This window comes from Bacillus cereus group sp. MG20, from assembly GCF_040459885.1.
GTDB lineage: Bacteria > Bacillota > Bacilli > Bacillales > Bacillaceae_G > Bacillus_A > Bacillus_A cereus.
The window spans coordinates 4,009,560-4,470,932 of record NZ_JARVHF010000001.1 but is presented as its reverse complement, the minus strand read 5'-3'; the positions used below and the strand labels follow the sequence as shown (position 1 = coordinate 4,470,932).

The window sequence follows — 461,373 nt, the reverse complement described above, 5'->3', positions numbered from 1 at the left end:
CTCACTTATACAATACGGAGATGAAATATCTCGATACTGTTCTTCTTGTAACGGCGAAGTTCCCGGCTAAGTCTACTTTCCTATAAAGGATTTCGGTTAGCAACTCCAGGAGGTTCTTCATAATAGGCTTCGTATCAGGCTCACACCACCCCTGACTCGCTTAAACTACGTCCTACTACTACTCGTCCTTTCATAGTCGTTTTGTTGTCACATCTCTGAAACATTTTATTAATGATTATTCTATACAAAAAATAAAGAAAGTCAACAAAAAGTTTTAAAATGTTTTTCAATTCTTTATTTTGCGGCTTTATTGATTGTTGTTAATTTAACATCTTTACTTTTTCTGCCTCTTCAATCCAAAAAATGTTTCACTGACCGAAACTAACGTATACACAACAATTAATGTGATCGTTCGGAATATAGAATCTGCAGTATTTCTTATTATTTTCATTTTCTTTATAATTCCTTTCAGTTTACTTGCAAATTCATGTTATACTATAGCATTCAAGCAGTTTATTTTTACTTAAAGCAATCATAGTCATTTATAAAGAGTATTTTCTAAATCATTGACTATTATCAAATAAGATTTTTATATAACGGAGTGATCATATGAGTAAAACGAAAGCAAAACCGAAAAAAGGTGTAGGACAAGGTACAGGAAGTAAAGGATGGAACCGTTGGCAATCAAGTGCAAAGAAAAAGGCAGCTGCCAAACCATACAAAAGTAAAGGTACAAAGAAGTAATTTAAATAACATTTGATTTCTTTACTTTGTACAAAACAAAATATAATTATTACAACAAAAAAGCTATGCCCTCATACATTTGAAGACATAGCTTTTTTATATTAAATCATTAAAATATCTCGAATTTCTTCCTCTGTGATTGAGGACAATTTCTCTTCTCCCGGCTCAATCACTTCAGCGATTAAATTTTTCTTACTTTCTTGCAGTTCATGCATTTTCTCCTCAATTGTTCCCTGAGCTACTAGCTTTATAACTTGCACTATATTTTTTTGTCCCATTCGATACGCCCTATCGGCCGCTTGTTGTTCAACAGCTGGATTCCACCATAAATCATATAATATTACTGTATCTGCACCAGTTAAATTAAGTCCGGTACCACCAGCTTTTAAAGAAATGAGAAATAGATCTCCTTCTCCTTCGTTAAACCGATCGCACAGCTCTACACGATCCTGCGCTGGTGTACTCCCGTCTAAATAAAAGTATGGAATTGCTTGTCGATTTAACTCACGACCAATAATGGAAAGCATCTTCGTAAATTGAGAAAAAATTAATATTCTCTTCCCTGTACTTCTACATTCCTCTAAAATCTCTAACAGTTGTTCAAATTTAGCTGAACTTCCTTTGTAATCATCAACAAATAAAGCGGGATGACAACAAATTTGTCGCAATCTCGTTAAACCAGCTAAAATTCTAATTTTATTTTTACGTAACGTGTCTTTGTCTAAATGCTTTAACGTTTCTTCCCTTAACTTCGCTAAATAAGCAGCATAGAGACTCTTTTGATCGGGTAATAACTCCGATGATTGTAAGTGCTCTATTTTCTCTGGCAACTCATTTAATACGTCTCCTTTTAATCGTCTTAATACGAATGGTTTCACTCGCTTCGCTATATCTTCACGCCTTAAATCACCGAACTCTTTTCTTCCTGGTAATAATTCCGGGAAGACGACATGGAAGATAGACCATAGCTCTTCTAATGAATTTTCTACAGGTGTACCAGTTAGTCCGAAACGGTATTCAGCTTGAATTGTTTTCACAGCTCTTGCCGTTTGCGTTGTAGGGTTTTTAAACGCCTGTGCTTCATCAAGAAATAGTGTATGAAATGGCCTTGCATATAATCTTATATCTCTTCTCAGTAATGGATATGACGTGATTACGACATCAAATTCCGTTATATCTTTCAAAATTTTCCGGCGCTCTGCTTGGTTTCCATCTGCAATAACTGCTCTAATATGCGGGGCGAATTTTTTCAATTCACTAAACCAATTATAAACAAGAGATGATGGTGAAACGACTAATATTGGCAGTTTCTTTTCTCGAATCTCAGTCAAAACAGAATCTATAAAAGCAATGCTTTGCAACGTTTTTCCAAGTCCCATATCATCTGCTAAAATACCGCCAAAACGGTAATGAGCAAGTGTTTTCATCCATTCGAACCCATATACTTGATACTTTCTCATTTCTGCATTTAAAGTATTTGGCACAGCAAACTTTAATTTTTTCGGATTTTGAATGTTTTCTACTAACTCTTGAACTGAATCATCCAAACTTAAAACATTGCCTTCGTGAAGTCCGTTCATCCATTTTACACTCCGAATAAGCGGAACATTTACCTCTTCTCCATGTAAAAATTCTTTCCGAATACCTGATTCTTTTATAAACTGATTAATTTCATTAAACTCTTTACTCTCTAGCGACAAAAACGAACCGTTCGTCAATCGATAATATTTACGTTTCTCTTCAAGGGCCACTAATACACCTTTAATTTCTGCTTCTGGTATTCCTTTTATATCAAAACGAAATGACAACCAATCAATTCTTTCTTTTCTTCTCACTCTAATAAGAGGAACTGCATCCCCTTTACTAATTCGCAATTTGATTGCTGTCGTCGCATAAATATCAACTAAACCTTTTAATGTTGGCACGACGTGATATAAAAAGTTATACTCAGTTTCTTCATTATGCATAAAGTAACCGCCTTCTGTTTTTGCAAAGGCACTTTCACTCATAATGTCTAAAATCTCTTTTTCTTTTTTCTCATCACGATTAAAAACAGACGGCTGTCCATCCTCTTCTAGCGGATTAATCATGACGTTCCCATAGTGAAATTCAAGACCTGCTAATAAGCGATTTTTCACGCGGTCTAAATACAATTTCGCTTTTAGCGAAGGTGTTTCAACACGATCCGATATTACTTCATCAATGTGTACAGTTCCGAGCTTCATTAATCCTGGTACAACTTTCGCGACGAAATGTTCCATCTTACTTTCTGGAATATAAAACTGATTACTATTTGAGCGACTCATCATCTTTTGTAATTCAATAAGTCGCATACAATCTTCAATGTGTAAGTGATATAATTTCCCACCATAAAGTGCATTGTTATACATATCCATAACTTGTACACGATTTAGACCATCTATATGAAGTGTAAATCCGCCATTATTTCCCCTCGTAAATTCAAAGTGTAACGGCAACAAACCTTTTGAAACTTGTAATCCCTGAAACAGTTGTTTATTTTGTTTCAGCTGTACATATTCAACTTTAGAAAGTGAAGAGAGCATATCTTTCCATGAAGCTGGTGGTATAAATATCATACTTTCATCTTGTTTCGCATGTACTTCTAGCGCATCCTCATACATTTTTTCGTTATGATACATTTTAATGAGCTGCTGAATAATTGCATCCGTTTCTTGTTTAAAACTATGTACATCTGGTGTATATGTAAATTCATTTGAACAATGAAAAGACTCTCTTTTCTCCACCTTAGAAAGAAATTCTCTAATATGATTTATGAAATACACCTTGGCAAGTTTCAATTGAATTCCAAGAAGAGCACCACCACTTCTCGTAGCTACTGGTGTACATATAAACTCAACATCTAATATTTCACGTGTATCAAAACGGTGTTGTTTACTTTTTGGCCTCAGTGGTTTGTCTGCAAACAGCTGAAACATACCACTTGTCAATTGATCATTTCTGTTACTAGTGGAGCTCATTCCACCTGTTTGTTGATTATAGTTTATTTGTATTAATACTGCTGCAACATGTTGACAGTACGTTTGAAAAGACGCTAATGAAGGACAACTACATTCTGCAACAACATCACCCTTTTTGGCTTTTGCTACTGTAACATGGAAATCCTCGTTCCCTTTTACTGTCGCCTCACAAATTTCTTTATTTTCATCGTAATGATCTATTATCACTTTATTTGATTTATAATAGGTTTCACCTCTTTTATATGAGGTCTCTCCGCACACTTCTTTAATAATCGATTTATTCAATGTGAAACTCATCGCTTTGACACTTCCTTAATATAAAACCATTTTCTCTTACTTAACATTTTACATGCTCCACGAGAAAATATAAAATGTTGATTTAACAAAAAAAGATGCTTATTTATAAGCATCTTCTTCACTCTATCTCCATCAACCTCTTCGCCTCAAAATACAACACTTGAATAAACTTCTTCGTATTAATTCGCGTATGACCAGAAGATGCGAGTTCATCTTTCGTCATTTCTGTCATCCGTTTTCTAACTACGGTGAAATCGAAAAATTTTGGAGCATAGCTTTCAAATTTTGGATTTGAAAAGTCTGTTAGTCCTAAAGAAGCCAAATGATTTAACGACTGATAAATAGCTCGACGTACTCTTTGTTCAGACGCTTTTTTCTCTTTATCAATATCCGCACCTAAAGCTAGATCCCCTAATTTCCTTATCGTAATATGATGAAAAATTTCTTTTAACGCAGGAAAGCCAAACTCAAATGTCTGTGCCTTTTCTTGACCATATAAATATTCCAGCATACTAAGTAAATCTTTACTTCCATTCTCTCCCGCAATACCGAGTTCTGATAGTAAAAAGCGTCCTAAATCCCCTATCTTTTTTCCTTCTTGCACTGGTTCAGTACGCAATTGCGGTTTTTCCCACTGAAACACGTTATTCAATGATTTTTGAATATCATGTATAGAACGCTCCAATCTAATACGCTCCATCACTTTGCGTACAACAGATACAACTTCGATTTTATTTAATGGTTTTGTAATATAATATTCTACACCAAGTGTATATGCCTCACCTATAAGCTGCTTCGATTCCACTTGAGAAATCATAATGATTTTCCCCGTGAAAGTTGACGCAATGTGACGAACTGTTTCAATTCCGTCCCTCATCGGCATCAACAAATCAATAAATAAAATATCTACTTTTTTAAAATTTAGTTGATCCGCTTCAATAAAAGCTCCGTCATCCGCCTCACCAATTACTTCTCCAAGATCTCCATCTTCAATAATTTGCGAAAGCATCGAACGGAAAACTTCATCATCGTCTACGATATAATAAAACAAATCTATTCCCCTTCCCGCTTTAAACTACCCTCTGGTAAACAAACGATAAACTTACATCCTCTTTTATTTTCTCGGCCTTCTAATCTCACTTCTCCGCCTAGCTCTGTTACCATTTCATTTATGTAAGAAAGCCCAATACCAGTTGACGGTGTTCCCGTTTGATCATACTTGGAAGTAAATCCTGGCTTAAATACTAATTTCTTATACTTTTGTGCAATACCAGGTCCATCGTCAATTACTTCAAAAAATATATGTTGATCTCTTTTATATAGCTTAATAATAACGACACCTTTATCTTCAATTGCTTCAACTGCATTTGCAGCGAGGTTATTAAAAATTGATAGAACTGTATACACGTGGTATGCAGCATGCTCACCTTCTATATGTTTAGAAAAACGTATATCCTTTTCTAGCATTTCAGCATACTTCTCGTTTATTCTAACAATCATTTCTGCTAACTCATGTCCTTCTACATATTCAGCCACATTTTTATCTAATAACAGTTTAGATAACCCTGCAAATATCCTTTGATTATCCTTTTTTATTTCATGCACTTCCCCCGCTATTTTCAATGCTGTTTTACTACTTGAATCAGCGCTTACTTGTAAATTTCGATATAGTTGATATGCTTCTTGTGTAATTAACTCCGCATTTTGTAACGTCTTTTTCAAATGAACAGATTCCACATATAAATTAGAAAGATGCATTAACATATTTTCATTTTCTTTTCGAACTTGCGATTCTTTTAATTTCGTTTCATATAAATTCATCATATTTAAAAAACCAAGTGCAAAGAAACTACGAAAAATAGCAATAATAATAAGTTTATTCACTTCAGAAATCGTTATTGTTGTACCTAGTACTAACATGTGATAAAACGCAAGTTCTGACATACTTGCAACAATTTCAATTGAAATTCCAAGGCATCCAATAATGATTGGTTTCTGATGGAACTTATTTACCCTACAAAGCGAAAAAAAACTGCCATAAATAAAATAATAGAAGAACACAGGATAACGCAAATAAAATGATTCTGTCATATGAAATGAACCTTGCATGATCCAGTCAAGACATACTCGGAATAAGACTACAGATATACCAACAAGAATACCTGCAACTCCTGCTGGTACTCTTCTTAAAAATAATAATAAAAAGAAGAATAGCGGTGTACCGAAGCTAACTCGAAACGTATCATTAAAGGGATGAAAGTTCAGCTCCCCAGCAATCGGAACAACGACCATTAATATAATTAAAAGGGACATATCTTTCTTCCATAATTGATTCCAATTCAAAGGTGACACTTCCTATACTTTTTTCAGTAGTAAAAGTGAAAGCCCGCTTATTGTTATAAACGGGCTTTCTTTCTATATTCTAACCTTTTCTACCGCTTTTATTTGGCGATACTCTGGCTTCCACATTGCTTCTTGCACTGCCATCTTGATATCGTTATCACTTAAGTTCACTCTTGCAACACCTTCTGCAACTGCAACTTTCGCTACTTCAATTGCAACCATTTCTGAGATATTACGTAATTCTTCGACCTCTGGTAAAATAGGTGCTCCTGGCTGACTTGTATCTACCATACTTGCAACTGCTTCAGCAGCCGCTGCGAACATTCCATCCGTCATGACGCTTGCTCGTACTACAATTGTTCCAAGACCAAGCCCTGGGAAAATAAGTGCATTATTTGATTGTCCAATCACATACGTTACACCGTTATATGTAACTGGTTCAAATGGACTTCCTGTTGCAACTAACGCTCTTCCTTCTGTCCACTCGATTAAATCTGCTGGTTTTGCTTCAGCAAGTGGCGTCGGATTCGACATTGGTAAAATGATTGGTCTTTCTACGTGAGAAGCCATTTCTTTAATAATCTCTTCTTTAAATGCACCTGCAACAGTAGATGTACCAATTAAAATTGTCGGTTTTACATGTTTCACAACTTCAGCAAGTCCGATCACATCATTTTCTTTCCACTCACTTACTTCTGCTTCTTTTCTTGCGTACGGAATTTGGAAATCAAGAAGATCTTCCATATTATCTGTAACTAACCCGTTACGATCAATACACCAGAAACGCTTATATGATTCTTCTTCAGATACACCTACGCGGACCATCGCATCTCTAACTTGATCTGCGATACCGATTCCAGCCGTACCAGCACCAAATACAACAACGCGGTGTTCACTTAGCGGTACACCAGAAGCTTTCACTGCCGATAATACTGCCGCAAGTGAAACTGCACCTGTACCTTGAATATCATCATTAAACGTACAAACGTCATGACGGTATTTATCTAAAATTTTTCGTGCGTTACGAGAGCTAAAGTCTTCCCAATGTAAAAGTGCTTTCGGGAATTGTTTATTTACCGCTTGTACAAACGTATCAATAAATTCATCGTAAGCTTCACCTGTTATACGAGGGTGACGATTTCCAATATAAAATGGATTGTTTAATAGTTCCTCACGGTTTGTACCTACATCTAAAATTACCGGTAATACGCGGCTAGGATCGATTCCAACTGCGGCAGTGTAAACAGCTAATTTTCCGATTGCGATATTAATACCGCCAACACCCCAATCACCAATTCCTAATATACCTTCTCCATCTGTTACAACGACTAAATCAATATTTTCAGCTGTTGCACCGATATTGGCAAACGCTTCTTCAATACCTGATGGGTCGTTAATTGATAAGTAAATACCACGTGGTTTACGATATTCATGGCTATACCTTTGAATTGCTACACCGACAGTTGGTGTATATACAATCGGTAACATTTCACGTAAATGATCTGTTAATATACGATAAAATAATACTTCATTTCGATCATGTAACGCAGTTAAGTATACATTCTTTAATAAATCATCCGGCTGCGAACTAAATTGTTCGTATGCTCGGCGTGCCTGTTCTTCTAACGTTAAAACCGCTGGCGGTAATAACCCTTTTAAACCTAACTCTTCTCTTTCATTTTGTGTGAAAGCTACCCCTTTATTTAAAAGTGGTGTTGATAATACTTCTGCTCCTCTTAATGTTGTTTCTAATGCACCATTAGAAGCTACTGTAAACTTGCTCATAACATCCCTACCTCTATTCATATATAGCATTTCTATATTGTAAACAAAAAAGAGGGGCTTGTCCCCCCTCTTCTTTTAATTTTTCTTTAAAAGAGTTGCTCCTGCAATCCCTGGATGTGTCATTTCGAATGGATCTAGAATTAACTCTAAGTCTTCTTGTGACAGTACACCATTTTTCACACAAAGTTCTCGAACGGATTGCCCTGTCGCAATTGCTTCTTTCGCAACGCGAGCTGCAGCTTCATAACCGATATGAGGGTTCACGGCTGTAATAATTCCTACACTTTTCTCAACATACTCTTTTAAGCGATCTTCATTCGCTTCAATTCCTTTTAAGCAATTATCTGTAAAGGCACGGAAACCGTTATTCATAATGCTAATTGATTGCAGTAAGTTGAAAACAAGTACTGGTTCCATAACATTTAATTCTAATTGTCCTGCTTCTGAAGCAAGGCAAATCGTATGGTCATTACCAATTACTTGGAACGCAATTTGGTTAATAACTTCTGGCATAACAGGGTTTACTTTCCCTGGCATAATAGAAGAACCTGGTTGACGAGCTGGTAACATAATTTCAGCTAAACCAACACGTGGACCTGATGCCATTAGACGAAGGTCATTCGCAACTTTAGACATATTCATCATACATACTTTAAGTGCTGCAGATACTTCAGTATAAGCATCCGTATTTTGCGTCGCATCTACTAAATCTTCTGCACCAACAAGCGGTAATTCACTGATTGCAGCTAAATGTTTTACAACTGCTTCAATATATTCTGGATCTGCATTTAAGCCTGTACCAACTGCAGTCGCTCCCATATTTACTTCATATAAATGTTGACGTGATTGCTTAATACGTTTCATATCACGTTCAAGTACGCGAGAATACGCTTTAAATTCTTGTCCAAGGCGAATTGGCACAGCGTCTTGTAAATGTGTACGACCCATTTTAATAACATGGTCGAACTGTTCTGCTTTTAATTCAAATACATCATGCATATAACCCATCGTTTGTAATAAGCCTTCTAATGCATTTAATGTTGCGATATGAATCGCCGTTGGGAATGCATCGTTTGTTGATTGCGCCATATTTACATGACTATTTGGACTAATATAGTGATAGTCTCCCTTTTCCATTCCTAATAATTCAAGAGCACGATTGGCAATGACTTCATTTGCATTCATGTTCATTGAAGTACCTGCTCCGCCTTGAATTGGATCTACGATGAAATGATCATGCCATTTTCCATCAAGAATTTCTTGAGCAGCTTCTGCGATCACGCCACCCTTGTTCAATTCCAATCTTCCTACATCTGTATTCGCAAGTGCTGCTGCTTTTTTTACAATTGCGAATGCTCTAATTAAACCTTCATGGATTTTGTATCCTGTAATTGGGAAGTTTTCAACTGCACGCATCGTTTGTACGCCATAGTATGCATAGTTTGGTACTTCTTTTTCACCTAAAAAATCTTTTTCAATTCGAACACCATTTTTAACTTCAGTTAATGTTGCCATGATTATTCACTCCTTAACGATTTCTTATGCTGCTTTTGTTTCTTTGACTGTTTCTACATATTGTTTTGCTTTCTCATTATCGAATTCGCCTTCCCACTTCGACATAACAATGGCCGCTAATGCATTTCCTAATACATTGACAGATGAGCGAATCATATCTAAAATGCGGTCAATTCCCGCAATTAACGCGATACCTTCTAGTGGTAGCCCCATTGAACCTAACGTTGCTAATACAACAACGAACGATGCACCTGGAACTCCCGCCATACCTTTGGATGTTAACATGAGAACGAATAATAACGTTATTTGCTCCGTTAGTGACATGTGCACACCGTACATTTGGGCAACAAACAATGCCGCTAACGCTTGATAAATAGCCGATCCAGTCAAGTTAAATGTATAACCTGTCGGAATTACGAAAGAGGCAACTGCCTTCGGACAACCGAACTCTTCCATTTTTCTCATTATATTAGGTAAAACAGCTTCTGAACTTGCTGTCGTAAACGAAAGAATCAGTTCTTCTTTTAAAATTTTTATTAATGTAAAAATGTTTACTCCAACCATTCGTGCATTAATACCTAATACAATCACAACGAATAGTATAACAGTTACGTATACAGCTAGCACTAGTTTTCCTAGCGGAAGTAATGTTGCTACACCAAATTTTGCAACTGTAACGGCAATTAATGCGAATACACCAAATGGTGCAAATTTCATAACTTGATTTGTAACCCAAAACATTGCTTCGAGTACGCCTTCAAAGAAGTTAAAAACAGGCTTTCCTTTTTCCCCAATTGCCGCAACTCCTAAGCCGAATAATACTGAGAAGAATATAATCGGTAATAGGTCACCTTGTGCAATCGATTCAAATACGTTTTTTGGTACAATGTGAACAATTGTCTCAGCAAAACCTTTCTTCTCCGTTGCATCTGCTGTTTGTTTATAAGAAGAAATATCACTTTGCTGTAAATTACTCATATCAACACCAGTACCTGGTTGGAATATATTCGCTGCAAGTAATCCCATTAAAATAGCAATCGTCGTAATAATTTCGAAATAAAGAATTGTCTTACCGCCCAGTTTCCCAAGCTTTTTCATATCTCCTACACCAGCTACCGCAACAATTAATGCTGAAATAACAATTGGTACTACAATCATCTTAATTAAGTGAATAAATATATCCCCAATTGGTGTGATATAAGAAATCGCCGTTTTATTGCCATAAAAGACTGCCCCTACTACAATCCCTAAAACAAGCGCGACAAAAATTTGTGTTGCCAATCCGAATTTTTTCATTTATGTTCATCCCCTTCATGCGAACGCTTTCAATTTGAATTTATAAAAGCTACTCACACATCTTATAAGCGAACCTACAAAATCATACAAAAACCTACAAGTTCGTCACAAAAAATTCAAATATTTTTCTTCTTTTTTTCATTGACACCATTTTGTTAAAAAACGATAAAATAAACTTGATAAGCAATCAGATTATTTCGTATAATCAAAAAGATATATACTTACAACAAATCAAAAGGAAAAGGAGTGGATGTTATGAAAAACTATACAAAGCAATTCGTCCTATCTTCTTCTTTTCTTTTTCATTTTCTTAAAAAGGAACAAAGGCATTCGCCTTTGTTCCTTTTTTATTGCGATCTATATAGGGGGAATTGTTATGAGACCATATAAACGTGTCTTAATTAAATTAAGCGGCGGTGCACTTGCCGATCAAACTGGAAATAGCTTTAACTCCAAACGATTAGAACATATCGCAAACGAAATTTTATCCATTGTTGATTTAGGTATCGAAGTATCCATCGTCATCGGTGGCGGTAACATTTTTAGGGGGCATCTAGCTGAAGAATGGGGAATCGATCGCGTAGAAGCTGATAATATCGGTACACTAGGTACAATCATTAACAGCTTAATGCTTCGCGGTGTTTTAACAAGTAAAACAAATAGAGAAGTACGCGTTATGACTTCCATTCCATTTAATGCAGTAGCTGAACCATACATTCGCTTGCGTGCAGTCCACCATTTAGATAACGGTTATATCGTTATCTTTGGAGGCGGAAACGGCCAACCGTTCGTGACAACAGATTATCCAAGTGTACAAAGAGCCATCGAGATGAATAGTGATGCCATATTAGTCGCAAAACAAGGGGTCGATGGCGTCTTTACAAGTGATCCAAAGCATAATAAATCAGCAAAAATGTACAGCAAACTAAACTATAATGATGTCGTTAGACAAAATATACAAGTCATGGATCAAGCGGCATTACTGCTTGCCCGGGACTACAATTTACCAGCACACGTCTTTAACTTTGATGAGCCTGGTGTCATGAAGAAAATATGTTTAGGCGAACATGTGGGGACGTTGATCAATGATGATGTTACGATGCTGGTGCATGAAAAATAATAATTCCCCACCAAAAAGGGTGCCTTTTGTAGGCACCCTTTCCTAATTCATCATCACAAATAGAAGTCAACCAATCCCGCCACTTTCTCCTTACAACGCTCCCAAAAAGATAACTTTTCAAAAAACTCTTTCGTCATTTCTTTCGAATCATGAAAATCCTCTGTTAACGCCTTATTAACTTGTCCTACAATAGGACCACCATAAATATAAAAATTCATTTCATCATTTATATTGAAGCTACGCGAAGTAAAGTTTGTTGTACCAATAACGGTTAATTCATTATCAATAAGCATTAATTTACCATGGAACATTCCTTTTTTATAACCATATACAGTAATCCCATTATTAACAGCTTGACGTATGTATGGATACGCCGCTTCTTTTATAAGAGGTAGATCCGGTTTATATGACCAAAGTATTTTTACTGTAACACCACGCTTTTGCGCCGCGATTAAAGCATTCATAGATTCTTTATTTTTCGCTATAAAATACGGTGTTGCAATTACAATGGAGTGCTGAGCTTGTTTTATGAGCTCTATATATTTTTCAGCAACGTAATGCCCATTGTAACTAGTCATAGTATGTAATGTAGTCCCTTTACTAGCTTTATTCGTACTTCTCTTTATCTCTTCTTTCGTATCTCGTTTCCAATCTAAAGCGAATTGCTGTTCTAAATCTTTTGCTCCTTCTCCTTTAAGCCGCACATGATAATCACGCCAATATCCAAATCGCTTATCTTTCCCTAAGTACTCATCTCCTATATTAAATCCGCCTGTATAGCCAATTTCTCCATCAATCGTCGTAATACGGCGATGATTACGATGGTGAAGTGAATAAAATCCGAATGGTAATGTAGGTTTTCTACTATATGTAAAATGTACACCACTTTCCCGCAATTCATTTATCACCTTTCTTTCAAATGATAAATCATTAATGCGATCAACTGATAAATAGACGTTTAATCCTTCTTTTGCCTTCTCTTTTAATAAGTTTAAAAAAGTATGGCTACTTTTATCATCCGACAAAATGAAGAAATAAGTGTAGATGGAGCTTTTCGCTTCTCTTATATCAGTAAATAATTGTTTATAAAAAGGCTTCCCTTCTACATATAATTGAAAGTCACTATAATGAGGCGCATACTCTGTCGGCATGTTTTTCCCAGCTTCCATTTTCCTACCTAAGGTAACATCGATATGCATCCATATTAAAATAAAAACGAAAATAGCAATAACAATAGAAGTAACTCGCAATATTTTTTTAATCATTTTAATTTCCTTCCGCTCATTTTCTTTCCACCTTTCTATTTTGTCATTCAAATTTAGATTTCATGCTTCATACAAAAAAGGATGCGACTTAACGTCACACCCTTTTCATATTAAACAAAGTTTCTCGCATCATTATTTCTTCCAAACTTATAAATAGCAATTAAGAAGAATGCTACCGCAAAGGCGAATAAGATTAAAATGTTTAAATACAAATCTGAAATTGGAATTCCTTGTTGTAGTTTTGATACTGTGTCTAATAGCCATCTCTGCGGAAGAAAATCAGCTACTTTTTGTACTGCTTTTGGCATAATGTCATACGGAAAATAGCATCCAGCAAGTAAACATGTCGGTACAATAACCATATTTTGCAGTGCATTTGCCGATGCTGAGTTTTTCGAAAAAGCTACAAGGACTAATGATATTCCAATTGCGATTAATGCAAATAGCATTAGTACGCCCATCATCACTATGAAAGGCATATTGATATTCGTATGAAAAACATTCGTTAGGAATAGGATTGTAATCAAAATTTGTACTGTTAGTATTATCATATTTACCCCGACATTAGATAATATAAATTTCTTCCCATCTATCGGCGTTGATAAGAGTCTAAAATACGTTCTATTTTCTTTTTCTTTTAAAATATAACCTGATAAGTTCGCTGCTGAAAATAGCATAAACATAATAAGATAACCCATCGTTTGGTTTGTCATATCTTTATTTTTCGAAGTATCTTCTAGCGTCTCAGTTTTCATTTTAATTGAACCTTTTTGATATCCTGCGTACATACTATCAAATGCACTTTGATCTGTACCTGCTATTTTACTAATAGCTGCTATATTATCAATATAATTATATAAATATGATTTTATAAATCCTGTTACTTGATCACCTTTAATCGATGAAATTTCAATATGCTCTGGTTTCCCTTCTCGAACACTTTTTGAAAAACCAGAATCTAATGTAATAACTCCATCAAGTTTTTTGGAAGTGAGTTTATCTTCTACTTCAGACTCCTTAACCTTACTCACATTCACATGATTTAATCCTTCTAAAAACTTTATCGTATCATTTGCTATCGGCTCATTTTCTTTATTTACAATCCCGATATTTAACGTTCCTTGCCCTGCATTTCCGTATATCGAGAAGGAAATGAGCGTCCCTATTATCGGCAAGCTAATTATAATGAGTAAACTTTTTTTATTTTTCAAAAGCACAGATAACGTTTTTTGTATGAGCCATAAAATATCCTTCATACTATAGCCCCTCCCGTCTACGTAATGCAATAATTGCAATTAATAAAAAGAGTGCTGAAATTCCAATGTTTAAAGAAATGACTGGTAGTGCTGCCCCTACATCATTCGCATAAATAATTTTCATAACAGCTGTATTTGCCCAAGTTAATGGCGATAAGTTCGTAACGAAATTTTCTTCTACTACGAAATATGCACCTCCAAAAATAGAAGCTAATTGCACAACAACCATAATAATTGCCCTAGACGCTTCAGCTGTTTTCGTAATATATCCGATTCCTAAACCGAAGCTAATTGCTAGAAAGACTTGTGTTAATAAAATAAGAAATATGATTCCAAGATGGTCGCCCCAATTCGCTTGAAAAACAAATTTACTAAATAACATGACGAGTAATATGCACAGGGCATTTGCTACTAGGCTACCAAGTACTTTTCCAATGAATATTTCAGCTTTACTTATAGGTGCAGCAATGAGACGATCTCCTGTTTTACGTATTCGTTCTCCTCGAATTAAAGAACTCGCTCCCATCGCAGCATATAGTGCAATCATCGTTGTCATTACAACCGCATAGTAATCCATAGAACCTGGTTTTTTCGCAGCTTGTAAAGATGTTTCTTTTATATAATCATTATGATTTCCGTTTGAAATAACCGTACTAACCTTAGTAGGATCTACTTTTGCAACTTCGACCGCTACATTGTACTTATCAACAAATGTTGTAAGCATTCCTTCCACAATACTTCCCTCAATACTACTTTTGTCACTTCCATAAAATTTTGCACCATCTTTATTTAACTCTACATAAGCGGCATATTTATTTTGCTTCACTTCTTCTTTCCCATCTATACTGCCGGAAGCTTTTTTAAAATGAATACCTGATTTATCCACTTCTTTCGTAAATGCTTCAAATGATTGAGAAAACGTGCTACTCGCTTCATCTTTATATAGCACTTGTATATCTTTAATCGAATGACTATCACTATTAAATGCGTTGGTTAACGCTGTTCCTAACACAAGCATAAGCACAATCGGAAATGCTAACATAAAAACTAAAGTCCTTACGTCTCTGAAATCTCTTTTAATATGCATAATTGCAATATTGAAGATGTTCAATTGATGAACCTCCCTTTACCTTTTCTTCATTTACTTTTTATTTATCTCGTAAGTTTCTTCCCGTCAATGTAAGAAATACTGTTTCTAAGTTGGGAGCCTGCTCCTCTAATGAACGAATTTCAATATCATGATTGATACAGTGTTGAATGATTTTATTTAAATTATTTAATCCCGCATCAGAATTCACTTTAATTACGTTTTCTTCAATTTGAACTGCTTTCACACCGTTGATCTCTTTTAACTTTTCTACATCTAAATTTTCTACTGACTTCACTTCAATCCAAATATCTTTCGTATCTGTAATAATCGCTTTTAACTGTTCTTTCGTACCTTCTGCAATCACTTTACCGTGGTCGACAATTGCGATTTTCGTACAAATCTCTTCTACTTCTTCCATGTAGTGGCTCGTGTAAATAATAGTGCTTCCCATTTCATTTAACTTCCGGACAGACTGAAGAATATAGTTTCTTGACTGCGGATCAATTCCAACTGTCGGTTCATCCATAATAATTAACTTCGGTCTATGTGCAATTGCACAAGCGATATTCAATCTTCGCTTCATCCCGCCAGAAAAGTTTTTCGGATAACTTTTCTGTTTATCACTAAGTCCTACAAATTGAAGTGCTTCCTCTACTCTCACTCTTAGTTCGGCCCCTCTTAATCCGTACAATCCAGCAAAGAACTTCACATTTTCATAAGCAGTTAACTCTTCATAAATCGCAATATCTTGCGGAACAATACCAATATTCATCTTTGCAAATCGATTATGTTTCTTTATATTTTTTCCTAGTATGCTAATTTCGCCTTCATTACTTCTTAACAAACCAGCAATCATATTAATTGTCGTACTCTTACCAGCACCATTCGATCCTAAAAAGCCAAATATTTCTCCTTCTTTAATAGATAAAGACATATTATCAACTGCGATGAAATCACCAAATTTTTTCGTTAAATTTTTAATTTCTAATGTATTCATCATTTCACCCCTATTTCGGTTTCTCTGCTGTTATTATAAACAAAAAGAATGAACCTGCTCAGTGCAGAAGTTCATTCTTTTCACATGAGAATATTCACTTTTTTCATATGAGATGATTCATCTTCGTCCCATTCTCTTATATCGGAAACAACATTGTCACTGAAAAACCACTTGTTCCATCTACAATAATTTTGCCGTTTACTGATGCTGTTCGCTCCTCCATCCCCATAATACCGAGACCTTTCTTAACAAGAGCTGCGCCTTTCCCGTTATCCTTCACTTGCACCTTAACCATCTTGTTAAGCACATGAATATCTATAGAAATAACTGTCGCATCAGCATATTTCATTGCATTTGTTAGTGCTTCTGTAACATTCTCACCGATAATTTTCCACTGAATGGGAGAAATCATATCTAAGTTCCCTTTGTATACAAAAGGAATATTCACATCATTCTTACCGGCAAATTCCTCTATGAATAATTTCATACGATGAATACCAATTTGCTCAGTTGGTGGCTTCATATTTTTTAATGTAATGCGAATACTTTCAATTCCATCTTTTGAAATGTGAATTGCATTTTGTAATAACTCCGCAGATTTTTCTTTATCTATTTCCATTAACCTTTTTGCTGCTTCCATTTGAATAAGTGCACCCGTCATCGAGTGACCAATTTTATCATGAATTTCTTGCGATAACCGATTTCTCTCTTCTAGCTTAAATGTGTATTCAGATTGTCTTATGTACTCTTTATTTTCATGTAAACTTTTCGTAAGTCGTTGCATATCTTTTCGCATTTTATCATTTTGCGATTCAAGCTTTACTACACGCGATATATATCGATCTGCCATAGTTAAAACGAGAAAAGTAAATGCAACAATTAATCCATAAGTCATTCGAATACTTTCATCTGCAATCGTAATTGGGAGCATCATAATGACAAAGCGTGGCCAATTCTTTTCTATGTAATGGAATGTAATTTCGTATAAGTTCAAAGGTAAAAACAAAATAAAAAATGGATGAACCCTCCATGTAAATAACATAACTACGCCAATGGACATACAGATTAATATTTTTTTATACGTATCTTTTTTAAATATAGAAATCATTACGTTTACAGAGAGGTAAATAAGTAAAGTAAATATAACCCATGGTAAATTTGCTACATTTACGTAAATATAACTAAACACAATATATAAAAAGACAATTAATTTACTTACAGTTAACCAAAATTCCATATCATTAATCTACTTTCCCTGTTAAGTAATAAATCGCAATTTGTGTGCGATGTTCAAGTTCAGTTTTCCCTAAAACTGACGTAATATAATTTGCAATTGTTCCCTCAGATATAAAAAGCTGTTTCGAAATTTCTTTATTTGAGAAACCTTTTGCAATTAATGCGATAATACTAAGCTCCCTTTCTGTGAAAAGGCTCTTATCAATTTTACATTCTTCCTCTTTACTTTCCATTAAATTAGACTTAATTTTATCAAGAACAACATCTTGCATAACAGTTTGACCGTTATAAACCCCTTTTATCGCATCACGAATACGCTCCGGATCGTTATTTTTTAATAAATAACCTTTCGCTCCGTTTTTTACTGCATCCAAAATATATTCATCATCATCAAACGTCGTTAAAATAAGCGGTTTTGTTTTCGTCTCTTCACAAATGAACTTCGTCGCCTCTACCCCGTTCATATTTGGCATGCGAACATCTAATAGAGCGATATCAACATCGTTCTTTTTGCAATACTCCACTGCTTCTTTTCCATCATTTACTGTATCTACAACTTCAAACTCTTCATATGTATTTAAAATAATTTTCATGCCTTCTCTAATAAAAGAGTTATCATCCGCTATTAATATTTTAATTTTCATGTTTGTTAGTATGGCCCTTCCCCTACTAACATTCACATCCTTTCTTCCCGTAACATTTCCTACTTGCTCATTATATACTTCTCTTTACCATTTTTTCACACCTTTTTTCATCTAGCACTCCTGCAAAAAATATATTATTCTTTTTTTACAAAATGTGTAGGGTGACTTATCATTCTTTACGTCTATATAATAGAATGCGTCAAAAAGGAGGGAGAGACCGATTGAGGAAAAACAATTAATTGAAAAAGCACAGCAAGGAAGCGAGCATGCTTTTCGTATCCTTGTACAAACATATCGTCATTATATTTTTCAAGTTATCTTTTCTATTTTAAGACATGAAGAAGATGCTAAAGATGTTACACAAGAAGTATTCGTAAAAATTCATACCTCTCTCCCAAATTATCAATTTCGCGGATTAAAAACGTGGATGGCACGTATTGCCACCAATCACGCTATTGATTATAAGAGAAAGAAAGCTAGAGAACACGAAGAACTCTCCTTATGTAAAGAAACAGAGGAAAATATAAAATCCTCTCATAACATTGAAGCTTTACTATTGACGAAAGAGCAAAAATTACTTATTGCTCAAAAACTGAGAGAACTTCCGGAAAATTACCGTGACGTTGTTCTCGCGCATTACTTAGAGGAAAAAAGCTATCAAGAAATTGCTTTCCAAGAAAACATCGAAGTGAAAACAGTAGAAATGAAACTGTATCGGGCAAGAAAATGGATAAAAAAACATTGGAAGGAGGAAGAGTTTCTATGATGCATTATTCAAAAGAAGATTGGCGCAATTATACATTAGATTTTATAGAAAACAATGAACGTAAATCTATGGAAGAACACCTTTATGAATGTGATCATTGTTTAGCACTTTATATGGAAAATATTGATGAACAACATGAAAACCTTCCAATGATAAATGATGATTCATTTACGAACGAAGTTATGACGCAAATTAATTTTGAAACGCTACAACCTAATGAAAATATAAAAACAAACTCACTAAAACGCACAATTATTCACTACATAATTGCGACTGCAGCTACAATTATTTTTATGGTAAGTGGTTTATTCCAATATATTTTTACAGCGACATCAAATTTCGAGAAATCTTCAAAACATAACGAGTCTTCTATCTCACAACAAATTGTAAACAAATCGGTAGATACATCAAAAAAGGACGGAGGTTTAAAGCATGAATAAAAACCCCTTTTTAGCACTTGTATTAGGGCTAATTCCTGGGCTTGGACATTTATACTTAAAAAAGCTAGGACGGTTTATTCTATATAGCGGAGGATCTTTATTTCTATTCTCCTTTGCAGTATTTTGTACCATAGTAGTAAGAGGACGTGATATTGCTTTTCTTTCTCTATTTTTACTAGCTGTTCTATGGGTAATTAACTTACTAGATTTAGTTATCACCATTATAAAACAAACGAAAAAACAAGAAGCTGGAGAATTGATAAATTCCTCTAAAGAGAGCGAGCGATTTTATATCATTCTCCTATCCATCATCCCTGGACTTGGCCATTTCCAATTAGGACTTATGCAACGTGGACTTACATTTTTAGTAGCTTGCACAGGAATCGGAAGTATGATTATTTTCGTTGCACTTTTAACATCGCAAGAAAGTTTTCTTATCTTCCTTATTACATTACCTGTTTTATGGATTTACAATTTCTTCGATGTTGTTCAGCAACTCCAGAAAAAAGAACGTGGCGAGCAACTAGATGACCGTACTATTTTCGAAGATTTTGAAGAACATCGAGAGCAAGGAAAGAAAAGTAAAACATTTGCTTCTATTTTAGCGATGTTCCCTGGAGCAGGTCATATGTATTTAGGTTTACAACGCCGTGGTCTTCAGCTTATGGCAGCCTTTTTACTATCTATTTATTTACTCGACTTATTAAGACTTTCTGCGTTTTTATTTTTAGTACCAATCATTTGGTTCTATAGCTTTTTTGATGCGTTACAGCAAACAGCAAAATACGGAAAAGAACGAGTACAAGACGAACCCATTATCGATTATTTTATAAATCATCAAAGATGGATCGGTATCGGATTAATTACACTCGGTGGTTATTATTTATTAAATCAAACAGTCCTTCCTATTTTGAATGATTATTTTGTAACTATATTTAATATTCATCTTAGTGAACTATATTATCGCTATTTCCAGACATCTATCGTTGCGCTCCTTTTAATTGGCGGCGGCTTTAAATTGTTACTTGGAAATAAAGAAAACAAAGGTGGGACAAGCGAATGAGGACTTGGCGTGTTGGAACATTCTCAATGGGGCTTTCTATTATATCGTTAGGATGCTTTTTACTATTTTCAGTCGTAAAAGGAATTCAAGTATTAGATACACTAACTGCATGGTGGCCAGTTTTACTTATCATACTTGGAGCTGAAGTTTTACTATACCTTCTATTTTCTAAGAAGGAACAATCATTTATTAAATATGATATTTTTAGTATTTTCTTTATCGGTGTTTTAGGAAGCGTCGGAATTGCTTTTTACTGTTTATTATCAACTGGATTACTAGAAGAAGTTCGTCACTCTATTAACACAACGAGGCAAACGAGTAATATTCCAGACGGACAATTTGATATACCTGAATCTATCAAAAAAATCGTAGTAGATGCAGGTCATCAGCCTCTATCGATAGAGGGAAATAATACAAATCAAATTCACCTTTTGGGAACTTATGAAATGACGACGAAAGCAAATGAAAAACTCAATTTAAAACGAGATGATTTCCTTTCAGTTCAAACGGCTGGAGAAACGATGTATATCACTTTAAAATCATTACCTGTTCAGCATACGTTATTTAATTCAGCACCACAGGTGAAACCAACGCTTGTTCTTCCGCAAAATAAAAATGTGGAAATCCGTGCTTCAAATAACGAACTATCTCTTTATCCAGGTCAATTACAAACTAATTGGTTTGTACAGGAAAGCTCAAGAGTATCTGTCCATCTTGCAAAAGAGAGTGATGTATCTTTAACAGCAGTAACAAATCAAAAAGAAACACATGGAAGCACACCTTGGGAACAAGTAGAAGATTTAACGAAAAAAGAAAATACTTCTCCAGAAGAACATCCAGAATTAAACAACCAAGAACATTGGTATAAAAATTCGATTAAAACTGGAAATGGCACGTACAAGTTAAATATTGAGAAAGCTTATAATTTGAATATGAGTGTTCTCGAAAAATAAAAAACCTTCCGCAATTGCGGAAGGTTTTTCTCATATAATCGCTTTAATTCCTTCTAACACTAATCCAATCATAAATCCGCAAACCGCCCCGTTCACTCGGATCCACTGCAAATCTTTACCGACATTATTTTCAATCATTTCGATTAACGTTTTATCATCTAACTTATCAAGATTTTCTTGTACAAGCTTACCGATTTTCGAATGGTTTTTTTCCACAAGTGTAACAACTTGCTTTTGTAACCACTCCTCTATTTTTTGAACAGTTTGTTCATCTTCTTTTATTTTGTTCATTTGTTTTTGTAAAAATGGAATAACATATTTATCAGCAAATTCTTCATTATTTACAAAAGCAACTGCTCTTTGTTGTACTTGCTCTAGCATCTCTTTTATTTTGTCAGTAGCATTCCAATTCGCAATCCACTTTTCTTTCCAATTTTCTAATTCCTGTAATAAGGCTTCATTTTCTTTTACATTGATAATTTCTTGACGAATCTTCGCTAATATAAGTTGTCTTGTGCTATTATCAGCCTCTTGTAAGCTGTTAATATTACTAATGATAAACTTCTGCAAAATGCCGCCAATTTTATCTTCATCTACAATATTCATAAATGATTTCAAAGTAAACTGCAAGAATCCATCTACTTTTATATTTTCCATCGCCTTCATACCTAAGCTACCGAGCTGGTAACGAGCTTCATCTTGCGCTGTCCAATTTTTTACCTTCACTAATATGTAATCAAGTGTCTTTTCATCATATTCTTGCACAACTAATTGATCAACAAGCACTTGTAAAATGTTACTTGTATTAATTGTATGCAAATATGTTTTTAATTCTTTTTCAATAATAACAGCTAACTTTTCTGTATCTATTGTAACAATTGCTTTCTCTGCAATCGTTACAATCCCCTTTTTCACAGCATCAGACTGCATTTCTCTCTCAGCAATTTGCAGTACCATTTGTACTAACTGCATCTCTTTTACTTTATTCGTAATACTTTCTTTCGTCAGCCATTCATTTTCTAACGTATGAATGAGTCCTTTCGTTACCCGTTTACGGTTTTTAGGTAACAAAGCTGTATGCGGAATTGGTATTCCCATCGGATGACGGAATAAAGCTGTAACCGCGAACCAATCCGCAAGTCCACCAACCAATCCAGCTTCAAATCCCCCTTGTATAATCTCTCCCGCTACCGTTCCTTGAAAAGGGATAGAAGCCGCAAAGCCGACACCCATAACCCCAAGCGAAATACCCGCTATATATTTAGTCTGTAATGACATCGTATACACATCCTCTTATTATGTAAAATAAAGCTTTTTTGTTGTATTTATTCAATATTAGTTATCCTTTATATATACTATAAAGAACTATTGTGAAAATAACAAAGATTTTTATGTACATGAAAAAATGAGGCTACAACTAGCCTCATTTTTCTTATACCGTTAAATCCAAACCTTTCCTATAATACTCATTCATTACATCTTTTGGAACCATACTTCCACCCGTTCCCCACACAATATGAGTACCTTTTTTCACCTTCTCTGTTACCTGTTTCTTTTGTAAATACTCACCTTCTTTGCATACTTTCATTGGCCCTATCATACCTGCTAGTGCAGAAGGCTCTAAATAAATATTTTCCGTATCAGCTAGTTCTTTTAACAATCTATATAACTCTTCATCGCTTACTGTGTAATTCCCACTCAAAAATGGTTCCATCGTTTTACCGACAAATCCAGATGGCCTTCCTACCGCAAGTCCATCCGCATCTGTTACATTATCAATTCCGATATCTTGAACGGAAATTTTGTCATGAAGGCCTGTCATTAAGCCGAGTAACATACAAGGAGAATGTGTTGGCTCTGCGAAGAAACAATGAACATTGTCTTTATACAATAACTTTAAACCGAATGCTACTCCGCCAGGTCCTCCTCCTACTCCGCACGGAAGATAAACAAATAAAGGATGATTTTCATCTACTACAACCTCTAACTCTTCTAATTGCTTTTGTAATCGTGATGCTGCTACTGCGTATCCTAAAAATAAATCATGCGAGTTTTCATCGTCTACAAAATAACAGCTAGGATCCGCATCCGCTTGTCTTCTTCCTTCTTCTACTGCTTTGCTATAATCATCTTCATATTCAATAACGTTTACACCTTTACTTCTTAATAAATCTTTCTTCCATTCTTTTGCGTCTGCTGACATATGAACAGTTACATTAAAACCTAGATTCGCACTCATAATCCCTATGCTAAGTCCTAAATTCCCTGTAGAACCTACTGCAATTGAATATTTCGAGAAAAACTCTCTACATGTATCACTATCTAAAACGGAATAATTATCTTCTTCTGTTACCATTCCGTGCTGCAATGCTAGTTGCTCAGCATGTTTCAACACTTCATAAATGCCGCCCCTAGCTTTAATTGATCCTGATATTGGAAGATGACTATCACATTTTAATAATAATTCTCCTAAAATAGGTTGCTCATATTTTCTCTCTAAAGCTTCTTTCATAGAAGGTATTTTCACTAAAGGTGATTCGATTATGCCGTTCGCCCCTTTCGTTTCAGGAAAAACTTTCGCAATATATGGTGCAAAACGCTTTAATCTCTCCTCCGCATCTTTTACATTCTCTTCATTAAGTGGTGAATCTTTTATTGCTGTTTCATACTTTTCTATGTTTGGATTTATCCAAAATACTTCTTCTGTTGCAATAAGCTTATTCACTAATGGATATTCTGCTTGTAATGCCCCTATTTCTTTCATTTTGTTTCCTCCTTATATCCTTGTAGCTCACCATACAATAAATTATAATTAAATTAATTTTAATATAGTTTAACACAAATAATCCCATTAAGTTAATTTTAATTTAATTTATTTAAATATAATTTAATAATTATTAAGGAGATTTTCATTATGGAAAATATAGATATTGGTAAAAAAATTGAAAAACAAAGAAAAGAAAAAGGTTTAACTAGTAAAGAACTAGCAAAGATGGCCGATATTACACCATCAATGTTAAGTCAAATTGAGCGCGGGTCCGCTAACCCTTCTATCCAAACATTAAAAGTGCTTGCTAAAGCTCTTGATGTGCCAACATTTAGCTTTTTACTTGAAGATACAAATACAGACGATTTAATTGTACGTTCCCATAAACGAAAGAAAATGATTATTGATAATTTATCATATGAAATGCTTTCACCTGATTTCACTGGAAATTTAGCAACAGCAATTATGACCGTCCCGCCTAATACAGCTTCATCAGAAAATGTGCTAGAACATAAAGGAGAAGAATTAGCATTTGTCTTAGATGGGAAAATCACATTATATTTAAATGAGGAAGAGTACGTATTAGAAACTGGCGACAGTGTAAAAATACCTGCTTATTTAAAGCATAAATGGGTGAATCATTTTGAAAAAAACGCGATAGTTTTATTTTCTGTTACTCCGCCGATTTTTTAATGTATAAATAAAAACAGGATGATTCTTATAAAATGAGGATTATCCTGTTTTTATTAAATAAGAAAGTGAAATTTTTGTTAAAAACTTAACAGTTGGACCCAATCCGAACAATCCTCCTAAAAACATATTTACAAGTAAAACTATCCCTCCCATTGATGCTAACGTATCATGAGTCAGATTCATCCCACCACTACCAGAGGCACTTGTAATATTCACATAAAAATAAGAAATATGTAAAAATTAATTAATTTTTCAGAATTTTGTTGAAAAATATGGTAAAATCACTCTTATACTTCTTCTATTTTGCTATTATAGAAATAATTAAATTAGGATACTTTTATCGAATGGGGGAATATATAATGAGTGTGTTATTAAAAGGGCATGAACAGATTGTCAACGAATTAAACATTTTATATCAAGTAATGGTAGCGGAGCAATTAATTGAAGCGAAACAATTAAAAGAAAAAATAGAGAAACAGATTAATAAAATTGAAGCTGATCAAAATCTATCGCTTTACTACTCCCTACTAAACTTTAAATATAAGGTCCTAACCGATTGGACAAACATTAAATATGATACTTTTAGTCAAATTGTTCGTTTAGACAATCCAATAACTGAAGACTTTATTACTTATTATTATCACTTTTTTAAAGCTGAACATGCTACCATTATTGGAAATTATGATGAAGCAAAAAAAGAATACGAAAAAGCTGAATCCCTTTTAAAACATGTACCAGGCGAACTAGAAGAAGCTGAATATAAATATAAATTCGCTATATTTAATCACCATACAAACAAACCACTTACAGCAATCAATTATGCAAATCAAGCTAAAGAGATTTTCTCAAAATATCCACGTTATGAAATTAAAATAGCTCTATGCGAAAACATTTTAGGCTCATGTTCTGTTTATTTAAAACAATTCGAACAAGCCGAAGAGAACTATAATTCAGCAATCAATATTTTACAAAAGCTGAAAGACGATACACTAATCTTAAAAGTTCGAAATAACTTAGGTTGGCTCTACTCTTCTCAAAATCTATCAACCCTTGCTATTAGACATCTTACAATAGTTACAAACAAATTACCTAAACACCTAAAAGCCAATTTTCTACAAGCCAAAGAACATTTTAGTTTAAATGAAAAAGAAATTGCAAACGATTGGGTTCAAAAAGGCTTAGAAATTTGTAATGAATTAAATAATCAAGAATATAAACACCATTTCACTATCTTAAAAACACAACACACTGGTATTCTAGACGACTTAGAAAACGCAATCATTGCAGGCACTACATATTTTAACAGTAAAGAATTATACGATTATGTACAAGAATATTACGAATTATTAGCAGTAGAATTTCATAAAGTGAATAAAATAGAGAAATCTCAAAAATATTTTTTCAATACTTACGAAGCAAAACAAAAATTATTAACTAAGGAGGCACTAAGATAATGAAAAAGATTAGTTTAGCTATTTTAACCTTTACATGCATACTTGCTTTTGGATTTAATAATTTTACTGAAAGTCAACAAGCAAAACAACTTCCAAAATGGGATACAGATAAACAAGAAACACATGCAGACCTATAGAAACCTAAAAACCCCTAATAAAGGGGTTTTTAGGTTTCTACAATATAATGATTTAGCATATGATGAAGAAATATGCTTATAAAAGATAGCCATATACTCTCTGTACATGGCTATCTTTTATTTTTTCGGCACCAACAAAATCCCTAAACTAATAATACAAAAGCTCATTATTTGCTCTGCTGATAGACCAAACAGAACCGAATTTTGTTCACTAACAAGCGAAATAATAATATGAGCAAACCCCTCAATAATTAGAAAAACACTTATATTCTTTCCATTTCCGAGCCTTTCATTTTTCATCCATAACAAGCCCATTATACAAAGAGCAAGGCTGATCTCATATACGAAAATAGGGTGATATAAAAGTTTAGATTCATATATTTTCATTCCCCATGGTAGTGTCGTTTGTGCACCTACTTCATGATGTAATAGAAAATAAAAGATAATACTCACACACAGACCCAAAGGCAATGCATCAAGTAAAATACGAAGCGAAAATTGCTCCTTTTTACTTTTCCAAACAATGTATACACTCGCAATCACGCATCCTACTACAATATGTTGCATACTTCCAACAGCTAATATTGCTTGCACTGGCGCCCCAAAGGCCCATACAGGATTTAAAATTGATGGTGCAAACTTCCATACAAATACGATGATAAGAAAAGCATTTGTTACGGCATCCATCATTTTTTCATATGATACATTTTGATGCCTCATCTTTCGTTTCATCAACACAAATCCAAATAGACTTCCAATTATAAGAGATATGGGTTGTAACCTCACGATCCACTCCATCGTCACGAAATCTCCTTTTAATTCTCAATCAATTTCTTAAATTTCTTTTCTAATTGATCTGGTGGTAATACACCTCGTACATGATCTACTATAATTCCATCTTTATTAACAAAAAATGTCGTCGGTAAAGAGAATACTTTATAATCTAGTCCAGCTACTCCGTCCATATCTAATAGAACAGGAAACTCAAACCCATAGCGATTAGCAAATGCGCTTGCTTCTTGTACTGGGTCACTAACAGTTGCATTCACCGCAAAAATTTCAACATCCTTTTTATATTTATCATACATATGAACTAAATCAGGTGCCTCCATTTCACACGGCCCACACCATGATGCCCAAAAATTAATAATATATGGTTTTCCCTTAGCATCATTTAACGACTGCAACTTTCCGTCTAATCCTTTTAATGTGATGCTAGGTGCTTTAAAACCGACTTGTGGTAATACTTCTTTCTCCTGTAACTCTGCTTGCTTTGCTTTTCTTTCCTTTTCTTCTTTCTTTGAATTATAAAAGTTAACCCCCGCCCAAACGAGAGCACCTACTAGTATAATAGCAATTAGTTTCTTCACTTTTCTTCCTCCTCATTTTTAAAAACCTGTAAATCCACCGAATAGTCGAATAAAGAATGCTGTAATTTTCGTCATTTGATTTGTATACAATAAAATACCCGTTACAATCATCATTCCACCGCCAATTTTCATCATGACATTGGCATATGTAACAATCCATTTTACCTTCCCAATAAAGAATGCCATCACGAAAAATGGAACCGCAAACCCAAGAGTATACGCTGTAATATAAAGAAGTGCCCCTTCAGGATTCGTCGCGCCAAGCATGAGTACAGCTGAAAATATCGGTCCAACACATGGCGTCCAACCCGCTGCATATGTCATACCGACTAAAATCGAGCGAATAAATCCAGTCGATTTACTTCTATACTGCACCTTTTTCTCTGCCATAAGCCACTTAGGCTGAAACAAGCCCGTCATAAATAGCCCCATTAAAACAATAAAAATCCCACCAATTTGTTGAATCAATTTTTGGTTAGATGAAAATGTTATTCTAATCCAACTTACCGATAAACCTAACGCGTAAAATATAACCGAAAATCCGATCATAAAAAATACTGTATGTATAATCGCTGATTTTTGCATAATCCCACGATTTTCTTTTAAATCTTGAATAGACACACCTGTAATATAAGATAAATAAGATGGATATAGCGGTAAAGAGCACGGTGATATAAATGACAATACTCCCGCCCCAGCCACAAGCCAAATTGTTAAATCTGCTGCATTCATTTTATTCCCCCTGAAACACTACAATGAGTAGTGTTTATTCTAAAAAAAAGAGGCTATATGCACTCTCCGACAATAAGTACAACCGACATACAGAATAAACCTACTGTTACATATACCGAATTCGTATGTAACGGAATAGTAAGCTTAACAACCTTTTCATTTAACACTTGCTCGATTCGTAAATTTATTGCTGTTTTTGCAAATGAAGCTGTAACACATCGATTTTCCATTGTCTTTATTTTAATTAATTTTAATAACGCGCTACCTAACTCAAGTGAGGATTCCATTTTTTGCATCGCATATTTATCAGCAGCTAGTTCCTGATACGTATGATATCGCTGTAACAACCCTTTTAATATTGGTATGTACATCATTCCTTCTGCTAATAGCGTAAAACAAAATAATTTTAGCGGATCCCAATTCTTTTGATGATATTCTTCATGGAAAATAATTGCATCCATTTCTTCATCTGAAAATGTTTGAAGCATCCCTTCTGACATGACAACTTTCGGACGAAATAGCCCAATTGTAAATGCCGCAACTTCCGTAGTCGGCAATATATATATTTGTTTTCCTTTTCGGATGAAAGGGATAAGTACTTTTTGTAATTTTTTACTATAGAAAAATTGTCGCCAAATTCTTTTGCACACGATTAATACAGTAAGTAATAATAATCCAGCGATTATTATACGAATCAGCGATAATTCTTTCATATGTTTTTCTAACTGGAACAAGCAAAATTTTGAAAGAAGGAACATCTTATTTTGAAACAGAAATGGATATGTAACGTAATACAGTAACAAGCTGAAAAAGAGGGTACTAACAATTACTGCTAACAATACGATTTTACGCATTTGCCATTTCATTTCATTAATCCTCTTTTTTTAACTGACTCAATTTGTCTTCTAACTTTTTTATTAAAGTCGGATCAGCCTGCTCTAACTCATCTAACATATGATTTACAACTAAATCTCCAAATTCCCCCATCAATTCCTGTGTCATTTTCTTCGTTTGATTGGATAAGAATTCTTCTTTCGTTTGTACAGCACGATATATGCCACTTCTTTTCACAGTCTGTTTTTCTAAGTGTAATTTCTCTACTAACCTGTTCATAACTGTCATAACAGTGTTAAAATTCACAGGTGATTCTTCACTTAATTTCTGCTGCACTTCTTTAATCGTAATACCATCGCTAGACCAAACAATCTCCATAATTTTTGCTTCAAGCGGTCCAAAGAAATGATTTAACCCGTGCTCATTTAACTTATAGTTTTGAGTAAACATTGTACAACTCCTTTCACACTACGAATTGTAGTATAAATTAAATGAAAGGTCAAACGTAAATGATATATACGAAAATTAACTACCTATAAATACATAGGCTATTCCATTCATTTTAAACCTAATTTTTCTCCAAATGTATCAAAAAGGTACTGCTCTAATATTTGTACACTAAACTTCTCATTACGCCCAAGGGCAAATAATTCCCGATCTTTCGCTACGATAGTATCTAATGGAATAGCTACATTATCCACGATTTTTGTAATTTCAATTATATTACTTTTTACATTTACTTCTGTTTTAAATTCAACGTTTTCTAACACTATATGTGAACGTCTTCCTGATGCAAAAAAAGTAAAATTAGGATTTTTAACAACGCCAATTTCAGTCTCTAACGCATATAAATAGTGAAAAATTACATCTCTATGTCCATCTTTTATTATTTTTTCATCCTTCTCATCGTCTAAGTATTCTTTCAGCTTCGTTGTAAATTCAAATCGAAAATCCACTTTTTTCACGCTCCTTCTTTGTATTTCATATTAAATAAATATATTGAAATAATTTTACCATATTGTAATACAACTTCCTATTAAAAGTAAAAACTGTTTTAGAAAATCGCTATTATTTCCGATACCCTTTTAAAATATAAGTATAAATTCAATATGAATGAATGCGTCATTATATCTATTTAAACATATTTTTTCCATATTTTGAAACATTAGTATGAAATATTATATATCAATGAATGGTTTCTAATGCATTGGTATATATAGTCAGTAGTTTCTTTACTATTCCGATATACTTAAGCTATATTTTCTAATTATTGATTACATTACGGAAGGAATGTAACTCTCTTCTATCGAATTTTTATATAACAAAAATGATTAGGTGGTGCTTTACTATGAAATTAGCTGTCATTGGTGGCGGTGATTTACAAGATTCAAATCACTTGCCTATTAATGAACGCCTTATAGAATTAACAAATAAACAGTACCCAAAAATATTGTTTATTCCAACGGCTAGTCATGATGATGAAAGCTATATAAAATTATTTTTAGACACGTTTGAAAAACAATTACATTGTGAAGTACAAATTTTACGTACTACAACAGATTCACCTTCAAAGTATGAAATAGACGAGATGATTCATTCAGCCGATTTAATTTATTTAGGTGGCGGGAACTATATTCACATGCTTACGCAATGGAAAGAACATAGACTCGATGAAAAATTATTATTGGCTCTGCAGCAAGGAACACTTATTGCTGGTTATAGCGCTGGTGCTATGTGTTGGTTCACGTCTAGTATCCGATCAGATTATGAAGGTTCTGGTTATATAGAGAGTAACGGATGGGGGATTGTTAATAAAAGATTTTGTCCACATTATAATCAATTAAACAGAATGAACGCCTTCCATTCCTTTTTACAAAATCATCAAGGGAATATAGAAGGAATTGCACTCGAGGATAATTGCGCTTTATATATTACAGAGGAATCCTTTGAGATTATCGGTGAACCGGAAAAAGCGTGGGAGTTTTATATGAGTGATAAAACACTCATTAGACAACATTTTGATATCACTTTAAAAAGCTATTTGTAAACCTGCACTTACGAAAAAATGTCTCTAAGTCTAATAACTTAGGGACATTTTTCTATTTAACTAACTAATCGTGTAATTCGTTTCTTTTGCCATGAAAGCTTATAATATGCATACTGTAATATTAAGCTGACAATAAATGCTGCTGGATACCCGATCCAAATGCCTTCTATTCCAAGACTTGTATGGTAAGAAAGATAATATGCTACGGGTACTTCTACAAGCCAAATTGAAACAACTCCAATAACAGTTGGCCAAAGTACTGTACCGCTCGCTCGCATTGTCGCACTAATAATTTGTGCATGACCGAAAATTAAATAACTCCATAACGTAATCATAACTAAGCTATGAGCAATTTCAATTGTAGTTTGACTCGTTAAAAATAGTGATAAGATGTCTCTTGAGAATAAGTAAATAAGAGATATTAACAAACCACCGATGACGTAGTTCATAATAATTCCAGCCTTCACAACTTTCTGCAATCGATCAAATTGATTCGCACCAATCGATTGTGCCGCAAAAATGGAAACTGTAATACCAAGGCTAACTGCTGGCATTTGTACATAACTTGCAACTTGATTCACAACGCCGTAAGCAGCTGTTGCATCCGAACCGTAACGATTTACAAATGCGATTACGGCAATCTCAGATAATGATACTAATATCATATTTATACTTGCTGGTATACCGAGCCTTAGCAATAGCTTTAATAACTCCCCATCCATTCGAAGGTATTTTCTAACCGTGCCATCTAGTTGTAATGGGTGATTTTTCTTCTTTAAATACACAAGCATGACAATAAACGTAATAACTGTAGATATAACAGATGCATAGGCCGCTCCATACACATCTAATTTCGGAGCTCCTAACCATCCAAAAATAAGAATCGGTAATAAGATCATATTTAGCGCTGTACTTACAATTAAAAAGTAAAATGGCGTTTTAGAATCTCCTGTACCTCTCATAAATGTTGTATATGCGAAATATAAAAATAATACTGGCATCGATATAAATAAAATCCGTGCATAATGTACACTTATTTCAATAATATTTTCTGGCGTTCCCATTAGACGCATAATATCCATCGCAAAAATACTGCCTATTATCGCCAACACAACTCCAATAATAAAGGTAAACGTCAACGTCGTACCAACGATAGCTTTTAAACGATCTTCGTTTTTAGCACCAAACGCCTGACCAATTAAAATAGAGCTTCCTGAACCGATACCAATTACAAATGAAACGAGCAAGAAAAATAATGGGAAGAATGCTGATATAGCCGCTAAATCATTAACTCCAAGCCATCTTCCTACTACTACCATACCAAATAATTGTCCAACTGATTGTAGTACATTACTTAATAATAACGGTACTAAAAACATCGACATCGATTTCCAAATCGGTTTACTCTCACTTTCCAACTTATGTGACTCCGCACCTTCTTTATTGTTATCTGCAGGTGGTTTCAAATTTCATTTCTCCTTTTATTAAACATCTATTTTCAATCTCTATCTCTTTGTATAGTTGTTATAATACTGTGCTTCTATTCATTTTCTTTTCGTATAATTATAACTTCACCCAATATTGACTTCCATCGGCTGTTCGATCTAAAAATCCATATTCGATTAAATATCTTCTTAATGTTACAAAATCAGGGTATACATTTTCTATCACTGTATTTACTTCTTTTTCAGTATACTTTTTATTACTATCAAACTTCTTCACTAAATGGCGCAATATAATTAATTTACGCTTTTGTTTCTTCGGAAATTTAGAGAGAGGTCCATCTAACCCTTCTGTAAAATGAGCTTTTAATACTTCATTATTTTCTTCTTCCGTAATATTGTATCGATCATCCACCATCGTTGCTGTTCTATGAATTGGCACAAATTTCGTTTGTACTTTTGATTTTTCTTCTGATAATTCCATTAGCGCTAAAAATACTTTTGCTTGCTTCATTTTCTCTCGCAGTGTAAATCGATGATTACGAATTGTTGATGTACTTCCGCCATCCATTTCTTTTACAATTTCTTTATCATTCAGTCCCATATGGAAAAACTGAACCATTTTCTTTTGTAAATCCGTTAAACCAGTAAATTTCTTATCCATATTTAACAAATAATCAAACATAGACGTATGCTCATTTTGAATATGCAATTGGACGAACTTCTCTGCTTCATACAAAATTTGATTATCTTGATAAATAACACCTTTAATAAATGTTTCACCACAAGCTAAGCAAATGTACTCCTCTTTTTCTTCATCAAACACATACCCTTTCTTTAATTCCTCTATTGACGCATCCCAAAACTTCTCTGAAATATCACTCATACTAAACACTCCTTTAAAATGTTTATTTAAAACTAAACAAATCAGCATAACGTTTATTATCACTTCATCATCTTATCACAACGCAAACAAACATTTCAATGTTTCGTTTACCCATTTTACAAACTTTTATAAAAACATCTAACAAAAGGGTTTAATACAACGAAAAGCGAATATGTTTATACAAATTCATTTTATAGGATGTGAAATAGAACATAAATATTCTTCAAGACCCTTAGTTTACCGTTAAACAAATTGCACAGAATACATATGCGATTAGTGAATATGGAACTGGTATTCACTCATTCCAAAACTTCAGTATTCAATTTTAACTACAAAAAAGATGTTTTCGTATAAGAAAACATCCTTTACTTTTTATATATTCTATTTACAGTCTCTACTAAAACCTTACTTACTTGTACAAATGTATGCTTTCGATTTCTATCTTCAACAAATTTATTAGCACAACTACTCATAATCATCATACAACTAATTATGACTAACGCTATCTTTCTATTCTTGTAAGTCACTTCATGCCACTCCACTATTACAAAACTTCTTTTGAATTTATCCCATCAAGAAATTTTACATGAATAATAAAACGTGTGAATATGCAATTATGCATATTCACACGTTTTATCACAATGTTATGATTTAATTTAGTTAAAGAACAAGTATACCGAGGTGACTAACTTGAAGTTTAAAGCGAAAAAAAATCCATTCCACGTCATTTTCATTACATTATTTATAATTATTTTTTTCGTTTCGTTATTCTTCCAAAATGAAAATTCTATTTTTTTCACTCTCATGATGCTATTAAATATCGTGAATCTTTCTTCATTCTATTTCTCTCACTACAACGTAACGGAATCATCTCTTGTTGTAAAACACGGTTTCATACTTCGTACTGAAATCCCATTTAAAGACATTCGCCATATTAAGTACTCTGGCAAAAAACTTCGTTCAAAAAAATGGACGAGGCAACAATTAGAAATTAATTATAATTTATTTGACTCAGTGACCACTTTCGTACCACAAGAAGAAGAAAAATTCATTTCACTCTTAAAAGAGAACTGCCCACAGATGAAAGTAATGAATACGCCCGCTAACAAATAATATATTTTGAAGCTTGCAGTATTGCAAGTAGATGAAACATAAAAATGAACATCAAAAAAGCCAAGATTCTATACTCAGAACCCTGGCTTTTTCTATTACTCTTTTGGAGCAATCATTTTCTTTGGATCTACAATTTCATTAAATTGCTCTTCTGTTAGTAGTCCAGATTGCAATGCTGCTTCTTTTAAAGTTAATCCTTCTTTATGAGCATGCTTCGCAATTTTCGCTGCATTTTCATATCCGATATGTGGGTTTAGCGCTGTTACAAGCATTAGTGAACGATTCACATTTTCATTAATTACTTCTTCATCTGCTTCAATACCAACTGCACAATTGTCATTAAACGAAACAATTGCATCCGCTAATAAGTGAGCTGATTGTAAGAAGTTATAAGCAATAACAGGTTTAAATACATTTAACTCAAAGTTACCTTGGCTCGCAGCAAATCCGATTGTTGCATCATTCCCCATTACTTGCGCTACAACCATCGTTAACGCTTCACTTTGCGTTGGATTTACTTTACCTGGCATAATAGAGCTTCCCGGTTCATTTGCTGGAATAATAATTTCTCCAAGACCACTACGTGGACCACTTGCAAGCCAACGTACATCGTTAGCGATCTTCATTAGATCCGCAGCTAATGCTTTTAATGCACCGTGAGTATATACAACTTCATCATGGCTCGTTAATGCATGGAACTTATTTGGTGCAGAAACAAATTGTTTACCTGTAAATTGACTAATTTCCTCTGATACCATCTCACCAAATTTAGGATGAGCATTAATACCTGTTCCAACCGCAGTTCCACCAATTGCTAACTCTTTCATATATGTATTGCTCTCTGCAATCATACGCTCTGTTTTTTCAAGCATACGGTGCCATCCGCTAATTTCTTGCCCTAAAGTTAACGGCGTTGCATCTTGTAAATGTGTACGACCAATTTTTATAATATGTTCAAATGCAGTTACTTTTTCTGCTAAAGTTTCTTTTAATTTCGTAATTGCTGGTAATACGTGATTTTCTACTGCGATTACACAAGCTACATGAAGCGCCGTTGGAAATGTATCATTTGAACTTTGTGACATGTTCACATCATCATTCGGATGAATGTGTACGTCAGATCCCTTCTCTTTCAAAATTTGATTCCCACGATTTGCAATTACTTCATTCACATTCATGTTTGACTGTGTACCACTACCTGTTTGCCATACGACAAGCGGAAAATGTTCATTCCATTTCCCTGCAATCACTTCATCCGCAGCTTCTACAATTGCTTCTGCTTTTTCTTCTGATAGCTTTCCTAATTTTTGATTGCTAAGCGCTGCACTCTTCTTTAAAATTGCAAATGCTTTTACAATTTCAAGCGGCATTTGCTCTGTTCCAATTGGAAAGTTTTCTTTACTACGTTGTGTTTGTGCTGCCCATAATTTATCAGCTGGAACTTTTATTTCTCCTAATGTATCTCTTTCAATTCTGTACTCCATGTTTTCATCCCCTTGAAAATATAATACCTACATCTCTTATAATAACAGACTTTCTCTTAAATGATAAGAATTCTCACTCTTATATATAGATATTCTATATTTATTTTAAAAAATTCCTCTTGACCTAAACTTAAGTTTAGGCTGTATCCTTTCCATTGTAACCTACTATAACACTACTGGAGGAATTCAATATGAAAAAATATGCTTTTATAACAGGTGCGAATAAAGGAATTGGATATGAACTTGTTCGTCAATTAGCAGAAAAAGATTATCACGTATTTTTAGGTGCTCGTAATGAACAACTTGGACAACAAGCCGTAGAATCTTTAAATGTTTCAAACGTTTCCTATATTCAAGTAGATATTTCAAATTCACAATCCATTCAAGAAGCAACAAAGAAAATTTACGAAACGACTGACCACTTACATTTATTAATTAATAACGCAGGCATAGCGCTAGACTTCAATACGCTACCTAGTGAATTAAATATTGAAACTTTACGCCAAGGATTTGAAGTTAACTTTTTTGGAACTTTCCAAATGATGCAAGCCTTTTTACCACTATTAAAGAAATCAAGCAACAGTAAAATCATAAATGTAACAACTGACATGGCCTCACTAACAATGTTTGCTAATGGTGAAACACATCCAATTAATACACTAGGATATAATTCTTCCAAAACAGCTATTAATGCTTTAACATTAGCTTTTAGTAAAGAATTTGCCACTAACGGTCCAGAAGTATTTGGAGTAACTCCTGGTTTTACAACTACGGATCTTAATGGAAATTCCCCCGGTGGCCATACAACCACTGAAAGTGCTAAAATTATTATTAAATATGCATTAAGTGAAACAAACTATAATGGTAAAATATTTAACAAAGATGGCATTATACCTTGGTAATAAAAGGATGAATGATATGTATTATACAATTGGGCAAGTCGCCAAAATGCAACATTTAACTATTTCTCAAATACGTTATTACGATAAACAAGGACTGTTTCCTTTTCTGCAAAGAAACGAAAAAGGAGATCGAGTTTTTGATGAAGAAGCACTGAAATATTTAGAGATGATTTTGTGTTTAAAAAACACTGGTATGCCAATTCAAAAAATAAAACAATTTATCGACTGGTCTATGGAAGGAGAATCTACCATCCTTCAAAGGTTAGAATTAATGAAACAACAGGAGACCAATGTCTTACAGCTCATTCAAGACACTGAAAAAAACTTAAAAAAGATACAACAAAAAATTGCTAAATATGAGAATGAAATAACTTCAGAAAATGCTATTAAAAAATAAAAAAATCACCTTCTACATATTGTAGAAGGTGATTTTTATTTTATGATGCTTGCTTTCCTTTATCTGCATCATCTACATACCAGATGAATTTGCCTGTATATCCGTAAATAACTGCTAAAATTAACGATACGAAGCTTAACCACATAAACGGAACGTATGAGAACGTTGCTACACCCAAAATACCAGCCATAAAAATACCATTATCAGACCATGGAACCATACCTGAAGTTAACGTTCCACCTACTTCTGAGTTACGCGCTAATACACGACGGTCTATTTTTAATTTATCATAGCTATCTTCCATAATTTTTGGTGTTAAAATTAGTGATACATACATCGCACAACCAAATATATTAGCTAAGAATGCCACGATTAATGTAGACAATGTTACATTACCTGCAGAATTTAATTTCTTCTCAAATTTTGATACGATTACTTTTAAAACACCTAGTTTTTCAAGTAATCCACCAAATCCTAAACCGAAAATAATAACGGCTACTGAGCCAAGCATGCCGTTAATTCCACCACGGTTTAATAACTTGTCAACAAACTCAACACCAGATTGAATTGAGAATCCGTTATAAGCTGTTCCAATCGCCTCTCCAAAGTTCATCCCTTGGAAAAGAGTTGCCCAAATTGCACCAATTAAAGCTCCCATTGCAATCGTTGGCATAGACGGTTTCTTCATCGCTAATAGAACGATAACAATGACCGCCGGAACAAGCATCCATATTTTAATATCAAATTGCTTTAATAAAGCTTCTTTTAAAAATTCTACTCGATTCAAATCTACATTATCGCCGCCATACATCCAACCAGCTACAGTAAACATAATACTAGTAATAATATAAGCCGGAACATCTAATACGAGCATAGCTCGAACGTGAGCAATAACATCTACTTTCGCCATAGAAGCTGCAAGAACTGTGCTATCAGAAAGTGGTGATAATTTGTCGCCGAAATAAGCTCCTGAAAGAACTGCACCAGCAACAAGCGGAAGTGGTAAACCAAGTCCTTCACCAATCGCCATCATAGCAATACCTGCTGTTCCCACTGTTCCCCAAGACGTTCCTGTTGCGATAGAAGTTATAGAACAAATAATTAATGTTGCTAATAGGAATATGCTAGGGTGAATAAATTCTAATCCATAATAGATTAATGTTGGTACTACCCCACCAGCAATCCATGTTCCAATTAAAGCACCTACTGCAACTAAAATCAGTATTGCTTCTAATCCGTTAGAAATCCCTTTCGTAATTGCATCTTGCAATTCTTGATAACGAAATCCTAATCTTAATCCAAGCGCAATTACTAAAAACCATGAAATAAATAGCGCTAATTGAATTGGGAGATCAAAAATCGTTTGGAAGGAAAAGACAACAGCAAGAAATAGTAATAAAAGAACTATGATTTCTAGCATCGATGGTAATCTTACACTTTTCATTTTTTTCTCTCCTTACAAGTCGATAACATGACGTATGTCGTCTTACATGTATGTAATATACAATTAGCGAAGACAAAACAAAATTTTCATATTATTTCGATTTATTTTTCCAGTATAATATATTCACAACCCTTTCTATTGTAAAAGTAGATTACGTTTTTCGCAATGAAAAATATAAAAAATGTTGTATTTTTATTTATCCCGATATTTTCGGTCAATAAGACCCTTGTATCAAAATTTAGTAAGTGCAAAGTACCTAGTTAAGAAATTAACTACTGTAAAATCCCGGATTGATATGAACGTATTAAAGCTTTATTTTATTTACAAGGAACAATCCCATACTAACTTTTTTAATATTTGCTGCAACAAAACTTTTTACAACTATCTTAACTTTTTAATTCACACCATTATTTTCTACGCAAAAAATAGGGCACACATCATAAAAATGATGCATGCCCTACCTTTATTTATACATATTTTGTATTTCTTCTTTATTTTTAAGTATTTCTTCAAACTTATCACTACAACCCTTCGGAAATAACACTCCCAGTCCATATGAATGCGCAAATTGAAAATGAGGGTACTTCGCTTTTACCTCATCCCAAAACTTATATACGCCGAAATCACCACTTCTAACTTCAATATCATGAAATAATACAATACCGTTTTTCGCGACTTTCGGTAGCCATGTATTATAATCGTGAGAAACAGCTTCATACGTATGATAGCCATCAATATGCAAAAGATTTATCGTTTCATCTTGAAACCGCTCTACAGCATCATCAAAAGTAGATCGAATTAAATTTCCTATATTAAGGTAGTTATCACTCACTACTTTTTCTACTATTTGAAAAACTCCTTCTCCATATGGACCTGTATGCCCATCTCCAGCCCAAGTATCTACTGCAAAGCATTTAGTCGATAACCCTCCATCTTTTACTCCCTGACAAAAACTGAAGAAAGAAGCACCTAGATGTGTACCTAACTCAACTAAAGTTTCTGGTTTTTCAAATCGCACTAAGTCATATGCAAAATCTAAATGTCCACTCCACGCAGATTGTAACCGAATAATAGGACTAAATGTTTCAAATTCAAATGATGGTTTATGAGTAACCCAGTTCATCGCATAACTCCTTCTGCACATATTTTTAACAAACCAAATTACTCTTATCTTTATTTTTTTATCGCCTTGATTATGATTCTATTTCATGAAAATATGAAGAATTTTTTCTTTTCTATTAAGGTAAAGCATCATATACATATGGGTCAGTTGGCTTATTAATTTTCTCGATTTTTTTTACTTTTACAAGTGGAAAGACTGTTCCTTTATATGTCGTTTCATCTAATAATCCTGTTATTTTCACCCATGTTTCTTCTGGAGTTTTTTCAATATTTTTCCCGGTAACAATCATCCCCCAGACTGATGCATCCGCAATACAACAAGTTATACCATATCGAGCCACTACTGCTTTATTACCCGTCACATCTTTATCCTTATATATAAACCCTAAGAATGTAATTTCTTTCCCTTTAAACCAATTAACATTTTGGCCAATTACATTCATTGTTTGAACATAGTCCTTATCCTTTACCTGTAGTTTACGCTGTCCTAACATACTTTTTACTACTTGCTCTTCCGTTTTATAAGTCGTTGATAAATTTGATGTTTCTTCTGGATCAACTGATACTTCTCGCCCATCAAACTTAACCTGTTCCCCCTCTTTTTCGTTCCTTTCCAGATTTCTCGCCTGCACACTTTGATTCATACCCCTTTTTCCTGCTAAACTTCCATCAATTGTTACACTTCCAAAGAGAAAAGCACTAACTATCGGAACGACAAATAAAACATATACAAAGAAACTTTTTATCCCTGATTTTGATGTTGTATGATGTTTACAACAATTACAATCATGCTGTTTTTCTCTTCCATCTCCCCAAACTTGTACAGTACCAAAAATTAAAATTACTACAAAAGCTATATACGTAAATTTGATCATTTTTGGAGCGATAAAATTATAAATATTCCCTGTTACAAGTAGTTTAAATAAGAGCATTGCTAAACCAATTAAAATAATGCCGCGTATATAGCGATGATACGCCTTCTGCTCCTCTTTCTCCATTCTTTTTCACCTCCTCTATAACATTATGATTTGCACGATGGTATACACAGATACAATCACAATTCCCATCAAAAAGAATACAAATCTCTTTTGAAAATATGCAAATAGCATTAACGTATTTTTCATATCAAGCATAGGCCCAAACACAAGAAATGCGAGAAGTGCCTTTACCGAGAAAACATGTCCAAAAGATGCCGCTATAAAAGCATCGGCTGCAGAGCAAATTGATAAAACATAACCAAATCCCATCATAATAAAGGGGGCAATTACTTCGTTATGTGCTACTGCATCCAGTACATTCCGATCAAAAAACGTTTGAAATACACTTGCTAAAAAAGCACCAATCAATAAATACTTACCAGTATCAAAAAACTCATCTACAATATGATTCATAACATCTTTCCAACTCTTTTTATTGCTTGTTTGAACTGAAACCTCTACGTCTTTTAAAACATTTCTTTCGCGATAGCAATAATACACAATTAGACCTATGAATAGAGCAACTAAAATTGTTATCCCAAAGCGTGCATATACAACGTAATCATTTTTTTGAAACGCATATACAGTAGATAAAAAAACAACTGGATTCATAATGGGTGCACTCAGTAAAATAACAATGCCTACATGAAGTGGTAACCCCTTTTGAATGAGCCTTCTTACAATTGGTATAATGACACATTCACACATTGGAAAAAGAACTCCCACAAATACTGCCGGAATCATTGCAACAATCGGAGATTTCGGCATTACTTTTTGAATCATATCTTCCGTCACAAACACTTGAATACATGAAGAAACAATTACCCCTAATAAAATAAAGGGTATTGCTTCAAAAATGATACTTAAAAATACTGTATTCACATTCAACCATTCCTGTGGCATATTTTTGTGCAAATTTGCTAGACTTGTAAAATCTACAAAAAATAATAAAAAGAGAAACATAGCGATAAGAGCTATGCCTACTAATTCTTTTGAAACTCTATTAAAGACCAAGCTTCTCGCCTCCATTTTATTTATATGTAAACATGTGCTTGTCCAAATGCTTCATACTACAGCACAAATTTTATAGTCTATTTCTATCCTTAAATCGTAATCATTATGATTTATTCTTGCTTTTTCTTTTCCCATCGTTTAACATAAAACGTAATCATTACGATTTAAAGGAGAGATCATTTCATGAAAAAAGTACCTATCACTGTATTAAGTGGTTTTTTAGGATCTGGAAAAACTACCTTACTACATCACATTTTGACTAATAAGAATAACTTAAAAGTAGCTGTCATCGTTAATGATATGGGCGAAGTAAACATTGATGCATCTCTTATAAAAAAGGGTGGTTTTTCACGTACGGAGGAAAAACTAGTAGAAATTCAAAATGGCTGTATTTGTTGTACACTACGAGAAGATTTAATGATAGAAGTGAATCGTCTTGTTGAAAATGGTGATATTGACTATATTATTATTGAATCTTCTGGTATAAGTGAGCCTATTCCAGTTGCTCAAACATTTACTTATACAGACGAAGTTCTTAACATTGATTTAACGAGAAATTGTCGCCTCGATACGATGGTTACAGTTGTAGATGCAAATAGGTTTTGGGATGATTTTGCAGACGGAGAAAGTTTATTAGACCGAAAACAAGCAATCGATGAGAATGATACCCGGGAAGTTATTGATTTATTAATAGATCAAATTGAGTTTGCAAACGTAATTATTCTTAATAAAATAGATTTGCTAGAAAAAGAAGATGTGATAGAGCTTCATCATTTACTAAAAAAATTAAATCCTAATGCAAAAATTCTTGAAGCTTCGTTTAGCAAAGTACCATCACAAGAAATTTTAAACACAAATCTATTTAATTATGAAGAAGCTAGTCAATCGGCCGGCTGGATACAAGAATTAAATAGTGAACATCATACACCGGAAACGGAAGAATACGGTATCAATTCCTTTGTTTACCGTCGCAAATATCCTTTCCATCCCGAGCGCCTTATGAATTGGCTAGAAAAATGGCCTTTAGATGTTGTAAGAGCGAAAGGATTCTTCTGGCTCGCATCTCGTAATAATATGATAGGGCTTCTATCTCAAGCAGGTTCCTCTATTACAATTCAAGGAGCCGGTGAATGGATAGCCGCATTACCTGAAACTGAAAGAAATCAAATGATTGCAGAAGAACCAGAAGTATTAAAAAACTGGGACGAGCGATATGGAGATCGAATAACTGAGCTCGTATTTATCGGTATTGATATGAATCGTTCTGTGATTGAACAATCATTAGATGATTGTCTATTAACAGAAAAGGAAATGGGACAAAAGTGGAATACATTTATTGATCCTATTCCGGCTTTTACTTATACTTCATAATAATTAATAAAAGGCTTCAGTAGAATGAAGCCTTTTTATTTTATAGCACTCTTATTTAATAGGTTTGCTTTAATTATAAATACAACTGTACCTAAAACAATTAATATAGCATATATGATACCAACTACATCACCTATTTTTTCTAAGCCAAGCGGTAATATTATAGTAGCAACTCCGACTATATAAGAAAATACTCCTGAAAGCTTCGCTAATTTATTTTTATCTCCAACAAACGTTTCTTCTTGATATCCTGCTAACAAAAACAACCTCTTTTTCACATGTATTTGATACACTAAAAAAATGATAAGTAACCCAACAAATAAACAAACTAAAAATCCAGCTAACATATACTCCCCCTCCTCTACAATATTTTACTATACATAAAAAACAAATTAGAAATTTCAGTTTATTAACGAGTCATTATGTGATATATTGCATATTGTATTCAATTTGTATTTTTAGAAAGGAGAATTTTAGATCATATGGATTCAAATCGATTAAAAGGAATTATAATGGTCATAATCGGTGCTTGTTTATGGGGCTTGTCTGGTACAGCTGCACAACAACTTTTTCAATATGACAATGTTTCAACCGAATGGTTAGTTACGATCCGTTTACTTATATCTGGAATTATTTTGCTCATTATTTCCTCATTCGGAACGAGAAAAAAAGAGATATTTGGCATTTGGAAAAAAAAATCTGATGCTATTAAAATGATTTTGTTTGGTCTATTCGGTATGCTTGCTGTACAGTATACGTATTTCGCTTCAATTAAAGAAGGAAATGCTGCCGTGGCAACATTATTACAATATTTAGCTCCTATATTCATCACTGTATACTTACTTTTCAAATGGAACGTTCGTCCATCAAAAATTGATTTCATTTCAATTACCCTTTCATTAGTAGGCACTTTTCTCTTACTAACAAACGGGTCTGTTCATAACTTGGCTGTTTCTACACCAGCTATTATTTGGGGTGTTTTATCTGGATTATCTCTCGCTTTTTATAGTTTATATTCAAAGGAATTGTTAGAAAAATGGTCTTCCTCCGTTATCGTTGGATGGGGCATGATTATTGGGGGTATTGGTGTAACGATTGTACACTTTATTTCTACAAACGAATTCATTTTATTATCAACTATGAAATATGTAAAACTAAGTACCCTACCGCTCATCACATTTGTCGTCATTTTCGGGACACTTATTGCCTTTTATTTATACTTAGACAGCATAAGATACCTGACTCCGAAAGAAACAACATTATTTGGTTGCACAGAACCACTCGCAGCTATTATTTCTTCTGTACTTATATTGCACGTGCCATTTCAATCTTTTCAGTTATTAGGCGCTTTTTGTGTCATTGTAATGGTGCTCATCTTAAGCCAAAAGCCGGATGAAGGGAAAGAAAAATTAAAGCTTGTTCATGCAAAAAAGGAAAATATACAATGAAAGGATTGAATTCACTATGCCTGTCCCTCAAAATTATAAAAAACCAGGAAGAATTTCAGCAAAATCACTCGTTTTAAATCAACTACAAAATTGGATTATTGAAGGTGTACTGAAGCCCAATGAAAAAATTAATGATGGGGAATTGGCTGAGGCACTAGGAGTAAGCAGAACACCTGTAAGGGAAGCACTTCAAATATTAGAGCTTTCTGGATTAGTGGAAATGGTACCAGGGCAAAAAACGAAAATTGCTCCTATTAAGTTAGACGACGTATCTATCATTTATGAAACGATGGCTGGTCTTCACTCTATTATAGGAAAGCAAGCTCTTCAAAACATTACAGACGCTGATATTCAACTACTTTCTGAAATAAATGATCATTTTCAGCACTCTATAGAGAAAAAAAACGCAAAACAAGCTTTAGAATTAGATATACAATTCCACAATACAATTTCTTCTATTGCTAAAAATCAATATATTGAACCCTTTCTAGAAAATATGCAACTTCACGTTTTACGTCTTGAATATTTGTTTTTCCAAAACTTTGTTCCAGCAAGTCAATCTATTGAAGAACATCACTCTATCATTCAAGCATTACAGAAGCAGGACGAAAAACAAATGGAACAAATAATGACCCAAAACTGGCTCCGTCCCATGAAAGAAATACAAAAAATAATTTCTACGAAGTAAAAAAAGAGCTGGTTACACAAAATCGTAACCAGCTCTCCTTTTACTAATCTATATAGCTACGCCTGAATATTCGCATAATCTTCCATATCTTCGTACTCTTTTTCCAATTCCTCTAAAGACAGCTCGTATAATTGTCGGTCGCGAATCTTAAACACACCTGCTCCAATTAACTCATCAATTAAATGCCTCTTACGATTTTCAACAGCAAAACGGAGTTGACTACTCATCTTTTAAAAAACTCCTTTCTACAATCATTGAAAATGATAATCTCTATCAATTACCACTTTTGATTATAAAAGATGACTCTTTATAAGTAAAGTAATTTCATGAAATATTTACCTTGCAAAGTATTTGTGGCCACATTATATATATGTATGCCGTGCGAAAAATGTTATGACACTTTTTCTTATCCTTTTTCTTTCATACTTTGCAAGTTGTCTCATCATGGTGAAATTCACCATCTATTTCTACTTGAATGGTGACATGTTCTACATGAAACTTCTCCTTTAATACATCCGTAGCCTCTTTTAAAACACTTTGCGTTTCATTACCTTTAATAATCAAGTGGCAAGTTAATACTTGAAAATCCGATGTGACAGACCATATGTGCAAATCATGAACTTCTTTGACAATCGGAATATTTAATAATGTACTTTTTACCTCTTCAACATTTATGTGCTGTGGTGCACCTTCCATTAATATATGAACCGTATCACGTGTTACACGCCATCCACTAATAATGACTAAAATAGACACAAGAATACTAGCAATCGCATCTGCAGCAGTCCATCCGAAAAATTTAATAAGTAACGCAGCAATAATCGCTCCGACGGAACCCAATAGATCGCCTAGTACGTGCAGGAAAGCACTTCTTAAATTCAAATTACCTTTCACATCTCCGCCTCTCATTAATATCCAAGCTGATAAAATATTAATAAGCAGACCAAGGACTGCAATAATGAGCATCCCATTACTAGCAATCTCAACTGGTTCTTTAAAACGACGGATTGCTTCAATAAAAATGTATACCGAAATGACAATTAGAACGACACCGTTACATAATGCTGCTAACATTTCGACTCGCTTATATCCATATGTTTTCACAGTTGTTGCTGTTTTTTCTCCGAGCTTAAACGCAAGTAAACTTAAAGCTAAAGATACTGCATCACTTAGCATATGCCCCGCGTCAGATAGTAGTGCTAAGCTATTTGTTACAAATCCACCAACAACTTCTGCAATCATAAAACTTGTTGTTAGTAAGAAGGCAATTAGTAACGCCTTTTTATTTTTTGAATGACCATGATTATGCGAATGTCCCATACTTATACTCCTTTAAGTACAATATCTGTATGTTAGTATGAAACAAACTCCCCATCTTTATCCCGAATTGACTGATTGTAAACGCCCGCTTCCTCTGTATACACACTTCGCTACTTTTTAAACAATCCCTTTTTCTCAAATAAAACAAGACTACTTCTTTTTTATTTTCATATTGTTTACTAATGAAAGATTTTTTAAGGAGGTTACTTAAATGAAACGTTTATTTCTCTGTATGGAACGTGAACTTGTTGTAGTGAAAGAACAATATGATAACTATGAAACGACTTATCACTTACAAAATATGCAACCTACCTGTATCGCTGTTGATCCGCTCCACCCAAACCGTGTATATTGCGGAACATTTGGACGAGGTTTATGGTTAAGCGATGATGGTGGGGATTCTTGGCGACCAATTGGGGATTCCTATCGTTACTTTGATTTTCCTAAAGAAGATGGTATTTTGTACTCCTCTATCACTTCCATAACAATAAGCTCAAATGAACAAGCGAACGGATATGGGGTCGTTTATGTCGGCACAGAACCGAGTGCTTTATTTCGCTCTGAAAATGGTGGTGAAACGTGGACTGAACTTAAAAATATGAAATCATTATTATCTTCTTATACGTGGGCTTTCCCGCCTAGACCTTTTACCCATCACGTACGCTGGATTACAGTTGATCCAAACAACCCTAATACAATACACGTTTCAATCGAAGCTGGTGCTGTTATTCAAAGTAATGATAAAGGGCATACATGGATTGATAAAAAATTCGGTGCTCCTATCGATGCTCATCAATTACTTATGCACCCTGAAGCACCAAATCGTCTTTATGCATCATGTGGTGACGGATTTATGGGCGGACCTGATCGTGCTTATCTTGAAAGTTATAACAATGGAAACAGCTGGATCTCATGTAGTGAAGGACTTGAACATCATTATTTATACAGCATGGCAATTGATCCAGCTGATTGTAATACGATTCTAGTTTCTGCCGCGCCAAGTGCTGATCTGGCTCATCACCGTATCCCTTATGAATCTTATATTTATCGAAAAACGAAAGATACTCCGTTCCAGCAAGTACAACAAGGACTACCATCTGCAATCGGTACAGTCATTTCGATGTTTGCGACAAACAAGGCTGAACCACATACGTTTTACACGTTAAATAACAATGGCGTCTTTCAATCCAATGATAGCGGCGAATCGTGGGAACAACTAAATATTCCGTGGAAAGATGAATATAAAACGCAGCATCCGCATGCATTGCTCGTTACTAGTTCTTAACGAAAAAAAGACTGCCTAAATGGTTTTAGGCAGTCTCTCTTTTATTTCTTTAAATCAATGACAATATCATCTAACACAATATCTTTACTCTTCGCTTCTTTTTTCGGCACTTCTATTTTCTTCTCTTTCCCATTCACATACTCTATTCCACCATGATTTTCAGGTGTATGTACTCGCAAGTGCACGCGAGGTGTAACGATAAGCTTTGTTGCATTTTCGTTTAGTTTTTGGAAGGTGGCACTCCAACTACTTTTATGTGGCTCTGCTACTGTACTACTTCCGCCATTTCCTTCACCAGTATAATGATTTCCTAAATCATCTTTTATTTCTAACTCAACATCCGCACTATCCCATATACTTCTTAACGCCTTAGATTCTTCCTGATTGAAAAAAATGATAAAGGACATCGGGGTTACTTCCATTTTGTTTATATTTACTTTTATTAATTCATTTTCAGAAACCCCATTAACCTTTACTTCCTTACTATCCATTGCTTTTAGACTAAGTGCGAAATTCCAGTTCCCCTTTATTACATTACCTTCATAATCCAACTCAATTGCCTCTATATCCCACCAAACATTTGCAACATCTAGCCTTTCATTACTATGACCACTCATCGTAATCATACCTACATATTTTCCCTCTCCAACTTTTGTAACGCTCGAACCACCTCCCCCACCATTAAAGCCCTTAACTTGCGGACTACCAAATAGGAACGGTTTCTCACCTAAATCTTTATCACTCTCAATAGAATAAGTAATTGTGATTGTTCTACCATCGAACACAGCATCATTAATTGTAACCTTAACTCCATTACTCTCTCTCGTCATATTCAACTCAGTCGAAAACTCTTTATAATTTTCATATAACCCCGTTCTACCATTATCTAAAAATCGGAATATGTCACCTACAATTGGCAATCCCCCGGCATATGTAGGAAATCCGATACCAAGAGTTGCAACTGATAAGCCTACTAAAATAGATGCAGCAGCGACACCTTTTTTCCAACTTTTCATCTTTTTCTTCGTACGTATCGATTGTTTTACATTTCGTTTTACTTTTTCCTTTTCAATTTCAGAAGTCTCAATTTCCTCTAGTTCTTTTTCATCTATTTCAATATCATTTAATAGTTCATAAATGTCTTTCATATTACACTACCTCCAAAACTAATATTCGTAGCATTTTGTTGTAGTTTCTTTTTCCCCCGGTACACTCGATTATCAATTGCTGCCCGAGTTAATCCTAACTTGTCACCTATTTCCTCTGTCTTCATACCAAGTAAATATTTCATAATGAACACCTTTCGATCTAGCGGTTCTAATTGATTAATGAGCTTCAATAATTCTTCCCTATCTTCCATAACGATTAATTCGTCTTCTGCTGATTTTTCTGTACTGATATGAAACTCATCTGAAATGATTTCTACTTTTTTAGTCGATTTCCGGTAATAATCAATTGCTTTAAACTTCGCAATCGCTGCAATCCACTTTTTAAAATCGCTCGGCTCTCCATGAAATTTATTTGCGTTATTCCAAATGGAAAGAAATATATCGTTTATACATTCCTCTATGAGTCCATCATTTTGAATTGGAAGTAGAACTTTATGCGTGATTCCCTTTATGAGTGGTAAGTATGTATCGACAACAAATTCTAACGCGTCTTCTTTTTGCCGTTGTAATCTTTTTATAAAATTTTTCTCATTTGATTTCATGTAGCGATTCCCCTTATTGTTTTGTAAAAGCTTTTACACCCTATATAACGTCTGAGAAAATTTTTTCTCTCATCTTTTTTATTTTTTGTATGTAATGGAATACTTTTCGTTAGCCATTGTCTCACATAACTATGCGTTCAAAGAAAATTTTCTCAAGTCTACATTTTGGTTCATGTAGTACACTATTTATATAGTCATTCTTTAACTTGGTGTATATTTTATTTCGTTAATCTACTATTTTAAATTAGGAGATGAGATATGTATGTGTGGAATTACAGGTTGGGTAGATTGGAAAGAAGACCTTTCAAATCAACATGTTATTTTAAAAAAGATGGCAAATAGTATTCAGCATCGTGGTCCGGATGCTGAAGGATTTTGGTTTTCACCTCATGCGGCCTTTGCACACCGGCGTTTAATTGTAATTGATCCAGAAGGCGGGACACAGCCGAAGACATTCCGTGCTGGTGATTATACGTATGCTCTTACTTATAATGGAGAAATTTATAATTTCCGGGAACTTAAAGAGCAGCTTCAAAAATGTGGGCATGCATTTGAAACCCATTCAGATACAGAAGTATTACTGCATGCTTATTTAGAGTGGAAAGAAGACTGCGTACGACATTTAAACGGAATTTTCGCTTTTGCCTTATGGGATGATCAGAAGCAACAATTGTTTTTAGCACGAGATCATTTAGGTGTAAAACCACTCTTTTTTACAGAAAGAAATGGCAGTATTATTTTCGGCTCTGAAATTAAAGCATTATTAGCGCATCCATCTGTCCCTGCTGAAATTGATGCGGATGGAATAAATGAAGTATTTGGATTAGGCTTATTTCGCACTCCAGGATGTGGCGTCTTTAAAAATATTCAAGAAGTACGTGCTGGACATTCTATAACATTTACACGTCATAAAAAAGTAGTTACGAAGTATTGGAATTTAGAAAGTAAGTTCCATACAGACTCTATAGAAGATACATCTTCGCATATTTTATCTATTTTACAAGATACAGTAAAAAGACAATTAATTGCCGATGTTCCTCTCGTTTGTATGTTATCAGGCGGATTAGACTCTAGCGGTATTACTGCACTTGCGGGTAAAGAATTTGCTGCTGAAAATAAAATACTTCATACGTATTCTGTTGACTTTGTAAATAGCGCAAAAGACTTCGAACTGACATTTGCTCGCACTGGTTTAGATGCACCTTGGGTAAAACGCGTTTCTGAACATGTCGGGACAGCGCATCATGATATTATTGTGAATGCTGAAGAATTAGCAAATCAATTATTCGTTCCCCTTCATGCAAAAGATTTACCGAGTGCTGGTGAAATGGAAACTTCACTATATTTACTATTTTGCGAAATGAAAAAAGATGCGACCGTAGCTTTATCCGGCGAATCGGCTGATGAAGTATTCGGTGGATATCCTTGGTTTCATCAAGAAGAACTACTATATGTAGATAAGTTTCCTTGGCTAACAAATTGGAAAAATACATCTCCTCTTCTACTAAATGAAGTAAGTAACCAATGTAATCTAGAAGACTATATTGATACACGATTCCAAGAGGCGATACTTGAAGTACCTACTCTTGAAGGCGAAAGTAAAAAATCCGCGAAACAACGTCAAATGTTTTATTTATTTTTAACACGATTCCTTCCTTTCTTACTTGACCGTAAAGATCGCATGAGTATGGCTGTTGGATTTGAAGTTCGTGTACCGTTTTGTGATTATAGATTAGTTGAATATTTATGGAATGTTCCTTTCAACATAAAAAGTATTGATAATATTGAAAAAGGCATTTTACGTAGAGCACTACAACCAGCTTTACCTGACGATGTACGCAATAGAAGAAAAAGCGCTTATCCAACTTCACAAGATCCACTCTACTTACAAACAATCCGTAATTTAACACTTGATATGTGTAACAATAAAAACAATCCTATTTTCTCACTTATTAACCATTCCATCTTACTTTCAATTGCTGATCAAAGTAATAAAGAGATTAACAATTTTGAGGCAAGAAGTGCCATGGAGTATATGCTACAAGTAAATGAATGGTTGAAAACATATCACATCCATATTGCTTAACAAAAAGGAGTTCAAGGATAAAAACCTTGAACTCCTTTTATATTAATTAGCACATTGTTTATTATCAGTATCAATAGACCATCCAATAATCGTGGCACAGTCTCTACCTTTCCACTGCAGTACATTTGTTAATACGGGCTCAATCTGCAAGCTATTTCCGTCGTGTAATATTTCTACTAAAGATTGATCATCATCAAACCTTCGTTTGTCACACTCTAAAATACCGTCCGTTGCCATTACAATGTGATTCATTCCTTTTTCTAATCCTCTTACACCTGACGTAAAGCAAGGTGTATTTGCTGCAAAAATATTTTTCCTGCCAATATATTCGTAATTCTTCCGTTTATTTAATCGTCCTTTTCCATTTTTCGTTTTCTCAGAATGGAATAAATACGCGAAACAATCACCAACTGATAACCAATATAAAAATTCGCCTTTTCGTAAACAAATTAAGCAAGCGAGTTCCTCATCATCTTGATCACACTTTTTAATAAATAACTCATCTGTAAATAACGCTAATAGGTACATATGTGTATGATGGAAAGCTAAATGTATTGGATATGAGAATAACTCTTTTAGTTTTTCTTTTCTTTCCGAAATCGCTTCTATTATATAATCTATATTTTTTGTTTTGTGATGTGTATCAAAAATCATAACAAATTCAAATTGTAATTCAGGATCCCACCAAGCCAGCACCGCATCTCCTCGTTCATATGCATCACTCTCTTGATTCCCCCCATATACGCCGACTGAAAGAGGACCACATTTTTCAACATGTATTTCATCTACATACATCTGTTCATGACTAATCCATTTGAATGTATTCACAGCTATCATCCTCTCTCTTGCTAAATGTATACCTTTACACATAGATTACCTTATATTTCAATAAAAATAAACTTTTTCAACATTTCTTATCCAAATAAAAGGATTTTATTTCTAAAACAACGAATATATCTTACTATACGATATAAAAAAGGGGATTTATTATTATGAACAACATTAATCAACATTGGGAGAGCATTTATTATCACTTACGATACGAATACGAGGACAACCTTTCCCACCAAGCAATTCGTATTTTACAAATCGTTTCTCGTGAGAAAGATATAACAATTGGAAAAGTAGCTACTGAGCTTAGTCTTTCTCATAACACAGCGTCTGAACACATAAAGCGCCTTATTCAAAAGGGCTTCATCATTAAAGAGCGAAATAAAAAAGATGAAAGAGTTGTAAACCTTACATTAACAATTGAAGGAATTGAAGGATTAGAAAAACATACTTTACTAGATAAAGAAAAGATAAAAATATTAGAATCACAGTTATCAAAAGAAGAACAACAATTAATTGAAAAAGCATTTTCGTTATTAGCGAAGGAGGCAAAATATGCATTTCCTCGTTAAAGTAATCGTTTCGGCACTTATTATCGGCGTTATCACTGAAGTCGCTAAACACTACAGTACGATAGGTGGCTTTATTGCTGCCCTTCCTCTCGTGAGTTTACTTAGTCTATTTTGGATTTCATTCGAAGGCGGAAATAAACAAGAATTGAGTCAATTTGCTTTAGGGGTATTATATGGATTCCCCGCATCAGCACTATTATTATTTATTGTCTATATTGGTTTAAAAAATTCATTTACACTTAGTACATCTGTCCTACTTGGTATAGGTGTTTGGTGTATCGTTTTTGCTTGTCAAAAATTATTTCAAGCTTAGGAGGAATTAACATTCATAAATTTGTAGAAATAATGGGGCAAAATATAGAAGTACATATAAAAGGAATTGGTAAACAAACTGTAGTCATTCAAACCGGAATGAGTTGCTCATTTTATGATTGGTTTCCTATTATAGAAAAGCTTTCAGAGCACTTTACAGTCGTTTCATACCATCGCCCAGGTTACGGGAAAAGTGATTTAGGCAATCAGCCACGTACAATAAGGCAAGTTACAAAAGAGCTACATATGTTACTAAACAAACTAGCTATTCAAGAGCCATTTATTCTAATCGGTCATTCCTATGGAGGATTATGTGCACAACATTTTGCAATGTTACATGAAGATAAGCTGCAAGCACTTATTTTAGTTGATTCTACTTCGATGAACTTACACCGTTTAGATGAACTTCATTTACCAATTTCTGATCAAACTGATTCTGATGATGTTTGGTTTCAAAAATATAATATATATTCCAAAATGGATGTAGACACACTTTATACTGAACTAAAACCTATGCTCACCGATCAATCAAAACAGCAAATTGAATTCTCTACCTCGCCTTCATTATATAAAGCGACAGCTTCTGAACTATCGGAGTGGAAAAACTGTGCTCTCTCACTAAAAGAGCTATGTAAAACATTAGAAATACCATTAATCGTTATCGGTAGAGATCCTCAATATTCTATTACTCAATTGACTAATGGCGGCATGCCTAAAGAGGAAGCAACACAACTTGAAGCAATGTGGCAAGAACTAATTCACGAACAATTACACCTCTCAACTAACAACCAATATATGCTTGCCGAACATGCTAGTCACGGTATAGAAAATGATCGACCAGATATTATTATTGAGGCGATTCATTTCTTACAAATAAAAAAAGGAAGCAACTAAAGCTGCTTCCTTACTTATCTATTCATAATCTTCTTCATCATCGATTTCTTCGTAATATGAACTTCCATTACTTACATATATAGGACCATTCGCAACATCAATACGTAGTACCCACGCCCATGGCACAGCTAAACGTTTATGTATCGCTCGCCAAAAGCTCATTGATTTTCTTTCGTACTCCTGGAACTCCTGAAGTAACTCTTTGTAGGAGGAACCGTCTAACTGAATATTTGCTTCTAACAAACGAGAATGGGCATAGTACTGTAACTCTAGTTCAGCAGCAATTTCCATTTCTTCTTCCGTTGCCATACCAATAATTGTTCCATCTTCTGGTGCAATTTCATATACGTTTTGAACTTCAATAAGCCCTTCTTTCTCTTTCTCAAACATGTAAACAGCCTCCTTTAACATATATTTTTTATGTTACAAAGTCATACTTCTACAATAACTTCTCTCTTTCCTCTTTTTTTGATAAACTTTTACAAAATATTTAACTGATGACCTGTTTTCTCTATTCTTTCAGCAGAAATGAAACGATTTTTATCAAAATTTAATTTATACACATCAGGCATATGAAGTGTTTTCCAAAACTCAAAATCATATTTCGAATTAAAATAATTCATGAGTAATACCATAATATTTCCATGCGTACCTATTACAATATTCTTACCTTCATATTGTTTTAATATATTTTGCATACATATTACAGCGCGCCTTTGTGCGACATCATTCGATTCTCCGCCTTCGTATGCAAAACTCCAATCTTCCCACACCTTCTGCATAGCATCATTAAAATTTGATACCGGCTCTGTGCTCAATAATCTTTCACGCAAATCTTCTTCTGTTTGTATTGATAATTTATATGTATGCGCAATTCCTTGTACAGTTTGGATTGCTCTTTTATACGGGCTAGAAATCACAACATCAATATGTTTATCTTTTAATAAGCGTGTTACATTCTCTGCATCTAAGTACCCTTTTTCAGATAAAGGTCGCTCCCGTTCTTCTTTTGTATAGGTAGAATGGGCATGGCGAACGAAATAGATTGTTGTCATTTATTCATCTCCTTTTTCCGTTTCTACTCAAATTCAATACATTACCATCAAATCCCTTTACCTTTATAATAAGTGCTTTCAATTTAAATGTTGATTTTCATATTAATAAAAGGGAAACACCCCATATGATGTTTCCCTCATTTAAAATAGACTACATTCAATTAAATACTTTATCAATTTTATTTCTATCGTATTCTAATATCCAATCATTATATGTATTATAAATATCCCTAATTGTATCAGGAGAGGTAGCTAATACATCACAACCTCTATCATCATAGACGTGAAATATAGTATTCTTGTTAACATTTATAAAATACACCCTATGAAAAATACTCGGTTTTATTCCCATATCTTGATTACAAATTGCTTTTAGCATAGGAATGTATGTAAAGTCAGAGATTTTACATTTCAAAGTATATCTATGTGTTTTATATGCTCCATCTTCATTTTCTTCTGGAAAAACATAAGGGATTGTATTTTTCTGTAACTTAAACAAATCGGACTTCTCTTTGACATACTTAGAAAAGATATTCAATTTCTGTTTGAAAATTTCACCGTTTGCATAGTCATTTACATCCACTACAATATAAATATCATCTTTTGTTGAATGTAAAGACTGAAATAAAGTAATCGTCCTTTTATAAACGCCTTCTAAATATAGACAATTTTCATAAATGTTATTACAATCATAGTCCACACCTAATCTAAAACGAATACCAATATCCCAATTATAAAATAGAGGTGGTCTAAGTTCTAAATTCGGAAACGTTTCAAGCATATACTCATTCAACCTCATCTCAATACCTACCTTTAATAGTATGTTGTTTACATAATAAAATTATTTTATTATAATTTATTTCTAAACTCTTCATCTGTTATAGCATCTTGAATAAAATAATTTATATTATTTCTCAGCTTTTGATATACAACTTGATCTTCTATATTGTTAAACATAATTACAACTTCTACTTTATTCCCTTTCTTATCTGTAGTATACAAGCTTTTTGTCAATACGAATGCGGTAGAACCACCTTTTTGCCCCGCAAATTCTAACTTACTATTATTAACTGTTCTTTTGAAAATATTCTCGATTTCTTCTTGCATTAATTTAGGAAAATAATTTCTACTATTTATTTTTTCCATTATACTCATATAATCTTTAGCGTTTGCACTCACTAATCGATCTGACCAAATTCGCTGAAATTCCATATCTACCTTTAATGGAATTTCACGTTTTTTCCATTCTTCTTCATCTTTCATCCATTCATGAATTTGTAACACATGTTTATTATACTCATCCTTTGACATGTTACGTATCATTTCTAATGATTGATTTTCTGGCTTATGAAGCTCTTTTTCTACATACCCTCTCATATATAGTGAAGCTGTATACGAAGAGAACTTATCATGACTAGTAAGCTCTAACTCTTTTATACTTTCATTTACTCTTTCTATTCCAAGCTTATCTAACAAATATGTTGTATTTGCGTTAGAACTATAATGAATCATTCCTTTAGCGACTTCTTCTAAAGCGATTTGTCCATTTTTCACTAATTCTCTCGCTTTGGCATCTTCTAACCAGTTAGGATGTGCTCCACCATCAGTATCTTTAACGTAATATTTTTCTAGCTCGTGCAATGAAATTTGTTCATCACGACTTATTTTTCCTTCTGACACTTGCTTAGCAAATTCAACTGCTATTACGATTTTTGCCGTACTCGCTAATGGCAATTTTTTATTTTCATTTATAGATGTTAATATCTCACCATTTTTTCTAATCAGTAATGAACATGTCTCAGCGTCTTTATGTTCTTTTATATAGGTTAATACGTAATCAGAATCTTTTTTTGACAAATAATACTTCATTATGACAAAGAAAGCTATAATTGCTACTATAATCACTCCTGCAACAATTCCTATAATCTTTAATATGTTCACAATATACCTCCTCTAACAAATTTCCTTCTATATCATAATTATACCGAAATAAATTACAAAATTATACAAAACAGAATAACTCTTCCTACACATAAAGAATTATTATTTTATTTCACACTGTATTGCACGAAAAAATCTCATGAATATGTCTAACATTCACATAACAAAAAAACATGCTTTCATGATGAGAGCATGTTTTGTGATATTCTTCACATTGTTTCGTTAAAAAATTATCTTTTTATTTACCATGATGTAACATTAAATCACTAAGTTCTTCTTCAATGTGATTTAATTTCGCAACGCCTTCTTTCCATTTATGAATATAACGTGAAACCCCAACGAAAAACAAAACAATAATTGTGGAAAGAATAATACCATATACGATTGCTACAGTACTCATAGTTACACTTCCTTATAATTAGTAATGTGGTTATTAGTTATATTTTTATTATAAACCTTTTTCTTTTAAAATACTTCAATTTCAACTTTTTGTAACAAAATTGATTTTTCTAATATTTCGTTCGTAAAAATGGCATATTTTTCACAAATTATACAAAACTTCACCATATGTACTATTACCATATGAGTTATATTATTAAATAGAATAAAGGGGATGATTACTATGACGACTTGGTTTATTGTAATGTTAGTTGTATTTGGAGCATTTAAAATTATCGTTTCTAGCCTTCCTAACACTGTTATTGAATCCATTATTAGCAAGTACGAAACACATCCAAAACTTGAAGAAGAGAATGTGACTATTACAATTCACGGAAATAACGTAGAAGGCGAACAGAAATCAAAAATTATTCATGATTTTAACGAAGGTTTATTTTTAGATCGCTATTATGCACCACCCCATAATGAAGGCACTCCTTTAATTATCCATGCAAAACGTGGTAAAAAAGATTTCACATTTTATATTTACAGTCATGAAGAGCATGTTGATGTTGTAAAACAATATAAAAAGAAGGTAGTTGCTTATAGTTTACGCTCTAAAAATCTTCAAAATAGTGATATGTTCGTGTCAGCTGATTTGTATAGTGATAATAAAGTTATTGAATTTTGACTAAAAAAGATAAGAGGCTTACTACATTCTATATGCAGCAAGCCTCTTTAAAGTTGTTTCAAATTATATCCATCTGCTTATGTAATGCTTAAAAAATGAATAATAAAGTTGTTTACTTCTTATTGAACTAACGCCCCCGTTAGTTTAAGTGTAACTCTTCACAATTATTTCATATTATATAGGTAAATAGAAAGATAATTTAGAATTTAGTTTATAGTTATAAAAATAAGTTATTTATATCCTTATAATTCTTCAAAAAGGAGAGTGTATGAAAAAGACTATTGTTTTTGTATTAACGATATTTATATTATTCCCAGGATTCGCAACACAAAGTTATGCGTTGTCAGATTCGAAATCTGAGGCAATACAAGCATTGCTAGATGATGCCCGTCGTACATCAGGTGTGCCTGGAATGTCAATCTCAATACTTGCTGATGGTGAAGTGTTCTACTTTTCTTCTGGGTATGCAGATCTTGAAAAGGGATTGTCTGCAAGTGAAAATACACTCTATGAGTTGGCCTCGGTGAGTAAAGCTTTTACTGGTATGGGGATTTTGCTATTGGAAGAGCAAGGGCTGCTATCAATGACTGACCCTATCCAAAAATATTTACCTTGGTTTACGTTAAAGTATCAAGGTAAACCTGTTGATATGCAAAACCTTACACTAAATAACTTTCTTCACCATACCAGCGGCCTAACAAATATTAGACATATCCAAAATATTCCACAAGGTAATACGCCTGATATGTTGCAAAAGACCGTGGAAAAGCTGGTAGATGCAGAATTGGCGTTCTCTCCCGGTGAACAATATAACTATGGAACCGTTAATTATGACGTATTGGGTTTGGTTATTGAGATTGTATCACGACAAAGCTATGAAGACTTTATGAAGGAACAGGTATTTATACCCTTAGGTCTTCACCAGACGTATGTTTATAAAGAAGATGCTCAAGCCACTGGACAGTTAGCACAGGGCTACCGTTCTTCCTTTTTTATAACAACTCCATTTAACGCTCCGGATTATGCTGGGAATAAACCTGCCGGCTATATCATTTCTAATACAAAAGATATGGCGCGTTGGATGGGCATACAAATGGGTATTGTGCAGGACATACCCGAAATATTTCACAGGGCTATCGAAAAATCACATAGGGGTGATATGTCTGTTTCGGCTGTCAATGATATGTATTATGCGGCAGGTTGGTCGGTAAACGCCGAACAAACGTTTATAGAACACACTGGGGGTAATCCAAATTTTAGTACCGAAGTAGCCATACTGCCAAATGAAAGAACAGCCATCTGCTTACTGAGCAACGGCGCAAATACCAATATAAACCTGGTACTAAAAGTTAAAAATATATTAAGCGGCAATCTAACTCAGTCATACGAGATAAGCGACACACAGCTTTTGGACATCATTTTGTCGTCTACCACAATTATTCTTTGCCTATTAGCCGTTCTGTTATTTTTCTTAGGATTAAGAAAAAGGAAAACGAATGAGCAGCAGCCAATGACAAAAAAGAGAACAATCGTAACAATTATTTTCCTAATCGCTACGATTGCCCAGTGTATAATGTTTTTTGCCTTCGATTGGTCAACGATACTTATTTGGCAAACATATAGTGTTCTTACAGCTTTAATTTCGTCAACATTATTAACAGCAAGCATTACTTGGTTTGTATATACTCACCGATTAGATGCCTCGGTCCGAAAATAAGTATAATGTTAAGTAAATAAATCCTAATTTATCGATATTTTTAATTTAAAAAACAGAAGACACTTCTCCTAGTTAAACCCACTTGCTATTTCTTCCACTAACCTGCCTCGTTAGTAGAAGAAGGATTTTTAAACAACTATATTATTTTTTAAATGACTTTATTGTAAATTAAACAACTTTATTATCTCTGTACATGATTTAGCTTAATGCTCATATATAAAAAGGAATCCATGGCATATGGATTCCTTTTTACTATTTACTGAAAAATAAGCTCTGTCTTCAAACTATCTTTCGGTAACAACCAGCCTTTTTTCTCTAAACTCGCCATTAATAATTCCCTTTGTTTTGTCGCAATACTTTCTTCATTTGTTTTAAATGACACTTCTATTACGAAGTCATCTTCTAATTTCCCAGTATTACTTAATGGCCAAATTTCAATATTTGCTTTTATGTTTTCAAACTCTCCTGTATATCGCTTCATTAATACAGGACCGTAAATACGGGAATTCTTTAACATCTCTTCTCCCCAATTTGTATACAACCATTTGTTCATTTTCCCTGGTAATTTTTCTATTAACATGTTTTGAGCAGCTTGTTCATTTGGTAAATCAAGTATCCCATATCCTTTAGCACTGTAACTTTTCTTATTTGAAATGCTTAATGTTTTCTTCTCAAATCCCCAATCTATTTCCGCCTCATAACTATCCGTATTACTATCGAATCCTTCTTTTTTAGCTACTTCTAGTGCATCTTGAATTACACCATTTTGAATAGGATATCTTTTTTTATATGTTAGTTCAAAATCTTTACTAAATTCTTTCTTTCGAATTCTAGCAAACCAACCTTCATCACTTAAACTTTTATTTGCAGTATCTAAAAATTGCACTTGTATTCTTTCATATTTTGTACCAGCCTGGAAATGTTCTAGCACCTCTTGCTTCATCTCTTTGTTATAACCTAATACTTGTTCTGGCTTTAATAATAACTTCACTTCAAAACTAGGTTTCATTGGACTAGCAGTAAACCCTTCCTTAACGTTATAAAGGAAACAACAAAAGAAAATGCTTACGAATACAAATACTTTTTTCATATACCTATCCCCTTTGTATTTTAAATGACTTCTATACGTTCCATTGCAAGTGAATATACATTTTCATATCCTGCTGTACTTAGCTTTTGTTGTAATCGATCTGTATCCTCTTTCAAAGCGTGTACTAGCACCGTATGTTCTGGTAATAATGTATTTAACATCTCTTTAACGTCTCTTATACTTTGGTGAACTTTATACGGAACTCGCTTCACCCTACATGTACTCCTTACAGGTTCTTTCATAACTCTTTCTGCAAAACTCCCTTTCGCAATGTGCCCAGTAAAAATAACGGCATTCCGCTTTTCATTCCGAAGCTGTTCATAGTATAACTGTGCTCGTTTCGTTTGCATATTCGCATCACTCATTACAACTATTCCGTAACTATTTTGCATACTAATGTCATTATCCATCACTATTATGTTTCTTTTTAGACTCTTCATAACCCATTTAAGTTCTTTATTATTTTTTATCCAATCTTTATATGCGAACATCTCTTCAAATCCAGCCAAGATTTCTTTATCTACTATAAGAGGAAATTCTTTATATCGTTCATATAAATACAATACTATATCTTGCGCCCTACCAAGTTGTGGCAGCGGTAATAATGCTATTCCTTTATTTTGCATAACTCGTTCAATTTCTGCACATAGTTCGTTTACACGTTCATTTTGCGAAACATCATCTGTGTGATAAGCGGCATCCACAATTGCGACTTTTATATTGTGGCCCAATTTCTCAGGTAAATTAGCTCGTAGTATATTAGACTCTGCTGAATAGTCGCCTGAATAAAATACGTATGTATTATACATATCAACTAAAAACCAAACAGCTCCCAATACATGCCCACTATATCCCCATTGAAACCGCAATGTAGGAGTAATTTGTACCCATTCATTTGGATTGCTAATCTCATCAATACATACATAATTTAAATCTTTTATGTGTTGGTCGCTATAAGGTAAATCCCACCCTTGCATCACATTATAGTTTCTCCATTTTTCATAATATAACGGCAGTTGCTCCTTCGTATAACGAGTCGTCCAAATTTTTTTCTTATAGCCATACTTCGCTAATAAAGGTAAACCCATCGTATGATCTTCATGAATATGTGATAAAAATACCGCATCTAAAAATGGAACAGCTTCTCTCTCTATTTTTGGATAACTATCCTCATAAGATCGATTAATACCACAATCAAATACTATTTTCGTCTCTTTATTTTTTACAAAATAGCAGGAGCGACCGTACTCTCCAGCTCCTCCCCATACTTCTACTCTCATCATGCTACCCCTTTTCGCTTTTGCTCCATATGTTGCAGCAGTAATAAGCACATTGTTGTAAGTCCAACAGAAACAACGGCCATCGCCATGCCTATAGATACTTCACCCTGTTCAAATTGAGCAAAAATAAACGTTGCTGACGTTTCTACTGATGGAGGTAATACGAGAAGCGATGCTACTAACTCTCTTATCGAAATTGTAAATGTCATCGCCCATCCAGCAAGAATGCCTGGGATAATAAGAGGCATTATTATTTTTCTAAAAATATAAATATAATTTCCAGAAAAAACACTTCCTGCCTGCATGAGAGAATCATCAATTTGTCCGAGTGATGATTTTACATATTGCACCGTGTAAGGTAAAAACAGAACAACATACGTTACGATAACCATGATTGGTGTATTGTAAATTGACATAGGCATATATGGTGAATTCCAAAATAGAATAAGACCTACAACCATAACGATTCCTGGTACCATATTCGGTAACATACCGCACATATCAAGCCATTTTTCAGAGGTTTTTTTCCCCTTTCGAATCATAAGTGCCAAAAAGACTCCAATCATTACCGCGATAATCGCTGTTACGAGTGAAAAAAGAAAACTATTCCATAAAGCCTCTAATCCCGGAGATCCTATTGTAAACAATGCCTCATAATGGCTTGTTGTAAAGTTATTTACATGTAAACCGCCGCCTCTTAATTTTGACAAAGAAGCAATAAGTATAGAAAAGTATGGAATTCCAATTGATACTATTAATAAACCAATTACATACATCCATGCTACAACGCGCGTAAATATAGACAAAGTATATCTTTTAGATTTCACACCTTTTCCACTAACCATTGCATATGAATACTTTCGATTCAATACATTTTGCATATACCAAATAAGCATACAAGCACTAAGTAATAAAGAAGATAATGCTGTTGCACTACTAAAATCAATTGGCCAACTCGAAATAAATTTATGGATTTCTGATGTTAACACGTGGAATCCTATTCTACGTCCGAATGTAGCCGGTGTTCCAAATTCAGCAATCGTCTTTACGAAAATGAGTAAAGCACCCATTACATAACTTGATACTAATAACGGCAATATTATTTTTCTTAAACGATAGAAAAAACTTCCGCCATGAACTGCTGCAGCTTCTTCTTTACTACTCCCAATCTGAAGTAACGTGTTTTTCAGCATGAAATAAAGGAATGGGAATAAATGCAGACTCATAATTAAGACCATACCTCCTAAACTAAAAAACGATGATGAAACTGTCTTTAGCATCGGAAAAAATTGTTCAAAATAGCCGTTAGGTTGCATGAACAAAATCCAGCCCATTGATCCAATATACGGCGGTGTCATAAATGGAATCATAAAAACAATATCTAACTTACTATACTTTCCTACATCTGTTTTGCTCATAATAAACGCCAATGGAAATGCAAATATTGTAGCTCCTATTACAACGAGTACACCTAGAAGCAGCGAATTCAGAAAAATCCCAGCTAATCCACCACTCTGTATCACTTCAAAAGGCTTTAAAAAGTTCCAACTGCTATTTTCATATATACTAGAAAATAAAATAAGAAAAAGGGGAATGACGATTAACATCGCCACAAGCAATAACGCTACCGTCATTCCAACTTGTCTTACTGATACGAATCGATTTACCATGGAATCACCATCTTATTGAAATACTTTCTTAAATTGTTTTCCTATTTCATCTTGCTCTTTCTCAACTGTTTTCCAATCAATATTTAATACTGGAATCTCTTCTACATTTGGTCTATTTTCAGCTTTTATATCTGTTCTACCAGGCAATAAATACGCTTTAGAAACTTGTTTTTGTACATCATCGGATAATAAATAATCAATAAACTCTTTTGCGCCTTCTACATTTTTACTATCCTTCATAATCCCCGCTGCGCGTGGACTAATAACTGTTCCGCTTTTTGGATATACGATATCAACAGGTTCACCCTTTGCTTTTGCGCTGTACGTCATATAATCAACACCCGCAATTACCATATCTTTCGCACCTGTTACAACTGGGTCTAACGCTTCCTGATTTGCTCCTGCTACTGTAACTTCATTTTTCTTAAGTTGTTCAAATAAATTCCATCCATCTTTTCCATTCTTTTTCACATATCCAGTTACAAAGTCTAAAGCTGAACCTGAAAGTGCTGGATCTGGAAGATTCACTTTTCCTTTCCATTCCCCTTTCGTTATATCGCTCCAATCTTCAGGCGCTGTCTTCACATTTTTTGTATTGTACACAATCCCTAATGCTGAAGCACTATACCCGAAATAATGTCCTTTATCATCTGACCATTCAGAACGCAGCTTATCAGCTTGTTTCGCTTCTTTATAAGCTAACGTTTGACCCTCTTTCTTTAATCCTTCCATCGCTGGGAATGATGCAAGTACGACTACATCAACGACTGGATTTTTCTTTTCAGCTTCCATTCTCGCTAAAATTTTACCAGTTGTCCCTTGAAACATTTCCACCTTTATACCAGTTTTCTTTTCAAAGTCTTTTTGAATTTTTTCTGCTAACCCTTTTGGCCCTGCACTATATACAACAATTTTCTTTTCAGTCGTATTTTTACTTTTTGCATCTGCATTGCCTGTCTTTGAACTACACCCTGTTACTACAGCCGAAAATAATAAAGTACATACAAATAAAGACTTAAGCGAACTGAATTTCTTCATATGATTCTCCCCCTATATGATGAATACATTTTTTTGGCACATATAACGATACTGGTTTACCGATGCTTAATTTACTATTGTGATAAGCTGTCCATATTCCGAGTGCCCCCATGTTTACTTTTATTTCATACCGTTCTCCTACATATGTAACGTGCTTAATTTCACCTGTATACATTTCGCACACTTCATTTTTCGTCCAGCTCACATGCTCTGGACGAACCATTTTTTTACCCTCTACAAGCCAATTCGCCTTACCAACAAATTTGGCAACAAATTCATGAGACGGTTTCACATAAATATCTTCCGGTGTTCCTTTTTGTAATACTTCTCCTTGTTTCATGACAATAATTTGGTCTGACATTGACATTGCTTCTGTTTGGTCGTGAGTGACATACAGTGCAGTTAAACCAATGGAATGAACGATATCCATAAGCTCTATTCTCATTTCTTCTCGCAAAATTGCATCGAGTGCACTTAGCGGTTCATCAAACAAAATAAAATGAGGTTTTGTTACAATTGCTCTAGCGAATGCGACACGTTGTTGCTGTCCACCAGAAAGTTCGTGTGGATACCTTTTCTCCATACCTTGCAGGCGAACTCGCTTTATCGCATCTTCTACTTTTTCTCGCAATTGATTTGTTTGCTTTGTAGCTCTTAAACCAAATGCAACATTTTCAAAAACAGTCATGTGCGGCCATAAAGCAAAATCTTGAAATACCATACCGATATTCCGTTCATGAGGAGATGTCTTTATCTTTTTTGCAGCAGAATACATGCACTGGTCTCCAAAATATATTTCTCCCTTATCCGGTTCTTCAAGCCCTGCTATCATTCTAAGTAAAGTCGTTTTCCCACACCCCGAAGGTCCTAAAAGTGTAGTAAATTCCCCTTGTTTCATTACAATCTGCAACGGCTTTAACGCCTGTATTTTTCCAAATGTCTTTTCTAATCCACTAATTGTAATATCCACCGTTTCACCTCTCTCACCTCATTCTTAACCTGCTTTCATTCTATATGGAAGATTTATACTGAATGTTAATGTACTGTAAAGATTAAATTAAAAAACTTCTAATAAACTATTTATTTCTATAGATTTTTTCTATAGTTAAAATAAAAAAGGCGGCAATTCATAATGAATCTCTTAAAATTAGAAATTGTAGTACTTATTAAGAAATACAAAAAGCTTACAATCGTTGCAGAAAAACTTGGCGTTAAACAACCAACTATTACATTTCATATAAAAAGCTTAGAAGAAGAACTCGGTGTATCTCTATTCGAATTACGTTCTGGAAGGTATTTCTTAACAGAGGCTGGTGAGGCTTTGCACCATTATGCTTGTAAAATAGATGCACTTATGAAAGAAGCCAGACGTGTCACGCAAGAGTTTAAAGATTTTCATAAAGGTGCTATAACAATCGGCGCTAGTTATGTACCAGCGACTTATCTTTTACCAGAAGTCGTTCATCAATTTCAATGTGAATTTCCCAATATAAAAATAACGCTACTAGTGAAAACAGCCCCTGAAATTCGAATGATGCTACAAAATCACGAAATCGATCTTGGGATAATTTCCGCTGCTCCATTTGATGAACCACTTTTAAAACAAACGAATATAATGCCCGATACACTTGTTCTTGCCTTTTCCAAAGAACATCATTTTTCAAAGAAAGACAATGTATCGTTACAAAATATCGAAAAGGAACGCATACTATTGCATCGTAATCCATCTACAACGAGAGATTTACTTACACAATGGACGTTGGCGCACAACATTACATTCCAATCTGAAATTGAATTAGACTCATTAGAAACGATGAAACAAATTTTAAAATATGGTAATGGAATTGCCTTTATTTCTAAACTTGCTATCGAACAAGAAATACAACGAAATGAGCTATGCTATATACCAATCCCTGAATTTGAATTTCAGCGTAACATTTATACGATTCATCATGAGGACAGATGGAATTCTAAAATCATTTCTTTTTTACTACATAGCATCACTTCATTTGCAACAAAAAATTAAAAGGCTGTCGTTATGCACGACAGCCTTTCAAACTATAAATCTATTTATTTTTCTTTGCCTCAATTTTTGCTTGCGCCTCTTCAGCCTTATCTAATGCTTCTGATACTTTCTTCTCTTTTTCTTTCACTTCATCTATACTATCGACAGCTTTAATAATTTTATCGATTCCTTCTTCTTCTACCTTTCTACGCTTTGCCACTCTTTCATTTACTTTCTCTTCCACATCTTTTGCTTTTTGAAGCATATTCTCTGCATTTGATGTTACAGCTTTTTCAAGTTCAGCATCTTTTTTCTTTTGTAACACTTCATTTGCAATGTCTTTCGCTTCTAAATACTTACCATCTTTTAATGCTGTTGCTCCGTGATCCATTTTCTCAGCAACTTCTTTATATGATTTCGCTTCATTTCCTGATTTCTCTTTTTCTGCTTTTTCGAACCACATTGTTGCATCACTATACTTTTCATCTTTCAATGATTGCATACCTGTTTCAATATATGTGTCATAATTGCTACATCCAGCCATTACGACTAATAGAAAAAGCATAACAAAACTTAATTTTTTCATGCTGTTGTCTCCTTTTCTTTGCAAGCTCACTTTACTTTAACATACATGAAAAAGAGTTTCAAAAACTAAAATACTAATTTAGTCATTTTTATAATGATAAGTCAAATTTTTATTATTTTCTTATTTTTAAGCGGACACATCTACTTGTTTTTTCGCCATATGTTGCTTTACTCCAACTAATACAACTAACAATAACCCTCCGCCTATTGTCATCATAACAATGCTAGTTGGCAACATATCTAATAGTAGTCCATATACAATCATACCAAGTGGTGCGATTGCAGTCGCAATTGTTTCAAGTAGGCCAAACACACGCCCTAGGTAGCTCGGATCTGTCGTTTTTTGCATATGTACTTGCATTGGAATGTTTACAATCATAATTGCTATACCAGTTAACATCATAAAAGCAATATAGTAAATAAAACTTGCTACTTTTGGAATGATAACTAACAACGGAAAGACTGTACATAAACTTAAACCTGCAAACAAAAACAGTCCAGTATAAATAGAACGAAACGGATTATTCACTTCTTTACGCACTGATAAAGCAATCGCTCCCATTAGCATCCCGACTGCTAACATTCCCTCTACAGTACCGAGTTGCTTTGAAGATAAATGCAATGTATGGACGATAATGTACGGAAGTGCAACTGTTAGACCACACGCAAAAAAGTTTACCCACAATGCTATTTTCATTAAACCATATATTTCACGTTGTCTTTTTACATATAAAAAACCTTCTTTTATACTCGTCAAGAAATGCTCTGTACTTTCAGCCACTTCTTTTTTATATAAATCAAATACGATAAATAATTGCAAAATAATCGCTAAAAAGAACGTAATGCTATTCAATAGGAAAAACGATTTAATTGAAAAGAAACCATATACAACTCCGCCAATAATCGGTCCTAAAATATTTGATAAAGAAGCCGCCGTTTGATTTAAAGCACTCGCTTTTTGAATACGTCCTTCATCTACTAAACTCGGAATAGACGAAGTTAATGCAACAGAATAAAAACTTGCACAAATTGATAATAATGCTGCTGAAATATAAATAAAAAGAAGTGATGGCCCAAATATAGTAGCAAGAATAAACATACTAAGCATCGTTAAACTACTTAATAAATCAGTACCAATGACAAGCCATTTTCGATTCACACGGTCTGCTACAGCACCAGCAATTGGGCCACAGATCATCCTTGGAAGTGATCCGCAAACGAGCGTAATTGCAAAACCCATCCCTGAACCAGTAGTCTTTAATACATATAACCCCATTGCGAACGTATAAATACCTGCGCCTAATAAAGACGTCATTTTTCCAATCATCATTAAAATGATATTTCTAGTTGCAATCTTCATTCTTGAATCATGTTTTCCTATACTTATATCTCCCATTTTTGACTCTCTCCCCTTAAAAGTTAAATTGTGTTAAACTTATTATATAATCAACTTTCCAATTTTCACAACAAAAAGTTAAATACAATTAAACTTTTTAAATATAAAGGAGCAATAATATGGCAACTCTCGGTGAAAAAATTAAAGCATTACGAAAAGATAAAAAGCTTACGCAAACAGCACTGGCAGGTTCGGAACTGACAAAAAGTATGCTTAGTCAAATTGAAAATGGAAAAGCTACACCTTCTATGAAAACATTACAATATATTGCGGAAAAACTTGAATGTGAAACTAGCTTTTTATTAGAAGAAGATGAAGAAGAAATTGTGGAACTCATTCAAAAAATGGAGCCATTAATAAAATCAAATAAATGCGATGAAGTATACAAGACTTTACTACCTATCGTTCAAAAAGAACTACCCCTTACTTTAAACACAGCACGTTTATATAAACAGTTCATAACTGGAGCGGCCATTATGAACGATTATAATATTGAATATTACGTTGAAACAGCTGTTTCTATATTTGAAAAATATACTTTGTATCGTGAAAGTACTGAAACGAAACTACTGTTTTACTATATGCTCTACAAACGGAAAAAATATAAAGAATGTTTACAGTTGATTACCAAAATTCGCGATGAATATAAAACGAAGAATTTAGAAATGGATCTTATTACACATATACAATTATATTTAAAAGAAGCAATTATTTTACTCGCATATGGTAATTATGAAAAATGTGAAAAAATCATTTTAGATGCACTTGCATTTTCAAAAAAACATCAAGTGTATTATAAAACAGATGAATTTTACCGTATTTTATCTTATCAAAAAATCATTACAACCGATAAAGAACGATATTTATATTACATAAAAAAATCGGAGCAATTTGCCATTTTTACAGAAGATACTTTATCCGCTGCAAATATAGATATATTAAAAGCTTATTACTACAATACCGTTACAAACGAATATACAATTGCATTAGAACATTTAGAACAATTCCGAGAAAAACTAAAAGATGTACCGATTTTTCAAGAAGATGGATTGTATTATCTTGAAAAAGGAAAATCTCTGTATGGTTTAAAACGTTACGAGGAAGCTTTGGAAACATTAAAACGTGCTAATATTCCAGATTATATGAGTCATCCACTTGATCAGTCATGGTTATTAACAGCTGGCTCATATCGTGCCCTGTGTCATATAGAACTTCAAGATAAACCAGCTGCTCTGAAAGAAGCAAAAGAAGCAGTTCAAACGATAGATGGTTATCCTGATTCCATCTTTTCTTCATTTATTAAAGAAACATTACAAATAATACAAAAACTTTAAGAATGTCTCTAAATGGTATATTATTCCTCTTTTTTAGCAAAGATAATAATGATGGGAGGAATATAAATGAATATACAACGTGCAATAGAGCTTTCTGTGTCAGCGGAACAAGCCAATGTCAGTTTTCAAGGCATGCCTGTTATGATTCAACACGTCGATGAAAGCAATGAAACCGCCCGCATATATGAAGTAAAAAACCCAGAACGCGAATTAACTGTTCCAGTTAATAGCTTAGAGGAAATATAAGAAATGCCACTTCTCTTTTGAAGTGGCATTTTTCTTATGAATCAAAAATACAACTATTATTTCTTCTAATTTTTTAAGCTTATAATAAGAAAATGTAAAATTTATACTCTAAACCTATATTTTGTGATAATGTTTGACTTGGAAATAACTAAATCTTTATAGATGAATAATATAAAGTTTTTTCCTATTTCCCACTCTATTCATAAAGGAGGAATTGTATGAGCCTTTCTATATACGAAGGTTTAGGTATTATTTTTTTCGTAATCATTATGACTTACGCCCTTGCACACAAATATTTATGGTCAAAAAAATTACTTATTATTCTATTTCTCATTTGTAATGCTATTTATCTTATTTGGCGAACTTTTTATTCGTTACCAACTATTAATCTCATAAGTATTATCGCTGGTATTATATTGTTAATTACAGAATGGGCTGGTTACTTACAATCTATCGTTTTCAGCATTGTTTCATGGAAGCCATATAAACGGAAAGAAGTACCATTATCCACTTTCGAAAAACTACCTACTGTCGACATATTTATTGCAACTTACAATGAACCGATCGATTTGTTAAAACGTACTATAGCTGGTTGTACGTTGATTACTTATCCGAAAGAGTTACTAAACATTTATATTTGTGACGACGGGCGCCGTGAAAGTGTAAAGCAACTTGCGGCAGAGTTTTCTGTTCATCACATAACTCGCACCGAAAATAAGCATGCAAAAGCTGGGATTTTAAATCATGCGATGCTTCATTCAAAAGGTGATATTATCGTAACAATGGATGCTGATATGATACCACGAGCTAACTTTTTAGAGCGAACGATTGGTTATTTTTCTAAAAATAATGTTGTATTCGTTCAAGCACCACAAGTTTTTTACAATGCTGATCCTTTCCAATATAATTTGTTTTTTGAAGATAACATCGCCAATGAACAAGATTTCTTTATGCGCCAGTTAGAAGAAGGAAAAGATCGCTTTAATGCTACGATGTATGTTGGTAGTAACGCTCTATTTCGCCGCACCGCTCTTGAAGAAATTGGAGGATTTGCGACTGGAGTTATTACTGAGGATATGGCAACTGGTATGCTACTACAAGCTAACAAATGGGAAACTATATTTGTCAATGAAACACTTGCTGTTGGATTATCCCCAGAAACATTTAGTGATTTATTAAAACAACGGGACCGCTGGTGTAGAGGGAATATTCAAGTCGTAAAAAAGTGGAATCCTTTCACTATAAAAGGATTATCTTTTATGCAGCGTCTTTTATATGCAGATGGAATTCATTATTGGTTTTTCGGTGTTTATAAAATGATATTTTTACTAGCACCGCTATTGTTTTTAATATTTGATATTTATAGTTTAGAAATTAATTTTATGCACTTATTTATGTTCTGGGCACCTGCTTTTTTAACATCACAGCTTATTTTCAAAGCTGTTTCTAATAAAAAACGAACAACTACGTGGAGTCATGTGTATGAAGTTGCTATGGCTCCTTATATGGGATTTGCTATTTTATCAGAAACTTTCTTACGTAAAAAGTTCCAATTTCATGTAACAAGAAAGGGAGTTCAAAATAATACAAGGCATTTTTTATGGATTGCAAGCGTCCCTCACCTCGTATTACTCATTTTAACAATTATTGCACTGATTCGAGCAACACTTATGCTCTTATATCCTGAGCAATATCATATTGAAAGAGAAAGCTTATATATTAATATTTTCTGGGTACTATACAACGGGATAGCTATTGTCACTTCACTATTTGTAGCATTTGAAAGACCGCGTTTTCGAAATTCAGAACGTTTCGTAGTAAATTTACCAGGTACTTTATATGCCGAAGATATGATTATTTCTTGCAGTGTCCTTGATATTAGTGAAACGGGGGCACGTTTTGAATTAGATCCCTCCATTCCATTTGAAACTTTATCAAGTCTATCTTCCTATACGCTATCTTTTGGCGAGGTAGAAAAGATTCATAGTACAAAAAAATGGATTCGGAGACAAGAAAATTCTGTACAAGTTGGTGTATCATTTGATGATGTATCCCATGAGCAATATTGTAAACTCATTCTTCATCTATTTAGTAAACCGGTTAATGACCGGGTGGAAAAGGTGTACGATAAAGCATTTCTTACACTAGCAATTGCATCTTTCATAAAAAATACAAAAAAAGCACCAAGACAATTTCGCAGGCAACATATACGTGAGCAACTGATGTCTTCTGGAACATTGCATATGAATGGGATGCCGATTGAAGCGACCATTATCAACTATAGTACAGGTGGGTGCCAAGTACAAACGAACACCCCTCTTGTGATTGACCAAATTATACAAGTAACAATGGAAGAACGTAATATTCAAAAGAGAAATGCACAAGTATGTTGGATTCAAAAAAAGGGGCATAAAATATATGCTGGATTAAAATTCACAGCGTAAAAAAGAAAAGAAGCGTCATGCTTCTTTTCTTTTTTTTACATGCTAAAATACTTATTAAAGGGGGATTTTATATGGAAAATACTTCACAAAAGGCGAATCATTATTATGCGGTGATATTCACTTCTAATTTATTAAATGATACAACAGACTATAATACCGTTGCCGGAAAAATGGAGGAACTTGCAAAGCAACAACCTGGATTTTTAGGTGTAGAAAGTGCACGAGGTAATTCTGGACTCGGAATAACAATTTCTTATTGGGAATCACTTGATGCGATTGAAAATTGGAAAAAGAACGCCTTACATAAAGAAGCGAAAAAAAGAGGTCGTGAGCAATGGTATGAAAACTTCCACCTGCGTATCTGCCTTGTTGAGAAAGAATTTAAGTTTCATAGAGGTACTTTATAACTATGAAGAAAAAAGTAGCTCTCATTGTTGTTCATGAAATATATGGTGTGAACGACCATATGCATCACGTTACCAACCACTTTACTTCATCTCATATAGACGTATTCTGTCCTAATCTTCTACAATCGCAACATGCATTTCATTATCGTGATGAAGAAAAAGCATATGAACATTTTATAAATCATATTGGATTTGATTATGGAAAAAAGCAAATTGAAGAATTCATTTCTCATCTTTCTAGTAGTTATACACATATTGGACTTATCGGCTTTAGTGTTGGAGCTACCATCTCATGGCTATGTAGTAACAATCCGGAAATAGATTTTATTATCGGATGTTACGGTTCTCGTATACGCGACTATGTTCACATAAAGCCTACATGCGCTACACTACTTATATTTCCTGAAAAAGAAGCTAGTTTTTCAGTATCCTCTTTAATTCAAACATTGCAGCAACAAAATAATCCTTTATTAGAAATAAAACAACTACACGGTGAACATGGATTTCTAAATCCGTACACTAAAAAATATAACGGGCACTCTACAAAGCAAGCATACCATTTAATAGATTCATTTCTTGTAAAGTGAAACTTCAATCAGTTGGGGGTGTTCATCCCCCACCTAATCTCTTTTCTTACGTTGAGTTTTAAGATGTGGGTCCTACTCCCATGCGTGATAAAAACAATCTTATAAAGGAGACTCAAAATGACGCTGACATTACTCTTACTTGTTTTCATACTCATTGCCTTTATCTCAGCGCTAACTATCATTTTTAAAACCGTAAAAAAAGGATATTTTTCAACCGCCCCTACTTACAATCTATTATCATTTGCATTTTATTTTTTACAAATTGGATTTTATATGTAACAACTTTTTATTCGTTACTCCCCGAGAAAGTTAGCGAGTTCATATTCCTGCCCATTTGGTTTTTCCTTTGTATTTTAGGATTTATCGCTTTTTGGCACGAATGGAGAAATAATCGTGTATTTTCCATATGTATCGTTCTTCTTTCCTTTATTAGTTTTTTATTTGGGTTATTGTTGTTAGTTCTTTCGGGGATGTAATAGAAGAAGGAAGAAAAGCCAACTTTCAACTTTTCTTCCTTCTATGTTTACCTTTAGTTTTCACTGTCACTGATTCACAAGGTGTATAATATATTTGAGGTGTCGCCTTATCAACAAACATCATAAACGTAACGAAACCGATAATAAAGAAAATAAACAACGTTAACAAAATTGCTCCTATCGTTAAAAGTATCATAACACCACCCCTATATTTTTCATGTTATTACACCTTTCGCTATTATATGAGCGTAATCCTTTTTAGAAAAAGAAACGTAACAAAATAATCACAACCACTCCTGTTAATACTGTACCTAATAAACTACGAGTATATATCGCTACAAGAAATGTTGGAATTGCTGCGATAAGGTAATCCCACTGCATCGTCTCATGCATAAATAATACTTGTGCTAAAAGTGCTGCTAATATTGCAATTGGTATGTAATTTAACCATTTTAAACCCCAGTCTGGAATTTGTAGTTTACTAAATACGAGTAGAGGTAAAATACGTGGCACGAGTGTAACAGCTCCTGCTGCTAATAAAAGTAATAATACATCTAATCTCATTTCCATTTTTCAATCACCACTCCAATCGTCGCAGCTAGTAATGTTGCGATAATAACCGCTATACTATCTGGCATAAATAGGTGTGAAACGTATGCGATAATAATCGCTACAATTGCAACACTTAAATGAATTACTAGTGTTGGTTTACTACTTATGAGCTGAAGAACAAATAATCCGATAAACATCGCTGGTAATGCATAATCCATCCCGTATGTATGCGGATCTGGTATCCACTCACCAAACAGCCCACCAATAATAGTAGCAAGAATCCAATTTAAATACGCTGTTACGTTAAGCCCAATCATCCACCTTTCACCTAAATATCCTTTTTGCGCTGCATGCTGCACTGCAACGCCGAAAGTTTCATCTGTAATTTGAGAACCGATGATTAAGTTTTTAAATAGAGGAATTTTCGTAAAGTACGGTGCAAGCGCTGCGCTCATTAATAAATGGCGTAAATTAACAAAAAATACAGTGAAAATAATTGCGGAAGCAGGTGCACCGGCTGCATACATACCAGCTAATATAAATTGGGCAGAACCTGCATAAATTAAAGTGGACATAAATGCAATTTCAATGATAGAAAAACCGGCTGTTTTTGCAATTACACCAGCTGCTATACCGATGCTCAAATAACCAAATACAGTTGGTAAACAATCTTTTACTCCTTGCTGAAATGTATCATCGCTCTGCAAAGCTACATGTGCCTCAGCTTTACTCATCTCTATCATCCTCCATTCCTTCTAAAGTTCGTTTTCCTGTTACGACATGAACTAAATCTATATTTTCACGCCATAACGTATCTAACTTATCAGCTCCAAATTCCTTTGTGATTTCTTCAACCATAATATCGTGCCTTACATACTCTGTAGCAACGAGAACTAGCGCTGGGTCATACGTTGTAACGGCCCATGAAGTGCTATCATTTGAAAAGTTCGCAATTAATACTTCCTCTCCATCACGAGCAATAACAGTTAAATGAACACCCATTCTCTTTTCAACAACGTGAGGCGTCATATAATTATGGTGAAACGTCGCTCCTATTTTTGTTTCTGGAGCTCCAAATAAGATTGAAAATATATGTACGCCTTCCTCTTCCTTTTGATGAATGTATGGCTCAATTTCATACACTTGATCTTCCCATACAGAAACCCATAACTCTTCCTTAGCTCTACTAATTATATTGCATATTTCTTTCAAAACACGATCATTTGAACGAATATGCGAAATTACATCTATTTGTCGCTCTTGTTCTAAACAATTTAATTTCTCATCTAAAAATTCAAATGACTTTTCAAAGTCTTTTCGCATTCGATTCATTAATTCGGTAGCTGGTACTGGTACATATTTAACTGGTTCGGAAGGTACAATATGCACCGCTCCTTTATCCATTAACTTACCGAGTACCTCGTAAATCATAGAACGAGGTACTCCTGTTTGTTTACTCACTTCATAGCCTGTTACTGGGGAGTGTTTTAACAATCCAATATACGCTTTACATTCATACTGGGAAAATCCTAACTTTTGTAATTCCTTTATAATTTCATCCATCGGTAACCCCTCACAATCTAAATCGCCCTTACTTCAAAACGACGATTTTGCTTCCCTTTACTTTTTACTTTATCAATAACAAGTGTTCCTATTTCACTCGTATTTTTCACATGTGTGCCTCCACAAGCTTGTTCGTCTAAATTTTCAATTGTAACAATGCGGATTTCTTGGATAGTCGTTGGCAGGAGATTTATTGCTGTTTTAATCATTCCTACAGCATTTTCTGCTTCTTCGCGGCTCATATAACGAGTGGAAATTTCTTTATTTTGCTTAATAAGTTTATTCACTTCCTCAACAATTTCTTCTACTTCCACGCTCGATAACTCTTGTAACTCATTAAAATCGATACGTGCTTTATCAGGATAAATTTGATTTCCGGTGCATAGAGCCCCATACTTTTCATAAACAACAGCTCCGATAAGATGCAGTAAAGAGTGATGACGCATTAAATTATGACGTCTTTCCCAATTCATCTCTAATTTAACTGGACCTAATTTTACTTGAGCTTCATCTTTTATATAGTGAACTATTTCTCCCTGCTCCTTCTTTACTTTTTCAACCTCAAATACAGACCCATCTTGTACAATGACACCCGTATCACATTCCTGCCCTCCACCAGTTGGATAAAAAACTGTTTCTTTTACAAATACTTTATTCCCTTCTACTTTTATCACTTCTGTTTCACAACTCGTTTTGTATGCATCTTCTAAATATAATGCCGTTGTCATACTCTCACCTCTTTAGTAGTTATAGTTATACCTACTAATATAAAAAAGAAGTTCTGTAAAGTCAATTGATAATTCTGAAATTTGAAATTAATAAAAGACTCCTTTATTAGGAGTCCACTATCTCAATATTTCATTCGCTTCTTTTTCATAAATTTTATCAAATGACGTCATAACGCGCTGTGATGCTTGAATCATCTTTTGATCCGTCATAAGATCGGCCATCTCTTTCGTCATATCTACATTTGAATTTTCTAGCATATGATTTTTTACTATTCCTGTTCCGTTCGGTAAATTAGCAATGTTTCCTTCTGCTAGTGTAAAGCTTTTATTTTCACGTTGCACGAGTCGAGCATTCGTTTCTGCATCTACTGTTTTTGTTTGTAAACGAGCAATATTATTTTGTGTTACTTCATCATATAATGTACCGTCTGCTTGTACAGCAACCTTTGCTCCTTCCGGAATACGAATACGCTCATTATTCTCTCCCATTACGAAAGCACCTGAAGATGTTTGTAAATAACGATCACTATTTAATGTGAAACTACCATCTCTCGTTAAAAACGTTTCATCATTTTTAGAAGTAACGAAAAATGATGTTGTGCCGGCTGCGCCGTCATCTAAAAAGAAATCTGTAGCGCTATTTGTCATTTGTATATTTCCTTGTACTAAATTCACATGTGTTGCAGCTGGTACTACAGCATAATCGACCGAACCGATATTTGTTACCGCCCCATCTCCGCGGCGATATGTGTCTTGTACATCAAATACTTTAGACGTCATATTTTCTGCTTTAAATCCTGTCGTTTGAGCATTTGCAACGTTATTCGAATGAACATTAATTCGCTGCATGTAGTTCATCATACCCATAGAACCTATATAAAGACCGTTCATATTCGTTTGAATAAGGCAAGCGCCTTATTCTTCACCTCTTTTCTACGATGTTTGTAACATTTGTTTCGCTAAATGTTCAGCTGTAGCGATATGTATATTTTTCCTTATGTCTTGGCCGTCTGTCATTAATACAATAGGAGCTGATGATACTGCTGGAATTTTCAACAATTCACCACTACTTGCTGTTTCATCAAATTTTGTAAACACAATACCATCTATATGAATATCTTTAAAGTTTGTAATGATTTCAATCATATCTTTACTTTTCATCGAAGCTGATAACGTTAAACAAATATAATCTGGTTCTACTTGTCCCATCGTTTCAATCATTTCTTCCACTGTTTCTGTCGTACGATAATTTTTTCCGGCTGTATCAATTAAAATATAATCGACGCGTGCTTCTTCTTTAAAATACGTAAGCGCTCTTGTCATTGCAGCTTCATCACGCACAGCAATTACTTCAGATCCAATTGTTTTTACGTTATCTTGCAATTGCTGCACTGTCCCTATGCGCGAATGATCTGTCGTTATAAAACCAACTGTTTTGTTCTTACCGTGAAATTGCCATGCCATTTTCGCAAGCGTCGTCGTTTTACCAACACCAGTTGGACCGATTAATGCGATTGTTTGTACTTCTTTTTCAAAGACGTTTTCCGTATTGAAATGAGATTTCATATCTTCCAATATGTACCTGATAACTTCTTCTTCTGTAATCATCGTTGCATTTTCAAACTTTATTTTTAACTTTTCAGCATATGCATAAATGAAATATTGTTCTACATCGTTTTGTTCTAGCATCCGAATTACTTTTTGAATAATAAACGGTACAGATTCTTGATTTTCTTTCTTTGGAACTACTTCTTCTTTCTTTACCGGAACGACTTGTTTCACAACTTTTTTCTTTTTCGGTACTTCCGTTTCTTTCGTCTGTTTCACCACGACAATCCCTTTTTCAAACAGCTTTAATAGTTTTTCTTTTTTTCTTGCCCATTCTTCACTATTTCCTGTTTGCATTGCCGCGTATGACATAGAAGTCGTTACGTTTTCTAAATTGTGCAGTACTGATTGAATTCCATTCGCCTTCACAATTTGTTCTGAAGGATCATTCACGACATCCATTAACTGTTCATGAAATTGTGCTGTACCTTCATTCACTTCTTCCTGTTTTTCTTCTGGAAAAGCAACTAACATTTCATAATCCTTTTTCCAGAAAAACGGTATATTTCGTTTTACACTTTCATCGACAACGTAATAATAATCTGTACCATATTGGTCAAATAACTTTCGATACAATTCATTTTTCGAAGCTGCTTTTATTCGCATTAACGCTTCTTTCTTTTCTGTACTTTCCATTACTTCACCCCCTACTATTCAATATAGGCAATTTGATCCACAACAATTTCTGGTGCTAATTCGCTAATACAAAGTACTTGTGCTTCCACTTGATAACGTTCTAGCAGTCTTACAATCGCAAATCTAAAATCTTTTCTACGTGTTAATAACACTGGTTCTCTTCCCATTAAACGTGCTTGCTTAAAGACGCGTTGCACTTGCTCAACGACACGTGTTTCTAAATCTAAATCCCAGTTTAATAAGTAACCTTGATATGAATTATTCACAACATCCGCATCTAACTCAATTGAATCAGAGAAGAGCGCTGCATATATTTTTCCGTCCGGATTTTTCGCATTTTCACAAATAACTTTTGAAATACATTCACGAACAAATGATGTCACACCGTCAACGTGGTTTTGATACACTTCTTTTCCGTCAATAATACCTTCAATAATTGTTGGTAAATCACGAATAGAAATACCTTCTTTTAGAAGTTGTTTAATAACATTTTGAACGAGTGATAAATCAATTTCTTTCTTCTTAATCTCTTCTAATAGAACGCCATTATCATTTTCAAGCGAGTTAATTAAGTCTTTTACATGTTGACGCTGAATTAATTCATGAAGATTACGTCTAACGATAACATCTAAATGTGTAATTAATATGCTAAGTGGCTCTAACACTTGATAGCCTTTCATTTGTGCATCTTGCACCATATGCTCTAAAATCCAATATCCATCTTCACCGAAAATTGGATCTTTCGCTGGCTCTGCATCTAAATCAGCCATTACGTTCGGTGTTTTCAGTGCTAATAAATAACCTGATTTTAAAACACCTTCAGCCGCCTTCGCACCTTTAATACGAATAATGTAACGACCACGTGGTCTAAAACTCGTATTATCTTTAAAGTTAATTCCAGGAACGTTAATACCGAGGTCAGTAATAATCGACTTCCGCATAAGAACAACTTTATCACGAGCTGTTTCCCCGTTAATTTTCTGCTTTACAAGTGCTGCTAAATCTAAACCGAGTTCTACAATAATCGGATATTTATCCGTAAATACTCCGAATGAATCTTCCACTTGTTGCAGTTGCTCATCTTCACCTTGAATCATTTCTAATTCTTTTTGAAGCTCGTCTTCTTTTTCTTTCTTTATTCGATTTTTATTACGAATGCCTAAGAAGATAATCGTTCCACCAACGAGTGCGAATGGTAAAAACGGTAGCGGAGTAAAAATACCCATTGCGATAAACAAACCACCGAGCGCATATACAACAACTTCATGTGCTAATAGCTCTTTAAAGATACCTTCTGTTACTGTATCCGGTGAGCCGTCAAATACACGCGTTACGATAATACCTGTTGAAATTGCAAGCATTAACGAACCGATTTGGTTTACGATTCCGTCACCGACAGTTAACTGTGTATAATGAAGAGCTGCATCTGCAAAGCTCATTCCTTGCTGCATCATTCCGACAATTAAACCGAAAATAATGTTTACGAATAAAATGACAATCCCGAAAATAACGTCCCCTTTAATGAACTTCCCGGCACCATCCATCGCTCCGTAAAACTCTGTTTCCATATTTAATTTTTTACGTTTTGCCTGTGCATCTTTTTCTGAAATAATACGCTGGTTTAAATCAGCATCGATAGACATTTGTTTCCCCGGTAAAGAATCAAGTGTAAAACGAGCTGCTACTTCAGCTGTACGAGATGCACCGTTTGCAACGATAAACTGGAATATGATTAATACTGTAAAAATAACGATACCAATTAATAAGTTTCCGCCAATTACGAACTGGCCGAACTCTTCAATAACATGACCGGCATTTCCGTCTGTCAAAATCGCTCGCGTCGTCGAAACGTTAATCGATACGCGGAAAATCCCGATTAATAACAACATCGTCGGAAATGACTTTAATTCATCCCACTCGTTAATACTTGTCGCTCGCATATAAATAAGTACTGACATACTTAGTAGAAAAACGATAATGATATCAAGTATAAATGGTGGAAGTGGAATTAAGAGCGCCACTACGAATGACGCTGCTAAAAAGATAGAAAAATAGGTTCTTGCAGAATCTATCTTAAACAAAGAGATCTCCTCCAAACGCGCTATTATACTTCAAGTTCATTCGTCTGAATTAAATAGCGCATAACTTCAATTACAGCTACGTATAAATCTTCTGGAATCGTCTCATCTTCCTCGACTTGATAATATAAAGAACGAGCAAGCGGACGGTTTTCCACCATTGGTATTTCTTGTTCACGGGCAAGTGTTCGTATATATAATGCGAGCTCATCTTCCCCTTTTGCAACGACAATTGGTGCTGCATCAACGTGTTTATTGTAACGAAGTACGACCGAAATATGAGTCGGGTTGTTTACAATAAACGTTGCGCCATCCATCTTCTTCGCAATTGTTCCTTGCAAGATTGCATGCATAAAGTTTTTTCGTTTCCCTTTTACTTGCGGGTCCCCTTCATTATCTTTATGCTCCCTTTTTACTTCTTCTTTTTTCATCTTAATATCTTGTTCGTACTCCCATTTTTGATAAATGAAATCAATAATAGAAAGAATGATTAAAATAATTAAAATGGCTAAAAAGATAAATTTAATTTGACTAATAATTTCAGTAAGTGACGCTGTCCAGTTAAATCCAATCATACTAACAATCTTCTCTAAATTCTTTTTAAAGAGAACGTACGAAACGTAACCGATTAATCCCATGTAAAACAGTGATTTCAAAATATCTACTAAACTTTTACGACTAAACAATCTCGTAAAATAGTTTTTCGGATTAATACGTGACGCTTTCGGTTTAATGACTTTAGAAGAAAATAGGAAGCCGACTTGAATCATATAATTGAATAAATGAAAAGCATATACGAGTATTAATATTGGAGCCGATACTTTTAGTAATAAAATCCCCATTAAATAAAAATACTCGGTTGAATCTGTATTTTTTCCAATTTGATCAAACAGCACCGCTACGGAATTTGCAATCTCATAACCTAGCCAATCTCCGAAGAAATAAACGACAACTGCTAATACGAGAATGGAAAATAAATTATTTAAATCTTTACTCCGGGCAATATTCCCTTCTTCACGCGATTTTTTACGCTTCTGCGGGGTGGCCTTTTCTGTTTTATTATCCTTTGCCATGCGCGTCCCCCTACTTCGTTAAGAAAAAGTTAAATAGTTTCGTATACTCTTCAAGTAATACATCCGTCATATTTTTAAACACATAACCGAGCATCGGTACACTCATCGCAATAAACAAAATCCCACATGTAATTTTAATTACGTATGCATTCATAAAAACGTTTAATTGCGGAGCGTTTTTTGCGATTAAAATTAAAACAAAGTTAATGATGAATAAACTTCCCATAAGCGGCAGAGCAATTTCAACCGCTGATGTGATCGCAAATAATAACGTTGCGAGTAGACTATCTAAAAAACTAGTCGTCAACAATTTTGAAATCGCCTCTGTATATTGAAACGACTTTAAAATAGTGGCAACGAAATAGTTAATGCCGCCAAGTGAAATAAAAATAATAAGAAAAAATATATCAAAAATTGTTGATAGCAAAGTGGACTGTGACCCTGCATTTACATCAAACAAACTTGCTTGTGATAAACCAATATCAAAGTCTAAAATATGCCCTGCCATTTTCGGAATGTTCCACAGCATTTCTACAATTTTTGAAAGTGATAATCCAATTACAATTTGCGTTGCTGCATAAGCTGCAACGTCCCAAACTGTCTTGATGTGAGAGACATCCACTTGATCGGCCACTGTAATTGAAAGAGCAAGTCCAACTGTAACCTTCGCCATTGCTGGAATGGATCGGCCTGAGAAAAACGGTAAAAAATATAAAAATGAAGTAATGCGACAAAACGCAAAAAACGTCGCCGCCCATAATTCCATATTCATTTCAGTTCACCTATCTTAGTACGAACGCAATAGCGATGGGATTTTATCAAATAAATCTAAAATAAGCATCGTTAACTCTTGGAACATCCACGGACCTAAAATGATAATAACGAGCACAATACTCGCCATTTTCGGTAAAAACGTCAGCGTTTGCTCTTGAATTTGCATCATTGCCATAATAACCGCGATAATAATAACGACAATCAGACTTACAACGGCAATCGGCATTAAAATCATAACCCCTTTATAAAAAAAGGTTTGGAAAATATCTATAATTGGTGACGTATTCATTTATATGACTCCTATCACATAGCATCAAGCGCTTCAGGCGACCGTCTTAAACATAATATCGACGATTTTTGTATATCCACCTAAATATACGAAAACGAGTATTTTAAACGGTAAACTTAAAATCATCGGCGGTACCATCATCATCCCGAGGTACATTAAAAGTGTACTAATAATCAAATCTATAAATACAAACGCTAAATAAATGAACATCCCTGTTAGTAAACCTTTTTGAATTTGCGTTAACGTAAAGGATGGTACAAGTGTAAATAAGGAAAGATCTTTCAAATCTTTCGGCAACTCTTCTCCGCGTACTTTCAGCATCATTTTCAAATCATGCTTATACGTATGCTTTGACATATATTCTTTCATAATAGGAGCTGTCGTTTCCGCAGCTTGACTTACTGTTATTTTCTCTTTCGTCATCGGATCCCACACATCGCTCTTCAGTTGCCCGAGTACAGGCTGCATCGTAAAGAGTGATAAAAATAATGCAAGTCCAACAAGCACTTGGTTTGGTGGTAAATTCATTACCCCAAGTCCTTGACGTGTAATCCCAAGAACGATCATAAAATAAGTAAAATGTGTAAATAATAGAACGATAGAAGAAGATAATGATAAAAGGGTAACGAGCGCAAATAGTTGTACACTTGAATTACTCGTAAACTCTTTTCCATTTTCGAAATTAATAAAACCGTTCGGGGCCGCATACGCTGGATTTACAAAAATAATTGAAAAAACGATAGAAAATACGAAAATAACGGCTAATAATGATAACTGTTTCTTTATTCTCATGATGGATCCTCTACTTTTTTCGTTTCAGTCTTCACCGCGTCTTCTAGTGCTTGTTGAAACTGATTTCCTGTTCCGGTTAATTGCACAGACTGTACACCGTTATTACTAATAACAGTGAACACTTGCTTTCCGTCCACTTCAAATAAAAAGGCACTCGTTTGATGATTTAAATACACGCCGTCTTTTACTTGAATATGGCCATTTTCACCCTGCTTAAAAAACTGCTGTTTGCGCGTCTTTTTTGTCATATAATATGCACCGTAACCGAGCGCACCAAACAGTAAAACGACTTGAAATAAGGTCGTCATATACGACATATGACTCCTCCTCTACTCTTTATCTTGCATTTGACTTTGCGCTTTCATAAGCGCCGCTTGTTTCTTGTCAGCTTCAATTTCAGAAATGATAATACCGAATTTCTCGTCCATTACGATTGCTTCACCGATGCCGACTTTCATATTACTTAAATACACATCTACTTTATGTCCTAAGTTTTTCTCTACTTCAAGAACATCGCCAACTTTTAACTGCTTTACATCACCAAGCGTAATAGATGACTTTCCAAGCTTTACACCAAGTTCAATCGAAATATCTGAAACAGTATCAATATGTGCTTTACCTGCTTCATTTCGCTTTCCTGCAAAATCTTCTAATCCCATTAATGACACGGGAGATACTTCATGCTTCATATGGATCCTCCTACTCTACAAAACTTTTAAATAGGAGCGCCTTACGCGTTCCATCTTTTCCAATAAAACAATTAAATTTATGCTTTCCATCTACATAACCAAGTAATTCATCCGAAACTTTCGTATGAAGCGGAATAATATCGCCTTCTTCAATTTGTTCAATCTCACTCATTGTCATTTTCTGCTCACCAATCGCAACGTGAACAGGTTTGTACACTTGATTTACTTTCACTTCCACTTCAGACGTATACTTCCTACGTTTGTCCGAAGAATGTTCGACAATATTTTCAGACGTTAACTTATCCATAATTTCTTCAACAGATAAGAACGGAATTCCGATACGCACCGTCGTATTCCAAAAATCTGTTTTCATATTTACATTAAGTAATGAAATAATATCGCTCGCTGTCGTAATCTTTAATGCATTCGGATCTGTTTCCGTCGTTACAAATTTTGGTTCAATCGCAACAACACTTTCAAATGATTGCTCTAAATTTTTACAAAGAAGCAAGAATATATTATCAAGCGTTAAAAACTCAAATGCTGTTAACGGTCTGCGCATCGTAAAGTTACGCTTACTATCTCCGCCAAGCCAACATTCATGAATATAAATAACGAATGCTAAATCAATCTCAATAACAATTTCTCCAAGCTCTGGTAAACCGAGATCAATTACACAATATAAATAATAATCTTTCGGCATTTTCTCCACATACTCACTCGTAAATGGAACTTGCTCAACTGTTGAAGGCTCTAGTTCAATTGGAATACGCATACGCGCTGATAACGTCTGTGACGTCTGTTTCCCAAACGTAGAAGCAATCGCTTGCAAACTACGTAAATGCTCAACACCGAACTTCTCTGGTCTATTAAAATCATACTCTTGAAATTTCTCTTGCTTTCCTGCTTCTTGTGCGAAAGCTGGCATTTCCTCGCCTTCATTTACCGCCTTCAGCAGGGCATCAATTTGCTCTTGGCTTAACTTTTCGCCACTCATGACAATCCCCTTCCCTACCTTTTTAATTCAACGATTTCAACGTACATCTTTCCATTCTTCGTCAAAATCTTTCCGGTTCCAATCTCTTCATTCTCAAGCATAAGACGCACCGTATTTTTCGTTGAATTTTCAAGACGATACAATGTACCTTTCGTAATATGAAGCAGATCTTCAATTTTCTTTTTCGTATTTCCGATTTCAAAATAAATTGTTAACGGAATATCATCTTGTAATTTCAAATCTAGCCAACTCCCATATCATGTTCACGAAAATTTCATGTTCTCTCTATATATGAAACTTCTTATTTTGAAACGTCGATATTTAATATTTTTTTAATATATCCTTGCGTTTCTTTAAATGGCGGTACGCCTCCGTACTTTCTCACATTACCAGGACCAGCATTATAAGAAGCAAGTGCCAATACTAAGTCGCCGTTATTTTTCTTTAAATAACCGCTTAACTCCTTCACGCCACCTTCAATACTTTCAGCTGGTGAAAAGGGATTCTTCACACCCATCTCCTTCACATTTGCTGGCATAAGTTGCATAAGTCCCATCGCACCGGCATGTGACACCGTTTTCGGATTAAAATTAGACTCCACTTCAATCATTTTTTGAATTAACGTTTTCGGAATTCCGTATGTACGACTTACTCGATCAATAATATCCTCATACTTCCCTTCATTGGAAGAACGTATTTTTTGAATATTATACTTCTTCGTTAATCCCCACGTATCAGCGGCCTCATTTTTCGTTTCTGGGAAACGTCGTTCAAACTCTTTTTGCGCAACTTGCACTTCATCTGCTTTCTTCGTTTCACCCTTTTCTTCGGGCTTACTCGCTTCATCTACTTTTTTCGTTTCACCCTTTTCTTCGGGCTTACTCGCTTCATCTACTTTATTAATAGATTGTTCCGGCTTATTAACAACCGTTTCTATTTTCGTAGATTGTACCGGCTGACTCATATCTTCTATTTTTGCCGGCTGCGTAGTAGCCTTCGTCTCCTTCGCAGGTTCACTCTGCAACTTCTCTTGAAAACGACTACTAACAAATGCTTGTGGACTACTTAGCTTTTGCTGAATCTGTCCTTTTTTATATGCAAGCACTTCTTTTACTATATTTCCAACTATCATAATATCACCTTTTCGGTAAACAAAGATAATCTAATATTAGAGTTTTTTTTAAAGTTTGCAATAATCCTTTTGATAATATTGTAATAAAAAAATGAACAAATAGAAAATTATCATTTTTTTATATTCAATAATTACAATTAATCGTTGACACGATATATACCAAGGATTACAATTAATCTCGAAATTGATTTTTTTGCATATTTACGTTTATCAATTAACAGAAAAATCAATATAAAAAAATGGGGGTTCTTATCATGAGAATTAATACAAACATTAACAGCATGCGTACACAAGAGTACATGCGACAAAACCAAGACAAAATGAATACATCTATGAACCGTTTATCTAGCGGTAAATCAATCAACAGTGCAGCTGACGATGCAGCTGGTTTAGCTATCGCTACTCGTATGCGTGCAAAAGAAGGCGGATTAAACGTTGGAGCACGTAACACACAAGACGCTATGTCTGCTTTACGTACTGGTGACGCTGCATTAGGTTCAGTTTCAAACATCTTACTTCGTATGCGTGATCTTGCAACACAAGCTTCAAGCGGTACTAACAACGATAAAGATATCAAATCTATGAACAAAGAGTATCAAGCATTAGCACAAGAAATTAATCATATTGCTGATAAAACAAATTTCAATGGTAATGCATTTTTAAATAAAGGTACTAATCCTGGTGAGGGTAAAGATATCACGATTCAACTTTCTGATGCTTCAAGTGATACAATGACAATCGCAGCTATCGAAACAAAGAAATTAACAACTGATACGTTAGCAGTTGGACCTGATCCAGATGATGCAGTTAAGAATTTAACTGCTACAACTGCAGCAGCTGAAATCACAGCTCTTGACACTGCTATTCAAAATATTGCTGACGCTAGAGCAACTTTCGGTTCTCAATTAAACCGTTTAGACCATAACTTAAACAACGTAACGAGCCAAGCTACTAATATGGCAGCTTCTGCTTCTCAAATTGAAGATGCTGATATGGCAAAAGAAATGTCTAACATGACAAAGTTCAAAATTTTAAACGAAGCTGGCATCAGCATGCTTTCTCAAGCTAACCAAACACCACAAATGGTTTCTAAATTATTACAATAATCCATTTGAACATATACTCTCTGTAGTATATAAAGAGTTTTCTTTTAAATAATTAAAAATTAATGGGGGTTCCTATCATGAGAATTAATACAAACATTAACAGCATGCGTACACAAGAGTACATGCGACAAAACCAAGACAAAATGAATACATCTATGAACCGTTTATCTAGCGGTAAATCAATCAACAGTGCAGCTGACGATGCAGCTGGTTTAGCTATCGCTACTCGTATGCGTGCAAAAGAAGGCGGATTAAACGTTGGGGCACGTAACACACAAGATGCTATGTCTGCTTTACGTACTGGTGACGCTGCATTAGGTTCAGTTTCAAACATCTTACTTCGTATGCGTGATCTTGCAACACAAGCTTCAAGCGGTACTAACAACGATAAAGATATCGCATCTATGGACAAAGAGTATCAAGCATTAGCGCAAGAAATTAATCATATTGCTGATAAAACAAATTTCAACGGTAACGCATTTTTAGGTGGTCCTGGTGGGAAAGATATCACGATTCAACTTTCTGATGCTTCAAATGATACAATGAAAATCACAGCTATCAATACAAAAGATATAACAACTACTAAGTTAGCAACTGATGGTACAAAGAAATTAGATGCTACAACTGCAGCAACTGAAATCACAGCTCTTGACACTGCTATTCAAGAAATTGCTGACGCTAGAGCAACTTTCGGTTCTCAATTAAACCGTTTAGACCATAACTTAAACAACGTAACGAGCCAAGCTACTAATATGGCAGCTTCTGCTTCTCAAATTGAAGATGCTGATATGGCAAAAGAAATGTCTAACATGACAAAGTTCAAAATTTTAAACGAAGCTGGCATCAGCATGCTTTCTCAAGCTAACCAAACACCACAAATGGTTTCTAAATTATTACAATAAGCTATTTGAACATATACTCTCTGTAGTATATAAAGAGTTTTCTTTTAAATAATTAAAAATTAATGGGGGTTCCTATCATGAGAATTAATACAAACATTAACAGCATGCGTACACAAGAGTACATGCGACAAAACCAAGACAAAATGAATACATCTATGAACCGTTTATCTAGCGGTAAATCAATTAACAGTGCAGCTGACGATGCAGCTGGATTAGCTATCGCTACTCGTATGCGTGCGAAAGAAGGCGGATTAAACGTTGGAGCACGTAACACACAAGATGCTATGTCTGCTTTACGTACTGGTGACGCTGCATTAGGTTCAGTTTCAAACATCTTACTTCGTATGCGTGACCTTGCAACACAAGCATCAAGCGGTACTAACAACGATAAAGATATCGCATCTATGGACAAAGAGTATCAAGCATTAGCACAAGAAATTGATCATATTGCTGGTAAAACAAATTTCAACGGTAACGCATTTTTAAATAAAGGTACTGATGGTAAAGATATCACGATTCAACTTTCTGATGCTTCAAGTGATACAATGACAATCGCAGCTATCGATACAAAAGCTATAACAACTGCAACTTTAGCTACACCCACAGCTACAGGCGCAGATAAGGCTTTAAATGCAGCTTCTGCACCAGCTCAAATCACAGCTCTTGACACTGCTATTCAAAATATTGCTGACGCTAGAGCAACTTTCGGTTCTCAATTAAACCGTTTAGACCATAACTTAAACAACGTAACGAGCCAAGCTACTAATATGGCAGCTTCTGCTTCTCAAATTGAAGATGCTGATATGGCAAAAGAAATGTCTAACATGACAAAGTTCAAAATTTTAAACGAAGCTGGCATCAGCATGCTTTCTCAAGCTAACCAAACACCACAAATGGTTTCTAAATTATTACAATAAGCTATTTGAGTTAATTTCCTGAATAAACCTCTCTGCTTGCAGAGAGGTTTATTTTTTCTATATAGATAGATTATTTATAAAACTTTCTTTTTTATGTGGAAGAGAGTATCCGTGATGCTTAGAAGCGGTCAGTGCTTATCTTGATTCCCTCTTATGTTAAAACACAAACAGTAAATAAGCATAAGCCCCTCTATCCTTCCATAACTGTTTATTAGATCAAAAGATACCGACTCTAACAATCTATAAGGAGTGTCTATTATGCGTATTGGTACGTATGTTTTAAGTATGAATGCTAGGCAGTCGTTGTATGAGAATGAGAAACGTATGAATGTTGCAATGCAGCATTTGGCGACTGGTAAGAAGTTGAACAACGCTTCGGATAATCCCGCTAATATTGCAATTGTGACTCGAATGCATGCGAGAGCAAGTGGTATGCGCGTGGCGATTCGTAATAATGAGGATGCGATATCAATGCTTCGCACGGCAGAAGCTGCCCTTCAAACTGTGACGAATATTTTGCAGCGTATGCGTGATTTAGCTGTTCAATCCTCAAACGGTACAAATTCAAATGAAAATCGTAATTCGCTGAATAAAGAGTTTCATTCTTTAACAGAAGAAATTGGCTATATTGTCGAGACGACTGAGTTTAATGATTTATCCGTATTTGACGGTCAAAACCGTCCTATTACATTAGACGATATCGGTCATACGGTACATATGACGAAACATATTCCCCATTCCCCTACCCAACATGACATCAAGATTTCAACAGAACAAGAAGCAAGAGCAGCGATTCTTAAAATTGAAGATGCTTTACAAAGTGTGTCACTTCATCGTGCCGACCTTGGTGCTATGATAAATCGTTTACAATTTAATATTGAAAATTTAAATAGTCAAAGTATGGCGTTAACAGATGCTGCATCTCGAATTGAAGATGCAGACATGGCGCAGGAGATGAGTGATTTTTTAAAGTTCAAATTATTGACTGAAGTTGCACTTAGTATGGTTTCACAAGCGAACCAAATTCCGCAAATGGTCTCTAAACTACTACAATCATAAAAATAAATCTTCCATCTTTGGAACGATTCCATACAAAACAAAAGGGAAATACATATAAACTATGTATCTCCCTTTTATTTTGTACCCAAATTTTATTACTGTGTTACCGTCATAACTTGTCCGCTACGGTCAACCATTATTTTCATTTTTCCGTCTTGTGCATTATATAGCCCAAGTTTATGTAATTCCATTTTACAATCTTGTACGAAAGTTGGTAATTTACGAATTTGATCGATATCAGAACTTGTAATGAAATGAATTAAAAGCTGCGTCATACCTTTAATATCTTGTACAAGCTCTTCTTTCTCTCCTTTTAGCCTTTCATTTTCTAGTTGTAACGAATGCAATTCACCTTCTAGACTACGTGTATTCTTCGCTTCTCTAGAACGCCCTGCTGCCATGCTAGAAAGCTTATAAATACCTTCCATAAACTGATGTAGTTCGTCTTCTTTCCTTTCACTACATTGATTAATTGTTTCAAAGTTATCAACGATACCAGATATAACTGTTACAAGATTTTTTTCATCCTCTTTATGCTGGATTTCTTCTTTTAATTCGTACTCGTTTTCTTGTTTTCTTGCAACGATTGTCTCTTTTACTGGTATATATTTTCGCTTTCGTCCTGGTTTTTGTTTTTCAATATTTTCAAACGGTATTTCACGTTTTTTCAATTTATAATACGTATTTTGCAATTGACTTTCTGTTTTTGGAAAAAGATTTAGTTCATTTTTACTTACGTATTTTGAAATATTTAAAATGTTTAAACCGTGACGTTGACAAAATTGATACACTTCATACAGTAGCTCTAGTTCAGACTTCAGCCATGTAATTGCTGATTTTTCATATGCTCGCATCCCGCCATTTTTTTCTATATCTATTTGAAATAATACCATTCTATTATGTAAATCAACTAACTCTTCATACTTTACTTGGAATTCTTTTTCTATTTTTTTTAATTCCGCTTCTAGTTGCATATCGTTCATTTTATTATTTGACATGTTTTGTAAAAGACCTAATACATTAATTGCTGTGTGGTGATACATAATTTGTGCCACTCCCCCTCATCCTTTCACAATTCTCATCTGACTCCCATGTCTTTTAAGAAAATAGCAATTTTTACATATCCATATTATAACAGTTCGAAATTATCTGTCAAATAATAAACATACAAAAATGTATAGAAAGTATAAAAATTTGGAAAATGTTTTTTATTAATATGCAAAATTGCATATTAATTACATTTAATTATATTATATGGTATTTTGAATGTTTTTTCACCGAAAAAATTTGCGTTACCACGAAATATTACTAAAATAACCATCGAAAATACGTTTGTTAATATTTTTAAATCAAAAATCTTCAAATGAAGATTTTTGATACATACAGCGCCAAACACCCCAGAAACCTTTCATTTTTCTATCAGCTTAAAGTATAGAATACTAAAAAGGAACTAGCCAATGCTATATATGGCTAGTTCCTTCCTCTCTCTAACAGAATAGAGTTATAAACCCAGTCTTCAAATCCTCAATCGAAGTCTCGCTTCTTCTAAAGCTATCTCGGCGGCTCTCTCGTCCCATTTACCCAAAAAACACTCCATATCTCTGGTCTTACATCGCATGGGTCTCTATTAGGCACTGACCGCTGCCACACATAGCTAGTTCCTCTATTCCAGCTAAAAAAGTACTTTTCTTACAACACTAACTTATCAACTAAACCAATTAGCTCTTGAATATCTGGCTTACTTACTTGAGCATTTGCTCCTACAGCTTCACCTTTATGGAATAATTCATTTGTAATTAATGAAGAGAAAATAATGACTGGTAAACGATTCATTACTTCACTATCCTTAACCACTTTCGTTAAATGATGTCCATCCATTTTTGGCATTTCAATATCCGTAATTAGCAGGTGAATATGTTCAAACATTTTTTCGCCTTGCTCTTTCGCTAATTTTTCAATTTGCGCTAACGCTTCTGCACCATTGCTGAAGAAGTTCATTTTCGTATATCCAGCTGATGATAATGTTTCTTCTAATATTTGACGAAGCATCGCTGAATCTTCTGCAATATAAATTACTTTTTCAGCCCGATCTGTTTTTTGTTCTAACCCTGCAATTGATTTATTGTCATAACCAGTGCCGCTAATTTCACATACAATTTTTTCATAATCTAATAGTAAGATGATTTTGCCATCTAGTTTTACAATACCAGATGTCGTTTCTTCTAGTCCCATAGATAATGAAGCTGGTTCATCAATTTGTTCCCACGAAATACGTTGAATACGATGCACTTCATCAACGCGGAAAATAACTTTCATTTGGTTTAATTCTGAGATGATAAATTTCGTTTGATCAAGTGGCTTTGTTGACTTTAAATTAAGAGCCATTGCCAAGTTAATAACAGGTAAAATTTCACCACGTACTTGAACAACACCTTCAACTGCATGATGAGATTCTGGCACAGTTGTAACAGGGAATGGATTAATGATTTCACGTACTTTCATTACATTAATACTAAATAGGTTTTCACCAACAGTGTACGTAACAATCTCTAATTCATTTGTTCCGCTTTCTAATAAAATACTTTGTGCTTGTGACATAAAGGTGTCGCTCCCCTTCCATTAATTCCGTATATCTAATTATTAAGCTTTATAAAAGAGAAAAAGTCAACTACCTATATAAAAAATATAGATAGTCGATCGATTCATTTTATTAAAAAACAATTAATCTTGTATAAAAGAAGCAAGTGCTTCTAATAACACTTCTTGCGCCCCTACAATTTCTGTCGGCATTGCTTCCCATTTTTTCGAAAGCTCCGTCTCTACTCTTATTCTCAGCTCAGAATTCATTTCTGCTAACACATATTCTTTCGTTGCTATATCAACATCAAGTAGCGCAAGTGCATATAATTCCGGGTCATTTATTTTTTCGAATAATCGCTTTAATACTACCGGTGCTATATGTTTTAATTTTTCAATATGAATTTCCTTATCCGAAAATAGTAACTCATATTGAATAAACGTAACATTTTCTTTAATCACTTTAAAATAGCAATTATTTTTTTTATCATTTACAAAATAACCATTTGGATCTGCGATAATACTTTCTACTTTACGAATTAAATCTGGCAAACTATTCGCCCCCATTACAGTCCGCTGCTCAACCTCACTCGGCGAAATGAATGTAACGCGATACTTATTTTGCGCCATCCTCCTCACCTCTCCTTTTATAAAAATCTATCATCACAAACATATAAAATGAAACTAGCATACTCTCATTTCATTGCCCTATTGTCACAACTCACAGACTATAAAAAAGTACTGGCTTGCTATAAAGAGATTATTGTTCAGCCATTCCAGTAGATTTCTATAGTTCTCTTCTTACAGCTCCGAGCCACCTAAGACTAAAAACACTTTTAAGCGCCTTTAAGCAACTCAATATTGTTGAACCAAAACGCAATTTGCTGATCTGTAATGCCTGATAATGTAACAAAAAACTCACGGCACTTCATCTCGTCCTTAAACAGTTGATACTTCCATGCGCCATCATTACCAACACTGACGAAATAAAACTCATGAATACGACCAATAATCGCTTTCTTTTCAGCAAATGAATACGGGGGCACTTGCTTAATTTCAAATTGATCTGGTAAATATACATGCTCTTCTCGTTCCATTTTTAGCACTTGCTCAGCAAGTTCACGTTTATTCTCGAAAAATGGCAATTGTAAAATTCGTTCTTGTCTTGTCATACGAATAAAAACCCTTTCTACTACATTACGATCTTTCTTTATAATACATTATCGAATTAAGTTTACAACTTCATTTAATACTTCATCTGACACTTTAATTACTTTCGCATTTCCTTGGAATCCACGTTGATATAACATTAAGTCAACGAATTCTACAGATAAATCTACGTTTGAACTTTCTTTTGCTGAACCTCTTACATTACCTGCACCATTCTCACCTGCCACACCAATCCCTGGAATCCCTGCTGATGGTGTGGCAATGTAATTGCCATTCCCAGTTTTCATTAATCCACCTGAATTAGGGAATGTAGCTACAGCTAGTTGTCCTACAACCTTCATACTACCATCCGAATATCTCATCATAACGAAACCACCGTCAGAAATTGAATAGTCATTTGCAATTGCAGCTGGACGCCCCGTTACTTCTGTTGTAGAAATAGTTTTCCCTGTTGGATAATTTGTTAAACCACTTAAGTCCAGTGTCAGTCCCTTACCAAAAGGAATTTTAACCGTTCCACCTTTAGTAATTTCACCAGTTACTGGATTTTTTTGTACAGCTTCATCTGTCTCCTTTAGATTTCCTAATGTATCAAATTTAAGATTTTTTTCGCCCGTCATGCCTTCAACCGGCTTAAACTCTTTTTCGTTTTTAGAATCATTTCTTACAGAAACTGTATACGTATATTCACCTGGCACAGGCTTTTCAACTTCTTTACCATCTACAGTCTCTTTTGTAGTCTTTTGTTTAATATTTACACGTAACGTTAACGAGTTCCCTTCCTCATCAAAAACTGTGAATTCGTGAGATAATGCATTTTGATTTCTAGGAAGGTTTCCACCTATTGTTGCTTTATCTGTTTGAATCCCACCAACAGCTGATCCCATTGGAATATGAATTGGACTTGGTCGTGAAGAAAAATCTATTTCTTGAGTTCCTGTTTTCACACCATACCCTAGCACATACTGACCACTTGTATTTGTAACATAGTTATCTTTCGATACACCGAAAGACCCTTTTCTCGTATACTCTACATTTCCGCTATTACGATCGCCAACTAAAAATAAACCATTTCCCTCTATGGCTGTCTCCATTTTATCACTAGTTAAAGTAATAGAACCATCACTAAAATCTGTAGATGTCCCACTAAACTTTACACCGTTACCAATACTCTTTGGATTCGTACCAGCATAAGCACCATCCCCACGTGAACCAACCGTATTATTATATAGCAGATCATCAAAAATAGCTTTTTGCTTTTTATATCCAACTGTTTGTGCATTTGCAATATTATTTGAAGTAACACTTAATGCATTTTGTGCTGCATTCATCCCTGTAATACTTGTATATAACGCTTTAATCATAACCTATATACACTCCTTTTATTAATTTTGCTTAACCTCTTCATTTTTTTCTATATCATCTTTCTTCTCATCTTCTGGATTTGCTTCTGCTATCGGTTTATCTGAAACCCTTTCTACAAAACGAAGTGAGACAACTTGATTATCAACAATAAGTTGTACATCGTTATTTTCGGCAAGTCGAACTGTTTCCACTTGACCAGTCACTTGCTCTCCCTTATTGTTTATACCTCTAACATACTTTCCTAAAAATTTCATCCCTCCATCAAGAGCTGTCGTATACATCGTTGATTGTAGTTTATCTACTGCTTTCGTCATATTTTGTACTTGCTCCATAAGCGATAGTTGAGCCGTTTGATTCATCATTTGGTTCATATCCATCGCATTAAACGGGTCTTGATGTTGAAAGCTTGCTAAAAAAAGTTTCAGGAAATCATCTTTATCCATAATACCGGGTGTTTTTTGATTACTTGCTGATAATCCGTTTGTTTGTTGCACTGGCGATTGTACACCATTAACAGATGCGTTTTTTGCTTGCGCTCCTGCTTGTAACGGAATATGATTTGTACTCGTTGTATTTAACCCAACTGTTGGCACGCTTTATTCCTCCAATAATCCCGCAAATTCTGTTGATTGTTGTTTTTCATGATTTGTATTTGCTAATTTCTGTTTTTGCCTCTGCTCTTGTTCTCGCTGTTCTTTACGATTTTCATCTTTATCTGAATAGCTAATTTGAATATTGATTTCTTTTTCTTTTAACTTTAATTTCAATTCATCAAAAATGATTTCAACACGTTTTTTCGCATCATGTTTTTCCATTTCTACGTGAACGTCAATTTGATCTCCGTGTTTTTTCATAAACACTGTTAATGTACCAAGTTTTTCTGGATTTAACTGGAATAAAACACGTTCTTGTTTCACTACAAATTTTTGCAGCGCTTCTACTTGCGCTTCCATTTTCTTTCCTAAGTCAGGTAATGAAACTTTCTCAGCACCACTATTTGATTTCCCTATTTGTTCGGTACTCGTCGTTTTATTTAATAACTCTGCACCTGCAGAGCTCGAATCATTTAATGCATCAACCTCTGGCAACTCTACCTTTGCATCATCGCTCTCAAGTTTCGGAAGATCTACCTCTTTAGACTCTTCTTGTTCCTTTGCAATATTACAAGTTTCTGTTTCTACAACTTTCAATGCTTGCATCGTTTGCTCTGGCATCTTCATTTTGTCTAATACCATTTGCATTGTATCTTCTAAACATATAGCATTTTTGATATTCATATTTGAAAGAAGTTCTTGTAATTGTTGTAATTCAGCTGCAGGTAATTCATTAAGTTTAATATTGCCATATTCTTTATATAGCTCTTGTATTTTTTGTATGTATTGATATAGCAATTCCGGTTGCACATGTAATTGCTCAATTGCAACCATTTGCTCAGATACAGCTAATAACAACTGTTCTGTCTCTTTTTTTTCTTCTTTCTTTACAATAGGCTCTTCTTTCGTTACCGATTTTTTAGAAAGAATATAATCTTTTTTCTCTTCTGTTGGTGCTTCTTCTCGTTTCGTTTTCTCCGTTTGCGGCTGTTTTTTATTTTCCATTCTCATCGTACGATCGAATGAAGAATCTTCATTTTTTGATTGTACTTCTAGCCCTTTTTCTTTTTGCGGAGGTAAGCTTTGTTGCACCGGTAATACAGACTGTATCACTACATTCACCTCATCCATTCATACACATTTTCAAATCCAGAAGCATTTTTTCTTCCAGCTTTTCTTGTGCTTTCGCAAGCTTTTTACAATTTTCTTGATACATCTCATCAATGACACGTTCTTTTTCTTTTACTTGCTCTAAAAGGCTTTCATTTTTTTGAATAAAACCTTCCGTTTTTTTAATTTTTCGATTCCATTCTTCTATTCTTTCAGGTGAAAACGTATGTGAAGAAAGCATGCCAGCCATAATACGTTGCCCAGTTTGTACGACTTTACTACGCGATTTCACAACATATAAATCATATTCTTTTTTTTGTTCTATTTTTCTTTTTTCAGCTGTTAATTCATACACTTCTTTTAAAATATGTTCTTTTTCTTGATTTATTTGCAATTTTATTGTGTCGTACTGCTGTTTATCCACCTGTTTTCATAGCCCCTTCCTATTATAACGTTCTCTTTTTCTATTATATAGTTTTTTTCCAAAAAAATCTGTGAAATATTAAAAAACAAAAAAATAAGACCTCTTGGGCAGAGGCCTTATACTATATGGTGTATCGCTTGAACGATATCATCAAATTGGAAACTATCCGATCGACCTTGCTTTAAAAACGTATTTATACCTTCTACTTTATTTTTACATTCAAAAATATAAGCATTTTCTTCATTTTCTTGAATCGTTCCTAACTTAAAATACAATTCATTTTCTTTATAAATTGATAAAATTTTTCTCATTTCATTTGCAAGTTGCCAATGATGTGGCGAAACAATTTCTTCCATAATCCTACTTACTGAATCTAATACTGAAATTGCAGGATAATGACTAAGCGTTGCAAGCTCACGCTTTAATACAATATGTCCATCTAAAATACCACGTGCTAAATCTGGTACAGGACCATTTAAATCGTCCCCATCAACAAGCACCGTATAAATACCTGTTATAGATCCCTTTTGTGTTTTTCCGGACCGCTCTAACAGCTTCTTCATATAACTTTCCATTAACAGTGTTTTACCACCAATCGGTAACTCTTTAACAGCAATATCAACACTTCTACGGGCATCGGCAAAACGAGTAACAGAGTCCATCATAAGTAATACATTATTGCCTTGATCACGGAAGTATTCAGCAATAGACGTTGCGAGTTTCGCTGCACGAAGTTGCATAAGATGACTTTCATCTGACGTCGCTACAACAACGACGCTTTTTTGCATACCTTCCTCGCCTAACTCTTTTCGAATAAAGTCTTTTACTTCCCGGCCACGTTCTCCTACTAAACTAATAACGTTTATATCAGCTTTTGCGTTTTTTGCTATCATTCCAAGTAAAGTAGATTTACCAACACCTGACCCAGCAAAAATACCAATCTTTTGACCGATACCAATTGTTAGCATAGAATCAATTGATTTTATTCCTGTTTCAAATACATCGGTAATCTCTTCACGTTCAAATGCATGTATAGGCGGTGCATCTAGTTTAATTTTCTGTAATGGAATGTTTTCAGCTTCCTCATTTAACACTTCACCATTTGCACTTAACACTTTTCCGAGCAAGTGATTACCACGTGGTACAACAACATCTTCTGAAATTAAAGTCACTGAATCTCCATAACATACTTTTTCTGTCTGTTCAAATGGAAGTAGCATATTATTTTCTTTTTCAATGGCAATCACTTCACATAAGACGTTATGTTCTCCAACGAAGCAAACATCTCCGATCTTCGCTTTCGGCCCTTTTGCTACGAAAAACTGTTCTTGTACACTATGAACTTTGCCTACTTTCGTATACAGTGGTGTTTCAATGAACTTATTCCATTTTTCGTTCTCATTCATTAACAGGCGGCTCATACATTTTGCTCCTCAAATAACTTCTCTTCTTCCCATTTCTGACGAAGTTTCGCAAATATAGGTGCAAATTTAAATTCAAAGAACTCTTTCTCTTCTTCCAGAACAAATTCACCAAACTGCAGGGAGAAATCATATTTCCATTCTACTAATTGTAGTAACCAATATTCTTTCGTATTCTCCTTCTCTTCTTGAATACGTTCAAACGTTTCTGGATGTACTGTAATGATTAATTTTTCAAACGAAGTTGGCAATGTTTGCACGATGCCAGTTAAAATAGGTAACACATCAAGCGATCGTGAATCTACCGCTTGATTCACGATTTTTTCTGCTAGATGAAAAGATTGATCCCATAATAACTCTGTCCATTCATATGCTGTTTCTTGTTGTTCTTTTTGAAACTGCACACGCGCTGCTTCCATCTGTTCCATTTGTTCATGAATATGCATTTGAAATTGTTCTTTATCTTGTAATAACTGCTGCCGCTCTCGTTCTAGCATTTGCTTCTCTTGCCTTAGCTGATTCATTTCCATATGTAATGACTCTTGCTGGGCGCGAAGCTCTGCATGATCAGCTTGTAATTCTTCCTCTTCTATTTGAACTGAAGCTGGTTTTGGAAATTGTAATTCATACGTTTCTTCAGAAAAAGAAACAGAATTCTTCGGAATTCTGTTTTTAAATAAGGACATCCTCTTCACCTCTTTGAACGATAATTCTTCCTTCTTTCTCTAGCTTTTTCACTGTACCAGTGATCGTTTGCTGTGCTTTTTCAGCATCCGTCATCTTAAGCGGTCCTAAGCCATCTAATTCTTCTAGAATCATCTCTTTACGGTTTGAAGACATACATGTAAATAGTTTCTCTTTAATTTCTTCTTTTGCAATTTTAAGTGCTTTCGCAAGAACACCGTTATCTGTAATTTCTTCTAATACACGGCGAAGCGCAAGATCTTCAAGACCAAGTAAGTCTTCAAAGACAAACATATTTTCTTTAATTTTCTCAGATAACTCATAATCGACTTCATCCAGCTTTTGAAAGACTGTTTTTTCAACACCACGTGAAACATTATTTAAAATGTTTACGATTGTTTTCAAGCCATCAGTTTTATTAATTGCACTGAATGCCATATTATTTAATTTCGATTTTAACAACTCACCAATTTGATTAATTAATTCACCATCAACTTGTTCTAACTTCGCAATACCCATTACAGTCTCTACTCGTTTATGATCTGGCAATCTCTCAATTAATTGAGACGCAAGTTGCGGTTTAATATAAGAAGCGATGATTGCAATTGTTTGTGGTGACTCATCATTAAGCACTGTAAGAAGTGGTTCTAAATCTGTAAGTGAATTTAAGAATTCAAATGGATTATCTTTGTTATACCAAAGGTCTTCCAATAATTTTTCCAGTTCGTCTTCTGGCATATTTTTAAATATGCGACGAATGTATTCTTTATCTGGAGTGACTAAGTTCAATTCTTTTACATTTAGTTCATATAAGAACTCTCCTAGTACATTTTCTAACGTTTCTGGTTTGTATACACGAAACTTTGCGATTTCACGAAGTAATACTTCTTTTTCCTCAGCTGTCATATATTCAATGACTTTTGCTGCCACCCCTTCTTCTAATGTACGAATAAGGATGGCAGCTTTTTCTTTGGAGGAGATTTCATCTAACATCGTTGTTCCTCCCTTACTGTCCGTTTAACCATTTTTTAATTACTTTTGCAGTTCCTTCTACATGTTCTTTCGTAGCATCCTGCACTTGTTCATCTAACGTTGGTTCTTTCGGTTCTTCTGGTTCAGGTTTTGGCTCTGGCACTATTTTTTCTTCAGGAATTTCCAAGATACTTTCATTACTTGCAGCCACTTCCTCTTCTGCTAAGTATTCTTCATATTCCTCTTCTTCTTTCTTTCTCTTACGTCTTGCTAATAAGAACCATACTAGACCACCGATTGCTAATAAGCCAGCTGTAATTCCACCGAATAACCACCAGTTCATACCACTTTTTTCTGGCTCTTTCTCTTTTTCGGCTTTCGGCTGATCGAACTGAACAGTTACAACGTTAACTTGACCATTTATAAAGTTACCGTTCGGATCAGCTTGAAGTCCTGCCGCTGTTCCGATTGCTTCTTTAAAAGTTGTCATATCCATTCTACGTTTTACTAACGTATCATTATCTACCCATACAACAACATTTGTTTTCGTTAATTCTGGGTGTTTCTTAATTGTTTCAACTGTTTTATCTATTTCATAGTTTTCGATTTTGTTACCATTTTTATTATCATAGACAACTTTACCATTTTGATTATTGTTCGTACCGTAGTTTGGAACTTCACCGTTCGCTGTAATACCAGCACCTTGCTTCGTATCTGCCCCTTCTTGCGCAGTAGAGCTTTCCTCTTGCTCTTGTTTACTACGAAGTACACCTTTATCACCATACTTTTCTGACTGACGTGTAACTTCATCGTAGTTTACAGATACTTTCGTATTCACTTTATATTCATTCGGTTTAAACATCGTCATTAACGTTGCATCAATGTCTTGCTTTAATTTACCTTCAAGTTGGTGCTGCATCTCAACTTCTTTCTCATAAGAAGAGGAACTACTAGAATGTGCTTCATCTGCTCCTTTTGAGATAACACCTTTTTTACTATCAATAACACTTACTTCTTCTGCTTTCACACCAGGAACCGCTGCACTAATCATTTGCTGTATACCTGCAACTTGATCAGCTGTTAACAATTGTCCACGCTTCACTCCAACCGTAATCGCCGCTGTTCCTTTTGCTTTTTCTTCATCAAAAATTGTCTCTTTTTCAGGCAATGTAATTTGAACATTTGCCGTTTCAACTGTCGCAAAGTTTCTTACAATATCTTGCTCCAATTGCTTCTTCGTACCGACAATTTGCTTCATTTTTTTATCTTGCTCACTTGAACCGAGCGAGCTTTCTAATAAAATTTCTTCACCGCTTTTCGAATTAAACGGTAAGCCCATCCCATTCATTTCTTTTCGAACCCATGGAGCATCATTCTTTTGCACACGAATCGAACCATCGGCCGCTAATTGATAATCGACACCTAACTTCGATAATTCTGCTGTAATCTCTTGTTTATCTGCATCATTTAAATTTTGATATACAACAACATATTTATCTGGCAAGGTGAAGTATAAAAGTGCTCCTGTTACAATCGCTAAAAGCGCAGCACCGATTACTAACTTATGCCACGTTTTTAACGATTGGATAACATTTTTCATCTTTTCCATTTAAACACACCCGTCCACTTTCCTAAATTTGCATATTAATTAGTGACTTATAATTTTCAATAAGATTATCACGTACGAGAGCAGCCGTTTTCATTTGAGATTCAGCTTTCTTTTGCTGAATTAAAACGTCATGTGTTTCTCCTACCCCTTTAGTTAGTAAATCATATACTGCTGTTTGCGCATTGTTTTGCGTTTGATTCATATCTTCCAATAAATCAATAAACTTTTTCCCCTCAACTACAGATGTTTGAGAAGTCTTCGGTGCACCAATTGACTGAATTGCTCCAAATGGTTGTGTATGTAACATTGGTTGGATTTTCATATTATTATCTTCCCCCTTATCCTCGGCCGATTTCTAAATCTTTATCAAGCATTTTTTTATTTGCATTTAATACACTCGTATTCGCTTCATACATTTTTTGAGCAACCATTACATTCGTCATTTCAGCAGTTACATCAATATTTGGATAACGTACATATCCTTCTTCATTTGCGTGCGGATGCGTCGGATCATACACTAAATTTTCCGTTTTGTCTGCTTCAATACTTTTTATTTTTACTCCATTAGTAGGAGCCCCATCTAACATACTTGCAAAACTATTGTTTGATTCTAGCACCACACTACGACGCTCATATAAATCTGCCCCCGGAGCCGCCGTCGTATTCGCATTTACAATATTGTTAGAAGTAACTTCCATCCACTTTCTCGCTGTCGTTAGCCCTGAGCCACTTGCATTAATTGCCTGAAACATCCGTTGTCTCTCCTTCTACTTTTAACGTCCGCGTGCCGCTTGGTTAATTGCATATTGTGTATTAATTGCGTTAACTGAAATACCGTATAACTGATTTGCTTTCATTAAATCTAGCATTTCTGTCGTTACATCCACACTATTTCCGTCTTTATTCGTTTGCATTGATTTTGTTTGAATCTTTGCATATGTATTTTTCGTATTTACTGTCGGTAAGTGCATTTCATTCGTTTGATATAAATCTGGATTGCTCTTTAAATCAGCCGCATTATTTTTATATAACGCACTACTTTTATTCATCTGCTCAGCAAATGTTACATCTTGTGCTTTATAGCCAGGTGTATTCGCATTTGCAATATTACTAGAAACAGTATTTCGTTTCGTCACTAAATAATTCATATAATGGCTTACATCACTCACTAAATCTGGCATATTCCACACCCTTCCTTTTCTAACTTAATGATCCACTGATAGAAGTTTCACTTCATTATTTATTTTCTTATATGTGTTTATTAAAATATTTACTATTATGTACCCTTACATATTTTATTCCATTTTTTCATTGTTGTCTTTAGAAAAATACAAAAATATAAAAAAAGAATGCAAAAAACTGTATACACATAGTAATCTATAGAACATTTCAATATATAAACTACAAACTAAAGTCCATTTTTCTATTATTTAGATTACAATTATTATTTCATCACAGTCATAAAATGAAACCTCAATCAGCGGAGTTCTTTATGTAAACGAAGGAATAGACCCCCTTTTAAAAGGGGAATCTGTTTCCAGACGTTATTATTAATATTTACCGTAAAATGAATTAGCCTTCATTCGCCCATCATTTTCCATAATCATTTCTTCCAAAATCTTTTGCTTATCTCGAATATGCTGCGCTGCCTTAATAATGAATGGGCTTACTTCTGCTGCAACTTGTGCACGTCTTTCTTCATCTAGTGTCATCATCCAACGATTTAACATCTCACTCTTCTCAGCAAACTCTTCATCTGACACTTGTAATTCACCGATTTCATTAAAACAGCTGACAAACGTTCGATAAATATCATTGTTCATTTTCAAGTGCTCCACGGTAACCGTCTATTAAATCTTGTAACACTTGTACAATCGCATCAATGTCTTTTGCTTCACGCGTTACTTTCATCGTTTGAATTTGAATGCTAATCCAATCGTATAAACCAAATAGACTGTCATATAAATCTTTTGAAATATCAGGATTTAATTGAAGCTTCAACTCTTCAAATATACGTTCTAACTTTTCAAGAAGGTCGTCTCCTTCTTGAAGTTTAAATGTATTTAAAAGTTCTTCTAATTTACGAAACTCTACGATACATCTTTCATAAATAAATATTGTATTTTTAATCGGATTACTCGTCATAATATCATTTTGCATATAACGTTGCCATGCTTGCATATAATCACTTCCTCAACTTTCATTAATCATCACTTTTGGTTTTTGTCATTGCTTTGATTGTCTGCAGCTGACTATCAAGCAATGCTAGCTGGCTTTCCAACTTTGCATATTTATCAATAATTGATTCTTGTTTTTTCTTATTAATTGTATCAATATCTTGAATTTTTCTCTCTAAATCAGTCACTTGCTTTTCAATACTTTTAGAGCGTTTTCCGATAATCCCTTCATCTCCAAAGATTCCCTCAAGCTTTTTATCTATATCATGACCAATACCATTAAAGCCAAAGAAAAATTGTTTTGTAGATTCTGGATTCTCTTTAAAAGCTATTTTCAATTTTTCTTCATCAAGAGTCATATTTCCTGTTTTATCAATTTGAATTCCAAAAGAAAATAAATACTTATCATCTTGTGAAAATTTAAAAATGCTTGTCATTGCATTACTGATAGCAAATGAAACATTATTCCCTTGCATTACTCCATTTTCACCAGAAAATAAATCTAAACTTTTAACAGCGTTATTATACTCATCTTTCATTTTTTTGATTAAATCTATCGAATTTTTTATATCTGAATCTTCGATAGTTAATTTAATTGGCTCTGTAGTTACCTTTTCTAAGTTAATAGTTAATCCTGGAATTGTATCAATCTTATTTGTTTTACTAGTTCCTTTAATTCCGTTTATTGTATATTCTGCATTTACTGCTCCTGTCACTTGATGTGCAATGGCATTCGTTCCATCCGTATTTTTCGCAGAAGTAACTAGCCCTATATTTTGTAAAAAGCCATTGGCACCATCTGTTAATTTCAGCTCTCCCTCTTTTCCTGCAGTAGTTGATGTGAAAAATAGTTGATCTCCTAATGTATATACTGATGCACCATAATTCCCATTATTTATCTTATTGACAAGGTCTTTATACGTCATATCTTTTGAAATTTTAACTTCTTTTCCATTTATCTGAAATACATCATCTACTCCAAGTTTTAAATCTAAACTAAATTTTTGCTCCGTACCTTCAGGAGTTTTTGGGGGAGTAAGTGGAGCTGTAGTTATTTGATGCCTTTCTGCTACTCGCTCTACTGTAATTGTATATGTTCCAGGAATTGCAGCAGCATCCGCCTGCGCTGTCATAAAACCATCTTTGGATAAAGTTGTTTTCTTTTCATCACCTTTAAATGTGTTTAAATCTTTGAATACTTGCACAAAATTTGCAAACTCTTTTTTCATGCTCGCATAAACTTTGTTTTCATTTGTTAACGTTTGTTTTTGTGTAGTGTATGGTGATTTTTTCATTTCCAATGCTTGTAACTCTAAATCTACTAACTTCTTTGTATCTATTATGTTATTTCCTAAATTCCATATTTGCTGTCTGTCACCATAATTAGATATTGTCCCTGCCATATTTTTCACTCCTTATCATTTACATGTAATCTAAAATACTCGTTTTACTCATCGTACTAACAGCTTTTAATGTTGCTTCGTATGTTGCGTTTATATAAGCTAAATCAGAAATTGCGACAGCTAAATCAACATCCTCAATTTCTTTACGGTTTTCTTGAAGTGCTACATTTTGCTCGTTTAAAATTGTTTTAAACGTCTCCATTGTGTTCATTGTCGAACCAACTTCAGTTGTACGGTTAATGATGCCATCTAAGTTTTGCTTATTTTCTTCCAATAACGGTTTTAATGCTTTTTGGTCACCTTTTTTCATCGCTTCACTCATCTGTTTTAACGTTTTTATAACCGGGGATAATAATGCTTCTCCGTTACGGAACGCTTTGAATTCATAGCCGTCATTTAGTTTCCAGTTCACATCATTTTTTCCACCTTGGTACGTACCATCTTCTGTAAATGGCAGATTTTCTGCACTATCACCACCGAAAATATAACGACCTTGTTCTTTTGTATTCGCTAAATAGACGACCTGTTTTAAAATTTGATCAATCTCTACACCAATAGCCTGCAATTCTTTTTCACTATTTGTACCATTTAACGCTTGTACTGTTAACTGGTCTGCTCTTGTTAAAGATTTCAAAACACCTTGTAAAGTATTTTCAGTTTGTGTTAATACATTTTTCGAATCCGCTATATCTTTCTGCATTTGCTCCATATTTGCCAATGAATGTTGAATCGCAAATGATTTACTTGCTGCAAGTGGATCTTCACTCATAAGAAGGTTTTTCTTCCCTGAGGTTACTTGATTTCGGTGGTATTGCTGTTGCACATTTAAATCCATCAACTGATTCTTTGCCCAGTTTGCATTTTGAAATGTAGATACTCTCATTTCTATCTCCTCCTTAAATATTTCCAATTACCAACTATACATGACTACTCCTTATCTAATAATCGAAAACAAACTATCAAACACTTCATTCATAGTAGTTATAGCTTTAGAATTCGCCACGAAGTATTTCTGGAAGGCCATTAAATTAACCATTTCTTCTTCCATATTTACGCCCTCGATGCTCATCTTTTCTTGCTGGATACCTTCTAATAAATCCTTATGAATATTTTGATATGCATTTACTGAACTTTTATCAGAGGCTACACCAACTAAAAATTGATCTAAGGCTTGCTTATATGTAAGTCCATCCTTATAGCCTTTATCTGTAATAGCCGCAAGGTTGTTGGCAGTTTCAGCCGAAATTTTCATTTTTGAAATATCTTTTATAAAATCAGGATTCAATTCAAGCTTCTTCGCATCTTCTCCTACAAAAAGCTCTTTCTTCATAGTATTATTCACTTGTTTTTTTAACGAATTTACAAACTCATTCAGATTATCTTTATAATTTGTAATCTTTGCTTTCGTATCAATTGCCGATAAAATTGTTCCACCACTTAATGGGATATCTGTTCCAGATATTTGTACAGACATTGGCTTTTTATCCTTCTGTAATTGAAGTGGGTATGTATCTTGACCATTTACAGTTAAAACACCATTCATCCTAACACTTGCAATATTAGGATTTGTAGCTTCATACGATACTTCTATATCTGCATACTTAGACATTTCTGTCATAATACGATCACGTTCATCTAATAGTTGATTTGGTACTTGTGTACCAGCTTGTCCAATTTTCTTGTTCGCTTCTGCTAAACTAGCAGCAAGTCGATTAAATTCATTAACATGCGCTTCAATATCTTCTGTCGTCTGTGCTTCCACTGTATCCAAGTTTTTCGCAAGACGACTTACTTGACTTGTAAACTTCCCCGTTTCAGCAATTAATGTATCGTAGTAATTTGATTGCTCCGGATTTTTTGCAACTTCACGAAAAGCATTGAAAAACCCATCCATTAAACTAGATAATGAATTTTTACCTGTCGTTCCTACCATAGACTCTACTCGCGACAAAGTAGAATTCATATATGCATAGTAAGAGAACTGTGACATTTGATCATTATATTGCTTTGTCTTCACTTCATCTGTAATACGATCAACACCTAATGTTTGTACACCATACCCTATTCTTTGTTCTGGTGCATACCCTTTACTCCCTCCAGCAGATCCGTAATTCACCATTTGACGAACATACCCCGGTGTATGAATGTTAGACAAGTTTTGTTTTGTTGTTTGTAACCCCATTTGAGCCGCTAACATACCCGATAGCGGTGTATTATAATCAGATAATCTCATAAAGCTTCACTTCTCCTTTACAATAGTTCGTTCATAAAGATTTGCGAATTATTGTTTCGCTCTAAGTTATATTCAGAAACAGAATCCACAATACTTTCTGTAGTTTTTAATAGTACGTTTAAGTAATATTGATTTTTCAAAAGAATCATTTTTACATTCTCTTCTAATTCAGTTACGTTTTTTTGTAATTCTTTCATTTTTTCAATTTCTTCTTGAGAAAAATACGAAAATAACGCACTTACACGAAACGATTCAACTCCTTGTTCTTTACAGAACTGAACAACCATTTCTTCAAATGAGCTTGATAACCCTTTTAAGCCATCAATGTACTGCAATTGCTCTACTTGCAATTTTTGAACTGCATTTACATTTTTATTTTTTAAATTCTCATATATTTGCTCTCCAAGCGCTTGAATATTTTCATACGCTTTTTGAATAATAACGAGTTTTTCATATAATTGTATGTACATATAGCTTCCTTCCTTTTACAAGACTAAATTCACAATTAAACCATGGATTTCTCCAATTTGATTTAACATTTCTAAATGTCCTGTTTTCGTATTAATTAAATTCATAACATCTTCTAATTCATTCAATCCCATTTCTGCCTGTTTCACAATCGTCATTTTCTGTGAATATCCGTAACGCGGGTGACGAGACATGACATCTTTATACTGCAATACATTATCCACGTAAAAATTCAAAAATGATTTTACTGTATTTTTGTATTCCATTACATTATCAAGCGTTAATTCCATTTCAATTTTCTCTTTAATTTCTCCAATATTATCGACAAACGCTTCCATTTGTTCTAGTAATTTATCTTTTTTCGGATCTGCATGCAAATTATCCGAAAATGCAAGTCCTGTCCTGACATTTGCTTCTTTCGGCATTTGAGTAGCAGGCGGTATATGCGATAAAATTGGATTATGCGAGATAGAACGTAGCATATATATCACCTATTTATTTTTTTATTTCTTCCTAAACTTAATCGTAAAATCCAGTTATTTATAATTATACTCTGAACAGTAATATTTTGCAGTTATTTTTTATAAAAGATATGTTACAATTTAGCATGAGGTGGCACAATTCTATGAATATTTTCCTTTGTGGTTCAAATCAATTAACAGCATTAGATCAAGAAGAAATTAAAAAATTTTTAACTGACTATGCTCACAAACATAAAATTTACATATTATGTTATAAATCTATTGAAAATGAGGTTCTTCGTTTTTTCGTTGAGAATGAAAGACTCGCTCAAAATTTATGCCTTTACACGCTGCAACCATTGCAAGCAATTACAGATGAATTTCAAGAAGTCGTTGATTACTTAAAAAAACACGGAGCCGAATATGTTGCTTTTGATCATCCTTCTGACTCCATTTACCGATCAGATTATATGTTTTTTGTTAAACAAATTATTGAAGACACTGATTTAGTTCTCTGTTTTTATAATGGGGACAAACATACATCTGTCATCCCTGTCGATGTTGCAAAAGAAGCAGGTATTGATGCTGTCATTTATGATTTACCAGGATTACATGAAAAGCAAATGAAAAAAAGCTTTGAACAAAAAATTCGTATGATGTAAAGGGGGAGGCACAATACCATTATTGTGCCCATTGTAAATATGATAATTGAACAAGATTATGATCATTTTATCGCGAGTTTTAAACAACAATTCAATATGGACATCGCTTCATATAAACAAGATAGAATGCGCCGTAGAATCGATGCTTTCATTTCGAGAAAAGGCTTCGAAAACTACACTAATTTTTTAAACAAATTACGCGCTGATCAAAATTTATTTTTAAATTTTATTGACTATATTACAATTAACGTTTCAGAGTTTTTTAGAAATAAAGAACGATGGCAAACTTTAGAGTCGAAAGCACTACCAAAATTACTCGAACAAAATAGCGGAAAATTAAAGGTATGGAGTGCCGCTTGCGCTGCTGGTGAAGAACCATATACACTCTCTTTAATTTTATCAAAGTATCTAGCTCCATTTCGTTTTGAAATTCAAGCAACAGATCTTGATTTTCATATTTTAGAAACCGCAAAACGCGCTCAATATACGGAACGTTCGTTAAAGGAATTACCTACTGATTTGAAAGAACGTCATTTCACAAAAGAGAATGCTCTATATTCATTGCATCAAAACATTAAACAAAACGTCTCGTTTAAACAACATGACCTTTTAATGCAGTCATTCGATACAAATTATGATTTGATTATTTGTCGTAATGTAATGATATATTTCACAGAAGAAGCAAGAATAAAACTTTACGAAAAATTTAGTCGTTCTTTACGAAAAGGCGGTGTACTATTTGTTGGTAGTACGGAACAAATTTTAACACCCGAACGTTACAATCTTCAGCGATTTGATACATTCTTCTACGAAAAAATATAAAAGAGGTCGTCACAATGGAGTGACGACCTTTTTACATAACTCGAATTAAAATAATACCGACAATCCATATGAAGAGAAAAAGAAACGTCATAGACCATTTATGTTCTTGCATCGTTTGTTTCAATGCCTGTGATAATTGTGTCATGTTCATTTCCGCAAGCGCTCTCCATACACTTACATCCCGATCTTTAGCAATGCGGTCTGTAACGCTAATTAAAATCGTTTCGTTAGACAATTTCGTTATATAAGCAGTAATAACCGTTACCATCAAATTTATATTTCCTTCTGAAGAATCACTTTCCACTCTAGAGATGAGTGCACTTACATCTAGTAAAGGAATATGTACTTTTCTACCAAATGATAGTTGCACTTCAGCGAAATCATATGTTCCATCTAACAAAGGAAGTTCTTTTATATGCGCCTGCTTAATAAGTCCTTGCAGGCTTCTAATTACTTGTTCAAACACTTTTTCTGATTGCTTTCCTTCTTCAGATAACGTATGTAACTTTTTAAAAAGTTGTAACACTGTATCCATCTCTTTAGAAAGCATTTCCTTCATAATCTTTCCATCACTTAAACTTGCAAGTAAAATACCTATCTCATTATTTTTCGAAATAATTTTAGACTGTCCAGTAAACACTAAATTGCTACGCTTTCGTTCTTTCTGGATTTCATGTTCCGAAATAGCTGCAGGCTGTTTTAATGGTTGTAGCGTCTTATCTTCAATTGTCGTACGTTTAATCTCCATTTAAGCGCCTCCACTACTATGAAATAATTAGCCCCATTCTTTATTACTCTTTAAAACTAAAAACAGTACGAACAAACCTGACATGATAGTAAATACATCCGAAGCTTGTACTCCCTGTTCACCTTTTTCTTCTTTCTTGTCTTTCGGTTCTTCTTTTTGTTCTTTCTTTTTAGAGGCAACTTGTTTGTTATTTTTCTCTTTTTGGTCCTTCCCCTTATGTACTTCCTTGTTGTCTTCGAACGGCTCTTTTATAACGTAAGTAAATTCCTCTTTCTCTTTCAACGGTTCTTTTATAAACTTATTTACTATCTCATCTTGCTTCGGAATTTGAACAACTGGCAAATTTTCTTCTGGAAGCGGGTTTTTGACTTTCGAATCTTCTTGTTTCTCATTTTCTTTCTTATCTTCTAATTCATTTTCTAGTTTATTATCTAATTTTTCTTCTTTTTCTTTCTCTTCTATCTTTTTATCATCTTCGTTTTTTGGCACCAAAACAGAAATGGTATATTCACTTTCCTCAACAAGTTTATTACCTGCTGCATCTATTATCTCTACAAGTAATTCGTATGGCCCAGCCGGCAATGCTTCTGTTATTTCAAATACTTTTTGCCAATCCATATCATGCTTGTTGTAGTCTAATAAAAAGGAAAGCTCTTTATTTTCTTTCCCTTTTAATGTAACGCGCACTTCTTTTACAACCGATTCTATATCTGACGCTTTTACTCGTATATGTATAGAATCTCCCTGTTTTCGTTCAACTAAGTTCTCTTTTACTTCATCAATAGTAACTTTCTGTAACTTTGGCAATTCTTTATCTATAGTTGGCGTTTCATTTTTAATACGAATGAGCGGGACTTTCACTTCATTTTTTATGAGCTCTTCTTTCTCATTCTCTTTGTAACTTTGAACGAGCTGAAGATTCCAATCACCTTGCAAATCAAAATCCCCTGCTTTATAGTTAGCAACCCAGCTCTTCGTTTCTTCATCATACTCAAAAGATAACATTCTTTCTTGCGCATATTGCTCGCCATTTTTTTGTAACTGCAATATACCTTTCATACTTTGAATGTTTTTCCCATTTGGTTCTACAGCAATTCGCACCTCTTCGCCAACTTTAAGCTCCAGCTTATTTACTGTAATAATTCCCTGTTCTGTTTCTATCTTTCTTTCACTCAATTGTTTATTTGCTACTTCTTGTTGTTCTGCTTCTTTTTGTTTCTCTTCATCTTGTTTCGTTTCCACTTGCTCTGGCGGTTCTTGAGATTCCTTATTTTCTTCTTGTACATTCACTTCATTTATTTTTTGATCTGGCTCAATTTGTTCCTCAGCCTGACTTTGCAAGGGGAAGAACAAGCACACATGTATGCATAGCCAACTCATTAGAACAAACTTTACGTTTTTCATCTACTAGTTCAAACTCCTATTTCAATGCCTTATAGTGATTTAGTCACTTTTACTCCGAAAAATCCATCTACATTTACAAGTTCACCATACGCCACTAATACATCATTTACATAAATACGAATTGGTTCATCAATATCCTCATCTAGTACAACTGCTTCATTTTCTTGTAAACTTAATATATCTTGAATCGTTTTCACTGTACTTCCAAATACAAATTTCACGTTCATTTCTACATTTTGTAGAATGGACGTGTCCATATATACTGGTTCCATTTGTTTTACTTCTTTAAATTCAATAGGTTGCACAACTGGTTCTACAATTTTTTCTTCTTCAATTTCTTCTGTGGCAATCTCTTCTTCTTCCACCATTGGATACAGAAGTCGCCTTACCATTTCTTTCGCTTCAGAAATTGGCAAAATTTGATACATTTTCGATTGAAGCAGATCACCAATTTCAAGATTGAACGTAATTTGAACGAGTTCGTCCACTTCCATTGACTCTCCCAAATACTCCATTTCTTCTTTTAACGTTACAAATTTAACATTTGGCGGCGTCATGTCCATTTTTTCTTGGAACATTTCTGACATCGCCGTAGCAGCGTGACCCATCATTTGGTTCATTATTTCTTTAATACCGCTCAGTTCTAATTCAGTAAGCTCTTTTTCCGGATCAACTTCACCTGTTCCCATCATCATTAAATCTACCATTGTTAAGGCGACATCTTTCGTAAATACGAATACATTCTCATTCTTTAGCCCTTCAACAAAGTCAACATTTAAAATAACAAATGGCACTGGTACTCCATCATAATGACGAACATTGATTGCTTCCACATTTGGTGTACTAATTGTAACTGGCTGATTTAAAAGCGTTGACAATACTGTTGAAGCGGAACCAATTGAAATATTTGCAATTTCACCAAGCACATCTTTCTCTTCTTGTGTTAAATGCTCTTTTTCAACTTCTTCTACAATCTCAGTTTCCACTACTTCTGCTGGCTCGTCTTTTTCTTCTACTCCACCAGATAATTGCATTAATTTATTTACCATTTGTTTCGCATGCTCAACTGAAACAATTTGTACAAGTTTAGAGTTTACAAGATTATCTATCTTTAAATCAAACGACACTTTAACAATCGTATGATTCCCATCGATTTCAGAGATTTTCTCCATTTCTTCTGATAACTTTACAACATTAATCGTCGGCGGAGACATATCTACTGTATCTTGGAAGAATTCCGACATAGATGTAGCTGCGAATCCCATCATTTGATTCATCGCTTCTTGTACAGCACTTAGTTCTAATTCACCAAGTTCTTTTCCATCCTCCACTTCACCTGTTCCCATCATCATTAAATCAGCAATGGACAATGCAACATCTTGTTTAAGAACAAGAAGGTTTTCCATATCTAATCCTTTTGTAAAATGAATGTTTAATACAACATGTGGAACTTCGACATCTCTTGAATCATATAAATCTACCAACTCTATGCGAGGAGCAGTAATGCTTACTTGCCTATTTAAAATCGTTGATAATACAGTCGAAGCTGAACCAAATGATATATTTGCAATTTCGCCAAGAATATCGCATTCTTGAGGCGTTAAATGCTCATTTTCTTTTTCTAGCACAATCGTGCTCGTATCCCCTTTTGTGTGTTGCTCAGGCATTTTCCCTGCCTCCTCATTTCTGTTTTTCTATCAAATAATATAAACTCTCATTTGATTTTAGCAAACTTATTATATAAAACGTTAATATGTATGTATTCCCATTATTAAATTAGTAACGATTAGCCAAAAAGCTCCCCAATTGTATACAAGTGGGGAGCTTTCCTTCATTCCTATTATAAACCTTCTGGGTTTAAAATGAGGACCACTCGTCCATCACCGAGAATCGTCGCACCAGAGAAATAGTTAGAACTCTCTGCAAAGAAGTCACCTAATGACTTTAAGACTATTTCTCTTTGACCGATAATTGTGTTTACAATAAGTCCATAGCTGCGATGTGTATTACGAACAATTAACACAGGAACCATTTGACCATCATATGACGCAAACGCCTCATCTACTGTTTTTTCACCAAATACAGTACTTAAATGTTTCACTTCAATAATTTGATTACGATAATTTAACACATCTTTTCCTTGTAAGGATTGGATGTCTTCTCTCTTAATTCGAATTGCTTCAACGATATTTCCAAGAGGTAAAGCATAACGCTTATCATTCGTTTGAACAAGCATAGATTGAATAATAGACAACGTTAACGGAAGTTCAATTCTAAATGTACTTCCCTTTCCTTCCTCAGAATCAATGATTAAATGTCCACCTAAACTATGAATCGTATGTTTTACAACATCTAATCCGACACCGCGTCCAGAAAGATCTGATACAACTTCAGCTGTACTAAATCCTGGTTGGAAAATAAGATCAAACACTTCACGATCTGTTAATCTATTTGCATCTGCTTCAGTTACAACGCCATTTTTAATCGCTTTTTCTAATACTTTCCCTTTATTAATACCGTTTCCATCATCCGTAATTTGAATAACGACATGATTTCCACTATGAAAGGCTTCTAATTTAATAGTACCTGTCTCATTTTTACCTGCATCACGTCGTTTTTCTACAGTTTCAACACCATGATCGATTGCATTTCGAATTAAATGAACGAGCGGATCACCGATTTCATCAATAACAATTTTATCTACTTCAGTATCTTCACCTGTAATTTGTAAATCGATTTTTTTCCCTAAATCTTTCGCTAACATACGTACCATACGTGGGAAACGATTGAACACAGTTTCAATCGGCACCATACGCATATTTAATAGTACATTTTGAATATCTTTTGAAATATCGCCTAATCGATTTAAATGTTCAATTAGCTCCTTGTTTTGAATTATTTGAGCCAATTCATCAATGCGCCCACGTTCAATTACACTTTCTTCAAACATATTCATTAATCTTTCGATTTTCTCTAATTGAACACGAATTGAACGATTCTCCACTTTAGCATTTTTCGTTTTTGTAGTACTTTTAGCTGGCATAGTACTTGAAGGTTGATTCGTTGCCTCTATCGGTGATTTTACTTGCGTAACCACAGCAGGTTGTAGCTTTTCTTCTACTTGCACAACTTCTTGTGTCACGACTTTTTTAGAAGCTACTTCCTTCGATATAGGTTCTCCTTGCTTTACTTCCACTTTCTCAATTTCAGAAACATGAAGTACTACTTGTTTCAACTCTTCTATACTACAATCCGTATCCATAAATACTGTAAATTCAAATCCGAAAGCATCTGCTTCAATTTCTTCAATACTCGGAGCTGTTTTTTGTATATTCCCTACATTTTGCAATGCTTCAATACACATAATGGCACGTACTGCTTTTAAAATCGCTTGCTGTTCAACTGTTATATGCACTTCATGCGAAACTCCATCATCGGTGTCTATATGATTTTGCTCTATATGTTCCGTAGGAGTTTCTACATTACCGTTCAATAATGCTTCTAATTTCTGTTTAGTTGAGGCTACATCAATATTGCCCATTCCACCTTGTTGCACATCTGCAACCATCTTCTCCAAATTATCAATGCACTCAAAAATCACATCAATAATATCCGCATTTACAACTATATTTCCATGACGAATTTCATCTAACACATTTTCCATCTTATGCGTTAAATCAGCCATTTCCGTAAATTCCATGCTCGCAGACATACCTTTGAATGTATGAGCGGATCGGAATATTTCTCCTACAACATCCATATCAGCAGGATTTTGTTCTAACACTAGCACATTTTCATTTAGCGACTGTAAATGTTCTTCTGACTCTTCGAAAAATATATTTAATAGATCTGTTTGCATTTTTATCCCCTACCTGTCTAACAAACATTTCATTTATGTATAACAATTTAGTGTTTTACAATGAGAAAAAAGGGGGCCACACGTCGATCCGCTATCACTGTTTTGATTCCTTGTGGCACCCCTTCTATATTAACTATTTGCTACTTTTGTTAAAGCTTCAATTACACGATCCGCTTGGAATGGCTTTACAATAAAGTCTTTTGCCCCGCCCTTAATTGCATCTAATACCATACCTTGTTGTCCCATTGCAGAACAAATAACAACCTTTGCACTTGAATCAATTTTAATAATTTCTTTTAATGCTTCAAGCCCGTCCATTTCTGGCATAGTAATATCTAATGTTACAATATCAGGTTGAAGTTCTTTATACTTTTGAATTGCTTCTACCCCATTCTCTGCTTCGCCGATAACTTCAAATTCAGCATTACTTTTTAATAAGTTTTTAATCATCGTTCGCATAAACATCGCATCGTCTACTACTAAAATTTTATGTGCCATTCTTTTTAATTCTCTCCTTCTATGTATAAATATATCTTAATATTTCACCTTATCATTCTCACTCATTATACAAAATAAAATGATAAAATTTAATATTTTTTTAAAAGAATTTTCGTATTTTTATTATTTTATTATTAAAATAATAATATACTACTCTTTTATATAAATAACAACGCGACGGTTTTTTTCCCAGTTTTGCGGTGAATCATTTGGTACAATTGGCTTTGTGTCTGCATATCCTACTGCAGCTAGCCTTTTATCATCCACATTATACACTTCAATTAAATGGTGAATCATATTTGCCGCTCGTGCTGAAGATAACTCCCAATTAGAAGGGAATTTCTCGTTATGAATAGGTCTACTATCTGTATGTCCCTCTACAACAATTGGGTTAGGTACGGATTGAAAAAATCCAACTAATTGACTTATTATCCCTTTCGCTTCGGGCTTAACGTTCGCATCGCCTGTATCAAATATTAAATTATCTACTATAACGACGCTTACCCCTGTATCCTCTCGATATACATTCACTTGACTAATACCGTTATTATCTACATACGCTTTCAACTTCTTATATAATTCATCCATTCTCTTTTTTGAGATCATTTTTTCATCATTTTTTTCATGTGAAATATCTGGTATTGTATTTTCCATTACTTTTGCATCTACTTGCCCCGTATCACTAAACTTTTCAAGCATCTTTGACAATTTTACTGCATCTTGCTTTGATGTAGCAACTAGTAATACGAAGAAAGTTAATAATAACATCGTTAAATCTGTAAAAGTCGTCATCCAACGAGGCGATCCCTTTTGCGGTCCTTTACTCATCATACCACTCCTTGAAATATTAGGCTGCTCCTTTTACCTTTTTTACCTTTGTTTCGTATACGTATGTATCCAGTTTCAACTTTAATTTAGAAGGGATTTGTCCGCGATACAATTCTGAAATTGCTTCTATTACAAACTTCTTCTCTGTATATAAATCTTCAATACCACGGTATACTTTTTCCGACAGAGGGATTGCAATCATATTCGCAAGTACAGACCCATATAATGTCGTTAACATCGCAACTGCCATCCCTGTACCAATTTGCGATGTATCTTGTAAGTTTTGGAGCATAATGATAAGACCGATTAACGTACCAATCATTCCCCAAGCTGGAGCAAAATCACCAATTTTATCTAATAATGCCGCTCCTTTTCTTAACTCATACACTTCCGTTTCAATATCTTTCAATAACACTTCTTTTAATTCATCTTCATCGTAACCGCTTAACATTAATCGAATTCCTTTTTGAATAAAAGGATTGTCTACTTGCTCTCCATCAACCTCTAAAGAAAGCAAGCCGTTCTTTTTAGACTTTTTCGAAAAATCAACAAACAAATTCGTTAACTGTTCTAAATCTTCTTCTCTTCTATGTAAAACAGTGAAAATACTTTTCGTATATTTTTTTATTTCTCCAAATCGATATGCCACAACAATTGTCGCTGTTGTTCCCCCTATGACAATTAAAATAGATGAAATATCTAAAAAGTTTTTGAAAGCTTTTATTCCACCGCCGCCAAGCATAATCGCCGCTATCACTATGATGAAACCTACTATAATGCCCACTGGGCTAGAAATATCAAACTTCCTTTTTCTTCTTTGTGGTCTAGCTAATACTTGATTTTTTTCTCCCATATTTCTGCCCTTTCCTTTCCATTTTCATATAACATTTTTTTATTTTAATAATACGTTTTCACATATAACATGTATTATACGCTTATCATCTGTTTATCGCAATATACTCATGAAATTGACACATTTCATTTCTATATTAGAATTATGGTATAAAAACATGAGGAGGCTCACGATGGAACACAACATTTTACAAGTCATTGCATTAGCAGAAAAACTAAAATATGAAATGCGACATAGCTGGCTTTCCAACGGGCGTCAAGAAAGTGTTGCCGAACATACATGGCGTATGTCTCTAATGGCCATTTTAGTTGAACCTTATTTGGATCAAAAAGTAAATATTGAGAAATTACTTAAAATGGTTATTATTCACGACCTAGTCGAAGCCGAAGCTGGTGATATCCCTGCATTTGATACGATGAATAGTCACGAATTACAGCTACAAAAACAAAAAAATGAACTAGAAGCTATTTTAAATATTAAACAAACGTTAACAGGTTCTCTCGGTGAGGAATTATATGACTTATGGATGGAGTTTGAAGCAAAAGAAACGTACGAAGCAAAAGTTGCTAATGCACTCGATAAACTTGAGGTGAAAATCCAGCATAACGAAGCTGATATTGATACGTGGCTACCAATTGAACATAAAATGACATTCCAAGTAGCAAAGCATACAAACTTTGATTCTTTCCTATCTAAATTACAAAAAATTATTGAACAAGATGGAGAAAAGAAGTTAATTGCTGCCGGCATTGATGTTGGGGCATGCAAGCAATAATGAAATAAGACACTCAACAAGAGTGTCTTATTTCATTATTGTTGATATAGCCTGCTTATAAATAAGCTGTTGTTTTCCATCCACTAAAATTAAAACTGTAAATTTATCTACTCCAACAACTTCTCCTACTATTCTAACGCCACTCTTTAAGAAAATTGTAACTGTACCTTTTTCTTCTTTTATTTGTTTATACAATTCTTCCTGTAAATGTTCCAATTACTGTCCTCTCCTTTCTGTGAAACATCTTAATATAAAAAACTATAAATTTTTTATTTATGCACTTTGTCTTTTATATTCATAAACTTATTAATTAGTATATCTAAATCACGACTAAATAACAAAACTTTATCATGATCCAATCCGTGTCTCGCAACAAGTTGAATTAATTCTTTCTTTTTGTTTTCTATTTTATTTTGTAATTGTCCCATCTCCATCTCTATACTAAAACTCCCTTTTCCCATAATATTACTTGTAAAATTATAGTACATATTCTCTCATAAAAAAATAAAAAAATGGTTTTTTTTACAATTTTTTATTTTTTATGCCTAAATTACGAATCATGTAAAGGTTTATTTACAAATCACTAACATACAATCCTAATGAATCTACAGGCATTTGTCTAATTATAAATGAGACTGGCTCGTTTTCTATACAAAAAACATACTGTATATAGTAGTCCATGAACCATATAGATTAACTTACTAAAAAGGAGGAAAACATATGAGTTATGGTGGAAGTTGCGCTGGTTTCGGCGGTGGATTTGCTTTGCTTATCGTACTATTCATCCTTCTAATCATCATCGGATGTAGCTGTTGGGGTGGCGGCGGATACGGATATTAATATATCCTATCCTTGACAAATGAACTAAAAACTATAGAAAAACAGCTCATATTTGAGCTGTTTTTTTCATACTTTCGTATGAATTTATATCCCTCTTATTTGCGATTTCAACTAGCAACATATTGTTTACTATGGAATAAGAAACATTTTTACTAAGGGGGATTACAATGATTAGAGGTCTTTACGAAGCACATTTACCTGTCCGCAACTTAAAAGTATCAATACCTTTCTATGAATCACTAGGGCTAAAATTATATAAAAGAGGAGATAATATTGCTTTCTTTTGGATTAAAGAAAATGAGAGTTGGCTCGGCCTTTGGGAAGGCACAGAATACAAAGTGAATTATCACCCCTCTTTACGACATATCGCCTTTCAAGTAAGTTTACATGATTTAGAAAATGCGATTCATTGGCTAAATCAAAAAGGAATTTCAGCACGAAAAGACTTTGGAATGGAACCAATTGAACCGATTGTTTTTCCGGAATTAGCACATGCAGCCGTATACTTTAACGACCCTGATGGAAATAGTTTAGAATTGATTGCACAATTACCTGTTGGACTTCCTACAGCGGAAAAAGTGTATTTGAGTGAGTGGAAAGAACAAATTCAAACATCGTCATTACATAAGGAATAATCTATTTATGTCCGTTTCTTATTCCACACTTCTTAAAACAAATAAAAACTTCAATAAACTATTTTATGGGCAAACATTAAGTGTACTTGGGGATTGGTTCCATACGGTAGCTTTATTAACATTTGTCTACAGCATAACGGAATCGCCGTTTATAATCGCACTTACTTTTATAAGTAAAGGTTTACCACAGCTTCTTCTTAGTCCATTCATAGGCGGAATTGTAGATCGTTTCTCTAAAAAGAATATTATGATTTTTACCGATATTACACGGGGAATTCTAGTCCTTACATACTTACTCGCAGGCTATAAAATTGAGATTATTTTCATTGCTAATATATGTTTATCTGTACTTGCTTGTTTATTTGAACCGGCTAAACAAGCAACCCTAAAAAATATCGTACACCAAAATCATTTCGTAACTGCTAACTCTCTTTCTAGTACAATTAATGGTTTTATGTCTATTATGGGGGCCTCTTTGGGCGGAGTAATTGCACAATCTTTACATATTGAGTTCGCTTTTTTAGTAAATAGCCTATCATACTTTCTTTCAGCCTATTTTATTTATAATATGAGTATTCCTGCTCATGATACTTGTAACAAGAACAATGCATTTTTCACTGATATAAAAGGTGGTTATACATACATATTACAAACAAAAATCATTTTAACATTAATTCTTGTCGGCATTTCATGGGGGATTATTGGAGGCGCTTATCAACTACTTCTAACGATCTATGCCGGAAAAATTTTCCATACGAACATTGGGATTTTATATACGGTTCAAGGGGCTGGACTTATGATAGGAAGCCTTCTCGTTAATCTTTATATATCCCATAATAAAGAAAAAATGAAAAAAGTATTCGGTTGGGCCTACTTATTACAAGGAATTTTCTTTCTCGGATTCATTCTATCCGATCAACTTATTATCGGTATCATTACTTTATTCTGTATGCGTATAGCAGGAGGAATCATCGTTCCACTTGATACGACATTACTTCAAACTTACACACACGAAAATATGATAGGTAAAGTTTTTTCATTCCATTATTCTATTTACGGATCTCTTATTCAGTTATCGATGTTTTTTACAGGAGGGCTGTTAGAAATTCTTTCTCCTCAAATGATTGGCAGTTTATTAGCTATATGTTGTATTTTTGTAAGTTTTATATGGCTGTTTTTATTTTATCGCGGGGAATTTAATGAAGAATCTCCTTCTACTTAATAGCATGTTTATAAACATGCTATTTTTATTTATGTCGAAATACAGAGGAAAAAGACGATTTATTTTCCTTATGTTCTAATTTTTTAGAATGTACAATAAATTTAGATTATAAGAAAAGGGGTGCCATAATGTTTGACGATAGACTTACTATTTCAGCTGAGCAGCAGAAGCTCATTTCCAATGCAACTCGCATTCAAATTCTTCACCTTTTAAAAGATGAAGCACTTACTGCAAAACAAGTTGCTACTAAACTAAATAAATCTGCTGGAAGCGTACATTATCACGTTCAAATTTTATATGATGGAGGGTTGCTTGAATTAGTAGAAACGAAGGAAAAACGAGGGATTATTGAAAAATATTATAAAGCAAAAGCTGCTCATTTCTATATTGAAGAAAGCGGCACAGAAGGAACGAATACAGGTAGTCATATTGTATCTCATTTATTTTTAACTCCAGAGGAATTACAACAGCTTACTTGGGAGATTACACAAGTTTTATTACGCTGGGAAAACAAAACCGCTCGTCAATCAAACTCTGAAGAGGAATACGCTATTTCCTGCAGGATTAAAAAACAATGAAAGAAAGGACCATTTATTCATGAAAAATAAATTATTATTATTGTCGGGAACAGGAATTTCTCGTTTAGGTGATTTTATGTATCTCATCGCTCTAAACTTAATGGTGTTAAATAGCACAAACTCACCTGCTGCTGTAGCAGGATTATGGATTGTTGGTCCAATCGCCACTGTTGTTACAAAAATATGGTCTGGTAGTATAGTAGATCGATTAAACAAACGGTCCATTATGCTCATCACAGATATAATTCGAGCAGCTCTCATTGGCTGTATTCCATTATTTGATTCTATTTGGGCCATTTATATGTTCATCTTTTTAACTCGCATCGCTACATCATTTTTCGATCCAGCTTCATTTACTTATAAAACAATGCTCATACGAGCTGAAGAGCGCGCTCAATTTAATGCATGGAATAGCCTATGTACAAACGGGGCTTTTATTATCGGTCCAGCTCTTGCTGGAATACTTCTCACCACGTACTCAGCAGCCTTTGTTATTTACTGCAACTCACTTTCATTTCTACTTTCTACCATTCTCATTTACTTCTTGCCAAACATTACATTACAAACAAAGCAAAACGAAGAAGTTGCAAATACTTTTGTACAAACATTACGAAGTGATTGGAAACAAGTTTTTTCGTTCGCTCGAACAGAAACGTACATTATTCTCATATTCGTTTTATTTCAAGCGACTATGCTTGTTTCTATGGCACTCGATTCACAAGAAGTTGTTTTTACGAGGCAAGTACTGTTTTTAACCGATATAGAATACAGTATGCTTGTTAGTATAACTGGCGCTGCTTACGTTTCCGGTTCATTTCTCGTCTCTCTCTTTGCCAAACGATTACCAATTCAACATTGTATCGGATTAGGTATGATTTTCACAGCAATAGGCTATATAATTTTCGCCTTTTCAAATTCATTTATAGTCGCAGCAGGTGGTTTCATTTTACTTGGTATTTCTTCATCATTTGCTGGTACTGGCTTTATAACATTTTATCAAAATAACATCCCTATATATATGATAGGACGTATCGATAGCGTGTTTGATTCCATAAAAAATTTCATCCAAATCTTTTTTGTTTTAGCAATTGGGGCATCCGCACAATTTCTTTCCGTTCAATTTACTGTAATAAGTAGCTCGTTACTCATTCTTTTCCTTTCCTGTTTATTAGCAATCCGGGTAATGACTCCTTCACGAGAAAAATACTTTAAAACTACAGAATCATCATTAGAATATTAAATGCAACATAAAAAGCGGCTATTTGCCGTGCAGTAAGCCTCCCACTGATTAAAGTTTCACTTTATGTTAAAATATTTATTAAATTTGATTATGTAGGGGGGCTATTTTGGAAATTATATTCATTTTCATATGTATTATATTAGTAGCTTCTATTTTACAAACAAGTACAGGTTTTGGCTTTTCTATTATGGCAACACCTTTCTTACTCATGTTATTTCTACCACAAGAAGCTATACAAATAAATATCATTTTATCATTAATTATTTCCATATCACTCATTTGGAAAATAAGAATAGATATTGATTTTATACTACTGAAAAGATTAATTTTCGGAAGTATAGTTGGTGTTCCTTTTGGCATTTTCATTTTCACTTCCATTAACATCAACACTTTTAAATTAGCAATTAGCATCCTGCTTTTACTATTAACGTTGATGCTAATATGCAACTTTAAGATTAAATCAACAAAATCTAGAGATTTCTTAGTGGGCGGATTATCCGGTCTTTTAACGACAAGTATCGGTATGCCAGGACCACCCCTGTTACTTTACTTTACAGGAACTGATACGAAAAAAGAGAAATTGAGAGCAACTACTTTAGCTTTTTATCTATTTATATATTTCATTAGCCTACTAACTCAAATACTCTTTACTGACACAAACAAAACAATTTGGGAATCAAGTTTTTACGCTATTCCAATCGTATTTCTAGGTTTGTATATAGGGCAAATTATTTTCAAACGGCTTAATAAACGAATTTTCAAAATATTTACGTACATCCTTTTAAGTTGCACGGGTATGTATCTTCTTATTGAAAGTTTGCATTTATTATAAGTAAGTTTTTCAAAATACAAAATCATAAATAAAATACTAACCAAACGATAAAAAGCGGCTATTATGCCGCTTTTTATTTTCACATTAAATATTTTAAAACTAGAAGCCCAGCTATCGCTATTACAAACACATTGAAAAAAATCATCCAACTTTTTTCGAAATCTTTATATCTCTCTTCTTTCACTCCACATTGTTTTAGCCTTCCAATTAAAACTGTTAATTCTTGATTATACTCTTTACTTCCTAATTGTATATAATTGTTATTTATTTTAATTCCATATACATTTTTCATTTTTTTATGTTGCGAAACTGCTTGAATTGAGTTTACTAATACACTGTATTCATTTAACTTTTTAAAATAACAATCTAACGCTATAATTTGTAACCTTGTATTAGTTAAAACAATGTAATAATAAAATGTAGCACCTGTGGTTAATATATTAGGTATAACTTTAGAATTTACAAGACTTCCTTCTTCCACTAATATTTCACATTGTATTTCCTCTCCTTCTTGCAACTCTTTCCGAACTGATTTTTCCAACATTTGTACCGTTAATTTCTTCAATAACTCCCCGTTTTTCACATAATACTTATCTATATTGATAGACTCATTTGCTTCTTTCTCTAAACGTGTAATTTCTTCCTCTGAATATTGGAGCTCATTTAACATCGATAATAATCTTTTATCCATATTACACACTCCCTTTCCACAGTTTTTGAAGTTTTTTCTTCCCACGAGAAATTCGATTGTATATATAATCTGCCGTTACTTTTAATTCTTTTGCAATATCGTCAATGGAATATCCATCAATATACCTCTTTAAAAAGATATATCGATCTTTCTTATTTAAATCTTGAACAATTTTCATAATCTCTTCTTCTTGTTCTATTTCATACCTATCATGGACACTTGTATCTATTTCTACGTCCTTATCGATTTTATTCTCTTTATATACTTTCTTTTTATATTCCAATGCCTTCAATTTAGTAATACCAATCATCCAAGATTTTAAGTTTCCCTTTTCTGTATCAAATTGGTCGATATTAAACCAAATAACAGTAAATACATCGTTATAACAATCATCCACATATTGTTTTTCAGTAGGGGTACTTAATGATTTATGACTAATGTACAAAATTAATTTTCCATATTGATCAATCACTTCTTTCAAAGCATCTTGATCATGTTTTTTCATAGCTATAATTAAATCCTCTTCAGAATCGAAAATCATATGCATCTTCCTTCCTCAGTTCCCCTTTAGCAGCTGCCTTTACTTACTATTGGTATTTCATTCTCATTTTCTATCACTTTTGTAAAAATTTATTAACTTTTATTTCTATATATATGATAACAAACGAAATACCTAAGATCAGAAAGAATAGACAACTTTCTGATCTTAGGTATTTCTCCTTTCAAAAAAGGCAAACCCGCATCACAGGTTTGCCTCTTTACTCACTTCTTATTTAATCCTTTTTCACTTAAAAACTCTTTCATATGCATTCTTTTTTCTTTAGACATAAACGAACTCATTGATTCCGTCCATGTTACGCTTTTCTTGTTTGATGATCTTTCTTTGTAATACGAGTTCATCGTTTCATCATATTCATTTAATAATTCATCATATTTCTTTTCATCATATCCATTTTCATGAAGAACCGCTGCTACCGGTAAGCGTGGTTTAACTCCATGTTCTTCATCTGGTACACCGACTGTCATTCCGAATACAGGATATACTTTATCTGGTAAATGAAGCAATTCGCTCACTTCTCTCGGATTATTACGAATACCACCAATATAACAAATACCGTATCCTAATGACTCTGCTGCTAACGCTAAGTTTTGCGCAAAAAGTGAAGCATCTACCGTCGCAACGATAAAGTCTTCCACCCCTTCATGCTTTATCTCTGTACCATGTTTTTCACATGCAATTTCAAGTCGTTTTAAATCTGCACAACAAACAAAGAATGCTGCGCAGTCTTTCACATGGCGATTTCCGGATAACTCTGCTAATTTAGCCTTTAATTCCTGATTTGTTACATATATGACAGAATACGCCTGTACAAAATGTGATGAAGCCGCATGCTGTGCAGCGTGCACCATTTTTTCTACTACATCTTTCGGAATTGATTCTTCTTTATATTTACGAACTGAAACGTGTTGCTCTATCTTATGTATTATCTCATTCATGAAAATCACTCCTTTTTCTCTTCATAATGAAAAATTAACACATCTTTTTCAATATTCACAACTTATAAGCACAAAAAGAGCAATTCTTTTTGAATTGCTCTTTTTTTAAAACGTCTATGAATACGGTAAATGAAATTATATTAACGGTAATTTAAATGAAATTTTTTCTTGTCTTATTACGCCGTTTTCAAGACTTTAATACCTTTTACGATATTCCAAATGAAGTAGTAAATTCCTACAAGAATGAACACTGTATATGTGATAATCATTCCAATTCCAGCACCGTCAGATTGATTGAAACCTAAACCGTACATTCCTGATACTGCTAGTCCTCCAAATAAGATTGCGTATGGGAAAACATGTGACCAAAATGCTTTTTTCGCGTGATACTTCACTTCATCTTCTGCAACAAAGTACACGATAATTGGTAGTAAAAATGGTGCAAAAAAGATACTAAAGTAACATAACGAAGATAAAATATTATTTCCTTTCATCCGATTCACCTCTAAATAGTTTTTGTTACTTTCATTATGTCAGGAAATCATTCTAGAAACTATCGCTTTACCTTTCACTAACGTGACATATTTGTAAGATTTTCCTCAAATTAAATCCCGTCTGAAGTTTCAGACGGGATCACTTTCACTATATTCGATTCATAAACCAATACTGTGTAATGGCTAAATATTCTCGTACATTCGATGGAATGATGATTGGTCTCGGTGTTTTTGCCGGAAGACCTTCTAATTGTAAACCTTGTTTGGCAGCTATTTTTTTCGCTCTAAACATATGAAAATCGTTTGTTACGATCATACCTTTTTTCATATCGGCTGGAATTAACGGTTTTGAGAATGTAATATTCTCATCTGTACTCGTAGATTTGTCCTCCATTATAATACGGTCTTCTGCGATGTTTTGTTTTATTAGTCCTTGTTTCATTGCTAATGCTTCTGAAATGTCTTCACCTTTTCCTTGTCCTCCAGATACGATAGCGATTGTTTTCTCATGTGATTTTAAATATTCAGCTGCTTTATCAATACGATATTGCAATGAATAAGATGGTTTCGTTCCATTTACTTTCGATCCTAGTACAATTATGTACTCAGCATCTTCACTTGCATTCATATGTCCATGCTTATAAATGTGATATTGTAAAAACCCCGCATATACGGCGCAAATCATTATAACAACTAAAATACACTTTATTATTTTCTTCTTTCTCATACTCATATACTCCTATTTTCTTTTACTTCCTTCATGATAATATCCATTTATTTGTTTGTATACAGACAAATTCCAATAAACCCTAAATTATCCTCTGAAAGGTAATATTTATATTACTTTCGGGAATAGTAAGTACAACTTTACACCAAGGAGTGTCTCTATTGCTTCTCTTTTTATGTAACGTGTCGTTCTTTTTCATCTTATTTTTACTATCGCTTAAGTTACTCGGTAAATCCGCGTTAGCACAACTAACTCCTCATGATTTTGGGGCTATAATCTTTTTATCTTATTTAGCTTTCCAGGCCATACCCGTCTCTGGTGCTTTACAAGCATTTCTCGGTATGGTTGTTATTACATGTTTACATTTACTCCTTACAAAATTAAGCCTATTCAACAAACTAAATCGTTTTATTCTCGGACACCCTATCATTTTAATTAAACATGGTGATATTATTTTTGAGAACTTACAAAAAAGTAGATATCCCATTGCCGAACTACTTTCTAATCTTCGCGTTGCAGGATATCCGAGTGTTCATGAAATTGAATACGCCATTTTAGAAGCGAACGGAGCTATTAGTATTTTACCAAAAAGAGAACTTGTACCATTAACTCCAAAAGATTTAAACATAGATGTTAAGTATGCTGGATTACCAATTGCACTTATCGTCGATTCACAAATTCAATACGATAACTTAAAGTTAATCCATAAAGATGAAAAATGGTTATATAAAGAATTAAAAGAAAAAGGAATTACAAATATTAAAAACGTTGCTTTCGCTTCTGTTCAAGAAACGGATGGATCTTTTGCGATTAGTTTAAAGGAATAAAAAAATCCCCTTAATTGCTTAAGGGGATTTTCTTCATCATATCGCTTCTTTCTCTCCTGCCATATTTAATGGAACAGGATGTTTCATACGATTCATCGTAAATACGATAATTGCTGTCATTACTTCAGCAACTGGCATAACGAGCCAAATTCCGTTTATCCCAAATAATTTCGGCATAATCCATAACAATGGAATGATAAATAGTAACCCTCGGCTCATTATAATCAGTACTGATTTCTTCGTTTGTCGCACTGATTGGAAGTACTCTCCATACACAATGTTATAGCCTAAAAATACGTATTGAATAAAGAATAAGCTAATACCCGTTAATGTTAACTCCAATAATTCTGGAGATTGGACATCAAATAGACCAATGATATATTTCCCGAAGAATAATCCGACAATTATCGCAATGCCCCCAAGTACAACAGCAATTTTCACAGCAAACTGCAATCCTTCACGCAATCTTTCTGATAAGTTTGCCCCGTAATGGAAACTAGCAATCGGTTGCAATGCAGCACCTACACCGAAGAATAATAGTAATGCCATTGCATGAATACTATTCACCATCGCATAGGAAGCTACTCCTACTTCTCCTGCATATTGGACGAATGCGATATTAAAACCAATCGTTACGATTGCAACCGTACTTTCTGCTGTAAAACTTGGGAAACCAATCACCATAATTTGTTTGACAGTATCCCATTCAAAATGGAATTTCGTCCATTTTAAAATACTACTTTTTCTAAAGAAATGAGTTAATAATACAAGAAAACCAATCGCTGCCGAAAGAATAGTCGCTGAAGCAGCACCTGTTACCCCCCATCCAAAGATAAAAATAAAGATATAGTCAAATACTATATTTAATACAGCCGTTACAACAAGACCTGCCATTGCTAAATTAGGATTTCCATCATTTCGTATAAATGTACTTAAAATATTTTCTAAAACGTATATCATTCCAAATGTTAATAATACGTGTAAATAGTCTAACGCATATGGTAAAATCACTTCATTTGCACCAAATAAGTATGCTAAATCTTCTATTCTCCATAAACAAATAGCCGCTAAAACACCTACGATAACAACTGCTACCGTCATGGATTGAGTAAAAATAGACCTTGCTCTTTCTCGTTTATTTTCACCTAATGCAATGGAATATAACGTTGCCCCGCCCATTCCGATCCATAATGAAATAGAGAAAAAAATCGAAAACGCTGGAATAGCCACGTTTACTCCTGCTAAACCGTTCGCCCCAACTCCTCTACTAATCATGACCGCATCAATTACAATATTAACTGACATTAATACCATTCCTAGAACAGCTGGTATTAAATAAGAAATAAATAAACTTTTTATGGGTTTTTCTCTTAATTTTTCTGTTGCTTCCATACTCTAATATGCTCCTTTTTTCAACTCTCTTTCCTCAGTTTAAACCTTCAAGTAACTTGAAGGTCAATAGTGAATTAAAAAATAGGTAACTTAATTATTGCGTTTGATGCTCATTTGTAATTATACGAGTCCTATAACTTATTGCTTTGTTTTTTCATTATAGGAATTTGAATTTCTGTTACTTGCTCCTCTGGATTTTCTGTTACAGACCAATCAATTAATGCAATCTCAATCGAATCTCCGTCTATTTCATATCCTTCTTGATCAATATATTTTATTAATTTCTTATATGTTTCATCAGTTTCTTCATATGGCCCGTGGTGATATACACAGGCAAATATACCTGCTTTAATTTCATCTGAACTATTCACTTGAAAGGGCATGTAATCCAAAAGAATGAAAACACTACTATATGCTTGAAACTCATTTTGCATTAATCCTTTTTTCGCAACAGTTACACCAATATCTCCAGAAAATAAACTATCATCCATTTGCCTCATATTTTTTTGCAACGAATGGATGTAGTACTCAAACATATCATCCGTCGTATTTGGAGCAACCGCAATTGCTGTAATTTTCCGCTGCGGGATCTCTTTAATTACCATTTGTTCAGCTTTTGCTTTTGTTGCTTCCTTAATTAAATGAATTCTATGTTCCATTTTTGCTAAGGCATATTCAATTTCTCTTTGTTTCTTCAGCATCATTTCTTGTTGTTTTTCCAGTAAATTGAGTGCGTATGTTGGATTTCTTTCATCAATATATTTCTTAATTTCCTTTAACGGAATATTTAACTGGCGTAAAAATTTAATCGTATCTAACAGTGAAAATTGATCGATTGTATAATAACGATAATTCGTTTGAGGATCAACAATGGACGGATGAAAAATTCCTTTTTCATCATAATACCTCAATGTAGATTCTGCGATATTATGCATTTTTGCCATTTCTCCAATTGTAAAGCGTTTATTTAATAACATGTTTCCTTCTCCAATTCATTAAAAATATTGCCTTATTTCTTCTTATTATATAGCCATTCCCTTCATACCTAAATCAAATTCCATCATGAAAATCTGCTATTTTTTCATTGATTTTTAATAAATTTTATTATATATTAATTACAGGTTCAAATTACAGGTTCAAAAGAACTTGTAATCAGACCCTTTTGTTTAATGGGTTTTACATATTTTCATTAGGCAAATTCCGAGAAATCGTATGATAAAATTAAAAATGACGAGGAGAGGATCAGATGGAATTCGAATTTTTCTTTCAAATTGCACTTATTTTATTAAGTACAAAGCTTGCTGGTGATCTTAGTGTTAGATTAGGTCAACCTTCTGTACTAGGTAAATTAATTGTCGGTATCGTTATCGGTCCAGCTGTATTAGGTTGGATTGAAAATTCAGAGCTTCTAACTCAATTAAGTAATGTCGGAGTTATTCTTTTAATGTTTATGGCTGGACTTGAAACAGACTTAGAAGAATTAAACGCAAATCGTAATTCTTCTTTAGCAGTTGCACTCGGAGGTATCATTCTTCCATTCGTAGGTGGTTACGTTTCCGGTCTTGTGATGGGAATGGAACAAGGAAACGCTGTATTCTTAGGATTACTTCTATGTGCGACAAGTGTTAGTATTTCCGTACAAACACTTCGTGATTTAGGTAAAATGAAAACACGTGAAAGTACGACGATGCTTGGAGCCGCTGTATTTGATGACATTCTTGTTGTTATTTTATTAGCATTTGCAATGAGCTTCTTAGGTACTGATGATGTTAACTTAACAATGGTTATCTTGAAGAAAGTAGTATTCTTCGCTTCTATTATTTTAATCGGATGGAAAGGTGTTCCTGCGATTATGCGCTGGTTATCACCACTGCGCGTATCTGAGTCTATCGTGAGCGCGGCTCTTATCATCTGTTTCTCATTCGCATATTTCGGCGAATTATTAGGAATTGCTGGTATTATCGGTGCTTTCGCTGCTGGTATTGCAATTTCTCAAACAAACTACAAACATGAAGTAGAAAAGAAAGTAGAACCAATTGCTTACGCTATGTTCGTTCCCGTATTCTTCGTTAGTATCGGTATGAATATTACATTTGACGGTATCGGCAATCAAATTTGGTTCATCTTAGCATTAACTGTTATCGCTGTATTAACGAAATTAATCGGCTGTGGATTCGGTGCTCGAATGACTGGATTTGACGCTAAGTCTTCTGCAATTATCGGTGCTGGAATGGTTTCTCGTGGTGAAGTTGCACTTATCATCGCAGGAACAGGACTTTCTTCAGGTCTATTGGCACAAGATTACTTTACAGCAATCGTTATTGTCGTTATTTTAACTACAATGATTACACCACCAATGTTAAAATACACTTTTGGTGCAAAAGATAAAGCAATGAAAGCAAGTAAATAAATTTACTATAATAAAAGGAGATTGCTATTTTATAAGATAGCAATCTCCTTTTTGTTTTATCTTTAAACAATCCCGTTCTTTTTTAACCATTTTTCAAAAATAATTCGTGCTTCATCATCATCAATATCATTCCCAAATGAATACACCATAATGCCATAATCATCTATATATTTACCTAGCTTCATTCCCTCCACTTTCTTATAAAAATCGTCTGCCTCATAGTGCGGAATATAAGCATCCCAAACTGGTTCATTTATTCTTTTGTACGCCGTCACTTCTAAATCATATCCGTCTTCATAATATCCGATGTGATAATGTTTGTTAGGATCATATTTCTCCATTAAAAGTCCCCTCCTACTAAACAAGAGCGAGCCTTATATTACAGCTCGCTCCTCTCTCTATTTATTAAATACGCTCCATCGCTGTCTTCAACGTTCCAACAACGAAAGCAATCTCTTCACTTGAAATAACAAGAGGCGGCGCTAATGTTAAAACGTTATTATATCCTGCTGTTGTCATACCGTTTCGTCCTATAATTAAGCCCTTTTCTTTACAAGCATTTACAACACTTGCTATTTTATCATTATCAATTGGCTCTTTCGTCTCTTTATCATTTACTAATTCAATCCCAACTAATAGACCTTTTCCTCTAATATTCCCAACAAGTGGATGTTCCCCAATTTCATCTTTTAGTTGCTCTAATAAAAGGGAACCCATTTGTGCAGATCGCTCAATTAAATTTTCATTTTCCATAATCTCTAAATTTTTAAGTGCTAATGCACAAGCTGCTGGATTTCCACCAAATGTATTAATATGGCGGAAAAATTCATATTCTCCTTTACCTTTAAAAGCCTCATATATTTCTTTTTTCACAGCTGTTGCAGATAATGGTAAATATGCGCTCGTAATACCTTTTGCCATTGTAATAATATCTGGCTTCACATCATAATTCATAAATCCGAATGCTTTTCCTGTACGTCCAAAACCGCAAATCACTTCATCACTAATAAGCAAGGCACCGTGTTTTTGACACGTCTCATGAACAGCTTTCATATAGTCTTGTGGTGGCATTAATATGCCCCCGCCTGTAATAATAGGTTCCATAATAAACGCAGCAATTGTTTCACTTAATTCCCACGTCATAACACGATCGACTTCTTTCACACATTCTACATCATAAATATGCTGTCCTTCAATTTCAGGCATACGGTAACAATCCGGTGGTGTTACATGTAAAAAACCTGAAGCAAACGGCTCATATTGATATCTACGCTGCGCTTGTCCCGTCGCTGCCATTGTCGCCATTGTATTCCCGTGATACCCACGGTAACGTGACATAAATTTATAACGATGTGGTTCACCTTTTTGAGCATAGTATTGTCTTGCTATTTTAAAAGCTGTTTCGTTCGCTTCTGAACCACTATTTGAGAAGAAAATAACATACTCTCCCCCAAGCCACTCATTTAACTTTTCAGCAAGCTTTATAGCTGGCTCATGGGATTGTGACATTGGAAAGTATGATAATGTTTGTAATTGCTTATAAGCCGCTTCTGCGAGCTCTTTTCTTCCATATCCACTATTCACACACCAAAGGCCACTCATACCATCTAAATATCTTTTTCCTTGTATATCTTCAACCCAGCACCCTTCAGCTTTTGCCCCTACCATTGTACTATTTGGACTAAAAGGACGCATTCCGTGCCAAACATATTGCTCATCTTTTGCTAATAATTCATCAGTTTGCTTCGTTTTCATCATTACTTCCACCTTCCATAACAACTTATTTTTCACAAAAGCTGCGCTGGTGCCATGATGACTTAAATTTCTCCCTGCTATTTTCATTCCACAAAATTAAGACAAATCCTACTTACAAATCAGTAATATTTACAAGAAAATGACAAAAGAAAAAAGAGCTTTTCTTATCTATCGAAAAGCTCCTCTTTTATTTAATGTGAAGACGCATCGCTAATGCCATGACCAGTATTAGATTTCACTAGAATTTCATCAAATTTCGCTTCATCTTCTTTCTTACTAGATAAAACCGTTCCTAAATATGCTGCAAGAAATCCGAGTGGAATTGAAATAATTCCTGGTGTCGTATATGGGAATAACGCTTCCCCAACAAAAATAGCTTTTCCAGCTACAGGATTCCAAACATTCGGACTCAACGCTACGAGAACAATTGCTGATACGAGACCTACAATCATACCCGAAATAGCACCCGTTGTATTAAAACGCTTCCAATATATTGTAAATAAAATTACTGGTAGATTTGCACTCGCTGCAACTGCAAATGCTAATGATACTAAAAATGCTACGTTTAATGTTTGGGCAAATAATGCAAGTATGATAGATAGTATCGCTACTCCAATAGATGCATAACGAGCCATGGATACTTGCTCTTTTTCCGTTGATTTTCCTTTACGAATGATTTCATTATAAAAATCATGAGCGAATGCTGATGCTGCTGTTAATACAAGACCTGCCACTACAGCCAAAATCGTTGCAAAAGCAATTGCTGATACGAAAGCAAATAAGAAGTCTCCACCTAACGCTTTGGCTAATAAAGGTGCCGCCATATTACCAGCTGGGTTCGCTTTAATAATCGCTTCATTTCCTACAAACGCTGCCGCACCAAATCCTAAGAAAATCGTCATAATATAAAATGCACCAATTAACCACGTCGCATATACGACAGATTGACGCGCAGTTTTTGCATCACGTACTGTAAAAAATCGGACAAGTATATGCGGTAATCCAGCTGTACCAAGTACTAGTCCTAAATTTAAAGAAAGTGTATCAAGACCATCCTTATACTTTACACCTGGATTTAAAAATGAATCTTTTAAAGGTGTAGCTGTTTTCATTTGAGCGAACATTTCAGTCACGCTGAAGTTGAATTTTGCGAAAACGATAACAGAAATAATAAACGTACCAGCCATAAGTAATACAGCCTTTACGATTTGTACCCAGCTCGTTGCTGTCATACCTCCAAAAATAACATACACCGTCATAAGTGTTCCAACGATTAATACAGATGTCGTATATTCAATCCCTAATAATAATTTAATAAGTGCACCCGCGCCAACTAATTGTGCAATCATATAAAAGATAGAAATCGTCATCGTATTAAGAGCTGCAACTCCGCGAACTTTTTTCGCATCAAAGCGTGCTGCAATCATATCCGCCAAAGTGTACTTTCCTAAATTTCTAAGCGGTTCTGCAACAAGATACAGTACAACTAAATAAGCAACTAAAAAACCGATACTATAAAAGAATCCATCAAACCCAGTTAATGCGATTGCTCCGGCTATACCAAGAAATGAAGCAGCAGACATGTAATCTCCAGCGATGGCCAGACCATTTTGCCAACCAGTTAATCCCCCTCCGGCCGTATAAAATTCACTCGCATTTTTCGTTTTTTTCGATGCAAAATATGTTATGACGAGCGTACCAAGAACAATAATTAAAAATAGTGCAAATGCAGTAGTATTCAAGTTCAGCCCCTCCCTTTTTGCATATCTTGCAGAATTTTTTGGGAGATTTCATCAAATGACTCTGCTTTTTTGCTATAAATCATACATAGTGCCCATGTCATAATAAATTGGGAAAAAGCAAATACCCACGCCCATGTAACGTCACCAAATGCAGGTGTATTAAGCACCTTTGAATACGACGTTAAAATAGGTAATGCGATAAAAAAACTAAAAAAGAAAATACTCATTGGAATGATAAACTTCTTTTTCGTATTTAATAACAATTGAAATTCTTCCGACTGAACAACCTCTGTATAATTCACCTCATTTTGCAACTTACGTGCTGACGTATCATCTCGTTTCATTAACCGATCCCCTCTCTTACTTGAAATACACTTCCCCCTTGCATACCTAAGGTTAAATTTTATAAATATTCAGAAACTTATACTCATTTTAGACAATCCATACATTCATGCAAAGATTTTTCGATAGACATTTTTCGGCAATTTCCCCCAAATTTTTAATATACTTTTTCAAAATAAAGTGACACCTTACTTTTTTTCTTCATTAAGACAAAAGCAGTGCTTAACGCACTACTTTTGTCTTTTTTTCCTTTTCCAAATTACGAGCTGTTTCGCTTAACTCAACATCTTTTCCGTCTTTAAGTGTTCCAAATATAAAATCGAATACTGGATTTGAAACACCGAACCAAAACTTTTCGTTTTTATAATGGTGTAATATATGTTGTTTTTTTAGCCATCTTCCAAACTTAGTGACGGGACGAATCGGTCTATGGGCAATATAATGTTTCCATTCGTAAACGAGCAGCATGATAATCATTCCGATTCCAAATGAAAGTGTAATAGTAACACTTTTTGTAATACCATATGCTATAAGCAAATAAATAGTAAAACTAGGTATACTAAACCATACAGGTAAAAACAAAAGTTTTAAATCCTCTGGATATACGTGGTGATCATAATGTAATCTTCTTAACATTTTTAATAGAAATGTGTTTTTAGGTGGCTTTATATGGAATAAAAAACGATGTGTCATATATTCATTAAGTGTATAGAAAACAATCCCAAACATGCATGCTAACATGCCAATCCAAGAGAAAAATTGCATTTTTAAAATAATAATGAAAATAAATAGAATGCTATACATAATAACGATATCATGTTGTAAAAAGAACTCTTTCCCCACTTTCTTCATCTTGTTTCCCCCTTTTCCCAAAAAACAGCCGCAACATATCGTTACGACTATTTCTTTTCTATTCTTATTCTATTCACTTTACAAATTTGCCTGCTGTTCTATTGTCGAGAAAAAATTATTTGGTCCAAATATATTTTGCTTCGGAATAATATGTTCCACTGCAAACACTGTTACTTCTCCTCTTTGCACTTCTCCAATAATGAGACCAAATATTTCATGATTTACTGCAAACGTCGGTTGCTTTGTTTGTAGCAATCTTGCAGCATTATGAAATACCGCTTCATATAGTGGATTTCTATCAGTAATTTCTTTTCGGATTTTTGGCGCTAACGTAATGATAATTTCTTTTCCGTCAATAGTGGTTCGATACATAAAAATCTCCCCTTCAATCTTATGTGAACAACTGTAAAGCTTTGTATGCAAAATGTATAGAGTAACCTACTAAAATAATACCTGCTCCAGCTGTTATGTAGCCAAGTGCTTTTGGTTTTAATAAAGTTCTTCCAAAATGTACAGAAAAAGCAATATTTAAATTCCATAAAATAATGCCAGCAATAATGCAAAGACTGTACAAAAAAGCTTCTTGTTTCGTTACCTTCGTAAGTAATGAGCTAAGTGTACTTCCGTATATACCAAACCAAAAAACAAGATTTAATGGATTGGATATCGCAATTAAAAATCCTGCCATAAACGATTGTTTAAGGCCACCTACCTCTTCTTTTTTATATTCCATATTCGAGTGGAAAATTCCTTGTTTTACACTTTGAAATCCTAAATAAAATAACAAGAAAAAACCCGTGCAATACATGAAGGCTTGTACATATGTATACATAAACACAGAAGATAAACCGAAATAAATGAGTAACATAAATAAAACATCTGCAGTCATTCCACCAATTCCAACAACCCAAGCATGCCAAAACCCACGTTCAATTCCTCGTTTTAACATTTCAATATTAATCGGCCCTACTGGTGCAGCTAATGAAATACCTAATACGATTTGCTGTATAATTGCTCCAAACATCGCTCTATCCTTTCTACTCTCTTTATTACTAGTTAATGATATAATTTGAAAAAATAGACTAGCTTTCATAATAAAATACCCTTTTTTATCCAAAATATACAAAAGAGCCATCTAGGTGATGGCTCTTACTTTTTTATCTTATGAAGAAACGGGCATTTCCCTTTTATTGGTTCTACATCGTCTCCTATGAAATATTGTTTCCATTCACGATGCTCTGGGTCACCATAATGACTAATGTTAGGATGTTTCGGCAATTGATCCCACTTTTCAACTCGCTCACGGACCATTTGTCTTGAATATGCTCCTTTAGGACGATCTCCCTCTAATCCATCAAAAATAGTGCGTGGCTGAAACCCAATAACGAGAGCATTCCCTAAATGTCTAGTTTTTCGTTGTTTATAAGCTGGCGCATTTCCAAATGCGAATATTGGCTCACCACCAAATGAAAATTCCCATAAATAATGGTCTGGATCTTCAGGAATTTGCTTTGGCCATGCTTGATCATCGTTTTCATGCAAATACTGTAGCACTTTCCAAAAATAATCACGGTAATATTCGAGTGATTGTTCTTCACATTCCGGTTCTATAAAAAGGAAAAAGCCCCTTCTTACAATCGGCCTCTCTTTCATTAACTCTAAAAAAGATAACATTGTATGCGGCAAATGACTCCAATCATTATGAGACAGAAATGAATAACGAAGTTCATTCTTTTTCAAAGCTGTTAAACCGAAATAACATGGAAAAGTTGGTTCTAACACGACACTTGAAAAAATCTCAAATTCTTTTGCAACCCAATCCGGTATGTCGGTTCTCGTTCTTATTCCTTCATTATCTAATAAATAAGACTTATTCATTCTTTCACCTCATTATGTATAGCATTCAATTAAGAATATTACATACTCGGCCTGTCCTATACCTATTTAAAAATTTGACTGAAAAATTATTTAAAAATACAAAAAATAAAATCGCTTACTTGACTAAATTCTCCCAATTCGTGTATATTTAAATTAATCATTTAGCAGAATATTCAAGAATATAGCATTTTTAGTTTATATTATTTTTTAAATGAATTTCACTAAATGAAAATAGTAAACGCTTTTAGGAGGAATTATAACATGCAAGGAAAAGTAAAATGGTTTAACAACGAAAAAGGTTTTGGATTTATCGAAATGGAAGGCGCTGACGATGTATTCGTACATTTCTCTGCTATTCAAGGAGACGGCTACAAAGCTTTAGAAGAAGGTCAAGAAGTATCTTTCGACATTACTGAAGGTAACCGCGGACCTCAAGCTGCTAACGTAGTAAAACTTTAATCCAACATATAACAGGAGGTTACCTTACTTGGTAACCTCCTTTATTATTCCTTTGTATATTTCCGTTTTACAGAGCAAAAACTATGTGAAATGCGCAATATACAAAGGAGGCAGTAACAATGGGATCAGAAGTAAATGATTTTGAAGAAGTAAAATTCCGTGTAGAAACAGCACAAAAAATGGTAGGATCAGCAACAATTTCAATGGATCCAGATACATTAGAGCATGCTACTACTGCAGTAGAAGCAGCTCGCTCACAGCTTGAAATTATGAAATCTGTTGCAGTAGATTTAGATGAACCATTTTTAATGAACGAGGAAAAGAAACTAAGCAAATGCGAGCAGCAATTAAACGAAGCAAAGCACTAAAAAACATCCAGAGAATTTTCTCTGGATGTTTTTTTATGACAACTGTTCTCCATACTTTTTCAATGTTTCTCCAACTGTACATTGTCTTATACAAAATGAATGAGCATAATATTTACTATTTGTCTTTCGATTATGTTCTCGCAAGAAACATCCTTCACAATATGTTTCTAATAAGTCATTTACCTCTGTAATGAGTTGCTTTTTATCCACCTTTGCACCTCTCTATTCGGTTATTTCTTTATGACTATCAATGACTGTCCCTTCTAATGCTTGCGTTGCTAATTGATGTGCTTCTTTATTTTGTTTTCTAGATATCGGTTCACATACAAGTTTTAATTTCATTTGCTTCGCCTTTTGTTCAATTTGATCTAAATAATGGTTTAAATGCTCATCATAACAAGGCCATTCTCCGGCTAATTGCTGCAGTACCACTTGTGAGTCTCCGTGAAGTGTAACTGCTTCATACTTAATCCCTAGTTCCTCGAGTATATTCATACCGTATAATAATGATGCATATTCCGCTTCATTATTATCATATATACCTTCTATATATGCATTGCGGCGAATGCGGTAGTTTGTATTTCCTTTTTTATAATACACACATATACCAACGCCAGCTTCTTTCGTTTGCACATCATACCCCCCATCAAAATAAACTAGTATTTCTTGGGGCTCTTCCTCTACTTGCTTACTTAACTTTTTCATCTCTTTTAATGACCATTCTGCGTCCATTTCATCGTAAAATAAAAGTTCCTTAGCTCTTCCTGTTTTCTCAAAATCCTCTGCAAATTGAAGTACTTCTTCTATGTTCATATACTCTGTTGTTAATTCCGTCTGCAATCCACGCTTCGTTTTATACAACCAATGAATTTTATATTTCATACTACATTCCCCTTATGTAAGACTTCTTATATATATCCGGCTAATTGAAGCCTCACTTTATTTTATTATATTTTATCTAGAGTCACAGCATTATATTCAATATGATTACATACAAAAAGAGCTATCCCTATAGGAATAGCTCTTTCATCTATTACATAAATCTTTCAAATTGTACTCGCTTATTAATCCAGTACATTACAGGCATACCAATCGCCATGACAACAAATTCACCAATTGCACAAGTTAACCAAGACAACATAAATGGTAAACCCAATGCAAGATGAAGTTCAATTGCAATCATAAACATTGTAATTGTAAAGATAACTGTATTAAAAATCATACGAGCCCAAACACCTTTAATAAATCGCATAGAAATAATCGTTGCAACTAACGCAAGAATAGATTGCCCTACTCCAAATACTAAATCGTAAGCGATCATAGGTGAGAAAAAGAGATTCGTTAAAAATACACCTAATACAATTCCGTAAATTGCTTTCTTGTTAAATACAACGAGATGATTAAACATCTCTGAAATACGAAATTGTACATTCGTAAAGCCAAATGGCTGAATAAGCATAGAAACAGCAATATATAATGCCGCTAAAATACCATTACCGACTAAAGTTCTAATATTCATGACAAAATCTCCTTAGTTTTTTTACGTGGGATGGTTTCGAACCACGTTATTCGTTTTTTAAGCAACAAGATTATATTTTACGTGGTAGCCCCTCTTTCGTCAATAGATTCCTATCATAAACTACCTTTTTCCTTTTAGACAACGTATAATGAAACATATGAAAGATTTAGGAGGTTTCACTTCATGACAGCAACAATTCAAAATGAAAAAGTGATCGTTTCCATTTCTGACAAAGGTGCAGAATTACAGAGCGTTCGCTTAAAAGAAGACAACACAGAATATTTATGGCAAGGTGATTCTACTTATTGGGGACGCCGTGCACCAATTTTGTTCCCAATTGTCGGCCGATTAGTAGATAATACATACTACGTAGACGGTAAACCATATTCATTAACACAACACGGTTTCGCTCGTGATCTTACTTTCTCTGTGAAAGAACAAAGCGAAACAAAAATCACTTATATCGTTACTAGTAATGAAGAAACATTAAAAAAATACCCATACGAATTCGAATTACTCGTTTCTTATGAGCTAGATGGACAAAGCGTTCATGTAACATATGAAGTAAACAATCCTACTTCTAAAGAGATGTTCTTCTCAATCGGAGCACATCCTGGATTCAACTTCCCCTTATTGGACGGTGAATCATTTACAGATTATCATTTATCATTTAATGGTTCGGAACGCTTAGAAACAAGCGTATTAGAAGGACCTTATCTTTCAAACAAAAAGCAATTAATCGCTGAAAATACAACTGAATTGCCACTTACATATGATTTATTCAAAAATGATGCGCTTATTTTTGAAAATATGAATACGAATGAAATTTCGATCCGTTCTCATAAACATAATAAATTTGTAAAAGTAGAATTTGATGGCTTCCCATTTGTTGGCGTATGGACACCAGGGGATAACGCACCTTTCTTATGTATTGAACCTTGGTATGGAATCGCTGATGAAATAAATCCAGCAAAAGATTTCAAGGACAAAAAGGGAATTCAATCTTTACAAGCGAATGAAACATTTACATGTCGTTATAGCATCACAATCGGATAACTACTCTATCCCCTACTTCAAAAAATATTTAAGTAGGGGATAATCTTATAATTTGGAGGTTTCTCATTTTGATTGAAGTATATATTGATGGTGCATCAAAAGGAAATCCTGGTCCTTCTGGTGCAGGAGTGTTTATTAAAGGCGTTCAGCCGCCTGTACAATTATCATTACCACTTGGAACAATGTCCAATCATGAAGCAGAATACCGCGCTTTACTTCTAGCATTAAAATATTGCATCGAGCATAATTATAGCACTGTCTCTTTTCGTACAGATTCCCAGCTTGTCGAACGGGCTGTTGAAAAGGAATACGCAAAAAATAAAATATTTGCACCTCTTTTAGATGAAGCGCTGCAGTACATAAAAAACTTCGATCTCTTTTTTATTAAGTGGATTCCAAGTAGTCAAAATAAAGTAGCTGATGAATTAGCTAGAAAAGCTATCTTACAAAATTAACGGGGGTATGAGTGTGAAAAAAGAGTGGATTGCTCCTCTTGCTTTATTATTTGTCTCTTTTATTTGGGGAGCTACGTTTGTTGTCGTTCAAAACGCTATGTCTTTCGTTGGTCCATTTACGTTTAATGGTATTCGCTTTTTATTCGCTGGAATTATTTTATTATTCGTTCAAATTATTTTCTCACAAAAAACTTCAAAACAAGATATAAAACATAGTAGCACGGCAGGGATAATCGTTGGTTTTTTCTTATTTGTCGGTTATTTATTGCAAACATTTGGCTTACTCTATACAACATCTTCAAAAGCAGGTTTCTTAACTGGGCTAAGCATTGTTATGGTCCCAATCTTATCATTTATCTTTTTAAAACAAAAAGCTACCATTTTCATCGTACTTGGTATTGCTGTAGCTACAACAGGTTTGTACTTATTAACAGCTGCTGATTCTTTCCAATTAAATATAGGAGATATACTTGTTCTCGGTTGTGCAGTCGCTTTCGCTGCCCATATTCTTATTAACGGCTTCTTTTCTAAGAAAATATCACCTTTATTATTAAGCACATCTCAAGTATTAGCTGTTGGTATATTTTCTTCTATTTGCGCTTTCTTGTTTGAAGATTGGGAAAAGTTATTTTCAGTATCACTATGGACGAATCAATCCTTTTTATTCGCACTCTTTCTAACTGCCCTGTTTGCAACATCTATTGCTTTTTTCATTCAAACATCGGCACAAAAACACACTTCTCCAACGAGAGTAGCAATTATTTTCGCAATGGAGCCCGTTTTTGCTGCCTTAACAGGCGTTCTCGTTGCAAATGAACAACTTTCTATTTCTGCTATTATCGGATGTCTATGTATTTTCCTAGGCATGATTTTTGTTGAATTACCTTCCAAAACAAAAAAAGAAGCGCAGGCTGCGTGAAGTTACGCTTGTAACTTCCGCATAAAAGCCTTAGCGCTTTTTTTATCTGTAATTTCTTCTTCTTTCAATCGTTCTAATAACGCAACGAAATAACTACCATCAAACTGCAATTGATGTTTAATTGTCGCTTCTATTGCTGCGTTCACAATCCCATCAGACGCACCAGTATATCCTTGTCCGAACATAATAAACCCTTGCGCTTCCTCTGATAATTTAAATCCTTTCGTATGTAAGAATGAAAGATAATCTTCTACTGTTTGCATGTTATTCCCACCTACTCAAAAATTCTCCATCTCCTATCATACATGTTTTTACACACTATGAGAATGAAATTTCTTTGACAACTTTGTAAATCAATCTTCTACTTCGCTTACAATGGAGGATTTTCTAACAATCTGAAGGAATATGTAAAGTGGAACTTATTTCATATTAAAGGGGAGACACGATGAAACAAGCACTATTAATTATCGACGCTCAACAAGAATTAATTGATGGAAATGAGCAAGAAAATGCAGTTTTTCGTAAAACCGAGCTATTATCTACACTAAATATAGCACTGCAGAAAGCAATAGATTCAAATGCTCTTATTGTTTTCGTAAGAGATATCGATGTTGCTTCTGGTAGTGGCGAAGGATTTGAAGTACATAATCAAATTCAAGTACCCCAGTCTGCAATCCTTATTAATAAAGCAGCAACCAATTCATTCTACGGCACTTCTTTACTTGAACTTTTAAAAGAAGAAAACATTAATCATATTGTTATAGGCGGATGTAAAACCGAACATTGCATTGACACTGCGGTTAGGACAGCAACTGTACAAGGATTTGACGTTACATTAATTAAAAACGGGCATTCAACAACTGATTCTAACGTATTGTCTGCAGAACAAATTATTGGTCATCACAATAAAACTTTACACGGTCATTATAACGTTGATAATTTTTCTATGGTGAGAGATATCGAGGAAGACCTCTTTCAGCCAACTCATGACCAATATCGTGATTAAATTGGATAAAGTGAAACTTTAATCAGTGGTGGTTTGTTGATCCCCCACCTAACTTCTTTGCTTCCGCTGAATTTTTTGGGTGGGAGTCTTACTGCCCGGCAAATAGCGGGATAAAAAAAAGAATCCTTCATTTAAAAGGATTCTTTTTTTATCCAAAAATTTGCGCTGCAATACTATATAGTTCACCATTTCTTTTTAATAACCGATTACTATTTTTCATCATAATTGGTGGTGTATTCACCTTTTTAAAACCAGCAATCTCTAATTCTTTCATAAAATCGTTCTTTCCTTCTGGTACATCCATTCTTAATTTTCCATTATGCCCTCTTGCTAAATCATGTACTATTCTCATTGCCATCGCATTATTTTTAGCAACGACTGGTCCTATTATTTTATTTTCTGGCGTTTGTATACTCAAACCATATCCTAGTACATTTTGTTCCTTATCTTTCACAACATTGCATTGTTCACTTTGCATAATCCTTTTCTTTAAAAACACCTTTCGATTTGTTCCAAACGCATTTTCATCTATTTTTATTATTTTTTCTAAATCACACTCTTCATAATTCATCATATAATCTTCATTTTCTATACAATGATTATTCGCATTGTACGAGTTACATATATATTTAGAAACATAGCTTACTTCCCTGAATCCTAACTTTTCGTATAAAGGCTTTCCCTCATCCGTAGCAATCAACATAATGGGAGTATGAGCTAGTACACTCTTAATACATGAATCTGTTATCATCTTTCCAATTCCTCTTCCCTTATAATCTGGATGTACAATTACCATTCCGATAGATGCCAACGCCTCCCCATATAATATTATTGCTGCGCTAGCAATAAGTTCCTTTCTCTCATTCCATACGCCGTATACAATACCTGAGTTAAAAATTGTTTCAACTTCTTCCCTGTTATAATCCCAACCAATATAAGAAGATAATGGTACAATATCGCCTATTTGTTCTTCCCTAAGACGCTCCAACCTAATTTCTAATTCACTCATACTCCATCCCCTTATCTAGACATTTAAATCATTATTACTAAATCAACTTGTACATGTTTCCCTTTATTTGTCACACACATATGTTATTTTGACCAAGACTATATTGTAAATGAGGTGACAACATGCCCATTACGAATCGATTTTCTACCACCACTAACGGCGCACTCGCTATTACAGGAAATACTTTAGGCTTAAGTAAAATTAGTAATCAAAACCGTGCTGGTACAATCGGGGCAATTGGTGCATTCGCAACTACGAATACTGCTTTACAAGTACCTACTTTTCCTGCTGGTACAACGTTAAACTATACACAAAATAGTTCTACCGCTATTTTAAATATCCCTGCTGGTAGTACTATTCTTTACGCAGAACTCGTTTGGGGTGGAAACTATTTATCTCGTGATCAAAACATTACGAGTGTATTAGGAAACCCAGTTTCTTTTACAACACCTATTTCAACATACTCGATTACTCCTTCAGCTGTTACGGCTTCAAATCAAACTTTCGTTTCAAACTCTATTACATTTGGCTTTTACACTCGTTCAGCAGACGTAACAACTCTTATTCAAGCGGGAGGTGCTGGTTCCTATACTACAGGAGCGGTTCCTGGACTTGTAGATCCTATAGATGCTTCTAATGGAACAATTAATTCGGCTGGATGGACGCTTATCGTCGCTTATCAAAACGGGACATTGCCAGCAAGAAACTTAACCATTTATGTAGCTGGTAACCGTGTTTCTGCAGAAACTGGTAGTGCCGATGTATCTGTTTCTGGATTTTTAACACCTTCAGGAGGACCAGTAAGCGGGAGATTATTTTTAAGTTCTACCGAAGGAGATGCAGATTTAACCGGGGATCAAGCTTTATTTGGACCAAATTTCAGTTCATTAAATGCTTTATCTGGACCAAACAATGCTATAAATAATTTCTTTGGTTCTCAAGTTAATAATGCTGCAGGAAACTTAGATACAACTGGGACATTTGGAACGCGAAATCAAAGTGCTTCTACAAGTACAAACATTTCCGCAGGAAGACAGGGCTGGGATATTACTTCCATTGATATTTCTCCTTATTTAACAAACTCACAAGTATCCGCCGCAATCCGTTTAACTACTAACGGAGACGCATATATGTTAAATACAGTAGGCTTACAAATTAATATAAACTCACCAAATATACAAGCGACGAAAAGCGTGAATAAAAGTGTTGCTGCAATTGGAGATATTCTCACTTATACAGTTACTATCCCTAACACCGGGCTTCTTCCTGCCAATAACGCTATTTTTATAGATAGTCTCCCTAACGGTACTTCTTTTATACCCGGCACTGTAACAGTAGATAACGTACCACAAACAAATGCAAATCCTGCGGCTGGTATATCTCTTGGAACAATTAATAATGGTGCTTCTCGTATAGTAACTTTCCAAGCTACTGTCGTTTCTCTTCCAAGTCAAAACCCTATCTCTAACACTGCTAATATTACATTTCAATATACACCAATCGCCGGAGGAACAACTTTTAATGGTCTTGCAACAAGTAACTCTGCTGGAACACAAATTAACCTTGCAGATATTAATGGAACAAAATCAGTTAACAAACTTTTTACCGATATTGGTGAAACATTAACTTACAGTATTGCCTTAGCTAATATAGGAAATATCGCTGCAACGAATGTGATATATACGGATCCGATTCCTAGCGGGACTACTTTCATTCCAGGGAGTGTAACTGTGAACGGAGTTACTCAAGCTGGCGTAAATCCCGCTAATGGTATAACAATTGGTTCAATTGCCGCAAATTCCACTACTACTATTTCATTCCAAGTGCTCGTTCCTTCTATCCCTCAAACAAACCCAATATTAAATAGTGGAACAACAACATATCAATACATTCCTGTACCAAATCAACCTGCAGTAAGTGGGACTGATACGACCAATATCGTATCTACTCAAGTGAATAACGCGACTGTAACAATGGCAAAAGCAGTAGATAAAAATTTCGCAGATATTGGTGATACACTAACGTACACCGTTTCCTTTACAGGTACAGGTAATACAAATGCGAACAATGTTATTTTTACAGATATCATTCCTACTGGAACAACTTTTGTTCTAAACAGTTTAACAATAGATGGCACGACACAAGTGGGCGCAAACCCTGCTACCGGCGTGAACATTGGATCCATCCCAAGCGGCACAATAAAAAATGTTGCATTTCAAGTAGTAGTAAATACAATACCCGCGTCAAATGTCGTATCTAACGGATCAAGCGCTTCTTATCAATATACCGTCAACCCTAGCCAATCTCCCGTTACAAAAAACATTTCTTCTAATCTCGTTTCCACTCAAATTAACAATGCGAATGTAACATTAACAAAATCAACTAACAAACAATTTGCCACAATTGGCGAAACGATAAGTTATACAATCCTTATTACAAACAGTGGAAATGCAGCCGCTAATAACGTTCAACTAACAGATCCACTTCCAAACGGTACGATATTGACTCTTGGTACTGTAACACTAAACGGAGTTTTGCAGAATGTAGATTCTCTCGTTGCTTTACCTATCGGCACAATTCCTGGTGGAGCTACTTTTACCTTATCCTTTCAAGTAACAGTCATTAACATTACTGCCCAAAACCCTATTATTAATAACGCTTTCGCCTCTTATATTTACACTGTAAATCCAAGTTTGCCACCGACTTCAAAAACAGCAAATTCTAATTCTGTTACATCAACAATTAGACTAGCAAATCTCCATGTTAATAAATCTGTAGATAAAACGTTTGCGGAAGTTGGCGATGTATTAACTTACACCTTTGCTCTTACTAACGATGGAAATGTTGCAGCGAACAATATATTACTATCTGATTCAATTGCGAATGGAACCGCCTTTATCCCAAACAGCGTTATAGTTAACAGTGTTACTCAGCCAGGCGTTACACCAGCTAGCATCAATATTGGTAGCATCAATGCTAATACTACAATTACAGCTTCATTCCAAGTAGTAATAACTAGCATTCCAAATCCAAACCCTATTTCAAATAGCGCTTCCATCTCCTATAACTTTATCGTTGATCCAAACGCTTCACCTGTAAGTAAGAACACTACTTCAACTACTACATTTACTCAAGTAAACGATGCAAATGTCATTTCAGCCAAAACAGTGGATCGAGCGTTCGCTACCGTAGGGGATACATTAACTTATACTGTTACTTTGACGAATGCAGGAAGTGTTTCTGCTGATAGCCCTACTTTCGTAGATACGAATCCAGACGGTACTACCTTTATTCCAAACACTTTTCTTATTAATGGTGTACTTCAAAATAACGCAGATCCAAATATAGGTGTTCCACTACCTTCCATTGCTGCTAACGGTTCACTTACCGTCTCTTATCAAGTAACCGTCACCTCTTTACCAACACAAAATCCAACAGTAAATTCATCTAGTACACAGTATAGCTTTATTCTAAATCCGGGTGATCCACCAACTATAGAAACATCTGTAAGTAACACTGTAAGTACACAAATTAATTTAGCAAATGTTGTTATTGTCAAAGAAGTAGATTTAACTATCACCGACGTCGGGCAACCAATCACATATACAATTTCTTTAGCTAATCTTGGCAATACTACAGCAAATAATGTTATTGTTACCGATATAATCCCTAATGGCTCCACTATCGTACCAAATAGTATTTTTATAGGTGGTACTTTACAACAAGGTGCAGACCCTAGTACCGGTCTTCAAGTCGGCTCCATTCCTTCAGGTGGTTTTACAACGATTGTTTTTCAAATAAGTGCAAATGGGCTACCTTCACCAAACCCAATTCAAAACAGCGCTTCACTTCAATATAGCTTTATCGCTGATCCAAACTTACCTGCTCTCGTTAGAAACGCTGCTAGCAATATAGTAACTACACAAATTAATACTGCTAATATCGTTGCTACAAAACTCACAAGCACAAACTTCGCTGATGTTGGTGATGTCATACTATATGCAACTATTTTAACAAATAACGGGAATATCCCTGCTGCTAATGTAACGTTTACAGATATCATTCCAGCGGGTACCCTCTTCATTCCTAATACTGTAACGATTAATAATGTCCCTGTAGCTAACGCAAATCCTGCCACCGGCATTTCAATTGGTACGATAGGAGCGAATTCATCACGCACCGTTGCATTTCAAGTTTTTGTACCAACTATCCCTGCTGTAAACCCAATTACAAATCAATCAAGCACAACATTCCAATATACGTATGATCCATCCAAACCTGCTGTGATGCAGATGATTGCTTCTAACACTGTACAGACAACTATTAATAACGCCTCAATTGCCGCTACTAAATCTTCAGATAAACAGTTTGCTAACGTAAATGATATTATTACGTACACGACTACTTTAACGAATAACGGGAACACACTTGCATCAAATGTAATATTTACAGATGTAATTCCAAACGGAACATCGTTTATTCCTAATAGTGTTACTGTAAATGGGAATACACTGCCTAATGTCAATCCAGCAAGCGGAATTGCAATCGACCCAATAAATCCGAATGCAAATACAATCATCTCATTCCAAGTACAAATAAATTCTATCCCAAATCCAAATCCAATCCCGAACCAAAGTAATACAACGTACCAGTATGTCGTAGATCCTAACTTACCTCCAGCATCCGCCAATACGTTAAGTAACGTAATAACAACTCAAATTAATAACGCTACTATTGTCGCTACTAAGTCTGTGAATACACCGACAGCTGCAATTGGTGATATTGTTACTTATACGATTGCAGTAACAAATACAGGTAATATCCCTGCTAGTGCAACTGTTTTAACAGATGGGCTTGGCGCAGGAGCTTCATTTATCCAGAACTCCGTAACTATCAATAATGTTCCACAACCAGGATTAGATCCATCACTTGGTGTTCACTTGGCAGATATTTCGCCAGGAGATACTGTATTCATTACTTTTCAAGCACAAATTTTAGCGATACCACCTAGTGGCACATTAACAAATAATGCTCTTGTAAATTATGAATATACCGTAAATCCAAACCAATCTCCTGCTGTTGGTAGCACCGTAACAAATACAACTGTTACACCAATTATTGACGCTACTTTAGTAATAAATAAAAGCGCTAGTACAACTTTCGCTACAATTGGTGATACAATTACATTCACTTCAGCTGTTACAAACAACGGAAATACTACTGCGAACAACATTATTTTTACTGATACAATTCCAAACGGTACTACCTTTATCCCAAATAGCTTTAAGATAAATGGTGTAACCGTTCCGAATGCAAATCCACAAAACGGTATCAATATTGGTAACTTGAATTCAAATGCATCTGCTACACTCAGTTTTCAAGTAAACATTACAACACTTCCAAACCCTAATCCAATCCCGAATAAATCATCGCTTCAATATAGCTTTATTGTAGATATAAATGAACCGCCAGTTTCACGAACAGTTCAATCTAATAAAACCTTTACACAAGTAAATACTGCTTCTGTTATCGCAACAAAAACTGCAAGCAGTGCTTTTGCTGCTGTTGGAGATACAATTACGTATACAACTACCCTCATCAATAGCGGAAATACTACCGCAAACACACCTGTTTTTATCGATATATTACCACCTGAACTTTCATTCGTTCCTGATAGCGTACAAATTAATACCATCCCACAACTTGGATTTAGACCAGATAGCGGGATTTCTTTAGACTCAATTCCAGTTGGAGGAACGACAACAATTAGCTTTCAAGCTATCGTTGGCTCAATACCAGTTACAAATCCAACTTTGAACCAGTCTAGCACGACATACTCGATCATTGTTGATCCTACCCAGCCGCCGGTGACAGAAACAGCTACAAGTAATCCAACTTTAGTTCAAATTAACGAAGCGATTATTCAAGCAACGAAAAGTGTGGATCGGCTATTTTCTGACATAGCACCTGGAAATTCATTTTTAACGTATACAGTTTTATTAGAAAATGTAGGAAACACAACTGCTACGAATATCATTTTTACAGATCCGATTCCAAATAACGCAGTATTTATAGAAGATAGCGTTCGAGTAGGCGGAGTTTTATTACCTGGAGTAAATCCAGCGAACGGGATACCAATTGGGGATATTATTGCAGGAGATTTTATAAATGTTACCTTCCGTGTGCAAGTAGTTAGCATTCCAAATCCAATTTTCACAATTGGACCAGGCGGACCAAACTCACCGGTTGTAAACGGCGCTTCTATTGATTATAAATTTATGACAGGACCTAATTTACCACTTGTTTCACGAAATACGACATCTAATTCTGTTTCGACACAAATAAATTCTGGGGAAATTGTGGCAATCAAATCTGTAGATAAAACTTTCGCAACGATTGGTGATACAATTTCTTATACAATTACATTAAGTAACCCTGGAAATGTCACTTCACAAAATATAATTTTCACGGATACTTTACCTGATGGGACGACATTCATATCTGGCACTCTTACAAACGATTCTGGTACACAGCAAATCGGAAATCCATCTAACGGGATTCAGATTGGAAATATAAACCCAAATGGAACGGCCGTGATTACTCTCAACGTACTTGTTACAAACATTCCAAGTATAAACCCAATTTCTAATTTTAGTTCTGTACAATTTGCACATGTAGTTGATCCTAGCCAACCTGCCGTAACACAAACGAACGTATCTAATGCTGTTTCGACAACAATTAATAGTGCAATATTAACGACCAAAAAAAGCGTTGATAAATCTATCATTTCTGTTGGAGATACGATTACGTATACAACAACTATTACAAATACAGGAAATACGACTGCAACGAATATAACGTTCACGAGCGCAATTCCAGCTAACACTACCTTTATACCAAACTCAGTCAAAATAAATGGGGTTCAGCAATCTGGTGCGCAACCAGCACTTGGAGTAACTATACCAAATATCGCTCCTGGTGAAACAGTAACCGTTACTTTCCAAGCAAATGTTCTTTCTGTTCCCCCTTCAAGTTCAATTATGGGTAATGACACAATTTTATATTCTTATACTGTCGATCCAAACGGAACTCCTATTACAACTTCTACTTCCACGAATATCGTTACAAACCCGGTACTAGATGCTATGATAACGATGGTAAAATCGGTCGATCAAACAATTGTAACACTAGGTGATACCATTACCTATACAACCATTTTAACGAATAATGGCAATACAAATGCAACTAATATTACTTTCACTGATCTTATTCCAGACGGCACAACGTTCATTCCGAATAGTGTCACAATCAATGGCAGTATACACATCGAACTCGATCCTAATACAGGTATAACAATCGGATCAATTGCTCCTAACAACTCAATATCTATCGCATTTCAAGTTACTGCTACTTCTACACCAAACCAAAATCCTGTAGCCAATTCCGCTACTGCTTCTTACACATTTATCGCTGAGCCAAATGCACCGATCGTTTCAAGAAACGTTACTTCAAACACAGTGTTTACTACGATTAATACAGCTAACATTCTTTCATTAAAACAAGTCGATAAATCCTTTAGTCGTATTGGAGACACACTCACTTATACTGTCGTTTTAACAAACAATGGAAACTCATCTGCACAAAATGTTATATTTACAGATACAGTGCCAAGCGTCACTACATTTATTGCAAACACATTTTCTATTAATGGAGTTCCTCAAAGTGGGGCGGATCCATCGAACGGTGTGAATATTGGGACAATAACAACCGGGACTACAGTAACAGTTTCGTTCCAAGTTACTGTAACATCATTACCCACCCAAAACCCAATTGTAAATTTCTCATCAACATCGTATCAATTAGTCTCACCGCCTGATGCAGAAACTTCAATTAGTAATCCTGTTTCAACCCAAATTAACGAAGCAATATTGTCTATGACGAAAAATGAAAGTGTATCCTTTGCAGATATCGGGCAAACTGCTTTTTATACTACTTCTATTACCAATGTAGGCAATACCGATGCAACTAATATTGTATTCACAGATGCATTACCAAGTGGACTCACATTTGTTCCTAACACATTAACTGTCGATGGCGTTTTACAACCTAACGCGGATCCAAATACGGGTGTATTACTTGCAACACTTCCACCAAATGAAATATATAGTATCGTCTTTCAAGTTACAGTAAACAATATTCCCCCTAGTAACCCAGCACCAAATACAGCATCAACGACGTATGAATTTACTGTTGATCCTGTTAATCCTCCCGTTTCAAGTGCAACTACTTCCAACACTACACTCCTTCAAATAAACAATGCAACTATTATTAGCACAAAAACAGCAGACCTTACTTTTGCGGATGTTGGTAATACAATAACATTTACACTTAACCTCCCTAATACCGGGAATGTGACCGCAACTGATGTAACTATTATCGATATTCTTGATAGCAATTTAAGTTTCGTTCCAAATAGTTTCACAGCTAATGGGCAAACCATTCCAAACGCCAATTTATCAACTGGTGTAAATATTGGTTCCATTAATGGTGGTAATACGGCAATCGTTACATTCCAAGCAACTGTTATTACACTTCCAACACTTAATCCCATTTCTAACTCTGCTTCTACCACATATCATTATGTCGTTGATCCTAGCCAGCCACTTATTACAACTTCCAATCAATCTAATACAACGACAACACAAATTAATAGCGCTATCCTTACTGCACAAAAAAATTCAAATGTATCTACGGTAGATATCGGGCAGGATATTACCTACACCGTTACAATTACAAATAGCGGAAATGTGAGTGCAACGAATGTTATTTTTACCGACCTTATTCCAGACGGAACTTCCTTTGAACCGAATAGCTTTACACTGAACGGAACTAGCATCCCAAATGCAGATATCATTACAGGCGTTCCAATCGGTGATATCGCGCCAAACGAATCTGTCATCGTAGCATTTAACATTATCGCCAATGAAATTCCGCCTATAAATCCAATTACTAATCAAGCTAGCGTTAGCTTTCAACATATCGTTAATCCAGCTAATCCTCCAGTTTCAAAAAATATTATTTCTAACAACGTTACAACAAAAATTGAAAGTGCTATTTTAAATACTATTAAAATAGGAGATAAAACTTTTGCAACGATTGGTGATACGATTACGTATGCAACGACTATTACGAACACAGGCAATATTCCTGCTAACAACGCTATATTCTCAGACCCTTTACCATCGTGGACACAATTTGTTGCAGGATCAGTTATTGTTGATGGCACTCCATTACCATCCGCTTCGGTTATTAACGGTGTTGGCATAAATACAATCAATCCAAATCAAACTGTTACAATCATATTCCAAGTACAAATCGTAAGTAATCCAACAACGTTCACACCTGAACTCCAAAACTTAGGATTTGTTAACTTCCAATATAACGTAGGCAATGCATTACTGGCTCAGCCTGGCAATGTGGAAACGAATGTCTTCGTTACTTCTATTAATACAGCAATACTTTCAGCTGTAAAAACTGCTAATACAGCCTTTGCAAATATTGGAGATACGATCACTTATACAGTTTTGATTCAAAATAGCGGCAATACAAACGCTACGAATGTAAATTTCTCAGACCCAGTTCCAGCAGGAACAACCTTTGTTGAAAATAGTTTTGCTGTAAATGGGAGTACAATTCCAGGTGCAAATCCAAATAACGGAGTGAATATCGGAACAATTAGCTCGGATAGTTCCTTAACCGTTACTTTCCAAGTCATAGTTACATCAACTCCACCTTCAAATCCGATTACAAACGTAGCATCTATTCAATACACATTCATCGTTGATCCGGCCTCTCCTCCTGTTACAGGCACGATAAATTCTAATAGCGCTTCAACACAAATTAATAACGCGACTGTTACAACTGTTTTACAAGCAAATCGTTCAATTGTGTCTATCGGGGATGTAATTACGTATACAGCAACATTAACGAATACTGGAAACTTCCCTGCAAACTCTGTATTACTCATTAACGGAGTTCCTGAAGGAGCATTATTTGTTCCAAATAGTGTTACGCTCAACGGGATTTCACTTCCAGATGCAAGTCCAACTCTCGGTATTCCCGTTGGTATTATCGCACCAGGTGATTCCGCTACTATTACGTTCCAATTTCTTGCAAGTTCTATTCCACCACAAGGAGCAATTATAAATCAAGCACTTACAAGTTACACGTATATTGTCGATCCAAGTCAACCTCCTGTTACAGCAACATCCTCGTCTAATACGATTAATACAGCTGTTGTTGATGCATCGTTATCCGAAATTAAAAGTACAGATTCTCTCGTACAATCTACTGACGGTACAATCACTTACACAGTAGTCGTTCAAAATAACGGAAATACTACTGCAAATACAGTTACTTTAACAGATTTGGTCCCCGAAGGAACTGCCTTTATTCCGAATAGCGTAACTATTAATAGCGTTTCCGTTCCAGATGCTGATCCTAACGTAGGGATACCATTAAACTCCATCACACCGTCAGAAATCGTCACTGTAACATTCCAGGTTATCGTTCAATCTATTCCAAGCGTAAACCCAATTTCTAATACAGCCCGTATTGACTATACTTTTATCACTGATCCAACTGCTCCTATCATCTCTCGAACAATTACGTCTAATCCTGCTTTCACACAAATTTCGGATGCGACTATCCTTTCTTTAAAAGCAGTCAATGCACAGCAAGCAACAACAGGTGATATTTTGACTTACACAATAACACTAGAAAATACCGAAAATATTCCAGCTACTAATCTCATATTTTCAGATACGATCCCCCAAGATACTACATTCGTAGAAAATAGTTTTACACTTAACGGAACAACTATACTTGATGCCAATCCAAATGTAGGTGTTACTTTACCTACTTTAGCAGCAAACGCTACTCACCTTATTTCGTTCCAAATTCTTATTAACGATTCATTCTCCCAAAAATCGATTACAAATCAATCCAATACAACATATACAATCCAACCAGACCCAGGGCAACCGCCTATTACTGAAACATCTACTAGTAATATCGTCATTACAAATTTCGTGCAAGCACAATTGACAATTACAAAAACATCCAATCCAACAACTATAGATATCGGTGGAACTATACTTTATATTTCTGAAGTGAAAAATATCGGTAATGTTGACGCAATAAATATTAATTTCACAGATTCTATCCCAGCTGGGACTACATTCGTTCCCGATAGTGTCACAATTAACGGTGTCCTTCAGCCAGATGTAAATCCTGAAAACGGTATACCGATTGGAACAATTCCAGCAAACAGTTCCAAAACGATACTATTTCAAGTGCAAACAAATAATCCACCGAATGAAACTGAAATTGTAAATCAATCTTTAGCAACTTACCAATATGTAAGTATTCCTACAGCCCCACCAGTAAATCGCTCTGCAAATTCTAACATTGTTACAACATCACTTCAAAATGCAAATATTATTTCTGTTAAAAGTGCGGATGTAAATTTCGTATCAATCGGGCAAATGATTACCTACACAAATACACTACAAAATATAGGAACCGTTCCGGCTAACAATATCGTGTTCATTGATAACATTCCAGAGGGTACTATATTCATTGAAGATAGCTTAGCAATAAATAATGTAATTCAGCCTGGCGTGAATCCTGAAAACGGAGTAACTCTCGGCACGATACAACCAAATGAAACAGTCACTATTTCATTCCAAGTACAACTTACAAATATACCAGAGGGCAATACAGTCATTAATATTTCAGACACTTCGTACGAATACCAAATTGAACCTAGTTCTCCAATTATTCAGCGTAGATCGTTATCAAATGCAGTAAATACTGAAGTGCGAACGGCAAATGTTAGTGCAATTAAATCCGCTAACAGATCCATTACACGTATCGGTCAAATCATCACATATACAGTCGCAGTTACAAACGCCGGTACAATACCTATTACAAATACTCTCCTACTTGACGCAATTGCTTCTGGCACCACATTCGTTCCAAATAGCATTCTTGTAGATGGCGTACCAAGACCTAACGAAAATCCAATTACCGGTATCAATCTTGATATAATTCTTCCAAATAATACGATTATTGTTACGTTCCAAGTAAGCGTAGTTTCTATACCGCCACAAAATAACATTAATAATATCGCCGTCATTCACTATGAGTATCGACCAGACCCAAGCACACCACCAATTTCAGAAACGACCTCTTCCAATGCTACAAACATACAATTTATTGATGCTATTCTTATTGCTACAAAATCTGCTAATACTGTATTAGCTACTATTGATGAAACCATTGAATATACAGTATTCATTCAAAATAATGGATCGGCTACAACTAATTCCATCTTTTTTACAGATACTATAGCAGATGGAACAGTATTTATTCCAGGAAGTGTAATAGTTAATAATACTGTACTTCCTGCAGCAGATCCGAATATCGGCTTTTCCATTCCTAATGTCGCAGCAGGTCAAATGACTACAATAACATTCCAAGTTTCCGTTACGAATTTACCTACTGTAAATCCAACACCTAATACTGCAAACATCGTCTACGACTTTATTTTCAATCCTGACTTTGCACCAATTCAAAAATCTACTACTTCCAATACTACTTTCGTTCAAATTAATGATGCTGATATCGTTTCACTTAAAACTGTTGATTTAACCTCTGTAACGATTGGTGACATTTTAACTTATACAACAACTTTAACGAATACAGGGAATACGGATGCCACTGCTGTTGTATTTACAGACAATATACCTGATGGAACAACCTTTATTGACGGTAGCGTTTTAGTAAATAACACTCCTCAGCTTAACGCCAACCCAAGTGTAGGTATACTTGTGGGAACGATTGCTCCTAACATTTCTATCCCAGTCACATTTTCTGTTACCGTCGTAGCTCTTCCTGCTAGCGGTCATGTTCAAAATCAATCAACTTCTCGTTATACAATAAACGTGGAAGAACAAATATCGACTAGCAATATTACCTCCACTGAAGTTATTTCCGCTAATGTAATTGCGACAAAAACAACGCCTATCCAATATGCTGACTTACAAACTATCATCCCTTATACAATTTCCATCATAAATAACGGAAATATACAAGTCGAAAACATTATTGTTACAGATATCATCCCAGCAAATACGAGCTTTATAGAGAATAGTGTTATCGTGAACGGCAACGCTCGGCCAAATGAAAACCCTCTTAACGGTATACAAATTGATACCATTCCACCTAATACGACAGCAACTATTCTATTCCAAGTACGGGTTACTTCGATTCCACAAACAAATCCAATCTCTAACACGAGTACAATTGAATATGAATACACGTTACCAGATCGACCACCTATTACCGAAACTATTATTTCATCAGCTGCCGCAACAGAAATTAATCACGCAAATTTGAATAGTAATAAAGCTGTTGACCTTGCATTTGCAACGGTTGGTGATACGTTAACGTATACGATTACACTAAATCAAACCGGTAATGTTGCAGTAAATGATGTAATCATTCAAGATATTATTCCTCAAGGTACTACGTTTATAGAAAATAGCGTCATTGTAAACGGAGAAACTCTTCCAGGAGTGAATCCAGTAAGCGGCATACCAATTGGTACTATAACTATTGGTGAAGATGCTATCGTTTCATTCCAAGTAACTGTGACTTCTATTCCAACACCAAATGAACTAAACAACAACGCAATTACTACTTTTAACTATATAGTCAACCCAAATAACGTACCTGTTACAAATACGACTACAACAAACACCGTCACAACTACTGTCCAAAATGATAATGTCATTGCGATAAAAGCTGTTGATGTAACGAATGCCTTACCTGCTCAAACTTTAACGTATACAATTACGATTATGAATAGCGGTAATGTAACGATTGAAGACCTTCTTGCTATAGACACCGTACCAATAGATACGACTTTTGTTGCTGGTAGTGTTACGATTAACGGAATCAATCAGCCTAATGAGAATCCTGAAAATGGTATTACGTTAGGAAATCTTGCTCCTAATGACTCTGTTATTATTACGTTCCAAGTGACAATATCTTCTTCTACTCTTCAACCTACAATTAATAACGATGCTTCTGTTTCCTATACCGTTATCATTGATCCAACAAAACCACCTATTAAAATTACAAAGCAAACAAATACCGTTACAACGACAGTCATTGATCCGATGGTTCGTATTGAAAAAACAACTGACAAATCTATTGTCGTTATAGGAGATATCATTACATTCACATTAGCGGTATTTAATCACTCCCCAATTCCGACAATCAGTACTTCTGTTATAGACACAATTCCAGTTGGTACAACATTTATAGAAAACAGCGTAACAATTAACGGTACTCCCGTTCCAAATGTTCGTCCAGACACTGGTATTAATATCGGCTCTTTACCTGCAGATTCAGTAGCAACTATAACATTCCAAGTTCTCGTAACTTCTATTCCTTCAAATAGTACAATTATAAATTCTGCAACAGTTACCGCTGCCTTTCAATTGACACCACAGGATCCAATTATTACTTTCATTGTTAATTCAAATATCGTTCGTATACCAGTTCAATTTATAACTACAACAGTCACGAAAAATGCTTCCGTCAGCTCAGCTTATTTAAATCAATATTTTGATTACACGGTGCGTATTACAAATACTTCCGAAATTTCACTCTCAAATATTTCTTTACAAGATACCATTCCAGCAGGTTTACAATTTATAAACGGCACTGTCTTTATTAACGGTGAACGCTCTCCACTAGCGAATCCGAATATCGGTTTCCTAGTTGCCACTAATTTGGAACCAAACGAAACAATTATCGTATTATTCACAGTACAAGTAATAAGTCCACCTGTTAATAATGAATTTAAAAATACGGCCAATATTTCGTTACAACTTCAAGTCTCGCCTACCGACCCACCAATTACAGTAACCGTTACAAGTAACGAAAACATCGTCACTTTTGTTCCAGAAAATCCAGATGAAACACTTCCAAATTTAAATTGCTTCTTTGACGGTGAACGCTTCATTCGCATTACTCCTCGAAATATACGAAATTACCTTTGGACTTGGATTTGGTGGAAGTAATTGAAACAAAAAAGAGATTGTAGTTTGGTTGAAACCAAATTACAATCTCTTTTTCATTACCTATATCCCACTACGTTGTAACTCGTCCAAGGATATACAATTAAACAACATCTCAAGTTATCTTAGTCGTAATAAGTTGGCCAGCTTCATTAATAGTAACTTTCCATTTCACTCCACTAGCAGTCTTCATGATTATACCTTTACTTGCCTCTATTTCAATATCTCCAAACATTCTTCCACCAGTTGTCGCTAACCAAGCGTTCCCGTTTTCCATAGAAGACCTTGCAAAAATACGATTAATTCGAAAACGCTTATGATCTTGAGAATAACCACTTAATGTAATTCTAACTTTATATATCTGACTCGCCTTCATATTCGATATAATTGTATCGCCAACATTTAACGGAACATCCAACGCGATAACCCAACTTCCAGTTGCGCTTAATGCATATTCAATTTTAATTTTCTTTGGGCTCTCTCCCCACCCAAAATACATTCCAAAACAATTTAACATTTGTATTGGTTTTTTCGTAAAATCCAGTTCAATTACAACTGGATTACTATCTGGAACGTCAATATAGTTTACACTTTGTTCATCTATTAAATTAAAGCAATTTGCGAGATTCCCCCCGTAAGGCACTTTCCCACTTACTTGCTTAATCGTATACTTCTGCTGAGCATTTACTAAAATATCATCTTGATTCCCTATTAAATGTGGTTTATTTAACGTAATCGGTAACTGAATTCGAAGAGATTCTTCATAGGTAGACTTACAAACATTGTATTGTCCTTTATCTACAATAGTTGTAGAAAGTAAATTTGAAAAAAGGTAGTTACGATGCGAATTAGAAGAAAATTCAATGACAATCTGTTCACTACTCATCCGGTACGTATCCCAAATCATACAATCAAATGTATTATACGCACCTGAGCAACGAATTGCTTTTTTCGTTTGTTGTCTACATTGCACTTGAATATCATGAAACGTATTTCCTGAACTTTCATTTGGCAAATCACTATTTCCATCTACTTCAATCCCATACACACATCCATCAATAAATATTGATTGAAATACATTGGCGTTAATCCAGCAAGGTGTATTGATATCATCTATATACTCTGTTTTCAAATATATTGCAGTTTGAAAGTTTTTAATTTGAATAAATTTAACTTGAAAGAAACTAATATAATCCCATGCCTTTTGACAATAAAAATGTATAGCTTTTCCTTTATACGATGGAGTTGTATTTATTATATTTATATTTGATATAACAGATTGATTAGGTACTTCGATTTGTTGTGAACCAGAAACATAAATAACAGCAGATTGAAACAATGAATTTATAACTTGAATAGTACCACCAACTATCGAAGCGTTACTTTGTAGCTCAAATGCATTAAAATCCCCATCAATTTGCAGCGTTACGGTAGGATCTAACTCTAATCTTACGTTTGATTTAATAACAATCGGCTTTACAATTTTGTACGTATTTACCCCTGTAATTCTAACCGTCGAAATTCGATTCGCTACACAATAATCAATAGCTTGCTGAATTGCTAATGAGCTATCATTTCCCGAGTTTGGAACTGCGCCAAAACAATCAATGTGAACGCTACTTTCTGGCGCACAATCTTCTTGGGAAGAAATATATTCTGACAAAATAAATTCACTCCTCATATTACCTTTTTTCATATAATATGTGAGTTCTCTCTTAAAAGTTTCTATAATAAAAAAAACAAACGACCTACCCGGTCATTTGTTTAACTCATATATATTTTTCGTTTCTTCTATCATTTTAGTTAAAGAGAAATACCTCACTGCTTTCTCTCGTGCTTTCAATCTAATATCATTTACCCTTTCTTCATTCCCTTGTAGTTCTTCAAGTGCACTTGCGAATTCAGATTCGCAATATTCAGATATCAAAATACCTGATTCTCCATCTATTACCGCTTCATGTATTCCGCCAACATCTATTGAAACAATTGGTGTCCCTGTAGCCATCGCTTCAATTACTACCATTGGAAACACTTCACGAAAAGATAATAAAAGTAAGGCATCCATATTCCCTATAAACTCATGCGGCTCTGAAATATTCCCTAGCATCTTCACCCTTTGCCGCAATCCATATTTTTCTATTTCTTTCATAATCGATTCTTTCTCTGGTCCATCACCAGCAATATAAAACATAAAATCATTTCTCTTTTTCAACATATTTGCAATTTTGACAAATAGTTGATGGTTTTTCTCTTTGGATAATCTAGCTAATATCCCTATTTTATATGTAGATTCTTTCTTCTTCTGCTGGAATAAAAACTTTTCAATATCGACACCGTTATAAATTGTATTTATTTTTTCTTCTGCTACATGAATTGAAATTAAATTATTCTTTTCAAACTCACTTACTGTAATAATATTGTTTACATATTTATTCATGAAATAACGAAAAAGCGTTGGCATTTTCTTTTCTAATATCGTTACATTATGTTTCGTATAAACAATTTTCATCTTTTTTTTAATAAACTTTTGAATTAGAAAAGCATATAATACCATTCGCAAACTATTTGCATGAATAAGTTCTATCTTTCGTTTACAAATTTCGTTTCGTAAATAATAAAGATTTCTCAAATGATTCCATCGACTAAGTAATATAAAATTTTCTTTTCTAGTAAGAGATTCATATAGTTCTCCATCACCTGCAGCTGTATAAATCTTAAAATCATCATAACGCAAATTACTTTCCAATTTACAGAAATAGCTCTCGGCTCCGCCAGTTATCAATTTATCTGTCATCAACAGTATATTCATAATTGCGTCTTCCCAACTACATTGATTTTATTTTTTTTATAAGCATGATAAGCATACTTACTAAAATAGTAAAAAATTTGCACCGAATTCAGTCGTTCTTGTTCCCTTAACAATTTCCAATACCGAAAAGCTGCTCTAATTTTATTTCTAGAAACAGAATTTGTAACAATTCTATATTTTGCTAACACTTGCTGTATCCCTTTTGCTTCATACCCTTCATGTAATAAGTTCAGCCATAACGCTGTATCTTCCGGCTGTATACTAGGCATTTCGACATACGGAATTTTTTTACGATCAATCATCACTGTTAAACACCCGATAATTGTATTTCCTACTAAATAATGATAGTCAACAGATTTTGGTACACTCACTTCGCAATTTAGTTCATTACCATTTTCATCAATTAAACTATACGACGCATATGAAAAAGCTATATTCATTTCTTCCATAAATAACAATTGTGTCTTCAATTTATGCGGCAACCATATATCATCACTATCTAAAAAGGCAATATACCTTCCTCTTGCCTCTTGGATCGCTAAATTCCGAGCTTTAGCAGCACCAACATTTTCTTTTAATGATAATAACCTAATTCGTGAGTCTCCTTCTATTATCTCTTTAATTTTTGCGGCAGATTGGTCGGTTGAACCGTCATCAACGATAATCATTTCCCAGTTTTCATACGATTGATTCTGTACAGATGAAATTGTCTCACCTATAAATCGTATACTATTATAAGAAGGTGTTATTACAGAAACATAAGGCGGCTCGTTATGTGCTGATAGACATTTTACCATCTATCTTTCCCCTTCCTTCATATATTGAAATATACTTCACAACAACTGCTAAAAATAAAAAGAACGCTTCGTTAATAATGAGTGACAATGACATCATCTGAAATAAAAATGCAATCATAGTCAATAGAAGATATGGTTTTTCACGAAACAAAGTATGCTGCGCTAGCTTGAACATTAATATGAATAAAAACGCGCTATATAGAAGAAAACCAATTGTACCCGATTCAGACAAAATTTCTAAAAATGTATTGTGTACATATAATTTTTCATTAAATTGATACTCATAATAATTCGAAAAGTTAAAAGCACCGATTCCGATATATGGATTGGATAAATAATATTTAAAAGCAGCTTCCCATAATGTAAATCTACCACTTCCATTATCATGGGAAAAATCAGAAATTCGTTTATTTAATATGTCATCTAATTGGCCCCCCATTACACTATTCGATAAACTAAAAATAACTACACTAAACAATACTAAACTCATAATTATTTTTATTTTTTTAGCGAAACTAGACATACATATATATACAAAAACGACAAGCACAAGCGCTAATATCCCCCCTCTTGAAAAGGTTAATAAACTCGTCGTAACACATAAAATTAACCCTAGGATGTTAGTAATATTTTGTAAATTCGTCATATAGTACATAAAAAATATTGTATTATAGAAAATAAAAATGTTAGGATCATCTAGCAATCCAATTAACCGTGGATATCCTCTATCAACTAATAACCCGGCAAAAATTTCTCTCTCTTCTCCACCGTATAAACTAAAGTATTGTAAACCGATTATATAGAGTATTAGACTTACTACATTAAATACTACTCCTACATAAGCAATAGATGATTCAAGTACCACTATTTCAGTATTGCCCAATAAATTCCTCATTATAAAATAGCATCCTAAAACAAGTAGCACGCCAAAAATCATACGAATACTAGCATTTAAATACATAGAAAGAATTCCACTCAAACAATAAATGAAATAAAACAGTAAAAATATAACTTCATGAAAATATAACTTTTGAATATGAAAGTCTTTAATTGTTAAACAAAAATATATGACTAAAAAAATCATATATATTTTCAATGAAAATCCAATATATAAATTGTATTTACTTAACATAACAAATAATATTAGAAGAATAATCCATCCCATCGATACTTTCATATTATTTTCCATAGGCTATATCCCCTGTTTCGTAATATAATCCTTTTTGCGTATTTTTCTTATAAAAGAAAGAAGAAGTTTTTTTAGCTCATAATCATATAGGAATATGGCAGCTACTACAATTAGTATATTAAGAACAAGCGCAATTAAATGATATGTATGTAATATATATTGCACTCCAATAAAGGTTACACCAAAATAAATTGTATACGGTATTACAATTTGGAATACAATTTTTTTCTTCACTACACTTACCGCTATATATCCCACTAAAGCGACTATTTCAAATAAAACCATAGCGTATGCCGCTCCTATCACTCCACCAAGACTACTAAAGCTATAAAGCATAACTCCACCGATCACCAATGCTACACACTGCACAACAGTCCTCTTATTTTGACATCCACTCGTCGTTAAACCGTCAGCAATAGCAATATTTAAACTTTGTAGCACAATAAGAAATGATAATATTTGGAGTGGTTCTACTGCATTGCGCCATTCTTCATGAAAAAATATAGAAATAAAGTATGGTGCTAAATGATATAAACCGATCGTCATACATATTCCTACAATCGCCATTGATTTAATTTGAAGCAAATTTAATTTCGTATGCTCTTCTATATTATTCTGGTTATAATGCTTAAAGAGAACTGGAAAAAATGCACCTGCAATTACCCCTGGTACTTGATATAAAGCTGCCGGCATCCGGTACGCCACTGCAAAAACACCTACCATACTTAATGGCAATGTATAGTTAAGCAAGATAGGTGCTAATTGTGGCGTACTCATTATTAAAAAACCGCTAATAATAAAGGGAGTTAATTGCCAAAATAAAGCTTTATGAATTACGACTTTCATATTCATTTTCGTCTTTCTTCTCATGATATATATACTGAATAAACCACCGATCATATACCCAAAAGCATATAAGCGAGCCGTTACATACACCGGTAACTCTCCGAAAATACAAAAACATGTAATTATAATGACAACCGATGCTGATACAACTTTAATGAGCGCTATATACTTCATACGTTCCGTCAGTTGAAAATAGGCAATTCCTATGTTTTGCCAAGTTAATCCTATTAACATGAAAAACATTACGTTTATCATCATATAAATTAAATTTTTATCCGCATACATATAATGAATAACAATATAACCGATTATAGAAATAAGAATAAGTAGAATCATCCTTATTTTTATATACGATGATAAAATCTTCTCTAAATCTGCTCCATCCTTTGCCCCTTCTCGAAGAAACGTATTACTAAGTCCTAAGTCTGTAAAAAATAACATAACAAACGTCACTGCTATGGCAACACTAAACATCCCATAATGTTGTGCGTTAAAAAAGTTTGCTAAAACAATTAAACTGACGGCCTGAAGAAGGTTAGCTAAAATCGTACTATAAAATAGATGGATAATATTGTTTAGAATAGATCTACCCATACAAGTTCTCCTTTGCAAGTAACCTACTTACATATGTTGTTTGTTTACATATATATTTATCTTGCACCATTACCGTTCAATACAATTAAAACGGTTTTACATAAAATACGGATGTCCATCCGAAATGTTTTCATTTCAATATACTCCATGTCCAGCCTCAACTTTTCCTTTGGATCAAGATTATATCCTCCATTTATTTGTGCCCATCCTGTTAATCCTGGTTTTACCATTAAACGATCCTTAAATTCTGGAATAAACGTATCAAACTCATTATAAAAAAACTCTCTCTCTGGTCTAGGGCCTACAAAAGACATATCTCCTCTTAAAATATTTAAAAGTTGCGGTAATTCATCAATTCTCGTTTTCCTTATGAACAATCCAACTTTTGTAATTCTTGAATCATGTTCTTTTGCCCATTGCGGGCCATTTATTTCAGCATCCTTTACCATCGATCTTAATTTAAATACATTAAACTTCTTCCCGTTTATACCTAAACGTTCTTGAAAGTAAATTGGAGCACCTGATGTTTCTAAAGTAATCATAATACAAAAGAACAACATAATTGGTATCGTTAATAGTAACAATATGAGTGAAAATATAATATCAAACAAGCGTTTTACACTTCGATTCAATATGCTAGGCTTTTCTTGAGCCGGAATCGTATACAACTTGGCTTGATTTGTTTCACGAATCATGAATCGTTACCCCCACATTCAAGAATATAAAATTATACCTATTAATTCACATTCTTTCCTATTTATATCCGCTATTACTTTTTGCACTGTACGTAGTGAATCTTTTCGCTTTTTAACCGCTAAGACCACTCCATCGCATTTCTCTGCAATAATGTGCGTAGCAGGAAGATCAAATACTTCAGAACAATAAAAGAAAATGTAATCAAAATCTTCTTTCCACTTAACAATCGCATTATCAAATTCATCCATAGCAACTAAGGGCGTCCCTGTGTGTACTGTTTTTTTTGCAGGAATACAATATAAGTATTTAGACAAATTACTAGAAAAAGATTCATAATTGCAGGGGGAAGAGCTTATTATATCGTTTACGGTTATCATGTGATCACTTTGTAATAATACATGTAGTTTAGGGTCAGAAAAATTCACATCAATAAGTAACACCTTTTTCTTCATTTCTGCAAACACTAGACCCATATTTACTATAAGCGAGGCAACAATCCCTCTGTCCTTCGTTGAACTAACTGTGAATAGTTGTTTTCCAGATTTTTTCAGCTCGTGATACACCGTATAAAACTGCTCTTTCATCAAATCATCATGCAAATCGAATGGCAGCTGTTTCTTTGTTCTAAACATCGACATGTTCACCTCGATATATAGATGATTGTTTATCAATCTCTGTAGATTTCTGTTTTCTATTCGGTTTCACATTTATGTGACCAATAACAGAGACTGTTGTTATTTTCTCTAAATCTTGTTCCGTGTATATACGTTCATCAAAATAATCTCGAAATACAGCTAAACCTATCCCAACAAAAAAACTAACAATTAAAGAAATAGGAATGATCAGTTGAAATTTCGGAAACAATTTTTCAGCCTGTTCCTGTAACTCAGGATCCGTCAACACTTTCACACCTTGTACATTTGTGTACTGTTGAAAACTTTGTTGTGATTGCTCTGCCAATGTCTTTACAATGTCTTTCACAACTTTCGGATTAGAATCTTTTACTGTAACAGTTACAATTTGTGAATTGTCCGTATTCACTACCGAGATTTTTTGTGCTAATTCATAACTTGATTGCTCTAATTTCAAAGTTTTTTTGACTGTTGAAATAATTAATGGGCTTTTTAAAATATCAACATACGATGTTACTAGTTGCTTATTTTCTTGTGTTTTATTTGTTGAATTTTCCTTATTAAACTCATCTAAATTCCCAACAAGAATTTGCGTTGAATATTGATATGACGGCTTTAAAACATACATAGAGATAAGAACTAAAGAAGCGGTTAAACAACACATCGTTAAAATAATCGTTACGAATCTTCTTTTCAATAATTGTTGAAAATCTTTTATACTCATTTCTTGCTTCAATTATTTCACCGCCCTTTTCTGAATAACATCCTGCAAGTCACTCTTTACAGATACCCCTCTCTTCTTTCTATCCACTTGTTTTGTTACATACTTTCCGACTCTGAATGCAAATTTTTCTACATATATATACGAAAGTATTGCAAGTATAAACGAAAATATAAGTGAAAAAATTAAAATAATAGGCAACGGTAATATTTCATGGAACATGTATATAAGGGAAAACAACGATATAATATGGTATAAATAAAGACTGTAAGAAATCTTCCCCAAATATAACAAGTATTTATTGCGTAGCAAGGATGACAAAGTTGATATTGACAAACTTAATATGACAAATAGACTTGCACTTATCGCCACTACGTAGTCTCGAAATATAAAATTATTGAGTACTTTAATTTCTCCAATAAGTCCTTCATACATAAAAAGTAAAATCGCAAATAAAAACCATGCAATTTTCGTGTTTTTAGTACAATTACTATAAAAAACTATTAAATTATTTTTATACTTCGCAACTAGTGCCCCCAATAAAAACAGCACCGTATAATGCAACGTTAATGCATAGCTTGTTAATGTTAAGCCCGAGCGAAACAAAAATAATATTACGACAGAACATATACTAAAACTAAACAATAATAGTAATGAACACCTTAACGTTTTTCGTAAACAAATCATCAAAATTAACGGAAAAATTATTGATATTCGCATTTCATGGACAAGTGACCAAATCACACCGTTATATGCATCTGTATTATATTTCCCAACCAATAAAATATGTTGCGCTATTAAGCTTGGAGAACTTTCAATCGTCCATGAGCGATTAAACCATTCACTTAAATAAGAAATACCATATTCACTAATTGTAGCCTGGCATATAATAGCTATAATTATTGCCACAATATAGGGAATATATATTCTGCATATACGTTTTAAAAGGTATGCCCCATAGCTACTATAGGTTTTTTGAATAGATTCATACAAAACAAATCCGCTCAAAACAAAAAAGATAATAACAGATTCGTTACCACTACTAAAAATAAGACGAGCAGGCGTTTCTTTTAATAGATACACAACAAATGGTTTATTATCTTCATAACTGTAATTTTGAAATGCTGAAAAAATCATTAAATGATGACCGATCATTACTATTAATGAAGAAATCCCTCTTATAGAATCCAATTCTTCGTATCTCTTCATCTTTTTACATCAACTCCTAATGAAATGATAATAATCATTTCAAAGCGACATCTTTATTCATATTCCTCTCCTTTCTTTTCATTCCAATTTTTCATATTAAAATGATTTTATAGTATAAATTTGAGTGTATTGTAACATTTTTTGTAATATTATGAATAGCGAATCTCAAAAATTGGTATATACCAATTTCAACCTCGAAAAATGAGTAATATTGATAGAAAAACACTATAAAAATTTCTTGCATATTTACAAAATTAAAGAGATGAATAGCGTTTTTTCAATATAAAATAAAAAAGATAGCCTACATAGGCTATCTTTTTTATTTTATTTAATTACTGGCACCACTATATGCTACATGTCGTTTCTCAATTCTCTCTTCAATTTCTTTCATATTTTCTTTATTATTTAATAGTGATTGTTTATTTTCAATTAATAATTGTTTAAAAGATTTTCTCACTTTTTTTCTCATTTTCATTGTCCTCCTTGGGGGATGGTTTATATAAAAGATAAAGAATTATCTGTGTGTCCTTATAATAATTGATTGTTGTGAATTCTATTTGAACTTCATATGAAAATTCCGTTTATTTTCTGACAACTTTGTGAACACGAAAAAAAGACTCTCTAAAACTATGTTGAAATTAATTCACTTCATTATAAAAATTACTATTCCCATCAACTTTTATCATTATATCTTGTCGAAACATTTATATATTTAAAATTGAGTTCGACATAATTTTATTTACTATAATACTGTTTACAAAAACAAAAAGAAGGTGTCACCAAGTCAAATTTCGACTTATGCAACATCCCTCTTTCCAAACTATTTATAGCATATTTATTAATATTTCAGGTCTTCCCCAATTCATTTCTTCACAAACAAATCTAAGTTTTTCTTCATCCATTGTGTGTAATCCCTCTTCTAGTATACATGAAATTGGAACTTCACAGTGAATTTGTGCTAATTGCAACGAAATATTTAAGTTCTCTAAATCACTTTCAATCTTCGTACGCTGCGCTTTTGTTAATGATTCTACATTTTCTAGTACAGCGGATACTGTTCCGTGCTCTTGAATAAGCTTATACGCTGTTTTTTCACCGATACCTTTTACACCTGGATAATTATCACTTGTATCTCCCATGAAAGCTTTTGCATGGACGATTTGCCAAGGCTCTACACCTTTTTCTTCCATGATTTTCTCCGGTGTGTAATATTCGTAATTTCCAATTCCTTTACGCAGAAGCATAACCGTAACGTTCTTATCAACAAGTTGAAGTAAATCTGTATCACCAGTTAAAATATAAACTTCAGCTTCATTGCAGTATTGTTTTGCAAGCGTACCGATACAATCGTCCGCTTCGTAGCCTTTCATACCGATAACTGGAATGGATAATTTCGCAGTCATTTCTTGCACTAAATCAAATTGAGGAATTAATTCTTCTGGTGGCGCTGCACGATTTGCTTTATAATTCGAGAACGATTCTGTTCTAAATGTCGTACTTCCCATATCCCAGCATGTAACGATATGTGTTGGTTCAATCGCTTGCGTAGCTGTTAACAAGTGTTTCATATAACCATGAATCCCATTCGTAGGGGTTCCATCTTGTCGTTTCATAAATTGTCCGTAGACACTTGTTGCGTAAAAAGCACGAAATAATAGTGCCATACCATCAACTAATAATACTTTTTTCATAATTCCTCTCCTATTAAAAAAATAATAACCTCACGTTATCACGTAAGGTTATATAAATAGATTACCATTCTACGTTTTTGCTCAACTTTGTCTATTATACATTGTTTTTGTATATTTAGCACCATTAACACATTAAGACGTTCTACTACAACAAGTATGCAATATGCCTGAATACGTATTTTTTCCAGTAGAAACAACGACAGCCTTTGCACTTCCACTAACGATATGTGAACCTTTAAAACATACATTTTCAAGCTCAAGTGGATTATAATCTTTCATCCGTTTTAATGGAATAAATCGTTTACGTTCAAGGTGATAGCAGCTTTCAAACTTCTCTATACTCGCTTCGTTTCCCGTTAACACAGACTCATTCACTAATAAATCATCTGCATAAATAATACGTACATCAGCTGGCACAGCATCTCCAGCCGAAAGAAAAATCATATCTCCAGGTACAAGTTCTTGCACTGGTATCTCCATCATTTTCAGTTCACTATTTAGCCCTGTACTACTAGAACATTCTACTCTAGATACAGTAATCGTTTCACGTTGTAATTCATCACACACACGTTGTTTTGAAAAACCTGGAATCATGCCACCAAGCTTCATCATTACTTCTGCAAGAATTGCTCTTTTTGAAGTTAGTTCATTTCGGCCATATACTTGAATACGTTTTTGCGCCTCTTTCATTGATAGTCCGTCTCTTGTTGTTTTAAAATATGCAAATACAGATTTTACATCTCTTGTTGCAATTTCAATTAATAAATCTTTATTTTTTTGGAGCATTGTTTGTTCTTTTATTGATTTTTTATTTAGTTTATATGACGTGTTACCCACAGTTTTGTTTGCATATAACATATTATCGTCTCCTCCTTTACAACATAGGAAGAAACGCTTTGTTTCTCAATTTATCCACTTTACTGTGAAAGTGTCTAGCGCTTTATAAACGCTACATTGTGATAAATATAGAGGGAGGAACAAATCGTTTCCTGCCTACATCATATATTTTTGATTTGAAGTATATGGGTAACGGAACCGAGTCAGAATTTGACATGCTCCTCACCTCCTCGTTTAATTTTATAGTTTATACTATGAAATTACTCATAGCTTGGTAACAAAAAAGACCCCTACCCTTAAGAGAGTAGTGGCCATTACATACACAAATAAACGATTTCTAATATAATTAGAAATCTACGGACCTCTCCCTCACCGAGTTTTAGCACTGTATAGCATAGGTACATTACCAGCTACGTTAAGAAAAACCTTAATTCGATCATTCCTGTTGACCCATTGGCGTCTCTCGACATTTTTGGGCAGTAGCATTTCTCTATACAGGAGCCTCACCTAACAGAGACTTATTTTCATTACATTGAAAATGTTACTCTTATTTAAAATAGATGTCAACAGTAGCCTACAATTTTTTCAAAAGGTATGGCAAACTAACGTATATAAAGTGAAACTTTAATCAGTGGGGGTTTTGTTCATCCCCCACTGATTATTAGCCCTCACCAATCGGGCTGCCCGGCAAATAGCGGGATAAAATAAAAAACTTTACGTTTAAACGTAAAGTTTTTAATAAGTTATACAACCAGCGATTACAATCCCAATCGAAAGCGATAAAAACATAAGAAAAAGACCGACTGCTTGATTATCTTCTTCGAGACTTTTGTTTATATTAAAGCGTGGTGTAAGCCACTCAGCTAAATAAAAGACGATAATTTGAGCCAAAATCCCAACTGCTCCCCACGAAATCATATCAAGAAGTGAAATTGAATTAGCTGCTGTCGAATATAAAACAACAGCTAACCCAAGTAATCGTCCTCCAAGCACATAGCTTACCGCCTTATTTCCTTGAGCCATTAACTTAAATTCCTTTACTTTCGTTGTCACTTCCATCAAGAACAGACCTATACATAAAAGGCCGAGTGTTACTGCTAAATATAATAAAAAATTAATCATTTTTTCCCCTCCTTTTTATACCTACCGGTAAATAGTACGATTCATTTCCTGTAATCTTTTCTCCCGCACGAATACCGATACTACTCGCTTTTCCAGCAATTAAAAACGAACCAAACACATATGACAGTTTCTCGATCCCTTTTTCTGTTTCCAAGGATACGACTGGCAGTTCGGTATACTTTTGAAATATCGGCAGTGACGCTTTATACGTTTCCTGTGCATTTTGAAGCATAATATTTTCGTCTTTATCGCGAATCGTAATTGTATCTCCTTCTCTCCCAAATGAAGGTTTTTGAACGAAAGAACCTTTTCCTAAAAATAAATCTGGTTCTAAATATGTAGGTAACATATATTCTTTAATCCACTGTTGTTCCTCATTTGTATAAAAGACCTCTTCTTCTGCTAACCCCCAAATAAGACACTGAATTGATTTTGGCTGAAGTAAAAATGCTGACAAAGGATTTATTATAAAAAGCTTTCCGGCTTTTACAAGTTGTAACAGTTCCACACCTACCAAATCTCCTGTTTCAGGATCTTGATCCTCAATTAAATCTTCTATCGGATATGTTTGGCGATATAAAACATCAATCTTCGCCCCATCTTTATCGACTAGAGCATCCTTTGTAATTCTAAGTTCTGACATTGGCACTACTTTATTTTCAACATGGCATAGCTGACTTAAATACATAGTGGTATTCCAATCCTCGATATGTTCATGATGTGCTGTAAAAACAACATTTGGATTATCTAATCCCTTTGTCGCTTCCATTACTGCTTTCGTTACACCAGAAGATAGCAATCGTTCTTGATCCGAGTTTGGATCATCATAGCCTAGATTTTCACATACTTTCCCATTCATTTGAAAACATTCCACAATAAAAGTTGGTGTATCACTATTAAACTCAAGCATTTTGATTTTATTATCCTCTGTTACAGCAAAATCAAATCGCGAAATTACAGATTCAGGATAAATCCCTTTCATTCTAATGAATGATAAACTCGCGGATGGAAAGCCAAGATCTAGAAGCTGTTCGTCACTTAAATTACGCAGCAGTCTAGCAGTCTTAAAAAATATTTTCCCCATTCGTTCAGTCGCTAAGTGTAATTGGTCCAAAGTCTGATTTGTTATAGAAAAAACATGAAACAAACTATACTCACATTCATATAAATCCGACCAAAAATTCGGATATTTTAAATAAAATTCTTTTCGATCCCTTATGTATTGCGACATATTTTAGCCCCCAAATCCTCCCTTTGAACCGCTTCCAATTCCACCTTTAAATTCAGCAGACGATTGATACGATTTAAACGCCGATGAATTTTTAAAAGTGGATTTATTTTGATAGTATCGCCCACCATAGAAGTAATGCCCACGATAACCTGAACTACTATCATCACACTGCCATACCCCAAGTTCATCATCCCAATCCCAATCAGAACAACTATTATCATTCGGTTTTGGGGGAAGATCTTGTGCGCAGCCAAATAAAGTGCCAGTCATTAAAGACGTTACGACACCACCTACTAGCCATTTCGTTTTTGTCACCTTCGCACTCCCCTTTTTAAATTCTATTCCTATTATATAGGATGGCATGATAAAGTAGAAGAAAAAGGAAGAAGAGGGATTAAATGCGCTTAGAATATCGACTTAATGATGAAACGAAAGGGTATCCTGCTTTATGGAACTACGCCAATATTTCTAATTCTGAAATTATCGCACGCATGACTTGTGAATATTTTATTAAAGAGAAAAATACTTATGTTGTTACTGCAACTTCGGTTGATCCAGACGGAACAGCAGTTATTTATATTCAAAAAGAAGTTTTCGCCAATGACCCTTCAGACCCTACATACTCCCACATCGGTTTTGAAATTAGAGAACTAAGTGAAACGAGTTCAAGCTTAGTAGATAGTCAAGATGTATGGAACTACGAAGAAATTTTACCATCTCTTCATTCAGATATTATATATATTCAGCGAGACGGCATGTCTATGGAATTCTCCTTGGATTCAAGAGAGATTGATGAAGACAGAAAGTGCTACATTTATTACGGAAACTTCACAGGTGAATCAAGATAATATTGATATATCTATGCAACAAAAAAACCTTACGTATAAAACGTAAGGTTTTTATATAGCCCCACATATGCCGTTCTCTCTAGATGTCCATAAACCTGCTCTCACAGGTGGATGCTCTCACAAATGTTTGTAACTTCCTTCTTAAAAAGATGGCATGTTAGCTACATTTAAATATTGAACTTCCATATTAAACTTATTGGTTTAAGACATGCATAAGCTACGTACACCGTAGGAATTTTATATAAGGTTAGTTGAAATAAGACCCCCGCACGTGCCGCTCCTCGTAAATGTCCAAAAACCCGCTACTCGCAGGTGGATGCCCTCACAGTTACCGTACATCTTCCTCCACAAGGAAGGCTTGATGATGGTCGCTAAATATTGAGCTTCCGTATAACTAACATCGGTTTTAGACATAAATAAGTTACGTACACCGCAGGATGTATTATTTACTTGTCGTTATATTATCACATTGTTTCCAATGTGTAAAATACAAAGTTTTTCGAGCAATCTCTTGCTTGTGACCTTATTTTAATACAAATTATTTTTGCATGCAAGTGATTAATCTTCTTCTTTTGCAATTTGATTTTCTGGATAAGAAATCCAATCACTCCAGCTACCTGCATACAATTTAACATTTTGGAATCCAGCCAATTTTAACGCAATGATATTTGGACATGCCGTAACACCAGAACCACAATATACAATGGTTTCCTTATCTTTCGACAGATTTTGGAATCGTTCTTGTTGCTCAGCTTCATTCTTAAATTGTCCTGATTGCAACATTCCATCCTTCCAAAAATAGTTTGTTGCTGTCGGAATATGTCCTGCTTTATGATCGACAAGTTCCTCTACACCAGCATAACGTTTTGGCTCTCTTGAATCAATTAACGTAACATCTGCACCTGCCTGGATATTCTCTCTTACTGTTTCCATCGATACAAGCATATAATCTTGTATGTTTGTTTTAAATGTTTTTCGTATAACAACAGGAATTTCCGTTGTTGTCGGTAGTCCATTCTCTTTCCAAACCGGGAAACCACCATCTAATATATATACTTTCTCATGTCCTACATAGTTACATAACCACCATAAACGAGCAGCATTTGCACCAGCTTGACTGTCATACGCAATTACTGTCGTATGTTCATCAATACCAACCTCCGAAAGCTTGTCCGCAAACTCTTCAATGCTTGGCAACGGATGGCGGCCACCATGTTCTGCTATAGGACTTGATAAATCTAAATTCAAATCAAAATATAACGCATGAGGAATATGTTCTTCTTCATACTTTTCTCTACCCCAATTAGGATTCGCTAAATCAAAACGACAATCGATTACACGGACGTTCTCATCTTCTATATGCTCACGTAACCATTCGACTGTAACTATCATCTTTAACGACCTTCTTTCTCTTGTAAACGACTTACATACTCCATAACCATTTCTTCTGTAACATATTTACGCTGCAAGGTAACACCATTTTTTGCAAGATCATTAATTTGCTTTGTTACAACATTAATGACATCAACCGAAAATTCTTTCCCATTTGACGCAAGAGATACGGCTGCTTCAATAGCTGCTTCACGCTGCGCATCTAATTGTAAACATGCTTTTACACTTTCATTTTGTTTACGAGAATGTGCTGTAATTGCTTTATGTACTTCCATCTTCTCTTCCCCCTAAATAAGTTATACGTTCTAATTCAATTCCATTGCAAGCCGAATCATATCACGGCATACAATGCCATTTTCAATAATCTCTTCTTCATAATGCTTCGAAAAGTAATCAAAATCAATAGAAAAAATACGAAATCCACATTTTTGATATAAAGCAAGTTGTGAAACACTAGAATTGCCTGTACCAACTTCAAGTTTTGACATACCATATCCTTTAGCAGTTTCTACGGCATGCCTTAATAGCTTCTTCCCAATCCCTTTTCCTTGCAAATGCTCTGCAACCGCAATATTCATGATTTCCATCGTCTTCGGCCTTGTTTCCAAAAGAACATACACACCGATGATGCTGCCCCCTTGCTTTGCTACGTATGTTAACCCTCTTTGTACATATATAGCTATTTGCCGTTCACTTGGATCAGCAAGTAGCAATAAAGACTTCGGTATAGCCTCTTTTAAAATACGTTCTATTACAAAAGACATAAAAAATCCCCCCATCTCTATTGTTCTAAACCCTCCTTGTCTACCATAAATAATAGAAAGGAGGGATTCACCATGGACAACAATGAGAAAAAATGCAACGTCATCTCTATTGATGGAAAGAAGAAGAAAAGCGACACGTATTCCTATCCAAAATTAGTAGTTGAAAATAAAACATACGAATTTTCTTCATTCGTCTTATGCGGTGAAACACCAGATGGCAGACGACTCGTTCTTACTCATATGATTTCTACCGATGAATTTGCTGGATTTGTCAAATCTTTAGATACTGTACTGCAAAAGAAAATTGAACGAATCTTTTTCTCATAACGACTATATAACATAAATTTCTTTTTCAATCTCTACTAACTGATTGTGCAATTGTTCTTTACTTTGTTCATATAGAGATACATCGATCGTTTCAGCCAATGCAAACAATATACTTTCATAATAGTTCATTACATCTTGTTGCATCACTTTTTGGAATAAGTTCCACTTCATATCCCATTCTTGCTTATAATGATGGACAAATAAATCTTTTTCATCGGCTACATAGTTTGATACAAGCGGTTCTAATACAGATTTAGCGTCTTCTTGCATAAAAGCTTTGTCATTCTTTTCAAAAAAGCTTTTCTCATTTTTAAAATGTGCCAGTGCTTTTTTGAAATCTTTTATTTCAACTGAAGGGAACGGTTCTTTATGTGTAATATCTTTATATTCATACTCAACTGTTCCATTCATAGAAATTGATTGATTTTCTACTTTACAGTTCACTACAATTTCGTCCTTTGCACGCTTCATCGCTTCGTCTATCCATTTTTCAAGACGTAATGATGTCGCACGCATTTCTTGTAATAAATCATGCTGAATAAATGCTACTAATTCCATAACACACTGTTGCAATTGTGTTTTCACATTTCCATCCGTTCGAAGTGACGCCGGATTAATAAATTCAGTAAACACATCGTTATAACGTAGGAATAGACGCTGTTGCACGTAATAAAGCAACTCTTTCACTTCATTTTGCATCGCCTGTTCTTCAGCAAGTACACTATATGATGAAATAATATGAAGTAGTTGATCACGCTCTGCTTCATATTTTTTCGTTTGCTTCTCTTTCTCTTCATTCCCCTGCTTTGCACCATTTATCATGTTTACTAAAAGTTGATCTGCCCCTTGCAACGCACCATATAGAGCATGCACAGAAACAAGCATTAAATCTCTCATCATAAAGGACGTAAATGATTCCTCAAACTTAGTAATTCCAGAGTTTTGTAAAATACCATACTTCTCTTTTTCAACATTCTTTCCTTGTTTCTCTTCAAGCGCACATAAACTTGAAATTGCAAATAAACGCGGATTTCTAATACCGTATTGCAGTAGCTGATCTGCGATATAACCTTTTACCATTTCAAGTTCTTCTTCAGACTCTGCTAAATCCGCCGCATTAATTAAGAAGAACATTTTATCAAGGGCAAAAGTATCCTTTACACGCCCAAGCTGAATTAAAAATTCACGATCAGCACGAGAGAATACATGGTTATAATATGTTACAAATAAAATAGCATCTGCATTTTTAATATACTGGAATGCAACATCCGTATGGCGAGCATTAATAGAATCCGCTCCAGGTGTGTCTACAAGCGCTACTCCCTGCCTTGTTAAAGCACAATCATAATAAAGCTCCATATACTCAACGAAGCATGATTTTTCTTCATTCGCTACATAATCAGAGAACTCTTCTAATGTGACTTGTACTTGTTCTCCTAAATAAGTAGAAACTGCATCATACCCTTTTTGTACCGCTCGTAAAAAGCTAAATGTTGTTTTTTGCTTCCCAGTCGGTGAAGGATATTTCATAACTTTATCAATTTGTGCTAACGCCTCATCTAACGTAGTAATCTCATAATGAAACAGCTTATAAACAGCTTTCATATCTTCTAATAGAGCTTGCTTTGATTTGAATTGAACCATTACTGTTCCGTGTGGTTTTTCCTCTGTAACCGGCAAAATTTGATTAATCGTTGCCGTCGTCGGATTTGGTGATACAGGAAGTACCTTCTCACCAAGTAAGGCATTGGCAAATGATGATTTCCCAGCACTAAAAGCTCCGAATAACGCTACTGTAAATTGTTTCGTTTCCACACGACGCCTTTTTTCTATCACCTCTTGCTGTACATGTTTCAGCGCTGGCAATGGCTCTAATATCATTTCAGCTTTCTTCACTTTCTCTAATATACGCTGAATATTTAAAGCTGCCGTTCCTTTTATCTCTTCTTCATGAGCCACTACGTTATCATTTACCATTTCCTGCTCTTGTAGTGTGAATTTCTCACTAACAATTTGTTTTTCACGTTGCAATATCTCCTCTATTTGCAATCCTTCTGGTGTAGCAACACGCTCGTGCCAAACATTTTGTAAATAACTTTCATATGTCTCTAAATTGTTACTGTATTGTAATTCCGTCTCTTTTGCCGTTTGCAACATCGTATATTTTTCAATCTCTTCTTCCATACGAGCAACTGCTTCCTTCACTTTTTGCTTTAAAACAACTGCACTTTTATCAAAAATTTGCTGTGCTTTTGTAAAATAACGTTTCTTCAGTTCATTCGCTACATCCGCTGTATAAAGAAGTAAGTAATCACCTGTGAAACCTGCACCTTGTTTAATGACTTCAGCTAACATTTCTGGTCCAAAAGCAATTTCTAAAGCATATATGTCTTTCCCAATTTCCTCCGTGAACAATCCTTCTTCTTTTAAGAAGGCTACAATAAATTCTTTCACATGAAAATCAAGTTGCGTTTCAACAGTCTTTTGAAGGGCAGAATAAAACGCCTCTACACGTCTTTGTTTTTCTTGCTCCGTCTTTCCTTTCGCAAATAGCAAACCAACTTTAAACTTTGTTAATTTCGTTTCTAAATATGCATTTGCCAATTCTCTCATTTCAAATGGCATTAAATACGCGTTATCTAATATAGCTTGTAAACCTTTTATAAATTCGTTTCTCACATGAGATTCTTTACTAGCCTCGCGATGTTTAGTTTCCGTTAGCTCTTCTTTCTTTTCAACTATTTCTGAAATCAAAAGCGGTGATGCTAACTCTTCCTCATATGTCAAAAGAGCTTTTTCATTTTCAGAAACAATAAACGAGAAATGTTCTCCCATTAAATGTTCTGTTTCTCGCTCCATTCCCTCTCTTACATACTGCTCTTTTTCTTTCATAATAGAAGTAATTAATGTTTCTAAGCTTCCAATTTCATTATGTGGATGGTTCATCATTCGTAATGACGTATAATAAACTCCATCTACTTCAATATCCCAGTTAGAGAACGATTGTTTCACACTATCTTTATAATCCTCAAATGATAATTCATTTTCTTTATGTTTATCTATTTGATTTACAACGAGATAAACCGTTTTATTACGTTGTTTCAATTCTTTAACAAATTGCAAATTCACTTCCGATTGGACGTGATTATAATCCATCATATAAAAAATTACGTCTGCTAGATGTAGCGTTGATTCTGTCGCTAGTTGATGGGCATCATCTGTTGAGTCAATCCCTGGTGTATCAACTAACATAACACCCTCAGGAATTGGTGCATCATTCCGATAAATATGAACACCAATTACCTCATCGCCATCTTTACAAATTTGCTTTAATTCTTCTGCTGAATATGCACCGTCATATTCGTACTGTTCTCCAGATTTAATCGTTACAACAACACGATCAAATCCCTTTTCAATTTTAACGACGTTAGCGCTTGTCGGAATTGGACTTGTTGGTAACAACTGCGCTTTATATAGATGATTCATCATCGTTGATTTCCCTGCTGAGAAGTGACCGCAGAACGCTATCATAAGCTGCTCTCGTTTATATTTTTGAATTACTTCAAACAACTTTAAGCTATTCTCTGCATCGCCGTGTTTTTGCCACTCTTCATAAAAACAAACAAGTTTTTTCATACCGTTTGTCTGTACTATGTTTGTCATCCCCTTGTTCCCCTTTATCCAAGATGTATATACTTTTCCCCGCTAATTGCGAGCTCATAACCAGTGAGAGTTACACCTACCCATTGATTACAGTTTCACTTTACTATCATACTAAATTTTCAGCATATTCTCATTAAAAATAAAAAATCCCTTTCATTCTTTTTACAAATGAAAGGGATTTTATGTCATATCACTCATTTTGCTGTTCCTACTCCATTTAAAACATACTTTGCAATAACTGCATATACAGCAACTGTACCTGCTACTAATGCATATACCATACTCATGCACCAACCTTTTTTGATAATGATTATCACTTTTGAATACATTTTATCATTAAAGAGAATCATTATCAACACTTTTCATAAAGAAAGCTCCTTATAAGAAGGAGCTTTACTGCCTGTTTTGAAAAAGGTTAAAACTTGTTGTGCACTCTTATTATATCTCATCCTACATAACTTAACAGTTTAAAAAAATGGAAATATCCCCTACCCCCTCCATCTTACATTTTGTATAATAAAAGGGAATTACTTAACAAGGAGGAAAAAAATGACACAAAATCTCACACAAGGCGAGAGGATACACTCCATTGATATTATTAGAGGAATAGCTGTATTAGGTATTTTTCTTGTTAACTGGCCAATTATTGCCGGGGTTGACTCACGTGATATTACAGGAATTTACGAAGGGATAGACAGCTATATTCGCCTATTTTACGATATGTTTATTCAAACGAAATTTTATACAATTTTTTCGTTTTTATTCGGATTAGGTTTTTATATTTTTATGAATCGTGCTGAGGCGAAGACCGATCGTCCAAAAACTTTGTTTGTTCGCCGCTTACTTATCTTATTATTATTCGGGTTCTTACATTACGTTCTTTTATGGGACGGTGACATTTTACATACTTATGCAATTACCGGGTTTTTCTTATTTTTATTTTACAAAAGAAAGACACGTACTATTTTAATATGGTCAATTGTACTATTAAGTTTCATGCAATTGTTCACATTATTAGGTTCTCTTGTCATGTTATTAGTGCCGGTAGATGAACTAGGCCTTTCCATAGCCATTATGCCGTTAGAAAACTGGGGCTTACAAATTACAGACAGATTCTATTCTTTCTATTCTGAAGCAATAAGTAACAGTCTTATTATGCTTCCTGAAACACTAGGATTGTTTTTACTCGGATTATATACCGGTAAAAAAGACATTTTCCGCCGTGCTAAGGAATTAGATCCAAAACTTAAAAAATGGCAAATCATTATGTTCATTTTAACATTACCGATGTGGTTTATTATGGTTTACTTCTTTATGAACAATCAACCATACACACCATTTTCACTTATGGGCATTACGATGATAAGCGGAAAGACATTGTTCATCTTCTACATTGTCACGTTAATGCGTTTATTACAAAAAGAAAAATGGCAAACGTTATTACGTCCATTCCAATACGTTGGACGAATGGCATTAACAAATTACATCTCGCATACAATTGTTACATTACTTGTATTCGGGCTATTGTTTAAAAATGATTATCTGGCTCCACTATGGGTTGGACCACTATTCTGCATTAGTTTCTACACGTTACAAATCTTTATTAGCCGCTGGTGGCTTTCACATTACCAATACGGACCACTTGAGTACATTTGGCGTCTTGGTACTTACGGGAAAATGATGCCACTTAAAAAGAAAAGCAAGGTCTCATAACGAGACCTTGCTTTTTTACGCTTCTCTTACTGCACTTTGCATAGACACCGGCTCTTCTTTTACTTTCACTTTACGCTGCGGCACCATATTAAATACGATATTTAAAAGTACTGCTGACGCACTTCCAAGTACAATTCCGTTATCTGTTAAAATACGAATGTTTTCAGGAAGTTGTGAGAATAATGTAGGAACAACTGTAACCCCAAGCCCAATTCCGACAGAACATGCAACAATTAATAAGTTTTCTTGTTTGCCAAAATCAACGCTACTTAACATTTTAATACCATATGCCATTACCATACCGAACATTGCGAGCATAGCACCGCCAAGTACTGATTTCGGAATGATTGTTGTAATAGCTGCGATTTTAGGAATGAATCCAAGAACGATTAACATACCACCGCAAGTATAAATAATAACGCGATTTCTTACTCCAGTTAATTGAACAAGTCCTACGTTTTGAGAGTAAGTTGTATATGGGAACGCGTTGAAAATACCACCTAACACCATCGCTAATCCTTCTGCTCGATAGCCCTTTGTTAATTCTTTTTCACCGATTTTTTTATTGCAAATATCAGATAATGCAAAGTATACACCCGTTGCTTCTACAATCCCTACACAAGCGACGAGAATCATCGTAATAACTGGTGTTAATTCAAATGTTGGTGTACCGAAGTAAAATGGTTGAATACCATGGAACCAATCAGCCTCTCCAACCGCTTGCAAGCTTACTTTCCCCATAAACGCTGCAACGATTGTACCGAACAATAGACCTAGTAAAATAGAGATTGAACGAATAAATCCATCAAAGAAACGATACATAATGATGATAAATAGTAACACACCAAATGCTAATGCTAAATTTTCAAGACTACCGAAATCCTTACTTCCTACTCCTCCAGCCATATCATTAATTGCTGCTGGAACAAGTGTAACTCCAATTACAGTAACAACAGATCCTGTTACAACAGGTGGAAATAGTTTTACAAGCTTTCCAAATAATTTCGCAAAAATAACAACGAATAACCCAGCAGCAATAATTGCTCCATAAATAGAAGACACACCGTATTGTTTTCCAATCGCAATCATCGGTCCAACGGCTGTAAATGTACAACCGAGTACAACGGGAAGTCCAATACCGAAAAAGCGATTTGATAATGCTTGTAAAATTGTCGCAACGCCGCACATTAATAAATCAATTGAGACTAAATATGTTAATTCTTTTTGATTTAAACCAAGTCCACCGCCCACAATAAGCGGAACGATAATTGCTCCAGCATACATTGCCAGCATATGCTGCATACCAAGCGATGCAATTTTAAATGGATGCTGCTTCATCGTTTATTTCACCTCCGCAGTTTCTTGCTGTACAAATGTAACTGTGCCGTTATCAAGTGATGCAATTTCTGCTAGTGATTCAACACGAACGCCTTGTTCACGAAGCTTCTTTCCTCCATCTTGAAATGCTTTTTCAATAACAATTCCAATTCCTGCAATACTTGCTCCTGCTTGCTCTACCAAACTCATTAAACCTAAAGCAGCCTGACCGTTTGCTAAAAAGTCATCGATGATTAGCACGCGATCATTTTCATCAATATGATTTCGAGATAATGAAATTTCATTTGTTTCTTGTTTTGTAAATGAATATACGTTTGCAACGTACATATTATCTTGTAACGTTAACGATTTACGTTTTCGTGCAAAAATTACTTTTACACCAAGCTCTAATGCAGCCATAACCGCTGGTGCAATGCCTGAAGATTCAATCGTCACGATTTTTGTAATGTTCTCTTCTTTAAAACGTTTGGCAAATTCTTTTCCGATTTCTTGCATAAGTACTGGATCAATTTGGTGATTTAAAAATGCATCCACCTTTAATACATCACCAGATAAAACCTTTCCTTCGTTCAAAATCTTTTCTTGTAATACTTTCATGTTTGTTCCCCCTCTTATGCAATAAAAAAACTCCAAAAGCCGCCACCACTCGTTACAAGTGAGAGACGCGCTTTTGGAGTTTCGCAAAAAAGAATGCTAAACAAGCAATTATATTCGTCCTCACTCATAGTCAAAGTATTTACGGTACTTCGGTAGAAACTTGCAGGCCATATCCCCGCGATTATATGAGTGTAGCTAACTATTTATTTTATAGAAGGATTATAACGTACTTTTTATGCTTTGAAAAGCATTTATCAAAAAAACACGTACAAATTTTTAAAAACCACTATTTTTGTTCGAGTTTTGCAAACTCTTTCATTTCCAATTACAACTTCGTTAAAATGATTGGCCCATCTTTTGTAATCGCAATTGTATGCTCATATTGAGCTGATAATTTCCCGTCCATCGTTCGTGCAGTCCACCCATTTAAATCTACTTTAGAATATCTCATACCTATATTTACAATCGGTTCAATTGTAATTACCATTCCTTCTTGTAACTGAGGTCCTTGTCCTTGTTTCCCAAAATGAAAAATTGCTGGTTCTTCATGAATCTCTTTACCAATTCCATGTCCCGTAAAGTCTCTTGCGACAGAAAAACCTTCATTTGTTACATAACTTTCAATTGCATAGCCAATGTCTCCTACATGATTACCAATTACCGCCTGATCAATTCCTTTATACAAAGCATTCTCAGCTACTAACAACAACTTTTCTGCTTCATCAGAAACTTTTCCAACTCTATACGTCCAAGCAGAATCTGAAAGACCCCCATTTAAGTTTACTACCGTGTCAATTGTTACAATATCACCCTCAGTTAAAGGAACATCGGCCGGAAACGCATGACACATTTCATCGTTTACAGATGCACATATCGCATATGGATACCCATTGTAATCTTTCTGTTCAGATGTGGCACCATGCTTTTTTAAATACATTTCAACAAACGTATTAATCTCTTGCGTCGTTATACCTGGCTTTATCATTTTCGCAATTTCTTTATGACATGAAGCAAGTAATTTTCCAGATTCATGCATCAAATCTATTTCATTTTTCGTTTTAATTGTAATCATACTACCTCTACCTTTCCTTGCTAAACCTACTATTCGCTACTAAACTTCTATCATACACATCCTTTACGAAAATTTCAAAACCCTCTATTACATACAACAAGTACAAAAATATGTATCATATATTTCTAAATCAAAATAAAAAACAGAAGACCCCTCTGTTTTTTAATCATGTTTACATATGTAGTTCATTTTCAAAAACTCAAAACAACTACCATTTGTTTTCTGTATAAACGTTCCAACCGCCTCAAATCCTGCTCTTTTATACACTTTGATTGCTCTCTCATTAAATGTCGCTACTGATAGTGTTATATAATTGCATCCGTATTTTTCTTTGCTAAAAGCTAGTCCAGCATTCACGAACTGTAAACCAAATCCATTGCCAGTTATATCAGGTCTCATTCCAAGTCCTATATCAACCGTTCCATTATTTATTTTACAAATAGTAAAAAAACCAACGAGAATGCCATTTTGCTTCACTGAAAATGTATGATTCCCTCTACTCTCATCATGTAAAAATTCAGCTAAATCTTCTTCATCTGCCTCTATATCATAAAAAGAATATTTCCCTTCATAATGCCAGTTATACGCAATTTCCTCCGCTTCTTCTTGCTTCATTACTGTATATGTATAACCCATTCTCCCATCCCCTTTAACAAAAAGAGCTGCAATTAAGCAGCTCTTTTTTTACAACTCATAAATCGCTCTATATTTCGCTTCTAAATAATCGGCTAAGTAGTTTGCATTTAAGCCTTCACCTGTTACATCTTCTAAAATTTCAAGCGGCTTTTTCGTTTTACCATATTGGTGAATATGTTCTGTTAACCATTCACGAATCGGTGTTACCTTTCCTTCTTCTAATAATGCATCAAAGTTCGGAATGTCTTTTAACATTCTTTGCTTAAATTGCGCTGCATACATGTAACCAAGCGCATAAGATGGGAAATATCCAAATGAGCCACCAGCCCAGTGAACATCTTGCAATACACCTTGCGCATCATTTTCCGGACGAATTCCTAAATATGCTTCCATCTTATCATTCCAAGCTGCTGGTAAGTCCTTCACTTGTAATGTACCATCAAATAATTCTTTCTCTAATTCATAACGCACCATAACATGAAGCGGGTATGTAAGCTCATCTGCTTCTATACGAATGAATGACGGCTTCGATTCGTTAATTGCATCATAAAACTCATCGACTGACATATCATCAAATTGACCATCGCTATACTCTTTTAATAAATCATAATTTTTCTTCCAGAATGATTTATTACGGCCGATAAAGTTCTCAAAGAATAATGATTGTGATTCGTGAATACCCATAGATGTACCACTGCAAAGTGGTGTACCTTCAAATTGTTCTGCAATGTTTTGTTCATATACTGCATGACCACATTCATGAATTGTTCCAAATACAGCCATACGGAAATCTTTTTCATCATAGCGTGTCGTAATACGAACATCCCCTCTATTTAATGTAATTTCGAAAGGATGTACTGTTTCATCAAGACGACCTGCTTCAAAGTCATAATTCAATTGCTTTAATAGTTCTAATGTAAAGTTCTTTTGTTTTTCTTTTGAAAATTGTTCCGATAAAGCACTTGTTTTTAATCCTTTTTTAGACTCAGAGATTTCTTTTACAAGCGGCACGATACGCTCACGAAGTTGACCAAATACGTGATCTAAAACTTCTACTGTAATACCTGGCTCATACATGTCTAATAATGTATTGTATTTATATGTCTCATAACCCCAATATGTAATAAATTTCTTTTTAAATTCAACAATTTTTTCTAAGTACGGGCGGAACATTTCGAAATCAGATTTTTCGCGAGCTTCTTCCCACACACTCTCTGCTTTCGCTTCTAATTTCACATAAGCCTCATATTCAGCTTGTGGAATTTTTTTATTTCTATCATATTCTTTCCGACACTCTTCAACCATTTTCTTCGTCGTTTCAGAAAGTTTATCTTCACGTATTAAAGCTTCAAGTTCTGTTAAATAGTTTCCCATCTCATCTGAAGTCGACATAGCAAACACTTCTGACGAAAGCATACCAATTACTTCTGAACGCTGATCTACACCTTTTTTTGGTGCACCTGTTCTTAAATCCCAAAACATTAAACTTAATGCTTCTTCGTAATTCTGTATCTTCTTCACGTATGTTAAAAATTGTTTTTCTACCTCATATGTAGCAACTGTCATCGTATAAAAGCCTCCTTTTTCTACCTCAAACTTAATTCGACACGGAAACATAAATTCCTTTTATAATAGAAAAAAAGCTTGGCAAGCGCCAAGCTTTCTCCTTATAATTCTTTACCTTCTACTGGCAGTACATTTTTCACAGCTGCAACTACTTTCTCATCTTCTGAATCAGATAAGAAGATTGATATAGCACCTTTATCTTCACTTGTACGAATCAAACGCCCAATTCCTTGACGAAGTCGTAAAATCATATATGGTACATCTACATCCCAGAATGAATCATTTACGTGCTTACGTTTCGCTTCAAACACAGGATCGTTTGGAGGGAATGGTAATGACCAAATAATAACGTGTGATAATGATGAACCAGGAATATCTAAACCTTCCCATAAATGAACCGCACAAAGTACAGTCTCTTCTTCATTTTGGAAACGAGAAACGAGCTGGCTAATTTCCTGATCTCCTTCATATAAGAACGGAACCGACATTTGCTCCTTACTTACATACTCTTTGAACGCTGCAAGCTCTTGCGTTGTACGGAATAATACAAGCGTACGTCCATTTGTTTTTTGTATATTTTCAAGTGTATATTGACACTTTCTTTCCCATTCATTTTCTTTCGTATGCGATAGTAAGTTTACTGCCATTTGCTCTTCGTAATCAAACGGTGAAGCAACTGAGAATGATAAGTAATCTTTTACCCCTAGGCTATTAGCTGTAAACGCGAATGAATCATTGTTCGATAATGTCGCAGAAGAGAAAATATACGGTATTTTCTTCGAGAACACTTTCTCTTGTAATACTTCTTCAACTGCACGCGGCATAATCACTAACGTGAAGGCACCATCACCTTCTTCACCCCAAGTAATTACATTTTTCTCGTGCATGAACAGACGAAGTGAATGTTCTAATACATCTAAATGCTCATCAACAATATTTAAATCATACGTGTTTACTGTATGCATTTCACTTTCGAATACTAATGCATCTCCAACTTCACCAATTTTTGCATAAAGTCGTTTCGCTTCAGCTGTTACTTTTTCTGTCACAGTAATTTCTAAACGATCAGAACCGGCAATTTCTTTTTTGTTTTCTTGTAACACATCAAAGAATCGCTCTGTTTGCCAAATTGTTTCTTCTACTAAATGTGCAAACTCCTCACGAATATCGTTTTGTAGCAATCTCGTTAAAAGTTGCTCCATCATCGTTTGCTTTAAACGGTATGTTAAAGCTTTTTGAGCTGCATATTCTACAAGATGTCCTTCATCGAATACAACGCAGCTACTTTCTGGTAATAACGGAATTTGCCCTTCACGCTTACGAGCATCGTACGTCCAAATATGATCCATATAGAAATCTTGAGAACAAATAATTAAATCTGCTGCTTTACGATAATGTTCACGAGAAAGAGTTTGTCCACAACGATGACGAGAATCACAAGTAAAGCAATCTTGGAAGTAATCCCAATTTACTTTTGACCATTCTTCGTCATTTAAAAGTGGAAATTCTTTTCTGTCACCATAGTGAGTAAAGTTTTGCATCGTACCATGATCGAATACAAACTGTGGTAACTCGTAATATACGTCTTCAATTACTTCTGGAGCTCGTCCACTCATAACATCTTCAAGTTTACGTAAGCATAAATAATTATCCATTGATTTTGCAAGCCTTACATCAACAGATAGCCCTAATGCTTCAGATAACTTAGCGATGTCCCCTTCTTCTTTTACAAGCTGCTCAATTAACGTTTCATCTGCACAAGCAATAATAGCTGGTTTCCCAGTATAACGCGCGTAACAAATTGCATATAGAAGATATACAATTGTTTTCCCTGTTCCTACACCAGCTTCTGCGAACATAACTTTCTTTTCTTGGAAAGCGCGTTCTAACTGAAACGCCATAAAAATTTGTTCATCACGCTCTTCAAAGCCTTTTTCCGGAAGGATGTCGTAAAACACATCTCCAATCCACTCATTCAACTTATCATAAAAATTATCTTGTTTTCCTACTTCAAATGGTAATCTCTTCTCAGTAAACATCCTTAGCCTCCAACCAAAAAGTTTTTCTATAAAAAATAATAGCAACTGCTACGCATATGTATGCATTTGCTTTCCCCTGTTGCAATACATAGAAATTCACGAAAAAAAATTTTCCTTTCGAAAAAGGAAAATTTTCTTCTATATTAATGACTTTAAATACCGTTTATCAATCGCTGTTTCATGTGAAAGAGCTGACAAATATTCTTCTTGTGCTTTTTGTATTTCATCTACAATCGCACCTTGACTATCCACTTCTTTTCCGAGCTCATCATACGTACGGTGAATAGCTTTTTGAATCATTGATAATTGGAAATTATCCATATCACTTCCTCCTTTACGCATTACATAATAGCCAGTATATGCGCGCTGGAGGAGTTTTATACTATGAATTACGCGGTGGACGTTTTCCGAAGTATTGGTAGTAATCTGTACGGATAAATCCGTTAAATAGTTTACGCTTCTTCGACGCATCTTTTCCGTAACACTTCTCAAATGCTTCGTAGCTTGTTAATACATACGCTGACCATGTATCTAACGGGCGGAATACTTGTCCCATTTCTTTATACAGTTGTTCAACGAGTGCTTTTTCACTTAAACGTTCTCCGTATGGAGGATTCGTTACAACGTAGCCATAATCCTCTTTTGTTGTGAAATCTTTTACTTGCATTTGTTTAAATGTAATTAAATCGCTTAAGCCTACTTCTTCTGCGTTATCTTGAGCAACTCGAATCATACGATGATCAATATCTGATCCAATGATTTGTAAGCGTTGATCATAGTTCGCTAAATCTTCAGCTTCTTGACGAGCTTCACGCCAGTTTTGTTTACCTACCCAGCCCCACTCGTCAGATGCGAAACCACGGTTAAATCCTGGTGCAATGTTTTGTCCAATTAATGCTGCTTCAATCGGAATTGTACCTGATCCACAGAATGGATCAACAAATGGACGATCTGGCTTCCAGTTTGTTAATTTAATTAAAGACGCAGCTAATGTTTCTTTTAACGGAGCTTCCCCTTGATCCATACGGTATCCACGTTTATGAAGTCCAACACCACTCGCATCAATTGTTAATGTTGCAATATCCTTGAGCATTGCAATCTCGATACGGAATAACGGACCATCTTCTTCAAACCAAGTTGTACGTTTATATGTTGTTTTTAATTTTTCAACGACAGCTTTTTTAACGATACGTTGGCAATCCGAAACACTGAATAATTCAGATTTTAAAGATTTACCGATAACAGGGAATTCGCCATTCTCTGGAATATAATCTCCCCAGTTTAATGCTTTCGTTTTTTCAAATAGCTCATCAAATGTTGTTGCTTTAAATTCGCCAACTTTAATTTTTACACGGTCCGCAGTACGCAACCATAAATTCGTACGACAAATCGCCTTTTCATCTGCTTCAAATGTTACTTTGCTGTTTTCTACTTGACATTCATAACCAAGATCGCGAACTTCTCGGGCAACTAACGCTTCAATACCCATTGCCGCTGTTGCAATTAAAGTAACTTTTCCCATTTGCATTCACCTCTTATGTATATTCAAACAATAATTAATAGCAATTGGTCCTATTAATCATTACATTTTACGAAAAATTTTCTCATTAACCATTTTAACTCATACTTTACAACTTCATACAAATAAAAAGCCCTCCTCTAACAAAGGAGAGCTGAGTTATTTCATAGTTGGTTCATAACGTTCTGTAAGCCATGTTCTGTTCCTTTGTACTACAAACGGCCCACGCCTCGTACTCCGGTGGCAATCATCTATCTACAGGTTATAAAACCTGTCCTTTCCCGTCGTTCATTTCCTTGGAAAAGATTCCCCTACCATTATTTGGGTTTCTCGCTCGTGGGGTTTACCTCGTTCCACTCCTATCATTTCTTCAAGGACTTCGTCACTGTGGCACTTTAAAGGTAGTCAAACCATATCCGAAAGGACTTAGGTTTTTTCCCTGCCGTTAAACCAGCCTTACAGCCAGAATACCCTAGCTTATGAATTGGCTAGGCACGAACACTACAGCCATCTCAGGCCGTGCGAGCATGGACTTTCCTCTACAACGTTGGCGTTGCAGCGATTACCCAAACGTTATGACATCCATTAGTATAGTGGAAACAAAAAGATTTTGCAACGTTTTTTTCTATGTAAAACGCTTAAACCTTTTCCCACCTTACATCATTCGTATAACTTACTTCCAAATACAGCTTTTTCTAAGTTAGATAAGCGTTTTAAAATATCCGTATTCGTGTTGTTATAAACCGGTTGTGCAACTGGTGTTTGTACAGGTTGTTGTGGAACTTGCGTTACTGCTAGTTTTTGTTCCTCTAATTCACGCTTTAAACGAGCATTTTGTTGCTTTAATTGCTCAAACTCTTTGTGGAAAGCTTCATAGTCTTTAATGATCATATCAAGAAACTTGTCTACTTCTTCTTGCTGATAACCTCTCATACCTGTTTTAAATTCTTTTTCTAAAATATCTTTCGCTGTTAATTTAATTTTATCCGAAATCATTTTCTTCACCTCAAATTTTTACCAAAACTTTCATTAACTAAATTTTTTCAGAAACAATGCTTTTTGTCAATCATATATACGAGTACTATATTACATATTACTCTGCATTATTCCACTGTTCCTCTTCTATTATATCTTGTAAATCAGAAAAAAGAATGAAATAACTGTGATAATTTTCTATTTCCCCTTTTTTCTTTGCTGCTTCTACAATATATTTGGGACTTCCTGGTTTTTCTTCATCATATACCGCTAAAAGCGCATCACTTTTTTCAATAAAAAATTGATTTTTTAATTTAAATTGTTCTGGGCTTTCATACTTCCTTTTCGTGATACTATCAATATGGTCTGCTTGAGAAAGAATAAATTCGTAATATTCACGATTATCTTCTTTCCAATTTTCTTCTTGTTCTAAAAACGGAGTGAATACCGCTAATTTTAAATCTGGATATTCTACTTGAATTTCAAAAACAACTTCAGCAGCCCATAATTCTACACCTAACTGGCCGCTTATTATAACCCACTCTAAACCATCTTCTACAAAAGTGGTTAATTTACGGTATAATGCCTTTTTTATACACTCCACCCCTGGATGATCATTTTTAAATATTCCAAGTTCAAATGGCTTATATCCTGTTACTGCAATAACTTTCATATCAACACTCCAATTACAAAAAAAGAACTAGCATTTCGCTAGTTCTAACATATCATTTACTTTTTAAACATTCCACCAACGTTTGGTCCAATATTTGGACCGAATGGTGATACGTTTGGTCCAATATTCGGTCCGAATGGTGATACGTTTGGTCCAAACGGAGATACATTTGGTCCTGGACCAAATGGAGATACGTGATGTCCATGATGTCCATGATGTCCATGACCACACGGTCCACATCCACCGCCGAATCCTGGGTCGATTGGGTCCACAACATTTACATTTGAATTTGTTTGTGGGAAGAAGTTTTGGTTTTTAATTTGTTGATGATGTACATGTGTTGTATGTGTTGGGAAAATGTGTGGCACCACCGTTGTTGAAAAAGAGTGTGTTACGCATTGTTTCGTCGGATGAACGACAGGAGCAGTTGTACAAATAGGTCCTACAGGCTTATGCCCTCCAAAACAAGGATGACAATGATGCATAGTTTTTTCTCTCCTCTCTCGTTAAAAAAATCTGATTACACTTTACAGTATGAGAAAAGAGAGAAAGCCGATTGTTATATATACCCATTTATTACAAGGAAATTTGTCTAGTCCTTTATTTCATATACAATACTTTCATAGACAACCCTCCAACATTACTTACCAAAGAAGCCTCCAACTTGTTTTACAATACCTGTCACCTGATTCATCGCATTCATCATCTGGCCAGCTGTGTTCATCATTTTATTTACATCATAGTTACCATCTGATGTTTTAAATTGAGAAACAAAACTAGAAAACTGACTTGGCTGTTGTTGCTTTTGTTTACTCTGTGTCGGATACGGTTGTTTTGGTGGATAAAACATCCCTTGTTGATTAGCATAGGGCGCTTGTGGTGGCATATAATATTGTGAATTCATATAAGGCTGCTGCTGTTGTTGATTCATGTATGGTTGCTGAGCTTGTGATTGTTGAGCTTGATTCACATAAGGTTGCTGCTGTTGTGGTTGTTGGGCCTGATTTACATAAGGTTGCTGCTGTTGTTGAGCTTGATTCATAAATGACACTTCAAACGGTTGATAATAATTTTGATTTCCATAATAAGGCTCGAAAGGATACATATTATACCGTAAATATGTATCCGTATTATATTGGTACATATTTTGCTGTGCATATGGATACGTTTGCTGATATACGTTAGATTGTTGAAACATGCATTCTCTCCTCCTTTACATAAGTTTCTACATATATAATATGTACCTATAAAATAATATGTGTGATGGAGTATCTGTCTATTTTTGTCGGAAGTTTAAATTTTTAAAAAATTAAAAAAGAAAACCCTTCCATGCTATGATAATTAAGAAGAAGATTCTCATGGGGGAGGAATCAACATGGTATTAGGGGATTTAAAACAAGCGTTTTCTCAAAAAAAGGGGTATTGCACAGAGAATGCAAATGAATTATTAGACTTTGCGAGACATTGGTATCTCGAAGGAAAAATATGCATATCAGATTATCGAACATTAATAAAAGAATTAGAAATAAACGGCGCAACAAAACCTACAACAATGACAGAAGCATAAAAATAACAAGAGGGTTCTCCCTCTTGTTATTTACATTGCTCAACTATATTTTGCAAAGTATACGAAACGGCTTGGTGTGTTTCAAAGAATCGTTTACCTTTACCTTTATTTACAAAGCATTGTAACACATTCGTTTGTAAATTATCGTATACTTGATCAATTTGCTGTACATGTATATACTTTGGCTTTTCTTCTTTAATCCACGTATAAGCTAATTCTTTCCACTTCTCTAATTCCTCATCTACCATATCTACAAACGGTTTCATATCCTTATAAAAGTCGTATTCGGTTAGTTCTCTTTTTTTTACATTCGCTTCATTATTATACTGCATGAGTTTTTCTGAAGACTGTATTAATGATTCATTCTTCATTTCTTTCCCACCTTATTATGCACTCACTACGACGTTTTGAAATGTCTTTACCCAATTCCCTTTTTCTTCGTGATGCACTAATTTATTTTCCATATGTTCAATATGCATTTCTGTTATTTCTATCTTATTGCATATTTTTTCACTCGCATCCTTTAATGCATGATTCATTCTAATCCCTATATTCATTTCCAGCAAATCGAGAGAACTTAACATTTGATCCATTTTTTTCATTACATCTTCCTTCTGAACCATCGCCATATACAAAACGCCTCCTTCTTTGCTTTTCCTTTGTCATGTAATTTCGCCGAATGATTCACCACTCCTGCCCACATGACAAAACTAGTTGTTATTCGTCAAAGAAATCATTTCGTATGTCATTTATAGAAATGGTAACAATACAAAAAGGAGGTGTATTACAATGGCAAAGAACAAAAATGAAAAAAAGAAAAACCAAAACAAACAACAAAATAAACCTGAGACTGGCAATCCAAAGCTAGATGGTCCAAACTTCCCTGCTACATAAAGCGAGACTTTATTACGAACAGGTAGATTTCAAATCATCCTTAATCTCCTACTAGCATTACGTTTTGAAATTAAAGTTGTAGCACGCATAGCAGGATTGTTTCAAATTAAGAAGTCCCGTCTTCAAAATGGAAGACGGGACTTCTTTTTTATTATATCATGAACTCATCCATCCTTTTAGCAAAACGATTTACGATAGATAGCCTATAGATTTGTTCTCTCTTTCTTCTATACCATTCTGTTATATTAACTTCCTCTTTAGGTTCTTCAAGTACAAATAGCACATTCATTTTCATATTTGCACAAAACCAATCTCTCATTTTTATTTCTTCATGTAAAATAACAGGATAAATATCTCTAAGTGTTGGCGTATAAGACTTTCGAGTTTCCTGTGCGTAAACTTCATAATCTTCTCTAGACCCAGTATGTGTAGTTTGCAATGCAAACTTATAAAACGAACCATTATAAATTGGATGAAATAATAACCATGCTAATTTTTTTCCTAGTTCTATACGCTGTTGTAACGTTTCAAATTGATAAACCGAAAATCCATACATCCTCCCTTCAATTGTTGGGAAGATAACTGCACTAATATGAAATCTTTCTTGTACTTTAAAAAGTGCAGTATGGAATACATGTTTTTTAAAAAATGTGTTCTCAATGACTGGTTTTTGAATTTTATTTTGTTCATTTATAATAAGCGCTGTCATAAGCCTATTCATATCTCTTCTTTCCCAGAAAAGTAACCATTCTTTTTCCATAAAAATTGATACGCTGAAATATTGCAACAAATGAAAGAGAGGTGCCCGTCTCTTCTTACTTTCCTCATACAATAATAGCTGAGGAAATGCATCTAAGAAAATAATCCAATTAGCTTGTTCGTACAGAAGAAATAAATGTTTTTTTACCGTTTCAGGTAATACAGTGGCATAATATCTCCCTTCTAAATCAGTCATATTCCATCCCGCATTTCTCGAAACCATACTCGCTAAAAAGGCCCACCTGATTTCACTATTTCTTAAATAATATTCGTGATAAGATTGTGTCCGAGAAATATTGTCCACATTAGCTATTTCTGTTTTCTTTTTAATATTGCGAATGATCGCTTTTTCTTTCTCTGTACAAAAATTTTTTTCTCGATTTTGTTTAATTTTCATATAATCATTCCATGTAAACATAAATAAGTCATCATACCTTTCATCAAAAAGGTCACATCTTTTTTCATTTTTTGATATAATCACCTTTGTAAGTAATTCTTAGCAAGTTGGGAGTGGACACACTATGACCATTCGTTACCCAAATGGAAAAAGGTATAATCAAGCTTCACAACCTCAAAAAACACCTATAAAAACACATACTTATAGTAATAGAGGTATGTCCCTTGAAGAGGAATTGAATGAAACAAATCAATATTACTTAACCCATAATATTGCATGTGTACATAAAAAGCCTACACCTCTTCAAATTGTAAAAGTAGATTACCCCGCTCGAAGTGCTGCAGTGGTAAAAGAAGCGTATTTTAAACAACCTTCTACGACAGATTACAACGGTGTATACAAAGGGAAATACATCGATTTTGAAGCAAAGGAAACAAAAAATAAAACTAGTTTCCCACTTCAAAACTTCCACCTTCATCAAATAGAACATATGAAGCAAGTGGTTGCTCATAATGGAATTGCATTTGTCATTATTAAATTTACACTTTTTGATGAATTTTATTTATTAGATGCAAAACATATTATTGCATTTTGGAATCGTCAAAATACAGGTGGACGCAAGTCGATTACGAAAGAAGAAATAGAAGAGCATGGATCCTTATTATCATGCGGTTATCACCCTCGGATTGACTATATCCGTGTACTAGACACGGTTTATTTTTCGTGATAGAGTCATCACTAAGGCTCTTTTTTCGACTTTTGGGGGAGAGAATGAAAGGTAGGAGAAAGTATAATGTCAGATAATTATCGTTCTCGTACAGAACGAAATCATGTAAAAAATCAAGAGAAAAAAACAAATAAAGAAGAAAAACCAAAGAAAAAAGGCTCCTTTTTCAAGAAATTCCTTATAGGTTGTCTACTTCTTGGTATCGTTGGTCTTGTAGCCGGCGTTTCCGCTTTCTTTGTTATGGTAAAGGACGCTCCAAAATTAGATAAATCCAAACTTGTTAATCCTTTATCAACAAAGTTTCTTGATAAAAACGGAAATTTCTTCTATGAATACGGTGCTGAAAAACGAACGCATGTTACTTATGATCAAATTCCAAAAGTAGTTGAAAATGCATTCCTTGCAACTGAGGATTCGCGTTTCTATGATCATAATGGAATTGACTTTAAACGAACTACAAAAGCAGTTATGGAAAATGTCACTGGTGGTTTCGGTTCCCAAGGTGGTAGTACGATTACACAGCAAGTCGTTAAAAACTATTTTCTAACGATGGACAAAACTGCTAAAAGAAAAGTGCAAGAATGGTACTTATCTTACAAATTAGAGCAACAATACTCTAAACATGAGATTTTAGAAATGTACTTAAATAAGATTAATTTAGGTAACCGTTCATACGGTATTGCGACAGCAGCGCAAAAATATTATGGTAAAGATTTAAAAGACTTGCAATTACATGAAGCTGCTATGCTCGCTGGTTTACCCCAAGGTCCAAACATTTATGATCCAACAAAAAAGGAAAATGTTGAACGAGCAACAAATCGTCGTAATGTCGTATTATCATTAATGAATCGACATGGTTATATAACAAAAGAAGAAATGAATAACGCCGTTAAGATTCCAGTAACTGAGGGCCTTCAACCGTCTTCAGAAGTAACTGAGATGAAGTATCAAGCATTTTTAGATGCGGTTGTAAAAGAAGTTGAAAAAGAATATCCTGATGTAAATATCGGTTCAGATGGTTTAACGATTCATACAACACTTGATCAAGATGCTCAAGATTACGCCGACAAAATTATGGATGGCAATCTTATTAAGTATCCGGACGATCAATTCCAAGGGTCATTCGTATTTATGGATACACAGTCTGGAGAAGTTCGAGCAATTGGTGCTGGACGTAAAGAAAGTAAGTCTACTTTCAAAGGTCATAATATGGCAACTGATTTAAAACGCCAAGTTGGTTCAACAATGAAACCAATTTTCGACTACGGTCCGGCAATTGAAAATTTACAATGGTCTACATACCATCAATTAAACGACTCAGAGTATACGTATTCCAATGGTAAGAAAATACAAAATGCAACAAAGAGTTACAAAGGTGACGTTTCACTACGTGAAGCTTTGAAAAAGTCATTAAACATTCCAGCTTTAAAGACAGCACAAACAGTTGGTCTTAATAAGTCAAAAGAATTTGCTGAAGGTTTAGGCATGACCTTTAAAGAAGGAAAAGTCTACGAATCAACAGCAATCGGTAGTAACGATAGTTCTCCATTAGAAGTAGCAGGTGCATATGCAACCTTTGGTAATAGTGGTAACTATAATAAACCACACTTCGTAAAAGAAGTAACCTTCCCGGACGGGAAAAAGAAAAGCTTTAAACCGAAAGAACATCGCGCAATGCAAGACTATACAGCTTATATGGTTACTGACGTTCTTCGTGACGTAGTAAAACCTGGTTCTGGTGGTACAGGTCCAACAGCATACGTTTCAGGTGTTGACGTAGCAGGTAAAACAGGAACACAAAACTTTGATGAATCAGTTCTTCAAAAATATGACATCCCAGCTGATGCAAACAGAGATAGCTGGTTTGCTGGATATACGCCACAATACACAATGGCTGTTTGGACCGGTTACGAAAAAGATGGTCCAAAAAATTATGTTAGCGATCGCTCCACTAGAATTGCACAGCAAATGTTCCAAGTAATGATGAGCAAATTCGCTACAGATAAATCACGCTTTGAACGTCCTTCTTCTGTACAAGAAATAAACGGAGAGTTATACGTAAAAGGTGCGAAAAAAGATGCAATTAAACAAATTAAAGTAGATGCTCCTAGTGGTCTGAATGTCACTTTTGATGGCGCTAGCACAGTTACACTAAACTGGTCTGGACCAGCAGAAGTTGATGCATATGCAGCCAGCTATAAAGCAACTGACGGTTCAAGTGGTAGCCTATCAATAAGTGGTACGACAGCTACTCTTGGTGGTATTAAACCAGGTGTTACTTACAGCTTCTCTGTAGTAGCGAAAAAAGGCACTGGAACAAGCCCAGCAGTTGGTGCATCCTTCACTGCGCCTGGCGGAACTCCAGATGCGAAAAAAGCTGAAGAAGATGCTAAGAAAAAGGCCGATGAAGAAGCTAAGAAAAAAGCTGATGAGGAAGCCCAGAAAAAGGCTAATGAAGATAAAGTAAAACAAGACGAAGCTAAGAAAAAAGCTGATGAAGAGGCTAAGAAACAACAAGAACAGCAACAGGAACAACAACGTAAACAGCAAGAAGAAGCTCAAAAGAAAGCTGATGAGGAAGCTAGAAGAAAAGCTGAAGAAGAAGCTAAGAAAAAAGCTGAAGAAGAAGCTAAGAAGAAAGCTGAAGAAGAGGCCAAGAAAAAAGCTGAAGAAGATGCTAAGAAACAACAAGAACAGCAACATCAAAATACCGGAGGAGATACACCTCACGCAGACGGTACTGTTATTACAACAGAGTCCTAATAAACAAAAAAGAAGTCCGTTTCTCTTAACGAGAAGCGGACTTCTTTTTTGTTATCATTTTCTTTACATATAGCTTTTCTATTTCGATATACAACTGCGCTAATTGAATATAAGAATGATAATTACTCGGTTTCTTTATTATGAATGAATATCTTTCCATAAAATTAACAGGTTGCACTTTTAATTTATTCGTATTTATTTGCATTTCATTCAAACTATGAACAGGTTGCTCATTTAGCCAATAGACAACCGATAACAAGTGAGCTGCAAAAAGAATCATTGGCCCCTCAGCCTCTTGCTTATTTCTATTTCGAAACAGTATAGCAATGTCTTCATGCTTATTTTTCCATACATTCAACATCGCTGGAATACTGTTTTCAATTTCCTTCCATGGCTCATACTGTCTTTCAATATCAAATATAAAGTAAGTATTTTGTATTATTTCTTCAAAAGAATCGTCTGTATGATACTCAATTGAATTTACGCTTTCTTTAAAAAATGGTAAGCAGTGAAATTCTTTCGGTATTTCTATAACTCGCTCCATCCCTTATTTCACCTTCATTCGCTTCTTTCCTTCACGACATACTTCTAACAGTCTGCACTCCTCACATTGCGGTCGTTGTGCTTTACAATGATAACGTCCAAAGAAAATCATACGATGATGCGTAACCCCCCACTCATCCATCGGTACTTTCTTCATTAACGTTTTTTCTACTTCTAACACAGAATCTTTCCATCTACAAATCGCTAATCGTTTACTCACTCGCTCCACATGTGTATCGACAGCAATTGCAGGAATCCCAAACGCTACGGAAACTACAACATTCGCTGTTTTCCTTCCTACACCGGGTAATTTCGTAAGTTCATCTCGATCGCTCGGTACCTCCCCATTATAGTCATCTAATAACATTCGGCATAATTTTTGAATGTTTTTTGCTTTATTTCTATACAATCCGATAGAGCGTATATCTTGTTGTAATTCTTCTAGAGAAACACTTAAATAATCTTCTGGTGTTTTATATTTTTGAAATAAATTTCTTGTCACTTTATTTACAAGTACATCTGTACATTGTGCAGATAACGCCACCGCGATTACAAGTTCAAATGGATTATCATGAACCAATTCACAATGCGCTTCTGGATACATATCCGCCATTGTGTCTAAACAATAACGGATTTGCGTTTTGTTAAGCATATTTCTCCTCCTATATTACTGCTCCAACCAATTATAAAAAGGCACTTTTCCAGTAAATTTCGTCTCTTGTTTTGTCATTTGTTGTGCTCTTTGTTGATTCGCTCTAAATTTTTGACCTTGATTTTGAGCCTGATCTACCGTTTTAATTCCATTCTTTTTCCACTCAAATAAAATACGATCAATATATCGGAAATTTAGTTTCCCACTCATTACAGCTTCTCTAAGAGCTGCCTGAATTAAATTTGGATGATGTTGATCTTGGTCCTCCCACATTCCTAACGTTTCACATTCGAACGGCGAAAGTGGTCTTCCAAATTCTTTTTCAAATACTGTATATAAATTTACTTGCAGCTGTTTTTTTTCTTTTTGATCTTCCTCTATTGATTCATCCATTAAGAAATGTAATATTTTTTCCCATAACGGTTGTAAAGAATAACTTTCGCACATCATTGCTTCTGATCTTTGTCCACCTTCTAGTGATAAAAAACCTTTTTGAATCAACGCTTGAATTACTTCCATACATTTCATTTCCGTTATCGTCATCCGTTCAGAAATCTCTGAAGGAGTCGGAAACGAATTACCTGATTCTAAAAATGTGTGTACATGAAGTACAACCATAAATTCCGTCTCATTTAAACCTAATTTTTTATAATGCATCATAAGCAATTTTGGAATTGCAATGCTTCCCTGCTCAAACCACTGTAGCATCATTTTCTTTTTCATCACCAAACACCTCGCTCTCTAGTATAACACACCTTTAGCTATTTCTTTTTGCCACAATTCGTCAAAAAAACCTCCCCATCAATAGGGAGGTTTTTTATATTACATGAATGAAATATAAAATTAAGCTTGCACTTTACTTTTCATAAATGTATGGATGCGTTCTAATGCTTTCTCTACTTGTTCAAGAGATGTCGCATATGATAAACGAACATTATTTGGAGCACCAAATCCTGTACCTGGTACAAGAGCCACTTTTTCCTCTTCTAATAGAGCCTTTGCCCAATCATCAACTGTTGCATATCCTGATAAAGCTACAGCTTCTTTTACGTTAGGGAATAAGTAAAATGCACCTTGCGGTTTAATACAAGTAAAGCCAGGGATTTGAATTAATTTATCATAAATGATGTTTAATCTCTCTTCAAAGGCTTGACGCATTGTTTCCACAGGTTCTTGTGAGCCTGCATATGCCGCAATTGCGCCGTATTGAGCGATTGAAGTAGGGTTTGACGTACTATGACTCGCTAAGTTCGTCATCGCTTTAATAAGCTGCTTATTTCCTGCTGCATATCCAATACGCCATCCTGTCATAGAATGAGATTTAGATACACCATTAATAATAAGTGTTTGTTCTTTTAATGCATTAGAAAGCTGGGCAATTGATGTATATTCTACGCCACCATAAATTAATTTTTCATAAATTTCATCAGAAACGATTAAAATATCATGTTCTAAACATACTTCTCCAAGCTGTTGTAATTCTTCTTTGCTATAAATCATTCCTGTTGGATTGCTCGGTGAATTAATAATAACTGCTTTCGTTTTCTCTGTAATTGCCTCACGCAGCTGCTTTGCTGTAATTTTGTACTCATTGTCTTCTAAACCTTCTACATAAACCGGCTTACCGCCAGCAAGCTTTACTTGCTCTGGATAGCTTACCCAGTAAGGAGTTGGAATGATAACTTCATCTCCCTCATCAAGTAATACTTGGAATAATGTATATAATGCATGCTTTGCGCCATTACATACAATAATTTCAGATGGATCATACGCAATACCTTGATCGCGAGTAAATTTCTTCACAATTTCTTGTTTTAACGATTGTAATCCACCTGTTGGTGTATACTTCGTATGCCCTTCTAACATCGCTTTATGTGCAGCATCCATAATATGCTCTGGTGTATTAAAGTCAGGTTCCCCTGCCCCTAATCCAATTACATCATGACCCTCTGCTTTTAATGCTTGTGCCTTTGCTGTAATTTCTAAAGTTGAAGACGGTGTTAAAGCAGCTACTCGCTTTGCTAATTTCATTTGTAGTTCCCCCTACATCTATTTTTCAATGCTATATCGTCTTAAAAATTTTCCATCTTTAAATTCAAGATAGTAATAACTATAACGATTGTCATCATCAATATATGTAACTTCCCATAGTGGTACATCATTTTCAAAGCCTAATTTCACTTTCATAATCTCTTTCGGCTTACTTTTTGATTCCTTACTTTCATTGCCGACTTGTTCTAATGTTCTTTGTATAGCCTCTTTTTCAGAAATACCTTCGCTCTTTTTCCTTACTACAGTATCCCCTTTTTTCTCCGGCACCCAAACGATAAGTTGTTCTCCCTTTTCATCTGTACCTTGCACGACTATATATGCAGATTTTCCGTTGTAATAATCAACAGATTTCACCTTTGTAAGCTTTGCTTTTTCTTTAGCAATTTCTACAAATTTCGACTCTTTTGGAATTTTCTTCCCCATTGCTTTATTATAAACATACGCCCCATATATTCCGCTAGCAACGATAACAATAATGATTGCAAAGATCCACTTTTTCATTGTATCACTACGTTCTGTAAATCGTAAATACAGCTGTTTCTTTATCTTTTTCGTCTAATGCTAGTCCGAACATGAGGTCCTGCTCTTTTAACGTACGATTCAAACTATCAACAATTTTATACAAATCAGACGAATATTTAATACGCGTCGTTGATAGTACTTCGATTTTCTTCTCCATGAAAAAACTCCTCCGTTACACAAAAATTTCTAATTATAGAAGAACGCAATGCGGTTACAATAAGAGTACATTCTTTACAACCCCTGCTTCATCACCCATCTATTATAGCAGGACATGTACAGCAAAAAAAGGTTTCAAGTCGAAAACCAACACATTTTGTATACAAGAAGTAAGAAAAATAAAATTCCTCCTACCCACATTTTTTACGCCTGAAGTTTATAAGTATTTCAGGCGTATTTTTCTTCCATTTTTATTCATTTGATGGTTCTTCTAATTGTACTAATAATTCTTCTAATGGTCCTTCATAAAGAGGTACGTTAGGGATCGATTGTAGAAATCGTTTTCCATAGGAAGAACTCGTCAAACGACGATCTAACACTACTACCGTTCCTGTATCTGTATTCGTTCGAATTAAGCGGCCGAATCCTTGTTTGAAACGTAATATTGCTTGTGGCAGCGCTAATTTAGCGAATACATCCTCACCTTGATTTTTTAGCCACTCACCTTTCGCTTCCATCATCGGCTGATGAGGCGGCGTAAATGGTAGACGGACAATAACAAGACAACTTAAGGCATCTCCTGGAATATCTATCCCTTCCCAGAAACTGCTCGTCCCTAATAAAATTGATTTGTCGAACTCTTGAAACTTTCGAATTAAACGGCTTCGACTTCTATTATTCACACTTTGTGTGAGTAATAAATAACCCTCTAATTCATCATTATTTTTTAAATTCGCATACGCTTCTTTTAACATTTCATACGAAGTGAATAAAACAAGCATTCTGCCCTTTGTGGCTTTCGCTATCTTTGCAATATGTTCCGATACAGATTCAATATATCGCTCATTACTTACTTGCTTAATAAAAGGTACATCCGTTGAAACCATTAATTTCATTTGTTCATCATAACGAAATGGCGATGGAACCTTTAAAGTATTTGGAGCGAAATCATGTAAACCAAGTTCCTCTTTTATATAATCAAACGTATCGTTAACTGTTAGTGTTGCGGATGTAAAAATAACACTCTTTTTTTCTGTTAAAAATTCATCAGCAAATCTTTCACCAATATGAACAGGCTGTGCATATAGAACTGTTGAATGAATCGTCCCTTTCGTTTCAGTCTCCATCCAAGTTACATACGAATTCTTTTCTAATACGAGTAACTGTAATGATTCTGCCATCTTTCTCAGCAACTCAATTAAATGCATAAATTCACCTGTTACAACATGCATCTCCCATTCTAACTTACTTTGCAATATATCCACTTGCTTCTCAAGAGCAGTTACTACCCTTCTTAATTCATATATAAAACGATTTGTTAATTCAACGATACTATCCCACAACTTACCTTTTTCTAGTTCTGCGTTATATCTATAGATGAGCGGCATATTATTCGTTCCTTGTTCTTGCTTTGTTTGTTTAAATATAAAAGTACGTAACATTTGGAAGAGTTCATCCGCATCAAACTTAAGTTCCTTCAAACTATAACTTATCATACGGAAAGTTGAACGAGATGCTTGCTCTGATTTTTTCATCATTTTATATACTTTGGAGAGTACATCTTCTGTTTCTAGCGTCCCAAGACGAGATATAACCAATTGAAAATACATACAAGAGAACTGTTCACCCAATGTTCTACTCGCAGCTTCTTCAATATGGTGAGCTTCATCAAAAATAATATGTTCGCATGAAGCAAACAGCGGTTCTTCACTTGAAAAATCTTGAAATAATAACGCATGATTTGTGATAACGATATCTGCAAATAAAGCTTTATTCTTCGCTCGCTGGTAAAAACAACGACTAAACCAATTACTTTGCATACCGCCTGGACTATACGCATCACTACAAATACGATTCCAAAGTAACTTTCCGCCCTCAGGAATATTTAATTCGTCTTGATCACCCGTTTCAGTTTGCAATAGCCAAACTAAAATCTTCGCCTTCGTAAGTGCCATATCATAATTTTTTTCTTCCTCTTGTAAAGCATACTCAAATTTGTGTAAGCAAAGATAATGCTTTCTTCCTTTAAGAAGAGCTACCTCAAATGAAAATGGCATTATTTTTTGTAATAACGGTATTTCTTTTTCTAATATTTGTTGTTGGAGTTGTACCGTTTGTGTACTTATAATGACAGGTTCTTCTTTTCTCTTTGCAAAATAAAGACTAGGAAGCAAATATGCAAGAGTCTTTCCTGTTCCTGTACCGGCTTCAATTAGTGAAAAACGAGAGTCTCTTAACGCCGTATATATCTCTTTCATCATCAGTTGTTGACTTTCTCTTCTTTCAAACTTTGGCATATGTGATTCCAATTTATCCATCGTTTTATTCAAGAAAGCATCAAACTTTGATGAACACGTTTCTCCAAGGTTTAAGGAATAGTTCCGCTTTTTCAGCGCAATATTTCGATGTATTTCATACTCCGCTATATCTTCTTTACCATTCATTACTTTCTTTAAAATATTTTCAGAAAGCACATCAGCTATATCACTTTGGAACACATCGCTTAATTCATAAAGTGATTGCAACGTGACAAGTGGTAACTTTTCAATTTCATTTAAAAATTGTAAAAATAATTCCGCTGTTGCAAGAGCATCACTATCCGCACGATGTGGTTGATCATGTTCTAGTTCATGCTTCTTAGCTAAATCACGTAATTTATAACTATCAGCTGTCGGCAAAAGAATTTGAGCCAATTCAACCGTGTCGATTTTAGGACAATGTATTTCTGTATATCCAGCCTGTCTTAATTCTTCATTTAAAAAATTCCAATCAAAGTGAACATTATGCGCAACGAAAGCCGCACCTTGTAATAGCTCAACAATCATCGGGGCTACATCTTGAAATAACGGGGCTTGTTTTACAAGACTTTCATCAATCCCTGTTAATTCTGTAATAAATGGTGGGATCTCTCTCTTTGGGTTAACAAAAGACGAAAAAATCTCCAATATCTCTCCATCTTCTACTACAACAGCTGCAATTTGGGTAATTTTATCCTTCCCATCTTTCCAGGAGTTCCCTGTCGTCTCTAAATCAACAACGACATAACGCTTACTCATATATGTAACACCTCAATTTCTTACCTTTCAAACAACAATAATTTATATAATGTTACTATACCACGTTTTATCTCATCTTAATGAAAAGATGCACAAAAAAGCTATCTCCGCAATGGAGATAGCCTTTCTACTTATAATATCGTACCCGCTTTTTCAGCACCTAACATTTCAATAATTTGATTATTATCGTCTAGTACTGCAATTTTGGGTTCTTGTTTATGAACCTCTTCTTCCGTAACTAGCCCATAACAAATAATAATTACTTTGTCCCCTGGTTGTACAAGCCTTGCCGCAGCACCGTTTAAACAAACAACACCACTACCGCGTTCCCCTTTAATAACGTATGTCTCTAAACGAGCACCATTATTATTATTTACAATTTGGACTTTTTCGTTTTCTACAATATTTACTGCATCCATTAAATCTTCATCAATTGTAATACTACCTACATAATTTAAATTTGCCTCCGTTACAGTTGCACGATGTAACTTTGCTCTCATCATTGTGCGAAACATAGGTGCTCCCCCTTATTTAACCGTTAATGTTATATTGTCAATTAATCTTACATTTTCAAACTTAACTGCAATAGCTAAAATGATTCGTCCTTCGACTTTCTCTACCATTGTTAATGACGGATATGCATATAAATCCGCATAATCTACAGTGCCTTTCGTATGCGTCTCAATATACTCTTTCACAAGATTTGTAATGATTTCCGGATTACGTTCACCTACCTCAATTCTTTCTTTCGCTATACATAGGCTGCGGTATAAATGAAGAGCCTCTTCACGTTCATCTGGTGATAGGTACACGTTACGAGAACTTTTCGCTAATCCATCTTCTTCCCTTACAATATCAACTGGTACGATTGTAACCGGAATATTGAAATCAGTTACAAATCCTTCAATTACTGCAACTTGTTGAGCATCTTTCATACCGAAATAAGCACGCGTTGGCAGCGTAATATTAAATAGTTTCATTAGTACAGTTGCAACACCAGCAAAATGACCAGGTCTTTGTTGACCGCATAATACGTCCGTGCGCTTCACAACTTCTACTGTTGTTGTTTGTTCTGCTGGATACATTTCTTCTACACTCGGATAAAACAAATAATCTACACCGTTTTCTTTTGCTACATTTTCATCTCTATTAATATCACGAGGATATCGATCTAAATCTTCATTTGGGCCAAATTGCAGCGGGTTTACAAATACACTTAAAACTACAATTTCATTTTCTTCTCTTGCCTTACGTAATAAGGTAGCATGCCCTTCATGTAAATAACCCATCGTTGGAACAAAACCAATACTCTTTCCACTTGCACGAAGTTCGTTTGTAATTTGCTGCATCTCTTGCACTGTAGTTACGATTTTCATTATTGTTTTCCTCCGTATAACGCTAAGCATTCTTCCTCTTTCATTGTGAACGAATGTTTTTCTTCAGGAAATTGCCTTGTCTTTACTTCAGTAACATATTGTGAAATCCCACGCACAATCTCCTCTTGAACAGATGTATATTGCTTCACAAATTTCGGCACACGATTCACGCCGTATGAGATAAGATCATGATAAACAAGCACTTGCCCATCTACTTTTTGTCCTGCACCAATCCCAATTGTCGGTATTGTTAGTTGCTCTGAAATAAGTTCTGCTAACTGCATTGGTACACATTCTAACACAAGCGCTATTGCACCAGCTTCTTCACATTTCTTTGCATCTTCTATTAATTTCTTTGCACTCTCCGCATCTTTTCCTTGCACTTTATATCCACCCAACACTCCTACAGATTGAGGGGTTAAACCTAAATGCGCTACAACAGGAATTCCTGCGTTCGTCAAATATTGAATCGTTGATATAACTTCTCCAGCACCTTCTACCTTCAGTGCATGCGCCCCGCTCTCTTGAACGATGCGGCGTGCATTCACCATCGTTTCTTGTAATGATACATGATACGACATAAATGGCATATCAGTTACAATAAACGTCTCTTTCGCTCCACGGCGTACAGCTTTCGTATGATGAATCATATCCTCTACTGTTACAGGTACTGTTGAATCGTATCCGAGTACAACCATTCCAAGAGAATCTCCAACTAAAATCATATCAACTTCAGCTTCTTCTGCTAATTTAGCAGATGGATAATCATACGCCGTTAGCATTGTAATCGGCTCACCTTGCTCTTTCATCTTCAAAAAATCTGTTTTTGTTTTCAAAAACTACTCCTCCTTTATGCAGGAGAGAGGAGATGGCCGCAATCATATAAAAAACCCCTCTGGCCATAAAAGGGCAGAAGGGTTGTGTGTTAGTCGGCATTATTCATCCCTCTGTCCCAGTCCGTTATTGGATCAAGGCAGAATCCAAGTTATTATTTTTCGTATTACTTCGAATCATGGTGCAGTTCGCTCTGATACTGCCCACATTCGAACTAATTATAGCAAACTACAAAAGGGAATTACTACATTTTTTTGAAAAAATAATTTTTTATTCTGATTACGGTATATGAAATTTAATAAGAGAGTATATATGCTAGAAAGTGAAACTTTAATCAGCCCGATCCCCACCTAACTTCTTTGCTTCCGCTGAATTTTGAGGTGGAGGTCTTATTGCCCAGTAAATAGCGGGATAAAGTTTTTATAGATAATTCAATCCTGAAAAGATACATGTTTTTTCAACGCATGTTAAAAAATTCCAAGTTAATTTCTTCTGTAATCAATTTAACTGTATAGTATAACTCTTAAACTAATGATGCAGGTTAATTGAGGAAAAGTACTTAACAAAGGAGAATTGCAGATGTCTATGAACAGGTGGTTATTTCGATTCAGCAGTTTGCTTGTAATGATTGTATGGTGGATGTCTTTAGGATCCTTCCATGTATTTGCCTCAGTTAATGTCGTAACACAACCCACCGATGTAACGAACGTGATTGAGGTTGAACTAAATGATGATTACTTTAATCCAAATGTCATCACGATTCCGCTTGAAGGATCAACAACATTACTATTGAAAAATAAAGGTAAAAACGAGCACACCTTTACAGTGAAAAAACTCGGCATTGACGTCGTAGTTGAGTCAGGAAAAGAAAAGAATATTACCGTGAAACCTAAAAATGCTGGTACATATGAATTAATATGTCGATACCATCTCCTTAAAGGAATGGAAGGCAAAGTAATCGTCAAATAACATGCCAGGCCAACTAGACGGAAGATATCTTGAAATGAACTTTAAATATGAAAAGGATTTATTATCATGTTACAAATTTAACTCAAAAATATTGAAATAAAAAGAAGTTCCAAAAGAGGAACTTCTTTTACTTAATTTCGATATCTGCAGAATGAATATGATGTACTTTCCCCTCATGATCCTCCAGAAGTAATACACCATCCTCTGTGATTCCTTTTGCTAACCCCGTAATCGTCTCTCTCATCGTTCGAGCGGTAATTTCTTTCCCGATGCTCACAGCGTAACTTTCCCAAAGAATTTTAATGACAGAGAAACCATTTTTTAAATACTCTTCATATAATTTTTCTAGTTGTAAATAGATTTGTTGCATAAGTTCTGCACGAACAATCGGCTTACCTGATTCAATCGCTAATGAAGTAGCAATGTGCTGAATTTCTTCATCAAAATGTTCTTGCTTTTGATTCGCATTAATACCGATGCCCATAATGACAGCATTAATTTTATCAGGATCCGCTTGCATTTCTGTTAATATACCTACAGCCTTTTTACCTTGAATTAAAATGTCATTTGGCCATTTTATTCCCACGTCTACACCTGTACATTTTTCAATTGCCTGTGCAACACTAACAGCCGCTAACAAAGTAAGTTGCGGTGCATGATGAACTGGAATCGATGGGCGTAAAATAATACTCATCCAAATTCCTGTTCCTTTTGGTGAATGCCATTTTCTGCTTAAACGACCTCTTCCCGCTGTTTGTTCTTCTGCTACAACGATAGTTCCTTCTTCTGCACCTTCATAAGCAAGTTTTGCTGCAATGTGCTGCGTTGATTCAACAGTTTCTTCAAAATACACTGTTCTACCAATTCGCTTCGTTTGTAGCCCTAACTGAATTTCATTAGCAGTCACTTTGTCTGGCTTACTTGCAATTCGGTAACCTAATCGGCGCACAGCTTCAAGTTCATATCCCTCACTCCGGAGATCTTCCATATGTTTCCACACAGCAGTTCTTGAACAACCAAGTTTATCACTAATCGTTTGGCCGGATACAAACTCGCCATCCGCTTCAGAAAAAACTTGTAATAACTGCTTTCTTATAGTAGATTGCATCCTTGCAGCCACTCCCTTATACGCTCTTTCTCATTAACTACGTTTCCTTTTACAATTGCTTCCTCGATTTTCTGAAGCATGTCAGCAACCCACGGACCAGGCTTTTTGTTTGCCCAGTTTAATAAATCATTACCAGTCACATTCATTTCTTGACGACCCTGGATTGGCAATGCATGAAACATTGATTGTACTCGTTTAACAGATGTAGGATCATAGCTTTCAATCATCGCTTCATATACTCTCTCTGCCATTTCAGCGATATAAATTCCCGTTTTATAAAGAAGGACTGTATCCCAATCCTTCTCCTTTCTAGTACGGATTGCCAATAAAACTGCAACAATATCTTTTATTTTTTTATTCGAAAACTTCCATTGACGTAAAAAGACAGATGGATGTTCTTCTCCGATACAATATAAGAAAAATGCCCACGCCTCAATATCCGTTTCGAAAGAATCCCATTTATACTGCGTAGCTTTTAACAGTCTCTCTTCTGACATTTGTAAATATGGCAAATGAGAAAATAGCTTCGTCTCTACTAATTCTTTGAGACCTTTCACACAATATGTACCAGTTAACAATTTCTCAAACTCTACTGTAATGCGCTCAATTGCTATATGTTCTAGCAAATGTCCATACGTTTCAATCGCTTGCTTCGTTTTCGTTTCTAATGAAAAACCTAACGCGCTTACAAACCGAATACCACGCATCATTCGCAGGGCATCTTCTTGAAAACGATCCGCAGCATTTCCAACTGTCACAATTTCTCTCTGTTGAATGGCTTCCTGTCCAGCAAATAAATCAACCATTTCGCCTTCTTCTGTCATAGCAATTGCATTCATCGTGAAATCACGACGTTTTAAATCCTCTTCTAATGAACGAACAAATTGAACACTACTAGGTCTTCGAAAATCTTCATATTCGCTTTCTGTTCGAAAAGTAGTTACCTCATAAGGCTCACCATTTTCTAAAACAATTACAGTTCCATGCTCAAGACCAACAGGAACATTTCTTGGGAATATAGCCATCACTTCTTCTGGTAAAGCAGATGTCGCAATATCAATATCTCCAATCGGCCTATCGATAATAAGATCTCGTACGCTCCCACCAACAAAGTAAGCCTCATGTCCTTGTTGTTTTAATGTCTCAATAATAGAACTAGCTTTTTTAAATCTTTCCATTTTTGTCATCCCTTAGTACGTCATAGTAAATCGTTTCATATTGTGAAACAATTTTTTCTGAGCGAAATTGCTCATAAACACTTTCTCTTGCTCGTTCTCCCATATTACGGTGAAGTTCCTCGTCCTTTAATAGCTGAGTAGCTTGATTTGCCACTCCTGTTGTATCGCCAACTTCACATAAATATCCTGTTTCCCCGTGTTGAATAACCTCTGGAATACCTCCAACCCGTGTTCCGATACAAGGTACACCACACGCCATTGCTTCTAATAAAACAAGACCAAAACTTTCCTTCTCTGATAGAAGCAACATTAAATCACTCATCGCAAGTAGTTCTGCAACATTATCTTGCTTCCCTAGGAATAAAACACGATCTTCAATATGTAAATTCTTCACTATCTGTAAAATCGTACAGAATTCTGGTCCGTCTCCAACAAGAAGCAACTTCGCATCTACTTCTTTAACAATTTTAGCAAATGCCTCAACAACATCCTGCACACGTTTCACTTTACGGAAATTCGAAATATGAATAAGTACTTTTTCACTCTCACTTATACCGTATTCTTTCTTTAATTGAGACATATTACGTTTGAAATATACACGTTCGTCTATAAAGTTATATACCGTTTGAATTTCTTTACTTGGTTTTACAAGCTCATGCGTTTCGTTAATTAATGAATGCGAGACAGCAGTAACAACATCCGATTGCTCAATACCAAAACGAATTAAATTATTTAACGAAGGGTCGGAACCTAACACAGTAATATCTGTTCCATGCAAGGTTGTAACAATTTTAATACGCTCTCCGATCATTTGTTTTGCTAAATATGCACAAATTGCATGTGGTATTGCGTAATGCACATGTAAAATGTCTAAGTTTTCTCTTTGTGCAACCTCTGCCATTTTACTTGCTAACGCTAAATCGTATGGTGGATATTGAAATACAGAGTACTGGCTTACCGTCACTTCATGAAAATATATGTTTGGATATACTTTATTTAACCGGAATGGTAAACCCGATGTAATAAAGTGAATTTCATGCCCGCGTTCCGCCAATTGCTTTCCTAATTCTGTTCCAACAACTCCAGAACCACCTACAGAAGGATAACATGTAATACCTATTTTTAATTTCATTTACATCCCCCTAATAAATCAGCATGTAATAAAACCGGTTTCTTACTCATAAATCCCTCGGCATACAAGACTCCAACTTCTTTTCCAAACATCTTCTCACGAGCAATCACAGTTTCAACGTATCCTTCTGTTAACGGTGTCTTAACCCCATCACTTCCTGTTGAAAATTGACTTTCATATGCTTCTAATGCTTCCACCTTTATAGAGAGGTACTCACTTATATCTATACAAAAATTCGGTTTATGAAAACCATTAATCATATAATTATAAAAAGACTCCACACGATGTGGTGAAAGTTCCGGCATATATTTACGGATTCCTGCTGAAAAAATAGCCTCTTCCACAAGCTTTGCACAATTTGCATGATCTGGATGACGATCTTCATAGTATGGCGCAAAAACTAGTTTTGGTTTATATGTACGGATCACCTTGACAATTTCACGTATATACTCTTCTTTCATATACAAACCACGGTCTGGCATCGCTAAATTCAGCCTCGTTTTTACTCCCATTATACGAGCTGCGACCTCTGCTTCTTCTTTTCTCAACTCTATCGTTCCATTGGAAGAAAGATCAGCTTCTGTTAAATCACAAATACCTACTTCATACCCTTGCTTTGTATATTTAGCGATGGTACCAGCCATGCCGATTTCAACATCATCGGCATGAGCACCAAACGCTAATATATGTAATCCACTCATAATTGTTCCCCTCATTTTCTTAACTTACGATAATCTAAATCTCCTCGCTCTAATGCGTGCATCAACATTTCAGCACTTGCCATATTCGTTGCAAGTGGAATCGCATATACATCACATAAACGAAGCAATGCATTCACATCCGGTTCATGCGGCTGTGCTGTTAATGGATCGCGGAAGAAAATCACCATATCTAAATCGTTTTTTGCAATCATTGCACCAATTTCTTGATCTCCACCAAGAGGGCCAGATTGATATCTTGTTACAACTAATCCAGTCGCTTCCATAATACGAAGCCCTGTCGTTCCTGTTGCAAATAATTCATGTTGCTCAAAAATTGGTTTATATGCGTATGCAAACGAAACCATATCATTTTTCTTTTTGTCATGTGCGATTAAGGCAATTTTCATCCGTTGTCTCCCCTTTAGTCGATAATATTTTCTAAACCGTACACAAGATGATCAAGGTTCATTACTGTCTCAATTGATAGTTTTACACCTGACATAAATGATGCACGATTGAATGAATCATGACGAACTGTTAACATTTGTCCATCTCCACCAAACATTACTTCTTGGTGTGCAATAAGCCCTGGCAAACGTACACTATGAATGTGAATACCGTCTACATTTGCACCACGTGCACCTGCTAGTTGCTCTACTTCATTTGGATGACCTTGCTGCTTTGATTCACGATTTTGACGAATTAATTCTACCGTTTTTACAGCTGTACCAGATGGTGCGTCTAATTTTTGATCATGATGTAATTCAATTACCTCAACATCTTGGAAATATTTCGCTGCCATTTGTGAGAATTTCATCATAAGAACTGCACCAATTGCAAAGTTTGGAGCAATAATTGTTCCTACTGCTTTTTCTTTTGCATTCTCTGTTAAATGTGCCAATTCTTCTTCTGTAAATCCAGTTGTACCAATAACAGAACGAAGTCCACGCTCAACTGCAAGTGTAACGTGTTGTTTCCCAACTTCTGGTGTTGTTAAATCTAACAACACATCTGCTTCTACTTCATCTAAACAAGTATGTAAATCAGCGTAAATCGGTGCATGTAATGCTGGCATGCCAGGTAAATCAGAAATCTTCTCACCACCATGCTTATAATCCACTGCTGCTACTAAATTAAAATGTTCCGTTCTTTCCATAAGAAGGACTGCTTCATGTCCCATACGTCCTCTTGGTCCGGCGATAATTACTTTAATTTCTTTCATTATTCTTTCTCTCCCTCATCAATACGTGTCCAGCGATCTTTATCACGTGTATTAAATTTATTCATTACAATGTTATGTGCTGTCTCTAAATCAATATTTAAACTATTTGCCATACAAATCATAACAAATAATACATCTCCAAGCTCTTCTTCAATACTTCTTTCTTTTTCAGTTGTTTTCTTCGGTTTCTCACCATAATAATGATTTACCTCTCTCGCAAGCTCTCCCATTTCTTCCGTTAAACGAGCCATCATTGCAAGCGGACTGAAATAACCTTCTTTAAACTGACCAATATATGCATCTACTTCTTTCTGCATATCTTTCATCGTTTTTGCTTCCATACTATTCACCTCTAATCCTTCCTCTTTCATGTTAGCCAATTCATCGCGATTTGACAAATATTATTCCCCGCCAAACACCTATTTGCGACCCTTTTTTGGATAGACTATAATAAAGTGAAACTTTCTTTTGCGCTTTTTGCAAAAGATTAGCCCATACTAATCGAGTTCTTACTATTTTCACTAGCAACTAGAAATTACTTATTATTATGTTTTACCGTTTCAGCGGAGCAATGTAATCATTACATAATTAGGGGGATTTCTATATGACATCAAAATTGAAGATGCGAAATATTATTTTTATTTTAATCGGTTCCGCTATATTTTCTTTCGGTATTGTCAATATCAATATTGAAAACCACCTTGCAGAAGGTGGGTTTACTGGTATTACACTATTATTGTATTTTTTATTTAAGTTTGATCCTTCCTACTCAAACTTAATTTTAAATATCCCTATATTTTTTATTGGTTGGAGGTTACTTGGCAGAACGACATTTTTATATACATTAATCGGCACATTTAGCGTATCTTTATTTCTATGGATTTTCCAGCGTTACGAAGTGCTCAACTTACATTTAAACTTGCAAAATGATATGACACTCGCAGCTTTATTCGCCGGGGCATTTATCGGTATCGGCCTTGGGATAATATTTAAATATGGCGGGACTACTGGCGGTGTAGATATTATCGCACGACTAGCTCACAAATATGTTGGCTGGAGTATGGGTAAAACGATGTTTATGTTCGATGCTGTCGTTATCGTCGTCTCTATTCTTACCTATTTATCATACCGCGAGGGTATGTATACGTTAGTTGCTGTTTTTATCGGGGCTAAAGTCATTGATTTTATGCAAGAAGGAGCCTATGCCGCCAAAGGAGCGACTATTATCTCAGAGAAAAACGATGAAATTGCTGCCAAAATTTTATCTGAAATGGAGCGCGGAGCAACCTTTTTAAAGGCTGTTGGATCGTATACAAAAGTGGAACGTAACGTACTGTATTGCGTTGTTGCTAAAAATGAAATCGTGAAATTAAAGAATATTATTACTTCAGTAGATCCTCATGCATTTGTCGCTGTAAGTGATGTACATGATGTAGTTGGTGAAGGATTTACGTTAGATGAAAATAAAAACCCTTTACATAATTAAATGTAACTAGAAAAGCGCCTTAGCTTTTCTAGTTTTTTATTACAAGTCTTTTAAGCTTCTCCAAATCCTCATAAATAAGCTCCAATAAACTCCGATTATAAAAAATGGAAGCTGGATGAAAAGTTGGAAAAACATGATATTCATTCTCTGACCATGTAAACTCTGCACTTTGCATATCCTTTAATTTTTGAATGGGCTGTTTTAATAATTGCCCGTGTACATCTGTGATTTTTTTATTTTTTCCTGTTAAACGTTGAAGACCAATATTTCCAAGCGTGACGATAAGCCTCGGATTTATTTTCTCTAATTCATAATCTAACAAAGGCGCATGGGCAACTATTTCTCCTTGATTTGGCGTTCTATTATACTTTTTTTGTATGCTTTCACCATTTCGTTCTTTTTTCTCTCGCCATTTATAAGGTCTACTCCGAACAGCGCTCGTAATATATACTTCTTCCCTCGTAACGTGAATACGCTCTAAAAAACCCATTAATTGTTTTCCCGACCTCCCGCTAAACGGAATCCCATTATGAATTTCTGTTTCACCAGGCGCTTCTCCTAACAACATAAATTTGGGATTTTCAGGACCTTGTCCACTTAAAAAACCTTCTAGTTGATAAGGAGCACTACGCTCTTTCACTTGTTTTACTAAATGGTCTGGATATTTCATTTCCCCCACCGCCTTTCCGCATTACTTCTATTATTTCTATTTGTAATACATTATATAATTCAATCCACACAACAAAAAAAGACTATCAAAATTGATAGTCTTTAGTCGTCGCTACGCTGCATACCAGTATACATTAATACGAGACGTAATAATTCAAATACCGCTACAGCTGCAGCTGCTACATATGTTAATGCTGCTGCATTTAATACTTTACGAGCTTGGCCATATTCATCTGTTGATACGATACCTAACGCTTCAATTTGTTGCATTGCACGCTTTGAAGCATCGAACTCAACTGGTAATGTAACAAGTTGGAACACAACACCTGCAGCCATTAAAATAATTCCTAATAACAATAGTTTCGACATTGTCGCAAATATACCAATCATAATAAATACCCATGATATATTCGATCCAAAATTCGCCACAGGAACTAACGAATGACGAATACGCATAAAGTTATAATCTTGCGCATCTTGAATTGCGTGTCCTACTTCATGTGCTGCCACTGCTGTACCAGCAACTGAATGTCCATAATAGTTATCTGTTGATAATCGAACCGTCTTGGCCGTTGGATCATAATGGTCTGATAAATGACCTGGTGTTTCTTCCACAGCTACATTGTATAATCCATTTTCATCTAAAATTTTTCGAGCCACTTCCGCTCCTGTCATACCTGATGTTGAATAAACTTGTGAATACTTGCTATAGGCACTTCGTACTCTTGACTGTGCATACAACGGTATGATCATTATGATCGCGAAGTAAATTAAATAAAACATCATGAACCTCCATTGAAGTTTTAATTATAGTACTTCTCATTCTATTTTCTTCTGCCACTATTGTCAATGAATAAACCTTACAATCCATATCTTTACTTATTACATTATCTATTTTTAGAATGCACATTACTTTTTCTTTTTTCTCTCTCTCCTTTATACTTTCTCCATCCAACATAAGTTAATGTGAATAAAATAAGTCCCCCAGTAATTGTCATAAACCAAATGAGAGAAGGTGCAATTTCATCCTTTTTTACTGTGTGAAATATCTTTTGCAAATCCCCTTTAATAATCCCTAATTGCATTTGGCCACCTTTCGTTTTTAACATAACGTTACGAAATTCATCCAAATAAGATAAATGAACATTTACACGCTGTACCTCGTTTTCTGGCAAAGCAATCATTAAACTTGGATAAATAATATTGAATTCATTTAAAAATGTATTTAATGTTTGTTGAAACTGCCCAGCATCTTCTTTTTCCATCGCTTTTTCCATTTGAGAAAAGGCATCCATTACTTTCCTTTCTCTTTCCATCCAAAGTGGTTGATATTTCGATACTTGTGCATCAACAGCAAGTTGTAATGCCAACACATTATCCATTTTAGCTTGCTTACCTAAACCTTCTTCAGAGAGCGATTGCTGCGCCTTGTCGTAAGCTAAAGAAATAACTCTAACTTGATCTGGTGTTACTTCATGCTTCTTTTCATTCCCCTTCATTAAAAATTGCTCTGAGAAAAGTTGTAATACTTGTACCGCTTTTTCATCTTCATTACGCTTCACTAACTGTAACGAGTCGTCTAACAACCCTGTTAGCTCATTCCACTCTTCAGCATATATACGTAACGGAAACATTATAATTAGAAATGCTATCAATCCAATTAATGTTCTCTTCATCCCGGTCCCCCCTATAACTACTAGTACAAAATATGTTAATTGGGACAAGAATAGAACAGAACTGAACCGAAAAATATATTATCGTTTTACAAAGAAAAAATTCTCTTTAAGCAGAGAATTTTTTCTTTGACATCCTTTTCTTTTTTACGAAATATCTATATAAGCTATAACAAAGTATACTACCACCTAAAATGAATAATAAAATAGCACACGCAGCATGCATAAAGAACTCCTCTGGTAGCATTAATATAACTGGATCCGTTTCAATATCAAACATCCAATAATCATTACTGAATAAAAGCTTATGGAATAATACAAAGCTCTTTTCAAAATTAATAGCGATTGGTAACATAAGCGCTATCGGAAAAATGATTGTTAAAATCGATCCGTGCAGTAAAAACTTTTCATTTTTCTTTTTTAATAAATAAATTCCACCTATCACTGCAATCATAATTGTCGCATACATCACATATTGAATCTTTACTAAAATATTTTTAACATCTACAAAATGAATACGGCCATTTGTAGACATATCTAATGTTGGCAAATGTAATGCTCCGTCATAAAACGGGGATAAATATGTAATAAGCACATCGTAATTTCTTTTAATTTCATCCTTCGTCATATCCGCTAAATCAGGAATATTTAAAAAATCAATTTCAAAATAATACAGCCATTTTCCATACACAACTGCCGTTGTTGCGAGTGCAAAAATAGAAAATGCTATGCTATATGAAACAACTAAAGTAATCAATCGATCCAATATTTTTGTACCACTCTTATTTTTCTCCATGTTCTCCCCCTAAATGTTCTAACCATCATAAAGAAAATTGTTTCCTGTGCTCACGTAAGCAACAATAATATGTAATACATAGTACAGCAACGCTTAACCAAAACGTAAAATAACCAATTTCCTCTACAAACAAATGCATAATTCCATATCGTGGCATTTGCCAAAATAAATAATCAATTGCATCGTTATGCAACGTCCATACACCCGCTACTATAAAATGCCATTTTTTTATACGGTAAAATGGAGCATATAAAACACCTTGCACTGCCATCGCAAAGTGCGAAAGCATTAACATGTAGCCCATAAGGCCAATAGGACCTTTTACGTAAATCATAATCGCATTTACAACAACAGCCCAAATACCATATTTTATTAAAGTAACAATCGCTAGCGCTTCTATTAATCCCCAGTTTCTCTTTGTCAAAAAAGCAATTAAAACAAAGACAAAAAAGAGACTCGCCATAGGACTATCTGGTACAAACGGCCAAAATATAGGTGACGTTTCTTTCAGTTGATTTCCGTACCATATAAACCCGTAAATTGTACCTAATATGTTAACAACCAATAAAAATAATAATACCGAGCGTTGTCTTAACATTGCATACAAGTACACCAATCTGTATGTCCAACACCTTTCAAGCAAAGTAATTCATTCACTAAATCCTACTCTATTATAACAAACTTCATCCAACTAAATAGAAAAGCTGACTACAAATTTTGTAGTCAGCTTTTTATTATTTTTTATTATACTTTGCAACGAATTCCGAAAGCTTCTTCAGTTCCTCATCTGTACCTTTAAATACACCTTTAGGCATGGAACCTTTTCCATCTTTCGCAATTTTAGCAATTTCTTCTGGCTTTAAAGTTAAGTTTTGCAGTGCTGGTGCTGCCGCCCCGCCCTGTAAGTTGTCACCATGACATGTTAAACAAGTATTTTTTTGCATTAATTTATAGCCATCATCATTTTTATCAACTGGCGCGGTTTTTACAATTGCTCCTTGTTTCTTTGCAGCTTCCCAGTCGTGGTGTGCTACAGATTCCCAAGTTAAAAAGATAATCGATGCAATTGCTAAAAGCATAAATCCAGTTGCTACAGGACGCTTCAATGGACGTCTTTCTGGACCTCGATCAAGAAATGGAGCTAACAGTAATGCACCAAACGCAATCCCTGGCATAATAAACGCTCCAATTACAGTAAATGAACCGGAAGCATAAGAATACTTTAATAACTGATACAAGAATAAGAAATACCAATCTGGAAGTGGTATATATCCAGCATCTGTTGGATCCGCCATTCTCTCAAGCGGCGACGGATGCGCCACTGTTAAACATAAATAACCGATTAAAAAAACTGCACCAACCATCCATTCTTTTAACAAGAAGTTCGGCCAAAATGCTTCTGTTTTCCCTGGGTATTCAGAATAGTCTTTTGGAATATTTGGTTTCCGAGCTACCGGTACCCGAGAATCTCCTACAAACTTCATCCCTTTGCCGCGATGCATAATCTCCCTCCTTTAGTTCTTTCCCCTTTAATTTAGCAATCTCTTATAGTGGACCGGAAATACCTTGTTTGCGAATCATGATGAAGTGGAAGGCCATTAAACCTAGAAGTGCTGCTGGTAAGAAGAAGACGTGAATAGCAAAGAAGCGAGTTAATGTTTGAGCGCCAACAATTTCGGAATGACCAGCGAGTAATGTTTTAATATAAGGACCAATGAGCGGTGTTTGCTCTGCAATTTGAATCCCTACTTTTGTAGCAAATAAAGCTTTCATATCCCACGGTAATAAATATCCGGTAAAACCAAGACCTAACATAACAAAGAAAATAAGAACACCAACAATCCAGTTTAACTCACGGGGCTTTTTATACGCACCTTGGAAGAAAACTCTGAGTGTATGTAAAAACATCATTACAATTACGAGACTAGCACCCCAGTGGTGCATACCACGAACAATTTGCCCATAAGCAACTTCATTTTGTAAATAGTAAACTGATTCCCAAGCATTTTTAATATCAGGCACATAATACATCGTCAAAAACATTCCAGATAAAATTTGAATTACAGTAACGAAAAAGGTAAGTCCTCCAAAGCAATAGACGAATGCAGAAAAGTGATGTGCCGGGTTTACATGTTCAGGTACTTCATGATCAGCGATATCACGCCATATCGGTGTAATATCTAATCTTTCATCTACCCAATCATAAATTTTATTTAACATCTACTTTGCACCCCCTCTTGGCTTCGCTTTTCCTAGATACAGCGTTCCATCTTTCACTTTAGACTCGTACACATCCAGCGGAGCAAGGGGTGGCGTACCTTTAATGTTCATCCCATCTTTTGTATAACGACCCCCGTGACATGGACAAAAGAATTGATTCGGATGTGCTTTGTCCGAATTCCAGTTAACTGTACATCCTAAATGTTTACATACTGGAGAGAACGCAACAATGTCTCCGCTTTCATCTTTATGAACCCAAGCCGATTTTGGTTCTTCAGACTTGTACCAACCATCAACCTGTTTCACTTTAAAATCGAAACGCTTCGGCTCTGTTGTAATATCCTTTACTTGCGCAACAGCAACCATATCTGTTCCGGCTTCTTTTCTTAACACCGGATCAAGCGCAAATCGCGTCATCGGCATTAAAATACCGGCAGCCATAAAGCCTCCTACCCCTGTGAGTGTGTAATTTAAAAATTGTCTTCTTGACACGCGATGTTCTTTCTCGCTCACGAAAATTTCCCCCCTCTATCAGAAATTGTCCCCTCGTGATAAATTATATAAAAAATAAAAACTAGGACACTATCATGATATAATACGCTCATGCACAGGTCAATATCATACTACTCATAATAATAAGAACTTTCTGTTTATTGCGAGTTTCCCCACTTCTCTTCCAACATCACCATTATATTTTTTATATGCGCATGAATAACTTCTCTTTTTGCTTGATCACTAAATTGTTCTAATGCTAATGAAGGAAACCAAAATAAATCTCCCTGTAACTCTTGCATATCCTCTTTCCATGAAAAATCACTTGTAACATAAGCAATATGCTTAAAACCTTCGCTTCGTAAATGATTTGTCCATTCTTGCAAACGACCTTTTTCATTCTTTTGACTTTCTACCAAATACGTAAACGCAGGTAGTAAAAGCACTCTTCCTTTATACTCTCTTTCCAATTCCGTGCTCAACAATTCGATAAATTCACCTTGTTCTACAACCATTTTCATTTCTTGTGCTGCCGAAATTGATAAAAGCGGTATTACTCCTGTATCAACATACTCTCTTGCTTGTTCAAACTGTTCCACATCTTTTACACTCCACTTCAAATTCCTTCCCTCCTTCACTTGCAAATGACAGAACTTTCACTTTATATATATTAAACCATACTAAAAGAGGTAAAAAAAGAAAAACTACCCAATATAGGTAGTTTTTCTTGGTGAAAGTCTGAAATTTGTAAAAATTTATTAATCCAAATAAATTCTATAAAGTCTTTAACTCGGCCGTTAATCTATGAAACGCTTCCTTATCTTGCTTATCTAACGCTTCATCAATTTGTTTCAAAAGGCGTTCTCTCCTAAATGAAAATACACTTTCTTCCAAAAACCTTTCTGCAAGTAAACGATCTTTTTCATTTACTTCAATATGCTTTGGTAGATATGGGTTTTCTTCTAATACAGCTACATAATTCGCATTTTGAAACGATGATTTAAAGTTGAGTTGAATATAAATATCCTCATCTCGATTTAAACGAATATCATGAAACGATTTTTCAGCATCTGTTGTCATAACATTTTGTTTAAAAAAGTGAAACGGTGTGTCTTTCACACAATTCGCTGACATCACTAAGCCACGCGGACAATATTTTGCATGCTCTACGAAGTGGACTTTATGCATCAATTGGTCGTGACTCATTAAATAATTCAGAATCCATACACATTCACGCTGTTTCAGTTGGTAATTATTCAAAAACCATTTTACAAAATCCTTCTTCTCGTTTACAGAAACAGGGGTATTCATAGCAATTAAGTCCCTCCTCTGTCTTTCTCTTTTCTTTTTAGATTCAAGAAGCGGCATTCAGTTTCCTTCCAACTTATGAAAAATCCTCTAAATTATATAACAACTCTTCAATATGAATTTGTGTCGGGTCTAGTTGTAATAACTGGGTAAATACTTCTTTCGCCTCTTTTCGCTTTCCTTCTTCCAATAAGAAATAACCGTATTCTTCTAAGAAGTCTGGATGATTCTTAAAAGAAGTATATGCACTTTCATAGTGTTTTAATGCATCCGAATACATTTCTAATTGTTTTTTTGCATACGCAAGGTCCCAAAGTAGTTGTGTATCTGGTTCTCCACTATCAATAGCACGCTCTACAATTGCAATTAACTCTTCGTACTTTTCTTGTCCTTTTAAGATATACGCATATTTTAATGTTGCGCCTAAATGCCCTGGGTCTAACTCAAGTGCTTTTTGAAGAACTTCCTCTGCTTCTACTATTTTTCCTAATTTCGCCGCAATGTTCGCTAACTCTACATAAAACGGAACTGAAAGCTCATCTACTTTAATTCCTTCATGAAGCGTTTCATAGCTTTCTTGAAGCATTCCTTCTTTTTCATAGCTTTTCGCTAAATACATGTACAGTGATGCGTACTCAGGGTCTAATTCTTTTAGTTCTTGCCAAGCACCGATTGCTCTCTGATATTCTTCACCTTGGTATAATGTGAAGGCATATCCAAATAATGAGTGAATATCTTTTTGTTCCTCTAGGCCTGCTTCATAATAAGAAATCGCCTCTTCCCAGTTTCCAATCGCACTTAACGTTTCTGCAAGGCGAAGTGCGATCACAACACCACCCATTACTTTATGTTCAGCTAATAGCGATTCATAATAAGTAATTGCCTTTTGTTCTTCACCTTTACTACTATATAATTCTGCTAACCCAAACGTAATAACAGGTTCATCAGGCATCATTTCTTTTGCCTTTAATAGTTTTTGCTCTGCTACATCATCAAAACCTTGCATTTGGAATAAATCTGCAACAAGTAATAAAGATTGAACATATAAATCGTCATTTTCTGGAATATCATGAAGTACTTCAATCGCTTCATCTTCTTTATCTAAATCAATATATAATTCTGCTAAAAATACAGTGAATTCACTTTCTTCCGGATACAGTAAACGTAAGTCTTCAGTAATCGCTAATGCCTCATCTGTAAATCCAAGTGTATGATAGTAACGAGCGATATCATACTTCTCTTCATCATTTGCAATTTTTAATTGTTCTTTTAATAATTGTAATCCTTTTTCCGCTTCACCATTTTCAATATATGAAACAGCTTGTTCAAACTTTTGCATAAACGTCTCCTTTAATTCTAAAAAATATTCTCTTCTGTTCATTTATCATAAGCAACTCACTGTTAGAACGCAACCTTTAGAATGAGCATGCTTCTTCTTATACTTCTTCTTACAGAGTAGGTAATTGTTCAAAAGGTTCGGATATGACACCGATACCTTATCATCATCTTCTATTGTACCGCTTTCTTTTATGACCGTGCAAATAACTTCTCTCACTAATTATCAAGCCATACAAACCGTGATTTACAGAACAACTTAATTGCCAGTCTTCAACCTTTATTTTTAATACGATAAAAAAGGCTCCTATAATAGGAGCCTTCACAATCTCTTAAGAATATGTTTCTTCTTTCTGTACTTGCTCATTTACAAGCTCTTTCAGCAACTCTATAATTTCATCATTTTCTTCTTTCAAACCGACAGTAATACGAATACCATCATCGATACCAAATGCAGCACCAGAACGAACGATATATCCTTTTTTCATTAATCGTTCGAAAGCTTCATTACCTGGTATACCAAGTTTTAAGAAAATGAAATTTGTTTGAGATGGATAATAGAATACGTTATATTCTTTACAAAATGCATAATACTGATTTAGACCTTCAGCATTCTTTTTCACACAATCTTGTAAAAAGGCTTGATCTTCTAATGCAGCGAGTGCTACAGATTGCGCTACAGTTGATGTATTGAATGGTAACCTCGCTACTTCTAGCTGTCCGATTAACTTCGCATCCCCAATCGCATATCCGATACGAAAAGCAGCTAAACCATATGCTTTTGAAAACGTGCGTAAAACCATAAGATTTTCATACTTTTCAAGAAGTGGCAATGTTTGCGGATAGTCTTCTGCTTCCGCGTATTCATAATATGCTTCGTCCATAATAACGAGAGCCGACTTAGGAACTGATTCTAAAAATGAAAGTAATTTTTGTTTCTCAACATATGTACCTGTCGGATTATTCGGATTACAAATCCATACAATTTTCGTTTTATCATCTACTTGCTCTAGCATTGCATCTAAATCGTGAATACCGTCTTTAAGTGATACTTCACGAACTTCTGCTCCTTCAATAACAGCATGGTGATGATATTGTGAAAACGTAGGATTCGCCATTACAACGTTTGTTCCTTCATGTAGTAACGCTCGGCTAATCATTTGAATGACTTCATCTAATCCACTACCAAATAGTAGTTGTTCTGCTTTTACACCTAAATGTTTCGCTACTTTTGTCCGAAGTTCAAAGGCATATCCATCTGGATAAAGGGCATATTGGCTCGCTAAAGAAGTTAATGCTTCTGTCACACGCGCTGAGCAACCGAATGGATTTTCGTTCGATGCTAATTTCACAATTTTCGATAATCCATATTCCCTTTTTACTTCTTCAATGTTTTTCCCAGGCACATACGCTCTCAAAGTTAACAATTGCTCTTTCACTCTCATTTTTCTTCCCCCAGTCATTTCATTCAATTTGATTACAATACAGTTATAGCCCCTTACTGTAATCTTTTATCATAACCGTCACTATTACGAGAATACCTCTAAATGAGCACTTCACAACACTTCGCTATCATTTTAAACCATATCTTTTTGAAATGCCTCTAACGCAATATGAACAGTCTCATCTGAAATAGATACGACATTCACTACCCCATATTCCTGCATAAGCACCATATGAATTGCTCCTGCATTTGCTTTCTTATCTTGTTTCATCAATTGAACGAGGCGCTCTACATTCAAATCTCTTGGCATTTTTGGATAGCCGTATTTCAAGAACCACTGCTTCATATCTTCATAAGCAAGATCAACCTTGTACACTTGCTCACTTAAAAATATGGCGAATAACATTCCAACCGCTACGCCGTCACCGTGAGTAATATTCCCATACCCTAGCTCTTTTTCAAGAGCATGTCCTAACGTATGTCCAAAGTTCAAATGGGCACGTACACCCTTCTCTGTTTCATCTTGTGACACAACATTTGCCTTTACAGGAATCGCCTTCGTTAATATATGGATTAACTTCTCATCACGAAGATCCGCTAATGTTTGCACTTCTTCTTTTAACCAATGATATAGCTCCACATCACCAATAAGAGCATGCTTTATCACCTCTGCATAACCTGAACGCCACTCTTTTTCAGGAAGAGACTGTAAAAACGGTGTATGATATACAACCGCTTCTGGCTGATGGAATGCACCAATCATATTTTTACCTAACGGATGATTAATCGCTACTTTCCCACCTACTGCGCTATCGTGCGCTAATAAAGTCGTCGGAACCTGCACAAAGCGAATACCCCGCATAAAAGATGCAGCAACAAAACCAGCTAAATCTCCAATCATTCCGCCTCCAAGTGCAAGAATTAAAGAATTTCTATCTAATTTATTTTCAAGAGCTGACGTATGAGCCGCATAGAAATTTTCGAAAGACTTCTCTTTTTCGCCACTTGGTACAACAAATGAAAACACGTCCTGCTCCACTTGTAATGCATCGATAACTGTCTGTAAATGTAGTGATGCAACAGCTTCATCTGAAATGATCATTACGTTAGATACAGCTGGCTGCATATTTTGAACGATCATTGTTAAGTTTGACAACGCTTCTTTACCAACATGTACATCATATTCTTTTGATTTCGTTTGAATATGTATGTTTCCCATTAAAATCCCCTCGCATATTCATTATGTTTCTCAATATTTTCACGAATTAGTTCCATACGATCTAATCCGAATTGTTCTATTAAAGCTGTTGCTAATTCCCAAGCCACAACCGCTTCTGCAACGACACTAGCTGCTGGCACTGCACAACTATCTGAACGTTCAATGCTCGCTGTAAAAGGCTCTTTCGTATCAATATCTACACTTTGAAGAGGTTTATAAAGTGTAGGTATCGGTTTCATCACACCGCGCACAACAATTGGCATTCCAGTCGTCATACCGCCTTCTAATCCACCTGCATTATTTGTTCTTCTTGTATATCCATGCTCCTCATTCCATAGAATTTCATCATGAACTTCACTTCCCGGTCTATGCGCTGCTTCAAAACCAATTCCAATCTCGACACCTTTAAAAGCATTAATACTCATAATTGCAGCTGCTAATTTCGCATCCAGTTTTCGATCATAATGCACGTAGCTACCTACTCCAATTGGCATTCCTTCCACAATTACTTCAACGATTCCACCAATTGAATCACCATTTGCTTTCGCATCATCAATCGCTTTCATCATTTGGTTACCAGCTTCGTCATCTAAGCAACGTACAGGAGATGCTTCTGTAATACTCTTTAATTCTTCAATTGAACTATACGTAACCTCCTTAGCTTGTACACCGCCAATTTCAATTACATGGCCCGCCACTTTAATACCAAGTTCTGCTAACACCTTTTTAGCAACCGCACCAGCAGCAACACGCACCGTCGTTTCGCGCGCTGACGAACGTTCCAGTACATTCCTCATATCTCTATGACCATATTTAATTGCACCATTTAAATCAGCATGCCCAGGCCTTGGTTTTGTCACTTTCCTTTTTATCTCTTTTTCTTCCTGCTCAGTTAAAGGCTCTGCCCCCATAATTTTTGTCCAATGGGCAAAATCACGATTTTCAACAACGAGTGCAATAGGGGAACCTAATGTTTCTCCATGTCTAACACCACTTAAAATTTGCACTTGATCCGTTTCAATTTGCATGCGTCTACCACGCCCATATCCCTTTTGCCTTCTAGCTAACTCTTCGTTTATATCATCCGCTACTAAAGACAATCCTGCTGGAACACCTTCTATAATCGTTGTAAGTTGCGGACCATGAGATTCACCAGCTGTAATATATCGCATACGTTATTCCTCTTTTCGTATATGTATTTATCTCACTATATTAACTTTTATCATTCTAAAAATATTAAAGAAATTATATCATAAATCGACCATTTTCTTATTCTATATTTCCGATAGGCCTAATTTAAATATCAATATATCATAACAGCTCAAACTTCGTAACTAATTGAAAATAAAAAAAGTGCAAAAAGAATACCCCTATTCTCCTTGCACTTTTTACTATTATCACAGTGATTAAAGCGTTTACAAATTATTTCAAAATAATTAGTAAATCCATTCATTCATTAATTTTGAGTAGTCAACTAATTCTTCTTCTTTAAAGAAAATAGCAATCTCGCGCTCTGCGCTTTCTAAAGAATCAGAACCATGAATAATATTTTTCGCAACAGTTACACCGAAATCTCCACGAATTGTTCCAGGAGCTGCTTCATGTGGTCTTGTTTTCCCCATCATGTTACGCGCTGTATCTACTACACCTTCACCTTGCCATACCATTGCGAATACAGGTCCAGATGTAATAAAGTCTACTAACTCACCAAAGAAAGGTTTTTCCTTATGCTCAGCGTAGTGTTGTCCAGCAATTTCCGGAGTGACTTGCATTAATTTTGCACCAACTAATTGAAAGCCTTTTTTCTCAAAACGAGCTACAATTTCCCCAATGAAGGCACGTTGTACACCGTCTGGTTTTACCATTAGAAATGTTTTTTCCATAAAAAATCTCTCCACTTCTGAATTATGTATGTAATTGTATATCCCCACACACATATTATCACCCTTATCACAATTGTGCAATAGTTTTGAAATAGAGAGATTATTTTATTTTTTAGAATAAACATTAAAATTTTCGTTTTCCAATATACTTTGCAACATTTTGTAATGCATACTTTGCTTTTCCACGTGGGAGTGGTTTTATTATTTCTAAAGCTTTATGTAAATAACGTTCACTAAACGCAAATGCTTGATCAATTGCTGGACTATTTTTTACAGCATCAATAATTTCTTGCATTTCACTTGCTGTTGTATTTTCATGTACAGATGTGATTTTTTGACGAAGTACTGGATCTTCCATCGCATATAAAGCAGGGAGCGTTATGTTTCCTTGTAATAAATCTCCACCAGCAGGTTTTCCAAGTTTCTCTTCTGTGGAAACGAAGTCTAAAATGTCATCAATAATTTGATAAGACATTCCTACAAAATATCCATACCAAAATAGACGATTTACTGTATCACGATTAGCACCAGCAGCAATCGCTCCCAATTGACAACTCGCGGCAATTAATAATGCTGTTTTTCGCTTTATTCTTCTTAAATACGTTCTTAAATTTTGGTCATAATTGTATTTATCTTTAATTTGTTCAATTTCACCTTTACAGACTTCTAAAATAGTATGTGATAACGCTTGATGCGCCTCTGGGATTTCGATATTTGTTATACATTCAAGAGACTTAGCGAACAAATAGTCCCCTGTATACATCGCAATACGATCTCCCCATTTCGCATTCACAGTCGCACTGCCGCGTCGTAAAAATGCAGCATCAATAACATCATCGTGAACAAGAGAAGCCATATGAATAAGCTCTAACGCAACAGCAACATGCTTAATCGCATCTAACTTATAATCTCCAAATTTCCCTGCAAGCAACACAAATACAGGACGAATTCGCTTCCCACCAGCTTCAATAAGTTGTAATGCTGCCTCTTCTACTAATGGTTGTTCAGAAGCAACTGTCTTTTTTAATTCTTTTTCTATCACATTAATATCCGATCGTAAAAAAGAGTACATAAGTTGTAACTTCATATTGTTCACCTTAACCTAAAACTTCTTTTTTCTTTTTTCTTTTTTCTATTTTGATTCTGGTTTAATACCTAAATGCATCGCTGCTACCCCAAAAGTAAATGGTTTCACTTGCACACGTTCAAGTCCAGCTTGCTCAAACATTTGGGCCAATTCTTTCATCCCTGGGAATGCACTAGCAGATTCTTGAAGCCATGAATATTCTTTATAACTTTTCGCAAACATCTTTCCAAATAACGGCATGATATATTTAAAGTATAAAATATACCCTTGTCGAAAACCAATCATTGTTGGTTGAGATGTTTCTAAACAGATTACTTTTCCACCTGGTTTTACTACACGCGTCATTTCTTTTAATACGTGCATATAATCCGGTACGTTACGTAAACCAAACCCAATTGTTACATAATCAAACGTATTATCTTCAAATGGAAGCTCCATTGCATTCCCATGTAGAAGTTCTACTTGTTTTAATTGTAACGCCTCTACCTTTTGCTTACCGACAGATAACATATTTTCACTGAAGTCTAAGCCAACAACCTTTCCTTGCTCACCTACCGCTCCAGCTAGCGCAATTGTCCAATCTGCGGTTCCGCAGCATACATCAAGCGCTTTACTGCCAGGTTGTACATCCATAATTCGCATCGTTTCTTTACGCCACGCTTTATGTCTTTGAAAACTAATTACAGAATTCATCACATCGTATTTATCAGAAATCTTTTCAAATACGTCATGTACTCTTTCTTCTTTTGATTGTTGCATGCTCGTACCTTCTTCCAATGTAAAATTGCTTATGTCTTCTATTTATCCCTTAACACAGAATTTATTTCACTTACGTCTGTGTGATTTTCTAAAAATTGTTTTTCTTTCTTTCTCAATTCCATCATCCAACCATTAATCACTACTTCTGCTTTATCCCCTAAAGCATCTTGCACCGCTTGAAAAACAGGTGAATGTTGTTTATCAGCATACAATTGAATTTCTTTTTGAAGGCGATTTCCACCTAATACGTATGTGATAAATGGCTTCCAATGTGATAAATGAAAATGATCACATGTTTTTTGAAGGAGCGCAGACTCAATCGTTACTACGCTTTTCATTATGTCATCCGTCGTTTCATGCGCTTTTTGGTATAACATAATTTTGTGTTCATTTATCTCTTTAATTCCTTCAGCAAGTGCACGAATTAAAACAATATCACGATTCATAGACAATAAATAATAATATAGTCCACTATAGTAATCGCCTGCAAGTACTGTTAATTGACGACATTTATGGAATTCAATCTCTTCCTCGCCTGCTTTATTTGATACCCTTTCATGCGTATCAAGCGCAATTTGTACAAGCATAATTGTTACTACGTAATGCTCAATTTGTTCTATATGTAAGTTTGCACTCTTTAAAGCACCATATAACAATGCTATCTTTTCTTCATCAATAAATGGTTCTTCAATATAGTTTATAAAATAAGGATGGCGTAATTTCTCCATCAATTTCTCTTTTATACCCGCATACCCTCCGTAGATGTCACACACAAAAAATCACCCTTGTTTTCTAATTCATAAAACTTATTATAACACATACACTCTATTTTCTATAACCAAAACTTGGCTACACCTACCATTCATGTAAGCAATCTTTCTAATCTCACTCTGTCTAGCTAAAACTATATCATTTATTTACTAAAAAAAAAAAGAAAAGCAGTTTCCCGCTTTTCTTTACTTCGCTTTAATAAACGATAAAATTTCACTGCGCGCTGCAGCATCATTTTCAAGCACACCACGCACTGCTGTCGTTACTGTTTTCGCACCTGGTTTTTTCACACCACGCATCGTCATACACATATGTTCTGCTTCTACTACTACCATTACACCATGAGGCTCTAGTACTTCCATAATAGAGTTGGCTACTGTTGATGTAATACGTTCTTGCAGTTGTGGACGACGTGCAATTGTATCTACAGTACGAGCTAATTTACTTAACCCTGTCACCTTTCCACCTTGCGGAATATATGCAACGTGAGCAACTCCATAGAATGGAACTAAATGATGCTCACACATCGAATAAAATGGTATATCTTTTACTAGTACAAGCTCTTCGTGATCTTCTCCGAATACTTTATGCAAATGCTCTTTCGGATCTTCATGCATACCTGAGAACACTTCTGCGTACATTTTTGCAACACGCTTTGGCGTATCAAGTACTCCCTCACGATTTGGATCATCCCCAATCGCCTCTAAAATAAGGCGTACTGCATGTTCAATTTGTTCTAAATTAACTTTTGCCATCCGCTAGCCCTCCCGAAAACCTAAAAGTGATACGAACACATTCTAGCATATTTATGTTTTTAAAAGCAAAAAGAAGAGTTCCCAAAAAGGAAACTCTTCTTCCCTGTTAATATGTAAGGATTATTTAACCGCATCTTTTAACGCTTTACCAGGTTTGAATGCAGGTACTTTACTTGCAGCGATTTCAATCTCCTCACCTGTTTGTGGGTTACGACCTTTACGAGCCGCACGCTCACGAACTTCGAAGTTACCGAATCCGATCAGTTGTACTTTATCACCTTGTTTTAAAGCTTCTAAGATAGAATCAAAAACAGCGTCTACTGCTTTTGTTGCGTCCTTTTTAGAAAGGGAACTTGCTTCTGCAACAGCATTGATTAAATCTGTCTTGTTCATGCCATTCACCTCCTCCCAAAGATAAGACTGTATAATGATCATAAAATGAGTCTTACTTTCATTTGTAGGCAATTTTTACAAATTCTATACTACAAAGATGTAGATAAATCATTATCAACGCCTATATTATACGATTCTCCTTTATAATTCAATATTTTTAAGGAAATTGTTACTCTGAAAATGTGAAAATCTGATGAAACTTGACAATTTACAACAATGTATTAGATAATGACTGTTTATTTTTCTATTTTATAATCGAAAAAACAAAAAATCCCTCTACAGTGAGAGGGATTTTTCTTATAGTATAATCGCAATTAATCCGCCAGATCCTTCATTAATAATTCTTTCTAGCGTTTCTTTTAATTTATATCTAGCATTTTCTGGCATTAAAGATAATTTCGCCTGAATTCCTTCTCGAACAATCGAGCTAAGCGAACGTCCAAATATATCAGAATTCCAAATTGATAACGGGTCATCTTCAAAATCTTGCATTAAATAACGAACTAATTCTTCACTTTGCTTTTCAGTACCAATGATCGGCTCAAACGTTGACTCTACATCTACTTTAATCATATGAATAGATGGCGCTACCGCTTTTAACTTCACACCAAACCTTGAACCATGACGAATAATTTCTGGCTCATCTAAGCTCATATCCGCTAGCGCAGGGGCTGCTACACCATATCCTGTTTGCTTAACCATACGCAATGCATCTGCCACTTGGTCGTATTCTATTTTCGCATGAGATAAATCGAGCATAAGCTTCAATAAATGATCTTTCCCTCGAATTTCTACTCCTACTACTTCTTTTAAAATCTGATCATATAATTCATCTGGCGCATATAAATCAATCTCCGCCACACCTTGCCCCATATCAATGCCAGCTAGGCTCGCTCGATCAATAAATTCATATTGACTAAACTGCCAAACAACGCGATCCACATCACGAAGACGTTTTATATCCTTCACAGTTTCTTGAACTGCTTCTTGATAACTTTGACGCAACCAATGCCCTTCATTTAGCACCATTACCCAGCTCGGAAGGTTCACATTCACTTCTAATACAGGGAATTCAAATAGCGCTTCACGAAGTACATTATATACATCTGTTTCTCTTAAACTCTCCACACTCATTGCAATAACCGGGATATCATATTCTTCTGATAAACTTTGGCGTAATTGCTCTGTATCTGGATGATACGGCTGTACCGTATTAATTATCATAATGAAAGGTTTTCCTACTTCTTTCAACTCATTTACAACGCGTTCTTCTGCCTCTATATAATCTCTTCTTGGAATTTCACCAATTGTTCCATCTGTTGTAATTACAACACCAATTGTTGAATGTTCTTGAATTACTTTACGCGTGCCGATTTCTGCAGCTTCATGGAATGGAATAGGTTCTTCATACCAAGGGGTATTAATCATGCGCGGGCCATTCTCATCTTCATAGCCCTTCGCTCCTGGAACCGTATATCCAACACAATCTACTAATCGAATGTTCACTTCAAGTCCTTCATCTACTTCGATAGAAACCGCTTGGTTTGGAACAAACTTCGGTTCCGTCGTCATAATTGTACGACCAGCAGCACTTTGAGGCAATTCATCCTGCGCTCTTTGACGGTCAGACTCATTCTCAATATTTGGAATAACTACAAGTTCCATAAATTTTTTAATGAATGTTGATTTCCCTGTTCGAACAGCTCCTACAACTCCAAAATAAATATCACCGCCTGTTCGTTCTGCAATATCTTTAAAAATATCTACCTTTTCCAAGTGATTCCCTCCCTCAAAATTTTTGGGAATAATTCCGCGTTTATAGTCAACTAATACCTTCTCTAACGTTGCCTATAATATCTGATATAATATAATGGTATTCTAGAAGTTCGGACAATATATCATATAATTTTGTCCAATTTCATATGACTATTAAAAAATATCTTTTGTTTGCATCGTAAGTTGTATAACATAAAAAACCTTTCTTCTAGAACTTATTCACTAAAAGAAAGGTTCATGACTTATGATTTTAAAAAAATTGGTTCTCCGTTCTTTACTGTGTACGGTAAAGAATAAGCTGGTACAAACGGGGAACCTTTCGAAAGTATATTTCGAATATCTTCTCCCTCCGTAAACTGCCCTTCATTTTTTTTCAAAGCGTCATATAAGTCGATTCTATAATCAACAAAAACTTCTCCTTTTTCATTAATTACAAAAGGAAGCCCTTTACCAGAATATGGACTTGTCACTTGTGGCACATCTTTATATCCTAGTTTTTTGAAATCCAATTCATATACACCATCTGAAATTACTTTTTTAAAAGGTGGATATTGATGTTCATCACGATACATCCTAAGTTTTAAAGATAATTCCTGAATTTGTTCAGCCATCCTAACATCAATTAACTTTACTGTTGGATTTGTTTCAACGTCTATTAATACGTATTGATATACTCCTCCACTTTCATATGCATTCCCTGGCGCTTCTTGTATGTAACGCGGAGCAATCTGTTGAAAATCGATTGGATACTTTTGATAAATAGGTGTACTCATATCCCTCGTCTTAATTGGCAATATCCCATCATTTTGCTCCTTAAATGTCACAACAGCTTTTTGAACAACCTGTAGCTGATCTTCATAAGGAACCGCATTTTGCTTCATATTTTCTTTCGGATACAGACACCCCGTTAAAAGGCTCATACAACAAAATATTAAAATAATATGGACTTTTTTCACTAGCATCACCTTTTCATACTAATATAACTTGCTCCGTATGTAGTATTTTCGAGACCATTCCATTTACTGTTGTACAGGTCCACTAAATACAACAAGAAAAATAACAATTCCTGACACAACCATAAGGGTGTACGCTACTAACGCTGTAATCCCTTTCAAAAATTTATTCTTTATTTTATGTCTACTTAATAAAATAAAACTTACTGCAAAAAACATAAATCCAATTGCCCCTAAAGCCAACCACATTTTCATAAGCCCTTCTGACATATACACACCCCTTTTTATTAATCTATTTTTATACTATTTTAACAAATTAAAATCTTTAAACAAATACAAAAAGAACATTTTACTACAAATCGCAAATATGTAACTTTAATCAATAGGTTTTTCAGCATCTTCCACCAATCTAGATAAAAATAAAACCGAAGCGATTATATCTCTCGCTTCGGTTGACCAAATATGCCCAAAAACAGCTCTATTCCCATTCTTTCATGGCTATCATATGCAATCTACAAACTCTTTGTTTCTCATAATTTATTTTTTAAACATTTTGCTTAACGAGCCAAAATCCGCTGGCATATTATTATTAATAATTGCTTTTACAATTTGATCCTCTTGCTCTTTCGGCACTTCACGTCCCGCCATAAGAGCCACTTGATGAATCAATTGACGAAGTACAGTTTCATCACGTAAATTCGCATTTTGCACGGATGATGCTAATTTAAAAATATCCTCTTTATTTACTTTCGCTTCCTTCTCAATATTATTAAAAATGTTATTATCCATTCTTTTCACCCTCTCCTCAAGTTACTCTTCATCCTATGCAAAAATAAATAAATGGTGAAAAGACCCATAAAATAAAAAAGCGACAGAAGTACAAATGTACTTCTGTCGCTTTTCTTTACAGTAAGTCAGGTATAGCTTCCACTTCATGTTTTCGAACACGTCCCATTAATGAGCCTACCGCATCTTTTACGTTATTCCCATTGAACAGCACGTCATATAAAGCAGCTGTAATCGGCATTTCAACTTCCATTTTCTCTGCCAATTCATGAGCAGCTTTCGTTGTTCTTACACCTTCCACAACCATACCCATGCTTTCTAACACTTCTTCTAAAGAATGTCCTTTTCCAAGCATATTTCCAGCGCGCCAATTTCGGCTATGAACACTTGTACAAGTTACAATTAAGTCTCCCATACCAGTTAGACCAGCAAACGTTAACGGATTCCCGCCCATTTTTCTTCCTAAACGAGCAATCTCTGTTAAACCACGTGTCATCAATGCCGCTTTTGCATTATCACCTAATCCAAGACCATCAGTTATACCAGCAGCTAATGCGATAATATTTTTTAACGCACCACCAAGTTCAACTCCAACGATATCTGGATTTGTGTATACACGGAAATAACTATTCATAAATAAATCTTGTACTTCCTCAGCCGCTTCCATACGCTTTGCTGCAGACGTAACTGTTGTCGCTTGTCGTAAACCAACTTCTTCAGCATGACTCGGTCCAGACAATACAACAACATCTTTAATTAAGTTCTCTGGAATTTCTTCCTCGATTACTTCCGAAATACGTTTTGACGTACCAGGTTCAATCCCTTTACTCGCATGAATCCAAGTAATCGGTTCTGTAACAATTTCTTTCATCTCTTGTAATACATCTCTGTACGCTTTCGTCGGTACTACTAGCAGTACTGTATTTACATCTACTAATGCTTCTTCTAAAGAAGAGTAGGCTACGATTGTGCTTGGCAATGTAATGCCTGGGAGATATCGACTATTCTCATGTTTCGTATTCATTTCATCCATAAGTTCTGAGCGATTTCCCCAAATACGTACATCATGTCCATTGTCAGCTAATACCATCGCTAACGCTGTTCCCCAGCTACCTGCTCCTACTACTGTGATTTTTGTCATAAAATCACATCCTCTCCATTAGTCTCTTGCTCGAGCAATAATGTGAATCGGCGTTCCTACAAAACCGAACGCTTCACGTAAACGATTCTTTAAGAAGCGCTCATATGAAAAGTGCATTAATTCTGTATCGTTTACAAACACAACAAATGTCGGTGGTTTTACCGCAACCTGTGTCGCATAGAAGATTTTCAGACGGCTACCATTATGAGTCGGTGTTGGATTCATCGCTACCGCATCCATAATTACATCGTTTAATACGTTTGTTTGTACACGGATACTATGGCTTTCATTTACCTCATTGATAACCGGTAATAACGTTTGTGTACGTTTTTTCGTTTTTGCAGATAAGAATACAATCGGTGCATAATCCAAGAATTGGAAATGAGCACGAATGTTTTCTTCAAATGCTTTCATTGTTTTTTCATCTTTTTTCACTGCATCCCATTTGTTTACAACGATAATAACAGCTCGTCCTGAATCATGAGCATATCCAGCGATTTTTTTATCTTGCTCAATAATTCCTTCTTCTCCGTCTAAAACAACTAAAACAACGTCAGAACGTTCAATCGCTCTAAGTGCACGAAGTACACTATACTTTTCTGTACTTTCATATACTTTTCCTTTTTTACGCATACCAGCTGTATCGATGATTACATAATCTTGATCATCTTTACTATATGGTGTATCGACAGCATCACGCGTCGTTCCTGCGATATTACTTACAATTACACGTTCTTGACCAAGAAGTGCATTTACAAGCGATGATTTCCCTACGTTTGGACGTCCAATTAAAGAGAAACGGATTGTTTCATCGTCATACGCTTCTTCTTCAATCTTTGGAAAATGATTTGCAGCTTCATCTAACAAATCACCAAGTCCTAAACCGTGTGTACCTGAAATCGGGAATGGCTCGCCAAATCCTAATGAATAAAAATCATAAATATCACTACGCATTTCTGGATTATCAACTTTATTTACCGCAAGTACAATTGGTTTTTTAGAACGATACAAAATTTTAGCAACTTCTTCATCCGCTGCAGTTACACCATCGCGACCATTCGTCATAAAAATGATAACATCTGCTTCATCAATCGCAACTTCCGCCTGTTGACGAATTTGTGTCAAGAACGGCTCGTCTCCAATATCAATTCCACCTGTATCAATAATGTTAAACTCATGATTTAACCATTCTCCCGCACTATAAATACGGTCTCGAGTTATACCTGGGATATCTTCTACGATTGAAACTCTTTCTCCAACTATTCTATTGAAAATAGTAGATTTTCCTACGTTCGGGCGGCCTACTATTGCTATTACTGGTTTCGGCATATACTTTCATCCTTTCAACTTGCTTCTGTTTATTATGTAAAAAACCCTTCTTTGTGCAAGAAGGGATTTGCATTCCAGAATATTTCTCAACGTATCAAAACACCTCACATTATAACACACGTTCCTAATGTTTCACAATAATATATACATTCTCTTGTAAGCGATGCGCAATACCATCTAAAATTGCCTCTAAATTATTTGCAACAAATTCTAGTTCCTCCATCGACTCACAAACAAATAAAGGAGCACCACCTGCAAATTTTTCTGGCGCTGTTGTAATAACTGCCAGGATAACGCTTTCTAACATCATCTCTTATCTCCCCTTCCTTTCGGGGCTTCCGATGACATATGGACAGCACTTTCTAACGTTGGTACATTTCCTATGACACTTATCGCTTTCTCTGCATCTTGATCTTGCGGTAAGACAAAAATCCCAACCCTGCCATCCTCTAAATCACGCTTTGCTAACGGTACAAGCGCTGGTGTACCAGAATCTCTATAAATCCCTAACGCCACCGAAACATCGTGTAAAATAGCTTGCCGTTGCCCTAAATTTGAGATTGTCACCATCGCATCAATGGATTTCGGTTTTAATATAAACCCCATGCCATATTTCATAATCTCTTCTTGCCTCACCGGCAATCCAATATTCATAATATAAATATTATCGATATAAAGCCCTGCTCCTTCAAAACGCAGCGGAACATGCTCAATATCTACAAGGTCATGGAGCCTTCTACCAGACATTAATTTTTTCGCAATAAAAAATGCGATTATAGCCATAATTACTCCAGCAATCCATGAACGGAACCCTATATACGCAAACGTCGTTGCAAACGACGTTAACATCGCCAAATAGTTGCGACTTTCAAAAACCAATGCAATCCCTTCAATGTACGTATTTCCACGCGGTACGAGCTCATATCCATCTAATTGTTGAAGTGTATTTCTTTCCATATTACGTACATCACGAAATTGTGTCGCTGCTAACGTAAGAAATGTAATGGCAGAAAAATCTTTTTTCAAAATAGATGGGATTGCAATCGCTCCTAAAGCTGCTGCAATTAACCCCATTGCAATATGAATAATCTTTCCATGTAGCCTCGTCGGATATTGCCGTGTATCCGTCCGAAGCATTAACACCCTTGTAACTGTCCCCGCTATTACGCCGCATAAAATGGCTGGTGTATATTCAGTCATGTATTACCCTCGCCTTTCTTTTACGTGTTTTTCTCTTAAACTGTTCCATGTATACTGATGCTTTTGCAATCCAAAACAATACTGCCATGAATAATGTAGAAACGGCGACGATATCAAAAAATGCTAAACTACCGTAATCATATGGAAAATTCAATTTCCGAAAAATAAATGTCACTAGCAACTCTCCTTGTAACATCCCTACATATAGGGAACATAATCGTAATATGCGATCCCCATGCAATAACACCGATGCATACACAAGAGCACTACTTAGCAGAAACACTCTATCCACCACAATCCAAATCGGATCATATATCTCTAACAGATGAAAACTTGTATATAACATCGCAATAATAAGTGCCGAAAGTAAGCTATATAATTTTTTCCAAACAGAATACAGCGCGATCCCTATAAAAGAAATAATACAAAGTAAAAGAGCATTTACTGATACCATGAATGAGGCGATCGTTACATGTAACGGAGAGCAAATTATAAAAATCAATATACAAGCGCCTAACTTCCACCGAATATGGTCCTTTTTCATAAAAAAGGTTACGACAACCCACCCTATCCAAGCTATAAAATAAAAAGTACTTCCATCCATCTACTTCACCTCCTATGTTTTCCATTATGGGAATTTTTTATGAAAGTTAATCCACTTTATTTACGCATAGTTTTTTCTTATAACAGCAACACTTTTAACAAGGAGGTGTTATTCATTATGGGTAAAGATCGCCAAGAACGAAAACTACGAGAATCACGCCGCGTTGAATCTGATCGTGATCAATCACTACAATATCCAGGTGCAACTGGACTTGATACACCAGAGCAGGCTCGAAAACAAAACCAGCACTAATGAATACAAAAAGACGGTTTCGATATTGTACGAAACCGTCTTTTACATAATCATTTTAATGATTTTTATTTATATTGAAATAATATTTTGTGTACTATATCCTCCTATCACTTTTTTTACCTCCACCTATTTCCTTTAGAAAATCCAGCCCTCTCCAAAAATCTAGTAACTAATCATCTTCATTTTTTAACCTTTTTTCAATTACAATTTTTATAAAATACCAATTCCATTTTATATTACGAGAAAGAAAACAAAACAAAAAAATCAACCGAACGGTTGATTTTTTATCTCCTACTATAATGCGCAGTATCAATACCACGCTGCATTAACCAATGATATGTTTCACCTTTTACAACAAGAGGTACAGATTGCAACTCTTCTATCGTCTTCGCACCAAGAGCTGTCATAATAAATTTCAAATCTGTATGTAGAAGCTCAATTTCATCCACTAATTTCTCGATACCATCTTGCATTAAAATACGTAAAAAGTAACCAGCAAACGCAGTTGTATTCGCCCCTAATGCGATTGCTTTCGCTACGTCAAGCGCTGTCTGTATACCCCCTGATGCAATAAAAGAGAGGTTATTATTTGTAGAGGTTGCTTCAATAATCGAGGTTGCTGTTTGTATGCCCCAGTTATTAAAATAAGAAAGCATTCGCTGTCTTCTTTCATTTTCAACAGCAGCAAAATTCGTACCACCTTGCCCACCAATATCAATTGCCGTTACACCTACGTTCGCTAACTGTTGCATTGTTTCCTTGCTCATCCCAAATCCAACTTCTTTTACAATGACAGGAATTTTACTATTTAAAACAATTTTCTCTATGCGCTGAAGTACACCAGTAAAGTCACGGTCTCCTTCTGGCATCGTTAACTCTTGTATGACATTTAAATGAATTTGCAATGCATTCGCTTCAATCATATCAACGGCACGCTCTGCCTGCTCGATAGTTGCCTCACTACCTAAATTAGCAAAGAAAATACCATTCGGGTTTACCTTTCTAATCACCTTATAAGAAGCAGCCTCATTTTCATCTTTTAACGCCGCCATTTGCGACCCTACAGCCATAGCAAGGTTATGCTGTTTCGCTACATATGCTAATTGCTCATTAATATGTAACGTTTTCTCTCCTCCGCCACCAGTCATCGCATTGATAAAAATCGGCGAACTTAGTGAAAGTTCGCCGATTTTTGTTTCACATGTTATTGTGTCATAATTTGAATTTGGCAAGCTTTGATGCACAAAATCAATATCATGAAAGCCATGCGTACGAGACTGACCAGTAGAAAGAGCGTATTCAATATGATCTAATTTACGTTTTGCCCTTACCACTTGTACCCCTCATTATTTCTTTAATTTTTTCAGTTGTTCACCAATAATATCACTTAATTGGAAAGTAGCAGAATCAGCATTTGGCTCATACTGACTATAATCTTCAATTACATTATTTTCCTCAAGCGCTTCTTTTATACTTAAAGAAATACGTTTCTCTGCTACGTGAACTTCAAGTACTTTCACTTTTACTTCTTGTCCCATTTCCAATACTTCATTCGGGTTTTTCACGTGACGATTTGCAATTTGAGATACGTGTACAAGTCCTTCAACGCCAGGTAAAATCTCAACGAATGCACCAAATGTAACAAGGCGTTTTACTACTCCCTCACGAATATCTCCAGCTTTTATTTCGCCAGCAACGTTTTCCCAAGGTCCTGGTTGAGCCGCTTTAATTGATAAAGAAATACGTTGTGTATCAGCATCAACAGATAACACCTTTACCTTAACCTTTTGACCTTGCTCTAATACTTCAGAAGGTTGCTCTACACGTTCGTGTGAAATTTGTGAAATGTGAACTAAACCGTCCACGCCACCAACGTTAACGAAAGCACCAAAGTCAGTTAATCGTTGCACTGTTCCTTCAACAACGTCACCTTCTTTTAATGAAGAAATTGCTTCTTTTTTCTTAGAATCTAGTTCTAATTCTACTACCGCTTTATGCGAAAGGATTACACGATTTTTTTCACGGTCTAATTCAACAATTTTCACCGCTAATGTTTTACCTTTATAGTCAGTAAAGTCTTCTACATAATGTACTTCTACAAGTGAAGCTGGAATAAAACCGCGAACACCAAGGTCCACAACTAATCCGCCATTCACAATATCTTTTACAGTAACATCAAATACATGACCAGAAGTAAATTTCTCTTGTAATTCTACCCATGCTTTTTCTGCATCAACAGCACGTTTAGATAAGACAAGATCATCTTCTTCTAATTTAATAATTTTCAACTCTAGTGTTTGATCTAATTCTACAACATCGCTTGCTTTTTCAATATGAACGTTAGCTAATTCACTAATTGGAATTACGCCATCTGTTTTGTATCCAACATTTACAAGCACTTGTTTCTCTTCAACTTTCGTTACAGAACCTGTAACAACGTCACCAACTTGTAATTCTTTTGAATCCATAACTTCTTCATTCATTTTCTCTACCATGGAAATACCTCCCTACAGAATTGACAAAGCATTTTTTATGTATATACGAAATGAAAACAAAGTTTTCATTTGCATGTTTAAGAATTTCTCATCACATACTCTTTTTCAATACCATTCACAAGAAAATATATTAAACCTATATAAATAGTATACAGCAAAACCAGCTTGAAAAAAGTATGTTTTGAAATATAATAGCGAATATATTCTGACAGTTTTATTCCTCTTTAACTAACTTCTTACAAATCAGCCCATTTGTCAAGGAAAGAGACTCACAATTCACGTATCCTTTACATTTCTATTTCAACAAAAAAAGAAAGAGGATTATCCCCTTTCTTTATTTCGCAAACACTCCTGAAACAATACTCATAATTTTTTGGACAACTTCTTCAATTGATAAAGAAGTCGTATCTAATTCCAATGCATCATCAGCCTTTTTTAGTGGAGAAACTTCGCGTTCTGAATCTAATTTATCACGCTGAGCAATTTCTTCTTTTAGCTGCTCTAAATTAGAATCGAAACCTTTATTTAAATTTTCTAAATGCCTTCTTTCCGCTCTTTCTTCAACAGAAGCAAGCATAAAGATTTTCACTTCAGCATCCGGTAATACATGTGTACCAATATCACGGCCGTCCATTACAACGCCGCCTTTTTTCGCTAACTCTTGCTGACGACGTACCATTTCTTCACGAACAAGGCGATGCTTCGCTACAATAGATACTCGATTCGTCACATCAGGTGTACGGATTACTTCAGAAACATCTTGTCCATTCAAAAATACAAGCTGCGTATTTTCTCCTTGTTGAAATTCAATATTTACATTCTTTACAACTTCCATTAACTGTTCTTCATTTTCAATATCTACTTTTTGTTCAAGGGCTGCATATGTAAGCGTACGGTACATCGCGCCTGTATCAATATAAACGTAAGAAAGTTCCTTCGCAACAACTTTTGCCACTGTACTTTTCCCAGCAGCTGCTGGACCATCTATAGCAATTGAAATTCGTTTATCCATTGTAACACCTCATTTTTTCACTTATAAAACAAAACGAAAAGCAGGTGTTCACCCTGCTTCTTTTCATTTGCTTCACGTCATTAAATCCTCAATTATTGTAGCATAATCCTTCATAGAAGAAAATGAAAACTACCTATTCACCTGCAAGATTTCTGCTTTATTTTTTACCATGACACCTTCGTAATAAACAATTTTAGATAAATATTTCACTGATGACTTATGTATAAATAACAATTGTACAACAGAAAGACAAATGAATTGTATTATTAATATACGAATAAAAATTCTCTCCATCTTTTTCAACATAATTGCCCCCTCCTATACTATATTTGCACATTTCGTTTCGTGATTTTATACATCGTACATATAGCAGTTAATTTTATTGTCATTTTCGAGGCATACTTTTATACATTTCCATTGTCGAATTTACTCAAAACATGTTATGTTCTAAATGTATTTTTTTACTTGAAAGGGGTATAAGCATTGAAAAGAATCCTAGTTTTACACACAGGTGGAACAATTGCAATGGAGGAAGATAAAGAAACTGGGGTCGTACAACCAGGTGAAAAAAATCCTCTTTTAAAATTCATTCCTGATTTAGAAGGTGATGTTGATTTAATCGTTGAAGATGTGTTCCATCTACCATCTCCTCATATGACACCGAGCGAAATGTTACAATTACAAGTCATCATTGATGAAAGAGTAAAACAAGACAACATTCATGGCGTAGTCATTACGCATGGTACGGATACATTAGAAGAAACAGCTTATTTCTTAGATTTAACAGTACAAGCAACCATTCCGATTGTTGTGACAGGTGCAATGCGCTCTAGCAATGAGTTAGGTGCTGATGGTCTATATAACTTCTTATCAGCTGTAAAAGTTGCTAGTTGTGATGAAGCTGCAGAAAAAGGTGTTTTAGTCGTATTAAACGACGAAATTCATTGCGCTACAAATGTAACGAAAACACATACAAGTAATGTCGCAACATTCCAAAGCCCACAATATGGACCAATTGGAATGGTAACAAAACGCGGTGTTGTCTTCCATCACGCTTTAGTACATCACGAAACATATACGATAAACAAAGTATCTAAAAATGTAGTTGTTCTAAAAGCATATGCCGGCATGGATGATACATTATTAGCAGCAATCGAAAATCTTCCTGTAGACGGTATTGTTATCGAAGCGCTTGGACAAGGTAATCTACCTCCAAGAACACTTCCTAGTCTAGAACGATTATTAAATAAAGGTATTCCTGTCGTATTAGTTTCTCGCTGTTTCAACGGTATCGTTCAAGACGTATATTCGTATGAAGGTGGCGGTAAACACTTAAAAGATATGGGCATTGTATTCACATACGGCTTAAATGCACAAAAAGCACGCATTAAATTACTTGTCGCATTAGAGAATACAAATTCTCATGAATCCATTCAAAATATGTTTATGCACGAATAAAAAGGAGCTGTCGAGGTTTTCCCGACAGCTCCTTTTTATTTTTCTCTTGATGCAATAGTTTGTGCAATCGCATCTCCATGAAATCTACCGTTCTCGATAAATATTTCATTTGCATTATTTCCAGCAGCTATGACACCTGCAATGAAAATATTTTCAGCATTCGTTTCCATTCTATCCTCTGTATAAATTGGACGTCCTGTTTCTTCATCAATCTTAACACCCATCTTTGTTAAGAAGCTATGATCAGGATGATAACCAGTCATCGCAAATACAAAATCATTTTGGATTGTAAAATCTTCACCATCAACTGTAAACGTTAATGTATGCTCAGTAATTTCTTTCACATGAGCCCCGAAATGCATTTGAATTGTGTCGTTTCGTACTAACGCCTCAAATTCCGGCAAAATCCAAGGCTTTATGCTTGGTGAATACTCACTTCCACGATACAGTACCGTTACACGCGCACCAGCTTTAACAAGTTCTAACGCGGCATCTACACTCGAGTTTTTCCCACCTATAACTACTACATCTCGATCAAAATAAGGATGCCCCTCTTTAAAATAGTGAGCTACTTTCTTCAATTCCTCACCTGGAACATTCATATAATTTGGATTATCATAATATCCAGTTGCTACAACAATATATTTCGCTATATATATTTCTTTACTTCCGTCACGCTTTGTCGTCTCAACCTGAAAAACTTCTCCATCGTTTTGAACTTTCTCCACTCGCTCAAAAGCATTTACACGTACAGATTTACGTTTTACTACTTCACGATAATACGCAAGCGCTTGATTTCGAACTGGCTTACGATTTTCTGTAATAAAAGCTACATCACCAATTTCTAATTTTTCACTAGAAGAGAAAAATGTTTGATGAGTTGGATAATTATAAATGGCATTTACAATGTTTCCTTTTTCAATTACTAACGGATTTATCCCTACCTTTTGCAACGAAATCGCTGCCGCTAATCCGCACGGACCGCCTCCGATTATAATAACTGTTTCTTTCTGCATACTCGTCCACTCCTAGTCTTCTACCAATACACTATTTATAAAAACAAGAAAAAACCTACTTACAGCAGTAGGCACCTATCTTTATTGTATTCATTTTTCATATATTTGTCATCTAAACGAAACGTACATCCGATAGACATCTGCTAAAAACTGCTGAAATTTAATACCTTGTTTCCCTAATACATTCTCAGGATCAATCTTTCTAGCTGGATCAAGCGTTTTATGTGATACGATATCTTTTTTCGGATTTAAGCCAAAATTTTGGCATAAATACGCATGATACCATGTAAAACGATTATATGCTTCCCAAAAGTTAACATCACCGCCATAACAAAGTTCCACTCCAATGGCCGCCTTATTCGCGTCATAGCCGTATAAGTCATTATCCGTCGGCACACCATATCGAACATGATATGCAACTTCATTTATAGGAATAATCTCCAATATTGTTTTATCATCTATAAATGTATGCGCCGAAGCTTTCGGTTGTAATTCATTAAAGTAATCTCGATTTCCTATCGCATTGCTTCCAGGATTTCCCGTATCATGGCTTACAATAAATCTCACTTTAGTTAGAGGAATCCCCGGTCGTGAACTTCCATATCCTATATAGTTGCGCTCTATAGGAAACATCGCCATTGCTACCAACTCCCGCTCTAGAAGATTACCTTACTTCCTTATATATGTATTCGGTAGCAATGTCCTTATCGCATATTTCTTACGCAAAGAGAAAATCGAAAATATTTGAAGTGAACACCATAAACAACAAGATACTTACAGCCACTCCATAAAAACCGTAAAACCAAACACAATCTTCTTTCGTATCTAAACCGAAAAATTTGTTTACCGATTGTAATAATGTGCCACGCTTGCTTTGTTTGTTTCGTAATACTTCTACTCGCTCTACAACATCTGCTGGCATCATAAATCTTTGGTCTACTGTCATTTTCATCATTTATCTCTCCTTAAAATCATTTCCGTTTTGTTTATCTAAGGAGAGTATAGCACGTTTGTTCGTACAGAACAAGCGTTCTTTTTATTTTTATTTTATTTTTCAGCAAGCCAAGTAAAAATTGAGATTACAACGGCAATAATCGGCCCTACTACAACCATACCAAATATCAAAAACAGTAGCCCTTCCCCGAATATCCGAACAGTACTTATTTTTCGAGCTTTCACCGTTCTTGCAAGTTCTCCCTCTAACCTCTTAACCTTTTCTTCTAATTGTTCTACTCGTTCCAGCATTTCATTCTCCATATACAACACCTCATTTAATACTTCAACAAAAAAACGTGATTCCCTCGAAAGGAAATCACGTTTTCTCAAGATATAATATTTTATACCCAACCTCTGAAGCGGCTTGCTTCAGCCATTTTACGAACACCAATCATGTACGCCGCTAAGCGCATGTTCACTTTACGAACTTGTGCTGTTTCATAAATAGAATCAAATGATTTTACCATTACTTTTTCTAAACGTTGTTCTACTTCTTCTTCAGTCCAGTAGTAACCTTGGTTATTTTGTACCCACTCAAAGTAAGATACCGTTACACCACCAGCACTTGCTAATACGTCTGGAACAAGTAAAATTCCGCGATCTGTTAAAATTTTAGTCGCTTCTAATGTTGTTGGACCATTTGCAGCTTCAACAACGATTTTCGCTTTAATATCATTAGCATTTTCTTCTGTAATTTGGTTCTCAATTGCAGCTGGAACTAAAATATCGCAATCAAGCTCTAACAATTCTTTGTTTGAAATTGTATTGTTAAATAGCTTTGTTACTGTACCGAAGCTATCACGACGGTCTAATAAATAATCAATATCTAATCCGTTTGGATCATGTAAAGCGCCGTAAGCATCTGAGATTGCAATAACTTTCGCACCTGCATCATGCATAAATTTAGCTAAGAAGCTACCAGCATTACCGAACCCTTGAACAACAACGCGTGCACCCTTAATATCAATGCCACGTTTTTTCGCAGCTTCGCGAATACAAATTGTTACACCTTTCGCAGTTGCTGTTTCACGTCCATGTGATCCACCTAATACAAGCGGTTTACCTGTAATAAATCCTGGTGAATTAAATTCATCAATACGGCTATACTCATCCATCATCCATGCCATAATTTGAGAGTTTGTGAATACATCTGGAGCTGGAATATCTTTCGTCGGACCTACGATTTGGCTAATTGCTCGTACATAACCGCGGCTTAATCTTTCTAACTCACGGAATGACATTTCACGTGGATCACAGATAATTCCACCCTTACCTCCACCATATGGTAAATCAACAATACCACATTTTAAACTCATCCAGATTGAAAGTGCTTTCACTTCATTTTCTGTTACATTCGGATGGAAGCGAATTCCACCTTTCGTTGGACCAACAGCATCATTATGTTGTGCACGATATCCTGTAAATATTTTAACAGTCCCGTCATCCATACGAACTGGTATTTTCACTGTCATCATACGAATTGGTTCTTTTAATAATTCATATACTTCGTTTGGATAACCCAATTTTTCTAACGCTTCACTAATAACAATTTGTGTTGAATTCAATAGTTCAAAATGTTGTTCCCTTTGTTGTTGTGTTTTTGTTTGAGTTCCCTTTTCGGCTACCATAGTAAGTAAACCCCCTGTAATTTCACTTGTTTAGTAAACCTTCATTGCCTAGTATACACCCTTAAATTTGGAATGCAATAGAAAACGCTAACAAATATATACAAACTATTTTCTGTTGCAAGCGTTTTCACTATTATTATAGTCCTTTTATTACTTTTAGAAAAGTAAAATACTTAAATATTTAAATATTTTTTATTTTCCTCAGCGACGCTCCCATAAAACTGCATATTTTATTTTCAAAAAGTATGTTCGCGTATTTACTATCATCCCTTCCCTTATCCAAATAAAAACAAAACCTCAGCTATGTTGTATTAGCTGAGGTTTTGTTTTTTCACAAAGTAATTGTGTATTTGTTCTATCGCGTTAAAATCCATTAATTCTTTACCGTACTCCATGATACGATAAATAGTTGCTGTAGACGGATTGCCGTATTCCGCTAAAATAGCTATAAAATCCGCTTTTAACAATTGAATTTGTTCCTCTTCTTCCACCCAAAGATAGAAGCGCTCATCCCACGTATATAGCTTTCCGCCAGTTACACCAAGGTTATATAAGCGATTCGACAGGTTAATTATGTCATCTAGCGTAGCAAACTCATATAATATATGTTCACTTTCATCTAGAGTCACTTGCATTTCAATAAACTCGTCACGGAACTCATCATCCGTATCCATTTCTTGATTTTCTTTCGTTACAATTACAACCATCCCTTGTGCTTGTAGAGAAAACACTTCAACTGCAATCGGACCATCTGCTTCAAATCCTAATTCCTTATTTGCTTCTTGCATCATATCACGAAATAATTGCTGTACTTTCGGCGCATTTCTCCATAAATCTTCTTTCGTTAATCCTCGTTCAGATAAATCATCAAATGTTAGAAAAATTTTTATCTTATTGTAATTTAATCGTTCCAGCCTCATCTCATACCCTCCCTACGTAACCAATGCATCTAATTTTTATTATATGAAATAGAAAATAGATGGTTCTTTTCGAACAACTATTCCGACATTTTTAACCATTCATCCCATTCTTCTTTCGTATCACCAATTAAGATTGTTTCAATGTCCAACTGGTTTAGAACGCCTAGCTTTCCGATAAATCCAACAGAAAGAGATTCCCTTTTTTCTTGTAATACATTTATAAAGTTCATCGTCTTTTTCATTTCTAGTTCGTCAGCAAAAGATACAAACACATATTTCGGCTGTATTTCCTCTACCGCTGACAACATACCATCTTCAGCTAAGCTTGTCCTAATATATATCGCCTCATATCCTTTTAAGCGTAAATAAGTTGAAAAAATAAATCCTTTCAATGCATTCTTTTCTAACACAATAACTTTGTGTAAAGAAGAAAACATTGAGGCATTGTGATACACCATCCCTAGACGCGTTTGTAAAAACGATAGTGCATATTGAAATTGCACCATTGAAATCTCATTATTATTTTTTGACGTTAATAATTTGTCTGTCACTCGAAGAACGATACTGGCAACAACCTTTTCTGTTGAATATATACTAAAAGCTTCGTTTAATAATGCAGCAATTGTAATTTCATCAAATTTTAACAAAGCTTGTAGCAAATCGTCCACTAAAACAACTTCTTTATCGCAATGTATCTCTTTTTGAACTGTACTCTGCAAACGATTCTCTTCTAATAACTGAACTGCTTGTCCAATCATCATACCGGAAGAAACTTTTTCCATTAACCATTTTAAAATTTGAATATGCTCTTCTGTATATAAACGATGTCCAGCTTGATTCCGCTTTGGGGCAATAATTTGATATCGTCTTTCCCATGCGCGAAGCGTACTCGGCTGAACTCCAATTATATTTGAAACAGCTTTTATATTATATTTTCCACTAAGAGTTGGCATCATTTCCCTCCGCACAATGTAATAATATGTGTTTGAGCAGGCGCTCGGAAACGAAGTGGTATCAATGTTGTTCCGTACCCATTACTAACAAAGAGAATCGTATTCAAATGGTTATATACGCCACCTTTTAAATATTTTTTAGATGGGAATAATCGGATTTGTCCTCCATGCGTATGTCCACTTAATACAAGTGAGATCTGTTCATTTCCAGACATCTTTTTTATTATATCAGGGTTGTGACTAACTAAGATACGAAAACCATCTTCTTTACAATCCGCCAATGCCAAATCTAAACGATCACGGTGCAATCCAACATCATCTATACCGAGCAAACAAATTTTCTCGCCTAATTCAGACTCAAATACCACTCTTGTATTATCTAAAACTTTTACGTTATTTTCTAATAATAAAGCATCTAATTCATGATATTCTATCTCATAATCATTGTTTCCCCACACAAAATATACAGGAGCTATCTCTCTTAACTTTTGAATATTGGCAGAGATTTTTGATAAAGAGACTCCTTTCTCTGCTAAATCTCCTCCGATAATTACGAGATCTACTTTTCCTTTTACTTGTTCAATTAACAAATTCGAAATGTCTCTTCTATGAATATCAGAAATAAAAAACACATTTACTTTTTGAAAACTTTTCGGAAATTCTTTAAATACTAAAGTATGTTCCAACACTGTATTACGCATCGCTTCTTTATACATCACAAGAAGTAATAAAATCCCCATTCCTATGAGAGTACTGAATAATATAATCCATATCATATTTTTTACTCCCCTCATCATAAAGATAACCCTAGGCTTTTATAACAAACTGCGTTCGCCTAATTCACTAGCTCTCTTGCTTTGTGGACTTATCTTTTATCGGAATTTTTAATTCTTGACCTGCACTCACTTCATCTTCTTGCAAGTTATTATACTTTTTAATTACTTCAACCCCATTTTCATCTGAAAAATATTGCTTCGCTATACTTTCTAAAGTTTCTCCCTCTTTCACAGTATGCGTTATCGCTTTTTCAGACTGTTTCTGCGACTCAGATTTAGCTGAATCAAAGAAGATTACTTCAAACGCACTTTTCCCGGCATTATTACTATCGCCCTTCACCTGAATATATTTATCCGTATACCACAAAATACTAATCGGCAGCAGAATGAATAGAAATGTTAAAACCCGGACGAAAATATGATTTATTTTAAACTTTTGTTTTTTCTCTTTATTTCTATGAATTTCACTACGCGGCGGTAAACTTTCTTTTTCTTCTACTCGCTCAACTTCTAATTCCTCTTCAAAATCAGGAATTCGTTTCCTCATGTTGTTCACCACCACCTTCCATTTATTTTCTTAATTGGAGTCCCATTATAAAATCAACAAGAAAGTGTGCAAAGATTGTTATAAACAAATTCCCTGTCCATTCAAATACATAACCAAAGACAAAACTAATGAAACAGACGAAACAAAACAAAAATGGCTTTGTTATATAACGAATATGTAACACTGCAAATACGAAACTCGCAATTACAATTCCAAAATGAGTCTGCACTACACCTCTAAATAAAAATTCTTCTGCAAAACCGATTACGAACGTAATAATGAGTAAATGCAGAACCGACATTCCTCGAAACATCTTATCGTTAATACCACCATCATCAAACCAAGACTCTGGAAACACTCGCATTGCAACATAATCTAATAACACAATACCAATCGCTAACAAACCACCTATAATAAGTATAGATACTGGTTCCCATCTCCATAAATTAAACACTTCTTTTACATCTTGAAATAATATATATGCTAGTAAACAGCCAATACCGATAATAATTAACTGTGTTATATATAGATTCAGCCTTATTTCCTGCGGACTCATATCTTCAACATTATGCCTTTGAATGTTCATCATTCCCCCATCTTTTCTAGGCCGAAAAGCTTTTGTAACTCTGTTTCCCAATTATAGTCGAAATCCGATTGTTGCGCTCGTCTTTTTTTATAATCTTCTTTTGTAATACCACAATAATCACAGCAATTATTTAACTCTTTCTCTTTCCTATAACCGAACTGTTGCAGCACATATTCACGTCTACATCCTTTAACTCGTATCCATGACTTCATATTTTCTAGCTCACTATATTTATTACGCAACCTTATTTCTACTTCAGCTATTAATCGGTTCATAATTTCATCTGACAAACCCTCTAATAATAATCTTCGTTGTTGTATAATTCCAGCCTGTTCGAGATGATAACGAACGAAACGCCAATATTGCTCATTAAATCTTGCTGCATTATAACAAATTTCTTCTACATCTTCTATTGGTAATTCTTTCGTTTGAAACATTCTTTCTTGTAGTAAAGAAAATAAAAATTGTATTTGCGACTTACTTGGCAATTCATCCTCAATGATTGAAATTGGTAAATCATGATCCAACGGACTACACAATAAAATAGCTATACTCGGTTCGCCATCTCTTCCAGCTCTTCCGATTTCTTGTAAGTAAGAAGCTATATTAGTTGGATAATGAAAATGAATAATATATTGCGTATTCGCCTTATTTACCCCCATACCAAATGCACTTGTACATATTACAAGCTGCAATTGATCGTTCATAAACTGTTGTTGAATTAACATACGCTCTTCATGTTCCATACCACCATGATAAAAAGCTACACCAGTAACACCTTTTCCTCTCAAGTATTCCGTTAACCTTTCTGTCCACGCTCTACTTGAACAATATACAATTCCCGGCCCTTGTAAATACATCACCTGCTCCAAAAGCGCCTCTTTCTTTTCTTCTATCGTCTCTACAAATTGCACCTTCATTGCAATATTAGGACGGTCAATAGAGTATACATGTTCCGCGGCACCCTTTAAATTTAAACTGTCTGCGATATCTTGTAGTACCTCTTTTGTCGCTGTAGCTGTCAATGCTAATACTGTAGGAGAACCAATATTTTCAATAACTACATTTAGTTTCTTATAGTCCGGTCTAAAATCATAACCCCATTGAGAAATACAATGAGCCTCATCAACAACAAATAATGAAATATGAATTTTCTTCAATTCCCTAATTAATAACTCCGACTGTAACATCTCTGGTGAAACAAAAATAAATTTATATGAAGATAATTTTTTCATCGCTTCTCTTTTTTCATTTAATGTCCGAAAACTATTAAATGCTATCACTCGGTTTTTCACAACATACTTTAATTGTGTCACTTGATCTTCCATTAAAGATAATAACGGTGATACAACAAGCACTGTTCCTTCTCGCATAAGCCCCGGAAACTGATAGCACATAGATTTCCCTCTTCCAGTCGGAAGCATTGCTATCACATCTTTTCCTTCTAATAAATCTGTAATAACTCCTTTTTGACCTGGACGAAATTCAGAATATCCAAACCACTTATATAAATATTCTTCAAGTTTCATTTACACCCTCCATCCGCGCTAATACAAGACGAACTTCAAAATAAGAGATATCTTCTCCAACCGCTTGTTTCAAAACACGTAACTTCCGCGTTTGTAATGCTTCAATTACTTTTATTACTTTGTCTATCTTTTCTTTTTCCATAAACATTTCAATAGAAAAATCTTTTTCTCGCAAAGCAATTTCAACAAAATGATCTTCTATCGTTGCAACCTTTAAATTCCGAATCGTCGCTATTTCTTCTAAAGAACGCCCTTGTCTCCAAAAATTATATGTTTTTTTCGTGGATAAACTAAATAATTCAGCTCTCTCATTTGGATAAGATATAATTTCAGCTAATAGTGGAAATTCATTTTCTTTATCACGAACTTCTTGTATAAAGAAATGCATTGTACCCCAAAATAAAAAATACACCCTGAATATATCTTGTTTCGTAATTTCTGCTAATTGTTGCAATGTACAACCAATACGTTCATAGCCCGTTAGTCGATATGTTACAATCGTCGCTTCTATCGCATTACTCTTTTCCAAAAGATTATGTACTTCCGTCCATAGTTTCCTCGCCAACTCACTTCTTTTATATGGCCTTCCTGTTAGAAAACGTTTTACCCACATCATTATTTCTGTATCTTGTTGAATTGGGATAAACTTCGTATTATTCTGTTGTAAATTTGATATGGTTTGAATAATCAATGATAATCTTTTCCAAAATGTTTCACCTAATTCACCATAATGTAAACCATGCAAATGTGCTGGAAAAGCATAAACTTCCTCCCATTTATGTAACTGCATTTTACCCGTAGGTGTTAACACATATGTATTTTCATGTATTTCTTGAATAAAATCCGCTTGCAACAACTTTACAACTTCACCATCATAGTCATTTCTATTTAATGATTTATATATTCCGAATAAAAAAGAAATCCGAAACATATTTCCATCTTGTAAAGTTTGCGAAGAACGTTTGCCCTTTAGTAAATAATAAATAGAAGAAACGGTTCTTTCACCATTCAATTGTTTTAAACAATGCAACAAAGTATATTGTATTTGCATGACCGCTTCCACCTTCCAATCTTAACTTCATTCTTTTCAGTACAATTACACTATCTACTGTCGCTCATTAAACTTATCATATAAGAACTATATACTTGTATATATTCTATTGTATCAAACGAAATCACATTTACGTATTTTGAAAATCTTATGACATAATTCAAAAATAAGTTGACACTCTAATTGATAAGCATTATCATTATAATTTTATGTTGAAAAGTTTCACAAACCGTTTTACAATAAGGTTATAATTTTTATGGCGAGCTTTTCACATACATATTATCAGGAGGGAAAAAAGATGGCAAAATATACAATCGTTGATAAAGATACTTGTATTGCATGTGGTGCTTGTGGCGCTGCTGCACCAGACATTTATGACTATGATGATGAAGGTATTGCATTTGTAACATTAGACGATAACCAAGGTATCGTTGAAATTCCAGATGTATTAATTGAAGATATGATGGATGCATTCGAAGGCTGTCCAACTGACTCAATTAAAGTTGCTGACGAATCATTCGACGGAGACGCTTTAAAATTCGAATAGTCTTTTATTAACTTCAAAAAACGCCCCTCATATTGATGAGGGGCGTTTTTTGTATCTAAATTTTATTTTCCTTAATAAAAAACCATTAGTAGTTCCACACTACTAATGGTTTTAATATATATTATGCATTTTTCATTTTTGCAAACACCCATACTTTCAGGCGTGAGAATAATGCCACAAATACAATTGTTACAACAATTCCTTTAATTAAATTAAATGGTAAGATTGCCGTTACAACCGTTGTTCTGATAGCTTCGCTAGACATAGCCGGTGAATTTAAAAACCAAGTGTAAGCCGGGAATATGATGATGTAGTTTAATACACTCATAATAAGTGCCATTGTAATTGTCCCTAGCATTAATCCTGTCGTTAAACTCTTCACAGTACGATACTTTCTAAATAAGAAAGCTGCTGGTCCAATAAATAAACATCCTGCAATAAAGTTTGCAATTTCTCCAACTGGTACTCCTGTTAAACTTCCTTGAATCCCGTAATGTAAAATGTTCTTTATCGCCTCTACAATCACTCCTGCTACTGGTCCAAAGATAATTGCTGCAATTAGAGCTGGTACATCACTAAAATCAATTTTCAAAAATGGCGGAAGCCCTGGGAACGGGAAATCCAACATCATTAGTAAATATGCAATACTACTTAGCATCGCTACACTCACCATCTGCACTACACTGTTTTTTTGTTTCATCTTTCTCTCTCCTTTTCCATCGATCATCTCATGGAAAGTGGAAAGGTTCTGCTATGCCTATTTTTTCATAGAACGAAAAAACCCTTTGTGTTTTACACAAAGGGAGAATTTAAGGCACATCAAACAGACGTTCAAATCCATATCTTTTTTGAACGCTTGAACCTCCATCTTCTCCCATCCAGACTATACTGTCGGCTTTGGAATCACACCAAATCCTGCCTTAACGGCTCGCGGGCTTAGAACAAAATCATAAATAGTTCATCACCGCCGGTCGGGATTTTCACCCTGCCCCGAAGATAGACCGATATTCTATTTTCCCCTTCATTATACAACAACCTCATAACATTGTGAACTAAAAAATTGTAACTTATTTAAAATTAGTTATTTATTTTTCGTAACAACAAATGAATTGCGAAATATTTTACAATACAATCCATATTTTTTATTATTCGGCATTTCTCTTTTGAATTACCTAGTCATATATAATTAAAAGTGATAAGATATTGAATTGTTAAGATAAGAACATTTTCTGAGTTATGGAGGAAATGTCATGAAAAAAGAAAAGAGACATTCTATTCGAGAAGCAATGAAAAAAAACTTAAGAAAAGAATACTTTTACTTAAAAAAAGAATTACTTTTCTACTGCCCAATTGATTTAGGCACATTCTCAAACGAGACATACTATGCTACTTTCGATGAAGATGGCATCAGTATTTATCAGTATGATAAGAAAACAGAAAGTAAATTAAAATTGTGTGAGCGTCATCCGTGGAAGAGTTGGAGTAAAGTGAAGATTGATCACTATTTGACAACTTCTCAATTTATTTTTCAGGGTGAGCGAAATTGGATCTTATCTCTTTTTCAAAAAGGAAAAGAAGCTCAAAAAATTATTGAAGAGCATACATCTTTACAAACAGAAGTTGTTTCCCGCTCTTTCTTAAAAAAACTTCCTGGCTTTCGTTCTAATACACCACTGAATAAATACATCGGTAGCATTTGTTACACTGCACTTATTGCATTTTTATTAAAATGGATGATTCCATTTCAAGCACCACAAATCGCCCTGTATTCTATTTCGATTGGTTGTATGCTTCTTGGCCTACTTTGTTTGACAATCGGTTTAATTGAACCGACTATCGTACTGTTTCGAACAAAAGAGAAAACAAGAACAAAAGTTTTTTACTTATATAGCTATTTAGCTATTTCTGGATTTATATGTGTCTTTATTTTTTGGTAAAAGAAACCGTCCCAAAATAAATTTTGGGACGGTTTTCTTTTAAATATAGATACTCTAATTCACTCAATACTTCTAGGAGAAGCGCCCATATAATTTCATTTACATTGAACCTTATTTAAAAATATTCAAAGTTTAATTTTTGAGACGTTGCCTTTACTTAACGTATAATTGTTGATTAGGATAAATTAGCTCTTGCTGCAATCCATTTTTTTCTTTAATTTCCTTAAGTGTCATACTAAATTTCCGTGCAATACTAACTAAAGTATCCCCTTTTTGTACGACATATAATGATGAAGAAACAACTTCATTTCTTTGTTCACTTAAAACAAGCAATGGGTTCATCGCATTCTTTTTCGCCATCGTCCATCTTCCTTGATGAAGTTCTAGATGTAAGTGTGCACCTCGCGATTCTCCCGTGTTCCCTACTTCTCCAATTTTTTCTCCTTTTGAAATATAATCCCCTTGAACTACATATCTCTTATTTAAATGTGCATACACAGCCTCATATTCTCCATGTTTAATAAATATAACGTTTCCATAACTACTTGAATAATAAGACTTTGTTACCTTCCCTTCTTGAATAGCTGACACAGGTGTGCCGATCGGTGCCGCTATATCTATACCGTAGTGTTTTCCGTGTCTTGTCCCAAAATAATCACTTATCTGTCCTTCAACAGGCCATGCCCATTGATTTCCCTCTGCGTACACATGTAATTGAGATAAAAACAGTACTGTCAATAACATAACGCCGTATTTTAAAACTTTCATATACATCCTCCGTTTTCTAATTACCACCATACCTTCTCTATTTTGGTATATTACAGAAAAAAGTATACAAAAAAGAAAGTGAATCACTCCACTTCCTTCTCTTTCTTATCACGAAAAACGATTGCACTGCGATTATACTCTACATCTTTTACTTGTAATCGAGCGTTTATTACTCTAGCTACTGCAAATAAATAGTCAGATAATCTATTTACATACTTTAGAACAACTTCATTTATTTTTCCTTCTTTTTGTAAGGACACGATACATCGTTCTGCTCGCCTTACAACTGTACGTGCAATATGAATAGCAGCTGCCGACTCGCTTCCACCTGGTAAAATAAAGCGCTCTAGCGGCGGTGCTTCTTCTATATACGAATCAATCCTACTTTCTAAGTTTTCGACCATTTCAATTTTTACTTTATAAGGTATCTTCTCGCCTACTATCGCCAAGTCTCCCCCGCAATCAAATAGTTCATGTTGAATCGTTTCAAGTTCATTGTAAATATCTCCGAAAGGCCCGCCTTGTAGTTTAGTCATTGCATATCCGATATGAGAATTCGCCTCGTCTATTGTTCCATACGCTTCCACACGGATATCATCTTTATCAACCCTACCACCTATTACACTTGTCGTTCCTTTATCTCCTGTTTTTGTATATAATTTCATTTCTTCACAGCACCTCTCTTGTTATTCTTTATTCGAGCAACATAGAAAAAAGTTCTACCATTCTTTATTTAATTGAGTTTACAAAAAAATAAAAAACAGCAGAACTTTATTCATTATCAACTTTAAAAACGTATATCTAAATTATACGATTCGGTAAATAGACAGAGAATGTAGTTCCTTCTCCAACAACACTTGATACAGAAATTTTACCATCATGGCCTTGAACAATATTTTTCGCAATCGCAAGCCCGAGTCCTGTTCCACCTTTTTTCCCACGTGTTCTTGCTTTATCAGCTTTATAGAAACGATCAAATAAAAATGGAATATCTTCTTCTGGAATACCAACGCCCGAATCTTGTACTTCAAAAATGAGACCATTATTTTTCGTATCAATTACAAGTGTTACATGTCCGCCTGCGTTCGTATGACGTATTGCGTTATCAATTAAATTCGTCAATACTTGTTCCATACGATCTGCATCAAACGGGTATTGTTCAATTGGATTTTTGAAATCAACTGTTAGTTCAACTTCTTTATCCTTTGCGATCCCTTGGAATTTACGACCAATTTTTTCAACAAACGGATGTATGTCCACTTCACCTATATGTAACTCTACATTACCACTTTCCATGCGTGCTAAATCTAATAATTCATTTACAAGTTTACCTAAACGAACGGATTCATCATAAATGATTTGAACAAACTCATTAATTTCTTCTTTCGTTTGCACAATATCATCTAAAATTGCTTCACTATATCCTTGCAGCATGACCATCGGTGTACGAAGTTCATGCGATACATTCGCAATAAAGTCTTGACGCATCTTTTCAAGACGACGTTCTTCCGTCATATCTCGCAGTACTGCTACAGCCCCGCGAATTTTCGTTTGATTGTAGAGCGGCGTCATAAGAACTACATAGTTCCCTTTTTGTAAATTAATTTCAACAACTTGTTGTTGTTCGCTTTCTACAACGAGATGGAATAGTTCAACAAGTTCAGAAGGCAGTTTTTTACTGAGCTCTATCTCTTTTTCTTCTTGCCAAACTTGTAAGAAATGTTCAGCTGGCGGATTGATTACTACAACTTCACCTTCTTGATTTAATGTAATAACCCCATCTGCCATACTACTCAAAATACTTGCTAACTGTTCTTTCTCTTGCTGCAGGGCATTCATATTAAACTTCAACTGTTTCCCCATTTGATTTAAGGCCGTTGCAAGCTCACCAATCTCGTCCTGAGATACCATAGGAGCTTTCGCATCAAACTTCCCACGCGACACTTCAAAAGCAACCTCACGCATTTTACGAAGTGGTGCTGTAATTCGAGTAGATAAGAAGAATGCAAAGAAAGTTGTTAATATAATCGCAATCCCTGCTGATAAGAATATAAAATCAGTCGTTCTTTCCATACCTTGTATCGGCACTTGTAAAGATTCGTACACAAACACTGCACTTTGATTTTTTGATTGCACTGGTTTTCCGACAATCATAATATCATTTTCAGTATTTTTATTCTTTCTACTATTAGAGGCTTTTCTAATGTTATTCTTAATTTCTTTTTTGTCTGTAAACACAGCCGCTAATTCTTTATCTTCTTTTAAGTCATCCATTGTAAGAGTGACTAAGCCTTCTTGTTTCGGTGAAGAAGAGATTTCTTTACCATCTTCTACAATAATAATCCTTGAAAGTGGATCAGAGAATTTGTAAGCGATATTCTCAATCGTTTTTACATCGGCACCTTCTTCAATTAACTCTGAAACACTTGTTGCGACTTTTTGAAGCCTAGCTTCACTCATATCAACATAATACGTTCTAAAAAACTGTGAAAGTAAAATCGCAACAAATCCAAGAACAAACGAAACGAGAAGTAATATGGTCATCCATAACTTCCCTACTACACTTCTCCAAAGCATCAGTCGTTCACAACCTCAAATTTGTAACCTACACCCCAAACAGTAACAATCATTTTCGCTGCATCTGGTGATTTTTTGCTTAACTTCTCACGTAAACGCTTTACATGTGTATCAACTGTACGTAAATCTCCGAAGAATTCATATTGCCATACTTCTTTTAACAGTTGCTCACGATCGAATACTTTATCAGGAGCTTTCGCTAAAAATAATAGTAACTCATATTCTTTCGGCGTTAAGTTTACTTCATTGCCATCTGCAGTAACACGGTGTGCATCGTTGTCAATTGTTAAGTGCGGGAATACAGTAACATCTTTTGTCGTTGTATCTTGTGTAAAGAATGTTGTTGGTACAGCACGACGTAATACCGCTTTCACACGTAGCACGACCTCACGTGGACTAAATGGCTTTACAATATAATCATCTGTTCCAACTTCAAATCCTTGTACTCTATTTACTTCTTCACCTTTTGCTGTCAGCATAATAATTGGTGTCGCTTTCTTCTCACGAACCCCTTTACATACTTCAATGCCATCTTTACCAGGCATCATAAGATCTAATAAGATTAAATCGTAATCATTTTGTAACGCCATTTCTAAAGCTGTATCACCATTATCTGCTTCTTCAATTGTGTATTGTTCTCTTTCTAAGTACATTTTCAATAAACGACGAATACGATCCTCATCATCTACAATTAAAATTCTTGATTCATTTTCCATCTCTACCCGCTGCGTACTCTCACTTCAGCGGTTCACACCTACCCTTCTTTACTATTATGTTGCGCTATTCTCGTTTATTTAAGCAATCTTCTAAATGTTTCACTTCCCATATTATGCTTCACAAGAATAATAAATTTTGTTCAATTTTTTTCCAAAACTATGTATTTTTTTTGAACAGTATATAATGTCCTCGACATCATTTTACAAAATCAACCGCTACTTTGTCATGTTTTTCTCAAAAAAGAAGAAAAGTTGACAAAAATAAAATAGGAAAGTGACATGCACTCTCCTATTTTATTTCTCTATGCATATGAATGTAAACCGGCAATAATTAAGTTTACTACAATAAAGTTAAACATAATAATTGCAAAACCAATTACTGCAAGCCAAGCTGATTTCTCTCCATGCCACCCTTTAGATAATCGTAAATGTAGTACTGCAGCATAAAAAAGCCACGTTATAAGTGCCCAAACCTCTTTCGGATCCCAGCCCCAAAAACGCGTCCACGCTATTTGAGCCCAAATCATTGCAAAAATTAACGCTCCTAATGTGAAAACTGGGAATCCAATTGCAATAGATCGATATCCGATTTCATCTAGTAAATCACTATTCGTATTCTTTACTAACGGCTGAAGTGCTGCCGATACTCGCTTCCGTAAAACAAGTCTTAATACAATATAAAGTAATGTTCCAACTAATACTGACCAAATAACAGTATTTAATTTCTTCGCATTTACAATCGCTGGAACTTCAACTGCCGGTTCTAATTTATTTTCTGTCAGTAACTTCCCTTCATGCGGTCCAACCAAAGCCGGAAGATTGTACTTCATTTCCAGTTGCTGTTCATTTTTATCAACCCATTGAAACTTCGCTTCATATTTCATACTAGAAAATACCGTTGTTACTCCAATAAATCCAACTGTACAAACAAGTGTAAATACTACCGTCTCTAGCCAAAATGTCCGTTTACTTCTCGTTGATTGATCTACATTTTTTAATAAATACATAACGCCCGTAATAAAACTAATCGCTAAAATTGCTTGTCCTGCTGCTGCAGTCGTCACGTGAATATGTAACCAATTACTTTTTAAAGATGGAATAAGCGGAGATATTTCCCTCGGAAACATACTTGCATAGGCAATTAATAAAAGCGCAACTGGTAATGCAAATAGTCCAATTATACTTACACGGTACATAAAATACATTACAATAAATGCTCCTACAAGCATCATACCGAAAAATGTACCGAATTCAAAAAAGTTACTAACTGGTGCATGCCCTGATGCGATCCACCTTGTAACAAAATATACTGTTTGTGCTATAAACCCTAAAATTGTAATTGTTATTCCTACATTTGCCCATTTATGACCCTTTTCTTTAATGGCTCCACCAAAAAATAGAGTCGCAATTAAATATAAAATAAATGCGGTAAAGAGAAAGTTACTACTTATTTGCACCATATCGTTTCCCCACCTTAACTAATTTTTTTATCGATTACTTTATCATTTGGCTGTGGAATTGCTGTACCTTCTATTACTCTTTCAATATCTTTCTTTAAACCGAACCAATTTTTATTCGTATGCCCTGCAATCCACCATTCATCATTAACACGTTGTATCCAAATACGGCGATGATTCCAATACATACCTTGAATGACACCAACCATAAATATAAACCCTCCAATACCGAGAATCCAAAGCGTTAAATCTTTTCTTACAGTAAGTGCTGTTGCATTTTGCATTTCAACACCTGCAAACGACATTTTATATTTGTTGTTTCCATCAGGTTCTATATTTTGCTGAATACCAACAAAACTCACTTCACCATCTGGTGTTTCAGGTGTAAACATTTTAAATACAAATGCAGGATTGTTCGGTAATTTCGTTTTTGTATTTGGTTTTCCATTCTCATCAAAATAAAAATCAGGAAAATAGCTTAATAGTTCTAGAGAATAACCATTTCCTAAATCATATTTTTCCTTAGGATTCGTTAAATCTACTTTAATCGGTCCCCATTTTTGATTATTTTCTTTATTTTGCAAGTTGAAGGACATACTTTTAAATTCACTTTCTTTATAATCCACTTGATACACTGCAAATTGATCAAATTTCAGTGGTTCATTTACTCGAATTTCCGCTTCTTTTACTTTTTCCAACTTTGGTTTTTGCCCTGCTATATTTTCGCCCACAGCTTTATATAATACAGCATTCGTTTGGAAGTTTTTCGCAATCATTTTATCGCCTACACGATCAATCGCTTCCTCAAAAACTTCCTTGTCCTTACTTTTATCATAAACTTCTTTTATAAATTTCTCGTTTTTTAAGTAGTATTGTCCATCCGTCCCTGGTATTTCTTTCGTTTCACCATCACGTAACCAAAGTGCTTCGTCTACGTACATACTCGGTAAAAAACGAAGCATCGCACCGAATAAAAAGATAATAAGACCGATATGATTTACATATGGACCCCAACGCGAGAAGCGTCCCTTTTCTGCTAAAACGTTTCCGTCTTCCACTTTCACGTTATAGTTTCTTTTCTTTAAATTCTTTTGCACTCTTTCCAGGTCACCATCTTTCGGTGTACCAGTCCCATATAATCTCTGTCTCTTTAAAAAGCTAGGATGTCTTTTTACGCCTTGCTTTTTTAAAGCTTTATAAAGTGGAATAACGCGGTCTAAACTACATATCACAAGTGAAATACCGATAGAAGCAATCAAAATCATATACCACCATGAACCGTATAAATTATTAAATCCTAATTGATAGTATAATTGCCCTAAAAATCCGTATTCTTGTTTATAATATTCAGCTGGTGCAATCCCTGGAGTTATGTACATTTCTTGCGGAAAAATAGTTCCTATCGCTGATGCAGCTAAAGTTATTACGATTAGCCATACACCCACTTTTACAGAAGAGAAAAAGCTCCAAATTTTATCGACTATCGTTTTTGTTTGCGTGAGAGATCTCCGTGCACTCCCCTCATAGCGCATATCCAATAGTTTTGCATTTTCATTGCTTTCAAATGGTTTCCCGCAAGCTTCACAAAAAACGGTTCCTATCGGATTAACATGTCCACATTCACATTTAATTTCTTTCAACACTCTCACCGCCCCTGTCTCTATATGTACTATTGTATATTCTAACCTTGAGTTACCGCAATACTCAGAATTTTTAAACCAGAGGCACTATAGACACGCACCTCTTATGTAAAGGCTTTCTTTATTACGGAGTAATTTTCTTTAAATACCCTTCTAACTGTTCTTTCGTTTGTTCACCTATAATTTGCTCCACTACTTTTCCATCTTTATCAATCAAAAAGCTTGTCGGTAATGGACCTACTCCATATGTTCCTATAATCTTTTGTCCTTTATCAATAGCAACTGGGAATTTCAAACCATATTGGTTCACAAAGTTCTTTACTGCAATATCCGTTTCATCCGCATCTAACGCTATGATTTCAACGCCTTTTTCTTTATACTTTGGATATAATTCATTCATATAAGGCATTTCTTTTTCACAAGGTTTACACCACGTACCCCAAAAGTTTAAAAATACACCTTTTCCCTTTAAATCTTTTAGTTCAATTTTCTTCCCTTCTAAATCCGTCACAACAAAGTTAGGTGCTTCTTTTCCGATTTGCATTTTCTCTTTATTAGCAAAGAATCCTTGATAAAGGGTAAATCCTACAGCACCACATAAAATGAGTAGAATAATAACGCGAAATAATAAGCGATTTTTCTTCATATTACCTCTCCTCTCCTCGGTAAATGTTATGTATTATCTTCTGTAAATGTTGTATTGAATAAATCACCAGCAGAGCACTCCACTGGTGAATTTTTAACTCTATAGCTTATCTTGGCTTTGTAGAAGCAAGCGCGCGTAATTGTTTCACCTCATGTGGTGTCAATTCTCTCGCATCACCAGGTCGCAGGCTTCCTACTTCTAAGAAAGCATAACGTTCACGTTTTAATTTCACTACTTTACAGTCTAACGCTTCAAACATACGACGTACTTGACGGTTACGTCCTTCATGAATTGTTAATTGTACAATAGCCATTTCTTTACGCTTGTCCCAAGAAATAATTTTCACATGTGCTGGTGCTGTTTTACCGTCTTCTAGTGCAACACCGCGTTCTAACATGCGAATTTTCTCACCTGTTAATGGGCCTTTTATTTTTGCAACATACGTTTTTTCAACTTTATATTTAGGATGCATTAATATATTTGCGAAGTCCCCGTCGTTTGTCATTAATAATACTCCTGACGTATCATAATCTAGACGTCCGATTGGGAATAAACGTTGTGTAATTTCAGGGAAAAAGTCTGTTACAACACTTCTACCTTTATCATCTGATACACTTGAAATTACACCAGTTGGTTTATATAGTAAAAAATAAACAGGTTCTTCTTTTTCAAGAGGGATGTTATTTACTTCTACTTTATCTTGAGGAGTTACTTTTGTTCCTAACTCTTTCACTATTTTTCCGTTAACTTTCACTTTTCCTTGCTGAATTAATTCCTCAGCCTTTCTTCTCGATGCAATACCTGCTTGCGCAATCACTTTTTGTAATCGTTCCATTTCTTTTTTTCACCTCGAATTTATCTTACCTTACATTAGAAAGACTTGGCAACCGCATACGCTTTACGGTTATTCGCTCCATCTCACTTAAACAACATAGCGATGATATTAAACATATAAAGGTCAAATCATGTTTTTATCCTTTATTATTGTCCATATTTTTCATATTTCTCACAATAAAAGTTCATCATTTTGTCAAAAATACCACATAAAAAAACCACTATTAAGCTACACCTTAATAGTGGTCGTATACGTATTATACGCGAAATAGCATAAAAAATGAATAGCTTTACTGAAACAATAGGGAAACAAAGACAATCGAGCAAATAATTCCGATTAAATCTGCAAAAAGACCTACTTTTAATGCATCTCCCATTTTTCTAATACCAACAGCTCCGAAGTATACTGTTAAAATATAAAAAGTCGTATCTGTACTCCCTTGCATCGTAGAAGCTAATCTCCCAATGAATGAGTCTGGCCCATATGTGGCAATTAAATCAGTCGTAATACTTAGACCAGCAGAACCTGAAATAGGGCGTATTAGTGCTAATGGAACGATTTCTGCTGGAACATGAATTAAATCTAGCATTGGCTTCATTACTGATATCATTGCATCTAGCGCACCTGAAGATCGGAATATAGAAATAGAAACAAGCATTCCAACCATAAACGGTAAAATGGAAATTGCAATTTGAATCCCTTCTTTTCCTCCCTCAACGAACGATTCATACGTCGGCACTTTCTTTATCGTGCCATATAAAAGGATAAAACCAATTACACAAGGGATTACCCATAAAGAAATTGTATTTACAATACTCATTTTTTCCGCCCCTTTCTACTCCTTCTTCGGTAAAAATAGCGGTCAATCCAAATCGCTCCAATCATAGAAAGTACTTGTGCAATAAATGTTACCCCAACAATTTCAGTAGGATTGGCTGATTCATACGTCATTCGAATTGAAATGACTGTCGTAGGAATTAATGTAATAGCTGATGTATTTAATGCTAGAAACGTCACCATAGAACGGCTCGCCGAATCCTTTCCTCCATTTAACTCTTTTAGTTGTTCCATCGCTTTAATACCAAGAGGGGTTGCTGCATTACCTAGACCAAAAAAGTTTGCCATCATATTTGATAGAATAAATCCCATGGACGGATGGTCCTTTGGTATTTCTGGAAACAACCTTTTTACTATCGGCATAAAAAGTGAAACTAATTTTTTTAACAATCCGGCTTCCTCTGCAATTTTCATTAAACCAAGCCAAAATACTAAAACACTAATAAGTCCTATACAAATCGTTACTGCATCTTTTGCTCCGTCAAATACAGCCTTATTCACTTCTTCCATCGTTCCATTTATCATGGCGTATACAATCCCAATGACAGCCATCGCTACCCATACGAGATTAACCATCGTTCCCAACACCTATCATGTAAGAAAAAATTTCTTTCACATTATTCCAGTAAAGTCCCGTTGTAGCTACTAACTTCCGTTTACTATAAAATAAATTCCGTTCTCCAACTTTCTCATTGCCAACATAAACATCTGTCTTTCCAACCTTTACTCCATCCTCAAGCGTTATACTTTTATCCAGTTCAACTTTTAATAACACGTTCTTTCTTTCCTCTTCAGTTAACGGCACGGAAAAACTATTTTTCGTATAAACATGGTTGGCATACTTCTTTTCATTTATTTCAGCAATTGCTCCTTGTCCTAAAACTTTCGTTTGCTTGAAACGTTCGAATCCTTTGTCAAATAGATTCATATGATCATCCCAATCACTAGAAGCACTCAAAGTTACGACAATTAAATCTAGTCCATCTTTTGATGCCGTTGTAACAAGCGTTCTTCCTGCTTTCTTCGTAAAGCCTGTTTTTCCTCCTGTTGCAAATTCATAATAAGACGTTACCAACTTATGTTTATTTTTCCACGGGTAATCCCAAGAATCGGATTTATACGTTTTTGTTCCAAAGATTTTTTTAAATGACTCGTTTCCCATTGCATACTTCGTTAATAACGCCATATCGTAAGCCGACGAATAATGTGATCCATCTCCATCTAAACCATGAGGGTTTGAAAAGTGAGTATCTTTCATTCCAATTTCTTTCGCCTTTTCATTCATTAAATATACGAATCCATCTATACTCCCACCCACACTTTCAGCAATTACTTGCGCTGCGTCATTACCAGATCTAAGCATGAGTCCGTATACTAAATCTTCTAACTTCACTTTTTGTCCAGGCTTTAAATAGATTGCTGATCCTTCCACCCTCACCGCTTCATTGCTAACTGACACCATTTCTTTCATCTTCCCTGATTCAGCAGCTAACAAGGCAGTCATAATTTTTGTTATACTAGCAATTTTTTGAGGTTCATGTTCTGCTTTTCCGTATAATACACGACCAGACTGTTGCTCCATTAATACAGCATTTCGAGCACTGACATTGCTGTTCATCTTTGCATATGTAGGAATTGGCATAACGCTTGCGTACATAATAAGAAGCGTAATGATTACACAAATTCGTCTCATATTTCCCCCCACGTCCTTTTGGCACTTTTTGTACAAGTGTATGCTTGGCCTTTTAAAATATGAACGAAATCTTCCTTCTGCTTCCATTAAAAAAGACGCAGAGAATTTGCGTCTAATATGGTGTCCATTCAATTTGTTTCGCAGTTTCAAACCTTTTTTCTACATCAGGCCAATTTACAACATTCCACCAGTTTTTAATATATTCATCTTTTCGATTTTGGTATTGTAAATAATACGCATGTTCCCAGACATCTAGTACAAGGAGTGGTATCGTATCCCATTGTGTAAATAATTGATGAAGTGTACTTTGCAAAATTTCTAACCTTCCAGACCGGGGCACCCAAACGAGAATTGCCCAGCCTGAACCTTCTACTTTAGAGGCCGCTTCTGTAAAATGTTTTTGGAAACGTAAAAAGCTCCCAAAATCTTGTTCGATTTGTTGTGAAAAAGCACCTCTTGGACTTCCACCACCGTCTTTTTTCATGTTATTCCAAAATATCGTGTGTAAGTAATGACCTGACCCATGAAAAGCCGCTTCTCTTTCCCAATGCTTAATTAAATCAAATTGATTTATTTTTCTCGCTTCTTCCATCATCTTCTCTGCTTTATTTAACCCTTCCACGTAACTCCGATGATGTTTATCATGGTGTAACATCATAATTTCTTTAGAAATATACGGTTCTAACGCATTATACGGATAAGGTAATGGCGGGAGTGTATGTCCTCCAATTGGAACAGCTCGTTCGCTATCCCCTCTTTCATATAATTCATATTCCTCTTCTTCTTGCATAAATACTTCCTGCAAGTGATGCTGAATATGTTCTACATCATCACTTATTTCATACATAAACTCTGCATCTGTTTCATACTCATGCTCTTTCATACGCTCTAACAACGTCTGAATTTTATAAGCAAGCATATGGACATCATACACTTCCATTGCACGGCTATCTAATACGTGAAGAACACTTTCACACCAATTTTCTACTTCATGAAAGTAATCTGTAAATACACCTTGCTGATTCATGTTGCACCTCCCTAATGCTATCCACTTAACTATATTCAATGAAAATCCCTTATATAACTGTACAAAAGGAAAAGAAGCTAAGTCACCTTAGCTTCTTTTCCGCAATCAATATTTGTGTAACATCTTTGTCTGATAATCCGTCTCATAATATTCTAGTTCTTCACGCATCAATTGAAATTTACCTTCTAAACTCTTCATCACTTGCCCCAAAGATGCAGGTGGTGTTTGTTGAAAAACGATAGAATTTTTTCCTGTATATGCAGACCGACTATTTTCATACCAATAATCACTCTTCGGTGAAAAAAACTCTGCAATTACTTGATGGTAAATCTTATATAAAATTTTTTCAGCTGCTGTTTTTCGAAATGGCTGACTATTCAACAAAACAAAACATGCATCATGTCCTTCTTCGCAAAAAACGAGAAGTCGTCTCATTGATGCTAATAACCCTTTATAATATTGCTCGTTCCCTGCCGGTGTCTCCTCTAATAAAGAAGGCAACGTATGATAATTTACATAATTGGTTATTAAATGAATAGCATCTTCTAAAAATATAGAAACTTGCTCTGTTTGATTTTCAACCATCAAATTAGACATTTTTCTCTCTCCTTTGCCATTTTACGCTATTTCTACTCTTTTATTTTTATGTAATTCAGCCAATATTTCTTGTACTTTCAACACCGTTCCCTCATCAAAATATTGTTGAAATTCTTCCATATTATTTAAATACAAACGTTTTTGCGCACGAAGCTCCCTATCTTTCACTAAACAACATATCGCTACAATATCGCGCAAATATATGTGTTGTTCTTCTACTTTATACACTGGATTTCCTTCAAAAGGAGTAATTTCTTGTAAAACTTCTTCAAAATATCGAACGTATAAAACCGAAAAAGTTTTCTCTTTATCATTTAATATATATGTCACTTCAGATCTGTTAAAAAAATCCTCTGATGTATTAGGTTTCGCTTTTTCTAACTCATATCCTACATAACCTTTTATAATCATATACTCCCCCCTCCTCCTTCTTTTATCTTATTCTAACTTAATTTTCTGATAAACAAAATATTCTTTTAAATATACCTATATAAAAAATAGCTCCCCTATACAGGAATTTACCTTTTTATTTTTCTTGAAGTTTGTCATAATAATATTATTGTCTCAGTTTTCTTACACAAGGAGAGTTGTATTTATGTCGTTTTCATGGAAACGTTTCTTACAAATCGGGAAAATTATCTTCCCATTTGTTGTATTAACAATTGTATTCTTTCAAGCAAAAAAAGAATTAGCGGGCATTTCTTTTTTAGAAGCGATTGATACAATTAAAAACATTCCAACTGGAGGAGTCTTTTTAGCAATTACACTTGGTGCATTCGCTGTATCAACAATGTTCTTTTATGACTATGTTATGCTTCGTTACTTAAAAGCTGATATTCCTGTCCAAAAGATTTTCCGTATCTCGTGGATTGCTAATACTTTAAATGGATTTATCGGGTTTGGTGGTCTCGTTGGAGCCGGCGTACGCACAATGCTTTATCGTCCATACATAAAAGAAAATGGAAAACTTATTAAAAGTATCGCTTGGATGACAACTGCCTTTATTAATGGATTAGCCATTCTTTCATTTCTTGGTCTTATCGGAATATTAGACACGAGATTTATTTTGCATGAAAAACCATGGCTATGGCCTGTTCTTATCTTCTTTGCTCTTTTCGTTCCTATATATATCGGGTTTTCTAAATTAAAAAATAGAAAAGCGACGCAAACAGAGGGACAAGAAGAAGAGGAGAAAAACCCAACCGTTTTATACTCATTAGTTTCATTAGTCGAATGGGTATCTGCTGGTATTGTTATGTACGTCATATTATTATTATTTGGCATTGAAATCGAATTCCAAAAGTTTTTAGGCGTATATGTCATTGCTGCTTTAGCTGGTGTCGTTAGTCTTGTTCCTGGTGGCCTTGGATCATTTGATCTTGTCTTCTTAACTGGGCTTGGGCAATATGGCATCGATACAGGTGTTTTACTCCCTGCTATGTTATTATATCGTCTCGTCTATTACATCTTACCATTCTGCCTTGGTCTCATTTTTGCAGCTTTTGAAATGACAGGAGTAGCCATTAAAAAGTTTGAAGATAAACCTTTTATTGCGCCTGCATTAGAGACAACTGGTGTTATATGGACTTTGCAGCGTGACTTTCTAGGAAAGTTAGGTTCTTGGGCATCTGCTGCTTTAACAGTATTTGCTGGCTTAATGGTTATTTTATCAACCATTCTACCGACAAGTATAAATCGGGCACACGCCTTACATATTCTAGCTCCAAAACACCTTATTCAATTTTCTTTTAGCTTATCGCTAACATTCGGTATTCTCCTACTCATTCTTTCACGGGGGATATATTACGGAACAAAACGTTCTTATTATATGACGATTGTTTCTTTAATTGGAGCGGCTATTTTTAATACACTAAAAGGAATTGATGTTGAAGAAACGTTTATTTTATTAATCGTACTCGCTGTATTGTATATGCTTCGTAAAAGGTTTGTACGTGAGAAAATGGAAGTCTCACTTTCCGATATCGTAAAAGTTTTTATATTCCTACTTGTAACGTTATATTTATATAAAAACTTAGGTATTTTATTTGCAGGTGCAAAGGAAGCTTTCAAACCTGATTTTGTCGTTCGTAATATTACACAAGTGAAACGAAGTGCATTAGCAGCTGCCTTTTTTGTTCCTACTTTTTTACTAATTGGTTCACTCATTGCAAATCGTTATCGAAATGAATTTCCCGGGCAACCAGCTAATGATAAAAGATTACAAAACTTCTTAGATGAACATGGTGGAAACGTACTTAGTCATTTAGGTTTTTTAGGAGATAAGCAGTTCTTTTTCAGTAGTGATGGAAAAGCACTCATTCTCTTCTCAATAACTGGAAAACGACTTATTGTACTAGGTGATCCAATTGGGGACCCTTCCTCCTATCGTACTGTACTGCAAGAGTTTTTAGCTGAGGCTGATCGATTTGGATACATTTGTGTATTCTACCAAATTGAAAGTAAATGGATGAGTTTATATCACGATTTTGGTTATAACTTCTTTAAGCTCGGTGAAGAAGCTGTTGTTGATTTAAATACATTTACAATAACAGGAAAGAAACGCGCTGGCATGCGAGCTACTTTCAACCGTTTTGAAAGAGAAGGCTATACATTCTCTATTCACGAGCCACCTTTCTCAGACGAATTATATGAAGAGTTAAGAAAAGTTTCAGATGCATGGCTTGGTGGAAAAAAAGAGAAAGGTTTTTCACTCGGATACTTCGATCGTGAATATATTAGTCGTGCCCCTATCGCAACATTATCTGATGCAGATGGAAAAATTATTGCATTCACAACATTCATGCCCGTATATCAAAACGGATCATTATCTGTCGATTTAATGCGATATTATCCCGATGCGCCTAGCGGCATTATGGACGCAATTTTCATCCACTTATTCCAATGGGCAAAAGAAAATGAATACCACTCCTTTAATATTGGTATGGCACCACTTTCAAATGTTGGTTTATCCACACAGTCTTTCTGGTCTGAACGAGTGGCTGCTGCAATCTTTAATAACGTTCGTTATACGTATAGTTTCAGCGGATTACGACATTTTAAAGAAAAATATAAACCAGCATGGAGCGGTAAATATTTAGCATTTAGGAAGAATCATTCTTTACCAATTACAATGCTCTCTGTAACAAAATTAATAGGAAAAAGAAAAAACAGCTAAATTCTTAGCTGTTTTTTCTTTTTTGAACTTGTACAATAAATTCTTTTTCATACTTCTTACCATTTATATAGAAATTCCCCCACATTTTATACGTGCCCTCGGCAGGAAATGTAATCCGGTATTGTAATTGCTCATCCGTATCTACAGGCATAGCGTATAAAAAGTTCTCCTTCGTTTCATCCACGATATAGAGTGACTCTACTTCTCCTCTCTCTGAATGTAATTTCAATTTTTCACCCTTTTTCGCTTGAAACTGAAATGTTAACGTAACTGGTTCATTCGGATGTAATGCGCCAAATAAAAGAGAAACTTCATACTCTCCTATTTTTTTTGTAAGTACACTGTCGATTGGAAATTTCACTTTTTTCTTATTGTTCTCCTCTTTCGTTCTACCAAAATCTTTCCTAGCGAATGACTCTACGGACTTATTTTTATCTTCGTATAAAAATATTGTATATTCTTCGTCTTTCGCTATTTTGGAAGATAACTTATATGACCCGTTCCCTGCAAATGTAGGTTTAATTTGTTGTATGTGTTTTAACTGTCCATCTACAATCACTGCCCGAATTTGATCATTTAAACCACGAATTTCATTATTCTTTTTGTTTAACAACTGAAATACAATATCTACTTTCTCATTTCCCTTTCCATTTGACACATCCCACTTTACTTCCTGAACATCTCCTACAGTCTCTTCGTTTTCTTGATATTTTTTTATGTAAAATCCTCCTGCCACAATAAGTACTAACGCAATAAGCCCAATGACAAGATTTTTCAAAACATCACCTACCATTTTTATTGTCTCTGTTCATACAAAACTTCTTAAGGTATATATTCTAGATTATGATTTATGAAATCCTCCTATTTTGCACATATTACAAATAATAAAAAGATTTTAATTGAAAGGATTCGTAGTGTATAATGCAAATGATATTGATTTCTATCAATACATTATAAGGAGGACTTTTCATGAGTGTACATATCGAAGCAAAACAAGGCGAAATCGCTGAATCTATTCTATTACCTGGTGATCCATTACGTGCAAAATATATCGCTGAAACATTTCTAGAGGATGTTACTTGCTATAATAACGTACGTGGTATGTTAGGTTTCACTGGAACTTATAAAGGAAAACGTGTATCTGTTCAAGGTACAGGTATGGGTGTTCCTTCTATTTCTATTTATGCAAACGAATTAATCCAAAGCTACGGAGTTAAAAATTTAATTCGCGTTGGAACTTGCGGTGCAATTCAAAAAGATGTAAAAGTTCGTGATGTTATTATCGCAATGACGGCTTGTACTGATTCTAATATGAACCGTTTAACATTCCCAGGATTTGATTTTGCACCAGCTGCAAACTTTGATCTTTTAAAGAAAGCTTACGATGCTGGAACTGAAAAAGGATTACACGTTCGTGTCGGTAACGTTTTAACAGCAGATGTGTTTTATCGTGAAAGCATGGACATGGTTAAAAAACTTGGAGATTACGGTGTATTAGCAGTAGAAATGGAAACAACTGCTCTTTACACATTAGCAGCGAAATACGGTGTAAATGCATTATCTGTATTAACAGTTAGCGATCACATCTTCACTGGCGAAGAAACAACATCTGAAGAGCGTCAAACTACATTTAACGAAATGATTGAAATCGCTTTAGATGCAGCAATTCAACAATAATACACTAAAGAACTTGTCATACGTCTGGCGAGTTCTTTTTATGTGACTTTTTATAAATAACTATTTCATAAAGAGACAGATTTCTCCCCTCTACTTTCTTGTAACGTTTGTTATAATAAAGTGAAACTTTAATCAGTGGGGATTTTTCCCATTCCCCACTGATTATTAGTTGAACCAATCAGGATTTTACGGGCAGTTGATCTCCCGCCTAACTCCCTTGTATTTGCCGAATTTTGAAGTAGGAGTCTTATTACCCGTTAAAGCGGGATAAAGAAATCATTTACAGTATTTCTCATAAGAGGTGACGCAGTGAAAAACAGAAGTATCGTCTTTAAACTATTTTTATTAACATCAACTTTATTTACAATCATATTCCTACTTTTTTTCCTAGGACAATCTCTATTTTTAGAGAAATTTTATATTAATAAAAAAGTAAAAACAGTTCAAACTGCTTTTGAAAAATTCGTAGATAATTATGACAAAAGTGATAAAAGTTATGAGAAAATTAGAAAACTAAAACAAGAATTTCATGATAAAACAAATGCCGATATGCAGTTTTTGGATTCTAACGGTATTATTAAAAGTGATAACAATTACTATATCGATGTATTTAATCCCAACAATAATAAACAGTATTCCATTCCACTCAATAATCTTTTAACACCAGAAGAATATAATAAATTCGAAAATTTAGGTTTAAAAAAAGATGTAATAATTAATGTTGATGGAGTCGTACAAGAGAATAATATAATCACACCACAAAAATTAGGAACGAATTATAATCAATGGCAAAACGAACATTTCTATTCGGATTTTCAGTCGATTAATGGTAATCCTTCCAAGAATAGACTTGCAAGCCGATACAAATCTACAACTCGCATCGTCTTTACAGGTGTTATAACTAAGTTACAGCTCCCATCAAAAGCTGAGGTTCGTCTTGCAAATGATATTGAAACATTACAAGCCGTTCAATATTTTGCAGATATTATTAGAGATGGCACTTCTAACTCGAACCAATTAAACACGTTCATATTAGATGGTGGCGAAAATATAAAAAATAGTATCTTTGTAAAACCGATTATAGAAAACGGAAAGATTACAGAATATGCTTTTGCGATAGCATCTTTGCAGCCCGTTAATGAAGCGATGCTCGTTTTAAAAGACTATTATGTTTATGCCTTAATCATCGTGTTTCTCGTTATTATTTTGTTATCCTTCTACTACTCAAAAATCATTGTTAAGCCATTAATTAAAATAAATCGTGTTACAAAAAAAATGGCCAATTTTGATTTCAGCGAGAAATTACCTGTTACAGCTGACGATGAAATTGGCGGGCTTTCTGGCAGTATCAATACATTATCTGTAAATTTAAAAGATCGAATCGATCGATTAAATGTCGCTAATACAAAGTTACAACAAGATATTGAACGTGAACGTCAATTAGAAAAAACAAGAAAAGAATTCATTTCTGGCGTGTCACACGAATTAAAAACACCACTGAGTGTAATTAGAAGTTTTGCAGAAGGAATTAAAGATGGTGTTAGTAAGGATACTTCGTATTATACTGATGTTATTTTAGAAGAAACAGAAAATATGAACAGGCTGATTGTTGAAATGTTAGAATTAGCAAAGTTGGAATCTGGTACTTACAAACTAGATATGACGACGTTCTCGATCGGTGAATTAACGCAACAAGTCTACACAAAATTATTATTTAGCATGGAAGAAAAACATTTACAAGTGAATGTCGATGCAGACCCTTCTATACTTGTTAAAGCAAATCGTAGCCGTATTGAGCAAGTAGTTGTGAACTTACTAAGTAATGCAATCCGTTATACGCCAGATGGAGAAAAAATACAAGTCTCTATTATAGAAGCAGAAGATACCGTAAAAGTCGAAATCGAAAATACAGGAAACCCTATCCCTGAAGAAAGTCTTGAAAAAATTTGGGATCGCTTCTATCGTCTAGATGCATCACGTAGCCGTCACACTGGAGGTACCGGTCTTGGATTATCTATTGTAAAAAACATTTTAGACCTCCATCATGCCGAATACGGTGTGTATAATACGACTAACAGTGTTGTATTCTATTTCAATTTACAAAAAGTAAAAGAAGTCAAATAATTTGTCTTAATTTCACTAGGAGTTCACATGAAATTCACACTCTCCCTTTATAGTAAGAAACAAGTTAATCCTTTCCTTTACACATATAAAAGAGGAGAGTGCGTGAAATGAAACAAGCAGGACAACCTATTCAAAATGAAAAACAATTAGAAACTATCAAAAATATACTTTTACAATCTTCGAAACGTGATGGCTTATTATTCGTATTAGCTGTAAATTCTGGCTTAAAAGTAAGTGAAATCTTACAATTAAAAGTTAGTGATGTAATCGATGAAAATGAAAATGTTCGCCATTCCATTTTATTTTACAATGAAAAAGTGAAGAAACATAAATGGTTTGCTGTAAATGAAGACTTACAGCACGCAATCGAAGACTACATGAAAGAACGTAAAACTTGGAAACGTAATGAACCATTGTTAAAATCTCAAAAAGGAACAAAATCTATTACGAGACAACATGCATGGTACATTTTAAACAAAGCTGCAAAAGAAGTTGGATTAGAAGGGATTAGCTCACATACACTTCGAAAAACTTGGGGTTATTGTGCATACAAATCAGGTGTTGATATTGCATTTTTACAACACTTCTTTGATCACAGTACTCCATCAAAAACTTTAAAGTATATCGGTATTGCTTAATAACTCTTATACATAAAAAAGGTTACCATTTGAAAATTTGGTAACCTTTTTTATATTTCATATTCTCTTTTCTTGTCTCTCCTATACTGTAGTGGTACTCTAATAATAAGGGGGAGAAATTATGAACACACTTACAATTGAATTACCAAAAGAAACGGCTGAAAAACTTGATTTATTAAAACAAGCTTATGAAAAGAAAACAGGTGCTTCTATCTCTGAGAGCACTCTCGTTCAAACACTTATCTCAAAAGAATTTATCCAGGCGATAACTCCTTTTGATTTACAACAATTCGTCAACGGAAAAGAACAGCATTAATGCTGTTCTTTTTTTATCTCTATTTAAAATATACAAAGTTTTTTATATATTTTTAGAAAAACCATTGACAATGATAATGATAACCATTATCATTTATTATGAAGCCAACAATTGATGAATCAACCAAACGCTCAGTAACATTGTTACCCCTCTTTTTCATATAGAAAGGCACTGTACATTCCCCCTGTTTGTACAGTGCCTTTCTTGTTTATTATCATTCAAAAAAATTTAATTGCTCCGGCTTTGGCTCACCATATGTAATGTTCATCATTTTCATAAGCTGTTTCGCATTATCTGCTGCATCCCCACCTGAATTGTTGTTAAACAGTACGTATATATCCTTTGTTTTCTTTTTTAATTGCTCTAGTCGTTCAACCCATTCTTCCAGTTCTTTATTGTTGTAGCGATATAAACAGCGAACCGCTCTCCAATTCTCCCCTTTATCAAGCCAACCATGAACATTTCGACCGTGAAAACGTATTAATGCCATGTCTGAATTCGTAACCTCTAACACGAGTGGCACAGAACCTATCCCAGCCTGTGGTTCATCACAAATTGTATGAACCCATTTCTCCTGTTCTAGAAACTGTAACGTCTTATCTCTCATTTCTGGATAAAACCATGTTTGATTTCGAAATTCTATTGCACATGGTAAACCTTCCATTTTTTCTTTCGTATATCGAAGAAAATCTACATTTTTCTTTTTGCAATCAAACCATGGTGGATATTGAAATAAAATTGTTTTTAATTTATCAGCTTCTAATAAAGGAAGAATAGACTGTTTATACACATCAAACATCTCATCGAACGTAGAAAAAGGAATTTCACCTTTCATATGTCCTGTCATTCCTTGATACGCTTTTACGACAAAAGAAAAATCTTTCGGCGTTTCCATTGCCCATTTTATATAATTTCGTGCAGGTTGCATCGCGTAAAATGAACTATCCACTTCCACAATAGGAAAATACTCGCTATATGTTCGTAATTTATTTCTATTTTCATAGGAATCTATGTATAAAGAATTATGATCTCCCCATCCTGTCACTCCAATGAACAGCACATATATCCCTCCCTTTTTAACTTCATCTTCTATTCACTTTCCAAACACTTTGCATCATGTAGCCTTTTCTTTAAGAGTATCCTTATAAAAATATGATATACTATATGGAAGAATTTTTAAAATGAGGGGTTATTTATTTATGCTTCCAAACGATGCTACTGTATCTCATGAAAAACGAATTGAAGAACTAGAAAATAAAGTACGTTTTTATGAAGAACTTGTGAATCAATTACCACATCATTTCACATACAAAAATCCACATATTGGTTTACGAATAAAGAAAACCAGAACAACTCATTCCATTCAAGAAATACCAAAAGAAAATAAAGAAGCTAATTTTCAACTTACTTGTGATTCATTATTTTTATTTGAACAACTTGAAAAACACTTTGTTCATATTTTTGATGCCTTTTCACATCATGTAACCTTTGTCGATAGTAAAGGGAATATTACTTTATGTAATCAAGTTGCCGCAGATGATTTCGGTGTAATACGTAATGATATTATTGGAAAACCAATTCAACAATTACTAAACTTGCCGGAAGAAAAAATTAAAGCAATTGAAACATTAAGAACGGGAACAGAAATATATAATGAAGAAGTTTTAGACAAAAATTACGGTATTATAAATAACCGAATTATTCGTGATTATAACGGTGAGATTTTTAGAGTTATTAGTGTCTTTCATTATTTAAATACAGAACGTGATGCAGAGAAGTTTTCGTTAGCAGGGCGAATCGCAGCTGGAATTGCACACGAAGTACGAAATCCTCTTACAACAGTACGAGGATACTTACAATTTTTACAAGAAAGCGTTTCTACATCAAATCAAGAGTTATTTAAAAACTTGCTTATCCCTGAATTAGATCGTGCAAATAATATTATTACAAAATTTTTAGCTGTTTCAAAAACACGGGAATTTACAAGAGAACCGTTTCCGATCAATACATTTTTACGTGACTATATTGAACAGTTACTAGCTAGTGAAGTCTCCTTGCATAACATTTCAATTGATTATAACTTCTCTAATGAATTAGATGATATTTTAGTCAATATTGATCGACATGAACTTGTTCAAGTGTTTTTAAATCTATTTCAAAATGCCGTCGATGCTCAAGGCGACAAACCTCTTTCTATTCAAATTACTAGTTATCGCCTTGATAACTTCGTTCGGATTACTTTCACAGATAATGGAATTGGTATTCCTCCAGCTATTCAAGAATATATCTTTGATCCATTCTTCTCAACGAAGGATTCGGGAACAGGACTAGGCTTGTCAGTAACAAAAAAAATCATCCAAAATCATAACGGCACATTAAAAATGACTAGTAATGAAGATGGTACAACTTTCACTATTTCAATTCCAATCTTACCTAAAACAACCCTTGAAAAATTAAATCAATGTAAATAAAGGACTAATCCACGAACTACATGCCAATTGTTAAACACTCCCAACAATTAGCATGTAGTTTTTTATGTTGCACTTTTCTTCTTTACATTATATAAACCTTTCTCTATATCTTACTTATTTCTTTCTAGGTGGGCCAATTTCTTATTTTTTTAGAAATGGTAGTTTGTCCATCACGAATTTAGTATAAATTTCATTTTAATATATAGTAATGACTAATGATTCTATGAAAGAAAAGAATGAAAAGATGAACAATAAAAATAAAGGAAAAGTATTTTATGGTAATGATTGTTGCGAAGTAAGAGCATGTAGCCATATTAACATCCCTAAGTCAGAACTTACAGAATTTGTTAGACTTCTTCAAGCTCTTGGTCAAGCTATTCTAGTTCAATATGGATCTGGTTGCCTAGGTGGAGGAACTACGGGGACTACTGGTGCTCAAGGGCCTCAAGGCGCTCAAGGACCTGCGGGCGATACAACTGCGACACTATCTGTCTTCCGAATTTACTAACCACAATTTCCGATAATATTTTGGGAGGACTAAGCACATTTATAAGTAATAGGTTTGCTTTTGATTGTCTATTAAATCTCTCTTTTAATAAAAAGGAGCACTTATTTGGGAGGATAAGTGCTCCTTCTTTACGTTTCTTTACCTCAAATTTACTCTATCTTAATCCTCATTTTGTATGATAAATAATGAAGTCAAAGATATGAAAGAGGGATGAAAAATGAGAGTTATGTCACTGATACGCATTTGGATTGCTCTTATGATATGCATTATTTTATGTGTAGGATTTTTTTTAACTCTAAAATACTCCACTATTTCAAAAGCAGAGAGAAAAACAGTTCCATACAAACTTTTGTATACGAAACAAAACGACATCCCTTATTCCAATTCCACAAATAATGAAAAAAAAGTTATAAAAGGAATGCTTATTACGAAAGCTTCTAATTACGAAACTCTACTTCAAATTGCTGAAACGATTAAAGATCAGTATACAAATAAAGGAATTGATGAAATCACGCTGTCTATCCATAATGAAAATAATGGTAGTTATGAAGAAGAATTACCTTACGAACCGATTAGTAAAGGAACAATAATCGTCACATACGATTCTCAATCCTTTGGCAGTACGAACATTACTCTTAATGAATAGTAGCATTTATCTCACTCATTATGAGCTCACTTTATTTTTCACACGAGAAAGAGGCGAATAATGAAATTCGCCTCTTTTTTTACCATAATGATGGAATCCACTCTTTCACTTTATCAAACCACTCTTGCTGTTCTTTTTTCCTTTGTTGCTCTTCTTCTTGCCTTTTCTTTTCTTCTTCTTTTCTTCGCTTTTCTTCTTCAATTGTTTGCAATTGTTTTTTATAGTCCGCCTCAGATATTAACGACAATTGGAACGCTTTTTGGGCTGGGTTTGCATTTGCTTTTTTCATGATATCCCGGAACATCGTCGTTGTAATTTGGCTACCACCCGGAACATAATGCTCGCTATCTGTTTTGTCATATCCTACCCAAATCGCACCTACTAAATCTGGTGTGTATCCTACAAACCACGAGTCCTTTGCCCCTACGCTCGGGCCATTTACAAGTTGAGTCGTCCCTGTCTTTCCTGCTGTATCAACATTATTAACTTTCGCTTTTTCACCTGTTCCCTTTTCGACTACACCTTTTAATAAATACGTCATCTTTTGAGCAATTTTTTCACTCGTCACTCGTGTCTCTTTTTTATACCATTTTCCTATTATTTCCCCTTCAGCATTTTGAACTTCTCTAATTGCATGAGCCTCTACTTGAACCCCATCATTAGCGAATGTACTATATGCTTGGGCCATTACAAATGGAGATGTCCCTACATGCATCCCACCTAAAGCAATTGGATACGTACGGTCTTCTGGTACTAATGGAATACCAAATCGCTCTAAAGATTTCAATCCTTTATCTAATCCTATTTGCTCTAATAACCACACAGCAGAAACATTATACGACTTTGCTACCGCTTCATACATTGTCACATTACCATGAAAAGCCTGATCACTATTTTTCGGTTCATATTCTTTAATATGAAATGGTTCATCCTTTAATATATCGTATACCTCATACCCTTGTTCTAAAGCGGGTACATATACAGCTAGAGGCTTTAATGTTGAACCTGGCTGTCTTTTTAATTGCGTAGCATGATTAAATTGTAAAAACTGATATGGTCCTCTCCCCCCAACTAAAGCTGGAACACCGCCTGTTTTGGGATTTATAAGGACTACACCCGTTTGCATAAGTTGATCTGAGCCACTATCTTTAAAATAACTATCATTATTCACAACATCTTCTACAGCTTGTTGTTTTTTCGGATCCAACTCTGTATAAATACGATAACCACCTGCTAAAATTTCATTTTGTGTTAATTCATACTTATCCATCGCTTCCCTAACTATATAGTCTACATATTGGGAGTATTTACCTTTATATTTATCATCAACCCCACGTTTTAATACAAGTCCTGACTCTTTTTCTTTATTGTATTGCTCTTCAGAAATATATCCTTGTTCCTTCATTAAACTTAATACGACATTACGTCGTTCAATTGATTTATTAAAGTTTTTATAAGGCGAATACGCAGACGGCGCTTTAATTAAGCCCGCGATCGTTGCAGCTTCTGAAATTGATAAATCTTTTACCTCTTTATCAAAATAAGATTTAGCTGCCCTCTTTATCCCCCAAGCACCTTCCCCAAAATAAATTTGATTCATATACATTTCAATAATTTCATCTTTTGTATAAGTACGTTCTATTTTTTTCGTTAAAAAGTATTCCTTTATTTTACGAGAAAATGTACGATCTTGTGTCAGAAATACATTCTTCGCAAGCTGCTGTGTAATTGTACTTCCCCCTGCTACAACTTCTCCTGCTGTAATATTTTTAAAAACTGCACTTATAATTCCACTATAATAAATACCATGATGGTTAAAAAATTCCTTATCTTCTACTGCAACAATTGCCTGAACCATAATATCAGGAATATCTTTTCTTTTAACGCCTTCTGTTTTCGAAGAAGCTAATTTAGTTGCGACCTCATTATTTGCATCATAAATTAAAGTCGGTTGTGGAACAGCTTGTTTTAATTCAGATATGTCTTGAATGGAAATTATTATATTTACAGCAATAAATATAGTAACGAGTACACTTCCCAATACAATTAATGAATTACGAAGTTTCTTCCTCTTATTGAACCACTCAAGCATTTTTTTAAAATGAGTGTTCTTCAATTTCATTCGTTCACTTCCTTCATTTATTTACACTCTTCTTTTTAAAAGGAAGAATATACCGCCTTTTAAATTTATTATAATAACGTAGTCATTCCTATAGTGTAAAGCTTTTCTTTTACATTCATACTTTTTGCAAGAAAAGGACATTCTACAAGTAAGATATTCACTATTGGATATTAATATTATTAATAGAACAACGAGAGTTATGTTAAGTTTTTGTAAACTTTTCGATAAAATGTTTTAAAAAACGACAGTTTTTTGTTAGAATTGATTAGCCAATATATTTTACATATATTACTTTTGTGGGGGTAACAATAATGGTCTTTAAATCAAAAAAAGATAAATTTTCTGAAATGTTAATGAATGTTTCCGAAAATTTAAAAGAAGGCGCGCAATTTTTCGTGGAGTATAAAATTAAAAATGCTAGCGATTTAAAAGAGTTTTCTATGCGCATGAAAGAGTATGAGTCAAAAGGTGACTCATTTATTCACGAAATCATTATGGAGCTAAACAAAGCGTTTATTACTCCGATTGAACGTGAGGACATCCTACAACTTGCAATGAGTATGGATGATGTATTAGACGGATTAGATCACAGTGCTGGTCTGTTCGAAATGTATTCTATTACAGAAGCTGATGAATACATGATTAAATTCGTAGAAGCAATTAATCAATGTGCAATTGAAATTGCAAATTCTGTTGAACTGCTGTCTAAAAAGAAGTTAGTCGACATTCGTACGAACGCAATCAAGATTAAGGATTACGAATCACAATGCGATGATATTCGTCGTCATGCGATTAAGCACTTATTCTCTCGTGAGAAAGATCCGATTAAGATTATTCAATTTAAAGAGATTTACGAAGAGCTTGAAGAAGTAGCTGATAGCTGTCAAAGCGTTGCAAACGTATTAGAAACAATTATTATGAAGAACGCGTAAGGAGTTTGATCATGGATACACTCTTGATACTGACCGTTTTAGTAGTCATTTGCGCTTTAGCTTTTGACTTTATCAATGGATTTCACGATACAGCAAACGCTATTGCAACGGCTGTTTCAACGAAAGCTCTAAAGCCTAGACATGCAATTATTATGGCAGCTATTATGAACTTTTTAGGTGCAATGACATTTACAGGTGTAGCAAAAACGATTACAAAAGATATCGTTGACCCATTTGCTTTACAAAATGGTTCTCTTGTAATTTTAGCTGCTTTACTTGCGGCGATAGCATGGAACTTAATTACTTGGTACTACGGTATCCCAAGTAGTTCTTCGCATGCAATTATTGGCTCAATCGCAGGTGCAGCCATTGCTGCTGCTGGTATTAGCTCATTAAACCTTAAAGGATTCATTAAAATTCTTGAAGCTTTAATCATTTCACCAATTATCGCTTTCGTTATTGGTTATATCGTATACAGTATTTTTAAAGTGGTCTTTAAAAACTTTAACTTAACGAAAACGAACAAAAACTTCCGTATATTCCAGATTTTCACTGCAGCATTACAAGCCTATACACACGGTACGAATGATGCACAAAAAGCAATGGGAATCATCACGATGGCTCTTATGGCTAATAACTATCATACTTCTAGCGATATTCCGTTCTGGGTACAATTATCTTGTGCTATCGCAATGGGGCTTGGTACTTCTGTCGGTGGATGGAAAATTATTAAAACTGTCGGTGGACAAATTATGAAAATTCGTCCTGTAAATGGTGTAGCTGCCGATTTATCATCATCACTTGTTATTTTCGGTGCAACATTCATTCACTTACCGGTTAGTACGACGCACGTTATCTCTTCTTCTATTTTAGGGGTTGGTGCTTCTCACCGTGTGAAAGGGGTAAAATGGGGAACTGCAAAACGTATGTTAATTACATGGGTTATTACACTTCCTATTTCAGCTTCTTTAGCTGCTCTGTTTTACTATCTATTACATTTTGTTTTCTAATCAAAAGTCGTCTTCCTTATTTTTCTAGGAAGACGACTTTTTTGTGAACAAGCCTATTTCTCATTAAAAAGCGTGTATAATAATTGGTGGATAAGTTATTTAGAGGAGTTGGCAATTTTGGAATACATCATGTTACTTTTCATCGGACTAATCGCCGGGACAGTCGGCAGCCTAGTTGGGCTTGGAGGCGGAATTATTATTGTTCCGTTATTAATTGGATTACACAGTTTATCACCACAACTTGCAGTAGGGACTTCTATGGTAACAGTCGTTTTTACAGGGCTATCTTCCACCCTTACTTACATGAAGCATAAACGAGTAGATTATAAAAGTGGACTTATTTTATTTATCGGAAGCGGCCCTGGTGGTATTATCGGATCATGGGCAAATAAATTTTTAAACCAAGACACATTTTCTTTATACTTTGGGATTTTCCTTATATTCGTCTCAATTCTACTTATGCTTCGAGACAAGTTAAAACCTCTTTCCCTCTCAAATACGTCTGTAATTAAGCGTTCTTTTACAGATAATGATGGAAATACTGTACACTACCAATTCCCACCGTTTCTTGCTATCTTTATTGCCTTTATAGTTGGGTTTATATCTGGGTTATTTGGAATTGGTGGCGGTGCCTTACTTGTTCCAGCAATGATGCTTCTTTTTGCATTCCCAGCACATATTGCAGTAGCAACTTCAATGTTCATCGTATTTCTATCAGCAATTGTAAGTTCTGCAACTCACATCTCACTTGGAAATGTCAGCTGGATTTATGCATTAATCCTTATTCCTGGTGCATGGATCGGCGGAAAAATCGGGGCTTACATTAATACAAAACTAAGTGGTAACGCCGTAATTAATTTATTACGTATTACGTTAATTATTCTTGGAACTAGATTAATCATTATTTCCCTTTTATAACGTATTCTTTTTAGAATGCGTTTTTCTTATACACATGAATATAAAAATCCTCCGAGGAGAACAAATAAAATTAAACAAACACATAATAACATATAATTTGAAATATGTACTTTCTTCAAGTTGACCACTCCTATAACTGCGACTGTTATCTTTATGATAGCGAAAAAATAGTTCACTTGCAGTTACAGAGTGCTAACAATGCAAAATCAATTATTACAAATTTTATCCTTATATTTCATTTCTTTGTATATTCTATCGATTTAATAAAAAAAGATGTCATATTGACATCTTTTTTAGTGAAGAAGTGACCATCCCATAAAGTCTTCATGTACTTGGCACGCCCTCTTATCATTTCGATCATATAATTCAGCATAACTATCTGTTTCTTCATCATAAGCCATCGTATAAATAATTTGGCCGTCTACTTCAACGGATAAAACGACTCCACCTTTCATCTCTTCTACATGAATGATAGCATTCGCCGGAATTCTCATATCCGTCATTCTCATCGCATCTAACAATATACTAAACCCCCTACAGCGTATTCATTGCTAGTACTATTACACACTAAATAGTATACTACTGTAATAGCATACATTTCGTCAATGAAATTGCTGTTGAAATAGCATATTGTCTATATACATATACGCTAAAATAGAAGAAATAGAAACATATTAATGGGGGGCTAACATTGATTCTACACAAAGGAGATGTACTATTCCGTCAAGGTGAGGACGGTCCTTTATACTTTATAAAAACAGGCTTATTAAAAGTAGTTCGGTTAGAAGAAGACGGAACACCATTTTTATTCAACATTATCGTTCCAGGCGAAACGATACCTCATCATTCTTTAATTTCACCGAAAGAATATCACGGTACAGCTATCGCTTTAATAAAAACAGAAGTGGAACCAATTACTAGTAGTGAATGGTATGAGAGACTTCAAGCAAATCCTGAATCATATGCCAACATCGCTATGCAATTGCAATCGAAATTAAGAATGATGCAACAACGAATTGATCAATTGACAACCGTCTCACCAAAAGAACGTCTTCATCGTTTACAAGAATGGTTCACATTATATTTAGGTGACATTCCTATATATGAAATATTAACACAAACTGAAATTGGTCAACTGATAGGCATACGCCGTGAAACAGTTAACCGTTTATTACGAGAACAAATAAAAAACGAGGTAAAATAAATACCTCGTTTTTTTATTTATTCTCATCCGTCTTATTGTAAGCTTGTTGCTGGGCCAAAAAATTCATAATGAATATGCTCTTGTTTCACACCTAAATCAGTTAGTGCAGCATTTATATGCTTCATAAATGCTACTGGACCACAGAAATAAAATTCTGCTTCAGTTGTCGGAATAATAGTTTTTAACCATTCGCTTTCAACGAAACCTTCTTTATCAAAGTTCTTCATTTCTAAATCTTTTTCAGTCGGTGCAGAATAACAAGTATATGCTTTAACTTGTTCATATTCATTTTCTACTGCCTTAACGTGTTCTTTCATTGCATGTGTATTACTATTTATTGCTGCATGAACAAAATATACATTACGTTTTGAATCTTGTTCAATTAACGTATTTAACATACTCATCATCGGTGTAATCCCTACTCCACCACTAATTAGTACAACTGGTAATGTTGAATCCATATTTAACACGAAATCTCCCGCTGGTGCACTTACTGGTAAAACATCTCCTTCTTTTACATGTTCATGTAAGTAATTAGACACTTTACCGTCTGGTGTATCTACACCTTTTTCTTTCTTTACACTAATACGATAATATTCTTTCCCAGGTGCATCAGATAAACTGTATTGACGATTATGTGTATATGTCTCACCTTCAATATTGATTTGAACCGTTACATATTGACCTGGGATGAATGAAGAAACTTTCCCTCCATCTTCAGGTTTCAAATAAAATGACGTAATAACATCGCTTTCCTTCACTTTTTTAACAATCACAAAGTTGCGGAAGTCTTTCCATCCACCTTCTTTATGTGCAGCTTCTTCATACATCTCTGCTTCAATGCTAATAAATGCATCAGCAATGACACCATATGCTTCTCCCCATGCATTTAAAACTTCATCAGGTGCACCTGCGACTTCTTTAATGGCACGTAGTAAACATGTACCTACAATCGGATAATGCTCAGCTTTAATGCCTAAACTTCTATGCTTATGACCAATTTGTTTTACAACTGGAATAATTGCTTCTAAATTATCAATGTACGTTGCAGCTGCATAAACAGCATTCGCTAACGCTTGTTGTTGTCTTCCCTTTTTCTGATTCGTATGGTTAAAAATATTCAATAACTCCGGATGTTCTGAAAATAAAATTTGATAAAATTTCGTTGTAATTTCAACGCCTTTTTCTTGTAATAATGGTACTGTTGACTTTACGATTTCAATTGTTTTTGCACTTAACATTGTATCCCACTCCTCTATTTCCTTAACTGTTTTTAGTTTAACTGAATCTTATAATGCAGATTGTGATTTTAATCACTATTAACACGTTGTTTTTGTGAATAATATATGAACATTGCATTTACAAAAAAAAATAAGCTAACTAGAATTCTAGCTAGCTTATTATTTTGTTTGTATAGCTTGTTCAATTACCTTTCTATCTTTCCCATCACCAAACTCCGTATACCCCCAGATATTCGTTTCACCTCTATATTTATTTACGATAATATCCAAATCATGATATACACGGTGGGCATACACTACATACTCAATATTTTGAAGTTCCACACCTTTTTTTACAATTTCATAACTTCTATTTACATCGCGTTTTATTTTTTCATTCTTTATTTCCGTATGTATATTTTTTAAAGATGGTTCTTGTTGTTGAAACCATTGCTTAAATTGCTTCCAATCCCCGTCTGTATAATTCTCTGCTTTACCGTAATTTAAGAAATTATTATAGCTTTCATGTGTCATTCGAATAAAATCTAGCACTTTTGTCTCTTCTTGCACATCTTCTACTTGAGCTATTGTATTTACCTCAGCAGGCTTATTCGCATAATGTAACAGCACTTTCATAAGACTATAACTCGCAATGATCATTACGATAATAATCCCGAATACACTTAACAATTTCTTCATATACAGAACTCCTTCTCTACTAAAGATATTACAATGTATGACTATACTTGTAACATTCTCTCGTAGAAATATAATTCCTGTATTAATTCTTCCTATCATTTCGACAATATTTTTCTACACATTTCGTCTTGGCAAATGCTCCTGTAAAACAATATAACCTTCATAAGCTGTATAACCAAGTATAGCTATTAATCCGATATAACAAGCAAATACTGTCCATTTCGTTTTCGTATCCACTTTATAATAGTTTTCTTGTTGTTCCTTTTCTGTTTTCCATTCATTTAATTTTCTTTCTGACGCTTCAAATGCTTCTCTTATGTGAATAGTATACTCATCTATTTCATCTTCATATGGAACATAATCTAACGGTTCAAACTTCGGTAAAAGATACTCTAACACTTCCATTTTTTGAAGTTCACCTATTTGTAACTCTTTTTCCCGTTCACTTTGTCTTAATGCATTCATCTCATGATGCATCATGTATATAGTCCGATGTACAGCTCCAGTTTCTTTTAATTCCTCTTCAAGCCTAGCAACATATTCTTTCATTCCATCAATTTTATGCCCTAATTCCTTAATCGGCTCATCTCTCTTTATCACTCTGTATAATTCCATACAACCGATAATAACAATAAATCCTCCCAAAATACTTTTAAAGTAAATTGAATAGCCAAGTAATAAAATAAGGCCTGCTCCCCAAATTTTAGTACTGACAACTGAAATAATTCGCCCACCATCTAGCGGCGAAACAGGAATTAAATTAAAGAAATTAATCATACTTCCAAGCAAAATAACAAGCGCCCAAAACGGCTCTTGCGTCATTATATAAAGTGGGATCGCTGGTAAAAATGAAAGAAGTCCGAAAAGCGGCCCCATATAGGCGATGTAAGCTTCATCTTTCGCATTTTTCGGCATCTCTTTCATTCCAATAAGGGCCCCCATAAACGGAATAAAGATTGCTGGCGATGTTGGGATCCCCTTTCTTTTCGCAGCCCATAAATGGCCCATTTCATGAACAAACAACAAATAAATGAGCGCCACTCCAAATTTCCAACCATATAGAACTGCGTATGCGCCAAGCGATAGAAACATACTAAATACCGTTGAAAACTTTGCTAATTTAAAAATTGCAAATACCCACTTTAACTTAGACAGTAAAAATAGACCTATCGCAACAATAATTCCCCATAATCCTTTTTTATTATTTTTCATATTCCTCTCCTTTATCTCTCATTAATGAATCATATTCATTCATCAAAGCTTGTTCTTTTCTCTATTATGACATATTTTTTTCTATTGTTAGAAATAATGTTTATTTAATCCATTTTTAGCCAAAAATATAAATAAAGGAGGTATATACGAATGAATTTACAATCTCTCATAATAAGTGTTTTATCATTTTTAGCTTCAACTCTTATTTTTTATACAGTGAGCTATGTATTATTATTAGATTGGTTGCCAAATCACTTACTTATCACTCTTATCATTCTTTCCGCTCTTATGATTTCATTTCTTATTACACGAAAATCAATGAATGAGCCATCTGCAAAAGCAAAATAATAGAGAGGGTGTTCTTCTCCCCTCTCTATTATCATTTCCTAGGAAAGGCTACATAGAATTTCAATTCAGCTACAGCCAATAAGGATCTTATCTCAAAATTCAGTTGGAACAAAGAAGTTAAGCGGGAATCAACGCCGAATTGGCAAAGACTATTAATCAACGAAAAATGAGCATCCTCTGCCGATTAAAGTCTCACTTTATCTTTGAAAATTCATTTTTTCACCATACTCTTTAACGATTTGAATTATATTTTGAAACACGCCTATTTTTTCTTTTTCACTGTTTAATATTTTCAAATCATACTTTTCGTAATATGTTTCTAATGATTTTAATTGTGATTCTGAAGCACCTTTTATCGGAACAGTAGCATGCAATTCATATTGCTTATACCCTTCCTTTACTTTTTCACCTAAAATCATTTCACTCTCTTTTGCTCCAATTAATTTTTGAACTTTTTCTGGGAAAGTGAGTTGCAAATAATACTCTCGTTCCTTCACTAACTTGTTGTATAGTGATTGTGAAATCGTATACCGTACCATATAATTCACGTTTTGATCGCCCGCTTTAATATGAAACGTAGTAATCTGCAAATCTTTTTTTGTTACTTCCGTTAAAGGACCTACCTGCATCTCATCTTCTTTTTGTTCTGAAATATTTGGAAATATAGCCAAAAGCTTTTCCGTATCTTTTTCATTCAACATATACATAGCTTTCTTATATTGCACCCATCCTCGTCTATCTTCTCCCCTTAACCATGCATAATAAGTTTCTTTTTTCCCATCTCTACTAATTTGTATTTCATATTCAGGTTCACCGAAGCTTCCGGTTATTTCTTGTTTCTCAGCTTTATCCAAAATGTCTATTACTAACTTCGCTTCTGATTCCTGCAACTTTTTCTCTTTATGTTTTTTTTGTATAACGGTTACCTCTATTGTTTCTTTCACTTCATTCACCGTCTCTTCTACTTTTTTTGTTTCTTTTTTTTGCTCAGCTTGACCACAAGCTGCTAGTAACATAACAAATAACAACAATACATATTTCCCTTTCAAATTAATCCTCCTTTTACGATAAGAAATTCTTATAATCTTCATACATAAAACAAAAACGTGACATCCTATTAAATAAGTTATACTAATCATTGAAAGGAGGTCTTTATCATGTCCATTAATTTTCATGATCCAAATAATAAATACACATACGCAACAAGAAACGCTCATATTTCTTGGGCTGAAATGGTAAAAAACATTACAGACATACAAAACAAGCAAATAATTGATATTGGCTGCGGTGGCGGGATTTATACGAAAGAACTTGCTCTTATGGGAGCCAAAAATGTTGTGGGACTTGATTTTTCAAAAGAAATATTACAAGCTGCAAAAGAAAATTGCAGCAAATTTCCAAATATTTCTTTCATCCACGGTGATGCACATAATATCCCATACCCTAATGAAACATTCGACATAGTTATTTCTCGTGCAGTTATTCATCATTTACAAGACATTCCTACATTTTTATGTGAAGCTTCTCGTATATTAAATAAAAACGGTGTACTTATTTTACAAGATCGAACGATTGAAGATTGTACAGTTCCAGGAAGTCCCGAACACATTCGTGGATATTTTTTCTCTATATTTCCAAAACTCATTGAAATAGAGTCAAAAAGACGTCCAAAAACCAACACGATACAGAAAGAATTACAAAAACATTCTCTTCACGTGCTTCCCACACAAACACAATGGGAAGTACGAAAAATACATGATTCTGTAGAAGCATTGCTACAAGATTTATCTCCTCGAACAGGTCGATCCATTCTATATGAGTTAACAGATGATGAACTTTCTCAACTTCTACAACATATACAGACCGCATTACAAAACGTCTCTCCTATTATTGAAAGAGATCGATGGACAATTTGGAGCGCCATGAAGTTGTAAGGAAGGAAGCCTCACAAAATAATGTGAGGCTTCCTTTCTTTCATAATCTAATTTTGCAACACTCTTGATATCCTCCACTTCTGGCCTGTGCACTTCCACACTTCGGACATACTAAATATCTAGACTGATTTGTCAACAAACTACCTTTTTGAAAGAGTAAAACTTCTGCTTGTTTAAACGAACGCGAATAATATAACCACATAAAACCAATTATAGCAATAATGCCAAATAATACTCCCATCGCAAGCATTTCAGTCACCTCTTTTGGTTTGTTCTTTCCAGCAAGTGGATTGTTGTAATATTCTCTGTAAATTCAAATAATCCCTTCTTTACTCCTATAAATATCAACTTTCTCTATAAATTTTACAATTCTCCACAAATTTTTACTCCCATTTTACAATTCATTATTCCTTTTGCAACAACGAATATTACTTTCGATATTTCCGTATATAAATATATCTTTCAAAAAACATATTGACTTTCTAAAAAAAACATGCAACAATACTGTCAGAATACTTGAATAAAAATTCATTGACGAGAACGAGTACGTTATAGAACTGTTCCCCAGAGAGTTGGCGATTTGCTGAAAGCCAACGTTCAGTGCGTAACCGAAAATCATCTCCGAGAAGTAGAACCGAATGTTACAGTAAGTTCTTACCGGCCGTCCCCCGTTACAAGGAACACGTATCATGTTGTACGTTGCAAAGCCGTATACATATAGATTTATTTCTACATGTGTAAATTAGGGTGGTATCGCGGGTAAATATAACTCGTCCCTTTCTTTAGGGACGAGTTTTTTGTGTTCTTACAAATGAATTTAAAAAAGGAGGAAAAACAATGAACACTGTATCAAAAAAACATATTTTTTTCACGGGTCTTATGCTATTTTCTTTATTTTTTGGGGCAGGTAATTTAATTTTCCCTCCCATGCTTGGACAAAACGCAGGTGAAAATTTTTGGCCAGCAATGATTGGATTTTTACTAACAGGAGTTGGCTTACCACTACTAACTGTTATCGCAATTTCTCTATCAGGAAATGGGATGCAGCAACTTGCAAGTCATGTCCATCCATTATTCGGAATTTTCTTTACAGTAGTTGTATACATTGCCATCGGTCCATCCATGGGCATCCCACGTGTTGCAAATGTTGCTTATGAAATGGGTGTTAGTTCTTTCTTACCAGAAACAATCCGCTCTAGCAGCCTAGTGCTATTTGTATATACAATCATATTCTTTACTATCGTATTTTGGCTGAGTTTAAATCCATCTAAACTTGTCGATCGTATTGGAAATATATTAACACCTATTTTATTACTCTCAATTTTCTTATTGTTTGTTAAAAGTGTCTTTACACCACTTGGGCAATCAGGACCAGCTATGCAAGAGTATCAAACTTCTCCAATCTTCAAAGGCTTTATGGAAGGGTACTTAACAATGGACACCATTTCAGCACTTGCATTTGGAATTATCGTTGTAAATGCAATTCGCTCTAAAGGTGTGAATGATCGTAAGTCCATTGCCATCGCCACAGCAAAAGCAGGGCTTATTGCCGCTACAGGACTCGTACTTGTATATGGTGCACTAGGCTGGCTTGGGGCAACTAGTGTCTCTCTCGGATATGCAAAAAATGGCGGACAGCTACTTACTGTTATCGTACAACAATTATTCGGTCCGTACGGTTTGCTCCTATTATCTCTTATCGTTACACTCGCTTGTTTAACGACATGCGTTGGACTCGTATCTGCGTGCAGCCAATATTTTTCAACATTATTGACTACATTTTCATACAAAACATTCGCGAGTATCATTTGCGCATTAGGATTATTAGTTGCCAACTTAGGTTTAACAAAAATTATCGCAATCTCTGTTCCAATTCTACTTGTTGTGTATCCAATTGCGATTGTACTCGTACTACTATCATTACTTCATAAATACTTCGGTGGATATCGCTCTGTTTATGTAGGTGCTTTAATCGGAGCAGCTGTAGTGAGCGTATTTGATGGATTAAAACAAGGTGGTATTTCAGTTTCATTCATCACACCCTATTTTGAATTTATCCCTTTATATAATGAAGGAATCGGTTGGCTAATACCAGCATTAGCAGGAGCTCTTCTTGGCCTTACAATCGCTAAGTTAAGCGGTACGAAAAAAGTTCCATTACTAATCGAATCTAACGAAGTAAAAGCCTCCTAAAAAAACTCCCAAAAGGGAGTTTTTTTACATTTGATAAGCAGTATGATTAAAACTGCTTATTTTATAAGCTTTCGTATAATATTCAATATTTGTATCAACTGTTTCTACCTTGACAACATCATAGCGCTCTTCTTGCTTTACTAAAAATAAATAGTATTCCTCTGTTGCCTCAATAATCGCAATTTTATCTGTTTCAACATTATATTGTTCACAAAGTGCTTGTAATGCGTTCACATACTCTCCTAATTTTTTAGACTTATCCATTCCGAATATAGTTTGAACTAACATATACATTCTCCCCTTTATATGTACTGTTAACACCTTAATGATAACGCTTACATTATTTATCGTCAATAAAAACATTCGATGGTTTTAACGCCAAATCTATATTGTAGCGAGCCAATAATCAGCGAGGAATTCCCCGCCAATTAAAGCTTCACTTTATCACTTCGTTAATTGATGCCTAAATGCATAAATAACTGCCTGAGTACGATCACTTACATTCAATTTATTTAATATGTTACTCACATGTGTCTTTACCGTTTTCAGTGCAATAAATAACTCGTCCGCAATCTCTTGATTACTTTTTCCCTCTGCAATTAATAACAAAATCTCAAACTCTCTTTCCGTTAAGTCATCATGCAAAGGTTGCTCTTTCTTTTGACGCATACGGGACATCATTTTCCCGGTAACTTTCGGCTCTAATACTGTTTCTCCATCATAAGTAGCTCGTACAGCATCAGCAATATCACTTGCTCTTGATGTTTTTAATAAGTAACTGGTCGCACCAGCCTCAATAACAGGGTACAATTTTTCGTCATCTAAAAAGCTTGTTACAACTACAATTTTTGCTTCTGGCCATTCTTGAATAATAGCACGTGTTGCTTCGACACCATCCATCTCATCCATAACAAGGTCCATTAAAATAATATCCGGTCTTAATTGCAATGCTAATTCTGATCCTTTTCGTCCATTCTCAGCTTCCCCTACTACTTCAATATCTGGCTGTGTAGATAAATATGCCGATACACCCATACGAACCATTTCATGATCATCGACAAGCAATACTTTTATCATACTTCTCCCCCTCTCTCAATCATAATCGGTACTTTTACTTCTATTTGTGTACCTTTGGCCGGGAAACTAAGCACCTTGAGTGTCCCACCAATTTCATGAACACGCTCTTGCATCGATCTTAGGCCATATGAACCTGCCTTATTAACGCCTACTTCAAACCCAACGCCGTCATCAATAATTTTTAAAATCGCATATTGATCAATTTTTCGAAGGCGCACTTCTGTTTTCTTTGCCTTTGCGTGTCGCAACGTATTTGATAGCGCTTCTTGCACAATACGGAATAAATGATCTTCTACACCTTTTTTTAATTCTATTGGCTCAATAAGCCATTCAATTTTCATATGTTGTTTTCGCGATAATTCCGTTAATAATTCCTCTATACCTTCTGTCAGTTTCTTACCTTCCAATTGTACAGGACGTAAATGAAGGAGCAATGCTCTCATTTCTGATTGAGCATTTACAACCATATTTTCAACAAGTTGTAATTGTTTTTTTGTCACATCTGGAAATTCAGTTATTTGTTCATTAATCGCTGACATCATCATCGACATTGCGAAAAGCTGCTGACTTACTGAATCATGCAACTCCCTTGCTAAACGATGCCTTTCTTGAGAAATCGCTTCTTGTCTCATCTCTTCATTCCAATGAGCTCGTTCATTCGTTACTTTTTGAAAGAGTCCAGCTTGCTCCTCTAATCGACGAGCCAAAACGATTACTTTTCGTTCCACTTCATGAAATTCATCATCTGCAGTAAACGAAACATCGCTCGGAAAATTCCCTCGCTCTACTTCAAATAGAAACGTATTTAATCCTTGTATACGCTGCTCTATATAGTAACCGATTGCATATCCTACAATTCCCCCGATAAGTAAACTTGTAGTCATAATAAACAAGCCAATTGGAACAGAAGCGATGGATTCCTTCCATAATAAATCATACACTTGTTGCTCGCTTTTCCATACATATACAATTGTACAAATGAGTGCGATACTAACTGAGGACAACATAGAATAACGAATATACATCCACGAAATATTTTTTTGTTTCTTCATTATACTTTCCTCACTTCCGTGTCGCCTACGACAAGCGAAGAAATAATTTTAATACGACGAGGAGCCTCTTTATACTGCTCTGTTCTAAATGTAACATTGCGGTTAAACCCTGTCTCTTCATGACCTGGCAAGAGCACACGTCCGACAATAACAGAATGATTTAAAGAAAGTTCAATATCATATGGCACATATAAACGAATATTACCAACGACACCCCGAATAACAATTACCGTTTCCCCTTCTGGAATCATAGCAGTAGTTAAATCTATTTCCACATCACAAGCACCGTATTGAACATTAATATCCTCAAGTTCATAAATATGATCCATCATTCGTACATTGCCTACAAACATATTTTTCAAATATGGTTCTGTACGATATATTTGCTTCTCTTCGTCTATAATCCCTTTTTCTTTAATTTCAACCTTCATCGCTTTTTGCTGATGCCCTTGTTGAATCAATTGATAACCAATTAAAGCTAAACAAGCAAATACGACAAGAACAAATGCTGCTGATGAAAATAAGAAGAATAAAAATACGATACCACCAACAAATAAAAATACATTTCCCCGTACATAACGATTCTTTTTACGATAATGCCTTCCAAACATAAGCATAATAAATGCAAAAATGAGACCACCTGGTTCAAAATGTCCAAGTATCATATCAAGAAAAAGACCGAATCCAAATATGATGAGGAGCATCCCCATTAATTGTGTCTTTGAAAAATGTTTCTTCATTTCAGCTCCCCCCTTCTTGTCACATATACATAGAAGAAAAGGCATTGCTTTCCAACACCTTTTCTCCTATCACTATATCATAAGCCTGTTTTATAATATACTACTATTATTTTGTTAACTCTTTCGTTAACGATACATCATTCTTTTCTTTCATTTCACGCTCAAGTTTTGCAATTTTCATATCAAATGTGTCACGCTCATGTTCTTCATTCATACGAGTTTCTAAGTCACGAATGTGATCTTCAATTTCTTCAAATCGTAAGAACGGATTATTTTCATCCATTTTATGCATCGCAGTATTCATACGACGATTTGCATGTGCCATATTTTCACGTGCCATTAGTTCCATACGCTTTGCGTGCATTTCTTTTAATTTATTTTTCATTTCAGAAAGACGACGCTCTAACTCATCAATTTGCTCTACAACACCTGCATACATTTCTTCTAATCGAGTTACTTGCCCTTCATAATAAGCTACCTCTTCTAACGCACGTTCGTGCAATTGTAATTCACCTGCTTCTTGAGCAATGATAGCTTGCTTTGATCTTTTGTTAACGAAATAACGTGCTTGCTCAAGCTCACGAGCAAAGTTAGATTTTAATGTTTTATGACGTTCAATTAACTTCTCAATTTTTGTTATTTCACGCTCACTATCACGTAAATATTGGTTTAACATCGCAATTGGATTTTTTCTTTCCTTCTCATCTAACACGTTATGAAAATCAGCTAAAATTGCATCGCGTACACGTCCGAATAAAGATTGTTTCATTATAAATCTTCCTCTCTTCTACTTTATTTATAATTTGATTTATTGTTTTAGTTTTTCATTAATTTGTTCCACTCATCTTCAAAGTTGCTATATGGTTTAGAACTTTCTGGAGCAGATTCAACAACTACATCTTTTTCTTTTTTCCACTCACGGTATCCGTAGTATAAAACCACTAAAGCAGCGATACCGATTAATGCTGGTGAATGAGAAAGCGCAATGGATAAACCGATTAAACCAACAATACCCCAAGCTAACTTCCCAAAAAATGACTTAGCTCGCACAAATGATTTATAGCTCCAATATACAACTCCTGCTCCGATTGCGAATCCTACAATACCAGCAAGACTACCAAGAGCAATTAAAGCCAAAATACCGGCTGCGATAAACGCTAGAAATTGTTTCATCTTGTGCTTGCCTCCCTTCGATTTGATACTCTTATCTTAACTATTTTTTCATCTTTCCATAACGAGCTTAAGAACCGTTTTTAACTCAGACTTAAGACCGAGTCATATTCAGCCCTTTACGCAAAAAAAACGTGCAGAGTTTATTCTCTGCACGTTTTTTTTAATTACTAACATTCATATTAAATTAAGCTGTTTTATGATACTCTTTTTTCTCAGCTACTTTCGAAAATCTTGGAAATCCAATTAAAATAGAAACAATCCCACATACTCCAACTAAGATTGGATAAAATGCATATGGCAACAATTCAACCGGAGATAACGCTGCAAATCCTGCTGCCGTTAACATTTGGGCACCGTACGGAATTAATCCTTGTACACAACATGAGAAAAGATCTAATACACTCGCTGATTTACGAGGGTCTATTTCATATTGATCTGCAATATTTTTTGCAAGCGGGCCTGTAAAGATAATCGAAATCGTATTATTCGCTGTACACATATTCGTCATACTTACTAAACCAGCAATACCAAATTCTGCACCTTTTTTCGAACGAATATTACGTGTTAATACATTCATTAAATATTGAATACCACCATTATATTGGATTAATTCAACCATACCGCCAATTAATATAGCAAGTAATACTAACTCCATCATACCGCCCATTCCAGTCGTTACACTTTTAAAGAAACTTTCTAACGTGTAACTTCCATCTATAAGACCGATAACACCAGATAATACAGTTCCACCAGTTAATACAATAAGTACATTCCAGCCAAGTAGCGCTGTAATAAGTACTCCTGCGTACGGTAAAATCTTTATCCAATCAAAGCTATGTGCTTTAATTTGCGTGTCACTTCCTGAAGTAACTATTACTAATAGTACAATTGTAATAATAGCCGCTGGTAACACAATTAAAAAATTCGTTTTAAACTTATCTTTCATTTCTGTTCCTTGTGAACGAACAGCTGCGATTGTTGTATCTGAAATAAATGATAAATTATCACCAAACATCGCTCCCCCAACAACAGTAGCCATTGCAAGCGCAATTGAGATATCAGTTTGACCACTAATACCTACAGCAATCGGCGCTAATGCTGCAATTGTTCCCATTGAAGTTCCCATTGCTAATGAAATAAATGCACCAATAACAAAGATTCCAGCTACGATAAATCCTGGCGGTAAAATAGTTAACGCTAAATTAACAGTTGAGTCTACTCCGCCCATTCCTTTAGCCGTTTCAGAAAATGCACCTGCAAGCACAAAAATTAATACCATAATCATAATATCCGGATTTCCTGCACCTTTAGCGAACCGCTCTACTTTCACATTAAAACTTTCTTTACGATTCATCACTAAAGCGACTCCTACAGCAATTGAAATCGCTACAAGTATCGGCAATTTATAGAAATCACCTGTAATAATTCCAGAACCAATAAATAGCGCCAAAAATATCCCAAGTGGTAATAAAGCTAAACCATTTCCTCTCGTTTCTTTCAAAGTACCATCTCTCCCTAGTTTCAACCTTTTTCTAATGAATAACAAAAGACCTCTTCCGGTGAGAAGAGGTCTTATACATCTATAAGAAACGCTCTTCTCATCTTTCAAGCACATGCTTGCTGGATTTGGCACAGCACTCTGAAATCGAGTCCGCTGCCGAGGCATCGTAGGGCCAGTCCCTCCGCCTCTCTTTATAAGAAGGTTTCATATTTATTTTTTAATAATAATTTCTTCCCTAACTTTACTCGCTTACAAAACAAAAGTCAATTATTTTTTGTATAGATTTTTTTGGTAATTATACAAAAATTTGAATACAATAATCATTTTAACTTTTCGATTTCTTCTTCCAATATTGAAATCCAATAAAATTCACTATTTTTTATTGCTGCTAATATCCATTTCGTAGTGTACCAAGCTAACTCATACTCTCCCTTCGTGACATCGCCACTTTTATAAGCATCCTCTAGCTCCTCTTCATCTAATACATACACCTTACCGCTAGGTAATAATACTACATCTAAATATAAATCATCAAAATACGGTAAACCACGATCGTCTATTTCATATTCTTTCGTCACATCAATATAATATTGCACTAAATTGTGCCTATCATCTAACATAGCTGTAATCGCAAAGTTCTTTCCATTAATGAAATATTGAACCCACGTATACCCATCACTTGCAATACAAATTTCTTTACCATCATATTCTTTACAACTAGGCTCTCTCACCTTTTTTATATCCAGTATTCCGAGCATTCCCTCTTCCACTTGCTTAAGCCTATAACTCTTTTCTATTAGTCTTTTCCACGAAGAACCGTCACCATATTTACGTTTCATTATGTATACTCCTCTTCTATATACAGAAAAGCTCCCACATATTATGTGAGAGCTTGTTCATATTATAATTAAGCAGCTTGACCCTTTTCAGAAATCTCTTTTAAATAAGCTTGTCCTTTTTCAGCGTCATATTGACCTTCCCACTTAGACATAACTACAGCTGCTAAAGAGTTTCCTACAACGTTAACTGCTGTACGAGCCATATCTAAAATACGGTCAATACCAGCAATGAACGCTAAACCTTCAGGTGGAATACCTACTGTACCAAGTGTCGCTAATAATACAACGAATGATACGCCCGGTACACCTGCGATACCTTTTGATGTAACCATTAATACAAGTAATAATGTAATTTGTTGTGTAATAGATAAATCAATACCGTACATTTGCGCCAAGAAAATAGCCGCAATTGCTTGATATAAAGTTGATCCATCTAAGTTAAATGAATAACCTGTCGGAATAACGAAAGATGTAATTGCTTTCGGACAACCGAATTTCTCCATTTTCTCCATGATTTTTGGTAAAACTGTTTCTGAGCTTGCTGTAGAATACGCTAAGATCAGCTCGTCTTTTAAAATCTTAAAGAATTGGAAAATGTTAATTCCAAATATTTTCGCTGTAAGTCCTAAGACAACTACGACGAAGAAAATCATTGCCCCATATACGACAATTAGCAATTTCCCTAATGGAATTAATGAAGCAAGACCAAATGTAGAAACTGTAACACCAATTAGTGCAAACACACCAAATGGTGCAAATTTCATAACTTGGTTTGTTACATAAAACATTGCGTCAGCTACACCTTGGAAAAATTGAAGAACTGGTCTTCCTCTTTCACCAATTGCTGCTACACCTAAACCAAATAGTACAGAGAAGAAGATAATAGCAAGCATATCTCCGTCAGCCAATGACTTCATAATGTTCGTTGGAACAATATTTACAAACGTATCTGCAAATGAATGACTTTGTACTTGCTCTGTCGTATGTGTATATTTCGAAATATCTGTCTTTGTTAACTGCTCCATATTTACGCCTTTTCCTGGTTGGAAAATATTCGCTATTAATAGACCAACAATAATTGCAATTGTTGTAATAATTTCAAAGTAAATTATTGTTTTTCCGCCTAGTCGACCTAGTTTTTTAACATCGCCAACACCAGCAACCCCAACAATAATACTTGCTACAACAATCGGTACAACGATCATTTTAATTAATCGGATGAAAATATCACCAATTGGTTGTAAGTACTTCACAACAGCTGGATTATCAAAGAAAATCGCCCCAACCGCAATACCAAGCGCAAGCCCTATTAATATTTGCCATGCAAGTCCTATTCTTTTCATATTTGTTGTAACCCCCTCTTCGATGTGTCACTCTATCTCTCATTCTATCTCTATAAAACTAAGAAATTAAGAGTATTACATATTATTCGACAATTCACTACATTTTGTCCCTGTTAAAAATCATAAATCAAAATTTAAAATCTGACAACAAAATAACTTTCCCCGAATGCAAATAATTTTCTTGACAAAAAATAAACCCATGTTAGAAAACCTCACATGAGAACGATTCCTTACTAGTGTTTTATTAGCTTTCTAAGTACTATTTCACCCCATAAAAACTATTACTTTCCTCCTGTATTTTACATATAAATCCCAAAATATACCTTTATTACAGCCATAAATAAAATGTAAGTACTATGACAATTAAAGTTGAAAAATGATAAATTCCGACAAAACTTAGCAATTTTATAAAGTTTTCTTTACATTATGATTACAACGATAGACACTCTTCTTCTTATGATATATAACATTCATAGGGAAAGGAGTCAGACAACTATGAAAAAGAAATTTGCAGCGTTTAGTGTTTTAGCAGCAGGAACGATTTTTGCTTCCCCGTTACTTTCACCCGTATACGCTGAAACAAATCAAGATAAATTATCTAACATTCAATCTGAATTAGAAGGCAAACAAAGTGACTTACAAAATAAATCAGTCGAGAAAGAACAAATAGAAAAAGAAATTCAAGAATTACAGAAGAAAATCGATGAATTAACTACTTCTATTAATAAAAACGAGGCTGAATTAAACGATACAAAAAAAGAAATTAGCAAAACACAACAAGTAATTACTGACAAAAAGAAACATATAGAACAATTACAAACAAACATAGATACACGTCAGGAAGTTATTAAACAACGATTACAATCTATGCAAGAAAAACCGCGTACAAATATCATTACAGAAGTATTAACAAACTCTACAAACATTGCTGATCTTGTTGATAATATGTACTCCGTAAGTTTAATATTAAACAACGATACAGATATTGTAAAAAAACAAACATCTGATCAAAATGCTGTAACTACAGAAAAAGAAGCTGTTGAGAAAAAAGAACAACAACTGAAAGAATCTGAGCAAAAACTAGAACAAAAACAACAAGAATTACAAAATAACCAACAGCAGCAACAGACTCTTATTAACAATCTACATACGAAAGTAGCAAAAGTAGATTCAGAGATTGAAGGATTAGAAGAATCCAAAGGCATTTTAGAAAATCAACGTCAAGCTGTGCAAAAAGCAATTGAAGAAGAAAAACGGGCCGAAGAAGCTCGTAAAGCGGAAGAAGCTCGCCAGGCAGAAGAGGCTCGCAAACAACAAGCTACTAAATCTGCTCAAGCTACTCAAGCAGCTCCAACACCACATGATACAAACATCGGTGGCTTTATCAAACCAGCAGCTGGATCAAAAACTTCCGGATTTGGTGTACGTTCTTTAGATAACCATAAAGGAATTGACATCGCCGCTTCGGGAACGGTTCCAATTATCGCTGCTGCAGATGGCGTTGTTATTCGCTCAGAATTATCATCTAGTTACGGAAACGTAGTGTATTTATCTCACCGTATAAACGGAAAAACATATACGACAGTATATGCTCATATGAATAGCCGTTCTGTATCGAATGGACAAACTGTAAAACAAGGCGATCAGCTTGGATTTATGGGGAACACGGGCCAATCATACGGACAACATTTACACTTCGAACTTCATCTTGGAGAATGGAATGTCGGCAAGACAAACGCAGTCGACCCATCTCCTTATATCGGATTATAAAAAACCTCGGTACCTACCGAGGTTTTTTATTTACACTTCACACAATATAGGCATTCTACATAGACTATAACTAAATGCCTATAGTTTACGAGGTGATCAATATGAATACGCAATTACAACAAAAAATAGAAGAAGCTAGAGCGACATTTATCGGCCGGATATTTACATTTGGCGGATCAGTTTTATTTTTAATCGGTTCATTCCTCGCAGTCACCACAGCCTATAAAGCGTATAATCGTCTATTACATTCAACAACATAAAAAAAGACGGGAGATCCCCGCCTTTTTTTATGCAAACATTTTAAATACACCTATCACATTTAAAAATACAATTATTACAGTTACCGGAATGACATAACGAAGTAAGAAGAACCAAATGTTAAATAACGTTTTCCCCTTCGTTTCCGTCACTTCTAATTCTTTCATCAACAACTCTTTACTCATTTTATTTGGTACAAATAATGAAATAGCTAGTACTCCTAACGGCAGCAATACGTTACTTACCGAAAAGTCGACTAAATCAAAGAATGTTTTCCCAAATATTTTCACGTCACTCATAATCCCAAATGATAACGCTGATGGAATACCGACTGCAAAAATAAGAATACCAATTAATAATGATGCTGACGGACGCTTCTTCTCATTACCTTTCGCAACAGATGCTACTACAATTTCAAGCATTGAAATTGCTGATGTTAAAGTCGCAAAGAAGAATAAAATTAAAAACATAATAAAGAAAAATTGACCAAATGGTATTTTTGCAAATACTGCTGGAAGGACGATAAACAGTAATCCCGGTCCTTCAGTCGGTTTAACTCCTAATGCGAAAATCGCTGGGAAAATTGCTAATCCTGCAAGTACTGTAACAAAAACAGTTAAACTTACAATAGATGTTGCCGATTTCGCTAAATGTTCCTCTTTCTTTAAATACGAACTATACGTTACCATTACCGAGGCACCTACAGTTAGCGAGAAGAAAGATTGTCCCATCGCATATAAAATTGTATCTGCTGTAAGCTTTGAAAAATCTGGTTTTAAGAAGAACTCTACTCCAGCAAAAGCACCATCGAGTGTTAACGCACGAACAATAATCGCAATAAATAAAATAAATAATAGCGGCATCATGTACTTACTTGCCTTTTCTATACCTTTCTCTACACCTTTACTTACAACAAAAATCGTACAAAGCATAAAGATAAATTGCGCTCCAATCGCACTTAACGGATTTGAAATCGTTTCACCGAACAATTGTCCATAATCAGCTACTCCATTCCAGAAACTTCCTGTCACACTATAATATAAATAAAGTAAAATCCATCCACCTACAACGCTATAAAAAGATAGTACACTAAAACAAGTAACAACTCCCATACGACCAATCCAAGGATATAATTTGCTATTTGGCACTAGTACTTTATAAGCTGTAACCGCCTCTTTTTGCGTACTACGTCCAATAACAAACTCCGCTATTAGAAGAGGCATACCTATAAATAAAGTTAACAGTAAAAATACAAGGAAGAATGCGCCTCCCCCGCCATTACCTGCAACATATGGAAATTTCCATATCGCACCAAGACCTACTGCGGCTCCGGCTGCTGCGAGTACAAAGCCTATTTTCGACGTCCATTGCTGTGTTTCTTTCATCATAAATTCTCCTTTTCTGAATATTTAAACTTTTGTTAATTATACACTTTCATTTCATACTCGCACACCTCCTTTAGAAAATAAAAAAGTCCCCTACACGCAAATATGCATGTAGAGGACGATATATGTAATGTAAATACCGTGGTACCACCTCAATTGGATTGATAAATCCCACTTGTTCAAGTACAGGAATAATTCCGATACTCTATCCTTTTAACGGCGGAACCCGGGTTGCCTACTACAATGTTCAACATACCTCTCGCAAGCCCATTCTGTATAATTTATCGTACCGGGCTCCCACCTAACCCCAGCTCTCTGAACGCATCAAATATACGTACTCTTCTTGCTCATCGATTTCATCTATTGAAGTTACTTGTGATTATAAATTATATTTTTATATTTGTAAAGCGCACTTTATCTTTTATTATTTTAAAACCTTTCCCTCTAATTCTCGCAAAAAACTTTCTCTTTCTCTCTCGTTTTGCACATATACTGATTTCAACACTTCTTGGAGTAATATATTTCGTTCTCTCTTTTCTAACTTTAAATCTTTTAACTTCACCCTTACTTCATATAAAAAATCTAAATACGATTCATATGTCTCATCATATTTATTTGCAATCTCATCTCGAATTTTTTTTGCGAGCTTTGGGCTCGCTCCCCCAGTAGAAACTGCTATATTAAGCAAACCACGATGAATCGCTGCTGGAAAGTGAACATTACCACTTTCCGGATTTGTAATAACATTTACTAATTGATTCTCTGCGGCATCTTCAGCAACTTGTTCATTTAATATTGAATCACTACTCGCTGCAACAACTAAAAAAGCATTTTTAATATCACTTTTTTCATATTCTCTTTGATACCAACGAATTTTCTTTTCTTCCACAAGTTTTACTAAATTCGCATCTAATTCTGGACTGATCACAACTATATCCGCACCTTGTTTGAGTAAAGGAATAATTTTAAATCCTGCAACTTTTCCCCCACCAATAACAACAACGCGTTTCTCATTAACTCGCACTGTAAGTGGATACATACTGATCTCCTTTCAATAACTCCGTCGTTTTCTGAATTAACATATCTTGTAACGCTTCATTCTTCCCTAAATATGGACTGATTTTAATCTCTTCCAATGCATATTGGCGCACTTCTTTCTCAATATGTTTCATAAGTAAACCTGTAAATAACAAATAAGGTAGCACAACGATGTTCTCCACTTCCCGTTCTACAACTTCCTTCAATTTCCTCTCAAATTTCGGCTCCGCAGCCGCTAAATAACAAACCTCAACTTTTTTAATTTTCTCCTCAGCTTGAAATAAAGAGGCGATCCATTTTATATCTTGTAATACTTCAGGATCACTACTTCCTCTTGCAACGAGCAGAAGGGTCACTTCAGCCTTCCCTTCCTTTTCAATACCACTTCCGTTATATACTGATTTGATAAGTGTTTCTGATACACCAAACGGATTACCATAAGTCACTTTAACATTCGGATATTGATTCTTGAGCTTTACCAATTCAAATGGAATATCTTTCTTCACATGACCTGCCGCTAATAAAAAAACAGGGATGGCAATAATCTCCGTAGCCCCACGCTTCACACATGTACGAAAACCATCTTCAATAGAAGGATTCGCTAACTCTAAAAAACAAACTTCTTGAATATTCGCTTCTATACGACTCATACACGATGTAATAAATTGAATCGCCTCTTCTTTCGCTGTCTTCAAACGACTTCCATGACATATATATAAGACGGCTTTCATTTTACAACACTCCACTTACTTGATAAGCATTTTCCGTTTGCTTCTCAAACCAATGGATTTTTTCTCTAAAACGGACAACTTCTCCAATTACAATCATGCTCGGATTTTGAATTTGCTCTTTTTTCGCAACATCTACAATTGTTCCTAATGTCCCAACAACTGTACGTTGCATAGACGTCGTCCCCTGCTCAATAATAGCAGCTGGCGTACTTTTATCTTTTCCATGCTTCATAAGTTGCTCACATATGTAGGGCAAATTACTAACTCCCATATATATCGCTAAAGTCTCTACACCTTTCGCTAAACTTTCCCATTTCACTTCTTCTTCAGCACCTTCTTTCCTATGCCCAGTCACAATAGCAAAACTTGCACTTGCATCACGGTGCGTCACTGGAATACCAGCATAAGCAGGTGCAGCTATTCCAGACGAAATACCTGGGACGATTTCAAATGGTACACCTTGCTTTGCTAATGCTTCCGCTTCTTCTCCCCCTCTACCAAATACAAATGGATCGCCGCCCTTAAGCCTCGTTACAACTTTCCCTTTTTTCGCATACTTAATAAGAAATGTATTAATTGTTTCTTGCTTCATCGTGTGATAATTCGGGAGTTTCCCGCAATAAATTAAATCCGCGTCAGGCTTTGCGTGTGAAAGCAGCTCTTTATTCACAAGGCGATCGTATAAAATAACATCTGCCTTCTCAATACATTTCAACCCTTTAACAGTAATTAAATCTGGATCGCCAGGACCCGCTCCAACAATATAAACCTTCCCCATCATCTCTCCTCATTTCTACTATTAAAATGAAACTTCCATTCGTATATAAGAATGGAAGTTTTTATTTTTTCGTATTACTAATCTCTACTCATGAATAACAAATGCTGCACCTTTTCGAATCTTCTTTTTTTCAAACAAAGAAATCTCTTTTACCTCTGGCAACGGTAAAAAATGTTTTTCAAGCTCAATCTCCGCAAGCTTAAATGCCTGTTCTTCACTTTGAGCAACAACAACAATCGGAACAATATCACTCACTAATACAGCTTCAAATCGATATAAATCCATATTGTCCCCCCCTAAGACGCTATGACTTCTTCTAACACGTTATTTAACGCTATTTGTAATGTGTCTACACCAACACGACCTACAAAATCATAAAATGTTTCGGCTGGTAATTTATTCTCTTTGAAATAACTTATAAATGATGCGAGTACATCAGGTAAATCCTCGCCATCTATTTTTCCTTTTAACTTTTGATTGTAGGCACCGCCATCTAACAACGTTCCACCTACATATATCTCAAATGCTTCAACAATTCCCTTTTCCTTCGTTTTCATTTTCACCCCTTGTAACCCAATGTCAGCAATTTGACGTTGACCACATGAATTCGGGCAGCCTACCATATGAATTCGAACTGGAACATCGAGTGCAATTTGTGTATCTAAGTATTCTGCAATTTTTCGTAATCTTTCTTTCGTTTCTACTAATGCAAGATTACAATATTCAATACCGGTACATGAAACCGCATGACCAATAAATGATTTTGGGCTTGCAGATATCGCTTCAAACAACGGTTCACTAAGTAATCCTTTTACATTTTCCGGAGGAACGTTCGGAATAATGAAATTTTGTGAATTACATGTACGAATTTGTCCATTTCCATATTGCTTTGCGATTCTTGCAATCTCAAACATTTCTTCTGCATGTAAACGACCTACCGGTACATTAAAACCTACATATTTTAATCCCTCTTGTTTTTGGTCTTGAACACCATAAAAATAGCCTGCATTCCATCCTTTGAGTGCACTTTCCCCTTTACTTTGTAAAGGCCCTGTATACTCTATTAGTTTCTCTTTAAATTTCTCTGCTCCCCAGTCCGCAACAAGAAATTTCAAACGGGCTAAATGACGTTTCTCACGATATCCAAAATCACGGAATATAGTAGCAATCGCAATTGCCACTGCCTTCACTTCTTCTGGTAAAACGAACACATCTAATTCATCAGCTAAATATGGACGGGCTGATAATCCTCCGCCTACTTTTATATGAAAACCAATTTTTTTCTCACCATCTATTTCTTTCGTAGCAGGTGTAAATGCAACACAGTTAATCTCTGCGTTTGCTGAGTTATAAATATTAGAACTAATAGACATTTTAAATTTACGTGGCAAATTAGAAAACTCTTCATTATGTTGGAAATAGTCATATACCTCTTTCACAATATGTGTCGTATCAAATAGTTCATTTGCATCAATTCCAGCAAGCGGATTACCTGTAATATTCCGCGTTATATCACCACAAGCCCCCGCTGAAGATAATCCAACTCTTGCTAATCTTTTAAAAATATCTGGAATTTGCTGAATTTCTAACCAGTGAAACTGAATCGCCTGTCTCGTAGTAATATCTATTACATCACGTCCATAATCCTCAGCGATAGAAGCAAGTACTTCTGCCTGCGCATTTGTAATAATCCCTGACGGAATATTTACCCGCATCATAAAATAACCAGCTTCTTTTGGACGTTGTAAATACAATCCTGCCCATTTAAAGGCATCCCACTCTTCTTTCGGAATAGATTCAAATCCATTTTCCGCATAGTAAGGAATATCATTAAAAATTTCTAATCCATCTTTTTCTAATTTATTTTTCTCCGTTTGATTTAGTTTTTCATTGTTAGCCCATACTTTTTCATAACTCATTTTTAAATCCCCCTATATAAAGTGAAACTTTAATCAGTAGAGTTTTGTTCATCCCACGCTGATTATTAGCCTTAACCAATCGGGTATTTACGGGCAGCCCGACCCCCACCTAACTTCCTTGCCCCAACCGAACTTTGAGGTAGGAATTTTACTTCCCGGCAAATAGCGGGATAAAACTACGCTCTTGTAAGTACTGCACGATTTGTTCTGCACATTCTTCAATAGAATATTTGTGCGTTTCTACAATTAATTCTGCTTGCTCTGGCTCTTCATAAGGCGAATCAATACCTGTGAAATCCTTAATATCACCTTTTCTTGCCTTTTTATAAAGCCCTTTCGGATCACGTTTCTCACACTCTTCAATCGGACACTTCACAAAAATTTCAATAAATTCATCTGCCGCTAATAAATCTCTTACTTGTTTGCGGTCTACTCGAAATGGTGAAATAAATGCTGTAAGGACAACTGTTCCTTGATCTACAAATAACTTTGCCACTTCGCCAATACGTCTTATATTTTCCATGCGATCACTTTCAGAAAATCCTAAGTCTTTATTTAAACCGTGGCGAATGTTATCCCCATCCAGCACATAATTTCCAATATTCTTTTCAAACAGTTTACGAGCGACCGCATTCGCTACTGTAGATTTACCCGAAGCTGATAAACCAGTAAACCAAATTACAAAACTGTGATGTCCATTCTTCACTCTTCTCTCATCTTTTGAAACCGAAGCTGTATGCCAAGTAATATTCGTATCCATCTCGTTCTCTCCCTATTCTGTTACTACTTCTTTTTTTAAACCTTTAATTAGCACTTCTACTACTTCTTTACGACTAAATGTACTTGGCGGAATCTCACCGTTTCTTAATAATTCTCTTACTTTCGTACCTGATAAAATAACATGATCTTCTTTTCCGTGCGGACATGTTTTCGTTGAAGCCATCGCTTCACATTTCGTGCAGTAAAAACTATGTTCAAAGAATAGTGGTGTAATGCCTAACTCTTCTATCGTAAAATTCGTGAAGATTTCTTGCGCTTCGTATGTTCCGTAATAATCTCCTACTCCGGCATGATCACGTCCTACAATAAAGTGGGTACATCCAAAATTCTTTCTTACTAACGCATGAAATATCGCTTCTCTTGGTCCTGCGTAACGCATTGCAGCAGGAAATACACTTAAAAAGACACGATTTTTCGGATAATAGTTTTGAAGGAGTACTTCATAGCTTTCCATTCTTACATCAGCAGGAATATCGTCCGATTTCGTTTCTCCAACGAGTGGATTTAAAAAGAGACCATCTACAATTTCAAGAGCAGATTTTTGAATATACTCATGGGCACGATGTACCGGGTTTCTCGTTTGAAATCCGACTACTGTTTTCCACCCACGTTTTTTAAATTCTTCTCTCGTTTCAATTGGGTCTAAATGATAAGAAGGAAATTGATTATTTTCAAAGCGTTTTGTTAGAATAATAGTTCCTCCAACGTAAACGTTTGGTCGTTCATATAATTTTTTCACTCCTGGATGAGCCTCATCCGTTGTTTTATATACAAGTAACGCTTCTTTTTCTTTATCTGGTACGAAAATATCTTCTATTTTAATAGCACCATATATATTTCCATTGTTGACAAGCTTTACTCCCTCTCCGGTCTTCAGGCTTTCTGCGACTTCTTCTGTTACCGGTAATGTAATTGGTATACTCCACACACTACCATTTGCTAAACGAAGCGTTTCTACGACTGAATCATAATCTTCCTTCCCCAAAAAACCAGTAAGCGGGCTATATCCACCTGTCGCCAATAGTTCTAAATCACTTAAAGCAATGTTGTCTAATTTAATTTCTTTTTCAATTTGTGATATATCATATGTCTCATCTATACGGTTTACTAATTCGTTTACTGTGCTCATTTTCTATATCCCCTCTTAGCTTTATTTCAAGATTCATCTTATTGATAATGAAGACCACATTCGGTTTTCACTTTCCCAGCCCATCTACCATCTCTTGAATCGCCACCATCCCCTACAGGTAAAGTACATTTCTCACACCCAATACTTAGATAGCCAACATCATGCAACGGGTTATACGGCAAGCTATGTTTGTATACATATCGCCAAACTTCTTTCCACGTCCAATGAATAAGTGGACAAACTTTAATAGATTGAAAACGATGATCTTGATTTATAAACTTTGTATGCTTACGTGTTTCTGATTGTTCCCTTCTTAAGCCCGATATCCATGCTTTTTCCACGACTAATGATTTTTCTAAAGGTGAAATTTTTCTAATCTTACAACAAAGATTCGGATTGCTCTCCCACAGTTTTTCACCATGCAACTTCGCCTGTTCATCAAGTGTAAGTTCTGGCTGCTTTTCTATAATATTCAATGAAGGAAATCGTTCCCTCACTCTTTGAATTAATTCATATGTTTCTTGAAAATGAACATTTGTATCCAAAAATACAACTTTAGCAGATGGATTTACTTGGTTTATAAGGTGCAGCAATACCATACCTTCCACCCCAAAGCTACATGCGTAGACGATTTCATCTTTATACTCTTCATAAGCCCAATTTAATACTGATAACGCGCCTTTTGTTTCATCTTCTTCCGAAAACGAAACAACATTTTCTTCCCACGTTTCATACGTCAACATGTTTTTTCCCCCTGTAAAAGCAAAAAGACGGTTTTAACCTAATGAAAATAGGTTAAAACCGCCTCTAGTTTTTCTAGTCAGCGCTTTTCACTTTAAACGTACTTTTTCACTTTTCTCTAACTGAATTACTTTTCCATCTTGCACAACAATTGTAATTGAGCCATATTTCATATCAGCAAGCATCGCTTCAATCTTCTCGGATACTTCATCAAAATGTTCCCGTACACCCACGCGAACAGCCCCCCTTTTTATTCATAAAAAAAATCTTTCCCATTTCGAAAAGACTGTTCGGTAATATATTTTACCTTATCTTTCAAAATGGATTCCATTTTGCTGGATTTAGCACCTTGCTTTCTATAAGCAGGTTGCCGAGCTTCTTCGGGCCAGTTCCCTCCGCTTCTCTTGATAAGCTTTGTATTTGTATTTTATCACAATTCTGATTTTTTTCAATCCTAGTTTTCCGATATATTTTAATTATTTTATTTTACAAAAAAGGAATTGCCCATCCGAACAACCCCTTTTTCTATTTAAACAAGCTCTTTAATACGTATGCGATCGTTCCCAATAATATTTTCATATGTTTCGCGTTCCACAACTACTTGCGATGTTCCGCCTTTTGCAAAGACAACGGCTGGTCTTCGAATCCGATTGTAATTATTCGCCATCGAGTACCCGTAGGCTCCTGTACAGGAAACTGCTAGTAAATCAGCAGAAACGACTTTCGGTAAATGAATATCCCAAATCAACATATCTCCGCTCTCACAACATTTCCCCGCAATCGAAACGAGTTCCTCATTCTCATCATTCCCTCGATTCGCTAACATTGCTTCATAACGCGCACTATATAAAGCAGGTCTTAAATTATCTGTCATTCCACCATCGACTGATACATATTTCCGAATACCAGGAATATCTTTCACAGATCCAACTGTATAAATTGTTGTCCCAGCATCACCTACAATGCTACGGCCTGGTTCAATCCATATTTCTGGCAATGGATATTCACATACAGTAAATTGTTCTCTCACTGCACTTGTTACAGCTCGCACATATGTCTCAAGAGTTAACGGTGTATCCGACTCTGTGTAGCGTATTCCAAATCCCCCGCCTACATTTAACACTTTTACTACATAGTTTGTTTGCTCTCTCACTTCTTCTAAAAATTGGCGAAGAACTTCAATCGCTCGAACAAAGCCAGCTGTTTCAAATATTTGCGATCCGATATGTGAATGAATCCCTAGCACATTATAATTGGATTTTTGTAAAGCAAATCCAATTGCCTGCATCGCTTGACCGTTTGAAACGCCAAATCCAAATTTCGAATCATCTTGGCCTGTTGTAATATATTCATGTGTGTGCGCCTCTACTCCAGGCGTTACACGAATTAATATGTTCACAAACTTTCCATGTTGCATCGCTAAATCGTGTAAAACTTCTAATTCAAAGAAATTATCTACGACAAAACAACCGATATTCGCCTGAAGAGCCATCACTATCTCTTCTTCTGTTTTATTATTTCCATGAAAATGAATACGTGATGCTGGAAATCCTGCTTGGAGCGCAGTATATAATTCTCCTCCAGAAACAACGTCTAATGACATATTCTCTTCACGAGCTACTCGGCACATCTCCATGCACAAGAACGCCTTGCTTGCATATGCTACTTGATAAGAGAAACCACTTTCTTTAAAAGCACGATGAAATGCTCGGCATTTTCCTCGAATAGACTCTTCATCGTATACATAAAGTGGTGTTCCGTATTGCTTTGCTAGCTGCGTCGTATCGCACCCTCCAATTTCTAAGTGTCCTTGCCCATTAATTCGGCTTGTGCCGTGTAAATACATTTAAATTCCTCCCTTATTTCCTCTAAAACTCATAACCCCAATCTTCTATTCATTGCAGCACGCTTTTAGATAGACAAAAAACGCGCGGAACAATGTTCACACGCGTTTCTTATTAGGAAAAATATATATTGAAAAAATAAACGAGTTGTTATCTCCTCAAAATAAGAAACCGCATCAACATCTCCAAATAGCTCTCCATAAAATAAATCTTATGACAGTACTACATTTATTCAATGTAGTCCCAATATATGAATAAGATGGTTATTCTTATATTTCGGCAATAGTCCCTTTCAGCCTATGATCACAGATTCCATGAAATCTCCCATAGCTTACTCTTTCCTATCGCGGCCTCTACCTTTGAGAGTAGATGAGGTAAGTCTATTTAATTTTCAAACATCTAATTGTTGCTATTAACAATACCAAAGGACCATTTTATTTGTCAAACAATTTTTTATATTGTTTTTTTACAGTTTAATTTTGTATCATTTGGTAAGCGCTTTACTGAAATCTTTGTCACTTCCCATTCGCCTTCTTCGTTATTAAATGTAATCGTTACCTTCTCAAATGGGGGAGCAATTTTCCCAGCAACACGTTCATACTTTGTCACTTCAATACTTGCTTGAAATAAATATGTACCGCTATACACTTTTTTTAAACTAATAATTTTAGGACATTGATACGGTTTCAAACTTCCATATTGTTTTTCAATTGCTTTATTTATTTTTGGAAATAAAACAGAATAAAGTGCATCTTCCATAAGAGGTGCATCATATTGAGCTATTGACACACTCGGTGAGGTAAAAAGTATAACACTACTGCATGCTATAAAATATAATAATTTTCGCATTATAACCTCCGTATTATCACGCGATTCTTTCTGCGTACGATAATTATCATACATAGAAATTCTGTTTTATTGTCTCCCACCACTCTTTTTCTACTCGATTATTATAAAAAAGCCCACAACTCTCTTTTATTTTCGTATAATGATACTCATAGTATAATAATCATAATAACAAAGGACTGTTCGTATATATAAAATGAGTCGTTAAGCAAACTGACTCACAAGAACTGTCATGCTTTTTAGGAGAGGAGTATATTATGCTACAACATCTGTTTCCAAAACTGCGATTTGCACTCGTTGCAGTCGTTTTACTATGGATTAAAACATATATTGTGTACAAGCTAGCATTTGATATTAAAATTGATAATTTCTTTGAAGAATTCATGCTTTTTATTAATCCACTAGCTGCGTTACTTTTATTTTTCGGCTTAGCTTTACTTGCATCTAAGCACCGAAACCGAATTATAATTGGAATCAGTTTTATACTGTCATTTATTTTATTTGGAAACGCAATGTTTTATGGGTTCTATAACGATTTCGTTACTTTCCCGGTTTTATTCCAAACAAACAATATGGCTGATTTAGGGACAAGTATAAAAGAACTCTTTACGTACAAAACATTACTTTTATTTGCAGATGCAATTATTTTAATGTTTATTTCGCGTAAATTCCCATCATTTGGCGACAAAACACCACTTTCCCGCTCAGAGAAGCGAACTTTCTTTAGCGGTGTAACAGCTTTATTAGCACTACAAATTGTTGTATCAGTTATTTATAAACCACAAATGTTCTCGCGCTCATTTGACCGTCAAACTGTCGTAAAGAATTTAGGTTTATACACATATCATCTATTTGATATTACACTTCAATCCAAGTCTTCAGCTGAGCGTGTATTTGCAAGTGGGGATGGATTTTCTGAAATCAAAAACTATACAGACTCAAAAGACAAACAAGTTGATAAAAACTTATTTGGAGCTGCAAAAGGTAAAAATGTAATTTTAATTTCAATGGAATCTACACAAAGCTTTGTTATTAATAAAAAAATAAATGGAAAAGAAATTACCCCATTTTTAAATGAATTTATTAAGGATAGTTTCTATTTCGATAACTTCTATCATCAAACTGGACAAGGCAAAACTTCTGATGCTGAATTTATCGTTGAAAACTCACTTTATCCGCTAGATCGTGGTTCTGTATTCTTTACTCATGCAACAAACGAATACACAGCGACACCAGAACAATTAAAGAAATACGGATATTCTTCTGCCGTCTTCCATTCAAATGATAAAACGTTTTGGAATCGGGATGTAATGTATCCTGCGCTTGGATATGATCGTTACTTTAATTTAAATGATTACGCAGGAACGGAACAAATGTCTGTCGGTTGGGGATTAAAAGATAAACAGTTCTTTGAACAATCTATTCCTAAGTTAAAATCTTTACCGCAACCGTTCTATACAAAATTTATTACATTAACAAATCATTTTCCGTTTCTTCTAAATCCGGAAGACCAATATGTTGATGAATTCAACTCAGAAAGTGGTGTTGTAAACCGCTACTTCCCAACTGTTCGTTACACAGATGAAGCTCTTAAATTATTTATTAAACAATTAAAAGAAGAAGGACTGTATGATAATTCCGTTATTGTCATTTATGGTGATCATTATGGTATTTCCGAAAACCATAACGCAGCTATGGCACAGTTCCTAGGAAAAGATACTATTACACCATTCGATTCTATGCAATTACAACGAGTTCCTCTTATTATTCATGTGCCTGGTCAAGAAGGAAAAGTTGTTTCTAAAGTATCTGGTCAAATTGATATTAAACCAACGCTCCTTCATTTACTTGGTATTAAAACAAATAAATCCGTTGAATTTGGAACTGACTTATTTATTAAAGAAAAAGACCCGCTTATGGTAATGCGTGATGGTAGCTTTGTTTCTGAAGAGTATGTTTATACAAAAAATATGTGCTACAAAAGAAGTACGGGTGAAGAAGCTGATATGACGCTATGTCAGCCGTATATTGAAAAAGCAAAAACAGAATTAAAACTCTCCGATAAATTAATTTATGGAGATTTATTACGTTTCGATCCTAATAATCAATATAAAACTGGAACCATGACAACGAAATTTGAATAGTAAAGGAAGCAACTTTATACAAGTTGCTTCCTCTTTTTATTTTCACTTAATTTTTAAATCACCCTTCTATGAAATCTTTCACAAATTGGTAATTTCTTTCGTATGAGGAATAAATTTATGGTATGATAAAATAAGTAAACTTTCATACACTAATTAAGAATTTATTACAGAAAGCAAGGGATCAGATTTTGTATAGAGCAGCTATTCCAAACTTATTTACGCTCGGAAATTTATATAGCGGATTTTTATCAATCGGCTATGCATCTTTAGGATATTATAAATCAGCTGCTATTTTAGTACTTATCGGGATGATGTTAGATAGTCTTGATGGTCGTGTTGCTCGTTTATTACGTGTTGATTCACAAATGGGAAAAGAGCTCGACTCGCTTGCAGATGTCGTAACATTTGGTGCAGCACCTGCTGTTTTAATGTATTACACATCTTTCTCAAACTACGGAATCATCGGATTATACATAGCGGGATTATTCCCTCTTTTCGGAGCATATCGTTTAGCACGATTTAATGTAACACCATCTTCTACTTCAATGAAATATTTCACTGGAGTACCGATTACAGCAGCGGGAGGGCTTGTTGCTTTCTTAACATTATTTTCACATACCATTCCAAAAATCGTTCTTATTACCGTATTTGTAACGTTCGCATTTTTAATGGTGAGCCGCATTCGTATCCCAAGTTTAAAAGATGTACCAATTCCACGATATAGCATCATTATTACACTATTTTTAGTTGGAATCATTATTACAATGTATCAAACAGGATTTGGCAATTTTTCTGTTTTCTTATTCATTGCCATTCCACTATATATTTTGTACATGTTATCTCAATTCATTAGACAAAGACCGTCTAAAAAAGCGAATAAAGAAAAATAAGAAAACCTTCCGAGTCCGGAAGGTTTCTTTTTATTTTGTGACTAATACCTTTTGATTTACAGGTGTTACTGGCTCTTCGCCGTTTAATACAGCTAAAATATTTCTGACAGCCATTTCAGCCATCGCATCACGAGTTTCAAACGTTGCATTCCCTACGTGTGGAGCAAGTACTACATTCTTTAACTCTTTTAGCTCTTCTGTAATTTTCGGTTCAAATTCAAACACATCAAGAGCTGCCCCTTCAATTTCATTCGTTTTTAATGCATGAGCAAGTGCTGCTTCATTCATAATTGGTCCACGTGAAGCATTTACAATATAAGCTGTTTTCTTCATCATTTTAAACTGCTCTTCATCAATCATATGATGTAATTTCGGATTATAAGCACAGTTAATTGTAATAAAATCTGCTGTTTGTAATAATTTTTCCAACGTCACATACGTTGCTCCCAGTTCACTTTCAGCTTCAAACTTACGATTTGGCCCTGTATATAAAACATCCATTCCAAATGCTTTCGCACGTTTTGCAACAGCCTTCCCGATTTCTCCAAGACCAATAATTCCGATTGTCTTACCGTGGACTTCTCGTCCTAAGAAAAATAACGGTGCCCATCCGTTAAATCCAGTCGTACGACATAACGTATCCCCTTCAGGAATTCTACGCGCCGCTGCTAAAAGAAGTGCAAATGTTAATTCTGCAGTCGCTTCCGTTGATACTTTCGGTGTATTCGTAACTGCAATTCCTTTTTCACCCGCATACGTGTAATCAATATTGTCGTAACCAGCACCATAGTTTGCAACAATCTTTAAATGAGACGCTGCATCAATAACTTCTTTTGGCACCTTTGTCGAAAGTAAACTTAACAATGCATCTTTATCTTTTACACGCTCTGTTAATTCATCTATAGAAATTAATTCCTCTTTATCGTACATTTCTACATCATGATCTTTTAATAGTTCTAATCCAATTTCCGGAATTTTTCCCGCTACTAATATTTTTGCCACTACTAACACCTCTTCTATAGAAAATAAGATATCTCTTATATTTCATTGTAAGAAATCCACATATAAAAACCAAGGAATTTGATTATAGTTTTGAAAATCGACACTTTTCCATGAAAAAAGAGGAGATGCAACTCTCCCCTCTTCTTACGCTTTTTCCTGCGATTCTTTTCCGAGCTTCACATCAATAGTTCCTTCTGCAACCGTATCGCTAATTTGCTCCTCAATAACCGATTGAGATGCAGCATTCGTTTCAGAAGTATAAGCTTGTTGCTGTGCAACTTGTACATTTTGTTTATTTTGTTGTTTCGCCATTTCTTACCCTCCTTTTCATTCTTTCTTATTTTGAACAAAAAGGGTGGTTTTCATCAAAAAATTGCGTTTCATTTTGAATTTGTTACTTCTTCTTCAATCGACCTCATTACTCTTGCTCGCTTCGTAAATGTTGCAACCTGAGTAACACCGTGCGCTCGTAATGTTTGTACATTCTCTTGTACATAGTTCCCTAAATCATTTGGATAATGGGCATCCGAAGAAATCGTAATTGGAACACCATACTTAGCTAATACTTGTAAATATAGTGGACTTGGGCACATTTCACGAACAGGATAACGATAGTACAATCCTGCATTTATTTCTGTTGCCGTATTCGTTTCTACTAACGCACAGGCAATTTCCTCATAATAAGAAAGCTGTTCATTCTCATCCAATCGATAATTAAATACCTTTATATTATCTAGATGAGCGATAATATCAAATAACTCGGTACGAATCGCACTCTCAACTGTTTTAAAAAACGTATCGTATAATGCGCGTAGGTCATGCACCTCAAAATATTCTTTCGTATCTGGATTATCAAATCCCCAGCCATTTAGAAAATGAACGGAGCCAATTACATAATCAAAGTCTCCTAGCGCTAATAATTCTTTTAACTCTCCTTCACAATCAATAAAATAATCCGCTTCAATTCCAAGTTTAAGTGTGACACCTCTTTTACTCCATCGTTCTTTCGCCTCTTCAATTGCCTTTGTAAAATCATACAGTGAAACTACCCTTACTTGATCTAACCATTCTTTCTGTATACGACCGAGCTTAGAATCACTAATATCTACATATTTTTCATAATATCCTTTCGCTTCATGAAAACGATATAGATGATCAACAATTCCCACTTCTTTTATTCCTTTTCGCACAGCTTCTTCTAAATATAGATCTATCCATTCTGTTGTAAATGGCCCTTCCTTCACACGTTTTTGCAAACGCTCTTGTGTTTTCATAAGCCAATCCATAGAATGCCTTTCTTGAAGCGGTTCATAACATTCCAACGCTTCATTTATTTTAGCAAGCCATCCTATTGAATACGGTCCTTCTTCTAAGTGAAGATGATAATCTACTTTCATATACATTCCCCCTTATAATGTATCTATTTCCCTTCTATCCCCAACTCTCGAAAGCTTTCCATTTCGTTCTTTCACCTCTCGCATGACATCTTCCAATGCGATATTTTTTTCAGCTAATAAAACGAAACAGTGATAAAATACATCAACCATTTCTTTCACTACTTCTTCTTTATCATTATTTTTACATGCGATAATTACTTCAGCACACTCTTCACCAATTTTCTTTAAAATTTTATCTTCTCCTTTTGAAAATAAATAATTTGTATACGATTCAGGAAGTGGGCTTTCCTTTCGTTCTTCAATTGTTTTATACAGCAACTTAAAGGCATTTTCCATATGTATCCCCCTATATAATTTGATAGTGAAAACATGTCTTCTCCCCCGTATGACAAGCAGGTCCTACTTGTTTCACATTCACAACAATTGAATCTTGATCACAATCTAAGTATAGAGATTGCACATATTGAACATTCCCTGATGTTTCTCCCTTATTCCATAACGACTGCCTCGAACGAGAGTAAAACCATGTTCTTTTCGTCTCTAACGTTTTTTCATATGCTTCTTCATTCATATAAGCTAGCATTAAAACTTCTTTCGTACCTTCTTCGATGACAATTGCCGGTATTAATCCTTTTGAAAAATTAGGTTTCATAACCGCACCTCAACATTTGCATCTCTTAATTTTCGCTTTACACTCTGCACTGTCGCCTCACCATAATGAAAGATGGATGCCGCTAATGCTGCATCAACTGTTGTCTTTTGAAAAACTTCTATAATGTGATCCGTATGACCACAGCCTCCTGATGCGATGACTGGAATGGAAACACTTTTTGAAATTTCTTCTGTTAAACGAAGATCATATCCACTTTTCGTTCCATCTGCATCCATACTCGTTAACAAAATTTCACCCGCCCCGAGCTTAACAACACGCTTCGCCCATTCTATGGCATCCATTCCTGTGTCAACTCTTCCGCCGTTGACGTATACGTTCCATTTATCTTCTGCTACTTTTCTAGCGTCAATTGCCACGACAATACATTGTGATCCAAAGTGTTCTGCGCCCTCTTCGATTAGCTTCGGATTTCGCACTGCCGCTGAGTTTATTGAAACTTTGTCTGCTCCAGCTCTTAGTAAATTGTACATATCTTTCACACTTGAAATCCCCCCGCCAACCGTAAGAGGAATAAATACTTTAGCTGCTGTTTTTTCTACAACATCTATAATCGTTTTTCTTCCTTCATGAGTCGCTGTAATATCTAAAAATACGATTTCATCTGCCCCTGCCACGTTATATGCTTCAGCTATTTCAACCGGATCACCGACATCTTGTAATCCTATAAAATTTACACCCTTTACGACTCGCCCTTCTTTCACATCTAAACATGGAATAATTCGTTTCGCTAACATAACTTCGTTACCTGTAACACTTCTTCTAAATCAATCGTTTTCTCGTAAAGCGCCTTTCCAATTATGACACCATATATATTCATATCATTTAACTTTTTCACATCTTGAATAGATGCCACTCCTCCAGAGGCAATGAGACGAATGCCCACACTTTTTTGAAGTAACGCCAATTGTTCAAAATTTGGCCCTGCAAGCGTCCCGTCTTTCGAAATGTCTGTAAACACAATCGTTTGAACATCTAAACTTTCCATTTGTTTCGCTAAACTAATATAAGAAATTTCAGACAGATCAAGCCAACCTCTCGTTGCTACGAAACCATTTTTCGCATCAATTCCAACAATGATTTTCTCTTTATATAGACGAACTGCTTCCTCTAAAAATGACTTATCATAAAGAGCTGCTGTTCCTAAAATCACTTTTTCTACACCTACTGACAATAACTTCTCCACCGCTACAAGTGAACGAATTCCTCCTCCCACTTGCACAGGAATACGTACCGCCTTACAGATTTTTTCAATGACGGGCAAATTTAACGACTCGCCAGCAATTGCACCGTCTAAATCAACAATGTGTAGTACTTCCGCTCCAAGCTTTTCAAATATGATTGCCTGCGCTACCGGATCTTCATTCATCACCGTTTCTTTACTAAACTCTCCTTGATAAAGTCTAACGCATCGCCCTTCTTTTAAATCGATAGCTGGGAAGATTTCCATGCTTCTACCACCCCTTGAAAATTTTTTAATATTTGCATGCCAATTTCACCACTTTTTTCTGGATGAAACTGTGCACCAAATACATTTCCTTTCGCTACAAACCCTGGTACTTGCATTCCATAATCACTTACTCCACATACAATTTCATCTGGACAATCCGCGTAATATGAGTGAACATAATAAACGAAAGAACCATCCACTAATCCATTCCAAAGCGGAAATTCTCTTTCCTTCCTTAATTCATTCCATCCCATATGAGGAATTTTATACGAAACTTTTAACTTACGAATTTCCCCTGGTAGTAAACCTAACCCGCTACAATCTTTTAGTTCCTCACTTCGTTCAAATAAAAGCTGCATGCCCAAACATATACCGAGGAGAGGTTTTCCTATATCACAAATCTCTTTTAGTACACACACTAAATCTCTTTCTTCTAATACGTCCATCGCTTTCGGAAATGCACCTACTCCCGGTAAAATCACGCCATCGCTTCTCAATATCTCTTCTTTATCACTCGTTACAATGTACTCTGCCCCAATATATTTTAACGCTTGCTCTACACTGCGAATATTCCCCATTCCATAATCTATAATGGCAATCAATTACAACATCCCTTTCGTTGAATTTACACCAGTAATGTTGGCATTTTTTTCGACCGCTTCTCTAAGCGCTCTACCAAAAGCTTTAAATACTGCTTCAATTTTGTGATGCGTATTACTTCCGTATAGAACGCGCGCATGTAATGTAATATTGGCAGCATGTGCAACTGCTCTAAAAAATTCTTCCGTCAATTCTGTATCAAAATCCCCAAGCTTCGGATTTGTTAATTCCCCTTGAAATACACAATATGAGCGTCCACTTATATCAATTGCGACAAATCCTAAAGATTCATCCATCGGTACGTACGCTGAACCGTAACGATTAATTCCCTCTTTGTTTTGCAATGCTTCTTTCAAGCAATTTCCGAGTACAATTCCAACATCTTCAACGGTGTGATGTGCATCGACAAATGCATCCCCTTCTGCTTCAACTTGCAATCCAAATCTTCCATGTCTAGCAAATAAAGTAAGCATATGATCGAAAAAACCAACCCCTGTTTGAATAGATACATTTGTACTTTCATCAAGCTGCAAATTTAATTTAATTTTTGTTTCTGTCGTCTCACGTACTTGACTGGACTGACGCATTATTTTTCCTCCTCAAACCTTATTTGGATTGCTCTCGCATGTGCATGTAACCCTTCTTTATTTGCAAGCTCTACAATGTGATGCTGTACATTTTTTAATGCTTCCTCCGTATAAGAAATAAAACTTGATTTTTTCACGAAATCATCGACTGATAACGGAGAAAAAAATCTTGCCGTTCCGCTCGTTGGTAATACATGATTCGGTCCCGCTAAATAATCCCCGAGCGGTTCAGGTGCATATGACCCAAGGAAAATAGAACCTGCATGTTTCACATAATCTAGAGCATTCATCGGTTCTTTTATATGTAACTCTAAATGTTCTGGAGCAATTTCATTTGATAACTTTAGTGCCTCCTCTAAAGAAGGAACGATAAAGATGGCTCCATTTCTATTTATTGATTCACGTGCAATTTCACTTCTTGGTAACATTTCTAACTGTCTTTCTATCTCTTTTTCTACTTCTTTAGCTAGTTCCATATTCGTTGTAATACAAATCGCCGTTGCTCTCTCATCATGCTCTGCTTGCGATAATAAATCCGCTGCGATATATTTTGCATTACCTGTTTCATCCGCGACAACTACAATTTCTGATGGACCAGCAATCATATCAATATTTACTATTCCGTATACTTCTCGCTTCGCTAGAGCGACATACAAATTTCCCGGTCCAACTATTTTATCCACTTTCGGAATCGATTCCGTCCCGTATGCTAAAGCAGCAATTGCTTGCGCGCCACCTATCGTATAAATTTCATCTACTCCCGCAAGATTTGCAGCAGCTAATATATGCGGATCAATTCCTCCTTTCCTCGGCGGTGTTACCATTACAATCTTTTTCACACCTGCGAGTTTCGCCGGCAATACATTCATTAATACTGAAGAAGGATATGAGGCTGTCCCACCCGGTACATATACACCTACATTTTCTAACGGCCGAATGAGTTGCCCTCTAATTATGCCTTTACTTTCACAATCGAATATTGAGTGCTTCTTTTGCTTTTCGTGATACGAAACAATGTTTTTCTTCGCCTCTTTTAAAGCTTCTAAAAATGAATTCTCTACAAACATACTCGCTTGCTTTATTTCTTCTTCACTTACACGAAAATCTTTCATCTCTACATCATCAAACTTTTTTGTATAGAAAGATAGAGCTTCATCTTTCCCTTCCCTTACATTTCTAATGATTTCTCTTACACTTCTTTGAACAGTTTCTTCTATTATATTAGCGTTTTCTCTTAGCACTTTTACTTTAGATAATGCCTCCTTAAAGTCTTCATAAATGATTTTCATTTTAAGTCCTCCTATTTCCCTGATAAGATTTCTTGCTCCATCATATTTATAATACTGAATATTTCGTCTTTTTTAGTTTTTAAGGCTGCCTTATTTACAATCATCCGAGCCGATATAGAGTGCATTTCCTCAAATACAATAAGTCCATTCTCTTGTAATGTTTTTCCTGTTTCAACAATATCTACAATCGCATCTGCCAATCCAAGAAGAGGAGCGATTTCTACAGAACCTTCTATTTTAATAATTTCTACATCCTCTCCCTTATCATGAAAATAAGTAGAAGTAATATGCGGGTATTTCGTAGCAATTCTTTTCTTCCGGTAACTCTTCGGATTATACGTAGGAATAGAAGCAACACAAAACTTACAAATCCCCACTCCTAAATCCAGCATTTCATAAATATCTTTCTCGTTTTCCATTAAAATATCTTTTCCAACGATCCCAATATCAGCTACCCCATGTTCTACATAAGTAGCAACATCAACCGCTTTTACTAAAATAAATGAAACATTTGTATTTTTACTTTGAAATACAAGCTTCCGACCTTTATTTTTGAGATCGGAACAATCAATTCCAATCTGCTCAAAAAGTGGAATGACATGTTTTTCTAACCTTCCTTTCGTTAACGCAATTTGAATGTTACGCATGAAGCCTCTCCTTCTTTCTGGACTACCCATTTCTCATTCCATACATATTCCACTAAATATTCATTCTTTGCCTCAACGACCGTTCCTATTTTATTTTTTCTTGCAAATTGAAAGGTATCGCTTAAATTAGAGAATAGAGATAACCAAGCATTTTTCCCATCCTTTCGAAGTAAATTTCGTAACCTTTCTGCTTCCGCTAATCTATTTAACTCATAATGAATCACAATATCAATTTGATTTCGTTCATATGGTTCTTGCTGCTCTTGCAGCGCCTTCACAATTTGATTTACTTGTACCGCGAGTCCAACAGCTGGCAGCATTTCTCCAAAATTCCCAATTAGCTCATCGTATCTTCCGCCACTAACGATTTCTTCTCCAATTTCATATATATATCCTTTGAAAATAACACCCGTATAGTAATCTAAGTGTTGAATCATGCCCAAATCAATTGATATGTAAGAACCATATCCTAACGTTTCAATTGTTTCATACATTTCTTTTACTCTTGCAATTGCCATTTTCATTTCATTACTTGAAGCAAGCTTTTCTGCCTCCTCAATAACTTCTAAATTTCCAAATAGCCTTGGTAATTTCTCAAGTAATCTTACTGTCTCATCGCATCGATCTAATTTCTTTTCTCCGATAAAATTTGAGAGGGCAGCATAATTTTTACTTTCTATATACGTTCTAAGTACCCTTTCTTCTTCATCATGGATGGAGAGCTTTTTTACAATACATTTATATAACTGTACTTGCCCAATCTCAATTGTAAAAGATTGCACCTTCAACTTTTGAAGTGCTTGAATGACACTTATTACACATTCAATTTCAGCTCTTACATTATCAATCCCGATAACTTCAATACCACTTTGTACGATTTCATTATATTTTCCAGAATGGGATTCATTGGCTCGAAATACATTCCCGCTATACGTCACTTTAAGTGGCGTATCCCATCTCTGTGTTCCAATCACTCTTGCTAAAGGAATTGTCATATCTGGACGTAAAACGATAATCCTTCCCTTTTCATCAAAAAATTTATACATCTTCTCTTCATCTATCGGTCTATTTTGAAATGCAAAAACATCATAAAATTCAATTGTAGGTGTTCTTATTTCCTCATAACCTCTCTCTAAAAAAGTAAGCCTTAATTTTTGCTCCACTTCTTCAATTAACGTACATTCTTCGAATAAATAATCTCTCGTTCCATTCGGGTTCGCCCGTTTCCATTTTGTCATCTAAATTTTCACACCTTTCCCCTTCTAATGTATGCCTATTCCATTCACCTAAGCCGAAAATAAAAAGAGCCTTGTAGACAAAATACCTACAAGGCTCTTCAGTAGAGTGTAGGTACAACGGGAATAACCCTTGTACCTACACGTTTTCACGCTAGGTTCAAGGGTTTCATGTATGATGATGTAGTGGTGTAAGCATTGTAATAGATTTTATTGTATTCATAATACTTACTCCCTTTCTCCTCTGATTTTCACATAGTATATAACAGTTAATTTTGAATGTAAATACATTTTTAATATTCCGTCACTTTTTTTAATGTAAAGCCACTTTTCTTTCATACTCTTTTATTTCTTGTTCATATTGCATTGTAATACTAATTTCATCTAAACCATTCAATAACTTCTCTTTCCACATTTTCTCGATTGTAAAATGGAATCTGTGCATATTCGTTATAATTATTTCATTTTCTAAATCAACTGTGATTTGTTCCCTCGCATCTGTTTTTGCAAGTTGTTCACGCATATCTTTGTCCATTACAATCGGTAACATGCCATTCTTCATACAATTCATATAAAAGATATCGGCAAATCCTCCAGCGATAATAACGCGGAAACCATAATCAGCAAGCGCCCATGGAGCATGTTCTCTAGACGAGCCACATCCAAAATTATCACCTGTGATTAATATGCTGGCTCCTTTTCTTTCTTGCGCATTAAGCGGGAAATTAGGGTTTTCTTGGCGATTATTATCATATCGCCACTCATCAAATAAAAACTTCCCAAACCCAGTTCTTTCAATTCTCTTTAAATATTGCTTCGGAATAATTTGATCTGTATCAATGTTATCATTCATCAGTACTGCGGCAGTACCTTTATGAATACGAAATGGCTCCATCATAACTCTCCTTTCTAATATCAACAAAATGACCATGTAACGCAGCCGCTGCCGCCATTGCCGGGCTAACTAAATGCGTTCGTGCTCCCTTTCCTTGTCTTCCTTCAAAATTGCGATTTGACGTAGAGGCACAATGTTCTCCTTCAGGCACTTGATCTGGATTCATACCTAGACACATTGAGCATCCGGGCTCTCTCCATTCAAATCCAGCTTCTTCAAATATGCGATGTAATCCTTTATGCATCGCTGCTTTTCTTACCCTTTGAGATCCAGGTACAACAAGTGCTCGCACACCTTCTTTTACTTTTTTACCTTTCACGACAGATGCAGCAATTTCTAAGTCAGAAAGCCTGGAATTTGTACAAGATCCAATGAAAACATGTTGAACTGGAATGTCATACGTACTTTGTCCGGGACTCAACCCCATATAAGAAAACGCTCTTTCGTCATTTGCATCATGCTTTTCTGGCAATTTCTCATCAATCCGAACACCCATACTAGGATTTGTTCCCCACGTAACGTACGGCGCTAAACCCGTAACATCTACTAGAATATGTAAATCATAAGCTGCATCTAAATCTGTATAAAGTTCTGACCATTTTTCCTTAATAGATTCATAGTCTTTCGGCGCATATTTACGCCCTTTTACGTAAGCAACCGTTTTTTCATCTGGTGCAATAATGCCAGCCTTTGCTCCCCCTTCAATTGCCATATTGCAAAGCGTCATCCTCTCTTCCATATCCATAGCATGAATGGCCTCTCCGTAAAATTCCATTACGTAACCTGTTCCAACTGCTACTCCGTACTTTGAAAGAAGGTGTAAAATAATATCTTTCGCATAAACACCTTGCGGTAACTTTCCTTTTAACTCAATGCCCATCGCTTTCGGTTTTCGTTGCCATAACGTTTGCGTTGCCAATACATGTTCCACTTCACTCGTACCAATACCAAACGCTAGTGCGCCAAAAGCACCGTGAGTTGCTGTATGACTATCACCACAAACAATCGTTTTTCCTGGCTGTGTGAGTCCAAGTTCTGGTCCTATAACATGAACGATCCCTTGCTCTTCATCTCCGATATCCGCTAATGGCACCTGAAATTGTTTACAGTTTTCCCGAAGTGTATCTAGTTGCTGCTTCGCAATGCGGTCGGTAATATTCCAAACATCTTTCGTTGGAATATTATGATCCATCGTTGCAAATGTTAAATCTGGTCTGCGGACTGTTCGATTTGTAAGCCGCAAGCCTTCAAAGGCTTGCGGTGACGTTACTTCATGAACAAGATGTAGATCGATATATAATAAATCCAATCCATTTTCATTTGTCGCAACTACATGTCTTTCCCAAAGCTTATCTAGTAACCTTTTCCCCATTATCTTCCTCTCCCTACTAACGCTTGCTCTTCCATTTCTTGAATAACTGCCTTTGTAAACGAAGTTGTCGTTTCAGTCCCCCCGATATCTGCTGTACATTTTCCAGATTTAAGGACTGCAGAAACTGCTTCTTCAATTGCATATCCTTCTCTCGTTAATCCGAACGATTGCCCAAGCATCATTGCAACAGAACGCATCATCGCAATTGGATTCGCCTTATTTTTCCCCGCAATATCCGGTGCTGATCCGTGAATAGGCTCGTATAATGAAGGCCCTTTTTCAGCGTGACTTGCTGATGGAAGCATTCCTAATGATCCAGCTAATACTGAAGCCTCATCACTTAAAATATCACCAAATAAATTTTCCGTTACAATAACGTCAAATCTTCCTGGATTCCGAATTAATTCCATAGCCGCTGCATCTACTAAAATGTGTTCTACTTCCACATTTGGGTAGCGAAGTGCTACTTCTTCTGTCACATCTCTCCATAGTTTACTAGACTCTAAAACATTCGCTTTATCAATAGATGTTACTTTTTTCTTCCGCTTATTTGCTAATTGAAAGGCATACGAAACGATACGTTCAATTTCATGTCGATGATACGTAAGTGTATCTGTCGCCACTTCTTCCGTTCGCTCTTTCGGATAAGAAAAATAAATTCCGCCTGTTAATTCACGAACGACAACGAAATCAATTTCATCAGCATTTTTTAATGGTGATAAATGTGCAGTTGCACTTTCTACCGTTACAGGGCGAACATTCGCAAATACACCGAGTCCTTTTCTTAATGCTAATAATCCTTTCTCAGGCCTTTCTTTCGCACTATCCCACCTTGGTCCACCTACTGCTCCAAGTAAAACCGCATCACTCGCTAAACAGGCGGCAAGTGTTCGCTGTGGTAATGGTTGCCCAGTTAAATCAATAGCAACACCACCAAAGTACTCATCTTGCAAATGAAAATGATGTCCATATAGCCTTTCTACCATATGCAATACTTCCTTCGCACTTTCCATAACTTCTGGACCAACACCATCACCAGCTAAACAAACGATACGTTTTTCCATTTTTAACACTCCTTTTAACTGAATTTTCAGAACTTTTTATTTGATAGGTGAGGAAAGCTTCTCTCACCTATCAAATATTTATTTCACAAGCGCTATAAGAGATTTTAATTTCCCTGCTGCATGGACATAAGCTCTCGCCGACGCTTCCAATACGTCTTGCGCAACTCCAAAACCTGATATTTGGTGACTACCTTCTTTTAATTCAACATGAACGTGAGCAAGTGCATCTTGACCTTGTGTAATAGATTGTATGCGATAATCTGCCAATTCACATTCTAATCCTAAAATTCTTTGAATCGCATTGTATATCGCTTCAATACTACCAGAACCAGTGGCTGCATCTTCATATACATTTCCTTCCTCATCCTTCAGCACAACTGTTGCGCATTGTGTACTATTTGATACGAAATGCACTTGTAATTGCGTAATGTTATATTGCTGGGCTGCAAATGCTGCTTCACCAAGCATAATTGCACGTAAATCTTCCTCAGTAATTTCCTTTTTACGATCCGCCAATTTTTTAAATGCTTCGAATGCCGCATCTCGCTCTTCATTTGTAAATTCATAACCAAGCTCTTTCATTTTTTCCGTAAACGCATGACGGCCAGAATGTTTCCCAAGTACAAAGAGATTTTGAGATTCTCCTATAAGCGCTGGTTCGATAATTTCATAAGTTGTTACTTCTTTTAGAACCCCATCTTGGTGGATGCCTGATTCATGAGCAAATGCATTCGCTCCAACGATTGCTTTATTTTTCGGTACAACCATACCCGTTAACCTGCTTACTAATGTACTCGTTGCCTTAATCTCTTTTAAAGTCATCGAAGGTTCTGCTTTATAAAAATCTTTTCTAATATGAAGAGCAACCGCAACTTCTTCTAACGCTGCATTCCCTGCTCTTTCTCCAATGCCATTAATCGTTCCTTCTACTTGCAATGCTCCGCCTTCAACCGCAGCTAACGAATTTGCTACTGCCATACCAAGATCGTCGTGACAATGACAAGAAAAAATCGCTTTTTCATATGATAGAACGGATTCTTGTAAGTATTTAAAAAGAGAATAATATTCTTCCGGATTCGTATATCCAACTGTATCCGGAATATTAATTACATTCGCTCCTGCGCGAATCGCAGTTTCTACTGCTTCAGCTAAAAATGCTCTCGATGTTCTTGTCGCATCTTCTGCAGAAAATTGTACTGTCGGAAATAATGATTTTCCAAGCGTAACCGAACGATGGATACTATTTAACACATCTTCTTTTGACATACAAAGTTTATATTTCATATGAATATCACTTGTAGCTAGAAATACGTGTAGACGAGGAGATACAGCACCTTTCACAGCTTCATATGCTCTTCGAATGTCACTTTCTTTCGCTCTAGCTAAACTCATAACCGTAGCATTTTGAATTGTATTCGCGATGCGTTTTACCGATTGGAAGTCACCTTCGGAAGCTGCCGCGAATCCAGCTTCCATTACATGAATACCAAGCCTCTCTAATTGCCTAGCAATTTGTAACTTCTCTTGTTCATTTAAATTTACTCCTGGTGATTGTTCGCCATCACGAAGCGTTGTATCCATGAACAAAATCTGCTTCATATTATTTAATCCCTACCTTTACTCGCGGCTGTACGAAAGGCATCATTTCACGTAATTTACGTCCTACTACTTCGATTTCATGTTCATTCTCTTTCTCATTTGTCGCGTGGAAATTTGGTCTTCCTGCTTTATGCTCTGCAATCCAGCCTCTTGCAAATGTACCATCTTGAATTTCTGCTAATACTGCCCCCATCGCTTTCTTCGTATCTTCAGTAACAACGCGTGGTCCTGATACGAAGTCTCCCCACTGCGCTGTATCTGAAACTGAATATCTCATATTTTCAAGTCCACCTTCATACATAAGGTCAACGATTAGCTTCAGTTCATGTAAACATTCAAAATATGCAAGTTCAGGCTGGTATCCCGCATCAACTAACGTTTCAAATCCTGCTTTTACAAGTGCAGTCACTCCGCCGCAGAGTACAGCTTGCTCTCCAAATAAATCTGTTTCTGTTTCTTCTTTAAACGTCGTTTCTAATACACCAGCTCTCGTTGCTCCAATTCCGTCAGCATAAGAAAGTGCTTTTTCAGTCGCAACTCCTGTTGCATCTTGATATACTGCAAATAATGCAGGAACAGCCCCTCTCTCGGTGAACGTACGGCGTACGAGATGCCCCGGTCCTTTTGGCGCTACTAGAAATACATCTACATTAGCTGGTGGTTTTACTTGATCAAAGTGAACATTAAATCCATGTGCGAACACGAGAGAGTTTCCAGCCTGTAAATTTGGTGCAATTTCAGCTTCATATACTTCTGGTTGTAATTCATCAGGTAATAGAATCATTACTACATCAGCTTTTTCCGCTGCTTCTGCTACTGTATATACAAAAAACCCATCTTCATTCGCTTTATCCCAAGACTTACCTTTTCTTAAACCTACTACTACATCAAATCCGTTATCACGTAAATTTTGCGCATGCGCATGACCTTGCGAGCCATATCCGATGATTGCTACTTTCTTTTCCTTTAATACATTTACTGTTACATCTTTCTCATAATAAACTTTTGCCATTTTCATTTCCCCCTATATTTAAATGATTATTGAATTAACATAACTTGCTTATCTTGTTTTTTCATACTACGTGTAAATGCTGTTACACCTGTTCTAGCAATTTCTTTTAAACCGTATGGACGAAGTAATTCAATTAACGCTTCTACTTTATCTTGCGTACCTGTTACTTGCACAACTATGGAATCCTTCCCAACATCTATTACAGCGGCTCGAAATGGTTCAATTAAACTATATAATTCTGCCCTCGCTACAGAAGTTGCTACTTTAATAAGAGCAAGCTCTCTAGCAATCATTGCTTCTTCTGTAATATCTGATACTTTCAGAACATCGATTTGCTTATGAAGTTGTTTAATTAACTGCTCAACTTGCTGTTCACTTTCAACGTGTACAACAATCGTCATTCGCGATATATCTGATGATTCTGTATGACCTACTGAAATACTTTCAATATTAAAATGTCTTCGTGTCATAACCCCTGTAATTCTGTTTAACACACCACTTTGATTTCGAACTGTCGCTGTAACAATTCTCTTCACCCTTTTTCCACTCCCTCCATTTGGTGAACACCTTTTCCTGGTGCAACCATCGGCATAACCTTCTCTGATTGAAGTACACGACAATCGATTACGACTGGCTCTTGTAATTCGATCGCATGCTGGATTTGCTTCTTTGCAAGAAGTGGATCGTCAATACGAACACCTTTTATACCATACGCATTCGCAAGAGCGACGAAATCTGGTTGGCATGGCAATAAAGAATGTGAATATCTTTGATTGTAAAATTCATCTTGCCATTGTCTTACCATTCCTAAAGCTTCATTATTTAAAATAAATACTTTAACGGGTAAAGCGTGTTCTTTTAATACACTTAATTCTTGCAGAGTCATTTGAAACCCAGCATCACCAACAATTGCAATAACTAATTCTTCAGGCTTTGCAATTTGCGCACCGATTGCTGCTGGAAATCCGAACCCCATCGTTCCTAATCCGCCAGAAGTTACCCATTTATCTGGATTTTTCAACGGATAGTATTGTGCTGCCCACATTTGATGTTGCCCAACGTCTGTTGTTACAATCGCTTCTCCTTTCGTGATTTCATATAGCATATCAATCGCGTATTGAGGTTTAATACTTTCAGAATTTCGTTTATAAGAGAATGGATACTTTTCTTTTCTACTCTTTAATAAAGAGAGCCATTCATGATGATTTTCTTTCTTTCCTTCTGATTGAAGCAATACTTCTAACGCCCGCTTAGCACTTGCAACAATAGGAATCTCTGTTGGCACATTTTTCCCGATTTCTGCTGGATCAATATCGATATGTGCAACAGTCGCCCCTTTAGCAAAAAAAGCTAAATTCCCAGTAAGACGATCGTCAAATCTCGCACCTATATTAATGAGTAAGTCGCATTCATATAACGCCATATTGGCTGTGTAAGAACCGTGCATTCCCCCCATCCCTAGAAATAGCCCATCATCTGGCGGAAAACCACCAAGTCCAAGTAACGTATGCACAACAGGGATTTCATATTTACGGGCAAAACTTGTCAATTCTTTCGAAGCTTTCGCATGCAGTATACCTGCTCCAGCTAAAATTAACGGTTTTTTTGCGGTTTCAATTGCTTGTAGTAATTTGTTTATTTGAAGTAGATTCGGTTCATAATTAGGGTTATATCCTGGTAAATCCATTTGTACATTGCTACATCGCTCACCTTTCTCGACTACCATATCTTTCGGAAGGTCAATAACGACTGGTCCTGGTCTTCCTGTTTTAGCAATATGAAATGCTTCTTTAATAATTCGAGGTAAATCTGAGGCCTTTCGCACTTGATAGTTATGTTTTGTCACTGGCATCGTAAGTCCCATAATATCCGCCTCTTGAAAAGCATCGCTCCCAATTAACGTTGTTGCTACTTGGCCTGTAAATACAACAAGTGGCAATGAATCAATCATTGCATCCGCTAGACCCGTAATTACATTTGTAGCACCTGGTCCACTCGTTGCAATTACAACCCCTGGGTTCCCTGTAATTCTGGCATACCCTTCAGCAGCGTGAATTGCCCCTTGCTCATGCCTTGTTAAAATATGCGGAATTTCACAATCATACAGTGCATCATAGAGAGGTAAAACGGCACCACCCGGATAACCGAAAATCACTTTTACGCCTTCCTTTTCTAGCGCTTCTAACAATAGCTGTGCACCAGTTGCCAGTTTCTCTTCCGTTTTTGAAGACATTGTTCTTATAAGCCCCCTTTTTCAAACTTTTATACAATAAAAAAATCCTACGTCCACACTCCAGCTATGTGCTGAAGGGACGAAAGATTTCGCGGTACCACCCTTCTTTGCAAGAATACTCTTGCCTCAGTGATCCATAAATGGATCTAGCTAATAACGGAGCTACCGTCTAAGCCTAGACAAATGCTTTAGCTTAGCACTCAAGGGCGATGTTCGTCGACGTGAACCATCGGTTTTCAGCAACCACCGACTCTCTGTGAGGCTTCACAATCAACTACTCCTCCCTATCAACGCTTTCTTATGTTAAAAAAGTTGTTATCCAACTTTATTTTCTTCGTAAATTTTCTCTCCATCTTCTACAACTAACTTACGAAACTCTTCTAATAAACGGTTCGTATGTGGACCTGTTTGCCCTAAGCCAATCGTTCTACCATCTACTGTCGTAACAGCAATAACTTCAGCAGCTGTTCCTGTTAAAAACACTTCATCAGCTACATATACATCATGTCTTGTAAATAACTCTTCTCTTACGTCATATCCAAGTTTTTCGCCGATTTCTAAAATGGCGTTTCGTGTAATACCTTCTAACGCTCCAGCAGAACTTGGTGGTGTAATTAATTTATTTCCTTTAACAATAAACACGTTATCTCCTGAGCCTTCAGCTACATATCCTTGATCATTTAACATAAGTGCTTCTTGTACTCCAGCTAATTTCGCTTCAATACGAACTAAAATATTGTTTAAGTAATTTAAAGATTTTACTTGAGGGGATAAAACATCGGGACGATTTCGACGCGTTGCAACTGTTACAACTGGAATCCCTTTCTCATAATATTCTTGTGGGAATAAAGATAATTGTTCTGCAATTACTACTACATTCGGCTTCTTACATGAATCGGGATCCAATCCAAGATTTCCTGCTCCTCTTGATACAACAAGGCGAATGTATCCATTAGATAATTTATTTTGTCGAATCGTCTCAACAACAATATTTGTTACTTCATCTAATGAATATGGAATTTCTAAAAGGATTGATTTTGCTGATTCATACAACCGGACAAGATGCTCTCTCAAACGGAAAACATTACCGCTATAAACTCTAATTCCTTCAAACACTCCATCGCCATATAAATAGCCATGATCATATACTGAAACTTTTGCCTCATCTTTTGGAACAAATTCTCCATTTAAGAAAATCCATTGCTCATTCACTAGAAGCGCCTCCTATGTTCTATGAATTTTTTATTGTTTCCTAGTTTACTCTCCTTTCTAAATAAATCAAGTGAATTTTTAGAAAATTTATAATTTTTAATCGTACGTACTTCTTTACTTATATTGATTTAACAACATTGTTAACGTTTACAAAAAGTCAAAAATTTTTTTTCGCCAATTTCCACTAAAAAAATATTTGTTTAAAAGAAGGATTTTCATCAATTGATACGAATCTATTGTATTCAATAAACGGACGTCCGATTTTATAAATCCGGGAATATATAACGACTTTTGCTGAAAAAGGGGGGAAATAACAAAAATAGCGCTGTCTAAAAATAACATTCATATTTTTCATTTCGTAATCATAATCCTATTTTTAAAAAACAATTTGTCAAAATGAAGGAGGAAATAAATATGGCGTGTGTACAAATTAAAGGAACGAGACAAGAGGTAGTAGAAATGCTGCAATTATTTGATCTAATGGATACGAAAGGTTTTTGTAAATTCGATAATTACGTAGAGGTAGAACCAAATACGCAAGAACATAATCATTTTATTGCTTCAATCGACATCCATTCAAATACTTCTTCTGCCCAAGATACATTAAACGATCAATTCGTTAGTCAAATGCTTACTGGCGTATATAACGACTAAACAAAGATTTACTTCCTACCGTCTTTTCATAAATGCAGTGAACTTGAGCATACTAGCAATTAGATGGTAGGAGGTGAGAATTATGGCTAGAATTGGCGTTGAAAACTCATTAACAGACGTTCAACAAGCTCTTCAGCAACAAGGTCATGAAGTTGTTACACTTAACTCAGAACAGGATGCACAAGGGTGTGATTGTTGCGTTGTAACTGGGCAAGATTCTAATGTGATGGGCATTGCAGATGCATCAATTAAAGGATCAGTCATTACAGCTCACGGTTTAACAACGGATGAAATTTGTCAACAAGTTGAAAGTCGCACTTAAAAAATGAAAGAGGACTCCTTTTAAAAGGAGTCCTCTTTTTTATATTCACCTAACGGGAAAGTAACATATACTGGATGAAAGCCCTACCTCTCTCTCATCATTACGGTTCCACTGACCGCTCCTTGATTCACTAGTATACATATATAGCTTACAAATACAATTTATAGGGTTTGTTCACAAAAGTTGTTGATAAAATTACCCGATCTTTCGCAAACTTTTCGTATTGCATTCATAAGAGATATTTACTTTACACTAGCTGTAACCGAGACACGAATTAAAATTCTAACACCAATACAATAGCTTGTCAATATTTTTCCGCAAATTAAAAACAGACATTAACGGTTTGTCTGTTTTAGAATGGAGCTTTTTCTTTTATTACATATACAACAAAGCCGCTTACTAACATAAATAAGCCAACTACTAAGTTTTTGATATTAATCATAAATTCCTCTCCCTTATTCCACACATCATATATATTTACATTTCAATTATTCCGATCATCCTAAAGCGCACTTTTTCTAATATATCATAATTCCTAAAAAATGCAAGTTCACTTTTGACGACCATTCACAAATTTATCTACAGTGCTTGGTACAGTATTTAAAGCCTTTTCAATTAAATGTGTACTGCTGTTGAGATGTAATACTTGCACCCCATTAGAACCAACTACTAAAAAAGCTACTGGACTAATAGAAACCCCAGCCCCGCTTCCTCCTCCAAATGGGTGCCCTTGCTTATTCTCTTTATGCTGATTTTGCCCACCGTTATGTTTTTCAGTAATGAAACCCCCTTTAAAATCACTTCCACCAGCTCCAAAACCAAAAGCCACTTGAGATACTGTTAATACAACATTTCCGTCAGCTGTTGAAACCGGGCTCCCAACAATTGTATTTACATCTACCATCTCTTTTAAATTTGTCATTGCCGTTTTCATTAAATTTTCAATTGGATGTTCCATTATGTATTGCACCCTTTCCTCATTATTCCTTTTTATACTTTCCAAAATAGAGGAAGTCATACTAACTTTTCCTATTTCAAGAAAACATTTTCCTCCTTTTAATAGATATTACTGCCCGTTAATGCGGGATAAAAAAGAAAAAGAGATACATACTACTATTGAACCTTGTTATGAAAGGAGCCATGACTTTGACTGAGAAATTTGATGATTATAAAAGAAGAGATAGAATAGATAGTGATTATAGTGACTATAAAGAAGAGTATGCCGCTGAGGTTGCACCACAACGCATTGATTATGATTACGATGATAAAGACGATAAAGATGTTGTAAAATCGTCCGCTGCTGGATCAACTGCTGGTTTTATCGCTCTTGCGCTATCTATCTTATCGCTATTTACATTCCCAACACTATTTGGTCTTGTTTCTGTTTTACTCGGTATTTACGCTTATAATCGCGGAGCTACTGTAACTGGCGGTATCGCTGCAGTTGTCGGTGGGATTGCTGCACTTATCGCAATTTTATTCCGAGTAGCACTTATTGGTTTATTGTTCTCCCTTTTCTAAAAAAGAAAAAGGTATCTCGCTTAACGCGGGATACCTTATCCTGTAAACACATCTTCCGATGGATATTTTATTTTTTGTTTTGCTGGTCGCGCTAAAGAGAACACAAGTGTTAATGGTCCAATTAATCCGCAGAACATAACAAACATAATAATACATTTTCCGAATGCCGATAGCTTTGCAGTAATTCCCATCGTTAATCCGACTGTACCAAACGCTGATATTGTCTCAAATAATAATTGAATAAAGCTGAAGTTTTCTGTAAGCATTAATATAAATACCGCTGCAAAAATAAGTATTTGACTGGCAACAGCAATCGCTAAGGCCCTCGTTACTGTCGACATTTTAATTGTACGCTGAAATAAAACAATTTCCTCCTTTTTTCTAAAGAAAGAAAGGACAGATGTAATTAAGATAACAAACGTTGTTAATTTAATTCCTCCACCTGTTGATACACTTCCTGCACCAATAAACATTAAAATCATCGTAAATAATATAGATGATTCTTCCATACCTCCATAGTCAACCGTATTAAATCCAGCTGTCCGCGGGGTAATACCTTGAAAGAAGGAAGCCCATAGTTTTTCATTTAAAGATAAATTCCCTAACGTCTTCACATTATTATATTCCAATACAAAAATTACAATCATTGCTATAACATTTAGCACTACTGTTCCAATAATCATTATTTTTGAGTGAAGTGATAATTTTCGAAAACTGCGACTATACCATATATCAATTAATACGGTAAAACCGAGTCCACCTATTACAATTAAAGAGCAAATCCCAATATTAATAATGGGATCTCCTACATATCTTGTTAAATTATCTGGCCATAAAGCAAAGCCTGCATTATTATAAGATGCAATTACATGAAAAATACTATAGTATAAACCTTTTCCAAAACCAAACTCTGGAATAAAGCGAAACGATAAAAAGATGACCCCAATAAGCTCAATACAAATCGAAAATATAAAGACACGCTTTACTAATTTTACAAGACCACCTATATTTGTTTGATTAAACGCTTCTCCAATTAATAAACGATGGCGTAATCCGATTTTTTTGCCTAATACCCAAACAATTAAAATGGCAATTGTCATAAGACCTAGACCACCTGTTTGAATTAAAAACATAATAACAATTTCGCCAAACATCGTAAATGTACTTGCTGTATCCACTACTCCCAAACCAGTTACGGTCGCTGCTGACGTTGCTGTAAAGAAAGCATCTACCCAACTAATATGTGCTTTCGTTGCGAATGGTAACTTTAATAACAAACCGCCAACCACAATTAAGCAGAAAAAACCTAACGCTAATATTTGTGGTGGGTTTAATCGTATAAGACGATTATACAGCCCTTGTTTTTTTGTTACTTCCATATCACTAACTCCCTTATTAAAGTGAAGCTTTCCCCTCATAAATAAAAAGCTTTTTAAAAGCCCTTAAAGAATTGGGACAAACCTTATATTCTTATAATATAGTTGAGCATAATCCTTTTTTTCATAGATTACAACTTTTATTTATATTCAGACTTCTTTTTTCTTTTATGCTGGAAAACTATATATCCTAACTCAATATTGCTAGCAATAACAATTTCATATGTACTATTTTTCAAATCCCCATATCTTTCACTCTATGTTCACATAGAGGTCACATTCACCTTTTATAGTATATGTATCGAAGCTGTTCCTCCCTAATTTATAAGACATTCCCCAGTGTCTTTGAATAGCTTCCATCCCTAATTAAATTGACATAAATTGTCCCCTTTCCTTGACCATCTTATATGTGATGGTCTTATTTTTTTGTCTTTCTATCTTTTATTTAAAACTTCCTCTCTCTTTCACTCTATGTTCACACAGAGGTCACATCCACCTTTTATAGTATATATATCGAAGTTGTTCCTCCCTAATTTATAAGACATTCCCCAGTGTCTTTGAACAGCTTCCATCCCTAATTAAATTGACATAAATTGTCCCCTTCCTTGACCATCTTATAAATGATGGTCTTATTTTTTTGTCTTTCTATCTTTTATTTAAAACTCCCTCTCTCTTTCACCCTATGTTCACATGAGAGTCACACCTATCTTTTATAGTATATGTATCGAAGTTGTTCCTCCCTAATTTATAAGACATTCCCCAGTGTCTTATAGCAACTTCCATCCCTAATTAAATTGACATAAATTGTCCCCTTCCCTTGACCATCCTATGTGATGGTCTATTTTATTTTCCAAACACAAAATCAATCTATCTGTACTTAAATAAAAACCTAAAAATTCAGAAAATATTGTCAAATTAGGTATTTTTTCGGTATAATCACTTTAGGAAGGAATTTCACAAAAACAAAAGGGGGATTTTATTGAGACAAACAAAAGCAATCTTAATCGCATTATTTCTAGGTCTAGTTGTTGGACTCACTCTAAATTTAGCCGCTCCATCTATCTTTGAGCCACTAAATCAATATGTGTTCAACCCAATTGGTCAATTGTTTATTCGACTTATTAAAATGCTAGTTGTTCCTGTTGTGTTCATTTCTATCGTACTTGGTGCTGCCGGCCTTGGAGATCCGAAACAACTTGGAAGAATCGGTTTAAAATCAATTTCATTCTTTCTCGTAACAACTGCGGTTGCCATCTCTATAGCGGTTACATTTGCACTTATTATAAAACCAGGAGCTGGCGGTAATTTTAAAACAGAAGGTCTTAAGTATGAAGGTGCAAAAACTGAAACATCTTTCGTCGACACATTGCTAAATATCGTACCAGATAACCCAGCAAAAGCGATGGCTGACGGAAACATGTTACAAATCATTGCCTTTGCCGTATTGATTGGACTCGGTATAGCTATTTTAGGAAAACGAGTTCAAGATATCCATTCATTACTTGAACAGGGCAACGAATTAATGATGTATCTCGTTAATCTCGTTATGAAATTAGCCCCAATTGGAACATTCGGTTTGCTCGCTTCATCCGTTGGTAAAATGGGGCTTGCAGGCGTCGCTGCGATGTTCAAGTATATGATTGTCGTTATGTTAGTACTCATTATTCACGGGGTCTTTGTATATGGTGGCTTATTAAAGGTATTAGCAAAAGAAAGTATTGTTCGTTTCTTTAAACATTTCGGACCAGTAATGGCAATTGGATTTAGTACATCTAGCTCTAATGCATCGCTTCCATTTGCAATGAAAACAGCACAAGATAAGCTTGGCGTTCCAAAAGCGATAAGCTCATTTGTACAACCACTAGGGGCAACTATTAATATGGATGGTACTGCCATTATGCAAGGAGTAGCAACTGTATTTATCGCTCAAGTATACGGAGTTGAACTTACATTACCGCAATTAGCTATGGTCGTATTAACCGCTGTACTAGCTAGTATCGGTACTGCTGGTGTACCAGGTGTTGGACTTGTAATGCTTACAATGGTTTTAAATCAAGTAAATCTACCAGTAGAAGGTATCGCTTTAATTATCGGTATTGACCGTATTCTAGATATGTCTAGAACAGCTGTAAACATTTCTGGGGATGCAATTTGCGCAATGATTGTCGCAAAATCAGAAGAAAAATATAATACTGATCAATCGGCAGCATCGTAAATCAAAAAAGGAGTGAATATATTCACTCCTTTTTTGATTTACTCCCTTTTTTAGAACGATATTCTTTCCCTTTATTATCATTACCAGTTTCAAATTCAGTGCTAAATTCCTGATTAAACTGGCCGAACTTTGGTGATCCTTGATTACCGCTCCCTTTACTACCGTTACGATTCGTCATATTTCTCCCCCCCTTCCTTGTATTAGTAGTATGGCGCTCTATCTTTTTTCATACACATTTTATTTTTTAACATCTATTACACATGAAAGAAGACCTTCCATATATAAGGAAGATCTTCTCTTTCATCACGTAAGCGTTTTCTTGTTTATAATCACTTAAATAAGTTTTTTGGAAATCGAAATCATTACATTCATTTCATCTTCTGAAAGTGTAGAGAATCTTTCTTGTAAATATTGTTTTTTCGCATCTTCCATTTTCGCAACTAAATCTTTCCCTTGTTCTGTAATCTCTAAATACACAACTCGGCGATCTGATGTAGAACGTGAACGAGTTACAAAACCTTTATTAATTAATTTTTCTGTAACAGCTGTAATATGACTATTCGACACATTTAATTCATTTGCTACACGCGATACCATTTCTTTATTCGTACGATTTAATATTCTCAGGACGATGAATTCATTCCACGGTATGTAACCACCGAATATTTTTCCGATATCATTACGCAATGTGCGAAACATAGCAAACACATTTGTCGATAGTTCTTCCATTAATTGCTCTCGATTTTGAGACAACTTTGACAGCTCCTTTTATTTCATTTAGTTAAATAAAAACCTTATTAATAATTTTACATGAAATCTTACTTTTTGTCACCTTATTTTCCCATAATTCGTAGTTTTTTAATATGTATTTCATGATAAAATGAAGTTAACTTCCAGAAAAAGGGGGTATTTTAATGCATGAGGAGGAGAAATTCTCAAATCTCAGCCTAAAAGATAAAACGATTATCATTAGTATTATTGCTCTTTTTCTCATTATAATTTTTGCATTTATATTTTTTGTATATGTAGGAATCTTTCAAATTACAGGTATCGAGTATAGTTCACGTACTGCGTTACTTCTCTTTTTTTTATTAATCACTTTCTTAGACAGTATTATATTTTTCATCTTCAGTTTCTTCAAAGCGCTGCTATATCCACTGACACAAAACATGCCAAATTGGATTTCTATTACTCTTTTCTCATTCATTGAAATTACACTAGATTGGTTCGTCATTCATACTGCTGATGATTGGATAGAAAGCGTACAAATGTCCAACATAGCTGAATTATGTGTCGTACTATTCTTTTTCCTCTTAAATAAATTATTAAGTGACGAGAAAGAGTAAGAATACAAGCTTTTCTATATAAAAATTGGTACAATGAAAGCAAATCTTACTAAAGAGGTGTTAATTATGAACTTACAACAATGGGCTGATAAAGGTATGTCCTTTGATACATATGTGAATGAAATGCAAGTAAACCAATACGAGCTACTACACATTTACAATAACTTTTTAATTCCAAATGAATTACTTCCTGTATTAGAAGAACGTCAAAATGACGGCTGGCGTGTTATCGTATTAACTGCTGATTGGTGTGGCGATGCTCTTTTATGCGTACCTGTTATGAAACGAATTTCTGAAGTTGCAAATATTGAAATGAGTTTATTAATTCGCGACGAAAACTTAGAATTAATGGATCAATATTTAACAAATGGAACAGCACGTGCGATTCCAATCTTTATTTTCATTGATAAAGATGGAAATGAACAAGCCGTCTTTGGACCACGCGCTCCAAAAGTACAAGAATTAGTAACTTCAATGCGCGCTACATTACCTGAAAAAGAAGATCCAACATTCGAAGAAAAACAAAAAGAAATGTATGCTAATTTCCGTGCTACATTAGCTGATGATACTTCTCTTTGGGAGCATGTAATGGAAAATATGGTGGAAAAAATAGTAAAATAAAAAACCTGCCGAGCTCGGCAGGTTTTTTTATTACATAATGAAGAAATAGAATACCGCAGCTAAAATGAAACGATAATAAGCGAACGGTGTTAGTTTTACACGAGATAATAATTTCAAGAATGAAACAATTGCAAGCATCGCAACAACGAATGCAGTTACAAATCCTGTTACAAATAGCGTTATATCTGCTGAGCTTAATACATCCCAGCTTTTAATTAAATCTAATCCACTTGCAGCTACCATCATCGGTACCGCTAAAATGAACGTATATTCAGCTGCCGCTGTATGCGACACGCGAGCTAATAAACCACCACTGATTGTAGAACCAGAACGAGAAAATCCTGGCCAAAGAGCTAAACATTGAAACATTCCAATTGTAAATGCCTGTTTATATGTGATTTCATCTAACGTTCTTGCTGTACTTGGTTTTGAAAACTTCTCAGCAACAATCATTAAAATACCACCGGCTACTAAGCTAATAACAACTGGTCCTGGACCAAATAAAACCTCTTTAATAGTGCTATGGAATAATACGCCAAGTATCCCGGCAGGAATCATCCCGATAATAATATGTAATAAATTTAACGATGGTCCGTCTGTTACTTTACCTATTCCAACTAACGACCATAGACGCTTCCAAAATATAACAACAACTGCTAAAATCGATCCCAATTGGATAACAACTTCAAAAACTTTCGCTCTCTCATCGTCAAATCCAATTAAATGTCCTGTTAAAATCATATGTCCTGTTGATGATACTGGTAGAAACTCTGTTAACCCTTCAACAGCACCCATGATTAAACCAATTAACCAATCAGCCACAAGTAGTGCCTCCTTAATAACAAATAATATGTAATTTTTTCACACCTTATCATAATACCTTATCCCTTTTCAAAGTGCATCCTTTTTTTATTGGTTTCATATGTTGTAGGCGCGTATTTCTTTTCTAATCTTTGATTAAATTGTATGATAGTAAGAGTTTGTTTTTTTATATGGAAAGGGGATTTTATGAAAGAAACTACTTCATTTTCACAAAAGTTAAAGCAATTTGTATTACTATTTTTTCCGATTTTCGTAACGCAAATGTCATTATTTGCGATGAGTTTTTTTGATACAACAATGTCAGGACATGCAAGTCCAACTGATTTAGCAGGTGTTGCAATTGGAACAAGTATATGGCTTCCAGTTAGTACGGGATTAACAGGAATTTTAATGGCTACTACTCCCATTGTTGCACAACTCGTCGGATCCAAGAAAAAAAAGGACGTTCCCCACGTTGTCATACAAGCAGTTTATTTAGCAATTTGTGCTAGCTTCGTTGTTATCCTCATCGGTTTCTTCGTCGTTTCACCTATTTTAAACGGCATGCGCTTAGAAGAACCTGTGGAACGAATTGCAGCTCAATTTTTAAGTATTATCGCAATAGGAATTATACCTTTATTCACTTACACTGTTTTACGTGGATTTATTGATGCATTAGGAAAAACTCGAACAACGATGATTATTACATTACTATCATTACCAATTAACGTAATATTAAATTACCTATTAATTTTTGGTAACTTCGGTTTCCCAAAGCTTGGTGGTGTCGGAGCAGCAATTGCTTCCACTGCAACATATTGGTGCATTTTAATTATTACAGTCATTATTATTCAGACGAAAGAGCCTTTTGCCTCTTTCAACATTTTCAAACAATTATATCGCCCTTCTCTTTCTAGTTGGACAGCATTCTTAAAGCTTGGCGTTCCTATCGGATTTGCTATCTTTTTTGAAACGAGTATTTTCGCTGCGGTAACGCTCATGATGAGTAATTTTAGTACGACAACTATTGCAGCTCACCAAGCAGCTATGAACTTTGCTTCCTTGTTATATATGACTCCGCTCAGTTTAGCAATGGCAATGACTATTGCAGTCGGATTCGAAGTTGGAGCAAAACGTTACGATAATGCAAAACAATACGGACTGATTGGAATTGGATTAGCCCTTGCCTTTGCTTTATTATATTCAATTCTTCTCTACTTCTTTGATAATCAAATTGCTTCTATTTATACGACAGATGCAAAAGTTCATCATTTAGCAAAAGAATTTCTTATCTTTGCGATTTTATTTCAAATTTCAGATGCAATTGCAACCCCTGTACAAGGAGCTCTGCGTGGTTATAAAGATGTAAATGTTGCTCTAATTATGACTTTAATTGCTTATTGGATAATAGGTCTACCACTAGGTTACATATTAGCAACATATACAGAATGGGCCGCAAAAGGTTATTGGATCGGTCTTATTATCGGTCTAGCATTTGGCGCTGCCTTCCTCCTTATCCGTCTCTTTCAAGTACAACGAAAATATACAACACAAAACAGCCGCTAATAATAAAGCGGCTGTTTTCTTTATGCATATTTTTTCTTGTAACGTATAATATAATGAAAAAGAAAGGTGGGTACATATGGACGACAAAGAAAAAAAGCAATCATTCGATGAAGAATTTGCCCCTGAAATTTCACCTGGATATCGGCAAGATGTACATAAGCCACCTAAATATAAAAACACTTCGTTTTTAATGGGCATTACCATTTTCGCTGCTGTATTACTCATACTTATCATTTTCGTTTATTTTTGATGAAAGGTGGCCTATTATATGAAGAAACAAAATTCCAATCGTTCCAAAAGAACTGTTAAAACACAAAAAGGATATGCAGGCGATTCTGTTCATACACTTAAACAAGTGGAGCAAGGAAATTTATATATTGCTCAAAAAGAACTTGGTCAACAAAATGAAAATCTTTAAAGGTCCTTGATTCCTTAAGGGCCTTTTTATTCCGCATTAAGTAGTACACCCCAAAATGATCTATTGAGCAATGAATTTCCTTTATTGTACGCGCTGCTTTTGTTCTAGCACCATAAATATATTATTAACCTTTACAATTTTCACTTCATAATTCAATTTCATTTCGCTTCTCTTACCATTTTCAGTACCCGCAACGTACGCTACAGCTTGATAGAGAAAACTCTCATCTTTCTCTTCACGTATCTCCTCGTTTGTAAATTTATACTCTAACTCTTGAAAACGATTTGGATAATAATTTCCCATTAATTGTTCATACCCTCTATTTAAAAATATTTCTTCACCTTTTCGTTTCACATCTTCTTTATTATTAAACTCAAACACTGATAGTTGTTCAGTCACAAAATGCTCTCCTACCTTTTTCATTTCATTATGAGTTAAATTTTCTATACTTTTATTCTTTAACTCCTTATTTAATCCGTACTGATCAATCGGTTTAAAGGTAGCAAAAACCTCCTCTTTATATGACCAAAACAATACAAAAGCGATACATAGAGAAATGATTAACAGTCTTTTTTTCGTAATACTCCCGCCCTTCTTCATAATGATAGCTATATTTTAACATATAGAAAGAAAATTCTGATATTATAAAGTGGAATAACTTAACTCAGAAACGAGGAACAATTATGGACTCTTACAAACATTATATAAAAGAAGCTTTGCCTAATCTTTCTATACATTCATATAAACAAAATGAAGAAGGTTGGGATAATGTAGCAATTATAGTAAATGATGAGCTACTGTTTCGTTTCCCGCGAAAACAGGAATTTGCAATGCGAATTCCGTTAGAAAAAGAACTATGCACAATTCTCACTCAATCACTACAAGAAATCGAAGTTCCACAATATCACCTAATTTATAAAAATGAATCTGATGAGGTTCCTCTTTGTAGTTACTATACTCTCATTCATGGTGAACCATTAAAAACAGAAATAGTTGCCACGCTGGAGGATACAGAGCTGCAAGCAATTATTACACAATTAGCTACTTTCCTTGCTGCTCTACATAGTATTCCTCTAAAAAGTGTTACAGCGTTAGGATTCCCTATTGAAAAAACACTTACCTACTGGAAAGAGCTACAAACTAAATTAAATCAGTATGTTACTAACAATCTTACTTCGTTCCAGAAATCAGCCTTAAATCGTTTATTCGAGAATTTCTTTGCCTGTCTAGCTACATCTAAATTTCAAAATACAATCATTCACGCTGATTTTACACATCATCACATTTTATTTAACAAGCAGAACAAACGCATTTCAGGTGTTATCGATTTTGGTGATGCGCAAATTGGCGATCCTGCTTTTGATTTTGCAGGACTATATTATGATTTCGGACATGAGTTTACTACATCTGTATATGAACAGTACAGTACACTTATTTCTCATCATGATCCATTACTCATTCACCGCATTACTACCTTTTATCAATATAGTCCTTTACTACATAATATTATTTATAACTTTGAATCAGAGAATGAACTCGAATTCATTACAAGTACAGAACAACTAAAAACGATATTACAGGGATGAGATTACATTCTCTCCCTATATACTCTCTCCTCATACATCATTAACTTTTTATCCATTTCAACAATAACTTTATACAATTGAAATGCCTGTAAAATTTGCAGTTGAATTTCAAAAGGAGCATTTTGTTCTTTTAACCATTGAAATACTTTCGTTTCATCTTTCATTGATTATTCCTCCCTTTATCCCGCTATTTGCGGGTAGCCCGATTGACCCCCACTGATTAAAGTTTCACTTTATTAAAATCTGCTACAAATATACCGTAAATGATGAAAAGCTTTTCATGTCAATAACAAAAAAGGATGCAAAGTTGCATCCTTTAATGAACTATATTTTTCTTCTGTTTCGCTTCTTTCTTTACTTCTTCCCCTTGGCATTCACTACGAAACGCACAACTTATACACTCAGAACGAAAATGACGCTCTGTATAATGCTCAGGTTGCTGTAACATTTCTTTCATTCTAGATAACTCAGCCATTCCAGTTATAATATCTTCCTGTTTCGGAATGTACTCATACTTAGTTCCTTCTATTAAATTAATAACTTCAATTTTTCCTGGAAGAACGCCGAAAGCTTTATAACTGAATACTGTCATTAGCTTCTGACAAAGAGCAAGCATTTCCTCATCCGCATCGACAACATACTTTTTAATTACAAACGACTCAGCATTCCACTCACCAACTTCAAATGTCAATGACATGTGGACACCTAACTCTTCCATATATGTTTGAAACTTCTCGTATAAAAACAATGGTGGTGTCTGACTATCATCCCTTTCAACAAACTGTAATAAGTGATCCGTTAGCTTCGCTAATACAATGTAGTACTCCGTCTTCGAAGCAAACATATTAATCCTTACTTTTTTCCAATACTTTTCTATTAATATTAAAAGTACAATTTTCGTTTGTTGACCCGCAGGTAGCGTGTAATACTCGTTAATAATTTGATTCACAATCATTTGCACTATTTGTTGCCATTCAAATGAAGAAGGTTCTCTTCTTTTTATATGACGAAAATAAAATTTATGCGGACACCGCATAAAATCATACAAATGATAATCTGTCATCGTTTTGATTGAGATTTTCTCATGCACTTGCTCTTCAGCTCCCTTCTGCCATTAAGAAAGGTGTTTTACAAATTCAGCTCCAAACTGTAAACATTTTTCTACATCTTCATCTTCTGGCGTTAATTCTACTTTTAGTCCTTCTAACACAACTGCTGCCCCGCGCTCTTGTAGCTTTTCTATTAAAATGTCAACCGCCACTCCGTATTTCGGATAAGCCGAATCACATGATCCGAATACTGCCGCTTTTTTCCCAGTTAAATCAATAGAATCCATTGCATCATAAAAATCTAAGAAATCATCAGGAAGATCACCATCTCCCCATGTGTATGCACCTAAAATAATTCCATCATACTGTTCCAATATAGAAGCTTCTGGTGAATCCATAATATCAATAACTTCAATTTCATTTTCTGTTTCACGAATTACGCCGGCAATATGGTCAGCCATTTCCTCTGTATTTCCACTCATACTTGCAAAAATCATTACTAACTTACTCAACTGAACCTCTCCCTTTACTTTGTATCTCTTTTTCTGTTTGAATGCTCTTCTTCTCATCTACATATTCAGACCGAATTACATTTCGTTGCCATTCCATATGCTGATCAACATCTTTATTTTTATCTTTTAATCCCCTCCGTAGAAGGTGAAATTTTTTTCTCATTAACATGTCGCATCCATCCTATTGATAATAATTATCAATTTCAACTATATTTAGATTAATTGACGTTGATTATCAATGTCAACAACTATTTTTAAAAAAATGATTAAAATGTACAAGCTTGTCCGTTAGCTATTCATATACTATAAATGAGCATAGTTCTTTCTCAGCCCTCTCTGACGGAAAGAAATAAAAGCAACTGCGATAGAGCGCAGTTGCCTTTTTTTGTTTTTCTATGATTTTAGTAATCTTATAGTCGTCTCTAAAAATAGCTCCACTCCACAAATTAATGCTGATTCATCCACGTCAAATTTCGGATGGTGATGTGGATAACAAGTATATATATTTTCATTACCTGTTCCTAATTTAATGAAACAACCGGGTGCTTTTCTTAAATATGCTGAAAAATCTTCCCCACCCATAGAAGGTTCAAGCTTCACAACATGCTCATTCCCAAACAAATGTAGTGCACTTTCTTCTACTATTTTCGTAATATATTCATCATTAATAACCGGATCATATCCATATCGATACGTATATGTATACGATCCTCCATGTGCTTCTGTAATTCCTTTCACAATTTTTTCGATTTTCCCTTCTGCTTCCACCCTCAATGCTTGATTAAATGAACGAACAGTTCCCATTAAAGTTGCTGTACTAGGAATAATATTGTCAGCCACTCCCCCATGAAACTGCGTAACTGAAACGACTCTTTGCATGAAAGCACTTGTATTTCTAGATACGATATGTTGTAGATTTGTAATAATCTGCGCTCCGATAGCGATAGGATCAATCGTTTCTTCTGGCCGCGCCGCATGCCCTCCTTTGCCTTGGATCTCAACTGTAAATACGTCTGGTGCTGCCATCATCGGTCCATATACAATTCCTACATTCCCGCTTTCCAAGCCAGACATAACATGTAAACCTATTACATAATCAACACCGTCCATAACACCCGCCTCGACCATTTCTTGTCCACCACCAGGGTATACTTCTTCTGCATGCTGAAAGAATAGACGAATTTCTCCTACAAACTCTTCCTTCATATTATTAAGCACCTCTGCAGTACTTAATAATATAGCTGCGTGAGCATCGTGCCCACATGCATGCATCATTCCTTTATTCACAGATGTATAAGATTTACTTGTCTCCTCTTGAATTGGCAAAGCATCTATATCAGCTCGAATCGCAATTACTTTCCCTTGCTTCACACCCCTTTTGATGGCTAGTACACTATACTTCGTCGGTCTCGTTACTTCAAAAGAAGAAAATGAGCATAATGTATCATATATAAATTGCGAAGTTTCTTTTTCATGAAATGATAATTCCGGATACTTATGAAAATGCCTTCTCCATTTCACGATATTTTCTTCCGAAATTAGACTCTTCCACACTCTATTCATGATAATTTCCTCCTTTTCAAAAGAACTAGAAATTTAAAATTTTACTCCGTCTTAAATGATTAATAAAAACAAATACTGCATTTTTACGTATTCTTATAGTCCACTTTTATGTATTCACACAATCCACTTTCTATTTACATGTCAAACCCATTACAAATTCATGCTGAATGTAATATAATTGCTAAGTTAGGGATTTTCTTTTTTAGTATTTAGTGCTAATATCAGAAAAGAGCCTTTTGACTTATTTTTACCTAAAATGTGGGATTTTGTTTTTTTCACAATAATGTAGGACATGATACCTACAAAGAGCTATTATTTCATTAAGAGAGGGAAAGACATGGAAAGATTAAAAGAGATATGGTCTCGACCACTCACACAATGGGTTGCAAAGACGGTTTATTATCTTGCAATTTTATTTGCATTACTTTGGTTGTATGGATTCCATGATACAAACACAAGTACATTTATTTACAATGAATTCTAGGGTGGGAACGTTATGAAGTTATTAGAACAAATTGAAAAGTGGGCTGCAGAAACGCCTGATCAAACCGCTTTTGTTTGGCGAGATGCGAAAATTACGTACAAACAATTAAAGGAAGATTCTGATGCGTTAGCACATTGGATTTCTTCTGAGTATCCAGACGATCGTTCACCAATTATGGTGTATGGCCATATGCAACCTGAAATGATTATTAACTTTTTAGGATGTGTAAAAGCTGGACATGCTTACATTCCTGTAGATTTATCTATCCCAGCTGATCGTGTACAACGTATTGCTGAAAATTCTGGTGCGAAATTACTTTTATCGGCAACAGCAGTAACTGTAACTGATTTACCAGTTCGCATCGTAAGTGAAGACAACTTAAAAGATATTTTCTTTACTCATAAAGGGAACACTCCAAATCCTGAACATGCGGTAAAAGGTGATGAGAACTTCTACATTATTTACACATCAGGAAGCACAGGTAATCCGAAAGGGGTTCAGATTACTTATAACTGCCTTGTTAGCTTTACAAAATGGGCTGTAGAAGATTTCAACTTACAAACAGGACAAGTATTCTTAAACCAAGCACCTTTCTCATTCGATTTATCTGTAATGGATATTTACCCATCATTAGTAACAGGTGGTACACTTTGGGCAATCGATAAAGATATGATTGCGCGTCCAAAAGACTTGTTTGCTTCTTTAGAGCAATCGGATATTCAAGTATGGACTTCCACACCTTCTTTCGCTGAAATGTGTTTAATGGAAGCATCTTTCTCTGAGAATATGCTACCGAACATGAAAACATTCTTATTCTGCGGTGAAGTGTTACCAAATGAAGTAGCTAGAAAATTAATTGAGCGTTTCCCGAAAGCAACAATTATGAATACGTATGGTCCAACAGAAGCTACTGTCGCTGTAACAGGTATTCACGTGACAGAAGAAGTGCTTGATCAATACAAATCACTTCCAGTTGGCTATTGTAAATCAGACTGTCGCCTTCTTATTATGAAAGAAGATGGCACGATTGCACCTGATGGTGAAAAAGGTGAAATCGTAATTGTCGGTCCAAGCGTAAGCGTTGGATATTTAGGAAGCCCTGAATTAACAGAAAAAGCATTTACTATGATTGACGGTGAGCGTGCCTATAAAACAGGCGATGCTGGCTATGTTGAAAATGGTCTTCTATTCTATAATGGTCGTCTTGATTTCCAAATTAAGCTGCATGGTTATCGAATGGAATTAGAAGAAATTGAGCATCACCTTCGTGCTTGTTCTTACGTAGAAGGAGCAGTTATCGTTCCAATTAAAAAAGGTGAGAAATACGATTATTTATTAGCGGTTGTTGTTCCTGGAGAGCATTCATTTGAAAAAGAATTCAAATTAACATCTGCAATCAAAAAAGAACTCAATGAGCGATTACCAAACTACATGATTCCACGTAAATTCATGTATCAATCTTCTATTCCAATGACACCAAATGGAAAGGTAGATCGCAAAAAATTATTGAGTGAGGTTACAGCATGACCGCATATGGATCATTTTATTTTTTCGCTATAGTGGGCATTTTATTAATACCTACTATCATAGCTGGATTAAAAGGTAAAATGTTGCGTAAATATAATGCCGTTTTAACATTAGTCATGCTTGCTATTATCTTCTCAGATAAACCAAAGCAAGCAATGATGTTAGCTACATTTATTATTTGGCAATATGTCCTTATTAAAGGCTATTTAATTTTAAGAAAACAAAATAATAGTACATTCACATTTTGCATAGCTGTTATTTTATCGATTTTGCCTCTTATTTTGGCAAAAATCGCACCATTTGCATCGTTATTACCTGAGTTAAAACTTGTTGTTTTTCTAGGTATATCTTACGTAACATTCAGAGCAGTTCAAATGGTATTTGAAGTTCGCGATGGTTTAATTAAAGAGCTTTCTTTCTTTAACTTCTGGGAATTTGTTTTATTCTTCCCTGCGATTTCAACAGGACCTATCGATCGTTACCGAAGATTCCAAAAAGATATTCAAAAGCCACCTAGCGCTGAAGAATATCAAAATTTACTATATACAGGACTAAATCGTATTTTCCAAGGTTTCTTGTATAAATTTATTATTGCTTACTTAATAAAGCAATATTGCATGGATCCAGCATTCGCTCAACACGATACAATCTTTTCAAATATGATTTACATGTATAGCTATAGCTTATATCTATTCTTTGATTTTGCTGGTTATAGCTCTTTTGTAATTGGTGTAAGTTATATGATGGGAATTAAAACGCCAGAAAACTTTAATAAGCCATTCCTTAGTCGTAATATTAAAGACTTCTGGAACCGCTGGCACATGAGTTTATCATTCTGGTTCCGTGATTTTATTTACATGCGTTTCGTCTTTTTTGCAACGAAGAAAAAGTTAATTAAGAACCGTTACACAATTTCGTATATCGGTGCATTTTTAAACTTTTTCATTATGGGAATTTGGCACATCCAAGGAAGCGCTGTTGCGCAGTATGTTATTTATGGTCTATATCATGCCGCACTGTTTATTTTATTTGATATTTTCGAACGAAAAAACAAAAAGCATAAGTTTTGGCCAAACAATAAATTTACACACGTCCTTGCGATTGTAATTACGTTCCACGTTGTATGTTTCGGTTTCCTAATTTTCTCTGGACACCTTAACAGATACTTTTAATGCACCCTTCTTATTCCATTAAGAAGTTGCACATATAATATATTTCGGATATAAAGGAGATTTTAAAAATGGCAGAATTCAAAGAGCAAGTATTAGATATTTTAGAAGAAGTATGTGAAAACGATATTGTGAAAGAAAACTTAGATGTTCAATTATTTGAAGAAGGTATCCTTGATTCTTTCGCTGTAGTATCTTTATTAGTTGAATTCCAAGAGCGTTTAGATATTGAAGTTTCTATTTCTGATTTTGACCGTGACGAGTGGGCTACACCAAACATGGTTATTAAAAAGTTGGAAGAAATCCGATGAACAAAGCAAAATTTGGTCCGATGCTTTTAGCATTGGCCCTTTTTGCTGTATTCTTACTTATTCCAACGCGCTTCCTACTTCCACTTTTAAGTGATGAAAAAGTAGAACAAGCTGCTACTTCTTTAAAAGAAGAAAAAATTCAAAGTATGATTTTACAGCAAAAGATGTTAGCAGATCCAAAATATCTTCCGATGTACGGTTCATCGGAATTCGCACGTATGGATGCTTTCCATCCATCTAATTATTTTAAAGTAAAGCCTGAAGGATTTACGCCATTCCTTCTTGGACGCGGCGGAACACAAGACCTTGTACATGTGTTAAACTTCGCATCTACAATGGATCAATTGAAAGATAAGAAAATGGTATTCGTTCTTTCTCCGCAATGGTTTGTACCACAAGGTATTGATGAAACGCACTTTGCACCTAACTTTTCAAAGCAACAAGGTTACCATTTCATTTTCAACAATGATTTAAAACCTGAAATGAAAAAACAAATTGCAAAGCGTTTATTAAACTTTGAGATTGTAAAAAAAGAAACTTTATTAAAAATTTCGCTTGAAGGCATTGCTTATGATGATACGAAGTATAAAGTAAAAGCACTTGCTGCTAAACCTTTCGCTTATATTTATCGTAACATTTTAGATCGTAAAGATTTATTTACAGCTATGTTTAATATTAAACCGCACAAAGAAAAGCTTGATCCTTCATTAAAACAAATGAACTGGGAAGAGGCTCGTAAACATGCGGATCAAACAGGTGCAGTAGAATCTGGATCTAATGAATACGGTATTGAAGATGATTATTTCAATAGCAAAATTAAGAAAAAATTAAAGCAACGTGAAGGTTACTTAAAAAATGATGCTTATGACCAATCGCCAGAATATGAAGATTTACAAATTGTACTTGATTTATTAAAACAATCTGGTGCAAAACCACTCTTCATTTCTGTTCCTGTCAAAGGTCCTTGGTACGACTACGCTGGATTCCCGAAAGAACGCCGCGAAGCATACTATAAGAAAGTTCATGAGCAAATCGAAAAAGCTGGTTATCCAATTGCCGACTTCTCAAATCATGAATACGATAAATACTTCTTAAAAGATCATATGCACTTAGGTTGGAAAGGCTGGGTTTACATCGACGAAGCCATCCAACAATTTTATAAAGCAAACTAATGAAAAGACCGCTTGAATTACTCAAGTGGTCTTTTTGTATATATTTTGTAATTGCTCGATTGCATTCTCCGCTTCTTTCATAACTCGCTCCACTACATGCTGAGCTGATTCGATTCGTGCCAACGATGCTGCCTGTCCTGCCCAAAGTGACATATATTCTTCCTTATTTTGCTTCGCTGCCTCTTGGCGTATTTTAGAAGTTAATACGTTTTGCACTGGATACATCGGAAGCCCTTCTTCTTTTCCTTCATGTCTCTCTATAAATTCATTCCGGATACCCCGTGCATATTTCCCGGAAAACGCACGAGTTACCGTTGTGCTCGTATCTGTACTATGTAAAACCGCTTCTTTATACACATCGTGCGTAATACTCTCTTCACTTGTTAAAAAGGCCGATCCCATTTGAACACCTTCTGCTCCTAGTGCCAATGCCGCAACAAGCCCTTGTCCGTTCATTACACCACCTGCTGCGACAATTGGGATATGCGGAACAGCCCCTACTAACTGAGGTATTAACGCAAAAGTACCAATCATAGCATCTTGTTCTTTCCCGACAAATGTTCCTCTATGCCCCCCTGCCTCGCTGCCTTGACCGACAATTATATCTACCCCTAATTCTGCAAGTACTTTTGCTTCTGTCACATGGGTAGCTGTTCCGATAACCTTTATTCCACTTCTTTTTAAGTCATCTATTTCTTCTTTTTCTAACGTTTGAAATGCAAAGCTAACGACCGGTACTTTTTCTTCTAATAACACTTGTAATTGTTCCTTATAGCTTTTTGGAAGCTTTAACGTTCCTTCTACTTCTATACCTAATTCTCTATTCACTCCGCTTAGTAATATTTTCGCCTCATTTACCTTCTCTTCTTCTATTTGTATCTCTTTCGTTACAAGTAAATTAACACCGAAAGGCTTATCTGTTAGTTCTCTTATTCTATAAATCGCTTCACCAATTTGTTCTGGGCTCATATAGCCCGCCCCAAGCGTCCCTAATCCTCCGCTATTACTTACTGCTGCAACGAGTTCTGGCGTCGTAATCGCGCCTGCCATACCGGCTTGAACAACGGGATACTCAATTTTTAATATGTCTGTTACTCGACTTGTAAACATCATTTTCCCTCCTATTTCCCTTATATCTTCTTTATTTGATAAGCTTTCCCCTGCTTTTGCAAGGGTTGAACTTCATATGAAGCGAATATATTGAAAGAGAAGGAGGCTGAGCTTAATGATTTATCCAAATGCATTAAAACAAGGTGATACAGTAATGATTATTGCACCATCTGGTCCACCTACAATCGAAAATGTATTAAAAGGTGTGAATGTATTACAAGAGATGGGGTTATCCGTAATAATCGGGAAGAGTGTTTACGAGAAATATGGATTTTTAGCCGGAAGTGATCAAGTTCGGCTTGACGATATACATGAAGCATTTACAAATAATGAAGTGAAGGCAATTTTTTGTGCACGAGGTGGTTATGGAAGTGCTCGTCTTCTTCCTCACATTCAATATGAAGTTATTAGGCAGAATCCAAAAATCTTTTGGGGATATAGCGATATTACAGCTTTACATACTGCTGTTTCACGTTATGCAAAGCTTATAACATTTCATGGTCCGATGATTGAAGAACTAGGAAAAGGTATTGATTCCCTATCTTTATCCTCTTTTAATCAGCTATTCCATCCGTATTCAACCATTTTATCTGCATCAGAATGTATCGTACCTAGCTCCCACAGTACAGTTACAAGTACGTTAGTTGGAGGAAATTTAGCTGTGTTAGCAAGTATAATTGGCTCGCCCTACGAGATAAATACGGACAATACACTTTTATTACTTGAAGACATTGGTGAAGAACCGTACCGCATTGACCGTATGTTAAATCAGCTACTTTTATCTGGAAAGTTTAATGAATGCAGGGGCGTTATTTTCACAAGTTGTCACGACTGCACTCCTTCAAAGCCATCTCAATCAGTGCAAACAATATTATATGAATATTTCGCGCCATATCATATACCTGTCCTATTCGATTTACCAATTGGACATATAAGTCCAAACATCGGTATTCCACTTGGAGCTACAGCGACAATAAACACGAATAATAAAACAGTCTCTATTTCTTCTGGTATAGCCACTTCATATTCAAATTAAAAAGTAAAAGGAAAAGCGATTACGCTTTTCCTTTTACTTTTACTTTTACTTTTACTTATAATAATTAAAAATTCGTCCAGATGCGATATCTGCAATTTCTTCTGGAATAAATGTTTTACTTATATCAGTGCCAACATTTAATACAGCTGTAGCATCTTTCTCAATGCTACCAAATAACTCTTTCCCACGTATCGTAATAAGGGGCGTTCCTTCTGGCAACACATCTTTTACAAATTCCATTTGTGTAAAGAACGGAACGATCCATCTACCTTCTCCTTGGAAATGACGCAAACGAAGTATTCCTTCTGTTGCCCCGTCCTCTGCTTCTAGTGAACCAGCAACATAAAACTCAGTAGATAAGAGCAATTCATAAAATTCCTTTTGCTTCTGTTTATCCTCCCCTGCTACAACAAGTACCTCTTCTAATTTCTTTACTGAAATTTGCTCCATATGATGCCACCCCTATTTTCAAAATGATTGTACTTAGATTATACGAAATATTCTTATTTTTTTCTACATAATTCGCAATTATTTTCTTAAAATAATTTTAACACTTCTTTTGTCGTCACAATCGTAGCAAACTCTTCATGTAAATTTACAAGTGTCATATTGTGAATATCTTCTGCACTATACTCTTTACCATCTAAACCTATACGGTTAAAAGTAGCCGTTGCATCACTCACTAAATATGTTGTAAATCCTAAATTCCCTGCCATTCGTGTCGTAGTTTCCACGCAATGATTTGTCGTTAATCCTACAACCACTACTGCATTACATTTGTTCTTTCTTAATTGCTCTTCTAAATTTGTCCCAATGAACGCGCTGTTAACGAATTTCTGAATAACCACTTCACCAAGTAGTGGTTGCACTTCTTCTTTAAAGTTTACCGTTTCCGCTCTCTCATAAAACATTGACTGAGCATTTTCTTTATTTACATGTTGAATATGAAAAACTGGTCGTTCCCTTTTTCTCCATTCTTCTAACAAAATTCTCATGTTTTCTTCAGCAAAAATATTATTTCTCTCGCCCCAATCTGGTAATTGAAATGCCTTTTGTACATCGATTATGATAAGTGCTATTTGATTTGTCATCATTTCCCCCTTAATTTGGCTGTAATTGAAATAGAAAACCAAGTTGTTGTGACGCAGTAATAAAGCAAACATAGGCGCAAAGCTCTACAATTTCTTTTTCTGTCCAATATTGTTTTAATACGTGAAACATAGTATCATCTATTGCTTTTCGGTTATGAACAAATGTATGCGCAAAAGTAACGGCTACACCAATCTCCTCTGCCTTTTGCACATCATCAGGTCTTCCCTTTGCCATACAGTACGGACATTCATTCCCATACGCTAATGTTCTTCTCACTTGCTCCTTCAACTCTGCTGAAAGAGTTCCTTTATTGTACAGTGTATCTTCTAACTTACTCCACGAGTGTAATATATCCGAATTATGCCCTAATAACTTTTGAAACTTTGTATCTCCTACATTTGATAATGAAATTCTCTCCATCATTTTCCCTCCTATTTCCTTCTGTTTTATTGTAAAATAAATAACGTTCACTTTACATTTCATATGAATCTTAATTTATATTTTTCCTTTACAAAAATCATTATTTTACTGGAGGTATATTTACAAATGCAACTAGACCGTGTTGATCGAAAAATTTTAAATGAATTATATAATGATAGTCGCCTTTCTATGCGTGAATTGGCGAAACGAGTAAACTTATCTGCTCCGTCTACTGCAGAACGTGTTCGTAAACTTGAAAGTGAAGGCGTTATTCAAAAATATACAATCGATATCGACTATAAAAAAGCAGGACTAGTTTTAGATTGTATTTTAGAAATCACTTTAAAAAATGGTGATACAACACGTATGCAACAGTTTATTCAGTCTTATCCATCTGCAAGTTTTTGTTACCGAGTAACAGGAAGCTTATGCTACATTGTAAAAATTTCTGTTCCTTCACTCGTTGAACTTGAAGAATTTATCAATGATGTTTCTTCATATGCAACGACAGTTTCTCATATCGTATTATCAGAAGTATCTCTTACTCCTGATATTGAACATATCTTCCCAGAAGATTAATTTATTTTTATTCATAAATTATAAAAAAACCCCTTACAATAAGAATAAAAATAATATATTATGTATTAAAATACATAAAATTCGAGAAAGGGGCTTTACATTGAAAATCTGGTTTTATGAAAAAACGGCACAATTAGATGACTTGCTTGGTATTTGGGACAATGTTCCGACCATCCCGCGAATTGGTGAAAAAGTGGAGATTTTAAAGACAGTCCGCACTGTTACAGATATTAAATATGTAAAGAACGGTAATAATTTTCGTGTAGAAATTATTACAAATTAAAAAGTAGCTCCTAAGAGCTACTTTTTAATTATCTATTATGTGCTTTCTTTATAACGATTTTATCTTCTTCTACAGCTACTGTTACATAATCATTTTCTTCTAACCGAAGCTTATTTACAGCCTCATCTGGTAACTCTATGGCCATCAATCTATCGGTTACGATCACTTGACTATACACTTCATTTTCTTGTGATGAATTCACTACTTTTTGCTCATTTATAAAACGTACTGGTGGCACGCCAACTTCTTTTACTGTACGCCATTGTTTCCAAACATACGGAATTAACCATAGTAATCCAACAACTGTAAGACCGATACCAATCCATAAATTACTTTGCGCTTGTAATTCAGTAATTGAGATTGTACCACTTTCTTCTCCACCGAAAAATTGCATACTTGTTGCAATCAAATTATTTAGAGCGTGCACAGCTATATTCGTCCATATATTTTTTGTCTTTATGTATAAAAGACACATAACGACACCAAACATGAACGCACCAATAACATCAAAATGTCCTAGGCCAAAAATAATTGAAGATATAATTACAGCTTTTTTAATTCCCCATTTATGAGCCATTCGCTGTAAGAAAAACCCCCTAAAAATAACCTCTTCCATAATAGGTGCTAACACACATGCTGAAATGAAAGTAAATATCGTCATATATACGTTACTCGTATTAATAACATTTCCGTCTTCTAGCATAGTAACTAAGAAATTCGGTAACGTATGTGCTAATATGTAAAATTGAATCTGAGATATGCCAACTGAAAAAATCATCCCCATTATCGTTGCTAATACAATTAATCCCCAAGATAAACGCCCTGGCTTATCAAAAAAACTGTTAAATACAACATTATTTTTATTTGTTTTTACGTATAGCCAAAGTAACGGAAATACAAAAAATACAGTTATTTGTGAAATAACCTCCATCGTATTCTCAGAAACATTTGCTAGACCTAATGGTATCATTATAAGGAACACCCCTATAATCATCCATCCAAAAAAGCTACGTAGCCTTATACGTGAAAATGCATAGTGCATATAGAACACCCCCAAAGATAGTAAAAATAAAATAAAACTTTAATCAGTACTTTATAGGCAATCTTTTCCCTATAAATAGCAGGATAACTAAATTATAATATGAATATAGTTGAAATCCTTCCTATTTTTCTCAAATCATTTCAAACAGCATAGCTCTTAAAATACCATATCGCTGTTCTTCAAGTTGCAATCCAAGTGAAATTTATGTAATAAAAATCCCCGTTTTTACAAGCGGGGATTTCTTTTATTATAATACGTCACGTTTTTGGAATAATGCACTTGATGCTACAAGTAACACAACAAAGTATGCAGCTACAAGTAATAATGAAGTTGTAAACGTAAATTCTGTAAATGTTGGTTCCATTCCACCATTGATTAATTTATTACTATCGTAAGCTCTTAAATCCAAATGGTTGAATACTACAAACTTCGCTACACCTTTTGCAAACATTATTAATACCATGTTAATTGCACCTTGTAAGAAGAATAGGAACATCGTAATAATTAATGGTAATACAGACTTTCTAAAGACATTTGCTAGGAAAAATGCAAGTGTTGCAAAAAAGAATGGTGAAAGTAGTTGATATAAAGTGGACTTCATTACGATTCCTAACGTTAATTCTGTTTTACTACCATCCATTACAATACCGCCAATAATCATTGCAATTAGCATACCAGCTAATACGATAAATAACATTGCTAATAACACTGTAATATATTTAGAAAATAAAACTGCAAGTCTTTTTCTTGGACGGATTAACAATTGTTTAATTGTACCTTTTTGGAACTCATCAGTAAGAGTACGGGCAGCAAGTGTAATCCCAAAAATCGTTGTAAATAAAACAATTAAGCCAATCTCTGAGTTTGCATAATCTAAATATGCCCCCTTAAACTCATCACCTTTTCCCCACTTCAACATTGCTAAAGTACCTAAAATTTCGAGTGCCGCAATGACACCAATTAAAATATACATACCTTTTTTCGCATGCAACTTTAAAAATTCATTTTGAATTAATTTAAACATTACGCTTTCACTCCCCCAGTAATCGCTAAGAACTCATCCTCTAACGTTTTATTTTGAACAGTAACTCCGTATACAAGCACATCAGCATGAACAAGTTTTTTTACAAGTTGCGGAATGTTGTCTTTTGTTACAGATGCTACAATTACATTCCCTTTTGCTTTACCTTTAATGATTTCATTTGCTTTCTGAACTTCATCTACTTCAAACGCTACAACGACTGCCTCATCATGTTTCACTTTTTCATGTAAGTTGTACTCTTGTACAAACTCACCTTGTTTAATAATAACAACGCGATCACACATTAATTCAATTTCACTCAATAAGTGACTTGATACGATTACAGCAATATTCTCTTCTTTCGCTAAACGTTGTAAATAATCACGAATTTGGCGAATACCAGCTGGATCTAATCCATTTGTCGGCTCATCTAAAATTAAGATTTTCGGCTGATGAAGTAATGCTTGTGCAATTCCTAAACGTTGTTTCATACCAAGTGAATATGTTTTCACCTTTTTATGAATCGCATGCTCTAATTCAACAAGCTTTACAATCTCAGCAATGCGCTCTTTACTAATTGGAGTAATGGCCATGTTCGCAAAATGCTTTAAGTTTTGCATTCCTGTCATATAATCATATAGTTCAGGATTTTCTACAATCGCTCCAATTTGCTCTAGTGCCTTTTCACGCTCCGAGCGAATACTATGTCCACAAATTGTAATATCGCCCTCTGTCATTGAAATAAGACCTGTCATCATACGGATCGTCGTCGTCTTACCGCTACCGTTCGGCCCAAGGAATCCGTATACTTCTCCTTCACGAACCTCAAATGATAAACCACGAATAATTTCCGTTCCACCAATCCTTTTTCGAACATTCTCTAACTTTACTACTACGTTTCCCAATGCTGATTCCTCCTTTAGACTTCTAGTTTTTTATCGATAATATAAGCAATTACATATATTATTAGAGCACTAACCATTACCATGAAACTTATATTAAAAATGTTAAATCCATTTTCTTGAAACATATTAATAAACAGACTCTTGCTTTCACTATGATATTCTACTCTTCGCAATACTTGGAAAGCTGGAGCTAATTTTCCTAGCAAGGTTGTCGCTAAAGTAATCGCTATATTTATTACTAGAAAAATAATAACGATTAGTATATTTTGCGCCTTTTTCTTTTTCGTAAGTAACTTAACTAGAGTAATCACTAATATGATTTGTAACACACTAAACAAAAACTCAAATAAATCGCTTATCGTATATATTAAATTATTAATTATGCCTACTTGCATAATCTCTTTTGCCTCTACATATACAGAAGTCGTAGGAAAAGCTAATATATAACTTACGTAGAAAAGAATTCCACATATCCCATACCATATAGCCATTGCGATAAATGAGAAAATAAGCATAGAAATTACATATTGTTTCCCAGATATTGCTGTAAGTCGTAACATTGGATTAGTTAGTAAGCGTGAATATGATTTCATTGTTTGTATAAACATATAAACAATATAAAAGAAAAATATAATCATAATGATTCCAAATATACCCTCTTGTCTACTGATAGCTGCATCACTTTTTCTTACAATCATTTGTGAAAATAACACAGCTTCAATTAGCACAAAGAATAAAAAAGTAACAATATATCTTTTCTTATTTACATTCCATAAATAGGAAAGTACTGACTTCACTTACTAAACACCTCCTTAAACAATTCATGAACTGCTTTTCCTCTCTGAAAACGAATTTCTTCTACATTTTCATATAGAACCATTTCTCCATCTTTTAAAAAGATCACTTCATCAAAAATATTTTCAATTTCATTTATTAAGTGAGTGGAAATTAATATCGTACAATCTTCTCTATAGAACTGTAGAATTAGATCCAATACATGTTCTCTAGAAAGAGGATCTATCCCGCCCAATGGCTCATCCAGTACGTATAGCTTCGCTTTTCGAGAAAATGTTAAAATGATTTGCAGCTTCTCTATCATACCTTTTGACAATGCTGTAATTTTTTCTTCTAACGGTATTTTAAATTCTGCAATCGTATCTACCGCTTTTTGAATATCGAAGTCTTTATAAAAATCCCGGTAGAAAAATAAAGCGTCTTTTACAGTCATCCAATCATCAAAGACTGGCTTATCGGACATGAATGAAACGATTTCTTTCGTCTGTAATCCTACCTTTTTCCCGTCTATTGTGATACTACCTTCAGAAGGGTGTTGCAAGCCTGCAATCATTTTCAATAACGTCGTTTTCCCGCTCCCGTTATCTCCAACAAGCCCAACGATTTTCCCTTCCGTAATCTCTATGTTTAATTCACGGATCACTGCTTTTAATCCGTATCTCTTCCATAAGTTTTCTATTTTTAATAGCTCTGTCATTGGCTCTCCTCCCTCTTATCATGTAATGAAGAACGAAGAATTGTAAGAATTTCTTCTTCTGAAAAACCTAAATTGTCCATTCCATCTATAAAAGAATGAAGTAATTCTTTCGCCATCTCTTTTCGCAGCTCCATAATTTTCTCCCCTTCATTCGTTACATACCGTCCCATTCCTCTACGTGTTACAACAACTCCATCCCGTTCTAGCTCTTGAAATGTACGCTGAATCGTATTTGGATTCACTTGTAATTCACTCGCTAATTCACGGACAGAGGGAATTTTATCACCAGGCAATAAATGTCCTGTTACGATCTCTTTTTTTATGTATTCCATTACCTGAATGTAAATTGGTATATTTGGAGAAAACTCTATTTTCATTTCTTCCCTCCTTTTGTATCGGTGTACTAGTTAAATAATACACTAATACAAAAAGTTTGTAAATACCCATTTAATTACAAAAAGTTCTATCCGTTAACCGAATAGAACTTCCCAAACATAAATCGCTATATAGAAATAATAGTGTTATGTAAACAAAATTATAAAGAAAAGCTGTCTTATCAATGAATAAGACAGCTTTTCTTTATAATCCTATATTAAAAGTTAAACACGAAGTCATCGTCAGCTAACTTTTCAACGTTCGTTGCTTTTACGTAACCATTTCCTTTTACAGAGAAGAAATCATGGTTTTTCGTATCTGTACGTAAACCATTTAAAACGATTGGGTTAATTTCTTCTTCTTCAAACTTCGGCTCAAGTCCTAAGTTCATAAGCCCTTTATTCGCATTGTAACGAACGAAACGATTTACATCTTCTACAAGACCGATAGAAGTGTAAATTTCTTCTGTATAGGCCATTTCAATTTCATATAGTTCCATTAATAACTCTTGTGTTTCTTTTTGCACTTCTTGTTGCTCTTCTACAGAAAGTTCTGCGAAGATTTGTTGTGCTAAAATACCGACGAATACGCCGTGAATTGACTCATCACGAATTATCAAGTTAATAATCTCACCACTTGCTGTTAGTTTTCCTTGACCAGCTAAGTAAAGCGGATAGAAGAATCCACTATAGAATAAATAACTTTCTAAGAACACACTTGCTACCATTGCCATATACAGCTCTTTTTTCGTTACTTCAGGCTTTAACAAACGACGATAGTAACCAGTAATAATACCGGCCTTTTTCTCAAGTAATGGATGATTGTCTACCCAGTCAAAAATATCATCAATTTCTTCTTCAGTAGCTAACGTTGTAAAGATATGACTGTAACTCTTCGCATGTACTTCTTCCATAGCTCCCATGAAAGCTAATACACTTTTAGCTTGTAAATTTTCAAGATGAACAAGTACAAGTGGCATTCCTTCGCCACCTTGTTTCGTATCTAAAAGTGTTAAACCACCTAATACACGCTTATAAGCAATTTGCTCTTCTTTCGATAATTGCACCCAAGTATTTTTGTCAGACGAAACCGCAATTTCTTCTTCTGTCCAAAACTGAGCGATGTTTTGCTTCCAAAACATTAAACTAAAATCATCTTCTTTTTTGTTCCAGTTTACCGCACGCATTAAATCGCCCCTTCTCTAAATATGATAACTAAGCATGAGCAGGGTTCAGAAAACCCTGCTCATCATGTCTCACTTTTTATATTAAACGGTACAAGCCACACACTCTTCCACGCTTAATTTACGTGTTCTCGTATAATACAGACTCTTTAAGCCTTTTTTATGTGCATAGATGTAGTAACGTGCTAATTCACGTGTTGAAATATCACTATTAACGTAAAGAATTGTACTAATTCCTTGGTCAATATGTTCTTGAATTTCTGCGATTAAATCAATTAATTTAAACTGATTCATATCGTAAGAAGATTTATAGTACCAGAACGTATCTTTTGATAAATACGGCATTGGATAATATGTTGTCGCGTTCGCATATGTTCTTGATTCGATTTGACTTACGATCGGCATTACGCTTGAAGTTGCATTTTGAACGTAACTGATTGATTGTGTTGGAGCAATGGCAAGACGATATGAGTTGTATAAACCATTCTTTTGCACTTGCTCTTTTAAACTTGTCCAATCTTCTTTTGTTGGAATATGAATTCCTTCAAATAGTTGCTGAACTTTTTCAGTTACTGGGCTGTAATCTGTCGTTTCATACTTTTCAAAGTATGTGCCATTCGCATAATCAGATTTATCGAAGTCTTTAAATGTCTCGCCTTTTTCTGTAGCGATTTCCATACTTTTCTCAATAGAGTAGTAATTTAACATCATAAAGAATGTACGAGCAAACTCTTTCGCTTCTGCACTTTCATAAGCGATTTTATTTTTTGCTAAATACCCGTGTAAATTCATTGCTCCAAGTCCAACTGAATGAAGCTCGTCATTTGCTTTTTTCACGGTTGGTGCATTCGGAATGATCGTCATATCAGAAACAGCTGTTAAAGCTTCCATTCCTGCATGAACCGCTTCACGAATTTCTTTATTTTCCATTACGTTTACGATATTTAACGATCCTAAGTTACAGTTAATATCACGACGGATAATGTCATCTGTACCGTAATCATTTATTTCTGAAGTTTCTTGAAGCTGGAAGATTTCTGTACATAAGTTCGACATCTTCACAGTTCCAATATCCTTCAATGGATGTTGATTATTTGCATTTGATTTAAACATTAAGTATGGGTAACCAGACTCAAGCTGAATCATAGCGATTTTAATAAGCATATCACGTGCACTAATATCTAGTGGCTTCTTCTTCACTTTCGGATTGCTCATTAATTCATCGTACATTTCATCAATATCAATATCATCTAAATGCTTACCATATTCTTTATAAACCGTATAAGGTGCGAAAACATGGAAAGGCTCATTTTTCTCAGCAAGCTCAAAGAACTTACTTGGAACGATAATTCCGATTGATAGAGACTGAATACGGCTCTTCTCATCGGCATTTATTTTTTTTGTATCAAGGAATTCAATAATATCCCAATGGAAAATGTTTAAATATACTGCACCGGCACCTTTTCGTTGGCCAAGTTGATTCGCATATGAAAACGAATCTTCAAGCAATTTCATAACAGGTACTACACCACTTGCAGCGTTGTCGATACCTTTAATTTGCTCACCACGTGCGCGTAGCTTAGATAAGTTTAAAGCTACTCCCCCGCCGATTTTCGATAATTGCATCGCAGTATTAATGTTAAAGCCGATCGAATTTAAGCTATCGTCCATCTCTAACAAGAAACAAGACACCATTTCTCCTCTTCTGCTTCTTCCCGCATTTAAAAAGGTTGGTGTCGCTGGTTGGTAGTTTTGTTTTACAATCATGCTTGCGAATTGTCTTGCCTTCGAAACATCACCGCGTCCTAAGTATAATGAAACAATTGCTACACGATCTTCATAGCTTTCTAAGTATTGTTTTTGATCATTCGTTTTTAACGCATAATCTTTGTAGAACTTAGATGCTGCCATATAAGATTGGAACTCGAAGTTTTCACCATAAGCGATGTTATATACTTCCTCTACTTCCTCCAAGCTATACTCGTCCAGAACGTTGTAATAGTAATCATGTTCTTTCATATACTCCATTCGCTCTGCCACGCTATTAAAAGGAACGGTATTCTCTCTAGCTTCTTCCATAAAGACTTCTAATGCCTCTTTATCTTTATGAAGCTGATAAAAACCGTCCTGCATTTGCGTGATTTCATTATTCAGTTCAATGTGTCGCAATCTCCCGCACCCTTTCCTTAAAATATTCTACATCGTTATTTGTTCCAGATAACTCAAATTTTGATACAATAGGCACTTCATATTTAGTAGAAATCTTGTCAGCACTTGCACCGAACATGTCTCCCCAGTTACGATTGCCGCTTGCAGATACGCCTTTTAATTTTTCATTATTGCGCTCTAAAAAGTCTAAAACACGTTCTGGTACATTGCCAAAACCTGTTGTATACGTAATAAGAATAAAGTCTTCATCTATTACTAGATCTTCATCAATTTGAACGGCCGGCATATTTAATTTGTGAATGAAACGCTTCACGTTTCCTGTCATAGAATCATATGCAACTAACATTTCCGACCCTCCCTCTCAAATCTATATTCTCTATATGTTGTTCTTGATTTCTCTATATATTGTATTACGTTTCAAAATAAGACACAAGATATATGTATAAATTCTTTCTTTTTTTAACTTTTACTTTTCGACATGATAGCCGTTTTTTTTCAATACAATGACTATGAAACAACATTCTAAAACTCATGTCAATAAAGTGCTTTTCAAAAAAGTTGTCAACGAATTTAACCTTATTTTTAAAAAAGTTAACAATATATTTTGTCATAAAACGGTAGATGCTGAAGAAATATATTTCTCCAGCATCACGCAAAAAAGAACAGATATAAAACGATAATCTGCTCTAAAAAACGATTACATTTATCAAATTTACCTTATTAAATATATTATACATATACTTTCGTCTCTCGTTACATACTAAAAGATAACTATTATAGAAAAAGATTATTATTATGGAACTTCAATTTATTTATGAAAAGTTTATTCAGAGTGCTCAATACGCAAAATATCTTTTACAAATATGTGATGTGGATTTTCATCTTTATCAAGCATTGTACATACAGGAGCCTCTTCATCAAAGTATACAATCATTCCTTCAACATACTGATATGTATGTTGAACTTGTACAGTTACTTTAATTTCTATCGCTTCTTCATATGCTCTTTTTATTTTCTGAAGCATTTTTGCTGAACATTTTCGTTTCTCTGGATACATAACCATTCCCATAAATCTATTGCCGGCTCTATCTTTCCACATATAATCCCAATGTGGTAAAATGCCTTGTTTAAAATCGCCCATAATTCCCCTCTCCTTTATCTTTTATTTATCCCACATTAAACGTCCAGTTGGTGAAGGTTACTAATCAGTGAGGGATGCCCTGCTGATCAAAATTCCCCTTTATGAACGTGGCGTTTCTGAATATGTATAAATCACTTGCCCGCCTCGCTGTGCGTTACCAATGAAATGCTTAAAGTCTTCTCTATTTACAACAACTTCTCTGAACGTATAAAATACATCTTTCGTAACAACATACTCCGTTATTTCACCATTTTTCAGCTGATCTAAAATTGTATTTGCTAATTCTTTATCCATGTATTTCACCTCTCTGCAATATTTTATTCTATCGTATATTCTATAGGTCAACAACTGTAAAATTATCCCGCTATTTGCGGGTAGTCCGATTGGTGTTGACTACTAATCAGTCGTGGAATGAACAAAAAATCTTACTGATTAACATTTCACTTTATCTTGTTGTTATGCCATGATTTTATTTTCGTTATTTCGCAAACAATATCGTTTTACTATATGTCCACTAAATATCATATACTAACATAGCTACTTCTCTATATCAAACATTTCGGCATTCAATTATGCAAAGTTCCATACCACTATGCTACAATATACAAATAGAACTAGGAGGGATACTATGATTCGGAAAGCAAAAAAGACAGATGCAATGGCAATAGCTCCTTTATTGTATAATGCTCTGCATGAAATTGCTGAAAAAATCACAGGTAGCACAGTTGAAGCAGAAGTATTACTAGGACTTGAGACATGGTTCTCAAAAGAAAATAACCGTCTGAGCTACGAAAACTGTTTTATTTATGAACAAGACGAGAGTGCAGTTGGAATTATTGTCGCTTATCACGGTAGTGAAGCAACACAGCTTGACGCACCAATTGTACATCACTTAAGAGAATTACATAAAGATGAATCGATTACGTTAGAAAAAGAAGCTGAGCTTGATGAGTATTACATTGATACATTATCAGTTTCAAGTGCACACGGTGGAAAAGGTATTGGTTCTAAATTAATTGAAGCTGCCGAAATCTATGCAACTGAAAAAGGGCATGAAAAAATCGCTTTACTTGTTAATTTAGAAAACACACGCGCCTATTCACTATACGAAAAGTTAGGTTATAAAAAAGATGAAATTGTTATGCTAGTAGGCGAACCTTATGCTCATCTCGTAAAACCATTAAACGTCAAAATTTCTATATCTTAAAAAGAAAGCACACGATTTATATAAATCGTGTGCTTTTATGTTAAATTCGTATTTAATATATTTCCATCCATCGCCTCGTGAAACGTATATGTTGTACATCCCCATGGCTTTCTATGCAAAATAGGAGAACCAGACCATCCCATTGCCCTCAGCTCCGTTCCAATCATCGAATTAAAATAATTATGACCTACAAGAGCAATACTTCCATGTACGAGAGCATAACGATGTAACAGGTAAGCCGCTTGCCTTGCCCTCTCTCTTACTTCCTTATAAGACTCAACATCTTTATGGTAGCCAAGTATCCATAATGTGCGCCCAATGAACATCCATACCTTAATTGTGCATTTCAACCACTTCGGAGCAAAAAAGTATGAAGGAACTTCAGCTTCTCTAAAAAGAGAGTTTTGCATAAAAGATAAAGAATCCGTTAATTCAGCTGCTGATTGTACAGCACGCCTTTGATCACTTGTTAAGACAAATTTCGCTGCTTCAATTGCCTCTATTGTTTCTATCGGCATTTTAGCTTTTTGTATCATTGACTCGGAATCATACTGTTTCATCCATTCGTGAAATGAATTAATTGTCATCGGTTCTCTTATACGACCTAAACAACCATGACGAATAAAAGAAATCTTCATTCTTTTCACTCTCCATTCATCACTTACGAACTCTATTATGCACTAGTTCTAAACATCATACCACGCAAGAAAAGAAAGTCATATACCTTTACATCTCCCCACCACTATCATGCGTTATCGAAGCATGGATACCATCCATCCCATCAAAATATGTACTCGTATCATATTGACGAATCTTTTTTAAATGCATATAAGAAAATAAAAATAAAATTAAAGCTATAACACTCCCCACAAATTCAAACATCATTTTACCGCCTCTAATTTCTCCCACTTCAGCAGGTTATTCTACTTTTTCATTATACCTCGATATAAAGATTCTCGCATTTTTGCTATTTTTTTCAAATAACATGGATTTTCTACATATTTTCTTACAAAAAGTGAATATTTTTCGAATTTTTACTTTGGAAACATTTACAAAGTAGGAAATATGGTTCAAAATAGGAGGAAATAAAAAAACCCAAATTTATTCTTTTTTTGGGAAAACTGTAACAAGGAGAGTTGCTTATGCAGATCGCAGAAACTGGAGATATCATCGAATTTAAAGGTGGAATGCAAGGCCGTGTTCAAAAAGTAAATCAAAACTCTGTTATTGTTGATATAACAATTATGAAGAATTTTAGAGAACTAGATATGGAACCTCTTACAGTTGTAAGTCATAAAAACTATACTGTCATTAATCAAAATGCATAATATAATAGAAAGAAAGGGCCTGTATAGTATACAGGCCCTTTCTTTCTATTAACGATTATCAATTGTTTCCGGATATAGATCGTGGTTCATCATGCGGTAGTCAGCCATTTGTTCATACTTCGTCCCTGGGCGACCGTAGTTGCAGTATGGATCAATTGAAATGCCACCACGTGGTGTGAATTTCCCCCATACCTCAATGTAACGTGGATCCATTAATTTAATTAAATCGTTCATAATAACGTTCATGCAATCTTCGTGGAAATCACCATGATTGCGGAAACTAAATAAATACAACTTTAAAGATTTACTCTCTACCATTTTTTGCTCTGGAATATAGCTAATATAAATTGTTGCAAAATCTGGTTGTCCTGTTTTCGGACATAAACTTGTAAATTCAGGACAATTGAATTTTACAAAATAATCACGGTTTGGATGATTATTATCAAATACCTCTAATATTTCTGGGCTATATTCAAATAAATATTTTGTATTTTGATTTCCTAATAATGTTACATCTTTTAAATCTTCATCTAATCTTCCAGTCATTTTAAACATCCCTTCTCGTTATACGCCGCGTTTATTTCCCCATACTAACGCATGAAGCTGAGGCAATACTTTTGCATCATTCATCTCTTTACAATTTACAGCTTTATCAATCAGCCACTCATACTTATCTAATAATTTTTTAATAAGCATCGCATCATCCACTGTTTTTGTATCATCGTTTCCTACTTGCAGGAAAAATGGTACACCTGGATAACGTTCGTGCATCTTAACTGCATATTCAAAATCATGATCATCGAATACTACTACTTTTAAACTAATATCTTTTCCTGCTAGTTTCTGAATAATAGCATCTAACTTCTGAAAATCTGTTTTCATCGTCGAACTTGGTGGTTTTGGAGAAATTGTTACCTCATCAATTTGAAGTAACCAATCTTGCCATTTACTCCCTTGCGTTTCAATTGCCGTTCGCATTCCATTTTCTTTTAATATTGAAAGAAGAAACTCAATATTTTTCAGTAATGCCGGATTTCCGCCTGAAATCGTAACATGAGAAAAATTTTCTCCTCCAATTGCAACAAGCTCATCCCAAATATCTTCTGGTGTCATCTGTCTAATTTGATCTTTAGCTGATCCATCCCACGTAAAAGCAGAATCACACCAAGCACAGCTATAATCACAACCAGCTGTACGGATAAACATTGTCTTTTGCCCTACAACCATTCCTTCACCTTGAATAGTCGGACCGAATATTTCTAAGACAGGGATTTTACTCATCAAGCATCCACTCCCGTCTTACTTCCGCATAACTAGTCGGCGTCTCAAATAGACGAACAAATTCAACGCGAGCTCCTTTATATTCGTTCACTCGATTCTCTTTTGTTAGTGCTTCTGCCATCTTTTCATAAATCCAAACGACCATATTTTCAGCAGTCGTATTCATTGCAGGTAACGTTTCGTTTAAATAACGATGATCTAAATAAATTTCGATTTCATTCTTCCAAATTTCTTTTATATCTCCAAAGTCAATTGCAAGACCTATTTCATTTACATATCCACTAATTCCAAATACAACTTTATATGTGTGACCATGTAAGTTTTTACATTTCCCTTCATAACAGTGTAAATGGTGTGCTGCATCAAATGTAAATTCCTTGCTGACCATTACTCTTTTATTATGGTATTTGAGTTGTTTACGCTGAATATCCTTGTCCATTTTTTGCAAATTCTCTACGATGCGAAATCCAAAAAAGTTATCCATTAGTTGTTCGCTCCTTCGCGTTCCTGTAGGTACGTATCTAATCCTGCTTTACGAAGTTGACATGCTGGACATTCACCGCAACCATCACCAATGATTCCGTTATAACATGTTAATGTTTTTTCCCGAACAAACTCAAATGCTCCAAGTTCATCTGATAATTTCCATGTTTCAGCTTTATCAATCCACATAAGTGGCGTGTGAATGACAAACGGGTAATCCATAGATAAATTTAAAGTAACGTTTAACGATTTCACAAACACGTCACGGCAGTCTGGATAACCACTGAAATCAGTTTCACATACACCTGTTACAATATGACGTGCTCCAACTTGTTTTGCTAATACAGCAGCAAATGATAGGAAGAGTAAATTTCGTCCATCTACAAATGTCGATGGCAATTCACCTTCTTCATGTGTAATCTCCATATCCGTTCTCGTTAACGCATTTGGAGCAAGTTGATTTAATAGACTCATATCTAGTACCGTATGCTTTATTCCTAGCTCTTTTGCAATTTCCGCTGCACAATCAATTTCTAGCTTATGACGTTGATTGTAATTAAATGTTACAGCTTCTACCTCTGCAAACTGCTCTATTGCCCAAAATAAACATGTCGTACTATCTTGTCCTCCACTAAAAACAACAACTGCTTTTTCTTTTTTCATTTCACTCATTCTCCTTCTCTACTATAAATAAGAAGAAAGAACGTTCTTGAACTGTCACAATAAAAAAACAAAACAATACCTAAGGATATTGTTGTTTCCATAGTTTTTTATAGAGGGAGTTCGCGAACCTCTCCCGCGCGGTGCACGGAATTTCTTCTTTCATTGACACAGCTTATTGTAACATATTGTATACTAGCGTAAAAATTTCTGATTTTTCCGCTATTTATCATTTCATTTCTTTCATTTTATAGTATGATTAATTTAATATAAGAAGAGAGGAGGCATCCCACTGAAATCCTTTATTATTTATCTCTTTTTAAATATATTATTCATCCTGATTACAATGCTCGTATATCATTTATTTTGGAATCAAAAAGGGAAACGCTCTCCTAAATTAAATTCAGCTATATTCATTGTACTCTGTTGCCTCGCTACCGTACTCTGTATTACATTTGCAGCAAAAACAAATAATGGTTTTCAATTTGATATGCGCCATATTGTATTAATTGTCGGTACATTAACGGGAGGGCCTATTGCTGGTGGTTCTATCTTAGTTGTATTAAACATATATCGCTTATTATTAGGTGGGATCGGTGTTTTCCCATCTCTTATCGGTTCTGTTCTTCTATTTATTGTTCTACTATTAACCTATAAATTTTTCAATCGAACTTCTAATCGTATAAAAATAACACTTGCTATTATCTACAGTCTCACATACGGATTTAGTTGGATACCCTTCTTCCTTTCAAAGGTTACAAATAAGACTGATTATATACCGCATATTATTGTGTATGAGTTATGTTCAATGCTTGGTACGATTCTAATTTTATATTTACTACACATATTACAAACTCAAGTTCGTCTCCAAAACGAACTTATAAATGCTGAAAAATTTCATTTAATTGGTGAAATGGCAGCGTCTATCTCTCATGAAATTCGCAATCCATTAACTTCAACAAAAGGGTTTTTACAACTGTTACAATCAGATACATGCACTGAGCAGGAACGAAAATTATATATCGATATTGCCATTAACGGCATTGAACAAGCAAATCATGTTCTTACAGATTATTTAACCTTTGCTAAACCAAGCATTGAAAAAGAACAAACATTACAGTTAGAAGAAGAATTACTACATGCATTGTCGTTAATTACACCGCTTGCTAATTTAACAAATGTACGTACTCATTATATAAAGCAAAGCACTTCTTTTTTTATCGCTGGAGAAAAGCAAAAACTAAATCAATGTTTATTAAATATTTTAAAAAATTGCATTGAGGCTATGCCAAAAGGCGGTGACCTTTATTTCACATTAGTTCCTGACCATAAGCATATTCAGTTATATATAAAAGATACAGGAGTCGGTATGGATTCAGAACAAGTAAAACGTCTTGGCTCGCCTTTCTATTCAACGAAAGAAAAAGGCACTGGACTTGGAATGATGGTCGTATTCAGTGTTGTTCAAGCTATGAATGGAAAAATTGATATTATAAGTGAAAAAGGAATCGGTACAACCTTTTTATTAACTTTTCCACTCATACAAAAAACGTGATGAAATAATCATCACGTTTTTTCTGTTCCTTCAACTAATTCAGCAAAAGCTTTCACTTTTCCGTGCGGTTGTTGATTTTCTTTACGCGCTTTCCAGGCGCGCTCTTCTTCTCGCTTCTTCTTAGACATATTTTTCAACTCCTTCTTTTCTTTCTCCATGTAGTATTCCAAAATAAGAAAGAAAACTATGCACGTATCAAAAAAAGAAGTGGTTTCCCACTTCTTCCACTTTAGCGCTGCAAAATTGCATGTTTCGCCTCTTTTAATTGCGTAAGATGTCTTTGTTCATGCAAATCAAGAAATTGAACCCATTGATACAAATTCAGATCATTAAAAACAGGATGCTTTAATCCATTTTCAAATAGATCTTTTTCATCTATAACACTATGAAGCGCATGTAATAGTTCTTGTCGTGAATGTTCTAGTAATTGAATTCCTTGCTGTTTTTTCATTAAAGTTTCTGTTGGTTGCATTTGCTGAGGAGCTTCTCGTTTATGTGTGCGATCAAGCGTAAGTTGGAGGTCTTTAAATGGAGTCATGTTTCTTTCATTTTTTTGTAAAGCATATACAAGGGCAGACGTGACAGATTGTTCAACTAAATGCAAGTGGTGTAAAATTTGAATAATACTCCATTTATCACGGCGTGGCTTTACATTCACTTCTGTATCATTTAACATTTCAATTTCTGATAATAGCGTGCTTCGAGTAGACTGTAATGAGCTTACTAAACTTTCTAAACTCACATCCATATTAGATTGAAGCATACTTCTTTCCCCCCTTTTTGTTGGTGAAAAGAGGTGCTCCTTATTAGAAACACCTCTTTAGTATTCTGAATTTTCTTTTATTATCTCATCATTTTCCCATTATGTCGATGTTAAACATGTGAAAAAAAGCGTATGTTTTTTACAATTTTGTGTCGTCAATCGCATGTAACCATGCTTCAATTTCTGTAATAACACTTTTCACACAGCCTTCAGCAAATGGTGATGTTAAATTTGCAACTTCTACTAATTCTAAGAACGATTTACTTCCACCTTGTTGGCACAGATTCACATAATCTTCCCATGCCTCTTGTCTATTATCTCTTGCACGTTTCCAAAATTGTAGCGCACAAATTTGAGCAAGCGTGTAATCAATATAATAGAAAGGTGAGCTATAAATATGCCCTTGACGTTGCCAAAAACCACCGCGCTCTAAATAATCATTATCCTCATAATCACGATGCGGTAAATATTTCTTCTCTATGTTACGCCATGCTGTCTTACGCTCTTCAGGTGATGCTTCAGGATTTTCATATACATAATGTTGATATTCATCAACAGATACACCATAAGGTAAAAACAGAAGTGCTGAACTTAAGTGAGAGAAGTAATATTTATCTGCATCTTCTTCAAAGAATAGCTTCATCCATGGCCATGTAAAGAATTCCATACTCATAGAGTGGATTTCACATGCCTCATATGTTGGCCAATTATATTCTGGAATTTCAAATTTACGACTTTCATATACTTGGAAAGCATGACCTGCTTCATGTGTTAATACATCAATGTCACCAGATGTTCCATTGAAGTTTGAGAAAATAAATGGCGCTTTATAATTCTCAATATATGTACAATATCCGCCACCAGCTTTTCCTTTTTTCGCAACTAAATCTAATAAATCGTTATCTAGCATGAAATTGAAAAATTCATCTGTTTCAGCCGATAACTCTTTATACATCGTCTTTCCATGATCAACAATCCAATCCGCATCTCCTTTTGGAGTTGGGTTACCTGTAGCAAACTCAAAGTTTTCGTCGTAATAAGCTAACTTCTCTACACCGATACGTGCTTGTTGTCGCTTTCTTAATTCCGTTGTAACGGGAACGATATAATCCAGCACTTGCTGACGGTAATTAGCCACCATCTCCGCATTATAATCTGTACGGTACATTCTTGCATATCCAAGTTCAACAAAGGTTTTGAAACCTAAAGATTTTGCGATTTTCGTTCTCACTTTAACAAGCTCATCATAAATACGATCTAGTTCTTCCTCATTTCCAGCTAAAAATCCGTAGTATGCTTCACTTGCTGCTTTACGTTCGCTTCTTTCTTTTCCTTGCATAAACGGAATCAATTGCGATAACGTTCTTTCTTCTCCAGCAAAGTCAATTTTTGCGGATGCTAATAACTGTGTATATTGCGACGATAATTTATTTTCTAATTGTAAATCTTTCACGACTTCATCTGAATATGTTTTTAAATCACATTCTGCTAGAGCAAATAATTGTTTTCCATAATACGCCTCTAATTCTTCACGAAATGGAGAATTAATAAGTGCCTTATAATATTTTGTACCATATCCTTGTACAACTGGAGAGAATTCATCAAAGAAATCCTGCTCCTCCTTATAAAAAGTATCCGTCGTATCAACAGAATGGCGAATGTAACAAAGGTTTCCCATTGTACCAAAATCGTTGCGAATTTCATTAATTGAATGAATGACTTGTTTTTGTTCTTCTACAGTTTTTGCGTTATCAAACTTCTCCAAAGCAACAGTAAATTTCTCTTTTAACTCTTCAATATTTGGGCGTTTATATTCATAGTCTTTAAATGACATGAACGAGCCTCCTCTCCATTACATACCTTTATTATAATTCAATACGTATTCTCGAATTCCCTCTTAATTTTCAACAAAATTCGGCAGTGACTACTCTGAGTTCATTGCAAATAAAAAAGCCCTGGATTTATTTATCCAAAGCTCCTTTGGAACATATTATTATTTTTCATACTTCCCAATTTTTTTTAATAGATCAAGTAATTCATCTTTTTCATCTTTCGTTAACATTTCAAAAGACTGATGTATAACTTTCTCATGCCCCGGAAAAATAGAAGCAATAAAGTTCTCGCCAGACTCAGTTAATTGCGCGTAAATAACACGTCTGTCATTCGGACATGGGATTCTCTTTACTAATCCCTTTTTCTCCAGCTTATCTACAACATATGTAATGCTGCCACTGGCTATTAAAATGCGCTCACCAATTTGCTGGAGTGGTTGACCGCCTTTATGATATAGCAGTTCTAATACAGCAAATTCAGTTGGATTTAACCCGTTACTTTGTATAGATTTATTTGTAGTATCCATAACAGAACGATGTACACGAGATAATGCAATAAATACTTTTAAAGATTGAGAAATATCTTCTCGTTCATTATTTGATGTCATACAACTTTCAACCCTTCACTTAAATTCTCACCAATAAAAAGAAAATGCCACTTCATACTTCATGTGAATTCCGAATGAGCATTCACTCATCCATTTCCTCTCCCCTAATATATTAAGAATCATTCTTGAATAAAAACATGACAATTTTAACATAGTTTATATATAATGATAATAAAAAAAGAAGGAGTACCACATTTGAAAGTCAAATTCCAAAGCATAATTATATATATATTGCTTGTTATCCTACCGACAATAGGGATTGGTGCTACATTTTATTCGTATCATACATATAAAATGAAACAGGAAAACAAATTATCCGCTCATACAGTTCTCTTTTTATATAGAGATTATTTAGATCATCATCTTGGTGAAGCAATTTCTGCTTTAGACATGCTTGCAAAAGTTGTAGGCACCGAGACTGGTAATATAAACGGCATTAAACAAATTGTACATGATACAGATGGGAACGATGCACGCTTTTCTGGTTTATATTACGCTACACCAGAAGGGGTCATTACAATCGCATCTGAAGATGAATCAAAGCCTATAGATGTTTCAGACCGTAAATATATTCAAGACGTGCTACAAACTAAAAAAACCACTGTATCATCAGTCATTACTGATCGCGTTCTTGGACATAAAGCTATTATGATTGCTACCCCCATATTCAATAAACAGAAAGAGCTCTCAGGATTATTATTAGCTAGTTTACGCTTTGATTACATTTCATCTTCTTTAAATGCCATTAAACCACAATACCATTTTGAGGTAACTGATAAACATGATGTAGTTTTTCTAACCGATGATAATAACGACACAAGTGATACGCATTCTAATATGCTTACTACCCCACTCCAAAGATTAAATTGGAAGGTCTCTGTTTCTCCATTACCTATTCATCAGAAAACCTTATACCAGTGGGTTGCAATAGAGTGTATCGCTACTTTATTTTTAATGTCTATTTTATTTTTACTTGCTCAATATATGTTGTTAAAACGTCAAACAAAACTTGAAAGACAACAAAACGAACTACAGAAAATTGAATTAGTTGGAACTTTTGCAGCAAGTACAGCACACGAAATCCGTAATCCTCTTACTGGAATTAAAGGACTCGTTGCTCTATTAAAAGAGAAATATAAAGATGAACAAGATCAGTTCTACTTTTCCGTAATTGAACAAGAAATAGAGCGAATCAATGAAATTGTAAGTGAATTTCTTATTCTCGGAAAGCCAACCGCCATCATCGAACAAACATATGATGTAAGAACAATTCTAAATGAGGTAGCATTAATTATTCAATCTGAGGCGAATTTACATAACATTGTATTCCATTTACATTTGCCAGACCATCCCGTTCATATCCGTTGTTCGAAAGACCATATGAAACAAGTGGTTTTAAACATTACAAAAAATGCAATTGAGGCTATGACTTCTAGTGATACACTAACCATTGTAGTAAAAAACAATGAAACACATGCACAATTGCAGATTATAGATACTGGGAAAGGGATTCCACAACATATTCAAAAACACCTCTTTCATCCGTTCTTTACTAATAAAGATACTGGAACAGGTCTTGGACTTGTCATATGTAAACGAATTGTAGAGATGTATAATGGGCATATTTTTATTGACAGTACAGAAAACGAAGGAACGACAGTTCATATCGAAATTCCGTTACACATAGTATAATTATCCTTATCCTATAAGGGTAATTATACTTATTTCATAAAACCAGCGACAAGCATTCGCCAAAAATTATTTGATTTTCCTTCATACCCGATTTGGAAAATAGGTATTTTTATAATTGAAAACCATTTCGGTGTTTGTTTTTCTTTATAACACTGATATTGTAAAATAAGCTTGTCCAATTCTTGACTAACTTGAATTGTCTCCTTACTATTTAGCCCACTTGTTAATCCTAGTTGAATCATTTCTTCACGTTTCATATGAATATCACGTGAAAGCTTTTCTAATGTGTACTTCCTTTTTACAGTAAACATCCATATCCCCCTTATTATACTTCCATGCTCTCAAGTTCACTTCTCCATTGACTTTTTTAACTACTTAATCATATGCAAATTTGAAGAATCAGAAAATTTAACATTTTCTCCCTGTAATTTACAAATCTTTACCCTCACTTTGAGAATTATTACAAATTATTCTATCTTTGTAAATACATTCGCAATAATAGACATTTTTTTCATCTTCTTTTTTTACAAATTCTACGTAAACCGGGGATTCTTAATTTTCCACCTACTTTTCTTCGACATTTTTTGTTTAATTTATATAAAAAAGCAAAACATAATGATGATTGATAAAGTGAAACTTTCATCAGTGTTTTTTGTTCAGCCCCACTGATTATTAGCATTCACCAATCGGGCGTTTATTGGCAGTGAATCTCCCACCTATCCAGCCCAATGTTGAGGTGGGAGTCTTACTACCCACAAATAGCGGGATAACAAGAGAAAGGAAATATTTATATGCGAAAATATACGATTGCATTATTCATCATTGTTTTGTTTTTACCGTCCTTCTTATTTCCTATTCAAGCAACTGCTCATACGAATAAAGTTGCTATTGTCATTGATGATTTCGGCAATAATATGAAGGGGACTAATCAAATGTTGTCACTTCCAATTCCACTAACTGTTGCTGTTATGCCTTTTCTTCCTTCCACAAAAGAAGATGCAATAGCTGCCCATAAGAAAGGCCATGAAGTTATTATACATATGCCAATGGAACCTATTAAAGGTAAAAAAGAATGGCTTGGGCCGAAAGCCATTACAACCGATTTAAGCGATGAAGAAATAAACAACCGACTTGAACAAGCGATTCAAGAAGTTCCGCATGCAATTGGAATGAACAATCATATGGGGTCAAAAGTAACAGCGGATGAAAGAATTGTTCGCCTTATACTTGCTGCTTGTAAAAAACACGGTTTATTTTACTTAGATAGTAAAACGAATCCTAAGAGTGTCGTCCCAAAAATCGGAAAAGAATTAGGAGTTCCTATTATTGAAAACCAACTATTTTTTGATGATGTGTATACAGCAGGACATATTTCAAAACAAGCCCAATTACTCATCAAAAAAATTCAAGAAAAACCCATTATGGTAGCTATCGGGCATGTGGGCCCCCCAGGTGAAATTACATCACGCGTTATTGAAACTTCTATCCCTAAAATTCGTGAGCATGCAGACTTTATTTTTTTATCTGATCTAGCATTATCCCCGCCTCCTGTTTCAAAATAAAGTTCATTACTCACATATAACCAGCCCTCACCAATCGGGCTTTTACGGGAAGCCCCCCATTGCTTTCACTGAATTTTGAGGTGGGGATCTTACCGCCCACAAATAACGGGACAAAAAAGTACCTATCTGTATATAACAGATAGGTACTTTTCTTTTTAACTTAAATATAATCTACATGACTCACTCTGAATCCTTTTTTCTCTATTTTTCCGATTAATTGCTTTAATCTTGTTTCATCTAACTCATCTGATATATTTACAATAACCCGACGGATATATTGATCACCGTTATCGAGTGTAAACAAACCACCGATATTATATGCTTTTAACAATGTCCCAAGCTCTTTAATCGTCCCCTTACAATCTTGTGTTGCAATTGTTAATATATAACCACCTGTTCGCATACCAAATGAATCTTCAATAACATCAAATATATTCGAATGCGTTAACATACCGACAAATTCATTATAATCATTTAGCACGGCTAAAAACGGAAGCCGACGAATTACATAAAAGGCTCTGAAGAAGGAATCCTTTTCAAAAATAAATGCATTGGAATTGTCAAGCATATCTCCTGCACTTACATGATCTAATCCGCTATTGCATTTTTTTTCTAATAAATCTACTTTATAAATAATCCCTGTGAATTTCTTCTCATCTTCTGCTAATACCGGGATGGCTCGAAATCCCGTTTCGTTCATCATTTGCAGTGCCTCTTCACCAGAATCATTTATTTTGCAAAATGTTACTTGCTGCTTTGGCAGAAAATGATATTTAACTCGCAAAATATGTTCCTCCTTACATGTCAACATGTAATCTATATATAATAAGGAGACCTATATTTTATGAGTGAAATTATTTTTAAAACGCTTTCATTTATTTATTAACTTGTATCCATATCACATACATTTTTATATAACAGAGCTCCTTGCGCCCTTAATCATTAATAACTTTACATGATAGTTCATTAAATATTCTATACCCTCTAGCCATTTTTTCGATTCTTCTGGCGTTTTCCCCCACACAATCATGCCGTAATTATGAACAAGAACTACTCCTCCACCTTCAATGAAATTCGGAACATTACTTTCTAATAAATCAGCGAATTTTTTTTCATCTTCTACAATTGGAATTGTCATTTCTGTTATACCTTCTTTTCCGAAAACACGCTCCACACTGCGTTTATCGAACGTTACTTCTCCTTCTTCTCCATATAACTCTGATATTAAATGACTATCTACAGTCTGCACTTGTAAAATACATCCTGCACTACTTTTTTTATAAATATCTGCATGCATAAATGACTCTGCAGCTGGTTTTTCTTCATTTTCAAATACTGACTCGCACATGCAATTTACGACAATAAAATCTTCTTCCGAAAATAGCCCTTTATCTCTTCCCTCAACATTTACTAAGAATGTTAACGGCTCTTTTGACGTACATAGCGATAAACTAATTTTGGTACCATAAAACCAATCACGAAGTGCCAATTCAGATTTCACATCTTTTAATTCATTCCATTTCTTCAGAAAAAATAACATTTCGTCACCCCCGGCATAATATTGATATAAGGTTCGAATCCTTTCTATGTAAAAGGAATATTTTTTGATTATTCTAAAAATTTAATTGAATTATCACATGAGAACGCTTTTTTGTCAATATAGTTTCGTGGTTCTTCTTTAAAATAGGCTATTCATATGTCTATACTCCTATCTATTTCCTATTTCATTTTGCACATAAAAAAATACGCTATTCTTTAATTAAAGAATAGCGTATTTTCCTCATTTTTTATCCCGCTATTTACCGGGCAGTAAGACCCCCACTGATTAAAGTTTCACTTTATTTCTTTATTGCGTTATATAAAAACTGTGCGTATTGTTCACGTGTTACGAAATTATCTCCTAAAAAGTTCCCTTCCCCGTCACCTTTTGATATTTTATTATCTACTAAAGCTTTCACATATCCTTTCGCCCAATGGCCATTTGGTATATCTTTAAAGTTCTCTGCACTATTTTCATTTTCTTTTAACTGAAATACTCTTTGTAGTACTACTGACATTTCATATCGAGTTAATACTCCATCTGGACGGAATGTATCATTTCCATACCCTGTCATAATCCCAGCTTGAACTACTGCATCAATAGCCGTTTCATACATATTTCCTTTCGTATCTGTAAATGTCGTTTTTGGTTTTAGATTATTTTCTAATTTTAAGTACCTTTGTATTAGAAGTGCTACTTGTCCACGAGTAATGTTATCCCCAAATCCAAATTCACCATTTCCATAGCCTATAAATAACTTTTCTTTCGCTAAGTAATTAATTGCTTCTTCTGACCAATGTCCTTTTGGTACATCTTTAAATTCTACCACTTCTGTTTTCTCATCTTCTTTAGATGTATTACCGTCTTTACTTTCTACTACATTTTGAATAACAGATCCTGTAAAGAAGATTCCTGTATCCGCGAATGGATCTTTCACACCAAATTCATATACTTTCTCACCTGATGTACTCCATTTCACTACACCATTACTATACGTACCGTTATCGCTCTTCAGACGGATTTTCGTAGAAACCTCACCATCTTTTTCATATATAGGTACTTTTACTTCTTTATTTACTTCTGTTTCCTCTAAAAATACTTTTTGATTTTGGACATTAATATAAGCCGTCTTACTTAGTTCTATAACTGGTCGGACATCACGGATTTCATTTGCAACAAAACTTAGAAATACTAATTTTTTCAAATTGCTCACTGGTGATAAGTCTGAAATATAATTCGCTTCTAAATCAAGCTTTTGTAAGTTTACTAGACTTGATAATGGCGTAATATCCTTTAACTCATTGTTAGGTAAGTGTAATTGTTTTAACTGTGTCATCTTACTTAGAGGAGTAACATCTTTTATTTCATTTTTCCCGATCCACAATTCTTCTAATTGCTTCATTTGCTCAATGCCGGATAAATCTTTAACTTTATTACGTGTTAATACTAAGTCTGTTAAAGGTAATGAATATAACGCTTTAATATCTTCAATTTGATTACCTGCTAAAGTTAAGTATGTTACATTTTTCAAAGCGCTTAATGGAGCAACGTTCGTAATTTTATTATTTGCTAAATTCAAGTAATCTAGTTGTTCCATTTTCGCTAATGCTGTTACATCTTCTATTTGGTTGCCTGATAGATATAAACTTTTTACATTTTTCATTTCAGTTAGTGGTGCAACGTTTGTAATTTTATTATTACTTAAATCAAGAGATTCTAAATTATCCATCTTAACAAGTGGCGTTACATCTGCAAATTCATTACCACGCAAAGCTAAATGATTTAATTGCTTTAAGTTCGCAAAGAACGACGGGTCTTTTATCTTCGCATTCGCAACTGTTAAAGATTTTAAATTTGGCATATATTTTAATGCACTATAATCAAGTATCTCATTTGTATTTAAAAATAAATCCTTTACTTGTAATAACTCTTCTTTCGTAATTGGTGTATTTAAATCTTTTCTATTAAATACTTTTTTATTCACAAGTTCTCTTAATTTGTTATCTGTTATCATATTTTGATTATCAACTGGATTATCCGTTTCCCTATTGCCTGAATTAGAGTTATCATCTGGTTTCTCTGTTTCTTTGTTACCTACAGTTGGATCTTTAATTTCAAATTGAACTTGATATTTGTGATCATATCCAATAGCTGGAATAAGTATATGCATTTGCATATTGTGCTTCTTCTCAAACTCGCCAATTTCAAATTGGACTACTTTCGTTCCGTTCTTCCTCTTATCTTCTGACAAAACCTTCACATCATGAAATACACCAGGCTGGTTTCTATCTTCTATTCTAAGATATTGAAAATAATCGCTATCTTGCATTGTTACAGTGACAATTTTTTTACCAGCTGCAATCGTTACTTTAGGATCTTTTATATATTGAGAAACCATAGATGGCTCGTCTTTTTGGTCCTTATATATTTTAATTTCAGTATCATACGTGCGATCACTCGCTGCTGCTACCGATTGATTTGCTTCAACTTTTAATGCCGCTAATGCTGGAGTAGAATACGTAGCAAATGGAATTGCTAATGTTGTCGCTACTACTAGCGCCTTCATATAATTTTTTTTCAAAATAATATCCCCTATCATATACAATTTTTATAATTGATAACCCTTATCAATTATCCACAAATAAATGATAATGAATATCATTATCATTGTCAATGAAAATATTACATTAAATTTATATTTTTAAAGATAAAAAATATAAAGCCCTTTATTCAAAGGGCTTTTTTACCTATCGTATGAAGAATTTCACTTTTTTCCTTCTCATTGATGACACCAATTTTTTGCAAAATATTCGCGTACAATACAAGTTTATTATATATTCGTTCTGACATGTTCTCCCTTCTTTCCTTCGACCAACTTTTTTTGTATTGGTAAATTATATGAAAGAGATGAGAAAATGTGTCCACTTTTTGCATAAATGCAAATCTTTTATTTTACGATTTGCAGACAATAAAACTCCCTCCTAAAAATTAGGCGGGAGTTTAGGTACTTTCACTTTATTTAACAAACTGTCCACTGAATATTATGCTTCATAAGTTCTTCTTCAAAACTATATGGCATTTTTTTATCACAAATTACATGTTGAATACGTGAAAATGCTGCTATACGATAATTCCCTTTCACGCCTACCTTCGTATGATCACATAAAATATATGTCTTCTCAGCTAATTTCATCATCGCCTCTGACAATTTCGCTTTCTCTAATTCAAAGCTGGAAACTCCAAAACTAGGTAATAACCCATCAATCGAAACGAACGCTTTATGAAAATGGAATTGCTGTATTACTTGCTGAGAAATAGACCCTGATACACGCGAATGCTTTGGAGATACTTTTCCACCTATAAATAAAACTTCACCGTGAAACATCTTTTTATTAATAGAAGAAATTAATTGTGTTGCGACTGGAAATGAACTTGTTACAATCGTTAAGTTTTTACGATGAACAAGGTATGGAACCATTTGAAGCGGTGTACTTCCATCATCAATTGCAATGACATCACCATCTTCTACAAATGTCGCTGCTTTATAACCAATTCTTTTCTTCTCTTCTATATGTAGCATTTCTCTTTCTAACATTGGCGCCTCTACCCCAGCGCCTGGAAGTTGAACAGCTCCACCATACACTTTCTTCAGCTTCTTTTCACGATCTAATTCTTCTAAATAACGACGAATCGTTTCTGTTGATACAGCAAATTCTCTCGCTAATTCTGAAACCTTTACTTTTCCTTTAAATTCTACCTTTTCAAGAATGGTTCGCTTTCTTTCTTCTCCTACTACAGACATAGCTTCACCTCATTTATATCTCCCTCATAAACTTCCTTACTTATACAAAGTTATAATTTTCTTTGTAAGTAGAAACTTCTTCATGAATATGAATACCGCGCTTTGCTAGCTCATCAAAAATTAATTGTGGATTTTCAAAAGCTTCTTCAGGCGTAACAACACCCACCCTATTTACATTTCCAGTTGCAATTAACTCTGCGGCAATCCCAAATGGAATACCGACGTTTCTCGTATACGCTCTTAATTTTTCCCATCCTACAACAGAACCATCAGATAACGGATGTGTATGATATAACACATGTCTTTGCTTCTCATTATTTTTCATACCTATTACTTCTACATGAAGTGCATAACCATAAAGCTCTGTTTCTTGTCCTTCTTTCGATTGCAATAAATACTGCGAAATACAATCCATAATGCCTATTTCTTTCCCGTTTATTTCAATCTGATCATTACGCAATATGCCGTAATCATATAAAGCACGTACAAGTTGCATATTTTGCTTCGGCCAAGTTCCTCTCGTCTCTATCAGTTTGACACCTTTATTTTCTAGTGCCTTTGCTAACGTAATCGTTTCAGAATGCGGAATGATATACTGCGTTTCCTTACCATAAGGCGCTGGCAATTCTATTTCTCTCGGACGCGCAAACGGAAGTACTTGTTTAAATTCACCATCTTCATACACTGTACGCGATGGTAAATGTGGATCATATTCATATGTCGTTGTCTCTGTAATTGAAGCAGAAAAAGCAATCGGACGATACGAACCGTGACTTACGCGGACAGACTCTACAGTATCCAGTTGATTTGCTGCATGCATTGCCATCATTTGCGTTACACCTGGCGTCATGCCAAACCCAGGCAAACATGTTTTTTCATTTTGAACAAATATAGCATGCGATTCATTTTCTTCACCAAATCCATTTAAGTTCACACCGTGGCAGCCTGCTTCTGCAATACAGCGAGTCGACAATCCGTTTAGCTTTATCGTCGTACCATCCAATACAATGTCATAACCTTTCATTTTTGCAACCGTATCCTCGTGATTCGTTACATCTACTTTTACAAAATCAACACGAGGATCGTTGAGCCATTCTACTACTTTACGGCCTTCTTCCTCGTTAAAATCGGCTACAGTAATCGTCTCAAAAAAAGATGAAAATTGAACTAAATCCAAAATAGCTTCACGACAAATTTTACCTGCTCCACCTAAACAAAATACTTTCACGCAATAACAGCTCCTTTAGCAATACTATCAACTAAGCGATTAATATCTTCTTCATGTACATCACCTATATTTCCAATCCGGAACGTATCTACTTTCGAAATTTTCCCAGGGTAAATAACAAATCCATAGCATTTTAATTCGTTATATAACTGTTGAAACTCGAACTCCCCTTTTGGATAAATGAAAGATGTAATAATAGGAGATTGATATTTCTCATCTACTAGTGGCTTAAATCCGATTTCTCCCATTCTATTCACTAGTAGTTTTTGATTGTTGTAATATCGATTGTAACGTGCTCTTACTCCACCCTCTTTTTCTAGTTCAAGTAGTGCTTGATAAAAAGCATGTACAACATGTGTAGGTGAAGTAAAACGCCATTTCCCATTTTGTTTTTCCATCGTTTCCCATTGATCATATAAATCAAGAGATAAAGAGCGTCCTTGCCCTTTACACTTCAATAATTCATCACGTTTTGCGATTACAAATCCGAATCCTGGAACCCCTTGAATACACTTATTCGCACTACTAATTAAAAAATCAATTTGTAAATCAGCAATGTCTATTTCAATCCCGCCGAAACTACTCATCGCATCAACAATTGTAACCTTTCCATACTGCTTTCCTAATCTACATACATCTACAATTGGATTTATAATGCCTGTCGTTGTTTCACAATGAACAACTGCAATATGCGTAATCTCTTTATCTTCTTGCAATAACTTTTCTACTTCTACAATATTAGTAGGTTCCCACTCTTCTGTTTGGCTGACCACTACATCAATCTGTAACATCTCTGCCATTTGCACAATGCGCTTACCGTACGCACCATTTGTACAAACGAGCAGCTTCCCATTTGCCGGAATAACAGAGCCAATTACCGCTTCAACTGAAAACGTACCGCTTCCTTGCATTAACACTGTTGTATATTTCTCTTCTTCCTTCGTCGCTAGCGATACAAGTTTAGCTCTTACTTCTTGCACCATCGTATTATATTCAACATCCCACGTACACCAATCGTATAGCATAACTTCTTTTACTGATTTTGTTGTCGTTAATGGTCCTGGTGTTAATAATAAGTAGTGATTTTCATTCATGATCCCGTACCCCTTTATGAAATAATAAGTTCTTGTTTCTCGATATGTTCCATTACGTTTTCGAGCTCCTGCATCGTTTCAATCGTAAAATGAGCCCCATTTTCAACAAACCGATTACGAACTATTTCTATTTTTTCACGAAGCTCTACCGAATCCATACTCTCCACTTCCTCTTCCGTTAAACCGAGCTCACTACTTCCAAGAATTACACCAACTGTCCACATTCCAGCATTTCTACCTTCTTTCATATCTGATACTGTGTCCCCTACTTTTATCATATGGTTCATCGGATACACACCAAGTTCCATTGCATTTTTATAGCACATCCATGGGTATGGGCGGCCTGCTGGAACATCATCTGGCGTAACAAGAAAATCAGGTTTATATCCTTGTAACGCTGCTTCCTTTGCTACAATATCTATCATTTCTCTCGTATAACCAGTTGTTGAACCGATTTTAATGCCTCTCTCACGTAAAGAAGCGATTACTTCTTTTACCCCATCAATCGGATTAGCATAATTTGGCAAAATAGAAAAGAGAATTTCTTCAAACTCTTCATACATCTCATAAATGTCTGCTTCTGTTGGTAAGTGACCAAAGACACGCTTCCACTCATCCGCAATACGAGGCATTTCTGTTAGTGCCCTTACATGATCTATTTTTAATAATCCCATTGGCTTACGTGCTTCTTCTGCTGTAATTTCAACGCCGCGTTTATGAAAAATCTTCATGAATACTTCTAGTGGTGCAAAGCATCCGTAATCAACCGTCGTACCTGCCCAATCAAAAATAACTGCTTCAATTTTCATTCTGTCCATCACCCTTCTTACTTATCTTTTTTGCCATTGTGAAGTTCGGTTACGAAGTGCTTTCGTTCCCCATTCATATACAACTCTCACTACAATATTTGTAACAACAATAAGTACACTCATTGCAGCTGCTGGCGCTACATTTCCTGCATCATCCATATTTACGATTGATACGGCAGCTAGTTTAAAATCAGCTGCATATAGGAACACAACTGCCGATACAGTTACCATTGAATTTACGAAGTAGTACATTACCATTTCTAAAATTGCTGGTAAACACATTGGTACTGTTACTCGGAAGAATGTTTTATAAAACGGAATACCCATCGACTGCGAAACAAGCTCAAACTCTCGGTCTAATTTCTTTAAGGCAGTCGTTGCCGTAACAAATGTTACAGAATAAAAATGAATGATATTTACTAGTACTAATACAGCAATTGTTCCGTATAAAGAATGAAACGGATTCGTTACTGATAGTCCAAGAATTTGAATCGTTGGTTGACTAAAGAAAAAGACATATCCTAATCCGAGTACTAAACCTGGTATCGCTAACGGCACTATAGAGAAAAAGTAACCTGTTTTTCTGAAAAATTGTAGCTGGTCTATTTTCTCAATTGCATATGCGAATACAAATGTTAAGATCGCCCCAATAACTGCTGTAACTGCTGAAACAATTACGCTATTTTTAAATGCTTCAAGTCCATCTCCTGTTAAACTTGAAAAATTAAAATGCTCAAATGTAAAACTCATATTATATGGCCATACTTTCACACTTGCAGCAATACCAACTGCAACAAATAATAGAATGATCATAAGGGTAATCACACTACAATATATGAATGAGATTACATCTCTTTTCTTATTAGCTATTATTCTGTATGGTACTGCTTTTGAAGATAAGAAATTCGCCTGCTTTCTTTGCGTAATACGATCAACTACAAATGCGAATATAGCTGGGATTAATAAAATCATTCCGACAGTTGCACCCATCGGCATATTTTGCTGTCCAATTACTTGTTTGTATACGTCAGTAGCAAGCACATTATATTGCCCACCAACAATTTTTGGTGCCCCAAAATCAGTAAAACTAAGTGTAAACACAACAAACATTGCACTAATTAATCCGTACTTTACACTAGGTAAAGTAACCGTGAAAAATTGCTTTGTTTTACTGGCTCCTAACATATTAGAAGCTTCATATAAACGATAATCAGATCCTTGAAAGGCAATTAGCAATATGAGAAAGGCTTGCGGAAATGTATACATAACTTCAGCTATTACAATTCCTACTGGTCCATATAAAGGGATTTGTATACCTTCAAATAAACCAAACATTCCTTTCGTTACTAGCCCTTGATTACCAAATAAATATGTAAGTGCTATACCGTGCATCATCGTTGGTGCAAACAATGGTAATAACGCTACATACTGAAATACGCGCTTTCCAAAAACATTCGTACGGGCAATTGCATATGCGTAAACGAATGCGATTGCAACTGAAATAATTGTTGTTGCGCCCGAAATCCATACTGTATTTTGTAAAGACTGCACTAAAGTTGGTGTTGTGAAATATTTACTGAAATTCGCTAAACCAATGAAAACTCCATCTTTATTATAAAAAGCTTGTGTAAATAGTTGTAATAGCGGTAATACAAGTATGATAAGGAAGGAAAGAATCATACCGATAATTACGAGCCTTTGGATCCATTCCTCTTTCCCTATACTTCTCTTAATCTTTTTTTTCGTACTTTCTACCTTATAGTTTTCTAACATCTCCATCTATACAATGACCTTCTTTCCATATGACAACATATGATTTTCTGAGAAAGAGATTTGAATCGGCTTTCCTTTTCTAATAGCCGTTGCTTCTACTTCTGATGCTAATATATCCACTACAATTTTCTCATTATAAAGGTGTGTGTTTTCTTCTACGACTCGCACTTCCGTCCGATATACAGATCCGCGAAATTCCATACTTTCCACAACTGTTTTAATACCGTCCTTTTGTACAATTGTTACATGTTCAGGACGAATTGCATGTTCTTCGTTATTTTTCGAAAAGAAATTAATAGAACCAATAAAATCTGCCACAAACGGATTGGCTGGTCTTTGATAAATCTCCTCTGGTGTTCCAATCTGCATAATTTCCGCATGATTCATTACAACAATTTTATCAGCCATCGTTAATGCCTCTTCTTGATCATGCGTTACCATAATCGTCGTTATTCCTATTTTCTCTTGCAAATCACGCATTTCCCTACGTAATTTTTCACGCACTTTTGCATCTAAAGCTGATAACGGCTCATCGAGTAATAAAATATCTGGAGACAGAGCGAGCGCACGTGCAAGTGCTACTCGCTGCTGTTGTCCACCAGACATTTGAGCAGGATATTTATCTTTTACATTCAGCAAATCTACAAGTTTTAACGCATCTAGCGCTTTCTCTTTCACTTCTGCTTTCCCATATTTTTTTGTCTTTAAGCCGTATTCAATATTTTCAAGTGCTGTTAAATTCGGAAATAAAGCATACGATTGGAAAACCATTCCGAAGTTTCTCTTCCCAGGAGGCAATGCTGTAATATCTTTTCCATTCACAGCTATACTGCCAGTCGTTGGTTCCTCTAGTCCCGCTAAAATGCGAAGCAACGTCGTTTTCCCACAGCCACTCGGGCCTAATAAACAAACAAACTCATTTTTGTTCACAGTAAAAGAAATATCTTTTAACGCTGTAAATGCATCAAACTGTTTTTGAATGTGTTGAATTGATAAATATTCGCTCATTTTTCTCTCTCCCACTCACTTACTTTTTCGGTTCTGCTTTTTGGCCAAACTCTTTTTCCCATTTTTCTAAAATTTTGTCACGATTTTCTGCTGCCCATTTAAAGTCATTCTTTTTATATAATTTTTCAGTAACATCTTTCGGGAATCCCTCTGGAAGTTTATAATCATTTTTAATTGTCGCAAATCCATTTTTCTCAAAGTATAACTTCATTACATCATCAGTAATTGCCCAATCTAAAAATGCTTGTGCTAATTTATCATTTTTCGCATTATCTTTCTTAATAAGCGCGTTCGCTTCTACTTCCCACCCTAATCCTTCTTTCGGCAGTACAACTTCAACTGGTGCACCTTTTTGTTTCTCTTTTAAAGCACTATAAACCATTGATACACCGACTGGATATTCACCTGCTCCTGCTAATTTCGCTGGTTTTGATCCTGAATGCGTATAACTTGCCATATTATCATGAAGTTTCTTCATGTAATCCCAGCCTTTATCTTCACCCATGATTTGTAGCCATGCAGAAACTGTTAAAAATCCTGTTCCAGATGATGCTGGATGTGGCATAACAAGTGTTCCTTTATACTCTGGTTTCGTTAAATCTTCATATGATTCTGGCATCGGTAAATTTTTCTTCTTTAACTCTTCTTTATTTACAGCAATCCCCGTCATAAATGCAGTATTTCCTACCCATTTTTCAGGTTGCTTATCATCTTTAAATTGTGGAAGAACACGATCTGCTCCTTTTGGAGAGTATCCTTTTAACATATCTTTTTTATCTAAAGCTAATAGACTTGATGCCGCAGTTCCCCATACAACATCTGCTTGTGTATTTTTCCCTTCAGCTAGCAATTTCGCAGTAATAACTCCTGTTGAATCACGTACAATGTTCAATTTCACATCAGGATATTTCTTTTTAAAGGAATCAAGATAAATTGGTACAAGCTCTTCTTCAATTGCTGTGTAAACAGTTAATGATCCAGATAATTTGTCATCTTTCACTTTCGCTCCAGCACTTTCTTCCTTCTTTGCACCACACCCCATTAATAACGAAAATACCATTCCAGTCGCTACAGCTTTAAAGATTGTTTTTTTCACTGTTTCTCTCTCCTTTTACAAATCTTATGTACAACTCAAATATAAACAACTAGTGTAAAAGCAGTATTAAACCAACATTAATCTTTTGTTTGTTGTTTGTTTTTGTGTAATACGTTGCTACTTCTATGTTTTTTCGCATTTTTCTGCTAATAGAAAACACTAAATTTACAAATAATTAAAAAAACCTTTATAATCCCACAAAAAAATGAGGCGTTTGTAAAAAACGCCTCATTTTTGTTTCCCTTTTTTTGAATTACGATTAGCATACTTTGCGCTATTTTCTCCTTCATACTCTAATGCAAATTCTGCATCTGGTAAGCTTTCTTTCGGAGTTTTATTATTATTAATTGCCGCATTTTGTTTCACTTTTCTTTTTACCAATACATTCACCTGCTCTCAAGAAATCACTTTCTACTCTAGTTTGAAACAACTTAAAATAATTATTACTGGCAAGTGTTAACAAGTACATAAGGGGCGTTAGATGGAAATACTACATATGAAGAAATCATTATAAAAAGGAGCGATAATTTTGAAGAAAAAAGAAAAGATTCAATCACCAATTTTAGACGAAACGCTCCCGCATCAAATGAATTTTCCATCTTTTAAAGGAACAGGAAAAACGATGCAACAACCTTTTGTGAATCAATATAATGTTGTAATTGGAGACAGTAAATATAATTCCGAGAACAGTCCGCTTAACAATTGGAGTGATGAAGTAGATCCTGCTATTATGGCTGGCGATGAGTGGATCCATCCGACAAATGATATTGGGTGGATTTCAGAAGAAAATCAAGAGTTACTAAAAAACGAAGTGGATAATAAAAATGAAGCTTTTATGCATCCACAATTTGGCATTAACGACTAAAAAACCATTCTACCTAACGTAGGTAGAATGGTTTCATACTATCCAATAATAATCCGCTCTTTCGGGTATTTATAGCGAGGTGGTTGTTCCCTTCCACCACTAGCTAAAATAAATGTTAAAATACCAACGCGTCCGATAAACATAAGCACAATGAGTACAAGTTTCCCAACAGTTGTTAAATCAGGCGTAACACCTGTTGATAGTCCCGTCGTTCCGAAAGCAGAACAAACTTCAACAATTAAGCTCATAAGCGGTACATTTTCCGTAATAGATAAAATGAATAGCGCAGTAGCACATAACAAAATCCCCATCGTCATAACGACAGATGCTTTTAGTACATCCTCTTCATGTAGCTGACGTTTGAAGACTCTAACTGTTCTACCGCCCCTTGCAAAGGTGTATAGTGACAATATACTAACAGCAAATGTAGTTGTACGTATTCCGCCCCCAACCGAACTGGGAGATGCCCCTATAAACATTAATATACTCATAAATAAAAGCGTCGGTTGTGACAATTCACGTATATCCATCGTAGCAAGTCCACCACTTCGCGTCGTCACAGATTGGAATAATGTATAAAATACCGTTTCATGCCATGACTTTCCTACTAAAAAGTGATTTCTCTCCAGTAAAAAAATCATAATTGTACCAACAACAACGAGTGCAAAAAATGTTGTTGTCGTCAATTTTGTAAATAATGAAAAACGAAATAATTGTTGTCCTCTTTTACTAAGGAATTGTTTCACTTCCATTAGCACAGGGAAACCAATCGCTCCTAAAATAATTAGTAACATATGGATCATTTGAACAATATAATCTTTTTTATACGGAATTAACGATTGTCCTGTTAAATCAAATCCACCGTTCGTAGTCGCACTAACTGCTGCAAAGAAACCGTGAAAATAAGCTTCTTGCCAAGTCGGAAAGTAAAGTAAAAATCTTGTACCTAATAGGATTGCTCCAATAAGTTCTATCGAAATAATTACAATTAAAATAGAACGCATCAATTCTACAAGACCCGATAAATTTCCTTGATTATGGTCTGCCATAATTAATCTTCTTCTTTGCAAACCAATCTTTTTCCCCGTAATGATCCAAACAAATGTACCAAGCGCCATAATTCCTAAGCCGCCTAATTGTAAAATAAGGGCTAAAACAATAATTCCTGCTGTAGTAAACGTATCTGAAATCGTAATAACAGACAGCCCCGTAACACTTACCGCACTAACCGATGTAAAAAGGGCATCTATAAATGTCCATTTCACACCAGGTTTCGTAACAAACGGTAAACTAAGCAAGATTACCGATACAACTACTGCTAATAAATAAAATAAAACAATGAGTTGTACTGGACGTAATTTTTGTAAAAACTTTTTTATATCTCTCATTCCATCACTTCGCTACCTTTTTTCTATCGATTAAATAAAGAAAAATCTTCCCTTTCTTTATTTGTAAATAACTGTTCAAATAATTTGGCAAAGACCATTCCATATACAGTTCCATTACCTCCATACGGCAATGCGTAAAATAAATTATGTATCTTTTCGTCTTCTTTTAAAATGGGGAGACCATCATGAGTACCACCAAATGCGGCTGCCCAATAGTAGTCTGCCTGTATATTTTTATACTGCGGGAACATCTCTTTTACAATATTAATAAGGATATCACGCTTATGCAATAATTTCGTATCACCGATTGTTTGAATTTGCATCGCTTCATCTAATCCGCCTACAATAATGCGGTTTCGATACGTTCGAAAATATAAGTAAGGCCGTTCCGTTTCCCAAATTAACGATCGCTCATGCCAGCCTTCAAACTGATCTATTTCATTTGTTACAATTGCATAAGAAGTTTCTACTGTTGTATTTTTTTCTTTCTTTCCAAAAAGCGCTTCATAACCTGTCGCCATAATAATATTCTTTGCTACAATTTGATTTCCTGTTTTCGTGTAACAAATTAAATCATTTTGGCGTTTTTTTATATGTATTGCCTCTGTATGTTCATATATATTAGCTCCTATTTGGTTTGCTTTATGCAAAAAACTATGCGCTAATAAATACGGATTCACCTCAGCATCACCTTGCGTATATAACGCTGCTTGTTTTGCAAAAGAATAACGTTTCTTAATATCAGCTTCTGTAAAATATTCAACTGGAAATCCATAATTCTGTAACGTATTATATTCCTCTTGTAAAAATGAGACATCCTCACTTTTACTTGCATAATATAAACTATTTCGCGGAATAAAATGGGGATCAATATCAAGAGTCGGTATAACCTCTTCCATTGTTCTTAGCGCTTCATAACAAAGCTTATATGCTCGTACCCCTTTTTCTTTACCAAATGTATGGATAAGGGAGGTTAACGATTTATCATGAAGGAATTGTAGTAAACCTGTATTAGCAGCTGTGCTACCACACCCAATTGCTCTTTTTTCAATAAGCGTAACACTCATGCCAATTTTCGCTAACGAATGCGCTATATGAGCACCAGCTTCGCCGCTTCCGACTACGAGCACATCACATATCATATCATTTTCTAACAGTGGATAACAAGGTACAGAAACTCCTGTATTCCAAAACAACTTACCGTTCATAAGTTTCATAATTATACTCCTAAAATATAAGTTTCTCCTTTCTATGTTTTGTTATTTTTCATAAAAAAATCCAACTAACATAGGCTAGTTGGATTTTTTATTTTTAATTAGAACGCTCTTCAAGCCAATTTCCAATCGTCGGATATGTTTGTTTTACAGCTGTTCCACCGTAAACGATAGACATATGCCCTGTCGGTAAACATACATATTGTTTATCTGTGCTAGAAATATGGTCTAGTAATGCTTCTACTTGACATGGCAAAGCGATATGATCACGTTTCCCGGAAATATTTAAGACATTCGCCTTAATATTTGCAAGGTCTACCTTTTGTCCGCGAATAACGAGTTCACCCTTAACCAGTTTATTATTTTGATAAAAATCACGAATCCACTGTCTGTATGATTCACCTGGGAACGGAATACCATCACCAACCCACTTTTGAACCAATCTCCAGCTTTCGACGAAGCGCTCATTCTCTGAACGATCTACTAAAGCAACATATGGACCGACAAAGTTCGTAATTGGTTTTAACATTTTGTTTCCGAAATCAATCATTTCTGGCGGAATATTTCCAAATGTATCAACCGCTTTATCTAAATTGAAGTATTTCTCATCTAACAAAGGACCATACAATCCTGTTTCAGAGAAATCAAAAGGACTTGTCATGAAAATTAAATTACGAATTGGCATGTGCGGATGAAGTGCTGCATAAATAGAAGTTAGCGTTCCACCCATGCAATAACCAAGTAAAGAAATCTCGTCCGATTTTGCAGTTCGCATTACTTTTTTTACTGCTTTTGCAATATAATCAAACACGAAATCATCAAATTTCAAATGACTATCTTCTAAACCAAATGTGCCCCAATCAAGCATATACACATCAAAACCACGATCCACTAGATATTCCACTAAACTATTTCCAGGAGTTAAATCCATAATATATGGTTTATTAATAAGAGCATATATTAACAGAATTGGAACTCTTTGTGTTTTTTCTTGTTTTGGAATGTAGCGATAAAGCTTCGTCTTATTCTTCGTCCAAATAACCTCTTTCGGCGTTAATCCTACTTGCGGCTCTGGTTCACGTAATAAAATTTCACTCGCCCTTTTCACTCGGCGGTATGCTTTTCGGTACTCTTCTGGGTATAGCTCTAATTGCTTTTCCCATTCTGTTGCGAATGTAGTCATTTTTTTATCTCCTTTTTGGTCGATTTCCTTCTTAAAAAAAGAAGTGCATTCCTGCTATGGATATGCACTTTTTTCTTACTTCATTACATATATAATCCGCCGTTAATGTTTAATTGCTGACCTGTGATATACGCACCGTCACGGCATAGGTATACTACACCTTTTGCAATTTCATCAGCTTGACCAAAACGTTTTTTCGGGATTTTTGCAACGATTTTTTGACGTACTTCTTCTGGCACTTCTGCTACCATTTCAGTATCAATAAATCCTGGGCAAATTGCATTTACAGTGACATTTGTTTTTGCAAGTTCTAACGCTAATGATTTTGTAAATCCTAACATACCCGCTTTTGCTGCTGAGTAGTTTGTTTGGCCAAATCCACCTGCTTGACCAATAATAGAAGAAATGCTAATAATTCTTCCTTCTTCCGCTTCCGTTATGTATGGAAGAACCGCGCTTGTCGTATTAAATACGCTACTTAAATTCACGTCAATTACGCGCTCCCAATCTTCACGATTTAACTTTTTGAATGTACGATCTCTTGTAATACCAGCATTATTAACAAGAATATCAACTTTACCAAAATGATTCACAGCTTCTTCTACAAGTCGGTTTGCATCTTCTACTTTTGAAACATCCGCTTGCACTGCATAAACGTCATGTCCGTCTTTTCCTAGTTCATTTACTAAGTTTTCAGCTGCTTCTTTACTGCTATTATAGTTAATAACAACTTTAGCGCCCTCTTGTGCTAAAGCTACTGTAATTGCTTTTCCAATCCCTTTTGCTCCACCTGTTACGATTGCTACTTTGCCATTTAATTGAACCATTTCTTTTCCCCCTTAAATGAATTTGTGAACGATTGTTATGAATCATTTTGGTACTCATGCTGTAGAGTCCCTATATAATTATGTTTCGCCGTTTACATGTGAAAAGAGATTCTCCCTCTCTCTTTTGCCTGTTATAAACAAGCGCTTTTATCATTTTTTATTTTCCGGCTTATTCGCAGGCTTTATCTCTTCTTTTACAGGTACTTGTAGTTTAGCTAGTACTGCATTTTGCTTTTCTAGCAATTCTAAAATTTGATCTACTTTTGTTTCAAGCGTACGAATATCTTGTTTCACTTTTGTCACATCACGCTTTAATGTAGGAGCTTGTCCTAAAGAATCTACTTTCTCCTCTAGAAACTCCTCAATGTTATCTACTTTATTTTCTAAGTTAATAACAAGCGTAGCCACTCTTGCGATATCCTCTTTCGTCGGCACATTTACTTGTTCTAAATAGTTTTTTGTCGTATCATTTAATGCTTTTTGATAAAACAAATTCAAATCTAGAACGCTGCCCATCCAAGCAGAATATTCTTCTGTTTTAATTGTTTCATTGAGCGCTTTTCCCCAAAATGTTTCGGTTTGTTCATAAGCATTTTTCCATGCTTGTAGTGGATCGAATTTTTGATCAATCACTTTACCTACACTCCCTTTTTCTTTTTTGAAACAATTCAACCTATTCACTATTTTCTAATATTCTGAATAAAACTTCAAGTCTATATTTTATTTTTTTCTATTTTCTAACAAATGTGTTGACTTTAAAAACAGATAGGTGTAAATTGCACTTATAAGCAAAAAATTCCATCTAACTGATTCATGAGGTGATGCACAATCATGCTACAAAATGAACCAGAACAACGCGAAAGTTTGGAGAACAACCAAGCGAAACAACCAAACTCCATGCCAAAAAACTTCTTAGTTCCCTTCTTACTTCTCTGTCTAAAAGACTGGAGTCTTCATGGTTACAAACTTATTCAAATGCTAATGGATATCGGCTTTTCTTCTGTTGACCAAGGTAATGTTTATAGAACACTACGCAAATTAGAAAAAGAAAACCTTATTTCTTCTACTTGGGATACAAGCGATGGAGGGCCGGCAAAAAGAATTTATTCTTTAACTGAATATGGAGAGCAATATTTAACAACATGTGCGACTTCTTTTGAACATTATCAAAATATGTTGCGGACGTTTTTCACGTTATACACCAATGCATTCTTTCCATTTTCTACTTCTCCAGAAAAGGATGAAAAGGATTCTTCATCTTCACCTGGTGGTACAGCAGAGTAATCTGCGTTCACAATATGCAAAAAAACATTTGGGGGTCAAACAATGGAAACTAAACCATACGAATTAGTCGATGCATTTTGGAAAAACTGGTCTCAATCACTTTCCCTTTTTTCTTCAGCTGGGAAACAATTAGAGCAACTTACTTTAGAAACATTAAAACAACAACAAGACGCTTTGCATAAATTAACATCAGGAGTAGATGAACTAGAAAAAGAACTACAACAAATCACTGCTCAGTTCAATAACCAATATACAGATTACGTGAAACAATTAACTGGTAACTCCTTAAATGATCAAATTAACGAGTGGCAAGACAAGTGGAAAGAACTTTCTGCTCATATGCAGCAGCTGACTGTTTCTCCTACAAAAACATCTTTGTCAATTCTTACACAAACAAGCGGTCAATTTGAAGAAACAACAAAACAATTTATTGAGCAACAACAATTACAACGTGAAGAGGCTCAAAAACAGTTAGAGGGTTTTTTGGAAGAGTTCAAGTCAAAACAGTTGGAACTCGCAAAAAAGTTCGAGGAAAACTCAAAAAATCTATTTACTTCCATCAAGTAAGAAAAATGTGGGAGCTAACTGCAGCACAAACAAAACTCTTTCTTCCTCCTACTACATCAAGATGGCTAACATTTTTCGATATGGAAAAGAAGGAGGACAAAATGAATCCATTTCAAGAAGCACAAACTGTTCCGGAGCTTCGTTATGATGAGATTCAAGTCGGTGATCAAGCATCCCTTACAAAAACAATTACAGATGAAGATGTTATTAATTTTGCAAAATTGACTGGAGATGTGAATCCTATTCACATTTTAGATTCTTTTGCAAAAACGACAATGTTTAAAGAACGTATTGCTCACGGTATGCTCGTTTCGAGTTTTATTTCTACTATCCTTGGAACGAAACTCCCAGGCAAAAATACGATTTATTTATCCCAAAATGTTTCATTCCGTGCCCCTGTCAAAATCGGTGATACACTTCGCGTTGTGGCAGAGGTTATTAAGAAGCGTGACGATAAAAAAATCATTACGTTGCAAACAAACATATATAATCAATCAGATGATATTGTCGTGGAAGGAACAGCGACAATACTAAAAAAAGAGTAGCAAAGTTGCTACTCTTTTTTTCTATCCAAGAACTTCTAATCGCACCGATTACTTCCGCGTATGAGTATGTCATTTCCACATAAAATAACGTTACCAGTTTAGATAAGAACTTAGCTGAACTGGACTACTCATAAGGATGTGTATCAACATGGTAAAAACAAACAAATTATTAGTTCCAGGTGCAGAACAAGCGCTTGAACAATTTAAATATGAAATTGCACAAGAATTTGGTGTAAGCTTAGGTTCTAATACAGCATCTCGTTCTAACGGTTCAGTTGGCGGTGAAGTAACAAAACGTCTTGTTGCTTTAGCTCAACAACAATTACGTGGATAATTATATAACATATGGCTTAGAGGCAGATATTATCTGCCTCTTTCTATTTTCAACATACATAATAGTGCTTTTTCACATACTAATCAAAGCAAAACGAAAGGAGCAATATGTGACATGAAACGGATTAATATTAGCATGAGCCCTCCCCGCGTTCTTACTTTATCTTTTATTGTATTATCAGTTGTCGGCACATGCTTATTAAAACTGCCAATTGCTACGACAACGTCCATTTCATGGCTCGATGCCTTATTTACAACCGTTTCCGCTTGTACTGTTACTGGGCTTGGTGTTGTGGATACTGGAAAAGTGTTTACTTTATTTGGACAATGTGTCATTTTAACGCTTATACAAGTTGGCGGGCTTGGCATTATGAGCTTTGCGGTCTTAATTGCTATTATGCTCGGAAGAAAAATCGGTCTTCAAAACCGTATTTTATTACAACAAGCATTAAATCAAACGAATATCGGCGGCGTTATCCGTCTTGCCAAAGCATTATTTTTATTCTCTTTTACAGTCGAATGTATCGCTACTTTAATTCTTTCTTTTGAATGGGTACCCAAATATGGGGTTGCCAAAGGGATCTATTATAGTTTTTTCCATTCAATCTCAGCCTTTAACAATGCTGGTTTTTCTGTGTGGAGCGATAATTTAATGTCCCATTCTCATAGCATTCTTGTCAATTTCGTCATTTCCTCTCTCATCATTTTAGGTGGAATTGGTTTTACAGTAATTGTAGACATAAAAAGAAAGAAAAACTTTAAAAACCTTACACTACATTCAAAACTTATGCTCACTTCTACTCTAATCGTCAACATTATTGCTACCCTTTTTATTTTTATATTCGAGTTCCATAACTCCCTTTCTATGAGAGGTTTTACCCCATTTGAAGAAGGAATGGCCTCTTATTTTCAAGCAATTTCAACACGAACTGCCGGGTTTAATACTGTTGATATTTCTACATTGTCAAAACCTTCCCTCCTATTAATGATGCTCCTTATGTTTATTGGTGCTGGTAGTGCTTCAACGGGTGGTGGGATTAAGTTAACAACATTTTTAATCATATTTTTTGGCGTATTTAAATTTTTACAAGAACAAGAGGATATTGTCGTATTTAAAAAATCCATTAAAGATACTCTCATTGTCAAATCATTAACCATTACTATTATTTCCATTTCATTTATCTTTTTTGCTATTTTAATTTTGAGTATTACTGAGCGAGTTCCTCTATTGATGAGTGCTTTCGAAGTATTTTCAGCATTCGGGACTGTTGGCCTCAGTATGAACTTAACGCCCCACTTAACTATAATCGGAAAAGCTATTATTATCTTTATGATGTTTTTTGGGAAAATGGGGCCTTTAACATTGGCTTTTTCATTTGCTCGTAAAAAGAACCGGAAAATAAAATATCCTAATGAAGATATTTTAACAGGTTGACAACCGTATCAATTATCCATATAATGAGAATACAATAACATATCTCCAAAGGGGAGTAGCGTCCAAGAATATTTCTTGGAAACAAAGTCGTCATTACGTAGAACTTAGTTCTTCCGGCTTTGTTGGCATTTTTATTACATATGTCTAGCAAGACCTTTGCCTATTAACGGCAGAGGTCTTTTTTGTATTCATTTCCAAATTCTCCCAAAGTTAATAGGCAGGAGTATGGGGAAACTAAATAGTGGGGAAATTCTTCACTTATTTAGAACTTATAGAGATGAGAGGAGAATGTACATGGATGTATCATTATTATTGGAGTATGGTTGGGTATTACTCATCCTAATTGCACTTGAAGGGATTTTAGCGGCTGATAACGCTCTTGTTCTTGCAATTATGGTAAAACATTTACCAGAAGAAAAACGAAAGAAAGCACTATTTTACGGATTAGCGGGGGCATTTGTTTTCCGATTTGGATCGTTATTTATGATTTCGTTCTTAGTCGATGTATGGCAAGTGCAAGCAATCGGTGCCATCTACCTTATGTTTATCGCTGGTAATCACTTATTTAAAACATATGTTAAAAAGAATACAGATGAAGAAACAGAAGAAAAAGAAGCAAAGAAAAAACAAGAGAACTTCTGGTGGACTGTATTTAAAGTTGAAGTTGCTGATATCGCCTTCGCAGTTGATTCAATTTTAGCTGCGGTTGCACTAGCAATGACTTTACCAAAAACAGGATTAGGTACAATTGGTAGTCTAGATACTGGGCAATTCGTTGTTATCTTTGTAGGTGGACTTATCGGATTAATCATTATGCGATTTGCAGCAACTGCATTCGTGCAAATCTTAAAACGTAAACCAGGACTTGAAACTGCAGCATTCTTAATTGTAGGTTGGGTTGGTGTGAAGCTAGCAGTTTATACATTAGCACACCCTGCATTAAATGTAATTCCACATTCATTCCCAGAATCCACTCCGTGGAAGCTTACATTCTGGATTGTATTAGTCGGAATCGCAGTTGGTGGTTGGTTCTTCTCAAAAGAAGTAGAAGTAAAAGTAGAAAAGAATTTAGACGAAAAAGCGCTGTAATTACAGCGCTTTTTCTTTTTCCTTTCTTCCTCTCAATGTCTAGAAAAAATTCCATTATACTACCTTTTGTAAACGTTTTCTTAACGTATGTATGTCCTTTTTGTGAAACATTGCACAAACTTATTGAAAGTGAGAACAATTCCATGTACTTTATTCATATAAGGAGTATTTATAGAAGATTTACTAAAGGAGCGTATTACTCATGCTAGAACAAGGACTAGATTATGTTGTCAAACTGGCTAAAAGCAAAAAGAAAATGCTAGATACAAACCCAATGCAATATTTCATTCGTGCTGCACTTGCGGGTATTTATATCGGTTTTATTATTGTACTATGTTTTAAATTAGGTAACTTTTTTCACATTGCAGATTCACCAGCAACTTATTTAGCTGCTTCTATGTTTTTCGGGATTGCTCTCGTACTTATTATATATGGCGGTGCTGAATTGTTTACTGGAAACACAATGTACTTTACTGTAGCAACTTTAAGAAAAGAAACAACGATTTCTGATACACTTCGTAACTGGGTTGCTTGTTATGCAGGTAACTTAGCCGGCGCGTTATTCTTTGCCTTACTATTTTACGCAACTGGAATTTTTGAAGCAATTGATCACGGTCACCTAATGAATAAAGTCGTTGAAGGAAAGATGAACACACCTACAATGCAGTTATTCTTTAAAGCCATTTTATGTAACTGGCTCGTATGTCTTGCTTGCTTCTTACCATCTCAGGTTAAAGGCGACACGGCAAAAATAATGGTCATGATGCTACTTGTTTTCACATTCTTCTTATCTGGTTACGAACATAGTATTGCAAACTTGTCACTCTTTGCTTTATCTTTAGTTTCACCACATCCTGAGACAATTTCTTTTTCAGGTGCTATTCATAACTTAATTCCTGTTACAATCGGTAACATTATTGGCGGATCAGTATTTGTCGGTATGGTATACCACTACTTAACAAAAAAAACACCTGAAGTTCAACAGGAAGAAACTGAAATCGCAGCAGCTCAACAAGAAGAGATTATTCCTTTACAAGCACATATGAAACATTAAAAACTCCAAAGTTTTACTTTGGAGTTTTTAGCTTCCCACGTATTTAACAACAAGGTGAGGATTAATTTCTCCTTCTTCCTTTCCCTTATCCATTCTCTGTTTCATCTTGTGCATACCGATGACATCATTCGTATGAAGGTGAATTTCATTTACATATAACCCATCTGTACAAAAAGCTTCTACAAAATCCAGTCCATTTTTTGCTCCCCACCCCATATTAAAATCAAGGGAAAGAATATTCACATCATAATCCCGAACCATTTGCAAAGCACATTCTACTGTAGTTGCGGGCACATACCCGAACGGGCAACTTCTTTGATCATCCATATATACGTTCATTTTCTATTCCCTCTCTAATTTGAATATGCGGCCAATACATAACATATTGCCCCAAGACTAATAAAAGGACCAAATGGAATTGGTTTTCGTACTTCTATACGTTTTAATACGATACCCACCCCAAAGAAACAAAGACTGAAACAAGATGCTAAAAATAAAATGATAAAAACGCCTTTCACTCCTACTATAAACCCAAGTAATGAAAGTAGTTTTATATCACCTCCGCCAAGCCCTTCTGGATATATCTTTTGCATGCAATATAACAAAATGAATATAACACCACTACCAACTATACTATCTGTCCAAGTAACTAATTGTACAAAAACACTTTCAAGAATGAGTAAAACGGCAAACGAAATTAAAATACAATCAGGAATTAACATATATAAGTAATCTGTAACTGAAATAATAAGAAGTAGCGAAAAAAGGGATAAAATGATAATAAGCTCTCGTTCTATTCCAATCATATACACGGTAAGAAGAAATATACTTCCTGTTATACATTCAAATGCTACATACATAATTGGAATTTTCCTCTTACAATTCGTACAACAGCCTCTTTGTATATAAAATGAAATGATGGGGATTAGTTCTTTTGGCCTTAGCACATATTTGCAATAATAACAATGTGAACGCGGGGTAATAATAGACGCACCTAATGGAACCCTCATCGCAACTAGCATAAAAAAAGAACCAAGCACCATCCCTGCTAACAGTGCATATAAATAAGTGAACATCCCTTCCTCTCCTTTCCCAAAAAACATAGCAAAAAAAGGAGAGAACTTCTACTTCATATTATCCTTTATTCTACTAAAAAGCAGGCCATTTTCTGGCCTGCTTTCCCCTCTTTTATACGATAAAATATACTGCTTTTAATGGTCCATGTACTCCGACAACAAGATTCATCTCAATGTCAGCCGAGTTACTTGGCCCTGTAATAAAGTTAATACAAGATGCCGCTGTCTCCCCATTTTCTACGCGTAAGTTCATATCCTGAACTGCTTGTGTAATACGAGGCACAAGTGTTTCACGTGGAATAATAGCAAAATATACAGTCGGTAAAAAGTGTAAAGAACGTCCTTGCCCTTTATGACTTTGTACAACAATTGTACCAGATTCAGCTAATGTATAATCACTAAATGCAATACCAATATTCGCTTTTTCAGCTAAACGCATATTTTCGTCTTTTCTCTCTGGATCCCATACGTTTACTTCAACGTCTCGCTTTGGAAGTTCTTCTTTAAATAAAGATGTTAAACCATATGCATCAAAACGCTCATCTGCTGATAATAAAATAGGTCCACCGCCGTTTTCCATGATTACTTTTTGAAGGTCTTCACCTAATCGGTCATTTGTCGTTTCTACTACAGTTGTATGAATGTTTGTACATTGCTTTTTAAACACTTCTAGTAATTCTTCTTGTGAACAATCTTTTAACGTTTCTATATTCACATTACTTTTCCATACTGGTCGCTCTACACCTTCTGTTTTACGCGCGCGCCCAAGTTCTTTTGCAATGTTATCTAGAAAGGCATCACGGTTTTGAATTAATCCTGTCATTATTTATCCCCGCCTTTCTTATGATCTTTATACCAATCACGGAATCGCTCTTTACTTGGAGCTGGGAATTCCCGAATATCCGTCCAGTTTTTAAGTGGTCCAACACCTTTTGATACACGATTACCAGATGTAAATGGACTCATTGCCGCTGGTGCCATTTTTGATCCCATTTTATATAAAGCAGCTGAAGAAGCACCCATACTAAACATTTTCATCGCTAGTTTTTCTGCAAGTGGTGCACGACCTTCTTGCTCAACAATAACTTGACGATGTTTTAATAATAAATCATGCAATGGAATTTTTACTGGACAAGCTTCTGTACATGCTCCGCATAAACTAGATGCATAAGGAAGCTCTTTGTAATCATCATATCCACCTAGAAGCGGTGTTAATACCGCACCGATTGGTCCTGAGTAAATCGATCCATATGAATGTCCACCAACGTGACGATATACAGGACATACATTAACACAAGCAGCGCAACGAATACATTGTAATACTGAACGGAATTCAGATCCCAGAATTTGAGAGCGACCATTATCAACAACAACTAAATGGAATTCTTCAGGTCCATCAACTTCCTCTTCTTGAATTGGTCCTGCTACTGTTACATAACTTGTTAATTTTTGACCTACTGCACTACGACATAGTAAACCAACTAAAACATCTAATTCTTCCATTGTCGGAACCATACGTTCCATACCCATTACCGCAATTTGTGTTTTCGGAATTGACATAACAAGATCTGCATTACCTTCATTCGTTACTAAACAAAGAGAGCCAGTATTTGCAACAGCAAAATTACAACCAGTTACACCAATTTCTGCATCCATAAATTTCTCACGAAGTTGTTTACGAACAAACTTTGTCATTTCATACGGGTCATCAGAATTTTCATAGCCTAGCTTTTCTTTAAATACATCGCGAATTTGCGTTCTATTTTTATGAAGTGCAGGTGCAATAATATGTGAAGGTGGATCGTTATCTACTTGCAAGATATACTCTCCTAAGTCACTCTCTAACACTTCACAGCCAATCTCTTCAAGCGCATGATTCATACTGATTTCTTCTGTTACCATCGACTTTGATTTTACTACTTTTTTCGCTTGTTTCTTTTTGGCAACGTCTTGAATATACTTTGCTGCTTCCTCTTTCGTCTTCGCAAAGTACACGTGTCCGCCTCTTTTTGATACATTTTCACTTAACTGCATTAAATAATAATCAAGATTTTCTAACGTATGTTGACGAATTTGTTCACCTAGTTCTCGCCACTCTTCCCAGTTTCCTAATTCATCTGCGGCTTTTAAGCGATTCGTATATAAACGCGTTTGTGCAGAAGAAACTGCTCCGCGCATAAACGAATCTTGAATTCCATCACCAACGCGATCATTAAATTTTTTCTCACTGATTTTCATAGACATAGCTTATGTTCCCCCTTCATGAGCGACTATTCAGTACCTCAGCAATATGCATTACTTTTACTTCTTTTCCTAAACGCTCAATACGTCCGCCAATGTTTAACAAACACCCACAATCTGCACCGATTAAATAATCTGCACCTGTTTCCATTACACTATCTACTTTTTCGTCTACCATTTGCTCAGAAATTGGAGTCATCTTAACTGAAAACGTTCCCCCAAACCCGCAACAATTTTGCACGTTTGGTAAATCTCTCACAGTTAATCCTTTTACATTTGATAATAAAATTCCTGGTGCTTCTTTTATTCCGAGCATACGTGTCATATGACATGATTTATGAATAGTAGCTATCCCTGGTAAACTTGCACCAACATCTGTAACTTTTAAAACATCTACAATAAACTGTGTAAATTCATAGGTTTTATCAGCAACTTTTTGTGCACGTTTAGCCCACTTTGGATCATCTTTGAAAACATGCGGATACTCATGAAACATTGTCGCACACGAACCAGATGGCGTAACGATATATTCTGCATCTTCGAAAGTTTCAATCATATGTTTCATCGCTTCTTTTGCTGCTTCTACATGGCCACTATTATAAGCAGGCTGGCCACAACAAACTTGTGCTTCTGGAAATTCAATTTCACAACCTAAACGCTCCAACACTTCAACTGTTGCTTTGCCGACATTTGTTTCGAACATATCGACTAAACAAGTAACAAATAAAGTAACTTTCATAACTATTACTCCCCCTTTTTACAACTTCGCCAACAAACATATGGTCATCAGATGACTGAGTAGAGAAGAAATAGGCTCAACCATGGCCTATCCTCTCCCTCTTCTAAAGAAAACGCTTACTTAATCTTTCTCTATTTTATCAGAAAATTAAATTTTTAAAAGATTAAATTACGAATTTATATCGTTTTTACCTGTGACAATATGTTCTACATTTGTTAAATGATCTAGCATTGCTTGCTGCGCTAATTCTACATCTTGTTTTAACACCGCATCATATATAACTTGATGCTCTTCTATAAGTCGTTCTGATGTCGTTTGTTCACCATATAAAATAATGCGTCTTGATTCACCAATCGTTTCAGCAATCATCTCTGAAACATGATTCATGAGTTCAAGCAAAATGTTATTATGCGAAGACTCTGCAATTCCCATATGGAATTGAAAATCGGCTTTTTCGCCAGCCTTTTCATCTCCAATGCTCTTTGCCATTTCATCTAACCAATGTTTCATATTTTGTAAATTATCTTCCGTACGTTTTGCCGCCGCTACTCGAACTGCCCCCACTTCAAGCACCTTTCGTACTTCTAATAAATTCAAAATATCTTCTTTCTTCATTAATAATCTATTGTTTAATGATTTCGTTAATGAAGAAGAATCGAAGTTCTTCACATATGTACCTTCTCCTTGTTTCATCTCAATTAAGCCCATCGCTCTTAGCGCACTTAGCGCTTCACGAACAGCAGATCTACCAACTTGAAACTGCTCAGCTAATTGATGCACAGGGAGTAGTTTGTCACCAGGTTTTAACGTACCATTTTTAATCATTGTTAAAATAGCTTCAGATACTTCTTCGTAAATTTTTTTCGGTTTAATAGATTTGTACTCCAGTTAAATCACCTCAGTATCTTCCAAACAACAATTGAAACGATTTATAAGAACTTTGCATCATAACTATTTTAGACCGAATTGATAAGAAGTACAAATGTTTTGTTCATAAAATAGTCAAATTTTCGATATTTATTACATATTAATTTATATTTTTACGTATAAAGTGAAACTTTAATCAGTAGGGGTTTTGTTCATCCCCCACTGATTATTAGCCCTCACCAATCGGGCTTTTACGGACAGCAGGGCCTCCACCTAACTTCTTTGCTTCCGTTGAATTTTGAGGTGAGGGTCTTACTGTCCGGCAAATAGCGGGATAAATATTTTCTTCAATATAAAGAACATGTCCTAAAAATTAGAACATGCCCCCCTCATCCTGTACATTCAGTTTAATAATAACCGTTGTTCCCTTATCTTTTTCACTTTCAATTTTCCAATGTCCACCATGTATATGAACAATTTGTTTCACAATAGCAAGGCCTAAACCTGTTCCACCGTGTTGACGACTTCTCGCTTTATCAACTCGGTAAAAGCGTTCCCCAAGATTCTCCAAATGCTCTATATCAATGCCAATTCCTGTATCTTTTATTTTCAATTCACAGTAATCATCGATTTGCTCTAAAGTTATAACGATATTTCCGTTTTGATTTGTATACCGTATCGCATTATCTAACACATTATGAAGCACTTGTTGCATACGATCCTCATCAATCATGACAATGATCTCTGGATTTAAATTGGTTGAAATATGAAGTTCCTTTTCTATAAACTTAATCTCATACGTATCTAATACGTCTTCAATCAGCTGTGAAAAAACGATAGGTTGCTTCTTTAACGGAAAGTGCTCACCTTCTAATTGTGCTAAGTCTAACAAGTCATGAACGAGACGCTGCATACGACCTGCTTCTTTATGAATTAGCTGCGTTACTTTTTCCTGCTGCGGTCCCTTGGCAACGCCATCTAAAATAGCCTCGCTATACCCTTTTATATAACTAAGTGGTGTTCTAAGTTCATGCGAAACATTTGCTAAAAATTCCTTACGCTTTACATCTTCTGTTTCTAATGAATTGGCCATTTTATTAAATGCTTTTCCTAGTCGTCCAATCTCATCCTCTGAAGAAACTGTAATCCGCTCCGAGAAATCTCCCGTAGCCAAATGATTTGCAACCCGTTCCATTTGCGAAAGTGGCTTCGTAATTGCAATTATAATTTTTCTTCCAACCCATATAGTAATTAAAATCATAGCAATTGCTAACGGTGCTAAAATAAGACCCATATCATAGATTAAATCTTTTATACTTTTTAAAGGAATATACGAATAGACAATTCCGACTAATTTTTTATTTTCCAATACAGGGATGACAACCCCCATAATATTACGGTCAAAATGTTCTTCATATCCTATTTTTGTCACAGTTTTCCCATCTAATAGCGTTTGCCTATCTCCTTCACTTATAAGGGAATGATGATGCACATCAAAAGGCAAACATGCACTTAAATCACGCGGATTAGACACGAAAATAACGTCTGAACTAGATATTTGATCAAACGATCTTACTTTCTCTTCAAAAGTTGATATTCCTTCGTGCTTATCATATTGGGCAGCAAGATTTTTTCCTTCCATTACTAATGAACCTTTTAAATTATCAACGTATAGTTTTTCATACGAGTATAAAGATACGAAATAAAGAAAGGACACTGTTACACATACTGCACATACTACTGTAAGCCAAAGTTTTTGTACCATTGTAAACATACGTTACACCTCGAATTTATAGCCTACACCCCAAACAGTTTGAATGTAGTTTCCACTTTCTCCAAGCTTCAAGCGCATCGTTTTCACGTGCGTATCTACTGTTCTTGTACTTCCGGCATAATCATATCCCCATACCTTTTCAAGTAATTGCTCCCGGCTAAATACTTGTCCTGTATGCTGGCAAAGAAAATATAGTAAATCAAACTCTTTTACAGTAAGAGAAATCGACTCACCATCCGCCTCGATTCTTCTACTTTTTTCATTGATAAGAATTGGTCCAAATTGAATCTCTTCTTGCTGTTCTTGTTTTGTATATCTTCTTAACACAGCTTCCATACGGGCAACTAATTCACCAGGACTAAACGGTTTTACAATATAGTCATCTGCTCCCATACGTAAACCGTTCACCCTATTCCACTCTTCACCTTTTGCGGTTAAAAATATAATCGGTACATCTGACGTTTTTCTAATTTCTTTACAAACTGAAAGTCCATCCATTTCTGGCATCATAATATCTAATACAACGAAATCATAATGATCCGTTTCTAGTTTTTTAAGAGCCTCTTTTCCATTCTCAGCTTCTCCCCACTCATATCCAAAGTTATCCAAATACATTCCAACAAGCTGCCTCATATCACTTTCATCATCTACAACTAGTACTCTATATTTATTCATTGTCCTTCCCTTCCCTCTCTATGAGTTGAAACGGTCCTTTTCCGACTTTAATTGTTTGTTTTATTTTCAAATTCTTCATATCCATAACGCACACTTCATCACTATCATAACTGGCTACATATCCTTCTGCTCCGCTCTCCAAAAATGCAAATGGATTTGATCCTACTTCTACAGAAGCTATTTCTTTATATGTGCTAATATCAAACTTTCTAAGTGTATTCGACCCATGACTTAATGCATATACGTACTTACTATCCTTCGTTATATTCACAGGCATAAATGGAGCATGTAAAGAACGTACCATTTCTCCATCCTGCAAAGAATATACTAACACTTTCTCATTTACTTGATTTCCATCACCATGTCCGCCAATCCATATTTCTTTCCCATCAGGACTAATCGTTGCTCCTGTTGATGCTGGTGGAATCATAAAGGATTGAACAACTTCTTTTTTCTTCGTATCAATTGTCGTTAGTTTCGTATCATAAAAGTTTAATACAGATAACCGATTATGATACTCTACCATCGTTATAGGTCCTTTGCCTGTTGAAACATTTCCTGTCTCTTTCCCATTTATCGTAAAGAACCTTACCTTTTGAACATTTTGATCGGCAGCAAATAATTGTTTTTTATCTTCTGATACGACCACATTTACAATGCCCTTTCCAGTTTTATATTTTCCCACTTGCCTTCCTTCCGTTAGTGAATATACATACATATATTCTAATTGCTTACCGTATACAAGTATTTCCTCACCATTTGGAAGCAGTGTGATTCCGGCCATTGGCTCATTTAGTTCCCATGTCGTGATTAACTTTTTATCTTTTTTATCAATAAAACTAATACTGCCTTCTTTTATATTCGTTGTTATAATAACATTTTTATCTTTAGCAATTGGTGTATACGAACTTCCTTGACACCCTACTAATAGAAATAAAAAACAGAGAAGAAAAACATACTTTCTCAAAAGATTCCCTCCATCTTCGGATGATTTCGTTATAATTGTAAAATAACAAATAAATGTGTGGAAAGTGTGAAATTTTCCTTTCTTACTCAATTTACATATATAATGTACAACAAATAGAATTTGAGGTGTGTCAATTATGCTATTTCCTGATTTAGCGAATAAAATTGTACGAGAAGTACGCAGACTAATTACAGAAAATATTATTATCATTAATATAGAAGGCGTTATTATCGCAAGTACAGATACAGAAAGAATTGGTCAATTTCATGAAGGTGCACTCCGCTGCGCCAAACAAAAGAAAACCGTCATCATTACAAAAGAAGATGAAAGGCGATTGCAAGGTGTAAAGGCTGGGATGAATCTTCCTTTATTATTTCATGATGAAGTAATTGGTGTCATTGGAATTACAGGAGAACCTGAAAATATTTCACGCTACGGCGAAATATTGCGTAAGATGACCGAATTATTAATTCATGAAAACTACTTTTTAGAGCAACTAGAACTTGAGCACCGTTCTTATGAAGCTTTTGTCTTTGATTGGCTTCAAAATACAGAGTGGTCCCCGAGTTTTCTTGATCGCGCCAAAACACTTGGCATTGATTTATATAAGAAAAAACAACTTATTTTGTTTTCTATTGGCAAAAATGACACGATGCTCCAGCGTAAAATATGGCAACACATACGTAATATTTTAACAAAAGAGCATCTATTTGTTCGTTGGGGAAATGATCGTTTTATTTTATTTACAGCAACGAGCTCCAAAGAGCAAACTTATCAATTTTTAAAACGGTTAAAACAAGACTGCGAAACTTTATTTTCTATTCCTTTATATATCGGGATTGGACAAACAGTTACCTCAAACAATATGAACATATGTTACGAACAAGCATTACGCGCTCTTTCTGTATCATTGGAAACGAAAAAAATTGTATTTAATGAAGATTTACGTTTAGAAATGTGTTTACAAGATATTTCTGCCGAAACGCGTGAACAATTTCTAGAGCGTACCATCGAAAACTTATTATCATTTCCTGAGCTTATGCATACTTTGCGCTTATTTATCGATTATAACCAATCTTATAAACAGACGGCTAAACAATTACATATACACATTAACACATTACATTACAGGCTAAAAAAGATTGAAGAACATACAGGACTTGATCCAAAACAATTCAAAGACTTAAACGTTTTATACTTCGCACTCCTCCTATTAGATGATCATACAAAAAAGAACGATAAAACAGATTAATCTTCAGATGATTACACATAGAAAGAATCCCTCGACTTTTTTATCATTATAATGAAAGCACTGTTACCACGTTGTTTATTATAACTAAACACGTTAACAGTTTGAGGGGGATTTCCAATGTTAGAAAAACAAATTATTCATTCATTCGTATCTATTGTTGGCGAAGATAATGTAGATACATCCAATATGGGGCGTTTAACTTATAGTTATGATGCCACTCCAAACTTCCAAGCAATGCCTGATGCAGTCATTGCTCCTCGTAATACAAATGAAGTAGCTGAAGTGTTAAAAGTATGTAACACTCACAAAATTCCTGTGTATGTGCGCGGGTCTGGAACAAATCTTTGCGCAGGAACATGTCCACTTGAAGGCGGTATCGTCCTTATTTTCCGCCATATGAACAATATTTTAGAAATTGATGAAGAAAACTTAACAATTACTGTACAAGCTGGTGTCATTACACTTGATATTATTAAAGCGGTAGAAGAAAAAGGTTTATTTTATCCACCAGATCCAAGCTCGATGAAAATTTCTACAATCGGCGGTAATATTAATGAAAACTCAGGTGGATTACGCGGTTTGAAATATGGCGTAACACGTGATTATGTAATGGGGCTTGAACTTGTCTTACCAAATGGCGATATTATTCGCACTGGTGGTAAATTAGCAAAAGATGTAGCTGGTTACGATTTAACTCGTTTATTTATCGGTTCTGAAGGAACACTTGGCGTGGTAACAGAAGCTATATTAAAACTTGTTCCTATGCCTGAAACAAAGAAAACAATGCTTGCATTATATGAAGATATTAATGAAGCTGCACGTGCTGTTTCTTCTATTATTGCAAATAAAATTATTCCAGCAACACTTGAGTTTTTAGACCAACCGACAATTGAAGTTGTAGAAGAGTTTGCACAAATCGGTTTACCAACTGACGTAAAAGCAATTTTATTAATCGAACAAGACGGCCCGCCCGAAGTAGTCAACCGAGATATTGAAAACATGGCTAACGTTTGCCGCTCTATGAATGCAGTTGATGTTCGCATTGCAAAAGATGAAACAGAAGCAGATGCGCTTCGTACTGCTCGCCGTAGTGCTCTATCAGCGCTCGCACGATTAAAACCTACTACAATATTAGAAGATGCGACTGTACCACGTTCACAAATCGCTCCAATGGTTGAAGCTATTAATGCCATTGCAAAAAAATATAATATTCCTATTTGTACGTTTGGACACGCTGGTGATGGTAACTTACATCCAACTTGTATGACAGATGCTCGTAATGCAGAAGAAATGCACCGAGCTGAACAAGCTTTTGCTGAAATATTTGCGAAAGCAATTGAACTTGGTGGCACAATTACTGGTGAACATGGTGTTGGTGCAATGAAAGCTCCATATTTAGAAATGAAATTAGGTAAAGAAGGTATTGCAGCTATGCAAGGAATAAAGCAAGCTTTCGATCCAAATAACATTATGAATCCTGGAAAAATGTTCGCGAAAGACACTCCAAAAAGAGTGGTGGTTGAGCGATGACCACATTAAATAAAGAAAATATTCAAAAAGAATTTAAAGAACGATTAAATGAAGATGAATTACTAAACTGTATGCGATGCGGTTTTTGTTTACCTACTTGTCCTACCTACATTCAATCCGGATATAAAGAGTCACATTCACCACGCGGACGTATCGCATTAATGAAAGCAGTCGTTGATGGTTTAATCGAACCAGATGAAGATGTTGAAAATACATTAAACGTTTGTCTTGGTTGCCGTGCTTGTGAGCCCGTTTGTCCATCTGGTGTAAATTATGGACATTTATTAGAAGAGGCTCGAGATATTATTAATCAAAATAAAAAATTCTCAATGCCAGTGAAAGCTGTTCGAAAAGTCGTTTTTGAAGGATTATTCCCCCATCAAAATCGAATGCGAACATTAACCGGGCTAATCGGATTTTATCAACGTTCTGGTTTACAAACGCTAACACATAAAACAGGTATTATGAAGTTATTCCCTGAAACACTTGCAACGATGGATCTCGTTTTACCAAAAGTCCCTAAAATGAAAGCAATGAAAGATCGTCCTTCATTTTTACCTGCAGAAAGTACAAAGAAAAAACAAGTTGCATTCTTCGCAGGCTGTTTAATGGATACGATGTTTTTAGAAACAAATAACGCAACGATGAAACTTCTTCAATTAGCTGGTTGTGATATTGTTATTCCGAAAACACAAAGTTGTTGCGGTGCATTGCATGGACATGCTGGTGAAAAGAGTGGAGCAAAAGAATTAGCAAAGCGAAATATAAAAGCATTCGAAGATTTAAACATCGACTATATTATTACGAATGCAGGAGGTTGCGGAGCTTACCTCGTAGACTATGATTATCTTTTAAAGGATGATCCGGATTGGGCTGAACGTGCTAAGCAGTTTGTTTCTAAGATTAAAGATATTACTGCTATACTAGTAGAACTAGACTTCCATAAGCGAACTGACTTACGACTCACGCCGCAGGTTATTACGTATCAAGACTCTTGTCATTTACGCAATGTTATGCGCACATCTTCTGAACCTCGTATGTTACTAGAGGCTATCCAAGGTGCAACATATCGAGAAATGAAAGATGCGGACCGCTGCTGTGGCTCTGCTGGTATTTACAATATTGTTCATTCAGAGTTATCAATGGAATTTCTAGATTACAAAATGGACCGTGTGCATGAAACAGACGCAGCAACCATTGTTACTGCAAATCCAGGTTGTTTATTACAAATGAAATTGGGCATTGAGCGAGAAGGGCTTTCTCATAAAATGAGAGGAATTCACATTGTGGATTTATTATTAGAAGCAATTGAAACTAACTCGTAATAACTCGTAACATACGTAATAATAGGAAAACGGCTATCTCCTTCGTCTATGTAAAGAGATAGCCGCTTTTTTGTCTGCTACAACATTAAAAATATGTTACTTTATTATAAAAAAGAACAACAGAAACATTACAGTTTTGTAAAAATCAATCCATTATATTCCTCAAAAAATCGCTCAAACCATTGATACAATAGGATTCTTCATTTTCTATTTAGGTAACTTTATCCAAAAACCCCCTCTTAAAACCAAGTATAAAAACACTATAAATTCCTTTTATACTCTATATTTCTCTTATTTTTGCTCCCTTCTTCTCTTAGGATAAATTAGGTAATTTTAAAGTCTATGAATTTTTTTCCATCTTTTTTCTCGCAAATTATATGCTACGATGAATTTGTCAGTCAGACAGGCTGTCAAAAACAAATCGTGTGAAAACAAATTAAAACTTTATATAGGGGGACACACATCATGAAAAAGCGTGTTTTATTATCTGTAGCTGCTGCAACAGCTCTTACTTTAGGAGTATCTTCTCTAGATGCACAAGCTGCAACAGTACAACCATCTAACATAAAGGTTCAAAATATTCAGCATTCAAAAGTGATGATGAAGCAAATGAGCCAACAAGAACTACAAGCATTCTTACAATCTATGGGAGTTGAATCATTAGCACAATGGCAACAAGGAAACTTCCAACCAAACTGCTTCATTCCTGGTCAACAACCTACTGAAAATGTTGTAACTGAGCAACCAACAGCTAAGCCAGAAACTCAAAAGCCTGCTGAGCAAAAACCTGCCGAGCAAAAGCCTGCTGAAGAAGTTCAAAAACCAGAAGCTCAAAAGCCTGCTGAAAACAACAATACGCAAAAACCTGCTGAACAAAAACCAGCTGAGCAAAAGCCTGCTGAAGAAGCAAAATCTTTAAGCGAGTTCGAACAACGTGTTGTTGAATTAACAAACGCTGAGCGTGCAAAACAAGGTTTACCAGCACTAAAAATCGATACTGAATTAAGCAAAGTAGCACGTATTAAGTCTGAAGACATGCAAAAAAACAACTACTTTGATCATAACAGCCCTACATACGGGTCTCCGTTTGACATGATGAAGAAATTTGGTATTTCTTATACATCTGCAGGTGAAAACATCGCTCAAGGCCAACGTACACCTGAAGAAGTGGTACAAGCTTGGATGAACAGCGCTGGACACCGTGCAAACATCTTAAATAACGGCTTCACTCACATCGGTGTTGGTTATGTAGAAAGCGGCAACTACTGGACACAACAATTTATTACAAAGTAAATAGATTAAAAGAGTCTTCTCATAATGAGAAGACTCTTTTTTAAGTTTCATAACTTTCTATTATGTATGAATAGAAAATATATAACATAAATAGCATAGATCCACAGCTTATTACACTAAGCAATACATAAAATCCCCACTCTAAGTTCAAAAACACTGAAAACAATATGCCACATGCCATCACTTGAAAAATCCGTCTACTTACTAAACGAATTTTTTGTAATTTAATTGGGTCTTTTTCTTTGCCTTTTATTTTCTTAAATTCTTTACTCAGCATAAAAAGAAACATACTAATCCCAATCGTTAATCCTGTTTGAAAGGATATCAAATCCTCAAAATTAATAAAGAGGATAAGCATATGAATAAACAACATAAATAACGTAATTTTCTTTATAAATCCGTCTATAATACCATGCTCTCTTTCATTAAACTTAAATATATTATGTGAAATAATATACAAAAATCCATATGAAAAAATAATAAAACAAGGAATAAATGCTACAACAACTTGTTTACTCATAAACTCGTTTGGCTCACCATTTACATTCCAATGTACTGCCATACGAGTTGGTAAATAGGGATAGAGACATAGAGTAACTAAAAGACAAGCGAAAAATATTCCAAGTACATACTTATATTTGATCAAGTGATTCTCACCTCTCTTTTCTCTTAACGGCTTCGCTCCTTTTAGAGAAATCCCTGCAAAAATCTACTTTTTTCAAATTAAAACTTATACTTTACGCATTTTCTTTTTGAAATTCTCTTATTTTATTATCTAACTTTGTAGGAAACGGCACATCAACTTCAATCGCTTCTTTCGTAATTGGATGCAAGAAATTTATCTTCATCGCATGCAATGCTTGACTGGACATATATTTTGTTTGTCCACCATATAATACATCCCCAACTAGTGGATTACCATTATGGCTCATATGAACACGAATTTGATGCGTTCTACCCGTTTCTAATTGTAACGTTACGAAAGTCGTGTTTTGCTTCTTAAAATACTTTTCTACTTTATAATATGTGATAGCTTGGTCACCTTTTGGAGAAATACGACGCCTTGTAGCATGATGGCGATCCCTTCCAATAGCAGCATCAATCGTTCCTTGTTTCCCCTTTACTTTCCCTTCAACGAGCGCTGCGTACGTCCTTTTAATTTTTCGTTCCATTAATAAACGATCCATAATTGCACCAGCAATTCTATGCTTAGCAAATACGACACCACCTGTCGTATCTTTATCTAAACGATGAATATGACGCACCTTCGCCTCTAAACCTTGCATTTGAAAATGAAAAGCAACAAGATTTGCAAGCGTCCCGGTTCCACCTTTTTCAGCAGGATGTGTGTCCATTTTCTCTGGTTTATTTACGATGAGTACGTGATCATCTTCGTATACTACATGCAATTCACCATATTCTGGATCCACACCGTACTCTTCCTCCGCAAACATATGAACTTGTAACTTATCGTTCTCTTTTAAAAGCTCATTCCATCTTCTTTGTTCTCCGTTAACCGTAACACCTTTTTCCATACGAAGCTGATGTAATAGCTTTTTCGGTATTTCCCATTCTACTTTTAATACCGATTCAATACTTATACCATTCCATTTAGCTGGAACGGTAATTTCACACCATTCGCCCTTTTTCTTTGTTTCCATACTGTTTATCACCTTATTTCTATTGATTCTCTCATTGTAACGGAAAACACACTTTGGTGCACCGTCAAAAATAGAGGACAGTCTTATAATAGACTGCCCCTCAAGCTCTAAGTCTTTTCATTTCTAACAATACTTCTTCAGCTTTTTGTTCATACGATAAATCTTTAAAGAAATCCGCCAACCTTTTATAGTCATTGTAAGCATCTAATAAATCGTCCATCCTTTCTATTTTCATCACTTGTTGTTTTTGTTTCATTTTTACTGGATAACGATAACCTGATACTTCTTGTATTTTGTAATACTCATCCTCTACTTGAACGACCTTTACAAGTTCTTCCTCCTCTGCATCCATCGTATACCCGTCAAATTCTCTAAGTAGTTCATAAATGATATGAGTCCATTCATCTTTTGGATAAAATCCCTTTTCTAACCGATAACCGACAATGCGATACATATGCCCATCGTTTTCTGCAAACTGTACTGTATCATTTAACTTAAACTTAAAATAACGAAACATTGCCTTCACCTACTTGTATGTAATGTTCTTATCACATACTATTTGCAAAATGTAGGTCTTGCTATTCATAAAAAAATGCTCATCAATATGATGAGCATTTTTTTACGATGATTTTTCTCGTTTTTTTCGAAATGGTAACCACCAATTCCAGTCTCCAAATAACTTCATTAAGCTTGGAACGAGCATAAGACGAATAATTGTTGCATCAAGAAATATTGCTAATGCCACGCCAAGCCCCATCTGCTTTACTGGTAAAATATCAGTAAATGCGAATGCACCCGTTACAACAATCATAATTAATGCAGCTGATGTAATGATTCTACTTGTTGAAACGAGCCCTTCTAACGTTGCTTGATCGTTATCTCCTGTTTCTTCATAGAGCTCGTGAATACGTGAAATAAGAAATACTTCATAATCCATACTAAGCCCAAATACGAGGCCAAAAATGAAGATTGGTAAGACAAACAGAACCGGACTCGCTTCTAAACCGAAATGACCACCTTCAAATAACCAAACAACAATTCCAATGGTTGCACTCAAACTAAGTATATTCATAATAATTGCCTTAATTGGAATGAGTATAGATCGGAATGCAAATAATAATATAACAAAGGTCGATCCAAATATAACAGACATACCAATTACAACTTTATCTTTAATTTCATCTTCTAATTCTTGTTGAAACGTCGTCATTCCGCCTAGATAATACGTAACATTCGTTTCTTTATAGTTCTTTTTAAAGTCACGCACCCACTGTTTTGCAGTCTCTGTACGTGGTTTTGTTTTCAAAAAAACTTCTATCATCGTCTTATTCCCTTTTGTGTATGCTTCAAATACAGGAGTTAGTTTTGCTGCTTCTGGCGACTGCAATATTCCAGCAACTTGATCTGCTTTCATTCCAGTTAACCCGTCGTATAAACTTCTTACTTCATGTACTTTTTTATCATCTTTTAACGTTTGAACGACTTCTTCTATCTTTTGTAGACTTTCTTTTTCTTTCATATCTTTTTTCGTCTCTACAACTAACGTAACATCAGCGTGTGTTTTGACAGTTTTATTAAATGCTTCTTCATACTTTTCATATGCAATCCTTGTATCACTCTTTTCAGGTAAAGCTTCAACACTAGGGAACTGCAAATTAGCTGTACGTAACGGTAATAAGCAAATAACAATAAATGTTGTAACAACAACAATCATTGCAATTGGATGTTTCATCACAAATTGTGCAAATTTACGCCATGCTTTTGCCGGCGTATGTGCTACTTGATTCTTTTTTAATATTTTTTTACCGATTAACGATAATAACGCTGGAAGAAGTGTGAGTGAGAATAAAATACTCATAATCACAACAATCATTCCGCTAATTGCGACAGATTGAATATAATCTATCTTAAAGAAAAACAAACCGGATAACCCAACAAATACGCATAATCCTGAAAATACAATTGCACGTCCTGCCGTCTGATATGTAATTGCTATCGCTTCTTTTACCGTTCGTTTAGCAACTTCCTCTCGAAAACGGTTCACAAATAATAGCGCAAAATCAATAGATAGTGCAAGTCCAATCATCGGTGCAACGTTTAACACGAAAATAGATAGTTCTTTATCCACACCGATGAAATACAATATACCCATCGTGCTAATAACACTAAGCGCTCCATTCAAAATCGGTAAAATTGATGCCAAAAGGCTACCAAACGAAAATAGTAATACAAGAAACGCAATTGGTAATCCAATCATTTCTGCTACTTTTAAATCATTTTGCGTTCTTTCATTAATCTCTTGATTAATTTTCGGAAATCCTGTAGGTGTTACTTTTAATGCTACATTACTTTCTTTCTCAATCTCATTAGCAAATTGTAATGTCTTTTCCATTCTTTCTTTATTTGTTTTCCCGGAAAATAAAATTGTTGCATAACCGATGTCATCTTGTAGCATTTCTTTATTTTGGATTGGGTGATGGAAAGATTCATAGTTCTCTTTCTCTTGAACATTCTTTACAATTTCATCTATTCGCTTTTTAAATTCCTCATGCGAAGCATCTTTATTTTTCTCAAAAACGAGCAGAAGCGTATCTTGAGACTTCTTAAAATCTTTATCTAAAATTTCTTTTGTTTTTTGATAGTCTCCTTCCGTTTGGAAACCGTCACCACCTAATACTCCCGGTAGCTTTGGAGCAAAAATCCCAAGTGCGATTGCAAGCAACAGTAACGCTACAATTACTGTATAACGAAATTGATACAAAAAAGCTCCTAACTTCCCCCACTTATCAACTTTATGAACAGTTGTCTTCACACATTTTCACCTACTTTAAATAATTCAATTGTCACTTATACTGTATCATATCTTTATACAAACAAAAAACGCCTAGGAACACTATAATGATAGTTTTTCCAGGCGTTTTTTCTATCTCTCTTTATTAAGCCCCAATCTCTCAGTAAGTAAACGATGATAGTAAATAGCGATAACTAACAAAATACCACCTACGCAGTAACCAGCTAAAATATCAGTTGGGTAATGTACATCTAAAATGACTCTACTTAATCCAATCGATAGGATTACTATACCCATCAAAATCGTTATGACACATTTCCCAGCTATGCTTTTCAAATTAGCAGCAATGATATAAGCAAGAAATCCAAATGTCATAATCGATAGCATTGCATGTCCACTAGGAAAACTATATCCAAGTGCATCTAACGCTTCATTTAATGACGGACGTTCTCTCTTTACAATCTCTTTTATCCCTTTATTCACAAGATGTGTTATTAAAATTCCCATTGGATACACAATCATCGCAGCATAATAACGCTTCTTCCAAAAAACAAGCAAACTTATAACGAGCGTAGCAGCTATCCCAATTGCTGACCCCAATTTTGTAAAGTACGAGAAAAATGTAAGGGAACTTTCCGTTTGTAGCCCTTTTACTAATCCGCGGACATATGTATCCATTACTGTAACGCCACCTGCATGTACGCGCCAAGCAACAATACTAAATACAGCAAATAATAAACCGATACATATTACCTCATACTGATGTAACTTCTTCTTCAAACGATTTCCTCCTACTATGAAAAAATGCGATTTCTACTTTAGAAACCGCATTTTCTTACTTATTTACCTTTTGTTTTTAGCTCTGTCCAGTAACGATCATAGTCTTTTAACTTATCGTCTACATCAACAAGCCATTCTGTACGATCTAACTCTTCTTTCGTTAAGAAAATCATGTGATTATCACGGTATTCTTTACTATGAAGAGGATGAGCTTTTTCATTTGGATTACTGTAACCAATTGACTCGTAGTTTTTCACACTTACTTTTTCATCAAGTAAGTAGTTCATAAACTTCTCAGCAAGCTCTTTATGTTTTGCACCCTTTGGAATTGCTAACGTATCAGCCCAAATTGTGCCGCCTTCTTTTGGTACAACGTATTCTACATCTTTATTATCTTTTGCGATAAATGCTGCATCTCCAGACCAAACTGTTCCGATCCAAGCATCTTCTGTAATGAATTTTTGTTTAATGTTATCTGTATCAAATGCTAATAAGTTTGGAAGCAGCTTCTTTAAATCATCTGCTGCTGTCTTTAACTCTGCATCTTCTTTTGTACTGTTTGAGAACCCGTGCTTCTTAAGACCCACTCCTAATACTTCACGAGAATCGTTTAATAACGTTACATGTCCTTTATATTTCTCATTCCATAAGTCAGCCCAGCTTGTAGGTGCTTCTTTCACATACTTTTTATTGTATGCAATCCCTGTTACACCCCAAGTGTACACTAAAGAATATTTATTCTCTGGATCAAACGCAGGTGTTTTGAAATTAGAAACCATGTTTTCGATATTTGGGATATTCTTTTTATCTAACGGCGCTAATAAATCCATTTTTGCCATTGTTTTAACCATGTAATCAGATGGTTGAATTAAATCATACTTTGCGCCACCAGCTTGTAATTTCGCAAGCATTTCTTCGTTACTTGCGTACTTATCATAGTTAATTTTCACATTATACTTCTTTTCAAAATCTCTTAGCACTTGCTCATCAAAATTGTCAGCCCAGCTATAAATATTTAATTCTTCTTTCTTTTCACCACAACCAGCAAGCACACCAGCAACAAGGCTAAAGCTAATTGCTGCGCCAGCTATTCTTTTCATTAATTTCATCGGTTTATTACCCCCTCGTACTTTCTATATCGTTCGTATTATAAAGGAAGGTGTCCTCCAGAGTTTTCTTCACCATCTGCACCTTTGTTACGGAAGATTTCAGATAGAACCATTAATCCTACGATAGCAACAATTAAAATTGTAGAAAGAGCATTAATTTCTGGTGATACTCCGCGCTTAACCATACTGTAAATGTATAATGGCAATGTTGTTGATCCTGGTCCTGATACGAAGAAACTAATTACAAAATCATCAATTGATAATGTGAATGTTAATAATGCTGCTGAAATAACTCCCGGTGCAATTGCTGGGAACGTTACAAAACGAAACGTTTGCCAAGGCGTTGCTCCTAAATCATTTGCAGCTTCTTCTAAGTCACGTCCCATACTTGAAAGACGCGCAGCTAAAATAACAACAACAAACGAAATACTAAATGTAATATGTGCAATAATAATCGTTGTTTGTCCAAGTTCCATTCCTAGCTGACTGAAAAGAATTAGTAAAGATAATCCCATTAAAATATCAGGAATTAAAATTGGTAAATATACAAGGCCATTAATAGCCCCTTCGAAACGATATTTATAACGATGTAAAGCAATCGCAAAGAATACACCAAGTACCGTTGTCACAATCGTTGTTATAACTGCAATCGTAATACTATTTACAAATGCATCAATAACATCTTGTTTTTGAAATAAATCTGTATACCAATGGAATGTAAAACCTTCCCACTCCGCATTAATGCGAGAGTCGTTGAAAGAATAGACCATTAAAACCATCATTGGAAAATACAAGAATAACAAAATTAACCAAGAATAAGAAACTAAAAACTTCTTCATCTTTGCCTATTCCCCTCCGTTCTCATTATATTTATATACTTTCGTTGCACGATAATATAAGTAAATTAACAGAACAGAGAATAGAACAACGATAATCGATAACGCAGATCCAAACGGCCAGTCACGTGCACCTAAGAATTGGTTTTGAATAACGTTTCCGATTAATGCTACTTTCGATCCGCCCATCACGTCTGATACAACAAACATTCCGATAGAAGAAACGAATACTAAAATAGAACCAGTCGCAATTCCTGACATTGTCATCGGCACTGTTATATTCCAAAATGCCTTTATTGGTGTTGCTCCTAAATCATAAGCCGCTTCTAGCTTACGCTTATCCAGCTGCTCAATTGCTGCATACACTGGTAAAATCATAAATGGTAATAAAGAATAGACCATTCCGAGTATTACAGAAGGCGTATTATATAATAAATTTAATGGTTCACTAATAATGCCGAGTTTTAATAACAACGTATTCACAAGACCTTGTGAACGTAAAATAACAATCCATGCGTATGAACGAACAAGAAAGTTAATCCAAAACGGGATCGTTGCCAATAATAAAAGAATAGAACGATATTTGCGGTCAACAATTGTAATTGTATACGCAAATGGATAACCAATTAATAAACATATTACTGTAGTAATAACTGCAATCTTAACAGTTTCCCATAACGTTCCTAAGTACAATGGATCAAACACACGGGATATATTCTCCAGCGTAAATTGCATTTCTACTGTCCCGTAAGCTCCGCGCTGCATGAAGGCGAATCCTAATACGAATACGAGCGGGATTAGGAAGAAAATTAACAGCCACGCGACTGTAGGTAGTGCGAGTAATTTCCCTTTTTTCAATTTAAGGTCACCTCGTCCTCTTGCTCCCAGCCTACATATACATTATCTCCAATGCTCCACTGCACTGCCTCTTCAGCAGTTTGATATGCCATTAGTAATTCTGATGTTTTCTCATCACGTACATAAAGCTTCTCCATATTTCCGACAAACTCGATATCTTCAATATGTCCAAGATGGTATTCTTTTAAAATTGGTTCTTCAACCGAACGTACTTTCACATTTTCAGGGCGAATTGCTACATAGCCTTCCCCATTTTTCACAATATTATTTTCACCGATGAATGTCGCAACGAACAATGTTTTCGGCTTATTATAAATTTCTTTCGGCGTTCCAATTTGTTCGATATGTCCTTTATTCATAACGACGATACGATCGCTCATGCTCATTGCTTCTTCTTGATCGTGCGTTACGTATATAAACGTAATTCCTAAATTACGTTGTAAGTTTTTCAATTCACGTTGCAAGTCTTTTCGTAACTTAAAGTCAAGCGCTCCAAGTGGCTCATCTAATAGTAATACACGCGGATTATTTACAATCGCTCTTGCAATTGCAACACGCTGCTGTTGTCCACCAGAAAGCTTAGCAGGTTTACGATTACGGAACTCAAGTAACTGCGTTAAACGCATTGCCTCTTCAGCACGCTCTTTCTGCTCTGCTGCTGATACTTTCTGCATTTTCATACCAAAACAAATATTCTTCTCTACTGTCATATGTGGGAATAGTGCGTAATGTTGGAACACTAGGTTCATATGACGCTTATATGGCGGCAAATCGTTAATTCTTTCATCATCTAATAAAAGATTCCCTTTAGTTGGAGTTTCAAATCCTGCGATCATACGAAGTAAAGTCGTTTTCCCGCAGCCACTCGGCCCTAAAATTGTTAAAAACTCTCCCTCTTTAATATCTAAAGAAAGAGGTGGGATAATCACTTGATTTCCAAAATGTTTTTCAACTGCTTCAACTTTAATAATCTTTTTCATTTTCCCGTCCTATCTACCTTAAATTTTAAATTTTTATATTCATGAATAAATATTTATGTTCTATAGACTATTTTTTGTTTCGATCCAAACAAAAATGGTTATTTAGCAAGCGTTCGTTTCTATCCTTTATGTAGTATGTTTGATTCATTTTCGCATGATACATAACGTCGAACAGAAAAACCCCTTCCATTGCGAAGGGGCTATTATCATACGGCTACGCCTACTGATAAACACCATCATCATTTTAACAACTTTCGTATGAATTTTAAAGCACTTTTTGTAGAAGAGTAACGAATTTTCATGTCGAATGCTGTAGATTGGGCTAAAATGCTTTTATAATGTGAAAAAGTCCGAAAACTTTCTTCCCCATGATAACCCCCTAATCCACTACTTCCAACACCCCCAAAAGGTAAATATGGCGTGGCAAGATGGTAGACAACATCATTAATACAGCCTCCACCATATGAAATATTACTCGTCACTTTCTTTTGTACTTCTTTATCTTCCGAAAATACATATAACGCTAACGGCTTCGGATGTTGCTGGATTGTGCCAATTACATCTTCTATATTGTCGTACTCTATGATTGGTAAAATCGGACCAAAAATTTCATCTTCCATAACAGCATCTTGCCATGTAATATCCGTTAGCACTGTCGGTTCAATATGTAATGTATCTTTCTTATAGTTTCCACCAATTACGACTTGACCATCTTGTAAAAATCCACATAATCGTTCAAAATGACGCTCACTTACAATACGCACGTAATTTTCATTTTGCAAAGGTTCTTTACTATACTGCTCTGTGATTTCATGTCGCAGTGCCTCAACTAGCTGTTCTTTCACGGAAGAATGCACGTACATATAATCAGGCGCTACACATGTCTGCCCTGCATTTAAAAACTTACCCCAAACAATTCTTCTTGCTGTCATCTCTATCTTTGCATCTTTATGTACAATACAAGGACTTTTTCCGCCAAGTTCTAACGTAAGCGGCGTCAACTGTTTCGCTGCTGCTTCCATTACAACTTTTCCTACGCCAACACTACCAGTAAAGAAAATATAATCAATTGGTTCCCTCAGCAAAGATGTACTCTCTTCAACGCCACCTTCTACTACCGCTACAAGCTCTTCTGGGAATAATTCACCTAACATTCTCTTAAGCACTTTTGAAACGCTTGGCGTTAACTCTGACGGCTTTAAAACGATTGTATTTCCAGCTGCAAGTGCTCCTACAAGTGGTGCAATTGCTAATTGAAAAGGATAGTTCCACGGTGCAATAATAAGCGTCACACCATACGGCTCTGGCACTACTTTTCCTTTTGATCCAAAATGAGTGAGTGCTGTTCGAACTCGCTTCGGTTTACTCCACGATGACATATGTTTCAATTGAAAGGAAATTTCTTTTAATACATATCCAACTTCCGTTGTAAACGACTCGTGAACTGACTTATTTAAATCTAATTTCAATGCCTGAAATATTTCTTCTTCAAAACGCTGAATGCCTTCATAAAGCTTCTTCAAATTATTCTTTCTCATTTCGATGCTTCTCGTATGCCCTTTTAAAAAATATTCCTTTTGCCTACTTACAATAGAGGAAATACTCATTCACTCACCTTCTCCCACTATTTTTATCCAATTCTTTCATTATTTATATAGACTTCATATATAACAAATTTCTATTCTTAAAGTTACATTATATATGACTTTTTCAGCTATATAAAATTCATTGCTCACAAAAAAACTACCGAAAGAAAATCTCTCGGTAGTTTTACTGTATTAACGATATAAACGAACAGCACCTGCAGAATTATCATCAGCTTGTCCTACTACTTCAAACTTCAGACCAAGCTTCGGTAAAATACGTCCTGCATCTGGAATCTGTTGATTAATATACGTTTTCGAATCATCAAATTTTGGTACACCAGCTAAGCCATCATACGTATACGTTCCACGCGTTGGAGATACAACTTTCCAAGCTGGCGTTTTATCGAATGAGAATGCCGCATCAGCGATTTGGAATCGTGTACTACTATCAATTGTCGGTTTACCATTTAAAGTTCCTACAATTGCTTCTGGATGAGAATCAACTACACCAAGGAAACCATGTCCTGGATGTAAACCAACCCAGTTATCTGCGTAAGCTGAGTCTGCATACCATACAACCATACCTGAGTTATATTCTGGACCGCGAGCAAATTTCAATGCGCTATCTGATCCAGTATGGTTTCTCCACTCTACGTAGTAATTATGTTTTTTCTTCTCTGTTCCGCTAGATACAACGAAACCATCTAATTTTAATTGTGGTGTACCTTCTGCATCATCAGAGAATACTACTTTACCATCCACTGTTAATGAAGCATTATCAAGTAAGAAACCATTTAATGCTAAACCACCATCCGTAATGTACTCAAACGTTAATTTTACTTTTTTACCTTTGAATTGACTTAAATCATATGATTTGTCAATCCATTTTCCATTTGTCGAATCTGCATTTCCATTATTTGCTTTCTCGCCAAGTCTTTCAATTAACGTTTTTTGACCATCTTCTGTTACAGCATGTACTTCAAGGAAATCATACTCTGCTTCGATTTCATATAACGATTTGAAATCAAATTTCGCATTCGTTGCATTCGTTAAATCGAACAGTGGTGTTTCTAACGTTGTATGAAGATTGTCACCTTTTGTACTGTAGTAATACTGTTTACCAAATGCTGGTGCAATTGTTTTTACATCTTTATCTGGTAAGTTAACACGAATCATACCTGGACGGTTAGATTTCGTAACACTTTGGTCTAAATATGTTGCTAGACCGATACCTTTATTTAATTTCTCGTAATCTACTTCTACGATATTTGCCCAGTTACCACCGATTGTTTTTTGGAAAAACTCTTTATTTTGTGGTGAGAAACTCGTCGGTGTTGTTCCAGCGATTTTACCCGCCCAGCTGCCGCCACTCATAACAGACCAAGCTTGAATTGGCTCACCATGACCCGTATAGTCTGTATCATACTCATCTGGAAGACCTAAATCATGACCATATTCATGCGCGAATACACCAACTGCGCCATCTTCTGGTTCAATTGTGTAGTCGAATGCCGCCATCTTTCCGCCCCAATATGGAACTTTCGCTTGTGTACCTTCAATTGCGAATGGTTTTGGTCCAACTGTCCAGCGATGTGACCAAATTGCATCATCGCCTAATTTACCACCGCCAGCTTCTTGTCCAACACCCGCATGAATAATCATTAAATGATCGATTAAACCGTCAGGTTGATTTTGATTTCCATCACCATTTACATCGTATTGATCGAACTGATCAAACTGTGATAAATCAAGACCGCTATCTACAGCTGCCTTTAATGCATCTTTTACTAGATCACGTGGTCCTTTTGGTCCTTTATTATCATGACCTGTAGCAGCATCTGCACCGTAATCAGCAGCTTTACCAGGAACTGTTAACCATTTTGTAACTGTCCCGTCTACTGTATAACTACCGCCAGATTGCTCTTCGTAATATTGTTTAAATGTTTCGATTTTACTACCATCCTCTAATGCGAATGGCTCATTACCAAATAACATTTTTTCATAATGTTCTTTGTTAAAATCGTCAGTATACATATAACCAGGTTCTTTATCAATATTGTTATGTTTAAAGTCAGCGTACTCTACAAGTAAAACGAGTACTTTATCTTTACGAACTTCACCGTTATATTCTTTTCCCTTTGCTGGAGAAGTTGGTACTTTACCATTTAGACCACCCTTAACTGGGCCTGTCGCTGCAGGTGTCCCTGTTGCTGGCTGATTTAGTTTTTCTTTCGTGTCTGCTTTCGCATCTTTCACTTTCTTTAAAAAGTCAGATGCTTCTTTCGTAAGTTGATCCCCATTTGTTGCTTCTTTCCCAGGATTTTCACCCTTTTTGTTCTCTACATACTTTTCAACAGCTTTCTTTGTTTCTTTCTCTGAAGCTGAAGAATCAATTACCCCACGTTTTTTCAGTGCATCCGCTAAACGTTCTTCTGGAATTAAATGATCATCGACTGGGCTCGTAGCTGTCTTATTCACAGGTGTTTCAGCATATGCAGATTGAGTGCCAGCTCCGAATGAAAGGCCTAATACAGCTGTTAAAGCGATTGATGACAAAACTTTGAACGGTTTCTTGTTCATCCCATATTTCCTCCCCTAATAAATAATATGTATTACAAATTGAATTTTATTAAAAATTCAATATTTTTTCAATATTTAGTCATATTATGTAATGTTTTTAATATATTTGTAAAAATTTCATAGTTAGCATACGAATATATCACAATTCAACAATGTTTTCTGAAAATATTGAAAGTTTTTATCGAACAATTTATAATTTCCATAGAGGGAGTTTAATGGGGATTTTATCTTTGTTTCATCTACAAAATATTTGATAATTCACTATATAAAACACAAAATCCGATTGCATTATCATGTATTCTGTAGCAGCAATTATGACCGATAATTAGGGAGGAATTACATTTGTACAAAGATAAGACAGACGCACTGGATCAAGAATGGATTGATTTAATACTTGAAGCTCTAGATGCCGGTATCGCCATGCAAGACATTGAGCAATTTTTCCAACGTATGAAGCCATCCAGTCAGGCTCAATAGGTTTGTTCTTTTTAACGAAGTTTATGTTATAATAATGACATCATAAGACAACTACATATTGATAGAAAGGTGCGCAAATATGATTGGAGAACGTATAAAACGCCTTCGTTTACAAAAAGGGATTTCATTAACTGAACTTGCCGAAAAAGCTGGCGTTGCTAAATCTTACATTAGTTCTATAGAACGAAATTTACAAAAAAACCCTTCCATTCAGTTTCTTGAAAAAATCGCAGCAGTTCTACAAATTCCAGTTGATACTTTACTTCATGATGAAACAACAAAGGAAACTAACCTAGACTCCGAATGGACACAACTCGTTAAAGATGCAATGAACTCTGGTGTCTCCAAAGAACAATTTCGTGAATTTCTTGAATTTACAAAGTGGAAGCAAAATCAAAAATAATAATAGAAAGAAGTGCTTACAACCAGCACTTCTTTTTCTTTATAAAAAAAAGCGGGAATACCCGCTTTTTTATTATTTTTCTTCCCCAGCTTCTTGGTTAGCATTGAATGTCCATTCTAAATTCAATGTATCACCTTGGAAGATATTTTGGTCTTTTCCATCATCTACAAATTCAAATTGCACCCATAGATAATCCTCTGTACCAGCTGCTAATCCACCCTTTTCTCCCCACTCAGGAGCAAAGATGTCTTTAGCTAAAAGATCTGGATCCACATTTTGTAAGTCTGCTAAAGTTGTTTCGTATACAGGCTCACTTTGTTTATCCCAGTTCCAAAGGAATTTTACTTTAACGTGCTTACCAAAGTCTTCACCAGCATTATCACCTTTTGCATCTTTAACAGTATACTTTGTTGCTAATTTAACGTCTTTAATAGTTAACGAACCGCTGTTTTGTAATAAGAACTCTTTCTTAACAGAATCCCCTGGTTTTAAATCTTTAATATCTACAAGCGTCTTAGGGTTTAATGTAAGGTCTAACGTCCCAGCTGCAAATGTATTGTTTGATACTTCTTTATCGCTAAAGAATGCAAATGTTCCTCCACCAATTAAAGCTAACCCCAATGCTGCTGATGCAACTCCCATACCTAATTTCTTTTTCAGACTCACAATCAATTCCCCCTAGCTTTTTTTTATATTTTTATCACTTATTTTTCAATAAGAGATGTAAAGAAAACTATATTAGCTTAGCTAATATGTGTTCTTTTTTAAAAACCTTATGTTCATTATAACGAACAAACCTATATAAACACAACACATATTTATTAATATTTTCAGTTATTTTTATTTCTCAATATTATTTAGACTTTTCAGAAAAACGAATGATAATTTATATCTTTTTTCACACTCAAATCATTTAATACTATAAGAAAAAGCAAAACAAAGAGGTGAGGGCTAACTTTCCCTCACACTCGTATAAATATTACTAGTCTTGCTTATTCGTTCACACTCTCTTACACCACATTCTTGTTTTCCGGCTGTTTCACTAAAGCAGTTACTCCGCTTTCTTCTGCTCTTCTACTTTCTTTTGTTCTTCTACTTTCTTCTGTTCTTCTACTTTCTTTTGTTCTTCTGCTTTCTTCTGTTCTTCTACTTTCTTTTGTTCTTCTGCTTTCTTCTGTTCTTCTGCTTTCTTCTGTTCTTCTACTTTCTTTTGTTCTTCTGCTTTCTTCTGTTCTTCTGCTTTCTTCTGTTCTTCTACTTTCTTTTGTTCTTCTGCTTTCTTCTGTTCTTCTGCTTTCTTCTGTTCTTCTACTTTCTTTTGTCCTTCCGCTTCAATTGCAACGTTTAATTGTTGCTGAAGAGCCTGAATTTGCTCATCAATAGCTTTCAAGCTAATTTCTTTCTCAATATAGTCACGTTTCTCTTTGATACTGCGAAAGCCTTCATTTACATATACGGACACTTGCTGCATCGACTCATCTTTATTTACCTTTAATTCTTCTTGTATTTGATTATAAGGAGCTTCTATTTCAGTATATACATTTTGCAGAGCTTCCTTCTCAGCAACAATTTTCTCACGCCCTTGTTGCCATACAGAAATCGCCTGTTTTATTTCTTCAATAGAAGTTGCTTTCGATTTTCCCTTCATCGTTCCATACTCACGCTCAATAAACTGTTTATGTTTCTCAGATTGCTCTTTTAACGTATTAACTGTTTTCGGAAATATAATTGCTGTAGAAAGCGTCGCTTCTACTTTCGTTTCATGAATGAACGCCGCTTCTGTATGAGTCATAATTTGAGATCCTAAATAAAACGTAATAGAACACATACACGGCAATATAAGCATCTTTTTAAAATTACGCGGTCTTTTCAGCATCTTAATCTCTCCCATCGAACATTACGTTCTTTATACAGAACATTATCTATATTATAGTAAAGAACTATTAAAATTGATAGACAAATACTAGAAAAATAGAAAAAGGGCTATCCATGTGATAGCCCTTTTTGTTATTATCTTTCTTCACCTGCTGTTTGTTGTGCATCAAACGTCCAATTTAATTGTAACTTATCGCCTTGGAATTGATTTTGATCTTTTCCATTATCAACGAACTCAAATTTCACTTTGAATTTATCAGATTTACCTGCTGAAATACCTTTTTCATCCCAGAACCAAGCCGATAAATCATTATCTACAGCTGTAAGTGTGTCACCTTTTAATTTATCTAAAGTAGTTTGTTTCACAATTGTCTCATGCTTATCTACATTTTTTAAGAATGTTACTTTAATATGTTTACCAAAATCATCTTTATTATCTTTCTTTACATCTTCTACATTATAATCTGTTTTCAGTAAAACCTTTTTAATATCTAAAGAGCCTTTATTTTCTAGTTTAAATTCTTTTTCAATTGTATCCCCAGGTTTTAAATTCGATACGTTAACAACTGTTGATGGATTTAATGCTAAATCCAGTGTCCCAGCCGCAAATGTATTGTTTGACACTTCTTTATCACTGAAAAATGCAAATGTTCCTCCACCAACTAACGCTGCTCCTAGTACTGCTGATGTAATACCCATTCCTAATTTTTTCTTTAAAGTCATGTCCATATCCCCTTAATATATATATTTGTTAACTTCCTAAACGGAAAGTATAACCAAACGAACTAGACGGATTGTTCTACTTTTTTATCTTTCTTTTCTCCGTCAATGCTACGAATAGCCCCAAAAATAGAAATCGCGGAATATCCAAGTAAAAAGACTCCTGGAATAATAAGAAGTAATGCTGCTCCCGCTTTTGAATTCGCATAATTCAGTAAATAACCAACGTACGGAACTGTAATATCTGCATACTTTCCAACTACATTTTCTGCAAGTACTGGCTCTAAATCTGGTCCGTTGTTGTTATCCCCTTTTGTTTCATACATTACTTTTCCATTTGTATCTTTCACACCGATAATACGGTGAGTGATAATTTTTTGATCTTTCTCTTTAAAGGTAATAACATCACCTTTTTGATATTTAGAACCATCTTTGTTTGGTTCTATTGCAATGATTGATCCTGTTAAAAACGTCGGCTCCATTGATCCTGAAAGAACGCTCTTAAATTGATATCCCATCACTGTCGGATCACCACCGCTCGCTTTTGAAGAAATAACTACAAAAGCTAAAAAAACCATCAATGCAAATAAAACAAATGAGATCGCGTTGCTAATTACCTTCCAAATTAATTTCATCGTCTCTCTCCCTCTCCGTTGTTTTATATTATTTGAAGTATGCAATATCCATTACGTTCTTTAACAAGAACACAAGTAAATGATATAACGAACTTTAAGTTATTGCAATAAGAAAATTTACAATTATTAGTTAAATATCTTTTTAGCATATAAAAAAGACTGTGACAAAATCTCTCCACAGTCTTTTTACTACTACGTTATTTTTCTTCTGTTTTCATCCCTTTTGTATTACGGCGTAACACTACATATAAAATGGCTCCAAATAATACAATTGCGCCTATCCCAACACTTATTACTTTCACATTTGACTCTTTTTCCTCAGATGCAACTGTATCTTTCTTAGGCATCGCAAAAGTGACATCTTCTGTTGAAAGAACATTTACCGTCGCAATTGTTTGATTATTTTTCGTAATATCAACTGCACCAACTACCTCACCACGATGTATTCCTTTATGATACAAAGATTCTTTATCTAATGAAGCTGCCCGGAAAATAGTTTTCACATTTTTCCCTTCATCTTTCTTAAGCATCAGTTCTGCACTTTTTTCCAACTCAGAACTAACATCTTTATTTAAATATGTTGTTTTTTGATGCCAATTATGTTTATCGAGCACTGTTTGCTTCGTAAATTGACCGAAAGAATAGTCCGCCATCTGCTTCAAATCTTCATAAATTTCAGGTCTTTGAGAAGCCATTACTACACTTATAATACGATTTCCATCTTTCTCATTTAATAAAACAAGTGTATTACGCGCTTCATTCGTAAACCCTGTCTTACCGCCAATGCTATATGGATTTTCAAAAAAATTAGATTTATTAAAAATAGACACCGTCTGCCTAGACGTCGTAACTGTCGTTCTTTTCGTATTCATCGCTTGTAAAATTTCAGGATACTTTTGCACACCCTTCGTAATCATAGCCATATCATACGGCGTCGTATAATGGTTCGGATCATGCAGTCCATTCGGTGTTACAAAGTGGCTATCTTTCGCCCCTAATTGCTTCGCTTTCTCATTCATCATATTAGCGAAATTCTCAACACTCCCGCCAATCCGCTCCGCAATCGCATACGACACATCATTCGCACTCAGCACCATTAAAATCATAAGCGCAGTATTTCTATTAATTGTCTCTCCAGGTTGAAACTCAATTTGATAATTACTCTTCTCTTGATCTAATGCTAATTGTGAAAATGTAAATTGATCCTCTGGCTTTGTATGCTCCATGAGTAAAATCGCTGTTAACACCTTCGTCGTACTAGCAGGATATGCACGGTGATATGCATTTTTGTCATACAAAACATCTCCTGTTTTCGCATCAATTGTCGTTGCAAACTGACTAAAAACATTCGGTCCTTCTGCAGGTGGTGGTGCAACTTGTTCTGGATTTACTCCAATATTCGTCTCAGCACGCAATGTCATAGGTGTCAACAAAAACAAACAAATAACTGTAATAAAAACCAAAATTTTCTTAAAATTTACCATATGACTCTCCCTTTTCCATTTACTCCTCTAACAAAATAATAAATCTACCAATCATATGTAATTTGTATTAAACTGGAAGAATTTTCACTATTTTTTACTATATCATATTTTTACGATAAAGAACATAAATATACAATAAAAATAAGAAGGAATTACTCTTTCTTATCCTTCTCATCAATCAACGAATCTATTAACTTTTGACTAGCTTCCTCGGGCGTAATCTCATCCGTTATCCCCATAAACGACCAACCTTTAGAATCGACCCACTCAACAAACTCTTGTAAAAATTCATCATGTGTAACATCCACATCAAGAATCGAGCCATTAATCGAAATCGTTCTATTTTTAGACACGCGCATCTTGAACGTTTTTCTTACCATTACAACTTTTCTCCCTCTACTTCTGAATATTTATAAAGTGAAACTTTCATCAACCCTCACCAATCGGACTTTTACGGCCATCCCGACCCCAACCTAACTTCTTTACTTTTGCTAAATTTCGAGGTAAGGGATCTTACTGCCCGCAAATAGCGAGATAAAATAATCATGTATCTCTGTTATACATGATTTTCAGTAAATTGTAAAAAGGATATATTGGCCAATTTAAATAGCAAAAATGAAAATCTCTTACCTACGTAAACGTAATACGACATACAATCGCTCATAAATTATTAAATAAATCCATAAAAATATACACTTTAAAACATAATTGAGTAAGCCATTCTAGTCTTTTGGAAGATATTATCTAAAATAGTATACTAAACGGATAAAGGATATTTGAATAAAGAAACTGAGGCTTTCTATTTAGCTGGACTCTTAAATTGTAGACTTAGAGACTGCTGCCGGAATTCATATTTAATTTCTATTTCTGTACATAATATCGTAAGAAAGAAGGTAGTACTGTGAAAACAACAGAAAATTTTACTGACAGGGCCGATATATATGCAAAATATCGCCCTAGTTATCCTAATGAATATATTGATTACTTGCTTTCAGCTAACCAACTGAAAGGGAATCGGATTGTGGCTGATATTGGTTCAGGTACGGGGATATTTAGCCACCAGCTGCTTGAAAGTGGTTTACATGTTATTGGAGTTGAACCAAATGATGATATGAGGAAGATCGCTGAGCAATCGTTAAAACTATATTCTCGTTTTCAATCCATAAAAGCAACTGCTGAACATACCACTTTAAAAGAAAATAGTGTAGATTTAGTAACTGTTGCCCAAGCATTTCATTGGTTTAATAAAGAGGCTTTCAAAATCGAATGCCAACGAATTTTAAAACAAAAAGCAAATGTTGCACTTGTTTGGAATAGTAGAGATTTAACTAGTCCACTTATTAAAGAGAACGCAGAAATTTGCCAGAAAACCTGCCCAAACTTTAAAGGATTTAGCGGTGGAATAGATGAAACTCCAGAAGTATTTAACAGCTTTTTTAAAGATGGAAAGTATGATTTTAAAGAATATCAAAATGATTTACTTTTTGATTATGAAGGGTTTTTGGGAAGGAATTTATCAGCATCTTATGCTCCGAAAGAAAATGACAAAGAGTATAAAAATTTTGTTTTTCTCCTATCAGATCTATTCGAAAAATACAGTAAAAATGGAAAAATTATTCTCCCAAATTTAACGCGAAGCTATCTAGGCAATGTATAAACAGCCTGATACAAAGAGACTTTGATCGAAATTAAAACAAGCCTAGCCCCTTCCTGAATGTAGAACAGGGTTAGGCTTGTTTTGCATTTTACCACATCAAATTCAAATGACTTTCGTACAATAAAGTAGAATATATTAGAAAACACCTTAAACCGAGGGGGAACTCAATGGCGCATTGTACGTATTGTAAAACGAAATGGAAAGTAAAAGATGTATGGTCTATACTCATGACATTTGAAAAAGATTGTCCGTATTGTTTTGGGAGGCAATATCTATCAAAAAAAAACAGTGAACGCTATGCCAGAACTTATAAGCTTACCTTTACACTTCTTGTTCCCTTTTCTTGTTGATTTGAGTGATGAAGGTCCTTTAGATTGGTATTGGAAATAATATAACCTCTACATCTAAAGACTACTTTCTACTAAATTCGCTTCTCATCATTATTCCTTCATACATTACTCTCATAATCGCTTATCCTTTCCCTTTTGAAAATCCCGTAGCTCAGCAGAAAGGGCGTCCCCTGGACAAGGTTTATCAATTATGACTTTAATAAACGATGATATATGTATAAGCATTAGGTTCCAATCAAATATTAATTGAAACTCAACACTGCTTGTATTCTGTAATTCAGAATACAAGCAGTGTTTTTTATTATGCATTTTTGCATACAGTATGATTTTCTCTTGTAAATAGATAATAATGGTATATAATAAAATCAATGTTTTACCAATAAAAGGTAATGGAAAGTAGTGGGATAAGCAATTAACCAAAACGTATTAACAGATTTGTTCTATGTAAATCATGATACATATATGGAATCAAAACTATGAAATTTTATGTAGAGATTAGATTACTACAAGATGAAAGATTCATAGCGAATGCACTCGAGGAAAAAAGTGTTCGATTAGATTAATGTTATAAAACTACTTAATGTGATATCTATGGAATGAATTGAGAATATACTTAGGGGGAATTTCAAGTGAAAACATTTGGTAAAGTATTATTAACAGGAGCTTTAGCTTTAGGCGGTTTAACAGCTATGAACATTGATACACCGAAGGCAAATGCTGACGGAGCAAGCGAGTTCTGTCGTTATATTTGTGGTCCTAGCGAAACGTTGAATGGTGTTACAGTTCAAGTACACGCTACAGAATATAGCTTTGGTCAAAATGTAATTGCAAGAATTACAAATGAACGAGCTGAAGATATTCATTACAATGTCAGCATCGAGAAAAAATATGGCGATAACTGGGGAGAATATGATACTTTCTTCCATTGGCAAAATCAATGGGTTCCAGCTGGAAGTAATGATGAAATTTCTACTTTCACAGGATATGGCGAAAACATTTCAGACAATGGAACATATCGCTATAAAGTTGAAGTTGTAAGTGCTGACGGTTCTGTAGATACAATTTACACAGCAGGAATGACAGTTACAGGACGATAGCTCATGAATGAGCCCCATTATTTATGATTGTATTTTTGAAAATATCATTGATAATCGCGGTGATATTATTATTAAAATAAGCTCTTCGAGGCTTATTTTTTATATAAAAATTGGAATGATAATATCCAGAAAATTAAATCTTTACACCATTAAAGTTTGTTGTTATTATAGGAATACATTAAATGTTACAATATTCAATAAATTATACAAATCCTTCGATTACACGAATGAAATGAAAACACATTGCTGATCGTAATATTTATAGTTGGGATCCCGTAGCTCAGCAGGGAGAGCGCCACCTTGACAGGGTGGAGGTCGTGAGTTCGAGCCTCTCCGGGATCATATGAAAACCCCCTTGATAGTCAAGGGGTTTTCTTTATGTAGCAAATAAATGATTATTATTAAAACTAAATTTTTTCCCTACTTCTTTTCTCCATTTTGGAGAAAGACATAAATTATATTAATCATCGCTCTGCGTTGTTCGCTAGAACTCGATTCTTTACTCTCTTTTGAGAGCTTTTTAAAATTCTCTTTGAAAAATAGCCTAATACGGCAATTTTTATATTTATTTATATAAATTTCTCAACAAAAAAGATCTACACAGTTTAACTATGCAGATCTTTGTAAATTTAAGTTTAAAAATGAATAGACGAATCCTATTTTTGCCCTAACTTGATTGCCTTTTTGATATTACTAAATGCACCTTTACCATATATTAATACGCCACCGCGGTAAACACGACTCGTTAAACCAATCATTATACATATTGTTGCGATTAGAATCCCTAATGCTAGCGCAATCTCCCATACTGGGATATTAAGGAATCCAATTCGTACAAGCATAACTATAGGAGTAAAGAAAGGTACATAACTAGTAATGGTAACAACCATGCTGCTTGGATTTGACATTCCATAAATTGCGATATACAAAGCAGCAAGTAACATAAACATCAGCGGCATAACAGCTTGAGAAGATTCCTCTATACGCGTAATGATAGAGCCAAATAGACAAGATAATGAGCCATATAATAAGAATCCTAATGTGAAGAATAGAATCCCATAAAACACTAGAGTTGGAGCAACAGAATTTAAATCAATACTATTTAAAATATCATTTTTCGAATCATTAATTGCTGTTTTATATCCAACAGTTGCGACCAAGCCCCAAATTATGATTTGCGTAATACCAGCCAATAATGTCGAGAATAGCTTCGCATATAAATGTTTGGTAGGCGAAATACTTGAAACAACTAACTCCATAACACGAGAAGATTTCTCTGTTGCAACATCTGTTGCTAATTGTGCAGCATACATTAATATCATTAGATAATTTAGCATGATAAAGACATTAATTAAAATTCCTACACCCTCAGTATGTTCTCCATCTTTAACCTTATCTGAAACCGTTTTGGTATGAATTTCTACTGGCGTTGTTAACACCTTTAATTCATCTTGCGATAGATTCAAATGCTGGGCGAAGTTAGAAGATTGTATTTGAGATAAAATCGTTTGAACCTTGCTAACATCTTGCTGATTTACATCCGTCTCAGTTATATACGTAGCCTTTAATTGTTTATTATTCAATTCCTCTACAACGATTGCATATGTATAATCACCATTTTTAACACCTGATTCTGCTTTTTGTTTATCCGTGCTACGTTTAACTTGTATCTTACTATCGACATTTTTAAACACTTGATGAATGGTTGAATATAATTCTTCTTTTTCTGTAACAACAACAACTTGATCGTCCTCGTTACCTGCAAACAAGTTATAAATCTTGTCAAAATTCATCAATCCTATAATTAACATAGAAACTATTATTGTAATAGCAAAATATGATTTTGATTTCACTTTAGATTTATAGTTTTGTAAAAAAATTGTCCAGAAACTACTCATTTTGTGCACCTACTTTCGCAATAAAGATATCATTTAATGTAGGCTCTTCTACTGCAAACTTTTTAACATACCCTAATTTTGTTATCTCTTTAAATAAAACATGTGACACTTCTTCATATGAAATTTTAAGAGTAACTGCATTTTTACGTTTCTTCATACTTTCTACACCTTTTATTTCTTTCAAATGGTCAAAGTCATGATCGCCAACGATTACAACGTTCTTTTTACCAAAATCACTTTTAATTTTGGCAATGTCACCCTGAACAACAGGTACACCTTTGTGCATAATACAAATGTGTTGGCATAATTCTTCCACATGTTCCATACGATGTGAACTAAAAAGAATTGACGACCCTTGTTTTTGCATATCAAGAACAGCGTCTTTTAACATTTCAACATTTACTGGGTCTAAACCACTAAATGGTTCATCTAAAATTAAGAGTTCAGGCTTATGTATAATCGCTGTTATCAGCTGGATTTTTTGCTGATTCCCTTTAGAAAGTTCTCCTACCTTTTTGTTCAGATGCTCAGTAATATTAAAACGCTCCAGCCAATAGTGAAGTTCTTTTTCTGCATCTTTACTTTTCATGTTCTTTAGTTTTGCAAAAAAGTTAACTTGTTCTTTGACAGTCATTTTCGCATAAAGACCACGTTCTTCTGGTAAATACCCAATTTTATCTGTAACACCATAATTTATAGGTTTACCATTCCATGAAATGGTCCCACTTGATTTCGATAAAAGTCCAAGTATCATTCGAAATGTAGTCGTTTTACCTGCTCCATTCCCGCCCAAGAATCCAAATATTTCACCTTTTAGTATCTCGATATTCAAATTATTCACTGCAACATGCTCGTCAAATTTCTTTGTTAAATCTTTAATTAGTAAACTCATTATCCACACCCTTAATTCCCAAGATGATTTATTTATACAATTGTATATCCATAGTCAACCACAATATTTTGCCCTCTAATGGCATCGCTTTTATCAGACATTAAAAATAAAATGACATTTGTTACATCTGAAATTCCAACAAATTCCCTATATGGAATTTTTTCCAATAACTTATTTCCTTCAAAGGACTTCAAATAGCTTTCGTTATTATTGTTTATGCTATAGGACAGTGAATTGTATACCACTGTAATGATTAATTTTTTATCTTTCAAAAATTAATTATTACCAACAAATGTTATATTTCGCATTATAAGGTTAGCATAAGATTTAAAATATTTAATATGCAATTTTGCATATTTTAACACTCTCAATTATTTACATAGCGTTGACCATCTTTATTTAAAGCGGCCTCCCACATTCACAAAATTCACTTAAAACAAGAATTTGTTTATCCATACTTTTTCTTTAATTTTTCATGGAAGAACTGAAATTAATTAGTACCCCTGTTAAACACCTAAATCTGATACTTAAACTAACTAATCTTCCTCTAATAAATTGTTGTCTTATTTAACTTCACAATTAATAGTATTCAGCAGACATAGTCACAACATCTTCGTACACCTCCTCATTAAAACTGAAGGAAAACTAATTAAAATCTGGTCCAGAAATTTTACCTTTCTACGCTATAGGATCCGCATAAGAAAACATAGAATACAGTACCTCCTCTGCTACAACTAGCTTTATGTCTTAAATTAAAAAAATCATAATATCGAATTTATATAATTATTTTCGTGAGTTCAAACCTCTTCAGGTTCATAAAAAAAAGAGACACCATATCAACCTTCTACGTGATATGGTGTCTCTTTTTTATCTAATTCAATTACTTCCCACCAAACATCTTCTCCAAAGACTTTGCATTGGCAAACAATACTTCTTTCAAGTTATCGTCAGCAACGATTTTATAGTCGCCATCTTTGTCTTTCTTTAAGTTCAATGTAACTTCGCGAGTTGCCATTGCTGCATCTTTATCCGTTAAGTTTTTGATGATGGTTGAGGTCATTGTTTTTTCGATTGCTTTTTCAGATTGTTCTTTGTCTTCACTAAATGCGCTAGCGAAGGCCATTGGCATAACTTCTCCCACTGCTTTTGTTACAGCAACGGATAGATCAGCAGATGTAATTTTTACTTTCACTTCTGCTTTGTCATCCTTTTTCGATACTTCTTCTAGCTTTTCAAATTTAAAGTTCTTTGTAATTGCACTTAGCATTGCTTTTGCCTCAGCATCATCTGTTTTTTCATTTAGTTTATTAAATTCTTTGTCACTCTCAACAAATGTACGAGCCTTTTCTACATCACCTTTTTGTATCGCTGTTAAAAATTCTTCTGTAGTATCTTTCGGATTTGCACACCCTGCTAAAACACCTGCTGTTAATCCTACTACCATCATTAATAGCAATAATCTCTTTATCTTTTGCACGTTCATTCTCCTCTTATCTTTTCTAGTAAGTCAGCATCATACAATATTATGAAACTGACATTACAAACATTTTTTAGTATAGCATTTATATGATTCGTTTTCTATTAATTCCCAAAAGATAAAGGACCTTGCAGCATTCCTACAAGGTCCCTCTTCTATCAATCTGTATCCGTAGCACAAATGAACCACATTTTCTGTTCCCTACTATCTAACACCATCCAAGTAACATCCCACGCAACTTCGTAAAACCAATCTGTCCAAGGGCGATAGCTTTCGAACACTTTAATATCTTCGTATCGATCTTGGAACATATATTGACATACATTGACTGCTAATTGTTTTGCGATAACTGGTCGTTCCTTAAACCCTTCATATGCTCCGCCCCACAAAATTTGCGCAGCAATGCTACCATCAAGCATAACTGCCAGCTGCTCTTTAAAACGAAACTTATATTTGTCTGATGTATGTATTTTTAACTCTTCTAAGTTATTGATTATGTCTAAAGAGTTGAAGATTCTTCTAAAGAAGTGCTCATGTCCATCTTTCGAATGTGGTATTTCTTTAAAAAAATTTTCGTTATGCACTTTAAAACAGCTTATTATTGCTCCACCAATTAAGTTTTGTTCCTTAAACGTGTTTATAAGTTGCTCAACAGATGAGTCATTCGTGTCTATTTTTTCAAACGTTCCCTCTTTCCATCTCATAACGCCCACTACTCTCTATTAAAAATTTGTTTCTTCATTATAAATAGCAAAATAAAAACCAGCAACTTTAAGGTTGCTGGCTTATCTCTTATTCATATTCGAAAAAACAATAACAACTGCTCCAATTATATAATGCCCCGCTACCATCCACATAGTCCGATCAAAGATCATAAGCGATAACCAAAGCGATATATTAATAGCAGCAAATAATACATATAAAATGAGGTCTCTCTTTTGTAGCACCTCTCGATTCATCAAAATATAAATTGCACCGATTGGCGGAAGGATGAAGCAAAGGAAAAAGACAAACGTTTTTCTTAACGACCATGGATATGAAGTTACTGTCTGCATATGAGTCTCCTTTTCACTTTATAGTACATGTAACATCGGTCTCACTATTCTATATTCGTCACTATAAGGCTCCTTTATGATTAAAGGTGAGTGCGGATTTTTTTCTGCCTCTATCATTGTGAATACTTCTGTTTTTTCTTGTACTATGTTGGATTCACTGTTTTTAGCAGGTTTTTTACTTGTTTCGATTTTCTTTGTTACTTCTCCGAGCCTTTTTCCAACTTTTTCAGCTTCGGCAGGTTCATTCGTAACGTAGTATTCTTGATTCTCCCATACTAACATAGGTGGCACTTGTTCTTGTTTGTTACATATTATATAAGTAATACTAGCTACAAGTAGTAGACAAGTTAATAAATAGAAGATAGTTTTTTTATTCATATACTACACTCCTTATCTATCATTTCATTGGATTATATAATACAAGTCATTTATAGTAAATGGATTTAGTGGTAATTTTTAGGTTGAACAATAAAGAAAAAACCTTACCGAAGTAAGGTTCCGTTTTTACATTCTATAGTGACCGACTTATTAAAACAATCATTACAATAATCGCAATAAACATAATAACTAAACAGCCGATCATTTTATAAAATCCTCGTTTCGTTAACGTCCCGCCTTGAACGTCTTTACGAATAAATAAGAATACAGCTAAAAATAATACAAGCCCAATGCCAAAAGCATACATCATTTGCATATATTAATCTTCCTTTCTCTCTTCCATCTTAATATCTTTTTGCCAAAACAACAAATGAGATAAAGACGGTACTCATTGTAAGTGCCATAAGTATATTCAATAATTCAGTAGCAGATAGTGTAAGTATTTTTAAGTTTAAGCCGATAGAGAAAAGAAGATAATATGCTGTTAATGCAAAAAAGGTTACAAACATTCCTTTATAACGAATAAGTTTCATTCGCTCGTCTTTTTCTTTAAATTGCGGATGCAAGTAGCTTAGGCAGAAACTCATAATCATCATCCCAAGCAATGGATACGTTATAGCTGGTGGTGCAGAATGCGTCATTATACCTGTTAATATCATAAATCCACTCATAAATAGAAAAATAACACCCATAATTACAAAGTACTTTTGTGAATAATTCATCCCTATTCCCCCTCTTCTTTTCCTTCATAAATAAATACATGTTCTATCGTTGTTTGAAATGTTTTTGCTATTTCAAATGCTAACGGAAGTGACGGATCGTATTTTCCTTTTTCAATTGAGATAATGGTTTGTCTTGAAACGCCAAGTTTCTCAGCTAATTTTTCTTGAGATAGTCCAAATTTTTTTCGGTATTCGACCATTTTATTTTCCAAGGAAATTTCTCCCTCCTCCCATATATCGAGTATATATGTAAAGTAAACTTTACGTCAAGGTTCCTTTACATTCCTTTTAATCATTTTTCACTCTATTTATATAGAAGAAACTTGTTCGATTTCAACACGTCTATTTTGTAATAAAACCTGGAACACTGTATGTAATCGTTACTATATTTCCTCCTCACCTTTTTTAAAATTTAATATCTTCATATTTGTTTTATCCTTTTAAAATATTTCATTCTCTTCTTTATTAGATGAAATGCGTTATTGGTTTTACGGTGTTTTTTGGCATATTTATAGAAACTAACGGGTTATGAAGCAATTTTTATGTTTAGCCACTTTTTTTGTGGAAATCCTTCATTTTCCTTTCGATAGTTAACACTATCGAAATAAAGTTTACGCTAAATTCATAATTTTTTATTTTTTATACTATATTCCGTTATATTGTTGTATAATATCTATGAAAGCGCTTATTATTTCAATATACATAATTCTAATCAACTTTTATCAAAACATTCCAACGATTATACTTATATTTACATGTAACAATTCTAGTTTTTAATGTAGGTATACCAAATATATCCACCCCATTTTTCTGTAAAATTACTTTATAAAGTGAAAGATTAACTTGGGTGATAAGTTATTGTGAATGTTTTTTTACAAAACAGATAAGTAATAGTGTTTGGTATTATGTAAATTATTGTAATAACATAAGAGTAAAGAAAACATTTACATTGATTATTGATTCATTACTTATTGAAAAAGAGCAAAATGCACCTTTGTATGGAAAAAGGATTATATGCATTGGGAGGTTTAAACAAATGACGAGGAAGAATACAACGACAAACCCTTGGGCCAAGTTCCACGGTCCGAACCTTGGTTATGTTATTGAACAGTATGATCTTTACGTAACTGGAGCAGGTTCTGTTGATCCGGAATTACAAGAGCTTTTTGAAATTTTTGGAGCTCCTTCGTTTCAAGATGATGTCGTAACAGGGGACAACACAGCAACACATTTTTCTCCTCAAAACACAGGTAACATTGAAAAAATTCTTAAGGTCGTTCAACTTGTTGAACAGATTCGTTCTTTCGGGCATACGTTGGCTCACATCAACCCGATGGAAGATGCTGCAAACGGACAATCTCTTCTTGAGAAAGCAATGAACGAACTGAGCGATGCAGACTTGAAAGCGATTCCAGCGAAAACAGTATGGCAAGATGCACCAGAAGGTATTCACACTGCACTTGATGTAATTCATAGATTAAAAGACGTTTATACAAAATCTTTAGCTTATGAATTTTCTCATATACAAGATAGTGAAGAACGCGCGTGGTTGCATCAAATGGTGGAATCAAATTCATTGCGTCAACCACTATCAAATAAAAAACGAACTGCTCTTTTAAAACGTTTAACAGCTGTTGAAGGTTTCGAGCAATTCTTGCATAAAACATTCGTTGGGCAAAAACGTTTCTCTATCGAGGGCGTTGATATGCTTGTACCTGTTTTAGATGAAATTGTTCTAGAAGGTGCTAAGAACGGCGTAGAGGATGTCATGATTGGTATGGCTCACCGCGGTCGCCTAAGCGTACTTGCTCACGTATTAGAAAAACCATATACTCACATGTTTGCTGAATTCAAACATGCAAAAATAGAAGGCGCAGTAGCCAATGCTGGCTGGACTGGCGACGTGAAATACCACTTAGGTAGAGAACAAGTCGTTAGTAATGAAGAAGTTAGCACTCGCGTTACTTTAGCAAATAACCCGAGTCATCTTGAGTTCGTGAATCCTGTAGTAGAAGGTTTCGCACGTGCAGCTCAAGAGAATCGTAAAAAATCTGGTCTTCCAGAACAAGATACTTCAAAATCATTCGTAATTTTAGTTCATGGTGATGCTGCATTCCCTGGTCAAGGTATTGTATCTGAAACGTTGAACTTAAGCAGATTGAATGCGTACCAAACAGGCGGAACGATTCATGTTATCGCAAACAATGCAGTTGGTTTTACAACTGACAGCTATGATTCTCGTTCTACGAAATATTCAAGTGACCTTGCAAAAGGTTTCGATATTCCGATTGTTCACGTGAACGCTGATGATCCAGAAGCTTGTCTTGCTGCTGCAAACCTTGCGATTCAATATCACATGTTGTTCAAAAAAGATTTCTTAATCGATTTAATTGGTTACCGTCGCTATGGTCATAACGAAATGGATGACCCAGCAGTTACACAACCACAAGTGTACAAAAAGATTAAAAATCACCCAACTGTAAGAGCAATTTATGCAGATCAATTACAAGCTGCTGGTGTTCTAAATGCAGATGAAATTGAAACAATTACACAGTTTACACAAGAGCAATTAAAATCTGACTATGCACAAGTACCACCAGCTGATACGAGCGATGCAACAATTCACGTTAAAGTGCCAGATGTTGTTGCAAAAGGTATTCAGCCAATTGATACTGGTGTTGAGCTTGACTCACTTCGTGCAATTAATGAAGGTCTATTATCTTGGCCAGAAGGCTTTAACGTATATCCGAAAGTGAAGAAAATTCTTGAGCGCCGTAAAGATGCTCTTGAAGAGAACGGTAAAATTGAATGGGCACTTGCTGAGTCATTAGCATTCGCTTCTATTTTACAAGAAGGTACGCCAATTCGCTTAACTGGTCAAGATTCACAGCGTGGTACATTCGCGCACCGTCATATCGTATTACACGATACTGATACAAATGAAACATATTCACCATTACACCGCTTACCAAACATTAATGCATCCTTCTCTGTTCATAACAGTCCGTTATCAGAAGCTGCTGTTGTTGGTTACGAGTATGGTTATAACGTATTCGCTCCAGAAACTCTTGTTATGTGGGAAGCGCAATATGGTGACTTCTCAAATACTGCGCAAGCATTATTTGATCAATATGTTTCAGCTGGAAGAGCAAAATGGGGTCAAAAATCTGGTTTAGTTCTTCTATTACCACACGGTTATGAAGGTCAAGGACCAGAGCACTCTAGTGCACGTCCTGAACGTTTCTTACAGTTAGCTGCTGAGAACAACTGGACAGTTGCAAACTTAACGAGCGCGGCACAATACTTCCATATCCTGCGTCGTCAAGCATCTATCTTAGGAACCGAAGCTGTTCGACCATTAGTACTGATGACGCCAAAGAGTTTATTACGTCACCCACTTACGCTTTCAACTGCTAGTCAGTTAAGCGAAGGACGTTTCCAACCTGCTTTAGAACAAGAAAACCTTGGCACAAAACCAAACAAAGTAAAACGTCTTGTTTTAAGTACAGGTAAAATGGCGATTGACTTAGCAGCAGAAATTGAGTCTGGTAAACATGAGTACAACTTAGATGAGGTTCATGTCGTTCGCATTGAGCAGTTGTACCCATTCCCTGCTGAGAAAGTTCAATCTATTATTAAACGCTTTAAAAACTTAGAAGAAATTATTTGGGTTCAAGAAGAACCTCGTAATATGGGCGCATGGCATTACATGGCTCCAATTCTGTTCGAACTAGCTGGAGATAAAGTGAAAACGGGTTACATTGGACGCCCAGATCGCTCTAGCCCATCTGGCGGCGATCCATTCGCTCACAAAGCTGAGCAAGAACTAATTGTTGCACACGCTTTAGATGTGAAGTATAACTTCCGTCAAGATAAACTAGAAATTGAAGTTTTCAGCAATTAAAAAGTAACAATGACGGTTTCTAGCTTGATCCCGGGCAGATATTCTGCCCAGGGTCAGGCTAACAAATGGAGATTACCGAAGACAAAAGAAGAAAAAACACACCGTTAGGCAAATAAGGGGAGGACATTTAAAATGATCGAAATTAAAGTACCTGAGCTTGCAGAATCTATTACCGAAGGAACTATTTCACAATGGCTTATCAACGTAGGCGACAAAGTTGAGAAAGGTGGCAGCGTTGTTGAGCTTGAAACTGATAAAGTCAATGTAGAAATCATTGCAGAAGATTCAGGTATTGTATCGAAGTTACTAGGCGAACCTGGGGATACAGTTGAAGTTGGCGCAACTATCGCAATTTTAGATGCTAATGGAGCACCAGTTGCAGTAAGTACACCTGCTCCAGCTGCTGAGCAACCAAAACAAGAAACAGCTGAAGCACCGAAAGCTGCAGCTCCAAATGCTGAACAAACTACGGGTCTACAAGGCTTACCAAATACGAACCGTCCTATTGCATCACCAGCTGCTAGAAAAATGGCTCGTGAATTAGGAATCGACTTAAACGACGTACGTAGCACAGATCCACTTGGACGCGTGAGACCACATGATGT

At 34.9% G+C, this 461,373-nt stretch carries 490 protein-coding genes, 1 tRNA gene, 3 other RNA genes, 2 pseudogenes, 9 riboswitches and 4 other annotated features (2 of these 509 running past the window's edge); of the genes and pseudogenes, 127 read left to right on the top strand and 369 right to left on the bottom strand.

Annotated elements, in window-relative coordinates:
- Nucleotides 1–203: a binding site (T-box leader), on the bottom strand (it extends 56 nt beyond the left edge of the window).
- 406 nt (nt 204–609) lie between these two features.
- Nucleotides 610–744, top strand: coding sequence for a DUF3934 domain-containing protein (locus QCI81_RS23030; RefSeq protein WP_000047588.1), 135 nt, complete (start codon nt 610–612; stop codon nt 742–744).
- 101 nt (nt 745–845) lie between these two features.
- Here QCI81_RS23030 and QCI81_RS23025 read toward each other — a convergent pair whose 3' ends face one another.
- The 6 genes from QCI81_RS23025 to QCI81_RS23000 form a co-directional block, all read right to left on the bottom strand.
- Nucleotides 846–4,040, bottom strand: a complete 3,195-nt coding sequence (locus QCI81_RS23025) for a DEAD/DEAH box helicase (protein ID WP_071730908.1) — start codon at nt 4,038–4,040, stop codon at nt 846–848.
- A gap of 118 nt (nt 4,041–4,158) precedes the next feature.
- On the bottom strand, nt 4,159–5,091 hold the full coding sequence (locus tag QCI81_RS23020; RefSeq protein ID WP_006918521.1) for a response regulator: 933 nt from the start codon (nt 5,089–5,091) through the stop codon (nt 4,159–4,161).
- Between the two features lie 2 nt (nt 5,092–5,093).
- The gene (locus tag QCI81_RS23015; RefSeq protein WP_002195356.1) at nt 5,094–6,392 is read right to left on the bottom strand and encodes a sensor histidine kinase; all 1,299 of its coding nucleotides are present in this window, start codon (nt 6,390–6,392) and stop codon (nt 5,094–5,096) included.
- Between the two features lie 63 nt (nt 6,393–6,455).
- Nucleotides 6,456–8,168 carry an oxaloacetate-decarboxylating malate dehydrogenase gene (malS, locus tag QCI81_RS23010; RefSeq protein ID WP_003270074.1) on the bottom strand — a complete coding sequence of 571 codons (1,713 nt, stop codon included), beginning with the start codon at nt 8,166–8,168 and terminating at the stop codon, nt 6,456–6,458.
- 75 nt (nt 8,169–8,243) lie between these two features.
- Nucleotides 8,244–9,683: an aspartate ammonia-lyase gene (aspA, locus tag QCI81_RS23005; protein WP_000224199.1), complete on the bottom strand. Its 1,440-nt coding sequence runs from the start codon at nt 9,681–9,683 to the stop codon at nt 8,244–8,246.
- Nucleotides 9,684–9,707: 24 nt separating this feature from the next.
- Nucleotides 9,708–10,979, bottom strand: a complete 1,272-nt coding sequence (locus tag QCI81_RS23000) for a cation:dicarboxylate symporter family transporter (protein WP_000713291.1) — start codon at nt 10,977–10,979, stop codon at nt 9,708–9,710.
- Between the two features lie 376 nt (nt 10,980–11,355).
- On the opposite strand from QCI81_RS23000, the gene pyrH reads away from it, so the two are divergent.
- A complete protein-coding gene (gene pyrH, locus QCI81_RS22995; RefSeq protein WP_001248059.1) occupies nt 11,356–12,099 on the top strand; it encodes a UMP kinase in 744 nt (247 codons plus the stop codon).
- A gap of 53 nt (nt 12,100–12,152) precedes the next feature.
- Here the strand turns inward: pyrH and cls are convergent, their stop codons facing one another.
- The 6 genes from cls to QCI81_RS22965 form a co-directional block, all read right to left on the bottom strand.
- Complete coding sequence (cls, locus tag QCI81_RS22990; protein ID WP_000591938.1) at nt 12,153–13,364, bottom strand: cardiolipin synthase; 1,212 nt, start codon at nt 13,362–13,364, stop codon at nt 12,153–12,155.
- Nucleotides 13,365–13,474: 110 nt separating this feature from the next.
- Entirely contained in the window at nt 13,475–14,620 is a 1,146-nt protein-coding gene (locus QCI81_RS22985) for an ABC transporter permease (RefSeq protein WP_071730904.1), read from the bottom strand.
- A 1-nt stretch (nt 14,621) separates the two neighbouring features.
- Nucleotides 14,622–15,731, bottom strand: coding sequence for an ABC transporter permease (locus QCI81_RS22980; RefSeq protein ID WP_001020156.1), 1,110 nt, complete (start codon nt 15,729–15,731; stop codon nt 14,622–14,624).
- A gap of 37 nt (nt 15,732–15,768) precedes the next feature.
- A complete protein-coding gene (locus QCI81_RS22975) occupies nt 15,769–16,707 on the bottom strand; it encodes an ABC transporter ATP-binding protein (protein ID WP_001093826.1) in 939 nt (312 codons plus the stop codon).
- Between the two features lie 136 nt (nt 16,708–16,843).
- On the bottom strand, nt 16,844–17,944 hold the full coding sequence (locus QCI81_RS22970) for a sensor histidine kinase (RefSeq protein ID WP_071730902.1): 1,101 nt from the start codon (nt 17,942–17,944) through the stop codon (nt 16,844–16,846).
- Between the two features lie 4 nt (nt 17,945–17,948).
- The gene (locus QCI81_RS22965; RefSeq protein WP_000694105.1) at nt 17,949–18,587 is read right to left on the bottom strand and encodes a response regulator transcription factor; all 639 of its coding nucleotides are present in this window, start codon (nt 18,585–18,587) and stop codon (nt 17,949–17,951) included.
- Between the two features lie 220 nt (nt 18,588–18,807).
- Here QCI81_RS22965 and QCI81_RS22960 point away from each other — a divergent pair, with 220 nt between their 5' ends.
- From QCI81_RS22960 to exsE, 4 genes are read left to right on the top strand one after another with little or no spacing between them, the layout of a single operon-like run.
- On the top strand, nt 18,808–19,353 hold the full coding sequence (locus QCI81_RS22960) for an RNA polymerase sigma factor (RefSeq protein ID WP_306236426.1): 546 nt from the start codon (nt 18,808–18,810) through the stop codon (nt 19,351–19,353).
- Complete coding sequence (locus QCI81_RS22955; protein WP_071730898.1) at nt 19,350–19,793, top strand: hypothetical protein; 444 nt, start codon at nt 19,350–19,352, stop codon at nt 19,791–19,793. Before QCI81_RS22960 ends, QCI81_RS22955 begins: the two co-directional genes overlap by 4 nt.
- On the top strand, nt 19,786–20,856 hold the full coding sequence (locus QCI81_RS22950) for a hypothetical protein (protein WP_001039125.1): 1,071 nt from the start codon (nt 19,786–19,788) through the stop codon (nt 20,854–20,856). Before QCI81_RS22955 ends, QCI81_RS22950 begins: the two co-directional genes overlap by 8 nt.
- Complete coding sequence (gene exsE / locus QCI81_RS22945; protein WP_071730896.1) at nt 20,853–21,809, top strand: exosporium protein ExsE; 957 nt, start codon at nt 20,853–20,855, stop codon at nt 21,807–21,809. The genes QCI81_RS22950 and exsE overlap by 4 nt, the downstream gene beginning before the upstream one ends.
- 30 nt (nt 21,810–21,839) lie before the next feature.
- Here the strand turns inward: exsE and QCI81_RS22940 are convergent, their stop codons facing one another.
- Complete coding sequence (locus QCI81_RS22940; RefSeq protein WP_071730894.1) at nt 21,840–23,087, bottom strand: DUF445 domain-containing protein; 1,248 nt, start codon at nt 23,085–23,087, stop codon at nt 21,840–21,842.
- Between the two features lie 154 nt (nt 23,088–23,241).
- Nucleotides 23,242–24,573, bottom strand: a complete 1,332-nt coding sequence (locus QCI81_RS22935) for a D-serine ammonia-lyase (RefSeq protein ID WP_071730892.1) — start codon at nt 24,571–24,573, stop codon at nt 23,242–23,244.
- Nucleotides 24,574–24,723: 150 nt separating this feature from the next.
- Here QCI81_RS22935 and QCI81_RS22930 point away from each other — a divergent pair, with 150 nt between their 5' ends.
- A complete protein-coding gene (locus QCI81_RS22930) occupies nt 24,724–25,269 on the top strand; it encodes a helix-turn-helix domain-containing protein (protein ID WP_000427637.1) in 546 nt (181 codons plus the stop codon).
- 39 nt (nt 25,270–25,308) lie between these two features.
- On the opposite strand, the gene QCI81_RS22925 is transcribed toward QCI81_RS22930, so the two are convergent.
- The gene (locus QCI81_RS22925) at nt 25,309–25,485 is read right to left on the bottom strand and encodes a hypothetical protein (RefSeq protein ID WP_002025592.1); all 177 of its coding nucleotides are present in this window, start codon (nt 25,483–25,485) and stop codon (nt 25,309–25,311) included.
- Between the two features lie 143 nt (nt 25,486–25,628).
- Between QCI81_RS22925 and QCI81_RS22920 the strand changes: the two genes are divergently transcribed.
- On the top strand, nt 25,629–26,723 hold the full coding sequence (locus QCI81_RS22920) for a response regulator aspartate phosphatase (protein ID WP_000114845.1): 1,095 nt from the start codon (nt 25,629–25,631) through the stop codon (nt 26,721–26,723).
- The gene (locus tag QCI81_RS22915; protein WP_000724012.1) at nt 26,723–26,860 is read left to right on the top strand and encodes a hypothetical protein; all 138 of its coding nucleotides are present in this window, start codon (nt 26,723–26,725) and stop codon (nt 26,858–26,860) included. Before QCI81_RS22920 ends, QCI81_RS22915 begins: the two co-directional genes overlap by 1 nt.
- A gap of 117 nt (nt 26,861–26,977) precedes the next feature.
- On the opposite strand, the gene QCI81_RS22910 is transcribed toward QCI81_RS22915, so the two are convergent.
- From QCI81_RS22910 to QCI81_RS22885, 6 genes are all read right to left on the bottom strand, one after another.
- Complete coding sequence (locus QCI81_RS22910; RefSeq protein ID WP_071730890.1) at nt 26,978–27,658, bottom strand: prolipoprotein diacylglyceryl transferase family protein; 681 nt, start codon at nt 27,656–27,658, stop codon at nt 26,978–26,980.
- 17 nt (nt 27,659–27,675) lie between these two features.
- Complete coding sequence (locus tag QCI81_RS22905; protein ID WP_000733187.1) at nt 27,676–28,230, bottom strand: TlpA family protein disulfide reductase; 555 nt, start codon at nt 28,228–28,230, stop codon at nt 27,676–27,678.
- Nucleotides 28,231–28,248: 18 nt separating this feature from the next.
- Entirely contained in the window at nt 28,249–28,962 is a 714-nt protein-coding gene (gene ccdA / locus QCI81_RS22900) for a cytochrome c-type biogenesis protein CcdA (RefSeq protein ID WP_353810895.1), read from the bottom strand.
- Nucleotides 28,963–29,015: 53 nt separating this feature from the next.
- Nucleotides 29,016–29,828 carry a M56 family metallopeptidase gene (locus tag QCI81_RS22895; protein WP_023521637.1) on the bottom strand — a complete coding sequence of 271 codons (813 nt, stop codon included), beginning with the start codon at nt 29,826–29,828 and terminating at the stop codon, nt 29,016–29,018.
- 4 nt (nt 29,829–29,832) lie between these two features.
- Nucleotides 29,833–30,246: a BlaI/MecI/CopY family transcriptional regulator gene (locus QCI81_RS22890; RefSeq protein WP_000495052.1), complete on the bottom strand. Its 414-nt coding sequence runs from the start codon at nt 30,244–30,246 to the stop codon at nt 29,833–29,835.
- 107 nt (nt 30,247–30,353) lie between these two features.
- Nucleotides 30,354–30,752, bottom strand: a complete 399-nt coding sequence (locus QCI81_RS22885; protein WP_000347525.1) for a DUF3942 family protein — start codon at nt 30,750–30,752, stop codon at nt 30,354–30,356.
- A 392-nt stretch (nt 30,753–31,144) separates the two neighbouring features.
- On the opposite strand from QCI81_RS22885, the gene QCI81_RS22880 reads away from it, so the two are divergent.
- On the top strand, nt 31,145–31,843 hold the full coding sequence (locus QCI81_RS22880) for a peptidase E (protein WP_000762116.1): 699 nt from the start codon (nt 31,145–31,147) through the stop codon (nt 31,841–31,843).
- 56 nt (nt 31,844–31,899) lie between these two features.
- On the opposite strand, the gene QCI81_RS22875 is transcribed toward QCI81_RS22880, so the two are convergent.
- The 3 genes from QCI81_RS22875 to QCI81_RS22865 all read right to left on the bottom strand — a co-directional run bounded on the left by QCI81_RS22875 (nt 31,900) and on the right by QCI81_RS22865 (nt 34,698).
- Entirely contained in the window at nt 31,900–33,309 is a 1,410-nt protein-coding gene (locus tag QCI81_RS22875; RefSeq protein ID WP_000804123.1) for an MATE family efflux transporter, read from the bottom strand.
- 97 nt (nt 33,310–33,406) lie between these two features.
- On the bottom strand, nt 33,407–34,171 hold the full coding sequence (locus QCI81_RS22870; protein ID WP_001280273.1) for a DUF2087 domain-containing protein: 765 nt from the start codon (nt 34,169–34,171) through the stop codon (nt 33,407–33,409).
- 365 nt (nt 34,172–34,536) lie between these two features.
- The gene (locus QCI81_RS22865) at nt 34,537–34,698 is read right to left on the bottom strand and encodes a hypothetical protein (protein ID WP_000221434.1); all 162 of its coding nucleotides are present in this window, start codon (nt 34,696–34,698) and stop codon (nt 34,537–34,539) included.
- A 163-nt stretch (nt 34,699–34,861) separates the two neighbouring features.
- Between QCI81_RS22865 and QCI81_RS22860 the strand changes: the two genes are divergently transcribed.
- A complete protein-coding gene (locus tag QCI81_RS22860; RefSeq protein WP_000669072.1) occupies nt 34,862–35,284 on the top strand; it encodes a PH domain-containing protein in 423 nt (140 codons plus the stop codon).
- Between the two features lie 95 nt (nt 35,285–35,379).
- Here the strand turns inward: QCI81_RS22860 and fumC are convergent, their stop codons facing one another.
- A complete protein-coding gene (gene fumC / locus QCI81_RS22855) occupies nt 35,380–36,768 on the bottom strand; it encodes a class II fumarate hydratase (protein WP_053564799.1) in 1,389 nt (462 codons plus the stop codon).
- A gap of 191 nt (nt 36,769–36,959) precedes the next feature.
- Between fumC and QCI81_RS22850 the strand changes: the two genes are divergently transcribed.
- Both QCI81_RS22850 and QCI81_RS22845 read left to right on the top strand, forming a co-directional pair.
- On the top strand, nt 36,960–37,670 hold the full coding sequence (locus tag QCI81_RS22850) for an SDR family NAD(P)-dependent oxidoreductase (protein ID WP_000759552.1): 711 nt from the start codon (nt 36,960–36,962) through the stop codon (nt 37,668–37,670).
- Nucleotides 37,671–37,686: 16 nt separating this feature from the next.
- Nucleotides 37,687–38,067 (top strand): MerR family transcriptional regulator, encoded by a 381-nt coding sequence (locus QCI81_RS22845; protein WP_002153132.1) that lies wholly within the window; start codon nt 37,687–37,689, stop codon nt 38,065–38,067.
- Between the two features lie 40 nt (nt 38,068–38,107).
- Here the strand turns inward: QCI81_RS22845 and nhaC are convergent, their stop codons facing one another.
- The 4 genes from nhaC to QCI81_RS22825 form a co-directional block, all read right to left on the bottom strand.
- Nucleotides 38,108–39,511, bottom strand: a complete 1,404-nt coding sequence (gene nhaC / locus QCI81_RS22840) for a Na+/H+ antiporter NhaC (RefSeq protein WP_000843992.1) — start codon at nt 39,509–39,511, stop codon at nt 38,108–38,110.
- A 463-nt stretch (nt 39,512–39,974) separates the two neighbouring features.
- Nucleotides 39,975–40,634 carry a class I SAM-dependent methyltransferase gene (locus tag QCI81_RS22835; RefSeq protein ID WP_071730882.1) on the bottom strand — a complete coding sequence of 220 codons (660 nt, stop codon included), beginning with the start codon at nt 40,632–40,634 and terminating at the stop codon, nt 39,975–39,977.
- Between the two features lie 115 nt (nt 40,635–40,749).
- Nucleotides 40,750–41,631 (bottom strand): TIGR03943 family putative permease subunit, encoded by an 882-nt coding sequence (locus tag QCI81_RS22830; RefSeq protein ID WP_071730880.1) that lies wholly within the window; start codon nt 41,629–41,631, stop codon nt 40,750–40,752.
- Between the two features lie 15 nt (nt 41,632–41,646).
- The gene (locus tag QCI81_RS22825) at nt 41,647–42,639 is read right to left on the bottom strand and encodes a permease (RefSeq protein ID WP_186803769.1); all 993 of its coding nucleotides are present in this window, start codon (nt 42,637–42,639) and stop codon (nt 41,647–41,649) included.
- Between the two features lie 168 nt (nt 42,640–42,807).
- On the opposite strand from QCI81_RS22825, the gene QCI81_RS22820 reads away from it, so the two are divergent.
- Complete coding sequence (locus QCI81_RS22820; RefSeq protein ID WP_071730876.1) at nt 42,808–43,995, top strand: GTP-binding protein; 1,188 nt, start codon at nt 42,808–42,810, stop codon at nt 43,993–43,995.
- Between the two features lie 35 nt (nt 43,996–44,030).
- Here QCI81_RS22820 and QCI81_RS22815 read toward each other — a convergent pair whose 3' ends face one another.
- A complete protein-coding gene (locus QCI81_RS22815; RefSeq protein WP_071730874.1) occupies nt 44,031–44,342 on the bottom strand; it encodes a DUF3784 domain-containing protein in 312 nt (103 codons plus the stop codon).
- A 135-nt stretch (nt 44,343–44,477) separates the two neighbouring features.
- Between QCI81_RS22815 and QCI81_RS22810 the strand changes: the two genes are divergently transcribed.
- A complete protein-coding gene (locus QCI81_RS22810) occupies nt 44,478–45,443 on the top strand; it encodes a DMT family transporter (protein ID WP_071730872.1) in 966 nt (321 codons plus the stop codon).
- 16 nt (nt 45,444–45,459) lie between these two features.
- Nucleotides 45,460–46,131, top strand: a complete 672-nt coding sequence (locus QCI81_RS22805) for a GntR family transcriptional regulator (protein ID WP_002023787.1) — start codon at nt 45,460–45,462, stop codon at nt 46,129–46,131.
- Nucleotides 46,132–46,187: 56 nt separating this feature from the next.
- Here QCI81_RS22805 and fbpA read toward each other — a convergent pair whose 3' ends face one another.
- Both fbpA and QCI81_RS22795 read right to left on the bottom strand, forming a co-directional pair.
- Nucleotides 46,188–46,358, bottom strand: a complete 171-nt coding sequence (gene fbpA, locus QCI81_RS22800) for a Fur-regulated basic protein FbpA (protein ID WP_000098302.1) — start codon at nt 46,356–46,358, stop codon at nt 46,188–46,190.
- Nucleotides 46,359–46,551: 193 nt separating this feature from the next.
- A complete protein-coding gene (locus tag QCI81_RS22795; protein ID WP_071730870.1) occupies nt 46,552–47,451 on the bottom strand; it encodes a cation diffusion facilitator family transporter in 900 nt (299 codons plus the stop codon).
- A 211-nt stretch (nt 47,452–47,662) separates the two neighbouring features.
- On the opposite strand from QCI81_RS22795, the gene QCI81_RS22790 reads away from it, so the two are divergent.
- Nucleotides 47,663–48,736 (top strand): WD40/YVTN/BNR-like repeat-containing protein, encoded by a 1,074-nt coding sequence (locus QCI81_RS22790; RefSeq protein WP_071730868.1) that lies wholly within the window; start codon nt 47,663–47,665, stop codon nt 48,734–48,736.
- A 41-nt stretch (nt 48,737–48,777) separates the two neighbouring features.
- Here QCI81_RS22790 and QCI81_RS22785 read toward each other — a convergent pair whose 3' ends face one another.
- A complete protein-coding gene (locus QCI81_RS22785) occupies nt 48,778–49,884 on the bottom strand; it encodes a DUF4179 domain-containing protein (protein ID WP_071730866.1) in 1,107 nt (368 codons plus the stop codon).
- Nucleotides 49,881–50,447, bottom strand: a complete 567-nt coding sequence (locus tag QCI81_RS22780; protein ID WP_353810894.1) for a sigma-70 family RNA polymerase sigma factor — start codon at nt 50,445–50,447, stop codon at nt 49,881–49,883. Before QCI81_RS22780 ends, QCI81_RS22785 begins: the two co-directional genes overlap by 4 nt.
- 262 nt (nt 50,448–50,709) lie before the next feature.
- Between QCI81_RS22780 and asnB the strand changes: the two genes are divergently transcribed.
- Nucleotides 50,710–52,533: an asparagine synthase (glutamine-hydrolyzing) gene (gene asnB, locus QCI81_RS22775; protein ID WP_071730862.1), complete on the top strand. Its 1,824-nt coding sequence runs from the start codon at nt 50,710–50,712 to the stop codon at nt 52,531–52,533.
- Nucleotides 52,534–52,575: 42 nt separating this feature from the next.
- Here the strand turns inward: asnB and QCI81_RS22770 are convergent, their stop codons facing one another.
- On the bottom strand, nt 52,576–53,403 hold the full coding sequence (locus QCI81_RS22770; protein ID WP_002040904.1) for a PP2C family serine/threonine-protein phosphatase: 828 nt from the start codon (nt 53,401–53,403) through the stop codon (nt 52,576–52,578).
- Between the two features lie 122 nt (nt 53,404–53,525).
- Here QCI81_RS22770 and QCI81_RS22765 point away from each other — a divergent pair, with 122 nt between their 5' ends.
- The 3 genes from QCI81_RS22765 to QCI81_RS22755 are packed head-to-tail and all read left to right on the top strand — an operon-like array spanning nt 53,526 to nt 55,142.
- Complete coding sequence (locus QCI81_RS22765; RefSeq protein WP_063546992.1) at nt 53,526–53,936, top strand: MarR family winged helix-turn-helix transcriptional regulator; 411 nt, start codon at nt 53,526–53,528, stop codon at nt 53,934–53,936.
- Entirely contained in the window at nt 53,920–54,249 is a 330-nt protein-coding gene (locus tag QCI81_RS22760) for a DUF3147 family protein (RefSeq protein ID WP_000545640.1), read from the top strand. The genes QCI81_RS22765 and QCI81_RS22760 overlap by 17 nt, the downstream gene beginning before the upstream one ends.
- Nucleotides 54,210–55,142 carry an alpha/beta fold hydrolase gene (locus tag QCI81_RS22755; RefSeq protein ID WP_071730860.1) on the top strand — a complete coding sequence of 311 codons (933 nt, stop codon included), beginning with the start codon at nt 54,210–54,212 and terminating at the stop codon, nt 55,140–55,142. Before QCI81_RS22760 ends, QCI81_RS22755 begins: the two co-directional genes overlap by 40 nt.
- Nucleotides 55,143–55,160: 18 nt before the next feature.
- Here the strand turns inward: QCI81_RS22755 and QCI81_RS22750 are convergent, their stop codons facing one another.
- From QCI81_RS22750 to QCI81_RS22725, 6 genes are all read right to left on the bottom strand, one after another.
- On the bottom strand, nt 55,161–55,532 hold the full coding sequence (locus tag QCI81_RS22750) for a hypothetical protein (protein WP_000461779.1): 372 nt from the start codon (nt 55,530–55,532) through the stop codon (nt 55,161–55,163).
- Between the two features lie 89 nt (nt 55,533–55,621).
- Nucleotides 55,622–56,197, bottom strand: a complete 576-nt coding sequence (locus QCI81_RS22745) for a histidine phosphatase family protein (RefSeq protein ID WP_071730858.1) — start codon at nt 56,195–56,197, stop codon at nt 55,622–55,624.
- Between the two features lie 157 nt (nt 56,198–56,354).
- The gene (locus QCI81_RS22740; RefSeq protein WP_071730884.1) at nt 56,355–56,978 is read right to left on the bottom strand and encodes a DUF3885 domain-containing protein; all 624 of its coding nucleotides are present in this window, start codon (nt 56,976–56,978) and stop codon (nt 56,355–56,357) included.
- A 68-nt stretch (nt 56,979–57,046) separates the two neighbouring features.
- On the bottom strand, nt 57,047–58,138 hold the full coding sequence (locus QCI81_RS22735; RefSeq protein WP_071730856.1) for a serine hydrolase: 1,092 nt from the start codon (nt 58,136–58,138) through the stop codon (nt 57,047–57,049).
- A gap of 238 nt (nt 58,139–58,376) precedes the next feature.
- Complete coding sequence (locus QCI81_RS22730; protein ID WP_000108701.1) at nt 58,377–58,538, bottom strand: hypothetical protein; 162 nt, start codon at nt 58,536–58,538, stop codon at nt 58,377–58,379.
- Between the two features lie 65 nt (nt 58,539–58,603).
- Nucleotides 58,604–58,720, bottom strand: coding sequence for a hypothetical protein (locus QCI81_RS22725; protein ID WP_002011946.1), 117 nt, complete (start codon nt 58,718–58,720; stop codon nt 58,604–58,606).
- Between the two features lie 40 nt (nt 58,721–58,760).
- On the opposite strand from QCI81_RS22725, the gene QCI81_RS22720 reads away from it, so the two are divergent.
- Nucleotides 58,761–59,207 (top strand): YfmQ family protein, encoded by a 447-nt coding sequence (locus tag QCI81_RS22720; protein ID WP_000214587.1) that lies wholly within the window; start codon nt 58,761–58,763, stop codon nt 59,205–59,207.
- A gap of 268 nt (nt 59,208–59,475) precedes the next feature.
- On the top strand, nt 59,476–60,924 hold the full coding sequence (locus tag QCI81_RS22715) for a serine hydrolase domain-containing protein (RefSeq protein WP_071730854.1): 1,449 nt from the start codon (nt 59,476–59,478) through the stop codon (nt 60,922–60,924).
- A 256-nt stretch (nt 60,925–61,180) separates the two neighbouring features.
- Here the strand turns inward: QCI81_RS22715 and QCI81_RS22710 are convergent, their stop codons facing one another.
- The 5 genes from QCI81_RS22710 to QCI81_RS22690 are packed head-to-tail and all read right to left on the bottom strand — an operon-like array spanning nt 61,181 to nt 66,972.
- Nucleotides 61,181–62,014, bottom strand: a complete 834-nt coding sequence (locus QCI81_RS22710; RefSeq protein WP_000755327.1) for a hypothetical protein — start codon at nt 62,012–62,014, stop codon at nt 61,181–61,183.
- A gap of 20 nt (nt 62,015–62,034) precedes the next feature.
- The gene (locus tag QCI81_RS22705; protein WP_033692596.1) at nt 62,035–63,297 is read right to left on the bottom strand and encodes an MBL fold metallo-hydrolase; all 1,263 of its coding nucleotides are present in this window, start codon (nt 63,295–63,297) and stop codon (nt 62,035–62,037) included.
- Nucleotides 63,294–64,964, bottom strand: coding sequence for an ABC transporter permease (locus QCI81_RS22700; RefSeq protein WP_071730852.1), 1,671 nt, complete (start codon nt 64,962–64,964; stop codon nt 63,294–63,296). The genes QCI81_RS22705 and QCI81_RS22700 overlap by 4 nt, the downstream gene beginning before the upstream one ends.
- Before the next feature lie 12 nt (nt 64,965–64,976).
- Nucleotides 64,977–66,002, bottom strand: a complete 1,026-nt coding sequence (locus QCI81_RS22695; RefSeq protein ID WP_353810893.1) for an ABC transporter substrate-binding protein — start codon at nt 66,000–66,002, stop codon at nt 64,977–64,979.
- On the bottom strand, nt 65,980–66,972 hold the full coding sequence (locus QCI81_RS22690; protein ID WP_023521622.1) for an ABC transporter ATP-binding protein: 993 nt from the start codon (nt 66,970–66,972) through the stop codon (nt 65,980–65,982). The genes QCI81_RS22695 and QCI81_RS22690 overlap by 23 nt, the downstream gene beginning before the upstream one ends.
- Nucleotides 66,973–67,134: 162 nt before the next feature.
- On the opposite strand from QCI81_RS22690, the gene QCI81_RS22685 reads away from it, so the two are divergent.
- Nucleotides 67,135–68,028: a LysR family transcriptional regulator gene (locus tag QCI81_RS22685; RefSeq protein ID WP_001050610.1), complete on the top strand. Its 894-nt coding sequence runs from the start codon at nt 67,135–67,137 to the stop codon at nt 68,026–68,028.
- A 40-nt stretch (nt 68,029–68,068) separates the two neighbouring features.
- Here the strand turns inward: QCI81_RS22685 and QCI81_RS22680 are convergent, their stop codons facing one another.
- Both QCI81_RS22680 and QCI81_RS22675 read right to left on the bottom strand, forming a co-directional pair.
- Nucleotides 68,069–68,593, bottom strand: coding sequence for a DUF4398 domain-containing protein (locus QCI81_RS22680; RefSeq protein ID WP_000736436.1), 525 nt, complete (start codon nt 68,591–68,593; stop codon nt 68,069–68,071).
- Nucleotides 68,594–68,719: 126 nt separating this feature from the next.
- Nucleotides 68,720–69,988, bottom strand: a complete 1,269-nt coding sequence (locus tag QCI81_RS22675) for an MFS transporter (RefSeq protein ID WP_071730848.1) — start codon at nt 69,986–69,988, stop codon at nt 68,720–68,722.
- Between the two features lie 119 nt (nt 69,989–70,107).
- Between QCI81_RS22675 and QCI81_RS22670 the strand changes: the two genes are divergently transcribed.
- The 6 genes and pseudogenes from QCI81_RS22670 to QCI81_RS22645 all read left to right on the top strand — a co-directional run bounded on the left by QCI81_RS22670 (nt 70,108) and on the right by QCI81_RS22645 (nt 75,482).
- Entirely contained in the window at nt 70,108–71,322 is a 1,215-nt protein-coding gene (locus QCI81_RS22670) for a helix-turn-helix domain-containing protein (protein WP_023521618.1), read from the top strand.
- Nucleotides 71,323–71,388: 66 nt separating this feature from the next.
- Nucleotides 71,389–71,568 (top strand): H-type small acid-soluble spore protein, encoded by a 180-nt coding sequence (locus tag QCI81_RS22665; RefSeq protein ID WP_001025733.1) that lies wholly within the window; start codon nt 71,389–71,391, stop codon nt 71,566–71,568.
- Nucleotides 71,569–71,786: 218 nt separating this feature from the next.
- Complete coding sequence (locus QCI81_RS22660; protein WP_071730846.1) at nt 71,787–74,012, top strand: glycosyltransferase; 2,226 nt, start codon at nt 71,787–71,789, stop codon at nt 74,010–74,012.
- A gap of 71 nt (nt 74,013–74,083) precedes the next feature.
- Nucleotides 74,084–74,419, top strand: coding sequence for an antibiotic biosynthesis monooxygenase family protein (locus tag QCI81_RS22655; protein ID WP_071730844.1), 336 nt, complete (start codon nt 74,084–74,086; stop codon nt 74,417–74,419).
- 2 nt (nt 74,420–74,421) lie between these two features.
- Nucleotides 74,422–75,006 carry a dienelactone hydrolase family protein gene (locus QCI81_RS22650; protein ID WP_023521615.1) on the top strand — a complete coding sequence of 195 codons (585 nt, stop codon included), beginning with the start codon at nt 74,422–74,424 and terminating at the stop codon, nt 75,004–75,006.
- A gap of 117 nt (nt 75,007–75,123) precedes the next feature.
- A pseudogene (locus QCI81_RS22645) lies at nt 75,124–75,482 on the top strand (hypothetical protein).
- Between the two features lie 25 nt (nt 75,483–75,507).
- Here the strand turns inward: QCI81_RS22645 and QCI81_RS22640 are convergent.
- From QCI81_RS22640 to QCI81_RS22560, 17 genes are all read right to left on the bottom strand, one after another.
- Nucleotides 75,508–75,678: a DUF3951 domain-containing protein gene (locus QCI81_RS22640; RefSeq protein WP_000602244.1), complete on the bottom strand. Its 171-nt coding sequence runs from the start codon at nt 75,676–75,678 to the stop codon at nt 75,508–75,510.
- A gap of 62 nt (nt 75,679–75,740) precedes the next feature.
- On the bottom strand, nt 75,741–76,052 hold the full coding sequence (locus QCI81_RS22635; protein WP_000425944.1) for an AzlD domain-containing protein: 312 nt from the start codon (nt 76,050–76,052) through the stop codon (nt 75,741–75,743).
- Nucleotides 76,043–76,768, bottom strand: coding sequence for an AzlC family ABC transporter permease (locus tag QCI81_RS22630; RefSeq protein WP_065483032.1), 726 nt, complete (start codon nt 76,766–76,768; stop codon nt 76,043–76,045). Before QCI81_RS22630 ends, QCI81_RS22635 begins: the two co-directional genes overlap by 10 nt.
- On the bottom strand, nt 76,761–77,597 hold the full coding sequence (locus tag QCI81_RS22625; protein WP_353810892.1) for a TrmB family transcriptional regulator: 837 nt from the start codon (nt 77,595–77,597) through the stop codon (nt 76,761–76,763). Before QCI81_RS22625 ends, QCI81_RS22630 begins: the two co-directional genes overlap by 8 nt.
- 17 nt (nt 77,598–77,614) lie before the next feature.
- A complete protein-coding gene (locus tag QCI81_RS22620; RefSeq protein ID WP_000205381.1) occupies nt 77,615–78,325 on the bottom strand; it encodes an alanyl-tRNA editing protein in 711 nt (236 codons plus the stop codon).
- A 117-nt stretch (nt 78,326–78,442) separates the two neighbouring features.
- Nucleotides 78,443–79,216, bottom strand: a complete 774-nt coding sequence (locus QCI81_RS22615) for a flagellar basal-body rod protein FlgG (protein WP_001013934.1) — start codon at nt 79,214–79,216, stop codon at nt 78,443–78,445.
- A 42-nt stretch (nt 79,217–79,258) separates the two neighbouring features.
- Complete coding sequence (flhF, locus tag QCI81_RS22610) at nt 79,259–80,569, bottom strand: flagellar biosynthesis GTPase FlhF (RefSeq protein WP_071730842.1); 1,311 nt, start codon at nt 80,567–80,569, stop codon at nt 79,259–79,261.
- A 14-nt stretch (nt 80,570–80,583) separates the two neighbouring features.
- Nucleotides 80,584–82,650 (bottom strand): flagellar biosynthesis protein FlhA, encoded by a 2,067-nt coding sequence (gene flhA, locus QCI81_RS22605; RefSeq protein ID WP_000472535.1) that lies wholly within the window; start codon nt 82,648–82,650, stop codon nt 80,584–80,586.
- 23 nt (nt 82,651–82,673) lie between these two features.
- Complete coding sequence (gene flhB, locus QCI81_RS22600) at nt 82,674–83,720, bottom strand: flagellar type III secretion system protein FlhB (protein ID WP_001040120.1); 1,047 nt, start codon at nt 83,718–83,720, stop codon at nt 82,674–82,676.
- A 10-nt stretch (nt 83,721–83,730) separates the two neighbouring features.
- The gene (locus QCI81_RS22595) at nt 83,731–84,492 is read right to left on the bottom strand and encodes a flagellar biosynthetic protein FliR (protein WP_001055717.1); all 762 of its coding nucleotides are present in this window, start codon (nt 84,490–84,492) and stop codon (nt 83,731–83,733) included.
- Nucleotides 84,493–84,507: 15 nt separating this feature from the next.
- Nucleotides 84,508–84,783 (bottom strand): flagellar biosynthetic protein FliQ, encoded by a 276-nt coding sequence (locus QCI81_RS22590; RefSeq protein WP_001098080.1) that lies wholly within the window; start codon nt 84,781–84,783, stop codon nt 84,508–84,510.
- 33 nt (nt 84,784–84,816) lie between these two features.
- Entirely contained in the window at nt 84,817–85,575 is a 759-nt protein-coding gene (locus QCI81_RS22585) for a flagellar type III secretion system pore protein FliP (RefSeq protein ID WP_001220582.1), read from the bottom strand.
- Nucleotides 85,572–85,892, bottom strand: a complete 321-nt coding sequence (locus tag QCI81_RS22580; protein ID WP_000121178.1) for a hypothetical protein — start codon at nt 85,890–85,892, stop codon at nt 85,572–85,574. The genes QCI81_RS22585 and QCI81_RS22580 overlap by 4 nt, the downstream gene beginning before the upstream one ends.
- Nucleotides 85,893–85,904: 12 nt before the next feature.
- Nucleotides 85,905–86,264, bottom strand: a complete 360-nt coding sequence (gene fliN / locus QCI81_RS22575; protein WP_000680010.1) for a flagellar motor switch protein FliN — start codon at nt 86,262–86,264, stop codon at nt 85,905–85,907.
- Nucleotides 86,265–86,274: 10 nt separating this feature from the next.
- Nucleotides 86,275–87,261 (bottom strand): flagellar motor switch protein FliM, encoded by a 987-nt coding sequence (gene fliM / locus QCI81_RS22570; RefSeq protein WP_000012361.1) that lies wholly within the window; start codon nt 87,259–87,261, stop codon nt 86,275–86,277.
- A 14-nt stretch (nt 87,262–87,275) separates the two neighbouring features.
- The gene (locus tag QCI81_RS22565; RefSeq protein ID WP_000775712.1) at nt 87,276–87,500 is read right to left on the bottom strand and encodes a flagellar motor switch protein FliN; all 225 of its coding nucleotides are present in this window, start codon (nt 87,498–87,500) and stop codon (nt 87,276–87,278) included.
- 62 nt (nt 87,501–87,562) lie between these two features.
- On the bottom strand, nt 87,563–88,393 hold the full coding sequence (locus QCI81_RS22560) for a lytic transglycosylase domain-containing protein (protein ID WP_071714492.1): 831 nt from the start codon (nt 88,391–88,393) through the stop codon (nt 87,563–87,565).
- A gap of 254 nt (nt 88,394–88,647) precedes the next feature.
- Here QCI81_RS22560 and QCI81_RS22555 point away from each other — a divergent pair, with 254 nt between their 5' ends.
- From QCI81_RS22555 to QCI81_RS22540, 4 genes are all read left to right on the top strand, one after another.
- Complete coding sequence (locus QCI81_RS22555; protein WP_071730840.1) at nt 88,648–89,499, top strand: flagellin N-terminal helical domain-containing protein; 852 nt, start codon at nt 88,648–88,650, stop codon at nt 89,497–89,499.
- A 77-nt stretch (nt 89,500–89,576) separates the two neighbouring features.
- Nucleotides 89,577–90,401 (top strand): flagellin N-terminal helical domain-containing protein, encoded by an 825-nt coding sequence (locus tag QCI81_RS22550; RefSeq protein WP_071714496.1) that lies wholly within the window; start codon nt 89,577–89,579, stop codon nt 90,399–90,401.
- Between the two features lie 77 nt (nt 90,402–90,478).
- Complete coding sequence (locus QCI81_RS22545) at nt 90,479–91,318, top strand: flagellin N-terminal helical domain-containing protein (RefSeq protein ID WP_071714497.1); 840 nt, start codon at nt 90,479–90,481, stop codon at nt 91,316–91,318.
- A 258-nt stretch (nt 91,319–91,576) separates the two neighbouring features.
- Nucleotides 91,577–92,377 carry a flagellin N-terminal helical domain-containing protein gene (locus QCI81_RS22540; protein WP_353810891.1) on the top strand — a complete coding sequence of 267 codons (801 nt, stop codon included), beginning with the start codon at nt 91,577–91,579 and terminating at the stop codon, nt 92,375–92,377.
- Between the two features lie 95 nt (nt 92,378–92,472).
- Here QCI81_RS22540 and QCI81_RS22535 read toward each other — a convergent pair whose 3' ends face one another.
- From QCI81_RS22535 to QCI81_RS22430, 22 genes are all read right to left on the bottom strand, one after another.
- On the bottom strand, nt 92,473–93,420 hold the full coding sequence (locus tag QCI81_RS22535; protein ID WP_071714499.1) for a DNA-binding domain-containing protein: 948 nt from the start codon (nt 93,418–93,420) through the stop codon (nt 92,473–92,475).
- Nucleotides 93,421–94,066: 646 nt separating this feature from the next.
- Nucleotides 94,067–94,975: a chemotaxis protein gene (locus QCI81_RS22530; RefSeq protein ID WP_000075943.1), complete on the bottom strand. Its 909-nt coding sequence runs from the start codon at nt 94,973–94,975 to the stop codon at nt 94,067–94,069.
- Nucleotides 94,976–95,098: 123 nt separating this feature from the next.
- Complete coding sequence (locus tag QCI81_RS22525; protein WP_061883963.1) at nt 95,099–95,584, bottom strand: hypothetical protein; 486 nt, start codon at nt 95,582–95,584, stop codon at nt 95,099–95,101.
- Nucleotides 95,585–95,790: 206 nt separating this feature from the next.
- On the bottom strand, nt 95,791–96,126 hold the full coding sequence (locus QCI81_RS22520; RefSeq protein ID WP_063675178.1) for a DUF3964 family protein: 336 nt from the start codon (nt 96,124–96,126) through the stop codon (nt 95,791–95,793).
- 48 nt (nt 96,127–96,174) lie between these two features.
- On the bottom strand, nt 96,175–97,488 hold the full coding sequence (flgE, locus tag QCI81_RS22515) for a flagellar hook protein FlgE (protein ID WP_000588310.1): 1,314 nt from the start codon (nt 97,486–97,488) through the stop codon (nt 96,175–96,177).
- Nucleotides 97,489–97,509: 21 nt separating this feature from the next.
- Nucleotides 97,510–98,082, bottom strand: coding sequence for a flagellar hook assembly protein FlgD (locus QCI81_RS22510; RefSeq protein WP_001143457.1), 573 nt, complete (start codon nt 98,080–98,082; stop codon nt 97,510–97,512).
- A gap of 3 nt (nt 98,083–98,085) precedes the next feature.
- On the bottom strand, nt 98,086–99,195 hold the full coding sequence (locus QCI81_RS22505; protein WP_048565328.1) for a flagellar hook-length control protein FliK: 1,110 nt from the start codon (nt 99,193–99,195) through the stop codon (nt 98,086–98,088).
- A 10-nt stretch (nt 99,196–99,205) separates the two neighbouring features.
- On the bottom strand, nt 99,206–99,616 hold the full coding sequence (locus tag QCI81_RS22500) for a hypothetical protein (protein ID WP_000360860.1): 411 nt from the start codon (nt 99,614–99,616) through the stop codon (nt 99,206–99,208).
- Between the two features lie 116 nt (nt 99,617–99,732).
- Nucleotides 99,733–101,037 (bottom strand): flagellar protein export ATPase FliI, encoded by a 1,305-nt coding sequence (fliI, locus tag QCI81_RS22495; RefSeq protein WP_071730833.1) that lies wholly within the window; start codon nt 101,035–101,037, stop codon nt 99,733–99,735.
- A complete protein-coding gene (locus QCI81_RS22490; protein ID WP_016082179.1) occupies nt 101,034–101,723 on the bottom strand; it encodes a FliH/SctL family protein in 690 nt (229 codons plus the stop codon). The genes fliI and QCI81_RS22490 overlap by 4 nt, the downstream gene beginning before the upstream one ends.
- Nucleotides 101,710–102,714 carry a flagellar motor switch protein FliG gene (fliG, locus tag QCI81_RS22485; RefSeq protein WP_000883364.1) on the bottom strand — a complete coding sequence of 335 codons (1,005 nt, stop codon included), beginning with the start codon at nt 102,712–102,714 and terminating at the stop codon, nt 101,710–101,712. The genes QCI81_RS22490 and fliG overlap by 14 nt, the downstream gene beginning before the upstream one ends.
- Nucleotides 102,715–102,727: 13 nt before the next feature.
- Nucleotides 102,728–104,302 (bottom strand): flagellar M-ring protein FliF C-terminal domain-containing protein, encoded by a 1,575-nt coding sequence (locus tag QCI81_RS22480; protein WP_071730831.1) that lies wholly within the window; start codon nt 104,300–104,302, stop codon nt 102,728–102,730.
- A gap of 22 nt (nt 104,303–104,324) precedes the next feature.
- Nucleotides 104,325–104,624 carry a flagellar hook-basal body complex protein FliE gene (fliE, locus tag QCI81_RS22475; protein ID WP_000701672.1) on the bottom strand — a complete coding sequence of 100 codons (300 nt, stop codon included), beginning with the start codon at nt 104,622–104,624 and terminating at the stop codon, nt 104,325–104,327.
- A 16-nt stretch (nt 104,625–104,640) separates the two neighbouring features.
- Nucleotides 104,641–105,054 carry a flagellar basal body rod protein FlgC gene (flgC, locus tag QCI81_RS22470; RefSeq protein WP_000484680.1) on the bottom strand — a complete coding sequence of 138 codons (414 nt, stop codon included), beginning with the start codon at nt 105,052–105,054 and terminating at the stop codon, nt 104,641–104,643.
- Between the two features lie 21 nt (nt 105,055–105,075).
- Nucleotides 105,076–105,483 (bottom strand): flagellar basal body rod protein FlgB, encoded by a 408-nt coding sequence (flgB, locus tag QCI81_RS22465; RefSeq protein ID WP_001113109.1) that lies wholly within the window; start codon nt 105,481–105,483, stop codon nt 105,076–105,078.
- A gap of 369 nt (nt 105,484–105,852) precedes the next feature.
- Nucleotides 105,853–106,125 carry a hypothetical protein gene (locus QCI81_RS22460; protein WP_001058085.1) on the bottom strand — a complete coding sequence of 91 codons (273 nt, stop codon included), beginning with the start codon at nt 106,123–106,125 and terminating at the stop codon, nt 105,853–105,855.
- The gene (locus tag QCI81_RS22455; protein ID WP_012260665.1) at nt 106,115–106,483 is read right to left on the bottom strand and encodes a flagellar export chaperone FliS; all 369 of its coding nucleotides are present in this window, start codon (nt 106,481–106,483) and stop codon (nt 106,115–106,117) included. Before QCI81_RS22455 ends, QCI81_RS22460 begins: the two co-directional genes overlap by 11 nt.
- A 22-nt stretch (nt 106,484–106,505) precedes the next feature.
- Nucleotides 106,506–107,882 (bottom strand): flagellar hook-associated protein 2, encoded by a 1,377-nt coding sequence (locus QCI81_RS22450; protein ID WP_061883958.1) that lies wholly within the window; start codon nt 107,880–107,882, stop codon nt 106,506–106,508.
- Nucleotides 107,883–107,901: 19 nt separating this feature from the next.
- A complete protein-coding gene (locus QCI81_RS22445) occupies nt 107,902–108,765 on the bottom strand; it encodes a flagellar hook-associated protein 3 (protein WP_071730829.1) in 864 nt (287 codons plus the stop codon).
- 51 nt (nt 108,766–108,816) lie between these two features.
- Nucleotides 108,817–110,115 (bottom strand): flagellar hook-associated protein FlgK, encoded by a 1,299-nt coding sequence (flgK, locus tag QCI81_RS22440; protein ID WP_016109692.1) that lies wholly within the window; start codon nt 110,113–110,115, stop codon nt 108,817–108,819.
- A 17-nt stretch (nt 110,116–110,132) separates the two neighbouring features.
- Nucleotides 110,133–110,585, bottom strand: a complete 453-nt coding sequence (locus QCI81_RS22435) for a hypothetical protein (RefSeq protein WP_000275879.1) — start codon at nt 110,583–110,585, stop codon at nt 110,133–110,135.
- Nucleotides 110,586–110,600: 15 nt separating this feature from the next.
- Nucleotides 110,601–111,065, bottom strand: a complete 465-nt coding sequence (locus QCI81_RS22430) for a YaaR family protein (protein WP_000946323.1) — start codon at nt 111,063–111,065, stop codon at nt 110,601–110,603.
- Between the two features lie 143 nt (nt 111,066–111,208).
- Between QCI81_RS22430 and QCI81_RS22425 the strand changes: the two genes are divergently transcribed.
- Both QCI81_RS22425 and QCI81_RS22420 read left to right on the top strand, forming a co-directional pair.
- On the top strand, nt 111,209–111,706 hold the full coding sequence (locus tag QCI81_RS22425) for a flagellar motor switch protein FliG (RefSeq protein ID WP_001020110.1): 498 nt from the start codon (nt 111,209–111,211) through the stop codon (nt 111,704–111,706).
- A gap of 39 nt (nt 111,707–111,745) precedes the next feature.
- Entirely contained in the window at nt 111,746–112,528 is a 783-nt protein-coding gene (locus tag QCI81_RS22420) for a CheR family methyltransferase (RefSeq protein ID WP_071730828.1), read from the top strand.
- Between the two features lie 31 nt (nt 112,529–112,559).
- Here the strand turns inward: QCI81_RS22420 and QCI81_RS22415 are convergent, their stop codons facing one another.
- The 7 genes from QCI81_RS22415 to QCI81_RS22385 all read right to left on the bottom strand — a co-directional run bounded on the left by QCI81_RS22415 (nt 112,560) and on the right by QCI81_RS22385 (nt 120,718).
- Nucleotides 112,560–113,276, bottom strand: coding sequence for a hypothetical protein (locus QCI81_RS22415; RefSeq protein ID WP_000403962.1), 717 nt, complete (start codon nt 113,274–113,276; stop codon nt 112,560–112,562).
- A 27-nt stretch (nt 113,277–113,303) separates the two neighbouring features.
- A complete protein-coding gene (locus QCI81_RS22410; protein ID WP_071730826.1) occupies nt 113,304–114,680 on the bottom strand; it encodes a transglycosylase in 1,377 nt (458 codons plus the stop codon).
- 29 nt (nt 114,681–114,709) lie between these two features.
- On the bottom strand, nt 114,710–116,347 hold the full coding sequence (locus QCI81_RS22405) for a flagellar motor switch protein (protein ID WP_001115016.1): 1,638 nt from the start codon (nt 116,345–116,347) through the stop codon (nt 114,710–114,712).
- A 173-nt stretch (nt 116,348–116,520) separates the two neighbouring features.
- Nucleotides 116,521–118,539 carry a chemotaxis protein CheA gene (locus QCI81_RS22400; protein WP_001192617.1) on the bottom strand — a complete coding sequence of 673 codons (2,019 nt, stop codon included), beginning with the start codon at nt 118,537–118,539 and terminating at the stop codon, nt 116,521–116,523.
- 129 nt (nt 118,540–118,668) lie between these two features.
- A complete protein-coding gene (locus tag QCI81_RS22395; protein WP_000940568.1) occupies nt 118,669–119,037 on the bottom strand; it encodes a response regulator in 369 nt (122 codons plus the stop codon).
- A 150-nt stretch (nt 119,038–119,187) separates the two neighbouring features.
- On the bottom strand, nt 119,188–119,865 hold the full coding sequence (locus QCI81_RS22390) for an OmpA family protein (protein WP_000033627.1): 678 nt from the start codon (nt 119,863–119,865) through the stop codon (nt 119,188–119,190).
- Between the two features lie 19 nt (nt 119,866–119,884).
- Nucleotides 119,885–120,718 (bottom strand): MotA/TolQ/ExbB proton channel family protein, encoded by an 834-nt coding sequence (locus QCI81_RS22385; RefSeq protein ID WP_000504188.1) that lies wholly within the window; start codon nt 120,716–120,718, stop codon nt 119,885–119,887.
- 172 nt (nt 120,719–120,890) lie between these two features.
- Here QCI81_RS22385 and QCI81_RS22380 point away from each other — a divergent pair, with 172 nt between their 5' ends.
- Nucleotides 120,891–121,493 carry an HD domain-containing protein gene (locus tag QCI81_RS22380; RefSeq protein ID WP_000400767.1) on the top strand — a complete coding sequence of 201 codons (603 nt, stop codon included), beginning with the start codon at nt 120,891–120,893 and terminating at the stop codon, nt 121,491–121,493.
- Nucleotides 121,494–121,520: 27 nt separating this feature from the next.
- Here the strand turns inward: QCI81_RS22380 and hfq are convergent, their stop codons facing one another.
- Nucleotides 121,521–121,709, bottom strand: coding sequence for an RNA chaperone Hfq (gene hfq / locus QCI81_RS22375; protein ID WP_000400665.1), 189 nt, complete (start codon nt 121,707–121,709; stop codon nt 121,521–121,523).
- A gap of 53 nt (nt 121,710–121,762) precedes the next feature.
- The gene (locus tag QCI81_RS22370; protein ID WP_000291691.1) at nt 121,763–121,981 is read right to left on the bottom strand and encodes an aspartyl-phosphate phosphatase Spo0E family protein; all 219 of its coding nucleotides are present in this window, start codon (nt 121,979–121,981) and stop codon (nt 121,763–121,765) included.
- Between the two features lie 232 nt (nt 121,982–122,213).
- On the opposite strand from QCI81_RS22370, the gene QCI81_RS22365 reads away from it, so the two are divergent.
- From QCI81_RS22365 to QCI81_RS22340, 6 genes are all read left to right on the top strand, one after another.
- The gene (locus tag QCI81_RS22365) at nt 122,214–122,333 is read left to right on the top strand and encodes a YjcZ family sporulation protein (protein WP_000120179.1); all 120 of its coding nucleotides are present in this window, start codon (nt 122,214–122,216) and stop codon (nt 122,331–122,333) included.
- Nucleotides 122,334–122,500: 167 nt separating this feature from the next.
- Nucleotides 122,501–122,968: a VOC family protein gene (locus QCI81_RS22360; protein ID WP_033696135.1), complete on the top strand. Its 468-nt coding sequence runs from the start codon at nt 122,501–122,503 to the stop codon at nt 122,966–122,968.
- Nucleotides 122,969–122,975: 7 nt separating this feature from the next.
- Complete coding sequence (locus tag QCI81_RS22355; RefSeq protein WP_000117054.1) at nt 122,976–124,190, top strand: MFS transporter; 1,215 nt, start codon at nt 122,976–122,978, stop codon at nt 124,188–124,190.
- Nucleotides 124,191–124,318: 128 nt separating this feature from the next.
- Nucleotides 124,319–124,768 carry an ArsR/SmtB family transcription factor gene (locus tag QCI81_RS22350; protein WP_000459089.1) on the top strand — a complete coding sequence of 150 codons (450 nt, stop codon included), beginning with the start codon at nt 124,319–124,321 and terminating at the stop codon, nt 124,766–124,768.
- Between the two features lie 19 nt (nt 124,769–124,787).
- Nucleotides 124,788–126,008 (top strand): MFS transporter, encoded by a 1,221-nt coding sequence (locus QCI81_RS22345; protein ID WP_071730822.1) that lies wholly within the window; start codon nt 124,788–124,790, stop codon nt 126,006–126,008.
- Between the two features lie 106 nt (nt 126,009–126,114).
- Entirely contained in the window at nt 126,115–126,840 is a 726-nt protein-coding gene (locus QCI81_RS22340) for a sulfite exporter TauE/SafE family protein (protein ID WP_071730820.1), read from the top strand.
- A 79-nt stretch (nt 126,841–126,919) separates the two neighbouring features.
- Here QCI81_RS22340 and QCI81_RS22335 read toward each other — a convergent pair whose 3' ends face one another.
- The 5 genes from QCI81_RS22335 to QCI81_RS22315 form a co-directional block, all read right to left on the bottom strand.
- Nucleotides 126,920–127,531 carry a hypothetical protein gene (locus tag QCI81_RS22335; protein ID WP_063546961.1) on the bottom strand — a complete coding sequence of 204 codons (612 nt, stop codon included), beginning with the start codon at nt 127,529–127,531 and terminating at the stop codon, nt 126,920–126,922.
- Nucleotide 127,532: 1 nt separating this feature from the next.
- Nucleotides 127,533–128,078: a sigma-70 family RNA polymerase sigma factor gene (locus QCI81_RS22330; protein ID WP_063546960.1), complete on the bottom strand. Its 546-nt coding sequence runs from the start codon at nt 128,076–128,078 to the stop codon at nt 127,533–127,535.
- A 215-nt stretch (nt 128,079–128,293) separates the two neighbouring features.
- Nucleotides 128,294–129,028 (bottom strand): oxygen-insensitive NADPH nitroreductase, encoded by a 735-nt coding sequence (nfsA, locus tag QCI81_RS22325; RefSeq protein WP_001002379.1) that lies wholly within the window; start codon nt 129,026–129,028, stop codon nt 128,294–128,296.
- 176 nt (nt 129,029–129,204) lie between these two features.
- A complete protein-coding gene (locus QCI81_RS22320; RefSeq protein ID WP_063546959.1) occupies nt 129,205–129,522 on the bottom strand; it encodes a magnetosome magnetite crystal formation protein family in 318 nt (105 codons plus the stop codon).
- Nucleotides 129,523–129,670: 148 nt separating this feature from the next.
- Nucleotides 129,671–130,249: a YdcF family protein gene (locus QCI81_RS22315; RefSeq protein WP_001227658.1), complete on the bottom strand. Its 579-nt coding sequence runs from the start codon at nt 130,247–130,249 to the stop codon at nt 129,671–129,673.
- A gap of 161 nt (nt 130,250–130,410) precedes the next feature.
- On the opposite strand from QCI81_RS22315, the gene QCI81_RS22310 reads away from it, so the two are divergent.
- Complete coding sequence (locus QCI81_RS22310; protein WP_000923922.1) at nt 130,411–131,076, top strand: DUF421 domain-containing protein; 666 nt, start codon at nt 130,411–130,413, stop codon at nt 131,074–131,076.
- 36 nt (nt 131,077–131,112) lie between these two features.
- Here the strand turns inward: QCI81_RS22310 and QCI81_RS22305 are convergent, their stop codons facing one another.
- Nucleotides 131,113–132,468, bottom strand: coding sequence for an MATE family efflux transporter (locus QCI81_RS22305; protein ID WP_000388396.1), 1,356 nt, complete (start codon nt 132,466–132,468; stop codon nt 131,113–131,115).
- Nucleotides 132,469–132,599: 131 nt separating this feature from the next.
- Complete coding sequence (locus tag QCI81_RS22300; protein WP_000925940.1) at nt 132,600–133,445, bottom strand: MerR family transcriptional regulator; 846 nt, start codon at nt 133,443–133,445, stop codon at nt 132,600–132,602.
- 269 nt (nt 133,446–133,714) lie between these two features.
- Here QCI81_RS22300 and QCI81_RS22295 point away from each other — a divergent pair, with 269 nt between their 5' ends.
- Nucleotides 133,715–134,878, top strand: a complete 1,164-nt coding sequence (locus QCI81_RS22295) for a cation:proton antiporter (protein WP_000393901.1) — start codon at nt 133,715–133,717, stop codon at nt 134,876–134,878.
- A gap of 62 nt (nt 134,879–134,940) precedes the next feature.
- Here the strand turns inward: QCI81_RS22295 and QCI81_RS22290 are convergent, their stop codons facing one another.
- The 8 genes from QCI81_RS22290 to QCI81_RS22255 all read right to left on the bottom strand — a co-directional run bounded on the left by QCI81_RS22290 (nt 134,941) and on the right by QCI81_RS22255 (nt 141,447).
- Entirely contained in the window at nt 134,941–135,219 is a 279-nt protein-coding gene (locus tag QCI81_RS22290; RefSeq protein ID WP_000417068.1) for a DUF3986 family protein, read from the bottom strand.
- A gap of 64 nt (nt 135,220–135,283) precedes the next feature.
- Nucleotides 135,284–136,633: an aspartate aminotransferase family protein gene (locus QCI81_RS22285; protein WP_000850962.1), complete on the bottom strand. Its 1,350-nt coding sequence runs from the start codon at nt 136,631–136,633 to the stop codon at nt 135,284–135,286.
- A gap of 191 nt (nt 136,634–136,824) precedes the next feature.
- Nucleotides 136,825–138,375 (bottom strand): solute symporter family protein, encoded by a 1,551-nt coding sequence (locus QCI81_RS22280; protein WP_001098240.1) that lies wholly within the window; start codon nt 138,373–138,375, stop codon nt 136,825–136,827.
- A 2-nt stretch (nt 138,376–138,377) separates the two neighbouring features.
- A complete protein-coding gene (locus QCI81_RS22275; RefSeq protein ID WP_023521588.1) occupies nt 138,378–138,719 on the bottom strand; it encodes a DUF485 domain-containing protein in 342 nt (113 codons plus the stop codon).
- 220 nt (nt 138,720–138,939) lie between these two features.
- On the bottom strand, nt 138,940–139,569 hold the full coding sequence (locus QCI81_RS22270; RefSeq protein WP_063546957.1) for a sterol desaturase family protein: 630 nt from the start codon (nt 139,567–139,569) through the stop codon (nt 138,940–138,942).
- A 78-nt stretch (nt 139,570–139,647) separates the two neighbouring features.
- Complete coding sequence (locus tag QCI81_RS22265; RefSeq protein ID WP_000286361.1) at nt 139,648–139,941, bottom strand: hypothetical protein; 294 nt, start codon at nt 139,939–139,941, stop codon at nt 139,648–139,650.
- A 19-nt stretch (nt 139,942–139,960) separates the two neighbouring features.
- On the bottom strand, nt 139,961–140,704 hold the full coding sequence (locus tag QCI81_RS22260; protein ID WP_113304022.1) for a LysE family transporter: 744 nt from the start codon (nt 140,702–140,704) through the stop codon (nt 139,961–139,963).
- A gap of 14 nt (nt 140,705–140,718) precedes the next feature.
- A complete protein-coding gene (locus tag QCI81_RS22255; RefSeq protein ID WP_071730816.1) occupies nt 140,719–141,447 on the bottom strand; it encodes a YqcI/YcgG family protein in 729 nt (242 codons plus the stop codon).
- A 261-nt stretch (nt 141,448–141,708) separates the two neighbouring features.
- Between QCI81_RS22255 and cspB the strand changes: the two genes are divergently transcribed.
- Both cspB and QCI81_RS22245 read left to right on the top strand, forming a co-directional pair.
- The gene (gene cspB / locus QCI81_RS22250; protein ID WP_001161731.1) at nt 141,709–141,906 is read left to right on the top strand and encodes a cold shock-like protein CspB; all 198 of its coding nucleotides are present in this window, start codon (nt 141,709–141,711) and stop codon (nt 141,904–141,906) included.
- Nucleotides 141,907–142,025: 119 nt separating this feature from the next.
- The gene (locus tag QCI81_RS22245) at nt 142,026–142,274 is read left to right on the top strand and encodes a DUF2564 family protein (protein ID WP_000534400.1); all 249 of its coding nucleotides are present in this window, start codon (nt 142,026–142,028) and stop codon (nt 142,272–142,274) included.
- A 33-nt stretch (nt 142,275–142,307) separates the two neighbouring features.
- Here QCI81_RS22245 and QCI81_RS22240 read toward each other — a convergent pair whose 3' ends face one another.
- From QCI81_RS22240 to QCI81_RS22230, 3 genes are all read right to left on the bottom strand, one after another.
- Nucleotides 142,308–142,484: a zinc-finger domain-containing protein gene (locus QCI81_RS22240; RefSeq protein ID WP_000358801.1), complete on the bottom strand. Its 177-nt coding sequence runs from the start codon at nt 142,482–142,484 to the stop codon at nt 142,308–142,310.
- 12 nt (nt 142,485–142,496) lie between these two features.
- Nucleotides 142,497–143,156 carry a ribonuclease H family protein gene (locus tag QCI81_RS22235; RefSeq protein WP_000875546.1) on the bottom strand — a complete coding sequence of 220 codons (660 nt, stop codon included), beginning with the start codon at nt 143,154–143,156 and terminating at the stop codon, nt 142,497–142,499.
- A gap of 151 nt (nt 143,157–143,307) precedes the next feature.
- On the bottom strand, nt 143,308–143,793 hold the full coding sequence (locus QCI81_RS22230) for a QueT transporter family protein (RefSeq protein ID WP_001026474.1): 486 nt from the start codon (nt 143,791–143,793) through the stop codon (nt 143,308–143,310).
- 6 nt (nt 143,794–143,799) lie between these two features.
- Nucleotides 143,800–143,844: riboswitch (PreQ1 riboswitch) on the bottom strand.
- A gap of 132 nt (nt 143,845–143,976) precedes the next feature.
- Between QCI81_RS22230 and QCI81_RS22225 the strand changes: the two genes are divergently transcribed.
- The 3 genes from QCI81_RS22225 to QCI81_RS22215 all read left to right on the top strand — a co-directional run bounded on the left by QCI81_RS22225 (nt 143,977) and on the right by QCI81_RS22215 (nt 146,223).
- Nucleotides 143,977–144,849 carry an aldose 1-epimerase family protein gene (locus QCI81_RS22225; protein WP_065482965.1) on the top strand — a complete coding sequence of 291 codons (873 nt, stop codon included), beginning with the start codon at nt 143,977–143,979 and terminating at the stop codon, nt 144,847–144,849.
- A 68-nt stretch (nt 144,850–144,917) separates the two neighbouring features.
- Nucleotides 144,918–145,304: a reverse transcriptase-like protein gene (locus tag QCI81_RS22220; RefSeq protein ID WP_000573877.1), complete on the top strand. Its 387-nt coding sequence runs from the start codon at nt 144,918–144,920 to the stop codon at nt 145,302–145,304.
- A 13-nt stretch (nt 145,305–145,317) separates the two neighbouring features.
- Nucleotides 145,318–146,223, top strand: coding sequence for a DMT family transporter (locus QCI81_RS22215; RefSeq protein WP_000712599.1), 906 nt, complete (start codon nt 145,318–145,320; stop codon nt 146,221–146,223).
- 2 nt (nt 146,224–146,225) lie between these two features.
- Here the strand turns inward: QCI81_RS22215 and QCI81_RS22210 are convergent, their stop codons facing one another.
- A complete protein-coding gene (locus tag QCI81_RS22210) occupies nt 146,226–146,486 on the bottom strand; it encodes a DUF6123 family protein (protein ID WP_001195212.1) in 261 nt (86 codons plus the stop codon).
- A 182-nt stretch (nt 146,487–146,668) separates the two neighbouring features.
- Here QCI81_RS22210 and QCI81_RS22205 point away from each other — a divergent pair, with 182 nt between their 5' ends.
- A complete protein-coding gene (locus QCI81_RS22205; RefSeq protein ID WP_000806310.1) occupies nt 146,669–147,229 on the top strand; it encodes a cysteine hydrolase family protein in 561 nt (186 codons plus the stop codon).
- 148 nt (nt 147,230–147,377) lie between these two features.
- Here QCI81_RS22205 and QCI81_RS22200 read toward each other — a convergent pair whose 3' ends face one another.
- Nucleotides 147,378–148,238: a GNAT family N-acetyltransferase gene (locus tag QCI81_RS22200; protein ID WP_071730814.1), complete on the bottom strand. Its 861-nt coding sequence runs from the start codon at nt 148,236–148,238 to the stop codon at nt 147,378–147,380.
- Between the two features lie 122 nt (nt 148,239–148,360).
- Between QCI81_RS22200 and QCI81_RS22195 the strand changes: the two genes are divergently transcribed.
- Nucleotides 148,361–163,393 carry a DUF7507 domain-containing protein gene (locus QCI81_RS22195; protein WP_353810890.1) on the top strand — a complete coding sequence of 5,011 codons (15,033 nt, stop codon included), beginning with the start codon at nt 148,361–148,363 and terminating at the stop codon, nt 163,391–163,393.
- 112 nt (nt 163,394–163,505) lie between these two features.
- Here QCI81_RS22195 and QCI81_RS22190 read toward each other — a convergent pair whose 3' ends face one another.
- The 15 genes from QCI81_RS22190 to QCI81_RS22120 all read right to left on the bottom strand — a co-directional run bounded on the left by QCI81_RS22190 (nt 163,506) and on the right by QCI81_RS22120 (nt 178,079).
- Entirely contained in the window at nt 163,506–165,053 is a 1,548-nt protein-coding gene (locus QCI81_RS22190; RefSeq protein WP_000006059.1) for a glycoside hydrolase family protein, read from the bottom strand.
- A 93-nt stretch (nt 165,054–165,146) separates the two neighbouring features.
- On the bottom strand, nt 165,147–166,199 hold the full coding sequence (locus tag QCI81_RS22185; protein ID WP_071730810.1) for a glycosyltransferase family 4 protein: 1,053 nt from the start codon (nt 166,197–166,199) through the stop codon (nt 165,147–165,149).
- Nucleotides 166,196–166,996 (bottom strand): glycosyltransferase family 2 protein, encoded by an 801-nt coding sequence (locus QCI81_RS22180; RefSeq protein ID WP_071730808.1) that lies wholly within the window; start codon nt 166,994–166,996, stop codon nt 166,196–166,198. Before QCI81_RS22180 ends, QCI81_RS22185 begins: the two co-directional genes overlap by 4 nt.
- Nucleotides 166,971–168,185 carry an O-antigen ligase family protein gene (locus QCI81_RS22175; protein WP_063546949.1) on the bottom strand — a complete coding sequence of 405 codons (1,215 nt, stop codon included), beginning with the start codon at nt 168,183–168,185 and terminating at the stop codon, nt 166,971–166,973. Before QCI81_RS22175 ends, QCI81_RS22180 begins: the two co-directional genes overlap by 26 nt.
- Before the next feature lie 3 nt (nt 168,186–168,188).
- Nucleotides 168,189–169,625 carry an oligosaccharide flippase family protein gene (locus QCI81_RS22170; RefSeq protein WP_023521530.1) on the bottom strand — a complete coding sequence of 479 codons (1,437 nt, stop codon included), beginning with the start codon at nt 169,623–169,625 and terminating at the stop codon, nt 168,189–168,191.
- A 56-nt stretch (nt 169,626–169,681) separates the two neighbouring features.
- On the bottom strand, nt 169,682–170,320 hold the full coding sequence (locus QCI81_RS22165) for a sugar transferase (RefSeq protein ID WP_000617654.1): 639 nt from the start codon (nt 170,318–170,320) through the stop codon (nt 169,682–169,684).
- A gap of 18 nt (nt 170,321–170,338) precedes the next feature.
- On the bottom strand, nt 170,339–170,959 hold the full coding sequence (locus QCI81_RS22160; RefSeq protein ID WP_043924638.1) for a CpsD/CapB family tyrosine-protein kinase: 621 nt from the start codon (nt 170,957–170,959) through the stop codon (nt 170,339–170,341).
- Nucleotides 170,946–171,689 carry a YveK family protein gene (locus QCI81_RS22155; RefSeq protein WP_000807062.1) on the bottom strand — a complete coding sequence of 248 codons (744 nt, stop codon included), beginning with the start codon at nt 171,687–171,689 and terminating at the stop codon, nt 170,946–170,948. Before QCI81_RS22155 ends, QCI81_RS22160 begins: the two co-directional genes overlap by 14 nt.
- Entirely contained in the window at nt 171,690–172,883 is a 1,194-nt protein-coding gene (locus tag QCI81_RS22150; protein WP_065482956.1) for an acyltransferase family protein, read from the bottom strand.
- Between the two features lie 328 nt (nt 172,884–173,211).
- Nucleotides 173,212–173,352 (bottom strand): FbpB family small basic protein, encoded by a 141-nt coding sequence (locus tag QCI81_RS22145; protein ID WP_001228048.1) that lies wholly within the window; start codon nt 173,350–173,352, stop codon nt 173,212–173,214.
- 355 nt (nt 173,353–173,707) lie between these two features.
- Nucleotides 173,708–174,574 carry a 5'-3' exonuclease gene (locus tag QCI81_RS22140; RefSeq protein ID WP_023521526.1) on the bottom strand — a complete coding sequence of 289 codons (867 nt, stop codon included), beginning with the start codon at nt 174,572–174,574 and terminating at the stop codon, nt 173,708–173,710.
- A 132-nt stretch (nt 174,575–174,706) separates the two neighbouring features.
- Nucleotides 174,707–175,432 carry a P-type ATPase actuator domain-containing protein gene (locus QCI81_RS22135; RefSeq protein ID WP_000964944.1) on the bottom strand — a complete coding sequence of 242 codons (726 nt, stop codon included), beginning with the start codon at nt 175,430–175,432 and terminating at the stop codon, nt 174,707–174,709.
- 335 nt (nt 175,433–175,767) lie between these two features.
- A riboswitch (M-box (ykoK) riboswitch) is annotated at nt 175,768–175,933 on the bottom strand.
- A 213-nt stretch (nt 175,934–176,146) separates the two neighbouring features.
- Nucleotides 176,147–176,533 carry a DUF350 domain-containing protein gene (locus QCI81_RS22130; RefSeq protein WP_000606862.1) on the bottom strand — a complete coding sequence of 129 codons (387 nt, stop codon included), beginning with the start codon at nt 176,531–176,533 and terminating at the stop codon, nt 176,147–176,149.
- Nucleotides 176,526–177,764, bottom strand: coding sequence for a glutathionylspermidine synthase family protein (locus tag QCI81_RS22125; protein ID WP_000084934.1), 1,239 nt, complete (start codon nt 177,762–177,764; stop codon nt 176,526–176,528). The genes QCI81_RS22130 and QCI81_RS22125 overlap by 8 nt, the downstream gene beginning before the upstream one ends.
- Before the next feature lie 3 nt (nt 177,765–177,767).
- Nucleotides 177,768–178,079 carry a hypothetical protein gene (locus QCI81_RS22120; RefSeq protein ID WP_000169030.1) on the bottom strand — a complete coding sequence of 104 codons (312 nt, stop codon included), beginning with the start codon at nt 178,077–178,079 and terminating at the stop codon, nt 177,768–177,770.
- An 83-nt stretch (nt 178,080–178,162) separates the two neighbouring features.
- On the opposite strand from QCI81_RS22120, the gene QCI81_RS22115 reads away from it, so the two are divergent.
- Nucleotides 178,163–178,612: a hypothetical protein gene (locus QCI81_RS22115; protein WP_001235522.1), complete on the top strand. Its 450-nt coding sequence runs from the start codon at nt 178,163–178,165 to the stop codon at nt 178,610–178,612.
- Nucleotides 178,613–178,666: 54 nt separating this feature from the next.
- On the opposite strand, the gene ssrS (QCI81_RS22110) is transcribed toward QCI81_RS22115, so the two are convergent.
- The 5 genes from ssrS (QCI81_RS22110) to QCI81_RS22090 all read right to left on the bottom strand — a co-directional run bounded on the left by ssrS (QCI81_RS22110) (nt 178,667) and on the right by QCI81_RS22090 (nt 180,768).
- Nucleotides 178,667–178,850, bottom strand: a non-coding RNA gene (ssrS, locus tag QCI81_RS22110) — 6S RNA.
- A gap of 21 nt (nt 178,851–178,871) precedes the next feature.
- A non-coding RNA gene (ssrS, locus tag QCI81_RS22105) (6S RNA) lies at nt 178,872–179,054 on the bottom strand.
- A gap of 116 nt (nt 179,055–179,170) precedes the next feature.
- Nucleotides 179,171–180,004: a sulfurtransferase gene (locus QCI81_RS22100; protein ID WP_071730806.1), complete on the bottom strand. Its 834-nt coding sequence runs from the start codon at nt 180,002–180,004 to the stop codon at nt 179,171–179,173.
- Nucleotides 180,005–180,006: 2 nt separating this feature from the next.
- Nucleotides 180,007–180,279, bottom strand: coding sequence for a YpbS family protein (locus QCI81_RS22095; RefSeq protein ID WP_000451820.1), 273 nt, complete (start codon nt 180,277–180,279; stop codon nt 180,007–180,009).
- 30 nt (nt 180,280–180,309) lie between these two features.
- Nucleotides 180,310–180,768: a GNAT family N-acetyltransferase gene (locus QCI81_RS22090; RefSeq protein ID WP_000011411.1), complete on the bottom strand. Its 459-nt coding sequence runs from the start codon at nt 180,766–180,768 to the stop codon at nt 180,310–180,312.
- Nucleotides 180,769–180,840: 72 nt separating this feature from the next.
- On the opposite strand from QCI81_RS22090, the gene QCI81_RS22085 reads away from it, so the two are divergent.
- Nucleotides 180,841–181,095, top strand: coding sequence for a DUF3931 domain-containing protein (locus QCI81_RS22085; protein ID WP_000369740.1), 255 nt, complete (start codon nt 180,841–180,843; stop codon nt 181,093–181,095).
- A gap of 3 nt (nt 181,096–181,098) precedes the next feature.
- Here QCI81_RS22085 and QCI81_RS22080 read toward each other — a convergent pair whose 3' ends face one another.
- Nucleotides 181,099–184,758 (bottom strand): dynamin family protein, encoded by a 3,660-nt coding sequence (locus tag QCI81_RS22080; protein WP_000182158.1) that lies wholly within the window; start codon nt 184,756–184,758, stop codon nt 181,099–181,101.
- Nucleotides 184,759–185,307: 549 nt separating this feature from the next.
- Here QCI81_RS22080 and QCI81_RS22075 point away from each other — a divergent pair.
- The gene (locus QCI81_RS22075) at nt 185,308–186,471 is read left to right on the top strand and encodes a DUF418 domain-containing protein (protein ID WP_353810889.1); all 1,164 of its coding nucleotides are present in this window, start codon (nt 185,308–185,310) and stop codon (nt 186,469–186,471) included.
- A gap of 15 nt (nt 186,472–186,486) precedes the next feature.
- Here the strand turns inward: QCI81_RS22075 and pbuX are convergent, their stop codons facing one another.
- From pbuX to QCI81_RS22010, 13 genes are all read right to left on the bottom strand, one after another.
- Nucleotides 186,487–187,809: a xanthine permease PbuX gene (gene pbuX, locus QCI81_RS22070; RefSeq protein ID WP_000809230.1), complete on the bottom strand. Its 1,323-nt coding sequence runs from the start codon at nt 187,807–187,809 to the stop codon at nt 186,487–186,489.
- A 3-nt stretch (nt 187,810–187,812) separates the two neighbouring features.
- Nucleotides 187,813–188,406, bottom strand: a complete 594-nt coding sequence (locus QCI81_RS22065; protein ID WP_000866483.1) for a xanthine phosphoribosyltransferase — start codon at nt 188,404–188,406, stop codon at nt 187,813–187,815.
- Between the two features lie 107 nt (nt 188,407–188,513).
- Nucleotides 188,514–188,615, bottom strand: a riboswitch (purine riboswitch).
- Between the two features lie 116 nt (nt 188,616–188,731).
- Nucleotides 188,732–189,478 (bottom strand): type I methionyl aminopeptidase, encoded by a 747-nt coding sequence (locus QCI81_RS22060; RefSeq protein ID WP_000628419.1) that lies wholly within the window; start codon nt 189,476–189,478, stop codon nt 188,732–188,734.
- 162 nt (nt 189,479–189,640) lie between these two features.
- Nucleotides 189,641–190,114 carry a GNAT family N-acetyltransferase gene (locus QCI81_RS22055; RefSeq protein ID WP_000542514.1) on the bottom strand — a complete coding sequence of 158 codons (474 nt, stop codon included), beginning with the start codon at nt 190,112–190,114 and terminating at the stop codon, nt 189,641–189,643.
- Between the two features lie 48 nt (nt 190,115–190,162).
- Nucleotides 190,163–191,680: a carboxypeptidase gene (gene ypwA / locus QCI81_RS22050; RefSeq protein WP_071730802.1), complete on the bottom strand. Its 1,518-nt coding sequence runs from the start codon at nt 191,678–191,680 to the stop codon at nt 190,163–190,165.
- A 101-nt stretch (nt 191,681–191,781) separates the two neighbouring features.
- Nucleotides 191,782–193,719: an ATP-dependent DNA helicase gene (locus QCI81_RS22045; protein WP_000493704.1), complete on the bottom strand. Its 1,938-nt coding sequence runs from the start codon at nt 193,717–193,719 to the stop codon at nt 191,782–191,784.
- Between the two features lie 138 nt (nt 193,720–193,857).
- A complete protein-coding gene (locus QCI81_RS22040; protein ID WP_000368570.1) occupies nt 193,858–194,040 on the bottom strand; it encodes a DUF3921 domain-containing protein in 183 nt (60 codons plus the stop codon).
- A gap of 61 nt (nt 194,041–194,101) precedes the next feature.
- Nucleotides 194,102–195,241, bottom strand: a complete 1,140-nt coding sequence (locus tag QCI81_RS22035) for a THUMP domain-containing class I SAM-dependent RNA methyltransferase (protein ID WP_000521227.1) — start codon at nt 195,239–195,241, stop codon at nt 194,102–194,104.
- Between the two features lie 180 nt (nt 195,242–195,421).
- Nucleotides 195,422–195,812: RNase P RNA component class B (gene rnpB / locus QCI81_RS22030), an RNA gene on the bottom strand.
- A gap of 86 nt (nt 195,813–195,898) precedes the next feature.
- Nucleotides 195,899–196,234, bottom strand: coding sequence for a cell division regulator GpsB (gene gpsB, locus QCI81_RS22025; RefSeq protein ID WP_000622431.1), 336 nt, complete (start codon nt 196,232–196,234; stop codon nt 195,899–195,901).
- A gap of 97 nt (nt 196,235–196,331) precedes the next feature.
- Nucleotides 196,332–196,886, bottom strand: a complete 555-nt coding sequence (locus QCI81_RS22020; protein WP_353810888.1) for an SLOG family protein — start codon at nt 196,884–196,886, stop codon at nt 196,332–196,334.
- A gap of 56 nt (nt 196,887–196,942) precedes the next feature.
- Nucleotides 196,943–197,371, bottom strand: coding sequence for a CotD family spore coat protein (locus QCI81_RS22015; RefSeq protein ID WP_000546290.1), 429 nt, complete (start codon nt 197,369–197,371; stop codon nt 196,943–196,945).
- Nucleotides 197,372–197,526: 155 nt separating this feature from the next.
- Nucleotides 197,527–198,084 carry a YppG family protein gene (locus QCI81_RS22010; RefSeq protein WP_000487718.1) on the bottom strand — a complete coding sequence of 186 codons (558 nt, stop codon included), beginning with the start codon at nt 198,082–198,084 and terminating at the stop codon, nt 197,527–197,529.
- Between the two features lie 177 nt (nt 198,085–198,261).
- On the opposite strand from QCI81_RS22010, the gene QCI81_RS22005 reads away from it, so the two are divergent.
- Nucleotides 198,262–198,453: a YppF family protein gene (locus QCI81_RS22005; protein WP_000242652.1), complete on the top strand. Its 192-nt coding sequence runs from the start codon at nt 198,262–198,264 to the stop codon at nt 198,451–198,453.
- A 26-nt stretch (nt 198,454–198,479) separates the two neighbouring features.
- On the opposite strand, the gene QCI81_RS22000 is transcribed toward QCI81_RS22005, so the two are convergent.
- Nucleotides 198,480–198,824, bottom strand: a complete 345-nt coding sequence (locus QCI81_RS22000; RefSeq protein WP_000787408.1) for a YppE family protein — start codon at nt 198,822–198,824, stop codon at nt 198,480–198,482.
- A gap of 15 nt (nt 198,825–198,839) precedes the next feature.
- Nucleotides 198,840–199,082 (bottom strand): hypothetical protein, encoded by a 243-nt coding sequence (locus QCI81_RS21995; RefSeq protein ID WP_001252036.1) that lies wholly within the window; start codon nt 199,080–199,082, stop codon nt 198,840–198,842.
- A gap of 85 nt (nt 199,083–199,167) precedes the next feature.
- Between QCI81_RS21995 and QCI81_RS21990 the strand changes: the two genes are divergently transcribed.
- A complete protein-coding gene (locus QCI81_RS21990) occupies nt 199,168–199,347 on the top strand; it encodes a hypothetical protein (RefSeq protein ID WP_001987054.1) in 180 nt (59 codons plus the stop codon).
- Between the two features lie 151 nt (nt 199,348–199,498).
- Here the strand turns inward: QCI81_RS21990 and QCI81_RS21985 are convergent, their stop codons facing one another.
- The gene (locus QCI81_RS21985; protein WP_000495657.1) at nt 199,499–200,524 is read right to left on the bottom strand and encodes a DUF2515 domain-containing protein; all 1,026 of its coding nucleotides are present in this window, start codon (nt 200,522–200,524) and stop codon (nt 199,499–199,501) included.
- Nucleotides 200,525–200,627: 103 nt separating this feature from the next.
- On the opposite strand from QCI81_RS21985, the gene recU reads away from it, so the two are divergent.
- On the top strand, nt 200,628–201,230 hold the full coding sequence (gene recU, locus QCI81_RS21980; RefSeq protein ID WP_000155599.1) for a Holliday junction resolvase RecU: 603 nt from the start codon (nt 200,628–200,630) through the stop codon (nt 201,228–201,230).
- Between the two features lie 66 nt (nt 201,231–201,296).
- The gene (locus tag QCI81_RS21975; RefSeq protein ID WP_001283108.1) at nt 201,297–203,993 is read left to right on the top strand and encodes a PBP1A family penicillin-binding protein; all 2,697 of its coding nucleotides are present in this window, start codon (nt 201,297–201,299) and stop codon (nt 203,991–203,993) included.
- Between the two features lie 25 nt (nt 203,994–204,018).
- Here QCI81_RS21975 and QCI81_RS21970 read toward each other — a convergent pair whose 3' ends face one another.
- From QCI81_RS21970 to panB, 10 genes are all read right to left on the bottom strand, one after another.
- Nucleotides 204,019–204,537 (bottom strand): YpoC family protein, encoded by a 519-nt coding sequence (locus tag QCI81_RS21970; protein WP_000442658.1) that lies wholly within the window; start codon nt 204,535–204,537, stop codon nt 204,019–204,021.
- Between the two features lie 3 nt (nt 204,538–204,540).
- Entirely contained in the window at nt 204,541–205,188 is a 648-nt protein-coding gene (gene nth, locus QCI81_RS21965; RefSeq protein ID WP_000933035.1) for an endonuclease III, read from the bottom strand.
- 15 nt (nt 205,189–205,203) lie between these two features.
- The gene (gene dnaD, locus QCI81_RS21960) at nt 205,204–205,911 is read right to left on the bottom strand and encodes a DNA replication protein DnaD (protein WP_071730798.1); all 708 of its coding nucleotides are present in this window, start codon (nt 205,909–205,911) and stop codon (nt 205,204–205,206) included.
- A gap of 120 nt (nt 205,912–206,031) precedes the next feature.
- Entirely contained in the window at nt 206,032–207,219 is a 1,188-nt protein-coding gene (gene aspB / locus QCI81_RS21955) for an aspartate transaminase AspB (RefSeq protein WP_000761571.1), read from the bottom strand.
- Nucleotides 207,220–207,237: 18 nt separating this feature from the next.
- Entirely contained in the window at nt 207,238–207,741 is a 504-nt protein-coding gene (locus tag QCI81_RS21950) for a cell wall elongation regulator TseB-like domain-containing protein (protein ID WP_000758740.1), read from the bottom strand.
- A gap of 7 nt (nt 207,742–207,748) precedes the next feature.
- Nucleotides 207,749–207,919, bottom strand: a complete 171-nt coding sequence (locus tag QCI81_RS21945) for a YpmA family protein (RefSeq protein ID WP_000412179.1) — start codon at nt 207,917–207,919, stop codon at nt 207,749–207,751.
- A 250-nt stretch (nt 207,920–208,169) separates the two neighbouring features.
- Nucleotides 208,170–210,974 (bottom strand): ATP-dependent DNA helicase DinG, encoded by a 2,805-nt coding sequence (dinG, locus tag QCI81_RS21940; RefSeq protein WP_000044967.1) that lies wholly within the window; start codon nt 210,972–210,974, stop codon nt 208,170–208,172.
- Between the two features lie 131 nt (nt 210,975–211,105).
- Entirely contained in the window at nt 211,106–211,489 is a 384-nt protein-coding gene (gene panD, locus QCI81_RS21935) for an aspartate 1-decarboxylase (protein ID WP_000490186.1), read from the bottom strand.
- A 12-nt stretch (nt 211,490–211,501) separates the two neighbouring features.
- The gene (gene panC, locus QCI81_RS21930; RefSeq protein WP_000707014.1) at nt 211,502–212,350 is read right to left on the bottom strand and encodes a pantoate--beta-alanine ligase; all 849 of its coding nucleotides are present in this window, start codon (nt 212,348–212,350) and stop codon (nt 211,502–211,504) included.
- The gene (panB, locus tag QCI81_RS21925) at nt 212,350–213,186 is read right to left on the bottom strand and encodes a 3-methyl-2-oxobutanoate hydroxymethyltransferase (protein WP_000851108.1); all 837 of its coding nucleotides are present in this window, start codon (nt 213,184–213,186) and stop codon (nt 212,350–212,352) included. The genes panC and panB overlap by 1 nt, the downstream gene beginning before the upstream one ends.
- A 577-nt stretch (nt 213,187–213,763) precedes the next feature.
- Here panB and QCI81_RS21920 point away from each other — a divergent pair.
- Nucleotides 213,764–214,153 (top strand): cupredoxin domain-containing protein, encoded by a 390-nt coding sequence (locus tag QCI81_RS21920; protein ID WP_000062381.1) that lies wholly within the window; start codon nt 213,764–213,766, stop codon nt 214,151–214,153.
- Nucleotides 214,154–214,280: 127 nt separating this feature from the next.
- On the opposite strand, the gene QCI81_RS21915 is transcribed toward QCI81_RS21920, so the two are convergent.
- Genes QCI81_RS21915 through QCI81_RS21885 form a run of 7 tightly spaced genes read right to left on the bottom strand, consistent with a single transcriptional unit; the run spans nt 214,281 to nt 219,835 of the window.
- Nucleotides 214,281–215,261 carry a biotin--[acetyl-CoA-carboxylase] ligase gene (locus QCI81_RS21915; protein WP_001192055.1) on the bottom strand — a complete coding sequence of 327 codons (981 nt, stop codon included), beginning with the start codon at nt 215,259–215,261 and terminating at the stop codon, nt 214,281–214,283.
- A complete protein-coding gene (locus QCI81_RS21910; RefSeq protein ID WP_000439311.1) occupies nt 215,246–216,439 on the bottom strand; it encodes a CCA tRNA nucleotidyltransferase in 1,194 nt (397 codons plus the stop codon). The genes QCI81_RS21915 and QCI81_RS21910 overlap by 16 nt, the downstream gene beginning before the upstream one ends.
- Complete coding sequence (bshA, locus tag QCI81_RS21905; RefSeq protein WP_000768317.1) at nt 216,426–217,571, bottom strand: N-acetyl-alpha-D-glucosaminyl L-malate synthase BshA; 1,146 nt, start codon at nt 217,569–217,571, stop codon at nt 216,426–216,428. The genes QCI81_RS21910 and bshA overlap by 14 nt, the downstream gene beginning before the upstream one ends.
- Entirely contained in the window at nt 217,568–218,272 is a 705-nt protein-coding gene (gene bshB1 / locus QCI81_RS21900; RefSeq protein WP_000015660.1) for a bacillithiol biosynthesis deacetylase BshB1, read from the bottom strand. Before bshB1 ends, bshA begins: the two co-directional genes overlap by 4 nt.
- 11 nt (nt 218,273–218,283) lie before the next feature.
- Nucleotides 218,284–218,679: a methylglyoxal synthase gene (gene mgsA, locus QCI81_RS21895; protein ID WP_000684765.1), complete on the bottom strand. Its 396-nt coding sequence runs from the start codon at nt 218,677–218,679 to the stop codon at nt 218,284–218,286.
- Between the two features lie 14 nt (nt 218,680–218,693).
- A complete protein-coding gene (gene dapB / locus QCI81_RS21890) occupies nt 218,694–219,494 on the bottom strand; it encodes a dihydrodipicolinate reductase (protein ID WP_000658808.1) in 801 nt (266 codons plus the stop codon).
- Nucleotides 219,494–219,835, bottom strand: a complete 342-nt coding sequence (locus QCI81_RS21885) for a nucleotide pyrophosphohydrolase (RefSeq protein WP_002108639.1) — start codon at nt 219,833–219,835, stop codon at nt 219,494–219,496. The genes dapB and QCI81_RS21885 overlap by 1 nt, the downstream gene beginning before the upstream one ends.
- Nucleotides 219,836–220,098: 263 nt before the next feature.
- On the opposite strand from QCI81_RS21885, the gene QCI81_RS21880 reads away from it, so the two are divergent.
- Nucleotides 220,099–220,980 (top strand): YitT family protein, encoded by an 882-nt coding sequence (locus tag QCI81_RS21880; RefSeq protein WP_000202121.1) that lies wholly within the window; start codon nt 220,099–220,101, stop codon nt 220,978–220,980.
- 28 nt (nt 220,981–221,008) lie between these two features.
- On the opposite strand, the gene QCI81_RS21875 is transcribed toward QCI81_RS21880, so the two are convergent.
- The 29 genes from QCI81_RS21875 to QCI81_RS21735 form a co-directional block, all read right to left on the bottom strand.
- Nucleotides 221,009–221,650, bottom strand: a complete 642-nt coding sequence (locus QCI81_RS21875) for a uracil-DNA glycosylase (RefSeq protein ID WP_000876861.1) — start codon at nt 221,648–221,650, stop codon at nt 221,009–221,011.
- 101 nt (nt 221,651–221,751) lie between these two features.
- On the bottom strand, nt 221,752–222,435 hold the full coding sequence (locus QCI81_RS21870) for a zinc metallopeptidase (protein WP_011109966.1): 684 nt from the start codon (nt 222,433–222,435) through the stop codon (nt 221,752–221,754).
- A gap of 101 nt (nt 222,436–222,536) precedes the next feature.
- The gene (ypjB, locus tag QCI81_RS21865; RefSeq protein WP_000831589.1) at nt 222,537–223,325 is read right to left on the bottom strand and encodes a sporulation protein YpjB; all 789 of its coding nucleotides are present in this window, start codon (nt 223,323–223,325) and stop codon (nt 222,537–222,539) included.
- Nucleotides 223,326–223,431: 106 nt separating this feature from the next.
- Complete coding sequence (gene lit / locus QCI81_RS21860) at nt 223,432–224,118, bottom strand: lipoprotein intramolecular transacylase Lit (protein ID WP_000414374.1); 687 nt, start codon at nt 224,116–224,118, stop codon at nt 223,432–223,434.
- A 25-nt stretch (nt 224,119–224,143) separates the two neighbouring features.
- Complete coding sequence (gene lhaT, locus QCI81_RS21855; protein ID WP_000262838.1) at nt 224,144–224,734, bottom strand: lipoprotein heptaprenylglyceryl N-acetyltransferase LhaT; 591 nt, start codon at nt 224,732–224,734, stop codon at nt 224,144–224,146.
- A 118-nt stretch (nt 224,735–224,852) separates the two neighbouring features.
- Nucleotides 224,853–225,620, bottom strand: a complete 768-nt coding sequence (gene qcrC / locus QCI81_RS21850) for a menaquinol-cytochrome c reductase cytochrome b/c subunit (RefSeq protein ID WP_000554601.1) — start codon at nt 225,618–225,620, stop codon at nt 224,853–224,855.
- A gap of 43 nt (nt 225,621–225,663) precedes the next feature.
- On the bottom strand, nt 225,664–226,338 hold the full coding sequence (gene qcrB / locus QCI81_RS21845) for a menaquinol-cytochrome c reductase cytochrome b subunit (RefSeq protein ID WP_000932700.1): 675 nt from the start codon (nt 226,336–226,338) through the stop codon (nt 225,664–225,666).
- Nucleotides 226,339–226,851 carry a menaquinol-cytochrome c reductase iron-sulfur subunit gene (gene qcrA / locus QCI81_RS21840; RefSeq protein ID WP_001290420.1) on the bottom strand — a complete coding sequence of 171 codons (513 nt, stop codon included), beginning with the start codon at nt 226,849–226,851 and terminating at the stop codon, nt 226,339–226,341.
- A 137-nt stretch (nt 226,852–226,988) separates the two neighbouring features.
- The gene (locus tag QCI81_RS21835) at nt 226,989–227,450 is read right to left on the bottom strand and encodes a YpiF family protein (protein WP_000872171.1); all 462 of its coding nucleotides are present in this window, start codon (nt 227,448–227,450) and stop codon (nt 226,989–226,991) included.
- A 154-nt stretch (nt 227,451–227,604) separates the two neighbouring features.
- A complete protein-coding gene (locus QCI81_RS21830) occupies nt 227,605–228,141 on the bottom strand; it encodes a ReoY family proteolytic degradation factor (RefSeq protein ID WP_001095925.1) in 537 nt (178 codons plus the stop codon).
- Nucleotides 228,142–228,214: 73 nt separating this feature from the next.
- A complete protein-coding gene (locus QCI81_RS21825) occupies nt 228,215–229,477 on the bottom strand; it encodes a tetratricopeptide repeat protein (RefSeq protein WP_001168673.1) in 1,263 nt (420 codons plus the stop codon).
- Between the two features lie 328 nt (nt 229,478–229,805).
- Nucleotides 229,806–230,918 (bottom strand): histidinol-phosphate transaminase, encoded by a 1,113-nt coding sequence (gene hisC / locus QCI81_RS21820; protein ID WP_001264033.1) that lies wholly within the window; start codon nt 230,916–230,918, stop codon nt 229,806–229,808.
- Between the two features lie 132 nt (nt 230,919–231,050).
- Complete coding sequence (aroB, locus tag QCI81_RS21815; protein ID WP_000526809.1) at nt 231,051–232,136, bottom strand: 3-dehydroquinate synthase; 1,086 nt, start codon at nt 232,134–232,136, stop codon at nt 231,051–231,053.
- A complete protein-coding gene (aroC, locus tag QCI81_RS21810; RefSeq protein WP_001269379.1) occupies nt 232,136–233,308 on the bottom strand; it encodes a chorismate synthase in 1,173 nt (390 codons plus the stop codon). Before aroC ends, aroB begins: the two co-directional genes overlap by 1 nt.
- Nucleotides 233,309–233,572: 264 nt before the next feature.
- On the bottom strand, nt 233,573–234,019 hold the full coding sequence (gene ndk / locus QCI81_RS21805) for a nucleoside-diphosphate kinase (protein ID WP_000415883.1): 447 nt from the start codon (nt 234,017–234,019) through the stop codon (nt 233,573–233,575).
- 124 nt (nt 234,020–234,143) lie between these two features.
- Nucleotides 234,144–235,106: a heptaprenyl diphosphate synthase component II gene (gene hepT, locus QCI81_RS21800; protein ID WP_000776079.1), complete on the bottom strand. Its 963-nt coding sequence runs from the start codon at nt 235,104–235,106 to the stop codon at nt 234,144–234,146.
- A gap of 45 nt (nt 235,107–235,151) precedes the next feature.
- Nucleotides 235,152–235,865 carry a 2-heptaprenyl-1,4-naphthoquinone methyltransferase gene (gene menG, locus QCI81_RS21795; RefSeq protein WP_001187668.1) on the bottom strand — a complete coding sequence of 238 codons (714 nt, stop codon included), beginning with the start codon at nt 235,863–235,865 and terminating at the stop codon, nt 235,152–235,154.
- A gap of 38 nt (nt 235,866–235,903) precedes the next feature.
- On the bottom strand, nt 235,904–236,638 hold the full coding sequence (locus tag QCI81_RS21790) for a heptaprenyl diphosphate synthase component 1 (RefSeq protein ID WP_000332853.1): 735 nt from the start codon (nt 236,636–236,638) through the stop codon (nt 235,904–235,906).
- 183 nt (nt 236,639–236,821) lie between these two features.
- The gene (gene folE / locus QCI81_RS21785) at nt 236,822–237,391 is read right to left on the bottom strand and encodes a GTP cyclohydrolase I FolE (RefSeq protein WP_001151481.1); all 570 of its coding nucleotides are present in this window, start codon (nt 237,389–237,391) and stop codon (nt 236,822–236,824) included.
- A gap of 120 nt (nt 237,392–237,511) precedes the next feature.
- On the bottom strand, nt 237,512–237,784 hold the full coding sequence (locus QCI81_RS21780; protein ID WP_001043860.1) for an HU family DNA-binding protein: 273 nt from the start codon (nt 237,782–237,784) through the stop codon (nt 237,512–237,514).
- A 297-nt stretch (nt 237,785–238,081) separates the two neighbouring features.
- Complete coding sequence (gene spoIVA, locus QCI81_RS21775; RefSeq protein ID WP_000416519.1) at nt 238,082–239,560, bottom strand: stage IV sporulation protein A; 1,479 nt, start codon at nt 239,558–239,560, stop codon at nt 238,082–238,084.
- Between the two features lie 242 nt (nt 239,561–239,802).
- A complete protein-coding gene (locus QCI81_RS21770; protein WP_000755480.1) occupies nt 239,803–240,516 on the bottom strand; it encodes a hypothetical protein in 714 nt (237 codons plus the stop codon).
- A 63-nt stretch (nt 240,517–240,579) separates the two neighbouring features.
- Nucleotides 240,580–240,783: a DUF2768 domain-containing protein gene (locus tag QCI81_RS21765; RefSeq protein WP_001289005.1), complete on the bottom strand. Its 204-nt coding sequence runs from the start codon at nt 240,781–240,783 to the stop codon at nt 240,580–240,582.
- Nucleotides 240,784–241,050: 267 nt separating this feature from the next.
- Nucleotides 241,051–241,302 carry a stage VI sporulation protein F gene (locus tag QCI81_RS21760; RefSeq protein WP_000369753.1) on the bottom strand — a complete coding sequence of 84 codons (252 nt, stop codon included), beginning with the start codon at nt 241,300–241,302 and terminating at the stop codon, nt 241,051–241,053.
- A 115-nt stretch (nt 241,303–241,417) separates the two neighbouring features.
- Nucleotides 241,418–242,440, bottom strand: a complete 1,023-nt coding sequence (locus QCI81_RS21755) for an NAD(P)H-dependent glycerol-3-phosphate dehydrogenase (RefSeq protein ID WP_000161783.1) — start codon at nt 242,438–242,440, stop codon at nt 241,418–241,420.
- Nucleotides 242,441–242,458: 18 nt separating this feature from the next.
- The gene (gene der / locus QCI81_RS21750; protein WP_001125890.1) at nt 242,459–243,769 is read right to left on the bottom strand and encodes a ribosome biogenesis GTPase Der; all 1,311 of its coding nucleotides are present in this window, start codon (nt 243,767–243,769) and stop codon (nt 242,459–242,461) included.
- Nucleotides 243,770–243,893: 124 nt separating this feature from the next.
- Nucleotides 243,894–244,079, bottom strand: coding sequence for a capping complex subunit for YIEGIA (locus QCI81_RS21745; RefSeq protein WP_000979048.1), 186 nt, complete (start codon nt 244,077–244,079; stop codon nt 243,894–243,896).
- Nucleotides 244,076–244,969: a YIEGIA family protein gene (locus tag QCI81_RS21740; RefSeq protein WP_000141599.1), complete on the bottom strand. Its 894-nt coding sequence runs from the start codon at nt 244,967–244,969 to the stop codon at nt 244,076–244,078. The genes QCI81_RS21745 and QCI81_RS21740 overlap by 4 nt, the downstream gene beginning before the upstream one ends.
- The gene (locus QCI81_RS21735; RefSeq protein WP_002093921.1) at nt 244,962–245,573 is read right to left on the bottom strand and encodes a YphA family membrane protein; all 612 of its coding nucleotides are present in this window, start codon (nt 245,571–245,573) and stop codon (nt 244,962–244,964) included. The genes QCI81_RS21740 and QCI81_RS21735 overlap by 8 nt, the downstream gene beginning before the upstream one ends.
- 117 nt (nt 245,574–245,690) lie before the next feature.
- Between QCI81_RS21735 and QCI81_RS21730 the strand changes: the two genes are divergently transcribed.
- Complete coding sequence (locus QCI81_RS21730) at nt 245,691–245,825, top strand: YpzI family protein (RefSeq protein WP_000513900.1); 135 nt, start codon at nt 245,691–245,693, stop codon at nt 245,823–245,825.
- Nucleotides 245,826–246,109: 284 nt separating this feature from the next.
- On the opposite strand, the gene QCI81_RS21725 is transcribed toward QCI81_RS21730, so the two are convergent.
- The 4 genes from QCI81_RS21725 to QCI81_RS21710 all read right to left on the bottom strand — a co-directional run bounded on the left by QCI81_RS21725 (nt 246,110) and on the right by QCI81_RS21710 (nt 249,635).
- Nucleotides 246,110–247,159, bottom strand: a complete 1,050-nt coding sequence (locus QCI81_RS21725; protein WP_000251040.1) for a type 2 isopentenyl-diphosphate Delta-isomerase — start codon at nt 247,157–247,159, stop codon at nt 246,110–246,112.
- Nucleotides 247,160–247,171: 12 nt separating this feature from the next.
- Entirely contained in the window at nt 247,172–248,320 is a 1,149-nt protein-coding gene (gene rpsA, locus QCI81_RS21720; protein ID WP_000229558.1) for a 30S ribosomal protein S1, read from the bottom strand.
- Between the two features lie 334 nt (nt 248,321–248,654).
- Nucleotides 248,655–249,332 (bottom strand): (d)CMP kinase, encoded by a 678-nt coding sequence (gene cmk / locus QCI81_RS21715; RefSeq protein ID WP_000361252.1) that lies wholly within the window; start codon nt 249,330–249,332, stop codon nt 248,655–248,657.
- Between the two features lie 129 nt (nt 249,333–249,461).
- Nucleotides 249,462–249,635, bottom strand: coding sequence for a YpfB family protein (locus tag QCI81_RS21710; RefSeq protein ID WP_023521499.1), 174 nt, complete (start codon nt 249,633–249,635; stop codon nt 249,462–249,464).
- Between the two features lie 180 nt (nt 249,636–249,815).
- Between QCI81_RS21710 and ansA the strand changes: the two genes are divergently transcribed.
- Nucleotides 249,816–250,790: an asparaginase gene (ansA, locus tag QCI81_RS21705; protein ID WP_000822009.1), complete on the top strand. Its 975-nt coding sequence runs from the start codon at nt 249,816–249,818 to the stop codon at nt 250,788–250,790.
- A 35-nt stretch (nt 250,791–250,825) separates the two neighbouring features.
- On the opposite strand, the gene QCI81_RS21700 is transcribed toward ansA, so the two are convergent.
- The 12 genes from QCI81_RS21700 to QCI81_RS21645 all read right to left on the bottom strand — a co-directional run bounded on the left by QCI81_RS21700 (nt 250,826) and on the right by QCI81_RS21645 (nt 260,792).
- Nucleotides 250,826–251,806 carry a YpdA family putative bacillithiol disulfide reductase gene (locus QCI81_RS21700; RefSeq protein ID WP_001168518.1) on the bottom strand — a complete coding sequence of 327 codons (981 nt, stop codon included), beginning with the start codon at nt 251,804–251,806 and terminating at the stop codon, nt 250,826–250,828.
- A 108-nt stretch (nt 251,807–251,914) separates the two neighbouring features.
- Entirely contained in the window at nt 251,915–252,445 is a 531-nt protein-coding gene (locus tag QCI81_RS21695) for a peptidoglycan recognition protein family protein (protein WP_001240655.1), read from the bottom strand.
- Nucleotides 252,446–252,524: 79 nt separating this feature from the next.
- The gene (locus tag QCI81_RS21690) at nt 252,525–252,761 is read right to left on the bottom strand and encodes a DUF3961 domain-containing protein (RefSeq protein WP_001983018.1); all 237 of its coding nucleotides are present in this window, start codon (nt 252,759–252,761) and stop codon (nt 252,525–252,527) included.
- Between the two features lie 92 nt (nt 252,762–252,853).
- A complete protein-coding gene (locus tag QCI81_RS21685) occupies nt 252,854–253,063 on the bottom strand; it encodes a hypothetical protein (protein WP_000426766.1) in 210 nt (69 codons plus the stop codon).
- Between the two features lie 80 nt (nt 253,064–253,143).
- Entirely contained in the window at nt 253,144–254,430 is a 1,287-nt protein-coding gene (gene gudB / locus QCI81_RS21680; protein WP_000225172.1) for an NAD-specific glutamate dehydrogenase, read from the bottom strand.
- A 311-nt stretch (nt 254,431–254,741) separates the two neighbouring features.
- Nucleotides 254,742–255,350 carry a genetic competence negative regulator gene (locus QCI81_RS21675; RefSeq protein ID WP_001235398.1) on the bottom strand — a complete coding sequence of 203 codons (609 nt, stop codon included), beginning with the start codon at nt 255,348–255,350 and terminating at the stop codon, nt 254,742–254,744.
- A gap of 77 nt (nt 255,351–255,427) precedes the next feature.
- On the bottom strand, nt 255,428–256,303 hold the full coding sequence (locus QCI81_RS21670) for a MerR family transcriptional regulator (RefSeq protein WP_001142715.1): 876 nt from the start codon (nt 256,301–256,303) through the stop codon (nt 255,428–255,430).
- Nucleotides 256,303–257,079, bottom strand: a complete 777-nt coding sequence (locus QCI81_RS21665; protein WP_071730795.1) for a metallophosphoesterase — start codon at nt 257,077–257,079, stop codon at nt 256,303–256,305. Before QCI81_RS21665 ends, QCI81_RS21670 begins: the two co-directional genes overlap by 1 nt.
- A 67-nt stretch (nt 257,080–257,146) precedes the next feature.
- Nucleotides 257,147–257,626 (bottom strand): LysM peptidoglycan-binding domain-containing protein, encoded by a 480-nt coding sequence (locus QCI81_RS21660; protein ID WP_001231555.1) that lies wholly within the window; start codon nt 257,624–257,626, stop codon nt 257,147–257,149.
- Nucleotides 257,627–257,648: 22 nt separating this feature from the next.
- A complete protein-coding gene (locus QCI81_RS21655) occupies nt 257,649–258,212 on the bottom strand; it encodes a CPBP family intramembrane glutamic endopeptidase (protein ID WP_001025783.1) in 564 nt (187 codons plus the stop codon).
- Nucleotides 258,212–259,741: an ATP-dependent DNA helicase RecQ gene (recQ, locus tag QCI81_RS21650; RefSeq protein WP_000762970.1), complete on the bottom strand. Its 1,530-nt coding sequence runs from the start codon at nt 259,739–259,741 to the stop codon at nt 258,212–258,214. The genes QCI81_RS21655 and recQ overlap by 1 nt, the downstream gene beginning before the upstream one ends.
- Nucleotides 259,731–260,792, bottom strand: coding sequence for a YpbB family protein (locus tag QCI81_RS21645; protein ID WP_001167017.1), 1,062 nt, complete (start codon nt 260,790–260,792; stop codon nt 259,731–259,733). Before QCI81_RS21645 ends, recQ begins: the two co-directional genes overlap by 11 nt.
- 298 nt (nt 260,793–261,090) lie before the next feature.
- Here QCI81_RS21645 and QCI81_RS21640 point away from each other — a divergent pair, with 298 nt between their 5' ends.
- Nucleotides 261,091–261,339, top strand: coding sequence for a ferredoxin (locus QCI81_RS21640; RefSeq protein ID WP_001151993.1), 249 nt, complete (start codon nt 261,091–261,093; stop codon nt 261,337–261,339).
- Between the two features lie 121 nt (nt 261,340–261,460).
- Here the strand turns inward: QCI81_RS21640 and QCI81_RS21635 are convergent, their stop codons facing one another.
- On the bottom strand, nt 261,461–262,039 hold the full coding sequence (locus QCI81_RS21635) for an ECF transporter S component (protein ID WP_000810856.1): 579 nt from the start codon (nt 262,037–262,039) through the stop codon (nt 261,461–261,463).
- A gap of 162 nt (nt 262,040–262,201) precedes the next feature.
- Nucleotides 262,202–262,341: riboswitch (FMN riboswitch) on the bottom strand.
- 248 nt (nt 262,342–262,589) lie between these two features.
- Between QCI81_RS21635 and QCI81_RS21630 the strand changes: the two genes are divergently transcribed.
- Nucleotides 262,590–263,276: a hypothetical protein gene (locus tag QCI81_RS21630; RefSeq protein ID WP_000711798.1), complete on the top strand. Its 687-nt coding sequence runs from the start codon at nt 262,590–262,592 to the stop codon at nt 263,274–263,276.
- Between the two features lie 153 nt (nt 263,277–263,429).
- Here QCI81_RS21630 and QCI81_RS21625 read toward each other — a convergent pair whose 3' ends face one another.
- From QCI81_RS21625 to QCI81_RS21560, 14 genes are all read right to left on the bottom strand, one after another.
- A complete protein-coding gene (locus QCI81_RS21625; RefSeq protein ID WP_000866228.1) occupies nt 263,430–264,044 on the bottom strand; it encodes a peptidoglycan DD-metalloendopeptidase family protein in 615 nt (204 codons plus the stop codon).
- An 83-nt stretch (nt 264,045–264,127) separates the two neighbouring features.
- Nucleotides 264,128–264,709, bottom strand: a complete 582-nt coding sequence (locus QCI81_RS21620; protein WP_000781271.1) for a cob(I)yrinic acid a,c-diamide adenosyltransferase — start codon at nt 264,707–264,709, stop codon at nt 264,128–264,130.
- A gap of 136 nt (nt 264,710–264,845) precedes the next feature.
- A complete protein-coding gene (gene resE, locus QCI81_RS21615; protein WP_000964683.1) occupies nt 264,846–266,621 on the bottom strand; it encodes a sensor histidine kinase ResE in 1,776 nt (591 codons plus the stop codon).
- Nucleotides 266,621–267,337: a DNA-binding response regulator ResD gene (gene resD, locus QCI81_RS21610; RefSeq protein ID WP_000426861.1), complete on the bottom strand. Its 717-nt coding sequence runs from the start codon at nt 267,335–267,337 to the stop codon at nt 266,621–266,623. Before resD ends, resE begins: the two co-directional genes overlap by 1 nt.
- A gap of 302 nt (nt 267,338–267,639) precedes the next feature.
- Nucleotides 267,640–268,797: a cytochrome c biogenesis protein ResC gene (resC, locus tag QCI81_RS21605; RefSeq protein ID WP_000250087.1), complete on the bottom strand. Its 1,158-nt coding sequence runs from the start codon at nt 268,795–268,797 to the stop codon at nt 267,640–267,642.
- A 14-nt stretch (nt 268,798–268,811) separates the two neighbouring features.
- On the bottom strand, nt 268,812–270,437 hold the full coding sequence (gene resB / locus QCI81_RS21600; protein ID WP_000910517.1) for a cytochrome c biogenesis protein ResB: 1,626 nt from the start codon (nt 270,435–270,437) through the stop codon (nt 268,812–268,814).
- Nucleotides 270,438–270,558: 121 nt separating this feature from the next.
- Nucleotides 270,559–271,080 (bottom strand): thiol-disulfide oxidoreductase ResA, encoded by a 522-nt coding sequence (resA, locus tag QCI81_RS21595; protein WP_000742194.1) that lies wholly within the window; start codon nt 271,078–271,080, stop codon nt 270,559–270,561.
- 106 nt (nt 271,081–271,186) lie between these two features.
- Nucleotides 271,187–271,915, bottom strand: a complete 729-nt coding sequence (gene rluB / locus QCI81_RS21590; protein WP_000440553.1) for a 23S rRNA pseudouridine(2605) synthase RluB — start codon at nt 271,913–271,915, stop codon at nt 271,187–271,189.
- Between the two features lie 289 nt (nt 271,916–272,204).
- Complete coding sequence (gene spmB, locus QCI81_RS21585) at nt 272,205–272,735, bottom strand: spore maturation protein SpmB (protein ID WP_000029514.1); 531 nt, start codon at nt 272,733–272,735, stop codon at nt 272,205–272,207.
- Nucleotides 272,732–273,328, bottom strand: a complete 597-nt coding sequence (gene spmA, locus QCI81_RS21580) for a spore maturation protein SpmA (RefSeq protein WP_000247810.1) — start codon at nt 273,326–273,328, stop codon at nt 272,732–272,734. Before spmA ends, spmB begins: the two co-directional genes overlap by 4 nt.
- On the bottom strand, nt 273,321–274,445 hold the full coding sequence (locus QCI81_RS21575; RefSeq protein ID WP_001252626.1) for a D-alanyl-D-alanine carboxypeptidase family protein: 1,125 nt from the start codon (nt 274,443–274,445) through the stop codon (nt 273,321–273,323). The genes spmA and QCI81_RS21575 overlap by 8 nt, the downstream gene beginning before the upstream one ends.
- A gap of 112 nt (nt 274,446–274,557) precedes the next feature.
- A complete protein-coding gene (locus QCI81_RS21570) occupies nt 274,558–275,472 on the bottom strand; it encodes a superoxide dismutase (RefSeq protein WP_071730756.1) in 915 nt (304 codons plus the stop codon).
- Between the two features lie 105 nt (nt 275,473–275,577).
- Complete coding sequence (locus tag QCI81_RS21565; protein WP_000067551.1) at nt 275,578–276,069, bottom strand: YpuI family protein; 492 nt, start codon at nt 276,067–276,069, stop codon at nt 275,578–275,580.
- Between the two features lie 21 nt (nt 276,070–276,090).
- The gene (locus QCI81_RS21560) at nt 276,091–276,480 is read right to left on the bottom strand and encodes a hypothetical protein (RefSeq protein WP_000584358.1); all 390 of its coding nucleotides are present in this window, start codon (nt 276,478–276,480) and stop codon (nt 276,091–276,093) included.
- 184 nt (nt 276,481–276,664) lie between these two features.
- Here QCI81_RS21560 and mprF point away from each other — a divergent pair, with 184 nt between their 5' ends.
- Nucleotides 276,665–279,244, top strand: coding sequence for a bifunctional lysylphosphatidylglycerol flippase/synthetase MprF (gene mprF, locus QCI81_RS21555; RefSeq protein WP_000010853.1), 2,580 nt, complete (start codon nt 276,665–276,667; stop codon nt 279,242–279,244).
- A 4-nt stretch (nt 279,245–279,248) separates the two neighbouring features.
- Here mprF and QCI81_RS21550 read toward each other — a convergent pair whose 3' ends face one another.
- A complete protein-coding gene (locus tag QCI81_RS21550) occupies nt 279,249–280,037 on the bottom strand; it encodes a hypothetical protein (RefSeq protein ID WP_000232601.1) in 789 nt (262 codons plus the stop codon).
- Between the two features lie 176 nt (nt 280,038–280,213).
- Here QCI81_RS21550 and deoD point away from each other — a divergent pair, with 176 nt between their 5' ends.
- The 4 genes from deoD to QCI81_RS21530 all read left to right on the top strand — a co-directional run bounded on the left by deoD (nt 280,214) and on the right by QCI81_RS21530 (nt 283,999).
- The gene (deoD, locus tag QCI81_RS21545) at nt 280,214–280,921 is read left to right on the top strand and encodes a purine-nucleoside phosphorylase (protein ID WP_000110700.1); all 708 of its coding nucleotides are present in this window, start codon (nt 280,214–280,216) and stop codon (nt 280,919–280,921) included.
- 309 nt (nt 280,922–281,230) lie between these two features.
- Nucleotides 281,231–283,045, top strand: a complete 1,815-nt coding sequence (locus QCI81_RS21540) for a sensor histidine kinase (RefSeq protein ID WP_023521492.1) — start codon at nt 281,231–281,233, stop codon at nt 283,043–283,045.
- A 107-nt stretch (nt 283,046–283,152) separates the two neighbouring features.
- Nucleotides 283,153–283,683, top strand: coding sequence for a tyrosine-type recombinase/integrase (locus QCI81_RS21535; protein ID WP_000806236.1), 531 nt, complete (start codon nt 283,153–283,155; stop codon nt 283,681–283,683).
- 121 nt (nt 283,684–283,804) lie between these two features.
- Complete coding sequence (locus tag QCI81_RS21530; RefSeq protein WP_001094860.1) at nt 283,805–283,999, top strand: DUF3924 domain-containing protein; 195 nt, start codon at nt 283,805–283,807, stop codon at nt 283,997–283,999.
- A 214-nt stretch (nt 284,000–284,213) separates the two neighbouring features.
- Here QCI81_RS21530 and QCI81_RS21525 read toward each other — a convergent pair whose 3' ends face one another.
- The gene (locus tag QCI81_RS21525) at nt 284,214–285,059 is read right to left on the bottom strand and encodes a DUF72 domain-containing protein (RefSeq protein ID WP_000897364.1); all 846 of its coding nucleotides are present in this window, start codon (nt 285,057–285,059) and stop codon (nt 284,214–284,216) included.
- Nucleotides 285,060–285,198: 139 nt separating this feature from the next.
- On the opposite strand from QCI81_RS21525, the gene QCI81_RS21520 reads away from it, so the two are divergent.
- The 3 genes from QCI81_RS21520 (at nt 285,199) to QCI81_RS21510 (ending at nt 287,624) form a co-directional block, all read left to right on the top strand.
- Nucleotides 285,199–286,470 carry an ATP-binding protein gene (locus QCI81_RS21520; RefSeq protein ID WP_071714672.1) on the top strand — a complete coding sequence of 424 codons (1,272 nt, stop codon included), beginning with the start codon at nt 285,199–285,201 and terminating at the stop codon, nt 286,468–286,470.
- 223 nt (nt 286,471–286,693) lie between these two features.
- Nucleotides 286,694–286,978, top strand: a complete 285-nt coding sequence (locus QCI81_RS21515) for a hypothetical protein (protein WP_063546928.1) — start codon at nt 286,694–286,696, stop codon at nt 286,976–286,978.
- A gap of 217 nt (nt 286,979–287,195) precedes the next feature.
- Complete coding sequence (locus QCI81_RS21510) at nt 287,196–287,624, top strand: hypothetical protein (protein ID WP_001265576.1); 429 nt, start codon at nt 287,196–287,198, stop codon at nt 287,622–287,624.
- Nucleotides 287,625–287,703: 79 nt separating this feature from the next.
- Here QCI81_RS21510 and QCI81_RS21505 read toward each other — a convergent pair whose 3' ends face one another.
- Nucleotides 287,704–289,746: a transglycosylase domain-containing protein gene (locus tag QCI81_RS21505; RefSeq protein ID WP_053564901.1), complete on the bottom strand. Its 2,043-nt coding sequence runs from the start codon at nt 289,744–289,746 to the stop codon at nt 287,704–287,706.
- Nucleotides 289,747–290,057: 311 nt separating this feature from the next.
- Here QCI81_RS21505 and QCI81_RS21500 point away from each other — a divergent pair, with 311 nt between their 5' ends.
- The 3 genes from QCI81_RS21500 (at nt 290,058) to QCI81_RS21490 (ending at nt 292,606) form a co-directional block, all read left to right on the top strand.
- The gene (locus QCI81_RS21500) at nt 290,058–290,678 is read left to right on the top strand and encodes a DUF47 domain-containing protein (protein ID WP_000231445.1); all 621 of its coding nucleotides are present in this window, start codon (nt 290,058–290,060) and stop codon (nt 290,676–290,678) included.
- An 11-nt stretch (nt 290,679–290,689) separates the two neighbouring features.
- Entirely contained in the window at nt 290,690–291,688 is a 999-nt protein-coding gene (locus tag QCI81_RS21495) for an inorganic phosphate transporter (protein ID WP_000380276.1), read from the top strand.
- Between the two features lie 117 nt (nt 291,689–291,805).
- Complete coding sequence (locus QCI81_RS21490; protein ID WP_000455762.1) at nt 291,806–292,606, top strand: sulfite exporter TauE/SafE family protein; 801 nt, start codon at nt 291,806–291,808, stop codon at nt 292,604–292,606.
- Nucleotides 292,607–292,899: 293 nt separating this feature from the next.
- On the opposite strand, the gene QCI81_RS21485 is transcribed toward QCI81_RS21490, so the two are convergent.
- Nucleotides 292,900–293,127 carry a hypothetical protein gene (locus QCI81_RS21485; protein WP_000883009.1) on the bottom strand — a complete coding sequence of 76 codons (228 nt, stop codon included), beginning with the start codon at nt 293,125–293,127 and terminating at the stop codon, nt 292,900–292,902.
- Between the two features lie 170 nt (nt 293,128–293,297).
- On the opposite strand from QCI81_RS21485, the gene QCI81_RS21480 reads away from it, so the two are divergent.
- Nucleotides 293,298–293,810, top strand: a complete 513-nt coding sequence (locus QCI81_RS21480; RefSeq protein WP_000600585.1) for a Crp/Fnr family transcriptional regulator — start codon at nt 293,298–293,300, stop codon at nt 293,808–293,810.
- Nucleotides 293,811–293,842: 32 nt separating this feature from the next.
- On the opposite strand, the gene hmpA is transcribed toward QCI81_RS21480, so the two are convergent.
- The 3 genes from hmpA to QCI81_RS21465 all read right to left on the bottom strand — a co-directional run bounded on the left by hmpA (nt 293,843) and on the right by QCI81_RS21465 (nt 296,941).
- Nucleotides 293,843–295,051 (bottom strand): NO-inducible flavohemoprotein, encoded by a 1,209-nt coding sequence (hmpA, locus tag QCI81_RS21475; protein ID WP_071730754.1) that lies wholly within the window; start codon nt 295,049–295,051, stop codon nt 293,843–293,845.
- Nucleotides 295,052–295,210: 159 nt separating this feature from the next.
- A complete protein-coding gene (locus QCI81_RS21470) occupies nt 295,211–295,729 on the bottom strand; it encodes a hypothetical protein (protein WP_053564903.1) in 519 nt (172 codons plus the stop codon).
- 114 nt (nt 295,730–295,843) lie between these two features.
- Nucleotides 295,844–296,941 (bottom strand): site-2 protease family protein, encoded by a 1,098-nt coding sequence (locus QCI81_RS21465; RefSeq protein WP_064531931.1) that lies wholly within the window; start codon nt 296,939–296,941, stop codon nt 295,844–295,846.
- A 150-nt stretch (nt 296,942–297,091) separates the two neighbouring features.
- Here QCI81_RS21465 and QCI81_RS21460 point away from each other — a divergent pair, with 150 nt between their 5' ends.
- Nucleotides 297,092–297,289, top strand: a complete 198-nt coding sequence (locus QCI81_RS21460) for a hypothetical protein (protein WP_001053359.1) — start codon at nt 297,092–297,094, stop codon at nt 297,287–297,289.
- A 197-nt stretch (nt 297,290–297,486) separates the two neighbouring features.
- Here QCI81_RS21460 and QCI81_RS21455 read toward each other — a convergent pair whose 3' ends face one another.
- Nucleotides 297,487–298,338 (bottom strand): YhfM domain-containing protein, encoded by an 852-nt coding sequence (locus QCI81_RS21455; RefSeq protein ID WP_071730752.1) that lies wholly within the window; start codon nt 298,336–298,338, stop codon nt 297,487–297,489.
- Nucleotides 298,339–298,446: 108 nt separating this feature from the next.
- Here QCI81_RS21455 and QCI81_RS21450 point away from each other — a divergent pair, with 108 nt between their 5' ends.
- Nucleotides 298,447–299,223: a class I SAM-dependent methyltransferase gene (locus tag QCI81_RS21450; protein WP_071730751.1), complete on the top strand. Its 777-nt coding sequence runs from the start codon at nt 298,447–298,449 to the stop codon at nt 299,221–299,223.
- Nucleotides 299,224–299,263: 40 nt separating this feature from the next.
- On the opposite strand, the gene QCI81_RS21445 is transcribed toward QCI81_RS21450, so the two are convergent.
- Complete coding sequence (locus QCI81_RS21445) at nt 299,264–299,473, bottom strand: hypothetical protein (protein ID WP_000880630.1); 210 nt, start codon at nt 299,471–299,473, stop codon at nt 299,264–299,266.
- Nucleotides 299,474–299,745: 272 nt separating this feature from the next.
- Nucleotides 299,746–300,004 (top strand) — a binding site (T-box leader).
- 56 nt (nt 300,005–300,060) lie between these two features.
- Between QCI81_RS21445 and brnQ3 the strand changes: the two genes are divergently transcribed.
- Entirely contained in the window at nt 300,061–301,416 is a 1,356-nt protein-coding gene (gene brnQ3, locus QCI81_RS21440) for a branched-chain amino acid transport system II carrier protein BrnQ3 (protein ID WP_001099168.1), read from the top strand.
- Between the two features lie 24 nt (nt 301,417–301,440).
- Here brnQ3 and QCI81_RS21435 read toward each other — a convergent pair whose 3' ends face one another.
- The 9 genes from QCI81_RS21435 to gltP all read right to left on the bottom strand — a co-directional run bounded on the left by QCI81_RS21435 (nt 301,441) and on the right by gltP (nt 309,141).
- Nucleotides 301,441–301,779 (bottom strand): DUF3922 domain-containing protein, encoded by a 339-nt coding sequence (locus QCI81_RS21435; RefSeq protein WP_072939635.1) that lies wholly within the window; start codon nt 301,777–301,779, stop codon nt 301,441–301,443.
- Between the two features lie 81 nt (nt 301,780–301,860).
- Complete coding sequence (locus tag QCI81_RS21430) at nt 301,861–302,493, bottom strand: response regulator (RefSeq protein WP_000598707.1); 633 nt, start codon at nt 302,491–302,493, stop codon at nt 301,861–301,863.
- Complete coding sequence (locus QCI81_RS21425; RefSeq protein ID WP_000744326.1) at nt 302,490–303,545, bottom strand: sensor histidine kinase; 1,056 nt, start codon at nt 303,543–303,545, stop codon at nt 302,490–302,492. The genes QCI81_RS21430 and QCI81_RS21425 overlap by 4 nt, the downstream gene beginning before the upstream one ends.
- Nucleotides 303,545–304,285: a cell wall-active antibiotics response protein LiaF gene (gene liaF / locus QCI81_RS21420; RefSeq protein ID WP_000716094.1), complete on the bottom strand. Its 741-nt coding sequence runs from the start codon at nt 304,283–304,285 to the stop codon at nt 303,545–303,547. The genes QCI81_RS21425 and liaF overlap by 1 nt, the downstream gene beginning before the upstream one ends.
- A 106-nt stretch (nt 304,286–304,391) precedes the next feature.
- Nucleotides 304,392–305,054: a PspA/IM30 family protein gene (locus QCI81_RS21415; RefSeq protein WP_000814127.1), complete on the bottom strand. Its 663-nt coding sequence runs from the start codon at nt 305,052–305,054 to the stop codon at nt 304,392–304,394.
- 47 nt (nt 305,055–305,101) lie between these two features.
- Nucleotides 305,102–305,458, bottom strand: coding sequence for a lmo0954 family membrane protein (locus QCI81_RS21410; protein ID WP_000808640.1), 357 nt, complete (start codon nt 305,456–305,458; stop codon nt 305,102–305,104).
- Nucleotides 305,459–305,642: 184 nt separating this feature from the next.
- Entirely contained in the window at nt 305,643–306,959 is a 1,317-nt protein-coding gene (locus QCI81_RS21405) for a Na+/H+ antiporter NhaC family protein (protein WP_000665496.1), read from the bottom strand.
- 94 nt (nt 306,960–307,053) lie between these two features.
- Nucleotides 307,054–307,159, bottom strand: a riboswitch (SAM riboswitch).
- Nucleotides 307,160–307,279: 120 nt separating this feature from the next.
- Nucleotides 307,280–307,798 (bottom strand): ribonuclease FAU-1 family protein, encoded by a 519-nt coding sequence (locus QCI81_RS21400; protein WP_071730749.1) that lies wholly within the window; start codon nt 307,796–307,798, stop codon nt 307,280–307,282.
- 68 nt (nt 307,799–307,866) lie between these two features.
- Nucleotides 307,867–309,141, bottom strand: coding sequence for a glutamate/aspartate:proton symporter GltP (gene gltP / locus QCI81_RS21395; protein ID WP_071730747.1), 1,275 nt, complete (start codon nt 309,139–309,141; stop codon nt 307,867–307,869).
- Between the two features lie 495 nt (nt 309,142–309,636).
- Here gltP and QCI81_RS21390 point away from each other — a divergent pair, with 495 nt between their 5' ends.
- Complete coding sequence (locus tag QCI81_RS21390) at nt 309,637–310,911, top strand: murein hydrolase activator EnvC family protein (RefSeq protein WP_071730745.1); 1,275 nt, start codon at nt 309,637–309,639, stop codon at nt 310,909–310,911.
- A 101-nt stretch (nt 310,912–311,012) separates the two neighbouring features.
- Nucleotides 311,013–311,171, top strand: coding sequence for a hypothetical protein (locus QCI81_RS21385; RefSeq protein ID WP_001095997.1), 159 nt, complete (start codon nt 311,013–311,015; stop codon nt 311,169–311,171).
- A 27-nt stretch (nt 311,172–311,198) separates the two neighbouring features.
- On the opposite strand, the gene QCI81_RS21380 is transcribed toward QCI81_RS21385, so the two are convergent.
- The 12 genes from QCI81_RS21380 to QCI81_RS21325 form a co-directional block, all read right to left on the bottom strand.
- The gene (locus tag QCI81_RS21380) at nt 311,199–312,554 is read right to left on the bottom strand and encodes a sodium-dependent transporter (protein ID WP_053564908.1); all 1,356 of its coding nucleotides are present in this window, start codon (nt 312,552–312,554) and stop codon (nt 311,199–311,201) included.
- Nucleotides 312,555–312,665: 111 nt separating this feature from the next.
- Nucleotides 312,666–312,914: a binding site (T-box leader), on the bottom strand.
- 64 nt (nt 312,915–312,978) lie between these two features.
- Nucleotides 312,979–313,593, bottom strand: coding sequence for an NAD(P)-binding protein (locus QCI81_RS21375; protein WP_071730743.1), 615 nt, complete (start codon nt 313,591–313,593; stop codon nt 312,979–312,981).
- Complete coding sequence (locus QCI81_RS21370) at nt 313,568–314,323, bottom strand: sirohydrochlorin chelatase (RefSeq protein ID WP_000648881.1); 756 nt, start codon at nt 314,321–314,323, stop codon at nt 313,568–313,570. The genes QCI81_RS21375 and QCI81_RS21370 overlap by 26 nt, the downstream gene beginning before the upstream one ends.
- A gap of 1 nt (nt 314,324) precedes the next feature.
- Nucleotides 314,325–315,101 carry a uroporphyrinogen-III C-methyltransferase gene (gene cobA / locus QCI81_RS21365; protein WP_000521256.1) on the bottom strand — a complete coding sequence of 259 codons (777 nt, stop codon included), beginning with the start codon at nt 315,099–315,101 and terminating at the stop codon, nt 314,325–314,327.
- 84 nt (nt 315,102–315,185) lie between these two features.
- Nucleotides 315,186–315,386 carry a DUF3906 family protein gene (locus QCI81_RS21360; protein ID WP_000366918.1) on the bottom strand — a complete coding sequence of 67 codons (201 nt, stop codon included), beginning with the start codon at nt 315,384–315,386 and terminating at the stop codon, nt 315,186–315,188.
- 11 nt (nt 315,387–315,397) lie between these two features.
- The gene (locus tag QCI81_RS21355; protein ID WP_071730741.1) at nt 315,398–317,020 is read right to left on the bottom strand and encodes a nitrite/sulfite reductase; all 1,623 of its coding nucleotides are present in this window, start codon (nt 317,018–317,020) and stop codon (nt 315,398–315,400) included.
- 148 nt (nt 317,021–317,168) lie between these two features.
- Entirely contained in the window at nt 317,169–317,780 is a 612-nt protein-coding gene (gene cysC / locus QCI81_RS21350) for an adenylyl-sulfate kinase (protein WP_000380507.1), read from the bottom strand.
- Between the two features lie 12 nt (nt 317,781–317,792).
- Complete coding sequence (gene sat / locus QCI81_RS21345; RefSeq protein WP_071730739.1) at nt 317,793–318,929, bottom strand: sulfate adenylyltransferase; 1,137 nt, start codon at nt 318,927–318,929, stop codon at nt 317,793–317,795.
- Between the two features lie 38 nt (nt 318,930–318,967).
- Complete coding sequence (locus QCI81_RS21340) at nt 318,968–319,672, bottom strand: phosphoadenylyl-sulfate reductase (RefSeq protein WP_071730737.1); 705 nt, start codon at nt 319,670–319,672, stop codon at nt 318,968–318,970.
- 87 nt (nt 319,673–319,759) lie between these two features.
- Entirely contained in the window at nt 319,760–319,903 is a 144-nt protein-coding gene (locus tag QCI81_RS21335; protein ID WP_000538896.1) for a YezD family protein, read from the bottom strand.
- 72 nt (nt 319,904–319,975) lie between these two features.
- Nucleotides 319,976–320,084: riboswitch (SAM riboswitch) on the bottom strand.
- Between the two features lie 115 nt (nt 320,085–320,199).
- On the bottom strand, nt 320,200–321,516 hold the full coding sequence (gene lysA, locus QCI81_RS21330) for a diaminopimelate decarboxylase (RefSeq protein ID WP_071730735.1): 1,317 nt from the start codon (nt 321,514–321,516) through the stop codon (nt 320,200–320,202).
- Between the two features lie 180 nt (nt 321,517–321,696).
- Nucleotides 321,697–321,878: riboswitch (Lysine riboswitch) on the bottom strand.
- Between the two features lie 89 nt (nt 321,879–321,967).
- Nucleotides 321,968–322,363 (bottom strand): DUF3888 domain-containing protein, encoded by a 396-nt coding sequence (locus tag QCI81_RS21325; protein WP_001228820.1) that lies wholly within the window; start codon nt 322,361–322,363, stop codon nt 321,968–321,970.
- A 254-nt stretch (nt 322,364–322,617) separates the two neighbouring features.
- Between QCI81_RS21325 and QCI81_RS21320 the strand changes: the two genes are divergently transcribed.
- Nucleotides 322,618–324,504, top strand: a complete 1,887-nt coding sequence (locus QCI81_RS21320; RefSeq protein ID WP_000939084.1) for an LTA synthase family protein — start codon at nt 322,618–322,620, stop codon at nt 324,502–324,504.
- Nucleotides 324,505–324,692: 188 nt separating this feature from the next.
- Nucleotides 324,693–325,394 carry a CDP-diacylglycerol--serine O-phosphatidyltransferase gene (gene pssA / locus QCI81_RS21315; RefSeq protein ID WP_000285417.1) on the top strand — a complete coding sequence of 234 codons (702 nt, stop codon included), beginning with the start codon at nt 324,693–324,695 and terminating at the stop codon, nt 325,392–325,394.
- A gap of 30 nt (nt 325,395–325,424) precedes the next feature.
- Here pssA and QCI81_RS21310 read toward each other — a convergent pair whose 3' ends face one another.
- The 20 genes from QCI81_RS21310 to ilvE all read right to left on the bottom strand — a co-directional run bounded on the left by QCI81_RS21310 (nt 325,425) and on the right by ilvE (nt 343,658).
- A complete protein-coding gene (locus QCI81_RS21310) occupies nt 325,425–326,396 on the bottom strand; it encodes an NAD(P)-dependent oxidoreductase (protein WP_001062841.1) in 972 nt (323 codons plus the stop codon).
- Nucleotides 326,397–326,540: 144 nt separating this feature from the next.
- Complete coding sequence (locus QCI81_RS21305) at nt 326,541–326,708, bottom strand: DUF4025 domain-containing protein (protein WP_001118893.1); 168 nt, start codon at nt 326,706–326,708, stop codon at nt 326,541–326,543.
- Nucleotides 326,709–326,776: 68 nt separating this feature from the next.
- Nucleotides 326,777–327,793 (bottom strand): histidinol phosphate phosphatase domain-containing protein, encoded by a 1,017-nt coding sequence (locus tag QCI81_RS21300; protein WP_071730733.1) that lies wholly within the window; start codon nt 327,791–327,793, stop codon nt 326,777–326,779.
- 12 nt (nt 327,794–327,805) lie between these two features.
- On the bottom strand, nt 327,806–328,129 hold the full coding sequence (hisE, locus tag QCI81_RS21295) for a phosphoribosyl-ATP diphosphatase (RefSeq protein ID WP_000426355.1): 324 nt from the start codon (nt 328,127–328,129) through the stop codon (nt 327,806–327,808).
- Nucleotides 328,130–328,139: 10 nt separating this feature from the next.
- The gene (hisI, locus tag QCI81_RS21290; protein ID WP_000803964.1) at nt 328,140–328,445 is read right to left on the bottom strand and encodes a phosphoribosyl-AMP cyclohydrolase; all 306 of its coding nucleotides are present in this window, start codon (nt 328,443–328,445) and stop codon (nt 328,140–328,142) included.
- The gene (gene hisF, locus QCI81_RS21285) at nt 328,442–329,200 is read right to left on the bottom strand and encodes an imidazoleglycerol phosphate synthase cyclase subunit (protein WP_023521478.1); all 759 of its coding nucleotides are present in this window, start codon (nt 329,198–329,200) and stop codon (nt 328,442–328,444) included. Before hisF ends, hisI begins: the two co-directional genes overlap by 4 nt.
- Nucleotides 329,194–329,913: a 1-(5-phosphoribosyl)-5-[(5-phosphoribosylamino)methylideneamino]imidazole-4-carboxamide isomerase gene (gene hisA / locus QCI81_RS21280; RefSeq protein WP_071730731.1), complete on the bottom strand. Its 720-nt coding sequence runs from the start codon at nt 329,911–329,913 to the stop codon at nt 329,194–329,196. The genes hisF and hisA overlap by 7 nt, the downstream gene beginning before the upstream one ends.
- Nucleotides 329,886–330,515 carry an imidazole glycerol phosphate synthase subunit HisH gene (gene hisH / locus QCI81_RS21275; protein WP_071730729.1) on the bottom strand — a complete coding sequence of 210 codons (630 nt, stop codon included), beginning with the start codon at nt 330,513–330,515 and terminating at the stop codon, nt 329,886–329,888. The genes hisA and hisH overlap by 28 nt, the downstream gene beginning before the upstream one ends.
- Nucleotides 330,516–331,100 (bottom strand): imidazoleglycerol-phosphate dehydratase HisB, encoded by a 585-nt coding sequence (gene hisB / locus QCI81_RS21270; protein ID WP_053564914.1) that lies wholly within the window; start codon nt 331,098–331,100, stop codon nt 330,516–330,518.
- Complete coding sequence (gene hisD / locus QCI81_RS21265; protein ID WP_071730727.1) at nt 331,100–332,389, bottom strand: histidinol dehydrogenase; 1,290 nt, start codon at nt 332,387–332,389, stop codon at nt 331,100–331,102. Before hisD ends, hisB begins: the two co-directional genes overlap by 1 nt.
- Nucleotides 332,390–332,400: 11 nt before the next feature.
- Nucleotides 332,401–333,036, bottom strand: a complete 636-nt coding sequence (hisG, locus tag QCI81_RS21260) for an ATP phosphoribosyltransferase (RefSeq protein WP_029441809.1) — start codon at nt 333,034–333,036, stop codon at nt 332,401–332,403.
- Nucleotides 333,012–334,274 carry an ATP phosphoribosyltransferase regulatory subunit gene (locus QCI81_RS21255; protein ID WP_000170292.1) on the bottom strand — a complete coding sequence of 421 codons (1,263 nt, stop codon included), beginning with the start codon at nt 334,272–334,274 and terminating at the stop codon, nt 333,012–333,014. Before QCI81_RS21255 ends, hisG begins: the two co-directional genes overlap by 25 nt.
- Nucleotides 334,275–334,584: 310 nt before the next feature.
- A complete protein-coding gene (leuD, locus tag QCI81_RS21250; RefSeq protein WP_000433187.1) occupies nt 334,585–335,166 on the bottom strand; it encodes a 3-isopropylmalate dehydratase small subunit in 582 nt (193 codons plus the stop codon).
- On the bottom strand, nt 335,144–336,538 hold the full coding sequence (gene leuC, locus QCI81_RS21245) for a 3-isopropylmalate dehydratase large subunit (protein WP_071730726.1): 1,395 nt from the start codon (nt 336,536–336,538) through the stop codon (nt 335,144–335,146). The genes leuD and leuC overlap by 23 nt, the downstream gene beginning before the upstream one ends.
- Nucleotides 336,538–337,602 (bottom strand): 3-isopropylmalate dehydrogenase, encoded by a 1,065-nt coding sequence (leuB, locus tag QCI81_RS21240; protein ID WP_071730724.1) that lies wholly within the window; start codon nt 337,600–337,602, stop codon nt 336,538–336,540. The genes leuC and leuB overlap by 1 nt, the downstream gene beginning before the upstream one ends.
- Before the next feature lie 78 nt (nt 337,603–337,680).
- Nucleotides 337,681–339,201 carry a 2-isopropylmalate synthase gene (leuA, locus tag QCI81_RS21235; protein ID WP_071730722.1) on the bottom strand — a complete coding sequence of 507 codons (1,521 nt, stop codon included), beginning with the start codon at nt 339,199–339,201 and terminating at the stop codon, nt 337,681–337,683.
- A gap of 1 nt (nt 339,202) precedes the next feature.
- Nucleotides 339,203–340,213, bottom strand: a complete 1,011-nt coding sequence (ilvC, locus tag QCI81_RS21230; RefSeq protein WP_071730720.1) for a ketol-acid reductoisomerase — start codon at nt 340,211–340,213, stop codon at nt 339,203–339,205.
- Nucleotides 340,214–340,239: 26 nt separating this feature from the next.
- A complete protein-coding gene (gene ilvN, locus QCI81_RS21225) occupies nt 340,240–340,749 on the bottom strand; it encodes an acetolactate synthase small subunit (RefSeq protein ID WP_000822952.1) in 510 nt (169 codons plus the stop codon).
- Nucleotides 340,746–342,446 carry an acetolactate synthase large subunit gene (ilvB, locus tag QCI81_RS21220; RefSeq protein WP_064531909.1) on the bottom strand — a complete coding sequence of 567 codons (1,701 nt, stop codon included), beginning with the start codon at nt 342,444–342,446 and terminating at the stop codon, nt 340,746–340,748. Before ilvB ends, ilvN begins: the two co-directional genes overlap by 4 nt.
- Nucleotides 342,447–342,518: 72 nt before the next feature.
- Nucleotides 342,519–342,746: a binding site (T-box leader), on the bottom strand.
- Between the two features lie 15 nt (nt 342,747–342,761).
- Nucleotides 342,762–343,658: a branched-chain-amino-acid transaminase gene (ilvE, locus tag QCI81_RS21215; RefSeq protein ID WP_001005486.1), complete on the bottom strand. Its 897-nt coding sequence runs from the start codon at nt 343,656–343,658 to the stop codon at nt 342,762–342,764.
- 414 nt (nt 343,659–344,072) lie between these two features.
- Here ilvE and QCI81_RS21210 point away from each other — a divergent pair, with 414 nt between their 5' ends.
- Entirely contained in the window at nt 344,073–344,312 is a 240-nt protein-coding gene (locus QCI81_RS21210; RefSeq protein WP_000752514.1) for a DUF3911 family protein, read from the top strand.
- Nucleotides 344,313–344,394: 82 nt separating this feature from the next.
- A complete protein-coding gene (locus QCI81_RS21205; RefSeq protein ID WP_000101021.1) occupies nt 344,395–344,634 on the top strand; it encodes a YkuS family protein in 240 nt (79 codons plus the stop codon).
- A 352-nt stretch (nt 344,635–344,986) separates the two neighbouring features.
- Here the strand turns inward: QCI81_RS21205 and QCI81_RS21200 are convergent, their stop codons facing one another.
- Together QCI81_RS21200 and ytfJ are read right to left on the bottom strand one after the other, a co-directional pair.
- The gene (locus QCI81_RS21200) at nt 344,987–345,076 is read right to left on the bottom strand and encodes a hypothetical protein (RefSeq protein ID WP_000608227.1); all 90 of its coding nucleotides are present in this window, start codon (nt 345,074–345,076) and stop codon (nt 344,987–344,989) included.
- A gap of 108 nt (nt 345,077–345,184) precedes the next feature.
- Nucleotides 345,185–345,652, bottom strand: coding sequence for a GerW family sporulation protein (gene ytfJ / locus QCI81_RS21195; protein WP_002093915.1), 468 nt, complete (start codon nt 345,650–345,652; stop codon nt 345,185–345,187).
- Nucleotides 345,653–345,780: 128 nt separating this feature from the next.
- On the opposite strand from ytfJ, the gene QCI81_RS21190 reads away from it, so the two are divergent.
- On the top strand, nt 345,781–346,155 hold the full coding sequence (locus QCI81_RS21190; RefSeq protein WP_000136546.1) for a hypothetical protein: 375 nt from the start codon (nt 345,781–345,783) through the stop codon (nt 346,153–346,155).
- A 35-nt stretch (nt 346,156–346,190) separates the two neighbouring features.
- Here the strand turns inward: QCI81_RS21190 and QCI81_RS21185 are convergent, their stop codons facing one another.
- Complete coding sequence (locus QCI81_RS21185) at nt 346,191–347,534, bottom strand: TrkH family potassium uptake protein (RefSeq protein ID WP_000454115.1); 1,344 nt, start codon at nt 347,532–347,534, stop codon at nt 346,191–346,193.
- A 976-nt stretch (nt 347,535–348,510) separates the two neighbouring features.
- Here QCI81_RS21185 and QCI81_RS21180 point away from each other — a divergent pair.
- The gene (locus QCI81_RS21180) at nt 348,511–349,746 is read left to right on the top strand and encodes a dicarboxylate/amino acid:cation symporter (RefSeq protein WP_071730718.1); all 1,236 of its coding nucleotides are present in this window, start codon (nt 348,511–348,513) and stop codon (nt 349,744–349,746) included.
- A 22-nt stretch (nt 349,747–349,768) separates the two neighbouring features.
- On the opposite strand, the gene QCI81_RS21175 is transcribed toward QCI81_RS21180, so the two are convergent.
- Both QCI81_RS21175 and QCI81_RS21170 read right to left on the bottom strand, forming a co-directional pair.
- Entirely contained in the window at nt 349,769–349,924 is a 156-nt protein-coding gene (locus tag QCI81_RS21175; protein ID WP_071730717.1) for an imidazoleglycerol-phosphate dehydratase, read from the bottom strand.
- A 155-nt stretch (nt 349,925–350,079) separates the two neighbouring features.
- Nucleotides 350,080–350,499 (bottom strand): MarR family winged helix-turn-helix transcriptional regulator, encoded by a 420-nt coding sequence (locus QCI81_RS21170; RefSeq protein ID WP_000081434.1) that lies wholly within the window; start codon nt 350,497–350,499, stop codon nt 350,080–350,082.
- Nucleotides 350,500–350,660: 161 nt separating this feature from the next.
- Between QCI81_RS21170 and QCI81_RS21165 the strand changes: the two genes are divergently transcribed.
- Both QCI81_RS21165 and QCI81_RS21160 read left to right on the top strand, forming a co-directional pair.
- Nucleotides 350,661–351,092, top strand: coding sequence for a YrvL family regulatory protein (locus QCI81_RS21165; RefSeq protein ID WP_071730715.1), 432 nt, complete (start codon nt 350,661–350,663; stop codon nt 351,090–351,092).
- 33 nt (nt 351,093–351,125) lie between these two features.
- Complete coding sequence (locus tag QCI81_RS21160) at nt 351,126–351,713, top strand: thioredoxin family protein (protein WP_002040836.1); 588 nt, start codon at nt 351,126–351,128, stop codon at nt 351,711–351,713.
- A gap of 30 nt (nt 351,714–351,743) precedes the next feature.
- Here the strand turns inward: QCI81_RS21160 and uppP are convergent, their stop codons facing one another.
- Complete coding sequence (gene uppP, locus QCI81_RS21155) at nt 351,744–352,535, bottom strand: bacitracin resistance undecaprenyl-diphosphatase (RefSeq protein WP_000796253.1); 792 nt, start codon at nt 352,533–352,535, stop codon at nt 351,744–351,746.
- A gap of 186 nt (nt 352,536–352,721) precedes the next feature.
- Between uppP and QCI81_RS21150 the strand changes: the two genes are divergently transcribed.
- The 3 genes from QCI81_RS21150 to QCI81_RS21140 all read left to right on the top strand — a co-directional run bounded on the left by QCI81_RS21150 (nt 352,722) and on the right by QCI81_RS21140 (nt 354,498).
- Nucleotides 352,722–354,080 (top strand): MATE family efflux transporter, encoded by a 1,359-nt coding sequence (locus QCI81_RS21150; protein WP_000665559.1) that lies wholly within the window; start codon nt 352,722–352,724, stop codon nt 354,078–354,080.
- 76 nt (nt 354,081–354,156) lie between these two features.
- Nucleotides 354,157–354,330, top strand: coding sequence for a hypothetical protein (locus QCI81_RS21145; protein WP_000341062.1), 174 nt, complete (start codon nt 354,157–354,159; stop codon nt 354,328–354,330).
- 18 nt (nt 354,331–354,348) lie between these two features.
- On the top strand, nt 354,349–354,498 hold the full coding sequence (locus tag QCI81_RS21140; protein WP_000744623.1) for a hypothetical protein: 150 nt from the start codon (nt 354,349–354,351) through the stop codon (nt 354,496–354,498).
- A gap of 81 nt (nt 354,499–354,579) precedes the next feature.
- Here QCI81_RS21140 and QCI81_RS21135 read toward each other — a convergent pair whose 3' ends face one another.
- Complete coding sequence (locus QCI81_RS21135; RefSeq protein ID WP_000715258.1) at nt 354,580–355,098, bottom strand: hypothetical protein; 519 nt, start codon at nt 355,096–355,098, stop codon at nt 354,580–354,582.
- 83 nt (nt 355,099–355,181) lie between these two features.
- On the opposite strand from QCI81_RS21135, the gene QCI81_RS21130 reads away from it, so the two are divergent.
- Nucleotides 355,182–356,084, top strand: a complete 903-nt coding sequence (locus QCI81_RS21130; protein WP_063546917.1) for an aminoglycoside phosphotransferase family protein — start codon at nt 355,182–355,184, stop codon at nt 356,082–356,084.
- A 2-nt stretch (nt 356,085–356,086) separates the two neighbouring features.
- Here the strand turns inward: QCI81_RS21130 and QCI81_RS21125 are convergent, their stop codons facing one another.
- The 4 genes from QCI81_RS21125 to QCI81_RS21110 all read right to left on the bottom strand — a co-directional run bounded on the left by QCI81_RS21125 (nt 356,087) and on the right by QCI81_RS21110 (nt 359,208).
- Nucleotides 356,087–356,248 carry a hypothetical protein gene (locus tag QCI81_RS21125; protein ID WP_000651086.1) on the bottom strand — a complete coding sequence of 54 codons (162 nt, stop codon included), beginning with the start codon at nt 356,246–356,248 and terminating at the stop codon, nt 356,087–356,089.
- Between the two features lie 152 nt (nt 356,249–356,400).
- On the bottom strand, nt 356,401–357,174 hold the full coding sequence (locus QCI81_RS21120; protein ID WP_000544586.1) for a hypothetical protein: 774 nt from the start codon (nt 357,172–357,174) through the stop codon (nt 356,401–356,403).
- A 24-nt stretch (nt 357,175–357,198) separates the two neighbouring features.
- Nucleotides 357,199–357,645, bottom strand: coding sequence for a flavodoxin (locus tag QCI81_RS21115; protein ID WP_000041153.1), 447 nt, complete (start codon nt 357,643–357,645; stop codon nt 357,199–357,201).
- Nucleotides 357,646–358,038: 393 nt separating this feature from the next.
- On the bottom strand, nt 358,039–359,208 hold the full coding sequence (locus QCI81_RS21110; RefSeq protein ID WP_071730713.1) for an amidohydrolase: 1,170 nt from the start codon (nt 359,206–359,208) through the stop codon (nt 358,039–358,041).
- Between the two features lie 337 nt (nt 359,209–359,545).
- Between QCI81_RS21110 and QCI81_RS21105 the strand changes: the two genes are divergently transcribed.
- The 5 genes from QCI81_RS21105 to dltD all read left to right on the top strand — a co-directional run bounded on the left by QCI81_RS21105 (nt 359,546) and on the right by dltD (nt 363,871).
- The gene (locus QCI81_RS21105; protein ID WP_000440293.1) at nt 359,546–359,692 is read left to right on the top strand and encodes a teichoic acid D-Ala incorporation-associated protein DltX; all 147 of its coding nucleotides are present in this window, start codon (nt 359,546–359,548) and stop codon (nt 359,690–359,692) included.
- Nucleotides 359,693–359,704: 12 nt separating this feature from the next.
- Complete coding sequence (gene dltA, locus QCI81_RS21100) at nt 359,705–361,219, top strand: D-alanine--poly(phosphoribitol) ligase subunit DltA (protein WP_000770502.1); 1,515 nt, start codon at nt 359,705–359,707, stop codon at nt 361,217–361,219.
- Nucleotides 361,216–362,391, top strand: coding sequence for a D-alanyl-lipoteichoic acid biosynthesis protein DltB (gene dltB / locus QCI81_RS21095; protein WP_071730712.1), 1,176 nt, complete (start codon nt 361,216–361,218; stop codon nt 362,389–362,391). Before dltA ends, dltB begins: the two co-directional genes overlap by 4 nt.
- A 68-nt stretch (nt 362,392–362,459) precedes the next feature.
- A complete protein-coding gene (dltC, locus tag QCI81_RS21090) occupies nt 362,460–362,699 on the top strand; it encodes a D-alanine--poly(phosphoribitol) ligase subunit DltC (RefSeq protein ID WP_000807310.1) in 240 nt (79 codons plus the stop codon).
- A complete protein-coding gene (gene dltD, locus QCI81_RS21085) occupies nt 362,696–363,871 on the top strand; it encodes a D-alanyl-lipoteichoic acid biosynthesis protein DltD (RefSeq protein WP_001030272.1) in 1,176 nt (391 codons plus the stop codon). Before dltC ends, dltD begins: the two co-directional genes overlap by 4 nt.
- A gap of 21 nt (nt 363,872–363,892) precedes the next feature.
- Here dltD and QCI81_RS21080 read toward each other — a convergent pair whose 3' ends face one another.
- Nucleotides 363,893–364,981 carry an NAD(P)H-dependent flavin oxidoreductase gene (locus tag QCI81_RS21080; RefSeq protein ID WP_000495274.1) on the bottom strand — a complete coding sequence of 363 codons (1,089 nt, stop codon included), beginning with the start codon at nt 364,979–364,981 and terminating at the stop codon, nt 363,893–363,895.
- 115 nt (nt 364,982–365,096) lie between these two features.
- On the opposite strand from QCI81_RS21080, the gene QCI81_RS21075 reads away from it, so the two are divergent.
- The gene (locus QCI81_RS21075; protein ID WP_071730708.1) at nt 365,097–366,017 is read left to right on the top strand and encodes a S66 peptidase family protein; all 921 of its coding nucleotides are present in this window, start codon (nt 365,097–365,099) and stop codon (nt 366,015–366,017) included.
- 51 nt (nt 366,018–366,068) lie between these two features.
- Here the strand turns inward: QCI81_RS21075 and QCI81_RS21070 are convergent, their stop codons facing one another.
- The 3 genes from QCI81_RS21070 to QCI81_RS21060 all read right to left on the bottom strand — a co-directional run bounded on the left by QCI81_RS21070 (nt 366,069) and on the right by QCI81_RS21060 (nt 367,532).
- Complete coding sequence (locus QCI81_RS21070; protein WP_071730706.1) at nt 366,069–366,467, bottom strand: SseB family protein; 399 nt, start codon at nt 366,465–366,467, stop codon at nt 366,069–366,071.
- Between the two features lie 86 nt (nt 366,468–366,553).
- Complete coding sequence (locus QCI81_RS21065; RefSeq protein WP_000184429.1) at nt 366,554–367,108, bottom strand: cysteine hydrolase family protein; 555 nt, start codon at nt 367,106–367,108, stop codon at nt 366,554–366,556.
- Between the two features lie 10 nt (nt 367,109–367,118).
- On the bottom strand, nt 367,119–367,532 hold the full coding sequence (locus QCI81_RS21060; protein WP_012593181.1) for a carboxymuconolactone decarboxylase family protein: 414 nt from the start codon (nt 367,530–367,532) through the stop codon (nt 367,119–367,121).
- Nucleotides 367,533–367,655: 123 nt separating this feature from the next.
- Between QCI81_RS21060 and QCI81_RS21055 the strand changes: the two genes are divergently transcribed.
- Together QCI81_RS21055 and QCI81_RS21050 are read left to right on the top strand one after the other, a co-directional pair.
- Complete coding sequence (locus QCI81_RS21055) at nt 367,656–368,108, top strand: Lrp/AsnC family transcriptional regulator (protein ID WP_001175498.1); 453 nt, start codon at nt 367,656–367,658, stop codon at nt 368,106–368,108.
- Nucleotides 368,109–368,208: 100 nt separating this feature from the next.
- Complete coding sequence (locus QCI81_RS21050; RefSeq protein WP_000707107.1) at nt 368,209–368,391, top strand: DUF3913 family protein; 183 nt, start codon at nt 368,209–368,211, stop codon at nt 368,389–368,391.
- Between the two features lie 28 nt (nt 368,392–368,419).
- Here the strand turns inward: QCI81_RS21050 and QCI81_RS21045 are convergent, their stop codons facing one another.
- From QCI81_RS21045 to QCI81_RS20995, 11 genes are all read right to left on the bottom strand, one after another.
- A complete protein-coding gene (locus QCI81_RS21045) occupies nt 368,420–369,433 on the bottom strand; it encodes a CPBP family intramembrane glutamic endopeptidase (RefSeq protein ID WP_000558812.1) in 1,014 nt (337 codons plus the stop codon).
- Between the two features lie 247 nt (nt 369,434–369,680).
- Nucleotides 369,681–370,457, bottom strand: a complete 777-nt coding sequence (locus QCI81_RS21040; RefSeq protein WP_000475422.1) for an ABC transporter permease — start codon at nt 370,455–370,457, stop codon at nt 369,681–369,683.
- Entirely contained in the window at nt 370,457–371,359 is a 903-nt protein-coding gene (locus tag QCI81_RS21035) for an ABC transporter ATP-binding protein (protein WP_000528820.1), read from the bottom strand. Before QCI81_RS21035 ends, QCI81_RS21040 begins: the two co-directional genes overlap by 1 nt.
- Nucleotides 371,360–371,373: 14 nt before the next feature.
- On the bottom strand, nt 371,374–372,156 hold the full coding sequence (locus QCI81_RS21030; RefSeq protein WP_000843919.1) for a hypothetical protein: 783 nt from the start codon (nt 372,154–372,156) through the stop codon (nt 371,374–371,376).
- Nucleotides 372,153–372,851, bottom strand: a complete 699-nt coding sequence (locus QCI81_RS21025) for an ABC transporter ATP-binding protein (RefSeq protein ID WP_000137747.1) — start codon at nt 372,849–372,851, stop codon at nt 372,153–372,155. The genes QCI81_RS21030 and QCI81_RS21025 overlap by 4 nt, the downstream gene beginning before the upstream one ends.
- Nucleotides 372,848–373,228, bottom strand: a complete 381-nt coding sequence (locus tag QCI81_RS21020; protein ID WP_000687503.1) for a GntR family transcriptional regulator — start codon at nt 373,226–373,228, stop codon at nt 372,848–372,850. Before QCI81_RS21020 ends, QCI81_RS21025 begins: the two co-directional genes overlap by 4 nt.
- A gap of 215 nt (nt 373,229–373,443) precedes the next feature.
- Entirely contained in the window at nt 373,444–374,412 is a 969-nt protein-coding gene (nrdF, locus tag QCI81_RS21015; protein ID WP_016513116.1) for a class 1b ribonucleoside-diphosphate reductase subunit beta, read from the bottom strand.
- An 81-nt stretch (nt 374,413–374,493) separates the two neighbouring features.
- The gene (gene nrdE, locus QCI81_RS21010) at nt 374,494–376,578 is read right to left on the bottom strand and encodes a class 1b ribonucleoside-diphosphate reductase subunit alpha (RefSeq protein WP_001215839.1); all 2,085 of its coding nucleotides are present in this window, start codon (nt 376,576–376,578) and stop codon (nt 374,494–374,496) included.
- A complete protein-coding gene (nrdI, locus tag QCI81_RS21005) occupies nt 376,565–376,924 on the bottom strand; it encodes a class Ib ribonucleoside-diphosphate reductase assembly flavoprotein NrdI (protein WP_000959447.1) in 360 nt (119 codons plus the stop codon). Before nrdI ends, nrdE begins: the two co-directional genes overlap by 14 nt.
- Nucleotides 376,925–377,401: 477 nt before the next feature.
- A complete protein-coding gene (locus QCI81_RS21000) occupies nt 377,402–377,719 on the bottom strand; it encodes a hypothetical protein (protein ID WP_000502199.1) in 318 nt (105 codons plus the stop codon).
- A gap of 99 nt (nt 377,720–377,818) precedes the next feature.
- Nucleotides 377,819–378,013, bottom strand: a complete 195-nt coding sequence (locus QCI81_RS20995; protein WP_000356686.1) for a hypothetical protein — start codon at nt 378,011–378,013, stop codon at nt 377,819–377,821.
- 334 nt (nt 378,014–378,347) lie between these two features.
- Here QCI81_RS20995 and QCI81_RS20990 point away from each other — a divergent pair, with 334 nt between their 5' ends.
- Nucleotides 378,348–378,926 carry a GNAT family N-acetyltransferase gene (locus QCI81_RS20990; protein ID WP_000619547.1) on the top strand — a complete coding sequence of 193 codons (579 nt, stop codon included), beginning with the start codon at nt 378,348–378,350 and terminating at the stop codon, nt 378,924–378,926.
- A 35-nt stretch (nt 378,927–378,961) separates the two neighbouring features.
- Here the strand turns inward: QCI81_RS20990 and QCI81_RS20985 are convergent, their stop codons facing one another.
- Together QCI81_RS20985 and QCI81_RS20980 are read right to left on the bottom strand one after the other, a co-directional pair.
- Complete coding sequence (locus tag QCI81_RS20985; RefSeq protein ID WP_000703093.1) at nt 378,962–379,564, bottom strand: hypothetical protein; 603 nt, start codon at nt 379,562–379,564, stop codon at nt 378,962–378,964.
- Between the two features lie 88 nt (nt 379,565–379,652).
- On the bottom strand, nt 379,653–379,808 hold the full coding sequence (locus QCI81_RS20980; RefSeq protein ID WP_000461432.1) for a hypothetical protein: 156 nt from the start codon (nt 379,806–379,808) through the stop codon (nt 379,653–379,655).
- A gap of 260 nt (nt 379,809–380,068) precedes the next feature.
- Here QCI81_RS20980 and QCI81_RS20975 point away from each other — a divergent pair, with 260 nt between their 5' ends.
- The gene (locus QCI81_RS20975; RefSeq protein WP_001165082.1) at nt 380,069–380,254 is read left to right on the top strand and encodes a YkvS family protein; all 186 of its coding nucleotides are present in this window, start codon (nt 380,069–380,071) and stop codon (nt 380,252–380,254) included.
- 48 nt (nt 380,255–380,302) lie between these two features.
- Here the strand turns inward: QCI81_RS20975 and queF are convergent, their stop codons facing one another.
- The 4 genes from queF to queC are packed head-to-tail and all read right to left on the bottom strand — an operon-like array spanning nt 380,303 to nt 382,681.
- Nucleotides 380,303–380,800, bottom strand: a complete 498-nt coding sequence (gene queF / locus QCI81_RS20970) for a preQ(1) synthase (RefSeq protein ID WP_001986050.1) — start codon at nt 380,798–380,800, stop codon at nt 380,303–380,305.
- 18 nt (nt 380,801–380,818) lie between these two features.
- The gene (queE, locus tag QCI81_RS20965) at nt 380,819–381,535 is read right to left on the bottom strand and encodes a 7-carboxy-7-deazaguanine synthase QueE (RefSeq protein ID WP_000036299.1); all 717 of its coding nucleotides are present in this window, start codon (nt 381,533–381,535) and stop codon (nt 380,819–380,821) included.
- On the bottom strand, nt 381,528–382,019 hold the full coding sequence (queD, locus tag QCI81_RS20960) for a 6-carboxytetrahydropterin synthase QueD (protein ID WP_000368414.1): 492 nt from the start codon (nt 382,017–382,019) through the stop codon (nt 381,528–381,530). The genes queE and queD overlap by 8 nt, the downstream gene beginning before the upstream one ends.
- Nucleotides 382,019–382,681 carry a 7-cyano-7-deazaguanine synthase QueC gene (queC, locus tag QCI81_RS20955; protein WP_000711595.1) on the bottom strand — a complete coding sequence of 221 codons (663 nt, stop codon included), beginning with the start codon at nt 382,679–382,681 and terminating at the stop codon, nt 382,019–382,021. Before queC ends, queD begins: the two co-directional genes overlap by 1 nt.
- A 93-nt stretch (nt 382,682–382,774) precedes the next feature.
- A riboswitch (PreQ1 riboswitch) is annotated at nt 382,775–382,818 on the bottom strand.
- A gap of 206 nt (nt 382,819–383,024) precedes the next feature.
- Here queC and kinB point away from each other — a divergent pair.
- The gene (gene kinB / locus QCI81_RS20950; RefSeq protein ID WP_000964151.1) at nt 383,025–384,233 is read left to right on the top strand and encodes a sporulation sensor histidine kinase KinB; all 1,209 of its coding nucleotides are present in this window, start codon (nt 383,025–383,027) and stop codon (nt 384,231–384,233) included.
- Between the two features lie 11 nt (nt 384,234–384,244).
- Here the strand turns inward: kinB and QCI81_RS20945 are convergent, their stop codons facing one another.
- The 4 genes from QCI81_RS20945 to QCI81_RS20930 form a co-directional block, all read right to left on the bottom strand.
- Nucleotides 384,245–384,361 carry a DUF6254 family protein gene (locus QCI81_RS20945; RefSeq protein ID WP_000038355.1) on the bottom strand — a complete coding sequence of 39 codons (117 nt, stop codon included), beginning with the start codon at nt 384,359–384,361 and terminating at the stop codon, nt 384,245–384,247.
- A gap of 101 nt (nt 384,362–384,462) precedes the next feature.
- Entirely contained in the window at nt 384,463–384,996 is a 534-nt protein-coding gene (locus QCI81_RS20940) for a DinB family protein (protein WP_000941977.1), read from the bottom strand.
- A gap of 139 nt (nt 384,997–385,135) precedes the next feature.
- Nucleotides 385,136–386,830: a M3 family oligoendopeptidase gene (locus tag QCI81_RS20935; protein ID WP_063546912.1), complete on the bottom strand. Its 1,695-nt coding sequence runs from the start codon at nt 386,828–386,830 to the stop codon at nt 385,136–385,138.
- 159 nt (nt 386,831–386,989) lie between these two features.
- Complete coding sequence (locus QCI81_RS20930; protein WP_000203336.1) at nt 386,990–387,436, bottom strand: MarR family winged helix-turn-helix transcriptional regulator; 447 nt, start codon at nt 387,434–387,436, stop codon at nt 386,990–386,992.
- A gap of 195 nt (nt 387,437–387,631) precedes the next feature.
- On the opposite strand from QCI81_RS20930, the gene QCI81_RS20925 reads away from it, so the two are divergent.
- Complete coding sequence (locus QCI81_RS20925; protein ID WP_053564935.1) at nt 387,632–389,128, top strand: DUF3149 domain-containing protein; 1,497 nt, start codon at nt 387,632–387,634, stop codon at nt 389,126–389,128.
- A gap of 29 nt (nt 389,129–389,157) precedes the next feature.
- Here QCI81_RS20925 and QCI81_RS20920 read toward each other — a convergent pair whose 3' ends face one another.
- Complete coding sequence (locus QCI81_RS20920; protein ID WP_000495527.1) at nt 389,158–389,439, bottom strand: aspartyl-phosphate phosphatase Spo0E family protein; 282 nt, start codon at nt 389,437–389,439, stop codon at nt 389,158–389,160.
- A 480-nt stretch (nt 389,440–389,919) separates the two neighbouring features.
- Between QCI81_RS20920 and QCI81_RS20915 the strand changes: the two genes are divergently transcribed.
- On the top strand, nt 389,920–390,690 hold the full coding sequence (locus QCI81_RS20915; RefSeq protein WP_001234111.1) for a divergent polysaccharide deacetylase family protein: 771 nt from the start codon (nt 389,920–389,922) through the stop codon (nt 390,688–390,690).
- A gap of 160 nt (nt 390,691–390,850) precedes the next feature.
- Here the strand turns inward: QCI81_RS20915 and cbpA are convergent, their stop codons facing one another.
- The 11 genes from cbpA to QCI81_RS20860 form a co-directional block, all read right to left on the bottom strand.
- Nucleotides 390,851–391,474: a cyclic di-AMP binding protein CbpA gene (gene cbpA, locus QCI81_RS20910; protein WP_053564936.1), complete on the bottom strand. Its 624-nt coding sequence runs from the start codon at nt 391,472–391,474 to the stop codon at nt 390,851–390,853.
- Between the two features lie 126 nt (nt 391,475–391,600).
- Complete coding sequence (locus QCI81_RS20905) at nt 391,601–392,230, bottom strand: class II aldolase/adducin family protein (RefSeq protein ID WP_053564937.1); 630 nt, start codon at nt 392,228–392,230, stop codon at nt 391,601–391,603.
- 298 nt (nt 392,231–392,528) lie between these two features.
- Complete coding sequence (locus QCI81_RS20900) at nt 392,529–394,829, bottom strand: NEAT domain-containing leucine-rich repeat protein (RefSeq protein ID WP_071730704.1); 2,301 nt, start codon at nt 394,827–394,829, stop codon at nt 392,529–392,531.
- Nucleotides 394,830–395,249: 420 nt separating this feature from the next.
- Nucleotides 395,250–396,032 carry a DeoR/GlpR family DNA-binding transcription regulator gene (locus QCI81_RS20895; protein WP_000117666.1) on the bottom strand — a complete coding sequence of 261 codons (783 nt, stop codon included), beginning with the start codon at nt 396,030–396,032 and terminating at the stop codon, nt 395,250–395,252.
- Nucleotides 396,033–396,072: 40 nt separating this feature from the next.
- Nucleotides 396,073–397,260 (bottom strand): saccharopine dehydrogenase family protein, encoded by a 1,188-nt coding sequence (locus QCI81_RS20890; protein ID WP_071730702.1) that lies wholly within the window; start codon nt 397,258–397,260, stop codon nt 396,073–396,075.
- Nucleotides 397,257–398,354, bottom strand: coding sequence for a 2-aminoethylphosphonate--pyruvate transaminase (phnW, locus tag QCI81_RS20885; RefSeq protein ID WP_071730700.1), 1,098 nt, complete (start codon nt 398,352–398,354; stop codon nt 397,257–397,259). Before phnW ends, QCI81_RS20890 begins: the two co-directional genes overlap by 4 nt.
- 14 nt (nt 398,355–398,368) lie before the next feature.
- Nucleotides 398,369–399,163, bottom strand: coding sequence for a phosphonoacetaldehyde hydrolase (gene phnX / locus QCI81_RS20880; RefSeq protein ID WP_071730698.1), 795 nt, complete (start codon nt 399,161–399,163; stop codon nt 398,369–398,371).
- 21 nt (nt 399,164–399,184) lie between these two features.
- The gene (locus QCI81_RS20875; protein ID WP_000425530.1) at nt 399,185–400,942 is read right to left on the bottom strand and encodes a putative 2-aminoethylphosphonate ABC transporter permease subunit; all 1,758 of its coding nucleotides are present in this window, start codon (nt 400,940–400,942) and stop codon (nt 399,185–399,187) included.
- Entirely contained in the window at nt 400,943–401,944 is a 1,002-nt protein-coding gene (locus tag QCI81_RS20870) for a putative 2-aminoethylphosphonate ABC transporter ATP-binding protein (protein ID WP_000006196.1), read from the bottom strand.
- Nucleotides 401,945–401,963: 19 nt separating this feature from the next.
- Nucleotides 401,964–403,040: a putative 2-aminoethylphosphonate ABC transporter substrate-binding protein gene (locus QCI81_RS20865; RefSeq protein ID WP_000750893.1), complete on the bottom strand. Its 1,077-nt coding sequence runs from the start codon at nt 403,038–403,040 to the stop codon at nt 401,964–401,966.
- A gap of 228 nt (nt 403,041–403,268) precedes the next feature.
- A complete protein-coding gene (locus QCI81_RS20860; protein WP_162200384.1) occupies nt 403,269–403,406 on the bottom strand; it encodes a hypothetical protein in 138 nt (45 codons plus the stop codon).
- Between the two features lie 163 nt (nt 403,407–403,569).
- On the opposite strand from QCI81_RS20860, the gene QCI81_RS20855 reads away from it, so the two are divergent.
- Nucleotides 403,570–403,905, top strand: coding sequence for a DUF3905 domain-containing protein (locus tag QCI81_RS20855; protein ID WP_000726028.1), 336 nt, complete (start codon nt 403,570–403,572; stop codon nt 403,903–403,905).
- Between the two features lie 38 nt (nt 403,906–403,943).
- On the opposite strand, the gene QCI81_RS20850 is transcribed toward QCI81_RS20855, so the two are convergent.
- The 5 genes from QCI81_RS20850 to phaR all read right to left on the bottom strand — a co-directional run bounded on the left by QCI81_RS20850 (nt 403,944) and on the right by phaR (nt 409,150).
- Complete coding sequence (locus QCI81_RS20850) at nt 403,944–405,293, bottom strand: TrkH family potassium uptake protein (protein WP_001204706.1); 1,350 nt, start codon at nt 405,291–405,293, stop codon at nt 403,944–403,946.
- A 23-nt stretch (nt 405,294–405,316) separates the two neighbouring features.
- Nucleotides 405,317–406,510, bottom strand: coding sequence for an NAD(P)/FAD-dependent oxidoreductase (locus QCI81_RS20845; protein WP_000772526.1), 1,194 nt, complete (start codon nt 406,508–406,510; stop codon nt 405,317–405,319).
- Between the two features lie 94 nt (nt 406,511–406,604).
- Nucleotides 406,605–407,690 (bottom strand): class III poly(R)-hydroxyalkanoic acid synthase subunit PhaC, encoded by a 1,086-nt coding sequence (phaC, locus tag QCI81_RS20840; RefSeq protein ID WP_000206336.1) that lies wholly within the window; start codon nt 407,688–407,690, stop codon nt 406,605–406,607.
- Nucleotides 407,691–407,773: 83 nt separating this feature from the next.
- Nucleotides 407,774–408,517, bottom strand: coding sequence for an acetoacetyl-CoA reductase (locus QCI81_RS20835; RefSeq protein ID WP_000250407.1), 744 nt, complete (start codon nt 408,515–408,517; stop codon nt 407,774–407,776).
- A gap of 150 nt (nt 408,518–408,667) precedes the next feature.
- Nucleotides 408,668–409,150: a polyhydroxyalkanoic acid synthase subunit PhaR gene (gene phaR, locus QCI81_RS20830; protein WP_000566941.1), complete on the bottom strand. Its 483-nt coding sequence runs from the start codon at nt 409,148–409,150 to the stop codon at nt 408,668–408,670.
- 198 nt (nt 409,151–409,348) lie between these two features.
- Between phaR and phaQ the strand changes: the two genes are divergently transcribed.
- The 7 genes from phaQ to QCI81_RS20795 all read left to right on the top strand — a co-directional run bounded on the left by phaQ (nt 409,349) and on the right by QCI81_RS20795 (nt 414,824).
- On the top strand, nt 409,349–409,801 hold the full coding sequence (phaQ, locus tag QCI81_RS20825) for a poly-beta-hydroxybutyrate-responsive repressor (protein WP_000939954.1): 453 nt from the start codon (nt 409,349–409,351) through the stop codon (nt 409,799–409,801).
- 42 nt (nt 409,802–409,843) lie between these two features.
- On the top strand, nt 409,844–410,368 hold the full coding sequence (phaP, locus tag QCI81_RS20820) for a polyhydroxyalkanoic acid inclusion protein PhaP (RefSeq protein WP_000448592.1): 525 nt from the start codon (nt 409,844–409,846) through the stop codon (nt 410,366–410,368).
- Nucleotides 410,369–410,469: 101 nt separating this feature from the next.
- On the top strand, nt 410,470–410,913 hold the full coding sequence (locus QCI81_RS20815; protein ID WP_001067916.1) for a MaoC family dehydratase: 444 nt from the start codon (nt 410,470–410,472) through the stop codon (nt 410,911–410,913).
- A 148-nt stretch (nt 410,914–411,061) separates the two neighbouring features.
- Nucleotides 411,062–411,247: an alpha/beta-type small acid-soluble spore protein gene (locus QCI81_RS20810; RefSeq protein ID WP_000241212.1), complete on the top strand. Its 186-nt coding sequence runs from the start codon at nt 411,062–411,064 to the stop codon at nt 411,245–411,247.
- Between the two features lie 114 nt (nt 411,248–411,361).
- Complete coding sequence (locus QCI81_RS20805) at nt 411,362–412,681, top strand: TrkH family potassium uptake protein (protein WP_000822356.1); 1,320 nt, start codon at nt 411,362–411,364, stop codon at nt 412,679–412,681.
- Between the two features lie 38 nt (nt 412,682–412,719).
- A riboswitch (yybP-ykoY riboswitch) is annotated at nt 412,720–412,885 on the top strand.
- A 90-nt stretch (nt 412,886–412,975) separates the two neighbouring features.
- Complete coding sequence (locus tag QCI81_RS20800) at nt 412,976–413,770, top strand: TerC family protein (RefSeq protein ID WP_000383326.1); 795 nt, start codon at nt 412,976–412,978, stop codon at nt 413,768–413,770.
- 202 nt (nt 413,771–413,972) lie between these two features.
- Nucleotides 413,973–414,824, top strand: coding sequence for a formate/nitrite transporter family protein (locus tag QCI81_RS20795; RefSeq protein ID WP_000893034.1), 852 nt, complete (start codon nt 413,973–413,975; stop codon nt 414,822–414,824).
- Nucleotides 414,825–414,851: 27 nt separating this feature from the next.
- Here QCI81_RS20795 and QCI81_RS20790 read toward each other — a convergent pair whose 3' ends face one another.
- The 9 genes from QCI81_RS20790 to QCI81_RS20750 form a co-directional block, all read right to left on the bottom strand.
- Nucleotides 414,852–415,163, bottom strand: coding sequence for a cyclic-phosphate processing receiver domain-containing protein (locus QCI81_RS20790; protein WP_023521462.1), 312 nt, complete (start codon nt 415,161–415,163; stop codon nt 414,852–414,854).
- Between the two features lie 14 nt (nt 415,164–415,177).
- Entirely contained in the window at nt 415,178–415,900 is a 723-nt protein-coding gene (locus QCI81_RS20785; protein ID WP_353810887.1) for a prepilin peptidase, read from the bottom strand.
- Between the two features lie 112 nt (nt 415,901–416,012).
- On the bottom strand, nt 416,013–416,723 hold the full coding sequence (locus tag QCI81_RS20780) for a LutC/YkgG family protein (protein WP_000147182.1): 711 nt from the start codon (nt 416,721–416,723) through the stop codon (nt 416,013–416,015).
- Nucleotides 416,723–418,144: a LutB/LldF family L-lactate oxidation iron-sulfur protein gene (locus QCI81_RS20775; RefSeq protein ID WP_000061930.1), complete on the bottom strand. Its 1,422-nt coding sequence runs from the start codon at nt 418,142–418,144 to the stop codon at nt 416,723–416,725. Before QCI81_RS20775 ends, QCI81_RS20780 begins: the two co-directional genes overlap by 1 nt.
- A gap of 16 nt (nt 418,145–418,160) precedes the next feature.
- The gene (locus QCI81_RS20770; protein WP_000869147.1) at nt 418,161–418,880 is read right to left on the bottom strand and encodes a (Fe-S)-binding protein; all 720 of its coding nucleotides are present in this window, start codon (nt 418,878–418,880) and stop codon (nt 418,161–418,163) included.
- Nucleotides 418,881–419,048: 168 nt separating this feature from the next.
- The gene (locus tag QCI81_RS20765; RefSeq protein WP_254904515.1) at nt 419,049–419,738 is read right to left on the bottom strand and encodes a FadR/GntR family transcriptional regulator; all 690 of its coding nucleotides are present in this window, start codon (nt 419,736–419,738) and stop codon (nt 419,049–419,051) included.
- 382 nt (nt 419,739–420,120) lie between these two features.
- Nucleotides 420,121–421,521: a sensor histidine kinase gene (locus QCI81_RS20760; protein ID WP_000494810.1), complete on the bottom strand. Its 1,401-nt coding sequence runs from the start codon at nt 421,519–421,521 to the stop codon at nt 420,121–420,123.
- Nucleotides 421,522–421,524: 3 nt separating this feature from the next.
- Nucleotides 421,525–422,196, bottom strand: coding sequence for a response regulator transcription factor (locus QCI81_RS20755; protein WP_001046397.1), 672 nt, complete (start codon nt 422,194–422,196; stop codon nt 421,525–421,527).
- Nucleotides 422,189–423,163: a YncE family protein gene (locus QCI81_RS20750; protein ID WP_001234156.1), complete on the bottom strand. Its 975-nt coding sequence runs from the start codon at nt 423,161–423,163 to the stop codon at nt 422,189–422,191. Before QCI81_RS20750 ends, QCI81_RS20755 begins: the two co-directional genes overlap by 8 nt.
- 136 nt (nt 423,164–423,299) lie before the next feature.
- On the opposite strand from QCI81_RS20750, the gene QCI81_RS20745 reads away from it, so the two are divergent.
- The 4 genes from QCI81_RS20745 (at nt 423,300) to QCI81_RS20730 (ending at nt 428,563) form a co-directional block, all read left to right on the top strand.
- Nucleotides 423,300–424,415 (top strand): CdaR family transcriptional regulator, encoded by a 1,116-nt coding sequence (locus QCI81_RS20745; protein ID WP_000898640.1) that lies wholly within the window; start codon nt 423,300–423,302, stop codon nt 424,413–424,415.
- A gap of 117 nt (nt 424,416–424,532) precedes the next feature.
- Complete coding sequence (glcD, locus tag QCI81_RS20740) at nt 424,533–425,945, top strand: glycolate oxidase subunit GlcD (protein WP_071730697.1); 1,413 nt, start codon at nt 424,533–424,535, stop codon at nt 425,943–425,945.
- Nucleotides 425,942–427,270 (top strand): (Fe-S)-binding protein, encoded by a 1,329-nt coding sequence (locus QCI81_RS20735; protein ID WP_071730695.1) that lies wholly within the window; start codon nt 425,942–425,944, stop codon nt 427,268–427,270. The genes glcD and QCI81_RS20735 overlap by 4 nt, the downstream gene beginning before the upstream one ends.
- A 465-nt stretch (nt 427,271–427,735) precedes the next feature.
- Nucleotides 427,736–428,563: a CAP domain-containing protein gene (locus QCI81_RS20730; RefSeq protein ID WP_016513122.1), complete on the top strand. Its 828-nt coding sequence runs from the start codon at nt 427,736–427,738 to the stop codon at nt 428,561–428,563.
- 40 nt (nt 428,564–428,603) lie between these two features.
- Here QCI81_RS20730 and QCI81_RS20725 read toward each other — a convergent pair whose 3' ends face one another.
- The 11 genes from QCI81_RS20725 to inhA1 all read right to left on the bottom strand — a co-directional run bounded on the left by QCI81_RS20725 (nt 428,604) and on the right by inhA1 (nt 441,744).
- Entirely contained in the window at nt 428,604–429,209 is a 606-nt protein-coding gene (locus QCI81_RS20725) for a DUF1648 domain-containing protein (protein ID WP_071730693.1), read from the bottom strand.
- A gap of 91 nt (nt 429,210–429,300) precedes the next feature.
- Nucleotides 429,301–430,224 carry an RluA family pseudouridine synthase gene (locus QCI81_RS20720; RefSeq protein WP_023521457.1) on the bottom strand — a complete coding sequence of 308 codons (924 nt, stop codon included), beginning with the start codon at nt 430,222–430,224 and terminating at the stop codon, nt 429,301–429,303.
- 100 nt (nt 430,225–430,324) lie between these two features.
- Nucleotides 430,325–430,741 (bottom strand): hypothetical protein, encoded by a 417-nt coding sequence (locus tag QCI81_RS20715; protein ID WP_000490302.1) that lies wholly within the window; start codon nt 430,739–430,741, stop codon nt 430,325–430,327.
- Between the two features lie 102 nt (nt 430,742–430,843).
- Nucleotides 430,844–433,036 carry an MMPL family transporter gene (locus tag QCI81_RS20710; RefSeq protein WP_071730691.1) on the bottom strand — a complete coding sequence of 731 codons (2,193 nt, stop codon included), beginning with the start codon at nt 433,034–433,036 and terminating at the stop codon, nt 430,844–430,846.
- Between the two features lie 111 nt (nt 433,037–433,147).
- The gene (locus tag QCI81_RS20705) at nt 433,148–433,795 is read right to left on the bottom strand and encodes a phosphatase PAP2 family protein (RefSeq protein WP_000727783.1); all 648 of its coding nucleotides are present in this window, start codon (nt 433,793–433,795) and stop codon (nt 433,148–433,150) included.
- A gap of 59 nt (nt 433,796–433,854) precedes the next feature.
- The gene (gene potD / locus QCI81_RS20700) at nt 433,855–434,904 is read right to left on the bottom strand and encodes a spermidine/putrescine ABC transporter substrate-binding protein PotD (protein WP_000772490.1); all 1,050 of its coding nucleotides are present in this window, start codon (nt 434,902–434,904) and stop codon (nt 433,855–433,857) included.
- A 38-nt stretch (nt 434,905–434,942) separates the two neighbouring features.
- Nucleotides 434,943–435,743, bottom strand: coding sequence for a spermidine/putrescine ABC transporter permease PotC (gene potC / locus QCI81_RS20695; protein WP_000714190.1), 801 nt, complete (start codon nt 435,741–435,743; stop codon nt 434,943–434,945).
- 6 nt (nt 435,744–435,749) lie between these two features.
- Entirely contained in the window at nt 435,750–436,598 is an 849-nt protein-coding gene (gene potB, locus QCI81_RS20690; protein ID WP_000715500.1) for a spermidine/putrescine ABC transporter permease PotB, read from the bottom strand.
- Nucleotides 436,595–437,578, bottom strand: a complete 984-nt coding sequence (potA, locus tag QCI81_RS20685; protein ID WP_000720334.1) for a spermidine/putrescine ABC transporter ATP-binding protein PotA — start codon at nt 437,576–437,578, stop codon at nt 436,595–436,597. Before potA ends, potB begins: the two co-directional genes overlap by 4 nt.
- Nucleotides 437,579–437,817: 239 nt before the next feature.
- On the bottom strand, nt 437,818–439,185 hold the full coding sequence (locus tag QCI81_RS20680; protein ID WP_063546897.1) for an aldehyde dehydrogenase: 1,368 nt from the start codon (nt 439,183–439,185) through the stop codon (nt 437,818–437,820).
- A 171-nt stretch (nt 439,186–439,356) separates the two neighbouring features.
- Nucleotides 439,357–441,744 carry a M6 family metalloprotease immune inhibitor InhA1 gene (inhA1, locus tag QCI81_RS20675; RefSeq protein ID WP_063546895.1) on the bottom strand — a complete coding sequence of 796 codons (2,388 nt, stop codon included), beginning with the start codon at nt 441,742–441,744 and terminating at the stop codon, nt 439,357–439,359.
- 342 nt (nt 441,745–442,086) lie between these two features.
- On the opposite strand from inhA1, the gene QCI81_RS20670 reads away from it, so the two are divergent.
- The gene (locus tag QCI81_RS20670; protein WP_000276219.1) at nt 442,087–442,221 is read left to right on the top strand and encodes an anti-repressor SinI family protein; all 135 of its coding nucleotides are present in this window, start codon (nt 442,087–442,089) and stop codon (nt 442,219–442,221) included.
- Between the two features lie 79 nt (nt 442,222–442,300).
- Entirely contained in the window at nt 442,301–442,624 is a 324-nt protein-coding gene (locus QCI81_RS20665) for a helix-turn-helix domain-containing protein (protein ID WP_000578885.1), read from the top strand.
- A gap of 72 nt (nt 442,625–442,696) precedes the next feature.
- On the opposite strand, the gene calY is transcribed toward QCI81_RS20665, so the two are convergent.
- From calY to QCI81_RS20635, 6 genes are all read right to left on the bottom strand, one after another.
- Complete coding sequence (calY, locus tag QCI81_RS20660) at nt 442,697–443,290, bottom strand: biofilm matrix protein CalY (protein WP_000053715.1); 594 nt, start codon at nt 443,288–443,290, stop codon at nt 442,697–442,699.
- 385 nt (nt 443,291–443,675) lie between these two features.
- Nucleotides 443,676–444,500: a DUF4047 domain-containing protein gene (locus tag QCI81_RS20655; protein WP_353810886.1), complete on the bottom strand. Its 825-nt coding sequence runs from the start codon at nt 444,498–444,500 to the stop codon at nt 443,676–443,678.
- Between the two features lie 134 nt (nt 444,501–444,634).
- Nucleotides 444,635–445,222 (bottom strand): CalY family protein, encoded by a 588-nt coding sequence (locus QCI81_RS20650; RefSeq protein ID WP_000172852.1) that lies wholly within the window; start codon nt 445,220–445,222, stop codon nt 444,635–444,637.
- A 62-nt stretch (nt 445,223–445,284) separates the two neighbouring features.
- Nucleotides 445,285–445,854, bottom strand: coding sequence for a signal peptidase I SipW (sipW, locus tag QCI81_RS20645; protein ID WP_000767802.1), 570 nt, complete (start codon nt 445,852–445,854; stop codon nt 445,285–445,287).
- Between the two features lie 197 nt (nt 445,855–446,051).
- Nucleotides 446,052–447,338 (bottom strand): D-alanyl-D-alanine carboxypeptidase family protein, encoded by a 1,287-nt coding sequence (locus QCI81_RS20640; RefSeq protein ID WP_063546889.1) that lies wholly within the window; start codon nt 447,336–447,338, stop codon nt 446,052–446,054.
- Nucleotides 447,339–447,490: 152 nt separating this feature from the next.
- On the bottom strand, nt 447,491–447,718 hold the full coding sequence (locus tag QCI81_RS20635; protein ID WP_000251856.1) for a hypothetical protein: 228 nt from the start codon (nt 447,716–447,718) through the stop codon (nt 447,491–447,493).
- 521 nt (nt 447,719–448,239) lie between these two features.
- Here QCI81_RS20635 and QCI81_RS20630 point away from each other — a divergent pair.
- From QCI81_RS20630 to QCI81_RS20615, 4 genes and pseudogenes are all read left to right on the top strand, one after another.
- Nucleotides 448,240–448,995, top strand: coding sequence for a class I SAM-dependent methyltransferase (locus tag QCI81_RS20630; RefSeq protein ID WP_069355252.1), 756 nt, complete (start codon nt 448,240–448,242; stop codon nt 448,993–448,995).
- Nucleotides 448,996–449,162: 167 nt separating this feature from the next.
- Nucleotides 449,163–449,385: pseudogene (locus QCI81_RS20625) on the top strand (hypothetical protein).
- A gap of 589 nt (nt 449,386–449,974) precedes the next feature.
- The gene (locus tag QCI81_RS20620; protein WP_071730683.1) at nt 449,975–450,442 is read left to right on the top strand and encodes a hypothetical protein; all 468 of its coding nucleotides are present in this window, start codon (nt 449,975–449,977) and stop codon (nt 450,440–450,442) included.
- A 269-nt stretch (nt 450,443–450,711) separates the two neighbouring features.
- A tRNA-Val gene (locus QCI81_RS20615) sits at nt 450,712–450,784 on the top strand.
- Nucleotides 450,785–451,098: 314 nt separating this feature from the next.
- On the opposite strand, the gene QCI81_RS20610 is transcribed toward QCI81_RS20615, so the two are convergent.
- From QCI81_RS20610 to QCI81_RS20565, 10 genes are all read right to left on the bottom strand, one after another.
- Nucleotides 451,099–452,340 (bottom strand): ABC transporter permease, encoded by a 1,242-nt coding sequence (locus tag QCI81_RS20610; protein WP_000094235.1) that lies wholly within the window; start codon nt 452,338–452,340, stop codon nt 451,099–451,101.
- A complete protein-coding gene (locus QCI81_RS20605; protein WP_071730681.1) occupies nt 452,333–453,232 on the bottom strand; it encodes an ABC transporter ATP-binding protein in 900 nt (299 codons plus the stop codon). Before QCI81_RS20605 ends, QCI81_RS20610 begins: the two co-directional genes overlap by 8 nt.
- Nucleotides 453,233–453,264: 32 nt before the next feature.
- Complete coding sequence (locus tag QCI81_RS20600; RefSeq protein ID WP_261721433.1) at nt 453,265–453,399, bottom strand: SDR family oxidoreductase; 135 nt, start codon at nt 453,397–453,399, stop codon at nt 453,265–453,267.
- 713 nt (nt 453,400–454,112) lie between these two features.
- Complete coding sequence (locus QCI81_RS20595) at nt 454,113–454,709, bottom strand: DUF4878 domain-containing protein (protein ID WP_001169495.1); 597 nt, start codon at nt 454,707–454,709, stop codon at nt 454,113–454,115.
- Nucleotides 454,710–454,867: 158 nt separating this feature from the next.
- Nucleotides 454,868–455,413: a hypothetical protein gene (locus QCI81_RS20590; RefSeq protein ID WP_071730678.1), complete on the bottom strand. Its 546-nt coding sequence runs from the start codon at nt 455,411–455,413 to the stop codon at nt 454,868–454,870.
- Between the two features lie 81 nt (nt 455,414–455,494).
- The gene (locus QCI81_RS20585; RefSeq protein ID WP_071730676.1) at nt 455,495–455,764 is read right to left on the bottom strand and encodes a hypothetical protein; all 270 of its coding nucleotides are present in this window, start codon (nt 455,762–455,764) and stop codon (nt 455,495–455,497) included.
- A gap of 18 nt (nt 455,765–455,782) precedes the next feature.
- On the bottom strand, nt 455,783–456,142 hold the full coding sequence (locus QCI81_RS20580) for a hypothetical protein (protein WP_071730674.1): 360 nt from the start codon (nt 456,140–456,142) through the stop codon (nt 455,783–455,785).
- A 133-nt stretch (nt 456,143–456,275) separates the two neighbouring features.
- A complete protein-coding gene (locus tag QCI81_RS20575) occupies nt 456,276–456,458 on the bottom strand; it encodes a DUF3976 domain-containing protein (RefSeq protein WP_001178297.1) in 183 nt (60 codons plus the stop codon).
- A gap of 28 nt (nt 456,459–456,486) precedes the next feature.
- A complete protein-coding gene (locus QCI81_RS20570) occupies nt 456,487–456,864 on the bottom strand; it encodes a hypothetical protein (RefSeq protein WP_048564894.1) in 378 nt (125 codons plus the stop codon).
- Nucleotides 456,865–456,866: 2 nt separating this feature from the next.
- On the bottom strand, nt 456,867–457,076 hold the full coding sequence (locus QCI81_RS20565) for a helix-turn-helix transcriptional regulator (protein ID WP_000428506.1): 210 nt from the start codon (nt 457,074–457,076) through the stop codon (nt 456,867–456,869).
- A gap of 824 nt (nt 457,077–457,900) precedes the next feature.
- Here QCI81_RS20565 and odhA point away from each other — a divergent pair.
- Nucleotides 457,901–460,768 carry a 2-oxoglutarate dehydrogenase E1 component gene (gene odhA, locus QCI81_RS20560; RefSeq protein ID WP_353810885.1) on the top strand — a complete coding sequence of 956 codons (2,868 nt, stop codon included), beginning with the start codon at nt 457,901–457,903 and terminating at the stop codon, nt 460,766–460,768.
- 132 nt (nt 460,769–460,900) lie between these two features.
- Nucleotides 460,901–461,373, top strand: the beginning of a protein-coding gene (gene odhB, locus QCI81_RS20555; protein ID WP_000569892.1) for a 2-oxoglutarate dehydrogenase complex dihydrolipoyllysine-residue succinyltransferase. It continues 787 nt past the right edge of the window; the window shows 473 of its 1,260 coding nt (coding positions 1–473); its start codon is at nt 460,901–460,903; the stop codon falls past the right edge of the window.

Excerpts from the sequence above, each read along its gene's own strand:
- QCI81_RS23030 (WP_000047588.1), top strand. The coding sequence starts at position 610 with ATGAGTAAAACGAAAGCAAAACCGAAAAAAGGTGTAGGACAAGGTACA.
- QCI81_RS23025 (WP_071730908.1), bottom strand. The coding sequence starts at position 4,040 with ATGAGTTTCACATTGAATAAATCGATTATTAAAGAAGTGTGCGGAGAG.
- malS (WP_003270074.1), bottom strand. The coding sequence starts at position 8,168 with ATGAGCAAGTTTACAGTAGCTTCTAATGGTGCATTAGAAACAACATTA.
- aspA (WP_000224199.1), bottom strand. The coding sequence starts at position 9,683 with ATGGCAACATTAACTGAAGTTAAAAATGGTGTTCGAATTGAAAAAGAT.
- QCI81_RS23000 (WP_000713291.1), bottom strand. The coding sequence starts at position 10,979 with ATGAAAAAATTCGGATTGGCAACACAAATTTTTGTCGCGCTTGTTTTA.
- pyrH (WP_001248059.1), top strand. The coding sequence starts at position 11,356 with ATGAGACCATATAAACGTGTCTTAATTAAATTAAGCGGCGGTGCACTT.
- cls (WP_000591938.1), bottom strand. The coding sequence starts at position 13,364 with ATGATTAAAAAAATATTGCGAGTTACTTCTATTGTTATTGCTATTTTC.
- QCI81_RS22985 (WP_071730904.1), bottom strand. The coding sequence starts at position 14,620 with ATGAAGGATATTTTATGGCTCATACAAAAAACGTTATCTGTGCTTTTG.
- QCI81_RS22975 (WP_001093826.1), bottom strand. The coding sequence starts at position 16,707 with ATGAATACATTAGAAATTAAAAATTTAACGAAAAAATTTGGTGATTTC.
- QCI81_RS22970 (WP_071730902.1), bottom strand. The coding sequence starts at position 17,944 with ATGGAATTTTGGTTAACTGTAAGTAAATTAATTGTCTTTTTATATATT.
- QCI81_RS22965 (WP_000694105.1), bottom strand. The coding sequence starts at position 18,587 with ATGAAAATTAAAATATTAATAGCGGATGATAACTCTTTTATTAGAGAA.
- QCI81_RS22955 (WP_071730898.1), top strand. The coding sequence starts at position 19,350 with ATGATGCATTATTCAAAAGAAGATTGGCGCAATTATACATTAGATTTT.
- QCI81_RS22950 (WP_001039125.1), top strand. The coding sequence starts at position 19,786 with ATGAATAAAAACCCCTTTTTAGCACTTGTATTAGGGCTAATTCCTGGG.
- exsE (WP_071730896.1), top strand. The coding sequence starts at position 20,853 with ATGAGGACTTGGCGTGTTGGAACATTCTCAATGGGGCTTTCTATTATA.
- QCI81_RS22940 (WP_071730894.1), bottom strand. The coding sequence starts at position 23,087 with ATGTCATTACAGACTAAATATATAGCGGGTATTTCGCTTGGGGTTATG.
- QCI81_RS22935 (WP_071730892.1), bottom strand. The coding sequence starts at position 24,573 with ATGAAAGAAATAGGGGCATTACAAGCAGAATATCCATTAGTGAATAAG.
- QCI81_RS22930 (WP_000427637.1), top strand. The coding sequence starts at position 24,724 with ATGGAAAATATAGATATTGGTAAAAAAATTGAAAAACAAAGAAAAGAA.
- QCI81_RS22920 (WP_000114845.1), top strand. The coding sequence starts at position 25,629 with ATGAGTGTGTTATTAAAAGGGCATGAACAGATTGTCAACGAATTAAAC.
- QCI81_RS22915 (WP_000724012.1), top strand. The coding sequence starts at position 26,723 with ATGAAAAAGATTAGTTTAGCTATTTTAACCTTTACATGCATACTTGCT.
- QCI81_RS22910 (WP_071730890.1), bottom strand. The coding sequence starts at position 27,658 with ATGGAGTGGATCGTGAGGTTACAACCCATATCTCTTATAATTGGAAGT.
- ccdA (WP_353810895.1), bottom strand. The coding sequence starts at position 28,962 with ATGAATGCAGCAGATTTAACAATTTGGCTTGTGGCTGGGGCGGGAGTA.
- QCI81_RS22895 (WP_023521637.1), bottom strand. The coding sequence starts at position 29,828 with ATGAAATGGCAAATGCGTAAAATCGTATTGTTAGCAGTAATTGTTAGT.
- QCI81_RS22890 (WP_000495052.1), bottom strand. The coding sequence starts at position 30,246 with ATGTTTACTCAAAACTATAAGTTAAATGAGCACGGGTTAAATCATTTC.
- QCI81_RS22880 (WP_000762116.1), top strand. The coding sequence starts at position 31,145 with ATGAAATTAGCTGTCATTGGTGGCGGTGATTTACAAGATTCAAATCAC.
- QCI81_RS22870 (WP_001280273.1), bottom strand. The coding sequence starts at position 34,171 with ATGAGTGATATTTCAGAGAAGTTTTGGGATGCGTCAATAGAGGAATTA.
- fumC (WP_053564799.1), bottom strand. The coding sequence starts at position 36,768 with ATGGAGTACAGAATTGAAAGAGATACATTAGGAGAAATAAAAGTTCCA.
- QCI81_RS22850 (WP_000759552.1), top strand. The coding sequence starts at position 36,960 with ATGAAAAAATATGCTTTTATAACAGGTGCGAATAAAGGAATTGGATAT.
- QCI81_RS22845 (WP_002153132.1), top strand. The coding sequence starts at position 37,687 with ATGTATTATACAATTGGGCAAGTCGCCAAAATGCAACATTTAACTATT.
- nhaC (WP_000843992.1), bottom strand. The coding sequence starts at position 39,511 with ATGAAAAGTGTAAGATTACCATCGATGCTAGAAATCATAGTTCTTTTA.
- QCI81_RS22835 (WP_071730882.1), bottom strand. The coding sequence starts at position 40,634 with ATGAACTGGGTTACTCATAAACCATCATTTGAATTTGAAACATTTAGT.
- QCI81_RS22830 (WP_071730880.1), bottom strand. The coding sequence starts at position 41,631 with ATGGAGAAAGAGGAGCAGAAGGCGTATCATCGCTATATACGCGGCATT.
- QCI81_RS22825 (WP_186803769.1), bottom strand. The coding sequence starts at position 42,639 with ATGGAGGCGAGAAGCTTGGTCTTTAATAGAGTTTCAAAAGAATTAGTA.
- QCI81_RS22820 (WP_071730876.1), top strand. The coding sequence starts at position 42,808 with ATGAAAAAAGTACCTATCACTGTATTAAGTGGTTTTTTAGGATCTGGA.
- QCI81_RS22815 (WP_071730874.1), bottom strand. The coding sequence starts at position 44,342 with ATGTTAGCTGGATTTTTAGTTTGTTTATTTGTTGGGTTACTTATCATT.
- QCI81_RS22810 (WP_071730872.1), top strand. The coding sequence starts at position 44,478 with ATGGATTCAAATCGATTAAAAGGAATTATAATGGTCATAATCGGTGCT.
- QCI81_RS22805 (WP_002023787.1), top strand. The coding sequence starts at position 45,460 with ATGCCTGTCCCTCAAAATTATAAAAAACCAGGAAGAATTTCAGCAAAA.
- fbpA (WP_000098302.1), bottom strand. The coding sequence starts at position 46,358 with ATGAGTAGTCAACTCCGTTTTGCTGTTGAAAATCGTAAGAGGCATTTA.
- QCI81_RS22795 (WP_071730870.1), bottom strand. The coding sequence starts at position 47,451 with ATGGGACATTCGCATAATCATGGTCATTCAAAAAATAAAAAGGCGTTA.
- QCI81_RS22790 (WP_071730868.1), top strand. The coding sequence starts at position 47,663 with ATGAAACGTTTATTTCTCTGTATGGAACGTGAACTTGTTGTAGTGAAA.
- QCI81_RS22785 (WP_071730866.1), bottom strand. The coding sequence starts at position 49,884 with ATGAAAGACATTTATGAACTATTAAATGATATTGAAATAGATGAAAAA.
- QCI81_RS22780 (WP_353810894.1), bottom strand. The coding sequence starts at position 50,447 with ATGAAATCAAATGAGAAAAATTTTATAAAAAGATTACAACGGCAAAAA.
- asnB (WP_071730862.1), top strand. The coding sequence starts at position 50,710 with ATGTGTGGAATTACAGGTTGGGTAGATTGGAAAGAAGACCTTTCAAAT.
- QCI81_RS22770 (WP_002040904.1), bottom strand. The coding sequence starts at position 53,403 with ATGTGTAAAGGTATACATTTAGCAAGAGAGAGGATGATAGCTGTGAAT.
- QCI81_RS22765 (WP_063546992.1), top strand. The coding sequence starts at position 53,526 with ATGAACAACATTAATCAACATTGGGAGAGCATTTATTATCACTTACGA.
- QCI81_RS22760 (WP_000545640.1), top strand. The coding sequence starts at position 53,920 with ATGCATTTCCTCGTTAAAGTAATCGTTTCGGCACTTATTATCGGCGTT.
- QCI81_RS22750 (WP_000461779.1), bottom strand. The coding sequence starts at position 55,532 with ATGTTTGAGAAAGAGAAAGAAGGGCTTATTGAAGTTCAAAACGTATAT.
- QCI81_RS22745 (WP_071730858.1), bottom strand. The coding sequence starts at position 56,197 with ATGACAACAATCTATTTCGTTCGCCATGCCCATTCTACCTATACAAAA.
- QCI81_RS22740 (WP_071730884.1), bottom strand. The coding sequence starts at position 56,978 with ATGCTTGAAACGTTTCCGAATTTAGAACTTAGACCACCTCTATTTTAT.
- QCI81_RS22730 (WP_000108701.1), bottom strand. The coding sequence starts at position 58,538 with ATGAGTACTGTAGCAATCGTATATGGTATTATTCTTTCCACAATTATT.
- QCI81_RS22725 (WP_002011946.1), bottom strand. The coding sequence starts at position 58,720 with ATGGTAATAGTACATATGGTGAAGTTTTGTATAATTTGTGAAAAATAT.
- QCI81_RS22720 (WP_000214587.1), top strand. The coding sequence starts at position 58,761 with ATGACGACTTGGTTTATTGTAATGTTAGTTGTATTTGGAGCATTTAAA.
- QCI81_RS22715 (WP_071730854.1), top strand. The coding sequence starts at position 59,476 with ATGAAAAAGACTATTGTTTTTGTATTAACGATATTTATATTATTCCCA.
- QCI81_RS22710 (WP_000755327.1), bottom strand. The coding sequence starts at position 62,014 with ATGAAAAAAGTATTTGTATTCGTAAGCATTTTCTTTTGTTGTTTCCTT.
- QCI81_RS22705 (WP_033692596.1), bottom strand. The coding sequence starts at position 63,297 with ATGATGAGAGTAGAAGTATGGGGAGGAGCTGGAGAGTACGGTCGCTCC.
- QCI81_RS22700 (WP_071730852.1), bottom strand. The coding sequence starts at position 64,964 with ATGGTAAATCGATTCGTATCAGTAAGACAAGTTGGAATGACGGTAGCG.
- QCI81_RS22695 (WP_353810893.1), bottom strand. The coding sequence starts at position 66,002 with ATGAAGAAATTCAGTTCGCTTAAGTCTTTATTTGTATGTACTTTATTA.
- QCI81_RS22685 (WP_001050610.1), top strand. The coding sequence starts at position 67,135 with ATGAATCTCTTAAAATTAGAAATTGTAGTACTTATTAAGAAATACAAA.
- QCI81_RS22680 (WP_000736436.1), bottom strand. The coding sequence starts at position 68,593 with ATGAAAAAATTAAGTTTTGTTATGCTTTTTCTATTAGTCGTAATGGCT.
- QCI81_RS22675 (WP_071730848.1), bottom strand. The coding sequence starts at position 69,988 with ATGGGAGATATAAGTATAGGAAAACATGATTCAAGAATGAAGATTGCA.
- QCI81_RS22670 (WP_023521618.1), top strand. The coding sequence starts at position 70,108 with ATGGCAACTCTCGGTGAAAAAATTAAAGCATTACGAAAAGATAAAAAG.
- QCI81_RS22665 (WP_001025733.1), top strand. The coding sequence starts at position 71,389 with ATGAATATACAACGTGCAATAGAGCTTTCTGTGTCAGCGGAACAAGCC.
- QCI81_RS22660 (WP_071730846.1), top strand. The coding sequence starts at position 71,787 with ATGAGCCTTTCTATATACGAAGGTTTAGGTATTATTTTTTTCGTAATC.
- QCI81_RS22655 (WP_071730844.1), top strand. The coding sequence starts at position 74,084 with ATGGAAAATACTTCACAAAAGGCGAATCATTATTATGCGGTGATATTC.
- QCI81_RS22650 (WP_023521615.1), top strand. The coding sequence starts at position 74,422 with ATGAAGAAAAAAGTAGCTCTCATTGTTGTTCATGAAATATATGGTGTG.
- QCI81_RS22640 (WP_000602244.1), bottom strand. The coding sequence starts at position 75,678 with ATGATACTTTTAACGATAGGAGCAATTTTGTTAACGTTGTTTATTTTC.
- QCI81_RS22635 (WP_000425944.1), bottom strand. The coding sequence starts at position 76,052 with ATGGAAATGAGATTAGATGTATTATTACTTTTATTAGCAGCAGGAGCT.
- QCI81_RS22630 (WP_065483032.1), bottom strand. The coding sequence starts at position 76,768 with ATGAGTAAAGCTGAGGCACATGTAGCTTTGCAGAGCGATGATACATTT.
- QCI81_RS22625 (WP_353810892.1), bottom strand. The coding sequence starts at position 77,597 with ATGGATGAAATTATAAAGGAATTACAAAAGTTAGGATTTTCCCAGTAT.
- QCI81_RS22620 (WP_000205381.1), bottom strand. The coding sequence starts at position 78,325 with ATGACAACGGCATTATATTTAGAAGATGCATACAAAACGAGTTGTGAA.
- QCI81_RS22615 (WP_001013934.1), bottom strand. The coding sequence starts at position 79,216 with ATGAACGGTCTTTATATAGGTTCTATGGGTATGATGAACTACATGCAG.
- flhF (WP_071730842.1), bottom strand. The coding sequence starts at position 80,569 with ATGGAAAGTACAGAAAAGAAAGAAGCGTTAATGCGAATAAAAGCAGCT.
- flhB (WP_001040120.1), bottom strand. The coding sequence starts at position 83,720 with ATGGCAAAGGATAATAAAACAGAAAAGGCCACCCCGCAGAAGCGTAAA.
- QCI81_RS22595 (WP_001055717.1), bottom strand. The coding sequence starts at position 84,492 with ATGAATATGGAATTATGGGCGGCGACGTTTTTTGCGTTTTGTCGCATT.
- QCI81_RS22590 (WP_001098080.1), bottom strand. The coding sequence starts at position 84,783 with ATGAATACGTCACCAATTATAGATATTTTCCAAACCTTTTTTTATAAA.
- QCI81_RS22585 (WP_001220582.1), bottom strand. The coding sequence starts at position 85,575 with ATGAGAATAAAGAAACAGTTATCATTATTAGCCGTTATTTTCGTATTT.
- QCI81_RS22580 (WP_000121178.1), bottom strand. The coding sequence starts at position 85,892 with ATGTCGTATATGACGACCTTATTTCAAGTCGTTTTACTGTTTGGTGCG.
- fliN (WP_000680010.1), bottom strand. The coding sequence starts at position 86,264 with ATGAAGCATGAAGTATCTCCCGTGTCATTAATGGGATTAGAAGATTTT.
- fliM (WP_000012361.1), bottom strand. The coding sequence starts at position 87,261 with ATGAGTGGCGAAAAGTTAAGCCAAGAGCAAATTGATGCCCTGCTGAAG.
- QCI81_RS22560 (WP_071714492.1), bottom strand. The coding sequence starts at position 88,393 with ATGATAGTTGGAAATATAGTAAAAGAAGTGCTTGCATATAAAAAAGGA.
- QCI81_RS22555 (WP_071730840.1), top strand. The coding sequence starts at position 88,648 with ATGAGAATTAATACAAACATTAACAGCATGCGTACACAAGAGTACATG.
- QCI81_RS22550 (WP_071714496.1), top strand. The coding sequence starts at position 89,577 with ATGAGAATTAATACAAACATTAACAGCATGCGTACACAAGAGTACATG.
- QCI81_RS22545 (WP_071714497.1), top strand. The coding sequence starts at position 90,479 with ATGAGAATTAATACAAACATTAACAGCATGCGTACACAAGAGTACATG.
- QCI81_RS22540 (WP_353810891.1), top strand. The coding sequence starts at position 91,577 with ATGCGTATTGGTACGTATGTTTTAAGTATGAATGCTAGGCAGTCGTTG.
- QCI81_RS22535 (WP_071714499.1), bottom strand. The coding sequence starts at position 93,420 with ATGTATCACCACACAGCAATTAATGTATTAGGTCTTTTACAAAACATG.
- QCI81_RS22530 (WP_000075943.1), bottom strand. The coding sequence starts at position 94,975 with ATGTCACAAGCACAAAGTATTTTATTAGAAAGCGGAACAAATGAATTA.
- QCI81_RS22525 (WP_061883963.1), bottom strand. The coding sequence starts at position 95,584 with ATGGCGCAAAATAAGTATCGCGTTACATTCATTTCGCCGAGTGAGGTT.
- QCI81_RS22520 (WP_063675178.1), bottom strand. The coding sequence starts at position 96,126 with ATGACAAGACAAGAACGAATTTTACAATTGCCATTTTTCGAGAATAAA.
- flgE (WP_000588310.1), bottom strand. The coding sequence starts at position 97,488 with ATGATTAAAGCGTTATATACAAGTATTACAGGGATGAATGCAGCACAA.
- fliI (WP_071730833.1), bottom strand. The coding sequence starts at position 101,037 with ATGAGCCGCCTGTTAATGAATGAGAACGAAAAATGGAATAAGTTCATT.
- QCI81_RS22490 (WP_016082179.1), bottom strand. The coding sequence starts at position 101,723 with ATGTCCTTATTTAAAAACAGAATTCCGAAGAATTCTGTTTCTTTTTCT.
- fliG (WP_000883364.1), bottom strand. The coding sequence starts at position 102,714 with ATGTTAGATGAAATCTCCTCCAAAGAAAAAGCTGCCATCCTTATTCGT.
- QCI81_RS22480 (WP_071730831.1), bottom strand. The coding sequence starts at position 104,302 with ATGGAAAAGATGAAAAATGTTATCCAATCGTTAAAAACGTGGCATAAG.
- fliE (WP_000701672.1), bottom strand. The coding sequence starts at position 104,624 with ATGAAAATCCAACCAATGTTACATACACAACCATTTGGAGCAATTCAG.
- flgC (WP_000484680.1), bottom strand. The coding sequence starts at position 105,054 with ATGTTTCAGGCAATTAATGCAAGTGGCTCAGGGCTAACGACAGCGAGA.
- flgB (WP_001113109.1), bottom strand. The coding sequence starts at position 105,483 with ATGCCAGATTTAGTGAGTGATGTAAGCCATTATATGAATTATTTAGTG.
- QCI81_RS22460 (WP_001058085.1), bottom strand. The coding sequence starts at position 106,125 with ATGAACAATGATATTTATCGAACGTTTGTCAGCTGTTTTAATGAAATC.
- QCI81_RS22455 (WP_012260665.1), bottom strand. The coding sequence starts at position 106,483 with ATGCAAGCATGGCAACGTTATATGCAAAATGATATTATGACGAGTAAT.
- QCI81_RS22450 (WP_061883958.1), bottom strand. The coding sequence starts at position 107,882 with ATGGCAGGGACAATATCTAATTATGGTGACAGACAGCAAATATGGAAT.
- QCI81_RS22445 (WP_071730829.1), bottom strand. The coding sequence starts at position 108,765 with ATGAGAGTATCTACATTTCAAAATGCAAACTGGGCAAAGAATCAGTTG.
- flgK (WP_016109692.1), bottom strand. The coding sequence starts at position 110,115 with ATGAGATTATCTGATTATAATACACCGCTATCGGGTATGTTAGCGGCT.
- QCI81_RS22435 (WP_000275879.1), bottom strand. The coding sequence starts at position 110,585 with ATGTACATACAATTATATGAAAAACTCGTTATTATTCAAAAAGCGTAT.
- QCI81_RS22430 (WP_000946323.1), bottom strand. The coding sequence starts at position 111,065 with ATGCTACGTTCTATCTCGCATAATCCAATTTTATCGCATATACCGCCT.
- QCI81_RS22425 (WP_001020110.1), top strand. The coding sequence starts at position 111,209 with ATGAATATTTTCCTTTGTGGTTCAAATCAATTAACAGCATTAGATCAA.
- QCI81_RS22420 (WP_071730828.1), top strand. The coding sequence starts at position 111,746 with ATGATAATTGAACAAGATTATGATCATTTTATCGCGAGTTTTAAACAA.
- QCI81_RS22415 (WP_000403962.1), bottom strand. The coding sequence starts at position 113,276 with ATGGAGATTAAACGTACGACAATTGAAGATAAGACGCTACAACCATTA.
- QCI81_RS22410 (WP_071730826.1), bottom strand. The coding sequence starts at position 114,680 with ATGAAAAACGTAAAGTTTGTTCTAATGAGTTGGCTATGCATACATGTG.
- QCI81_RS22405 (WP_001115016.1), bottom strand. The coding sequence starts at position 116,347 with ATGCCTGAGCAACACACAAAAGGGGATACGAGCACGATTGTGCTAGAA.
- QCI81_RS22400 (WP_001192617.1), bottom strand. The coding sequence starts at position 118,539 with ATGCAAACAGATCTATTAAATATATTTTTCGAAGAGTCAGAAGAACAT.
- QCI81_RS22395 (WP_000940568.1), bottom strand. The coding sequence starts at position 119,037 with ATGGCACATAAAATTTTAGTAGTAGACGATGCGATGTTTATGCGAACG.
- QCI81_RS22390 (WP_000033627.1), bottom strand. The coding sequence starts at position 119,865 with ATGAGTAAAGGACCGCAAAAGGGATCGCCTCGTTGGATGACGACTTTT.
- QCI81_RS22385 (WP_000504188.1), bottom strand. The coding sequence starts at position 120,718 with ATGGGAGAAAAAAATCAAGTATTAGCTAGACCACAAAGAAGAAAAAGG.
- QCI81_RS22380 (WP_000400767.1), top strand. The coding sequence starts at position 120,891 with ATGGAACACAACATTTTACAAGTCATTGCATTAGCAGAAAAACTAAAA.
- QCI81_RS22370 (WP_000291691.1), bottom strand. The coding sequence starts at position 121,981 with ATGTACTATAATTTTACAAGTAATATTATGGGAAAAGGGAGTTTTAGT.
- QCI81_RS22365 (WP_000120179.1), top strand. The coding sequence starts at position 122,214 with ATGAGTTATGGTGGAAGTTGCGCTGGTTTCGGCGGTGGATTTGCTTTG.
- QCI81_RS22360 (WP_033696135.1), top strand. The coding sequence starts at position 122,501 with ATGATTAGAGGTCTTTACGAAGCACATTTACCTGTCCGCAACTTAAAA.
- QCI81_RS22355 (WP_000117054.1), top strand. The coding sequence starts at position 122,976 with ATGTCCGTTTCTTATTCCACACTTCTTAAAACAAATAAAAACTTCAAT.
- QCI81_RS22350 (WP_000459089.1), top strand. The coding sequence starts at position 124,319 with ATGTTTGACGATAGACTTACTATTTCAGCTGAGCAGCAGAAGCTCATT.
- QCI81_RS22345 (WP_071730822.1), top strand. The coding sequence starts at position 124,788 with ATGAAAAATAAATTATTATTATTGTCGGGAACAGGAATTTCTCGTTTA.
- QCI81_RS22335 (WP_063546961.1), bottom strand. The coding sequence starts at position 127,531 with ATGGATAAAAGATTATTATCGATGTTAAATGAGCTCCAATATTCAGAG.
- QCI81_RS22330 (WP_063546960.1), bottom strand. The coding sequence starts at position 128,078 with ATGCATATGATTTTCGATTCTGAAGAGGATTTAATTATAGCTATGAAA.
- nfsA (WP_001002379.1), bottom strand. The coding sequence starts at position 129,028 with ATGAATGAGATAATACATAAGATAGAGCAACACGTTTCAGTTCGTAAA.
- QCI81_RS22320 (WP_063546959.1), bottom strand. The coding sequence starts at position 129,522 with ATGAAAGGAAATAATATTTTATCTTCGTTATGTTACTTTAGTATCTTT.
- QCI81_RS22315 (WP_001227658.1), bottom strand. The coding sequence starts at position 130,249 with ATGAGAAAGAAGAAAATAATAAAGTGTATTTTAGTTGTTATAATGATT.
- QCI81_RS22305 (WP_000388396.1), bottom strand. The coding sequence starts at position 132,468 with ATGGAAGCAACAGAAAAATTAAGAGAAAAACCCATAAAAAGTTTATTT.
- QCI81_RS22300 (WP_000925940.1), bottom strand. The coding sequence starts at position 133,445 with ATGTTATTAAATAAACGCTTTACAATTGGAGAAATGGCAAAAATGCAT.
- QCI81_RS22295 (WP_000393901.1), top strand. The coding sequence starts at position 133,715 with ATGGAATTCGAATTTTTCTTTCAAATTGCACTTATTTTATTAAGTACA.
- QCI81_RS22290 (WP_000417068.1), bottom strand. The coding sequence starts at position 135,219 with ATGGAGAAATATGATCCTAACAAACATTATCACATCGGATATTATGAA.
- QCI81_RS22285 (WP_000850962.1), bottom strand. The coding sequence starts at position 136,633 with ATGAAAACGAAGCAAACTGATGAATTATTAGCAAAAGATGAGCAATAT.
- QCI81_RS22275 (WP_023521588.1), bottom strand. The coding sequence starts at position 138,719 with ATGAAACGAGATGATACGTCAGCACGTAAGTTGCAAAATGAGGTGAAT.
- QCI81_RS22270 (WP_063546957.1), bottom strand. The coding sequence starts at position 139,569 with ATGAAGAAAGTGGGGAAAGAGTTCTTTTTACAACATGATATCGTTATT.
- QCI81_RS22265 (WP_000286361.1), bottom strand. The coding sequence starts at position 139,941 with ATGTATCGAACCACTATTGACGGAAAAGAAATTATCATTACGTTAGCG.
- QCI81_RS22260 (WP_113304022.1), bottom strand. The coding sequence starts at position 140,704 with ATGGCTCTTTTGTATATTTTGGATAAAAAAGGGTATTTTATTATGAAA.
- QCI81_RS22255 (WP_071730816.1), bottom strand. The coding sequence starts at position 141,447 with ATGAATAAGTCTTATTTATTAGATAATGAAGGAATAAGAACGAGAACC.
- cspB (WP_001161731.1), top strand. The coding sequence starts at position 141,709 with ATGCAAGGAAAAGTAAAATGGTTTAACAACGAAAAAGGTTTTGGATTT.
- QCI81_RS22245 (WP_000534400.1), top strand. The coding sequence starts at position 142,026 with ATGGGATCAGAAGTAAATGATTTTGAAGAAGTAAAATTCCGTGTAGAA.
- QCI81_RS22235 (WP_000875546.1), bottom strand. The coding sequence starts at position 143,156 with ATGAAATATAAAATTCATTGGTTGTATAAAACGAAGCGTGGATTGCAG.
- QCI81_RS22230 (WP_001026474.1), bottom strand. The coding sequence starts at position 143,793 with ATGAATATTAGAACTTTAGTCGGTAATGGTATTTTAGCGGCATTATAT.
- QCI81_RS22225 (WP_065482965.1), top strand. The coding sequence starts at position 143,977 with ATGACAGCAACAATTCAAAATGAAAAAGTGATCGTTTCCATTTCTGAC.
- QCI81_RS22210 (WP_001195212.1), bottom strand. The coding sequence starts at position 146,486 with ATGCAAACAGTAGAAGATTATCTTTCATTCTTACATACGAAAGGATTT.
- QCI81_RS22205 (WP_000806310.1), top strand. The coding sequence starts at position 146,669 with ATGAAACAAGCACTATTAATTATCGACGCTCAACAAGAATTAATTGAT.
- QCI81_RS22200 (WP_071730814.1), bottom strand. The coding sequence starts at position 148,238 with ATGAGTGAATTAGAAATTAGGTTGGAGCGTCTTAGGGAAGAACAAATA.
- QCI81_RS22195 (WP_353810890.1), top strand. The coding sequence starts at position 148,361 with ATGCCCATTACGAATCGATTTTCTACCACCACTAACGGCGCACTCGCT.
- QCI81_RS22185 (WP_071730810.1), bottom strand. The coding sequence starts at position 166,199 with ATGAATATACTGTTGATGACAGATAAATTGATAACTGGCGGAGCCGAG.
- QCI81_RS22180 (WP_071730808.1), bottom strand. The coding sequence starts at position 166,996 with ATGGTAAAATGTCTATCAGCACATAACGAGCCGCCTTATGTTTCTGTA.
- QCI81_RS22175 (WP_063546949.1), bottom strand. The coding sequence starts at position 168,185 with ATGGAAAATAATATGAAAGTATCGATGGGATGGATTATTCTTCTAATA.
- QCI81_RS22170 (WP_023521530.1), bottom strand. The coding sequence starts at position 169,625 with ATGGGTAGATCTATTCTAAACAATATTATCCATCTATTTTATAGTACG.
- QCI81_RS22165 (WP_000617654.1), bottom strand. The coding sequence starts at position 170,320 with ATGATTCGTGAAACAAATCAAGCCAAGTTGTATACGATTCCGGCTCAA.
- QCI81_RS22160 (WP_043924638.1), bottom strand. The coding sequence starts at position 170,959 with ATGTCGATGTTTAGAACAAAGAAACAGCTGCCATTCGATTTGCATGAT.
- QCI81_RS22150 (WP_065482956.1), bottom strand. The coding sequence starts at position 172,883 with ATGAAGAGATACGAAGAATTGGATTCTATAAGAGGGATTTCTTCATTA.
- QCI81_RS22145 (WP_001228048.1), bottom strand. The coding sequence starts at position 173,352 with ATGAGAAAAAAAGTGAGAAAATCTTTTAAACAATTATTAATTGAAAAT.
- QCI81_RS22140 (WP_023521526.1), bottom strand. The coding sequence starts at position 174,574 with ATGAAAAAAGTATTATTAGTTGATGGTATGGCACTATTATTTCGTGCT.
- QCI81_RS22135 (WP_000964944.1), bottom strand. The coding sequence starts at position 175,432 with ATGTTATATGCAAACAAAACTGTGGGTAACACGTCATATAAACTAAAT.
- QCI81_RS22130 (WP_000606862.1), bottom strand. The coding sequence starts at position 176,533 with ATGATTAATTTTTTATTATATTTAGCAGTAACACTCGGCCTTTTATGT.
- QCI81_RS22125 (WP_000084934.1), bottom strand. The coding sequence starts at position 177,764 with ATGTCGCAATACATAAGGGATCGAAAAGAATTTTATTTAAAATATCCG.
- QCI81_RS22115 (WP_001235522.1), top strand. The coding sequence starts at position 178,163 with ATGCGCTTAGAATATCGACTTAATGATGAAACGAAAGGGTATCCTGCT.
- QCI81_RS22100 (WP_071730806.1), bottom strand. The coding sequence starts at position 180,004 with ATGATAGTTACAGTCGAATGGTTACGTGAGCATATAGAAGATGAGAAC.
- QCI81_RS22095 (WP_000451820.1), bottom strand. The coding sequence starts at position 180,279 with ATGGAAGTACATAAAGCAATTACAGCACATTCTCGTAAACAAAATGAA.
- QCI81_RS22090 (WP_000011411.1), bottom strand. The coding sequence starts at position 180,768 with ATGTCTTTTGTAATAGAACGTATTTTAAAAGAGGCTATACCGAAGTCT.
- QCI81_RS22085 (WP_000369740.1), top strand. The coding sequence starts at position 180,841 with ATGGACAACAATGAGAAAAAATGCAACGTCATCTCTATTGATGGAAAG.
- QCI81_RS22080 (WP_000182158.1), bottom strand. The coding sequence starts at position 184,758 with ATGACAAACATAGTACAGACAAACGGTATGAAAAAACTTGTTTGTTTT.
- QCI81_RS22075 (WP_353810889.1), top strand. The coding sequence starts at position 185,308 with ATGACACAAAATCTCACACAAGGCGAGAGGATACACTCCATTGATATT.
- pbuX (WP_000809230.1), bottom strand. The coding sequence starts at position 187,809 with ATGAAGCAGCATCCATTTAAAATTGCATCGCTTGGTATGCAGCATATG.
- QCI81_RS22065 (WP_000866483.1), bottom strand. The coding sequence starts at position 188,406 with ATGAAAGTATTACAAGAAAAGATTTTGAACGAAGGAAAGGTTTTATCT.
- QCI81_RS22060 (WP_000628419.1), bottom strand. The coding sequence starts at position 189,478 with ATGATTACAATTAAAACGAAAAATGAAATAGATTTGATGCATGAATCT.
- QCI81_RS22055 (WP_000542514.1), bottom strand. The coding sequence starts at position 190,114 with ATGGGTTATACATATACAGTAATGAAGCAAGAAGAAGCGGAGGAAATT.
- ypwA (WP_071730802.1), bottom strand. The coding sequence starts at position 191,680 with ATGACAGTTGCTACATATGAGGTAGAAAAACAATTTTTAACATACGTG.
- QCI81_RS22045 (WP_000493704.1), bottom strand. The coding sequence starts at position 193,719 with ATGTTTACTGAGAAGAGATTACCATTTGAAGTAGGAAAACAAGATAAT.
- QCI81_RS22040 (WP_000368570.1), bottom strand. The coding sequence starts at position 194,040 with ATGGATAATTTCCAATTATCAATGATTCAAAAAGCTATTCACCGTACG.
- QCI81_RS22035 (WP_000521227.1), bottom strand. The coding sequence starts at position 195,241 with ATGGGAAAAGTTACTTTAATTGCAACAGCGGCAATGGGTATTGAAGCG.
- gpsB (WP_000622431.1), bottom strand. The coding sequence starts at position 196,234 with ATGATTTCGGATAAAATTAAATTAACAGCGAAAGATATTTTAGAAAAA.
- QCI81_RS22020 (WP_353810888.1), bottom strand. The coding sequence starts at position 196,886 with ATGAAAGTTATTGCAGTAACAGGATATAAGCCATTTGAACTTGGAATA.
- QCI81_RS22015 (WP_000546290.1), bottom strand. The coding sequence starts at position 197,371 with ATGCATCATTGTCATCCTTGTTTTGGAGGGCATAAGCCTGTAGGACCT.
- QCI81_RS22010 (WP_000487718.1), bottom strand. The coding sequence starts at position 198,084 with ATGTTTCAACAATCTAACGTATATCAGCAAACGTATCCATATGCACAG.
- QCI81_RS22005 (WP_000242652.1), top strand. The coding sequence starts at position 198,262 with ATGGTATTAGGGGATTTAAAACAAGCGTTTTCTCAAAAAAAGGGGTAT.
- QCI81_RS22000 (WP_000787408.1), bottom strand. The coding sequence starts at position 198,824 with ATGAAGAATGAATCATTAATACAGTCTTCAGAAAAACTCATGCAGTAT.
- QCI81_RS21995 (WP_001252036.1), bottom strand. The coding sequence starts at position 199,082 with ATGGCGATGGTTCAGAAGGAAGATGTAATGAAAAAAATGGATCAAATG.
- QCI81_RS21985 (WP_000495657.1), bottom strand. The coding sequence starts at position 200,524 with ATGTTTACATGGAATGATTATATGAAAATTAAACAAAATCGAGAAAAA.
- recU (WP_000155599.1), top strand. The coding sequence starts at position 200,628 with ATGACCATTCGTTACCCAAATGGAAAAAGGTATAATCAAGCTTCACAA.
- QCI81_RS21975 (WP_001283108.1), top strand. The coding sequence starts at position 201,297 with ATGTCAGATAATTATCGTTCTCGTACAGAACGAAATCATGTAAAAAAT.
- QCI81_RS21970 (WP_000442658.1), bottom strand. The coding sequence starts at position 204,537 with ATGGAGCGAGTTATAGAAATACCGAAAGAATTTCACTGCTTACCATTT.
- nth (WP_000933035.1), bottom strand. The coding sequence starts at position 205,188 with ATGCTTAACAAAACGCAAATCCGTTATTGTTTAGACACAATGGCGGAT.
- dnaD (WP_071730798.1), bottom strand. The coding sequence starts at position 205,911 with ATGAAAAAGAAAATGATGCTACAGTGGTTTGAGCAGGGAAGCATTGCA.
- aspB (WP_000761571.1), bottom strand. The coding sequence starts at position 207,219 with ATGAAATTAGCAAAGCGAGTAGCTGCTTTAACACCGTCTTCAACTTTA.
- QCI81_RS21950 (WP_000758740.1), bottom strand. The coding sequence starts at position 207,741 with ATGAAAAAGTGGATCTTTGCAATCATTATTGTTATCGTTGCTAGCGGA.
- QCI81_RS21945 (WP_000412179.1), bottom strand. The coding sequence starts at position 207,919 with ATGGAGAAGAAAATCGAAGTACTATCAACGACGCGTATTAAATATTCG.
- dinG (WP_000044967.1), bottom strand. The coding sequence starts at position 210,974 with ATGAGTAAGCGTTATGTCGTTGTTGATTTAGAGACGACAGGGAACTCC.
- panD (WP_000490186.1), bottom strand. The coding sequence starts at position 211,489 with ATGTTTCGCACAATGATGAGAGCAAAGTTACATCGTGCAACTGTAACG.
- panC (WP_000707014.1), bottom strand. The coding sequence starts at position 212,350 with ATGAAAATCGTAACTACAGTGCAAGAGATGCAGCAAATTACAAACGAA.
- QCI81_RS21920 (WP_000062381.1), top strand. The coding sequence starts at position 213,764 with ATGTCTATGAACAGGTGGTTATTTCGATTCAGCAGTTTGCTTGTAATG.
- QCI81_RS21915 (WP_001192055.1), bottom strand. The coding sequence starts at position 215,261 with ATGCAATCTACTATAAGAAAGCAGTTATTACAAGTTTTTTCTGAAGCG.
- QCI81_RS21910 (WP_000439311.1), bottom strand. The coding sequence starts at position 216,439 with ATGGAAAGATTTAAAAAAGCTAGTTCTATTATTGAGACATTAAAACAA.
- bshA (WP_000768317.1), bottom strand. The coding sequence starts at position 217,571 with ATGAAATTAAAAATAGGTATTACATGTTATCCTTCTGTAGGTGGTTCT.
- bshB1 (WP_000015660.1), bottom strand. The coding sequence starts at position 218,272 with ATGAGTGGATTACATATATTAGCGTTTGGTGCTCATGCCGATGATGTT.
- mgsA (WP_000684765.1), bottom strand. The coding sequence starts at position 218,679 with ATGAAAATTGCCTTAATCGCACATGACAAAAAGAAAAATGATATGGTT.
- dapB (WP_000658808.1), bottom strand. The coding sequence starts at position 219,494 with ATGAAAGAAATTAAAGTAATTATCGCCGGACCAAGAGGACGTATGGGA.
- QCI81_RS21885 (WP_002108639.1), bottom strand. The coding sequence starts at position 219,835 with ATGGAAGCAAAAACGATGAAAGATATGCAGAAAGAAGTAGATGCATAT.
- QCI81_RS21880 (WP_000202121.1), top strand. The coding sequence starts at position 220,099 with ATGACATCAAAATTGAAGATGCGAAATATTATTTTTATTTTAATCGGT.
- QCI81_RS21875 (WP_000876861.1), bottom strand. The coding sequence starts at position 221,650 with ATGAAATATCCAGACCATTTAGTAAAACAAGTGAAAGAGCGTAGTGCT.
- QCI81_RS21870 (WP_011109966.1), bottom strand. The coding sequence starts at position 222,435 with ATGATGTTTTATTTAATTTACTTCGCGATCATAATGATCATACCGTTG.
- ypjB (WP_000831589.1), bottom strand. The coding sequence starts at position 223,325 with ATGAAGAGAACATTAATTGGATTGATAGCATTTCTAATTATAATGTTT.
- lit (WP_000414374.1), bottom strand. The coding sequence starts at position 224,118 with ATGGAGAAAAATAAGAGTGGTACAAAAATATTGGATCGATTGATTACT.
- qcrC (WP_000554601.1), bottom strand. The coding sequence starts at position 225,620 with ATGCATCGCGGCAAAGGGATGAAGTTTGTAGGAGATTCTCGGGTACCG.
- qcrB (WP_000932700.1), bottom strand. The coding sequence starts at position 226,338 with ATGTTAAATAAAATTTATGATTGGGTAGATGAAAGATTAGATATTACA.
- QCI81_RS21830 (WP_001095925.1), bottom strand. The coding sequence starts at position 228,141 with ATGAATACCCCTGTTTCTGTAAACGAGAAGAAGGATTTTGTAAAATGG.
- QCI81_RS21825 (WP_001168673.1), bottom strand. The coding sequence starts at position 229,477 with ATGCAAAAGTTTGAACAAGCTGTTTCATATATTGAAAATGGTGAAGCG.
- hisC (WP_001264033.1), bottom strand. The coding sequence starts at position 230,918 with ATGAGAGTGAAAGAGCAATTGTTAACTTTGAGAGCGTATGTGCCTGGG.
- aroB (WP_000526809.1), bottom strand. The coding sequence starts at position 232,136 with ATGGGAAACATACATATTCAAACGAAATCAAAAGAATATGATGTACAT.
- aroC (WP_001269379.1), bottom strand. The coding sequence starts at position 233,308 with ATGCGATATATTACAGCTGGTGAATCTCATGGTCCGCAACTTACAACG.
- ndk (WP_000415883.1), bottom strand. The coding sequence starts at position 234,019 with ATGGAAAAAACATTTCTAATGGTAAAACCAGACGGTGTACAACGTGCC.
- hepT (WP_000776079.1), bottom strand. The coding sequence starts at position 235,106 with ATGAAGTTACAACTTATGTACTCTTTTTTACGATCGGATATTAATGTG.
- menG (WP_001187668.1), bottom strand. The coding sequence starts at position 235,865 with ATGCAACAATCAAAAGAAGAAAGAGTACATGACGTATTTGAAAAGATT.
- folE (WP_001151481.1), bottom strand. The coding sequence starts at position 237,391 with ATGGCAAAAGTTAATTTAGAACAAATTGAACATGCAGTACGCCTTATT.
- QCI81_RS21780 (WP_001043860.1), bottom strand. The coding sequence starts at position 237,784 with ATGAACAAGACAGATTTAATCAATGCTGTTGCAGAAGCAAGTTCCCTT.
- QCI81_RS21765 (WP_001289005.1), bottom strand. The coding sequence starts at position 240,783 with ATGTCAGAAGGGCTTATGAAAATGTGGTTGGCTTTAGGGGCAATTGGA.
- QCI81_RS21760 (WP_000369753.1), bottom strand. The coding sequence starts at position 241,302 with ATGGATAATAACATTTTTAATAATATTGAGAAGGAAGCGAAAGTAAAT.
- QCI81_RS21755 (WP_000161783.1), bottom strand. The coding sequence starts at position 242,440 with ATGACAAAAATCACAGTAGTAGGAGCAGGTAGCTGGGGAACAGCGTTA.
- der (WP_001125890.1), bottom strand. The coding sequence starts at position 243,769 with ATGCCGAAACCAGTAATAGCAATAGTAGGCCGCCCGAACGTAGGAAAA.
- QCI81_RS21745 (WP_000979048.1), bottom strand. The coding sequence starts at position 244,079 with ATGATGTTAGAAAGCGTTATCCTGGCAGTTATTACAACAGCGCCAGAA.
- QCI81_RS21740 (WP_000141599.1), bottom strand. The coding sequence starts at position 244,969 with ATGACTGAATATACACCAGCCATTTTATGCGGCGTAATAGCGGGGACA.
- QCI81_RS21735 (WP_002093921.1), bottom strand. The coding sequence starts at position 245,573 with ATGGATGGAAGTACTTTTTATTTTATAGCTTGGATAGGGTGGGTTGTC.
- QCI81_RS21730 (WP_000513900.1), top strand. The coding sequence starts at position 245,691 with ATGGGTAAAGATCGCCAAGAACGAAAACTACGAGAATCACGCCGCGTT.
- rpsA (WP_000229558.1), bottom strand. The coding sequence starts at position 248,320 with ATGGTAGAGAAAATGAATGAAGAAGTTATGGATTCAAAAGAATTACAA.
- cmk (WP_000361252.1), bottom strand. The coding sequence starts at position 249,332 with ATGGATAAACGAATTTCAATTGCTATAGATGGTCCAGCAGCTGCTGGG.
- QCI81_RS21700 (WP_001168518.1), bottom strand. The coding sequence starts at position 251,806 with ATGCAGAAAGAAACAGTTATTATAATCGGAGGCGGTCCGTGCGGATTA.
- QCI81_RS21695 (WP_001240655.1), bottom strand. The coding sequence starts at position 252,445 with ATGGCGATGTTTCCTATAGAGCGCAACTATATAGGATATGGAAGTTCA.
- QCI81_RS21690 (WP_001983018.1), bottom strand. The coding sequence starts at position 252,761 with ATGATGAAAATGACAGTAGACCAAAGATTTATGATGCCAGCAGATGTT.
- QCI81_RS21685 (WP_000426766.1), bottom strand. The coding sequence starts at position 253,063 with ATGGAGAATGAAATGCTGGAACGAGTAGAACAATTAGAAGAAAAGGTT.
- gudB (WP_000225172.1), bottom strand. The coding sequence starts at position 254,430 with ATGGTAGCCGAAAAGGGAACTCAAACAAAAACACAACAACAAAGGGAA.
- QCI81_RS21675 (WP_001235398.1), bottom strand. The coding sequence starts at position 255,350 with ATGAGGCTGGAACGATTAAATTACAATAAGATAAAAATTTTTCTAACA.
- QCI81_RS21670 (WP_001142715.1), bottom strand. The coding sequence starts at position 256,303 with ATGCCAACTCTTAGTGGAAAATATAATATAAAAGCTGTTTCAAATATA.
- QCI81_RS21665 (WP_071730795.1), bottom strand. The coding sequence starts at position 257,079 with ATGATATGGATTATATTATTCAGTACTCTCATAGGAATGGGGATTTTA.
- QCI81_RS21660 (WP_001231555.1), bottom strand. The coding sequence starts at position 257,626 with ATGAGGAAACGAATTCCTGATTTTGAAGAGGAATTAGAAGTTGAGCGA.
- QCI81_RS21655 (WP_001025783.1), bottom strand. The coding sequence starts at position 258,212 with ATGAACATTCAAAGGCATAATGTTGAAGATATGAGTCCGCAGGAAATA.
- recQ (WP_000762970.1), bottom strand. The coding sequence starts at position 259,741 with ATGAAACTTGAAGAATATTTATATAAGTGGTTTGGATATTCTGAATTT.
- QCI81_RS21645 (WP_001167017.1), bottom strand. The coding sequence starts at position 260,792 with ATGCAAATACAATATACTTTGTTGCATTGTTTAAAACAATTGAATGGT.
- QCI81_RS21640 (WP_001151993.1), top strand. The coding sequence starts at position 261,091 with ATGGCAAAATATACAATCGTTGATAAAGATACTTGTATTGCATGTGGT.
- QCI81_RS21635 (WP_000810856.1), bottom strand. The coding sequence starts at position 262,039 with ATGAAACAAAAAAACAGTGTAGTGCAGATGGTGAGTGTAGCGATGCTA.
- QCI81_RS21630 (WP_000711798.1), top strand. The coding sequence starts at position 262,590 with ATGAAAAAAGAAAAGAGACATTCTATTCGAGAAGCAATGAAAAAAAAC.
- QCI81_RS21625 (WP_000866228.1), bottom strand. The coding sequence starts at position 264,044 with ATGAAAGTTTTAAAATACGGCGTTATGTTATTGACAGTACTGTTTTTA.
- QCI81_RS21620 (WP_000781271.1), bottom strand. The coding sequence starts at position 264,709 with ATGAAATTATATACAAAAACAGGAGATAAAGGAACGACAAGTGTAATA.
- resE (WP_000964683.1), bottom strand. The coding sequence starts at position 266,621 with ATGCTTTGGAGAAGTGTAGTAGGGAAGTTATGGATGACCATATTACTT.
- resD (WP_000426861.1), bottom strand. The coding sequence starts at position 267,337 with ATGGAAAATGAATCAAGAATTTTAATTGTAGATGATGAGGATCGTATT.
- resC (WP_000250087.1), bottom strand. The coding sequence starts at position 268,797 with ATGGTGCAAATAAGTAGTAACTTTCTCTTTACCGCATTTATTTTATAT.
- resA (WP_000742194.1), bottom strand. The coding sequence starts at position 271,080 with ATGAAGAAAAATCGCTTATTATTTCGCGTTATTATTCTACTCATTTTA.
- rluB (WP_000440553.1), bottom strand. The coding sequence starts at position 271,915 with ATGGAACGATTACAAAAAGTGATTGCGCAAGCAGGTATTGCATCGAGA.
- spmB (WP_000029514.1), bottom strand. The coding sequence starts at position 272,735 with ATGAGTATTGTAAATACAATTTCTTTATGGGTAATCCCTTGTGTAATT.
- spmA (WP_000247810.1), bottom strand. The coding sequence starts at position 273,328 with ATGGTTAATCTCGTATGGGTAGCGATGGCTGTCATTGGGATTGTATAC.
- QCI81_RS21575 (WP_001252626.1), bottom strand. The coding sequence starts at position 274,445 with ATGAGACGAATTTGTGTAATCATTACGCTTCTTATTATGTACGCAAGC.
- QCI81_RS21570 (WP_071730756.1), bottom strand. The coding sequence starts at position 275,472 with ATGAATCAGCAAGGTGTATTTACAGATTACTTTCATGAAGTAGAAAAT.
- QCI81_RS21565 (WP_000067551.1), bottom strand. The coding sequence starts at position 276,069 with ATGTCTAATTTGATGGTTGAAAATCAAACAGAGCAAGTTTCTATATTT.
- QCI81_RS21560 (WP_000584358.1), bottom strand. The coding sequence starts at position 276,480 with ATGATTATAAAAGGTTATGTAGGATATGAGTTAGAAAAAGCGAAACCT.
- mprF (WP_000010853.1), top strand. The coding sequence starts at position 276,665 with ATGTCGTTTTCATGGAAACGTTTCTTACAAATCGGGAAAATTATCTTC.
- QCI81_RS21550 (WP_000232601.1), bottom strand. The coding sequence starts at position 280,037 with ATGGTAGGTGATGTTTTGAAAAATCTTGTCATTGGGCTTATTGCGTTA.
- deoD (WP_000110700.1), top strand. The coding sequence starts at position 280,214 with ATGAGTGTACATATCGAAGCAAAACAAGGCGAAATCGCTGAATCTATT.
- QCI81_RS21535 (WP_000806236.1), top strand. The coding sequence starts at position 283,153 with ATGAAACAAGCAGGACAACCTATTCAAAATGAAAAACAATTAGAAACT.
- QCI81_RS21530 (WP_001094860.1), top strand. The coding sequence starts at position 283,805 with ATGAACACACTTACAATTGAATTACCAAAAGAAACGGCTGAAAAACTT.
- QCI81_RS21520 (WP_071714672.1), top strand. The coding sequence starts at position 285,199 with ATGCTTCCAAACGATGCTACTGTATCTCATGAAAAACGAATTGAAGAA.
- QCI81_RS21515 (WP_063546928.1), top strand. The coding sequence starts at position 286,694 with ATGAAAGAAAAGAATGAAAAGATGAACAATAAAAATAAAGGAAAAGTA.
- QCI81_RS21510 (WP_001265576.1), top strand. The coding sequence starts at position 287,196 with ATGAGAGTTATGTCACTGATACGCATTTGGATTGCTCTTATGATATGC.
- QCI81_RS21505 (WP_053564901.1), bottom strand. The coding sequence starts at position 289,746 with ATGAAATTGAAGAACACTCATTTTAAAAAAATGCTTGAGTGGTTCAAT.
- QCI81_RS21500 (WP_000231445.1), top strand. The coding sequence starts at position 290,058 with ATGGTCTTTAAATCAAAAAAAGATAAATTTTCTGAAATGTTAATGAAT.
- QCI81_RS21495 (WP_000380276.1), top strand. The coding sequence starts at position 290,690 with ATGGATACACTCTTGATACTGACCGTTTTAGTAGTCATTTGCGCTTTA.
- hmpA (WP_071730754.1), bottom strand. The coding sequence starts at position 295,051 with ATGTTAAGTGCAAAAACAATTGAAATCGTAAAGTCAACAGTACCATTA.
- QCI81_RS21470 (WP_053564903.1), bottom strand. The coding sequence starts at position 295,729 with ATGAAGAAATTGTTAAGTGTATTCGGGATTATTATCGTAATGATCATT.
- QCI81_RS21465 (WP_064531931.1), bottom strand. The coding sequence starts at position 296,941 with ATGAAAAATAATAAAAAAGGATTATGGGGAATTATTGTTGCGATAGGT.
- QCI81_RS21460 (WP_001053359.1), top strand. The coding sequence starts at position 297,092 with ATGAATTTACAATCTCTCATAATAAGTGTTTTATCATTTTTAGCTTCA.
- QCI81_RS21450 (WP_071730751.1), top strand. The coding sequence starts at position 298,447 with ATGTCCATTAATTTTCATGATCCAAATAATAAATACACATACGCAACA.
- QCI81_RS21445 (WP_000880630.1), bottom strand. The coding sequence starts at position 299,473 with ATGCTTGCGATGGGAGTATTATTTGGCATTATTGCTATAATTGGTTTT.
- brnQ3 (WP_001099168.1), top strand. The coding sequence starts at position 300,061 with ATGAACACTGTATCAAAAAAACATATTTTTTTCACGGGTCTTATGCTA.
- QCI81_RS21435 (WP_072939635.1), bottom strand. The coding sequence starts at position 301,779 with ATGTTTTTATTGACGATAAATAATGTAAGCGTTATCATTAAGGTGTTA.
- QCI81_RS21430 (WP_000598707.1), bottom strand. The coding sequence starts at position 302,493 with ATGATAAAAGTATTGCTTGTCGATGATCATGAAATGGTTCGTATGGGT.
- QCI81_RS21425 (WP_000744326.1), bottom strand. The coding sequence starts at position 303,545 with ATGAAGAAACAAAAAAATATTTCGTGGATGTATATTCGTTATTCTATG.
- liaF (WP_000716094.1), bottom strand. The coding sequence starts at position 304,285 with ATGAAGAAACATTTTTCAAAGACACAATTAATGGGGATGCTCCTCATC.
- QCI81_RS21415 (WP_000814127.1), bottom strand. The coding sequence starts at position 305,054 with ATGAAACAATCTTTATTCGGACGTGTACGCGATGCAATTTTAGCTGAT.
- QCI81_RS21410 (WP_000808640.1), bottom strand. The coding sequence starts at position 305,458 with ATGAAACAATTTCTAGCGTTTATCGCAGCCGGTATTTTGGCTTTAATT.
- QCI81_RS21400 (WP_071730749.1), bottom strand. The coding sequence starts at position 307,798 with ATGAAACGTAAATATGGTGACGGTTCTTCGTGGAAAAGACTAATAGAA.
- gltP (WP_071730747.1), bottom strand. The coding sequence starts at position 309,141 with ATGAAAAGAATAGGACTTGCATGGCAAATATTAATAGGGCTTGCGCTT.
- QCI81_RS21390 (WP_071730745.1), top strand. The coding sequence starts at position 309,637 with ATGAAAAAGAAATTTGCAGCGTTTAGTGTTTTAGCAGCAGGAACGATT.
- QCI81_RS21385 (WP_001095997.1), top strand. The coding sequence starts at position 311,013 with ATGAATACGCAATTACAACAAAAAATAGAAGAAGCTAGAGCGACATTT.
- QCI81_RS21380 (WP_053564908.1), bottom strand. The coding sequence starts at position 312,554 with ATGAAAGAAACACAGCAATGGACGTCGAAAATAGGCTTTGTACTCGCA.
- QCI81_RS21375 (WP_071730743.1), bottom strand. The coding sequence starts at position 313,593 with ATGTATCCACTTACAGTGCGAGTTAATGAGAAACGCGTTGTTGTTATT.
- QCI81_RS21370 (WP_000648881.1), bottom strand. The coding sequence starts at position 314,323 with ATGAAAGCCGTCTTATATATATGTCATGGAAGTCGTTTGAAGACAGCG.
- cobA (WP_000521256.1), bottom strand. The coding sequence starts at position 315,101 with ATGGGGAAGGTTTATATTGTTGGAGCGGGTCCTGGCGATCCAGATTTA.
- QCI81_RS21360 (WP_000366918.1), bottom strand. The coding sequence starts at position 315,386 with ATGGATTTATATCGATTTGAAGCTGTATTAGTGAGTGATATTGTTCCG.
- QCI81_RS21355 (WP_071730741.1), bottom strand. The coding sequence starts at position 317,020 with ATGAGTTATGAAAAAGTATGGGCTAACAATGAAAAACTAAATCAAACG.
- cysC (WP_000380507.1), bottom strand. The coding sequence starts at position 317,780 with ATGGATACGAATATTACTTGGCATACAGCTTCGGTTTCAAAAGATGAG.
- sat (WP_071730739.1), bottom strand. The coding sequence starts at position 318,929 with ATGAGCACAGTAAACGAATTAGTAAACCGTATAGATGAGACATATGAT.
- QCI81_RS21340 (WP_071730737.1), bottom strand. The coding sequence starts at position 319,672 with ATGTTGACGTATGAAACGTGGGAAGAAAATGTTGTTTCGTTTTCGGAA.
- lysA (WP_071730735.1), bottom strand. The coding sequence starts at position 321,516 with ATGTATTTACACGGCACAAGCCGAATTAATGGGCAAGGACACTTAGAA.
- QCI81_RS21325 (WP_001228820.1), bottom strand. The coding sequence starts at position 322,363 with ATGCGAAAATTATTATATTTTATAGCATGCAGTAGTGTTATACTTTTT.
- QCI81_RS21320 (WP_000939084.1), top strand. The coding sequence starts at position 322,618 with ATGCTACAACATCTGTTTCCAAAACTGCGATTTGCACTCGTTGCAGTC.
- QCI81_RS21305 (WP_001118893.1), bottom strand. The coding sequence starts at position 326,708 with ATGGCGAAACAACAAAATAAACAAAATGTACAAGTTGCACAGCAACAA.
- QCI81_RS21300 (WP_071730733.1), bottom strand. The coding sequence starts at position 327,793 with ATGAAAGTAGATTATCATCTTCACTTAGAAGAAGGACCGTATTCAATA.
- hisE (WP_000426355.1), bottom strand. The coding sequence starts at position 328,129 with ATGGAAAATGCCTTTAAGTTGCTGTATAAAACAATTGAAGAACGAAAG.
- hisI (WP_000803964.1), bottom strand. The coding sequence starts at position 328,445 with ATGAAACCTAATTTTTCAAAAGGATTAATACCGGCAATTGTCATCGAA.
- hisF (WP_023521478.1), bottom strand. The coding sequence starts at position 329,200 with ATGTTAGCGAAACGAATTATTCCATGTTTAGATGTGAAAGAAGGGCGA.
- hisA (WP_071730731.1), bottom strand. The coding sequence starts at position 329,913 with ATGGAAATCTTCCCAGCTATCGATTTAAAAGAAGGGCGATGCGTTAGA.
- hisB (WP_053564914.1), bottom strand. The coding sequence starts at position 331,100 with ATGCGTCAGTCCAGTCAAGTACGTGAGACGACAGAAACAAAAATTAAA.
- hisD (WP_071730727.1), bottom strand. The coding sequence starts at position 332,389 with ATGAAAATCATTTATGAAGACTTTAAGGAGGCATTATCTAAAGTAAAA.
- hisG (WP_029441809.1), bottom strand. The coding sequence starts at position 333,036 with ATGCGTAACATTCAAATTGCGTTAACGAAAGGAAGGTTAGAAAAACAT.
- QCI81_RS21255 (WP_000170292.1), bottom strand. The coding sequence starts at position 334,274 with ATGACAAAATGGAAACGGGCGAACCCGAATGGAACGAGAGATTATTTA.
- leuD (WP_000433187.1), bottom strand. The coding sequence starts at position 335,166 with ATGGAGCCATTTCGTATTCATAAAGGTACTGCCGCAGTACTGATGAAT.
- leuC (WP_071730726.1), bottom strand. The coding sequence starts at position 336,538 with ATGGGGAAAAGGTTACTAGATAAGCTTTGGGAAAGACATGTAGTTGCG.
- leuB (WP_071730724.1), bottom strand. The coding sequence starts at position 337,602 with ATGGAAAAACGTATCGTTTGTTTAGCTGGTGATGGTGTTGGTCCAGAA.
- leuA (WP_071730722.1), bottom strand. The coding sequence starts at position 339,201 with ATGAAGCAGATTTTGTTCATGGATACAACGCTTCGTGATGGCGAACAA.
- ilvC (WP_071730720.1), bottom strand. The coding sequence starts at position 340,213 with ATGGCAAAAGTTTATTATGAGAAAGATGTAACAGTAAATGTATTAAAG.
- ilvB (WP_064531909.1), bottom strand. The coding sequence starts at position 342,446 with ATGTCTTCAAAAACGGAAGAGAAACTGGCAACTGGTGCACAGCTATTG.
- QCI81_RS21210 (WP_000752514.1), top strand. The coding sequence starts at position 344,073 with ATGGCGTGTGTACAAATTAAAGGAACGAGACAAGAGGTAGTAGAAATG.
- QCI81_RS21205 (WP_000101021.1), top strand. The coding sequence starts at position 344,395 with ATGGCTAGAATTGGCGTTGAAAACTCATTAACAGACGTTCAACAAGCT.
- QCI81_RS21200 (WP_000608227.1), bottom strand. The coding sequence starts at position 345,076 with ATGATTAATATCAAAAACTTAGTAGTTGGCTTATTTATGTTAGTAAGC.
- ytfJ (WP_002093915.1), bottom strand. The coding sequence starts at position 345,652 with ATGACTTCCTCTATTTTGGAAAGTATAAAAAGGAATAATGAGGAAAGG.
- QCI81_RS21185 (WP_000454115.1), bottom strand. The coding sequence starts at position 347,534 with ATGGAAGTAACAAAAAAACAAGGGCTGTATAATCGTCTTATACGATTA.
- QCI81_RS21175 (WP_071730717.1), bottom strand. The coding sequence starts at position 349,924 with ATGACGAATCGTAACGGTAGTAAAGGGAGCGGTAATCAAGGATCACCA.
- QCI81_RS21165 (WP_071730715.1), top strand. The coding sequence starts at position 350,661 with ATGCATGAGGAGGAGAAATTCTCAAATCTCAGCCTAAAAGATAAAACG.
- QCI81_RS21160 (WP_002040836.1), top strand. The coding sequence starts at position 351,126 with ATGAAAGCAAATCTTACTAAAGAGGTGTTAATTATGAACTTACAACAA.
- QCI81_RS21150 (WP_000665559.1), top strand. The coding sequence starts at position 352,722 with ATGAAAGAAACTACTTCATTTTCACAAAAGTTAAAGCAATTTGTATTA.
- QCI81_RS21145 (WP_000341062.1), top strand. The coding sequence starts at position 354,157 with ATGGACGACAAAGAAAAAAAGCAATCATTCGATGAAGAATTTGCCCCT.
- QCI81_RS21140 (WP_000744623.1), top strand. The coding sequence starts at position 354,349 with ATGAAGAAACAAAATTCCAATCGTTCCAAAAGAACTGTTAAAACACAA.
- QCI81_RS21135 (WP_000715258.1), bottom strand. The coding sequence starts at position 355,098 with ATGAAGAAGGGCGGGAGTATTACGAAAAAAAGACTGTTAATCATTTCT.
- QCI81_RS21130 (WP_063546917.1), top strand. The coding sequence starts at position 355,182 with ATGGACTCTTACAAACATTATATAAAAGAAGCTTTGCCTAATCTTTCT.
- QCI81_RS21125 (WP_000651086.1), bottom strand. The coding sequence starts at position 356,248 with ATGAAAGATGAAACGAAAGTATTTCAATGGTTAAAAGAACAAAATGCT.
- QCI81_RS21110 (WP_071730713.1), bottom strand. The coding sequence starts at position 359,208 with ATGAATAGAGTGTGGAAGAGTCTAATTTCGGAAGAAAATATCGTGAAA.
- QCI81_RS21105 (WP_000440293.1), top strand. The coding sequence starts at position 359,546 with ATGGAAAGATTAAAAGAGATATGGTCTCGACCACTCACACAATGGGTT.
- dltA (WP_000770502.1), top strand. The coding sequence starts at position 359,705 with ATGAAGTTATTAGAACAAATTGAAAAGTGGGCTGCAGAAACGCCTGAT.
- dltB (WP_071730712.1), top strand. The coding sequence starts at position 361,216 with ATGACCGCATATGGATCATTTTATTTTTTCGCTATAGTGGGCATTTTA.
- dltC (WP_000807310.1), top strand. The coding sequence starts at position 362,460 with ATGGCAGAATTCAAAGAGCAAGTATTAGATATTTTAGAAGAAGTATGT.
- dltD (WP_001030272.1), top strand. The coding sequence starts at position 362,696 with ATGAACAAAGCAAAATTTGGTCCGATGCTTTTAGCATTGGCCCTTTTT.
- QCI81_RS21080 (WP_000495274.1), bottom strand. The coding sequence starts at position 364,981 with ATGTTTACAAGTCGAGTAACAGACATATTAAAAATTGAGTATCCCGTT.
- QCI81_RS21075 (WP_071730708.1), top strand. The coding sequence starts at position 365,097 with ATGATTTATCCAAATGCATTAAAACAAGGTGATACAGTAATGATTATT.
- QCI81_RS21070 (WP_071730706.1), bottom strand. The coding sequence starts at position 366,467 with ATGGAGCAAATTTCAGTAAAGAAATTAGAAGAGGTACTTGTTGTAGCA.
- QCI81_RS21065 (WP_000184429.1), bottom strand. The coding sequence starts at position 367,108 with ATGACAAATCAAATAGCACTTATCATAATCGATGTACAAAAGGCATTT.
- QCI81_RS21060 (WP_012593181.1), bottom strand. The coding sequence starts at position 367,532 with ATGATGGAGAGAATTTCATTATCAAATGTAGGAGATACAAAGTTTCAA.
- QCI81_RS21055 (WP_001175498.1), top strand. The coding sequence starts at position 367,656 with ATGCAACTAGACCGTGTTGATCGAAAAATTTTAAATGAATTATATAAT.
- QCI81_RS21045 (WP_000558812.1), bottom strand. The coding sequence starts at position 369,433 with ATGCACTATGCATTTTCACGTATAAGGCTACGTAGCTTTTTTGGATGG.
- QCI81_RS21040 (WP_000475422.1), bottom strand. The coding sequence starts at position 370,457 with ATGTTTAAATTAATTCAAAATGAATTTTTAAAGTTGCATGCGAAAAAA.
- QCI81_RS21025 (WP_000137747.1), bottom strand. The coding sequence starts at position 372,851 with ATGACAGAGCTATTAAAAATAGAAAACTTATGGAAGAGATACGGATTA.
- QCI81_RS21020 (WP_000687503.1), bottom strand. The coding sequence starts at position 373,228 with ATGAAAATAGAGTTTTCTCCAAATATACCAATTTACATTCAGGTAATG.
- nrdF (WP_016513116.1), bottom strand. The coding sequence starts at position 374,412 with ATGCGTGCGGTAAACTGGAACAAAAAAGAAGATGATTTTAGTTTAATG.
- nrdI (WP_000959447.1), bottom strand. The coding sequence starts at position 376,924 with ATGTTAGTTGCATATGATTCTATGACAGGAAACGTGAAGCGTTTCATT.
- QCI81_RS21000 (WP_000502199.1), bottom strand. The coding sequence starts at position 377,719 with ATGGGCGATTTTAAACAAGGCATTTTACCACATTGGGATTATATGTGG.
- QCI81_RS20995 (WP_000356686.1), bottom strand. The coding sequence starts at position 378,013 with ATGGATAAAGAATTAGCAAATACAATTTTAGATCAGCTGAAAAATGGT.
- QCI81_RS20990 (WP_000619547.1), top strand. The coding sequence starts at position 378,348 with ATGATTCGGAAAGCAAAAAAGACAGATGCAATGGCAATAGCTCCTTTA.
- QCI81_RS20985 (WP_000703093.1), bottom strand. The coding sequence starts at position 379,564 with ATGAAGATTTCTTTTATTCGTCATGGTTGTTTAGGTCGTATAAGAGAA.
- QCI81_RS20980 (WP_000461432.1), bottom strand. The coding sequence starts at position 379,808 with ATGTTTGAATTTGTGGGGAGTGTTATAGCTTTAATTTTATTTTTATTT.
- QCI81_RS20975 (WP_001165082.1), top strand. The coding sequence starts at position 380,069 with ATGCAGATCGCAGAAACTGGAGATATCATCGAATTTAAAGGTGGAATG.
- queF (WP_001986050.1), bottom strand. The coding sequence starts at position 380,800 with ATGACTGGAAGATTAGATGAAGATTTAAAAGATGTAACATTATTAGGA.
- queE (WP_000036299.1), bottom strand. The coding sequence starts at position 381,535 with ATGAGTAAAATCCCTGTCTTAGAAATATTCGGTCCGACTATTCAAGGT.
- queD (WP_000368414.1), bottom strand. The coding sequence starts at position 382,019 with ATGGATAACTTTTTTGGATTTCGCATCGTAGAGAATTTGCAAAAAATG.
- queC (WP_000711595.1), bottom strand. The coding sequence starts at position 382,681 with ATGAAAAAAGAAAAAGCAGTTGTTGTTTTTAGTGGAGGACAAGATAGT.
- kinB (WP_000964151.1), top strand. The coding sequence starts at position 383,025 with ATGCTCGTATATCATTTATTTTGGAATCAAAAAGGGAAACGCTCTCCT.
- QCI81_RS20945 (WP_000038355.1), bottom strand. The coding sequence starts at position 384,361 with ATGTCTAAGAAGAAGCGAGAAGAAGAGCGCGCCTGGAAAGCGCGTAAA.
- QCI81_RS20940 (WP_000941977.1), bottom strand. The coding sequence starts at position 384,996 with ATGCTTCAATCTAATATGGATGTGAGTTTAGAAAGTTTAGTAAGCTCA.
- QCI81_RS20935 (WP_063546912.1), bottom strand. The coding sequence starts at position 386,830 with ATGTCATTTAAAGACTATGAATATAAACGCCCAAATATTGAAGAGTTA.
- QCI81_RS20930 (WP_000203336.1), bottom strand. The coding sequence starts at position 387,436 with ATGACATCAAATAATGAACGAGAAGATATTTCTCAATCTTTAAAAGTA.
- QCI81_RS20920 (WP_000495527.1), bottom strand. The coding sequence starts at position 389,439 with ATGTTTACTGTAAAAAGGAAGTACACATTAGAAAAGCTTTCACGTGAT.
- QCI81_RS20915 (WP_001234111.1), top strand. The coding sequence starts at position 389,920 with ATGCGAAAATATACGATTGCATTATTCATCATTGTTTTGTTTTTACCG.
- QCI81_RS20905 (WP_053564937.1), bottom strand. The coding sequence starts at position 392,230 with ATGTTATTTTTTCTGAAGAAATGGAATGAATTAAAAGATGTGAAATCT.
- QCI81_RS20900 (WP_071730704.1), bottom strand. The coding sequence starts at position 394,829 with ATGATAGGGGATATTATTTTGAAAAAAAATTATATGAAGGCGCTAGTA.
- QCI81_RS20895 (WP_000117666.1), bottom strand. The coding sequence starts at position 396,032 with ATGTCTGTAGTAGGAGAAGAAAGAAAGCGAACCATTCTTGAAAAGGTA.
- phnW (WP_071730700.1), bottom strand. The coding sequence starts at position 398,354 with ATGAATGAAAATCACTACTTATTATTAACACCAGGACCATTAACGACA.
- phnX (WP_071730698.1), bottom strand. The coding sequence starts at position 399,163 with ATGAAAATTGAAGCAGTTATTTTTGATTGGGCAGGTACGACGGTTGAT.
- QCI81_RS20875 (WP_000425530.1), bottom strand. The coding sequence starts at position 400,942 with ATGGAGATGTTAGAAAACTATAAGGTAGAAAGTACGAAAAAAAAGATT.
- QCI81_RS20870 (WP_000006196.1), bottom strand. The coding sequence starts at position 401,944 with ATGAGCGAATATTTATCAATTCAACACATTCAAAAACAGTTTGATGCA.
- QCI81_RS20850 (WP_001204706.1), bottom strand. The coding sequence starts at position 405,293 with ATGAGAGATATAAAAAAGTTTTTACAAAAATTACGTCCAGTACAACTC.
- QCI81_RS20845 (WP_000772526.1), bottom strand. The coding sequence starts at position 406,510 with ATGAAACTTATGAACGGTAAGTTGTTTTGGAATACAGGAGTTTCTGTA.
- phaC (WP_000206336.1), bottom strand. The coding sequence starts at position 407,690 with ATGACTACATTCGCAACAGAATGGGAAAAGCAATTAGAGCTATACCCA.
- QCI81_RS20835 (WP_000250407.1), bottom strand. The coding sequence starts at position 408,517 with ATGGTTCAATTAAATGGCAAAGTAGCAATCGTAACAGGTGGAGCAAAA.
- phaQ (WP_000939954.1), top strand. The coding sequence starts at position 409,349 with ATGCTACAAAATGAACCAGAACAACGCGAAAGTTTGGAGAACAACCAA.
- phaP (WP_000448592.1), top strand. The coding sequence starts at position 409,844 with ATGGAAACTAAACCATACGAATTAGTCGATGCATTTTGGAAAAACTGG.
- QCI81_RS20815 (WP_001067916.1), top strand. The coding sequence starts at position 410,470 with ATGAATCCATTTCAAGAAGCACAAACTGTTCCGGAGCTTCGTTATGAT.
- QCI81_RS20810 (WP_000241212.1), top strand. The coding sequence starts at position 411,062 with ATGGTAAAAACAAACAAATTATTAGTTCCAGGTGCAGAACAAGCGCTT.
- QCI81_RS20805 (WP_000822356.1), top strand. The coding sequence starts at position 411,362 with ATGAAACGGATTAATATTAGCATGAGCCCTCCCCGCGTTCTTACTTTA.
- QCI81_RS20800 (WP_000383326.1), top strand. The coding sequence starts at position 412,976 with ATGGATGTATCATTATTATTGGAGTATGGTTGGGTATTACTCATCCTA.
- QCI81_RS20795 (WP_000893034.1), top strand. The coding sequence starts at position 413,973 with ATGCTAGAACAAGGACTAGATTATGTTGTCAAACTGGCTAAAAGCAAA.
- QCI81_RS20790 (WP_023521462.1), bottom strand. The coding sequence starts at position 415,163 with ATGAACGTATATATGGATGATCAAAGAAGTTGCCCGTTCGGGTATGTG.
- QCI81_RS20785 (WP_353810887.1), bottom strand. The coding sequence starts at position 415,900 with ATGTTCACTTATTTATATGCACTGTTAGCAGGGATGGTGCTTGGTTCT.
- QCI81_RS20780 (WP_000147182.1), bottom strand. The coding sequence starts at position 416,723 with ATGACAGGATTAATTCAAAACCGTGATGCCTTTCTAGATAACATTGCA.
- QCI81_RS20775 (WP_000061930.1), bottom strand. The coding sequence starts at position 418,144 with ATGTCTATGAAAATCAGTGAGAAAAAATTTAATGATCGCGTTGGTGAT.
- QCI81_RS20770 (WP_000869147.1), bottom strand. The coding sequence starts at position 418,880 with ATGAAAGTTACTTTATTTGTTACTTGTTTAGTCGATATGTTCGAAACA.
- QCI81_RS20760 (WP_000494810.1), bottom strand. The coding sequence starts at position 421,521 with ATGTTTACAATGGTACAAAAACTTTGGCTTACAGTAGTATGTGCAGTA.
- QCI81_RS20755 (WP_001046397.1), bottom strand. The coding sequence starts at position 422,196 with ATGAATAAATATAGAGTACTAGTTGTAGATGATGAAAGTGATATGAGG.
- QCI81_RS20745 (WP_000898640.1), top strand. The coding sequence starts at position 423,300 with ATGCTATTTCCTGATTTAGCGAATAAAATTGTACGAGAAGTACGCAGA.
- glcD (WP_071730697.1), top strand. The coding sequence starts at position 424,533 with ATGTTAGAAAAACAAATTATTCATTCATTCGTATCTATTGTTGGCGAA.
- QCI81_RS20735 (WP_071730695.1), top strand. The coding sequence starts at position 425,942 with ATGACCACATTAAATAAAGAAAATATTCAAAAAGAATTTAAAGAACGA.
- QCI81_RS20730 (WP_016513122.1), top strand. The coding sequence starts at position 427,736 with ATGAAAAAGCGTGTTTTATTATCTGTAGCTGCTGCAACAGCTCTTACT.
- QCI81_RS20720 (WP_023521457.1), bottom strand. The coding sequence starts at position 430,224 with ATGGAAACAAAGAAAAAGGGCGAATGGTGTGAAATTACCGTTCCAGCT.
- QCI81_RS20715 (WP_000490302.1), bottom strand. The coding sequence starts at position 430,741 with ATGTTTCGTTATTTTAAGTTTAAGTTAAATGATACAGTACAGTTTGCA.
- potD (WP_000772490.1), bottom strand. The coding sequence starts at position 434,904 with ATGAAATTAATGAAAAGAATAGCTGGCGCAGCAATTAGCTTTAGCCTT.
- potC (WP_000714190.1), bottom strand. The coding sequence starts at position 435,743 with ATGAAGAAGTTTTTAGTTTCTTATTCTTGGTTAATTTTGTTATTCTTG.
- potA (WP_000720334.1), bottom strand. The coding sequence starts at position 437,578 with ATGAAAAAGATTATTAAAGTTGAAGCAGTTGAAAAACATTTTGGAAAT.
- QCI81_RS20680 (WP_063546897.1), bottom strand. The coding sequence starts at position 439,185 with ATGAGTATTTCCTCTATTGTAAGTAGGCAAAAGGAATATTTTTTAAAA.
- inhA1 (WP_063546895.1), bottom strand. The coding sequence starts at position 441,744 with ATGAACAAGAAACCGTTCAAAGTTTTGTCATCAATCGCTTTAACAGCT.
- QCI81_RS20665 (WP_000578885.1), top strand. The coding sequence starts at position 442,301 with ATGATTGGAGAACGTATAAAACGCCTTCGTTTACAAAAAGGGATTTCA.
- QCI81_RS20655 (WP_353810886.1), bottom strand. The coding sequence starts at position 444,500 with ATGCTGAAAAGACCGCGTAATTTTAAAAAGATGCTTATATTGCCGTGT.
- QCI81_RS20650 (WP_000172852.1), bottom strand. The coding sequence starts at position 445,222 with ATGACTTTAAAGAAAAAATTAGGAATGGGTATTACATCAGCAGTACTA.
- sipW (WP_000767802.1), bottom strand. The coding sequence starts at position 445,854 with ATGAAATTAATTTGGAAGGTAATTAGCAACGCGATCTCATTTGTTTTA.
- QCI81_RS20640 (WP_063546889.1), bottom strand. The coding sequence starts at position 447,338 with ATGGTAAATTTTAAGAAAATTTTGGTTTTTATTACAGTTATTTGTTTG.
- QCI81_RS20635 (WP_000251856.1), bottom strand. The coding sequence starts at position 447,718 with ATGGTAAGAAAAACGTTCAAGATGCGCGTGTCTAAAAATAGAACGATT.
- QCI81_RS20610 (WP_000094235.1), bottom strand. The coding sequence starts at position 452,340 with ATGAGTAGTTTCTGGACAATTTTTTTACAAAACTATAAATCTAAAGTG.
- QCI81_RS20605 (WP_071730681.1), bottom strand. The coding sequence starts at position 453,232 with ATGAGTTTACTAATTAAAGATTTAACAAAGAAATTTGACGAGCATGTT.
- QCI81_RS20590 (WP_071730678.1), bottom strand. The coding sequence starts at position 455,413 with ATGAGATGGAAAGAGGGAACGTTTGAAAAAATAGACACGAATGACTCA.
- QCI81_RS20585 (WP_071730676.1), bottom strand. The coding sequence starts at position 455,764 with ATGCAGACAGTAACTTCATATCCATGGTCGTTAAGAAAAACGTTTGTC.
- QCI81_RS20580 (WP_071730674.1), bottom strand. The coding sequence starts at position 456,142 with ATGAATAAAAAAACTATCTTCTATTTATTAACTTGTCTACTACTTGTA.
- QCI81_RS20575 (WP_001178297.1), bottom strand. The coding sequence starts at position 456,458 with ATGCAAATGATGTATGCTTTTGGCATTGGGCTTGTATTATTTTTAGCT.
- QCI81_RS20570 (WP_048564894.1), bottom strand. The coding sequence starts at position 456,864 with ATGAATTATTCACAAAAGTACTTTGTAATTATGGGTGTTATTTTTCTA.
- odhA (WP_353810885.1), top strand. The coding sequence starts at position 457,901 with ATGACGAGGAAGAATACAACGACAAACCCTTGGGCCAAGTTCCACGGT.